The organism is Bacillus sp. FSL K6-3200, from assembly GCF_038630485.1.
GTDB classification, from domain to species: domain Bacteria; phylum Bacillota; class Bacilli; order Bacillales; family Bacillaceae; genus Bacillus; species Bacillus safensis.
In genome coordinates this window covers 172,213-633,585 of the sequence record NZ_CP152032.1, presented here as the reverse complement: position 1 = coordinate 633,585, position 461,373 = coordinate 172,213, and the positions used below count along the sequence as shown (strand labels likewise).

The following is a 461,373-nucleotide window of genomic DNA, read 5'->3' as shown; positions in this document are numbered from 1 at the left end:
TTTTTCGATCGACCCACCAGCCCCAAAACACAGCAAGAATGACAAAAACACCGCCATAGGCAGCGTAAACCCGTCCGAAAGTCGGAAACTGCTGGAAGGTTGGAATGACGCCATATGCAACCAAGATGAGGCTGCCGGCGATCCCAAAGCTGACAGGTTTTGCTTCACGCAGCCAAAGCCATACCAAATAGCCTCCGCCAATTTCTGCTAAACCTGCTAATAAAAAAAGAACAATCGTCACCATCATATACGGACACTCCAATTTCTCCAATTTACACCCTATTATGACATGTGGAAAGAATGCGTTCTACCTCAATTGAATTGAGAGGGAGACGAGAGCTTGCTAAAATCAACTGATCAGAGAGTGGTCACACATGGATTCTTGACTTTTGTACCATAAGTGATCCAAATGGTTTGTTATGTCGTAAAGTAAATACATTCTCATGAGGAGCACACTTCCTTTTTCAGCGCTCTTTTTTTCTCCTTGAAAAAAGAGTAAAGTACAAGGTAGGCTTATTTCAGCAAATCGAGTGATAAGCAATACGTGAAGGATTTCATGATGGATGCGCATGCTCTTTCTCATGAAAAAGGAAGGAGATGACCATGGACACATTGCAAGATTTTGAGCTGTATCACAAGATCAAATATGATCGTCACAAGCCCTCGCTTGAAGTGCTGTACGATCGTTATGAACGTGTGTTATATTCGTTTATTTATAAAATGACTGGCAGCCGTGAGCTCGCGGAGGAAGTGCTTCAAGAGGTCTTTATCAAGCTCTGGCGCGGCATAGGAGAATATCATACGGATAAAGGGAAATTCTCCTCGTGGTTATTCATGATGTCACGAAACACGGCCATTGATCTCATAAGAAAGAACCGGAATGAAACGGCTTTGGAAGATGAGCATATTGAATATTTAGCCGATCATCAAGAAGATGTATCAAAAGAAGTGGAATGGAACGAGGAAAAACAAATCATACGTGAAGCAGTATCTACACTGTCAAAAGAACAGCAAGCCATCATAGAAGATGTCTATTTTAAAGGGATGACACAAAAGAGCATCGCGGAAAAGCTGGGCATCCCTATTGGTACGGTAAAGGGAAGGGTTCGATTGTCATTAAAGCATTTGCGATCAAAACTGTCTCGCGGAGGAAAGGAGGAAGAGGCATGACTCAGTGTAAACATCAAGTGATTGATTATTTCAACGGGCATTTACAAGGAGAAGAAAACGCGCAATTTGAAGAGCACATCAAGCACTGCTCAGCTTGCAAAGAAGAGCTTGAAGAATTGACATCGCTCATGTCTGACATTCCATTTCTAGCCGAAGACCAAACACCTCCGGCAGGGATGAAAGACCGTATTTTATCCCAGGTGTTTGAAGAAGAGACAGTAGAAGAAAAGAATAGCCATAGAAAAGAGCTCAAGGCTGCATCTGAGCCAAACGAAATCAAACCACTGAAAAAGAAACGAAACCAGTGGCTCCTACCGCTCGTTGCGGCATTGCTTCTTATTTCAGCAGCTGGAAATGTGTATTTCTTAACGAATGGAAAAGAACAGGCGGAAGAACCTGTCAGAGTTGTTGCCACAAAATCACTGGCATCGTCCGCATCACCAAAAACGACAGGTGCTTTTTCAGTGATAGAGCATAACGGCAAAAAAGAACTTGTTGTGAGTGCAGATGGCTTAAAGGGTCAGCTTGATTCATCTGCTGTTTATCAAGTGTGGCTCATTAAAGGAGATCAGCCGGTGCCAGCCGGTGCCTTTAAAACAGATAACAAAGGGGAAGGAACCGTCACCTATGCGTTATCTGAAAAAGAAGCAAGCGAATCATGGGATACCGTCGCTGTTACCCTTGAACCAAAAAAGGATAACAAGCTTCCGCAAGGTCCTGTCGTACTAAGCGCTGCTTTTTAAGTTTGATTCATGAAAAGGATGCCTTCTTGAGGCATCCTTTTTTGATAGCGAAGGGGAACATTTCGGCCAATGAAACGTAGTACATATGGAGGTGAAACAGATGAAAACATCCATAGAAAAAGACCTATTTCTCTTATCAGTTAGACACGCATTGATTGCCTGTTATTTTTTAGTGTTTCCGTTCGTTGCACAAGTCCTTTATACCCCGTCACCTTTATTGATCGCCCTCATCGCTCTTTTTATGATTCATAACCTAACAGAAAGTATCATTTGGTTCTACAAATCGAGAAAGATTAGAAAGCACCAGTCTGGTGATCTATCAAAACGCTGGCATGTCTTTAGCCAGCTCGTCCAAAGACTTGAACAGCTCATCATCCTCGGTTTTATAATTCTATTGATTAATGAATGGATACAAGGAAGGGCGGATCTATCTACACTCTCATTCACTTTTTTCCTATTGATCGTTGTTTTTCTGCAGCACATTCAGTTTTACTACGTTCAGCTGTTTTTTAAATCCAACAGCTGGTTCACTTATGTTCCTTCATTGCAAAAGGCACGTCCTTCATACATGGCGAGAGAGCGAAAGGCCCTGAAAAGGTCATAAATGTGCCATCACTCGTTTGATCCAGCCATAAACATCAGAAAATTATGATAAAATGTGGAAAGAAAGAATGGAGAAAGGGAGTGCGAGCGAGTGAAAGCAGTTGGACTATTGGAGTATTTGCCGATTGAGCATGAGCAAAGCCTGATGGATCAGGAGGTTGAAAAGCCTAAAGTGTCTGGCAGAGATGTACTGGTGAAGATAGAGGCTGTGTCCGTGAATCCAGTTGATACAAAGGTGAGATCACCGAAGGATCAGAAGGAGAAAAAACTGAAAATTCTAGGCTATGATGCAAGCGGTACGGTTGTTGAAGTAGGTGAATCGTGTACATTGTTTCAGCCAGGTGATCACGTATACTACGCGGGAGATATTACGCGTCAAGGGTCGAATAGTGAATATCAGCTTGTGGATGAGCGTATTGTGGCGAAAAAGCCTGCCAATCTATCCTTTGCAGAAGCCGCCGCGATGCCCCTTACAACAATTACGGCTTATGAGGCTTTATTTGACCGGATGCATATGAAGCGGAATGCTGAAGGCTCAACCTTGCTGATTATTGGTGGTGCAGGCGGTGTTGGGTCTATCGCCATTCAACTAGCCAAATTAGCGAAGGCAACTGTGATCGCTACCGCATCAAGACCAGAAACAAAAGAGTGGTGTCTGTCATTAGGAGCCGATCATATCATTGATCATCATCAGCCGCTTTTAGCGCAGCTCGAGGAAAAAGGAATAGGCGAAGTGGATTTTATTTTATGCTTAAATGATACAGATGGACATTTCAAAGGCATGGCAGAAGCTATCAAACCGCAAGGCACGATCTGTACCATTGTCGAAAACGAGCACAACCTAGACATTCAATTACTCAAAAATAAAAGTGCGGCATTTGTATGGGAATTCATGTTCACACGCCCTATGTATGAAACAGCGGACATGATCAAACAGCATGAGCTTTTGACAGAGGCGGGTGAGTTATTTGAGCAGGGAAAAATAACGCATACCTTAACAAAGGTTCTCAGTCCGATTAATGCTGCTAACTTGAAGCAGGCACATCAAACACTTGAGCAAGGTAAGATGATTGGAAAATTTGTGCTTGAAGGATTTGAGGGAGGAGAGAGCGTATGACGTCATTACAATATCCGATTGGCTTATATGAACCGGTAGAAACAAAAACGAAAGCCCAGCTTGAAGCATGGATGGATCAGCTGGCTGCAATCCCCGAAGAGTATGAAGCGGTGACCGCACCGCTGACAGATGCTCAGCTTGATACACCTTATCGGCCGGGAGGATGGACTGTTCGTCAGCTCATTCACCACGTAGCAGACAGCCATCTGAATGCATACTTACGATTCAAACTTGCTCTCACAGAAGATACACCGGACATACGTCCATATGATCAGGAGGGATTTGCCTCACTTCCTGACAGCAAGGCGCCCATTAGTTTATCTCTGCCTTTGATTAGCAGTCTGCATCGCAGGTGGGTCACTTTACTGCGGGGAATGTCAGAGGAAGACTTCAACGCTTCTTATTATCACCCTGCCGATCAACAAACGGTGTCCTTATATGATGCAACGGGAATGTACGTCTGGCATTCAAAGCATCACCTTGCCCATATCACGGAATTAATCAAAAGAAATCAGTGGAATTAAAGGAGTAAACGCATGTCTGGAAGAAGAATTGTCGGCGCCATGTTTATTTGTATGGCTGCATTGTTTTATTTAGCGAAATATGTTCTTTTTGAGATACGCTATAGTAACAGCTTAGGCTCAGAAAGAACGATTGAGGAACTTGAACAGCTGCTCCCTGGCGGTACGTGGATCAGCATCTTTTTTCTCATCATCGGTTTAGCCTATCTTTTATGGGATGACAGGGAAGTGATTCGTAAAAATCTTATCACCCCAGATCGACAAGTAGAAGAAACAAAAAAGACGGACTCCAAGTGACCGTCTTTTTTCCTTTTCTTTTGTTAGCCGCGTTCAGGACGCAGTGCTTTTTCTAAGATAGCAAGGCCTTCATTGACTTTTTCTTTTTCCTCGTCATTGAGCCGCTGCAGGGAATTTTTGATTTTTTCGTGTCCTTTTTGATAAATGCTTCTGAAAATATTTTTCGCTTCCTCTGTCAGCTCTACAACAATGATTCTCCGGTCACGCTCAGAGTGCTTTCGCACGACAAAGTTAGACTGTTCTAACCGGTCAAGCAGACCTGTCATATTGGACAAAGAAGCGCCCATTTTTTCAGCGATTTCGGATACTTTGAGAGAGCCATGGTTATTGAGCAGCATGAGCACCTTCATTTGAGGCATACTCATATCAAGCTTCATCCATTCAGAAACATCTCCAAGACCTGCAGCTGTGAGCACTTTCATATAAAGAACCCATGTCTTTTTTTCCTCTGGAGATAGAATCTCTTCTTTTAATACGGTGGTGTCATGAATATTATATTCCACGCTTGTTCACTTCCTTTAAGCGGCTCTTTTTCTTTATATTACTGATTTTTACTTCTAATTGAAAGGTTCGTCAAGCTTTTGAATGTTAAACTGCATGAATTAAGTGGTATTTGTTGTATAATAATGGTCAGTTGAAATAATTGAAGCAACCTAGAAAGTTGGGAAAAACATGTGGAACAAAAAAACGGGTATGACGGTCTTAAAAATGCTTTTTCCGATCGTGATTATCCTTGTCTTGATCTTTGTCGCGAAGCAGGAGCTGAGCGGACTTTCCATTAAAAAGACGTTTTATATTATTGACAGCTTGAACCGAATGGACTTGTTTATTCTTGTTTTTCTTGGACTTGTCGCGGTTTTATCGATGTCCTTATATGATTTTATTTTACGAAAAAGCCTGAATATGCCGATCAGCGGCTGGAAAACGATTCGCATTTCCTGGATTGCGAACTCCTTTAACAGCGTTCTTGGATTTGGCGGTCTATCAGGAGCAGGGCTTAGAACGCTTCTCTATAAGGAGTACATAACAGATACGAAAAAATTGCTGAAAGGCATTGCCCTTTTGACTTCCTCTGTCCTTTTGGGCTTATCTATTTTCAGTGATTTGATCTTGGTCAGGGTGCTTCCTGTTGAAAGTATTATCAGCCAGGAGCCGTGGCTATGGGCATTTGTCATTATCTTTGCCTGTATTGTACCGATTTATATCGTCATGGCATCCCTTCGAAAAAGCTCGATTGAGAGCAGTGAAAATGGACTGAAACATCCAATTTACGCTTATATCGGTGCATCGTTTTTAGAATGGCTGGCAGCTGGTCTTGTCATGTACATGGCTGTCGTCTCTATGGGAATGAATGTCGATGTCCGAATTGTATTAGGTGTATTTGCGATTGCGTCAATCGGCGGTTTAATCAGTATGGTTCCGGGCGGATTTGGTTCGTTTGACCTCATCTTTTTACTGAGCATGCAGTACATTGGTTTCGATAAAGAAATGGTGCTGACGGCGCTCGTCTTGTACCGCTTCGTGTACTCAATCTTCCCGTTTATCTTAGGGCTTTGTCTAGCTGCTTACGATTTAACGGGAACGACACTTAGACGCCTTGAAGGCAATCCGAAGATGGCGCCTGCCATTGAAACAACGAACGTCTTAATTGTTTTGCACCGTGCTTTATTAATCCGTTTATTGTACGGATCATTATCGATTTTAACCTTTGGAAGCGGCTTGCTTATCATGGCGTCTGTTGTGCTTCCGGTCGATCGATTAGGTGTGATTACCAGCATTCCGCGCTTTCTGTTATCGGGATTTAATGGTCTTTCTTTAATGTTCGGAATCATTCTGATGATTTTGTCCATTGAAGTGTATAAAAGAACGAAAAGGTCGTACGTGCTGACAATGATCTCCTTAGCAGGCGGTTTTGTGTTCACTTTGTTAAAGGGATTTAACCTCAGTCTGATCTTTATTTTGCCAGTCATCATGGCTGTGTTTTTCTCTCTTCGGAATCAATTTGTGAAGCAGCAGGCACCTTATTCCTTGAATCAGTTTGTGGCGGCAGCCGCTGGTTATTTACTCGTGCTGTTTAACTATAATGTCATTGGCAACTTTATTTGGACAAAAATCGGGCATTTCTTGAGTAAGGATTACTTGGTGCATAATGAACGGCATATCACGATGACAAGCATGATCGCTCTCATCGGTGTACCGCTTTTCTTCTTCATTAGTAAATTGATCTTTAATAAGAAAGCATTTCCGATTGGAGAAAAAGCAGATGAGGAAAAACTAAAATCGTTTTTAGAAGAAAAGGGCGGAAATGCTCTCAGTCATCTTGGCTTTTTAGGCGACAAAAAACTATTTTTCTCAAGTGATGGAGAAGCGATGCTTCAGTTTGGGCGAATTGGGCGCTGCGTCATTGTGCTCGGAGATCCATCTGGACGTGAGGCGTCTTATCCGCTTGTACTTGAAGAGTTTTTAAAGGAGACAGAAAAAGCCGGCTACCGCGTTGCTTTTTATCAAGTAGAACGAGAAGGAATGGCTCTCTATCATGACTTAGGCTTTCACTTCTTTAAGCTTGGGGAAGAAGCCATGGTCGATTTAGAAACGTTTTCTCTGTCAGGTAAGAAAAAATCAAATTTACGAGCTGTGGCGAATAAGTTTGAACGAGAAGGCTACACCTTTGAAATGCTGGAACCGCCCTTTTCGGATGAGTTGATCTCAACCTTAAAACAGATCTCTGACAGCTGGCTCGGAAAGAAAAAAGAAAAAGGATTTTCGCTCGGTTATTTTCAAGAAGACTATCTACAAAAGGCACCGATTGCAATTCTAAAGGATGAACAAGGGCAGATCATTTCCTTTGTATCATTGATGCCGATGTATCAAGAAGGGGAGATTTCCATCGATTTAATGCGTCATATGCATGATGCACCGAATGGGATGATGGATGCGCTGTTTATCCACCTGTTTCAATGGGCGAAAGAAAAAGGCTACAAATCGTTTAACATGGGAATGGCACCTTTATCGAATGTAGGGACGTTCCACCAGTCCTTTCTCACGGAGCGTTTGGCAAGTGTCATTTTCAACAATGTCAGATATATGTACAGTTTCAGCGGCTTACGGTCGTTTAAACAGAAATATAAGCCTGAATGGCGCGGGAAATATTTAGCGTATAAAAAGAATACGTCACTTCCTGTCACAATGGTGCTTGTCACCAAGCTGATCGGGATGGACCCCAATCGAAAGCGGCGTCCATAAACCAAAAGACCTTTACCTTTCACTAGGTGAAGGTTTTTTTAGACAAAAGAATAGCAAAAGTGGTAAAGTTGAAGGGTAAGGGGGATGTTCATATGACATTAAATGAATGGTTTACAAAGGGATTAGCTGAACGTACATATGTACACAATATGGAGAAAAACCGGGAAAATCTGCTCACGGTGTACAACCAGTACGCAATTCATCAAAAAGAAAAAGAACTGCTGCAAAAGCTGCAAAAGAAAAAACTCAGAGCGCTTGTCATCACTGCGGATTGGTGCGGAGATGCGATGGTCAATGTACCGATTTTCATGCGTATTGCAAATGAAGCACTCATTGATGCGCGCTATTTCATTCGGGATGAGCATCTAGACCTGATGGATCAGTATTTAACGAACGGGACCGCAAGATCGATTCCGATTATCGTCATCATTGATCAGGATGGGAATGAAGTGGGGAAATGGGGACCTCGCTCAGCAGAAGCACAGCGCTTTGTCGACGAGAAAAAACCGGACAAAGATGCACCTGATTATGAAGAAGCTTTTCAAGTATTTGCGAAAGAAGCCGCACATCACTATACGACAGACCGCTACTTATGGAAAGATATTGAGAAAGAAATAGTAGAAGTTTTGGCAAAAATATAAACCAAAAGACTACTTCGCCGCAATGGGAAGTAGTCTTTTTTTATCTTGTTTTTGCGTTTTACCTACAAAACCACCGCATAAAGATGTAGAAAACCGCAGAATTCTATCAAATACCGCAGAAAACCGCAAAGCACCACGATTTTCCCAACCACTTTTAGTTGAAAAACCTCATATATGCCATGAAATCAATGATTTTGCCCTTATCCAAAGGCTCATATAACGCACAACGGTTGGCTTTTTCCCAATACAAGAGGCCCAGCAACTATAGTAATCTAGTTGTAATCTCCTTTGAACGAACTAAAAAAATGACGGAAAAGGACAGGCGATCAATTTATGAAAAAAATCATTTATCTCGATCAAGAAAAAAAGAAGCTCGCTGAATCGAAAAAAAGAGAACAGCGTTCCATTAAATCACTGAGGCTGCTTGTGTTTTATGACGGACAAAGCCCTGCATGTGCAAAAACGATTGATGTGTTAAGATCACTCGATTGGAAAAATCGGATTCACTTTGAATCCTTTAGACACTCGCAGCTGCTCAGGCTGAATAAAATCAGTGAAGAGAAGGCGGAAAAACGAATTGTGTCTATTTCCCTAGCCAAAAATCAAAAGAATTCAGGGATTTATACTTGGCTGCGTATGGCTTGCCATATCCCTGCTTTATGGGGAACGGTCCCATTCATCGTGCTCAGTATTTGGCTTGGCTTTGGACAGCATGCGTACGATTTCTTTGCAAAAAGACGGTATATTCATTCTGTCAAACGGGTGAACCATCATGATACAGATCAACAAGAGACCATTTAAAAAATAGAAAAAGCATGACCTTCGATCGGCAGAAGGTCATGCTTTTTTGTAATAGGGAAGATATACTGTTAAATGATCTAACAGTTTCTTTGTGTAGGACTTATAGGCCTGCTCATCAAGCTCAGCACCTGCATAGGTAAGCAAGGTTCTAAGCGCAAACAAATATTCACTGTGCAGCTCATTGTGTTCAAAGTAAGGAAGGGCTGCTTCGACCAAATAGGTTTTCAAATCAAGAGGGTTTTCCTCAATCATCAATTTATAGATTTTGATCATATATAAACAGTTTGGCTGAATACGAGGCTGTTTTAACAGCTCGTGTATGTAGGGAAGTGCTTTTTTGCGGTCATATTCAGCATATAGTGTCGCAATTTCATATAGCGTTTCACAGTAACGATCTTCTATCTGTTCTTGATTAAAGTAATTGAGTGAATCTAGTAAATAAGGCACAGATGAAGAGAAATCACCTTCACGTTTTAAGAGCACCCCGTAATAAAAATACGCGGACATTTTAATATAGGCATCAGGGTGAAGGGACGTGTGCAAAATCACTTCCTTTATATATTTTTTCGCAGTTTGATAGGCTTTTAGTTCAAGTGAGATCACGCCGTGAATGAGTGTACAGTGAATAATCCGCTTGAAATTGTTCTTTTGTCTATATAAATCCATCGCTTGATGTGTCGCTTCAAGTGCATCACCCAGCTGTCCCATGTTTCCAAGTGCTTTTGCATAGTGATAATACAAATCACTTTGTTCGACTGAAGCGTAGGAAAAGCAGCTTTCAAGCTTTTTCAGCCCATCTTCAAGCTGACCAATTTTAATTTGATGAATGCCGTCAAGATATTCAAAAATTTCTTTTTCCGTTTCAATAAAGGTTTTTTCGAATTTTTTGAGCACGCGGTGTGTTTTTAAGGCAAGCGGCTGTTTATCCGTTAATAAATAAAATTGAAATAAGGACAAATGATACTGAATGCCTAAATCGAGCGAAAAGAACTGCTCCTCATGCTGAATAATCATTTCTGCATTTTGTTCAGCCTGATCGAGAGCATAGAAATACATATTCATTTGAAACTCATCCAAAAGTGACAGTAGATGACGCGCCTTTTGTGACAGCTTTTCTTGGCTGATGCCAAGCCGTTCAAGCAGCAGATTGATCGTATCTTGATTGGCCTCCTTTGAGCCATTTTCAATTTTACTTAAATGAGAGACAGAACAAATTCCTTCTGCCAATTCAGATTGGGTCATATTTTGTTTATAACGGTAGAGTTTAATGATTTGTCCAATATTGATTTTCATTCCATTCAGAAGCCTCCCTTCCAATCATGGTTGAAAGCCTTTTGACAAAAAAACAGATCAGATAAAATGGTAATACTTGATAATCATTTCATCATCTTGGCTTTTTTCTCAAAATTTGTTTAAAACGTAATATGATTGTAACATTACTTGAAAAAGTCAAACAACTATTTAGCAGACGGGGAGGAGGGATACTTGATTTGCAACTGCACGAGATGACGTTTATAATGTGAATGAGAATCAATTTCAATTAAGTTGATTGAAAGGATGACATATATGCCAGAAACGAAACAACAAACAGAAGCGTTAACGGTTCGAGACGCTGTCAGATATAGACGATCGATTCGAAAATTCAAAGACACACCGGTGACGATTGAGCAGCTTCAGCCGTTATTAGAGGATGCGGTCTATGCACCGAACCATAAAATCACGGAGCCGTGGCGCTTTTTATATGCGGTGACGGAAGAAGCCAAAGCGACTTTTGTAGAACGCTTCATTGCTTTCTTTCAGCGCAACAATCCAGATGCAAAAGAAGAAAAAATCAATCATTACAGAGATTACTTCTCCAAGGTCCCAGCGCTTTTACTTGTCGTACTAAAAGAAGACGAGAACCGTGTGGTGAGAAATGATGATTTTGCCGCCGTGAGCGCGCTCATTCAAAATCTTCAGCTGCTTGCGTGGGATCAAGGGATCGGTATGGTATGGAAGAGCGGACGTATTTTATACGACAAAGGCTTTCAACAAGACATGGGATTAAAGGAAAACGAACGGTTTGCTGCGATCCTTCATATAGGTTATCCAGAAGAGGTGCCTGAGGAAAAATCACGTCAGAAAGCATCAAGTCTTCTTACTGAAATCAAATAAAAGAAAAGCAGACCGCTGAATAAGGTCTGCTTTTTTACTTATTGTTTTTTGGCGCGCTGATCGGCTGCTTTCATACGTGCCATTGCTTTTACGTCATTCGGATCTGCAAGTTCTTTGGAAAATTCAACATATTCGCCATCCGTCTCTTGTGCCGCGAGCTCGTGGTTGGATTTTTTGTGTTGGTCTTTTTTCAAAGCCTTTCCCTCCTTTACAAGATCACTTTAGTTATGTGCTTGTTGGAGGGGAATATCCGTCTTATTTGTTTCTTTTTTCTGCTGCTCTTTCCGCTTTTTTGAATTCCTGCTGATACAGGACTTCCTGGGTTTTCTTCAGTTTCGAAGTTGGCTGGTGTTCTTTTTTCTTCATCAAAATCGCCCCCTCATATCATTTCTAATAGGATGGGTGTTTTTGACAACATTTATTCCTTAGAATGCAAAATCGCTTCTTTTAGTTCAGGATGCAAAAAGTCATAAGAAGAAAGCAGTGCCTTTTTCGGAAGAGCACGCTGACCTTCTAAAACAAGTAATGACATTTCGCCAAGTATCGTTTTCATCGCAAAAGATGGGACCTTCAGCCAATGAGGACGGTGAAGGACAGAGGCGATGGTTTGTCCGAGCTGTTTCATTTGAACAGGATTCGGAGACGTGACATTAAGTGGTCCTGAAATGTCGTCGTTTTGAATGGCATAATGAATGAGGTGTGCCACATCCTCGACATGTACCCATGAAACCCATTGTGTGCCAGAGCCCATGGTCCCGCCGGCAAACAGCTTATATGGCAGTGCCATCAGTGGCAGTGTCCCTTTTTCTCCTAACACGACGCCAAAGCGTGTGTAGACCGTACGAATGCCGAGGGCTTCAATCTTTTGTCCCTCAGCCTCCCAAAGCTTTGATGTATGACTTAAGAAATCAGTATCTGCAGGAGGTGATTCCTCCGTAAAATCTCCTGTTTGAGATGTGCCATAAATTCCGACAGCACTTGCTTGAATCAGCACAGATGGTTTCGATTCCTGCGCTTCTATAATGCGTCTTACTTCTTGTGTTGATTTGAGACGGCTGGAGAGGATGCCTTCTTTTGCCTTGTCTGTCCAGCGTGTAAAAATGGATTTTCCAGCAAGGTTAATCCATACATCGATGGCAGGCAATTCATGCTCAGGCGCAGCACCTTCGGTCAGCCACTGCACATAATGTAAATGATTTTGTTCGGATTCCTTTGGATTTCTTGTTAAAATATATAGATGATGTCCCTCAGCAGCGAGCACTTTTGTGATATGCTGGCCGATAAAACCGGTTCCTCCGGTAATGGCGATATTCAATTGACATCTCTCCTCTCATATACATACCTATATCTTTCACGATTTTGAATCAGAAGAAACATCCTGACTGTTTTGGAAAAGGAGTGATCACAGGATGCCCTATATTACAAAAATTTCTGCTCAGAAAAACAATACAGAGCGGGTAAACATCTTTCTTGATGAAAAGTACGCCTTTAGCGTTGATTTAGATGTGCTCGTCCAGCACGATTTGAAAAAAGGAAAAGAGCTGGACGAAGCAGATATCATTGAGATTCAATTCGGTGATTCGGTGAAAAAAGGATTTCAGCAGGCCGTTGATTATTTATCCTACCGAATGAGATCAGTGAAAGAAGTCACCGATTATTTAACGAAAAAAGAAATCCCTGCACCTGCTATTAGTGAAATTATACACAAATTGAAGCATTATAAGTATGTAAATGATCTTGAATTTGCAGAAGCCTATGTCAGCACCCACCGGAAAACGAACAGTAAAGGACCGTCCGTCTTAAAAAAAGAATTGAAGCTCAAAGGCATAGACGATGACACGATTGAACAGGCGCTATCGCAATACCCTGATGACCTACAGCTCGAGGAAGCTGTAAAGCAGGTGCTCAAGCTTGTCAAAAAAGAAAAAAATCGTTCTGCAAAAGAGATCGAGCAGCGCATCAAGCTGCAGCTGCAGCGAAAAGGATTTTCGTTTGAGATCATTGATAAAGCCCTTCAAGAAGCCTATGATGGACAAGAAGAGGAAAAGGAAGAAGAAGCCCTCCTTTATATGCTGGAGAAGGCAAAACGCAAGGTAGGGTATGACGGATCATTTGAAAAGAAGATGAAAGTGAAGCAATTTTTATTCAGAAAAGGCTTTGATCTCGATACAATTGATCACGTTTTAGACAAAGGGGAATGACAGATGGAAAAACGCTATAGTGAGATGACAGAATACGAATTAAAGCAGGAAATTGCCACCCTTTCTGAAAAAGCACGAAAGGCTGAGCAGCTTGGCATTGTGAATGAATACGCAGTTTTAGAACGGAAAATCGATATGGCGAAAGCCTATTTATTAAATCCAGCCTTGATTCAAACGAAAACAACTTACCAAATCAAAGACACAGAAGAAGAGTTTTATGTAGAATATCTAAATGGCGTTTTTGCGTGGGGATACAGAGTATCGGCTCCAAATAAGGAAGATGCCCTGCCGATTTCAATGCTGACGCAAAAGGACTGAGCCAGCGCGCGGACAAACCCTCGCATTTGCGCTTAGGCAAGAAGAAAAAATGCTAACATTTTAAAAAGGGACTGATCTTAGAGATCAGTCCTTTTCTTTACTTCGAACGCTGTTTACGGACGTTGTTCTGAAGTACGATGTCGTGCTGCGTTTGCTGCGTTTCTCCGTTGACCTGAGAGGCAGAATGCTTTGCATTTGCCCATGGTTGAGGGTAAGCGGTTGTCCTTAATTGAACAAAGTCTGCCATATACGATTTCCCATTTGAACTCATATCTCAAGCACTCCCTTTGGAAAAATTAGCGTTTCCCTGATGCCCTCATACGTTCCTGTGGACGTGTATTCGTTTCACCATTCGGCCGTTTAGAGGCATAAGCATCTGTAGCGCCTGGTTCGCCTTCAAACTTGTGATTTACCTGATTTGGAAAGCCTTTTGCTTTATTACGCATATCGATTCCCTCCAAACAATACAAATCATTTGCGTCTTTTGAAGACGTAAGGGTAGTATATGAAAAAAGAAGTTTTTTTAAAAAGGCACTTTCTGCTAGATGAAGGAGGAACAGGCATGGAACAATACTTTGAGCGACTAACAGAACAACTTATGGAAAAAAACAATATGCTGACATATGACGAAGCACGTACATGGGTAGAACTGCTTTGGAGTGATTTTGAAACGACTTATGCAAAGGCTGGCCGCAAGTATAAAGGACAGGAAACAACAGAACGAATTGTCCAAGAGTGGATCGAGAGCTACGGCGCGCAGCTGCATTTATTTCAAAATAAACAATCAAAGGCAAATGAGCATCTGCAACAAAACAATCGAGGGCTGCTTCACTAAAAGGTTGCCCTTTTACTTCTATTCATCTTTTTCAATCATTAGGAAAATATACAAATGAACAAATAACTTTATGACACAATACCCAGTCTGTGATCGAAATTACAGGCTTTTTACAATGATTAAACTTAAAATTACATTAAATTCATCTTACCGAAAATCACTGGAAATAAAACTCTGATATAATGAAACGATTGAAGACACATGTAATTTATGGATAATAAAAAAGGGTTTCGTTTTCTGACAAAAAAGGAATAATGAACATATCAGACTATATGAAAAAAGTGAAGAGAAGGTGCGATATGGAACGGGAACTGCTCTCTGTGATAATTCCTTCTTACAATGAAGGTGAAAACATCAGACGAATCTTTGAGGCACTCGAGGAAGAGTTTCGCGATTTTCATTATGACTTTGAAATCATCTTTGTGAATGATGGAAGCAAAGACAACACGCTACAATATATGAGAGAGCTCTCTCGCAAAAGTGCAAAAGTTAAATATATTTCCTTTTCGCGTAACTTTGGAAAGGAAGCCGCTATTTTGGCAGGTCTAGAACATGCAAAAGGAGCAGCTGCGATTATTATGGACGCCGATCTGCAGCACCCGACGTATTTAATTCAGGACTTTGTCAGAGGGTATGAAGAAGGTTATCATCAAGTCATTGCCAAACGGAATCGGAAAGGTGACAGCAAGCTGCGCTCATACCTGTCATCTATGTACTATAAGGTGATGAACAAGGTAGTAGAAGTGGACTTGCGTGATGGCGTCGGGGATTTCCGTTTAATTTCACGCCAAGCCATCGATGCACTGCTTCAGCTGAAAGAGGGAAATCGTTTTTCGAAAGGGCTTTTTTGCTGGATTGGGTTTGAAGAAAAGGTCATCTATTATGAAAATGTAGAAAGACAGCATGGTGATACAAAATGGTCACTGAAGAAATTATTTAACTATGGCATAGATGGCGTCATTTCTTTTAACAATCGCCCGCTGCGAATTTGTTTTTATACTGGCATACTAATCTTATTTCTCTCATTGATTTACATCGTAGCCACCTTTATTCAAATCGTCAGAACGGGCATTATAGTGCCGGGGTATTTTACTTTAATATCGGCTGTGCTGTTCCTCGGAGGTGTCCAGCTTTTGAGTCTAGGTGTGATTGGAGAATATATTGGCCGTATCTATTATGAAACGAAAAAGAGGCCGCATTATTTAATCCAGGAATCAAATGTGGTGGAACAAGAGACAAGCTCAAAGGAACAAGACCGAGTGTTAACACAGTTATTTAAATAACGTGGAGTCAAATAACCGGCAAGCACGAATCGCTTGCTGGGTTGTTTTGTTTCAAAGAACAGTGGATCTTTTGTGGAAAGGATTTAGATGATGAAACGTAGATGGATAATCATTGGAATGTGCCTCATTCTCGCTTTATTAGGCCACTCTTTTTTCTTATATGAATATACGCAAGGGCGGTACATGACAGGAGATGGAGACGGGATCTCGCAAATGCTCCCTTTTAAAAAGCTGCTTTACGATGAATACGTCAAAGGGAACTTCTTTTATTCCTATCAATTCGGGCTGGGCGGCGGTACATATACGCAATTAGGTTATTATTTCACAACGTCGACTGTCTTTATGGTCACAGTCGCTGTCGTCTGCCTGATGAATGCGCTCCATCTCATCCAGTCAACGGACATTCATTTCTGGGCAAATGCCGTCATTTGGCTGAGTGTGATCAAGCTGACGCTTATTCTTTTCATCGCTTACCGTGTGCTTCTTTCAATGGTTCAGCATAGGCTGAGCGCATTAACAGGAGCCGCAATCTACGGATTGTCTATTGTATATTTTCGGCATCAAACGTTTTGGGAGTTTTTCACCGACAGTATGATGTGGCTTCCGCTGCTTGTGCTTGGGGTTGAACGGATTTTCAAAACGGGTAAGCCGGCTTGGTTTATTGCGAGTTGCAGCCTGATGCTCATCAACAATTTTTACTTTGCTTATATTCATTTTATCTTTTTAGCGATCTATCTTGTCTTCAGGTATATTATCAAGCTGAGAAGTGAGGAGCAGGGATGGAAGGTATTCTGGACGCTGGCGGTCTCTACGCTGTTATCCTTTGGAATCAGTGCTGCCTTTTTTGTCCCATCTGTCTATGGATTTCTTAATAATATAAGACCTCCTTATGAACAAGCCATTCCTTGGTTCGAGCTGCATGATCATCTGCTGTTTACAAGCAGGGTGTATTTATTACCTGTGATCTTTCTCATTTGTATGTTCCTCGTTCCGCTTTACCGGAACAGGTGGTTTTTCATGTTTACATCAATCAGCGTTCTGCTCATTGTTTTTCACTACAGTCCAAAGATGGCGAGCGTGTTTAATGGTTTTTCAGCACCGCAGTACAGGTTTGAATACATTCTTGCTTTTACAGTTGGAGCGGTCGCAGCCATCACCATCAAGCATTTCTCGCAAATTGAGTGGAAGTGGAAAAAACGTGCGGTCTTAGGCGCTTGGATCGTGTTTCTTCTCGCAGTCATCTTATCAGAACGAGCAAAGGGAAATATGGATGTTGTTGTATTTACAGGCATAGGACTGCTTGTGATCAGCTTGTTTTTCCTTGTGATTCATGCAGAAAAACGCCAGCACCTTCGTCTCTTTTCAGCTGTGCTCATCGTTTTCAGCTTACTGACAGCAGGCGTGTATCAGCAGGGCTACTTATCTGAAAGAAGCAATATTAAGAGCGTATCAGATACATATCTGAATAGTGAAGCGTATGCTGGACATGAGCAAATGAAGCTCATTCAGCAGATTCAAAGCCGCTCCTCAAAAGATCCGCTTGCCCGGATTGATTGGATGAATGGCGTGCGCAACAATACCCCGTTATTTGAAGGCTTTCAAGGCATGAGTGCGTATTCAAGTATATTGAATCAGCATTTGCTCAATTTCTACTGGAATGACCTGCAAATCGATATGGGACGTGAAAGTGTCAGCCGTTATGCAACAATGGGGGACAGGGCGAATTTATACAGCCTGACCTACGGAAAGTATTATATGAGAGACAATACGATGCCTTACTCACCGCCAGCTTATTTTAAGCCAATATTGGAAAGCGAGCATTATAAAGTGTATGAAAATACACGGCCGCTGCCATTTGCAAGAACAACAAGCACGATTTATTCAGAAGAATCCTTAAAAAATGCCTCAGCACTTGATAGGGAGCATGCGATGCTGCAGGGTGTGATTTTAGACAAAAAAGGAAACGCTGAAATTGAGCATGCGCCAGATCGAGTCAAGGATACAAAGATTCATACGGAACAAGCCGTATACGAACACGGCGTGCTTGATGTATACGGAGAAACAGGCGGTCTGAATATCACGCTGCCAGATGATATGGCCCGCGCTGGGGATGTGTATGTGAGCTTTTATGTGAAGCGGACAGACCGGAACGAAGGATTTCAGTTATCCGTTGACAACTACGTCACCTCACGAAAAAGCAATACATCCATCTACAAAACAGGCGTCAATGAAGTGACGATTCGAGTCCCTGCGGAAAAAATCCTTTCCATTCGAGTACCAAAAGGGACGTATGAACTCAATCAACTGAGGCTGTATCAAGAGCCTTACCGCATTCTAGAAAAAGCATATGAAAAAGAAAAACAGGATAATGGCAGCCAGCAGGTAAAGCTCGAAAACAACCGCTTTACGATTTCATATGATAACAAACGCGGCGATGATTATATGATCTTGCCAGTACCATATGAAAAAGGCTGGGAGCTCACGGTAAACGGGAAGCAGACCGATATTGAACAAGCCAATTACGCCTTTATCGGTTTTCCAATAGAAAAAGGCAAAAACGAGATTGTGCTAACCTACTATCCGCCTTATATGAGAATTCTCGCGTTGATTTCACTCGTCAGTTTGATTGGTGCGATCCTATATGCACGGAGAAAACACAAGAAACACCACTTTTCATCATAAGTGGTGTTTTTTTTATCTTTCATCTCATACGTAAGTTTCTTCATCCCATTCAATATTGTATTCGTTCATTTTTTTATCAATATCGTTTTGAATACTCATGTGCTGAAATAGCGCATTCAATTCTTCTGTCCTCTTTCTTCGATCCTGTTCATAATAATAGAACGCATCTCGATAATCATGATCCCTCAGCATCTTTGCTATGACCATCGCATCTTCTAGACTATACGATGCTCCTTGACCAACAAAAGGATTAGCCGTATGTACAGCATCACCTACAAGAACAACGCGTCCTTTTGACCACACAGAGAGATTCTTGATTTCATAAATACTTCTTGGGAAAAACATCTCTGTATGATCGATAATGTCATAAAGGTGCTTCGGAATATTCCAGCCTTCCATTTGTTGATATAATAACTGTCGAATGGTTTCTTTATTGGCTTTCTCAAAATGTTTTGTAGGTAACTTCTCAGGACACTGAGAGAAAGCTTGCCATAAAATATTCATTTTATTTGTTGGATGCGCTTTTCCAAAAATGAATTGAAAGTTTCCGTCATTGTAAAAATAACTTGTTGCCTCATCCAATACAAAATCCTTCACAAACGATACCCCTTGAAGTCCCCAAAAACCGCTATAGTCTAATTTAGCATTAAACGCAACCGCTTCTCTTGTTTTCGAAAAAGTTCCATCTGCTCCTATTACAATATCACCTGTTATCACAGTTTCATCTTCAAAAAGAACCTGAACGGAATGAGGCTGCTGTTTGATCGAGGTTACCTTTTTGTTGTATTTCACTTCTATTCCTTGGCGTTGCACTTCCTTTAAAAGAATGGTTATGATTTGTGCTCTCATGACGTTGATCAAAGGGGCATGATGATATTTTTCACTATGATTGTTAAAGATTGCTTCCACTTCATTTTCACTGTTTATTTGCTGGATTTTCTTTATCACGGTTGCATTTGCTATCACTTCATTTTTACACCCGATTTCATCCAAAATCTTTACCCCATTTGGAGACAGTAAAAAACCTGCGCCTGTTTCTAATTTTTCATCTGACCTGCTTTCATAAATCGTACTTTCCATTCCAGCCTTTTTTAAAAATAAAGAAGTAGCCAATCCTGCTACACCACTGCCGATAATGATCACATTTTGAGATTTCATCATTTTTCCTCCTTTTTTATAAACAGACCGGTCGGTTTATTTTAGTGCAAAAAAATAAGCTTTTTCATGTAGGACAGCGTATGACAATTCCCCCTTTTTATTTGGTAATTAAAGTATATGATAATATGTTATACATGATTTCGCAAGGATGAAACAAACCAATTTCTGATAAAACAAACATGGAGGGGATAACAAAACATGAACAAAGACACCGTGATAAAACACTATCAACACTCCATTGAATGGTTACAGTCGCTAACGGAATTAACAGACAAAGAGTGGCGCAGCGCCATCGCTGAGGGAAAATGGAGCATTGCTGAGATCATCGCTCATTTCGTTCCGTGGGATGAATTTATTTTACACGACCGTTTAAAGGAATGTTGGAACGAGCAAGCGTTACCGCAGGCGCCTGATGCGCTTGAAATGAATCAGCAGTCAGCCGAAAGAGCAAGAAAGGAAGAAAGAAGCGAGACGATTGGGCGATTTATTTCTGTCAGAACAGAATTACTTCAAGAAATGAAAAAAATCGAACCATCTCGCTGGAATGAACCTTTTTTTATTGGTCAAACCAAGTTATTAAGTTATTTCCAAGGGCTGATCGAACACGATATCCATCATATGAAGCAAATCACTAAGCTTCTTTCTCAAACGAAAACGTCGCATAATCAAACAAAAAATGAAACAACCAAAGGCTTAGGGCAAAGAGAATTTCCTCAGAAGTAGACAGTAAAATGCCGCCTACCAATTCATCTGATAAATAGACAGCACCCCAAATAAACAAGAGATGAATTGAAATGGCATAGAAAACGATGGAGCGTTTTTTGGAACGGCACTTTCTAACAATCCTCATGAGCACATGCTCCACATGCTCAAAGGATATCCCAAGTACCACATAGATGCCCATAAATAAAAGCATCGATAAAATCGATTGATAAAAAGCACCCGTTAAATGAAAGAACAGTACACAAAACAACAAAAATATGTAACAGACAGCCGACGCCGCCATGAGCCATTTCAGCCCTTGCCATAAAGCGTGAACAGATTGCTGCATAGGTGAATCAACACTCCTTTACATGAAGATACCTGCAAAAAGGACAGCCTTTTTGCAGGAAGTTATATGTTAATCCTCTTTTTTAGGTGCAGCGATCACAGGATGTTTTTCAGTATCAAGCAGTTTTAAGAAGTCTTCGCCTTGATCTAAATGATCAAGAACAAGCTGTTTCGGTGTGACCGCAAGCCACTGATTGAGTGAAATGTCTGCATAATGATCGCTCTTAAAGATTTCTAAGAAATAAAGCGGTTCGTCGCCTGTATTTTCTACATAATGCCCCATCGCAAATGGGACATATCCAACGTCTCCCGCCTGATAGTTGAAGGTTCTCGCATGTCCATCAGAAGCAAATACCGTCATTCGTGCTTTTCCAGAAATGAAATATTGCCATTCATCCGTATTTGGATGCCAGTGCAGCTCGCGAATGGCACCTGGATCAACTTTCACAAGAGCGGATGCAATCGTTTTAGACGCTTTGAAATTGGTAGAGTCCGCAATCCACACTTGTCCGCCGCTTGACGTAATCGGCTCTTGTTTTAACAGTTCATATTTAAAGGAATTCGGGACTTCTCCTTGCTCTGTTTTCACCTTGTCACATTCAAGGGAACCAGGAATTCCTTTTTGGAAAATATACTTTTCTTTCTCTGGCAGCTTGTCAAATTGCTCCTTTGTCATACCGAAGTTCTTGAGCACGACTTCCTCTGGCGTGTGGGCAAGCCAATCGGTTACTTGGAACGTACTATTTTCTGAGAATGACCCATCATCAAACACAAGCAAGAATTCAGCTCCCGGTTCAAGTGCTTGGATAGAGTGCGGCAGGCCAGATGGGAAGTACCACAAATCACCCTCAGTCACATCCTCTGTAAAATTGCGCCCCTCTGCATCAACCGATGTAATCCGGGCTTCCCCATAAATCATGTACGCCCATTCCGCTTCCTTATGCCAGTGCAGCTCACGAATCGCACCAGGCTTTAGCCGCATATTGACAGATGCAAGACTTTTAGAGATCGGCAGTTCGCGGACCGTTACCTCGCGGGCGTAGCCGCCTTTTTCTAAACGATTGTGTGTATCAGAAAAAGAATATTTCAGGTTGGAGACCGTTCCATGATCGGTTTCTGGCGGCGTGAGCATATCTGGATTTTGTCTGTCCCGCTCGAGATTACGTGGAATTTTGACCGTTGCTCCTTTTTCTCCTCGAATCGGCTGTGGTATTCCATTTTGCTTTTCACTCATGATAAAATCCCCTTTCAACATCGTATTGTGTGAGGTGACAAAAGGCCTTTCATTTCGCCCTCGTTTTCATAAGGTGAAACGAATCAAGCAGATGTCAATCTGATTCATCATTTTTTTGAGCAGCGACTAATCGTTGGATGAGCTTGCTTAATTCATCAAACTTTCGTTCAAAGCGTGTCAGCAAGTAAACCGTCAAAATGGCAGGAAAGCCAGCCTGACCGAGCTGCTTCAACCATTCCTCTGAAAAAAAGGTCTCCATTTGTCTCACCTCCCAGCGGATGCTCGTCTTCTATATAAGTGGTATGAAAGAAGAAAAAGGAAAGCAGAGGGGGAGAAAATGAATCATTAGACCCGTTTCACGAAGTTTACTTTTTTTAACTTTTGTCCACTTAATGCTAGTAGAGGGAACAAAGGGGAGGATGCACATGGATTATCGGCTGTTATTGAAAGCAAAATGGAAAGAAATCATTGATCACCCGCTCATTCAGCAGTTTTTAAGCAACCCGAAAAACGAGCAGCTGCTCCGGCAAGTCATGGAAGAGCCAAACGAGGAAAATGCCAAAAAACTAGATTCCGAGTTCAAACAGTTCTATCAGAAAATCCGCATCATCAAGTATATCTCCACAATGATACGCATCTTTTCAGTCGACTTTGACAAACGAGTAAAAAAGAAACAGCAGCGTTTTCCGCTCATACTCGATCATCCTGATACGCAAGAAGTGAAAGACCCTGTTCAAACAGATACGTATGAAGCCGTGCTCTTCAACCAGCAAGACCTAGGGGAGCACTTGCAAGATCAAACATTGTACAAGGCCTACCAGCAGCTCACAGACAAACAAAAAATGGTCTTAACCCAAATCTATGTCGAAGGCCAAACGATGAAAGAAATAGCCGATCAGTTAGGCGAAACAAGACAAAACATCTCAAACATTCACAAAAAAGCACTCAACAAACTAAAAGAAGAAACAGGGGGAGATGTCCGTGCACGGAGACAAAATCACCAATGGAGAAATGGAAGAACTCATTGAAACCTTCACACCCATGATCAAAAAGAAACTACAAAACACGGCATATCAAGAAAGAGAAGACCTCGAACAAGAACTCTATATCAAACTCATCGAAAAAATAGACCGGCTGATTTACCAAGAAGGACCTGGCTTTTGGGAGTTTATTGTGGAATATATGACGAAGTTGTAAAAGTGAAGCACAAAAAAAGACTCGCTCACACAGAGCCGAGTCTTAATTTTTTTTGCAGTTTTTCTTCACTGAAAATCCAGCCTGTATAGGAATTTTTGATTTGGTGGTCCATGTCGATATGGCAGATTGCGACAAAAGGATAATGACCTTTGCTGCGGTAGCGCAAATCAATGAACCGTACCTCATAATGATCCTTGTATTTATCCACTTCCCACCGGTAGACAGGGGAGAAGGAGAGAAAGGCTGAAATGTTTTCGTCTTGTTTGGCAATTTTCATAATCTCTGTGTCAGGGACCGGCACCCGGTTAAAGGTGTCTAAAATGACGACTTCTCCATTCATGCTGCGCCCAACATGGAAAGAGGATTTACATTTCACGGCAATGCGCCATTGTCTGAACTTCATTGTTGGCGAAATAATAATCTCTTCAATTTCATCGAATCGTGCACGCAGCTGACGTTTAATTTGTAGCTGCATAATGACCCTGACGATATAGTAACAGAAAATCACCGCATACAGCGTAATAAACGTATAGCCGGGATGTCCGCCAATCGCCCAAACGACTATGGCGACAAGGTGTGTAAAAAAGATAAACGGATCAAACGTATTAATGATCCCTAGCGCTACCCATTTCTTCGAAAATGGACGAATGGCCTGAGTGCCGTATGCGTTGAAAATATCAACAAACACATGAAGCACAACGGCTAATAGTGTCCATAACCAGAGGTGAAGTAAATTCGCCCCCGGCACAAATGGAAAAATCACAGCCGGAATCAGCAATGACCAGAACAGTACAGCCGGAATGGAATGTGTAAATCCTCGGTGATTTCTTATATAAACCGCATTATTTTTTAGTTTTAGCACAGTATCAATGTCTGGTGCTTGGGAGCCGGCGATGGTCGCGATCATCACGGCGTGTGCCATATGTGGATCTGCGCTGACGGCTGGATCTAAAAGTGCAAGTCCCCCAAGAGAAATGCCCATTACTACATGAGTACCAGTGTCCAATTGATTACCTCCTAGTTATCATGCTTAGGAACAATCATACAAAGTATACGTCTCCAATCAAGACTATGTGCAAAATCACTTTTGCTTTATCCCGATTTAATGTAACATGTTAACGTATCTACAAACAGTATACAACAAATAAGGTTCTATTCAGAACGTTAGCCCTCGGTCCAATGAGAAGGAGTATAGATATGAAAGACATTCAAGAAAAGCTGGACCGCAAAGATATTGCGGGCTTTCAGCATGATTTAATTGATTGGTATGAAAAAGAACAACGAACATTGCCATGGCGTGAAAATCAAGATCCATACCGCGTCTGGGTATCAGAAGTCATGCTCCAGCAAACGAGAGTAGATACGGTCATTCCGTACTTCAACCGGTTTATGGAGCAGTTTCCGACGGTGAAAGATCTCGCTTTAGCTGATGAAGAAAAGGTCATGAAAGCATGGGAAGGTCTTGGTTACTACTCAAGAGTGCGTAATTTACAGGCAGCTGTGAAAGAAGTATATGAATCCTACGGTGGCGTTGTCCCTGATACGAAAGAGCAATTTTCAAAGCTCAAAGGTGTAGGCCCATATACGAGCGGCGCAGTGCTGAGTATCGCCTATAACAAGCCGTATCCTGCGGTAGACGGCAACGTGATGAGGGTCATTTCTCGTATTTTGTCCGTATGGGATGATATTGCAAAACCAAAAACGAGAAATATTTTCGAATTTGCGGTCGATCAGCTCATTTCCCGGGAAAAGCCGTCAGAATTTAATCAAGGGCTGATGGAGTTAGGTGCGCTCATTTGCACTCCAACTTCCCCTGCCTGCCTCATTTGCCCTGTGAACATGCATTGCTCGGCCCTCGAGGAAGGCGTTCAGCATGAGCTCCCAGTGAAAAGCAAAAAGAAAAAGCCGACTGCAAAATCAATGGCAGCAGCGGTGTTATTTGATGACGCAGGCAACCTATATATTCATAAGCGGCCAAGTACAGGCCTCCTTGCGAATTTATGGGAATTTCCTAACATGGAAACCATGAAGGGAAGAAAAACGGAAAAAGAGCAGCTGATTGATTTCTTAAAAGAGGAGGCGGGTGTACAAGCGGAGCTTGGTGATTTAGAAGGCACCATTCAGCATGTATTTACCCACCTCATCTGGAATATCTCTGTTTTCTTTGGACGAGTTACCTCTGTATCTGATGACACGAAGCTGAAAAAAGTCACAACAGAAGAATTTGAGGCGTATGCTTTGCCAGTCTCACACCAAAAAATTTGGAAGCTGGCACTTGAGCAGCCTAGTCGTATTTAACCGTTGTACCGTGGGTATAATCAGCTTCATTTCGGTGCAATCCCCCGCGGTCTTCAATTTCAGAAATGATTTCTCGATACTTAGATTGCCCTTCTTCATTCAAATAAGGTAAAATTTGTTGGAAAGCATGATGAAAGTAAGCAAGCTCAGTATCTTTCCATTGATCCTTGGACATCATGCCAAGCTGGCTTAAATCGCGTCCGACATACATGAATGTAACCTCCTAATAGGAACTTTCCTATTAGTGTGAAGCGAATGAACGAAAACTATTCAAATCAGGAGATGAACCATAATGAGTCAACGTAAATGTGCATTAATTACAGGAAGCAGCAGAGGAGTAGGGAAAGAAGTGGCCCTTCGCCTCGCTGAAAAAGGATATGACATTGTCATTAACTATGCGAGAAGCAAAAAAGCCGCACTTGAAACAGCGGAAGAAATTGAAGCAATGGGTGTCAAAACATTGGTTGTTAAAGCCAATGTTGGCCAGCCTGAGAAAATCAAAGACATGTTTCAGCAAATCGACGAAACCTTTGGCCGTTTAGATGTATTTGTAAACAATGCGGCTTCAGGTGTTCAGCGTCCCATTATGGACCTTGAAGAAAATCATTGGGACTGGACGATGAATATCAATGCGAAAGCCTTGTTATTCTGCGGACAAGAAGCGGCGAAACTAATGGAGAAAAACGGCGGCGGACATATCGTCAGCATTAGCTCTCTTGGCTCTATTCGCTACCTTGAAAATTACACAGTAGTCGGCGTATCAAAAGCAGCACTAGAAGCTTTGACACGTTACCTTTCAGTGGAGCTTTCACAAAAAAATATCGTCGTCAACGCTGTATCAGGCGGCGCGATCGATACCGATGCACTTAAGCACTTCCCGAACCGTGAAGAGCTTTTAGAAGATGCGAAGAAAAATACACCTGCCGGCCGAATGGTGGAAATTAAAGACATGGTCGACAGCGTGGAATTCCTTGTATCAGGCAAAGCAGACATGATTAGAGGCCAGACGATTATTGTGGATGGCGGACGTTCTTTGCTTGTTTAAAAAAATCATGAATAGGATGTACACCTTCTGCACAAATTAATGTGCGTGGAGGTGATAATGATGGATCAACAACAAAACAAAACAAACGCACAACAAGTGAAGAAACAAAACCAAGCTGCTGCACAAGGTGGTCAATACGGCACTGAATTTGCTAGCGAGACTGACGCACAGCACGTAAAAAAATACAATCAAAAAGCTGAGCAAAACAAACAACAAAACAGCTAATCACTGAAACAAAGGAAAGCACTTCATATACGAATGAAGTGCTTTTCTTTTTGCCTCTCACCACCATCCGACAAAACCTGTAAAACCTCTACATAAACAGTCAAAGGATTTCCTCCTTCTTTCAAGAAATGGTATACAGACAAAAAGTGGATTCGATGAAAAGGGAGGAGTTAGATGTCTGATTTCGATCAGCTTGTAAAAGAACAAATGCAGCTCATGGATCAGCTGCTCGATGTGCAGGGAGAACTCGATCTATGCTTAGAAACAGAAAAACAATTGCTGCAGGATGAAAAAAAAGAAGAGTGGCATAGGCTTTGTGATCAGATCAAACAGAAACGTGAGGAACTGCAAAAAGTGCAAACCTTATTTAAAAAACAGACAGAAGAGGTCATCCATTCATATAAACAGATGGAAAAGAGTTCTAGCGTGATGTAATTCAGTGTGCCGTTCAATTGGGTTGAATGGCTTTTTCATTTCATTTTTTAATGATGTAACGGTATAATATAATAGAGACATGTTTAGTTGGGAAATTAGGTCTTTGGACTGTTAGGTTTGTTTGTTATAGAAAGTAGGGGAGAAAATATGGGCTATCCCAAGGAAGGAGAAACCATCCAAATTCAAAGCTATAAACATAATGGCTTGATCCACAGGATTTGGAATGAAACCACCATTCTGAAAGCAACGGAATTGTGTATCATTGGTGCAAACGACCGTACAATGGTGACTGAATCCGACGGCCGTACTTGGATGACGAGAGAACCGGCTATTTGCTATTTCCATGCAAAACAATGGTTTAATGTAATTGGGATGCTTAGAGATGATGGGGTATATTATTACTGCAACATCAGCTCTCCTTTTGCGACAGATGATGAGGCAATTAAGTATATTGATTACGATTTAGACGTCAAAGTCTTTCCAGACATGACGTACAATATTTTGGATGAGGACGAATATGCAGATCATAAGAGGCAGATGAATTATCCAAAAGAAATCGATAGTATCTTAAGAGAGCATCTGAATACATTACTGCATTGGATTCACCAGCGGAAAGGTCCGTTTGCTCCTGAATTTGTGGATATGTGGTATGAACGTTTTTTACATTATACAAAATAAGCAAGAGCATCCAAAAACCTGTTTGGCTTTTTAGGCTAACAGGTTTTTGACTGCGTACGGATAAGAGGCACTGATAGATTGGGAAGGAGATTTACATGGGGGTCATTAAACGCTACATGGCTTTTGTAACACCGTATAAAAAACAGATTGCATTAACAATGGTCATCGGGATGATTAAATTCTCGATTCCGTTAACATTGCCTCTGCTTTTAAAGTATGTCATTGATGATGTCATTCAAGGCTCGGGGTCTGCTGAAGAAAAGACATCAACTCTACTGATCATAATGGGAATCATGCTCGTATTATTTTTAGTGATGAGGCCGCCTGTTGAATACTATAGACAATACTACGCACAGTGGACAGGCAGTAAAGTATTGTTTGATATTCGGGAGAAGCTGTTCTCACATATTCAAAAGCTAAGTCTTCGTTATTATGCCAACACGAGAACAGGAGAAATTATTTCAAGAGTGATCAACGATGTGGAGCAGACAAAGGAATTTGTCATCACAGGTCTCATGAACATTTGGCTGGATATGATGACCGTACTGATCGTGATCGCCATTATGTGTACACTGGATATTAAGCTCACCATCGTGTCTGTCATTATTTTTCCGCTATATGCGTTTGCAGTAAAATATTTTTACGGACGGCTTCGTAAGCTGACAAAAGAGCGGTCACAGGCACTGGCTGAAGTGCAAGGGCACCTGCATGAGCGGGTACAAGGAATGCCGGTCATTCGAAGCTTTGCGATTGAAGAATATGAACAAGAGAATTTTCATGATGAAAACAAAAATTTCTTAAACAAAGCAATCAACCATACGAATTGGAACGCCAAAACATTTGCTGTCGTCAATACCATCACCGACATTGCGCCGCTGTTAATCATTGCATTTGCGGGTTACACCGTGATTAACGGGTCGCTTTCAATTGGGACGATGATCGCCTTTGTCGGCTATATTGACCGGATGTACAACCCGATTCGCCGTCTCATTAACTCATCCACGACGTTAACCCAGTCCGTTGCATCAATGGATCGGATCTTTGAGTTTATTGATGAGCCATATGAGGTCACAGACCGGCCGAATGCAAAAGAAGCCAATCATTTAAAAGGAGAGGTAGAGTTTAAAAATGTGTCGTTTCGTTATGAACACACGCAGGAAGAGATTCTGCACAATATCTCCTTGAAAGTAGAAAAAGGACAAACGGTTGCGCTTGTAGGAATGAGTGGTGGAGGGAAGTCGACACTCGTCAGCTTAATTCCAAGGTTTTATGATGTCACAAACGGGTCACTTGAAATTGACGGCATTGATATAAAAGAGTACAAAGCAAGAAGTCTTCGAAATCAAGTCGGAATGGTGCTGCAGGATACATTCCTATTCAGTGACACGATTAAAGAAAATATTGCGGTTGGTGACCCTGAAGCATCTTTTGAAAAAATCGTGTCGGCTGCAAAAGCGGCAAATGCGCATGATTTTATTATGTCTCTTCCTGAAGGATATGACACGAAAGTAGGAGAACGGGGCGTGAAGCTGTCAGGCGGACAAAAGCAGCGGATTTCTATTGCAAGGGTATTTCTTAAAAATCCACCGCTGTTGATTTTAGACGAAGCGACGTCTGCACTTGATTTAGAAAGTGAGCATTACATTCAAGAAGCGATGCAAAAGCTGGCGAAGGATCGCACAACTTTTATTGTCGCACACCGATTATCAACCATTACACACGCTGACCAAATTGTGGTCATGGAACAAGGCGAAATTGTGGAAAAAGGAACACACGAAGAACTAATGAACCAAGACAGCCACTATCGTCATTTATTTACCATTCAAACATTAAATTAGTAGAAGCCTATCCGATTCTATCGGATAGGCTTTTTTATGTTGTCAAAAACATGACATATTTCCCAGCTTGTCTCAATACAATTTTAAAAAGTATGACGGGGTGGTGAATATGTGAAAGAACAAGACGTGCTGCTAGATGTCAAACAGCTGTCCATTGCGTTTCAGCAGAAAAAGCAAAAAGTGCCCATCGTCCATCACATATCGTTCTCGATTCAAAAAGGGGAAACGTTAGGGATTGTGGGCGAATCTGGCTGCGGGAAAAGTATCACAAGCATGTCATTAATGGGATTGAATCAGCAAACCGATACAACGGGCGAGATTCATTTCGAAGGGCAAAATCTGTTGTCACTTTCAGAGAAACAGTGGCGAGAGATAAGAGGAAATGACATTTCGATGATTTTCCAAGAGCCTATGACCTCTCTGAACCCATTGATGACCATCGGCAAACAAATGACGGAAGCCCTTTTCACACATCAAGCAATCGGTCAGAAAGAAGCAAAAGCGAAGGCGATTGATCTTCTTCAAACAGTTGGGTTGAAGCAAGCGGAATCGTTACTTAAAAAATATCCACACGAATTATCAGGCGGTATGCGCCAGCGTGTGATGATTGCAATGGCAATGCTTTGTCACCCCAAGCTTATGATCGCTGATGAACCGACAACTGCACTTGATGTGACCATTCAAGCGCAAATCCTTCGTCTGCTCAAAAAGCTGAACGAAGAGATGGACACTGCTATTTTATTTATTACCCACGATCTAGGCGTCGTGCGGCAAATATGCCAGCGAGTCATGATTATGTATGCCGGTCGAATTGTAGAAGAAGGAACCGTTGACCGTATTTTTCAAAAACCTCTGCATCCCTACACGAAAGGTCTTTTCGCCTCAGTTCCATCGTTTAAAGAGAAAAAAGAAAAACTCATCTCTATTGCAGGTCATGTGCCTAAGCCAGGAGCCATCCGGTCCGGATGTCAATTTGCACCACGCTGCCCATATCAAATGGCGCAATGTCTTGAAAAAGATCCAGCCTTACAATCCATTGAACAGAATCACCGCGTGGCATGTTTTCAAATGGAAGGAGGAGAAGACACTGAGTCACACACTCTTGCAAGTGAATCAGCTGACAAAACGGTATGACACAGCCGCTTTTTTTTCTAAACATAAACAATCGACTTTGGCTTTAAATCAAGTGTCCTTTCACGTGAAGGAAGGAGAAACGCTTGGCATTGTTGGTGAATCAGGCTGCGGGAAATCAACACTTGGCAAAAGCCTAATGAGATTGACTGAACCGACGTCAGGCTCTATTCAATTAAAAGGGCAGGAGATCACCCTTCTAAAAGAACGAGATATGCGTTCCTTAAGAAAAGACATTCAAATGATCTTTCAAGATCCATATGCTTCTTTAAATCCAAGAATGAAAATCAAAGATATTTTAGAGGAACCGCTGATTGTCCATCAGCATGGGACGAAAGCAGAAAGACGGAAACGGGTAAAAGAGATGCTGCACATTGTTGGTTTTGATCCTTCCTACGGAGAACGTTATGCGCATCAATTCAGCGGCGGACAAAGGCAGCGTATCGGTATCGCTAGAGCACTTATAACGCACCCAAGTCTAGTTATTGCCGATGAACCAGTTTCGGCTTTAGATGTATCCGTTCAAGCGCAAATTTTGAATTTGATGCTTGAATTGCAAAAGACGCTTTCTCTGACGTATTTGTTTATTTCTCACGACCTTGGGGTTGTCAGATATATGAGCGACCGGATCGCCGTCATGTATGCTGGGCGCATTGTCGAGATGGGGCCTGCCGAAGATGTGTTTCACAGTCCGCTCCATCCCTATACGTCGCTGCTTCTGAAATCCATTCCACATATGGATCACGTACTAGAGGCGCAAGATGTGGCAGCAGAAGAGACCACATTGATGGAACACGGCGGCTGTCCTTTCTACAAAAGGTGTCCAAAAAGATGGGAGAAATGCTTGAAAGCAGTTCCTGCTTTGTATGAGGAGGCACCTGGGCACGCGGCCGCGTGTTATTTATATCAAAAGGAGGAACACAATGAAGAAGACATGGTTATTCAGTAGTTTCATTTTTGTGCTGGCACTGGCGCTCTTTTTAGGGGGATGCTCGTCTTCACCGACATCGGAAGAAAAGGCAACAAAAGATACCCTCGTATTTGGCAGAGGGGGAGATTCCACTTCACTAGATCCAATCACAACGACAGAAGGCGAAACCTTCAAGGTCACAGAGAATATATTTGAAAAGCTTTTGAATTACGGTGAGAAAGACACGACCATCCATCCTGGACTCGCAACAGAATGGGATGTTGCAAAGGACGGAAAATCATACACGTTCTACTTAAGAAAAGGTGTGAAATTCCACGATGGTACAGACTTTAACGCAGAAGCAGTGAAATTCAATTTTGAGCGCTGGATGAATGGAGACGCAGAAAAGTTTCCTTACTATGGGATGTTTGGCGGCTACAAAAAAGATAAAGGGCATGTCATTAAAGACATCATCGTCAAAGGCGAGCATGAAATTGAATTTCAGCTGAAGCGACCGCAGGCGACATTTCTCAAAAACATTGCTATGTCACCATTTGGCATTGCCAGTCCAGCGGCCGTTGAAAAAAGCGGTGATTCATTTAGAGAAAATCCAGTGGGGACAGGGCCATTCAAGTTTAAAGAGTGGAAGCAAAACGACCGTATCGTGTTAGAAAAAAATAAGTATTATTGGCAGAAGGATAAACCAAAGCTGAATCAAATCATCTTCCGCTCCATTCCAGAAAACTCTGCTCGTTTAAATGCCCTTAAAACAGGCGAGATCGACTTAATGGATGGCGTGAATCCGTCAGATTTAGATGGCATTAAAACCGACAAAGCACTCCAGCTCATTGAAAGACCATCGATGAACGTAGGCTATATCGGACTGACCGTCACAAGAAAGCCGCTTGATAACAAGCTGGTTCGTCAGGCACTTAATTATGCGGTCGATAAAGAAGCGATTATTGAGTCATTTTATGGCGGACTAGCTGAGCCAGCAAAAAACCCATTGCCGCCAGCTTTAGAAGGCTACAATGACGACATTGAGCCATATCCGTATGATCCAGAAAAAGCGAAAGAACTATTAAAAGAAGCGGGCTTCCCTGACGGCTTTCGCATCAAGCTTTGGGCAATGCCTGTACCACGTCCATACATGCCAGATGGGATGAAGGTAGCAGAAGTCATTCAGTCAAATTTTGAAAAGGTCGGCGTCAAAGCAGAAATTGTGACATATGACTGGGCAACCTACTTAGATAAAGCAAGTAAAGGGGAAGCAGATGTGTTCTTATTAGGCTGGACAGGGGACAATGGCGATCCTGATAATTTCATTTACACACTGCTGGATAAAGACAGCATCGGCGGTAACAACTATACATTCTTCGAAAACGATAAAATGCATGACATCCTCATTGAAGCACAAACAGACACAGATCAAAAGAAACGAAATGAGCTGTATAAAAAAGCGCAGGAAATCATTCATGACGAAGCGCCTTGGATTCCATTGGTGCATTCAATTCCAATGCTTGCCGCATCTAATGATTTAAAAGGCTACCAGCCGCACCCAACTGGTTCAGAAGCTTTAACTGACGTGTATTTCGAATAAGCAAATAAGGGAGATCTTGTATCTCCCTTATTCAAACAAAGAAAAGGCGGTGAAAGCTGTTTGTTTGCTTATTGTATGAAGCGGGCAGGAATGCTCATCCCAGTACTGATCGGAATGACATTGGTCGTGTTTTCAATTATTCGTTTTATACCTGGAAATCCAGCGCAGGTCATCTTAGGACAGCGGGCCACGAAAGAGGCAGTAGAACAATTAACGATCCAGCTCGGTTTAGATCAGCCATGGTACGTTCAATACGGTCATTATATGCTTGGCCTTTTAAAAGGGGATTTAGGGACTTCCATTCGAACAGGAGCGGCTATTGCCCAGGAAATGAAGCCTTACTTATTTGCGACGTTAGAATTGACCTTTTTTGCCATGGTGCTGGCGATTGTTGTGGGAGTGAATGCCGGAATCATCAGTGCCTGGTTTAAGCATTCTTTCTTTGATTATGCCGCGATGTTTATTGCACTCATCGGAGTGTCCATGCCGATTTTCTGGTTAGGTTTAATGGGGCAGTGGCTGTTCTCGATCGAATTAGGTATTTTGCCGACAACGGGCCGAGAAGACGTAAGGAATCCAGTCGAATCGATTACGTATATTCATACGCTGGACACGCTTTTACAAGGTCGGTTTGATCAATTCGCTGACAGCATCAAGCATTTGATCTTACCAAGTACAGCACTCGCCACAATCCCTGCAGCGATTATTGCGAGAATTACAAGGGCAAGTATGCTGGAAGTGCTTCATTCAGACTTTATTCGAACAGCAAAAGCAAAAGGGGTACGTTCATTGTTCATCATTTATCAGCATGGCCTGAAAAATGCGCTCATTCCGATCTTGACGATTATTGGTCTTCAGACGGGCCTCTTGCTTGGTGGAGCGATTTTAACAGAAACCATTTTTGCTTGGCCGGGAATCGGGCGGTATATATATGACGCCATCAGTTATCGTGATTACCCTGTCATTCAAACAGGTATTCTCGTCGTTGCGCTTATATTTGTCCTAATCAATTTCATTGTGGACATCTTGTATGCGGTCATTGATCCAAGGATTAAATATTAGGGAGGGAGAGTGACAATATGGAAGCACAAAAAGAGCTTGAACCACCTCAGCCAAAAGATGAACGCTCTCAATCATTGATTCTTGAATCAATGAAGCAGTTTTTTCAGCATAAGCTGGCGGTCATTGGCAGTGTGATTGTCTTTTTATTTCTGATCCTAGCAATCTTTGCACCGCTCATTGCTCCTTATGGAATCAATGAACAATCACTCGGTGAGCGATTTAGTGCCCCTTCAGCTGCACACTGGTTTGGTACGGATGATTTCGGCAGAGATATCTTTTCAAGAGTTGTGCATGGAGCACGGATTTCCTTATGGGTGGGCTTCTTCTCGGTCCTCGGGTCTGTCATTTTAGGCACACTGCTTGGATTGATTGCAGGCTATGGCGGAAGAGTGCTAGATGCTGTGATCTCCAGACTGTTTGATATTTTACTTGCTTTTCCTAGCATTCTATTAGCGATTGCTATTGTCTCCATTCTAGGCCCCTCCTTACAAAATGCCCTTATTGCCATTGCGATTATTAATGTCCCAACCTTTGGACGGCTCGTTCGTTCAAAAGTGCTGAGTATTAAACAAGAAGAATACGTGCTGGCAGCAAAGGCGGTGGGGATGTCACACCGCCGCATCGTACTGCGTCACATTCTGCCAAATAGTATGGTGCCAGTCATCGTACAGGCAACGCTAGCAATCGGAACCGCAATTATTGAGGCAGCCGCTCTAGGCTTTTTAGGGTTAGGTGCACAGGCGCCAAGCCCAGAATGGGGGAAAATGCTCGCCGATGCGAGACCTTATCTCGTTCAAGCCCCCTGGACATTATTCTTCCCAGGGATAGCGATCATGCTGACGGTTCTAGGCTTTAACTTGATGGGGGATGGATTAAGAGATACATTGGATCCTAAAATGAAGAAAATAAAATAAGACCGATTCTCAGAATCGGTCTCAGCGTGCAGGCAAACCCTCGCATTCGGTGTCAGTCCTGCGTGCCAGGCTCGTTCTTCCTAGACTGGATGACAAAGAGCTAAAATAAAGACCATTTTAGTTCTTTGTCAACAATTTAAGACCGATTCTAGGAATCGGTCTTGTCTGTTTATGCTTCTTTTTCTTCTGTCTCAATTTCACTATCTTTTGGGTGATACGTCTGGAAGCTTGTAATCAATGTATCTAAATGCTCTAATTCATCACGGTATTCGATGATGCTGGACATGACATTCAGCATGTTGTAATCGAGCAGGTCATTTTCTTGGTTTTGCTGATGCTGAATAAATGATTTCGTTAACGTCTCAAGGCGAAGAGAGCATTCATTTTGAAATTCATCGTCCTGCGGCTTCATTTTTCCGACGAATTTCATCAAGGTGCGCTCATGCCAATACAATAAATAATCAATTTCATCCGTTAAGCTTTCCCTGAAATGCTCTGGCATCAAATGAATTTCATTTTCTAATTTATGAAGCTTTTTCAGCAAGTACAACGCGCGATTTGATGTCATAATGGCCTGCCTGAACAAAACAAGCTTTCTTGATTTGACATACGTGGTTTTCTTTAAATAGCTTCGTTCTTCTTTGTATAACAAGTAAATGTGATCTAATTTGATCATGCGTTCTTTTATTTGATCGATGTCATCCTTTAAAGTGGAATGATCAGTAGACTGTCTGGAGGTCAGACGGATCCATTTTAAAATCTCCTCCGTATTTTCCATAATGTGATGAACAAGTTTTGTTTCATACTTTGGCGGCAGGAAGATTAAATTCACTAAAAATGAAGAAAGAACTCCTAACACCACAGTAGCTGTTCGAATTAAGGCAAAGGAAAGGAAATGATCCCCTGCACTTTCTAAAATCGCGATGACGGTTACAAGTGCAATCGGAATGGTGTGTTCAATCTTCAGCTTTAAATTAATGGCGATGACCATGACGGCGGTTAAACCGATAATGACTGGTCCTGTGCCAAAAAGCAGACCGAACGTAATGGCAAGTGCTGCTCCAATAATATTGGCTTGCACTTGATCAACAATGGTTAAAAAAGATCGATAAATAGATGGCTGGATAGCAAATACAGCTGCAATTCCCGCGAAGACGGGTGTTGGCAACCCAAGCCATGTTGCCAGGTAAAGCGCGAGTACAATGGCAATACCAGTTTTTAAAATACGGGCTCCAAGTTTCATTGGTTTTGTCCCTGCATTCCTTTCTTTTCGATAATAGATGATCACTCGTCATTTATCATTCATATTTTGATGAAACAACTAAGTAATATACAGCGGTCTTCCGAAATATTCAAGTGATTTTTGAAAGTTCATGAAAACATCTAAAGAAGGTATTGAGAAGAAATGTAACAGATTCGCACGCTTTTGACAAACAAGAGCTGGTCAATAAAAAAACAGGCGCATGTTTTTACGCCTGTTTTGGACTTCATTATGATTGTTTCAGCTGTGCAAATGCATGATCTACTGCTTTTAGCGTCTCAGAAATATCTTTTTCAGTATGTGCGATCGTTAAGAACCAAGCTTCATATTTAGAAGGAGCGAGGTTAATGCCTTGCGCGAGCATTAATTTGAAGAAGCGGGCAAACATTTCGCCATCCGTATTTTCAGCCTGCTCGTAGTTCACAATCGTTTCTGTTGTGAAATAAATTGTGAGAGCGCCTTTTAAGCGATTCACTGTAATATCTACTTGATGCTTTTTGGCATGGGCTAAAATGCCTTCTTCTAACATAGCACCAAGCTGGTCAAGACGCTCGTAAACGCCGTCTTCTTTTAATAATTCCAAGCAGGCAATACCTGAAAGAATGGATGCAGGATTTCCTGCCATTGTGCCAGCTTGATAGGCTGGTCCAAGCGGAGCGACTTGTTCCATAATTTCTTTTTTACCGCCGTAAGCGCCGATAGGAAGTCCGCCGCCAATAATTTTTCCTAATGCAGTGAGGTCAGGTTTTACTTGAAGCAAGTCCTGTGCACCGCCATACATAAAGCGGAAAGCGGTAATGACTTCATCATAAATCACCAGTGCGCCTTTTTCGTGTGTGAGGTCATTGACCTGCTGCAGGAAACCGTCCTTAGGCTCTACGATGCCAAAGTTCCCGACAATTGGCTCGACAAGGACAGCTGCTACTTCATCACCCCAGCGGTCTAATGCTTCTTTATAGCTGTCAATATCATTAAATGGAACGGTAATGACTTCATTAGCGATACTCTTTGGTACGCCCGCTGAATCAGGTGTTCCTAAAGTGGAAGGACCAGAGCCGGCTGCCACTAGCACAAGGTCAGAGTGGCCGTGATAGCACCCGGCAAACTTAATGATTTTTGTTCTGCCTGTATATGCGCGAGCCACTCGAATCGTTGTCATCACTGCTTCGGTACCTGAATTGACAAAACGAACTTTGTCCAAAGCAGGCATGGCCTCCTTCAGCATTTTAGCAAAAGTGACTTCATGCTTCGTTGGTGTTCCGTAAAGGACACCTGTTTCAGCCGCTTTCGTGATGGCTTTTGTAATATGCGGGTGAGCGTGTCCTGTAATAATTGGACCGTATGCTGCTAGATAGTCGATATAGCGGTTTCCGTCAACATCCCAAAAATAAGCGCCTTCTCCTCTTTCCATCGCAACGGGTGAACCGCCGCCTACTGCCTTATATGAACGAGACGGGCTGTTGACACCTCCAACAATGTGCTCCAGCGCCTCTTGATGTAATTTTTCTGATTCTGTGAATTTCATAAATAGCCTCCTATCTCAACGTATCACGTCGTCTATCATTATTTTAACATGCCGATGCAAGCGTCCTTAGTTGAATATCCTCTCAAAATTGGATAGGCTAATTAAAAAATAGGTTGGAGGGATTGTGTCATGACAATCGAAGTAGGGCAGCAAGTACCTGACATTGAATTAACCGGTGACAACGGGGAGAAAGTAAAGCTTTCTGATTTTAAAGGAAAACATATTGTTCTTTATTTCTATCCAAAAGATATGACACCAGGCTGTACAACAGAAGCATGTGATTTCCGCGACCGCCATCAAAGCTTTGCAGAATTAGATGCTGTCATTATCGGTGTAAGCCCAGACAGCCAGGACAAGCACCAAAAGTTTAAAGAAAAACATGATTTGCCGTTTATGCTTCTTGTAGACGATGAACAGAAATTGTCTGAAGCCTTTGGGGTATGGAAGCTTAAAAAGAATTTTGGCAAAGAATATATGGGAATCGAGCGTTCAACGTTTCTTATTAATAAAGAAGGCACGCTTGTGAAAGAATGGCGAAAAGTAAAGGTAAAAGACCACGTAGAGGAAGCGCTTGAGGAATTGAAAGCTCACGCTTAATATCCTCACAGGATGAGATCGGCAGTCATGCCGGTCTTTTTTGTAAAGAAGAATAGGTAAAAAAGAGGATTGTAATTGACAAAGTTTCGGCTCTGGGGGTACACTATTTATAAAGATTATAATATAAGAATATTTTTGAAGAGAGGTGCATGATGAAATGGCTGCTCACGAACTAAAAGACGCTTTAGATGCTCTAAAAGAAACCGGTGTTCGAATTACTCCGCAGCGCCATGCCATCTTGGAGTTTCTCGTAAATTCTATGACTCACCCAACCGCGGACGATATATATAAAGCACTTGAAGGAAAATTTCCAAATATGAGTGTCGCAACGGTTTACAACAATTTACGAGTCTTCCGGGAATCTGGATTAGTAAAGGAATTAACGTATGGTGATTCCTCAAGCCGATTTGATTTTGCGACATCTGACCACTACCATGCGATTTGTGAAAACTGCGGAAAAATCGTAGACTTTCACTATCCTGGCCTTGATGAAGTTGAACAGCTTGCATCCCATGTGACGGGCTTTAAAGTCAGTCATCATCGCTTGGAGATCTATGGAACTTGTCAAGAATGTGCGAAAAAAGAAAATCATTAATGAAAAAGCTGACCGTTTAAATGGTCAGCTTATTTTTATGACTTTTTTCGATTGTAGGATTCATCAAACTCTTTACCTTCTAACGCTGGATCAAGTGTAAGCGGCTCCCTGCAATGCATGCACATGTCCACCCGCCCAAGCACTTTTGTTTCCTTTTCACAGCCTGGACAAACGACACGTACAGCCTTTGTAGAAAGCATACCGATCCAAAAGTAAACGGCTGTACTTAATCCAATCGATAAGACGCCAAGCAGCATAAAGAAAGTCGACAGCCAGATCGATTCCTTGAAGAACACACCGATATACATGATCAGAAAGCCAACAAAAACCAAACTAAGTGCAAATGTTCTGATTTTATTAATCTTACTGGAGTATTTCGCCATCCCTAGTCCCCCTTATCTCCAATATAGCACATTTTACCTTTCTGTTTGAATTAGTTATAGAGTTTTGTGAATAAATTGCTTATAATGATTCAATGATCTTTTTTCATGTATTGAAGGAATTTTGATTCTATGAGGAGAAATACATAGCATTAGAGAAGAACTTTACACCCGAGTATTGGAGGAATCACTATGGAAAATCTTCTCCGTCCTATTTATCAAGAGAGAGCAAGCCATCCAGACACATTAGCTGTGATTATAGTAGAAAGAAGACATAAAGTATCTTCTGAGACGGATAACTTTGATGCAGCACTTTTAGTCATCGTAAAAGAAGCGGAAGAGCCGTTATTTATCAAGCACTATGAATCAGATCACCAAACAGCTTCTTTAAATGTTGTCACAGATGATCAACTGAAGGAATGGATTACCCTCGGTACTAACCGCCGAATCATCGATTGGATTTTGAATGGCAAAGTCCTATTTGATCGAAATGAATATATCTTCAACTTAATTGATGAACTAAGTACATTCCCGTTTTCAAACCGCAAGCTTAAAATCGGTTTAGAATATGGCAAGCTCATTCGCAGATATATAGAAGGAAAAGCATTTTTTGAGTCAAATCAATTCCTTGATGCATATAATTCCATTGTGCATGCCCTGCATCACTTAGCACGTATTGAAGTAATTGATAAAGGCTTCCATCCAGAAGTGACCGTTTGGAACCAAGTGCGTCATATGGAGCCGGAAGTATACAAACTTTATTCAGAACTGATTGAAAGCCATGAAAGTCTGCATAAGCGTTTGGAACTTCTATTTTTAGCAAATGATTTTTTGATCCATTCAAAAGCGGAGATTGGTGCCGCTCATTTGCGTCATGTCATGGAACAGAAGGATATATGGCTTTTTGGTGAGCTTCTTGCACACCCTGATCTAAAGTATTTCACGCCTGACCTTAGCGTGATGATTGATTTCTTTGTGGAAAAAGGAATTGTTCAAGTGGAGCCAATTGAGACAAAGGGACAAAAAATCTATCATCGAGGATATTTTGTGAAAAAAGATATTGACGCATGAATATTATGATGGTATATTATTAAACGTCGCTAACGAGCAACTGAGTTGCTTTGAAAGAAAAGCTGACAAAAAGAAATTCCAAAAAACACTTGACGCACACGGCGCTCGAATGTTATATTAAGAAAGTCGCCTCTGAGCGATAATGAAGATGATCTTTGAAAACTAAACAAGACAAAACGTACCTGTTAATTCGAGTTTTTATAAAAAAATCCTATGATACTTCATAGGTAGTCAGTCAAACTGGCGAGGCAGGAAATGATCACATGCTAAGTTCGCTACATCGTGTAGCAACGCATGTGTGATATGCATCCTGCATACCTCGGAGAGTTTGATCCTGGCTCAGGACGAACGCTGGCGGCGTGCCTAATACATGCAAGTCGAGCGGACAGAAGGGAGCTTGCTCCCGGATGTTAGCGGCGGACGGGTGAGTAACACGTGGGTAACCTGCCTGTAAGACTGGGATAACTCCGGGAAACCGGAGCTAATACCGGATAGTTCCTTGAACCGCATGGTTCAAGGATGAAAGACGGTTTCGGCTGTCACTTACAGATGGACCCGCGGCGCATTAGCTAGTTGGTGGGGTAATGGCTCACCAAGGCGACGATGCGTAGCCGACCTGAGAGGGTGATCGGCCACACTGGGACTGAGACACGGCCCAGACTCCTACGGGAGGCAGCAGTAGGGAATCTTCCGCAATGGACGAAAGTCTGACGGAGCAACGCCGCGTGAGTGATGAAGGTTTTCGGATCGTAAAGCTCTGTTGTTAGGGAAGAACAAGTGCGAGAGTAACTGCTCGCACCTTGACGGTACCTAACCAGAAAGCCACGGCTAACTACGTGCCAGCAGCCGCGGTAATACGTAGGTGGCAAGCGTTGTCCGGAATTATTGGGCGTAAAGGGCTCGCAGGCGGTTTCTTAAGTCTGATGTGAAAGCCCCCGGCTCAACCGGGGAGGGTCATTGGAAACTGGGAAACTTGAGTGCAGAAGAGGAGAGTGGAATTCCACGTGTAGCGGTGAAATGCGTAGAGATGTGGAGGAACACCAGTGGCGAAGGCGACTCTCTGGTCTGTAACTGACGCTGAGGAGCGAAAGCGTGGGGAGCGAACAGGATTAGATACCCTGGTAGTCCACGCCGTAAACGATGAGTGCTAAGTGTTAGGGGGTTTCCGCCCCTTAGTGCTGCAGCTAACGCATTAAGCACTCCGCCTGGGGAGTACGGTCGCAAGACTGAAACTCAAAGGAATTGACGGGGGCCCGCACAAGCGGTGGAGCATGTGGTTTAATTCGAAGCAACGCGAAGAACCTTACCAGGTCTTGACATCCTCTGACAACCCTAGAGATAGGGCTTTCCCTTCGGGGACAGAGTGACAGGTGGTGCATGGTTGTCGTCAGCTCGTGTCGTGAGATGTTGGGTTAAGTCCCGCAACGAGCGCAACCCTTGATCTTAGTTGCCAGCATTCAGTTGGGCACTCTAAGGTGACTGCCGGTGACAAACCGGAGGAAGGTGGGGATGACGTCAAATCATCATGCCCCTTATGACCTGGGCTACACACGTGCTACAATGGACAGAACAAAGGGCTGCAAGACCGCAAGGTTTAGCCAATCCCATAAATCTGTTCTCAGTTCGGATCGCAGTCTGCAACTCGACTGCGTGAAGCTGGAATCGCTAGTAATCGCGGATCAGCATGCCGCGGTGAATACGTTCCCGGGCCTTGTACACACCGCCCGTCACACCACGAGAGTTTGCAACACCCGAAGTCGGTGAGGTAACCTTTATGGAGCCAGCCGCCGAAGGTGGGGCAGATGATTGGGGTGAAGTCGTAACAAGGTAGCCGTATCGGAAGGTGCGGCTGGATCACCTCCTTTCTAAGGATATATGGAGCAGCGTACGTTTTCGTCTTGTTTAGTTTTGAAGGATCATTCCTTCAAAACATGTCTCTAGCGAGACAGGATTGTTCTTTGAAAACTAGATAACAATAAGTAATACATTCACATTGAATGCAATGCAAAGTTCATCACACATAGTGATTCTTTCTAAAGTAAGAAATGGTTAAGTTAGAAAGGGCGCACGGTGGATGCCTTGGCACTAGGAGCCGATGAAGGACGGGACGAACACCGATATGCTTCGGGGAGCTGTAAGCAAGCTTTGATCCGGAGATTTCCGAATGGGGAAACCCACTGCTCGTAATGGAGTAGTATCCATACTTGAATACATAGAGTATGAGAAGGCATACCCGGGGAACTGAAACATCTAAGTACCCGGAGGAAGAGAAAGCAAATGCGATTCCCTGAGTAGCGGCGAGCGAAACGGGAACAGCCCAAACCAAGAGGCTTGCCTCTTGGGGTTGTAGGACACTCTATACGGAGTTACAAAGGAATGATATAAGCGAAGAGGTCTGGAAAGGCCCGCCAAAGAAGGTAACAGCCCTGTAACTGAAATGTCATTCTCTCCAGAGTGGATCCTGAGTACGGCGGAACACGTGAAATTCCGTCGGAATCCGGGAGGACCATCTCCCAAGGCTAAATACTCCCTAGTGACCGATAGTGAACCAGTACCGTGAGGGAAAGGTGAAAAGCACCCCGGAAGGGGAGTGAAATAGATCCTGAAACCGTGTGCCTACAAGTAGTCAGAGCCCGTTAACGGGTGATGGCGTGCCTTTTGTAGAATGAACCGGCGAGTTACGATCCCGTGCAAGGTTAAGCAGAAGATGCGGAGCCGCAGCGAAAGCGAGTCTGAATAGGGCGCATGAGTACGTGGTCGTAGACCCGAAACCAGGTGATCTACCCATGTCCAGGGTGAAGTTCAGGTAACACTGAATGGAGGCCCGAACCCACGCACGTTGAAAAGTGCGGGGATGAGGTGTGGGTAGGGGTGAAATGCCAATCGAACCTGGAGATAGCTGGTTCTCTCCGAAATAGCTTTAGGGCTAGCCTCAAGGTAAGAGTCTCGGAGGTAGAGCACTGATTGGACTAGGGGCCCCTACCGGGTTACCGAATTCAGTCAAACTCCGAATGCCGATGACTTATCCTTGGGAGTCAGACTGCGAGTGATAAGATCCGTAGTCGAAAGGGAAACAGCCCAGACCGCCAGCTAAGGTCCCAAAGTATACGTTAAGTGGAAAAGGATGTGGAGTTGCTTAGACAACCAGGATGTTGGCTTAGAAGCAGCCACCATTTAAAGAGTGCGTAATAGCTCACTGGTCGAGTGACTCTGCGCCGAAAATGTACCGGGGCTAAACGTATCACCGAAGCTGCGGACTGTTCTTACGAACAGTGGTAGGAGAGCGTTCTAAGGGCTGTGAAGCCAGACCGGAAGGACTGGTGGAGCGCTTAGAAGTGAGAATGCCGGTATGAGTAGCGAAAGACGGGTGAGAATCCCGTCCACCGAATGCCTAAGGTTTCCTGAGGAAGGCTCGTCCGCTCAGGGTTAGTCGGGACCTAAGCCGAGGCCGAAAGGCGTAGGCGATGGACAACAGGTTGATATTCCTGTACCACCTCCTCACCATTTGAGCAATGGGGGGACGCAGGAGGATAGGGTAAGCGCGGTATTGGATATCCGCGTCCAAGCAGTTAGGCTGGGAAATAGGCAAATCCGTTTCCCGTGAAGGCTGAGCTGTGATGGCGAGCGAAATTTAGTAGCGAAGTTCCTGATTCCACACTGCCAAGAAAAGCCTCTAGCGAGGTGAGAGGTGCCCGTACCGCAAACCGACACAGGTAGGCGAGGAGAGAATCCTAAGGTGATCGAGAGAACTCTCGTTAAGGAACTCGGCAAAATGACCCCGTAACTTCGGGAGAAGGGGTGCTTCTTAGGGTGTTAAAGCCCCGAGAAGCCGCAGTGAATAGGCCCAGGCGACTGTTTAGCAAAAACACAGGTCTCTGCGAAGCCGTAAGGCGAAGTATAGGGGCTGACGCCTGCCCGGTGCTGGAAGGTTAAGAGGAGCGCTTAGCGTAAGCGAAGGTGCGAATTGAAGCCCCAGTAAACGGCGGCCGTAACTATAACGGTCCTAAGGTAGCGAAATTCCTTGTCGGGTAAGTTCCGACCCGCACGAAAGGCGCAACGATCTGGGCACTGTCTCAACGAGAGACTCGGTGAAATTATAGTACCTGTGAAGATGCAGGTTACCCGCGACAGGACGGAAAGACCCCGTGGAGCTTTACTGCAGCCTGATATTGAATGTTGGTACAGCTTGTACAGGATAGGTAGGAGCCTTGGAAACCGGAGCGCTAGCTTCGGTGGAGGCATCGGTGGGATACTACCCTGGCTGTATTGACCTTCTAACCCGCTGCCCTTATCGGGCAGGGAGACAGTGTCAGGTGGGCAGTTTGACTGGGGCGGTCGCCTCCTAAAATGTAACGGAGGCGCCCAAAGGTTCCCTCAGAATGGTTGGAAATCATTCGCAGAGTGTAAAGGCACAAGGGAGCTTGACTGCGAGACCTACAAGTCGAGCAGGGACGAAAGTCGGGCTTAGTGATCCGGTGGTTCCGCATGGAAGGGCCATCGCTCAACGGATAAAAGCTACCCCGGGGATAACAGGCTTATCTCCCCCAAGAGTCCACATCGACGGGGAGGTTTGGCACCTCGATGTCGGCTCATCGCATCCTGGGGCTGTAGTCGGTCCCAAGGGTTGGGCTGTTCGCCCATTAAAGCGGTACGCGAGCTGGGTTCAGAACGTCGTGAGACAGTTCGGTCCCTATCCGTCGCGGGCGCAGGAAATTTGAGAGGAGCTGTCCTTAGTACGAGAGGACCGGGATGGACGCACCGCTGGTGTACCAGTTGTTCTGCCAAGGGCATCGCTGGGTAGCTATGTGCGGACGGGATAAGTGCTGAAAGCATCTAAGCATGAAGCCCCCCTCAAGATGAGATTTCCCATTCCGCAAGGAAGTAAGATCCCTGAAAGATGATCAGGTTGATAGGTCTGAGGTGGAAGCGTGGTGACACGTGGAGCTGACAGATACTAATAGATCGAGGACTTAACCTATATTCTAATGTGAAGCACGAACATTGTTATCTAGTTTTGAGAGAACATTTTTTAAATATCTCTTGATTTATTTTCAATACATAGTATAATATCTTTTGTCACTAAATTGTCTGGTGATGATGGCGAAGAGGTCACACCCGTTCCCATACCGAACACGGAAGTTAAGCTCTTCAGCGCCGATGGTAGTTGGGGGTTTCCCCCTGTGAGAGTAGGACATCGCCAGGCTTTCTTCATTCCGCAGTAGCTCAGTGGTAGAGCTATCGGCTGTTAACCGATCGGTCGTAGGTTCGAATCCTACCTGCGGAGCCAATTTGGAGAGCTGTCCGAGTGGCCGAAGGAGCACGATTGGAAATCGTGTAGGCGGTAACCCCGTCTCAAGGGTTCGAATCCCTTGCTCTCCGCCACAATTTACATAATAAAGGGCCCGTTGGTCAAGCGGTTAAGACACCGCCCTTTCACGGCGGTAACACGGGTTCGAATCCCGTACGGGTCACCATTTTTATAGAATACACACCAGCATTTTTTATTCGGAGGATTAGCTCAGCTGGGAGAGCATCTGCCTTACAAGCAGAGGGTCGGCGGTTCGAGCCCGTCATCCTCCACCATATCTTTTATATCGTCGCGGGGTGGAGCAGTTCGGTAGCTCGTCGGGCTCATAACCCGAAGGTCGCAGGTTCAAATCCTGCCCCCGCAACCAAAATGGTCCGGTAGTTCAGTTGGTTAGAATGCCTGCCTGTCACGCAGGAGGTCGCGGGTTCGAGTCCCGTCCGGACCGCCATTTTTCAAAAGAATACTTGGCTCGGTAGCTCAGTTGGTAGAGCAACGGACTGAAAATCCGTGTGTCGGCGGTTCGATTCCGTCCCGAGCCACCACTATTTGCCGGTGTAGCTCAACTGGTAGAGCAACTGACTTGTAATCAGTAGGTTGGGGGTTCAAGTCCTCTTGCCGGCACTGTTTTTCAAAAGTGGAGGGGTAGCGAAGTGGCTAAACGCGGCGGACTGTAAATCCGCTCCCTCCGGGTTCGGCGGTTCGAATCCGCCCCCCTCCACCATTTTTATTTTCATAGGGGCATAGTTTAAAGGTAGAACAGAGGTCTCCAAAACCTCCGGTGTGGGTTCGATTCCTACTGCCCCTGCCAATTTTCTTGATATGATTCATAACATCTATGGCGGTTGTGGCGAAGTGGTTAACGCACCAGATTGTGGCTCTGGCACTCGTGGGTTCGATTCCCATCAATCGCCCCATTTTATTATTGGGCTATAGCCAAGCGGTAAGGCAACGGACTTTGACTCCGTCATGCGTTGGTTCGAATCCAGCTAGCCCAGTTGATGTGCGGAAGTAGTTCAGTGGTAGAACACCACCTTGCCAAGGTGGGGGTCGCGGGTTCGAATCCCGTCTTCCGCTCCAATAATGGCGGCATAGCCAAGTGGTAAGGCAGAGGTCTGCAAAACCTTTATCCCCGGTTCAAATCCGGGTGTCGCCTTTTTTGAAAAGACTGCCGGGGTGGTGGAATTGGCAGACACACAGGACTTAAAATCCTGCGGTAGGTGACTACCGTGCCGGTTCAAGTCCGGCCCTCGGCACCATTGTTTTTTAATATAAGATGCGCTCTTTAATGATCATGCCGGTGTGGCGGAATTGGCAGACGCGCACGACTCAAAATCGTGTTCCTCACGGAGTGCCGGTTCGACCCCGGCCACCGGTATCTAGTTTTAGATATTCTTTATTGTCGTCAAAAGAATTAAGGAATATCAACATTTAAAACGTCTTTCTACAAATTGTAGGAGGGCGTTTTTTATTTGTTTTTTAGCTGATTTTTCACACGATAAAATTACTTCAAATCGTGTTCACGGGTGAAAGGTGAATTGGCAATTTTAGAAAAGGAAACTAAGTCTTATGTTGAATTATTTCGGGAAGCTATTGAATTACTTGTTAAGGACTGCGAGTTAAGAAATTTAAGGCGTTTCTTAATTCTCTAACAGCAAAAAGAATAAATATTGCTGAATTAAAGCCTTACGATATGACAGAGGAACATATTAAGGAGATTAACTTTTACTTTATTGATGGTTACCTTATTATTAAACTAAAGGGGCAGGATAATTGAAGAAGGATTGAATAAATTGTACATAAGAGGTGTTGTCATGATTACGGTTAAAAATGCTGAAAGTTATCTTAAAGATAGCATAGGTGAAGATACCGATGATATAAAAAAGGTTTGGGAAACATTTAAGGCTTTTTCAAAGGAGACAGTTGAGGGCGAAGAAGATAAAGAAATTTTATTTCAGTGTGGTGTCTATGATTTTACAGGAGAGGAACTATTTCATTTTGATTTTGTACGTCAGTTTACAGTTTATGAAGAAGATGATTATTCTCATATGGAACAACTACACTGTGAATTTTTATTTAAACCAACAAGCGAGTTAAAAAAGTTAAAGGTGGTAGAAAAATGGTCAATGGATTATGACGATATCGATCATTTTTTTCATCATATTGAAAGTATTCATGAGTTTAAAATACCTTTTAGTTTAAAGCCGATAAAATCAGAAATATATCAAGAAGAACTTTGATTCTTATTTTATAAACGAGTACTTTACTTTAAGAGGGTATACCTTGCCTTTTTGGAATAATTTATCATGGAGTGCTTGTTCGACCCCGGCCACCGGTATCTATTAAAAGTTTCATGATTGGTTTTGACCGTGAACTTAACGTTTCACCCTCGTGGTGAAACGTTTTTTGTGGTTTAAATGAGTTATTTAGATAAAAAATAGAAATCTATTAGAAAATAATGAGCATGTACTTTTTTAAGCAGAATAATCTTTAGATGATTTGCAACATTTGATAAGATACATTTAACCATGTAAGACAGCAGATTCACATAAAACAGTGTACTACCTTTGTGTAACTAAATGAATATTTGTGGGTACATAATACACATCTTTAGCTGACATCAACATTGTAACCCAGTTTGAGGGGAGAATTTATGAAAAAACAAAATGATCATGAGGAGTTATTGGCAGGTGGAAATGTTTCAAACGTATATCGTTCGGGAGATACGGTTCGTCGAGAAGTAAAGTCAGACAATATCAATATACGAAAGCTGCTAAAGCATTTAGAAAAAAAGAATTTCTCTTATGCTCCAAAGTTTTTAGGGGTTGATGAACAAGGTAGAGAGATCTTGTCCTTTATTGAAGGCGTAGCCGGTCATGATCCTTTAAAAGAATACATGTGCTCTTCTGATGTCTTAAAAGATATAGCGAAAATGCTTAGACTGTATCATGATGCTGTTCGTGATTTTCCCATTTCAGACGATTGGGAACGAATGGACAATACGCCTGGAGAAATAGAGGTTGTGTGCCATAATGATTTTGCGATGTACAACATCATTTTCAATAATGAAAAACCAGTAGGTATCATTGATTTTGATGTAGCTGCACCTGGTCCAAGACTTTGGGATATCGCATATACTCTGTATACATGTGTACCTATCAGTAGGTTTTTTCGCACCAAAACAGGAGACATCGTAAACTATCATTCATCAGAACATGCAGACCAGATAAAGCATAGAGTCAAACTATTTTTTGAAGCTTATGGTGAGGAAATAGCAGAAGATTATTTGGAGATGCTGCTGCTTCGTTTAGAAGGATTATGTCAGTATATGAAACGAAAAGCGAGTGAGGGTGATATCGCTTTTCAAGACATGATTCATGAAGGACATCTTGAACATTATCAAAAAGACATTCAATTTATTCATGAACATAGAAAAGAATGGATGTAAAACTGAAAGAAAAAAGAATGAATGTAAAGAGGCGGCGTTGTGAACATGCAAACGAAGACGATATTACAGGCTATCATTCAAGACGAGGGAGTAAATGATTATCCTCTTTTTAGACAGTACTGTGTGAGAAAAGAACAGGGCCTGCGTAAAGATGCGCTAAACGTTCTTCAGGCCTTTATTGAAGAGATGAAAGAGAACGATTTTGAAGTACAGCGTGAATTTACTGCTTGGCTGTTTGAGTGGATTGAACGGTTTGAGGATGGTCATCATCTGCTTGTGTATCCGCTGGTAAATGGGGTGATCCAGCCTGTTTTTCAAACGTGGGAGAATGTTGATCCTATGGATGTGAGACCGTATCGCTGGCAGGGCTTGTTTGTGCATCAGGGAGAAGGGCTGCCTCATTTATTAAAGGCACTAGAGCTTGGGGGCAGCAAGGAACAGCGTGTGATTGTTCAAATTTGTGAAGTCTATTTATCGGCCTTGTGGTATTCGTTTCATCATATACATGAAGATCTTTATTTAAGCACCTATGAGAAGGATCAAGAGAGAATTCAAGGGATTGAACGTGTTATGATGCTGATTCAAGATAAAAGAACTCGAACCAATGTTCAAAAACAAGCCGTCTATTATGGCCAGCTTTTAACGGACTGGATGGCGTTTCAGCAAACGGAAACAAGAGGTTTTATGAAATGGTGTGCGGAGCGTAAGAAACCGTATGAGTGGGTAGAGGCCTTTTATTATCAGCAATAGATGAGAAAACGGCAGAGTTCATTCTGCCGTTTTTTTAATGCCATATTCGCTTTGTTTCTATATGACCTGGACTAAAATATTTCAGAATATAGACATCTGGATTGCTTAGTTTCTCCCACTCTTCGAATCCAATCGTTGGATCGGCGTGTTTAAGAAGCAGGCTCATGATATTGCCATGTGTGACGAACAGGGTATGATCTTTTTCTAATTTTATGTGTTCATGGAGTGCTTCTACAATACGATTCATGGCTTCTTGGCTCGATTCACCGCCTTCACAGGTCATATGTAAGTCTGTAAAACTGAGCTTTAGCTTCTCATACCAATTGTCTATTGGCTTACTGCTTAATACACGTTCAGAGAGGCGCTGATCGATTTTTACCTCGAGCTGTTTTGCATGAGCAAGGGGCTCAGTAGTTTGGATCGCTCGTTTATAAGGACTTGAGATAATCTGATTGAGATGAATGCTGGAAAAAAACTGTGCGAGTTCGTAAGATTGAGTGATGCCTTGTGGCGTTAAAGCTGCATCTTTAGATTGTCCATCTGCTTGGCAGTGTCTGACGATATAATATGTTTTCATTGGATACACCTTTCATTGAGTATAAAAAAATCATCCAGTATTGGATGAGGATTTACGAAGGTTAGGTAAGCTTGTTCGTATCTGTTTCTTTATAGGGATCTGTGAGCTTAGAGGTCAGGTCTAGGTTGAACAAAAAATCATCGACGGTGTCTGTACCAAAGGGAAGTGTGGAGAAGTTGATTGGGATGCTGTCTTCTTGCTTTTCTGAAGTGATTTGCTGTGCAGGCTGCTGCTTTTTTCTCCAGTTCTTAAACAAGCGCATGTGAGGCCCCCATTTCTTTAAAAAAGATGGATTTATACATAATATACGGGGAGAGTTGTCCAGGCGTCAAATGTTTTCTTCAAAAGGAACGATTCAATTGATAAAAAAGAGCCACAGGAAAGTGCGGCTCTTGTTGTCAGTTTACATTGCGCGTTGTAATGCTTGTAGTAATTTACGTTCGCATCTTAAGTTGTATTGCTTCTTATGGAGTTTCTCCCTTTTAAACTTGCCTATGACACGTCGAACATCGGGATGATAAATGATGAGGTCCCTGCAAGTTTGATCATGTAATAGTGCTTGAAACCAGCTATATTTTTTGAGATGTACTGCGTTCCTTGAGATATCCTCTTCATCCACTTGTAGAAAAGGGATATACACAGCAAGTGAAAAGATGTCTAAAATGAATCCCATTTTGCTTCCTCCTTTCATATTATTCATTACGTTTAGGAGAAGGCAAGGTTTCATTCAATAAACGTTAGAAACAATCCCAGTGCATAAACCATTCTTTTAATTCTTTGTTGTAATAGAAATACATCGTGCCGTTATCACCAATCATGAAACGAGGTTTTTCTTCTGAGGCGATTTGAAGCATGAATTCGCCTTGTTGTTGATGGGGTGGGGATTGAATATACGCCCCATATCCACCGATTTTTGTGAACGAATAATTTGTGTATTGATTAAAGAAGTGGTCTGTCGCTTCTTCACTTTCGTTTACTTCTGTTAGATCCACATATGACCATGCTTCTTCCCAGCAAGGGTAGTCCCTTTGCTCACTTTCGTTCCATTGTATTTGAAAGGGTTTGAGTCCTCTCACTTCTTCAGGAGTTTCAACTACTTCTAATTCTTCGATTGTTGAATATTCAATGAGCTTCCAGCCTTCGCCGTTTTTGGTGATATCAATCGGAAGTGCTTTCTGGTTGAGAAAAATTTGAATCATCTTACACTCATTGAAGCCATTCATTCCTCCCGGCACTTCTGGTAAATAAATTTGTAAAATCGGAATCATGGCCCCATCTTGATCTGTCGGCCAGCCTTGATTAGGATCGATGAAAAAATGGCCGGCAAACCAGCTGTGTACAGCTGGATCAGGACGGAAGCCGCCAATTTTGGCGATGGCTGGCGTTTTCCCAATTAGATTTAATTGTTGAAAAGCTTTGATTTCCATGGATTGTCCCTCCAGCCTTTAGCCTGCAATGTGTGCATCATGAAATGTGCCATTTATATTTCCTGTGACAATAATGACATGTCCCCAAAATAAATCACCGTCATGATAGTAGACTTCAAACTCTCCCTCAGGGTAAACATGCAGGCTTTCAAGTGAAATGCGGCTTATAAATTGATTCAGTGTGAGTTCTTCTTGCTTATCAGCTGATTCGTCTTGTTCTTGCCAATCTTTTGCTAGATCTATCAGCTGATTCGCAGCAAATGATTTAATAGAAGAATCCCATTTGGCCTGTTCTTGCATGAGTCGGTTTGCTGTTCGAAGAGAGTCATTTATTTTTTCATCTTCTTCGAGGTTGAAGTAGAGAAGGCACTCTTCATTGCTCCATTGAATCGTCTTTTCAAATAAGTCTAGTCCTTTCACTAACTCAAAGGTTCCGAGTGTATCATCATGATAAAACACAGGCTTTTGGGCTTCTTCTAAGATTTCTTGAAGCGCTTGATCCTTTGTGTCTGTATTGATCAAAGATACAAGCATGAATTCACCTTCGCCTTTTCGAACCTGAAGTGTAACGATTGATTCTTTATGTAATTGTGCCTGTTTTTCCCGTAATCCCTCGTCATCTGTTAGCCAGCAAAGTCTTACATTTTCGGTTGTGATATGGCCGTTTTCTTTCCAAGCAATCAGTGGAATAGAAGCGGTCCAAAGAGGTGCCTGTCCTGCTTTCCCTGCCCCTACGCCAGAAGGTCCTGTAACAGCAATGATAGTGACTACATCTTCTGAAAATCTCTCTTCAAAAGTGTTGATTTGTTTGTTAATCTTCATGTGATGTCCTCCAGCCTGATTTTTTGTCATGAACATAAGGATGATATGATTAAAAGCTACCTCTTAATCACACCGCACATCAGTAGGGAAAATCAAGCTTTTTTTGTTTAAAACTGTTTTTTTAGGGAGGTACATGGATTAATGGAGGTTGAGTCACAATAAAAGAAGCATGGCTCGAATTTTGTATAAATTTGGGTAAGTGAGTCGAAAAGCCTAGGTTATTCTTCCTTTTCTTTATAATTACTTTGACACGAATAGATGAAAAAAGTAAAGTAATACTGAGTGATTTACAAAACCTTCTTCATCCACTAAAACATGAAGTGTGCGTAAATTTAATGTAAATGGATATTTTTCCTTTTATTTACTCGTATTTTTTTTGAAACTTATGATGCCTCTCATTCGTTATATTAAAGGAGCGCATGTATCCGGCGGAGACAGAGCATCGGCATGCTTGGTGAAGAAGATTTACATTTGCAAAATGAATGTAAATTTTTTATGATTTCATTTATATCAGAACGATGATAAGAAAGAAGAGGTTTTATGAAAAAAATATTTGCAAACAAATATAGCTTTTTTGTTTTGGCTGTCCTTTTATTCTGGGCAAAATCGTACACAGCCTACAAAATGGACTTTAATTTAGGAGTAAAGGGTTCTTTTCAAGAGGGGCTTCTCTTATTAAATCCATTTAGTTCAGCCATTGTGTTTTTTGGACTTGCTCTCTTTTTGAAGGGGCGTAAATCTGCCATTGTTTTAATTGTTATTGATTTTATTATGACCGCACTTTTATATGCAAATGTAGCGTATTACCGTTTCTTTGATGACTTTTTGACTTTCTCAACAATGAAGCAGGCAGGAAATCTTGGGGGAGGCATGACTGGCGGTGTGCTAGCAAGCATTAAGCCGCATGACCTTTTATACTTCCTTGATATTATCATTTTGATTGCGATTGTCATTTGGAGACCAGAAGTGAAGAAGTTCCAAATGAAAAAGACGTTTGCACTGCTGATTGTAGCTGCAGGTATTGGACTGTTCTTTGTAAACCTTCATTTGGCTGAAAAGGATCGTCCAGAATTATTAACGAGAACCTTTGATCATAAGTATGTTGTCAAATACTTAGGTGTTTATAACTATACGATTTATGATGGGGTACAAGCAGCACAAAACGCAACACAGGTAGCAAATGCAAGCAGTGAAGATTTAACGGATGTTGTGAACTATACGTCATCTCACTATGCGAAGCCAAATGCAGAGTATTTTGGTAAAGCAAAAGGCAAAAACATTATTAAAATTCATTTAGAAAGCTTCCAGTCTTTCTTAATTGACTACAAATTAAATGGAGAAGAAGTGACTCCATTCTTAAACAAACTGGCTCATGGGAAAGACGACTTTACGTATTTCGATAACTTCTTCCATCAGACTGGTCAAGGGAAGACATCAGATGCTGAGCTGATGATGGATAATAGTATGTTTGGCTTGCCAGAGGGAGCAGCATTTGTGACAAAGGGTGAAAATACCTTCCAATCACTACCTGCCATCCTAGATCAAAAAGCAGGCTATACGAGTGCAGTGCTTCACGGGGACTATAAATCTTTCTGGAACCGTGACACGATTTATAAACATATGGGAATTGATCAATTCTTTGATGCTTCCTATTACAACATGGATGAAGAAAACCTTGTGAATATGGGTCTGAAGGATAAACCGTTCTTCAAAGAATCAATTCCAATGCTAGAATCAATGAAAAAGCCATTTTATGCACATTTAATGACACTGACAAATCACTATCCATTTAATTTAGATGAAAAAGATGCGACAATCGCTAAGGCAACAACTGGCGATAAAACAGTCGATAACTATTTCCAAACAGCAAGATATTTAGATGAGTCATTAGAGCAATTCTTCAAAGACTTGAAAAAATCAGGTATGTATAAAGACTCAGTCATTTTATTATATGGTGACCATAACGGTATTTCTGAGAACCATAACCGTGCAATGAGTGAAATTCAAGGGAAAGAAATCACTCCTTATCAAAATGCACAAAACCAGCGTGTTCCGCTCATGATTCGTATCCCTGGTAAACAGGGTGGCGTGAACCATACGTATGGTGGTGAAGTCGACGTTATGCCAACACTTCTTCACTTACAAGGTATCGATTCAAATGAATTCGTGAATTTTGGAACAGACCTATTCTCTAAAAAGCATGATCAGACCGTTGCCTTCCGTAATGGAAACTATGTGACACCGAAATATACACTTGTCGATAATACCGTTTATGATACGAAAACGGGTAAAGTGGTGAAACAAAATAAAAAGACAGAGGCGATTAAAGCCCGTGTTGATAATCAGTTAAGTCTTTCAGATAAAGTGCTCTACAGGGATCTTCTTCGATTCCATAAGTTATCTGATTTCAAACCAGTGAATCCATCGGATTATTTCTATGGTAAAGCAAACAAAGAAAAAGAAGCGGATTCTTCTGCTAACTAACTGAGTTTTGGGCAAGCACAGAAAGGTGCTTGCCTTTTTCTCTCTCATTGCTTGATTTGTTGGCAAAATATGTTTATATTTAGGGAGAAACAAGCGTGATGCCGGCCAGCAGCTGGTGACACACATTTCGTCCTTGGGGAATTCAGGAGGAGCTTATGACAACAAATACAAAAACACAAAAAAAGAAATCAGAATTATGGGGCTGGATCAAAGCCATCTTAATCGCATTTATTGCTGTTTTTATCATCCGGAACTTTTTATTCGCGCCATACATTGTCAAAGGATCTTCTATGTATCCGACATTGCATGATACAGAGCGGGTGTTTGTGAATAAAACAGTTGATTATTTCGGTGATTATAAACGGGGCCAGATCATTGTTCTTGATGGGGAAGACCGCAGCACCCATTATGTCAAACGATTGATTGGTTTACCTGGTGATAAAATTGAAATGAAAAATGATCAGCTATATGTTAATGGAAAAAAAGTGGCGGAGCCTTACTTAGCGTCAAACAAAAAGAAAGCAGCTGCAGATGGCACCTTGCTGACACCTGATTTTGGTCCTCTTACTGTTCCAAAAGGAAAGTACTTTGTCATGGGGGACAATCGCCAAAATTCAATGGACAGCCGCAACGGCTTAGGTCTTTTTACAAAGCGTGATATTCAAGGAACTACCTCATTTGTATTTTATCCTTTCCAAGACATTCGATTACTCAATCAATAATAAACAATAAAAAAGCACACAGCTGTGTGCTTTTTTCTATGTCATTCAGACTGACTTTTTGTAATCGCCTGTTCAAGATCTGCAAGAATATCTTCAATCGCTTCTGTCCCAACAGATAAACGAATGAGCTCTGGTGTGACACCTGTTGCTTTTTGTTCTGCCTCACTTAATTGTTGATGCGTTGTGCTGGCAGGATGAATGATGAGAGATTTAGAATCGCCCACGTTTGCTAGATGGGAGAAAAGCTTCACAGAATCAATGAGCTTTTTACCTGCTTCGCGTCCACCTTTAATACCGAATGTGAGGATCGCGCCTTGTCCTTTTGGTAAATAGGTTTGAGCAAGCTCATAGGATTCGTGACTTTCAAGGCCCGGATAGCTTACCCAATCGACAAGAGGATGATCCTGTAAGAATTGTGCTGTTTTCAAAGCATTTTCACTATGCCGCTCAAGACGAAGGTGTAATGTTTCTAAACCTTGCAGAAGTAAAAATGAGTTGAATGGCGACAGAGCTGCCCCTAAATCACGTAAGAGCTGTACTCGTGCTTTTGTGATATAAGCCGCTTCTCCAATTGCTTCTGTATATGTCAGCCCGTGATAGCTTGGATCTGGTTCAGTCAGCCCTTTGAACTTATCGCTGTCAGCCCAAGGGAATCGGCCGCTATCAACGATGACACCGCCAATTGATGTACCATGACCGCCAATAAATTTCGTCGCTGAGTGGACAACAATGTCAGCACCGAACTCAATAGGTCTTAATAAATAAGGGCTGGCGAGTGTGTTGTCCACAATAAGCGGGATATGATGCTTGTGTGCAATGGCTGAGATGGCTTCAATATGTAAAATGTCGCCTTTTGGATTCCCAATGCTCTCTGCATACACTGCCTTTGTTTTGTCTGTGATCGCTGCTTCGAGTTCTTCAAGGTTGGATGAATCGACGAATTTTACTGTAATTCCAAGTTTTTTGAGTGTATGGGCAAATAAATTGTAGGTGCCGCCATAAAGACTGCTTGAGGAAACGATTTCATCTCCGGCTCCTGCAATGTTTAAAATAGAATAAGTCGTCGCTGCTTGTCCAGAAGAAACAGCAAGTGCACCAATTCCACCTTCAAGCTCAGCGATACGCTTTTCAAATACGTCATTTGTAGGGTTCATAATACGTGAATAAATATTTCCCGGTTCCTGAAGACCAAATAAATTCGCTGCATGCTCACTATCTCTAAAACCAAAGGAGCTCGTTTGGTAAATAGGCACGGCTCTTGAATAGGTCGCTGAATCAAGCTCCTGACCTGCGTGAATGGCTTTTGTTTCTAAACGAAATGGACGTTCTTCTGACATGGGTGTATCCTCCTTTTGTTAGATAAAACCAACTGTTTTGATAAGAAATATTTAATAAGACTATAAATCTTGTTCCTTGCTTGGTCAATCATTTTTTAGATAAATCTGAAAAAACAATAAATGTAGTTGACAGGTAGGAATAGTGTGTATTAACATGAGCATACTGAAAACACGAACAAGAATGGCTGATCGGTCAACCGAAGGCTCTATCACTCAAATATGAGTGAAGAGCCTTTTTTTATTTGAATGAGAAAGGATGATGAAGATGGAAAAAAAGAAAAAACGAAAAAAATACAGAAAACATATGGATATCACACTAGACATATTGATTGAGCGCAACAAATATGAGATTTACAGTAACAAGGAACGAATAGAAGCGATTTACGATCGAATCGATGAAAAGCATACAAGGACAAAATAACCATTTTATAAAATTGAGTTGATTTATATGATTAGTATGATTTAGGATGGTGCTAACAAATCAATATGATTAGCTGATCGGACAACACGAAGGCTCTTATCTCTTTTTTGGGATAAGGGCCTTTCTGTGTATTTATCTGATCGCAAGAGGAGTGGAGGTTTCTATGACGATTTCAATTGATATTGTGGATAAATCCTTTTGGAAAGACAAACAGTCCATTCGGGTACTTGAAGACTTAAGATTGAGCATTAGTCCAGGTGAATTTGTAACAGTGATAGGTCCAAGTGGATGCGGGAAAAGTACATTGCTAAAGATCATAAGCGGGCTCGACACAGTGTATGATGGGCAAATTTTAATAGGAGACAGACGGATCACAGAACCTGGAATGAAACAGGGCTTTATCTTTCAGGAACACCGCCTGTTTCCATGGCTGACAGTGGAAGAAAACATAGCAGCCAATTTCAATTTAAAACAACAGGATGTACGCCGTAAAGTGGATGAATTGATTGAAATTGTTCGATTAAAAGGATTTGAACATGCTTATCCACATGAGCTTTCAGGAGGAATGTCACAACGGGTTGCCATTGCGAGAGCACTCCTTCGTGATCCGGAGATCTTATTGCTTGATGAACCATTTGGTGCGCTGGATGCATTCACACGAAAACACTTGCAGGATGTGCTGCTGGATATTTGGCAGGAGAAAAAAACAACGATGATGCTCGTTACTCATGATATTGATGAATCGATTTATTTAGGAAATGAAATTGTGCTAATGCAAGCGAGACCTGGCCGAATCCATAAAATTCTTCCTGTGAATCTGCCTTTTCCGCGTGATAGAACGTCAACCTCTTTTCAACATTTAAGACAAAAGGTGCTTTCGGAATTTGAGAAAACAGATGAATTGTTACTAACTGATGGATCAGGGATTTAGGGAGGGGAAATCGCATGAAAAAGATACAAATGATCATGATTTTTTTGAGTCTTCTCCTTGTTTTAGCAGGGTGTGGTCAAGCAGCAGACGGCTCAGAAAACAAGGTGAAAGAAATTCGGATTGGGATTCAGCAAAGTTTGAGCCCGCTGCTTTTAGCAAAGGAAAAAGGGTGGTTTGAACAATCATTTGAAAAAGAAGGAGTGAAGGTAAAGTGGGTGGAGTTTCAAAGTGGTCCTCCCCAATTTGAAGGACTTGCTGCAAATCAATTAGATTTCTCGCAAGTTGGAAACTCACCTGTCATATCAGGTCAGGCAGCTGGTATTAATTTTAAGGAAATTGGTTTATCTCAGGATGGGCTGAAAGCGAACGGTATTTTAGTGAATAAGAACAGTGAGATTCAAAAAGTAGAAGACTTAAAAGGGAAAAAAATTGCTGTCGCTAAAGGGAGCAGTGGCTTTGATTTTTTATACAAGGTATTAGATCAGGCAGGTTTATCTGCGAAGGATGTTCAGATCATTCAGCTACAGCCAGATGAAGCGATATCAGCATTTGAAAATGGATCCGTTGATGCTTGGTCGATCTGGGAGCCGTTCTTATCACTTGAAACGATCAAGAAAGGAGCAAAGCTGCTGGTGAATGGGGAAGCGACTGATTTATATTCTCCAGGTTTCACACTTGTTCGCACTCAGTTTGCTGATCAGCATCCTGAACTAGTAGTGAAATTTTTAAAGGTATATGACCATGCGGTGAAGTGGCAGAAATCACATCCAGAAGAGGCTGTTACTCTATATGCGCGTTTAAAAAATTTAGATAAGAAGGTCGTTACACAAGTATTAAACAATACGGAACCACTCAATAAGCCCATTTCGAAGAAGATCATCAATGCTCAGCAGCATACCGCTGATTTTCAATATAAAACAAAGGCGATCCAGCGGAAAATTGATGTCAATCAGGTTGTAGATAATTCGTTTATTGAAAAAATGCTAAAAGAGGAGATGAGTAAATGAAAGCTATTTCGAACCCGGCTTTAGCATCTAAAATTGAGCGGTCAAAGAAAAAAAGGAGAAAAGCTTCTTCTTTATATAAGTTAAAGGGACTGGTATTACCTGTTCTACTTATTGCGGTTTGGCAGATCATAGCTGGTTCTCAAATCGTTTCTTCCACTGTACTTCCTGCGCCTGTCTTGATTGCAGAATCTTTTCGAGATTTATTTCGTTCTGGTGAACTGTTTGGTCATCTTTACATCAGCCTTTATCGAGCGATATGTGGATTTTTACTTGGGGGTGGTTTAGGTCTTTTGCTGGGCGTATGCGTAGGGTTTTCTAAAAAAACAGAGCAGTATGTAGATCCGACGTTGCAAATGCTGAGAACCGTTCCACATTTAGCGGTCACTCCTTTATTTATCCTCTGGTTTGGCTTTGATGAAACGGCGAAAATTTTATTGATTGCACTTGGGGCTTTTTTTCCGATTTATATTAATACTTTTCTAGGTATTCGCAGTGTAGATAATAAGCTGTTTGATGTGGCTCGCGCTTTAGAGTTTAATCTGTATCAAAGCATCACAAAGCTGATTTTACCGGCTGCTCTTCCTCATATTCTTCTGGGCGTGAGACTGTCATTAGGAATTGCTTGGCTTGGACTAGTGGTAGCTGAGTTGATGGGTTCAAGCAGCGGGGTAGGCTATATGATTATGGATGCAAGGCAATTCTCTCAAACGGATAAAGTGTTTGTAGGAATTATCATCTTTGCAGTAGTTGGTAAGCTGACAGATTCATTTGTACGTCTGTTAGAAAAGCGTCTGCTCAAGTGGCGCACTAGTTATCAAGGTGAATAATAACAGGGGGCGATGTCATGAATATTTTATGGTTTATTCCAACGCATGGAGACGGCCGTTATTTAGGTTCAGCGAAAGGGGCAAGACACGCAGACTATCCATATTTTAAACAAATTGCTCAAGCTGCTGATCAGCTTGGGTATACAGGGGTCTTGCTGCCTACTGGGAGATCATGTGAAGATCCATGGCTGACGGCAGCTGCTTTAGCTGCTGAAACAACTCATTTAAAGTTCCTCGTGGCTCTTAGACCAGGGCTGATGCAGCCGTCTGTTGCTGCTAGAATGACTTCTACATTGGATCGTCTTTCAGGCGGGAGGCTGCTGATTAATGTGGTAGCAGGGGGAAGTAAAGAGGAGCTTGAAGGGGATGGGCTGTTCATTTCTCATGATGAACGCTATGAGGCAGCAGAAGAGTTTTTGACGATTTGGAAGCGGTTATTGAAAGGAGAAAATGTACAATTTCATGGCAAACATCTACAAGCGGAGAATGGCCGGCTGTTATTCCCACCAGCTCAAACACCCCATCCACCAGTCTTTTTTGGCGGATCATCATCAGCAGGAATTCAAACAGCCGCCAAGCATACAGATGTTTATTTAACTTGGGGCGAACCGCCTGCACAAGTAAAAGAGAAAATTGCTCAAGTGAAGAAACAGGCTGAAAAGGAAGGAAGAACGGTGAAGTTTGGCATTCGTCTTCATGTGATCGTGAGAGATACCGAAGAGGAGGCATGGCAGGCAGCGGAACATCTGATTCGTCATTTGGATCAAAAAACAATTGATGAGGCGCAAAAAGTGTTACAGGGGATGGACTCGGTAGGTCAAAGACGAATGGTGGAATTGCACCAAGGGAGGAAAGGCAAACTTGAAATCAGCCCAAATCTTTGGGCAGGCATTGGTTTAGTACGCGGCGGTGCAGGAACAGCACTCGTCGGAGACCCGCAAACAGTAGCAGATCGTATCATAGAATACCAGTCTCTAGGCATTGATACATTTATATTTTCTGGATACCCGCACTTAGAAGAAGCTTATTATTTAGCAGAGCTTGTTTTCCCGCTCCTTCCATTCAAGAGATCAGGGAATACAGGACTCTCTGTGCCAGCTGGTGAAATCATTGGGAACAATCATTTTCCAGATGCAGCCTCTGCTGCTAGTTCCTCATAAATATGAAAAAGCAAAGCAGTCTGCGATGGCTGCTTTGCTTTTTTTCATAGAAAGGAGCAAGTCATATGTTGTGTGCTGCTGAAAAAAGGCAAGGGCTTTTTTCCCAATCGATTTTCTTGTATATACATATTTTCAGAGCCAAGAGAAGAAGGAAAATATGCTCACTCTTTTATCGGAATTATCAGTAAATATTTCATAATTGACGTTATTGCGACATATAATCAGGACTTTTATATCTGATATATCGGGGGAATTCTTGCTATCTCACAAAAAAGAAAGAACATATATCACAGATGATAAATATGAACTATTTCAAAAAAGAAAGAAAAAAGATGGCCAAATTGACATTATATGGGTTTTGTGGTTCTTATAGGGTGTCGAAATCTAGTAAATAAGAGAGGGTTTGAGCAGTTGAAAGTGAATAATTGAATAAAAAGTCACATTTTAATCAAATGTATGTTCGGTCAAAAATGGGATGTTCTGTAGATGTTTGGAGTGTGACGCCTATGATACGATCATCATAAGCTGGGAGGTGAAAAGTATGACTTATGCAGCGCCGCAAGTTGACTATTCCACTATGGAACCTGCTATTATGGACCAAGCTTGGTTCTTAGTATTTGTTGCTGTCCTTCTTGGATTGGGAGCAACAGTTGTTCTAGGAGCAGCAGTTTGGTGTTTAGCAAACGGCAAGGGTAGCTTTACAGGAGCCGTTCAGTGGGAAAGTGGCTTAAAAGTCCAAATTGAATGTAAGTAGCTATACTTAGGATTCATCTTTTTACTTCTTAGATAAGACACCAGGGCTAAACCGTCTGTGGCGGGCGGTTTAGCCTGATCTGTTTTTAAAGAATATGCAGACACTTGGAGGTTATATGTTTACGATTGAGAATTTAACCAAGACGTATAAAAATAACGTGACTGCTGTCAATGATTTTCATTTAAAGATCGACCCTCATCAAATCGTTGCTGTTGCTGGACCGAATGGTTCGGGTAAAACAACGATGATTAACTGTATACTCGGCATTATTAAGCATACAGAAGGAAGGATTCACTTGCAGGACGTCACAAATGATGAACCATCCTTTAAAAAACAAGTAGCCTATGTTCCAGATGACCTGCTGCTCCCTGAAGCATTGACTGGTGCTGAATATTTAGATTTTGTTTCTTCTATGTATGAATGTAAAACAATTCACAGAAGAAATCAACTAATTGAACTGTTTGATATGGACTCGGCCTTATCAAGACCGATCGAAACTTATTCACATGGTATGAAAAAAAAGACACAGCTGATTGCAGCATTTATGCTTGATAGTCAATTGGTGATCATGGATGAGCCCTTTAGAGGACTTGATATTGAAGCGGTTATAAACACAAAGAAACTGATGAAGCGGTATGCCGAGCACCATGGTGCGATCTTGCTTTCAACGCATGATATGCTTTCAGCGGAAGAGCTGTGCCACAAAATCGCCATTATTTCTAAAGGAGATAAAATGGATGAAGGAACGGTCTCAGCCCTAAAGGAGAAGTATCAATCAAGCACACTGGAACAGGTGTTTCTGAAAGCTTCAATGTTAAGTGATAGGGGTGCACATTTTGATGAAATCATTAATCATTTCTAAAATGATGCTTAAAATGTGGCAGCAGGAGATGTATAAGCTCTTTGATACTCAAACGAAGCGGATCATTGTGGTCTTATTCTTTTTGTTTGCCGTCACAATGGGAGCCATTATCGGATACAGCTTTACGGGTGTCTTTATGAAGGCTTTCTTAAACGGAGATGAACGTTCACTCGGATTACTCGTCGTGTCAATGGCGATTAATGCCTCCATTTTTACAAGCTTGTTATTCGTTTTGATCAAGGTCAGAACACCTGAACAAGACCGGTTTTCTATGCAGCTTAGCTGGTTCCCGCTCTCTACCTTTCAGAAAAGTTTTGGTTACTTCATTCCGATGGTGACAGTAGTGACAGGGCTTGTTTTATTTTTTATCGGCATTCTGCTTTTACCTAATTTTATTGCCCAGGGAATTGGTATTTTCTTTATTTTTACTTTCTTTTTGATGGTGCTTTTGCAGTCGCTTTTTGTCTTAATGCTGCTGCAGTTTATTTACAATATTACTTATTTGCTCGTTCTGAAATTAAAATTACCGTTGCAAAAATTTGCAGCGATATTTGTTTTATTGGCACTGGTTGTCGCGTATGGATTGACGCACTTTGATATTAGCCAAATTCAGCAATCATATATACAGTTTGATTATCATTTGATGTATTTTACAGTTCCGTTTTTTCTAGCGGGACAAGGAATGTCTCCTGAAGGGGTAAATTATGCCGTCTTGATTCTGTTCATCCTCTTATCGGCAGGCGGCGCATTTCTTTCTCTTGCGATGATGCCGATTATGGCAGAGAAAAAAGCGTTAACCTTTTTACACAAACTGCCGTTCTCTTCTTCGAAGAAGTGGTCACTTATTGTGAAGGAAATGAAGTCACAGGTGCGAAATGAAGAAAATATTTTAAATTTCCTTATTCTCCTCATTGTGATCTTATTTGTCCGTTATCAGTTTGGATTCCGATTTGAAGAAGAAGCATTTTTTGTTCTATGCGCTCTTGCTGGATTAACAGCTTTCAATTCGTTTGGCAATGATAAACGAATGCTGGGGATGTATAAAACATTTGGCCTGAGATCGTGGGAAGTAGCTTTGTATAAGTTTATCGGCCTTCTGCTCGTTGGTGTACTGCAAATTGTTTTATTCATGCTGACAACGCTGACGCTTCCTGAACAGATTTGGCACGTATTGATTGGTGCCGCTGTCTTATGCAATGCCACTGCGCTTTTTTATGTGGTAGGTATTTTACTTCCTCTTGATCGAAACAATCCCTACACAGGCATTTTTTCATTTGGAGCGCTTATTTTACTCATGATTCCGATTGTTTTTATTGGGAACTATGTCATAGGGGCGTCTAGTCAAGCGCTTCAGTGGCTGCTTGTGGCTGCATTTGAGGGTCTGCTCATCTTTGCCATATACAAAGGTTTTTCATGGAGGTATTCACATGATTCAACTTCTTAACAATAAGCTAAAGATTGAGCGGGTGCCGGCACTAGCGCCGTATGTGACCTTGCAAAAGAGGCATCTCACGGATACGCAGTATGGAAGCACACTCCCGATCAATGAAAGTGCCTATCATATGTTAACGAAAGTGGATGGTAAAAGAACAGAAGCGAGTATTACCGCAGAGCTCGCTGATTTGTTTCAGGTCGATGAGTCGGTGATTGCTCGTGACTTTTATCAGTTGATGACGGGATTGAATCAGCATCACTTGCTGTCTATTCATTATCATTCACCATATCGGATTGTGACAGCCTGCTGTCAATTTTTCAAGCAGTATCAAGTCAAAATGAAGGAACGATTTGATTGTACTGGTCATTCGTTCCTTCACATTTTTGGAACGGCTTTGCTCATGGTGACGCGTAAAATCATCTTTTTCTGGATGCTTTTCATGGTCATGGCAGGGATCGCTTTTTTATTCATTCCCGATCCGTCGATTGCAGCCATTGCGATTTATTTTACGATTATTTATTTCGGGTTAATTACCGGAACCGCTTTACATGAAGCGGCACATGGCTATGCGCATCGAAAATTTGCAGGGCGAGATGGTCCTCAAGGCTTTTTTGCGAGTGACATGATGTCAGTGAAATTTGTAAGACCCGTATTAGATCCATTTCAGAAAAAGCAGGTATGGATTACGCTGCTTGGACCGCTCGTTCCCGGTTTGATTGGCGCAGCAGGCATCGTTGTGACCATTTTATTTCTAAAAGAAAACCCGGTTTCGACCGCTTTTTTCATTTTTTCAATCACGTATTTTATTCAATTACTCTATCTTCTTCCGTTTATGGGGGATGGTAAGTCCATTATGAAGCAGTTATTGCTTGGAGGAATGGGAGGACAACGATCATGAACGTACAGGCGATGAAACAAGGCGCGATAGTTGGTAGTTTTCTAGGGTTCTTAGGCTTTCCAATGCTGACAATCGGCGTACTGTTCTATCATTTATTTCAATCAAAAACGAATGATGCTTTATTATTTAACAGTCTCGCTTTTGAGATGGAAGGCTCGTCCGCGTTTACTTTTCAGATCAAGCCAAACTTTTTTATTTATATGATTGTGATTTTTGCTGCGAGTTTTCTCATTGTGGCACTCCTATCAGCCATGAAACAGAAAAAAGCAAAAGGTTAGGAGAATTTTCCTAATCTTTTTTTGTATGATCAGCCAAATTTTAGTATAATGAGAAATAAAAAACATCAAAGGGGATCACAATGTTTAAAAAATGGAGCATTCTTATCTTCACAGTTTTTCTATTAGCAGGATGCGGCGAGAAGGCTGCAGAAACAACGACGACAGAGAAGACGGTATCAGATAAACCTGCAACAGAGAAAAATAAGGAAACATCAAATCACGATAAAGTAACTGTTGAACCAATGAAACTAACAAAGAGTGAAAAAAATCTTTTGGATGTATTAACAGCAGATAAACCCGAATTAATGATGACAGTGCATGGGCTGAAAGCAAGTAATAAAAGCGTTTCCTTAATTGGTGTGCATTACAAGGATGGACAATTACTGAAAGAAGACACAAAAGATGTCACCATTAAACTTCATCAAAATGGTGTCGATAAGAGTGTGAATTTTATCTATCAGTTAGATGAGGAAAAAGATGATCTGTTAAAAGCAACGTATGGTTTTTGGGTAGATAAAGAGAACAACGAACTAAGAAAACTCTCGACTAGCATAGATTTTAATCAGGACGTAGGAGGAAACACAACGATAACAGAATCAGATATTTTTCACATGTCTCCTGGAGAGAAAAAATTAATTTCTACTACCATTACAACTGGAATGAACTATGAGTTTTCTGGTTTAACAGGTTCTGAAAAGAATCTAAGAAAGGAATTAAAAGATGTGAAGCAGGCTTATTTGGTGTATTTGCAGCTAGATAAATAACTATCGTAATATATACGGAGAATATGAAGTTTTTTGACGAAAAATCTTCATATTCTCTTGACGAATTGTTAAGAAAGTTGTAACATAATAAAAGTCAACGCGATGACGTTGCTTTTAAAAGATTGATGCGGGTGTAGTTTAGTGGTAAAACCTCAGCCTTCCAAGCTGATGTCGTGAGTTCGATTCTCATCACCCGCTCCAATACATAATTTTGTTTATAACGCAGTATTTCGTTTCTTAGATAAACGAAGTGTTGCGTTTTTTATTATGTCAGTATAATGTGAAAAAGCACTGTCAGGCTACAGTGCTTTTTCAATGAGTTCATATTTGCTTTCTCCGCCATGTATTTGTACAAACATCTTCGTCAAGGATTGAATAAGAGCTTCACTCTTTTCCCGGGAAATAGATGGCGGGAAAAGGATGATTTGAAGAATGTTCTTTGTGTCTTGAGAAATTTGTGCTTTACTTGCTTGAGAAAATAATCCATTCAATCCTGCGCCGTCCTGCCATTCGATGTGACCAGCTTCATGTTTTGCCAGTGATAGCGGTCCTTTTATGCGATCGGCATCTAATGTCAGGATGGGTAAAAAATATTTTAGTGAGAAAAATATCGACAAATCCTGTACGGAATTGGTCGAGTCAATAAATTGTTCCTTTTGGATGTCAGAAAGAAGTGGAAGGAAAGGAACGTCTTTTAAAAGATCCGTCCATTCTTTGATTGCTGGTACTTCTTCTAAGACTTTATCTTCGTATTCAAAAAATAAAGATTCTTGAAACAGGCGTAAGCGGCCTTTTAACATTTGAGGTGATGTACCCACTTCAATATGCGAATATTCAATCTGTCCAACATGGATAGACGGGTTTTGAGGATGAGAAATTTCCATATGTATCTTCACAGTGACTCACTCCAATCGGTCATGATACACTCGTATTATACTGAAAACAACAGAAGAAACAAAGAAAGGAGGTTTGCAAGGTGATTCATGTTGGAGAATTAAAAGAAGAATTGATTCAATATGCGAAAGAAATTGGTGTCGATAAAATTCGTTTTGCAAGTGCCGATACATTTGATTCATTAAAGGACCGCCTCATCTTACATGAATCGTTAGGGTATTTGTCAGGTTTTGAAGAGCCTGATATTGAAAAACGGACAAACCCTTCTTTGCTGCTTCCGAAGGCCAAATCAATTGTTGCGATAGCGCTCGCGTATCCTTCCAAAATGAAAGATGCTCCACGAAGTACTAAGGATGCGAGAAGGGGAATCTTTTGCCGGGCTTCATGGGGAACGGATTATCATGTTGTGCTGAAAAAAAAGCTTGATATGCTCGAAGAATTTCTGCGAAGCAAGCATGTCGATATAAGGACAAAATCAATGGTGGATACAGGAGAATTGTCTGATCGTGCTGTAGCGGAACGTGCGGGCATTGGTTTTAGTGCAAAAAACTGTATGATTATCACGCCAGAGTTTGGATCTTATGTGTATTTGGCTGAAATGATCACAAATGTCCCATTTGAACCGGATGAGAAAATTGAAGATCAGTGCGGAACTTGCAATAAATGTGTGGATTCGTGTCCAACGGGTGCGCTGGTGAATCCAGGACAACTGAATTCTCAGCGGTGTATTTCATTTTTAACGCAGACAAAAGGATTTTTACCTGATGAGTTTCGTTCGAAAATAGGGAATCGATTGTACGGGTGTGATACGTGCCAAATCGTCTGCCCGATCAATAAAGGAAAAGACTTTCATCTGCATCCTGAAATGGAGCCGGACCCTGAAATTGCGAAGCCGCTGTTAAAGCCGCTTCTGACGATCAGCAATCGTGAGTTTAAGGAAAAATACGGTCATGTTTCAGGTTCATGGCGGGGGAAAAAGCCCATTCAGCGGAATGCCATTTTGGCACTCGCTCATTTTAAAGATACATCTGCTTTACCAGTGTTAATTGAGTTGATGCACAAGGACCCGAGACCGGTCATTCGGGGAACTGCTGCTTGGGCAATTGGCAAAATTGGCGACGATCAGCAGCTTCCAGAGCTGGAAAATGCCCTTGAACGGGAAAGTGATGAAGAAGCAAAAGAGGAGATTGTGAAAGGGATTGAGCTCCTGCAGACACCTTTAAATACTAAATAACATCCCTGTGAACATAGAATGAACCAAACAGAGATTTTAAATAATGTTTGGTGGTGTCTGTGTGAAACAATTATTAGAGAAAACTTTAGAAGACAGGCTGGCGTATTTAATCAATGACCGTGCAATCAAGCAGCCGCAGCTTATGTCTGATGTGGAAGCAGTAGAGCGGAAAAAAGAGCTTTTTGCTAGAAGACAGGTTGAGATTGTGAAGGCGAAAGCAAAAACAAAACTTCTCGATTCAGCCATACAAGATGATGGAGCTCAACATGTGCAGTACCTTGCTCATCTCACTTATGTATGCAAGGATGTAGACGATTCTTTCTATTTAGAGGAACAGGTGGAAAAAAGAGAAGCGTTCCTTTATAACGACATGCTTGTCAAAGATCGGATGATGCTAGAAGAGCGGCAAAGGGAAGAGCTTATGGATGAGCGCTTTCAGACCGAAGAACAATTCGGCAGAGCTTTTCACTATGACCGGCGGGCAGCCGTGCAGTATGCGGAGACATACTGGAATAAGCGGAATCCAGCCTATAAAAACTTTGAAGATAACTGTACAAATTTTATTTCACAATGTTTGAAAGCAGGGAATGCGCCAACGAGAGGATATCCGAACCGCGGGTCTGGCTGGTGGGTGCGTCCGCATACGTGGAGTTATAGCTGGACGGTGGCTCATTCGATGAAAAATTATTTAGCGAATTCGAAAGCGGGTTTGAGAGCAAAGAAACTCAAAGAAGCGCACGAACTTCAAATTGGTGATGTCATTTGCTACGATTTTGAAGGTGATGGAAGGTATAATCATACAACCATTGTCGTTGATCATGACAAAGGCGGAATGCCTCTTGTGAATGCACAGACGTATGACTGCCGCATGCGTTATTGGTCATACGAGGATTCGACCGCCTATACACCTGCTATTCGTTATATGTTTTTTCACATTTTGGACGATGCCGCGAAGGATAGTTAGTGGTATAATGTTGAGCGGAAAAGAAAATTAGAGGTGAACTTTTTTGGGACTTCATGTCGTTTTATATCAACCAGAGATTCCAGCTAATACTGGAAATATTGCGCGTACATGTGCAGCAACAAATACAACCCTTCATCTGATTCGTCCGCTTGGTTTTTCGACAGATGACAAAATGCTGAAGCGTGCAGGACTCGATTATTGGAAATATGCCAATGTGGTCTATCATGATTCACTTGATGAATTGTTTGAGGCTCATCCGAAGGGGCAATTTTTCTATATCACAAAATTTGGCCAAAAGCCGCATACGACATTTGATTACTCTCAGCTGGATGAAGACTATTTCTTCGTCTTTGGGAGAGAAACAAGTGGATTGCCAAAAGATTTGATTGAACAGAATATGGACCGTTGTCTTCGTCTACCGATGACAGAGCATGTTCGTTCCCTAAATCTGTCGAATACGGCAGCCATTCTTGTATATGAGGCACTTCGCCAGCAGCAATATCGCGATCTCATATAAGATCATGAAAAAAGCCGAGATTCTGATCTCGGCTTTTTATATGAGATCAGAAACAGAAGAATAAAAAATATGACGTAATCATACTTTTTTTGACATGTTAAATGAAAAGGATGTTCCGCAAATGGAACATCCTTTTTTTCATTTACCAGGCTTGCCTTCGTAGCCAGCAGTGAAAATGGATACTAAAAACGTAATGATGACGCCCATCATAATGACCGTTCTCATATAAGCTCCCCCTTATCCCTTTGTTCCGTTCGCTGCCTGTTTCATATGATGTGAAGTTCACCTTGAAAAGCAGGAGAAGAAAATCATTTTTCTCCTATTTTTCCTTTATTATGAAGGGTCTTGCGGATGGTTGTCAATTCAGTTTGCCAATTCGTCATTTTGAAGAACGAAAGCATGTAATAGGACGCCTCCGCATAGATTGTAAAACAGTATCTGATTTCTAGCTTCAATCTTGAAAGAGGAGGTTCATATGGATATTTTAAAGAAAATCGAACAGCACAGAGAAGAAGAGCAGCGTCTCAAATGGGAAGGCACATTCAGCGATTATTTAGACATTATTAAGGAAAATCCACTTGTCGCTCAATCTGCTCATTCTCGCGTTTATCATATGATTAAAGACAGCGGGATTGAAGAGGAGAATGGGGTCAGAACCTACAAATTTTTTGATCAGGAGCTGTTTGGGTTAGAGGAATCACTCGAAAGATTAGTAGAGGAATATTTTCACCCTGCTGCAAAGCGACTAGATGTCAGGAAGCGTATTTTATTACTGATGGGACCAGTAAGCGGGGGGAAATCGACGCTTGTCACTAGATTGAAAAGAGGTCTTGAAGAATATTCACTCACAGATCATGGCGCAGTTTATGCGATCAAAGGCTGCCCTATGCACGAAGATCCGCTTCATCTCATTCCGCAAAATCTGCGGGAGGATTTCTATAGAGAATATGGGATTCGTGTACAGGGGAATTTGTCGCCTCTGAACATGATGAGACTGGAAGAGGAATATGGCGGCAGAATTGAGGATGTAAGGGTCGAGCGGATCTTTTTCTCTGAAGATAAACGGACCGGCATTGGTACCTTTAGTCCGTCTGATCCGAAATCTCAGGACATTGCCGATTTAACAGGAAGCATCGATTTTTCAACTATTGCTGAATTTGGATCAGAGTCAGATCCCCGTGCGTACCGCTTTGATGGAGAACTCAATAAGGCAAACCGAGGGATGATGGAGTTTCAGGAGATGTTAAAGTGTGATGAGAAATTTCTCTGGCACCTCCTGTCATTAACACAGGAAGGAAATTTTAAGGCAGGAAGATTCGCCTTGATTAGTGCAGATGAATTGATCGTCGCCCATACGAATGAAACCGAGTACCGGTCGTTTATTTCAAATAAAAAGAACGAGGCTTTGCATTCAAGAATTATTGTGATGCCAATTCCTTATAACTTAAAGGTCACAGAAGAAGAACGCATTTATTATAAAATGATTTCAGAAAGTGATGTCTCAGATGTGCATATTGCTCCCCATACGCTGAAGGTAGCGGCGATGTTCTCCATTTTGACGAGATTGAAAGAGCCGAAGCGTTCTGATATTGATTTGGTGAAAAAAATGCGTCTGTATGACGGAGAAAGTGTCGAAGGCTTCCAATCAGTCGACATTGATGAGATGAAAAAGGAATTTCATGATGAAGGGATGAGCGGAATTGATCCGCGGTATGTGATCAATCGAATATCATCCACGATCATTCGAAAGAATATGGAATCGATCAATGCACTGGATGTCCTTCGTTCCTTAAAAGAAGGGCTCGATCAGCATCCGTCTATCTCCAGCGAGGACCGGGAGCGTTATTTGAATTTCATTTCAGTCGCGAGAAAAGAATATGATGATATTGCGAAGAAGGAAGTGCAAAAGGCATTTGTGTACTCCTATGAGGAGTCTGCGAAAACGCTGATGGATAATTACTTAGATAATGTCGAGGCATACTGCAATAAAAACAAGCTGCGTGATCCGTTAACGGGTGAAGAAATGAATCCTGATGAAAAACTCATGCGTTCAATTGAGGAGCAGATCGGTATTTCTGAAAACGCCAAAAAGGCATTTAGAGAAGAAATTCTGATTCGTATTTCGGCTTATGCGAGAAAGGGAAAACGCTTTGATTATAATTCACATGAGAGATTGCGGGAGGCCATTCAGAAGAAGTTATTTGCTGATCTAAAAGATGTGGTGAAAATCACGACATCGACGAAGACACCGGATGAACAGCAGCTGAAGAAGGTCAATGAAGTAGTGGCTAGATTGATTGATGAGCATGGCTATAATTCAACAAGTGCAAATGAACTTTTAAAATATGTAGGCAGTCTTCTGAATCGTTAATAAATGAAGGAGGCATTATTGGCGCATCAGCACCGGTAATGTCTTTTTTAGAAATGATCGTCAACTTGGATGACGAGCAGCATACGATAAAGGAATCGATGGTTAGAAGAATTGTGCAAATAGGTGAGGAGGGGGATGGATGTCCCGGCAAGAAAAAAGTCAGTTTATTGTGTCTCAGGAAGACTGGTCCCTCCATCGAAAAGGCTATGACGACCAGCAGCGTCATCAGAAAAAAGTCAAAGAGGCGATTAAAAACAATTTGCCGGACCTTGTCACAGAAGAAAGCATCATCATGTCGAATGGAAAAGATGTTGTCAAAATTCCGATCCGTTCATTAGATGAATATAAAATTCGGTATAACTACGACAAAAATAAGCATGTGGGTCAAGGCGATGGAGACAGTGAGGTTGGCGATGTTGTTGCGCGCGACGGCTCAGACAGTAAGCAGGGGCAAGGAAAGGGGCAGGGCGCTGGAGATCAAGCGGGTGAGGATTATTACGAAGCAGAAGTCTCATTAATGGATCTCGAGGAAGCACTGTTTCGTGAACTGGAGCTGCCAAACCTCAAGCAAAAGGAGCTTGACGACATCATTGTCGAACAAATTGAGTTTAACGATATTCGTAAAACCGGGTTAACAGGAAATATCCACAAAAAACGAACAATGCTGTCGGCATTTAAACGAAATGCGATGACAGGCAGTCCTTCCTTTTATCCAATCTACCCAGAGGATATCAAGTATAAAACGTGGAATGAAGTGACCAAACCAGAGTCGAAAGCCGTCGTTTTGGCAATGATGGATACGAGCGGAAGTATGGGACTTTGGGAAAAATATATGGCGAGAAGTTTTTTCTTTTGGATGACACGTTTCTTACGGACAAAGTATGAGACGGTCGATATTGAATTTATTGCCCACCATACAGAGGCGAAGGTGGTAGACGAAGAACATTTCTTCTCACGGGGTGAGAGCGGGGGGACCATTTGCTCGTCTGTCTATCGAAAGGCACTAGAGCTCATAGACGAACGATACCCGCCGTCGCGATATAATATTTATCCTTTTCATTTTTCTGATGGTGACAATTTGACCTCAGACAACGCCCGGTGTGTGAAACTTGTTTCTGAGATCATGAAAAAAGCCAATTTATTCTGTTACGGTGAAGTGAATCAATACAACCGGCATTCTACGTTAATGTCAGCATATAAGCATATTCAGGATGAGAAATTTAAGCATTATATTTTGAAGCAAAAATCAGACGTTTTTCTCGCACTAAAAAAATTTTTTCAGCAGGAAGAAGTTCATTCATAACGAGCACATTTGAAAAAACCTTTCAGCATAAGGGCTGAAAGGTTTTTTTGTGTGGAGAAGGAAAGGATCACCAGAAAAAAAGTAAAACTTTCTCTTTGACATTTCAATTTTCATTTATTAATATTTAATCTTGTTAAATATAAGTTTTTCAAAAAAGATGCCGATCGTCTTTTCTTCTTTTTCTGCTCTTTGCTCATAAGTGAACAATAAGTATAAATGGGCTGCACACCATGATAGGGGCGGGAGTAGATGAAGGGAAAAGGACAGATTGTTGAGCTTGTTTCATATTCTGTCAGATGATGGGCATTCTAAGTTTGCTAAAGCAGATGACACTATATTTTTATACATGAAAGGAGAAACAAAACATGAACAGAGGGCGTTTATTGCTAACGAACATTATTGGCCTTATTGTGATTCTTGCCATTATTGCTGGAGGTGCTTATTACTACTACGAAAGCACAAACTTTGTTAAAACAGATGAGGCAAAAGTGACAGGTGACATGTATCAAATTACAGCACCAGCAGCTGGACAAATCAAAGGCTGGGATATCAACGAAGGTGACGAAGTGGAAAAAGACAGCACGGTTGCAAAAGTTGAAGGACAAACAAAAACAAACATTAAAGCAGTGGCTGATGGCACATTAGTCAAAAAAGAAGTACAAAACAATCAACAAGTGCAGCCTGGTACAGTTCTTGGTGAAACAATTGATTTAAGCAAGCTTTACATCACAGCAAATATTAAAGAAACAGATATTAAAAACATTGAAAAAGGCGACAAAGTCGACATCGTTGTAGATGGCGATCCTGATACAACATTTGAAGGAAACATTGAACAAATTGGTTATGCGACAAACTCAACATTCAATATGCTGCCAGCAACAAATTCAAGTGGCAACTATACAAAAGTAACGCAAAAAGTAGCAGTGAAAATTTCAATTAAAAACCCATCAGACAAAGTACTTCCAGGTATGAATGCTTCTGTCAAAATTTCATCTTAATGATGATTGATATCAAAAAATGAAAGGAGGTTGTCTGAGATGGCAAATCAACCTGCAGCGACAAAACAGGGAACAGGCTCCTTGTCTTTACTGATCATTTTAATGGCCGGTTTGTTCGTAGCGATTTTAAACCAAACGCTTTTGAACGTAGCCATGCCCCATTTAATGACTGAATTTAATGTAAGTGCAACGACGATTCAGTGGCTTACCACAGGCTACATGCTTGTCAACGGTGTGCTGATTCCGTTATCTGCGTTCTTAATCACACGTTTTGGACAGCGCAGCTTATTCCTAGTGGCTATGATTTCGTTTACGCTAGGTACATTTATTTGCGGTATTGCGCCAAACTTTTCAACAATGCTCATCGGCCGTTTGATTCAGGCTGTCGGCGGTGGTATCTTACAGCCGCTTGTCATGACAACAATCCTTTTTATTTTCCCTCCGGAAAACAGAGGGAAAGGAATGGGGATTTTTGGTCTTGCGATGATGTTTGCTCCTGCAGTAGGACCAACATTATCTGGTTACATTATTGAACATTATTCTTGGCGTATTATGTTTTATGGACTTGTGCCAATCGGTGCGATTGTCATTATCGCGGCTTTCTTTATGTTTAAAAATATTGTAGAGCCTAAAAAAATCAAGCTGGACAGTCTTGGTGCGATTCTTTCAATCGTCGGTTTTGCTTCCCTTCTATACGGAGTGAGTGAAGCAGGAAGTGATGGTTGGACAGATCCGATCGTCTTATCTACGATTATTATTGGTGCGATTGCGATCATTCTCTTTATTTTCCAACAGTTGAAAGTTGATAATCCGATGCTTGATTTCCGCGTATTTAAATACAGCATTTTCTCATTATCAAGTGTCATTAACATCATTATTACGGTTGCTTTATATACAGGGATGTTCTTACTTCCGATTTATCTGCAAAACCTCGTTGGGTTTACGGCATTGCAATCTGGGCTATTAATGCTTCCAGGGGCACTTGCGATGCTCATTATGTCCCCGATTTCAGGGATCTTGTTTGATAAATTTGGACCTCGTCCGCTTGCCATTGTGGGGATGCTTATTACCGTTGTTACGACATATGAGTTTACAAAGCTGACAATTGATACTTCCTATAGTCACATTGTGCTCATGTATGCAGTACGTGCATTTGGTATGTCACTCTTGATGATGCCGGTTATGACAGCAGGGATGAACCAATTACCACAGCACTTAAACAGCCATGGTACAGCGATGTCTAATACATTAAGACAAATTAGCGGTTCCATCGGTACGAGTTTGATCACAACGATTTATACGAATCGGACGACATTCCACTATTCCAATATGGCGGATCAAACAAATACAGCGGACCCGTTCTTTATGAATTCATTCCAGACGGCTGTATCGAATGTGATGCATCATATGGGCATGACAGCAGAAGCTGCTCAAAAATATGTATCCACCCAGCTCTTTACGAAAGCACAGGTTGATTCAAACGTGATGGGCATCAATGATGCTTACATGTGGGTGACATTATTCTGTGCGGCTGGTGTCATTCTCAGCTTGTTCCTGCGAGATGTACGTAAGGATAAAAAGCGAAAAGAACAGCAGCATAAGAAACAAGAAATATCACTGCTTCCGGCACCTAAGGAAGCAAACCAAGATGCAAGATAAGTGTGGAGGGACCGTACATGAAAATTTATGTTGTATACGATAGTGAAGGTGACCATACAAAAGCACTTGCAGAAGCGATTGCAGCAGGCGCAGGTGAAACAGAGCAAGCTGAAGTATTCATTGATCACGTGAAAGATGCAGACATTCGCAAGCTCGATCAAATGGATGCGATCATTTGGGGCTGCCCTGGTCACTTTGGTACCATTAGTTCTGGGTTAAAGACATGGATTGACCGTCTTGGCTACTTATGGGCAGAAGGAAAACTAATCGATAAAGTCGGGGCTGTTTTCTGTACAACTGCTACAACACACGGCGGTTTAGAAATGACAATGCACAATTTGATTACACCAATGTTCCACCAAGGAATGCTTGTTGTCGGCCTTCCTGGAAATGTTCCAGCGAATGCTTTATACGGCTCTTACTATGGAGCCGGTGTGACATGTCCGATTGATTCAGATGAATTAATTTCTACTGAAGGCATTGAACTCGGAAAAGCACTAGGAAGACGTGTAGCATCAGTCACTGCATCATTTAAGCGATAAGGAGAGGGTTCTTTTGGCGACGATTATTGTAGCGTTAGTAGCTGCTGTTCTAGTCATTATTGGATTAGTAGCATTCAATGTCAGACACGCATCGGCCGATAAGGAAGAGATCAAAGAAGATGTCTCCAATCAGCCTGACGTGCCGCATAGCGAGCCAAAGGCTGCGGCGAGACCTGTAGAACCTGAGGTTGAAAAAAAAGCGTCAGAGCCTTCTCAAACAGATGATGCTGCGTCTGGCGATGATTTTTATAGACAGGCGCTTCAAAAGTTTAAGCAGCCAGAACCACCTGTCAAAGAAGAAGAACCAGAGACAAAAATGAATGATGATATGTATCGTTCTGCTTTGCAGAAGCTAAAGCAGAAGGACAAATAAAAAAGAGAACCTTTCATCAGGTTCTCTTTTTTTTATGGCACAAAAAAACCGCCGGCAAAAGCCGGGCGGTTTTCCTTCACTCTATAAAGTGCTAAAAGAGCAGATGCTCTTAAATTACGCTTTGTTAACGTTAGCAGCTTGTGGTCCACGGTTACCTTCAACGATTTCGAAAGAAACTGCTTGACCTTCTTCTAAAGTTTTGAAGCCTTCGCCTTGGATAGCAGAGAAGTGAACGAATACATCGTCTTGACCTTCTACTTCGATGAATCCGAAACCTTTTTCAGAGTTGAACCATTTTACTTTACCTTCTAACATGAAATTTCCTCCTAAAGCGATCTTAACGCTTAAATTCACTATTCTTGCTCTTACACAAACTTCAAAGACGAAAACTCTTTCAAAACTTTCTTCTTAAAGATGATACGAACAAAAATAATTACCTTTACTTTACCAGTGTTTGCGGGAAAAAACAACTGTTATACGAAAACTTTTTTAAAAATAATTAGCGCTAACAAATTGAGGAAAATGCCTATGTCAATTGGTCTTTTTTTCTCTCTGAAAAGCTCACTTGATTTCGGCCGGACTCCTTCGCTTTATAGAGCTCCTGGTCAGCTGTAATCGGTAATTGCTTGATGTCTGCACTCGTTCCATAAGAATAAGCACACCCAATTGATACCGTAGTGTGAATGGACATGCCATTTTTTAAATAAATCGGCTGATCTGCTATTTTTTTTCGTAAGCGTTCTGCAATCTGCCATGTTTTTTCAATTGTACAATTTGGTAGAAAGACAGCGAATTCCTCACCGCCAATCCGCCCAATATAATCAGAGCTTCTTGTGTTTTTAATCAGCCTTGTACCGATTTCTTTTAAAACGATATCTCCCTCATGATGCCCATATTGATCATTGATGGTTTTGAAGTAATCGATGTCTAGGTAAATAAGGGACATTTGATGGATAGGCTGCTTCAACTTCTTAGTAAAAGCATCACTTAATACCTCATCGAACTTCCGTTTATTTAAAACACCTGTTAAAAAGTCATAATGAGCTTGGAATTTATACAAATTTAACAGCTGATATGCTTTAGTTTGATGCTCAATGACATAAAAATTAAACAACCCAGCAATATATGAGAAAACCCAATAAGTAAAATGCAGTTGAAATGATGTCTCATGCACGACCATAATAAACAGGCTTGTGGCCATCACATTACCAATCGTAATGGATAACAGCATTTTCACAACATGATTCATATGACGCTCTGCAATCAAAAAAGAAGAGGTTGCGATAAACATCATGGAAAAAATATTGATGGAAGAAGCGATGTTGGCTTCAATTAATAATCGGCCAATGATGACAACAAAGGCTGCAATCATTGTTTGAGCGATGCCTCCATAAAAGGCCGTTAAAATAAGGGGAATATGTCTTAAATCGATGATAGCTGGTCCTGTTTTAATAGAGAAGAACATCAAAAGGACACCGAGTAACCCAGAAAGCATGCCTTTGCATATTTGTCTGAGCAAGGTATCTTCTTTCTTTAGAAAATTCTCTTTAAACACAAGCATAAATAAATAATGGAAAGTGACAAGAATTGTTAAATTAATAAAGAGGTCTTTTAGCAAAATAGAATCACCTTTTTAAAATTACTAAAATTTGTTGCAAAAGAAAAGGGGAAAAAGGATAATTAATAAAAATTTTAATGATGAGGAATTGAAGAAAATGCGGGGAAAACGCTTTCCAGATCGAACGGACTGGCTTTCTTTTTTTGAAAAAATGCCAGATGCCGGATTTGAAAAAGAAATGCCGATTGAATATCAAGATTTGACGTTTCGGTTCGAGAATCAGGAGGAGCGATTTGTTGTGAATATGTCGCTTGCTATGAAGGAATTTACCTTAAAGGTCGTTCGAAAAAAGACCGAATCTGTTTTGGGAATATATGATTTTAAAACAGTGCAGCATGTAGAAATAAAAAAAGATCGGAAGGAAGAAAAGGAACTTTTGCTGATATTAGAGCATCATGACGACTTCATCACAACAATTGAAATGACATTTTTACCTTCCTTTTGTCTCATGGTCAAAGAACATTTTTCTGGAGAATAAACAGGAGCCTCTTTTTATGAAGGCTCCTGTTTTGATTATTTGTGCTCGATGTCATTGATGACTTGCTGGATCGATTCATCATCCATCACATTCATCACACTTTCATCAATGTGAAGAGATTGCGCATAAGACTCTCTTGGCTGATGGGTTCTTGATGGTGCTTGGTGCTTGTTCGATTGATTTGGCTGGACAGCTGTGAATGCTTGCTTGATCATTTGTCCAACTTCACCTGTACTTTTTGATTCTTTGTGTGAGTGTGACTCATGGCGAGATGAGTCTTGGTGCTGATGGCTTGCGCCTTTCATCATTGAAGACATATTCATTTGTGTCATGCTTTTCAGCCTTCTTCGTAAAACCGGGGAGAATAATGCAATGATAGCTGTTGATACTGCGATCATTGCGCCAGTGCTCATACCTTTTCTTTTTCTAAACAAACGAATCCCTCCATTTGATCGTGATGATCTTTCATCAAGTTTAGGATGACCAAACACAGCTGAATTATGAATTCATTTTGCGGAAACAGAGGATGGGTGCATAAAAAGCCGGCTGGATGAAAAACCTATGAGCAAAAGGAGGGAATAATTGATGAATAAGAAATGGATGCTATCTTTACTGCTCGTGCCAACATTAATCACCGCTGGGTGTGGAATGAACAACCAAGGCGATGAGCGTAGAGGAACAATGAAACGGCAGTATGAAAATGTCACATATAAGAATGACAACATGAGACAGGATCAGCCAGATGTTCAAACACCTCAGAAGGTCAAAGTTGCAGATAAGGCGTCAGAGCTTGTAGCCAATATGTCTGAAGTGAAGACAGCGAACGTGCTTGTCACAGGAAAAAATGCATTTGTTGCCGTTGTACTTGAAGGCAATAAAAGCGGTGATGTGACGGACGATCTGAAAAAGAAAATTTCAGACAAAGTCAAATCAACGGATCAACAAATCGACAATGTGTATGTATCTGCTAATCCAGACTTTGTCGATCGTATGCAAGGTTACGGAAAACGTATTAAAAGCGGAGAGCCGATTTCAGGATTTTTCGATGAATTTACTGAAACGGTTAGACGTGTCTTCCCTGAATCAAAATAGCTACGACAAAAGCCGTATGTCATATGCGGCTTTTTTGTTTGGAACCGCACCTCGCGCACCTGACTGCATAAAGTAAAAAATATATCACCTCTTGTTGATCTTTGTTTCTTCATAGAAAGAGAAAGAGGGTGCAAGATGAATTCAGGTGGGGAGCAAATGAAAGCCAAGCCGTCATTGATCCATAAAAAACTTGTAGGCGGAATGATTGCAGCAGGTCTGATTTTTTATGCTTTCACCGCGTACTTGATTTATGTTGCGTTTCAGCTGACAGGACAATATTTGGAGCAGTCTTCTCCTAAAACGGTTATCACGGAGGGACTCAATAAGCAAGTCTATGAACATATTCGAATCTACTATTCAGAGGAAGAGGATGCTTTTGTTGATCTGACCATAGAGGCCATGAAACAGGCAGAGAAGAGAACAGCGTCAGTGTTTCAGTTTGAAGCTGACAGACCTTTAGATGTTATTTATTTTGATGATAAAGAGACGATCGAACAAATGGCTGGAATTAAGCATATAACCGGATTTTACTCTGATCATGATCAAATGATTGGGCTATATCCAGATAAACGAGAAGCATTATTGAAGAAAGAGACACTGCCTTTATACTTTTTCAATTCGCTTTTTATTCATGAGTATGCTCATTTTGTTTTCTATGAAAAGGTCCATTCATATGAAGTGTCTCCAGGAATTTTTCCGCTTTGGTTCCACGAAGGAACAGCAGAATGGACGGCCTATGACGTGTTGAATGCTACGTCTGAACGCTTCGACGTGATTCCTTTTCAATCTCTTCATTCTGATCAAGACTGGCAGAACTCTCGGGTAACGTATGAAACTGATGTCTATTTACAAAGCTATTATATGATCTATGAATTGGTGCAGCTTTACGGACGAGACGTCATACATGAGATTATGGAGGAGACTGCGAAAACGGGCCAGTTTGCTCGCGGCTTTGAACAGGCGACGGGGGAGAGACTCAAAGATTTTGAAGAACAGTTTAAAGTGATGTACCAAAGAAAAAACGGCTGACCAAAGAAGGGGGTCAGCCGTTTTTTTAATGAAGAGGCTTTTGTTGATCGGCTTTGCTAGAAGGCATTTGAACTTGCCCCTGAAGTGGTGCAAAAGCTGATGTCATGGCTGTCATATCTTGTTTGGAAAGCTGAGGAACTTGATAGTAGCCATGCTTGTTTTGATACAAGAAAATTTCATATGCCATTTCGATAAAGTTCGGAATCTGCGCAGCAAGCACACGTCTGACAACAGGATTTGTTACTTCTAATGCGGACATGGAAAGTAACCCAGCATGTGATTTGACTAGGCTGAGCATATGTCCTGTGATCCCTAAGTCTTTTACATCCTGTAATGACTGATTCGGCTTCTTCGGCTGAGAAGGTTTGATTCCGTATGTCACTTGTGTGTGTTCTTTCATCATATAAGTAGCAGTTTCTTCACTAGGCTTTTGGCCGGTAGAAAAACAATCTACAGTGACATTGTACTGGGATAAAACGAATTGATATTGTCGATCCAGGATGTCGGATAATGCAGGATCTTGAATGAATTGCCGCAAGATCATATATTGATCCAAAATATTAATCGTGCCGGCTAAAATTTCATGTAAATCGAATAATTCATGCCCGCCATGGTTGAGCTCAGGCTGCTGAGCGCTTCCTTGAAACATTGGTTGCTGATCGTTTTGCATTGAGATTCCTCCTTCTGTTTATACAATCTGTTTTAATGTGAGGATGTTTTCACGTTTTCATGCAAAAAACATTATTTACAATTAGAGGGTTTTCTTCCTTTTTGTCGAAAAAAAGTATCAGACGAATGAACATGGGGGTACCAGATGCAGGACAAAATCATTAATCGTTTGATAGAAGACGAACATGTGCAGGCACCAGTGATTGGCATCGGTGTTTCGCCGTTTGAACAGCATCATCTTGAGGCTTTTTTTCAATCGTTTCCACATGAATTAAATGCCTCTTTTATTGTTGTGCAAAATCATGTGACAGGCGATTGTATAACAGATTTGGAAGCACTTGTTTTACCGATTGGCTACCGGGCAAAAACGATTAAACATGGTGAGAAAGTCATGAAGAAGACCATCTATTTTTGTCCGCAGCATGCGGCTGTGACGTTAACAGAAGATCATCGGCTGCATGTATCAGAGCAGCTGCCAACAAACAAGGCATGCTCTGTCGACTCGCTTTTTAAGTCACTTGCCAGTGTTCAAAAGGAAGAGGCATTTGCGATCTTTTTTCAAAAAGGTCATTGTGTGGGGAGTGGATTGCTTCAGTTGGTTGAGCAAGGTGGTACAGCCTTATCGTGCAGTGAGGTAGAGAGTGGTTTTGACAGCATGTATCATCACACATTCAAAGATCCATCTACCCTTGCGGCATATATGGCCAATATCATTAATGTCCCGCATGCTGATGAGACAGACCCAGCTTTACTAAGAATCATTGAACGTCTTGAAATGTATAAAGGAATTGCCTTTTCAACCTATGAAAAGAAAAGGCTGCTTTCTGTCATTCAAAAACGGATGCGCGCTGCAAATCAGCCGATGTCATTATTAGCAGAGTACGATCGTTTATTAGAAAGAGAACCAGATGAGCTTGATCGCCTGCACGTCCAGCTTTTAAGCGGCACGACTACTTTTTTTAGAGATATGGAAGCTTTTCGTATATGTGAACAGAAGATCATACCATCAATCATTGACCATTTGATGAGCAACGGGAAATCTCGCTGCCGAATTTGGATTGCGGGATGTTCCACAGGGGAAGAAGCCTATTCTTTTACGATTTTATTTTTAGAAGAAATGAAGCGAAGAAATGTGTCCATTGAACTTCAAGTCTTTGCGACAGATATCAACCGAAAAGCCATTCAAATAGCTAGTAAAGGTCTTTACTCGAGAGAGTCAATGGCAAGCATACCGGAAAAATGGCGGGCGCGATATTTCGAAACAAAAGGTGACGCTTTTATTGTGAAGCAGTCGCTTAGAAAACATATTGTTTTTGCTCCTCACAATTTATTGATTGATTCACCTTTTATCCACCTCGATTTTATCAGTTGCCGAAATGTTCTGATGTACTTTGAGCCAGAAGTACAAAAACGAGTATTATCCCGATTCCAATATGCTTTAAAAGATCAAGGGATGTTAATATTAGGGCCCGATGAAACTGTCCCCAATATCCCTCGATTGTTTCAACTGTTCAATGAAAAGTGGAACATTTACACCCATTCAAACATTTCTACATCTAGTGTACATGACGCTCGAGATGCCAAATTACAAAAGCGAGCCGCACAATATATGCAAGAAGTGAGCGAGGATTATGATGCATGTATGGTCATCAATGATGGTAACAAAATCCTGGCGATGTCAAATGGGGCCTATTCTTTCTTAGACCACAAAGAAGTGTCAGATCAATCATGTGAATATGTAACGCCTGATTATTTGAAAGAGATGTTGAGTCAAACCTTTCAAAAGGTGTGGACAGACGAGACGGAGGTTGTGTTTCAGCATGTTCTCATTTCGGAAAAAGGCAGAAAGCAGTATGCGGATTTTACTGTAAAGAGTTTTGATCGCCGTTTTAAAGGAGTATACGTCATTCTCATTCGACTGAATGAGAGAGGAAAAAATCAAAAGAACGGCAGGGAAAAAGGGATGCCAGATCAGAATTCAGTCTATCAGCAGCGTATTGTCGATTTAGAAAATGAACTCAATGAAGTCAAACAAAAGGAGCAGGAGGCAAGGGCTCAATTAAAAGCGAAAAACACGCAAATAGTGCAGCTTGAGAAAAAACACGAGCATTTCATTAATATCATAAACAACTTAAGGGTGACAAGGGAAGAACTGTACAGACCTTCTGTTAAACCAGAGCTTGCGACGTTGTTTGTGGACCGGGACATGAATATTCGCTACTACACTCCTACAGCTGCCTCTTTATTTACTTCAGCTCAAATAAGGCACCAGCAATCCTTTCAGTCGCTGGCCAAGAAGCTCACGCAGGAAACGCTCTATCATGACATACAATCCGTTATCTCGGACAGGCGCGTCATCGAACGAGAAATTGAAACGAATGAAGGCGAACAATTCACTGTTCACATCACACCTAACTTTGATCAAGATCATGAGGGAGCGGTGATGACGTGGATTAAAATGACGGAAATGACAAAAATCAAACAGGCACTCCATCTAGCGATAACAGCACTGGATAACAGCCATATCCATATTGTTGTTGCAACTGAGGAAGGGGTCATCCAATGCGTGAATCAGCGCTTTTGCCAGTTTGTACAGCAGCATGAATATGACCTGATCGGCAAAGATATCTTTTCTGTCTATCATGCGCTGTGTCAATGTGATGATTTAGAAAAGCAATGGGACGTTTGTTTAAAAGAAGGCAGCTGGACAGGTGAGCTGTACTTTCAGGATTTATCAGGCCGTGAACGATGGGAGAGAGTCTCTTTACACCGAATTGATGATCCTGACAAAATGCAGTCAACTGTGATGCGGATTTCAGAGGATATTACGAATCAAAAGCAGTCAGAGAAGATGCTGATGAAGTCAGAGATGCTGTCCGCAGTGGGTCAGCTTGCAGCCGGTATCGCCCATGAGATACGAAACCCGCTGACATCGTTAAAGGGATTTTTACAGCTGATGATTCAAAGTAAGAAATATCAGAAGGATTATGCAGATGTCATGATGTCTGAATTTAATCGGCTCGAGGCCATTATTAATGAATTCCTTGTGCTTTCTAGAAGCAAATCGGTGAAATTTGAGCCGGTACATGTCAATCTTCTGCTCGAAGAAGTGATCATGGTCGTTGAATCACAGGCGGTCTTAAAAGGCGTGTCTATTCAGAAGAATTTGTCTCCGTCGCTGCCAAACATTCAAGGTATACCGAATGAGCTGAAACAAGTTTTCTTAAACATTCTTAAAAACGGTATTGAAGCGATGGATGGTGTGACAGGTGTCATTCAGGTCACATCCGTATTGGAACATAATCAAATGATGCTGATTTTTGAAGACCAAGGAAAGGGCATACCAGAAGACGAAATAGGGAAACTGGGTGAACCTTTTTATACAACGAAAGAAAAAGGGACTGGCCTTGGTTTAATGATGACCATTAAAATCATTGAAAGCCATGGCGGCAGCATTCGTTTTGAAAGCAAAAGCTTTGAGGGGACACGAGTGATTATTACGTTTCCAATGAGCTAACAGACATAAGATTTACAAGAAATCCATCTACCATCAATATTTACTTAGTACACTATGAGAGATGAAGCTCAGAAGGGGAGAGGTCTAATGAAACGTGTTCGATCCATTCGAATGATCTGCTGTTTGGTTTTGGTGATCTTTAGTCTGCAATCCTTACTGCCTGGCATGATCACAGCAGAACAAGCCAGCGCGTCTGAAAAGAAGGAAACGGTATGGAACCAAAAGAAGCCAATCAAAATCAAGAAAGCCCGCCAGCTGATCGGAGAGACGGTGACGGTGAGCGGAATTGTGACAGCAGATCAATCTGCTATAGGCAATGGGAAACTCTCAACATACATTCAAGATCAATCAGCTGGAATCAATATTTATTCAGCACAGCAAAGCAATTTCCCAGAACTAAAAGCGGGCATGAAGGTGACAGTATCGGGTAAGATCACGTCTTATAAAGGACTGATTGAAATTGTGCCAGATCGAGACCGCCTGAAAATCGATGGTGTGAATCAAACCTTACCAAAGCCGAAGCGAGTCTCACTGAAACAACTAGAAACGGATCAGGCACGTAAACATGAAGGAAAACTTGTGAAGGTCAAAGGCTATGTTGAATCAAAACCAGAGCAGCCGGCTGGTGGTGGATACAATGTGGTGATCATTGATAAAAAATATCACAGCACCATCCTTAGAGTGATGGTGGATACAAGTGCCATTGATGAAGTAAAGACAGGGAAATGGTATGAGTTTACAGGAGTGTTAAGCAGATATGATACGCTGCAGGTGCTTCCAAGACACAAGGGTGATGTCAGCCTGCTGAAACGCCAGCCAAAGCCGCCAAAAATCAAGAAAGAATATGCGGCAACGGTTGACCGGGTGGTAGATGGAGATACGATTCATCTAAAGAAGCCTGTGCTTGGTACAACAAAGGTGCGCTTTGTGAATATGGATACGCCGGAAACGTACCATAAGCCAAAAAATGAATTAGATCAAAACCAGCTGCGTTTTGGACAGAAGGCGGCGGACTATTTAAATACGCTTCTTTCAAGCGGAGATAAAGTCACATTAAAGATCGGTCCTGAAGCGAAGGACGGCTACGGACGTCTTTTAGCTCAAGTGAAAACCAAAAAAGGGGTTAATACGAATTTAGAGCTTGTGAAAAAAGGATATGCCCCTACGTATTTCATCTGGCCAGTTGGAGATGAAAAGGACTATCAGACGTTCCAAAAAGCTGTCAAAGAGGCGAAAGAAAAAGGGCTGGGCATTTGGAATGAAGCGGATCCGCTGCTGGAACAGCCGTTTGAATTTAGAGCACGTGAACAGAAAAAAGGACTGACACGCTATGTCGGTGATTCATCGGCGAAAACCTATGTATCGCCTGACAGCTGGAAAGAAATCGCTGTAGATAAACGCATCTTTTTTGCTTCAAAAGAAGAAGCAGAACAGGCTGGCTATCAGCCGGCAGAAGAAGCTGGGGAAGTCCCATTAACCATTTTAAGCATGAATGATTTACACGGGAAAGTTGATCAACAATATGAACTGGACCTGAAAGGTGATGGTAATAAAGGAACGTACGGACGGATGGATTATGTGGCGGCTTATATGAAACAAAAACAAGCAGCACACAAAAATACGATCACAGTCCATGCTGGAGATATGATTGGCGGCAGCTCTCCAATATCTTCTCTTCTTCAAGATGAACCAACAGTTGAACTCATGGAGAACATTGGCTTTGATGTTGGCACGGTTGGCAACCATGAATTTGATGAAGGGGTGGACGAGCTATTACGTATCATAAATGGTGGAGATCATCCTAAAGGCACAAAGGGATATGATGGACAGAATTTTCCGCTCGTTTGTGCAAACTGTGAATACAAGGAGACAGGCAAACCACTTTTACCTGCTTATGAAATCATGGATGTTGAAGGAATCCCTGTAGCATTTATCGGTGTTGTGACAAAGTCAGCCGCCGGAATGGTGATGCCAGAAGGGATTAAAGACATTCAATTTACAGATGAAGTCAAAGCCGTGAATGATGCTGCGAAGGAATTAAAACAAAAAGGGATCAAAGCCATTGCAGTTTTAGCTCATATGACAGCCTCCCAAAATGGAGATACCATCACTGGGGAGAGTGCAAAGCTTGCCAAAGAAGGCGATGATGAAATTGATGTCATCTTTGCAGGGCATAATCACGAAGTGGTAAACGGAGAGGTCAATGGGAAATTAATTGTTCAAGCCTTTGAATACGGGAAGGCCATTGGCGAAGTCAATGTAACACTTGACCGCAAAACGAAGGATATTGTCAAAAAGAGTGCAAATATCCAGTATGTAGACCAATCTGGTATTGAAAAGGACAAGGAAGCAGCCGGCATCTTAGCTCATTACGGGAAAGAAGTTGAGCCGATTATTAGTGAGGTAGTTGGAGAAGCTGGTGTCAAAATGGAAGGCGGCTATTCAAATGATGGAGACACGCCGCTCGGTAATTTGATTGCCGATGGTATGAGATATTTTATGAAAAGTGATTTTGCCATGATGAATGGCGGCGGGATCAGGCAAAACCTTGAAAAAGGGCCGATTACGTGGGGAGATCTGTTTAATATTCAGCCTTTCGGCAACGTTTTAGTGAAACTTGAGATTAAGGGGAAAGACTTGGCTGAGATTATAGAAGCGCAAATTTCACCTCAGTTTGGACCAGATTATAGCATTTCGGGCTTTTCATATTCCTATGATCCGGTAACATATAAAGTAGTCGACTTAAAGCTGCCTGATGGTTCATCCGTTGCGCTCGATCAAACATATACACTCACCGTGAATAACTTTATGGCAACTGCCACTGGCAGTAAATATGCGCCGATAGGCCGGCTGGGGAAAAATCCCGAAACAGGTCCAGAGGATTTAGAAGCCACTGTCGCTTTTGTGAAGAGCTTTGAAGGAGCTTCCATTGTGTATCAAAAAGAGGGACGAATTCAAAAAGCAAAACAAGAAGAAAAAGCAGCAAGCTAAAGAGAGTGAATCATCTAAGAGAAATGTAACAGGCAAAGGAGTTTAAGCATGAAAAAATGGCTTGCACTTACTGTGATGACAGCAGGAATAATCTTGCTCGGCTGGGGAATTTGGCAAATCGCCTCTACGCACCTTCAAACGGCACAATCATTAGAAGACGCGAAGAAGGCAGTAGCGGACGATCAAGGGATGTCAAAGAAGAAGTTTTCTCCTGAAATAGGGAAAGCTTCTGGCATCCTGACGATTCCGAAATTAAAAGCGGATCTGCCCATTGTCGAAGGGACAGATGCAGATGATCTTGCCAAAGGAGTCGGGCATTACAAAGGCAGTTATTACCCTGATCAGAAGGGACAAATCGTCCTATCTGGCCATCGTGATACGGTATTTCGCCGAACAGGTGAGCTGGATATTGGGGATCAGTTGAAAATCACTGTGCCGTATGGTGAGTTTGTTTATGAAATTACGCATACGAAAATCGTGGATCAGCATGATACTTCCATTATTACTTTGCAGAATGAAAAGGAAGAGCTCGTGTTAACGACATGCTATCCATTTCATTTCGTCGGCAATGCACCAGAGCGGTACATTATTTATGCAAAAAGAGCGTCTGTTTAAAGAAAAAAGAGCCTGCTTATCAATAGCAGGCTCTTTTTTAATGAATGATCTCGTCCATGAGCTGAGCCATATCTGGTGGAAGCGGTGCTTCTATGCTCAAGTGCTCACCTGTAAAAGGATGTGTCATGTCTACTTGTTTGGCGTGCAGAGCACATCTGTTGATATGAGTGCGAGCTCCGTCATAAAGTGTATCCCCGGCTAATGGATGTCCGAGACTGCTAAGATGGACACGAATTTGATGTGTTCTTCCGGTCTCTAATTGCAGCTTAACAGCTGTCATTTGCAGACGTTTATTGGTGTCCATAACCTGAAAATGAGTCACAGCACTTTGACCAGTAGGAGAGATTCTTCGTCTGACAGCATGATGCTTGTCACGGCCGATCGCTGCATCGATAGTACCTTTCTTTTTCTTGAAAAGTCCTTCTGCGATGGCGATGTATGTTCTACGGATCGTTTTTTTAGAAAGCATTTGATCAAGCACAGTATGAGCTAACCTATGTTTAGCAAAAATGACAGTGCCGCTTGTATCTTGATCAAGCCTGTGAATATGTCTCACCCGTTTCTCTTCGCCATTTGCTTGAAAATGGAAGGCCACAAGGTTAGCCAGTGTGCCCGTTTGTCCCTTTTCATTCGGGTGCGTTGGTCGTCCAGCGGGCTTTTGCACAATCAATAAGTGCTCGTCCTCAAAGAGCACCTCTAATTCACCATATTCTGGCGTCACATCACTCTCTTCCGTTTCAAATAAATCGATCAAAATGTGATCGCCTGTACTGACTTTTGCCGCGTGATGGGCAGGCTTTTGATTTAAACGTATTTTTTGGTGCTCCATCCAAAAATGAATAATCGGTTTTGAGGCCGACACGGCTGTTTTTAAAAACTGACTCAGTGAAATGTCATGATGCTGCTCACCTGCTTTTAGCGAGAGCGTGTGTCCTTTAATGTTCATGAAATCCGTTCCTCTCTTTGGGTATATATAGGAAACACTTACCTTGGCGAACGCCTTTTTTTCTGTGCTATTCTGAATGGAGAAATAACGACAGAGAGGTAGATGTCACGTGAGATTAATGAAAGCTGCTACAGACCTGCAGGAGCAGGCGATTGGAGAAATATCAAAGGATGTAGAAGAGCTTCTATCCCATACTGGTGGAGAACAGTCCGCCGCGCGTCAAAAAGAACAACCGCTTACCTTTGTTGAAGGAGTTTATAACGGAACGATGGACGATGCTTTTCGTATTTTATCGGGACTTCAGCTATTACATACCATTATTGTCAAACCTAAACGCCATATTACAAAGCGTGATCGTGAACTATTCGAGCGAAACCGTGAGCAGGTCAATGCATGCGGCTTTTCTTTTCCGTTTGATTTAGACGATTTTTCCAGCCGCCGCCTTCAAAATGCGTAAAAGTTGGTGTGAACTTCCTTGTTAACTTACAAGGCTGCCGCACATACTATTTTTAAGGGAACGGAGAAACCTTTAAGATCTGTAATACCAAACCCGCTCTTTTTCAACATTGCCTATTTCTCCACGAATCGGAGCGCTTGGATCTCTTGCAGAATAAACCGAACACGGGTAGGAGCCTGACAAAATGATACAGGCTCCTTTTATACATATTTATTTTAGCAGACATTCATCTTTGAAAGTCAATTTTATTCACGATATGATAGCATTGAGTATCATAATAAAGACTTTCGTAAAAAAAGGAGTGGCCTCGTTGGTAAAGGCGATTATATTTGATTTTGATGGATTAATTTTAGATACAGAAACACATGAATATGAAGTCTTGCAAGAAATGTTTGCGGAGCATGAGTCGGAGCTGCCTCTTTCCGTATGGGGCAACGTCATCGGGACGCAGGCAGGCTTTAAGCCATTTGAATACTTGGAAAAGCAGCTGGGAAAGACGCTTGATCATGAGGCACTCACAGCGGACCGGCGTTCTCGTTTTCAAAAGAGAATGAAGGACGAATCAGCAAGACCTGGCGTAGAAGCTTATTTACAGGCAGCGAAGGAGCTTGGGATCAAGATTGGACTTGCTTCCAGCTCAGACTATAAATGGGTGTCTGATCACCTGAAGCAGATTGGTCTTTTCGATTACTTTGAATGTATCCGCACGTCAGATGATGTGGAAGAAGTCAAACCTCATCCAGAACTTTATTTGCAAACCGCAAGCTGCTTAGGTGTAGAGCCAAAGGATTGTGTGGCATTTGAGGATTCAGTGAATGGGTCAGTTGCTGCCAAACGGGCAGGCATGAAATGCGTGATCGTCCCAAACAAAGTGACGAGCACGCTGCAATTTGAAGAATATGATGTCAGATTAGAATCCATGGCTGAAATTGAATTGCTCCAGCTATTCCATCAGCTTGAAAAAGAGGATCAGTAAGGGGGCAAAAACATCATGGCAGAAAAACTCGATTTAACGCGGTTTGAAAAAAGAATGGTCATCCGTAATATCCGGGAAGAAGATATTGACCGAATTATTGCCTTGCAGGAGGTATGCTTTCCGGGCATGGACCCATGGAAACGAGAGCACCTTGAAAGCCATCTTGAGCATTTCCCAGAAGGACAGTTTTGTGCTGAATTTGAGGGAGAGATCATTGGCTCTTGTTCAAGTTTATTAATTAACTTTGATGAATACGATGACCGTCATACTTGGCAGGACATTACAGATGATGGGTACATCACAAACCATAATCCAGATGGGATGAATATGTACGGAATTGAGGTTATGGTTAGTCCTGAGTACCGCCGCATGAAAATTGGCCATCGTTTATATGAAGCAAGAAAAGACTTAGCGAGAAGATTAAATTTAAAAAGCATCATCATTGGCGGACGCATCCCGAATTATCATAAATACCAAGAGGAAATGACGCCTCGTCAATATGTGGAGCAGGTCATGCTTCACCAAATTTATGATCCTGTTTTATCTTTTCAGCTGTTAAATGAATTCAGCCTCATGCGGATCAATCCGAATTACTTGCCGGATGATAAGGCATCCAGCACATATGCGACGTTAATGGAATGGAACAATGTTGATTATCGCCCGCAATCGAAAAGATATTATAAATCGGCGTTCCCAGTTCGCATTTGCGTCATTCAATATGCGATGAAACAAATTCATTCCTTCGAGGAATTTATGAATCAGGTGGAGTATTATGTTGATGTCGCATCAGATGCGTCAGCTGACTTTGCTGTATTCCCAGAAATTTTTACAACGCAGCTCATGTCTTACTTAGAGGAGCGCTCCCCAAGTCTTGCAGTGCAGCGGATCACGGAATATACCGAGGACTACATTAATTTGTTCACAGACCTTTCTGTGAAGTACAACATTAACATCATTGGCGGATCCCATTTCGTTGAAGAGGAAGGGAAAATCTACAATATCGCTTATTTATTTAGACGTGATGGAACGATTGAAAAGCAATATAAACTTCATATCACACCGAATGAAAGAAAATGGTGGGGGATCTCAGCAGGTGATCAAGTTCGAGTATTTGATACGGACTGCGGAAAAATTGCAATCCAAATTTGCTACGATATTGAATTTCCTGAGCTTGCTCGAATTGCAGCTGATAAAGGAGCAAAAATTATTTTTACTCCGTTCTGTACAGAAGACCGTCAAGGCTATTTAAGAGTGCGTTACTGTGCACAGGCTAGAGCGGTTGAAAACCAGATTTATACCGTGATCTCGGGAACTGTCGGAAACCTTCCGCAAACCGAAAATATGGATGTCCAATATGCACAATCAGCCATTTTTGCACCATCTGACTTTGAATTTGCAAGAGATGGGATTGTAGGAGAGTGTAATCCGAATATAGAGATGGTTGTCGTTGGCGATGTCGATTTAGAAATTTTAAGAAGACAGCGGCAAGATGGAACGGTACGTCAGCTCAAAGACCGTAGAAGAGACGTGTACCATATTGAATATAAGAAATAATGAAAGGAAGCGCCTGTCACAAGGCGCTTCTTTTTGTTGACATTTTTTAAGAGACATAGTAGCAGCATGAGCGCTGCTACCGGTTCAAGATTCATTATCATTTATTGCCTAAATAAGACGGAGCACTTATTTATGTGATAAAGGGATGCCGGAGCAAAATCCGAATATACTGAAAGGAGATCATGTGTTCAAAAAGGAGAGGAATATGGGGCGACAAGCTAAACATCTGTATATCAATTTGCCGGTAAAGCATGTCAAGGAATCAAGGGCTTTTTTTGAGCAGCTGGGTTTTGAGTTTCAAGAGCAGCTTACGAATGATCAGGCAGCTTGTTTGGTCATTGGTGACACCATTACGGTCATGCTGTTATCCCATAAGCATTTTCAAACCATCTCAGAGAAACAATTGGTGGATGCAAGGCAGGGATCAGAGGTCATTGTCTCTATGCGGGTTGATTCACGAAAAGAGGTCGATGAGCTGGTGGAGCAGGCGATGGCAGCAGGCGGTTCACCGTTTAAGGAAAAGCAGGATCATGGGTTTATGTATGGCTGGAGCTTTCAGGATCTTGACGGTCATTTGTGGGAAGTGTTCTATATGGATGAGGAGAGAAGCGCCCTTTCATAAGGGTGCTTCTTTTTTATTGTTTAACAGTGGTATGATAATGAGGAAGCAAAAAATAGGAATTCATCTAGAGAAAAGTAGGTGCAGCATGGAGTTTTTACTTGTCTTACTGCCAGTGTTCGGCATCTTTCTTATCGGATATATTGGGCAGAAGGCCATTGGTTTTGACATACATACGCTCTCATCAATGTCTTTATATTTAATGTCACCATTTCTTGCGTTTGAAACCTTTTATCAAAACAAAGTGTCGATGGACTATGTGTACCTATCTATTTTTGTCGTCGGACTATGTCTTTCACTTGTTTTATGTGTCTTTATTTTATCTCGAATTTATGGTTATTCGAATGAAATGTATTGTGCCATGATTTTGTCGTCAGCCTTTATGAACAATGGGAATTACGGCACGCCTGTTGTTCTGCTTGTCTTCGGAGCTGCTGGGCTTGATATTGCGATTGTGTTAATGGTGCTGCAGCAGCTTGTTATGAGTACAATCGGTATGTATTATGCAGCAAAGGGCGGAGAGGATGCAGGAGATGGAAAGGTTGTGCTGAAAAAAGTGCTGCGTATGCCGGTTGCATATGGGGCACTCCTCGGTCTATTATTTCAGCTGATTGATCTTTCATTACCTAAAGAGGTGATGACGGGTGTTCAGCTAGTTGGGGATGCTGCCATACCAACGATTATGCTTATTTTAGGCATGCAGCTTGCCGTCATTTCTTTTAAGCAAGTGGATTATCGCAATATTTCTTATGCTGTATTGCTGAAGCTTTTTATCTCACCACTCATCGCATTTGGTTTTACACTCATTTTACCGGTAGATGATCTAGTGAAACAAATTATGATTTTAGTTGCAGCCATGCCAACAGCAGCAAATACCACGCTGATGGCTGTACAATTTCGAACGAAACCTGAGTTTGTCTCAAGCACGACATTTCTCAGTACCGTTTTAAGCATCGTGACTTTACCTGTTTTATTATGGATCTTATCTATGCACCCTCTGGGATAGGGGACGGGCGGCAAACAAAGGGGGACATATCAATGAATGTAGATGTTCATTTTCAAGTGAGTGATGTGTTGAAAACAAAGTATTTTGCCCATGCAAAAGTGTTAGCAGGAGAAAAGGGATTGTTTCGGCAGGTCAAATGGGTTCATGTGTTAGAAGTGCCTGCTGTAGAAGATTTGTTAAATGGGGGAGAGCTCATATTAACAACAGCCGCAGGCTTTCATGATCAATTGGAGGTGTTTCAAGCATTTTTAAAACAGCTGATCGATTCTGGTGCGGCAGGCTTGTGTATTGAATTTGTTCCGCTCAGATTCGATGTGCCGGAAGAACTGATTGCGTATGCAGAAGAAAGAGATTTTCCGCTGATTCTGTTTACAAAAGAAGTGAAATTCGTCAACATCACACAGCATCTCCATACGATGATGATTGAACGCCAGTATCAAATGATGGCTGATTTAGAAGCGCTATCATCAAAGTTGAATGAGCTATTACTGACTCCGCATCCGCAGATGGATATTTTGGATCAAGTGTATCAGCACGTAAGGGGCATTCTTTTACTCATTCCTGTTCAGGGGGAGCCGATTATTTTATGTGATTCTTCCAAACAAACGGAAGAGCTGGTCATGAATTATTTACAGTTTGCTTCCTTGCCAAAAGGATACGAAGTGACACAAAAACAAGTGCTCGCACTCAAGCAGACATTTGCAGACCTTGTGCTTATTCATCAAACGAACGCGCTCTCAGAATTCGAACTTCTCGTAATGGATAAAGGGGCAAATGCTCTTGCCCAGCAAACGTTAAGAGAGCTTTATACAGAAGAGCTGAAGAAGACAAAAGAGAACGAATGGCTGCAAAAATGGTTCCAAGAAGAGCATACAGAAAGAGATATTTTAGAGCATCTTGAAGAAACAGAAGGATTGAAAAAACCAACCGGCTGTGTGGTCATGCTCTTTCAAAAGCATCATCAAATCGAAGAAATTGCAGGAAATCTTTATTTTCTCGTATCGTGCCGCTCCATCTTTCAGCGAGCAGGTTTCCATTTGATTCCGTATGAGCATCAAGGACAAACCTTGTTTATTTTATTGAACACGAGAAAGAAGGAAGACTGGAAAGAGCGGGCAGAGAAGGCGGCAGCTGACATCAAACAATTGTATGATCGGGAGCAGCCCCGCGGAACTGTGATCAATTTTGGCATCGGTCCATATTGTGAACAGTTTCAGCATATGAGAAAAAGCTTTCAAGCAGCCAAAGAAGTGCTGCAATTAAAGAAAGTGATGCCCCAGCGGGTGGAAAGCCCATTTTATCAAGATTTGCATATGCTCCGTCTCATGCCTGTCATGCAGGAAAGCGGACTGCTTGAATGTATGGTGAAAGAGTATTTGGAGCCTGTGCTTCTATATGATAAGCAAAATAGCGGAAGACTCTATCAAACGCTGAATATCTTTTTACAGACAAACGGTTCTAAAAAGGAAACTGCAAGCCAGCTCTTTATTGTCAGGCAGACCCTTTATCATAGACTAGATAAACTGCATGCATTGCTTGGCGAGGATATGATGCAGGCCCCGAAACGACAGGCGCTTGAATTTGCAATTCTTGCATATGAATTCCTTCAAGGAAATCGCCGTTAACGAGGTTTGTTAGATTTGCTAAGGCACCCGAGTAGAATGTCTTATCGTTCTTTTCAATCAGTTGACGATCTGTCTAATGTAATCAGCCCAGCCCCTTTTTTATAATGAAAGTAACGGTTGGTTCTCTCTTACAGGCGGCCTAGTTTCAGTTTCATATGCCTCCCTTTTCATCCATATAATGAATGGAGAGGCAATGTGCTGCTGAACCAGTCTAAGCTTCTTTAGTGATGAAAACGGATACATGGGGGCGGGAAGATGAAAATACATGAGCAGGCTCAAAATCTTCAGGCGAAAGATGATCAGTTGATCTGGCATCATATGAAAGGGACAAACAAGGAAAATGAAAGCATGGTTATTCACGAGGCAGAAGGCGCATGGGTGACAGATATTCATGGGAATCGCTATTTAGACGGGATGTCAGGTCTTTGGTGTGTAAATGCCGGTTATGGCAGAAAAGAGCTTGCAGAAGCGGCATATAAGCAACTAAATACAATGCCTTATTATCCGCTGACGCAAAGCCATGTGCCTGCGATTCAGCTGGCTGAAAAGCTAAATGAATGGCTTGGCGGGGACTATGTGATCTTCTTTTCTAACAGCGGTTCTGAAGCAAATGAAGCTGCATTTAAGATCGCCAAACAATATCATGCGCAAAAAGGAGAGAGCACAAGAACAAAGTTCATCTCCAGGTATCGGTCGTATCACGGCAATACAGCAGCAGCCCTTGCCGCAACGGGGCAGGCGCAGCGTAAATATAAATATGAACCATTAGGTCAAGGCTTTATCCATGTCGCACCGCCTGATATGTATCGTCATCCTGAGGATCAAGATACATTGGCAAGTGCAGCGGCAATAGATCAAGCCATGACGTGGGAACTAAGTGAGACCATTGCTGGGGTCATTATGGAGCCGATTATTACAGGCGGCGGTATCTTAATGCCTCCGAAAGGGTATTTGAAGAGGGTCAAAGACATCTGTGAGGCTCATGGAGCACTTCTCATTGTGGATGAAGTCATCTGCGGATTTGGACGGACAGGGAAGCGGTTTGGTTTTATGCATGAGGAAGTAAAGCCGGACATTATCACAATGGCAAAAGGGATCACAAGCGGCTACTTACCTCTTTCTGCAACGTGCGTGAAACGAGACATTTATGAAGCGTACGCAGGGGAAGATACGTATGACAGACTGCGCCATGTAAATACATTTGGCGGTCACCCTGCTTCTTGTGCGGTTGCCCTTGCCAACCTAGAGATCATGGAAAACGAGAAATTAGTAGAACGGTCTGACACGCTTGGGCAAGACATGCTCGAACGTTTGCAAGAGTTAAAAGAGCATCCATTTGTCGGTGATGTCAGAGGGAAAGGCCTGCTGTTTGGTATTGAACTTGTTCAGGATCAACAGTCTAAAAAACCGGCTGATCCACAGGTTGTCGGTCAATTGATTGCAGAATGTAAGAAACGCGGACTGATCATCGGGAAAAATGGTGATACGGTTGCCGGCTATAATAACGTTGCCCAGCTTGCACCGCCGTTAAATATAACAAATGAAGACGCCACATTTATTATCAACACGTTAAAAGAAAGTATGGCGCAGTTATAGCAGAGAGATTTCTCTGCTTTTTTCTATGGGAAGAGCACATACATTAAGATGCTGCTAGGTAAAATCGGCATTGGATACACTAGGTGTATTGAAAAATAGAAGAGATTCTATTACTGTTAGGAGAAGACTGAACTAATACACTTTAGAAGGAGACGGCATATGAGTTTTCATGATCAACCCATTCTACCTGCTGTTCGCAATATGAAGCAATTTGAGGAATTTTTAAAAAGTCCATTTACATATGGAGTCTTACTTGATGTCCATTTAGGTCGATTAAAGGGCATTATGAATGAGGCAAATGCCCATCATAAGAAAATGTTCGTCCATGTCGATCTTATTCATGGGATCAAACATGATGAGCATGGAACGGAATTTATTTGTCAGGAAATGAAGCCGGCAGGGATTATTTCTACTAGGTCTTCTGTCATAGTAAAAGCCAAACAAAAGAAGGTATATGCCATTCAGCGAATGTTTTTACTTGATACAAGTGCGATGGAAAAAAGCATGGAGTTCGTAGGAAAACATCGTCCAGATTTTATTGAAGTATTGCCTGGGGTTGTGCCGGATTTAATTACTGAAGTGCGCGAGCGAGCTGGGATTCCAATATTTGCAGGCGGATTTATCCGTACAAAAGAAGATGTGGAAAGAGCGCTTGAAGCAGGAGCTACAGCTGTGACAACATCGAATACAGCCCTTTGGAAAGCGTTCCAAAAGTGAAAAGATAAAATGTGAAAATTGATTGACAACGTTTTCATCCTCTGATACTATAGCACTAAGTTAATATCATGTGATGGAGAAACGGAGATCCACAACAGCGCTTTACTAGGTGACAAATGACCCTGATGTAAAGTATGTTTGTTGTGGATCTTTTTTCTTTATCTTTTTCTACACATTCATAGGGGATGGCAACTGAACCAGAGGAGGAATTTTCATGACACCATTTTGGGGTGAAGTCGTAGGTACAATGCTGCTCATAATTTTTGGAGGCGGTGTGTGTGCGGCAGTCAATTTAAAGAAATCGCTCGCATATCAATCCGGCTGGATTGTAATCGCTTTCGGATGGGGATTTGCAGTAGCCATAGCAGCTTATGCAACAGGTGGAATCAGCGGAGCGCATTTGAACCCTGCACTAACAATTGGGCTTGCGCTAGAAGGAAGTTTTCCTTGGGCTGATGTACCAATGTATATTGTTGGTCAAATGCTTGGCGCATTAATAGGAGCTATTATTGTCTTTTTACATTACTTACCGCACTGGAAAGCAACAGACGATCCAGGTGCAAAGCTAGGTGTATTCTCAACTGGTCCTGCGATTCCGCATACTTTTGCAAACGTACTTAGTGAAGTCATAGGTACATTTGTATTGGTTCTAGGAATTTTAGCGATTGGTGCAAATAAATTCGCAGACGGAGTCAATCCGCTGATTGTTGGATTCTTAATTGTCGCAATTGGTCTTTCATTAGGCGGAACAACTGGTTATGCAATCAATCCTGCACGTGATTTAGGTCCGAGAATTGCACATGCGATTCTGCCGATTCCAGGTAAAGGTCCATCGAATTGGAAGTATGCTTGGGTGCCAGTCGTTGGTCCAATTTTAGGCGGCGCATTTGGCGGTGTTTTCTACAATGCAGCTTTTAAAGCGAACATCACTCCAGCCTTTTGGATTGTAAGCGTTATTTTAGTTGTGGTATTGTTAGGACTCTATGTAACTACGAAAAACCAAACAAATGCTGTAAATGAAAGTATGTAAGGGGAGGAAAACACCATGGCAAAAGAAAAATATATTCTCGCTTTAGATCAAGGGACAACAAGCTCAAGAGCGATCTTATTTGATCAAGAAGGCAAAATTGCACATACAGCTCAGAAGGAATTTAATCAATATTTTCCGAACCCAGGCTGGGTAGAACACAATGCAAATGAAATTTGGAGCTCTGTTCTATCGGTCATTTCAACTGCTTTGATTGAATCAGGCATTGGAGCAGATCAAATCGCCGGTATCGGAATTACGAACCAGCGTGAGACAGCTGTTGTTTGGGATAAACATACAGGCGCACCTGTTTATAATGCAATTGTTTGGCAGTCTAGACAAACATCTGGCATTTGTGAAGAGTTAAAAGCGCAAGGACACAATGAAACGTTTAGAAATAAAACAGGTCTTCTCATTGATGCTTATTTCTCAGGGACAAAAGTAAAATGGATTTTAGACAACGTAGAAGGTGCTCGTGAGAAAGCTGAAAATGGCGACTTGCTATTTGGCACAATTGATACATGGCTCATTTGGAAGATGACAGGCGGTCAATCACACGTCACAGATTACTCCAACGCGTCAAGAACGTTAATGTTCAACATTTACGATCTGAAATGGGATGAAGAACTACTTGATATCCTTGGCGTACCTGCTTCTATGCTTCCTGATGTGAAACCATCTTCACACATCTATGGTGAAACAACAGACTATCACTTCTTCGGCAGAAATATCCCGATTGCAGGAGCGGCGGGAGACCAGCAGTCTGCACTATTCGGTCAGGCTTGCTTTGAAGAAGGAATGGCGAAGAACACGTATGGTACAGGATGTTTCATGTTGATGAATACAGGGGAAAAAGCAATTAAGTCGGATCATGGTTTATTAACGACGATTGCATGGGGCATTGACGGTAAAGTTGAATATGCTTTAGAAGGGAGTATTTTCGTAGCTGGTTCAGCGATTCAGTGGCTGCGCGACGGACTGAGAATGTTTAAAGACTCAAAAGACAGCGAAGCCTATGCGGAGCGCGTTGAGTCAACAGAGGGCGTATATGTCGTTCCAGCATTCGTTGGTCTAGGCACACCATACTGGGACAGTGATGTCAGAGGCGCTGTATTCGGATTAACACGCGGTACTTCTAAAGAGCACTTTGTCCGTGCAACGTTAGAATCACTTGCTTATCAAACGAAGGATGTTTTAGATGCGATGGAAAAGGATTCAAACATCTCATTAAAAACTTTGCGTGTGGATGGCGGAGCTGTAAAGAATGATTTCTTAATGGGCTTCCAAAGTGATTTGCTGGATGTACCAGTAGAGCGTCCAGAAATTAATGAAACGACGGCACTCGGTGCGGCCTATCTTGCGGGAATAGCAGTTGGCTTCTGGAACGACCGTTCAGACATTGCAAAACAATGGAACCTTGACAAGCGCTTTGACCCTAAAATGGAAGAGGACAGCCGTGACTCGTTATACAGCGGGTGGAAAAAGGCTGTAAAAGCAGCTCAAGCTTTCAAATAAACCAAAAGTATGGTATACTTCAAGTAAGTTAATAGAACGGTTGGAGAACTGGAGAGACCGCAGGCACCGAAGTGTAGAAATACGCTTTGGGTGTTTGCGGTCTCTTTTTCTTTACCGTACAACATGGGAGGAACAAGAGATGACTTTTTCTAGCTTAGAAAGAGAACAAATGCTGCAGGAAATGACAAAAAAACCATATGATGTGTTTATCATTGGTGGGGGTATAACAGGCGCTGGTACAGCACTTGACGCGGCTTCACGCGGAATGCGTGTCGGTCTTGCAGAAATGCAGGATTTCGCAGCAGGTACGTCTAGCCGCTCAACGAAACTAGTGCACGGCGGACTTCGTTATTTAAAACAATTTGAAGTGAAAATGGTCGCAGAGGTCGGTAAAGAGCGTGCCATTGTATACGAAAATGGTCCTCATGTGACAACGCCAGAATGGATGCTTCTTCCGATGCATAAAGGCGGGACATTTGGTAAGTTTTCAACCTCTATTGGACTAAGAGTGTATGACTTTTTAGCTGGCGTAAAACATAGCGAACGCAGAAGCATGCTAAGTGCGAAAGAAACACTTGCAAAAGAACCGCTTGTCAAAAAGGACGGCTTAAAAGGCGGCGGCTACTATGTTGAATACCGTACAGATGATGCACGCCTCACAATCGAAGTCATGAAAGAGGCTGTAAAATTCGGAGCGGAAGCAGTCAACTATGCGAAAGTAAAAGAATTTATTTATGATAAAGGCAAAGTGGTTGGTGTTGTCATTGAAGATGTCATGACGCAGAAAACATACGATGTGTATGCGAAGAAGATCGTCAATGCAACAGGTCCATGGGTAGATCAGCTAAGAGACAAGGATCACTCAAAACAAGGGAAACACTTACAGCATACAAAAGGAATTCACTTAGTATTCGACCAATCCGTCTTTCCATTAAAACAAGCGATCTACTTTGACACGCCAGATAAACGTATGGTCTTTGCGATTCCAAGAGAAGGCAAAACGTACGTTGGAACAACAGATACAGTGTACAAAAAACAGCTGGAGCACCCGCGTATGACAAAAGCCGATCGTGACTATGTCATCCAAGCGATTCAGTACATGTTCCCTGATCTCAATATTACAGAAAAAGATGTAGAATCTAACTGGGCCGGCCTTCGTCCGCTCATTCATGAAGAGGGCAAAGATCCTTCAGAAATTTCTCGTAAGGATGAAGTGTGGACATCATCTTCAGGCTTAATCACCATTGCTGGTGGTAAATTAACAGGCTACCGCAAAATGGCTGAGCATATTGTCGATCTAGTACGTGATGGATTGAAACAGGAAACAGGCAAAGATTACGGACCATGTAAAACAAAGCATATGCCAATTTCAGGCGGCCATGTAGGCGGATCTAAAAATATGGCAGCCTTTGTTCAAGCGAAAACAGCAGAAGGAGCATCTGCTGGTTTAACAGAACCGGTTGCACAAAAACTAGCTGAAAAATATGGCTCTAATGTCAGCAGTCTCTTCAAACGTGTCGAGCAGCTTCAAGGGGAAGCAGACAAACGAAATATACCAGCGTATGTACTGGCAGAGCTTGTCTATGCGATTGAAGAAGAACTAGCTGTAACACCCGTAGATTTCTTCTTAAGAAGAACAGGAAGCCTATTATTTAATATCAATTGGGCAAAAAAATATGCACAGCCAGTCATCGATTATATGTCAGAACGTTTTGGCTGGGATGAAGCGGTAAAACAGAAACATCAAACAGAATTAGATCAACTATTCCATGAAGCAGTCGTACCGCTTGATGCTGAATAAAAAGAAGACAAAGGGCAAAAACAACATCATTTTAGCCCTAACAATCTGAAAGCCGATCATGTATCGGCTTTTTTAATTGTCCATCGCAATTTTGGATATAGCATGACATTAAGGATGATTCGATATAAAATATAAGTAGATATTATTTATAATGATGGCAAGAAATAGGAGGACGACCATGAGTTGGAAGACGAATTATGAGCGATGGATCAATGAGAAGCACCTGGATACTGAACTAAAGGAATGGCTGGAGGCGCATCAAGATGACCACCAGGCACTTGAAGACTGTTTCTACAAAAACCTTGAGTTCGGCACTGGAGGAATGCGCGGTGAGATTGGTGCAGGCACGAACCGAATGAATGTGTACACTGTTCGTAAAGCATCAGCAGGTCTTGCTGCGTATATTGCGAAACATGGAGAGGATGCAAAAAATAGAGGCGTCGCCATTGCATATGATTCACGCCATAAATCGCCTGAATTTGCGATGGAAGCAGCCAAAACACTTGCTTCACAAGGCATTCAAACGTATGTATTTGATGAATTGCGTCCGACACCAGAGCTCTCCTTTGCGGTTCGTGAGCTGCATGCATTTGCTGGAATCGTCGTGACAGCAAGTCATAATCCACCAGAATATAATGGCTATAAAGTGTATGGTGAAGATGGCGGGCAGCTGCCTCCATTTGAAGCAGATCAAGTCATTCAAGAAGTAGATGCAATTGAAAATGAACTGTCGATTTCCGTTGATTCTGAAGAAACGTTGAAACAGCAAGGGCTGATCAAAATAATCGGAGAAGAAATCGACCATGCTTATATTGAAAAATTAAAAACCATTAGTGTGCATCCTGAGCTGGCACATGAGGTCGATGTCAAAGTCGTGTTTACTCCGCTTCATGGGACAGCCAATCACCCTGTCAGAAACGGGCTACAGGCTCTAGGTTATCAGCATGTCACTGTTGTGCCTGAGCAGGAAAAACCAGATCCGCAATTTTCAACAGTGACCTCGCCGAATCCAGAGGAGCATGCGGCATTTGAGTATGCCATCAAGCTTGGCGAAAAACAAAATGCCGATATCCTCATTGCCACAGACCCAGATGCTGACAGGTTAGGCATTGCGGTCAGAGATCACGAAGGTGAATTTACTGTTTTAACAGGCAACCAAACAGGCGCCCTGCTGCTCCATTATTTATTGTCTGAAAAACAAAAGCTCGGTCAGCTGCCGCCTCGTCCCGTTGTGATGAAAACCATTGTCACAAGTGAGCTTGGACGCGCTGTAGCATCCGCTTTTGGTGCCGACACGATAGACACACTCACAGGCTTTAAATTTATTGGAGAAAAAATCAAGCAATTTGAAGAGAGCGGAGAATACACGTTTCAATTCGGTTATGAAGAGAGCTATGGCTATTTGATCGGTGACTTTGCCCGAGATAAAGATGCGGTGCAAGCGGCACTATTAGCCGTTGAAGTCGCTGCCTTCTATAAAAAGCAGGGCAAGTCCTTGTACGATGCGCTTGTCGATATTTTCAAGCAGTTTGGATTTTATCGGGAAGGGTTAAAGTCGTTAACCTTAAAAGGAAAAGAAGGAGCAGAGCAGATTTCAGCAATTCTTCATACCTTTAGAACAAATCCGCCAGCTGCCATCGCAGGGCAGCGCATCACAGTGATCGAGGATTATCAATCAAGTCAAAGGCACTTTGTGGCTGAAAAGAAAGAGGAAACCATTCACCTGCCAGCATCAAATGTGCTGAAATATTTCCTTGAGGATGGTTCGTGGTTCTGCTTAAGACCTTCCGGCACTGAACCTAAAGTGAAATTTTATATTGCAGTCAAAGGCACGTCTTTAACAGATAGCGAAGAAAAGCTGAAGCATCTGTCAGAAGAAGTGATGAAAGTTGTTTATGATATTGTGGAAGAAACAGCGAAATAACGAAAAACATGGCCATCGTGTGTGAATGCATGATGGCTTTTTTCTCAGCCAAAAGGATGAGAAGAAATCATTCTTTTGGAGAAAGAGCCGCGCGGGCGCTCATGGTATAATGAGCATAATGATAAGTGAAGGCTGTAAATGCCGGGGGTAAACAGTATGGGAGAATACCAAGAGAAGGTTGAAACATTAAAAACGTTAAAAGAAATTGCTGAAAAGCTAAATGAAGGCATGGAAATGAAAGAAACGCTCCATGAAGTACTCCACATGCTGATGGATGTCACAGGCTTTCATTCAGCATGGATTTATTTTATAGAAAAAGACGGGTCATATGAACTGATGGCAGAGGTTTCCTTACCTGAAGCACTCGCAAAGCATCAAAAACAGCTCATGTGTCAAAATGATTGTTATTGCATCAACCGTTACACAAAAGGCACACTGCAATCAGCCACCAATATTATTAATTGCAAACGGATTGAAACGGCGATTGAAGAAAAGCTTGGGGATACAGAAGGAATAACTCATCATGCGACCGTTCCACTGCAAGCTTGTAAGCGTACGTTCGGCTTATTAAATGTGGCGGCAAAAGGAAAAGTCACGTTTACGCAAGAAGAGCTGAATTTGCTTGAAAGCATTGCACTTCAAATTGGCACTGCTATTCAGCGGATGAAGCTTGTGCAAAATGAACAGCAGCACGCACTTCTGGAAGAAAGAAACCGGCTGGCACAGGACTTACATGATTCTGTCAACCAAATGCTGTTCTCTGTGAGTCTGACGGCTAAGGCAGCACGGCAAATGACAAGCGATCAGAATCTAGGGGAAATGATTGATTTTATTCAGCATTTGTCACAAGACGCTCTGATTGAAATGCGGTCACTCATTTGGCAGCTGAGACCAAGAGGCCTTGAAAAAGGGTTTACGACAGCAATTGAAGAGTATGCACAGCTTTTAGGATTACGCTGCAACTTATCTTTATTAGGCTGTATAGAAATGGATCATTCACACAATGAAACTTTGTTTCGGGTATGTCAAGAAGCACTGAATAACTGTCAAAAACATGCGGAAGTAGAAGAAGTCGAGGTCAAACTTGAGCAATCAAGAGACACCTTTGAGATGAAAATCATTGACCGTGGAAAAGGTTTTCAATATGACGAGCAGATGAGCCTTCCTTCACTTGGGCTGAAAGGGATGTCTGACCGCATCCAAAGAGCAGGTGGTACATTTTGTATCTATTCAGAATTAGGTAAAGGAACCACGATTCATGTAAAAGTGCCATTTTCACAAGAAAGGAAGGGATCGTCATGAGAGTTGTCATTGCAGATGATCATCATATTGTGAGAAAAGGGCTGGTGTTTTTCTTGCAGACACAGCCTGATGTGGACATCGTTGGTGAGGCTTCCAATGGGCAAGAGGCATTAGAGGTTGTCAGAGAAACTCAGCCTGACATTGTCTTAATGGATTTGTCTATGCCTGTAATGAATGGCATTGAGGCAACGAAACAAATGACGCTGGAAATGCCGGACACCCGCATTGTGATCCTGACAAGCTATGCGGATAAAGATTATGTCATTCCAGCCATTCAAGCAGGGGCTAAAGCCTATCAATTAAAGGATGTGGCACCAGAAAAGCTGCTTTCAACCATGATTGAAGTACAAAATGGCACCTATCAATTAGATGGTCATATCACGACCTTTCTCGTGCAGCATCTGACAGAGCCAAAAGAGCAGAAATGGGCATTGATGAAAGAGCTCACCAATAGAGAGCGAGATGTCTTATTTGAGATTGCGAAGGGCAAAAGCAACAAAGAAATTGCCTCATCGCTGTTTATTTCTGAAAAGACTGTCAAAACGCATGTATCACATGTATTATCAAAGTTAGAGCTGGCAGATCGAACCCAAGCGGCTCTGTATGCAGTCGATTATCAAAAAAATCAGCCAAAAGAGCTGTTATGACAGAAGGGAATTTAGACGTTATGCTAAAACTTTTAAGCGCACATTCAATTCAATGAATTGAATAAAAAAGAGCACAGAGGTTGGTTATTTGAAGTGCCCTTTTGCGTAAAAGAGAAGCTTGACAGTCTAATTTCTAATACAAAAACCATAAAAGACTTGATGAGTGTATGCTCATCAAGTCTTTTTTTATTTTAAAGGAGGTGATGAACCGGTCAATCACAGGTAAATGTAAAATGGGAGGGAATCAAATTGGAGACATATGAATTAGTCAGTGATTATCGCCATCTACACAAAGAAACAATGGGCAAAAGGCCACTTTATGTTTCCTATCACAGCGCACTGCTAATTGTATGTAAAAGGGAAGGGCTAAAATAAACATCATTTTAGCCCTTTTTCTTTATGTGTACATCGGTTGTGAATAAACTTCAGAAGCAGCAGCCTCTGAAGCATGGTCAATGTACTGCAGGAGCCCATATAAACATTTTTCAACATCGGCATCGTTCCGGTTAAATTGATACGCATGTAAGAAATGCTCAATACGTTTCGAGAGCAAATCATCTTGCGTACGTACCATAAGAATAAGTAAATTATCCCATTGCGAGCGATGCGTATAATAAAGTGCTTTATCATAATCCGCCACATTCATTAAACCTTCTCCTTTCCCTTGAGAAGTCCTCATTAGTTTGCTCGGATCATATCGACTTTTTCAGGGGAAAAGTTGGTGTTCGCATCAATCGTGTACCGGGAATTATAGGCTGAATAAATGCTTCATGTATGAAAAAGAACAGGCCTGCTAAACCTAAACAAAACATAGATGAAAGTGAGATCAATGATATCATGCAGCCGAAATGGTGGATGCTTATTGCAGCAGGAATCGTTTTGCTTGGCAGTTTGATGATTCATCCTGCATCAAAAGCAGCGGTGCAGCCGCTAGAAAATTGGGAAAGACTTGCGTACACAGCGCTGAAAGATGAATATAAAGGTGCAGCTTTAAACGATTATCATTACATTGGCCGTACACAAGTGAATGATGAGCAGACAAAAGATGTGTTTCGCGTCACTGTAAAGGAAGGCTCAACTCTCTTTGCCGCACATGCAGAAATTTATTTTCATCCGGTGACCGGTCATTTGATTAGTATTAACGTGTTTCGACTATAAAAAAGCACCTTTTTTTGTAAAGGGTGCTCGAGGCGTTCAGTCAAAAAAAGACAAAGGGCTAAAATAAAGATCATTTTAGCCCTTTGTCCAACAATTTATTTTGACATGGAATTACTTCATGCTTCCTTGAAGATAAGCGCGAATATCCACACCTAGTGAATCCGCTAATCGTTGTCCGTAATCTTCATCGGCACGATAGAAGTTGCAGATTGCAAGTAATTTTGTTTTGTCATTTACATCTTTCAAATCAGCTGTTAGGTTTTTAATCAATGCTTGTTTCTCTTCCTCAGAGTAGCTTCGATATTTTTCCCCAGCTTGTTTGAAATCGTTCGGTTTTTCAATTTTTTGTCTCACCATACGGTCACCGTGAAGAACTGGCTCACTTTCTTTGTAGTGAGGGTTTTCTTTTGGCTGATCGTCATAACGGTTTGGTTCATAGTTAATATGACCGCTTGGGCGAGTCGTTGTCATAAAGCCATCCTGCTGGTTATTGTGTACAGGTGCATAAGGGCAGTTAACCGGAATGCGCATGTAGTTCGCACCAAGACGGTGGCGCTGCGTATCAGGATATGAGAACAAACGGCCTTGAAGCAGTTTATCTTCAGATGCCTCAATTCCTGGAACAAATGCACTTGGCGTGAAAGCAGACTGTTCTGTTTCAGCAAAGAAGTTTTCAGGATTGCGGTTGAGTGTCATGCGTCCTACTTTTTGAAGTGGGTAATCTTCCTCGCTCCATGTTTTTGTTGGGTCACATGGATCATAATCAAGTTCATCATAATCGCTAAGCGGCATAAGCTGAACATATAAGTCCCATGCTGGGAAATTGCCCTTTTCAATGCGGTCATACAAATCTCTTGTCGCATGCTGGAAATCGTTTGCTTGAATTTCTGCTGCTTCTTCCATAGATAAGTTGTGAATACCTTCAGAAGGTCTCCAGTGATATTTCACATATTTTGCTTCGCCATATTTATTCACCCATCTAAATGTATGCACACCAGAACCGCGCATTTCAGCGTAGCTTGCAGGGATTCCTTCGTCAGAGAAGAGCCATGTGAGCATATGTGTAGATTCAGGTGTTAAGGTCATAAAATCCCAATAACGGTCAGGATCTTGAATATTGGTTACAGGATCTGGCTTGAGAGAGTGAACCATATCAGGGAATTTCAAAGCATCACGAATAAAGAAGATCGGCAAGTTGTTACCAACGAGATCATAGTTGCCTTCTTCTGTATAAAATTTGACAGCAAAGCCGCGGGGGTCACGCAATGTTTCAGGTGAACCTTTCGGATGAATAACGGTGGAGAAGCGAACAAAAACGTCTGTTTGTTTTCCTTCTTCACTTAAGAAGGCTGCTTTTGTATGTTTCTCCATGCTGTTTTCTACTTCAAATACACCGTAAGCGCCGGCGCCCCTTGCATGAACGACACGCTCTGGAATACGTTCACGATCAAAGTGTGCGAGTTTTTCAATCAAATGGTAATCATCAAGAAAGGTAGGTCCGCGGGAACCAGCTGTTCTTGAGTTTTGGTTATCTCCTACAGGCACGCCTTGGTTCGTTGTCAAATTTTTATGATTTGAATTTGTCATTCTTTTCTCCTCCTGTAAACAAAAAAGTCTTTTCTAGCAATCTATATACCCTAATTATATTGAATCAAACATGATAGTCAATATTTATTTATAATAATTTTAAATAAATTATTATTACAAGAAGGTAAAGAAAAAGACGAAAGAATAAAATTCTTTCGCCTTAAAGGAGGAGCTCTCTGAGAGCATCTTTGTTTTGTGTTAAATCCTTTAGTGTGTATCGGTCAAGAACGCTTAAATAAGCAGTGAGTGCTTCATGAAGTACATGCTTTAATGAACAAATCGGGGAGATGATGCAGCCGTTTTTCTTTGGATCAAAGCATTCAACCATGACTAAATCATCCTCTGTATAACGGACAACCTCTCCAATATTAATGCTTTCTGGGCTTTTTCCAAGCCTGATCCCGCCATTTCTTCCGCGAATCGTGTCCACATACCCGCGTTTTCCAAGATGATAAATCACCTTCGTCAGATGATTTTTAGAAATGCCATAAACATCGGCGATCTGCTGAATATTTGACAATTCATTGTTTTCTCTCGAAGCTAAATAAATGAGTACCCTTAATGAGAAATCTGTGTAATTCGTAAGTTTCATTTTGACAACCTCTAAACCTAATAGAGTTTTGTATCATCGTAACACATTTTAGACAAAAACTGTTCGAGAAAGTGTGAAATGTGACAACATTTAAAACATGTATTATAAATATTGCTTTTAGAGGCTGTCATCCATTACGATAAAGATGTATTTAAAATACTTCTTTTGAAAGAAGGAATGACGATGTTATCTAAAGATCAAATGAATGCAATAAAACAATCAGCTCCTCTACTAAAAGCCGAGGGAACCAAACTTGTCACTGTTTTTTATCAAAATATGATTCGCCAGCACCCGGAGCTGCTCAATCAATTTAATAAAACAAATCTCATGAACGGAAGTCAGCCAGAGGCACTTGCTGCGACACTATATCAAGCTGCACTGCACATCGATCGATTAGAGGAATTACTTCCAGCGGTCAAACAAATTGCCCATAAGCATGTCAGTGTCATGGTCAAAAAAGAGCAGTACCCAATTGTCGGATATCACCTGATTGAAGCGATGAAAGAAGTGTTTGGTTTAACAGAAGAAGATGACACTTTATTAGCTTGGAAAACTGCATATGACATCATTGCGAATATTTTCATTACCATTGAAGCAGAAATGATGGATGAAAATGTGAAGCAGACAGGCGGATGGGCAGATGTGAAGCCGTTTGTGATTAAGAAAAAGAAGCAAGAATCTCCATCGCTTATCTCTTTTTATTTAGTACCAGAAGATGAATCAGAGCTGCCAATGTATGAAGCAGGCCAATACATTACGGTTCAGGCAGATATGCCAGGAGAAGCCTATATGTCCAGCAGACAATACAGCTTATCAGATGAGCATCATCCATCTTATTACCGCATTACAGTGAAGCGTGATGGTCATGTGTCTACATTTTTACATGATGAAATGGAAGAAGGGGACGTTCTTCAAGTGAGTATGCCGCAGGGAATGTTCTGCTTGCAAGAAGACATAAAAGAGCCTGTTTATTTCATCAGCGCTGGGTCTGGTGTCACTCCAATGATTGGTTTAGTGAAAACTGCAGCACAAAACAGCCAGTTATTCACGATGATTCATGCAGATCGATTAGAGGATGTCATCGCTTTTGAAAATGAGCTTGAAGGCGTTTTAGCTTCAGCTTCCCATGGGCGCATCATCCTATGTAACGAACAATTTGCGCAGTCTGGAAAAGGTGAGCTTGTTGAGAAAGCAGCTTCCCGCATTGACCGTCCATTTCTTCAATCGGTGATCGGAGAAGGGAATGGCCAATTTTATCTATGCGGTTCCCCGGTGTTTACACAGGAGATCATTCATATACTAAAAGAGCTGGGAATTCCAGCACACAATATTCATTTCGAAGCATTTGGCGGGCAATCCACGAAAGAAATGGAAGTTGTCTAAACGATTGATGGAACATCATGTTTTTTTACATACGCTCATATAGTAGGGATAAGTCCGATGAGGAGGGATGGTTTCCTTGAGCGTATCTGAAAAACGTCTTTTACAAAGAGCGATTGATGAAATTACAGAAATTGCAGAAGGATTTGGTCTAGATTTTTATCCGATGAGGTATGAAATCTGTCCCGCGGAAATTATTTATACGTTCGGTGCATACGGAATGCCAACACGATTCAGCCACTGGAGCTTTGGGAAGCAATTTCATAAAATGAAGCTTCATTATGATTTAGGGTTAAGTAAAATTTATGAGCTGGTGATCAATTCAAATCCTTGCTACGCCTTTCTACTTGATAACAATACGCTCGTTCAAAATAAATTAATTGTGGCTCATGTATTGGCACACTGTGATTTCTTCAAAAATAATTGCCGTTTCCAAAACACAAAACGAGATATGGTCGAAAGCATGTCAGCAGCGGCAGAGCGGATCAAAGAATATGAGCATATCCACGGAACAAAAGAAGTTGAATCCTTTTTAGATGCTGTATTGTCTATTCAAGAGCATATTGATCCGTCTCTTGTTCGTTCAAAGTTAAGCTGGAATATGGACGATGAAGAAGAATGTGAAGAAGATAAACCAAAACGTCAAACGCCTTATGATGATTTGTGGGGAATGGATGAGCCGAAAACGCGTGAGAAAAAGAAAACCGTCAAGCAATTCCCGCCAAAGCCGGAAAAGGATCTTTTACTCTTTATTGAGGCGCATTCCCGGGAGCTGGAGCCGTGGCAGCGGGATGTCCTTACTATGCTGAGAGAGGAAATGCTCTATTTTTGGCCCCAGCTGGAAACAAAGATTATGAATGAAGGCTGGGCATCGTATTGGCACCAGCGGATTATGCGGGAGCTTGATTTGGATTCAAGTGAATCGATAGAGTTTGCGAAATTAAATGCAGGAGTGGTGCAGCCTTCTAAAACAGGCATCAATCCTTACTATTTAGGGCTGAAGATTTTTGAAGATATCGAAGAGCGCTATGACAACCCATGTGAAGAATTAAAAAAAGCAGGGGTCACAGAAGGATCTGGCCGCAGTAAAATGTTTGAAGTCAGGGAAATTGAATCGGATATTTCCTTTATTCGAAACTACTTAACGAAAGACCTTGTAATGAGAGAAGACTTGTACTTGTTTCAAAAGCAGGGGAGAGACTATAAAGTCATTGATAAAGAATGGAAAGCAGTTCGTGACCAATTAGTCAGCATGAGAGTGAATGGCGGCTTTCCGTATTTGACCGTGATCGATGGCGACTATTTAAAAAATAATGAACTTTATATTAAGCATTGGTATGAAGGCATTGAACTTGATCTGAAATACTTAGAAAAAGTCCTTCCGTATTTATATCAGCTGTGGGGAAGAAGTGTGCATATCGAGTCAGTTCTTGAAGGAAAAGAAGTGATGTTTTCTTATGATGGAAAAGGGGTTCATAGGAAATATCTTGCTTAAAAAAGACCAAAAAAGATGTCTCTTAGCAGACATCTTTTTTGGTTTTTTTATTGATTTTTCAGCAGTTTAAAAATGTGCCTTGCTTGATCGGTGTTTTCCATCAGACCTTTTAGCTGCTCACTTGTTGGTCCGTAAGCATAAAATGGTACTTCATCACCGGTATGACCAGATGTTGTCCAGCCTGTATGTGATCTCGTGTTGATCACTTCTTCAATCGCATCATCAATTTTAACAGCATCCTTTGTTTCAGCGGTCTTTTGAATGGAGTCGATTTCTTCTTTTGTGAAATCAAGATTGATATATTGTTTCAGTGCTGACTCAACAGGCATGCCGCTGACAATTTTGTTTGCGATAAAGTCAGGCGTCTTTTTCGCTGCTTTTACCGGTTTGTAATCCCAGCTGCCTGAACCATCTGCCCCGAAGGAAAGTCCGCCAGTTGAATGATCCGCTGTCGTGATGACTAACGTGTTTTTATCCTTTTTCGCAAAACGAATCGCTTCTTCAAATGCTTTTTCAAAATCCTTCATTTCGCTCATCGCACTGACAATATCATGATCATGTCCAGCCCAGTCAATTTGACTGCCTTCGACCATAAGGAAAAATCCTTTTTTGTTTTTAGACAGCTGTTTGATGGCTGAGGATGTCATGTCTTGCAAGGAAGGGGTCGTTTTATCACGATCAATGGCTTTATCGAGACCTCCATCAGCAAAAATGCCTAACACTTTTTCATTTTTGTTTTTTTGTAAGGCGGCTTTATTGGTGACATAATCATAACCGGCTTGTTTGAATTCCTTCGTCAAATCACGATCCTTCCGGACAAAATCGATAAGTCCTCCGCCAAGCATGACATCGACTGTATGATGTTTTCCGATTTTCTCATCGAAGAAATCATCAGCGATGGCTGCTGTGTTTTTCCTAGACACATCGTGAGCGGCATACGCAGCAGGCGTAGCATTTGTTAATTCAGATGTTACGACAAGCCCCGTCGATTTTCCTTTGCGTTTGGCTTCTTCTAAAACGGTTTTTAATTTTTTGCCGTTTTTGTTTACACCAATGGCATTGTTGTATGTCTTTTTACCAGTAGCCATGGCTGTACCAGCTGCTGCTGAATCGGTAATGTTACTTTTAGAGTCGTCAGGGTATGTTTTATGCATGCCAGTGAGGTAAGGGTCAAACGCTGTTTGCTTTGAAAGGTCACCGTTGTGTTTAAATGAGCGGTAAGTTGAAAGATAAGGTGTTCCCATGCCATCTCCAATCAGCACGATCACATTTTGCACGTGATTTTTCGGCTTCTTTTTAGCCTCAGCTTTGTCAGCTTGTCCAAATTCAATCCCTGAAAAAATGCCAATCGATAGCACAGATGCAGCTGCCACTGCAGCGATTTTCGTTTTCGAGCTTTTCAACACACTCATTCATTTTGCCTCCTCATTGTTTATGTATTGCTCTTACGTTTACAATGGTAGAGCAGAAGTGTGGATTCCTTTTTACAGCATCGTAAAGTTCACTTTAAAATTGTAAAGGGCCACTTTACATAGAATGAACCAAAAAGAGAAATGAATGTATCATTTATCCATGACAAGATGCGATTATTTTGTCATGATTGTGTAATAAAAATGAAATAAAAAGAACCCTAAAAAAAAATAAATTTTGCCGAATTAATAAGCATAATGTCGTAGGAAGTCAAGACTATTTCTTCTGGTATTTGATCCTTATAATAGGGAGTAGATAAAAATTCGGATCAGATAGATACATACAGGAGGAACAAATGAAAAAACAATTGATCACAGCTGCAAGTGCAATTCTACTTGGGACGACATTATTTGCCGGAGCTGCCTCAGCACAATCAGTAAAAGTTCAAAAAGGTGACTCTCTTTCTGTTCTAGCGAAAAGATACAAAACAAGCGTGAGCAAAATTAAATCAGACAATAAGCTGAAATCTAACGTAATTTATGTTGGACAAACCTTAAAAGTGAATGGCACTTCTTCGAAAAAAGCAGTGAAAACATCAAAAACAACAACAAAAGTAAAAACGGCTTCAGCGACTGCCACTCATAAAGTTGTCAAAGGTGATACATTATCTAAGATTGGCAAAAAATATGGGATGACTGTGAAAGAGTTGAAATCGTTAAATAAACTTAAAACAGATCTCATTAAAATCGGGCAAAAGCTAAAGGTGAAAAAGACGTCTAAAGTAAAGACGAAACCTGTAAAAGAAAAAACAGTCTCTACTTCTTCATTAAACACGTCTAAGCTCATAGCAGATGCTAAAGCGCAGAACGGTACTCCATATAGATGGGGTGGAACGACACCGAAGGGCTTTGATTGCAGCGGATTTATGTGGTATATCATTAACAAACAAAAAAAGATATCAAGACAAACAACTGAAGGTTTTTGGGGATCGATGAAAAGTGTATCCACACCAAAAGTTGGAGATTTTGTGTTCTTTACTACGTATAAATCGGGTCCATCTCACATGGGTGTCTACCTTGGAAACAACAAGTTTATCCATGCTGCTTCTGATGGTGTAACGATCAGTGATATGACATCGAGCTATTGGAAGCCGATTTATCTTGGAGCGAAAACATTTGTAAACTAATTTATTTGAAGAGACTGCGATGAAGCAGTCTCTTTTTTCATATATCATTTATGCCTCTGAACTGGTCTTTTCTCAAAGATCATTATCAGTCTAAAGACTTTTAAATAACAAAGTTGTGGACCCGTTTTTAAAAAAGGGTCTTATTTTTGTTGAATAATAAGTATATGAAAAAAATATAAACTTCAATGTTGAATAATAAATAGAGGAAGACAAGTTATCAATTGAATAAGAATTGAAGAAAATCTAACCAATTTATTGACAAAATTTTCGTTGATATATAAGAATTTTCACTCTTTTTTTAAAAAAAGTGTTTTCATTTTTTAATTTTCATATATAATAATTTTACGCCACCAATTTATTGCGCTAAACTTAATCTGAATATTCAGAAAATATTGTTAATTATATGGATGTGGCGTCTTTAGACTGATACTAAGTTTTGGGAGTGATGGTATGAGCAATTCGTTGTTTAGAAAAAAGAGCATTTCAGAGCTCATTGCGGCAACACAAGGGGAAAAAGCATTAAAAAAGGAATTGGGTTCATTTGATTTAACCATGCTTGGCATTGGAGCCATTATCGGGACAGGGATATTTGTTCTGACAGGTACAGGAGCCGTTACTGCGGGGCCAGGACTTGTGTTATCATTTGTCATCGCAGGTCTTGCTTGTTTGTTTGCAGCACTATCATATGCGGAATTTGCTTCTACAGTGCCGGTATCAGGATCCGTGTACACATTTACGTACGCATCAATGGGGGAATTTCTAGCGTTTATCATTGGCTGGGATTTAATATTAGAATATATGCTGGCCGCTAGTGCCGTTTCAGCGGGCTGGTCAGGTTATTTTGTGTCTTTTTTTAATGGGATAGGGATTCATATACCAGTTGAATTAACAGCAGCACCAGGTGGTTTAAAAGGGCAAGTAACATATTTTAATCTTCCAGCATTTATTATTTTAATGGTCATCACCTTCCTGCTGTACTTTGGTATTAAAGAATCTAAACGAGTCAATAACATCATGGTTATTATGAAAATTGCTGTGATTTTGCTCTTTATTTTAGTCGCTGTGAAATATGTAAAACCTGAAAACTGGACACCATTTGTTCCATTTGGGACATCAGGAGTCTTAAGTGCAGCAGCCCTCGTATTCTTTGCATTTATCGGGTTTGATGCAGTTGCTTCCGCGGCAGAGGAGACAAAAAATCCATCGCGCAACCTGCCTAGAGGAATTATTACTTCTTTATTGATTTGTACGCTGCTTTATGTCGTTGTCAGTGCGATTATGACGGGCATCGTTCCTTTCATGAATTTTGAGGGAGTATCACATCCAGTGTCTCTCGTGTTACAAGTAGCCGGACAAAACTGGGTGGCTGGTATTGTGGATGTCGGAGCGATATTAGGAATGACAACCGTTATGCTTGTCATGCTGTACGGCCAGACACGCGTGATGTTTGCCATGTCTCGTGATGGCTTGGTGCCAAAGGTTCTATCAAAGGTTCACCCAAAGCATAAAACACCTTACATCAACACACTTTTCTTCGGTACATTGTCAGCATTAATGGGTGGATTTATTCCACTTGATGAGCTGGCAAGCCTAGTGAACATCGGGACACTTTCAGCATTCATTTTGATTTCAGTGGCGGTCATTGTGATGAGAAAAACGCAGCCGGACTTACCGAGAGCATTTAGATGCCCAGCAGTTCCGCTTATTCCAATCTTGGCCATTCTATCTTGCGGATTGCTCATTTATAAGCTCGGTGCAATCACTTTTGTTCGCTTCTTAATCTGGCTTGTCATTGGGCTTGTTGTGTATTTCTTATATTCAAGAAAACACTCAGAATTGAATAAAAAATAAATGAAAAAAGCCCGTGCTACTTGGTGCAGTCAAGTAACACGGGCTTTTGATTTTGAGTGCTGATTAAAAACCTAACTGAAGATCGACATCGATTGATACGATTGCATAGACACAAACAATGACAAAGATATTCAGTACGACACCGAGGAAACCTGGACCCGTACGGCCTTTTTTAATAAACAGTTCAATAATGCCAAATGGAACTGCGGCCATTGCAAAAGGAAGCATTTGAAAAGAATAAAATGTCACGTTGCTGATAATGGCGAGGTTCAGCATGAGCAGGGATAATATCGCTGTGCCGACAGAAATCCAGCCAAATACATTATGCTCTTTAAAAATTCTTACCAATTCCATAATTCCACCTCGCTCACTTTTGCCGTTTTAATGCGTTTTGTCTTCACAAATTTCTCAATTTCTTTAGAAGGACCTGTGATCACAGAACCATAAACCGTGACGCCATTTTGATCGATATAGCGTATACGATTAGACAGATCAAGGTCAGGTCGGCCAGAGATCGTTGTTGCCCAAGTCGGGTGCTGATTGACATAAGCAAGGGCATCTTTGAATTGATCTACTTCAGTTTTTGATGTGTGCTGAAGCTCTTTTAAAAATTCAGAGTCCTTCCCAGGAAAGCCGATTGGCCGCTGTTTTCCACTTAATGAATCCTCTGTTTTAATCGCATTCCACAGCACTTTCATATCGTATTTTTTAGCAAAGGAATAAACATCCTTTGGTGTGTAAGCTTTGTCATAGGATACATACACTTCACTTACTGTTCCTTCAGGAAGCTTGTCTAACGTAGTGAGTGTTTGTTTTTTTGAGGCATCTGCCTGCGCCGAAGGATGGGTAAAGAAACCTTCCGTTTCGCGTGCGTTGTCACCATAATAAGAGATGGTAGGCTGCTTTAATTTATCGAAAAACATCTCAATTTGTTCACTGCCAATGGCTTCTGTTTTATTGCCAATTTGTTTTTGCAGCTTCAATTCGGTGTTCATCCCAAAAAGCTTAACCTGTCCTTTTAAATCCTTCATATCAATGGCCACGTTTGGTTTGGTCAAAGCGACGGTGACAGCGGCTGTTTCCATGAAGTGGTTGCCTTTGCTCTCGGCTCCGCCAACGCCGTAGTATAGATAACTTCCTAATGTACAAAGCGGTAAAATAATGAGTGTCGATATGACAGCAAGTACAGAAATACGTAAATATGATTTTCTTTTTCCATATTGTAAAATGGCTTTTTGCTTCTCAGGACTGATAGAAAAATCTGTCCAATCCGAGTCGTTCAGTTCCTGACTTAAGCGCTTTTCATTTTCTTCAAGCTCTTCCTCAAACGCCATCATTTCTTCCTCATTCATCTCACCATTATTATATTGTTCCCATCGCTTGTTAAACTCTTCATTCATCATTAACACCTCTGTTGTAAAGTGCTTTTAGGCGCTGCCTTGCACGAAATAAAACACTTTTAAAATTTGCTTCAGTAATATTCATGACCTTGGATGCTTCCTTGTAATTTAGTTCTTTTAAATAATACAATGTCAACGCTTCCTTGTAGTTATCTGGAAGCTGCTCCAAATACATGGTGAGGACTTCCTTTATTTCAACCTGTTCAGCAGGGCTTTGTACAGACGTTTGTAAAAGACCGCCAATGAGGTCATCCGATATGGTCACTTCTTTTTTATGTTTCCTGACATAATCAATAAAAGCATTTCGTGCCACCTGAAATAACCAAGGTTTCACTTTGCTATGGTCGTAGGAATGAATATGTATATAAGCACGCATAAAGGTTTCCTGCAATAAGTCTTCTGCCAAATGTTTGTCTTTTGTCATGGAGAGCAGAAACCTGTAAACATCGTTCATATACATTTGATAAATTTCATCGATCGTCACTGATTTTTCTCCCCTCTATGTTATACACGCATAAGAAAGGCATAAAGTTGCACGAAACTTCTCATTACCGTACATTACTCATTTCTTTCGCCGAATCAAAATCATTTCTCCTTATCATAGCGAAATTTGCATCATTTATAAAGCATTTTCACTAGAACAAATCAGGAAAAAACTTCGAAAAACGACAAAATTGGACACAATTCCTATTCTATTCTCCCCTAAAACCTTGTGCTTGAATACAGACAGAGCGTTCATTTTAAACAAAAAAGACATGGAGGATTAGGGTGCTTATAAATTTTTAGTACCAGGTAATAAAAAATTTGTTATAATAGAGACAAATCCTTCATTTTTCAAACAAAGGAAGTGCACTATGTATAAATTTTCAGGCTATACCATCAAAGTATTATTTGGTCTCCGAGGTGGAATCAAAGTATATCAAAAAGAGAATCTGCCAACTGATCGGGGTTTTGTCATTGCTTGTACACATGAGGGTTTTGTGGATGTTCTTGCATTGGGCGCAGGAATTCTTCCGTTTGAGATCCACTACATGGCGAAAAAAGAATTGTTTGCAAATAAATGGATCGGTGGATTTTTAAAAAGGATTCATGCCTTTCCAGTTGATCGAGAGAATCCTGGGCCAAGCAGTATTAAAACGCCCATTAAATTATTAAAAGAGGGAAAGATCGTCGGAATTTTTCCAAGCGGAACACGTACAACAGAGGATGTTCCTTTAAAAAGAGGGGCGGTTACTATTGCGCAGCTCGGTAAAGCGCCAATTGTTCCAGCAGCATACAAAGGACCTTCAAATGCGAAAAGTCTTTTCAAAAAAGGGAAAATGCGCTTAATCATCGGTGAACCGATTGAGCTGTCTGAATTTGACCATCTGCCGCCAAAAGAAAGATTAGGTGCCATGACGGAAGTATTAAACACGAGAATCAAAGAGCTAGAAGCTCAATTAATGGAAAAGGCATAAGAAAAACGACCGCTTGCTTAGGCAAGGGTCGTTTCAGCGTGTAGACAAACCCTCGCATTCGGTGTCAGTCCTGCGTGCCGGTGCTCACGAATGCTCAATTCGCTCCGCTCCGGTACTCGTCCTTCCTAGACTTCAAAGGTTTTCTATCACGCTGAAAAAGAAGACAAAGGGCTAAAATAAAAATCATTTTAGCCCTTTGTCCACAATGTGAAACGCCCACTTGCTTAAGCAAGTGGGCGTTTTTTGTTACGAAGCGCCTTCTTCAGCTGCTTCTAATAATTGTTCATTTAACTTTTTTACTTCGATATAAGCTACATGGTGTCCATCGACTTCATTAATAATAAATTCATAGCCTTGTTCACGAATGGCGTCATTTTTCTCTACTTCATATTTCTGAGTAAGGAACCAGCCGCCGATTGTGTCGACCTCTTCATTATCAAGCTGTATACCTAATAGCAGGTTGACTTGATCAACAAGGACCTTGCCATCAAAGATGTAATGGTCTTCTCCAAGTTTACGCACCTCGTTGATTTCATCAATGTCGAACTCATCACGAATTTCACCAACGATTTCTTCAAGGATGTCTTCAACGGTCACAAGACCTGCTGTACCGCCATATTCATCTGATAAAATGGCCATGTGTACACGTTCACGCTGCATTTTGAGCAGTAAATCATGAACAGGAACCGTTTCAATCACATGAATAATCGGATTTACAAACTTTTCGATCGTATCGCTTGTAGAACACTCACCGCTAATGCAGGCAGTGAGGACCTCTTTAATGTTTAGAACACCGATCATGTTGTCTTTATCGCCATCTTCAATTGGATAACGTGTATATTTCTCTACCTTAGTCACCTTCAGCATTTCCTCGATGGTAATATCATGAGGGAAGCTGACAACTTCAGTACGAGGAATCATAATTTCTTTCGCCAAACGGTCATCAAATTCAAAAATTTTGTTCACATATTTGAATTCAGACTGGTTAATCTCGCCGCTCTTATAGCTTTCTGATAAAATAATCCGCAATTCTTCTTCAGAGTGCGCCATGTCATGCTCAGATACTTGCTGAAGACCGAACGCTTTCGTTAATAAACGAGCAGATCCATTTAATACCCAAATGAACGGGAACATCACTTTGTAAAAAATCATCAGTGGTCTAGCAAAAAGAAGGGATACTTGCTCAGCCTTTTGAATGGCGAGTGTTTTCGGTGCAAGCTCTCCAACCACAACGTGTAAAAACGTCATAATACTAAACGCAATGATAAAAGTGACAATAGAACTAGCTGATTGAGGAATAGACAGCTCCACAAAGAGCGGCGCAAGCATATGCGCAATTGTTTCTTCCCCTAACCAACCAATACCAAGGGCGGTAATGGTAATACCAAGCTGACAGGCTGATAGGTACTCATCAAGGTGAGTCGTTACATGCTTGACAGCAACTGCTGTTTTATTACCTTCTGCGATTAACTGATCAATTCTTGAGCTTCTTAAGCGAATGATCGCAAACTCTGATGCAACGAAAAACGCGGTTAAAGCTATAAGTAAAGCAACTATGAGTAAATTAACTATGTCCAATTAAGGCCTTCGTTCTGACTTTGAGAACGAAGGTAACACCTCCTGTTTAGTAAAAATTTTAACTTAACAGCAGTAAAAATGATTGGACAGCCGTCATTTTTTCAGGAGTAAGCTGCTCTTTTAGTTTTTCACGTTGTTCTGGCTGAAGCTGCTTACAACGTGCCAAAATGCGGTCCATATGCTCATTCATCCGATCGATATCAGAGGTTAAATGGACAAGTTCATCATGATCTTCCTTTTGAGAAGGGAATTGTTCATCTAATCTGGATTTGATGTCAGAAAGAGCCAATCTCTGCTGTTTGCAAAGAACGATTAATTGTAATCGTTTTAAAGCATATTCATCGTAATAACGATAATTTGAGCAAGATCTAACAGGCGCAAGCAAACCTAGGTTTGTATAATAATCTACAGTTCGTTTCGTCACCTGTGCAATCTGTGCTAGTTCACCAATACGATACTTTTTCTCAGCCCCATCTGAACATCTCCTCCTAACCGTCACGTTATAGTTTATGAAAATAGTTTAATATAATTCTAGTCTGAAACACAAGTTAATTGTTCATATTTCCTGACAATAAGAAGAAACAGAGGAGGATTTCCCTCGATTTAGTCAGTCATGTCAAAAATAACATGACGATACAGGAATTTTCAGATTATTTATGATAAGATAAAATGAATACCGTTTCATATATATGTAGAGAGGCGGAATTTTACGTGAACCGGAGGTGGTTAAGTGGGGCCCTCAATGTAGTCTTATTTAATCAGTTAACCGTTTTGCAAAACATAACATCATCAATCAGGAGGTGACTCCTTGTTCTTCTAAGAAAGAGCAAGGTTAAATGGACGATATTGTTAATCTGAGTATAGTCGGTGTTTTGATTGCTTTAACAGCTTTCTTTGTTGCATCTGAATTTGCCATAGTAAAGGTGAGAAGCTCAAGAATTGATCAGCTTGTTGCCGAAGGGTCCAAAAAGGCCATCATGGCGAAAAAGGTGACATCAAGGCTAGATGAATATTTGTCAGCCTGTCAGCTCGGTATTACAGTGACATCCCTTGGTTTAGGGTGGATTGGTAAGCCGGCTGTGAAAGAACTTTTGGTTCGAGGTTTCGGTTTGACAAACATTCCTGATTCAGCAATCAGCCTGATCTCAGCAACACTTGCGTTCTCTATTATTACCTTTTTGCATGTAGTTGTAGGTGAGCTTGCACCAAAATCGCTTGCCATTCAAAAGGCGGAAAAAATGACGCTATGGCTGTCAGGCCCGCTGCATGCATTTTATATCCTTATGTTCCCTTTCATTTATGTGTTAAACGGGTCAGCACGTCTGCTAACTAAAATGATGGGTATCGATATGGGGTCTGAAAAAGAACATTCCCACTCTGAAGAGGAATTGAAGATTTTATTATCTGAGAGCTTAAAAAATGGGGAAATCAACCCATCAGAATATAATTATATGAACAAAATTTTCGATTTCGATAATCGAATTGCCAGAGAGATCATGATACCGCGGAGAGAAATTTGTGCGATTCCAGAAGATATGCCGTTAGATGATATCCTTGCCATTATGACGCAGGAAAAGTATACACGTTTCCCTGTGTTTTCAGGAGATAAAGACCATGTCATCGGCATGCTGAACAAAAAGCAGCTCTTCGCAGATCTTGTGTATCAAGGAGAAAAAGATCAACTGAAAATTCAAGATTATATATATCCAGTGATTGAGGTCATTGACACGATCCCTATTCAAGAGCTTCTCGTCAAGATGCAGCGTGATAGAATGCATATGGCGATCTTAACTGACGAATATGGCGGAACGTCTGGACTTGTCACAACAGAAGATATTTTAGAAGAGATTGTCGGAGATATTCGAGATGAATTCGATGAAGATGAGCAGCCAGTTATTCAAAAAAGAGCCGATCATCATTATGTTTTAGACGGCAAAGTGAGATTAGATGAAGTTCAAGATTTGATCGAGATTTCTTATCATGATGAGGAAATTGATACAATCGGCGGGCTCATCTTAAAAGAAAATATTGATATCCGAGAAGGACAATCCATCTATCTGGATGATATTCGGATGAAAGTGCTGGAAATGGATGGACGCTACGTTAAAAAGATCGATTTGAAAAAAGGCGTCACATCGTCAGAAAAAGGCAATGCACGCACTGGGCTTGATATAAAGGAGCCACTGCTAGTAAACGAAATGACCTTGAGCGAAAAATAAGCTCAAGGTTTTTTTAGGTATTTAGTCTCTTTTTAACGAATGTAAGTTCGGTTTATAATAAGAACAAACGTTCGATAAAGGGGGAAGGACATGCTTTGGTATGAAACAGCAAGTATCACGGAGAAAAAAACCTCAATGAAACGAATTGAGTTTCATTTAAAGAATTTCAAAAATTATCAAGCTGCGATCTTAAATATCGAAAGGCAGCTTGAAAAAAGAAGCCCGCATCATCTCGACCACATGACACGGAAAAAGTTAGAAGAACAAAAAAGCCAGTATGAACTCATCGTTGCTTGTATTGAAACGGCATTAAAAGAGTTGGATGAAATAGAGCAGCAGCTCATCGATTACAAATATTTTCGAGATTGGCGGATGGCAAAATGTGCAATGGAAATCGGCTATAGTGAAAAAACACTCTTTTTGATGAAGCGCCAGCTCATGGATCAGCTGCTCATCAGCTTAGCTGCCATCACCAATATTTAAAAAAGATGCTGTCCTATTTGATAACACGCAGCAAAGAGACATAAAGATCCGATGATTGTGACCAATAAGTAGACAGCAAGTTGTCCAATTTGCCGCTCTTGCAGCATGGCCGCAGCTTCTACACTAAATGTAGAGAATGTTGTAAAACCACCGAAAAAACCAGTCCCAATGATCATAAGCAGCGGATCATTGTCAGTTACTGCACCTGTCAGTAAACCTAAACCGGCAGCGCCCAGTAAGTTGATGAGAATAATACTATACGGAAAACGAGTATGAAACTTGGTTTTCTGCATCGATTGACTGAGGAAAAATCGAAGGGCACTGCCCATCCCGCCGGCAACAGCTGTATAAAATACAATCATTTATCTGCTTCCTTTCGGCTGCTCATTTTGATGAAAGAGACGCTGAGCGGTGATCAGTCCACATAAGGCAGCGCCCACTCCAGCAATCACTGAGAGTAGAATGTACATGACACTTGATGTGAACAGTCCATTCTGTAATAAGAGAACCGTTTCTTTAGAAAAAGTGGACATGGTCGTAAAACCGCCGCAAAATCCTGTTCCGATCAAAGCAGCAAGATATTTTTTTCCCTTCCGAAACATAAAATACCCTGTTGAAAAGCCAAGAAGCAGACTGCCTGTCATGTTTTCAATCAGTGTTGCATAGGGGAATGTCTGGCTGACAACGGACTGGCTAAGTTCATATCTGCAAAGTGTACCAACCAATCCACCGATAAATACGGCGAGATATGCTTTCATTTACATCATTTCTCCTTTAGAAAAAATGGCGGGTGATCCGTCACCACTCCATCAATGGGGTATGTTTTCATCCTGTCGGCTGTTTTTTGGTCTTTCACTGTCCAAATAAAAACATCCATTCCAAATGAGTGGATGCGATCAATCCACCATCTGTTGATCATCGTTTTCTTCATATTAAGGCAATCCGCAAAGGAGCTGTACGCCGCTAATTTTCTTTTCGTCAGTTTTAAGGCAGAGGGTTTTATAATAAAAGCTGTTCGAAGAGAAGGGGCGTAAGCTTTGACTCTTTGAAGTGCATTGGCATCAAAAGATTGAACCATGATGTGACGGGAATAGGCAAACCGGTTGATGATGTCGACAACTGCTTTTTCAATCCCGATCTGCTGTTTTGGATGCTTGATCTCAATCAGTATCCCGACATGCTGACTGTATCTTTCTAGAATTTCTTGTAATGTAGGAATTCGTTCGTTGGCGTACTGAGAATCAAACCAGCTTCCTGCATCCAGTTTCTTCAGCTGATCAAGTGTATAACTTTTCACTAAGCCGCTTCCGTTAGTCGTTCGATCAACGGTATCATCATGGATGACGGCTACGTGCTGATCCATTGTCAGCTGGACGTCTAACTCAATATAATCCGCACCTTGCTGAATCGCTAAATCAAATGCGGCAATTGTATTTTCTGGGGCAGCGCTTGAAGACCCTCTATGCGCGATAATATACACATGCTCCAGCTCCTGACATAAGTTCTGATCTTATCATATCAAATTTTTGCTGCTTTTCCTTCTTTACTATATGGATGGATGGAGAGCTGTATGTAATGGTGAATGGCATGTGGTGAGAAAGCATCGTGTATGAAAGGATAAAAGTTGCAGGAATATCCCAAGCTCTTATTGAGTAAATCTGAACTACATCATTTTTTCTTCGATCAATTTTGTCCAAATCGTCAGCGTTCGTCAAAATATTAGTGCTTTCGTCATGTTGACTGAAAATTCTGATGTTTTATAATGATGAAAAGGAGGCGAGATGATTGGGTAAAGGGAGAATTAGAGTGGAAGAACGTATTAAGGCCGAAACGGATGCTGAAATGTTTAAAGCGACTCTCCTTGATCAGGCTCAGAAGAAAAAGTAGTTTGCTGCCCGTCGATATGTCTCTAGCCAAAATTTCATATTTGAACATCATGCCTCGGGATCAGTCCCGAGGCTTTTTATGTAGAGGTCAGACATTTAAGAGAGGACATGAACGAAGGTTATATTATAAACTAGAGAGGATTGTTTTAAAGGAGAGAGACAGACATGTTTACACAAAAATGGATGGATACATATTTTACAGTAGATATCGCGATCCAAATCGGTATTAGCTTTTGTATTTTATTGCTTTTTTTATTGCTTCGGAAAGTATTTACGAAGTATTTATTTCAACTTCTCTTTAGGCTGACGAATCGGTCTAAAACGGAGGTCATTAACCAAATTGTTGTGGCATTCGAAAAACCAGCGAGGCTGTTTTTCGTGGCTCTTGGTTTATATTTTGCGTTAAGACAGGCTCCATACTTTGAGCATCATATGGATGTCATCATCAAATTGTATAGATCCTCCATTATATTGATGCTGACGTGGGGGCTTTGTAACTTAACCGCTGCATCTTCCTTCTTGTTTCAAAAGGTCAATTCGAAATTTGAATTAGATATGGATGATATTTTAGCACCGTTTTTATCAAAGGTACTTCGCTTCATTATTATTGCACTGAGTATTAGTATCATTGCACAAGAATTTAATTATGATGTCAATGGACTTGTGGCAGGTCTTGGTCTAGGTGGTCTAGCCTTTGCGCTTGCTGCGCAGGATACAGTGGCTAACTTTTTTGGAGGGATTGTCATCATTACAGAGAAGCCTTTTACGATGGGCGACTTTGTGGAGACACCAAGTGTTCTTGGGACAGTGGAGGACATTACATTTCGAAGCACTAGGTTTCGAACACCTGCTGAAGCCGTCGTGACCGTTCCGAATTCTACGCTTTCTAAGGAGCCGATCACAAACTGGACAAGGATGAATAAACGTCAGATTACGTTTTCTGTTCGCGTTTCCTACAATACACCAAAGGAAAACATTGATCAGTGTATTAAGCGTCTCAAACAGATGCTTCACGAGCATGATGGGGTGCATAAAGAGACGATTATGGTGAATCTCGATGTACTGGCTGACAGCTATTTGAACTTGTTTTTCAACTTTTACACAAATACAACAGCTTGGTCTGAAAACCTTGATATAAAGCAGGATATTAACTATCGCATCATAGATATTTTCCACGAAGAAGGTGTGGAATTTGCTTTCCCTGGACAGGCCATTTATATGAAACAAAAAGGTGAGAAGCAGCTGGGTGAATAAAGGAGGAATGGTACGTGGATCAAACAAAGGTGGAAGCACTAAGAGAGAAACTATCGCAGGCTTCACATATTACAGTACTCTCAGGTGCGGGTATGAGTACAGAATCGGGTATTCCTGATTTTAGATCAACGGGTGGTCTGTGGACAGAAGATACTTCCCGCATGGAGGCGATGAGCCGATCCTACTTTTTATCAAATCCTCATCAATTCTGGCCGAAGTTTAAGGAATTGTTTCAGATGAAAATGAGTGGAGAATACGAGCCAAACAGCGGGCACACCTTTTTAGCCAACCTTGAGCAACAAGGGAAGCATGTGGATATTTTCACCCAAAATATTGACGGTCTTCATAAAAAGGCGGGAAGCCAGCATGTATATGAACTCCATGGCTCCATTCAAACGGCTACTTGTCCATCGTGTCAGGCGGTATACGATCTGCCTTATTTATTAAAAGAAGAGGTGCCGGTCTGTCAAAGAATTTCCCCAGACGGCAGTACGTGTGGACGTGTGCTAAAAACAGATGTTGTTCTTTTTGGAGATATGGTCAAGCATCTTGATCAAGTGGAGACATCACTTCAGAAAACGGACATGCTGCTCGTCATGGGAACTTCCCTAGAAGTAGCGCCAGCAAGATATATTCCAGAAGACGCAGCCCATGATCCTTCCATCTTCATGGTGATGATGAACTTGAGTGAAACAGAATTCGATCCGCTTTTTGATCTTGTCTTTCATGAGCGAATTGGCGATCTTGTGAAAGCTTTATAAATCATTAAAAAAACCCCGCATCTTAAAGGTGCGGGTTTAACTTTATTGCTGCAGCGGCTTCATTGTTTCATCAAGCACTTCAAATGTATAGCCCTTTGCTTTTAGCTGCGTGATTAAGCTGTTTAAGTATTTTGCCGTCGCTGGCTGATCGTGCATTAAAATGATTTTTGGTTCTTTTGGATATTTTGTTTCCAGCACTTGCAGCTGATTTAATACCTCTGGTACATATTTTGAGCTTTTATATTTCCAGTCAAGACTGTCAATGGTCCAATCCCAGTAGACAAAGCCTTTTTGTTTTAAACGTGCTTTTTGCTGATCGGTTAAATTTGGGGCGCTGCCATAAGGTGTTCTTACAAGATGGGTATACTTACCTGTGACAGAAGCCAAAATGCGCTGATCTTCTTTCATCTCGTTGACGGGAGAATCACTTTTTTGATAAAAGCGTTTCACATCATGGGTGATACCATGCAGCCCTAATTGATGACCTTCTTGATGAAGTCTTTTCACAGCTGCCGGGTGTTCTTTAATCTGCGGCCCGAGCATAAAGAATGTGGCCTTCACTTGATGCGCTTTTAGCACATCTAACAGCTGATTTGTAGTCGCTGATGGACCGTCATCAAATGTTAAAAAGATCGTTTGATCCGTTACATGTTTATTTGAATTGATCTTAAAATGTGCATCTAATGTTTTTCTAGAATCATCTTTTGCTTTCATACTAGTGCTTGTGTCCCTAAATTGACTGCTCGCAGACAATTTAGCCGGCTGATCTGCTGCTTGCATATTGGTTTTGGACATATCCCAAATAAAAAAGAGGATCAGTGTCAGAATGACAAAACCAATCGCCTTTGAGAGCAGCATTGTGTTTGAAGGTGCCTGTTTTTTTTTAACCCGTTGCATTACAATCGCTCCAATAAATCAAAAATTTGTGTCGAATCATGTAGTAGATTCTGTCTTTTTCCGCTGTTTTTTGTCATGTTTATATGGTGTCAGTATACAGGAAAAAAGAGCCTATGAATATAGAAGTTGCTAAAAAATTGGAATCTTTTTGGTTATGAATCTATATTTGTTACAATAGAAGGTTATCCATTTCTTATGATGTGAAATAATTCTGAATAATCATTGAAACGTACCCATTTATCCGCTAAGATAGCATCAGATTCAACCATTAATGCAAAGCGAAGGGGAGATTCCATATGAAAGTATTGTACAATGGAGATTTCATTGAAAAAAAGGATGCACATGTTGATATTGAGGACAGAGGCTATCAATTTGGTGACGGAGTCTATGAGGTCATCCGTGTATACAATGGTACTTTGTTTACGTTAAAAGAGCATACAGAGCGTCTGTTCAAGAGTGCAAAGGAAATTGGCATTCATCTGCAAGGTACAGTATCTGATATGGAAGAAAAGTTACAACAGCTCGTCGCTCACAATCAATTAACAGATGGCGGTGTGTATATTCAAGTCACGCGGGGTGTCGCCCCTCGTAAACATCAATATAGTAATTCTCTCACTCCTCAAATCACGGCATATACGTTCCAGGTGAAAAAGCCTGTTCAAGAGCAGAAAGCTGGTGCAAAAGCCATATTATCTGAGGATCTTCGCTGGTTAAGATGTGATATCAAAAGCTTAAACCTTTTATATAACGTCATGGAAAAGCAGAAAGCATCTGAAGCTGGTGCGTTTGAAGCAATCCTGATAAGAGACGGTTTTGTGACAGAGGGAACCGCCTCGAATGTATATGCCGTGATTGATGGCGTGATTCGCACTCACCCTGCAAACAATCTCATTTTAAACGGCATTACCCGTAGAAAGCTGCTGGAGGTATGTGAGGCAGAAGGATGTACTGTTGAAGAAACTCGAATAAGCAAAGAAGAACTGCTGCGCGCTCAGGAAATCTTCATCAGCTCGACGACGGCTGAAGTCATTCCGATTGTTGAAATAGATGGTGAGCCAGTAGGGGAAGGCGTTCCAGGAGAGCTGACAAAGCGCGTACAGGAAGGCTTCCAGCAAAAAATTAAACATGAAAGTGAAGCGTCGATCTCTTCATAAATAAAAAAGGCTGTAAACATTAGTTTACAGCCTTTTGTGATGCATTTATTTCACAATAAGCACAGGTATATCTGATTTTGCTGATAACTTTTCACTCACACTGCCAAACAGCATTTTTTTCAATCTGCTTTGGTCACGTGCTCCCATGACGATGAGGTCTGCTGATATTTCCTCAGCATATTCGATAATTGCTTCTGCTGGTTCTCCCTCCACAATTTCAATGGCAGCCTCAAACTGCTCCTCATTTAAAAGCATTCGTGCTTCCGCAACGACCTCTTCTGTATGGTCTTCAAAAATCAAGGGACTTTGCTGTTCATCATGAGGTACATACACAGGGGGTGTTTGAAGATCTGCCGTACCGCCGCCGATATAAGCTCCACCAGTCATTGGGCGCGGTGCATCAAACACCTGTCTGCCTGTTTTGCCATCATGGGCATAGGCAACGGTCAGCTTGGCATGCAAGGTTTTGGCTAAAGCGATTGCCTTTTTTAATGCTTTCTTACTGTCTTCATGTCCATCAAATGCAACGACCATCCGATCAGCTTGAAACAATGTCCTCATTCCTTTCAAAAGGAGTCTTTACACTCATGGTATACCCGTTAATAGAAAAAGATACACATAAGGGAGATTGATTTTTGTTAGAAAATTTCATTTATTGAAAAATATTTATTGACAAAATGGTGACAGCCACTATAAGATAAAAAAAGATTCAAGAGCCAAAAGGAGGAAATGTCATGTGCAACATTGGAAGAATGAAATCAAACTGCATGAATGGGTTGATTCACGTGACAATTACACCTTCATTGGTCATTGAAAAGGAACTCGTATGTTCCAATTGATCGGATGAATCAAGGCGTATGTTGCGTATTTGTCAACATGCGCCTTTTTACATGACGAAAAGAGGCGTACCAGCTAGCTGGTGGCCTCTTTTTTTGTTGAATTCATTTCGCATTTCGAAATAAAGGGATGGAAAACAACAAATAAACGAAGAGGAGTGGAAGCATGTGAACATGCCAAAATCAAGACAAATGAGAAAAACTCAAAAAACAAAGCAAGGTGACTTGCAGGAAAATTTAGAAAGCGGCTAGCTTGAAAAGGAGAGACAAACATGTTTTCAGTATTTGCGAAATTAGGCTGGTTCTTTAAACAAGAGTGGAGGCGTTATACGATCGCTATTACGCTTTTGCTCATTGTGAATGTGCTTGAAATGCTTCCGCCAAGATACCTTGGCCAGGCAGTGGATGACATTCGTTCTGGTCAATTTACAACATCCAGTATTGTGTTTTATGTGACCATTTTTTGCTTACTAGGTGTCGTCGTCTATACACTTACATATTTTTGGATGTATCAGTTATTTGGCGGCGCAAATGTCATGGAGCGTGTGATGCGCGGGAAACTGATGCGCCACTTGCTTAAGATGACGCCTACCTTTTATGAAAAGAAAAAAACCGGTAACTTAATGGCATTAGGTACAAACGATTTGAATGCTGTGGCATTAACGACAGGTTTTGGTGTTCTGACCTTGGTTGATTCCACTGCTTATATGCTGATGATCTTCTTTACGATGGGGCTGACGATTAGCTGGAAATTAACCTTAATGGCGATTATCCCTATGCCGCTGATGGCGCTCTTAATTGCATTCTATGGCAGCAAAATCCATGATCGCTTTACAGTCGCTCAAGATGCATTTGGTGATATGAATGATCGCGTGCTTGAATCAGTGGCAGGCGTTCGGGTCATTCGCTCTTTTGTGCAGGAGAAACAAGATGTCGAACGCTTTCGCGACATGACAGATGATGTATTCCAAAAAAATATGCGAGTGGCGACCATTGATTCATTATTTGAACCGACAGTGAAATTACTTGTGGGGATCAGCTACTTAATCGGAATCGGCTACGGAGCCTATCTCGTGTTCCAAAGTGATTTAACCATTGGGGAGCTTGTTGCATTTAACGTCTATCTTGGCATGATGATCTGGCCAATGTTTGCGATCGGTGAATTGATTAATATTATGCAAAGAGGAAATGCGTCGTTAGACCGGTTGAATCATACACTCAGCTATAAGCCGGACGTAACAGATGCTGCTCAGCCAAAAACGTTACAGGAGCCTGGAGATATTGAGTTTGATCATGTGACATTCAGGTATCCAACTTCACCTAAAGATAATCTCATTGATGTGTCCTTTACTGTTCGAAAAGGGCAGACGATTGGAATTACTGGCAAAACGGGAAGCGGAAAAACGACCATTGTCAAACAGCTTCTGCGCCAGTATCCGGCAGGTGATGGGCAAATCCTGCTATCAGGTGTTCCGATTCAAAACATTGAATTAGATCAGTTATTTCAATGGATCGGATACGTACCGCAGGATCATATACTTTTCTCAAAAAGCGTGGAACAGAATATGCGCTTTGGTCATCGGGACGCGAAACAAGATGAGTTAGCACAAGCAATCAAAGATGCTTACTTTGAAAAGGATTTACGCCTGCTGCCAGAGGGTCTGGAAACCATGGTGGGAGAAAAAGGTGTGGCGCTGTCAGGCGGACAAAAACAGCGAATATCCATCGCACGTGCTTTATTAATTGATCCAGACATTTTAATTCTGGATGACTCATTATCTGCGGTAGATGCAAAAACAGAAACCGCTATTTTAGAGAATCTAAGACAAAACCGTCATGGCAAAACGACGTTTATTACGACTCATCGCCTATCAGCTGTTGAACATGCGGATCTCATTCTTGTCATGGAAGAAGGACGCATTGTCCAAAAGGGCACCCACAACGAACTCATCCAGCAGGATGGGTGGTACAAAGAACAATTTTTGCGTCAGCAGCTGACAAATCAGCTGGAAGGAGGGGATGAGGCATGACAACAGGAAGAAGACTCCTTGCCTACGCACTCCTATATAAGAAAGTACTGTCTGTTGCCTTAATCTTTCTAATGATTGCAGTTGGTGCTGAGCTGACAGGGCCGTTTATTGGGAAGAAAATGATTGATGATCATATTTTGGGTGTAGAAAAACCGTATGTCGAGGTCAATGAAAAGACAGACAAAACCGTTTATTACCAGGGAAATAACTATATACGAAGCGATCGATTAAACAATGGAATGGATTCTGGAAAGCAAATCAATGTGGTCCAAGTCGGATTCGGCTACTATTTTGTGAATGAGCCGATTCGTTTTGATGGAAACAGAAAGATATCCGGAGATCAGCTCACCATTGAAAATGGGAACGAGCGTGAGACCTATGAGGTACAGCGTTTATCAAAAGAGGAGATTTTTGCTTTTTATCAGCCAGAAATCAGTGGCTTGGTGCAGCTTGTGCTATTTTATCTAGGACTGCTCATCATTGCGATTTTCTTTCAGTATGGGCAGCATTATTTGCTCCAGAGGATTGCAAATCGAATTATTCAAAAAATGAGGGTAGACGTATTTGAGCACATCCAAACGCTGCCGATCCGATATTTTGATAATTTACCGGCTGGAAAGGTTGTTGCGAGGATCACCAATGACACGGAAACCATTCGTGACCTATATGTAACAGTCCTTGCTAATTTCGTGACGAGTGCCATTTACATGATTGGGATTTACATTGCCATGTTTTTATTAAATGTGAAGCTGGCACTCATTTGTTTGGTCGCTGTACCGATTATTTTCCTATGGTCGATGACTTATAGAAAGTTTGCAGCAGTGTACAATCACCGCATTCGTTCGATCATCAGTGAAATCAATGCCAAGCTAAATGAAGCCATTCAAGGGATGACAATCATTCAAGCGTTTCGTCATGAAAAAGCGACGCAAGAGGAATTTGATGAGCTGAACAACAATCATTTTCGATATCAGCGAAAGATGCTGCATTTAAATTCACTTCTTTCACATAACTTGGTTAACTTGCTGCGAAATTTAGCATATGTGGCACTTATTTGGTATTTTGGCGGTGCGTCGTTAAGTGCGACAGGCATTGTGTCCATTGGTGTGCTCTATGCATTTGTCGATTATTTAAATCGATTGTTCCAGCCGATTACAGGCATTGTGAATCAGTTCTCTAGGTTGGAATTAGCAAGGGTTTCATCGGAAAGGGTTTTCCGATTATTAGATGAACCAGGAACAGAAGTGGAAGAACCTGTTCAGAAGAAGCTGGAGGGACACGTCCAGTTCAAAGATGTCACCTTTGCTTATAATGAAGGGAAAAATGTCTTAAAGAACATTACGTTTGAAGCAAAGAAAGGTCAAACGGTTGCACTTGTGGGGCATACTGGTTCTGGGAAAAGCTCGATCATGAACTTGCTGCTGCGTTTTTATGACATTCAGCAAGGAGACATTCTCATAGATGGTGAAAGCATTTATGATCAGTCGCGCCAAACGCTGCGTAAACAAATGGGCATTGTGCTGCAAGATCCGTATTTATTTTCTGGAACGATTGCTTCCAATGTCAGCTTAGGAAATGAAGACATCAAAAGAGAAACCATTGAATCCTCATTAAAGCAAGTAGGAGCCGCAGAGTTATTGAAGCATCTGCCAGAAGGCTTTGATGAACCAGTCGTTGAAAAGGGAAGCACGCTTTCCTCAGGGGAACGTCAGTTGATTTCATTTGCGCGCGCATTGGCGTACGATCCAGCGATTTTAATTTTAGATGAAGCCACCGCGAACATTGATACAGAAACAGAAGCGATCATTCAGCGGGCGCTTGATGTAGTCAAAGAAGGACGAACGACTTTTGTGATTGCTCATCGATTATCCACTATTAAAAAAGCCGATATGATCTTGGTGTTAGAAAAAGGTGAAATCGTCGAGCGTGGCAGTCATGAACAACTCATGCAGCAAGAAGGGCTGTATGCGCAAATGTACGAACTGCAAAAAGGTGCTGTTGCAAACAGTTGATGAAATTATTAATAGAGAAAAGCCTCTTTCAATTGAAAGAGGCTTTTCTCAGTGACTTTAAGATGAATAGCAAGATGTGTTTTTGTAATTATAAGTATATTATATATGCGAAATAAGATTCTTAAAAATGGTTAATTAATGAATTTTTATCCATATTTTTTAGTTTTTTTATCCAAAAATATATGAATTTCTCTTATTTGTGATATTATATACTTGTATCAAAAAAACAGGAGGATTGAATATGAAGAGTAAAAAAAGTTTATTTAAGAATGTCATCTTGATTGCTGCAACAACATTAATTATTTCTGGGTTTAGTGAAGTTGCATCAGCAGCTGAACAAAAAGTACCAAAGAAACAAGTAGTCGAAGCAAAAACTGATTTATCAGCACAAATTCAATCATTTAAGACTGCTAATCAGGTTGGACAAGTTCATGCTTTAGGTAATATTAATTCTTCAGAATATGCTGCAAGGGTTACTCTCAATTTAAGCCAAGTTAGAAAAATGACATCTGCTCAGCGTAATATTTATGATAAGGGCTTTAATAAAAAAGATTACAGTAAGCTAAAAGATGCACTAGGAACAAGTGCAACTGTACTTGGGTTGGTATTTGTAACTAGTACACCTGCAGGAGTAGTTGCTGGAGTGTCTGGTTTGCTAACTACTTTAGCTCCTAGTGCTCGTGGCACTCTCAAAAATCTTGTATACAATGGATATTGGCAAATGGGCTATTTAGAAGACTTTTTAACAAAAAATAAAAAATACGACCTTATCGATGTTCAATTGCCTTTCATTGAATACAAAGTAAAAGGAAAAAGAATTAGATTTGTTACAGGAAAAGGTGTGGTAAAAAGAGTTCATTCAAAATCAGGTTGGATCACTCTTTAATTGATTTTTTGGAATTTTCAATTTATTTTAATACTCATATTAAAAAGCCGAGGTGGAAAAACACCTCGACTTTTTTATTTCCAATTAGCGATGACTGCATCATCAATAAGCGATGCCGACGCGTTGATGCACAAATTCCTTCGAATTTAACTGCTGATATAAAAAGTGTGCGGTATCTTCAACTGAAATTTTCTTTCCATCTATAGGGAGAAAATCTTTCTCATAGCGATATGACCGTGTCACTTCTCCATCTGGTAAATAGGTTGGACAAATAATGGTCCAATCTAGATCAGTCGATTGAAGGATTTCAAACGCTTTCGCATGCTCTTTAGCTGCTCGGGAAGTGGTCCGCTTTGATTCATTTGTTTCAAAACGGTAAAGCTTCGGCTGCTGCCTTGCTTTTAAAATACCTGCTGTACCAATTGTAATAATTCTTGATGTATTTGTTTGCTTCATGGCTTGTACGATATGCTCCATTGAAACAGATAATGTATCATCACCATCTGTTGATAGACAGCTTACAACAATATCTGCTCCTTTGATTGTCTCAAGCACATCTTCACGATTTCTTGAATTGCCGGTGACTTGAAACATACCCGCAAGCATTTCTTCTCGGTTTGTCCGAATCAATGAACGAACCATGTAACGATCATCTACTTGAACGAAACGAAGAAATGCTTGTCCTACACGTCCATGAGCACCGAAAAGAGCTATTTTCATCTGTTCGATCCCTCCACTACATACTATAAGTGAAAAGAACCCAAAATGGTACAACTTTTATGTGATGCTTTTTTTATAAAGGTGAAAGGACCGAATACTATGAGCATATTCACATAATAAAGAGATACCGACAAATTGTAGAAGTTCAAAGTTCATACCTGAAATAATGTCCATGAAGATCCGCTCCTTTCTACTACATGATATGAGATGGAAAGGAGTTTGGTGAGGAATCAAAACAAAAAAAGAAGACACCATAAGAGGTGCCTTCGATGATCCAGATATGAAATTAAGCTTTTGTTCCGCCAAGGTTTTGTTGAGCGTAAGACACAAGACGTTTTGTGATTTCTCCACCAACTGAACCGTTAGCACGAGCTGTAGTTTCTGCTCCAAGGTTTACACCAAATTCAGAAGCGATTTCGTATTTCATTTGATCGATTGCCTGCTCTGCTCCAGGAACTAGTAATTGGTTTGAACTATTAGAATTTGCCATGATGTGATTCTCCTTTTTGTATATGATTTATTTTTTGGTTGGGTTTGCTGGAATCGCACCAGCGAAATGATCAAGTCATTTGCCACTTGGCGAAACCCAATGCAGTAACTGCTTTGTACTAAGTATTATGGTTATTTCCGAAAAAAACATACGAGAAAAGAACATGGTAAATGTTGTGTTAACATACAAAAAACCATCACCCAATAATGAGTGATGGCCCTGCTTATATATCTTTTTATTCAGCTGAGCGGATGCGCAGCTCCGTATCTGAATCAAAGAAATGGGCTTTGTTCATATTAATCGCAAGAGGGATAGACTGTCCGGCCTGTACATCGGTACGAGAATCAACACGTGCAATAAACGATTGATCATCGATAGAAGAATAAAGCATCGTTTCTGCTCCCATTAATTCAGCTACTTCTACGTTAGCATTAATTTTTGTGCCTTCAGACGCCTCTATAAATACTGGTTCATCGTGAAAATCTTCTGGTCTGATGCCTAGTATGACATCTTTTCCAATATAGCCTTGGCTACGTAATACTTTCATTTTTCCTTCTGGTACACGAATATGCGTTTTTCCAACCGCAATGGTACCGTCAGAGAGCTTTCCTGTAAAAAAGTTCATCGCAGGTGAGCCGATAAATCCACCTACAAACACATTCTCTGGGTTTTCATATACATCTTTCGGCGCTCCAACTTGCTGAATAAATCCATCTTTCATAACAACAAGGCGGGTTGCCATTGTCATGGCTTCAGTCTGATCATGTGTCACATAGATAAATGTCGTTTGAAGACGCTGATGAAGTTTAGAAATTTCGGCACGCATCTGAACACGGAGTTTTGCATCTAAATTAGAAAGCGGCTCATCCAAAAGAAAAACCTTTGCATCACGTACAATCGCTCTGCCAAGTGCAACACGCTGCCTTTGACCGCCAGATAGTGCTTTTGGTTTCCTGTCTAAATATTGCTCAAGCCCTAATATTTTAGCGGCATTTCGAACCCGCTCATCAATTTCTGCTTTCGGAAACTTCCGAAGCTTTAATCCAAAAGCCATATTATCGTACACATTCATATGAGGGTATAATGCATAGTTTTGGAAAACCATTGCGATATCCCGATCTTTCGGAGCTACATCATTCATCCGTTTTCCATCTAACAGAAAGTCTCCTTGTGAAATTTCTTCTAGACCTGCAATCATGCGAAGGGTTGTTGATTTTCCGCAGCCTGATGGACCAACAAACACAATAAATTCTTTATCTTCTATATGTAGATTAAAGTTGTCTACTGCTGTTACCTTGTTATCGTACACTTTATAAATTTGATTCAGCATCATCTCAGCCATTTGATGTCAGCCTCCCAGCCCCTCTTTTTTTGAAAGCGCTTTACTAATAAATAAAGTGTATAAAATGGGGAAGAGTCTGTAAATGGACAACGTGCACAACATCCTATTTTTATTTTTGGGCATGATGCTCATGCTTTCGTTCTTTATGAAAGATCGAGTAGAGTCATCATTAAATAAGCAGCTGATGCTTCTGAAAAATGTCGTATATCTAGCCCAGTGCGCTCAATAAATTTATCAATTCGATATTGAAGACTGTTTCTGTGAACATATAACGCTTTTGCTGCCTGGGATGCGTTTAAGTTACATTGCATATAGGTCATGAGAGTGCGGTAAACATCCCGGTCAAAGACCGCTTCTTTAAAAGCATCTGAAATAGCATGAGAGAGGGCGGATGCATCATAACAAATGAATGATGGCAGACATTGATAAAATGTGGCAACTCCTGACCTAAACTTGTCTCGCTTCATATGGTGCAAAAAGAGCTGTTGTTCATTTAATAATCTCATCTGTAAATGGTCATTTGGCAAATGCAGCTGCCCTTGTATAAAGACTGAGTCCGTTAAAAAATCACTTGTAATGGCTAGAGACAAATCATTTAACTGATCTAATTGACTATTTTCTGCTGTAGCGTCTGGTTGAATCAGCATAGCTGTTTCAGAGCCTGTCCATATGAAATGAGTATGTTCGAGGCTGTTATTCACAGCCTCTTTTATTTGCTGTCTTTGTTCTTCTTGATGGATCATCTGAAAATAATAAACACGGACGGGATGTTGGACAGTTAGTGGTTTGTTTTCAAAAAGATAGCTGAACCATTTTTGTTCATCCTCGGTCTGCGCTTTTTGAATTAGATCAATTGGTGTAAGAAAAGAATTGAGAAGAAGTGTTTCTCTTGCTGTAAGCTCCGATTTGTCTACTCCAAATATTTCGCCTTCGTCTGTTTGATACCAAAGAATTTGTTTGTCATGAGTAGGTGAGCTGATGATATGGTCTCCGTAAACAAGCTTTAATTTTTCTAACATGGCGGGGCTCCTTAAACAGTTTAATCATAGACATGGAATAGCATTAATTCGTGGATTTCTTCTTTTAAGGTTGGTTCAACTTCATGGGGCGGAAGCTGAGATCCCCATTCAATGTCACCTGTTTTGTGGTAGATGCCTTCATAGTGCGAACCATTGTGAAAAAAGGATATTTTCCAGCCTGGCAATTGTGCTTTCTTAAAAAGGGGTTTCCATTGAAAATGAGAAATCATATCATCATTGCCTCCTTGCTTTTATTGATGAAACAATAAACAAACACGACAACACGGAAACAACCTTGAACTTGATATTATTGTATCTCATCTCATGAAAAGAGCATAGAAAAAGCATAAATTTAAGAGCACCGACATGTGACAAAAAAGCGTCAGTAGACGTTGGCGTGATTTGAAGTGGTGAGTGCTGTTTCTGAAAGGTAAGATGCGTAATCCATGATTCTTTTCCCGATCAACCATTCTGATTTTTTCAAAGAGACATGCTGGAAAATCTCTCGACCAGGGCGAGAATTGGCTTCGAACATCCAAATTGCACCTGCTTGATCAATGCCTAAGTCAAAACCAATTTCACCAATATGCCCGGTCATTTTTTCATCTATCACCTGGCTAAGCGTGATGGCAGTATGAGAAAGCTGCTGTAAAATCTGCAAACGTTTCTTTTCTTCTGGAAAGACAGCATAAAGTGTTTTCACCGTTCCCCCATGTAAATGGTGAGTCGTGATGGTGTGATCTCCAGCAACTTTTGCTGCTGCTGCTGTAACTGTCCAATCACCATCTTTATTTTTATTCGTATGAACTCTGAAATCCATCGGTTGATTGTCTATTTGAAGAAGCTCAATGCCTTGTTGTGCAATAAAATCATGAATTGCATGATCCTTTCGCAGCCTTTGAACAAACTGATCTATTGAATCATATGGAATAGCCCTTCCAAAATTTGAGTGCACAGTGATTCCGTGGTTTTCCTTCTTTAACTGATAAATTCCGTCTCCATGACTTCCGTTTGTCGGTTTTAAGTATATAACTTGATGCAGATGGAGGAGTGTTTCAATTTTACTAAGAGCGTCCACGGGATCTAATTGTACAGAATGTGGGAGAAAGGACCATGTTTTTTCATCTGTTAATAGCTGTTCATGAATCTCCCATTTGTTAAAAAAGTAAGGGTTGAACCAAGGGATATCATAGTCTTGGGTGAGTTTTCTCTTCGTTTCTTGAATGAGTGCTGACTGAGCAGCCTTTCTATTTGGAAGCCGGTCATAAATGACTGACGGCAGGGGAAGCTGTTTTTTAACCCATGAATCTTGCTGATACACCAATCCTTCTACAATTCCTTTTTCCCAATCAATAGAATGTGACCCAAAAAGATAGGCAAAACCAGCATGCTGCCTGAAAGAATGCAGCAGTTTGATGAAAAATTCTGATCTCGTTCCTAATGGCTGCGTGCTTTGCTCAAAACCTGCAGTGAAAATGCCTATCAACGGCCCTATAAAAAGTGTATGGTCAATGATGATCACTTCAGCTTTTGATTTGTAAGGAATCAGTACATCTCTGTATAGATCTTCAGATAATAAAATTTTATTTGAATGCTGATGATAGGAAATGTTGAAGCCATCTACTAAACGGGATCCTAGAGCAAGAGAATGGATGGCATCTTTCTGTTTATAATGGATGGGTAGATGGATTGTTTTTTTACTTGTGAGGTGTGGGGCGATGATGCAGCGATTTTTGTTCATAAGAACTCTCCTTCGGTTGAGACTTCATCGATTGCGCATGTTCAAGAATGGTACGAATCAATTGATGTTCCTTTTCAGGATAAGCTTTTAAAAAAGCGGATCGCCCTGGCTTTGATCTGATATTTGATATGAATAGTCTGCCTTCATTTGTATGAAGTAAGTCTACTGCGAATTCAAAGCAAGGAGAGTAGGTTTTATCTATATAAGCTGGGATTGATGCTTGAATGGATGCAATATCATCTAAAAGGAGCTCCTTGATGGGTGGCTGCAATGTATTTAGATAGTGTTCAAAGCCTATCACAGGACTTGATATTTGTGTATGACGTAAAAGACTATTTTTTGCAGGTGATTTTGTGTGAATCCCCATGCGTTTCCATTGATTTTGTGAATCTTTCATAAGAAAAATCCTGATTTCATTGAATAAAAGTTCTTTTTGATTATTCGTGTTGAAAAATTGAAGGAAGTACCGGCCTGTATATTTTTTGCACCAGCGCTCCATCTCTGACGCACGAGAAAATGTAATGGTTTGGTTGGAATTTAGCTGAACGGTGAATGTTGATATGCCATCAAAGGAAATGAAGTAAGTAGATGCTGCATGCTGCTGGGAAAGAGGCTGCATTTTACAAAAACCGCGAGCCCCGTTCTCCCTTACCATATTGATCAGGTCTGAGGGCTCTTTTAATAACGAGCAGCCAGGTAAATATGGCTGTAAAGAAGAGAGAAGACGGAGCTGCTCAAATAGCACCATTTTATTTGAAATGCCGGTATTCAAAAAATCCGTTTTTGGATACTTTTTTAGCCATTCCATGATGGGTTTTGCTTTTTTAGATTGTGCGTCATGCCGGTAAAGACATCGGTCGTAAATCAAGTCGGGGATCGGAAATTGTGCGTCGGCAAACCCTTGGCCATTCGTATATGTTTGGCCTTTTATCAAATTTGAAGCCGGCTTTAAATCAAATGGTGTAAAACGAACAACCTTTAAACGATAAGAAGGGGCAGCTTTAGCGAGCTCACGTGTAAATGCCTCTTCATACTGCGGAGAAAGGGTCACAATACCTAATGTTGTCATTAAAAAACACCTTCTTTTCAACTTCTTTTTTTACCATCACAAAAACATTTTTTTATGATTTTACATAAAGCTTGCGCTCCTTTATCATTACGACAGATCGCTTGATCATATGTCTCGCTGCATGCTTCATTTGCTTGGGAACTTGACAACCACTATAATACGTATAGATCAAAACAATAAACTTCGGGTGTTGTTTGAAAGGTAGATGACGACTTTGAATATATTCACAACGTTTATCTTTATGATTGTTATTGGCGCAGTCATAGGAGCAGCGACAAACCATCTTGCAATTAAAATGCTTTTTCGGCCTTATAAGCCATATTACTTATTCGGAAAACAGGTTCCATTTACACCAGGGCTTATCCCTAAAAGAAGAGACGAAGTAGCCAAGCAGGTTGGTGTCATGGTTATGGAGCATTTGCTCACGCCAGAAGGTATTCAAAAGCGATTTGAATCATCGGAGGCAAAGCAGGAGATCCTGCGTACAGTCCATCGATATATTGACAAAGGCGCACATATGGAGATCACCGTATTCTCCCTGTTAGAAAAATTCGGCGTTCCACAGGCTGACGTCAAAGCAGATAGATGGCTCCATCAGTGGTCTGATCAGAAGCTCAGTTCACTGCTTGAAACATATAATCAGCAAACTTTATCTGAATTGCTCCCGGTAGAAGTGGAAACCAAAATATCATCAAAAATTCCAGATGCAGCAGATTATATTTTAAAGAGAGGCATTCATTATTTTGAAAGTGATGAAGGCAAAGCAAGGCTCGGCAATATGATCGATGATTTCTTAAAAGAACGGGGAATGCTTGGCAGTATGGTCCAAATGTTCTTAGGGAATTCAAGCTTAATTGATCGTGTACATCCCGAAATCATCAAGTTCTTAAGAAACGCAGAAACAAAAAGATTTTTATCAGATTTACTTGTTCAAGAATGGGACAAGGTGAAGCTATTTTCTCTTCATGAGCTTGATGAAAAATGGAATGTGAAGGAACTTATTTTTAGTGTGAAAAATCAATTACTTTCTCATTTTTCTACAAAGCTGATATTAGACAAACCAGTTGGAGCATATGTCAGTGCTGTAGCGGATGACCTTAAAACACATTTTGCGCCAGTGTTGATTCATAAGGGGATCGAAGCGGTTTCAAATGCTTTAGAGGGTCTGCTTGCAAAGCTGCAATTTGAAGATATCATTCGTGAACAAATTGAACTTTTTCCGCTTGAAAAAATGGAAGAGCTTGTAGTCAGCATCTCGAATAAGGAGCTGAAGATGATTACATTTCTAGGCGGTCTTTTAGGCGGGATGATTGGTGCTATCCAGGCTGTTTTTGTGACGCTATTCTAAGTCAAGCTGGAGAAATTTTGATGAATTCATTGTATATATGTGAAACGAAAGCCATAGTTTGTTATAGTGGAGTGGTGTCCGCCGATCATATCGGTGATAACGGATAGAAAGGAGACATAACATGTCTGTAAATCTTTATGATGTTGCATATGACCTTGAAAAAGCATTGCGTCATAGCGAAGAATATTCAACTTTAAGAAATCTTTATGATGAGGTAAACGCGGATGAGTCCTCTAAAAGAATGTTTGAGAACTTCCGTGACATTCAAGTAAACCTTCAACAAAAACAAATGACTGGTCAAGAGATCACACAAGAAGAAGTGGAGCAAGCTCAAAAAACAGTTGCTCTTGTTCAGCAGCACGACAAAATCTCTCAGTTGATGGAAGCAGAACAACGTGTGAGTGTACTTATCGGTGAATTAAATAAAATTATCATGAAGCCACTTGAAGAGCTTTATGGGAATCCAGAAGAAAACTAATTGAAAGGGCGATGTTATTCGCCCTTTTTTGTATTATCTTTCTCCTGAATATCTTTTAAAAAAAGGTTGTCGAAGCTCATAAATTCTGCGATAATACTTATATTGAAAGTGCTTTCAAAAAGGCGCTCTCAAGGGACAATTGGGTGCGTTTCACTTGGGATTTATGGCGGTGAGCCAAACGAGAGAGAAGCGCTTCTGGGAGAAACGCAAAGCATCATAAGGGGATCTGATATAAGCAATGCTTTGGTGTGTAAAAGATAAGGGGATCATGGGGAGCTTCATCACTCCATTGTAACGCATCCAAACCATACATAAAAAAAAGCCTAGGGGTAGGCTTTTTTTATTTATCAATTATTCATAACTTGGGGCTCTTTCAACTGCATGTTCTAAAGCACCAAGCTAGGGCATATCCTCATCGTAAGTACAGTCATCAAGAAGGGGGATGCCTCAGTGTCAAAAAAACTACTTGCACTCAATATAGATGGGACGTTACTTCGTTCCAATGGTAAAATCCATTCCGCTACAAAAGAAGCTGTGGAATATGTTAAGAAAAAAGGGGTTTATGTGACAATTGTCACCAACCGGCATTTTCGTTCCGCTCAAAAAATTGCCAAGGCGTTGAAGATTCCAACATCAACCCTTGTGACGCATAGTGGTGCATTTATCGCCGATAAACTCGATGAGCCGCTTCATGTGAAGAAATTAACGGAAGAAAAGACATTTAATCTTGTGCAAATCCTTGAAAGCTTCGATTGTAATGTCCGCTTGCTGCATGAAAAATTCTCGATCGGCAACCGGAAGAAAACGCAGTCTCAGCTGATGGGCAAGACGTTAATTCATCCGTCTGATCCAATTTTCTATCCCGTTCAATTTGTTGAATCGTTAAGTGATATGCTGATGGATGAACCGGTCAGTACACCAGTGATTGAAGTATATTCGACCGCGGAGCTTCAGCCTGAGATTCACAGGACCATTCAACAAGCATTTCCATCTGTTGACCTTATTAGGATCAGTGATGAGAAAATGAATATTGTATGCAAAGGGGTTTCGAAAGAAGCGGGACTTTCTCTTTTAACCTCTGCACTCGGTTTTACTTTAGAAGATACGGTCGTCATTGGTCATGGAACAGATGACATTCCAATGCTTGAATTGGCTGGTTTAGGTGTTGCTATGGGCAATGCCTCCAATGATGTCAAGCGTAAAGCCGATTGGGTGACGCGCTCGCATGATGAACAGGGTGTGGCTTATATGATCAAGGAATACTTTAGAATGCAGCAAAGAGAAGGATTTTTACATCAATTCGATATTAAGAGATAATACAGTGAAGGCCTTGTCAATCAAGAAATGACAGGGCCTTCGTCTTGTTCCCTTCATTGCTTTTCCTACATGAATTTTGTAAAATGAAACAAGTTTGAAGATAAAGGTGATATGATGCGAATTTTAATTAAAGGGCTGTCAGATGAACGATTTCATCGCCCGCTTGTCAATATAGCCAATTTATTTGAAGAAGATAGTGAAGTGATGTTTGATCCAGGTGAATTGGATGATGGTTTGGTCATGGAATTTAGTTGGAAAGAAGAAAATGGAATGGTGGAAGCATCTGGTCATATCGATGGATCAGACATCACCAGTCGTTTTTCGCGGGATGTCCCAGAGAGCTTGAACGATAAGGAGCGCTGGAAGCAAATCAAAAACACAGTGCTGTCTGTTTATTTACACTTGCTTCAGGAGCACACAGGAATGACACAAAAGTGGGGGATTCTCACAGGAATACGTCCTACGAAATTGCTTCATAAGATGCTGAGAGAAGGCATGTCAAAGGAAGATGCACATGCTGCATTAAAGCGTGATTACTTGATTCATGATGAAAAAATCAATTTGATGCAGGAGATTGTCGATCGTCAGCTTAAAGCCATTCCAGATCTGTATGACCTTCAGCAGGAAGTGAGTATTTATATTGGCATTCCTTTCTGCCCCACAAAATGTGCTTATTGCACGTTCCCTGCTTACGCCATTAAAGGACAAGCTGGTAGAGTGGGAACGTTTTTGTTTGGTCTGCATTATGAAATGCAAAAAATGGGCGCATGGCTAAAAGAACACGGGATCAAAGTGACGACCGTTTACTTTGGCGGAGGCACGCCAACGAGCATCACAGCGGAAGAAATGGATGTGCTGTATGAAGAAATGTACCGCTCGTTCCCTGATGTGAAGCATATACGGGAAGTGACTGTCGAAGCAGGTCGTCCTGATACGATTTCACCTGATAAGCTAGAGGTGCTAAACCGCTACAATATTGACCGGATTAGCATTAACCCGCAATCGTATGAGAATGAAACACTAAAGGCTATTGGCCGGCATCATAGTGTGGAAGAAACGATTGAAAAGTATCACTTATCAAGACAGTACGGCATGAATAATATCAATATGGATTTAATCATTGGATTGCCGGGAGAAGGGCTCAAAGAATTTCAACACTCCTTGCAGCAGACTGAAGAGCTCAAGCCTGAATCTTTGACTGTGCATACACTCTCCTTTAAAAGAGCATCTGAAATGACGCGCAATAAGGAGAAATACCAAGTAGCAGACCGAGAAGAAATCACACGTATGATGGATGAAGCGGTCACTTGGACGAAAGCACATCAATATCACCCTTATTATTTATATAGACAAAAAAATATTTTGGGAAATCTCGAAAATGTCGGGTATTCATTAGATGGACAGGAAAGCTTGTATAATATCATTATCATGGAAGAAGTACAGACAATCATTGGCATTGGGTGCGGTGCAGCAAGTAAATTCATTGATCCACGGTCAGGAAAAATTACGCAGTATGCCAATCCAAAAGATCCAAAATCGTATAATGACCGGTATGAACACTATACAGAAGAGAAAATTCAATTCCTTGAATCATTATTTGTTTCTCACGTTTAAACACTGCGATGACGCAGTGTTTTTTTCATTTGTAAAAGGGTATATAAGTGATAAAAAGTTAAAGCAGGTGTACATATGATAGATGTGATCGGAATTGGGATTGGGCCCGCCAATTTAGGGTTGGCCGCTTTGTTAGAGGAGTATGAGGATGTCTCATGCTGTTTTTTTGAACAAGAGTCTGAGTTTGCTTGGCATCCTGGTATGCTGATCAAAGGAACGGATTTGCAAGTTTCCTTTTTAGCAGACCTTGTCACAATGGCGAATCCAAGGAGCAGGTATACATTTTTAAATTATTTACATGAATCAAATAGACTTCACCGGTTCTATACATTTGAGCAGTTTGATATCCCGCGGAGAGAATTTAATGAGTATTTATCATGGGTGGCAGGAGAATTAGACAGCTGTCAGTTCGGGATGAAGGTAGAAGAAGTGACGGACTGCCAAGATGGCTACCTTGTGAAAGTCAGACGGCTGAACGATGGATCGCTTTCTGAGTATCGTGCAAAGCATGTCGTGTTAGGCACAGGAAGCAAACCAATGATTCCAGTCGATGTGCCTGAAGCAGCACGTCCATATGTGACCCATAGCAGCCGTTATTTAGATCAGCAGAAATCACTTCACGAAGCTGAGTCGGTGGCGGTGATCGGCTCAGGGCAGAGTGCAGCTGAAATTTTCTTAGATCTGCTTCAGCATCAAAAGAAAGGACAGCAGCTTTCATGGTTTACGCGTTCTAGTGAATTTAGAGAGCTGGAGACGGCAGAACTTGGCCAAGAACTTTTCACACCAAAGTATGTCGAGTATTTTCATTCGCTTCCTTATGAAGAACGTATGAACACATTGCCTAGGCTGACAGGATTAAGAAATGGCATAGATGCATCAACGCTTTCGCGCATTTATCAGGAGCTGTATCATCGCTCCGTTTCAGGTGAGGAGCCATCTGTGCTCATTCAGCCAATGACCGAGCTTGAAGCGATTCAAATAGGAGAGCATCAGCCTTTGGAGCTGCACCTCAGACAGTGGCAGCTGAAGAAAGAAAAAAGCATAACAGCAGATCATGCCGTATTAGCTACAGGGTACACACCGAATATTCCTGAATGGTTTAGCGCATATGAATCTTTGATTGAATGGGAAAGTGACGAACATTTTAAAGTGACAGACGATTTCAGACTTGTGTTCCAAGACAAGCGCTCAAATCATTTCTTTACATTCACGAATCTTGATCATTCTCACGGAACAGCGGCGACCAATTTAAAACTATCGATTTACCGCAACCAGAAAGTGATTCAAACCATTCGCGGGGTCGAGGAAGCGCCAGTCAAACAAGAAACAGCATTTCAGCAATTTGAATAACACATAAAAAAGGGCCCAAGCATAGGGCCCTTTTTCATTAGATCGTCGTTTCTTTTTTTACTTTTGGTTTATCAGGTTTCCATTTGAAGATTTTGTTTAGGATTTGATAGATTTTCTTAGATTCTTTCGTTACGAGCGGTCCTAAGATCGCAAGGATTAAGACATACAATGCAGCAAAGGGCTTCAAAGTAGCGGCAAGTCCGCCCGCAATGCCAAGTTCGGCAACAATGATTGAAAACTCTCCTCTCGATACGATGGTTAATCCAATATTAGAAGAGGCTTTATGAGAAAATCCAGCTCTCCGTCCAGCAAACATTCCTGCAGTGAAGTTTCCAATTAAGGTAAGAATCACAGCGCCGATTGCAAGCCAGAAGGCATCACCTAATGTAAATGGATCGATACTGAGACCAAAGCTGAAAAAGAACATCGCTCCAAAGAAATCTCTAAACGGCACCACGAGATGCTCGATGCGGTCAGAGTGCTCTGTTTCTGAGAAAACAAGACCAAGTAAGAGAGCCCCAATAGCCTCTGCTACATGAATCGTTTCTGAGAAACCAGCGACAAAGAACAAAGCCGCAAAAATCACAATGATGAACACTTCGTTCGAACGGATATCAAACAACTTGTTTAATAGTTTTGGCAGCTTCCGCGCAATGATAAAGAAAAGCATCATATAACCAAAAGCGATTAAAATTGATAATAAGGCACCGCCAACAGTAGTGGCATCTCCAAGGACAAGACCTGATACGACGGATAAATAAACGGCAAGGAAAATATCCTCAAACATAATAATCCCTAGAATTAACTCTGTTTCAGGATTCGCCGTCCGTTTCAAATCGACAAGGACTTTGGCCACAATGGCGCTGGATGAAATGGTGATCACCCCTGCCATAATGAGAACCTCAAGGAATCCAAACCCTGTGATAAAACCGTAGAGCAATCCTAAGCTGAAGTTGATCAAAATATAAATAGATCCGCCGACTGCAATGGATTTACCCGATTTAATGAGCTTTCCGACAGAGAACTCAAGTCCAAGATAGAAAAGAAGGAACAGGACGCCCATTCTGCCAAAAAACGAAATAATCTCTGTGCTTTCGATAAATTTCAAATCAATGATCCCGATGGTTGGAGCATGCGGCCCAACAATCATTCCGAGGACAATGAGAAAAGGGATGATAGAAAATTTAATTTTATTGGCGATTAAGCTGGCGATGGCGATAAGAATAAGCGCCGTCCCAACTTCAAAGACTAAATGATCCATTCATCACTCTCCCCCTCTAGAAAGAAAATCACGTACCAATCGCTTCAAGTGTTTTCTTTCGCCTGAAATGACCATCGTATCATTTGCTTGAATAATCGAATCGGCACCAGGGTTGAGTAATTTTTCATTTGTATGCTTAATGATCGCAATCACGGTCACTTCATAATTTTGTCTCACATCTAAATCACCGAGTGTATGTCCAACCGCTTTTGCACCTTTTTCCACCTTAAACCATTCAATAATCAAGTCATTGAAGGCCATTTCAATGGTTTCTAATGCCTGAGGTTTATACACCATACCGCCGATAATAGCAGCGATTTGCCGGGATTCAGCATCATCGAGAGAAATGGTAGACAGCACTTCATCTGGATCATCATCGTCAAAACGATAAATTTCCCGTCTGCCATCATCATGAATCACAATCGTCATCTTTTCTCTATTTCTCGTTTCAATTTCAAATTTCTTTCCGATCCCAGGAAGATCATTCTCTTTAATGTTCATTTTATCCCTCCGAATTTGATAGGTTGTGTTTTTCATATAGTCATACGGATGAAATAAAATGAATCAGTAGAGGTAATTAGATTGATACATAACGGGGATTGCACACTTCATTTCCAAAAAACATAGATCAATGGATAATGCAGCTGATGGGGCAGGCTTTAACAGAAAAGCTTTAGAATCCGCCATTGATAATCTGTCCTTCAACAGAATGGATGAGGCATGTTTTTTTGAAAATGATGGTGTCTTCACAGCATTGATTTCTTCATCATAGATGGATGGAGAAATAAGACTAGGTGTGCTCGCTTCAGCCTGTGAAGCAAAAACGACATTTGAAAAAGGAGAAAACATGACGATGAAGCTAACCAATATCATGATGGAACATCTGATCAATCATCCTCCTCCTTTCAAATTTATTTTCTTTCTTTTTTTACTATATAAAAATATATTTCTTGTTTCAATCATTATGCTTATTTTAGTATCAATTGATCTTGAAATTTTTTATTTAGAGAAAAAGGTTTTACTTGATGGAAATGGAAGTAAGTTATGAGCTTTTAAAGAAAAGGGGGATGGATGATGACATATATCAATTGTCAGTTAGACGGGGATGTTTTTGAAATCGTTTTCAATAGGCCTGAAGCTTATAATTCGTTTCATGTGGACATGTTTACTGAATTCAAAGAAGCATGTGATGCAGCGGAGGAAAGCAGCGCAAAAGTCGTTGTCATCAAGGGAGCGGGAAAAGGATTTTCAGCAGGCGGAGATATTGGGATGATGCTCAAGCAGGAAAGTGAAGAAGATTTTCATCGTGTGATGGATTTGATCGAGGGAATTACACTTTCTCTAGCTGGTATGAAAAAAGTGACGATTGCGCTTGTCCACGGGTCAGCAGCAGGCCTCGCTTTTAGCTTTGCCCTAAGCTGTGACTACTTGTTTATGCATCAGGATGCAAAACTCGCCATGAATTTTAATGGAGTAGGATTAATACCAGATGGCGGGGGGCATTTTTTCCTCACAAAAAGAGTCAGTGAGCAAACCGCTAAACAATTGATTTGGAGCGGACAAAAGCTGCCAGCTGAAGAAGCGTTAAAGCTGCGCCTTGCAGACGGGGTGTTTCAGGATGAGGTCGATACGTACCAAAAAGTGTGTGTGAAGCCGTTTATGAACATGCCGCTTCAAGCCTTTATCGAAACAAAGATGATCTATTTCCAGCAGTCAGAATCAAAGCTCTTATCAGTTCTTCAAAAAGAGAGAGCAGCACAGGCAAGACTGAGAAAAAGTCATGATCACAAGGAAGGTATACAGGCCTTTTTAGATAAAAGACGACCAGTCTTTCAAAAAGCATAAATGAACATGAGGCCGGCAAAAGCCGGCTTTTTTAACGTTCAAATAAAAGCAGCTTGCCTGCTTGATCAACGAGTCGATGAGAATGCTTTGTGTATTGCTGTTCCATTAAGCGATGACGTCCTAATTCCTTTGCTTTCTCGTCACTATCCGCTGTGATTTTTTCATTTAATAAAGTCTCACCCGACCGGTCAAATACGGTTAAAAAGTATGTCTTCTCCATGCCTCATCTTCCTTTCCTCTCTTTTTTAATGTAATTAAACATGGAATAAGTCAAAACCTCTTTTTTAGCCCTTAAAAATGTGTTTTTTAGAATGAGAGTGATAGAACGTGCATTCGTAAAAATGGCATGATAAAATATGGACAATGACAGTATCGGACAAGGAGATAGACGTTTGACTAAGCTCACCTTTATTCATGCCGCAGATTTACATTTAGACAGCCCATTTGCAGGAATGTCGACTATACCTAGTTCCATATTTAAGCGGCTCAAAGAAAGTACATTTCAAAGTGCTAAGAACATCTTTGATCTCGCCGTTGAGCGGGCAGTAGACTTTGTGCTGCTGAGCGGAGATTTATTTGATGAATCCAATCGCAGCTTGAAAGCACAGCTGTTTTTAAGAAACCAGTTTGTAAGACTGCAAACACACGGGATTGAAGTCTTTATTATTTATGGGAATCATGATCATTTAGGCGGTGAATGGACACCGATTGAGTGGCCCGAGAATGTACATGTCTTTACGAGCAGTACACCAAGTGAGCTCTCCTATTATCGAGGGGATCAGCTTGTCGCGAGTATTTATGGGTTTAGCTACAAAGAGCGGGCTGTCTATGAAAATATGACATCTCATTATGTCAAAACGACAGATGCTGCCTATCACATTGCGATGCTTCACGGCACATTAGCCGGACAAGAAGGACATGATGCATATGCCCCATTTCAGCTTCAGCAGCTTATAGCGCGGGATTTCGATTATTGGGCGCTCGGACATATACATAAAAGAGCCCTTCTGCATGAAGACCCATATATTATTTACCCTGGTAATGTCCAGGGCAGACATATAAAAGAAACGGGAGAAAAAGGCTGTTATTTGATTCAACTCTCCGAAGATTCACGGGCAGCGGATTTTATTAGCTGTGCAGATATCATCTTTGAGAAACTGGCAATAGACATCACAGAAACGGCTCATATGACGGACCTTGTCACACTTGTGGAAAGCAAAATCAATGAACTGAAAGAGGACGGTATTCCTCATTTTGTGAGAATTGAATTGACTGGTGATGCGCCTTCTTATCTTGAGCATACGCAGCTTGAGGCCCTCGAGGAGCTGATGACTGTTTTTCATGAACAAGAGGAAGATGAAGATGTGTTTGTTTGGGTGATATCAATTGACTGCCGAACAAACGAGGAAGTGATCTATCCAGAAGATTCCTTTTTGAAGGAACTAACGGCAGAAATTGCTCAGTTTGAGTCATATGAAGAGCTGCTTTCACCGATCAAGCGTCACCCAACCTACAGGAAGTCAGGAAAAGCGCTCACACAAGAGGATGAATTGGATATAAAAGAAGAAGCACAAAGGCTGCTGACGGAACAGCTGAAACAATTATGAGAAAAGGAGAGGTATGATGAAAATACGTTCACTCCATATAGCGAATTTCGGGAAATTTTCAAATCGAACCTTTCACTTTTCTGATGACGGTTTTCAGCTTGTTTACGGCCTGAATGAATCGGGGAAAACGACATTGAAGGCGTTTATTGAGTCGATGTTATTTGGTTTATCTAAAAATAAGATGTACAAGCCGAAACAAGGATCTTTCTATGGTGGGTCCCTCACTTGCTTAGATGAGGAGTTAGGTGTCATTCACATTGAGAGATCGTCTGATCGAGGCGGTCAAGCACAGGTGTTTTTACCAAATGGTGAAGTGAAAGACGAAGCATTTCTACGCACTCTTTTAAAGGGAACGGATCGCAGATTATTTCAATCAATCTATTCATTTGATGTGTTTGGACTGCAAAATGTCCAAGCCTTAAACGAAGATCAAATCGGTGAATTCCTCCTTTTCTCAAGTTTATTTGGCTCAGATGCGGCTTCCAAGATGGATAGCAGGCTGCTTAAGCAGCAGGAGCAGCTGTTTAAACCAAATGGACGTAAGCCGGAATTAAACCAGCAGCTTGATCGTTTAAAAGAGCTCAAAGGCCAGCTGAAACAAGCTAGATTGGCAGAAGGCCGTTATACAGAAAAAAAACGGGAGCATTCTGAATTAATAGAGACTATCGCAGCGCTTCAAAAGGAAATGAAGCAGACAGAAGAACAGATTCAGCAGTTAACTGAACACATTCAACTTTATCCCATGATAGAGAAGAAGATGGAGTTAAAAAAAGAATTAGCCCGTTATCCAGAACGAGTCAAACGCTTTAAAGCAGAAACAGAGCATGAATTGGATAAATTAGAATCACACCTTCACCCGAAAAAGGCTCAAATGGCTGCACTAAAGCAAAAATTAGATCATATGCAAACCTCGCTGGCCCAAATTCAACCGCTTCATGACAAGGATACGTTACTGGAGATGAAGCGTGTCGTTGATGAATCATCTCATGCTGAACTTGTCAAAAATCGCTTAGCAGAATGTAAAGCAGAACGTGATTCATTGAAACAAAAAATGGACGAAGCCGCAGCGAAGCTGAAGTGGCAGCGTTCAATCAAGCTCGATGAGATCGACGACTCCCTTGAATTTGAGTGGGAATTAAAGGAGGCTGTCAGCCAATACGTTCGTTTAATGGACAGAAAGGCACAGCTGGATGACCGGTTTGATCATGCAAGACATGAGCTGGAAGAAGCGGAAACCGCTTTAAAAGGGTTAAAAGAACAGCAGGCCAAACCACATAGTACAGTGGAAACTTGGGGGACAAGAGCAAAAGAGAAACAGGCTCATTCCCGGGCGTGGTTATTTCCTGTGATGGTGATGTTCGATGCTGCATTTCTGCTTGTCCTCTTCTTTTTAACAGAGTGGTGGGTTACTTTCTTATTTGCGGGATTTTCTGTTTTTGTCTTCTTTGCTATTTACCCATTTTTGAAATCGACACAGGTGAAACAGGGAAGCGGCGGGGGAACATTCGATTCCTTCCAAGTACAGGAAGCTTCAGCTGAAACGCTTGTGAGGCAGAAGGAGCTTTTGTACGAAAGGATCATCCGGCAATATGAAGACTGGGAGAAGGAGCTGGAACCTGTCCAGCAGCAAGTAGAGGAAAAGAAAAGACAGCTGGGCTTGTCCTCAGAGCTTTCTTTCCTAGTAGAAGCCTTTCTTATCCTAAAGCAATTAAAAACGAATACAGCGGGATATGAGGAGCTTAGCCGGGAAATAGACGAGCTTGCCGGCCAGCAATCCAACTATGAGCACAGAGTGGAAGCGTTAAGCAGTCTTCTTCAACGAAAGGAAGGCACCATTCAAGAGCATATCTCGGCCTTTCAAGAGATATTGAAAGATGAAGCGAAAAGAGAAAAAGAACGTCAGACATTGGATGTATCGATTCAACATGTGAAGCAGCAGCTCACGACGCTAGAAGGGGAAATTCACTATTACGAAAAACAAATGGACGCGCTTTTTCGTCAAGTAGAGGCAGAGTCCAAAAAAGATTACCAAATTCTTTCTCATCTATCGAAAGAATATCGGGAACGGCTTTCCCATTTGCAGCAGCTGAATCAAGAACTTCATAGAAGCGGCTGTTTTAATGAGGAAGAATCGATTGTTCGCAAAGGATTGCGTTTTCTTGAAGAGGAGTGTGCGGAAGCGAAGCAGCACTTGAATAACTTACAATTGAATGCGGCGAATATGGAAAAACGCCTGGCAGAACGAGCAGTGGAAATCCGGCAAATAGAAGCTTCGGGTACGGTGTCTGATTTGACTCATCAGCTTGCAGCTGAGCAGGAGCAGGCAAAGCACCTTGCGAAAAAATGGGCGGCAATTCAGCTTGTTCGCTCCGTCATTCGAGAAAAATTGAATGAACATAAAGAAAAAAGGCTGCCAGCTCTGCTGCAAACAGCCTCCCGCTTTATTCAGCCGTTAACGAATGATCGATATGAAGCCATTTTATTTTCACCCGAGGATGACCGGCTGATCGTGAAAAGGATGGATGGACGAATATTCCGCCCAGAGGAGCTCTCACAGGCAACATGTGAACAAGTCTATCTGGCCATTCGTTTTGCACTCGCCTTGTCTCATCAGCAGGAATGTCAGCTTCCGTTTATGATGGATGACAGCTTCGTTCATTTTGATCATGTTCGTCTAGGAAGAGTGCTGGAGCTGATGAATGAACTCACGCGTTTTGAAACACAGCTGTTTTATTTCACCTGTCATCAGCATATGGCGAAGGCAGCAGAACATGGACAGATTACGAGTTTAGCAGTTGAATGATTGACAAATAATGACTTATGTTATACTTATATGAGCAGAAACATGGAAGGAGCTTTTATTGAATGGCTAAAGGGATCATGACCTATGATGTCGGCGAACAAGTTGACCTGCATTTATTAATTAAATCATCTACTAAAGGGATTGCAAGTAATGGCAAACCATTTTTAACGCTCATTCTTCAAGATCAAAGTGGAGATATTGAGGCGAAACTATGGGATGCAAAGCAGAATGATGAAATCACCTATGGCCCGCAAACCATCGTGAAGGTAGTAGGCGACATTCATCATTATCGCGGGAGGAATCAGCTGAAGCTTAGGAATATACGCCCTGTTGCTGAAAACGAGCAAATTCGAATTGATGACTTTCTCGAAACAGCTCCTATTCCAAAACACGATATGATGGATACGATTATGCAATATATCTTTGATATGAAAAACCCTAATATTCAGCGCGTTACAAGGCATTTGCTGAAAAAATACGGACAGGAATTTGCTGATTATCCAGCAGCGACAAAAAATCATCACGAATTTGTCTCTGGACTCGCCTATCATGTGGTGTCCATGCTGCATTTAGCAAAATCCATTGTTGACCTATATCCATCACTAGATCGAGACCTTTTATATTCAGGCATTATTCTTCATGATTTAGGGAAAGTCAAAGAGCTATCGGGTCCAGTCTCCACCACGTATACAGTGGAAGGCAATTTAATTGGCCACATTTCCATTATGGTGACAGAAATTGCGAAAGCTGCGGAAGAGCTTAGCATTGATTCAGAAGAAATTCTCATTTTACAGCACTTAGTCCTGAGTCATCACGGAAAAGGAGAATGGGGCAGCCCGAAACCACCAATGGTGAAAGAAGCTGAAATTCTCCACTATATTGATAATTTAGATGCGAAAATGAACATGATGGATCGTGCGCTTGAGCATGTGAAACCAGGAGAATATACAGAACGTATTTTTGCACTTGAGAATCGTTCGTTTTATAAACCAACCTTCCATCACGAATAATCATGTCAAAACGTCCGTTTATGCGGGCGTTTTTTTTCATAACTTGTCTTCTTTTCGCATAAGCATGTAACACAAAGGAAGAGAGGAATGTCCTTAAGAAAAGGAGGCGATGAAAAAATGTTGTTTTTTCCGTGGTGGGTGTATGCATGTATTATCGGCATTATTTTCTGTGCGTATAAATTAATGACAACAGCCAAAGAGGAGCAAGAAATTGATCAATCCTTTATTGAAAAGGAAGGAGAAATTTTTATCGAGCGAATGGAACAGGAAAGAGAGCGCAGACGTCAGGATCAGCAGGTGAAAAGATCACAGGATACTGCGGCACATGAAGATCATTCGATTGCTTAATCTCGTCATACAAAAACCCCTCTGCACGATTACGGCAGAGGGGTTTTTTGTGATTACTGGTTTTGTTGTGTCTGCTGATTTTGTGCAGGCTGTTCAGATTTTTCTTTGAACGTTTTTTGAAGCTCTTTATCTTTTACTTTCACATCAGCATCTTTTACCAATTTGTTTAAGATGGTTTGGATTTCATTTGTGTCTGCTTGTTTTTGGTCCAGCAGTTCTTTTTTCAAGTCTGCTTTCATGTCATCGTATTTACCGCGTTCTTCGGTCTTTTTAATGATATGGTAGCCGAATTGGGATTTCACTGGCTTGCTGATTTCATTTACTTTTAGTTTGAAAGCAGCTTTGCTGAAGTTCTCGTCCATTTGGCCTTCTTTTGCGAACCAGCCTACATCGCCACCTTGTGCTGCTGAAGCTGTATCAGTTGAATATTCAGAGACAAGGGCATCCCATTTTTCACCTTTATCTAATTTCTTTTCCACTTCGTCAGCTGTTTTCTTATCAGCTACTAAAATGTGGCTTGCGCGGATTTTCCCTTTAAGGTCATCATAATATGCTTTTACTTCTTTATCAGTGATTTTGATGTTAGCTTTGGCAGCCTTTTGAGTCAGCAGCTCATATTTCACTTGATCTTTGATGTAATCTTTACCGAATTCATCTTGAAGCTGTTTTAAACGATCTTCACCAAGTGTCTTTTTATATTCTTCCAATTTCTTATCAATTTCTTTATCAGATACTTTGTATTTGTCAGCAAGAACCTTTTGTTGAACAAGTAGATTTAGAGCATCTCCACCTGCTTGTTTCTTAAGAGTTGTATAAAGTTCTCCTTTTGTGACATCTCCTGATTTTGTTGTTGCGATCACATCTTTATCACCGCTACTGCATGCGCCAAGAGTTAAAACACTTACTGCTGTTACAGCTGCTAAAGCCATTTTTTTCATTCAAAAAACACTCCTAATCTTTCCAATTTATTTATCATTGCTTGTATCATAACATATTGTGACATGCTGTAAAAAGAAATGCAAATGGAAGGGCATTCGTCTAGTCAAAAAATTGCGCGCGACATACACATATATTGATCACAAAAAGGAGGCTGAATTATATGGGAGCAGGATATTCTAATGGGTTTGCTTTATTGGTCGTGCTATTCATTTTGCTGATCATCGTTGGTGCAGCATATCTTTACTAATTAAATCGCTGTGACAGAAGGGAGCCGTCCTGCCGTGCGTAAGGGCGGTTCTTTTTTCAAACGATGACAGGTGCCTAAACGTTTTTAATTTTTCTGCATACACTGAGCTTAGAACAGAGGAAGAACTGGCAGGAGGTGTTTTCACATGGGAGGAGAAGTCTTTGCAGGCGGTTTTGCACTAGTCGTCGTATTATTCATCTTATTAATCATCATCGGTGCATCTTGGATTTGCTAATTAACATATACACAAAAAGCTGCCCTCAAACTGGCAGCTTTTGCTTTGATCTTAAATAGAAATGGTAATTTCAACAAATGATGAGATAAGTAAGATCAGTATCGATACATTGATAAAGCGAAACACCTTATCTTGCCGTTCTTCAGGAATCTCTCTGACAAGGCATAATGTATTAGTAAGCCTGTTTATTGAATACACAATAAACGCGGCAAAGACGATGAAGTAAAATAAAACTATCGGAGATCCCCCCTCTCTATGCTATTCCCATACTACATTACCAAATTTTTTATGAAAAAGATAGAAGTTGGCTTAAAAACCTCATGATGAGGAAGTTTGGTCAACTAAAATATCAAACTCGTCTTGAGCTTGATCGATGATGCAGGATTTAGGTGCTTTGAGCAGCTTCCATGCAAATAAAAAGTCAGGCAAACAATAGCCTGCATGTATACTTGCGATGATGATAAAATAGTGTGCGTACATGGGAAACGCCACGCCTAACACAAAGTAAACCGGTGAGATGACACAAAACGGGCTGAGAAGTGAAAAGAGCATCACTTTCTTAGGCACGCGCTGCCAGCAATTTCGTTTCATAAATAGCGTCATTTTTTTCTTGTTTTTCATCACTGGGATCAGGTGAACCACACGGTGGACAAGCAATGTCACAAGTAAGAGCACGGCAAATAGCGGTGCGTTATGGCTGCTTAGCCTCGTTTCAGGATGAGTCAGTTGAAAACATAAAAATGCCATAATGAAAAAAAGGATAGCAAGACTTATGGCTGAAATCATCATTCTCGTATAACCATAATCCTTTTCAAGATTAATGGTCTTCCAACAATTCATTTTTCATCCTTCCAATCTAAAAATCGAATTGAATATCTCAAGATAATTTACTCTTCCTGAGGATAAAAATCAATGGTTTTGGTGAAAAAAAATAAAATGCTGCCTTCAAATGGAATAAAGAGAGGAAACTTTGGGTTTTTCAAGAAAAAAGAACAGAAGGGGGAGGTTCGTCTCTTTCGTCAATGAGTAATTTCGGCTAAAATAGAAGGACTAAGAGAAAGAGGGAACGTACATGAGTATTGAGGAACGAATGAGCCAGCTTGAATATTATATGGAACTTTTATTGACGACAGCCGATATGAGCCGTTATCCATATTATGCGTTATTGATCAGGCAGCGTGTATCGAAAGAAGAGGCAGAGGAAATTGAGCGTATTTGTGCTGAGCTTTCAGAGGAAATAGATAAGCAAAAAGCACAAGGCTACGTCATGTTTGACGATCTCCTTGCGCTCTTTGCGGGACAGTTAATTGAAAAGCTGGATGTTCATGAGACGATATTTGCTTTGCATGATCAAGGGCTGTTTCAGCCGCTAATGAATGAATTTATAAAGATCATTAAACAATTTGATTTGTTTTAGCCGCTTTTTCTGCTGCGTCTGCTGAGTCTTCAAGTTCTTCAGTCTTTTTCGTTACTTTTCCTCGCTCATTCAAAAAGTCCTTCTCAATGTTTGAAAACGATTTCTCAAAAATCTCCATGAAATCCTCGCCATAAATGTTTCGGATGATACACATCATTTCTAAAATCTCAGGGAACTTTCCGTAAATGTCATGAAGCGGCTGTGCGCCTTTGACAATACCAGTTCGGGCCGGGTCATAATCTTCGAGTAGTTTATGGAATGTCTCTTCGCCTTTTGGCGTTAGCTCAATATACGTATTGCGTTTATCGTTTAACTTTTTAGAAAATTTTAAAAATCCTCGTTCCTCCAGTTTCTTGGAGAAGTTAAACGCCGTTGATACATGCATGACGCCAAACTTTGCAATTTCTGATATTGAAGCTCCTTTTAATTGATACGCAATCCACAAAATATGATGTTCATTGATATTTAGGTTATACGGTTTGATCCACTGCTGCCAGTCCTTTTCAATGGATTTCCAAAGAGCTTTGCTCAATTGGGCCATTCTTTGACTGAATAAAAGTGCTTCTTTTACATCGAAAGGCTGTTCCGAATGATTCATCCATTTCACCTACTTCTCTTTTTCTTGTAATTCTATTATGCCAATAAAATAAAGATTAATAAAGCTGAAAATTCAAGAATTTTTAAAAGTCATGAAAAACATTGACAAAATAACCTTTTTTCAACAAAAAAAGTGCGGGATACGCACCCCGCACACTTTTGTAAACGAATATTTTTTTGTGAGTATATTAGTTTTGTAAGGTTTTCTCCAGTTGTTTGAGCTTTTCCTCAATTTCCTGAATTTCCTTTTGTAAGTCCTGTTGATGAGGTTTGATTTCTTCGCACCATTGCTGAATCGATGTTTGCAATTCAGACCCGACTTCTTTAATCACCTCTGCGCTTTCTTTTGCTGTTTCCACAATTTGCTCTTTTAAAGCTTGTCCATCTCTTTTTAATTTTGTCAGCGTATCTTCGAATTTGTCATAGCCATCTTTCATCTTTCCGCGCACATCTCTGCCAGAAGAGGGAGTCGTCAGGAGCACTGCCGCACCTCCGAGGAGACCGCCTACAAATAATCCTGTTAATAAAGAACGTCCACTAGCCATTCAAATCACCTCTAGTCAAATTTTACACATTCGCATGTTCTCTCTGAGCTGACGATCAGCTTCATTGAACTTCCATACATAGCTTGCTTTATTTTAGCATACTTTTGAAGAAAAGGGAGGGGAGAAGGTTGTCTGTCTTTCTGTTCGTTTTTATGTGTATCGGCATCGTTTTTACAGTTGGTTCTATTCATTATGCAAGACAGCTTGGGTATGCAGGGTCTTATCCGCCAAAACATGTCTTAAAGCAAAAAGCACTTGTGTGTGCGGCAGGTGCAGGGATTTCGCTCCTCATTTTGCTGCTGACCCTTTTTCTTTTATAAAAGCATGAAAAAAACCTCTTCATCTATCATGAAGAGGTTCGGTTATTCGTTAAGCAACTTCTATCATTCTTGCACGTCTCAAAATGGACTGAGCAATTGGGAAGACAAATACCATAGCAATGGTATTAATCACGGCTGCTGGCAGGACCACGCCCACAAGAAGTGCCGGTAATGCAGCTGGCAGTCCAGTGATCAGTAAAGCGGCAGATAGGAAAATCACACCGGATACGATCGTTCCAATCGCAGTTAACGCAGCGGTCAGCACCACTTTGTTCTTTATCTTCAAGCAAGATAAGAAAAGGGCTAGGAAGATAAAGGCTGTTACTGGCTTATCAATCATATTCGGAATTTGTCCGCCTGGAAATCCCGTTGTTAATGCAGAAATGACACCAGTCACTAGCGCAATCACGACGACATGCTGTACCTTTGGAAAAAGGATGATGCTTAAAAACATCATGACCAGCATCATATCAGGTTTCATTCCGAAAAAGATGGGCGGGAAAATCGTATGCAAAACAGCTCCCATTGCTGCAAGCAATGACATAATCACTAATTCTTTTGTTTTCATTTCTATGCTCTCCTCTGCTAAGCTCTTATAGGACTCTCCAATAATATGGCTCATCATTTATTGCAAGAGTCATGACTTTATATTTCTCGTTATTATAACAAATTTATTTCTCTATAGAAAAGCCTTTTTACTCATTTTCTTGCTGGAACTTTTTCATAAAGTCCGCAAGCTTTTGGCAGTCTTCAATTGAGACCGCATTGTAAATAGATGCTCTGCATCCGCCAACAGAACGGTGGCCGGAAAGTCCAACCATTTGCTCTTGCTTTGCTTTTTCCACAAAGGATGACGTAAGTGCATCATCGCGAAGAGTAAAGGTGACATTCATATGCGAACGGCTGTCAGGACGCGCATGTCCTTGATAAAAACCGCCGCTTTGATCAATTGTATCATAGAGAATGCCTGCTTTTTGTTCATTGCGTTTTTCCGCTGCTTCTACACCGCCAGCATGTTTGACATGCTCAAGGACAAGTGACAGCATATAAATCGCAAAAGTCGGTGGTGTATGGTAAAGAGAATTGGCTTTTGCGTGTGTTGAATATTTTAATATTTTTGGCGTGCTGCTTTTCTCTTTCTCTAATAAACGTTTGCGCGCAATCACAATCGTGATACCTGAAGGCCCTAGGTTTTTTTGTGCCCCGGCATAGATGAAATCAAATGAAGAAACGTCTATTTTCTTGCTGAGAATGTCACTGGACATATCCGCAATGAGCGGGAGTGACGTGTTCGGGAACGTTTTCCACTGAGTGCCGAAGATCGTATTGTTCGATGTGATGTGTAAGTAAGCACCATCTGTTAAATCGGAAGCATCTACTTCTGGAATATACGAGTAGTTGTCATCTTCACTTGAAGCAAGCACAGATGTCTGACCAAACCCTTTTGCTTCTGACAATGCTTTTTCAGACCAAGCGCCTGTTTGAATGAAATGAGCTGTTTCGCCTTCATGTAAAAAGTTCATAGGAATCATCGCAAATTGAAGACTAGCTCCGCCTTGTAAAAAGAGGACTTCATAATCTTCTGGAATGTCCATCAGTTCCACCAAAAGCGCTTTTGCTTTATTGTGTACTTCTTCATATTCACCGCTGCGATGAGAAAGCTCCATCACAGACATCCCAGTCTGTTTAAAATCAACAAGTTCTTCCTGTGCTTTTTGAAGCACTTCTAGCGGCAGTGCCGCCGGACCAGCATTAAAATTCGTCGTTCGCTTCATCACAATCTCTCCCTATTTCTCGCGTTAATGGATCAAAAGATAAAACCATCCTATCACAAATTTGAAGCATTTGGACAAAAAATTTGAATCGTTCAAAATATCTTACTATTAGGAGATGGAAGCAATGAAAAGGGGCAAAAATAAGAAATACCTCATCTGTTAAGATGAGGTACAGATTGTTGACAAAGGGCTAAAATGATCTTTATTTTAGCCCTTTGTCTTCTTTTCAGCGCGCAGAGCTGACAACGAATGCGAGGGTTTGTCTACACGCTGAACCTCATCTGTTAAGATGAGGTAAGCCGTGTGTGAATAGCAGAAGAAATGTCTTTTAAATCCTCTGACGTGTATTGATCTTGATGTGATTTCCATACGGCACCAAAGCCATCGCCTTTTCCGTAGCGCGGAATGATATGCATATGGTAATGGAACACGGATTGTCCGGCTTTTTCACCGTTGTTGTTCAGGAGGTTTAACCCAATTGGTTCAAACTCCTGTTTGATCGCCCTTGCAATTTTCGGTATCGCTTGGAAGTAGTGGTTAGATACTTCTGGTGTCATCTCGTAGATATTTTCTTTATGTATTTTCGGGATTACAAGGGTATGTCCTTTTGTTACTTGGCTGATATCAAGAAAAGCCAATACATGCTCGTCTTCATATACTTTTGCACATGGAATGTCTCCATCAATGATCTTGCAAAAAATGCAGTCGCTCACGCCATGTCACTCCTCATTATTTTTCCTTTATCGTATCACAAAAAGAAGCAAAAAAGAAAACAGGACAAGCGAACTCCTTTGGTCGCTCATCCTGCTCCTGCAGAAGAAATGCTGATGCTTTCATTCGAATGCCTTTTGAATTCTCTATTTACTGAAATAAAGAATTCATATGCCTGCTATTTCTGCCGTAAACACCTCATTTGACGTTTTGGTTTGTCGTATACATATTGTATAGGACACAAAAATCAAGAATCAGTGAAGCAAAACAGAAGCTAAGGTTTTTAGATGAAAAACCAACTTGTCATGCGGTTCTTTGCCTTTAACAAACACCTCATTTACTTATTGGTCATCAAGTTCATTTCTTCTACATACATTATGATGACCAAAGCGCGTATTTTCTATTCATGACTCGTCTATAGGTAAACATTTCAAATTATCATTCGTTTTTGTTACTATAAAGGAAAAAAGAAAGAAAGGAACGAATTCATGTCCCTTCTCACTGTAAAAGATGTAACGGGTGGATATACGAAGAATCCCGTTCTAAAAAATATTTCATTTGAATTAGAAAGAAATCAAATCGTCGGTCTCATTGGCTTAAACGGGGCGGGGAAAAGTACAACCATCCGCCATATTATCGGGCTCATGAAACCGCATAAAGGTGTCATTGAATTGAATGGACGAACCCTTCAAGACGACCAAGAGGCGTATCGTTCACAATTTACGTTTATTCCTGAAACACCTGTTTTATATGAAGAATTAACGTTAAAAGAGCATTTAGAGCTGACCGCGATGGCTTACGGTCTATCAAAGGAACAATTAGACGAACGTCTGCCATCATTGCTGAAAGAATTTCGAATGGAGAAACGGCTGAAATGGTTCCCTGCTCATTTTTCAAAAGGAATGAAGCAGAAGGTCATGATTATGTGTGCATTCCTTGTTGAACCAGAGCTGTATATCATCGATGAACCGTTTTTAGGGCTTGATCCTCTTGCGATCAATGCACTGCTTGAACGGATGAATGCTGCGAAGAAAAGCGGCGCTAGTGTCCTGATGTCAACGCATATTTTGGCGACAGCTGAGCGCTATTGTGATTCCTTCATTATTTTGCACGAAGGGGAAATCAGAGCGAAAGGAACACTGACAGAGCTGAGAGAACAGTTCAATATGAGAGATGCGACACTCGATGATCTTTATTTGGAATTAACAAAGGAAGAAAGCTATGAGTAAAACAACACAAACCATTTGGAAATCAAGATTAGAGGAACACGTACAAGAAACAAGAAAATACTTAAAATACATGTTCAACGATCATCTTGTCATTGTGCTCATTTTTTTCCTTGCAGGCGGAGCAAGCTGGTACAGCAGCTGGCTTAAACATATTCCGGCTCACTTCCCATCTTACTGGGTGATGGCAGTTGTTTTCTCATTGGTACTCACAAGCTCATACGTACGTACGTTGATTAAAGAAGCCGATCTCGTGTTTTTGCTTCCTTTGGAAGGGAAGATGGAGCCTTACTTAAAACAAGCTTTTAACTTCAGCTTCATTTCTCAGCTGTTTCCTCTCATTGCTGTATCCATTGTCGCACTTCCGCTTTATTCGGCGGTGTCTTCAGGAGGCATCACGGGGTATGTGCTGATACTGGCGCAAATGATCTTAATAAAGGGCCTTAATACAGCCATACAATGGAGAATCACTTATTTTCAAGGGAAACACGTAAGATGGCTCGATGCAGCTCTTCGTTTTCTATTAAATGTGATGTTGATCTACACCGTTTTACAGGCAGCCTATGCGATTGCAATTGTTTTTTATCTTATCTATGGTGTCTATCTCGTCTACTTAACAAATGCAGTGAAAAAACAGCCCTTTCAATGGGAAATGCATATTTCTGATGAATTAAAACGGAAGCAGCGTTTTTATCGTTTGGCAAACTTATTTACAGATGTGCCTCACTTAAAGAAACAGGTGAAAAGAAGAGCATACATGGACTGGATTATGAAGTTTGTTCCTTACGATCAGCGTAAAACTTTTTCTTATATGTATGTGAGGGCGTTTGTACGCTCAAATGACTATTTCGGTCTCGTGTTTAGATTAACGGCCGTGTTTGTCCTGATTATTTTGTATACAGGTGCAGCAGGCTGGGTGGGTGCGTTACTTGTCTTGTTCACAGTATTTATCACAGGTGTACAGCTTGTGCCGTTAACGAAGCACTTTGCTCATCTTTCATTACAGGCACTTTATCCTGTTTCTCAAAAAGAAAAGCATCGAAGCTTTTTTGTTCTCGTCCGTAATGTGCTGATCATTCAATCAATCTTGCTGAGCTGTGCGGTACTTCCAGCAGGAGGCTGGCAGGGAAGCGGACTGGCCCTTCTCATTTCTTTAGCGTTTGTGCTTGTCCTCTTTAAGCCTTACGTACAAAGCAGGTTAAAAAAGATGAGATAAGTGGAGATATGTTTTTTACAGCGAGCGTATGATGACATCAAGGAGGGGACCGGATGAATGCAGCTGAACGGGAGTTGTATGAAGAAGCCATTCTTTTTCAAACACGTTTTTTAAGAAAACCATCAAAGATCGAACGGTTTTCAAAAGGAGTTCAGCAGCAGGTGAACCGCCGAATTCCTGCCAGGTTTCATCAAGTCATCACAAGTGCGATTAAAACAATGGTTGAATCCACCGTATCAGGATCACACTTCACTTCATTTTCAGTGATTGATGAACAATTATCGATTGTAGAACGAAATGAACTGGCAAAAGATAAAGTGAAGTATTACCAAAAGGCGGCTGCCATCGAAGGGATTGGAACAGGTGCAGGCGGTTTATTTCTCGGAATGGCAGACTTTCCGCTGCTGCTGAGTATAAAGATGAAATGCCTTTATGAGCTGGCAAGTATATATGGCTTTGATTTATCTCAAAAGGAGGAAAGACTCTTTTTGCTCTGTATATTTCAACTCGCCTTTTCCAGCAGTGCACATCGTCAAAAAATGATGAAGATCATAGATGATTGGGAAACGAGCCGCGAGGAAATGGATTGGTACAGCTTTCAGCAGGAGTATCGAGATTACATTGATCTTGTGAAGCTGTTTCAATTAATGCCGGTCGTCGGAGCCGCTGTTGGCGGGGTGGCGAATCATCAGCTGACAGGACAGCTCGGAGATGTCGCACGCCATGTGTTTCACTTGCGAATATTGAAAGAAATGAAATAGAAAAGCCGCTGAGGACAGCGGCTTTTTTTTATTCATTGTAGGAAAGAACGGCGTTAGCGAGTACCTTTGCTGCGACAGGCATTGCTTTTTCATTGATATCGAACTTTGGATGATGATGAGGATACACGTCTTTGCTGTTTTCCGGCATGGCGCCTGTGTAGAAGAAGGTACCAGGGACATGCTGAAGGTAGTAAGCAAAGTCTTCTCCGCCCATTTGCGTTTCTGCTTCTTTTACCTCTGTGACACCTTCTGTCTGTTTAGCGATGCCAGCAATATATTCAGTCGGCTTCGGGTGGTTTTTGACAGCTGGATATCCTCTCACATATTCATATGTGTAGGCAGCTTCATGCATCTGGCATACCCCTTTTACCACCTGTTCAATTTCTCGTTCAATCATTTGACGTGCACTTTCTTCAAAGGATCGTGCAGTACCAGTTAAAACAGCTGAATCTGCAATGACGTTAAAGGCATTCTCTGCTACAAAACCTCCAACAGAGACAACTGCAGAATCAATCGGATTGATTTTACGGGCAACGACTTGCTGCAGGTTTGCGACGATTTGTGAACCGATGAGTACGGCATCTTTTGTTAAATGAGGCTGGGCGCCATGTCCGCCTTTCCCTTGAACTTGAATAGAGAAGCGATCAGCGGCTGCCATAAAGTTCCCGCTTTTATAAAGAATCGTGCCACAAGGCTCTGAAGACCAAAGGTGTGTACCAAATATCACATCGACACCGTCTAAACAGCCGTCTTCAATCATCGGTTTTGCACCGCCTGGAGCATATTCTTCCGCATGCTGATGAATGAGGACGATCTTCCCTTTTAATTGATCACGATGCATATGCAAGATTTTTGCTAATACAAGAAGTGTCGCAGTATGCCCATCGTGACCGCACGCATGCATCACACCAGGCTTTGTTGATTTGTAAGGCACATCCTTTTCATCGTGGATGGGAAGTGCATCAAAATCAGCTCTGAGGGCAATGGTTGGCCCCGGAGAAGCTCCTTCAATAAATGCGAGTACACCATGGCCGCCCACCTGAGTACGCGTAGGTATTTGTAATGTATCATAGTAGTTGGCGATGAAAGCGGCTGTTTCTTCTTCCTGAAAAGAAAGTTCAGGATTCATATGGAGATGGCGTCTAATTTCAACCATTTCCTCATAATGTTCATCAAGACGTTCATTGATGCTTTTTTGTAAAGTGGATATTGTCATTGAATCGAAAACCTCCTTCATGCTCTTTTACTGATTGTATGGTAATTGTTAGAATCTTTCAACAGAAGAGGATTCGTGGTCAGTATCAAAAGGTCATTTTACATAAAAGTCGAAGTTGAATATGAAGCAGGGAAAGGGAGGAGTAGCGTTGGGAAGCTGTCCAAATTGTTCAAAAACATTTTCTTTCGTCGAAAAGTTTCATTTATCACATACGAAAATGATGATGTGTCCAAGCTGCCGTCATCAAATTAGAGAAACGTTTGTCTCAAAAATGAGTTTTTTCATGATTTGCTTGATTCCGCTATTGGTGCTGCTGATTCAATTGAAAGGTGCTTCACCTATGTTGAAGTGGCCGATCCTATTAGGTTGGATATTGCTGAATTTCTATGTGCTTCAGCCGATCATTCATCGGTATGAGCTGAAATCAAGCGGATAAAATGAAGAGCCCAGCGATTGGGCTTTTTTTGATGAAAAAAAGAAGTGCTGAGAGCAGCACTTCCTTAATTGTCTGTGACGGCATGGTAGGATGTGAGGTAAGCTGGACGAGAAAAAATGGAGCCTGTATCCTCGTGTGGCTGAAAGAATGCTTCTGATTCTTGAAAGTCTTGAAATAAGTCCTCTGATTCCCAAAGTGTCAAAATCAAATAAACTTCTTCATCTTTTTGAGGTCTTAAAACGCGAAGAGCCTGGAAGCCGCGCTGATGTTCTGAGATGTTCGTCTTTTTCTGAAAGGTGGATTCAAACAGTGCTCTGCTTTCAAGCTTAACAGGGATATGATTCAAGGTGACGAAACCAGATTGGACAAGCTCGCCTTGCGCATAAATCACATCATAGGCATGAGGGGCTTTAAATACAGTCTCACCCTCCGTTTCATGAAAAAGAGCTGCTTGTTCTTTTCCGACCATATAAAGCAGATTTTCCAGATGGTGTTTCTTTGCGATTTTATGCAAAAAATCTGCTGTTCCATATGTAATATAGAAATTCATCTAAACCGCCTCCTGCTTGATAGTATAACAAAAGAATGATATATAATTCTTTGGTAGTCAATCCATAAAACATATTATGAAGCAATACATCCCATACTATCCGTATAAAGGAATGAGGTGACCAATTTGAAGAAAAAGAAGATAATCATTCCATTAGTCATTGCAGGAAGTACAATCGTACTCTCATTTATTGGCTATCTGACGATTTTATTTTTAGGACATTATGTCATAGATGAAAAGAAGCTTGTATTTCACGCTTCCTCCAAAATCATTGATCAGAATGGAAAAGAACTCACAAGCATGTATTCAGAAAATCGGGACCCTGTGTCCTTAAAAGAGGTGCCTGATAAAGTAGCGAAAGCTTTTGTAGCTGTCGAGGACAAGCGTTTTTATGAGCATCACGGAATTGATGCACAGTCTATTTCAAGGGCAATTTATCGAGATATATTAGCAGGAGGCAAGGTAGAGGGCGGCAGTACAATTACTCAGCAGCTCGCAAAAAATATTTTTCTCACAAATGACAAAACCTTTCTTCGAAAAACAAAAGAAGTCATTATTGCTATTAACTTAGAAAGAGATTATTCAAAGGATAAGCTGCTTGAGATGTATTTGAATCAGCTATACTTCGGCCATGGTGTTTATGGTATTCAGGCAGCAGCCAATTATTACTTTAGTAAGGATGTCAAAGATTTAACAGTCAGCGAAGGTGCCACGCTCGCTGCAATGCCAAAGGCACCATCTACTTACTCGCCTGTTTTACACCCTGATAAAAATAAACAAAGGCGGGACACCATCCTGAATTTAATGAACGAACAAGGATATTTGTCTTCCACAGAAACAGTAGAAGCAAAAGGGAGAACACTAGGTATTCATTTGAAAAAGAAATCAGAAACGCCTTGGGTGGACAGCTATGTTGATCTCATCATTAAAGAAGCAGAGTCAGAGTATGCCATTTCACATGAACAATTGCTTCAAGGCGGCTATACCATTACAGTTCCGATTGATATGAATCTGCAAAAAACCGCATATGATGCGATGAAAAACAACCGTTATTTCCCGGGAAAAAGCGGTTCTCCGGAAGGCAGCGCCGTATTTATTGATAACGAGTCTGGTGGAGTGAAAGCAGCCATCGGAGGACGAGAATATCAGGCTAGAGGTTATAACAGGGTGACGGCTGTTAGGCAGCCGGGATCTGTTTTTAAGCCAATCGCGGTTTACGGTCCGGCAATGCAGGAGAAAAAATTCAGACCTTATTCATTGCTTGAAGACAAAGAAAAAAGCTATGACGGCTATTCACCTAAGAATTACGATGGGCAGTATGAGGGAAGTGTCACAATGGTAGATGCCCTTATGAAAAGTAAAAATACTGCTGCGGTGTGGACGTTAAGCAAGCTGGGCATTGATACGTCGAAATCATATCTTGAGAAAATGGGGATAGATATCTCGGATAAAGGACTAGCCATGGCGCTTGGCGGTTTAGAAAAAGGAGTTTCTCCATTACAGATCGCTGGAGCCTTCCATACATTTGCAAATGAAGGCGTATATAAAAAGCCTTTCTTTATTCAGAAAATCACCAATGATGAAGGAGAAACGGTAGAAAAGAATCGTGGTAAGCAAGAACGAGTGTTTAGCGTGCAGAATGCTTGGAATATGACAAGAATGCTTCAGCAAGTCGTCAAAGGCGGGACGGCCCAGAGCGGTTCATACGCTGGAGATTTAGCAGGTAAAACAGGTACCACCACATATTCGGGTGTGAAAGGTGCAACAAAGGATGCTTGGTTTGCCGGCTATACGCCTAGTACAACGGGTGCGATTTGGATGGGGTATGACAAAACCGATAACAGCCACTATTTAACTGGGGGCAGTCAATACCCAGTGCAGCTGTTTAAAGATATTTTAACAACAGCTCAAATCACTAATGAAACGTTTGAAAAACCAGAGGGAATAAAAGAGCTCGAGTCGCCTATCCATTTAGAGGGACTATCAGGATTTGAAGCCCGCTATGCGTTTAAAATCAAAGGGTTGTTTACATTAGAGCTGTCTTGGGACAATCAGGAGGATAAACGCATTGAATACCGTATCTATGAAAAGAGAAATGGTAGTGAGACGCTGATCGACACAGTGACAGGCGTGGGCAGCTATACAATGCCGTATGCCAATGTGTTTTCAAATGCAGAGTATAAGGTTGTTCCATATAATACCCAAACGCAGGAAGAAGGCGAAGGCAGTGCGTATATCAAGCCAGAGGCTTTTGGACGTTAATATTCGGCGATTTTTTGAACATTGAGCCGCTTTAGTATACCGTTCCTTGAAAACGCGGTATAGTAAAAGCAGTGTTTGAGCCTTATACAAAGAGAGTGTAAGGCGAAAGGTGGAATGAAAGGTAATGGGAAAAACGAAGGTTTTTAATGACACGTTCTTAAAGGCGTGTAAAGGGGAAAAAACAGACCATGTACCAGTTTGGTATATGAGACAGGCAGGACGCTCACAGCCTGAATATCGTGCCCTGAAAGAAAAATACGGGCTATTTGAAATTACGCATCAGCCAGAGTTATGTGCTTATGTAACAAGACTTCCTGTAGAACAATATGGTGTAGATGCCGCTATTTTATATAAAGATATTATGACCCCGCTTCCGGCTATTGGAGTGGACGTTGAAATTAAAAATGGAATTGGACCTGTGATTGATGCACCCATTCGATCAAAAGCAGATATCGAACGTCTTGGGGAACTTCATCCTGAAGAAGACCTGCCATATGTGCTTGATACTATTCAGCTTTTAACGAAGGAACAGCTGAATGTTCCACTCATCGGTTTTGCTGGCGCACCATTTACGATGGCAAGCTATATGATTGAAGGCGGCCCATCTAAAAATTATCATAAAACAAAGGCGCTGATGTACAGTGATCCTGAGGCTTGGATGCTGCTCATGAACAAATTAGCTGATATGACGATCACGTACATACGCGCGCAGGTAAAAGCAGGGATCAGTGCATTTCAAATCTTCGACTCATGGGTTGGCGCTCTAAATGCAGCAGATTACCGGACATTCATTAAGCCTGTCATGCAGCGAATTTTCACAGAGCTGAAGTCTGAAAACGTACCAATGATTATGTATGGTGTTGGTGCAAGCCATCTAGCGAAAGACTGGCATGACCTGCCGCTTGATGTGGTTGGACTGGATTGGCGTATGAGTGTAGACGAAGCGAGAAAAGAAGGGCTCACAAAAACGTTACAGGGGAACCTTGATCCAACCATCTTACTTGCTCCTTGGGAAGTCATTGAAGAAAGAGCAAAAGATATTTTAGATCAAGGAATGAAATCAGATCACTTTATCTTTAACTTAGGTCATGGGGTATTTCCTGATGTTTCACCAGATACGTTAAAGAAGCTGACAGATTTTATTCACGATTATTCAGCGAAACATAAAAAATCATCCATCTAAACTATTTCTACTGATCTGAAGGAGTGTTGGTTGTGGAGAAAAAGAAAATGGGACTTCTTGTCATGGCATATGGCACCCCATATAAAGAAGAAGATATTGAGCGTTATTATACACATATCCGTAGAGGCAGAAAGCCGGAGCCAGAGATGCTGCAAGATTTGAAGGATCGCTACAAGGCAATTGGCGGTATTTCTCCTTTATCAAAAATTACCGAACAGCAGGCAAATGGTTTGTGTGATCATTTGAACGACATCCAAGACGACATTGAATTTCATGTCTACATTGGTTTAAAACATATTGAGCCATTCATTGAGGATGCAGTTGCAGAGATGCACCGGGACGGTATCACAGAAGCAGTAAGTATTGTTCTTGCACCGCATTTTTCAACCTTTAGCGTGAAATCGTATAACAAGCGTGCACAAGATGAGGCAGACAAGCTTGGCAACCTGAAGATTACGTCTGTTGAAAGCTGGTACGATGAGCCAAAGTTTGTGGACTATTGGGTGAAACAAGTGAAGGATACGTATGCATCAATGAGTGAAGAGGAAAGAGAATCGGCAGTGCTCATTGTGTCTGCACACAGCCTTCCTGAAAAAATTATCGCAGCAGGAGATCCATATCCTGATCAGCTTGCACAATCTGCCAAAATGATTGCAGAAGGTGCAGGAATTGAACATTATGAAATTGGCTGGCAAAGTGAAGGCAACACGCCTGATCCATGGCTTGGACCAGATGTTCAAGACTTAACACGGGATCTATTCGAACAAAAAGGCTATAAAACGTTCGTATATGTGCCTGTTGGGTTTGTCGCTGACCACCTTGAAGTGTTATACGACAACGATTATGAATGTAAAGTCGTAACAGATGAAATCGGTGCAGCCTACTATCGTCCAGAAATGCCAAATGCGAAACCAGCATTTATTGATGCTCTGGCAACTGTCGTATTAAAGAAGCTTGACGAAAGCAAGTAATTATATAAAAGAAGGCGATCCTATGCATGACAATCAAAAACACCTTGTCATCATTGGCGGTGGCATCACTGGTTTAGCCGCCGCCTTCTATTTGGAAAAGGAAGTCGAAGAAAAAGGTCTTCCCATTCAAATATCTCTTATTGAAGCGAGCCCTAGGCTAGGTGGAAAAATACAAACATTATATAAAGACGGCTACATCATTGAACGCGGACCTGATTCATTTTTAGAAAGAAAGGTTAGTGGACCGCAGCTGGCGAAAGATGTAGGTCTCGCGGATCAGCTCGTCAATAATGAAACAGGGCAAGCGTATGTACTAGTCAATGAAACCCTTCACCCGATGCCAAAAGGCGCTGTCATGGGTATTCCAACTCAAATCAGCCCATTCATCACAACCGGTCTTTTTTCAGTTGCAGGAAAAGCGAGAGCCGCAATGGATTTCGTACTGCCAAAAAGCAAACAGACAGAAGATCAGTCGCTCGGTGAATTTTTTAGAAGACGTGTCGGTGATGAAGTAGTTGAGAATTTAATCGAACCTCTTCTATCAGGCATTTATGCAGGTGACATTGACCGTCTCAGCTTAATGTCCACCTTCCCGCAGTTTTATCAAACAGAACAGAAGCATCGCAGTTTGATTCTTGGGATGAAAAAATCACAACAGCATGCGAAAGCGCAGCAAGTGACAGCGAAAAAACAAGGGCAGTTCCAAACGATCAATCAAGGACTTCAAGCGCTTGTTGAAGCAGTAGAAAGCAAGCTCAAGCTGACAACGGTTTATAAAGGGACAAAAGTGAAGAAGATTGAAAAAACAGATGGAGGCTACGGCGTGCATTTAGACAGCGGTCAAACGCTTTTTGCCGATTCAGCCATTGTGACAACTCCGCATCAATCGATCTATTCCATGTTTCCAAAAGAAGCGGGGCTTGAGTACTTGCATGATATGACATCTACTTCTGTTGCAACGGTTGCACTCGGTTTTAAAGAAGAGGATGTTCATAATGAATACGACGGCACTGGTTTTGTCATCTCAAGAAACAGTGATTTCTCTATCACAGCCTGTACATGGACGAACAAAAAATGGCCGCATACAGCACCTAAAGGAAAAACGCTATTGCGTGCATATGTAGGGAAGGCTGGCGACGAATCAATTGTCGAGCAGTCAGACCATCAAATCGTCAGCATCGTGCTGGAGGATTTGAAAAAAATCATGGATATTAAAGCAGATCCAGAACTGACGACAGTGACTCGCTGGAAGACGAGCATGCCGCAATATCACGTCGGTCATCAAAAAGCCATTTCGAACATGCGAGAAACGTTTAAGCAATCATACCCTGGTGTTTATATTACAGGTGCTGCTTTTGAAGGTGTCGGAATTCCTGATTGTATTGATCAAGGAAAAGCCGCTATTTCAGAAGCTGTATCTTATCTATTTTCATAAAACAAGCTCCCTTTTCTATCAAGGAAAGGGAGTTTTTCATGTTCGAATAATTCAAAAAGAGTTGTGAATCATAAAAGTGAACAAAGTTGTTGCATCCGGTGAAAAGGATGTGGTATATTACTTTCTGTACTTAATGACCAAAACGTTCAAATAGTCATTTTGGGAGTGAGATCATGAGTGTTGATAGGAGACAAATGATTTTAGATGGGGCCACGAAGGCATTTACTCAATTCGGGTATAAAGCAACCACAATGGACCTTGTGGCGAAGCTTGCCAACGTCGGAAAAGGAACCATTTATACCTTTTTCAAAAACAAAGAAGAGCTGTTTGATGAAATTTTCACGTCCCTTTTAATGGAGATGAGAAAAATTGCGGATGAAGCAATAGATGAGGAGAATAGTTTCTCTGAAAACCTTCACTTAGCACTCTTTGCAATATTGGAATTTCGAAAAAACCACCAGCTCACAATCAAAATCTTTCAGGAAAATGCGGAGCTTGGCACGTCAGCGGTCAAGGAAATGATTGAGAAGATGGAGCAAATGATCATTCGCTATATCAAAACGAAAGTAAAAGAAGCGATTGATAAAGGCGATATTAAGCCATGTGATCCTGAATTGACTGCATTTGTGATGGTGAAACTATATATTGCACTTATTTTTGATTGGGAAAAGCGATACGAGCCTTTAACAAAAGAAGAGGTGGCCGAGTCGCTGGAGCTTTATGTACTCAAAGGACTTTCAGCAGCAACATAATTTTTTTTAAGTTCAAATGACCAAATTCTAAATTTAGTCATTCATCTATGGGAGGAAAACAGCAATGAATTTAATTCGGAATCAATGGAAAGACATTGTGACGAGCAAAAAACTACTGATCCCGATTTTAGCTGTCTTATTTATTCCGCTGATTTACAGTGGCGTATTTTTAAAAGCGTACTGGGATCCATATGGTACAGTTGATCAATTGCCTGTAGCGGTTGTCAACTTGGATGAAGGCAGTCATTATGACGGGAAAACACTGCATGTCGGCGATGATTTAGTGAAGGAATTAAAGAAAAACGATAATTTCAAATGGAACTTTGTCGATAGTCAAGAAAAGGCAGTGAAGGGATTAAATAATGAGGATTATTATCTCGTCGTGGAAATACCAAAGGATTTCTCGAAAAATGCAAGTACAGTCCTTGATAAACATCCAAAAAAATCGAATCTGAAATATTATACGAATCCAGGCGCCAACTATGCGGCGTCACAAATTGCGAATAATGCCATTATCAAATTAAAAGATTCGGTTTCAAAGGAAGTCACAAAAAATTATGCTGAGGTCATTTTTGATAACTTCAAAACGATTGCAAAAGGCTTAGATCAAGCAAGCGATGGTGCGAAGAAAATTGATGACGGAACAAAAAATGCAAAAGATGGCAGTAACAAATTAAAAGACAATCTAGCAAAATTGGCTGAAGGAACGTTAACCTATAGCGAAGGTGTTCATCAGTTTGCTGGTAAAATGGGTGAACTGAACACAGGAATACAATCTCTTGACAGCGGTCTTGGCCAGCTCTTAACAGGCTATCAAACCATCGATCAGAAATTTGGAGAGCTTGGTACAGGGATTGATACATTGACTGAAGGGTTAAACACAAGCCGTGAAGGCCATCAGCAGCTCGCTTCTAAAATGCCGCAATTTACAGCGGGCATTGAGCAGCTAAACAACAAAGCACAATCTTTTTCAGAAAAAATCGAAGCAGTAGAAAAAGTCTTGTCGTCACCAGAATTAGCGAATCTTGAAAAGATGGCGCCTAAACTCGATCAGGTGAAAAAAGATGCAAAAACGTTTAGTACAAAACTGGCTTCATTAAAAGAAGCGCTATCGAATCGAGATGCCAAAGTAAAAAGCATCATCCAAAACAGCTCAATGACAGATGAAGAGAAAAAGGCGGCAATGGATCAGCTTGATAGTCTGCCAAAAATCGAATTGCCTGATCTGTCTGGACTTGAACAAAGCTTAGCGGCTTTGCAGGAACTGCCTGATGCAAGTGAGGTTCAATCTGCGGTTGCTTCTGCAAAAGCTCAGCTGCAGCAAGTGAAACAGCTGCCAAAGAAAACGGAACAGCTGTACACGTCTACAGTCGCGATACAAAATGCGATTGATCAAATGACATCTGGTACAAATAAATTGTATCAAGGTGCACTGAAGCTCCAAACAGGTCAAGGCCAATTACAAGATGGTCTGCAGACAGCAAATGGAAAGCTTGATACAGCGAAAAGCGGTGCAGATAAGCTTGCCAATGGTTCAAGCCAGCTAAGCGCAGCGTTAAATAAGCTGGAAAGTGGTTCAACGAATATTCAAAGCAACACATCTAAGCTTGCTGAAGGTTCAAAATCACTCGATAAAGGATTGGGAGATTTAAAGAGCGGTACAGGTAAGCTGTCCGATAAATTAAAAAGCGCCGCTGATGAAACAGGAGAAATTGATGCGGGTCAAGACAACTACAATATGATTGCGAGTCCCGTGAAAACAGAAAATGATACAGCGAAAAAGATCGATAATTATGGTACAGGGCTCACACCTTATATTTTATCGATGGGACTCTTTGTAGGGGCTCTCATGCTCACTGTTGTATTCCCAATGAAAGACCCTGCTGGACGCCCTAGAAATGCATTTGAATGGTTTGTCAGCAAATATAGCGTGCTCCTATTTGTCGGTATTCTTCAAGCAGTCATTGCAAGCTCCATGCTCATCTTTGGGCTTGGCCTTGAAGTGGAAAGCCTCTGGCGCTTCTATCTCTTTGCGATCATCGTCAGTCTGACATTCTTAGCGATTATTCAGCTGCTGGCGACAACTATGGGGAACCCAGGACGCTTCATTGCTGTTATTATCTTGGTTCTTCAGCTCGCAGCAAGTGCTGGTACATTCCCGCTTGAGCTTGTGCCGAAATTCTTCCAAGTCATTCATAGTCTGCTTCCAATGACGTATACAATCAATGGATTTAGAACGATCATTGCAAGCGGTGATAACAGCTATTTATGGCACCAGGCAGCGATCCTTGGAACAGTTGCGATCATCATGATGGCGGCAACAACAGCATACTTTGCTTGGAACGTTAGAAAAATGAAACAGGACGAAGCTTAATCTATGAATCCTTTCTCTTTTTAGAGGAAGGATTTTTATTTGAAATTAGACATCTCGAACCTGAAGCGATATATTTTAAGAAGAGATGCTGAAAAAGGCATACATGGAAGGAATTGCTTTCAGACAAAGGAGGAAATGCCGAATGACAACTGAAGTAAACGAAACCGTTCAGCTGATTCAAAAGCTCGTATCGATCCCAAGTCCATCAGGAAATACAGAAAAAGTGATCGGCTTTGTTGAACGCTTTTTACAAGATTTGAATATTGAGACAAAACGAAATCGAAAAGGTGGATTAATTGCCACCATCAAAGGAACAGATGACAAGGAACACCGCATGCTGACAGCGCATGTCGATACGCTCGGTGCGATGGTTAAGGAAATTAAATCAAATGGACGGCTTCGTCTTGCACTCATTGGAGGCTTTCAATATAACTCAATTGAAGGCGAATATTGTGAAATTGAAACAGCATCAGGCCATACATACACAGGAACCATTCTTATGCATCAAACATCCGTTCACGTCTATGCGGATGCTGGAAAAGCGAAACGAAACCAAGAAAATATGGAGATTCGTCTTGATGAAAAGGTGAAAAATGCAGACGATGTCAAAGCACTTGGCATTCAAGTAGGGGACTTTATCTCATTTGATCCGAGAGTGGAAGTGACGTCTTCAGGTTTTATTAAATCAAGACATCTTGATGACAAGGCAAGTGTGGCGCTGCTTTTGCGGCTCATCCACCGGATTCAAAAGGAAAACATCACATTGCCGCATACGACGCATTTCTTAATTTCCAATAATGAAGAGATTGGCTACGGCGGAAACTCGAATATTCCTGAAGAAACGGTGGAATATCTCGCTGTAGATATGGGCGCGATCGGTGACGGTCAATCAACAGATGAATACAGTGTATCGATTTGTGTAAAAGATTCGAGCGGCCCTTATCACTATGGACTACGCAAACATTTAGCCGCATTAGCAGAAGAGAACAACATTGATTACCGCCTTGATATTTACCCTTATTATGGCTCTGATGCATCAGCAGCTATTAGAGCAGGGCATGATATCATTCATGGACTGATTGGTCCTGGTATAGATTCCTCTCATGCTTTTGAAAGAACACATGAAGATTCACTTGTCCATACAGCGGATCTCCTTTACCACTATGTCCAATCAACATTAATCACAGCATAAAAAAAGAACCCCGATAGAAGGGGTTCTTTTTGATTAGCTTGACAGCTGTGTTGGTTCAGGTACATCTTGTCCAGTCATCACACGATGTCCTTTTTCAGGGTCATACTGCCCTTCCCATTTAGACATGACAACAGCTGCAAGTGCATTACCTGTTAAGTTCACAACAGTCCGCGCCATATCCATGATACGGTCCACACCTGCAATAAATGCAAGACCTTCAGCAGGTACACCGATTGTTCCTAATGTTGCGAGTAATACAACAAATGAAGTACCAGGAACGGCAGCCATTCCTTTAGAAGTTACCATCAGCACAAGAACAAGTGTAAGCTGCTGGACGATCGTGAGGTCAATGCCATATACCTGTGCAAGGAAAAGCGCTGCAATGGCTTGATACAAGACGGAGCCGTCCAAGTTAAACGTATAACCGATTGGGATAACAAACGAAACAATCCCTTTTGGACATCCGATGCGCTCCATTTTATCCATGACTCTTGGTAAAACTGTTTCAGAGCTGGATGTACTAAAGGCAAGAAGCATCTCGTCTTTCATGTAAGCAAGAAATCTGAAAATATTGACGCCAATCATCTTTCCGATAATTCCGAATACAACGATAAGGAAGAGAGCGAGCGCAAAATAAACAAGACCTACAAGCTTACCTAATGAAATAAGAGATTCAAGACCAAATTTTGATACCGTCACACCAATGAGTGCGAATACACCAAATGGCGCAGCTTTCATCACAATATTGACGACATGGAACATGGCATGTGATACACCTTCGAAGAAGGCGAGCACTGGTTTGCCGCGTTCACCAATGGCTGAAACACCAAGTGCAAATAGCACAGTGAAGAAAATAATTGCAAGCAAATCACCTTCCGCCAACGATTGGAAGAAGTTCGTTGGAACGATATGAAGGAACGTATCAGCAACTGATTTGCTGCTTTGCTCTTTTTCCGTTTCAACATACTGGCTAATATCTTGTTTTTCCGTATTTCCAAAGTCAACGCCTGCACCAGGTTGTACAAAGTTTGCAAGTACAAGACCAAGGATAATCGCAAATGTTGTGATAATTTCAAAATAAAGAATGGTTCTAAAACCAAGTTTCCCTACTTTTTTACCATCACCCGCACCTGCAACACCTAAAATTAAGCTGGATACGACAATTGGTATGACAATCATCTTGATGAGTCTTAAGAAGAAGTCTCCAATTGGTTTTAAGTATGTCTCGACACCTGGGTTACCGAAAAAGATCGCCCCAACAACGACACCGAGAATAAGACCGATTAGGATTTGAGTAGCCAATCCAAATTTTAATTTTTTCATAGATTTCCTCCCTAACATATTCATTAAAGGAATATTCCCATCATATTAAGTTTTAATATATGAATTAAAGTATAACTAAAATTAAAGAGGTTCGTCCACGATAAAATTATATTAAGAAAATACAAAATTGTTAGAAAAAATAGACATTTAGAACCTCCTTCATTGTTTTGAGTCAATAAAAAGTGTCTTCAGAACTAAAACTCATCATATGAAAATACTAAAAAAACCTTTTGTGACGGGGGTTTTACCTTTTTACCTATTTTTCAGAAAAAATAAAAAGCACTTTTGACTCCAACTGACGACGGAGGAAAAAAGTGCTTTTTTATTCAATTTATTTCCTTATTTAAGATAACTTACTTGTGAGCATTCCTCACATTCATTACCGTAACACTCGTGCTGTTCCATTAAATCATTTCCACATTTTGTGCATTTCTTTGAGGGCAAATTTCTAAAAAACTCTGTGATTTTTCCTAGCATTTGTCATCCTCCAATACGTTTTGTTGCTATCATTGTATTATAACAGATTAATAATTGTCAATCTGTTTTGTAACAATAGGCAAGAAGAATGCTTTTTCCATGAAAAATGGGTATATTGTAAGGAGGGGAATTTTAGAAAAGGAGGGAAAAATGACGATGAAATTAACTGTGATTGGATGCTATGGAGGGTTTCCGGCAGCTGGTGAAGCGACATCAGGCTATCTTTTTGAATCAGATGGCTTTCGTCTTCTTGTAGACTGCGGAAGCGGTGTTCTTTCAAAGCTTCAGCAATACATTGATATAGAAGAACTAGATGCTGTTCTCCTTTCTCATTATCACCACGATCATATTGCAGATATCGGACCACTCCAATATGCGAAGCTAGTGGGATATCATTTAGGAAAAAGCAGCGGCCCGCTTCCGATCTATGGACATACTGGTGATCAAGAAGCATTTGGACGGCTTTCTGATGATGTACATACAAAGGCAAAGCCCTATCAGCCGGAAGAAGGAATTCAACTCGGACCATTTCAAATTGATTTTTTGAAAACGGTTCATCCGGCAGAATGCTATGCGATGAGAATTCAGGCAGACGATGCTGTGGTCGTGTATACAGCAGACTCAAGCTATCAGGACGCATTTATTCCATTTAGCAAAGGGGCAGATCTGCTCATTGCCGAAAGCAATTTTTACGCTGGACAAGATGGATCAGGTGCAGGACATATGAACAGTACGGAAGTAGGGAAGATTGCAAAGGAAGCAAATGTTGGGGAACTCATCATCACTCATCTGCCCCATTTTGGTCGTCATAAAGACCTAGTCAATGAAGCACAGGCGTTATATACTGGCAGTATACAGCTTGCCCATTCAGGGCTTAGATGGAACAAGGAAGGAAGATAGAGATGCTGTTTATCGATAACGAACAACATTATGATCCAATGATTAATTTGGCAATTGAAGAATATTGCTTAAAATATTTAGATCCAGAAGAAACATATTTACTGTTTTACATCAATCAGCCGTCAATTATTATTGGAAAGAACCAAAATACAATAGAAGAAATCAACACGAAGTATGTGGAAGACAACGGAATTAAAGTCGTGCGCCGCTTATCCGGCGGTGGTGCAGTTTACCATGACAAAGGAAACTTAAACTTCAGCTTTATTACAAAAGATGATGGGGACAGTTTCCATAACTTTAAAAAGTTCACGGAGCCAGTCATCAAAGCGCTTGAAAAGCTAGGCGTTAAAGCTGAATTGAGCGGCAGAAATGACATCATGGCAGATGGACGTAAAATTTCTGGAAATGCCCAGTTCGCAACAAGAGGACGTATTTTCAGTCATGGCACACTGCTATTTGATTCAGAAATTGAACATGTCGTTTCGGCTTTGAATGTGAAAAAAGAAAAGATCGAATCAAAAGGCATCAAATCGATTAGAAGCAGGGTCGCCAATATTAGTGAACTGATGGATCAAAAAATGACAACAGAAGAATTTAGAAAAATTCTTTTAAGCTACATTTTTGATACAAATGGGGACGTGCCTCAATATCGCCTGACTGAAAAGGATTGGGAAAAGATTCACGAAATTTCCCGAGATCGCTATCAAAAATGGGAATGGAACTACGGACGTTCACCGAAATTTAATTTGCAGCATTCTAAGAGATTCCCTGCAGGCTCCATTGATTTGCGATTAGAAGTGAAAAAAGGGATGATTCAGGATTGCAAAATCTTTGGTGATTTCTTTGGCGTAGGGGATATTGCCGATATTGAAAAGAGACTCATTGGCCAGCAATATGATCGTAAAACAATTAGCGACGTATTAGAAGATATGGATATGCGCCATTATTTCGGTAACGTATCAAAAGAGGATTTTCTTGATTTGATTTATTAATTGCGGGAAGGCACGGCTAGAGATAGCGGTGCTTTTTTGATTGAGGGAAATGAAAGCGATTTACATTTGATCTTGTGGATTTTTTCGATTGTCTATTATAATAGAAAGGAGGAATGTTTGGCCATAAAATGAATGGTCATTCATTCATTGATGACACGTAAGGGGTGGGAGAATGGATTTGATCAAAAATCTTCAGCAGACGGCGATGACGAAGGGAGAAAATATCGCACTGATCTTTGAAGGAAAGAAGTGGACCTATCGAGAGCTGATGACAAGTATCGAGCGTTTTGCAGATGGATTAGTCAACGAAGGGTTTCAAGCTGGGGATCATATTGCGCTTATTTTAGGGAATTCACCGCATTTTGTCATTTCTTTTTTTGGCGCATTAAAGGCAGGGGTAGTCGTTGTACCTATTAATCCAACATACACACCTAGTGAAATTGGATATATGCTCGTCACAGGCGATGTAAAAGGCATTGTGGCACCTGAACAGCTTCTGCCAGTGTACGAGCAGGTGTATGAACAGCTTCCGTCCATTGAAAAAGTCATTATTTGTGCAGAAAATGAATCGGCGTGCAGATCAAGCTTCAAGGAAGTATCTGATCGGCTTGTTTTCTTTGGAAAACTTGTGTCAGGTGCTGCGAATGAACACGTACATCCTTCCATTCATCCAGATGATACCGCAGTTATTTTATTTACATCTGGCACGACAGGAAAACCAAAAGGTGCCATGCTCACTCATCTCAACCTTTATTCAAATGCCAGAGATACCGCTGAGTATTTATCGATTGACGAAAAGGACAAGGTCATTGCCGCTTTGCCAATGTTCCATGTTTTTTGTTTAACAGTCTGTATGAATGCACCGTTGATGCATGGCGCGACGATTTATGTTTTGCCGCATTTCAGCCCATCAGAGCTTTTGCACATGATGGAAAAAGAGAAGCCAACGCTATTTGTTGGTGTTCCTACCATGTATAACTATTTGTACCGCCAGGAGGGGCATAATGAAGCGATGTCTTCCGTAAGGATCTGTATATCAGGCGGTGCCTCAATGCCTGTTGCCTTACTCCATGGATTTGAGGAAAAGTTCGGAGTGACGGTCCTTGAGGGCTATGGGTTATCAGAGGCATCTCCAGTGACTGCATTCAATCCTCTTGATGGAAAAAGAAAGCCGGGTTCTGTCGGGACTGACATTATGAATGTGAAGAATAAAATTGTGAATGAACTTGGAGAAGAAGTTGGTCCTAATGAAGTCGGAGAGCTCATAGCAAAAGGGCCAAACATCATGAAAGGCTATTATCAAATGCCAGAAGATACCGAAGCTGCACTAAGAGACGGCTGGCTGTATACTGGTGATTTGGCGAGAAGAGACGAAGAAGGATATATTTATATTGTCGATCGGAAAAAGGATATGATTCTTGTTGGCGGTTATAATGTTTATCCAAGAGAAATAGAAGAAGTACTTTATCAACATGAAGCTGTAGCAGAAGCCGTCGTTATCGGTGTGCCAGACCCAAACACAGGAGAGGCAGTCGTCTGTTACATTTCCCCTAAGAAACATGCTCACATTAATCAAGAAGACATCATCACACATTGTTCACGCTATTTAGCGAAATATAAGCAGCCCCAAACGATCCATTTCATAGATGATATTCCAAAAAACACAACAGGTAAAATTTTAAGAAGAGCGCTAAAGGAAAAGTATCAAGCAGAAGAAAGTAAATAAAAAAGGGAGTCTCTGATGAGGAGGCTCCCTTAGCATGTAGACAAATCCTCGCATTCAAGGCGTTCTATTACGCTGAAAGAAGACAAGGGGCTAAAAAGATATTTTAGCTCTTTTGAATGGCTTCTTTTAACTGTCTCTGAAAAGATTTCGATTGTTTTTCATTCAGTTCATAAAACGTCCCATCGACTAAAAAAACGACCTGTGATCGGTTGGTCCAAAGCTGAAAGGAGGTGCCATTTGTTCGTCCGAACATCACCTTGGCGATATAATCAGGCTTTTTTAAATTTTTCTTGAGATGATTGCTTGTTTGTTTGCCTTTATTTAATTCTTCAATTAAATCTTCTACTGTGTCCTTATCATCTATTTCATAAGAGATGGATTCATTCGCAGGTGAGAGCAGCAATTTTTCTGCTCGATTCTCATCAAAGATTTCGCTCGTCCGGCTGAACACATAAAAGAAGGTGATTAATATAAGTCCAAAAATCACAACTCCTGCAAGGATTTTCTTCATTTTGATCCTCCAACTCACTGTTTTACATGTAGCTTCTCCGATTTTTGAGTCGCATAATCATTTTTTTCGCGAAAGCTTTTTCAGATGGGGCATGCTATGATGGAGCCACATGAGACAGGTTCTAAACGAAAAAATGCGTGATTAGAATAGAGAGAGGAATGGAAAGGAGGCTGACCTGTGCGAGTACGTAAATGGGTAGCTCTTGCAACGGTAGCATACATATTGTACGGTCTTTTTATTTATTCGTATCTGTTTCTAATGGGGGATTCATCAGTACCTGAAAGTGTAAAAGGGACAAGTGCAGATCCGCATACTTTTATGACAAGTCATGAGCTTGTGATCAGCGAGAGTTTCTCGAATATACGAAACCTGCTGTATTTCATAACCATCCCATTAGATTGGTATGTCTTTTTCCTTTTGCTCATTTCAGGGTTTTCACGGAAAATAGCAGACTGGAGCCTGGCAGCAGCTCGTTTCACGTTTTTAAGCAAACTTGTGTATGTGTTTGTGCTGTCGCTTTTAACAATGCTCATTTCATTGCCAATTAAATGGATTGGCTATCAGCTGTCTTTGCACTACGGAGTATCTGCACAAAGTACAGCAAGCTGGTTGAAAGATCAAACGCTGGATTTTTGGATTCAATATCCGCTCCTTGCTCTTTGTACCATTGTGTTCTTTTGGCTGATTCAAAAAAGAAGAAAGCGCTGGTGGCTGTATGCGTGGTGTTTGACAGTTCCGGTCACGCTGTTTCTCTTCTTTATACAGCCAGTCGTCATTGATCCGTTATATAACAATTTTTATCCACTAAAGGATCAAGCTCTTGAGAAGAAGATATTAACGCTGGCAGACAAAGCGCATATTCCGGCAGATCATGTATATGAGGTCAATATGTCTGAGAAAACGAACACGATGAACGCTTATGTCACAGGAATTGGTGAAAATAAGCGCATTGTCTTATGGGACACAACACTGCAAAAGCTGAAAGACCGCGAAATTTTATTTATCATGGCACATGAAATGGGACATTACGTCATGAAACATGTCTATATTGGATTAGCAGGATATTTAGTGTTGTCACTGGCCGGATTTTTTGCCATCGACCGTCTTTATTTTTATCTTTATCAAAAAGGAGCAGCCTCATTTCGACTTAAGGTGTCACACGACATCGCTGCTCTTCCGCTTCTTTTCATCATCGTATCGATGCTGTCATTTGCAGCTTCACCTTTTACAAATGCAGTGTCAAGGCATCAAGAACGGGCAGCCGACGAATATGCAGTGAACATGACAAAAGACGGGGAGGCAGGCGTAACGTCTTTTCAAAAGCTTGCAAAATCAGGGCTGTCTCAGGTAAATCCACCGTTTTTAGTGAAGATATTCCGCTATGGACACCCGACCATTATGGAGAGAATCATGGATATGGAAAAAGCGGCGGAAAAAGAGAAAACGCCGAAAAAGCAGTAATAAATAAAATCCGGCTGGATCAGCCGGATTTTTTTATCACACTTGGTTAGTTAGAAGCCGCTTGAACGTTGATTAACCCTTTTCCATAATAGAATGAGTCACCAAGCGGTGTCGCTGTATTTTCTAAGCGCTGGCGAACCTGTGAATTTGTTAGGTTCGGGTTTTTAGAAAGAATAAGCGCTGCTGCTCCTGCTACATGAGGAGACGCCATAGATGTTCCAGTATAAGAAGTGTATCCACTGCTTGGCACTGTACTTAAAATAGAAGTACCAGGTGCAGAAACATCTAATTCAGGACCTGCGCTAGAAGATGAGTTTCTGACATTGTTACTGTTTACATTGGCAACAGCAATTGTAGACTCGTATTTTGCTGGATAGCCAACTGTACTTCTAGAGCCACTAGAGCCTGAATTACCTGCGGCGGCAACAACAACGACTCCACGGTTATTTGCTGTATCAACAGCATTTTTAAGCGCTGTTGAACCGCTTGCTCCGCCTAAGCTCATGTTGATGACATCCATGTTATTGGCTACAGCCCACTCAATACCGCTAATGATCCAGCTGTATTGTCCGTCACCATAACGGTCTAATACTTTCACAGCATATAGGGAAGCGCTTGGAGCGACCCCAAGAACACCAATTGTGTTATCAAGGGCAGCGATGGTTCCAGCTACGTGAGTTCCGTGTGATTGAAAGTCTTGGGTGGCATTTGGCTCTGAAGGGACGAAGCTCGCACCGCCTGCAACATTTAAGTCAGGGTGTGCAGCGTGGATTCCAGTATCAAGGACAGCTACTTTGACATTAGCACCTTTATAACCTTGAGCGTGTACAGCTGGAGCTTTGATTTGAGGGATTCCATAAGGGACGGTTTGTGCATATGCTTCTGCTTTATGGTCTTCTTCTACGTAAGCAATGCTAGGGTCATGTTCAAGTTTTTTGGCGGCTTGTTCGGACATTTTCACTTGTGCAGCATTAATGAGGCGGTATTGTTTTTCTAGTTTTCCACCATTTTGAATGACAGCTTGTTTCTTAGAGCTGTTTGTGGTGGCAGAGGCTTTAAAACCAACAATATAGCTTTTTTCACTATCTGTTTTGGAGACCGTCTCGGCATTTGCCATGGATCCTCCAAACCCTGCTGAAAACAGAAGAGGGACAGCCAATAAAACACTTGTCATCACATTTTTCTTTTTCACGCACATTCCACATCCCTTTTTTCTTATTTCAGAATAATCATCCGTAGTCTAATAGAATGATCCGTTTGATTATTCTGTATATTCAGTTTAAGGGAAGTAGGCAAATAAGAGTAGACCCGAATTTTTGTGAAAGTCCTAGCGAAAATTGGGGAATTAAGTCACTTGGAACTGGTGGTAAAATATGTTTATTCTATCATTTCAGCGATGAACTATTAAAAAGGGAGTGTGCTTTTTTTCTCATGATCCATTTTCGGTTAAATATTCGATACCCGAAATGCCATAAAATAGGTAGAATCGTCTAGCATCTATTTCGAATTTCGATATAAAAAAATATTATTTTATCATTGTTTTTGTCATGAAAAAAAGAACCTGCTAAGATAACAGGCTCTTTAAGAAGGGGCGGATTGAGTTAAATGGCTGACCACGTTGTAATCACGGACCTTCCATTTACCATCTGTCCATTCCACATAATTTAAGCAAGCATTGACAAGTCTCGTGTTCTGTAGACCCATATGTTCATCAGCCAAAGTAGTGAGTAAAGCATGGATAGCAGCACCGTGAGCCACGATCAGGACATGCTGATCTGGATAGGCTGCTCTGACTTTCTCAATTCCTTCTAACATTCGGTTTTGAATCGTCTCTAGTGGTTCCATATTTGGATACCGTTTATCTGGAAACAGCTTTTGCCGCTCCTCAAACGACATGCCTTCAGCGTCACCGTAATCTCGTTCAATGAAATCATCCATGATGACAAGTGGGGCATGGACATGATTTAAAATCAAGTGTGCCGTTTCTTTTGCCCTTATGAGTGGACTGGAAATGACAACATCCCAATGGACATCCTTTAAGTAAAGTCCAGTTTGTTCAGCCTGCCATTTACCTGTGTCGTTTAAAGGGATGTCTGTTCGTCCTTGAATTCGTTTCGCTGCATTCCAATCTGTTTCCCCGTGTCTGACTAGGCAAATTGTTGTCAATCAAATCCCGCCTTTTCTACCTTTTCTTCTATTATACTAAAACAGAAGAAAAAAGACTGTATTAGCGATTTGTCAGGCTTGTTAAGGATTCAACGGAGCTTGCGACTTGAGACACCGTTTGTTTGACTTCTTTCAATTCGTTCAGGAAGGTCTGAAGGTCAATTTCAATTTTTCCGTTTTGGTTTTTGCTTAAGTTCATGCTGCTGACGATATCATCAAAGAGTGAATTGATTTGTGTCATTTTTTCTTTACTATCTGTCACAAGTAAATTCACGTCTGCAATGTGCTGAGACACGATGGCGATTTGTGAATTGGTATTGTTGACGAGTTCAGATACAGTTGAAACCGTTTTCTTCGTGTCCTCTGATAATTTGCGCACCTCGTTTGCAACGACAGCAAAGCCTTTTCCATGTTCACCTGCTCGTGCAGATTCGATTGAGGCATTTAAAGATAACAAGTTCGTCTGCTCTGCAATGCCTGTGACAATCCCAAAGATTTGTTCAATTTGTTTGGCGATTTCTTCAAGGCGCTTAATTTCTGTTTCAATTTTCGTCATGCTGCCATCAATTTGATTCATTTGTGTTTGCTGAATTTCTAATTCTTTTTTACCGCCGATTGATTTTTCTTCGACCTGTGCTGAAATTTGTGTTCCAGCTTGTGACATGTCCGCCATCTCATCCGATTTTGAGACAAGCTTGTCGACTGCATTTGTTGTGTTTGAGAAGAGCGAAGCAAGCGAATTTGAAGTCTCCGTGATTTTTGTATGAAGCTCCTGCTGCTGCTCTTCTGCTTCATCACGAATTTTAGAATATTCATTTTGGAATGTATCTAGGACAAGCTGCTGCTCTAAATTTAAAATTTTCGTTGTCGCTTTGACTGCTGTCTGATATTCTTTGAAATCTTGGATATGATGAGCGAATAAATCCATAATGGATAGCAGAAGGTCTTGGAATGCTGCCATGTACCATTTAGGCTGGAGTCCAATTCGTAAATGAACTTGCGCAATTTTAATGCGTTTTGCCACATAGGTCTCGTCAATCACACCTGCAAACATTTCGCTAATATGAATGCGGAGTGTTTTTTTCAAACGATCGACAGAACTATTGTCTTGAATGATATGCATCAAGGAAGACTCGACTTCTAAATTTTTATAAAACTTATCAACAATATGTGCAATATCATCCTGAACAATTGGATTGAGCTGCTTTAATATAAATAGGTCATGCTGCGTCAGGTCGATCATTTTGATTTGTTTGGCGATGTCCGTATTGTTCGAGAAGTTGATTCGTTTTATCCCATCATCCTGCTGTGTGAAAAAAGCAGTGTTTTTTCTTTTCGGTTCTTTTTTAAATAACAATGTGTTTGTCCCCCCATAATCATCAAAAATATCAGACTTTATGTTTTTTATCGGATAATATTGGATTTTTTAAAGGGAAACGAGTAAAATTTTACTGTTCTATATATGACCTTTTTAGTGGTTTCTTAGCAGGGCCTTCTACTACTTCTCCAGTAATGGAAAAACGTGAACCGTGACACGGGCAATCCCAAGTGCGGTCACTATTATTCCAAGCCACTTCACAACCTAGGTGAGTACACGTTGTATCGACAAGAAAGACATTCCCATCCTCTGATTTAAAGGCGCCGCACTTTTTATGCTCATACGAGATAATGCCGCCCTCGCCTGGTTTTAAATCATCGATCGTTTGGTCAGTTTGTTTGAATTTACCACTGATCAGCTTGGCGGCGACATTGGCATTTTCTTTAACGAAATCTTTGACGAAAGAGTCAGTAACAGGTCTTGATGGTGTAAAGATTGATTCGTATGGATTCGATTTTCCTTCAATTAAATCACCGATAAGAGTGGCTGCGACGTGGCTTGTGGTCATGCCCCATTTTCTAAAGCCGGTAGCTACAAAGATATTCTGGTGGTGTTTGGTCAGGCGGCCAATGTAAGGGATTTGATCCATTGTAACCATATCGTGAGTCGACCAGCGATACAGCACTTTTTTTATTCCAAGAGTGGCGTCTCCAAACGTTTCTAGTCCTTCATAGTGAGCGGATTCATCTCCGCCTTGTCCGGTTTTATGGCCTTCTCCTCCGATGAGGACTACTTCTTCACCGTGCCATTCTGCCGTTCTTAAAGAGTGAGCAGGCTGGTCAATTCCTAAGTACATTCCGTCTGGGAGTGGTTTGGTTGTTCTAGCTGCTACGACATAAGACTGCTCTGGATGAATTCGGGTGAAATAAAGTCCTTTCCCATCATAAAAAGGAAAATGTGAGCATGAAATGACATAGCGCCCTGTCAGATGATGTCCGCTTTTTGTGACGACAGCAGGCCGGTTCCCCTCTTTTACATCAACAGCGGTTGTTTGTTCAAAGATACGTACACCTCGCTCTAGGAGCTTGCTGATTAGTGCATTGAGATAATGAAGGGGATGAAACTGTGCCTGCTTGGTCATCGCAAGAGCTGCTTTGATGTCAGCATCAAAAGGAAGCTTTGTTTTCCATTCACGGTCAATACCAAGCTGTTTGTAGGCATCTAATTCCTTCTTTAATTTTTTTACACCGCTTTCTTCCTTTGTATAAAGGTAAGCATCTTTTATCTCTAGCTGACAATCGATGTCGTGCTCTTTGACACGAGCTTGAATGAGGTCTTTTGCTTTCTCATTTGCTTCTACATACAAACGTGCTTTTGGCATCCCAATCTGTTGAATCAGTTCATGGTAGTATACATCATGCTGTGAGGTGATTTTAGCTGTTGTGTGTCCGGTCGTGCCTTGCAGCAATTGATCGGCATCAATGATGATCACATCTAGTCCTCGCTCTGTCATTTCAAACGCCGCTGCGATACCGGTAATACCGCCGCCGACAATGATCACATCTGCTGTGAGATCCTCACTGACAGCAGGAAAAGAATGTTTCTGACTGTCCGCCAGCCATAACGATTTTGCCTGTTCCATTCTTTTATGTTCTTGTTCCATGTTGTCGCCTCCACTTGACTTGTTGTGTATAATTTTTCCACAATGCTGAAAATCATACATCTAAAAGGAAACAGGGGCGTCATACATAAAAAAGCAGCCAGGACATAAAAATAAACAAGATAAAAGGAAGGAGTGACTAACGTGTCTACAAAGCAGCCGAAGAAAACATTGCCGCCTCAGCACCAAAATGAACGTCCGGGTCTTGAATATAAAATGAACCCTAGACCTGTCTTTGATCGTGAGGTGCAGGACAAAAAGTTAGCAGGAAAAACAGCCATTGTGACTGGAGGAGACAGCGGGATCGGAAGAGCAGTCTCTGTCTTATTTGCGAAGGAAGGTGCCAATGTCGCCATTGTTTACTTAAGTGAACATCGCGATGCCGAGGAGACGAAGGACTATATTGAGAAAGCGGGAGGCCGTGTCATCTTAATTGCAGGTGATTTAGGGGATGAGGCTTTTTCAAATGAGGTCGTCAAAAAAACAAAAGATGCTTTCGGGTCCATTGATATTTTGGTGAATAACGCCGGGGAACAGCATCCACAAAAGAGCATTGAGCAAATTACCTCGCATCAGCTTCTTCGGACGTTTCAAACGAATATTTTTGCCATGTTTTATTTAACAAAAGCTGTTCTTCCTCATTTAAAAAAAGGAAGCAGTATCATTAATACAGCATCTGTCACCGCCTATAAAGGGCATGAAACATTGATCGATTATTCATCCACAAAAGGGGCGGTCGTAACCTTTACGAGATCATTATCCTTATCGCTCATTAAACAAGGGATTAGAGTGAATGGGGTAGCTCCCGGCCCTATTTGGACACCGCTGATTCCATCAACCTTTACGGAAAAAGAAGTCTCTGAATTTGGCGGAGATGTCCCAATGGAACGTCCTGGTGAGCCAGTAGAGCTAGCGCCAAGTTATTTATTTTTAGCGAGCGAAGACTCATCTTATATGAATGGACAAATGCTGCATGTGAATGGCGGGACCATTTTAAATGGATAAACAAAAAACTTGCGGTAAAGAGACGAGTTGCTGTCTCTCTGCCGCAAGTAAAATCATCATGATTGATGTAAGCAGTGTTCTGCATATTGAGCTGACAGGTCATTGAATCGCTTTTCATCACGCTGATCCAGTGCCTTATCAATCTCTTCTCTTAGGAAGGTTAAGCGCTGTTTATAAAGCGCTTCATCTAAAACCATTTGAATATAGATGTCTAAAATGGTGACGCCGTTTTCTTCGGTTTTTTGGGTGTTGCGGGACTTCATGAGCTCAGCATACGTTTTTTTCTCTTTCATAAAGAATCCCCCCGATGCCTTTTTTATAGTATATGGATTGGCGGAGAAAAAATCAACAAGAATTTATAATTTTTAGACAATTTATTTTTGAGCAGAATCGACACCTCTTGTCCAATCGACAGGATGTGATATATCTTTAAAAATGGCTTTTCGATAGATCGAATGGACTAAAAAATATGATAAAAAGATGATTTTTAATAAATTTTGAAAAAATCCTGTCGTTTCTTATATGTTGGTGATAGATTAATAGTATCTTAAATAACCAAATATTAACACAGGAGGAAATGAAGTGTCAGGAATTAGTGAAACACCTTTAGATTCATACGTCATTAATCAAACAACAATGGCGGTCCTTCCAGTTGAAGAAGGAAAAAGAGTATATTCAAAAGTCATAGAAAGAGAGACAAGCTTTTACGTTGAATTAAAACCCCTGCAAATTATTGAACGCAGCTGCAGATTCTTCGGCTCAAGCTATGCAGGCAGAAAGGCGGGAACATACGAAGTAACAGGAATATCCCATAAGCCTCCAATTGTGATTGACTCATCCAATCATCTGTATTTCTTCCCAACTTATTCATCCAACCGTCCTCAGTGCGGCTGGATCTCCCACAAATACATTCATACCTTCCAAGAATCATCCCTCGGAGACACGGTGGTTACCTTTACAAATGAGCAAACCGTCAAACTTGATGTCTCATATAAATCATTTGAGAGTCAGGTGCACCGAACAGCATATCTCCGAACGAAATTTCAAGATCGTCTGGATGGAGGTCTTCCTAAGAAACAAGAATTTATGCTGTATCCAAAGGAACAGCAGCTCAATCTCGTATACGATTTTATATTAAGAGAGCTTCGCAATAGATATTAGTCAAAAGCCAGCGGCAGAGCAGCCGCTGGACCTCTTATCAAGCATGGATGCAATGCAAAAAGGCGCCAATACATCATAAAGATGAATTCATTGAAACCAAATACGTATGTCTCGTCGTCTATTGGTCGTATTGGGAAATGACAGGGAAATGTGAATCCTTAGACGTGTTTTCATCCATTTACTCATAAATCACAGAAGTGACACGAGCTTGTCTGTTACAATAAAAGAAATTATTTCTTGCAAAGAATTCTTATGTGGTAAAGGATGCTCATATTTGACCGATATGAACGAATGGGATAAAGAAATGGAGGCTCTGTATGAAAAAACAATCACATTTGGTGCTGCTATTTATCCTAACAGTGACATTACTAGCAGCCTGTCAGCAAGCAGGTCAATCGCCTTCAAACCAAGACACGAAAGAAGCTGCTTATGAACAATGGGTTCAGTCTTATATGGATGAGTTAAATGAAGCATATGATAAGATGACCGATCAGTTTATCTCAGATGGACATGGAAAGATCCAAACAAATAAAAAATTGACAGAAGCGACGAAAGCATTTGATCGTGTGATTCAAAAAGGGCTTGATCATCAAGAAGTTCCAGCCACTTATCAAAAGGCCGATCAACAATTAAAGACAGGTCTTACTTCCTTTGAAAAAGGGATCAGTAAGGTGGAAAAGCTCTTGAAGCATCCCGATCAAGAGAAGCTGTTTATTTCCGCCACCCATCATTTTCAGGATGGCTTGCAGCAGACAGCTGCATTTATTGAAGAAGTAGGTCAGATTCAGCAATCATCCTAAAAAAGCCCGGAAGGTTTACTTCCAGGCTTTTTTAGATGTGAAGTATTTTCTTTAAACGGTGAACGCCCTCTTGAATCATGCTTTCGTCGGTACAGGCGAATCCTAGCAGTAATCCCTTTCGGTTGCTTTCAAAACAATAAGGACTTAATGGATAAATGCCAACGCCAGCTGCTTTTGCTGCCTCAATGTTCCCTTTTTCATCAAAGACTTGCGCTCCTTCTAAAAAGACATGAAGACCCGTATCGGTTCCATAGATACGGAAGTGTTTGTCAAAGTGATGTGACAAAAGGGCTTCCATCATGGCTGCCTGTCTTTTTTTATATAGCTGTCTCATTCGCCTGACATACCGCGTGAATTCTCCTTCTTTGAAAAAAGAAGCGAGTGTGATTTGTTCCATAATGGGCAGCTGTCTTTGAATGAGTGATTGCAGTGCGGCAATTTCTTTCATGACGGCTTTGGAGCCGATAATGGCAGCTAGGCGGATGCCAGGTGCCAGCACTTTTGAGAAGCTTAAGATGTAAATCACATGGTCGGGTGCTTCTGAAAATAGGGTAGGGAGCGGCCCGCCATGGTAACGATAATCTCCATCAAAATCGTCCTCTAATATATAAGACTGATGGCTGACAGCAAACTTCAGCAGCTGCTGCCTTCTGTTTACACTCATACATACACCAGTTGGACGCTGATGGGAGGGCGTCACAGCAATCAGTTTTGTTCGCCGAGGCAATGTATTCACCACCATTCCTTCTTCATCAACTGGTGCGGGGTGAATGTTCATTTCGCGATGCATAAACGACAGCCTTGCCCCAGGGAAACCTGGATCTTCAACAGCCACCGTATCACCTTTTTTAAGCAATACCTGTGAAATTAAATCAATGGCTTGCTGCGTGCCACCCGTTAACACCATTTGATCTTCTTCTACATCGATCCCGCGTTCAACAGATAAGTATTGGCGTATTTCTGAACGCACTTCCCATAATCCATGCGGAGAGGAATAGCCCCAATCCTTCATATCTAATCGCTGTAATGCTTTCATGAGCGAGCGTTTCCATATGTTTTGAAAGTGGTCGTCGATGGCTGGCTCTTGATGTCGAAAATCAATATCAAGCTTCTCATGAAATTGATTGGCTGACAGCCAATGATCCATTTGTTTTTCGGCCTCTTCAAAGTGAGGTCTGATCGGAGGTAAGAAAGGCGGTTCACTTTGATGGGGAGGAGAAGCTGTATATTGATCACTTGAAATGATCTTTGTACCACCTCTTCTAGATGTGCTGACGTAGCCTCTTGCCAGCAGCTCATCGTAGGCAAGCTGTACGGTGGATCTTGATACATTAAGCTCCTGAGCCAACACTCTGGTCGGTGTTAACTGATCGTCGGGATGCAGTTTTTTTGAATGAATTTTTTGAATGATCTCAGTTACGATTTGCTGCCAGAGCGGGGTAGCGCTTGAACGGTCTAAATGAATATACATCGTGCACCTTCTCTCGTTTTCACATCATAAGTTGATGATGACACGGAATTATGGACTGGTCAATAGTGTCATTTTTGGATGTAGAAAGTAAGCCAAATGGTGTGTACACTGTTCTCATATGCAATGACATAGAGGAGAGAGTCAAATGATCCCAGCATCCAAAGAAGAAACGGCACACCTATCCATCATCCCGTTTATTTTCGTTTTACTTGGTCTTTTTATGATTACGATTGCTGTGAATCTGCAAGTGCCCCTTTATACGGCGTATGCAGAACAAGCAGGGTACGGAAAGGCAGCAACAGCACTTGTATTTGCCGCGTATGTCTTCGGACTCATTCCAGTTTTGCTTTTTCTTGGCGGCATTTCAGACCGGTCTGGTCGCAAACCGATTTTATTGGTCGCCCTTAGTTTTTCGTTATGTGCCACCTTGTTGATGATTGTGCACCCTTCCATACAGATGCTCTTTGCTGCCAGGCTGCTGCAAGGAGTCGGACTTGGTCTTAGTGTTGGAACATGCACCGCATATTTAATTGCTTTATATCCAGAGAAGTCAGGCTGGATTCCAACTTTTATTGCATTATGCAGTTCGGTTGGATTTGGGGGCGGTGCTCTTTTTACGGCACTTCTATCTTTTCAGCGTGTGTCGTTCACGCCGCTTAGCTATTGGATTGTGCTGGCCTTTTTGATTTTAACCATTGTGGGTGTCTTCTTTTTCGTGCCGCCTGTTCAAGGAGATTCAGGTAAACCGATAATGAATATGCCAAGATTTCCAAAAGGAACAATGCCGGCGAATGCAGCCATTGCTATCGCATGGTCGGTGTGCGGCCTGGTCATTTCGATTTTGCCAGCACAGCTTAAATTAAATGGTTATGAATTGTGGGTAGGGCCGGCGCTCTTTTTAATTAATATGGCAGGTGTCCTGATGCAGCCCTTTGTGCGCAAGATGAATAGCAGTACAGCGCTCCTTGCGGGGTTTATCTGTCTTCCCTGCGGATATGGCCTCTTGCTATACGGTGCAAGCAGCGGGTCTATCTTCCTTGTGCTTGCCGGAACGATGCTGGCGGGTACTGCCTGCTATGGATTTACTTATTTAGGTGGACTTCAGCTCATTGTTGAGCGAGGGAAAAAGGAGGCGGCTAGAGCCGTTGCAGGGTATTACTTGTTTGCTTATTTAGGACTTGGTATTCCGAGTGTTTTTGTTGGACTCTTTGCTGATGTATACGGTACTCAGCTCGTATTAGCCCTCTTTTTCTTGCTCGTTTTGGCTGCCTGCCTCATTCTATTGATCTCAGGTGTCAGACAGAAACAAAAGTAAGATGTCCATCTTTCTCTTTCTCCTCCAATTCGTTTAAACTATAGAGAGGAGAGGGGAAGATGAACATGAAAAAAGTGCAGCTTGATGGCGCAGCGTGCAGGTCGCAAGAAGAGCTTCATGACCAGCTAAAAACAGTTTTACACCTTCCTGACTATTACGGAAAAAATCTTGATGCCCTTTGGGACTGTTTGACAGGAGAGGTGACTCTTCCAGTAGAACTGACATGGGTGAATTTTCAAACGAGCAAAGACGCTCTTGGTGATTATGCTGAGAACTTGCGTCAGTTATTTCAAGAAGCAGAAGAAGAACTGAATGGACAATTTCAATTGACTATTCAATCATGATGAAAAAAACAGCCACTGCCGCAGGCTGTTTTTTGAGTTTTCGGTTCTTGAATGTTTCAATAGATTGTCAATAGGTGAGCCCTCTGCTGATTTTTTATTGTGGATTCATAAAAATATGTTGCATGCAGGAAACTTTCATCAAAATATGTTATAGTGGAACCTACATTGATAGACTAAGATAGAGTGAGGGTTCGGAAAGGATGAAGGAAAAAAGATCAAAAAGAAGACTAAGGCCTTGGGTAAAAGCCGTGCTGTTTATTATGGCATTTGTCATGGTGATGGCAGTGTCCGTGACTGGATACGCATACTATAAAATTTCAAAAGCGTCGAATAAGGCGCAAGTATCATTAGAAAGAGGAGACACCTCGCAAAAGCGTGTGAAAGCTTTTGATCCAGGAAAGGACAGCTTTTCGGTGCTGCTGCTTGGAATTGACAGCCGTCCAGGTGAAACGGTAGACGAAGCAAGAAGTGATGCGGTCTTACTGGCGGCGGTGAATCGAACAGACAAAACCATTAAGCTTCTCAGTATTCCTCGGGATGCTTATGTGGATATACCGGGGAGAGGATATGATAAAATTGCTCACGCCCATGCGTTTGGGAGTGCAGATTTGTCAGTCAAAACGGTCGAAAACTTGTTGAACATTCCTGTAGACTATGTGATTTCAGGGAACTTTAAGGCGTTTCAAGACATTGTGGATGAGCTAAATGGAATTGACGTAACGATTAAAGATGAAGGTATCGCAAAACAAATGGAAAAGGATTCAAAAGGGAAAGTTCATGTGCAAACAGGAACACATACGTTAAATGGTGAAGAAGCTTTAGCCTTTGTGAGAACGAGAAAAGCAGACAGTGACCTCATGCGCGGAAAGCGCCAAATGGAAGCACTTCAAGCCATCTTTGAAAAATCTAAATCGATTTCTTCGATCCCGTCATACGACAACATCATTGATACGCTTGGTGATAATGTCTCAACCAATCTTTCCATGAAACAGTTCATCGGTCTTTTTCCATTACTGAGCTCATTGAAATCAGTGGATACGATTCAGCTAAAGGGCCATGATTATCAGCCTGGGAATGTGTATTACTTTGAGTTAGATGGACCAGGATTAGAAGAAGTCAGAACAGATCTGAGAAAACAGCTTGAATTATCATAAATAAGAAGGAGCCTGCCGCCGCGGCAGGCTTTTTTCTTTGAATGGGTACCACGCCGCATTTCAGCAAGAAATTAATTTGCTTGATGCAGAAAATAACCAGTCAGCAGTTCCTCTACTCGATGACGTATACGCGGATTAAAGTATTTATGCTTTTCTTCATAGCCATTTATGATAAATAGATACGTTGTGAATCCTTCATCGTGTTCAATTTGCTGTACCTTCATGTTTTCTTTACGTAAATGCTGCTTCAGTTCGTAAAGTGCTTTCTGTGCTTCCTTTAACACGGAGGTCACAAGCTGAATGTATGGTTCATTTAATTTAAATGTTTGATGTTGTTTTAAGTGTGTCAGATCACGATTGAGGATGGAGATGACCATTGGGAGAAAGATGGCCTGTTCCATCATCTGAAGCTGTATTCTTGATAGTCTCGTCATGTCCAAGCCTGCTTTCTTTAAAAATAGAACAAGTGTTCCTATTTATTATATCGAATGAGTCAAACAATCTCAAGGGGGCGAGGGGGATTTATTTGTATATTTTTATGTTTTCCATGTAAAATGAAATGTAGACAAAAATTGAAGGAGTCAAACAAGTTGACATCATTTCTTTCTCTATTTACTCATGAAAATATCACATCATTTTTTGAAAGCTACAAGGCCTTTGGACCAATTGTTGCTATATTGCTTCCTCTGATTGAAGCATTTCTTCCGTTTTTACCACTCGTGGCGTTTGCGGTGGCAAATGCAAATGCATTCGGCCTTTGGGAAGGCTTTTTATTAACCTGGATCGGTGCAAGTGCAGGGTCTATTCTTGTCTTTTTACTGATCAGAAAATTTGGACAGATGAGAATGCTGAACTTTATTAGCAGACACCCTTCTATTAAGAAATTGATGCTTTGGGTGGAGAAGCGGGGATTCGGTCCGTTATTTATTTTACTCTGCTTTCCTTTTACACCTTCTGCTGCCGTCAATGTAGTAGCAGGCTTATCAAGAATTAGCATGTGGCAATTTGCACTAGCTGCTTTAGCTGGTAAGTGTGTCATGCTCTTTATCATTAGTTTTATCGGTTATGATCTTTCTGCTTTAGTAAAGAATCCGTTAAGAAGTGTTTTTGCGGTTCTAGTTATCGTTTTATTATGGTATGTTGGAAAGAGAGTAGAAAATAGGTTGAACATTCGAATGAGCAAGCGTGAGGACAAAGGAGGCTCTTAATGAAAAAGAAGCCATTGCTATGGTTGATGATTATTACATGCATCGTCTTATTGTTCCAGGTAAAGAATTTCATGTTTGTGAAGTATAAAGTAGAAGGGGTTAGTATGGACCCCACATTTACAGATGGAACAGAATTATTAATCAACAAGTTCTCGCCAAAACTCACGAAAATTAGCCGGTTTGATTATGTGTTATTTCACGGACCCAAAAATCAAATTTTGATCAAACGGGTCATTGGACTTCCAGGAGAATCAATCAAGTATGTAGATGATCAGTTATTTGTCGATGGGGCAAAATGGAAAGAACCGTATTTAAAAGAGCAGAAAAAACATAAAATGGGGAATGTCCTGACAGGAGATTTTCAGCTGAAAGCCATCACAGGACAAGATAAAATCAAAAAAAATCATTACTTCGTAATCGGAGATAACCGAATACATAGCTTCGACAGCCGGCATTTTGGAACGATTTCAAAGGATCAAGTAGTTGGTGTCAAAAGAAATCAGGATGAATAAAAAAAGAGGCGCTCTGCACATGCAAAGCGTCTCTTTTTTATTTTGCGGCTTTATATTCAGGATGTCTTTTCGCCCAGACATGATGTAAGAAACGAAAAAACGGTGGCAGCATCGCAATGACAAGAATGATTCTAACAACTTGTACAGCTACTACAAAGGTTGAGTCCTCATGGAGTGTGACTGCTGTTGTTGCCATTTCTGCAATACCGCCAGGCGAAAAGGCAAGAATGGCTGTAATGACAGAAATGCCTGTGACCTCTGCAATGGCAATTGAACTGAGAACCGTTGCAGCAATCAGTCCAGCTGAGCTGACGACAGCTACAATTAACGTGTTTTTAAGCCCGACAAACATCTGTTTATTCATTTTTGAACCGATGGTTGCACCTAGAAATACCTGTGATGCGATATTCGCTTGTGCTGGCCAATAAGGAATCAAATCATGACCTATGAGAGCACCTGCACCTACTTGAAGAGCTGCAACTCCTAACATGCTCCCAATCAGCCAAGGGGCAGGGAAATGAAGCCGAACCGCGAGGCGTGACATAAGCCAGGCACCTAAAATAAGTGCAGCAGTCCACGAGATATTTGACAGGGTGAAAACGCCGGATGAAAAGGCGCTCCCTTGCACGCCTGCAGCTGCATCCGCTGGATTTTTTGTATTTAAATAGAACACCGTAAATGGGATGGTGAGTACCACCATTAATACACGTGTTGTTTGTACGAGACTGACAACGGCTGTATTTGCTCCAACCTCTTGGGCAATCCCTGGCATAGCAGATAAACCGCCTGGGGCTGTTCCGACAAAGCTGGTCAGCATATCTGTTTTACTCAGCTTCCATAAGGCAAAGCCAGAGAGCATCGCCAGTAGAATAGAAAAAACGAGCATGAAACTCACAGGGAGCCAATGTTCAGCGAAAATATGAAGAACTTTCATGTTCATTTTCTGTCCGAGTTCGATTCCGAGAATAAATTGACCAAGGAGTAGCCATCTGCTGTGAATACGCAAGGTGTTGTTTTCTTTACGCTGAAACAGGGAGGGACGTCGCATGGCAATAAATGCAGCTGTGATTAATGTACCGACCATCCAGCCAATAGACATTCCTGTTAAAGACAAAAGAAATCCACCTAAACCGCTTATCGCGATCAAAATGAGATCGGTTCGAAGGCTGTTTCCTTGTTTCATCACATGTAAACCTTCTTCCTATAAATTTGTTCAGTAAGTGAAATGTTGTTATCTTTACTATAATACAAAAGTCTCTATAAATAAAATACGAATTTTTTTACCTTTTTCATAAGATTATCTTATCAAGAGCCTGACAGCATCTTGATAAAAGTGAAGATATAATTTTTACCAAAAACAAAAACAATATACAACGATTTTCCCCTATTTTAGTTATCAGTTGACTATCATTTTCAATTACACTACACTACATAGTGTGAGGTGATTACATGAAAATTCCTTCATTTAAATATAATGAAAAGGGATTGAATCGTTTTTTCGGTCCTTTAGAGGGAAGAATTATGGAAATCCTTTATCAAGGTGAGGATATGCCGATTAAAGAAGTGCAGCAGAAGCTGTCAGATGAAAAGCCGATTAATTTCAACACGGTGATGACTGTGCTGAACCGCTTAACCGAAAAGGGAATTGTGGAGAAGAAAACAAAAGGGCGTTCATCTATTTATAATCCCATTTTAACAAAAGAAGAATTTCTAAATGAGCAGACAAAATGGATTACGCAAGGGCTGATGGACGATTTTGGTCCACTGGCAGTGAATCATATGGTGGATGCAATTGAAAGTGCTGACCCTGAATTACTCAAAGTGCTTGAAGCGAGGCTGGCATCCAAAAAAGAGGAGCAGCAAAATGAATAAAATGAAATCGAGTCTGCTATTTTTAGGCGGTATATTGATTGGTTTAACGATTTTTTATCAGATGGGGTATTACGTGCTTTCAAGCTTTTTTGGCTGGAATCAAACATATAATCTGATTCATGTATGCCAGTCTGTTCTCGAATTCTATGGATTCACTCCTTTGAAATATTTCCTTGATGCTTTAGTCCTCTACACGTTGGGATTTGCGATTTTCTATATGACGAAACAAATCAAAACGTACATTCAATTCAAGCAAAATCTGATGCTTGCAGTCGATCACCAGTCGACCGAATCTTTATCTGAGAAATATGCAAACGACATCATTGTGTTTCATTGTCATGAACCGCTTGCTTTCGCCATGGGGATGCTTCACCCAAAGGTCTACTTATCAACGTCTCTCATGGATATGCTGGATGAAGAGGAGATTGACGCTGTTGTTCATCATGAATTGCACCATAAATACAGCTATGATCCTTTAAAGGCCTTCACATTCTCAATGCTCACAAAAGTTATTTGGTACATTCCGGTGTTAAAGCATATGAGACAAAGCTATTCCGTTTTTCGTGAAGTGATCGCAGATGACTATGCGATTCGGCAGACAGGCACTGAGCTTGGAGTAGGGCAAGCCCTTTTGAAACTCATTAAAAAGAGAACTCAGTTTCAAAAACAAACGAAGTTTGCGGTATCCTTTGGAGATCGGGCATTGAATTTAAGAATACAGAAGATCTTAAACCCAACATACAATATTCCTTTCAATGTACCCATCATTCCCATTGTCACATCCACCATTCTCATGGTGGCCTTAATGATTATGCTTAACCTAAATTACTAATTTTTTTTACTTATTAACATTACATTATGTAGTGTAAAAACAGGAGGAAATCACTATATGAAAACGAATCAAGAAATAGGAACACTTTTCGTACGTGTTATTTTAGGTATTATCTTCTTTCTACACGGACTTCAGGCATATCAAGGAGGTCTGGGAGGAACAGCGGCATTCTTTGGACAAATCGGTATACCGGAATTTATGGCCTATATTGTGAAGACTATTGAGCTGGTCGGTGGTATCGCCTTGATTTTAGGTCTAGGAACACGTATTTTCGCAGCATTATTTGTACCAATTATGGCTGTGGCGATTATTACGGTTGGTTTTTCTAAAGGATTTGTTGGCGGTTATGAATTTGAACTATCGCTGCTCGTCATGGCGCTTTATTTAACACTTAGCGGCAGTAAGATGCTGTCCATTGATGGGATGCTGAAACATCAGCAGCAAAGCAATGAAGCAAAATTTCATTAAACGATCATGAAAAAAACTCCTTCTGCTATTTGTGGCAGAGGAGTTTTTTTATTTATCAAATTGTCGTTTTCACGTTTGAAAAAGTGAAAGAGATGAGAGGTTTGCTGAGAATCGTCCTTTATTTTATAGATTGAATGAATAAAAAGACAATTTCATTTTTTGACGGAACATACGATCTCCTATTAAAATAGGACTATCTAAGACACATGGTGCGTTAAAAGATATAAAAACCATACAGCATGCTGCTGTTCATCTTGAGCGATACGTTTCATCAGCTCTTTTGTTCCTTGATCCCGGACATAATCTGATACCGTTAAGTAAAAATCGACCGTTTTTTGTTCATCTTTAAATGCGAAAAGAAGCCCTTCTCTAAATTGATCTGGACAAGGTTCTGTTACGCTTGGTTTGTGGTTTTTACCTGTTAGAGAATAATATAGCTTTGAAAATAGTTGATAGTGTCTGACTTCATCCTGGCGTATTTCTTGAATGATTTTTTTTGCCTCAGGAGTTTTTGCTCTTTGGGCAAGTTTTTCGTAACATTGGATCGCAGAATATTCACCATTGATTGCTTTTTCAAGGTCTGCAATGATTCTTGTGTTTTGGCGCATGTCATATGGCGAGTAGTCGTAATAACCGTAATACATGATATTGCCAGCCTCCTTTGAGTTCATGATGGTTTATGATATGAGAAGAGTGAGGAAAGGTGCCTATATCTTTTTTAGGGAGGAGAAGGGGAAAATAGCTATTTACTTTTATTTTCGCTAGAATATGAGTACATAAGAAAGGTGTTGTGGAGCGTGGAGATTCAGTTTTTAGCAGGCAGATCGGGGAGTGGAAAAACGACTGCAATCTTAGAGGAAATCAAAGAACAGCTTCGGCTTGATCCGTTGGGTCCGCCAATCATTTTTTTAGTCCCGGATCAAATGACATTCTTAATGGAATATGAGCTTGCAAAAACGTCTGAAGCTGGCGGGATGATCAGGGCCAAAGTATTTAGTTTCACGCGTCTTGCTTGGTCTATTTTACAGCAGACTGGCGGAGCGAACCGGCAATTTGTGACAAGCACAGGAATTCAAATGCTTTTAAGAAAAGTGATTGAAGAGGAGAAAGAAAAGTTTAAGGTATTCAAAAAAGCGAGCGATAAGCCGGGGTTTGTGGAGCAAATCGAAAAGACGATGGCTGAGTTCAAGAGATACTGCATGCTGCCGGAGGATATTGAAAAAATTTCATTATCGAGCATGCATTCAGAGTATACGGAAGAAAGACGGGCAGCTGAGAAATTGCATGATCTGCATGTTCTTTATCAGCAGATGGAGCAGCATTTACAAGATGAATATGTGCACTCCGAAGACTATTTGACGCTTCTCACGCAGCAAATTCCTTTATCTGAAGAAATAAAAGGAGCACACATTTATATAGATGGTTTTTATCAATTTACACCGCAGCAGCTTCTCGTCATTGAACAGCTTCTGCTGCATGCTGAGAAAATAACTGTTGCGTTCACAGTGGATCGTTCCTATCATGATAAGCAGCCAAATGAACTTGATTTATTTCGTATGACAGGTAAAACGTATTTCCAACTCTATCAGCTTGCAAGAGAGTGCGGAGCGGCCATTTCTGAGAACATTTTGGAGGGAAATAACCGTCATCTTCATACGCCAGATCTTGCTTATTTAGAACGCCAATATGAGCAGAGACCGGTGCAGCCATATCAGGAAGTCACCCCTCATCTCACAGTATCTAAAAGTGCAAGTAAACGAGCTGAAATTGAGGGAGCAGCGAGAGAAATTCTTCATTTAGTGAGAGAAGAAGGGCTCAGACTGCGGGATATTTCGATTGTAGCGCGGCATGTAGACGACTATAAAGATACGTTAAAAGAGGTTTTTCGAGATTATGATATTCCATTTTTTATTGATGGAAATGAATCGATGCAGTATCATCCGCTCATTGAATTGATTCGTTCGAGCTTGGATGTCATAAAAGGAAACTGGCGGTATGAGGCCGTGTTTCGCTGCGTGAAGACAGAGTTCTTATTTCCGCTCGAACTTGCCAAAAACAAAGCGAGAGAACAGGCAGATCAGCTTGAAAACTACTGTATTGCTTATGGTGTAAAAGGAGAACGCTGGACAAACGGTTCCCGTTTCCATTACAGACGATTCCAATCCTTAGATGAGGATTTTGGACAAACAGATCAAGAAATTGAAATGGAACAGATGCTGAATGATGTAAAGGAATGGATCGCACCCCCGCTTTTCCAGTTGCAAAAAAGGCTGAAAAAAGCGCAAAAGGTCAAAGACATGGTGGAGGCAGTCTATGTCTTTTTAGAGGAAATACAAGTGCCGGAAAAACTTGAAAAGGCCAGGCTGGAGGCTGAGGAAGCAGGTAGATTAGCTGAAGCCATGCAGCATGGACAAGTATGGGATGCTGTCATTCAATTAATGGATGAATTTGTTGAAATGCTCGGTGAGGAGGAGCTCTCATTTCCTTTATTCCAACAGATGATGGATACAGGACTCGCCTCTCTAAAATTCGCTTTAATTCCGCCTTCACTCGACCAAGTATTTATCGGAAGTATGGATTTATCGAGAATGTATCAAGTGAAGTGCATGTTTATCATTGGGGTAAATGATGGCGTTATTCCCGCACGCCCTTCTGACGAAAGTGTTTTGTCTGAGGATGACCGGGAATGGTTAAAGCGAGCAGGAGCAGAGCTTGCAGAGACAGGAAAGGAACAGCTGCTAGATGAGCAATTTTTAATATACCAAGCGCTTTCAAGTCCATCCCATCATTTGTATCTGTCTTATTCGGTGTCAGATGAAGAGGGGCGCTCTCTATTGCCTTCGACTCTTATCAAGTATTGTCAGGAACTTATGCCGAATCATCAGCGTGCTTTGTATGTGTTAGACCCGGAACAGCTGGATGACGAGGAGCAATTAAAATTTGTAGCGAATGAGCATGTCTCGTTATCTTATACCGTCTCACAGCTGCAACAATGGCTCAACCAATATCCCATCAGTGGTGTATGGTGGAGTGTCTATAATTATTTGATGACGTCATCTCATCGGGATGTTTCGAAAAATATCTTGTCGAGTTTGTTTTTTACAAATCGAGCGAAGCGCTTAAAACCGAACGTCACAAAAGAACTTTACGGTGATCACATTCAAGGCAGTGTTTCAAGAATGGAGAAATTTAATGCGTGTGCGTTTTCTCACTTTGCTTCCCACGGGTTAAAACTAAAAGACCGGCAATTTTATAAACTGGAAGCACCTGATATCGGCCAGCTGTTTCACTCAGCTTTAAAGCATATTTCAGATACGCTTGTTGAACAAAAAAAGGATTGGAAAAACCTAACGAAGGAAGACTGTGTCACTTATTCAAGACATGCAATCGAACAGCTTGCTCCGCGTCTTCAAAAGGAAATTCTATTAAGCTCTAATCGGCATGCTTATATTAAAGAAAAGCTCCAGAAAATCTTGATTCGAGTCTCTTCTATCTTAAGTGAGCATGCAAAAGTGAGTGGATTTTCTCCCGTTGGGCTTGAGTTAGGCTTTGGCGGTCAAGGACCTTTGCCGCCGTTTACTTTTCAATTGAAAAATGGCTGCACGATGGAGCTTGTCGGAAGAATTGACCGGGTGGATAAAGCAGAAGGTTCAAAAGGGCTGCTGTTGAGAATCGTCGACTACAAATCGAGTGAGAAAGGTCTTGATCTAGCAGAAGTATACTATGGACTGGCCTTGCAAATGCTCACTTACTTAGACCTGACCATTACGTATTCGAAGGAATGGCTCGGCGTAGAAGCAACACCAGCTGGCATTTTATATTTCCATATTCATGATCCGCTCATTCAAGCACCGATTCCGCTTGCAGAGGATGAAATTGAGCAGGAAATATTCAAGAAATTTAAAATGAAAGGTCTATTACTTGAAGATGTAGAAGCGGTAAAGCTAATGGATCAAACGCTTGAATCAGGAAGATCACAAGTCATTCAAGCCGGTTTGAAAAAGGATGGGTCTTTCCGTTCTGACTCTGCTGTTTTAAGTGAAGATCATTTTCATATACTCACACAGCATGTTCGGCGCACGTTTGAAGAGGCAGGCGAAAGAATTACAAATGGCGAGGTAGCCATTAATCCATATAAATTGAAGGATCAAACACCATGCCGCTTTTGTTCATTTAAGTCTATTTGCCAATTTGATGAATCGATAGAGGATAATGAATTTAGAGTGCTTTCATCTGAAAAGGATGATGTCGTGATAGACCGGATCAAAAAAGAAGGGGATCAGTATGCAAATACCAAAACCGAATAACAGTACTTGGACGGATGACCAGTGGGAAGCCATCGTTTCAGAAGGACAAGATATCCTTGTTGCGGCGGCGGCAGGGTCAGGTAAAACAGCTGTTTTGGTTGAACGGCTGATTCGAAAAATGACCCGTCCTGAAGATCCAGTTGATGTGGATCGTCTGCTCGTTGTGACTTTCACAAATGCATCTGCGGCAGAGATGAAACATCGGATCACAGAAGCACTTGAAAAGGAATTAGCCAAAAACCCCGGGTCCCTTCATATGAGAAGACAGCTGTCACTCATGAATCGTGCTAATATTTCTACCTTGCACTCTTTTTGTTTACAGGTGCTGCGTACCTTTTACTATGAGATTGACCTTGATCCAGGCTTTCGTTTGGCTGATCAAACAGAAGGAGAATTATTAGGAGATGAAGTGTTAGATGAACTGTTTGAGGATGAATATAAGGCTGGAAAGCCAGCGTTCTTTGAACTGGTTGATCGTTACACTTCTGACCGTCATGATATAGACTTGCAATGGCTTGTGAAGAGAATTTATGAGTTTTCCAGATCTCACCCTTCACCTGAGCAATGGATGAGGGCATTCCTTTCTCTTTATGATGTAGATGCTCAAACAAAAGTAGAACAATTACCGTTTTATCCATATATCAAAGAGGATCTTTCTCTCGTTTTTCGAAGCTGTCTGGAACTGCTCGAACGAGCTCTCGCTCTATCAAAAGAACCGGGCGGCCCAGCACCGAGAGCGGAAAATTTTATAGATGATTTAGAGCAAGTCAATGAATTGATCAGGCATCAAGATGATTTTGAGAAGCTTTACGAGCTTTTGCCAAACATCAATTTTAAAAGGCTCAAAACATGTAAAGGGGACGAATATGACCCTGTGCTGTTAGAAAAAGCTACAGATGCACGCAATCAAGCAAAAAAACAATTAGAAAAGCTCAAAGATGAATACTTTATGCGAAGTCCCGCCCAGCATTTGAAAAGCTTAGCTGAAATGAAGCCAGTGGTCGAAACACTTGTGGAGCTTGTCATCCAATTTGGACAGCGATTTGAAAGAGCGAAGCAAGAAAAATCAATCGTGGACTTTTCGGATTTAGAGCATTATTGCTTACGCATTTTAGCGGAGCAGGACGCGGAAGGAAATTTGATCGAAACAGAAGCGGCCAAGTACTATCAACAGCAGTTTGAAGAAGTGCTCGTTGATGAATACCAAGATACAAACCTTGTACAAGAAACGATTTTAAAGCTTGTATCTAAAGGGCAACATGCTGCAGAGGGCAACCTGTTTATGGTTGGTGATGTAAAGCAGTCTATTTATCGTTTTAGACTGGCTGAGCCCATGCTCTTTTTAAACAAATATAAACAATTTAAACCAGATGGCAAAGAAACAGGGAAGAGAATTGATTTAAATAAAAACTTCCGCAGCCGTTCAGATGTTTTAGACAGTACGAACTTTTTGTTCAAACAGCTGATGGGGGAAACAGTTGGAGAAATTGAATATGATGAACAAGCTGAATTAAAGCTTGGAGCGAGTTATCCAGAAAGTAAAGATACAACGACAGAAATGCTCCTTGTTCATTTAGATCAACAGGAAGCAGAAACTGACGAAGAGCGGGAAGAACTAGAGACCGTACAGCTAGAAGCGAGAGTCATTGCTAAAAAAATAAGAGAATTGGTAGAGCAGCCATTTCAAGTGTACGATGCAAAACAGCAAATGACCCGTAAATTGCAGTATCGGGACATTGTGATTTTGCTTCGCTCCATGCCGTGGGCCCCGCAAATGATGGAGGAATTGAAGAAGCAGGGGATTCCTGTGTATGCGAATCTTTCCTCTGGTTATTTTGAAGCAACAGAGGTGTCTGTGATTCTTTCTCTGTTAAAAGTCATCGATAATCCATATCAGGATATCCCGCTTGCAGCTGTATTAAGATCACCTATTGTTCATTTAGACGAAAATGAAATGGCACTGATCCGCACGAGTGATAAGAAAGGCACTTATTATGATGCTGTGAAAGCATTTATGAGTGTGACTCATTCAGATCACCCTACATGCAAAAAACTAGAACAATTTTTCAGGTTGCTGCGTAAGTGGCGTGATTTCTCCATGAATCATTCAGTAGCGGAATTGATTTGGGAAGTATACCGCGATACGCAGTATCTAGATTACGTTGGCGGGATGCCTGGAGGCAAGCAGAGACAGGCGAACCTCCGTGCTCTTTATGATCGAGCGAAGCAGTATGAAAAAGCTGCCTTTAGAGGGCTGTTCCGTTTTCTTCGCTTTATTGAAAGAATGCAGGAGCGTGGAGATGATCTTGGTGCGGCAAAAACGTTCAGTGAAACAGAGGACGTTGTTCGCATGATGACGATCCACAGCAGTAAAGGATTAGAATTTCCAATCGTCTTTACCGCAGGACTCGGCAGGAACTTTAATATGATGGACTTAAACCAGTCCTACTTGCTTGATAAAGAATTAGGATTTGGAAGCAAATATATTCATCCAGAGCTGAGAATTAGTTATGCAACATTACCGCTTGTGGCGATGAAAAAAAAGATGAGAAAAGAGCTATTATCTGAAGAGCTGAGAGTTCTATATGTGGCGCTCACAAGGGCTAAGGAAAAATTATTTCTGGTCGGCTCTGTCAAAAATCAGGTGAAAGCATTAAGCAAATGGCAAAATGCTGCAACCGGAGAGGACTGGCTGATCCCTGATTTTGAACGTTATCAATCGAAAACATACTTAGATTTTATTGGTCCTGCTCTTATCCGTCACCAAGCGATGTCATCTATTTTAGAAGAAACAGGTAATGTCGTTCTGTCGCATCCATCAGTATTCACGATCTCATTTACTCAAGCTTCTGATCTTCTAAAAGAAGATATGTCACTTGAAAAGAAGCAGCAAGATGAGGTGGTACAAGCATTGATGGACGGTCTGCCTGTTGAAGGATATGGTGATGCTGATGAGAAAGTAGCAGAGAGACTTTCATGGAGATATCCATATTTAGCGGCCTCACAAGTCGGTACAAAGCAGTCTGTTTCTGAGATAAAAAGAATGAAAGAAATACAGGATGAGTACAGTGTTCCTTCTTCTCTTCGAAAAGCTCGTACAACGTTGTATGACCGTCCGGCTTTCATGAAGAAAAAAGCACTGACTGCTGCAGAGCAAGGCACCGCAATGCACACAGTCATGCAGCATATTCCGCTTCCTTCTGATGTGCTCTATGATGATTCACGTATACAGCAACTGCTCGATTCCTTACAGCAGAGAGACTTACTAACAAATGAACAAGTCCAGTCAATTGATCAAGAAGGAATTACAGCTTTCTTCTCTACTTCTATTGGTCAAAAGCTGCAAAAAGCGGACTGGGTGAAACGAGAAGTGTCATTTAGTATGGTGTTACCTGTTAAAGAGGTATACAGCCATATTGATGCAGAAGGAGAGCCTGTCCTTATTCAAGGGATGATTGACTGTTTATTTGAAACGGACGGAAAGCTATATTTACTAGATTATAAAACCGATAGAGTGCAAGGCAGATATACAGGCGGCCTTAAAGCAGCTGCGCCTATTTTGAAAAAGCGCTATGAAACTCAAATAGCGTTATATGCAAAAGCAGTAGAACGTTTAACAAACAGAACATTAGAGGAGAAAATTCTTTATTTCTTTGACGGGAATTTAGAAATTTCTTTATAAATGTATCGGAATGAGAGGTGAATCACATGAGGATTCTGCATACGGCGGATTGGCATTTAGGAAAAACCCTAGAAGGCCGAAGCCGGCTTGATGAGCAAGCACAGTTTTTAGATGAGCTGTATCAAATCGTAAAAGACGAACACATTGATGTCATTGTGATGGCTGGAGACGCCTTTGATACAGTGAATCCGCCAGCTAGAGCAGAGCAGCTTTTTTATGAAAGTCTATCCGCCTTATCTGATAAAGGAAAACGTCAGGTAGTGGTCATCTCAGGCAATCATGATAATCCGGATCGCTTATCCGCCGCATCCCCTTTAACAAATGATCAGGGGATTCATTTAATTGGATATCCGACAAATGACATCATCCGCGTCGATGTTCCTTCTTCCAGTGAACGTTTATCCATTGCAGCCCTTGCTTATCCGTCTGAGGCGAGATTAAACGAGGTGCTGGCTGAAACATTTGAAGAGAAATTGCTTCGTGATCATTACAATTTAAAAATACAACAAGCATTCCAACATCTGAGCGCTCAATTTCAAGCCGATACAGTCAATATCGCAACGAGCCATATTTATGTGGCAGGTGGAAGTCAAACAGATTCAGAAAGACCGATTGAAGTAGGCGGCGCATATACCGTTGCGGCTGAAAGTCTGCCAGAAGCAGCCTGCTATGTTGCTCTTGGTCATTTGCACCGCCCGCAAACCATCAAACGTGCAAAAACGATTGCCCGCTATTCCGGGTCACCTCTTGCTTACAGCTTTTCTGAATCAGGATATGCCAAATCAGTCACGATTGTAGAGGCAAAACCTAATGAAAAAGCAAGCTGGAAAGAAGTGTTGTTATCAAGCGGAAAACCACTTGTGAAATGGAAGGCGACTGAGGGACTGAGCCAAGTACACGAGTGGCTGGATGAAAAACGGGATCTTCAGGCATGGATTGATTTAGAGATTCATTTAACAGATCAGCTCTCTATTGAAGAGATCCATCAGCTCCGAAAGCAGCATAGCGGGTTTGTCCACATTAGACCAAAATTTAAAGAACTGCAGCAAATCGAAGAACAAAAACAAGTCGAAAAGCTCTCAATCGAAGAGCGGTTCGTGAAATTTTATGAGCGCCAGACAGGCGGCGGTCTTCCTGATGAAAAAACAGTCAAGCTGTTTTTGGAGCTCGCCAATGAAATGCAAGAGGAGGAAGCGACTTGAAGCCGATTACACTAACCATTAAAGGACTTCATAGCTTCAGAGAAGAACAAACAATTGACTTTAGCTCATTATGTGATGCAGGTGTGTTTGGCATTTTTGGACCGACAGGAAGCGGAAAATCTTCCATATTAGACGCCATGACCCTGGCACTCTATGGCAAAGTGGAACGTGCGCTAAATAATACACATGGTATTTTGAACCAAGCGGAAGAAAAGCTGTCAGTTTCCTTTACGTTCGCTTTGCAAAAGGAACATCACATTTCTTATAAAGTCGAACGTGCTTTCAAGCGGGCAGATGAAATGAAAGTCAGAACGACACTATGCCGTTTGATTGAAATTGGTGATACGCAGACAGTTCTTGCAGATAAAGCGAGTGAGGTTAATCGTAAAATAGAAGAATTACTCGGGTTAACCATTGATGATTTTACGCGAGCGGTTGTCTTGCCCCAAGGGAAGTTTGCAGAATTCCTTTCTCTAAAAGGAGCCGATAGACGACAAATGCTTCAGCGTTTGTTTAACTTGGAGAAGTATGGGGATCAGCTCGTCAAACGTTTGCGCGCGAAGGCGCAGAATCAATATGGACAAAAAAACGAACTGCTGGCTGAGCTGAATGGTTTAGGTGAAGCTGGCCCAGAGGCACTGGCAAAGGCAAAGGAAGCGGCTGAGCAGGCAAAGGCTATTTTTCATGAGAAAAAACAAGCGCGGGATGAAGCGTTCACTGCTTTTACAAAGGCGCAAACGATTTGGCAGTATCAAAAGGAACAAGAAGCTTATGAGACGGAATTAAACAATCTGAATCAACTGACACCATCAATGGAAGAGAAAAAGGCCAAGCTTCATATCGCTGAGCAGGCAGAGGCATTAAAGCCGTATGCGGATGCATTAACAAAGGCTGAAAATCAGCTTTCTCAAGCATTAAAAGAAAAACAGGAAGCAGAAAATCAGCTGCTGCATCAACGAACGATCTATGATCAAATGACGCAGGACTATGAGCAAGCCAGACAAAAGAAAATAGAAACCGAACCAGAATTTCTCCAAAAGAAAGAGCAGCTGATTCAGCTAAAGGAAATTGAACGGAAAAAAAAGGCGGCTCTTCAGGAAAAGACGGCAATCGAACAGCAAAAAAATGCTACAGCGCAGCAATTATTACAAAAAAAAGAAGAAGCAGACAATCTCCAATCTTTGTTAGAACGTGCACTGGCAAAACAAACACAGCTGAAGCGTGAGCTGGAGCAATTACAAGTCTCTGTAAAAGAACGGAAAAGTGTACAAGATGCTTTGCGTTTAAGCGAAAATGTTCAAAGAATACATCAGAGCATACACAAGGAAGAACAAAAGATGGAGGAGCTCAAAAAGCGATCATTACAGACCGCAGCAGCATATGAAAAGCTTCAAAAACAGCAAAAAGACCATCATGAAAAAATAGACCAATCGTTTCAAGCGATTGAACAGCTCTATTTCTATGTATGTGAATTCGAACGCGCTTTTACAGAATGGAGTAAAAGAGAACAAAGTCAGAAGCTAGAAAAATTAAAACAGCGTGACGCTGTTAGGGCCGCAGAATTAAGAAAAGAATTAGCAGCAGAGCTCGTAGATGGTGAGCCATGTCCTGTTTGTGGATCGATTCATCATGATCCAAAGGCATTGGAAAACAATGACCATGAAGAAACTGTGGCGCAAATTGATGAAGTGATTCAAAGGATGGACAAAGAGCTCAAGCTGGCAGAGGAATATACAAGAGACATGTATGCCGCCAAGCAGCTATTGGAAACGCACGCCAATCAATTAGTAAAGCAGTTTGCCTTTTTATCTCAGAAAGCGCCTGGTGCGGAAGTTGCTGCAGCAGTAGAAGCTGTGCAAAATCCGGAGTCCTTGCAGTATCTCATGCAAGAATGGAAAGGCTTGAAACAAGATATTCAAGAAGTTGAACGTAAACGAACTCGTTTAATGGATGAAACACACGATCAAGCAGCAGAGATAAGCAAGATGAAAGATCAAATGACATTTGAACAGCAGCGTATCGCAGAATTAGGCGGGCTAATCAAGGAGCTTCAATCTGAGCTTTCAGAGCAAACGTCTCAATTTGAACAGACCTTCCCGCACTTTACATTGCATCAAGTACAAGAGATGCAAAAGCAGATCGATGAAAAGGACCAGCAAGCGGAAGGCTATAAAGAGCGTATTGAGAAAAGTATTTCATTTTTGGAAGAAAAGCAGCAGGCAAAAGAACAGCTGCAAACAGCCATATATGATGTAGAGAAGGAACTTGATAAACTAGCGCATCAGCTAGAAAGCCAGCAGCAGCTCATTCATCAATATGAAACAGATTTAGGGAGATATCCATTAAAAGCTGTCTCTATTTCTGATGAACTGATCGAGGTTGAACACACGCTTGCTCGTCTCAATGAAATAGAACAGCAATCGTACAAGCAATTACAGCACGCGCAGGAGCTCTTTAGTGAAGCACAAAGTCATTTTTCAAGCTGTGAGCGTCAGCTTCAAGAGGCTGACCGAAGAAAACAAGAAGCAAGTGCAGCATGGGCTAAAGAATCGGAGTCTTCTCCTTTTGGTAAGCCTCAAGAGATTGAATCTGCTTTCATGAATCAGGCAGTACGTCAATCGGTTAAACAAGAAATTGACGAATTTGAGGATAAAAGAAAGCAATGTGCCGCAAACTTAAAGCGAATTTCTGAACTGCTGAAAGATGAGTCACTAGATGAAAAGCAATGGACTGACATTCAACTGAGAAAAGAAGCGGCAGAAAAGGCATTGGAAGAAGCAACAGTGATGAGTGGCTCTGCATATGCACATCTTCGCGTAATAGAAGAGAATCACCAGCGCTTTGCAAGTATTCATGAACGCTTGGCAGAGCTCCAGCAAGAAATTGATCGGCTCGATAAGCTGCAAACCGTTTTTAAAGGAAATACATTTGTTGAGTTCTTAGCAGAAGAACAGCTGGAAAGTGTCAGTCGTGATGCATCTGCCCGTCTTGGTATTTTGACAAGACAAAGGTATGCGATTGAGGTTGATTCAGAAGGCGGTTTTGTCATGCGTGATGATGCGAATGGCGGTGTCAGACGTCCAGTGTCCAGCTTGTCCGGCGGGGAAACTTTCCTGACGTCGCTTGCGCTTGCATTAGCTCTTTCAGCGCAGATTCAGCTAAGAGGTGAGTTTCCGCTGCAATTCTTTTTCCTTGATGAAGGCTTCGGTACCCTTGATCAAGACTTGCTTGATACGGTGATTACCGCATTAGAGAAGTTACAATCCCAAAACTTAGCTGTTGGTGTCATCAGCCATGTGGAAGAATTGAAAATGCGGCTGCCGAAAAAACTGATTGTCCATCCAGCAGATCCAAGCGGGAAAGGGACAACAGTCTCAATGGAATTAATGTAAATATTGAGGTGATGACACGGTGGCAAAGCAAACAATTGGATTATGTGAGCTGTGCGGAAGACAAAATGTCCTGCTCACAGAACATCACTTAACGCCAAGAGAAGAGGGCGGTGCTTTTTTACCGACTGCCTTCCTGTGCATCCCTTGTCATAAACAAGTACATGCCCTCTTTACAAACCAGGAGCTTGCCGCACGTTTGAATACAATTGATGCGCTAAGGCAGGATGAAAAGCTTGCTTCGTACATCAAATGGATTCGGAAACAGCCGGCAAGCAAGCTGGTCAAAACGAAAAAATCGAGACAGCGCAGAAAGAAATAAGCATAAAAAAGCGCTCCTCTATTTGAAATGGGTGTAGAGGAGCTGCTTTATGCATTGCCTACCATATTCTGATCATTTAAGTCAGGATCCACATAGTTGGTGGCGCTGATGCCATTATTTAATATCAAGAAATCTCCGGTATTCCCCGCTCCAGAGCCTAAAGCAGATTTTGACGAACTTTTAGGCGACAGGTAGAATGAGTCACCGACGTTTACGACGCCTCCAGAAATAGAGTTAATGTAAATGGGTCCGACAATTGCTGGCATAATCGACATCCTTTATTCGAAGTCATATCACATCATATGCGCAGGTAGGTCCATTTGTGAGTTTTGCGGACTTTCATCATTGCTAAACAGCTCCCTGATGTGCTTCACTCGCGCAACGCCATTCATTCTACAAGTAGACCCGATTTGATAGACAGAGGACGATGATACCCCTTCTACATGGATTGAAGACACCTTAATTACAGGCTTTTCATGGTAGAATGCTGTTCTAACTGATCGTTCTGGCAGCATCAATGGAATGGGTTCATAATACACTTCAAATTCTTTCGCATCTAAATTTCCTGCTTCATAGCCATAAAACAAACTAATGGTTCGTTGAACAGCTAACACCTTGACTGTTGGGCATAGCTCTTGTGTATCACCAATTTGAACTACACTCGAAATCCCGACAGAATTCACCTTTGAGAACTTCACTTTAGATGTGCGCTTGATCATTATCGAGGCGCCAGAGGAACAAACGGGCCGATAATCAGTGATTCTGGCGGTGTATCGAAAATCGAGGATAATTGTACATGGTCTGTGTCCCCGATGATAAACAGGGAAGAGGACGATACCCCGACTACTTTAATGCTTCCAGTCTCGATGTTGCGGTTGACAACTGTGAAATTCATCCGTTTTCCTCTCCTTTCGTTTCACTTGGAATATGGGCTAAAAAGTGCTCAATCGCCCGCTTTACATCATGCTTCACATATTCAGCAATTTGCTCTGAACGCTGCAGCGGGGTCATATCTTCCCGGTGCGGCAGCTGTCCCGCATAGTATTTGATTCTGCTGTCAATTTGCTTGCGAATGTCCTCAATGATATGGTGTTTGTTGCTTTCATCGAGGGACCCTTCATATCGCTGTTCTAGCTCTTCAAGAAGGTCCGGTGCTTCTTCATTTAAGAATGCATCGACAAGCTGTCGTGTTTGATTGAAAAATTGACCAGCCATTTCTTGCTGCATCATTCCAATTCCCGGGGTTGTTGTTTGGCCCACTTCAAAGTTTTGAACACTGTTTGGATCAGATGGATTGAGGCCGATATTCAGCGTTCCTTCCAGCCGTTCGATTTTCAGTTGATCAAATTGATAATCAATCCGTTCAATATTCGTTGTCGGCTTATCTTTGATCATTTGAATTTCCTGCTGAAGTTCGTTAAGCCTTTTTTCAAGCATCATGATTTGTTGCGAGTGTTTTTGAATGATGCCATACACTTGTGAAGCGTTGCTTTGATAATCATACATTTACATACACCTCCGGGGATTGCAGATGAACTTAAGTTGTTGGTGACTGAAGTGGTACAAAAGGTGCTGTGCTTGCGCCTTGAGATTCTTCAATTCCTTGTGTACCTGCTGCAGCAGGCGCTGCTTCTACGTAGCTTCCCGTGTTATACAGGTTGGAAAGGGCTTTGATGGATCCAGCACTCCCAATTTGCAGAACAGAGGAGTTACTCACAGACTCTACACGTAAATAATTAATTTGTATCGCTTGATTAATATAGAAGTTCAACGGATCCTCACTCCTTACAAGTTACCAACAAGCGGTTGATCAATGACATCACTGTCGTACGTATTTGTCACACTTTTGTAGTTGCTAATTCGTAATTGATCACCAGTATTAAAACTGCCTGCGCCAGCAAACGTTTTAACCTGACTATTTGGAGAAATAGTGATGCAGTCTCCAACATGAACGACTCCGCTCGTTCCGACGGCATTTACTTTAAAGGCTCCAACAATAGCCGGCATAGCGGTGCACATCCTTTATAAAATTAGGGCACTTGTTTTGGGCGTTTCACCATAGCTTATGATGGGTCTTTTAATGTGTGATTGTCTTTTTGAAAGCTTTTGATGAGAGGAAATTGATGTATGGCTTACCCTTTTTTTGAGCAATCTTTAGAGGTGGATTTGATGCCTTTATTTAAGAGTGTGTCAAGCTCCTGACTGCACCTGATCGTTTCTTCGGCATTCATCCCGAATTTTTTTGCAGTCTCAATTAAATGTAATCTTTTTTGTTCAATTTCATAATTGATCATAACGGACGCCAACTCTCACATTTTTTATCAAATAGAAGGATATGGTTAGTATACCCTATTTTTCTATAAAAAAAGCTGTTTCGTCAATATGAGTAATAAAGTGACAAAATTCGAAAGTGTTCTTACATGCCAAATATCTCTTTTCTTATCTCAGCCTGTAAATAACGTCGTCTTTTGTTGATATACTGCCGGATTAAGTCTCGTTCAGACTGCAGGATGTCTTTTCGATCTTTCGTATATGGATCATCTCCAATTCTATCCTCAATCGATTCATGCCATTTCTCAATGATTGGGCAGAGCCGGTCTTCTACAAAATGTGTATCGAGTACATGCTGAAAAAGTGTGTAATAGGCTCTTTTAAACGAAGGGATATCTAGTAATCTAGCTGTTAATGTATTAAAACCGTTTACTGGGATATAATCAAACGCCATTTCTTCTCCATGAATGTCACGACCCCATGTTGCATCATAATCCCAAGGAAGTACTTGAAACCTTCCTTGTTCATTCACATAAAGAGCGTAGTTATGAACAAAACCATCAAAGTTTTGGGTGCATACCACACCGACGAGCCAGCGGAAATATTGTGTCACATCTAGGTACTGTTCAATCTTTTCTGCAAAAGTGTCATCTTTCGCTGTGTTGAGAAAGTAAATAAATTCGCTCAGCTGCTGATCATGTTGGGGAGTCCCCGTTTTTTTCTCGTATCCGAGAAGAAGGTGCTTTTTTGGCTTTTTATCAAAAGAACTCAAAAGGGAGAAGTTCGCATCGTCATCAACTGCATAATAAATGCCGCCTCCTGAAAGCTGCCGTTTTTGAAGAAAAAACTCATCGACGGATTCTATTTTCAAGTAAATGCCTTCTTTTCTTCCGTTTATGGTGAGAAACACATGAGAAGCGGCTGGACTTAGCACCCCCATCTGCTCAAAGAAATAAAAGGACAGCCTGTTTCGGATAAACGAAGGGTCATTGTACTCTGCATTTAAATGGAAGATGGACTCGCCTTGTCTTTGTTTTGGCTTTCGGTATTCAATTTGATAGGACTTTTTCTTAAGCTTTCTAATGTGTGATCCGCGATATGAAGCATAAATATGTGATTTGATTTGGCCGGTTTTCAGAATGGCTTCAACAGGTTCATCGTTCCAAATGTCTTTTTTTAATTCAATCAGATCCTTTGGATGAATCCACATATCAAGTTGTTTTAAAGGTTCTGTGTTCATATGTTCATCAGCCTCCTATATGCTCTTCTTTACGATATGAAAGTGAAGGAATGTCCTGTACCGGCTGGTAGGTATTCATGGAGTTTTAAAGGAAAGAGGCATTCGTCACGAACACTTGTCTACCGAGTCTCGTAACATAAAGCAGAGAAGATAAACAGCTTTGTCTGTTTGTTTTGTCGAAGCATAGACTGGGAGGGGAATTGTTCGTGAGTACAATTGATCATTCACACATTGAACATGCAGTAGCTTCACTTCGAAGTGAGGGACGTGATCATCACTTAGATCGTGAACCAGAATCGAGACGTTCGCATAAGTCAGCTCGTTCTCGTCATTCAAGTCGCGGTCATTGGTTCTTTGGTGGTGGACGCCGTAAATCACGCCGCAGTAAAAAAAGTTACAGAAGCTATCGTTCAAAGAAAAGTTATCGCTCTAAGAAAAGCTATCGCTCGAAGAAAAGCATGAAGAGTAAAAAGTCATATAAAAGCAAAAAATCTTACAGAAGCAAAAAGAGCGAACCGAAAAAGTCACACCGCAGCAAATGCAGATCTCATCATAAGAAGAGCTGCCGCAAGTCACACCGCAGCAAGCGCAAATCGCATCATAAGAAGAGCTGCCGCAAGTCACACCGCAGCAAGCGCAGATCTCATCATAAGAAAAGCTGCCGCAAGTCACATCGCAGCAAGCACAGATCCCACCATAAGAAGAGCCGCAAGTCACGCCGCAGCCATCGATCTAAACGTTCTCATCACCATAAACGCAGCCGCTCTTGCCATAGATGTGGAAAGAAAAAGCATCGTTCTCAAAGAACAGGAAATGTTGAGCGTAAATGGGATCAAGGAAACATGTGGGAGTACCGCCGTTTTCGCTAAGCGTTAGATCATCATTTTTGAAACCCTTTTTAAAAGAGAGTATGATAAAAAAGGGTTTTTTTTGTTTCATAGAGAAATAAAATGAGACATCATAACTTAGCGAAATGAAGATTGTGAGGGGAAGACATGAAGTTTTTTACAGGTGAGATACATAGCAGCATGTTTATTGGGGTAGTCATTGATGATGAATGGGTGATGGACGTCAAAAAGGCAGAAGCCAAATTATTTGAGCTTGAGACACTGCCAAATTCATTATCTGAGTGCATCAAAATGGGGGACAAGTTTGTGGAACATGTAGGGCAGCTTCTTGATTGGGCTGAGAAAAAAGAAGAAGACCGCGGTTCTTATGTATATCCGCTTTCGGATGTGAAGCTCCATGCACCGATTCCAAAGCCATCTAAAAACATCATGTGTGTCGGAAAGAATTATCAAGACCATGTCATGGAGATGGGGAGTGCGGAAGATATTCCTAAAGACGTGATGATTTTTACAAAGGCACCTACTTCTGTCATTGGACACGAAGCGGACATTCTTCTTCATGAAGCTGTGACAAGTGAATTGGATTATGAAGGAGAGCTTGCCATCGTGATGGGTAAATCAGGGAAAAACATTACTCCTGAAGAGGTCCAAGATTATATATTCGGTTACACCATTTTAAATGATGTGACGGCAAGAGATTTGCAGAAAAAACATAAACAATTTTTCATTGGTAAAAGCTTAGATACTACCTGCCCGATAGGACCTTATATCGTTCATAAGTCAATGATCGAGGATCATGGTGCGCTCCATGTAGAAACGAAGGTAAACGGAGAGGTTCGTCAGTCTGCCAGTACGGAATTAATGATCTTCACAGTTGAAGATATTGTCTCCACTCTTTCAAAAGGGATGACATTAGAAGCGGGTGACATCATTGCAACAGGTACACCTTCTGGGGTAGGAAAGGGCTTTGAACCGCCTAAGTTTCTAGCTTCTGGAGATCGAATTGACATCACGATTGAACCGATTGGAACGCTGACAAATCACGTCAAATAAAGCGCGTGATGACACAGGATTGTCGCTTTGTGTTCGACTTATTTCGTGGTACGATGAGAAGGTACTTGTTCTGATAAAGGGGGAAATCACAAATGGGAACACATTTACATATCACAGCATGGGTGCTGGGGATTATTTTATTCTTTGTAGCCTTTGCTCTAGCAGGTAAAAACGACAAAGGCGCTAAAATTGTGCACATGATCGTTCGCTTATTTTACTTGATCATTATCGCAACAGGTGTGGAGCTGTATGTTCGCACAGGAATGAAAATTCCAGGTTTCGGTGGCGAGTATATTGGAAAAATGATTCTCGGTATCCTTGTGATCGGTTTCATGGAAATGGTCCTAGTGCGCAAGAAAAAAGGAAAATCGGTGACTGGTGTGTTGATTGGTTTTATCGTATTTGCGATTGTGACCATTCTTCTCGGTTTACGTCTGCCGATCGGTTTCCATATCTTTTAATATAAAAAGGGCATTGCTTAAACAAAAGCAGTGTCCTTTTTATGTGGCATCAAATTGTGAAACCGTCCGGTGTCCGTCTGAAGTGGTCCATTCAAAACGAATGTGGCTGGATGCAGGCTCATAGTGACATTGAAGTGCAAGTGATTGCGTATCTGCCGAAAACTGAAAGAAAGAGACGCGCTGCAATGAATGAAAGGAAGAGAAGACACAATCATAGACGGAAAAACCAAGATGCTCTACCTGTTCAAGGATGTGATAAAAGACGTTTTCCGGTACGAACATGAGAAGATCAAGCCATCCTTTGGCAAGGGACGCCGTATATTGAATGTTTTCTCCCCCGTGTACTTCTATTAGCTGCCCGTTTTCATGGAGAATCATGGAACCAAGCAATTCTCCTTTTGTCCAACGGTCATTTTCTTTCAAATAGATCATCATGCTTTGAAGACTTTCAGGCAGCATGATCTCTCCTTCTTCATCTTCAATCAGACAATGTCCGTTTTCAATGAGCAAATACCCGTTACACCATCTTCGGCTGCAGCATTCAAGCTGCTTCATTCGATTCTCCATTTGCAAAAGCTCCTTTCTTCTTTCTTTTCTTACCAAATCAAGCTTGTCCTATACGCCCGAGGAAAAAGGACAAATCAACTATCAAGGAGACGATGCATAAACTAAGAAAGGCTGAATGAGAACACTTGAGGAAAAACGGATGGGAGCTGATGATGATGTGTGGAATTACAGGCTGGGCAGACTTTAAAAAGCAGCTCATCCAACAGGATCATGTAATCAATCAAATGACAGATACATTATCTAAAAGAGGGCCAGATGATACAAATACGTGGAAAAGTGAGCACGTTCTTTTCGGGCATAAAAGATTAGCGGTTGTAGATGTAGAAGGCGGAAAGCAGCCGATGACATATACACATCAAAACCATGCTTATACGATTGTATACAACGGAGAGCTCTATAACACAGAGGATATAAGAAAAGAATTGTTAAAAAAGGGGCACCGCTTTCTTGGGCATTCTGATACAGAAGTTCTTCTTCATGCCTATACAGAATGGAAGGAAGAGTGTGTCTCCCATTTTAATGGCATTTTTGCATTTGTGATCTGGGATAGTGAGCGTGAATTGTTATTTGCAGGGAGAGACCGGCTCGGCGTCAAGCCGTTTTTCTATACAGAACGTCATCATTCCTTCTTATTTGGTTCGGAGATCAAAGCAATTCTTGCACACCCTGATATCAAAGCAAAAGTCGATCATGAAGGGCTGTCGGAGATTTTTGGCTTAGGACCGTCAAGAACACCAGGTCAAGGAGTGTTTAAAGGGATAAAAGAGCTGAGACCTGCACATGCCTTGACCTTTTCAAAAGACGGACTGCGCGTGTGGAGATATTGGAATGTCAAAAGCAAAGAGCATACCGACTCACTTGATGACACCGCACAGCACATTAAGCATCTCTTTACAGATGCCGTGACAAGACAGCTTGTCTCTGATGTGCCTGTATGTACATTTTTATCTGGTGGCGTCGATTCTAGTGCTATTACTGCCATAGCTGCTAAGCACTTTGAGAAAATAGGGAAAGCACCGCTTCATACGTATTCCATTGACTACGAAGAAAATGATCAATTCTTTGAAGCGAGTCACTTCCAGCCGAATGCTGATGGCCCATGGATTGATCAAATGACCAAAGCGTTTCAAACGAATCATCACAGCTGTATCATCGGACAAAAAGAGCTGGCTGCTTATTTGAAGGAAGCGGTTGAGGTTCGAGATTTACCTGGTATGGCAGATATCGATTCTTCTTTACTTATTTTCTGCCGAGAAATTAAAAAGGATTTCGTTGTTGGTTTGTCAGGTGAGTGTGCTGATGAGATTTTTGGCGGCTATCCTTGGTTTCACATGGCAAATGAAACAAATAGTTTCCCTTGGATGAGATCGACTGAAGCGAGAACGCAGCTTCTGCAAGATTCGTGGCAAAAAAAGCTGTCACTTAAGGAATACGCGCAAAGCAAATATGAAGAAACGTTGGCAGAAACGCCTCTTTTAGATGGAGAAACTGGCGTCGATAAAGCCCGGAGAGAACTTTTTTACTTAAATATGATCTGGTTTATGACAACGCTGCTTGACCGAAAAGATCGCATGAGTATGGGCGCTAGTCTTGAGGTACGTGTGCCATTTGCAGATCATCGTCTTGTCGAATATGTGTGGAATATTCCTTGGGAAATGAAAATGCATGGAAATCGTGAAAAAGGGGTTTTACGTAAAGCATTAGAGGGAATTTTACCGAATGAGGTGCTTTATCGAAAGAAGAGTCCTTATCCGAAAACACATCATCCAGCCTATACTCAGGCTGTGAAAGAGATGCTAACAGACTGTCTCGCGCAAAAAGACTCTGTACTTCACGAATTTTTAGATCCACATCAATTAAAGCAGCTGATTGAAACGGAAGGAGCTTCCTTTCATGTGCCATGGTATGGCCAGCTCATGAAGGGCCCGCAGTTGATTGCCCATCTAGCACAGATTCATCATTGGTTTGAAACGTATCGAATTGATATAGAAGCGTAATAAAAGGTCGGCTTTCTTGCACTTGTTGAAAGGAAGCCGGCTTTTTTGATACATAACATGAGACTTTTTGAGCACATCAAAAGTTGATCTAACCTTTTCAATTTGTATAATTAACTTAAAGTGAATTAATTTGGAGGAAAAAGGATAATGAAAATCATTGTGATCGGAGCGGGACCAGGGGGACTTGCGGCAGCTATGATGCTTCAAAGCAAAGGACATGATGTTCATGTATACGAAAAGCAGCCCTTTGTCGGCGGACGTAACGCTAAGTTTCGACTTGGTGATTTCACGTTTGATACAGGTCCTACCTTTCTCAGCATGATTCATATTGCAGAGGAACTGTTCACCTTTGCTGGTAAAAATCTTTATGACTATATCGATGTGATTGAATTAAAAGAGATGTATAGATTAATTTTTCAAGACAATCAGCTGGATATGATTCGAGATCGCGATGAAATGTACAAACGATTAGAAGCCTTTGCACCTGGTGAGGGCGAAGGGTATCTAAGATTTATGAATGATACAAAGCGCAAAATGGATCGTCTGACACCAATTTTACAAAGTAAAATGGATCGCTTTCATCATTACTTGCGCCCGAAGGTGATCAAAGCACTTCCGCAGCTTTCGTTAAATAAAAGTTTGTTTGATGTGCTGTCAGACTATTTCTCGAATGAATCAGTGAAATATGCCTTTACATTTCAATCAAAGTACTTAGGAATGTCACCGTGGGAATGCCCTGGTGCGTTCTCAATCCTTTCGTTTATGGAACATGACACAGGTGTATTCCATCCGAAGGGCGGTGTCAATCAGCTGTCAGAAGCGATGGCAAAGGCTGCGGTTGAAGCTGGAGCAAAGGTTCATCTGTCAGCGGGCGTCGAAAAGCTGCTCACGGAGGGCAGGGAAGTGAAAGGCATTCGTTTAGAATCTGGGGAAGAAATACAGGCAGATGAGGTAGTCGTCAATGGAGACTTTGCACATGTGATGACAAAGCTTGTCGAGCCAGGACTCTTAAAGAAATACAGCGAGAAAAAATTAAAAAAGAAAAAATTCTCATGCTCTACCTTTATGCTTTATTTAGGATTGGATACCATGTACGATGAGCCGCATCACACCATCGTTTTTTCCGATGATTATGCTCGATTCGTCAAAGGCATTACGAAAACATATGAGCTGCCAGATGATCCGTCTATTTATATTCAAAATGCAAGTGTAACCGATGACTCACTTGCTCCAAAAGGAAAATCAGCTCTTTATGTGCTCGCTCCAGTTGCCAATAACCAAAGCGGTATTGACTGGGAAGCGCATCAAGATGAATTTAGAGAGCTTGTGCTGGATACATTGGAGCGGAAAACCGGCTTTCAGAATGTGAGACAGCATATAGAAGTAGAGCGGATGATCACACCGAAACAATGGGAGGAAGACCTTTATGTATATGAAGGAGCTACATTTAACCTTGGCCACCAGCTGACGCAGATGATGGTCCTAAGGCCGCACAATGAATTTGATGAATTAAAGCACTGCTGGCTCGTTGGAGGAGGAACGCATCCAGGAAGCGGACTGCCAACCATTTTAGAATCAGCACGTATCACGACAAATGCCATTCTTTCAAAAGAGAAACATTCACAAAAAACAATGCCACATCAAAAAAAGGGGAGCGCCTCATGAAAAAACATATATTGATTGCAGGTGGCGGTATTGGCGGAATGATCTCAGCGCTTTATTTAAAAAAAGCGGGACATGATGTTACCCTTGTCGAAAAAAATGAACGGCTTGGCGGGAGACTTGCTTTTGTACGTGAGAAAGGATATAAAGTAGATGAAGGTCCGACCATTGTCCTACTGCCGGAAATGTTAAAAGGCATTTTACATGAGGTAGGAATTGACGATTCATCTCTTGATTTGTTGCAGCTTGATCCGCTGTACACCATTCAATATCAAGATGGAACCTCTTATACGAAATACTCTGATGCACTTCGTCAGCTAGATGAAATTAGACGTGTATTTCCAAAGGAAGATCAAGGGTTCCTGAGGTTTATGGAAGAAATGACGGACCGGTTTCAAGAAGGGCAGCAAGCCTTTCTAGAAAAATCATTTCACGAAAAACGTACATTTTTTACAAAAGCAAATATGAAGATATTAATGAAATTAAAGGCGTATCGAACGGTACAAAGCGCTCTGAAAAAATATTTCTCAGACGAACGCCTGCGAGATGCATACGCACTTCAAACCCTCTATGTTGGGGGAAACCCGTATGAAGCATCGGCTATTTATTCGCTTGTGTCATATAGTGAGCATGCACATGGAATCTACTATTTAAAAGGCGGCTATGCGAGTTTAGTAGATATATTGGAAGGGCAGCTCATCAAAATGGGTGTGCATGTAAGAAAAAATGAAGAAGTCACGCAATTGGTGTTTGAGGGGAAACGGGCAGTCAGAGCAAAAGTAAAGGATGAACATGTAACCGCTGATGCATTTGTGATCAATGGAGATTATCCAGCTGCGTTGAAACAGCTTGGTTTAGACGAACAAGATCCCCGGAAATACGTGCCGTCCTCTGGCTGTGTGATGGTGTATCTCGGGTTAAACAAGATGTATCATGAAGCACCTGTTCATCAATTTTTTATGGGAGAACACTTTGATCAGCATATGAAAGAAGTCTTTCAAACGAAAACGATTCCTCAAGACCCGTCGTTTTATACATTTAATCCATCGATCATTGATCCATCTCTTGCCCCGGATGGCTGCAGTGTTCTCTATATGCTGATTCCCGTTCCTTCAGGAGATCATATCAACTGGGAAAAGGAGACAGATTTTGCCGAGAAAATGGTGGATGTCCTTGAGAAAAGAGGCTTTCCGAAATTGCGAGAGTCGATTGTCTGGAAAAAGGTCAGAACACCAAATGATTCCTTGCGAGAAGGATTGTTTGAAGGCGGCAGCTTTGGACTTGCGCCTAATTTGTTTCAATCAGGTGTCTTCCGCCCGCAAGTGAAGGTCAGAGAGACAGACAATCTTTATGCGGCAGGTGCCTCCATTCATCCGGGCGGCGGGGTGCCAATCGTGATGCAAAGTGCAAAGCTCATGGCTTCTGTACTACTAAAAGATTTGAATGATAGAAAGGAAGTGAAGCTAAGTGGTTGATGTACAAACAGCATTGAAAGAGTGTGAGGAAACCATTCAAACCCATTCAAAAACGTTTTACCGTGCTTTTTCCATGCTGCCTAAAAAGAAGAGACAGGCCGTCTGGGCCGTATATTCCTTTTGCCGGAGAGCAGATGACATTGTAGATGAGTCGCCTTCGCCAAAAGAGGACCTTGCATCCTTTCGGGAGACGTTTGATCGATTTTTACAAGGTGAGATAGACCGGAATGATCCAATATGGGTGGCGCTAGAGCATACATTTCAAGAATTTCGGATGGATGAGGCTCCGTTCCGTGACCTGCTCCAAGGACAAGAGATGGATTTAGAGCAGCAGCGGTACGAAACGTTAGATGAACTGCTCATCTATTCCTATCATGTTGCTAGCACCGTTGGGCTCATGCTGCTTCCCATTATTGCACCGCGTAAAAAAGAGCAGCTAAAAGAAGCGGCCATTTCGTTAGGAATCGCTATGCAGCTAACCAACATCCTTCGGGATATCGGCGAGGATCAGGCTGAAAGAGACCGCATTTATTTGCCAAAGCAGGTGATGGATCAATTCGGGTACACAGAGCAAGAATTGCAGGAAGGGATTGTAAATCAAGCTTTTCAGCACGTCTGGGAGTACATTGCCTTTGAGGCAGAGGCGTACTACGAGGAGTTCTTTGACCATCTTCATGAATTCCCGCTGTATTCACGTATACCGGTGAAAGCAGCAGCCTACTTTTATAAAGCCATTTTAGATAAAACAAGAGAAAACGAATACCGCGTCTTTACAGAGCGAGCATTTATTTCAAAACAGGAAAAAGCACTTATTTTAGAAGATATTACGTAAAAAAGGACTGCGGGTGCAGTCCTTTTTATGTGGAAGAAAAGCGATACTCCGTCCATACTCTGGAACGCCAGCGCTTATACATGAAGATGCCTCTTATCCATTCATCCACGATAAAAGAAATCCAAACCCCGATGAGCCCCATTTCAAACTGAATGCCTAACAAATAAGCGATCGGAAGCCCAATTCCCCACATTGATATCATCGCCATATACACTGGAAACTTCGCGTCACCAGCAGCCCGCAATGAATTAATTATGACCATATTAAAAGAGCGTCCCGGCTCTAAAATGATCGTCAATAGGAGAAGTGTGGCGGCGATTTGAATGATCTCACGATTGCTAGTGAAAAAAGTAAGCAAATGCGTCGATGATAAAGATAAGGCAGTGGAAGACAGAAGAGAGATCCCAATGGCCCAGTATAGGCTTTTCATACATCTTCTGTAGGCAGCATCGAATTCTTTCGCCCCAATATGGCGCCCGATTAAAATCTGTGTCCCTTGGCTAATCGCTGCACCAAACAACATAATGAACATCATCAAATTTTGAGTGTAGACCTTTGCTGCTAAAGCCTGCGTCCCCATAAATGTAATAAACAATGTAATGATCATTTGAGAGCCGTTATATGAAAGCTGCTCCCCAGCAGAAGGGATTCCAATTTTCAGCAGCTTTTTTAAATGCGTCCGCTGAATGTGAAACATACTCTTCAGCGAAAAGCGCAATCCAATTCGTCGGCGGACAATGATGATCATCGCCATCAATCCGATCAACCGAGCGAGCGAGGTTGAAAAGGCAACACCCATGACACCTAATACCGGAAAGCCAAACGGACCAAAAATGACCAAATAATTGCCGGCAACGTTTAGCAAATTCATTCCGATGGTGACATACATCGTGTCTCTTGTATATCCATAGCTTTTTAAAATAGCACTATACGTCATAATGAGTGCTTGAATAAAAGAAAGCAGGCCGACAATTTGTAAAAAGACCGCCGCATCCGGCATGAGTTCACTTGATAAACCCATCATGTGCAGAATTGGAACAGCTAACACAAACATAAGGAGACTAATAATAAAGCTGATCAAGAAGTTGGTTCCTAGAGAGACATAGGCAACTTGAGTCGATTCCTGCTTGCGGTCAGCTCCTAAAAGCTGGGCAATCACAATGGTCGTTCCTGTTGTAATGAAGCTGAACATAACAATTAATAAATTCAGGAGCTGGTTGCTTACACCTACTGCGGCCACACTGTTATCAGAGTATTGGCTAAGCATGAGTGTATCAGCGCTCCCCATGAGCATATATAAAGAGATTTCGATAAATATAGGCCAAGTTAATGCAAATAATGAAGGGTGTGTTTTTTCACCTTTGGCTTGAACCTTTTCATATGACAGGGTTTGAGGTTTCATCTTATAGCCTCCTTTCGTATAAATCCGATTTATAGTGTACCTTGCATCGACTATAATAAGAAGAGATGAAACCGAAACTTATTGGAGAAATCCGACTTCATAAGGGGATGAATATGGATCGATTTATTACATTTACTGTACCGCCGTTTCCTATTTATATTGCTTCAGGTAAAGGGGTATTTCATCAAGGAGAGAGACATATCTCAAGAACTTTCACTGTATTTGATCTTCTCTATGTCACAAAAGGTGAACTGTGGATGACAGAGGACGCGGATGCTTATCACATAAAAGAAGGTGAATATATGATTCTCTCACCGGGCCTGTCTCATGGTGGACATTTGCCATGTGAAGAGGAAACACACTATGAGTGGCTGCATTTCTCAATCGATCGATTTGAGCTGACGAACCGGCCGAGAGAACACTGGATTGATATGAAACAAAACCAAGCCACCTTTGAAAAGCCTGCAACATATGAATTTAGCCTGCCCCGTTTAGGAAAAGTGAAAGGACGAAGTGTGTTAGAAAAACACCTTTCAGCGATGAGAGCACTAAATCATGATGCTTCTGAACTTCCGCTGAAAAAACAGCTCCTATTTGAGGAACTGCTCATTCACCTGCAAAAGGAAGCATTCCATATTCCAAGTGCAAAGGAGACCGTTGCATCAGAAGTAGTTCACTATCTTGAGCATCACTTTATGGAGAAATTACACATGGAGCAGCTTTCAGAAAAGCTGCACTATCATCCTGATTACATGACAAGATGCATGCAGACGGTATATGGATTGACGCCGAACCAGTACAGCCATCGTCTCAAGATCGAAAAAGCCAAAAGCATGCTGGTCTCAACGAATGAAAAAATCGCAGCCATTGCAGAGCATGTAGGCATTGATGACCCTACTTATTTTTCTAAGCTGTTTCGGCAGAACGAAGGCATGACGCCGATCGAGTACCGTCATCTAGCAAAAAGAACGACAAAGTAAAGGAAAGTGAACAGATGAAAAGGGAAAAGGAAGAGCTTGTGAACATACGTCCATTAAACGAAACGGACTTAGAGGAGGTATGGCATTTAAAATTTAAAGCACCAGATCAGTCCTATCGAAAATGGAATGCCCCTTATTTTTATGAACACGAAATCCCGCTTGCTGCATTTAAGAAACGATACTTACAGGATGAATCCATTCCCCAAAAGCTATATGGCATTGAAATAGACGGTGATATCAAAGGCACCGTCTCATATTATTGGGAGAATGAACGTACACGTTGGCTTGAATGCGGCATTATCATTTATGACTCACGCTTTTGGAGCGGGGGCATTGGGACAAAGGCGTTAAATCTATGGATTGATCTATTATTTACGCATATTGATATCCCTCGAATTGGTCTAACTACTTGGTCAGGGAATGAACGGATGATGCGGTGCGCAGAGAAATGCGGATTTGTCCTTGAGGGGAGACTGAGAAAGGTCCGTTATTATCAAGGAGAGTATTATGACTCTATGCGCTACGGAATGCTGAGAGACGAATGGCGAAGCCTTCCGCGCAATATCCTCTGAATCATTATTTTTTCAGGACAAAAGTATCATATAATGGAATAAACTGAAGAAGAAGGGTGGCAGATGAATGTGGGCTGGATAACTGGATGGTTTGTTTCTATTTTAGTCGCAATCTATCTATTTATAGATGCACCAAAACATGGGAAAAATAAATGGTTATGGTCTATTTTAGGTCTTTTATTCGGGCTCTTTGCATTTGGGATCTACCTCATCAAAACAGGAAGAAAAGGATTGGGCTGGACAGTTCTGATCGTGTCCATCATCATCTATTCTATTGTTATACTAGTCTTTGTCTTTTACTTCCTGTTGCTGATCTTCGGATACTCAAACGCATCATAGAGAGCGCGTATACATAAGGGGGAGTTTAATCTTGAGAATAACGGGTCTATTCGTTTCACTTGCTGTGGCCATCTATTTATGGTTTGATGCGCCAAAGCACAACAAAGACAAATGGCTGTGGGCTATTTTAGGCGTGCTATTTAGTACCATCGTACTCGGTATTTATTTGATCAAGACAGAGAGGAAGGGGCTGGGCTGGACGATCTTGATTTTAACCATCTTGTTTTATCTCATGCTGCTCATCTCTGTTTTGATCGGTGTTATTCTTTTTTATCAGGTAAGTCCTTCATGAAGAAGGGCTTTTTTCTTTTACCTTTTGAGCCGGCACACCTGCGATGACGATCTGCTCTTCATGAAAGGAACGATTCACTACGGCATTTGCTCCAATTGAAATATGATTCGCAATATAAATGTCCCCAAAAAGCTTAGCGCCGGGGCCAATCCATACGTGATCACCAATAATTGGTACATCCTTTTCGGAATGGTTTTGGCCAATGTTCACCCCTTGATGAATATCACAAAATGCCCCGATTTTTGCGTGCCTGTTCACAATTAAGAGCCCGGTATGATTGATTCTAAGGCCGGGGCCAAAGACGCCAATCGGAATATCAAAGCCAAGCTGCATGCCTTTCTTTTTATGTAAATAACGATAAAACCATTTGCGGAGTAGAGCGCTGCTATTAGAATAGTATTCATATTTTCGTAAATACCTTTGATATTTCCATATATCATCCCCAAACCACTTTGGCCTTCTGCGTGTGATCGCTAATGCTTTCTTATCTTGCGTTAAGTAGTGGTGAAGATCGTGCTTTGTTAAAATCATCAAATTCCCCTCCATCCCCTTATGTTTCAGAGAAATTATACCACCAGAACCATTTATATCAAGAAAAAATGGTGTGATTTCTTCAATTTTCTACCTTCATTTCATCCGAATTTCTGCATAAAATGAGTGTTTAGAGTCGAATAGAACAAAAGAACCAGGAAAAATGATTTGTAATTTTTTTCAATATTCATCCGCCTCATACGTTCCATCTCCTTATGGCAGTAGATGTTTGTAAAAATTACTCGAAAATACTCATTAAAAAGAGAATATTGCATTCATATGCTTTTAGAATCATCTTTTTGAATACAATTGACTTTCATATCTAAAATCCTCTAGGCTAGTAAATGAAAATGATAATCTTTATCAATTGGAGGAGTGTTTTATTATGTCCATCAAAACCGTTTCTAAAAATCAGCAATTTTTAGAGCAGCAAAGTCAAAGAGAATCTAATGCAAGGTCTTACCCGAGACGGTTCCCATTAGCCATGCAAAAAGCCGAGGGTATGATCGTGACAGATGCGGATGGCAGAGAGTTTTATGACTGTCTGGCAGGCGCAGGAACACTTGCACTTGGTCACAATCATCCGGTTGTTATAGAAGCTATTGAACGTATGCTTCATGAAAAAAGACCATTGCATACGTTGGACATAACCTCAGAAATTAAAGAAGAATTTGTGAATGAAATTTTTTCTCACCTGCCAGAAGAGTTTGCAAAGAGAGCCAAAATTCAATTTTGTGGACCAACTGGCGGTGATGCCATAGAAGCAGCGATTAAATTAGTCAAGACAGCGACAGGAAATCGTTCCATTCTTTCTTTCCACGGTGCTTATCACGGTGCGACACATGGCACGATGTCATTAAGCGGGAATTTGTCTCCAAAGGAAAGAGTGCAAGGGTTAATTCCAGATGTGCATTTCATGCCTTATCCATATGAATATCGCTGCCCATTTGGAATTGGTGGGAAAGATTCACACCGCATTTCCAGCTCTTATATTGAGCGTGTATTAAATGATCCTGAAAGTGGTATTCTTCCGCCAGCAGGTATGATCTTCGAAGCAGTGCAAGGTGAGGGAGGCTCAATTCCAGCATCTATTGAATGGATGAAAGAAATGAGAAGAATCACAAATGAAAAAGGCATTCCACTCATTATCGATGAGGTTCAATCAGGCATTGGCCGAACAGGTAAGATGTTTGCCTTTGAACATGCGGGAATTGTGCCAGACGTCATTGTATTATCTAAAGCCATTGGTGGAAGCCTGCCGCTTTCAGTTGTGATTTATGATAAAGATTTGGATCAATGGAATCCAGGTGCACACATTGGCACATTTAGAGGGAATCAAATGGCGATGGCCGCAGGAACCGCAACGCTTAAATTTATAAAAGAAAACAATCTGCTTGATCATGTAGACCAGTTAGGGGATCGCATGCAGGCTTATCTAAAAGACATTCAAGAAAATGTACCTGCTATTGGTGATGTTCGAGGAAGAGGATTAATGATTGGTGCTGAAATAGTTAATCCAAATGAGAAGCAGGATGTGGATGGAAGTTATCCAGCAAATCCTGAGCTAGCCAGTCTCATTCAAAAGAATTGCTTCGATAAAGGCTTAATTGTAGAGACAGGAGGCCGTTTCGGAAGCGTCATTCGATTCTTACCGCCATTGATTATGACTGAAGAGCAGCTTGAACAAGTCATCGCTATTTTTAAAGAGGCCGTTTACGATGCAATCAACTAAGGCTTCTGTTGATTCATTATTTATCAATCATAGCCAGCTTGGAAGAAAGTCCTTCCAAGCGGCTCTTCATACATCTATCGACAGCCTGCTGGATCAGTGGCAAAAAGACCAAGGCCCATACAGCGGAATATTGCCTGGGAAATTAGCGGCTAGTGTCGAATCATTATTTCAGTTTCAACCGTCTGGCGAATCAATGGAATCAGTTTTTCAAGATATAAAGCAGCACCTTTTGCCGCATCTCGTTGATGTATCGCATCCTAAATGTTTGGCACATTTGCATTGCCCGCCGCTTATACCTGCACTTGCCGCAGAGGTGATAGTAAGTTCATTTAACCAATCTATGGATTCCTTCGATCAAAGCGGTATTGCATCTTTGGTGGAGGAGGAAATTCTAAAGTGGCTATGTGCGAAGTTTTCTTATGGAAATCTAGCAGATGGGACATTTACGAGCGGTGGAACCCAATCTAACTACATGGGGCTGCTTCTTGCAAGAGATGCATTTTGTGAAAACACATGGCAATGGAATGTTCAGCAGAAAGGCTTGCCGAGTGAGGCGCACCGCATGAGAATTCTTTGTTCTAAGAATGCACACTTCACTGTGAAGAAATCTGCATCCCAGCTAGGCTTAGGGGAGCAGGCAGTCGTTCTAGTAGAAACGGATGAGCATCACCGTATGGACCTCAATGATTTGAAGAAGAAACTTGTCAGGTTAAAGGAACAGGATCTCCTGCCTTTTGCGGTAGTGGCAACTTGCGGGACAACTGATTTTGGCAGTATTGACCCGGTTCGAGATGTGTATGACATCGTCAAGCCATACGGTTTATGGATTCATGCAGATGCTGCCTACGGCGGAGCGCTTGTATTAAGCGAAACCTACGGGTGTAAATTAGACGGTATTGAGCTTGCTGATTCAATCACGATCGACTTCCACAAACTATTTTATCAACCGATCTCCTGCGGGGCATTTTTGCTGAAGGATAAAAGACATTTTGGTTTGATCAATTATCATGCAGATTATCTCAACCCAAAGGAAGATGAACTGGATGGAATTCTACATCTCGTCAATAAATCTGTCCAAACGACGCGACGTTTTGACGCACTGAAATTGCTTCTTTCTCTTCGTCTGATTGGGGAGGAAGGGTTTGGTGACATCATTGACCATACCATTGATTTTGCGAAGGATGTGGCCGCGCTTATAGAGAGAAAAGATCACCTTGAAGTGATCAATCCTGAGCCAGAAATCAATGCAGTTGTGTTTCGATTTAAGAATGATCAACGAACGGATGACATCAATAAAATCATTCATCGAACGCTGTTCAAATCAGGAACGGCTGTCATTGCGAAAACAGTGGTGGATGGTCAAACATGCTTAAAATTCACTTTGTTAAATCCGAGAACGACAATCACACATATTGAGGAAATCCTTTCTGACATCGTTGATATCGGGATCGCTCATATTCAATCCGGGAGGGTACTACGTTGAGTCAATATAAACAAATGGCTGAAAATGCAACTATGCAAAGCTTTTTAAACTGTTTTTTACGTGAAACAGGAATCGATCGATCTGCAAAAAAAGAGACAAAAGCAGATGGTTCGCTTGTATTCGTGGCAAAACTAGCAAAGCAAGACCTTGAGCTTGTGATTCCGATCCGATATTTTTCATCTGTAGGCCGCCATCTCTTTGATTTTCCGATTCGCTTTCGTCCGCATGGAAGCGAGCAAGAGGGAACGATCGTCGATTACACGACACTTGTTGCTTTATGTTCAAAGGAGCTTCTCATTGCATATGGCCGCACAGATGCAGAGGATGAATTCATGCTTCGCATCATTTTAAGCTGCCGAAATATTGAACGATTCTTAAAGGAGAGAGAAAGTGATCAAGCTGCTTTATCTCAAGCTGATTTTGAGTACATCGAGGCTGAGCAGTCACTTCTCCTTGGACATTTAACACATCCTACACCAAAAAGCAGACAAGGGATGACAGAAGAAGAGGAAGCTGTCTATTCTCCTGAGCTGAAAGGAGCTTTTCAGCTTCATTACTTTAAAGCGCATCATTCGATTGTGCTTCAGGATTCGTCTATTTCACAATCTGCGGCAAGCCTCATGTTAGAAGAACTTTCGCGTCAGGTACCAGAAGAAACAGAGAGACTGAATATGCTAACAGAAAACGGAGAATATGTGCTCATTCCAATTCATCCGCTGCAAGTCAAAGTGGTCATGGAGAAGGCATTTGTGAAGCGATATATAGAGGAAGGGAAACTGACTTATTTAGGACCGCTGGGATCTGAATACACAGCGACCTCATCCTTTAGAACGGTCTATCAAAAGGATTCTGCTTATATGCTCAAATTCTCTGTTCCTGTGAAAATTACAAACTCTTTACGTATCAACAAACAAAAGGAACTGGATCGCGGAGTTGAGATGTCCCGCATCTTAAAAACAGAATTAGGCGTTTCTTTATATGAAAAATTCTCTGGATTCCGTGTCATTGAAGATCCAGCATATCTCTCTATTCGAGGAGATGAAGCGGAATCTGGCTTTGAAGTGGTCATTCGTCAAAATCCATTCTTGCATCGTGAAAAAGGCGCAAGCTTAATTGCGGGGCTATGTCAGGATCATGCGTACGGAGGAAAATCGAGATTAGCAGGAATTATTCATAAACTTGCAGACATAGAAGGCCGGTCAACGGAAGCGGTCAGCCAAGATTGGTTTAAACAATATTTAACCATTTCGTTAAAGCCGATGCTCTGGCTGTTTGAAACGTATGGTCTTGCACTCGAGGCCCATCAGCAAAATGCTGTTGTGCAAATGAAGGATGGTTATCCAGAGACCTTCTATTACCGTGACAACCAAGGCTACTATTATAGTGAATCGAAAAAGGATAAGCTCGCAAATCTAGTTCAAAACTTGAGCGTGAGAAGTGAAACCATTTGTGCGGATGATGTAGCCGTTGAGAGACTTCGTTATTATTTCTTCTTTAATCATTTATTTGGTCTTATTAATGGTTTTGGCACGGAAGGATTAGCAAAAGAAGAAGACTTGCTGGCTCTCGTGAGAGATACATTGCTCGCTCATGAGGAGACGTACGGAGCATCTGATCTGACTAACAGCCTTCTCCGTTCAAAAGAACTTCCTTCAAAAGCGAATTTGCTGACACGATTTGAAGATATGGATGAGCTGACCGGATCTCTGGAAACACAATCTCGTTACACGGCTGTCTTGAATCCGCTCTTTTTACATAAGGAGGCGCTGATTGGATGAGGCATCGCATTAGGTTTATTCGTGCTGAATATGAAAGAGATGTCCAGCTTGTCCATAAGTGGATGCAAGAAGAGTACGTTCATCCATTTTGGCATTTGAATATTCCGTTTCCTGCTTTTGAAAAGCATTTTTATCAGGCCATACATGATCCGCATCAAACCCTTTATTTAGGCACGATTGATGGGACACCAATGAGTTATTTTGAGGCTTATAACGTCAAAGGGGATATCATTGAATCCTACTATGAACCTTCTCCGCATGATCAAGGCATCCACCTGTTAATAGGGGAGCCGGATTATGTGGGAAAAGGATTTGCTGCGCCGCTCCTTCAGGCAATGACAGCATTTCAATTTGAGCAGAACAAACGAACAGAAAAAATCGTCGCTGAGCCGGATATTCGCAATGAAAAAATGATTCATGTATTTGAAAAATGCGGCTTCGAACGTGTAAAACCAGTCACTTTACCCGATAAAACAGGTCTTTTGATGTTTTGTGATCGAGAACGATTCGAAAGGAAGTATAACCATGACGCGGTTCAACAGGCAAAATAATGTAGTGGATGTAATTGGGATCGGCATTGGCCCGTTTAACCTGGGGCTTGCCGCATTATCTGAAGAGGTAAATGAAATCAATGCTTTGTTTTTTGAAAGAAGTGAAGCCTTTCACTGGCACCCAGGGATGCTCATTGAAGGGACAACACTGCAAGTCCCATTTTTAGCGGACCTTGTCAGCATGGCAGATGTGAAAAGCAAATATAGCTTTCTCAACTATTTGCAGGAACAAAACCGTTTGTATTCATTTTACTTTCTAGAAGACTTCCATATCCCGCGCAAGGAATACAGTCATTATTGCCGCTGGGTCGCTGACCAGTTAGACTCTTGCCGATTTGGCATGAACGTCGAATCTGTCTCACTGATCGAAAAGGCAGGGGAAAAGCGGTATGAAGTGCATGTCCGTCATGTAAAGGATCAAACTGTAGAGGTGTTTGAAAGCAAACATCTCGTCTTAGGAATTGGCACGCAGCCGGCGATACCCGCATCGCTCCAGCCAGCTTTAGGAGAGAAGGTTTTTCACTCAGCTGACTATTTAAAACGAAAGAAAGAGGGCTGCTTCAAAGGGAAATCTGTGACAGTTATCGGATCTGGTCAAAGTGCGGCAGAAGTGTTTTATGACATTTTATTAGATGATGAAGCGAAGGATATTCACTGGTTCACACGGTCAAAAGGATTTTTCCCAATGGAATATTCAAACCTTGGACTTGAGTATTTCTCCCCTGACTATATTGATTTCTTTTATGAGCTTCCGCAAACAAAAAAAGATGCGTTATTAAAACAGCAAGATTTGCTGTATAAAGGCATCAGTTCGGCGATGATTCGTGATATTTATCATTTGCTTTATGAACGTTCGGCCTGCGGAAAGCAGCTGAACACAGTGCTCCAAGCCATGACGGAGGTCAACTTAATTGAGGAAACAACAGGCGGATTATCACTTTCCTGCACACAATGGGTCAAGGAAGAATCCTTTACACATGAGACAGATATTGTCGTATTGGCGACTGGCTACCAATCCGTTCTGCCGCCATTTATCAACCCTATTTCTCATCACATTCAATGGGATGATCAAGGACGTTTCCAAGTTGAACGTGAATATCGTTTGAAAACAAATACGATGGGTGAAAATGATATTTTTGTACAAAATGCAGAGCTTCATACACATGGGGTCGGCGCTCCAGATTTGGGACTGGGGGCTTATCGAAACAGTGTGATCATCAATGAACTTGCTCGTCAAACCGTGTATCCACTTTATCAAAAGCACGTCTTCCAGACATTTGGTACACACAAGAACGCACACACATTTGAAGAAATCAAAAGTTAAGGAGGATGAAGCGATGAGTGTACAAGATGAATTGAAAAAAGCGGTGAATCCTGCTGCTTGGAAAAAGGCAAACCAGCGAATGGTGGCAAAAATGCTGTCTGAATACATGTATGAGGACATGCTTCATCCTGTAGAACTGGATTGTAAGGATGGCATCGCGCAGTATGAATTAATCATTCATGAACATAAGAAATATCGTTATCTGGCAAAACCTCGATTGTTTGATAGTTTTGATACAATCGCTGAATCAATTGAGTGCTGTCAAGATGGAAAATGGTCAAAGGATGTCAGTGCCATTGTGTTTTTACTAGACATCCAGCCGATCATTCCAATGTCCTCTGACACAACAGGCCATCTAATCAAAGAGCTTCACCATACTTTGTTAGCCGATGTCCATTTGCTGTCGAAAAAAGCACTTCGTGCGGATGAGCTAACAGATACGGATTATGCATGGATTGAAGGAGAAATGACAGGCCATCCTTGGATTGTGTATAACAAAGGGCGTATAGGATTCAGCTACGATGATTACTTAGCCTATGCACCAGAACGTCAAGAATGTGTGCAGCTGTCTTGGATTGCTGTACATAGAGAGCTTGCGACATTCCATGCAGTTGATCATGAAAACTATGAGCAGGTGATCGCTAAAGAGTTAGATGAAGTCACGATTCGTCAATTTCAGCGCGTGTTAAAGGATGAAGGACTGAATGCGGCTGACTATTATATGATGCCTGTTCATCAGTGGCAGTGGACGCATATGATTATTCAGCATTTCCCGGAAGATTTGGCCTTGCGCCGGATTGTGTATTTGGGAGAGGGGCTGGATCAATATATCCCGCAGCAGTCGATCAGAACCTTTACAAATATCTCAAACAAAGGCAAGCATCATATTAAACTGCCAATGAGTATTTTAAATACGCTCGTGTACCGTGGACTCCCATCAGAACGTACGGTCATTGCCCCGCGCATTACAGCGCATATTAAAGGGATTGCTGATCAAGATTCATTTTTATCTGATGTGTGCCGCGTCATTTTACCAGGTGAGAATGCAAGTATCAATGTCGATCATCCATACTACAGCAAACTGCCTGGTGCGCCGTATCAATATCTTGAGATGCTCGGTGTCATTTTTAGAGAAAGCATTTATACGTACTTAGATGAAGGGGAGAGCCCTGTTACACTTGCGGCACTCACTTATGAGGATCATGAAGGAGAGCCGTATATCAAGCAGCTGATTGAAAAATCAGGTCTCTCAGCAAAAGAATGGATGGCGAAGTTTTTCCATGTCGTGATGCCGCCGCTGCTGCACTTCATGTATCAATACGGCACAGTCTTTTCACCGCATGGTCAAAATACGATTCTTGTGTTGAAAAATCATCAGCCGCATCGTTTGGCGATCAAAGATTTCGTTGATGATGTAAATATAAGTGACCAGCCGCTGCCTGAATTAGCTTCACTAGAAGAAGATTTAAAAGAAGTGCTGCGCAGTGAGCCGCCAGAAGGTTTAGTACAATTTATCTTTACAGGATTATTTATTTGTAACCTGCGCTACGTATCCAATGTGTTAGACAATCATCAGCTGTTAGATGAAACGACTCTTTGGCGCTTGCTTGCAGAAGAAATTCAGCTTTATCAAAAGCAATTCCCGCAGCTGAAAGACCGTTTTGAATTATTTGATCTATTCCAGCCGAAGCTGACAAAGCTTTGCTTAAATCGTAATCGAATGATTGATTATGGCTATGGAGATGGAGATGACCGCCCGCATGCATCAGAGCATGGGAAGGTCACAAATGCACTCGCTCATGTTCTTGCGTCAGTTGGAGAGAAGTAATATAAAAGCTGTAGACATCAAGTGTCTACAGCTTTTTTGTTTTTTAAGAAAATGCTTGAGAGGCAAGGAAATAGAAAAGGGCGTGATCATTTAGTTTTTCTTTCCCGCGAATCATCATAAAATGGGCTACGTTCGTTTTCGTAAATCCTGTTTCCACAAGTGTTTCATGCAGGCGTTCAGCAGTTTCTTCCTGCATATCTATACGAATTGCACCTGAATAAGACGAGATGAGTGATTGGATGAGCGAGAGAGCGGTTTGTTCATCGTTTGCTGTAAGCGGTCCAATCATTAGATTAGCAGGGGTTTCGACGCCAAACGCAAAACCGGTTGTTTCATGATGTTCATTCTGTGCAATCATTCGGAATGCTGCCCGGTGCATCCGATTTTTTAAAAAGCTTGATCGATTGGCTCCTGCTCCTTTTGCGTCAAGTGTTTCAATAGACGGGAGATGAGTTTCATCAGCGGGAGACAGATGAATCTTATCTGACACCTGAAGCGCATAAGGATTTGTTTTCTGTGCTTTGTATGTATGAATGTAGCCGGCCGTTTGAAATCCGATTTTTTCGTAAACGGGCTGTCCTTGTACAGTAGCGGTTAAAACGACAGGAACGCTTTGATCGCTTCGGCGAAGCAGGGTGTCAATCATTTTCCTTGCAAGTCCTAAGCCGCGATGCGTCTCAGATACAATGACAGCACCAATTGATGCTGCTTTATCATATTGGAAAAGTCCCGCACATGAGATGACTTGTCCATCCGTTGTTGAAAAACCTGTAAAATATCCGTTTGTTAAAAGAGATGTAAGCTCTTCCGCATTGTAATCAGGCCAGTCGACCTCTTTTGATAATGCGATAAGATCGGGTATGTCATCAAGTGTTAATGTTCGTTGTACAACGTTTTCCAATTCACGCAACTCCTTCTTAGCTGAATTCATCTATATGTATCGTATCATAAGAAGGCATAAGAAAAAGGAAAAGGGAGATCCTTTTCCACTCAACGTGTAGACAAACCCTCGCATTCGTTGTCAAGGCTGCAAAGGTTTTCTATCACGCTGAAAAAAAGAGAAAGGGCTAAAATAAAGATTACTTTAGCCCTTTGTCCTTTTAATAATTCAAGTCTCGGTTGTATTCATATTCAAAGGTGAGCTGTAAGTTTTTAATCGACACTACACCGACTTTGATTAATCGCCCGCCGATAAACTGAGGGACCTCTATCGCGTTGAAAGAAACAAAAAAGCGGTCTTTTGCTGGAACCTGGCTTGTTTTATAGGAAGAGATGTCGACCTTTTGGCCGTTCCAAGGTACATTCACTGCTCCGCCTTTAAGGGAAGAAACGGTGAAGACATAATTGTGCGCGTTTGTACTGCCTTTATCAGCTTCTAATGAAAGACCAGTCACGACAGCATCCTGCGGCAGGCTGCTTAAATCAAAATTAGAATTTGGAGAACCGGCTTCATTGAAACTATTAAGTGTGGCTGGTGACCCATATCGTTTGAGTGTTGCTTTTTCAATGCTTTTGTCAAAGACAATGCGGTACGTTTTATCTTCTTCATTTAACAATTGTTTAGGCTTAACCGCTAAATAATAATCCGTACTGGCGGCAATTTTCGGCATATGAATAATCTCGTTTTGGTTGTAAGTCCGCACAGAAGAAGACACAAGTGCGCCGTTCTTATTGTAAAGATAGAGATCAAAATCATTTCCTGACTTTACATTCACAAGTTTAATAGAAAAACGGCCATCCGCACCATCAAATTTGGAGCTGGTGAAATGGTAAAAGTCGACATCATTTGTAGAAGAAATACTTCCCTCATGATATAAATAAGATTTATTCAAATAAAGGGAAGGCTGTAGGAGCTGAGCTTTTTCCATCGTATCATTGTTGGCATAATCGCTGTCTGGATATAGGTGCTCCAATTCTTCTGTATAATTTTTTGTTTGTTTCGTAGATGCTTCACTTGCTTGTGCAGGTGATTGGAAGAGAGAGGCAGCGATGAAGAGGCCGGCAAGCAGTAAAACCCCCATTTTCTTTTTGAACATAACAAACATCTCCTTTTCAGTTTCTTTCATTTATATTATCGGATCATTATTCCTAAAATTGATATTTATTCCATTTTTATATCAAAAAAGAACCCCCAATGATGGAGGTTCTAGTATTAATGAACATTAAAATATCGAGCTTCAGGGTGGGAAACGACGATCGCTGAAACAGATGCTTCCGGTTCCATCATGAATCCTTCTGTCAGATGGATGCCGATTTTTTCGGGCTGAAGCAGCTTGAACAGCTTTTCTTGGTCTTCAAGATTTGGACACGCTGGATAACCAAAGGAATAGCGCTGCCCTTGATATTTCGCCTGGAATCGTTTGTCCATTGTGAAATCGACTGGGTCAGGGAAGCCCCATTTGTCACGAATCACTTGGTGTGTTCTTTCAGCTAATCCTTCTGCAAGCTCAAGCGCCAGAGCTTGGACAGTATGCATTTTTAAATAATCCCCTTCCTGCTTAAGTTGCTGCGCGACTTCACGTATACGCGCTCCGGCTGTGACGGCAAATAAGGCAATATAATCTTTCTCGTTTTCATCACTTTTCCGTACATAATCAGATATGGAGCGGTACGGGAGCTTCTCCTGCCTTGGAAATTGGAACGTTTCAATGATGCGGTCAGGCTCTTCGGGATCATAAATATGCAAATCATTTCCGTCTGAATTGGCAGGGAAGAATTGATAGACAAATGCAGGTGCAAACCAGTTTTTCTCTCTGCCTTCATTTAGAAGATCCGTGACAAGCTGTTTTAATTCCAATGCTTTTGGGTGCTGTTCAGCTAATAAGGTTTTGACCTTTCCCTTTAAACCGAGATGATGACCAATGAGCATTTGTTCATTCACATAAGGCATAATATGATGCAAATCGATGTCCTTCACATAATGGCGTGCGGTATTTTCTGGTGTAAATACCGGTGCCTGCGGGAGTGCTGCGCGTTTTTCTAGTAGTTCAATGACAGCTTTCGGCTGCTTTCCTTCTTTCTCCTTGAAAGGTGCTGCTGGCTCCTCTTGCGGCTTTGTTTGAAATTGAAGAGGATTCGCTTTTAACTCATTGGCTAATGACAGTCCGTCCATAGCATCTTTTGCATAAAGAACAGGTCCATCATAATGAGGCGAAATTTTCATTTTAGTAAATTTACGAGAAAGGGCAGCACCCCCGACCAAAATAGGAACAGAAATGTTTGCTTTTTGTAAATCCTGAGCGGTTAGTACCATTTGCTGGGCGGACTTTACAAGTAAGCCTGATAACCCGATCATATCTGGTTTTTCCTTTTGCACAGCTTCAATCAATGTTTGAGGTGTCACCTTGATGCCGAGGTCGACCACTTGAAAGCCGTTATTGCTCAAAATGATGTCGACAAGGTTTTTCCCGATATCATGGACATCTCCTTTTACGGTCGCAAGTAGAATCTTTCCTTTCCCGCTCGCATGCTGCTTTTCCATATATTGCTCAAGAAACGAAACAGATGCTTTCATGACCTCAGCCGATTGAAGCACTTCGGCTACAATCAGTTCGTTTTGATTAAAAAGACGACCAACTTCAGCCATTCCCTGCATTAATGGACCATTGATGATATGAAGCGGCGATTCATATTGCTTCAAAGCAAGGGAAAGATCATCGATGAGCCCTTCTTTCGTTCCTTCGACGACGTAGAGCGCCAGCCTTTCATCAAGTGATAAGGAGACCTTTGGTTTTTTCTCCGTTTTCTTTTTGCCGCGGTAAAATTGGGTGAATTCAGCCAGTGTTTGATCATTTGTTTCATAAAGCAAGGTTTCAGCTAGTTTGATTTCTTCCTTTGGAATGGAAGCGAAGCGTTCAAGCTTTTCTGTATTTACAATGGCATAGTCAAGTCCTGCTTGCACGCAATGATATAAATAGACAGCATTTAAGATTTCTCTGCCAACAGGCGGAAGTCCGAAAGATACGTTGCTGATGCCTAAAATGGTGAGGCACTCAGGCAGGGTTTCCTTGATCATTTTAATGCCTTTGATCGTTTCTTCAGCGGCGCCGATATATTGTTCGTCTCCAGTGCCTACTGGAAAGACAAGCGGATCAAAAATGATATCACTTGCGGGAATTCCATATTTCTTCGTTAGCAAATCGTGAGAACGTACAGCAATTTCAAGCTTTCGTTCTGCTGTCACGGCCATTCCTATTTCATCAATCGTGCCAACAACAAGTGCACCGCCATATAGCTTCACAAGAGGAAGAATCTCTTCAAAGCGTTCCTCGCCATCCTCAAGATTGATGGAATTGATGATGGCTTTCCCTTGAGAATAGGTGAGTGCCTTTTCAATCACGTGTTTATCTGTTGAATCAATGACAAAAGGGGCTTTGACCTTTTTCATGGCTTCTTGTAAAAAGCCTTCCATGTCTGCTGCCTCATCACGGTCTGGATCGGCGAGACACACATCAACGACGTGAGCGCCATTTTTCACTTGAGCACGAGCAATTTCTGCTGCTTCTTCAAACTTTTGTTCCGCAATGAGCCGTTTGAATTTACGAGAACCAATGACATTGGTCCGTTCGCCTACAAAAAGGGGACGCATCGAATCCTCATAAATAAGGGGCTCAATTCCTGATACTGTATGCTGCGGTGAATCGCGAGTGATAGGTCGCGGCTGAAGCTTGCGTACTTCATCTGACAATGCTTGAATATGCGCAGGTGTAGTTCCGCAGCAGCCGCCGACAATATTTAACCAGCCTTCCTTAGCAAAGGCGGCGATTTTCTTAGCAAGAGAAGCAGGGGATTCGTGATAATGACCTTCTTCATCTGGGAGTCCAGCATTCGGATAGCAGCTCACCGCTGACTTTGCGATGGAGGAGAGAGTCCGGATATGGTCTGTCATAAATTCTGGACCAGTTGCACAGTTAAGACCGACACTGATGGGTTTCATATGCTCAAGAGAGATATAAAAGGCTTCGATATCTTGACCAGCAAGGGTGGTACCCATTGGTTCAATCGTCCCTGATACCATGAGTGGTAATTGAATGCCCGTCTGCTGAAAGGCTTCTTGAATCCCTTTGAATCCAGCTTTTACATTCAGCATATCTTGGCTTGTTTCTAAAAGAAGGGCATCACACTTTCCGTCAATCAGAGCGCGGGCCTGCTCTTCATAGTTTCTGACGAGTTCACTGAAGGTTGTGCCGCCTGTTACAGATAATGTTTTTGTTGTCGGGCCCATTGCACCTACAACAAAACGAGGCTTTTCGGGTGTGGAGAAACGGTCAGCTTCTGCCTTTGCCAGCTGCGCAGCTCGAACATTGAGTTCATAGGCAAGATGGCCAAGCCCATATTCATCAAGGACGAGCTTTGTAGCGCCGAAGGTATTTGTTTCAATGAGATCGGCACTTGCTTCAAGGTACTCCCTATGGATCTTAGAGATGATGTGAGGGGCTGTCACATTCAAATACTCGTTACAGCCCTCATACTCTTCTCCGCCAAAGTCCTCTGCTGTCAGGTTGGCGTTTTGAATCATTGTGCCCATTGCCCCATCAAGGACGAGGATGCGTTTCTTGAGCTGTTCAGTGATAGTTGACATGGACGTTAGACTCCTTTTCTTTCTGATGGATGTAGGTGGTCAGTTCTGCTGTTAAATCTGATCGAAGGAAAGGAGTAATTAAATAAATGCCATTAAACAATTCGCAGGCTGTATCTAATAAAGAGCGGGCAATGGCTAAACCTTCTGCTCGCTGCTTTTCCTTATCCTCGCCAGCTTTGGCCATAATGTCACGAATAGAATCAGATAATTTGATGCCTGGAATTTCGTGATGGATAAACTCTGCATTTCGGCTGCTTGTTAACGGCATAATGCCGATATAAATCGGTTTATCCAAGTGGCGGCTTTCCTCATGAATTTTCACAAGCTGTTCCTCAGAATAAACAGGCTGTGAGATAAAATAATCAGCACCGTATTCTATTTTTTTCTCAAGACGTTTCACGGCTTTATCTATATGGCGCACATTTGGGTTAAAGGCACCAGCCACTGAAAAATTGGTCTTTTTGCCAAGGGGCTTTCCTGAGAAAGAAAGGCCTTCGTTAAACTGTTTGATGAGACGAATCAAATCAAAGGAGGTTAAATCATACACAGATGTTGCACCTGGGAAGTCTCCAATTTTAGATGGATCGCCTGTAATGGCTAAAATATCGGTTAATCCAAGGGTGTCGAGCCCCATTAAATGAGATTGAAGCCCAATCAAATTACGGTCGCGGCATGTGATATGAACAAGAGAACGCATATCAAGCTGCTGCTTTAATAATGCGCCGCAAGCGACATTGCTAATGCGCGGAGTCGCAAGAGAATTATCGGCTAACGTCAATGCATCAATGCCAGCATTCTTTAATTCATTTGCAGCAACGAGAAATTTTTCGAAGTTCAGCTTCTTCGGCGGATCAAGCTCTACGATAATCGAACGTTTTTTCACAGCCAGCTCATCAAGACCTGGTTCAGTGCGCTGGTCTTGGATTGAAATGATTTCTTCTTTTAACACTTTCACTTCTTTTTCAGTGATCGGCGCTAAATCTTTGACCGCTTCAGCCATTGCGCTAATATGCTGGGGCGTTGTTCCGCAGCAGCCTCCGATAATACGTGCGCCCTGATTTCTAAATTCAAGTGCACTTTTTCGGAAATAATCATTATCTGTATCATAGACGAGTCTGCCTGCTTCAAGAGAGGGGAGACTGCTGTTAGGATAGACAGATAAATGTGAATTTTCCAAAAGTGGAACGCCTTCGAGTGCCTGAATCATGTGATAAGGGCCCAGCCTGCAGTTGATGCCGACGACATCTGCACCAAGAGTTGATAACTCAGATAAACCATCACTCAGCGGGGTACCATCCTGCAAGACTCCTTGTTCATGCATAGAGACGTTCATGACAATCGGAAGAGTCGTTTCTTTGCGGGCAATTTGGAGAACAGCCTTCGCTTCTTCTATGTCATAATACGTTTCAAGCAACAATCCGTCAGGTTCTTCATTTAATAGGATGTACAGCTGCTCTCTAAAGCTTCGTTTGATTTCTTCTATAGAGTAGGCATTTTTGTTAAACGTTCGAATACCGCCAATTGTTCCGAGTACATAAGCAGAGCCTGCGGCTGCTTTTGCAATTTGTACCGCTTTTGTATTGATGCGTTTCGTTTCTTCCTCTAAGCCGTAGCGGGATAGTTTAATATAATTCGCACCGTATGTGTTCGTTTGGATGATGTCAGCGCCTGCCTGCACATATGCTTCGTGCACGCGTTTCACTTCATCCTCTTTCGATAAATTTAATTCTTCAAAGCAGCGGTCAATGCCGTAAGAGTATAAAAGTGTTCCCATCGCTCCGTCAGCAATCAGTACGCGGTTTTCTAAGTCTTGTAATAGGCCCATTGTATTCCTCCTTATTTCTATGTAACAAAAAAAGCCTTCTGATAAGAAGAAGACTTTTTGGCTGTATCGTAATTCTTCTCCTTATCTTCCAAGCAGTTGCTTGCTGGATTTAGCACCTTGGTCATAGAAAATAGATTTCTACTACACCGGTTGCTGAGGCTTCACAGGGCCAGTCCCTCTGCCTCTCTTGATAAGAAAGCAATATGAACATGTCAATGAATTGAACTTCCATCAACTGTAACGAAAAATGGAGAAATAATCAATGGAAAATTTGAAATTTATCGAAAATTTATAAATTGGACATCAATCGGCAAATCAGCCTTGCGCATAAGAGAAATCACCTCTTGTAAATCATCTTTATTTTTCCCTGTCACACGCACTTGGTCATCCTGAAATTGTGATTTCACTTTAATGCCAGATTGCTTGATGAGGGCGTTGATCTTTTTGGCGTTGTCTTGATCAATCCCGCTTATCAGCTTCGCACGCTGGCGTACTGTACCGCCAAGGGCATGCTCGGTTTTTCCATAATCGATATTTTTAGTTGGAACATTTCGTTTGATCAGCTTTGTCACAAGCACATCTTTTAGCTGCTCAAGTTTGAAGTCATCATCAGAGATGAGAACGAGCTCTTCTTTTTCGAGAGAAATATCACTTTTACTTCCTTTAAAATCATAACGGTTTTTAATTTCTTTCAGTGCTGCTTGAACAGCGTTTTGCACCTCAGGCAGTTCAACCTTCGATACAATGTCAAATGAGCTTTCTTTTGCCATAGCACATGACCTCCAAGTATTGATATTGCGTCTATTTTATCATGCCAATAGGAGAAGAAGAAACTTTATCGAAGAGATGAGCCAAAGAGTTCAGCCGGCTGCGGTATAAATCGTGTCCAATTTGTCCACTTTAGCTAACAGAACTAGAGATGTTCATGCGGGGAGAAGTATAGTAGAATAGAGTGAATCAAAAGATGAACGAACGCTCTTTTATGGGCAGATAGGAAGGAAGAGAACATGAGACCAGGTGAGCAACTGACCTTGCAAATAGAGAACGAAATGGAATACGGCTACTTTTTGACAGACGGTGAAGATTCGGTCCTCTTACATCGCAGTGAAATGACAGAAGATATTGGTGACCGAGATGAAGTAGAGGTCTACTTATATGTAGATCATGAAGAAAGACTTGCTGCCACGATGAAAATACCTACAATTAACGCGAATACATACGACTGGGTAGAAGTCGTGGATGTGGTAGAAGACATGGGTGCATTTGTTGATGTTGGACTGTCAAAGGATGCACTTGTTGCAACAGAACACCTCCCGCCTTTTGAGGAAGCATGGCCGAAAAAAGGAGACAAACTCTACTGTATGCTGAAAGTCACAAGCTACGGCAGAATGTTCGCAAAACCAGCCACAGAAGATGTGATCAGTGAATTGTTTACTGAGGCACCAGAAACCTTAATGAACAAAGAAATCACTGGAACAATTTATCGCTTAATTGCGACAGGTTCTTTTATGCTGACAGATACAGGCGTGCGTGGGTTTATCCACCGCACGGAACGAAAGGAAGAGCCAAGATTAGGATCGACCGTTACAGGACGCGTCATTGCAGTGAAAGAGGATGGAACCGTAAACGTTTCTCTGCTTCCTAGAAAACAGGAGGCATTATCTGTCGATGCAGAAGAAATTTTAACCTATATGAGGACAAGAAACGGCGCTATGCCTTATGGAGACAAAAGTGATCCAGAGGATATCCGTGAAAGATTTCAAATGAGCAAGGCAGCCTTTAAAAGAGCACTAGGTCATCTCATGAAAAATGGTCTAGTTTACCAAAAAGAAGGCTGGACATACGAGAAAAAGTGAGCAACTGTAGGCAAACCCCGCATTCGTCCGCAGACTTGTGCACTAGACTTCAAAGGGTTTTCAAATCACGCTGAAAAGAAGAAAAAAGGATAAAATCATCATGATTTTATCCTTTTTTATATTTGTCTTAAATAATGGATTTTCTCTATGAAAAAAGTCATGAAAAACCTTCACTATACCATTGAAACAACGCCCCTCAAATCCGATAAAAAAGGAGTAAGGATGATAAAAGGAGTGTGTTTTTGGATGAAAGTGAAGATTTCATTACTTCTGATGGCAGCTATGCTTATGATGCTCGCCGCATGCGGTAATCAACAGGAGGGGGCGCCAAAATCAACTGCGAAGCATATTGGCGTTATGCTCACAGATGATGGTCTTGGTGATCAATCATTTAACGATTCATCATTTAAAGGATTAGAAAAAGCACGTGATGAGCTTGGCATTGAATTTGATTATAGAGAAATTGCAGAAACTGATACATATGAAAAAGGGCTGACAGAGCTCGTCAAAGAGGGCAATGATCTCATCATCGGTGTAGGTTTCAGTATGCAAGAAGACCTAGAAAAAGTCGCTAAGAAATATCCGAAGAAGCAGTTCTTGCTTATTGATGCCGTATCTGAGCTGAAAAATGTGACCTCTGTGACGTTTAAAGAAGAGCAAGGCAGCTATTTAGCGGGTGCGCTTGCTGCGATGACAACGAAAAGTGATGTCATTGGATTTGTTGGTGGTGTTGATGCAGATGTCATCCATCGTTTTGAAAAAGGATTTCAAAAAGGCGCCAAATCAGTCAATCCGAAAATCAAGATCTTATCCACCTATGCAGGCACATTTAGTGATGCAGGCAAGGGCGGTAAAATAGCCAAAGACATGATCAAAAAGAAAGCTGACGTTTTATATGCCGCAGCCGGCTATTCAGGTGTCGGCGTATTAAAAGAAGCGCAATCACAGGGCAAATATGCCATTGGAGTAGACAGCGATCAGTACTATACTGCTGAAAAAGCGGTCATTTCGTCTATGGTGAAAAAAGTCGATGAAGTGGTCTATCAATTCAGCGAACAGCTCGTGAAGAACAATGAAATGAAAAGCGGGCATGTTGTCTATGACTTAAGCAATGATGGAATCGATATGGCAAAAATCCGGGTTTTGAAAAATGCTGAGACATTGACTAAAAAATTAAATGGGCTGAAACAGACGCTTCTAAAAGAAGAGGGAGGCGCATCATGAGCTTACGCGTCAAGATTTTACTCAATTCACTTATCTCACTTCTTTTAGCAGTTGGCGTCATCGCCTTTATCATTGTCAGCATGACAAAAATCCAATCATCAAATGAGACAGATGTCCAAACCTTATTAAACGTACAAAAAACGAAGGCAGGCTTTGAAAGTGTCGAGCAAGCCATGACCAATTATTCGATGACACTCTCAGATGAACAGCTAGAGATCGTTCAAAACGATATTTCTAAAGCAAAAAAACAGCTGCAAACGTTAAACAAACATGCAGGAAATATGAACAAAGAGGCATTAACAAGGTTAAATTCAAAATATGACACGTGGATCAAAGAAGCAAACAATGCTATTGGTGAAAAAAACGCCTCGGATGCAAGACGTGTGGCAGCAAGAATTGATGGCGTTTTAAATGATGTGCATACGATGAATAAAAGAGCAGAAGAAGCGTATAAACAAAATCTTGAGGATGCAGCAGACAATGTGCAATGGATTATTACAAGTGCACTCGTCTCAGCCCTCACACTGATTGTCATTGCCGTCTTTTTGAATATTGGACTAACGCGATCCATCGTGACACCTATCAAATCATTATCCTACAGAGCAAAGCAGATCGCAGAAGGCAACCTTGCTGTGGAGCGGATGGATATTCAGCGTAAGGATGAAATCGGCGGCTTGAATGAATCCTTTAATCAAATGACAGATCAGCTGATTAGTCTGATTAAAGAAATCAGCAATGTCTCAAGCCGAGTAGAGACATTCTCGATCCACCTGAATGATGAAAACAAAAAGATGATGGAATCTGCGAATCAAGTATCTGTCTCAACAGATGAAATGGCAAATGGGTCACAAGCGATTTCAGAAGATCTCCAGCACGGCGTCAGCTTGATTGAGAAAATGGACCAGCATGGACGTAAAAATTCCGAACGCTCACAAACGGTCATCCGCAGTACAGAGGATGCCATCGAAGCAGTAGAAAGCGGAAAGCACACGTTAACAGAAACAAAAAAAGCGATTGAAAAAAATACACATGCCACGAGACAAATCGAAGAGTCAGCAGGAGAATTCACGCAATACGCCAGCGGAATCTCGGCCATGGCCAAAACGGTTTCTGACATTGCGGACCAAACAAACCTGCTTTCCTTAAACGCAGCCATTGAAGCGGCAAGAGCCGGCGAAGCTGGAAAAGGCTTTGCCGTTGTAGCAGATGAAATTCGTAAGCTTGCCGATGAATCGTCTAATGCAACAAGACAAATCTTTGACATGGTCAGCCATATTGAAAGAGGCATTCAATCCATTAGTCAAACTGTTCAAGAAGGGGTCAAGCTTTCATTTCAGCAGCAGGATGCGATGGACAAAACCTCACACTCCTTTGAAGATATAGAAACAAAAGCGCAGCATATTAAACAAGAAATGGCGGTCTTAAATGACCAAATTATGCAATCAACAGAACTTGGCGGACAAGTGCTGCACTCGATTGAAAATATTAGTGCAGTTGTAGAAGAAACAGCAGCTGGCAGCGAAGAAATTTCTGCCTCAGCCAATGAACAGCTGCAATCATTCCATCAAATGAACAAACAGGTCGAAGAATTGATGAGTATGACGGCGAGGTTAAATGAAACCGTCCAGCGATTTAAACTGTCATAAGAAAAGCACCCTTCCCGTGTTGTGTCAGGGAAGGGTGCTTTTTATGATCGTTTGCCTGTAAAAAAGATCGCAAGGGTACTAGGTCCAGAATGGGACCCAACAGCGGCACCGATGATCTGAATATCAATTTCCTTTGGATGAAATTCGTCTTCAATCAGTTGTTTCATGTCTTCTGCCAGTGCAGGATCATCACCATGACTAATGCCAACCGTTTGGTTCGACCAATCCGTTCCGCGTTCTTTCATTAGTTCAATAATGCGTTTCAGCAGCTTTTTACGTCCGCGGATTTTTTCTAGCGGGATGAGTTTTCCATCTTCGACATGTAATATGGGTTTAATGCTTAACAAACCGCCAACAAATGCGGACGCTTTACTGATTCTTCCGCCTCTTGCTAAATACGTTAAATCGTCTACAGTAAAAATATGTTGTAAAGATTCACAAAAATGCTTTACAGACGTTTCAATTTCTTGTATTGTATTTCCGTCAATGGCAAGTGATTGAGCGTGTTTGACAGCAAGCCCGTAGCCGAGTGAAGCGCATTTAGAATCAATGATTCGTAAATCAAAATCAGGGTATTCTTCCTTCACTTCATTTGCCATCATCACAGCTGTCTGATATGTACCTGAAAGCTCTGATGAAAAAGCGACATAGATGGCAGATGTATGGGTTTGAGCGGCAGAAACAAACGTTTCCTTGATTCGGTTTGGTGAAGCCTGTGATGTTTTTGGACTGGCTCCTTGTCTCATCGCATCAAATACTTGTTTTGGTTCAATGGTGATCAAATCCTCAAATTCCTGCTCGCCAAGCAAGACGCGGAGCGGAATGAGCGTTATGTTATGTTCATCATAATAAGAAAGAGGCAGATCAGCAGCACTGTCTGCTATGATATGAACAGTCATATAAATCCCTTCTTTCTAAAAAAATAAGCCGTATTTTACATCTTTTTAGCCTAACTATATCATAGAAATCATCTTTTCGTGTTCAAATTCTAAATTTTAGGGAAAACCATAGAGAGAATGGTAAGTGGAGGAATGACAACATGTTCATTGGAGAAGCAAAAAAACTCATTGTCGTCGTTATTGGTGCATTACTCAATGCGATTGGACTAAATTTATTTTTAATCCCAGCTGACGTATATGCGAGCGGTTTTACAGGGGTAGCCCAGCTGTTATCCAGCTTAATCGATCAATATGCGCCATTTTATGTATCAACAGGGATTCTATTATTTATTTTAAACATTCCAGTCGGCATTTTAGGCTGGATGAAAGTTGGCCGTTCCTTTACTTTGTACAGCATCATTAGTGTTGCGCTGACGACCATTTTCCTCGGTATTTTACCAGAAACGAGTGTTTCCCACGATATTTTATTAAATGCTGTGTTTGGCGGTGTCATATCCGCAGTAGGGATTGGAATCACGCTCAAATACGGGGCATCGACAGGCGGACTCGACATTGTTGCTATGGTTTTAGCGAAATGGAAAGATAAACCAGTTGGCACGTATTTCTTCATTTTAAATGGAATCATCATTTTTACAGCAGGATTATTACAAGGTTGGGAGAAAGCATTATATACCCTTGTCACATTATATGTGACCACAAGGGTCATTGATGCCATCCATACAAGACATGAGAAGCTGACCGCGATGATTGTCACGAAGAAAGCAGATGAAATCAAAGAAGCCATTTATGGAAAAATGGTCAGAGGCATAACAACTGTACCTGCAAAAGGCGCATTCACCAACGAGCCAAAGGAAATGATGGTGATCGTTATTACAAGGTATGAACTGTATGAACTTGAACAAATTATTAAAGAAGTCGATCCAAAAGCCTTTACAAATATTGTGCAGACAACCAATATTCTTGGATTTTTCAGACGAGATTAAAAGGTGGGTAGCAGATGAAAAAAGGGTTGGTGCTTCTTCTCATTCTATTGCTTTTAGCCGCTTGTGGACAACAAAAAAAGGATGAACCAGACAAGGAGGTATCCGGTCAAATGGGAGAAAAAACGGTTGAGCTCACAGTAGACCCCGTCCAGAAAGGTTCTTCAGTTCAATTTAACATGTCACTGAAAAATGAATCAGATCGAGATATTGAATTTACCTTTAACACAAGCCAAAAATTCGAACTTAGTGTGTATGACGAAAACGGAAATGAACAATACCGCTATTCGAAAGACCGTATGTTCACACAGGCCATCCAATCTTTTGTACTGAAAAAAGGCGAGGCCTATGATTTTCAAGATACGTGGTCAAACGGTGTAAAGCCCGGAACGTACGAAGCAGTCGTTACGTTTAAAGGAAAAGCAGAAGGGCTGAAACAAATCACGGAGAAGAAAACGTTCCAAGTCAAATAAGTGCAGGAATTAGAAAAAGCTGTCCATCTAATGTGGACAGCTTTTTTATGTTAGAGATCATCAAGCAAGTCTTGGAAGGTATGCAGCTGGTTTCTTTCTGCATCTGTCGAATTGGCAAATGCAGACGATACGGCGTTTTTCGCCCGTTTCACTGCCTGCTGACGCTCTAACCCAGATGAAAATGAAGAAGTAAGAGCTTCTTCAGTAAACGATTTGGCTTGATCAAAAAGTTCGTTTCTCACAATGAACCTCCAGAAGCATCAGTCTTCATATTTCCTCTGTCTGACGCTTCTTCAAGTGTCGAACGATAAGGAAAGCGTGCGTCATGAAGACTGACTGAATCTTTACCTTGTTGTATAAAGCGTTTCGATTTGCTTCTTTTACCCATTCGGAATCCGCCCCTTTACACAAGCTGACAGGACAACCTGTCTAACGGTAGTATGCCCGCTTCCATCTGCTATGTATGAATGGAAAAATTAAAGCGAGAAGTAATTCGTTAGAAACTTTGCAATCCCATCTTGTTCATTCGTATCAGTGACTTCATTTGAGACACGTTTCACGGCATCAATTCCGTTGCCCATTGCCACACCGCATCCAGCAAATTCAAGCATTTCTAAATCATTGTCTTCATCTCCGAATGCGACAATCCGCTCCTTAGGAACGCCGTAATAATCACTGATCTTTTGCAGTCCAACGGCTTTGTTCATGCCAGTTTTAATGATTTCAATCACGTGCCACGGGGCAGCCCAGCGCCTGTGATCAATCACTTCTGCATGAACATCTGATAAATAGCTTCGAATGGCTCCGACGTCCTCTTCTTTTGCATGAATTAACACGCTCGTCACATTCTCCCCAAGGTTGTCCCTAAGGTCTCCAACGGTGACTTTGTTTGCATTCATATTAAATATATCAATGAGTTTTTCATCATGATAATGGAAATACAAATCGTCTAATACTTCAGCTAACACATTGTGCACTTTATACTCTTCACTAATGTCTACAAGCTGTTTGACCACTTGAAGATCAAGTGACGTATGAAATCTGCCCCATTTTTCATCAAGAGGATGATGGACAAACGCTCCGTTAAAATTCACAATGGGTGAATCAAGCTGTAATTGCTGATAATAAGGAGAGCTAGATCGAAATGGCCGGCCTGTAGATATACAGACGTGATGCCCGCTGTCTCTCACTTTTCGAATGACGTCAAGTGTATGCGCAGAAATGGTTTTATCATCTTTTAATAATGTGCCATCCAGGTCAAGTGCGATTAGATAAGGTTTAGTCTCCATAAAATCTCCTTTGATCTGTAAGTGATAGGAGGCAATTCATGTTAGCGCCTCTATCTATAGTGTATCTTTATCACATCTTTGTTGTCTACATGTTAAAATAAACAAAGACGGGAATGATAAAGGAGAATTCATAGGCTGTGATCACCATTGATGAGCAAATTACGCGCGATATTCCATTTTTACATATCGTAAAAGCTGAAAATAAAGACAAACCGCTGCCGCTTGTATTTTTTATTCACGGATTTACAAGTGCACGCGAGCATAATTTACACTTCGCCTTCCATTTGGCGGAAAAAGGCATGAGAGTCATTTTGCCTGACTGTGCTTATCATGGTGTAAGGTCAGAAAACCTCAGCTTAGAGGAACTGGCATCAAAGTTCTGGGAAATTGTCCTGAACGAAATTCGTGAAATCGATATACTCAAAACATACTTTCAAGAAAAACAATTGATTGAAGCTGATCTGATAGGCGTTGCGGGTACTTCCATGGGCGGCATCACCACCTTTGGTGCACTTGCCAAGCATGATTGGATCAAAGCCGCTGTCAGCTTGATGGGAAGTCCAAAATATACGACGTTTCTAAAAGCACAAATCATGGACATGCGTCACAAAGGGTTAATGAAAGATATTACAGACGAAGAGGTTCATCTGCAATTAGACGCCCTGCGCCCATATGATTTAACGCTGCAAACGGATCGATTAAACAAAAGACCGCTGTTATTCTGGCATGCAGAAAACGATCCTGTCGTCCCTTACCGGCACGCAAAATCTCTATATGATGAGTTAGCGGCTACACAATATAAGCAGGACCCGCATCTGATTCGTTTTATCACTGATGGACAAGCTGGACATAAGGTCTCAAGACAAGCGATGTTTGAAACGATTGATTGGTTTGTGACACATCTGAAAAGCACAAACGTTTAGTCAAAAGAAAAAGTACGTTATACTAATGGAAAAAGGAGTGGATATCATGGATGAAGCATTGAAAGAAAATATTTTAGGCGCCCTAGAACAGGTGATTGACCCTGAACTAAATGTCGACATCGTCAACCTTGGGCTTGTCTATGATGTCGATCTAGATGAGAATGGAAAAGCGGATATCACCATGACCTTAACATCAATGGGTTGTCCTCTTGCACCAATTATCGTGGATGAAGTCAAAAAAGCATTAAGTGACCTTCCAGAAGTAAAAGAAACAGAAGTTCACATCGTATGGAATCCGCCTTGGACACGAGACAAAATGTCAAGATACGCAAAAATCGCGCTCGGTATTCAATAAGCAAAAATGAAAAATGCCTGGTATGAGTTGAACTCATGCCAGGTTTTTTTTATGAAAAATTAAGGTGGAGGAAGAGAGTAGCTTGATATAATGGATGTAATTTTATAGAACGGAGTACCTATCATGAAACGAAAATGGCTATGGATCGTTCTTTTGATCGTATATGCTGCTGCATTTTTTGTATCAATCACTATACGAGAAGGCCAAGCACACAAAAAACAGGATCTTGAGGCTTTTACAGATGTCAGTCATCTCATGCCTGTCAAAATCAAAAAAGTTGTTCAAGGGAAAGAAATTGACACGTTAAAAGAAGTATTAAAAGAAGCAAAAGCAAAAAACCTGCCGATTTCTATTGCCGGCAAACAGCATAGCATGGGCGGTCACACATATTATGAAAACGGCATCGTGCTCGATATGACGGAATTCCGCCAGATTTTAGCGTTTGATCCAAAAAAGAAAACGATTCGGGTTCAAAGCGGCGCTACATGGGATGATATACAAAAATATGTGAACCCTTATGGTCTTGCTGTGAAGGTGATGCAATCGCAAAATATCTTTACAATTGGCGGATCTTTAAGTGCAAACGCACATGGACGTGACATTCGCTACGGGTCACTCATTGATACAGTACGTTCCTTTAGGCTTTTAAAAGCAGATGGGGAGATTATCACAGTAAAACCAGGCGATGATTTGTTTTCTGCGGTCATTGGGGGATACGGTTTGTTCGGCGTCATTTTAGATGTGGAGCTTTCTTTAACAAAAGATGAACTATATAAAATGGAGACAACCTCTCTCAATTACGATGAGTATACGGATTATTTTCAAAAGCATGTCAAACACAATAAAGAAGTACGCATGCATCTTGCCAGAATCTCAACAGCGAAAACAAACTTTTTGAAAGAAATGTATGTGACGAATTATTCCCTCACTTCACAACAAGGGATCGCATCATATCAAGAACTGAAAGAAGATCAACTCGTCATGCCTTTGAAATTTATGCTCGGCCTTTCAAGGAGATTTGATATGGGGAAAGATCTGCTCTGGAATTTGCAAAAGAAGTATTTCCTAAGTCAAAATGATCAGCTGATCACAAGAAACAATGTGATGCGGTCTGATTCTGCCTTTTTGGAATATGAAAATGATTCAGACACAGATGTGCTGCAGGAATATTTCGTCCCAGTTGACCGTTTTCGTGCGTACATCGATGACATGAGAGCCTTTTTACAACAGGAAGATTTGAATCTAATGAATATCACAATACGCTACGTTCAAAAAAATGAAAAAGCGGATCTCTCATATGCGAAACAAGATATGTTTGCCCTTGTGCTTTTAGTGAATTACGGGTTTGAAAAAGAAGAGAAAGCGGAAGCAGAGCGGATCATTCGAAAAATGACAGATATCACGCTGCGGCACGAGGGAAGCTATTACTTACCGTACATGCCTTATCAAACGAAGGCGCAAATGAAGAGGGCTTACCCTAAAACCGATGTATTCTTCCAAAAGAAAAAACAAGCAGATCCAGATGGTACATTTACCAACTACTTTTATGAGAGGTACAATACACAATGAATGCAAAAGCAATGAAATGGTTCGTCTACTCACAAAGTCTGCTGTTTTTCGCCAGCAGTTTGATATTTCCTTTTTACATTCTTTTTATTAAAAATGTTGGATCAAGCTATTCACAGTTTGGTCTCGCCTATGGTCTGTTTGGTTTAAGCGGTGCGTTTATTCATTTACTATTAGGGAAACTGCCAGAAACCACAGACAGGCGGCTCTTTTTAATCATTCATTCGTTCGGTATGGCGTTTCTTTTGCTGCTTTTTCCGCATATAACAGAAGTGGAGCAAGTATATATCATTCAGCTTGCACTTGGTGCGCTGGGCGGCTTTCAAAAACATGGGGAGAAACTGCTGGTCACTGATCTGACAACAGAGAACAAAAGAATGAAAGAAGTCGGTCATTATCATTTTTGGACAGCCCTTTTTTCATCCATCGCCATTATGCTTGGCGGTCTGTTTGCTGATTTCTTTACCGTTTACTTCATTTTTTATGCAAGCTCTATATTATATTTATGCAGTGCGCTCATGGTCATCTATATCAAAAACGAAAGATAAATCCGCATGTCTCATGAAGATATGCGTTTTTTTTGTTGAAAAAAAATGAAAACAAATATTAAATATACAATTGAATTAATTTTTATACATGTTATAATGTTAAATAATTTCACAAAGATCAAGAGGGTGTATTAACGTTGAAAATAGGTATTATAGGTGCTACAGGGTACGGTGGTGCGGAATTGGTTCGTATCTTTAAGCATCACCCGCATGTGGAGGAATGTATATTGTATTCATCAAGTGGTGATGGGCAATCATACAGTCAATCTTATCCGCATCTGACAACGATTACTGACCAAACATTAAAAGCCATTGACCCGGCTGCCATTGTGCAAGAGACAGATGCTGTGTTTTTAGCAACACCAGCAGGCGTATCAAGTGAACTGACGCCAAAGCTTATGAATCAAGGAGTGCCGATCATTGATTTATCAGGTGATTTGCGCATTCAAGATGGATCAACCTATGAAGCTTGGTATAAACGAAGGGCAGCGGATGAAGCATCTGTTCAACAAGCGGTGTACGGTTTATCCGAACTGAATCGTGACAAAATTCAACAGGCTGAAGTGATTGCCAATCCGGGCTGCTTTCCTACCGCAGTTCTTCTCGGTTTAGCACCGCTCATCAAACAGAATGTCATCGATGAATCCATGATTATAATAGATGCAAAAACAGGGGTGTCTGGTGCCGGACGATCTGCCTCACTTGGAACGCATTTTTCAGAACTAAACGATAACTTTAAAATTTATAAGGTGAATGAGCATCAGCATACGCCAGAAATAGAGCAAATATTAAGAGAATGGAACCCGCAAACGGCGAACGTCACATTTTCAACGCATCTTGTCCCGATGACAAGAGGAATTATGGCGACGATGTATACACAATTAAAATCAGATATCACAAAAGAAGAATTGATGAAGCGAATGAAAGGCTTTTATGAAGATTCCTATTTTGTCAGAGTGAGAGATCACGGAATTTATCCACAAACGAAAGAAGTATACGGCAGTAACTTCTGTGACATTGGCTTTCATTTAGATGAACGAACAGGGAGACTTACAATCGTGTCGGTCATAGACAATCTTATGAAAGGCGCTGCCGGCCAAGCGGTTCAAAACTTCAACATTATCAAAGGCTTACATGAAGAGGCGGGCCTCACAATGACACCTCTTTATCCATAAGAGAACAGGGGAGACAACAAACATGATTGAATTGAATGAAAAAAGCATTGTCAAAATAGACGGTGACGTATCATCACCAAAAGGCTTTGAAGCGAAGGGGATTCACATTGGCTTGCGCTATTCAAAAAAAGACCTTGGTCTCATTATCAGCGAAGTACCAGCAGCAAGTGCAGCGGTCTACACACAAAGTCACTTTCAAGCTGCGCCTCTCAAAGTCACACAACAAAGCTTAAAAAAGACAGGACAATTAAAAGGTGTCATTGTCAATAGTGCCATCGCCAATGCATGTACTGGTGAGCAGGGATTAAAAGATGCATACGACATGCAGGCAGCCTGTGCAGACATGTTAGGTGTAGCACCCGATTACATTGCGGTTTCTTCTACTGGTGTCATTGGAGAATGTCTGGAGATGGATAAAATCAAAAAGGGCATCGCCGAGTTAAAAGAAGCAAAAGCCGAAAAAGGCCATTTTGAAGAAGCGATCTTAACGACAGATACTGTCATTAAAAATACAACATACACCCTTACGATAGACGGAAAAGAGATCCTCATTTCAGGCGCAGCAAAAGGCTCTGGCATGATTCACCCGAACATGGCGACAATGCTTGGCTTTGTCACAACAGATGCAAATGTCGAACAGGAAGCCTTACAGCAAGCGCTTCGTGACATTACGGATGTGACCTTTAATCAAATTACCGTCGACGGAGAAACTTCGACAAACGATATGGTGCTTGTGATGGCAAATGGAATGGCAGAAAACGATGTGCTGAATGAAGAGCATCCAGAATGGCCATTGTTTAAAGAAGGATTAAAACTAGCTTGCGAGGATTTAGCCAAAGAGATTGCGAGAGATGGAGAAGGCGCAACCAAATTAATTGAAGCGAAAGTCGCTGGTGCTAAAAATAACTTGGAAGCCGGCATCATTGCGAAAAAAATCGTTGGTTCAAGTCTTGTCAAAACTGCTGTATATGGTACAGATGCCAACTGGGGCCGAATCGTTGGAGCGATTGGTCATAGCGCAGCTTCCGTCACACCGGAAGAGGTAGAAGTCTATTTAGGCGGACAATGTTTGTTCAAACACAATGAACCGCAGCCATTCTCAGAAGAGGAAGCAAAAGCATATCTAGAGCAGGATGAGATTACGATTTTCATTCAAATGAGTGAGGGGAATGGTGAAGCAGCAGCATGGGGCTGTGACCTTACCTATGATTATGTGAAAATTAACGCGAGCTATCGCACATAAAGAAGGAGATAGACATGAATAAAACGATCGTGTTCAAGTGTGGAGGCAGTGTCATTCGAGAACTTTCAGATACCTTTTATGAAAATGTCCGCTCACTTCAAGCCGCTGGATTTAAACTGGCTATCGTGCATGGCGGAGGACCTGAAATCACCAATATGCTGCAAAAATTAGAAGTGAAAACAGAATTTGTTGACGGGCAGCGTAAAACAACGAAGCCTGTGTTAGAGGTAGCCGAAATGGTTCTCTCGGGAACGGTCAATAAATACTTTGTGTCAGAGCTCGCAAAGCATGATATTTCATCTGTCGGCGTTTCCGGTAAAGATGGACAGATGCTTGTCGCCGATTTCCTAGATCAAGATGTTTACGGGTACGTTGGCGAAATCAAAGAAGTTCATCCAGAGATGGCAGAAGCACTCATGGAAAAACAATTCATTCCTGTGATTGCGCCGCTGTCTATGACGGAAGAATGCCAAACGTTAAATGTGAATGCCGATTTAGCAGCATCAGCTGTCGCCGGAGCCATGAAAGCTGATAAGCTCATGTTTGTCACAGATGTTGAAGGCATTTTGAAAAATGGTGAACTATTAGATGTCGTCACAGAACAAGAAGCCCTTTCACTCATTGATGAAGGCATTATTTCCGGGGGAATGATTCCGAAAGTACAATCGGCTTTGAGTGCTTTATCAGGTGATGTGGATGAAGTGATGATCGTAAATGGCAAAGGCAGTATCTTTACAGGAGAAACCTTTAAAGGAACAAGAATCGTGAAACAAAAGGAGGCGGTCCTGTGAGTCATCTCTTTCAAACTTATGGACGGTGGAATGTTGAAATTAAAGAGGCAGCAGGTTCTTGGGCAGTCGATACAAATGGAAAAAAATATTTAGACTTTATACAAGGCATTGCGGTTACAAATTTAGGCCACAATCACCCAAAGGTCAATGAAGCCATTAAGGAACAGCTTGACCACGTCTGGCATGTATCAAATCTATTTGAAAATGGACTGCAAGAAAAAGCAGCAGAAAAGCTGGCAGCAAACAGTTCAGGGGATCTCGTGTTTTTCTGCAATAGCGGGGCAGAGGCAAATGAAGGTGCCATTAAATTAGCACGTAAAGCGACAGGGAAAACAAATATCGTCACATTTTTGCACTCTTTCCATGGGCGCACGTATGCTGGTATGGCTGCCACAGGTCAAGATAAAATCAAAACTGGCTTTGGTCCTATGCTAGAAGGCTTTCACTACGTACCATTTAATGATCCAGATGCGATGTCAGCGTGTGAAGTCGATGATGTTGCAGCGGTGATGCTGGAGGTTGTGCAAGGTGAAGGTGGAGTGAATCCAGCGACACCAGAATTTCTAGAAGCCGTTCAAGCATTTTGTAAAAAGCATGAAGCACTGCTGATTGTAGATGAAATCCAAACCGGCATCGGGCGTACAGGAACAGCATTTGCGTACGAAGAGATGGGTCTTGATCCTGATATTATCTCTGCGGCAAAAGGGTTAGGAAATGGCTTTCCAGTTGGTGCAGTCATAGGGAAAAAAGCGTTAGGAGATGCATTCTCCCCAGGTTCACATGGCACAACATTTGGTGGAAACATGCTCGCCATGGCCGCTGTGAATGCGACACTCGATGTGATTTTCAAAGAAGAGTTTCTTTCGGAAGTAAAAGAAAAGGGCGATTACCTGTTAGAAAAGCTGCAAAATGTCAAACAGCTGAATATCGTAAAAGAAGTTCGGGGAAAAGGATTGATGGCAGGTATTGAATGTGATCAGCCAGTCGCTGGCTATATCACAGCTCTTAGAGAACAAGGTTTACTGGTGCTTCCAGCTGGTCCGAATGTCATTCGTTTATTACCTCCGCTGAATGTGAAGAAAGCAGAGCTGGATCAGGCGATCGAAGCAATTGTTCAAGTATTAGCTAATAAAACAGTTTCGGTATAAATTTTTTTACAAATAAACGTATAAAAATGCATTTATATCATTAATTATTCAATTTTGGGGTGACATAAGCATGAAGGGTTATTTAAATTTAGAAGATGGAGCCTCTTTTGAAGGAGATTTGACAGGAGAAGCTGGCATCACAGGTGAAGTGGTCTTTTTTACAGGTATGACAGGTTATCAAGAGGTACTCACGGATCCTTCCTATAAAGGTCAGATCATTGTTTTCACATATCCGCTGATCGGAAATTACGGCATCAATCATGAAGACTTTGAGAGCAAAAAGCCTCAAGTAAAAGCGGTGGTTGTTTACGAGGCAGCAGAGCATTTTTCACATCATCTTGCAGCGGTCAGCTTAAAAGATTATTTACAAAAGTGGAATATTCCGCTTCTGACACATACAGATACGCGCGCAGTCGTGCAAAACATCCGGGCAAATGGAACGATGAACGCTGTGCTCAGTATTGACGAAAACGAAACCCCGCCTGCAATGAAACAAGACGATGTCGTCGCACAGGTGACAGAGAGCGAGATATACACACAAGGCAGCGGTGAGGAACATGTGGCGCTCATTGATTTTGGCTTTAAAAAATCAATTGCAGATTCGCTTGCAGCGCGCGGCTGTAAAGTAACCGTCATTCCATATAAACAAATGGAAAAGGTGTTTGAGATTAAGCCCGATGCGATCCTGCTTTCAAACGGACCTGGAGACCCGAAAACCATGACACCGTATTTAAAAACAATTCATGACATCATGATGACATTTCCGACACTTGGGATCTGCTTAGGTCACCAATTAATCGCTCTTGCACTTGGCGGGGATACATATAAGCTGCCATTTGGCCACCGGGGAGCGAATCATCCTGTACAGGATACAGAATCCAAACGTGTCTTTATGACAAGTCAAAACCACAGCTACGTTGTGAATGAAAAAAGCATGAATGACAAAGAAGTGGACGTGAAATTCCTTCATGTCAATGATGGATCTGTAGAAGGATTCATTCATAAAGAAAAGCTGATTATGTCAGTGCAATTTCATCCAGAAGCACACCCAGGGCCTGCTGAAAGTGAATGGGTATTTGATGATTTTATTGAGAAAGTGAAACAAGCAAGGAGAGAAGTCGCACATGCCTAAAGATCAAAGCATACAAACCATTCTAGTCATCGGGTCTGGTCCAATCATCATTGGTCAGGCAGCAGAATTTGATTACTCAGGAACACAAGGATGTATGGCCTTAAAAGAAGAAGGCTACAAAGTCATCTTAGTGAATAATAACCCAGCAACCATTATGACAGATGAGTCATTTGCTGATGAAATCTATTTTGAACCGCTTTCAGTTGATTCAGTGACAAGAATTATTGAAAAGGAAAAACCAGATGGTCTTTTAGCCAACCTTGGCGGACAGACTGCTTTAAACCTTGCTGTTGAGCTAGAAAAAGCCGGTGTGCTGAAAAAGCATGGGGTGACCCTGCTCGGAACGTCAGTTGAAACAATTGAAAACGGTGAAGATCGAGAGAAATTCCGTGCTCTCATGAAGCATTTGAACGAACCTGTACCAGATAGTGAAATTGTGGATAATGCGGAAGATGCTCTTCAATTTGCAAAAGAAGTCGGCTTCCCAGTCATCCTAAGACCAGCATACACACTTGGCGGTAAAGGCGGCGGAATCGCTCTAACAGAAGAGGCGTTTAAGCCGCTCATTGAAGGAGCTCTTTTAGCGAGTCCGATTCACCAGTGTTTAGTTGAAAAAAGCATAGCTGGCTTTAAAGAAGTCGAGTATGAGGTCATGAGAGACCGTCAAAATACGTGTATCACGGTATGTAACATGGAAAATATTGATCCAGTTGGTGTGCATACAGGAGACTCGATTGTCGTTGCACCTTCCCAAACATTAACGGATCAGGATTATCAAATGCTCCGTTCAGCGAGCCTGAAAATCATTTCAGCGCTGGATGTAGTCGGCGGCTGCAACATCCAATTTGCCCTTGATCCACTCAGTAAAGAATACTTTGTCATTGAGGTGAATCCTCGGGTCAGCCGTTCTTCTGCTCTTGCATCAAAAGCAACAGGCTATCCGATTGCGAAAATGGCAGCTAAGCTTGCGGTGGGTTATACACTAGACGAATTGAAAAACCCGCTCACAGGTACAACCTATGCTAGTTTTGAGCCGGCACTAGATTATGTTGTCGTCAAATTCCCGCGCTGGCCGTTTGATAAATTTAAACAGGCAGACCGTCAATTAGGCACAAAAATGAAGGCCACTGGTGAAGTTATGGCGATTGATCGGAATTTAGAGTCAGCCATCCAAAAAGCAGTTGCATCACTTGAAATTAAAACGAAGGGCTTCTACCTGCCAGAACTGAAAGAGCAATCGACAGAACAATTATTTGAACTCATCAAAACACCAGACGATCGCCGGTTTTTCGCTGTTATGGAGCTTCTTTCAAGACAAGAAACGGTTGAAACGATTCATCAAACAACGAAAATCGATCGATTCTTCTTACATGTGTTCCAGAATATGATCATGCTCGAACAAGAATTGAAAGATCATAAGGGGGCGTTATCAAAAGATACCTTGAAAAAGGTAAAAGAAAAAGGCTTCCTTGATGAAACGATTGCTCTTCTTACGGGTCAAACGGAAGAGTCAATCAGGCAGCTCCGTCAAGAGTACGGGATTGCTGCTTCATTTAAAATTGTTGACACATGTGCGGCGGAATTTGATGCAAAAACGAATTACTTCTATTCCACCTACTTTGGCAAAAGCGATGGTGAGCATCAAGAAAAAACAAAGCAGCGTGCACTCATCATTGGCTCTGGCCCAATTCGAATCGGGCAGGGGGTCGAGTTTGATTATAGTGCTGTTCATGGCGTTCTGACCTTACAAAAACTTGGATTTGAAACCATCATGATGAACAACAATCCAGAAACAGTCAGTACTGATTATGAGATTGCAGATCGTTTATATTTTGAGCCGATTACATTAGAGCACATTTTAAACGTTGTGGAAGCAGAACAAATTGATTTTGTCATTGTCCAATTTGGCGGACAGACTGCGATTAACGTCGCAGAAGGCTTAGAAAAAGCCGGCGTCACGTTGTTAGGTACATCCTTTGCTACGCTGGATGCACTTGAAGACCGTGATTTATTCTATCAGCTTCTTGATGAACTGAACCTTCCTCACGCAAAAGGAGATACAGCTTATTCAAAAGAAGAAGCACTCGTACATGCGAAAAGCATCGGTTACCCTGTATTAATTCGCCCATCGTATGTCATTGGCGGAATGGGAATGATCGTTGTTCAGTCAGAAGCACATTTGGCGTCACTGCTTGATCAGCCAGATCATTTGCCATACCCAATCTTAATTGATGAGTACGTCACTGGAAAAGAAATTGAAGTGGATCTTATTTCTGACGGGAAAAAGGCGTTCATTCCAACCATCGTAGAACATATTGAAAAAGCGGGCGTGCACTCAGGTGACAGCTTTGCCATTTTACCAAGTATCTCGATCAGTGAAGACATTAAACAGCAGGTGTATACCGCGTCTGAACAAATAGCGAAGAAATTATCGTTCAAGGGCATTATGAATATCCAATTTGTCATCAAAGGTGACCAGGCGCTTGTATTAGAAGTGAATCCGCGGGCAAGCCGGACTGTACCAGTCGTCAGTAAGGTAATGGGCATTGATATGATCCCAATGGCCACTCAATTATTAGCTGGTGCGTCGCTTGAAGAACTAAACCCTGCAACGAAAAACAAAGGGGGGACAGCGGTCAAATTCCCAGTGTTCTCATCACATGCCATTCAAGATATCGACCTCAAGCTGACACCTGAAATGAAAGCGACAGGAGAAGGAATGTGTGTAGGCAAGAACGCCGAAAGCGCCTTGAAAAAAGTGTTTGCGCCGATCTGGAAACAAAAAGGAAGCCTCTTTATACAAGGCAGCGAGCAATTGATAGATGAAGCGAAGCATGCAGGCTTTGACGTCTGGACTGGCAGCTTTGAATCCTGGCTGCAGAATGAAGATAAATCCCTTCATATTCATTTAGGAGAAGATGCAGAGGCAAAAGAGCAGCGTGTAAAAGCACTGACACACGGCGTTCAAGTCCTAACCGAATATGAAACTGTTCAAGCATTCCTGCAAGGGAAAAATGGAGATGTGTCACCAGTATCGCTCCACGAATTATATAAAAAGGAAGTGACGGCATGAGTCAAGTTGACGTGCAACCTGCATTATACGGAAAAGACTTTTTATCGTTAAAAGATTTCTCAATCCATGAGATTGCTTATTTAATTGAAAAAGCAGAAGAAATGAAACAAAACCCCTATCAAGATTTATTCAAAGGGAAAACGTTAGCGATGATCTTTGAAAAATCTTCGACTAGAACCCGCGTCTCGTTTGAAGCGGGGATGACACAGCTAGGAGGACATGCGCTCTTCCTCAGCTCAAATGATTTGCAAATTGGCAGAGGTGAAACCATCAGTGATACAGCGCAGGTGCTCTCTGGCTATGTAGACGGCATTATGATTCGAACCTTTGAGCATGAGAAGGTTGAAGAGCTTGCACAATACGCGTCTATTCCAGTCATTAATGGATTAACTGACTACTCACATCCATGTCAGGCACTTGCAGATTTATTAACCATTAAAGAAACAAAAGGTACTTTAAAAGGAATCAAAGTGGCCTATATTGGTGACGGAAATAACGTGGCACACTCCTTAATGGTCGGCTGTGCACAGTTAGGCTGTGACATTGCAGTTGCATCACCAAAAGGCTATGAACCACTTCAAGAAGTCACAGACACTGCCCGTGAGTTTGCGAAACAATCAGGCGCAGAAGTTACCGTGACGACAGATCCTGTCGCAGCTGTACAAGATGCAGATGTTATTTATTCAGATGTGTTTACAAGCATGGGGCAGGAAGCAGAAACAGAGAAACGCCTTGCTGAATTTAAAGAATATCAAATCAATGACGAGCTGATGAGTCATGCAGCAAAGGACTATATTTTCCTTCATTGTCTTCCGGCTCATCGCGGTGAAGAAGTGACGGCAGATATTATCGACGGGCCGCACTCAAAAGTATTTCAACAGGCAGAAAACCGCCTGCATGTGCAAAAAGCGTTAATGAAAGAACTTATGTATCAACCATCCAAATAAATCCAAGTGTCCCTGACTCGTATGAGCAGGGACTTTTTGCATAAAGGATTGGAGAGGCAATGGACGGGACATAATAACATCAATCGAGAAAGGAGGATGAAAATGGGTCAGCAGCATCAGTTTAAATCAGGGAATAAAGCACCGAATAATGGTGTGTATATCGAGATCGGAGAAACTGGCAGTATGGTGAAAGATCCTTTAAAGATTAAGCTTAAAGCAGGCGACGTCTTTCCTGATAACTCGAACCATAATCGTGTTTGGACCTACCAAAGAAAGCCGTAAGCAATTGACTAAGAGTCAGCAGGAATAAGACTTTAGAGGCATGTGTCATGCCTCTTTTTTCTTTATAATAAAAAACAATTAAGTTCAAATTTTCAAATAAATAGTATGAAAAAAAGAAAACTTAAGGTAAAATATGTAAGTGGATGGATTATATTTTTGAAAGGATTTGTGTGATGGAAAAGATGAATCTCAGTGAAAGTGTTTGGAATAAACGCTTCACCTCATTATTCATATCAAGACTCATTAAAAACACAGGAGAAAGTTTTGCTTTTACATCCGTCCTTTGGCTATTGATTTTAAGAGGGGATGGAGCGCTCGGTACAGGACTTCTTCTAGCAGTAACGGTTCTCCCTTCATCTTTGTTAGCCCCAATTTTAGGACCTCTTATGAAAAAGCACCATTTGTCTAAATGGATGTTCGCTTCAGATGTTGTTCGAGCAACAATTGTACTCATTATTCCACTTCTGCACTTTTCGCATCTATTGCCTCTATGGTTATTGATCTCATTAATGGTTATTCAATCGGCAACAGGTGCAGCGTATAATCCAGCTTCTGTGGCCATCTTGCCGCAGATTGTTCCAAAGCATCTCATTCAAAAAGCAAATGCGATCCTGCAATCTTCTTTTGAGATTGTCGCACTTGCAGCAGTCATGGTGGCTGGTCTTTTGGTTAAATTAATTGGACCTGCTGATACCCTGCTGATCACCACTGCTTTATTTGTCATTTCTGGCCTGTTTATTATCGGGGTCAAACTAAAGAAAACCGATGAACAAAAAGCAGCAGGCATTAAACAAGCGAAGAATACATATTTTTATAACTTAAAAAGAGGGTTTCTCGTTGTCAAAAACCATCACATTTTATTTGCGCTCACGCTCTATTGTATCTTAATGAATGTCGCAGCAGCTCCGTGGCAGGCACTATCAGCGGTATACGTAGCAGAAGCACTGCAAAGCGACTCCATGGTGTATTCCATTTTAAGAGGCGTTGCCGCAGTTGGTGCGTTTATGATGGGCTTTGCTCTGGCAAAGGTGAAAATTAAGAGATTTGGTTTGTTCTTTATTGTCGCCGGCATGATTGAAGGGGCTGCGTTCTTTATGACAGGGATGAGTACATGGCTGCCAGTCGTTCTGCTTGCTTCCTTTATTTTTGGAGCTGCTGTCAGTGCGATCAATGTACCGGAAATGGTCATTATTCAAACGTCTGTTGACCAAGAGGATCAGCCGCAAGTATATGCTGTGATCAACGCATCATCAAATGTCTTTCTCCCGCTTGCAGCTGTCGTATCAGGCGTCCTCGCAGAAAGATTTGGAGCGGGACCTGTCATTGCCGGCGGAGGAATTCTTGAGATATTATCAGGTATCGCGATCTTCCTGTTTACAGGGCTTGCGAAAAGCCATTTGACTCAAGAAAAACAGAAGACTGAAACCGTCGATGTGTAAACAATAAAAACCCCCTGTATGTTGAAGGCAGGGGGTTTTAGCGTGCCGCTTTTCAATCAAGCTGAAAAAGAAAAAAGAGCTAAACATCAATTTAGCTCTTTTTCACAAGTCATATTAAGAGTGTTTTGTTGAACTTTCCGTTTCTTTCATTGGACTTACTTCAGCAAAGATGAATAAAATAACCGTAAACACAACTGCAAGAATGGAAGTCAGCGTAAAATCATAAGCAGCTCCATTCATAGAGGCAACGATGTAACCAGCCATATGTGTCAGCAGAAAAGTCCAAATGAGGGTGATAATATAATGCATAATCCCACCGTCCTTTATGTAACAATCTATTGATTATCATACCATAGATGCAAGTGAAGGGAAAAGACTGTTTTCCGCCTTTATGTGACCATTTTGAGACCTTCTGCTATAAAAATAAAAAGAATTCTTCTGTCTTTAGGGGATTTCCTTATTCCTACAAGAGTTGTTGTTCATATCATAGAAAGCAGAATCACTGAAAGGAGGCTGGCCATATGGGTGTAAGCGAACGTTTTTTTCAGCTTGGTTCCCAGTGGAACATCATTCACCTTCCTCAAAAACCAAATGGCTTTGGCATTCTAATCCTCGGTGACCGAAATCACTTTGTGCAGGAAAATACATCATTCTGGCTTCAGCATTATGGAAGAAACCAGCTTTTAACTGCCTTAAAGGATGAAGGATATACATTGTTTAATAGTCATCTTCATGGGAATCACTGGGGATGCGAAGATGCTGTCTTTAGTGCTAAGCAGCTTGTGCATCACACACTAAAACACGAAATATTAAACCGGGAAATTCATGTGCTCGCAGAGGGAATGGGCGCCCTTGTTGCCATGAGCCTTGCTGAGGAGATGCCTGAAGTGCTAAGGTCCATTGCGATGGTGAATCCATGTCTTAATCTGGGTGCACAACGAGAAAGAGAAAAGGAACACAAATTTTTTTATAAGCAGCTGATCAAAGAGTTAGCAGAGAGCTATGGCTGCTCTGAAAAGGAAGCTGAAACGTATCCACTGCCTTCTTGCCCTGTTCATTCTGCTCATGTACCGATTCATATATGGCAAAGACTAAACGGCGCACCTTATGCATATGAACTTCACGCAAAGCCTTTTATTGATCAGCATATGAAAAATCCAGAACATTGTCAGATTGATCTCACGCTGCATATGTTTGATCATCCGAGAAGAATCTTTCAATCCATTCACAAGTTTTATAAATCGCATGAAAGAGAATTGTGATGAATAGGATGATAACAGCCCTTCATAGAAAGGGCTCTTCTTTTTATTCGATATTAAAAAAGGGGACATGAACATGGAAACAGGACTGATCATAGGGGCAGATGAGTTTTTTGGCCTGACACTTTGTGAATATATGATGAAAGAGGGCATTCAAGTGGATATCTCGCGTCCTCATGATCTGAAAGAAGAACAAAAGGGACTGTTAGAAGAGCGGATGATGTGGCTAGGCAGAAATGATCTCGTTCGAGTCATTGACCTTCAAGATAGCAAAGACACGTATGACCTCATTTTTATTCAGTCAGAGGAACCGCATAACAGGCAGGAAGACATCAAAGCAACACATGGCATGTACCGGATTCTTTATGAAAAACCTGAACACGAATCAGCGAAACAGAATGTACCGGCAGTTATTCTTCCTCGCATGTTCGGGCCATGGACACTCAATGAAGATCAAACAAAGCGTGCTGATTCACTTTTTGTAGAAGATGTGGCAAAGGACTTGTTACAATGGGCATTGGAAACAGATCAAAGACAGGACATGACGTATGAATTGAAGGTAGAAAGTCAAACAGATGACAAACAGGCAGAAGACATGATTGCTGAATGGAAAAGACAAAACTCAACATTTTTCGACAAAAAGCAAGAATGATCTTCCATCTTATCTTTTTTCAGTATAAAATAAACCTATATTTAACATACAGGTTCATCACTGCATGTTGCAAAAGGGAGTTGAACATGGCATGAAGTACCAGCGGCTTGTCATGATCTTTTCGTTCCTTCTTCTATTATCTGCCTGCTCGCAGGCTCCTTTAAAAGGAAAAATTGAGAAGGTGGGTTTACTCGTCCCCGATACGATTAATGATCAAGTTTGGGGAACGAAAGGTTATAAAGGCTTATTAAGTATCCAATCAACATTTGGTGTAGATGTTTATTATAAGGAAGGAATGGTCGACAAGGAGAAAATCGTTGATGCCATTGAAGAATTCCATAAAAAAGGAGTCAATTTGATTATTGGCCATGGCAATGAATACAGTGAAATTTTCAACTTGATCAGTGAAGATTATCCAAACATACAATTTATTACGGTCAATGGAAACAAGCCTCAGGCGGACAATGTCACAAACGTGACGTTTAAAGGTGAAGCGATGGGCTTTTTCGGAGGCATGACAGCTGCACATATGTCAAAAACAAAAAAGATTGGTATTCTTGCTACATATGATTGGCAAAGTGAAGTAGACGGCTTTATCAAAGGGGCAAAATATCAAGATGAACATGTACAAGTGTTAGCGGAGTTTGTTGAAAACTGGGATGATGCTGACAAAGCGGTGGAGCTCTATCAAAAATTAAAAAAGCAGGGCGTAGATGTTGTGTATCCAGCAGGTGATGGTTATAATATCCCTGTCATTGAACAAATCAAAGCCGATAATTTATCAGCGATCGGGTATGTCACCGATCAATCCAACCTCGGCAGCCATACGGTTTTAACGAGCACTGTACAGCATGTTGATAAAGCGTACAGTATCATTGCAAAGAAGTTTAATGAAGGCAAGCTAAATGAACAAGGTGAGTACTCCTTTGATTTTAAAGAAGGAGTGATCGAAATGGGGAAATTTAGCTCCACCATTGACGACGCTTTTGTGAAAGATATTGAAAGTGATATTGCGTCTTACAAAAAAACAGGCAAACTACCAAATGAAAAGTGAGGAGACGACGACATGCAGCACGAAAAATCGATGGAATTTTTACAAATTGCCATGAAGTATTTTCCGCAGGCGAAGGAAGAGTTAGATAAAGCAGGGATTCAGCTTGAGCCTGAAGCACTTCAGCCGCTTCTAACATTATTTACATCTGTCATGCAGGAAGCATACGAGCTTGGAAAAGCGGATGCAGAATCAGAAAAAGCCACAGAATAGTGGCTTTTTTTTATGATAATTTTTTCTTAAAAGCACTAATCATAGGACCAACATCTTTAAACACAGGCTTCAGCTCATCAATGGAGTTCATAATGTTCCCAATTTGATTCATGACATGCATGTAGTCAATTGAATCACCACTTGAAGATGTCTCCACGCGTTCCTCCTTTGCTTCTGTCTTGCTTTTCTCTTTTTCAATCGGCTGTCCAAACATCATTGCTGAGAAAACATCTTTTTGCGCCATATCACATGTTCCTTTCTACTATTGGTATATATCATTAATCTATGAAAAAAGTGAGAGGAAAGGTTAGACGTTTGTATTGCCAAGAAGAAAAAAATAAGGTAAAATTAGTACCAGATACTAATATAAGATCACAATATCACATGCTCGTATGAGTAAAAGGAGTCTTATTCAATGAATGCTGGAATTATTGGCCTTGGCCGCTATATACCTGAAAAAGTATTAACAAATCATGATTTAGAAAAAATGGTTGAAACTTCTGACGAGTGGATTCGTACTAGAACAGGTATAGAAGAAAGAAGAATTGCATCTGATGATGTCAATACATCACATATGGCGCTTGCTGCTGCAAAAAAAGCATTAGCTGAAGCAGATGTGGCTGCAGAAGATATCGATATGATTCTTGTGGCGACAGTCACGCCAGATCAAGCATTTCCGACAGTCGCTTGTATGATTCAAGAACAGCTCGGTGCACATAAAGCATGTGCAATGGATATTAGCGCTGCGTGTGCTGGCTTTATGTATGGGCTTGTTACTGGAAAACAATTTATCGAATCAGGAACTTACAAACACGTGCTTGTTGTCGGTGTAGAAAAGCTTTCTCGCATTACCGACTGGGATGACCGCAATACAGCTGTTTTGTTTGGAGATGGAGCTGGAGCTGCTGTACTGGGAGAAGTCAGCGAAGGCAAAGGAATTCTATCATTTGAACTTGGAGCAGATGGAAGAGGCGGGAAGCACTTGTACTTAGATGAAAAAGATCATACAATCATGAATGGACGAGAAGTATTTAAATTTGCTGTAAGACAAATGGGCGAGTCAAGTGTAAACGTCATTGAAAAAGCTGGACTATCAAAAGAAGACGTTGATTTCTTGATCCCGCATCAAGCAAATATTCGCATTATGGAAGCAGCACGCGAACGCTTAGAGCTTCCAGTTGAAAAAATGTCGAAGACTGTCCATAAATATGGAAACACATCAGCAGCTTCTATTCCAATTTCACTATGTGAAGAAATCGAAGCCGGAAAAATTCATGACGGCGATGTGATTGTAATGGTTGGTTTTGGTGGCGGATTAACTTGGGGCGCAATCGCTATGCGATGGGGCCGATAAAAGAGTGGGGTGCACAAATTAATGGATAAGAAACGAGTAGTTGTTACAGGATTAGGTGCTTTGACACCACTTGGCAACGATGTAGAGTCAACATGGAAAAATGCTTTAGCGGGTGTATCAGGGGTTGGGCCGATCACACGTGTCGATTCAAGTGAATATACCGCAAAAGTAGCTGCAGAACTAAAAGATTTTAACATTGAAGATTACATGGAGAAAAAAGAAGCGCGAAAAATGGCACGCTTTACGCAATATGCAGTCGTTGCTGCTCAAAAGGCGCTGGAAGATTCACGTCTTGAAATCACAGATGAAATCGCACCGCGTGTTGGTGTATGGGTTGGGTCTGGTATTGGTGGACTTGAAACATTTGAAGAGCAGTTCGAAGTGTATTCAAATAAAGGAGCAAGACGCGTAAGTCCATTCTTCGTCCCAATGATGATTCCTGATATGGCGACAGGCCAAATCTCTATTGCACTTGGCGCAAAAGGGGTTAACTCTTGTACAGTGACAGCATGTGCAACAGGTACAAACTCAATTGGTGATGCATTTAAAGTCATTCAGCGCGGAGATGCAGATGCGATGATCACAGGCGGAACAGAAGCGCCGTTAACAAAAATGTCGTTTGCAGGCTTCTGTGCGAACAAAGCCCTTTCGACAAATCCTGATCCAAAGACAGCAAGCCGTCCATTCGACAAAAACCGTGACGGATTTGTCATGGGTGAGGGTGCAGGGATTATTGTTCTTGAAGAACTTGAGCATGCGTTAAAACGTGGGGCGACCATTTATGCAGAAATCGTTGGTTATGGTTCAACTGGTGATGCCTACCATATTACAGCACCAGCTCCAAACGGTGAAGGCGGCGTCCGTGCAATGAAAGAAGCGATTCGAGATGCAGGTTTGTCTGTGGAAGACATTGATTATATCAATGCCCACGGCACAAGCACACCTTACAATGATAAATTTGAAACAATGGCGATTAAAGAAGTGTTCGGAGAGCATGCGAACCAGCTTGCAATCAGTTCGACAAAATCAATGACAGGTCACTTACTTGGCGCAGCAGGCGGAGTAGAAGCCATTTTCTCTGTTCTTGCGATTAAAGACAGCGTCATTCCTCCAACCATTAACCTTGAAACACCGGATGAAGAATGTGATCTTGATTATGTAGCAAATGAAGCACGTTCAAAAGAAGTACAAGTGGCTTTAAGTAACTCACTTGGTTTTGGCGGGCATAATGCGACAATTATTTTCAAAAAATACGAAGCGTAATACTTCCTGAGAAAGCGGCGATCGATAAACAGATCGCCGCTTTTTTGCATATGATGAAAATGGAGGTGTTCAGCGGTATGGGTCTGATCAATACACAATATCTCATTCATCAATCATCATCATTTCAGGAGCTTGCGGCGCGCTTTGTTCCTTATTTTAAAGGGGCTGAGGAAAAAGAATGGTCGTCTATCCTCGCTCACCTGCAGCATCACGGGATGGTTCGGTCTTGGAGCTCGTGCAAAGACATGATCGACAAGCTCAAGGAAAAAGGGTACTTCAAACTTGTCATGAAAGAATATCAAACGCTTCAAAAACAGTGGGAAGGTCCAGACATTCCTGTGTTTATTTTGCCTGTCAACGAGAGCAGCAGAGAAATCAGAGAGCAATTTTATTATCAATCCGGCATGGCATTTGATGACAAGGTCTTTCTTTTTTTGTCTCCAAATACCCCGAAGGAGCGAATCGGTACATTGCTGACTCATGAATATCACCATGTATGCAGGCTGCATTTTCTCTCAAAAGAAGAAAAAGACTTTACATTCCTCGATACAATCATGATGGAGGGGCTCGCTGAATATGCTGTGTATCATAGATATGGAGAAAGCTATACAGCGAAATGGACCACCTTCTATAGCGAAGCTCAGCTTCAGCGCATGTACAAGAAATGGGTATCTGGTCATCTAGATCAAAAAGTCCAGGACGACGAAAGGCTGATACAGAATCTTCTTTATGGAAAAGGGAACTACCCTAAAATGCTTGGTTACGCCACTGGGTTTTATATCGTGAAAAAGTATTTCAATGAGCACCGAATCAGCGAGGAGTCGATGATTGCAGAGCCAGCAGAAACTTTTTTAAAGGCGATAGAATCGCAAAGTGAATAATTCGCATAAAAAGAGACATATTACAAATTTACTAAATACTTCTTGATTTCGTCATGGTGATGTAATAATATACAAATAATTCTTTTTATTTTAAAAAGACGGAATATTCAGGTTCAATTCTATTGATCTATGAAGAAAGGGGCGAATGAATGAGCACGCTGCTTGAAGTGCAAAACTTAAAAACTTATTTTTTTCGAAAAAAGGAACCGATACCTGCTGTTGATGGCGTTGATTTCAGCATCAATAGAGGAGAAACTGTCGCATTAGTCGGTGAGTCTGGGTCTGGCAAAAGCATTACGTCCTTATCCATTATGGGTCTGATTCATGGAACAGGCGGGAAAATTATGGATGGTTCCATCAAACTTGATGGAAAGGACCTTGTTACATATAGTGAAAAGGAATTATGCAACATCCGCGGTAATGATGTATCTATGATCTTTCAGGAACCCATGACCTCACTAAATCCCGTCTTAACCATCGGAGAACAAATAACAGAAATCCTCATCTATCACAAAAAACTTTCAAAAAAAGAAGCGGTCAAAAAAGCGGTTGATCTGCTGAAGCTTGTTGGTTTTTCCCGTCCGGAGCAAATCATCAAAGATTATCCGCACCGTTTATCAGGCGGCATGCGGCAAAGAGTGATGATTGCCATTGCACTAAGCTGTGATCCGAAGCTTCTCATTGCAGATGAACCGACAACTGCCCTAGATGTAACCATTCAAGCCCAGGTACTCACATTAATGAAAGATTTATGTTCTACCTTTGGTACATCTATTCTTCTTATCACACATGATTTAGGTGTCGTATCTGAAGTTGCAGATCGAGTGATTGTCATGTACTGCGGACAGGTTGTTGAAAATGGAACCGTCGAAGAATTGTTTGAACAGCCGCTTCATCCTTACACAGAAGGGTTGCTTGAATCGATTCCTGTCATTGACGGAGACATACAGCTGTTAACAGCGATCAAAGGGAATGTTCCTGCGCCAGATCAGCTTCCAGCCGGCTGCCGCTTTGCTCCTAGATGTCCGCAAGTGAAGGAACGCTGCCTGGGAGAACTGCCTAAGCTGAGAACATTTGAAGATGGCAGAAGCGTCAGATGTTTCTTATATGAGGAGGCAGACCAAACATGACCCTTGCTCAAAATCAATCACAAATAACGGAATTACCAGAGAAAGAAACGATCCTTGAACTGAAACAGATTCGAAAACATTTTCCGATTAAAGCGGGCGTCTTTCAGAAGAAAGTCGGTGCAGTGAAAGCTGTTGACGGCATAGACTTGAAGATTTATAAAGGTGAAACGTTAGGCATTGTCGGTGAGTCAGGATGCGGGAAATCCACATTAGGCCGGACAATGATCCGCCTATATGAACCAACTGACGGTCAAATCTTTTTTAAAGGGCAAGACATCACGCGCGTATCAGAATCAAAACTAAGACAATCTACACGAAAAAACATCCAAATGGTTTTTCAAGATCCCTTTGCATCACTCAACCCTAGAAAAACACTTCGAAGCATCATCAAAGAACCCTACAAAACACATCACTTATATTCCTTAAAAGAAAGAAATGAAAAAGTAGAACAGCTTTTATCAAAGGTAGGTCTTCATCCAAGTTTTGCGAACCGATATCCCCATGAATTTTCAGGCGGGCAGAGGCAGCGAATCGGCATCGCTCGTGCGCTTGCCATGAATCCCGACATGATCATCGCAGATGAGCCTGTATCAGCACTTGATGTATCCATTCAGGCGCAGGTCATTAATCTGATGGAGGGGCTTCAGGAGGAATTTGATCTTACCTATCTATTTATCTCTCACGATTTAAGTGTGGTCAGGCATATTAGCGATAGAGTCGGTGTCATGTATCTCGGCAAAATGATGGAGCTTGCCGATAAGCACAGTCTGTACGACGAACCGCTCCATCCGTATACACAGGCTCTGCTTTCTTCTGTTCCCGTCACCCGTAAAAAAGGGCAGGCGAAAAGAGAACGCATTATGCTGCAAGGTGACCTGCCGAGTCCTGCAAATCCGCCAAAAGGCTGCGTATTTCACACAAGATGCCCACATGCGAAAGAAATCTGTAAAGAAAAAGTACCTGCATTTCAAGAATTAAAAACGAACCACTTTGTTGCCTGCCACCTCTACAACGCTTGATCAAGCTTGTATGATCTCATCTTTGAGAGGGGGGATGACACAGGATTCTGTCATTATTTTTAAAAAAGAATAGGGGGAATTGTCTATGAAAGGTAGAAATAGAAAGTCCATTTTGGTCAGTTTACTGCTGATTTTTACATTAATCCTTGCTGCTTGTTCTGGTGGAAATAAAACGTCTGGAGACAGTGAAAAGAAATCCACTGGTAAACCTGTACAAGGCGGAGATCTTGTCATCGGCTCCATTGCAGAGCCAACATTATTTAACTCGCTGTATTCTACAGATGTGGCAAGCTCTGATATTGAGGAAAGAATCTACAGCTTCTTACTTCAAACAGATGGAAAGCTCAACCCTCAGCTATCGCTGGCAGAGGATATTAAAGAATCTGATGACGGCAAGCAGTTTGATGTCACCATTAGAAAAGGTGTGAAGTTTCATGATGGTGAAGAACTGACTGCTGATGATGTTGTGTTTACATACAGCATTCCGATCAATAAGGACTACAATGGGGAGCGTGGATCAGGCTTTGAAGTATTAGAGTCTGTTAAGAAGACAGGGGACTACTCGATCGAATTCAAGCTCAATAAAAAAGATCCTTATTTTTATAATGTCACATTAGGAAGCTATGGTATTTTGCCTAAGCATATTTTAGGTGATGTGCCTGTAAAAGATCTCGGTGAAAACGAATTTAACCGAAAAAAAAACCTATCGGTTCAGGTCCATTTAAATTTGCAGAATGGAAAGAAGGAGACTACGTCAAACTAGAAGCCTTTGACGATTATTGGGATGGACGCCCATACCTTGATACCGTCACAATTAAAACGATTCCTGATCAAAATGCAGCCATTGCTCAGCTGTCAGCAGGCGATATTGATTTCTTTGCTGTACCAGGAGCGGAGCTGCAAACAGCTGAAAAAGTGAGCAACATTAAAATTGAATCTGACTTAGGCCTGAATTATTCATACATTGGCTGGAACCAGAAAAATGATCTTTTTAAAAGTAAAAAGGTCCGCCAAGCGCTGACACATGCCATTGATCGTCAAACGATTGTTGACCAAGTGTTAGATGGTGACGGCAAAGTAGCCAACATCCCAGAAAGTCCGCTGTCATGGAACTACCCTAAAAATGAAAGTGTTCCAGTGTTTGAATTTGATCAAGAAAAAGCGAAAAAGATGCTGAAAGAAGAGGGCTGGGAAGATACGGATGGAGATGGCTATCTTGATAAGGATGGCAAGAAATTCTCCTTTGTCATAAAGACCAACCAAGGAAATAAAGTTCGCGAGGATATCGCTGTCGTTGTCCAGCAGCAGCTCAAAGAAATTGGTGTGGAAGCGAAGCCGCAAATTGTGGAATTCAGTGCACTCATTGAGCAGACGACACCGCCTAAATGGGATTATGATGCGCTGCTGCTCGGCTGGAGCCTTGCGACATTCCCTGATCAATTCAGCATCTTCCACTCAAGCCAGTCTGAAAAAGGCTTAAATAACATCTGGTATAAAAATAAAGAGGTCGATAAGCTGTTAGTTGATGCTAAAAAATTAAGCGACCGAAAAGAATATTCAAAGGCGTATGAAAAAATTTATAAACTGATCGCAGAAGATCAGCCGTATACGTTCCTTTACTATGCCAACTCACATCGCGCTATGCCATCTAATCTCCAAGGCTACTCTTACCACCCGAAAGATGAGTATTACAAAATCGAAAAATGGTGGCTTGAACAGTAGACTGCTAGTGAAGAAGGGGAGGATACTCCCCTTTCACCGTGAGAACAATCCCTTGCATTCGGTGTCGGTTCTCTGCGGGTGCTAAAAAGATCATTTCGTTCGCTCCGCATCAGCACGAGGATTCAAGGGTTTTCATATCACGCTGAAAAGAAGACAAAAGGCTAAAATAACATCATTTTGGCCTTTTTTTCACAGAATGGCGATCCGATGAAAAAGGAGTTGTGCATATGGTTACATATATCATTAGAAGGACATTGCTCTCGATTCCCATCTTATTGGGGATTACCATTTTGTCCTTTGCCATAATGAAAGCAGCACCAGGCGATCCGATGTCACTCATGATGGACCCTACCATTAGTGCGGCAGACCGGGAAGCCTTTATTGATAAGTACGGCTTGAACGATCCTGAATATGTGCAATATATGAAATGGCTTGGCAATATGCTTCAAGGTGACTTTGGCACATCCATTGTCAAAAAGGGAACGCCCGTGGCTGATTTGATTTTTGCCCGGCTGCCAAATACCCTCATCCTCATGATCTTTTCTACATTAGTTGCCCTGCTGATCGCCATCCCATTTGGTGTTCTTTCAGCAAAACGCCCGTATACAAAGCTTGACTATGGCATTACGGTTACATCTTTTATCGGACTGGCTATTCCAAACTTTTGGTTTGGCCTCATCCTCATTATGGTTTTATCCGTGAACTTAGGGTGGTTTCCAACTGGCGGAGTCTCTACCTTGAATGCCGATTTTAATGTGTTTGACCGGCTCCATCACATCATTTTACCAGCCTTTGTTTTAGCAACGGCTGATATGGCGGGGCTGACCCGGTACACAAGGTCGAGTATGCTTGATGTCATGAGACAGGATTACATTCGCACAGCAAGAGCGAAAGGCTTTAGAGAAAACAAAGTCATTTTTAAGCATGGTTTAAGAAACGGTCTTATGCCTGTCATAACGATTTTCGGATTGATGATACCATCCTTTATTGGCGGCGCAGTCGTGGTGGAACAAATCTTCACATGGCCTGGACTTGGAAAGCTGTTCATTGATTCTGCCTTTTCGAGAGATTATCCAGTCATTATGGCAATGACCGTTATTTCTGCAGTGCTTGTAGTGGTTGGAAATTTAATAGCGGATATTTTATATGCGATCGTTGATCCGCGTATTGAATATTAGAAGGGAGCTGAAGCACAATTGGCACAACCTAATATGGGAACACCTCCTGTTGATATCAAATTAAAGGAGGGCCTTCCGCCAAAGCCAGAGACGATGCTGCGTTTGTTTTGTGAGAAATTTTTCAAAAATAAATTGGCGGTTGCCGGCTCTATGATCTTATTGATCATTATCTTTTCTGCCATTTTCGCTCCAGTGATCGCTCCATATGCACCAGAGCATCAAGATTTATTGAAGCGGCTTCAGCCGCCAAGTGCTGAGCATTTTATGGGTACTGACAAGTTTGGCCGCGATATTTTCTCAAGGGTGCTATATGGCGCGCGGGTCTCTTTATTGGTCGGTTTCGTCTCAGTGGTCGGTGCAATCACCATTGGCACTGTCGTTGGAGCGGTCGCGGGGTATTTCAAAGGGTTTGTTGATTCCTTGTTAATGAGATTTGTGGATGTCGTGTTGTCGATTCCAGACATTTTTCTATTGATCACGCTCGTCACCATTTTCAAACCGGGCATTGATAAATTGATTTTAATCTTTGCTTTGACAGGCTGGACAACAACGGCCAGACTCATCCGCAGTGAATTCTTATCACTTCGAACAAGAGAATTCGTACTCGCAGCAAGAACCATTGGAACGAAAAATCATGTCATCATCTTTTCGCATATTTTACCGAACTGTATCGGTCCTATTATTGTGTCAGCTACATTAAAAGTAGGCTCCGTGATTTTAGCTGAATCAACGCTCAGCTACCTTGGCTTTGGTATTCAGCCGCCAACGGCAAGCTGGGGCAACATGCTCCAAGATGCACAAAATTTCTCGATTATGGTGCAAGCTTGGTGGTATCCGCTTTTCCCAGGTTTACTCATTTTGCTGACTGTTTTATGCTTTAATTTTTTAGGAGATGGGCTGAGAGATGCGCTTGATCCTAAAAAGCTGAAGTAAAGTTTAAAGGGGCTCTGCGTGCGCTCTCCGTTTCCTGAATGAAATAAAGACACGAAGCCATCATTCGCTCAGCTTGAAGTTTTGATAAAGTTGGAATAATTTCTCTATCCCTTGCCCATACTGTGGACAACAGTTTTTATAAAGTGAGGGATTGGTTATGTTATTTCTTCATGACGTATGGGTGAATTGGTTTGAAGGGGAAGAAAATGGCTACAATGTGTGTCATTTTCATGAGTGGCGCAAGGAGGACAGCGTTGAGCTGTTAGATCAAGTGCCTTTACTTAAGGTGCAGAGTCCTTTGTTTGATTACATAGAAAATGATCTTTCAGAGCTGCCGAAGACGCTGCTAGAGTCTGTATTCGAGAAATCTTATATTCGAAAAAATCATGAACGCCGTAAATTAGAGTATTGCTTTGTGGTCACAGACGGCATACGAATCATTGCCGTGGATACGATTGGGTATTCCATACCTGTGAGAAAAAGCCGCTTGATCCCAAGGCAGGAGCAGTTGGTGTATGAAATGGTGAAAGATGTGAAGGCAGAGGAATATGAATTCTCTAAGGAAAGCCTTGAATCGACGAAGGAGTATCACATTCTATCACTGCCGCCGCAGCATATCAGCGGATTAACGAGAAAAGAAAGACAGCTGAAGCAGCTGATGTTTATGGCGCTCGATCAATTAAAAGGGCTCCAAAACAGGGCGGAAATTGCGTATTGGTATACGGAATGGAACCCGCGCATGTACAACCAAATCAAACGAATGTCATTCGAAGAGATTTGGAACATGCTTTACAATGAAACCATTGATGGGTGGTCAGAGAATCATTTAGCTTTCTGTGAAAAAATGATTAAAGGACAGCCTTTTTTCGAAAAGCTTTGGGAAATGGAAAACGAATCAAAAGTAAATTAGAAAAAGCCTGCAGCGTGTTGTGCTGCAAGCTTTTTTTATTTGCGTTTTCTGCCAAGACCCATCGCATTCTCCATTTTTTTCAGCATTTTGTTCGCTGCGCGGTTTGCTTTTTCAGCACCTTCGTCTAGAATGCGGTCAAGCTCGTCTGATTCAATGAGTTCATAGTAACGATCTTGAATTGGTTTTAAAGCATCAACGACAACGTTCGCAAGATCTCCCTTAAACTCACCATACCCTTTGCCTTCATACTTTTGTTCAAGCTCTGCAATTGATATGTTGCCTAACACAGAATAAATCGTCAGCAAGTTGGCGATACCAGGCTTGTTCTCTTTGTCATACTTGACGATGCCTTCTGAATCCGTCACAGCACTTTTGATTTTCTTTTCAAGCTGCTTTGGTTCATCCAATAAGGTAATGAAGGATTTTTGGTTCGGATCAGATTTGCTCATCTTTTTCGTTGGATCTGCTAAAGACATAATCCGCGCGCCTTCTTTTGGAATTTTCACTTCAGGCACAGTGAAGATGTCATTGTACTTTCGGTTAAAGCGTTCAGCAAGCGTTCTAGTCAATTCAAGATGCTGCTTTTGGTCTTCTCCAACAGGGACTAAATCAGTACCATATAATAAAATATCGCCAGCCATTAATGGGGGATACGTTAATAGGCCTGAAACAACGGCTTCCTTACCAGCGGATTTGTCCTTAAATTGGGTCATTCTTTCTAATTCCCCAATATAAGCAACACATTGCAGCATCCATCCTGCCTGGGCGTGAGCAGGTACCTCTGATTGGATAAACAATGTCGCCTTCTCTGGATCAAGTCCAACAGCTAAATAAAGAGCTGCTAAGCTTCTAATATTTTGGCGGAGAGCTAATCGGTCCTGACTCACCGTAATCGCATGCTGATCGACGACACAAAAATAGCCATTATAGTCATGCTGCAAATCGACAAATTGCTTCATTGCTCCAATATAGTTCCCTAATGTGACTGAACCGCTCGGCTGAATACCTGAAAAAATTGTCTTTTTTGTCATACTAAAACCTCTTTTCTTCAATATAAAAAGGCCCACCCATCACTTTTCAACAGAAAAGGGACGAATGAACCGTGGTACCACCCTTGTTATTTCACATAGAAATCACTCAAGACGTTGATAACGGAGACTGCTCCGTCTAAGCCTACTCACTTTTTAGAAGTGTTCGGTTAGCTGCTCCAAAGCCCATTCCATACATGCCATTATCTGCTCACACCGGCCGCAGACTCTCTGTAAATGGTGAATATATGTACTCTTCTTTTTCATCGCAACAATATAATTTAATCCATTATAAATAAGCAAAAATCAAATGTCAAAGCCTACATATAATAAATGAAGAGCAAAATAAACATTTCAATTAGTAAGCTAAAACCTATTATTTTCATGGAGGAAAAATTGCTTTGGAAAGATGATGATAAATGTTTGTTTAAATCATCGTCAATAGTGCTCTTTTGCTTATTTAATGAATCAAATACCTTTCGAAAGCTGTAAGCTGTTTGATCAAAAAATCCACTTTTTAAAGTGATTAACGATAACCATACTAGCATAGTGCCCGATGCTAAATAAAAAGTGATGTTAATCATGCTTAAAAGAGAAATGTGCCCATAAAAAATGAAACTTAAAATGAATACAAGGAAATTAGAACTAATTAAAAGAATAAAAAATTTGATAACAATCACTCCTGCGCATTAAAACTTTACTGTACTAAAATAGCAATAAAAACGTTTAATTCAAGATTTTCACTATATAAGAAAAACGAAACAAGGAATTAAGCAGTTGTTTTAACAAAATTCATGATATCAGTTTACAATGAATCATGAAGATTGCCAATTGTATAGACAGGATTACTTCTGATTAGGTATTTAAGATCACAAAATGAAAGGAAAATACCCAATTTGTTTCAATTTTTTAATAAATTTATTAAAAAACAATCGAAATATGAAAATTTTCTTAAAAAAATGAATGCACAATTACTTATTTGCTAGTATAATAGTTCCTGTAGTTCATTTATGAAGGGGAGGTCAACAACTAGATGAAAAAGTCTAAATTTTCACTGCTTTTAGTTTTTTTATTGGTGCTGACTATTTTTGTATCTGCATGTTCAGGTAAACAAAGTAGCGACAAGGGCACTGCATCCAAAGATTCAAAACAAGAGGCTACAATTTTAGAATCACAGGAAATGCCTGCAATGGATACAATCCAAGCAAGTGATACAATTAGTTTCACAACGATGAATAACGTTTTTGAAGGTTTGTATCGATTCAACGATAAAGAAGAATTAGTACCTGGTATGGCGGATGGCGAACCAGTTGCTAACAAAGATAAAACAGTTTATAACATTAAACTGAAAGATGCAAAATGGTCTAACGGTGATCCAGTTAAAGCTCAAGACTTCGTTTATGCTTGGCAACGTGCTTTAGATCCAGAACAAAAGTCTGAGTATGGCCCATATATGATGGTAGGTAAAATCAAAAATGCTGATAAGGTTTACAACAAAAAAGCAAAGCCTGACGAACTAGGAATTAAAGCTGTAAGTGATAAAGAGTTGCAAATTACACTTGAAAAACCAATTCCTTACTTCCAATCTCTACTTTCATTCCCAACTTTCTATCCAGTGAATGAAAAGTTCGTTAAAGAACAAGGTGATAAATATGCGAAAACTGCAAAAAACCTTGTATACAATGGCCCATATGAACTTTCTTCTTGGGATGGACCACAAGCAACTACTTGGGAATACAAAAAGAATGAAGAATATTGGGACAAAAAGAACGTCTCTATGACAAAACTTACTTTTAAAGTATCTAAAGATCCACAGGCAGCTGTTAACGCATTCGAAGCTGGAGAAGCTGATATTACACCTAAATTATCAACTCCTGCAATCATCTCTCAATACGAAGGTGATAAGCGAATGAAAAGATTACTAGAGCCTACAGTGTTCTGGTTGAAAATGAACCAAGGAAATAAATCTCTAAAGAATGAAAACATTCGTCGTGCAATTGCAACAGCAATTGACAAAGAAGCGTTTGTAAAAGATGTATTGCAGAATGGTTCAGTTGCTGCATACTATCAAATTCCAAAAGACTTTGTACATGATGAAAACGGAAAAGACTTCCGTGATGGAACGCCTAAATACTTAGAAACAAACAAAGATGAAGCTAAGAAACTTTTCGAAAAAGGTCTAAAAGAATTAGGAACGTCTAAAGTAACGCTTAATTACTTAGGTGATGATTCTGAGACAGCTAAAACAATCGGAGCTTTCATTAAAGATCAGCTTGAAAAAACTTTACCTGGCTTAGACATCAATATTCAAAGTGTTCCTTTCGCTACTCGTATTGATCGTGATAAGAAAGAGGATTACGATCTACAGATGGCTGGATGGGGTCCTGATTATCTTGATCCAATCACATTCTCTGACTTATTTATCACAGGTGGCGGAAACAACCACATGGGATACTCTGATAAGAAATATGATCAGCTGCTAAAAGATGCATCTGGCAAATTAGCTGCTAAACCTGAAGAACGCTGGAAAGCTTTACAAGAAGCTGAAAAAGTATTACTACAAGATGACGCAGCACTTTCACCAATTTATCAGAGAGCAACTAACTATCTGATTAATAATAAAGTTAAAGGGTTTGTCATTCACAAGGTTGGACCAGAATTCAGCTACAAATGGATGAAAATTGAAGGATAATTAACAATCTTATAGAAAAGAGAGTGTATTCTCTGAATATACTCTCTTTTTCACTGAAAGAAATATGTCGAAATATACAGAAAAGTCAGTTTTATCAGGAGGTGCAAGTATGCTGAAATACTTAATTAGACGGGTTGGCTTCATGGTCGTTACCCTCTTCATCATTGTTTCAATCACTTTTTTCTTAATGAAACTCATTCCGGGTTCTCCTTTTGTTAATGCACAAAAGTTATCAGAAGCTCAACAAGCTGTACTTAATGCAAAATATGGGCTAGATCAGCCTATCCCAGTTCAATACTTTCATTACTTGATTAATACATTCACTGGAGATTTAGGTGTTTCATTCCAATTCAACAATACCTCCGTAACAGAACTCCTTTCATACCGAGTAGGACCATCTGCTGTCCTAGGCCTTCAAGCGATTATTATAGGAACGATTGTTGGTATCTTCTTGGGAGTAGTTGGAGCTTTAAGGCAGAACACATGGGTAGATTACTCTGCTACTTTCTTGGCAGTTATCGGTAAATCAATACCGAGTTTTGTATTCGCGGGATTACTTCAATACTATATTGCGGTGAAATTGGGTCTATTACCAACTCAATTTTGGAATGGGTTCGAGTATACAATCTTGCCTACTATCGCATTAGCAATGTTCCCTATTTCCATTTGTGCACGTTTTATGCGAACAGAAATGGTTGAAGTTCTTGAGACAGACTATATTTTGCTGGCAAAGGCAAAAGGAGCAGGCTATTTTGAAATCGCATTTAAGCATGCAATGAGAAATGCTTTGATCCCTGTTGTTACAGTTCTTGGTCCACTAACTGTTAGTTTAATGACGGGATCTCTTGTAATCGAAAAAATCTTCTCGATTCCTGGAATTGGTGAGCAGTTTGTTAAAGCAATTACCGTAAATGACTATCCAGTTATTATGGGAACAACAATTTTATTCGCTGTTCTTTTTGTTGTGGTTGTATTTATTGTCGATATTCTATATGGAATTATCGATCCGAGAATTCGTGTAGCAGGGGGTAACAAATGATGAAACAGCAAGAAGAAAATATTGATAAAAGTCTATTTGAGCCCGCTGGTGTTGATACATTTTCTGCTGAAAAAATTGAGAAACCTAGTCTAAATTATTGGCAAGATGCTTGGCTTAGAATCAAAAAGAATAAAGCCGCAGTTGTAAGTTTGGTGATTTTACTTTTAATTGTATTCATGGCAATTGTCGGACCGTTAATTAGTGGCAAAGATTTTAGTACTCAGACAACGTCTGAAGCGAACCTGCCACCTCGAATCCAAGGATTAGAGCATGTTAGTTTTCTTCCATTTACTGGGGAGAGAACGCTGAAAAATGGTGATGTAGTCAATCCTTATGAACAAAAAGGAATTGATCATTACTACTGGTTCGGTACAGATAATCTTGGGAGAGATCTATTTACACGTGTGTGGAAAGGAACTCAAATCTCACTGCTTATTGCTGTTGTTGCAGCTGTGATCGATTTAATTATTGGTGTTGCTTATGGTGCTATTTCTGGTTATTTTGGCGGGAAAATTGATAATGCGATGCAACGTGTTTTAGAGGTTCTGATGGGGATTCCCAACTTGATCGTTGTCATATTAATGATTCTCGTCTTAAAGCCAGGGATTATTCCAATTATTATTGCTCTAAGTATTACCGGGTGGATCAGTATGGCGAGGGTTGTACGAGCCCAAGTCATGAAGCTGAAAGAACAGGAATATGTACTAGCCGCTAGAACTTTGGGATTAAGCAACTTTAAAATTATCTTTAAACACATGTTGCCTAACTTAACAGGTGTGATGATTATTAATACAATGTTCACCATTCCTAGTGCAATTTTCTTCGAAGCTTTCTTAAGCTTTATCGGTTTAGGTCTCCAAGAGCCACAAGCTTCACTAGGGACGTTAATTGAAGACGGATTTAAATCAATGATCGCTTTCCCATATCAGATGGTTTATCCAGCAATTATCATTAGTGTTATCATGATCGTCTTTAACCTTGTTGCCGACGGTGTGAGAGATGCACTTGATCCAAAAATGAAAGATTAGTACGGGACGGTGATGATGATGAATAAACAAGAAACCATTCTAACAGTAAACGACTTAAATATCTCATTTCACACGTTCGCTGGGGAAGTTAAGGCGATAAGAGGTGTGAACTTTGATCTGAAAAAAGGCGAGACACTTGCCATTGTAGGAGAATCAGGTTCAGGAAAATCAGTTACTTCTAAATCAATCATGGGGCTGCTTCCTAGATCTAACTCTGAAGTGAAAAAAGGAGAGATTTTGTTTCAAGATAAAGATTTGACGAAACTTTCTGATAAGCAAATGCAAAAAATACGTGGAAAAGATATTGCAATGGTCTTTCAAGATCCAATGACATCGTTGAATCCTACAATGACAATTGGCAAACAAATTATAGAACCGATCTTAAAACATCAAAATGCTAGTAAAGAAGAGGCTAAAAAAAGGGCGCTTGAATTACTTAGTCTTGTAGGCATCCCAAAACCTGAACAAAGATTTAAGCAATATCCTCATCAATTTTCTGGAGGGATGAGACAAAGGGTTGTGGTGGCAATTGCACTTGCTTGTAATCCAAAAATATTAATTGCAGATGAGCCAACTACAGCGTTAGATGTAACAATTCAGGCGCAAATTTTAGAACTGATGAAGGATCTTCAAAAGAAAATTGAAACATCAATTATCTTTATTACGCATGATTTAGGTGTTGTTGCGAATGTAGCAGATCGTGTAGCGGTTATGTATGGTGGTCAAATTGTTGAAATTGGTACAGTTGATGAGATTTTCTATAACCCGAAACATCCTTATACTTGGGGCTTATTAAGTTCGATGCCAAGCCTGGACACAAAAGAGGAGAAATTATTCGCAATTCCTGGAACACCCCCGGATTTGCTAAACCCTCCAAAAGGCGATCCATTTGCTGCTAGAAATCAATATGCAATGAAAATCGATTTTGAACAGCAACCGCCTTTATATCAAGTGTCAGAAACGCATTATGCAGCGACATGGCTATTACACCCCAACGCACCTAAAGTAGAACCTCCTGAATCAATTAAGCAAAGAATGCGACAATTTAAAGCGCAAAAAGGGGGGGATCACATTGAGTGAAAAAGATGTTATTTTACAAGTGAAAAATCTTAAACAATATTTTAATGTGGGCAAACCAAATGAAGTAAAAGCTGTTGATGATGTTAGCTTTGACATATATAGAGGGGAAACATTGGGGCTAGTAGGTGAGTCTGGCTGTGGAAAATCAACTACAGGCAGAACCATTATTCGATTATATAATGCAACAGGTGGAGAGGTTATTTTTAATGGACAAAATGTTCATGATAAAAAATCGACCACTGATCTTAAGCAATTTAATCGTAAGATGCAAATGATCTTTCAGGATCCATATGCCTCCCTCAATCCAAGAATGAAAGTTGAGGATATCATTGCAGAGGGCATCGACATTCATGGCCTTGCGAATACTAAGCAGGCGCGTAAAGAGCGTGTGTTCCAATTACTTGAAACTGTTGGCTTGAACAAAGAGCATGCGAACAGATACCCGCATGAATTCTCAGGTGGTCAAAGGCAGCGTATCGGAATTGCACGTGCATTAGCAGTTGAGCCAGATTTCATCATCGCTGATGAACCAATCTCTGCATTAGACGTGTCGATCCAAGCGCAGGTCGTCAACTTATTGAAAGAGCTTCAAGAGGAAAAAGGCTTAACGTATTTATTCATTGCGCATGACCTGTCCATGGTAAAATACATCAGCGATCGTATCGGCGTGATGTATTTCGGAAAATTGGTTGAGCTGGCACCAGCGAATGAATTATACGAAAACCCGCTGCATCCATATACAAAATCATTGCTGTCTGCGATTCCGCTCCCAGATCCTGATTATGAGCGTAACCGCAAACGAATCAAGTATGATCCATCTGTTCATAAAGGAACAAACACCGAGTTCCGTGAAGTGAAGCCGGGTCACTTTGTGAGCTGCACAGAGGAAGAATTCAAAGAGCTTCAAGCGAAACAATCATAAGAAGAAAGAAGCACTGCTAAGTCAGTGCTTCTTTTTTTATTTTAAAAAAACAAGATGATGGTAATTTTTAGTTAAGTACAAGCAAATACCGGAGGAAATCATATGTCCATTTGGAAAACTTATCGTTATTCATTACTTCATGTTCTCATTGTATTCATGCTTTTTTCAACGTCTTTTTTCACGAAACCAAACGGAGGAAAGTGGATGCTTGCGTTTATGGTGCTCATTGGGATTGTGTCTTTATCGGTGGAATATATGCTTAACCGGAATACAAGTGGTCAGAAGCAAGAGACACGGCGTGTAAAATATCTTTATTTGATCATGTTTCAAATTGCGATGACACTGATCCTGTTTGTCTGCATTCAACTCGTCATGAATCGTTCGTTATAAAACTTTTTTTACGTTAATTGAAAAAAAATGAAACTACTTAAGAGTTTGCTGCGTCTTACTAGTACAGGCGTTTAAATAGCAGGAAATCGGGAATATCTAAGGAAGTGGTTCTTAACTATAGCATAAGGAGCAGATCCATGAATTGGTATGAAAAGCTCAGTGAATACTTCCCGATAGAAGAAATGAAGTCAAAAGAGCATATGGAAGCTTTATTAAAGGAAAGAAGTGATATTTATCATAAGGAGGAAGGACCTCATCATGTGATGATGTACGCCGAATTTGATTCTTTCATCTTTATTGATTATTTATTTGTTTCCAAAGATGCAAGAGGTGAAGGCCTCGGATCAAAGCTTATTCATAAGCTGAAGGAAAAAAAGAAACCGATCTTGCTTGAGGTTGAGCCTGTAGATGAAGATGATGCAGATACTGCAAAACGCCTAAAGTTTTACCAAAGAGAGCACTTCAAGCATGCAGAATCAATCGGTTATAAACGCAGGTCACTTGCAACAAATGAAGTGAACCGCATGGAAATTCTTTATTGGTCGCCTCTTACAAATCATGAGGAAGAGATCATGGAAGCCATGAGGAAGACCTATGAACGAATCCATACGTATAAAGATGAAGAATGGTATGGACAATCGTATGAGGACGTTGATGATGTATTGAAGATCATTGAAAATAGAAAGCAAAAAAATATTTTCGATCATCTCGACTAAATGAGAATGTTCAGACATCAAGCAGCACCACAAAATGAATGAAATTGTCTAGTTTTTGTCACAAAAATTGCAAGAAAATCTGTTCACACTTACTTTTTTATAGTATAATCACTATAAAGATTACTTATTTAGAACAATTTTAATTTAAGAATACAGATCAATATTCATTCTACAAATTGAGGAGTGAAGATTTATGGTAACATTATACACATCACCAAGCTGTACATCATGTAGAAAAGCAAGAGCGTGGTTAGAAGAGCACAATATCCCATATCAAGAGAGAAACATTTTTTCTGAGCCTCTTTCAATCGATGAAATCAAAGAAATTCTTCGAATGACAGAAGACGGTACAGATGAAATTATCTCAACACGTTCAAAAGTATTCCAAAAACTAAATGTCAATGTTGAGACAATGCCGCTTCAACAATTGTATAAACTAATCAATGAGCATCCAGGTCTTCTGCGTCGTCCAATTATTTTGGATGAAAAAAGACTACAAGTTGGATACAATGAAGATGAAATTAGACGTTTCTTACCAAGAACGGTTCGTACATTCCAACTAAGAGAAGCTCAGCGACTTGCTAACTAATAGAAAAACAAAAAGCTGCCGATCATTTGGCAGCTTTTTTTATTTGTTTTCAGCCGTTTGCTCGTAAAAGAGGCTGGCTAATATGACCACTATGACGGTTAAAAACGGAAGCATTAATTCAAGCGTGGCATGCTGTGCCATAAATTCAGTCAATTTCACATCACGCACAATCATTTCGCCGCCTGTAAAGGCCAAGAGCGCGCTTCCTCCGTATAAAAGAAACGGAAATTTGGTTAAAGCTGCATGAATCAGCTTGCTTCCCCAAATAATAATCGGTACAGAAATCATGAGGCCAAACGCGGTCAGAAGCATATTGCCTTTTGCTGCACCTGCAACTGCGATGACATTATCAAGTGACATAAAGAGGTCGGCAATCACAATGGTTTGAACCGCACGCCAAAGGGAGCCGCTGCTCTTAATCCGAATGGATTCCTTCTTTTGTTCAATTAACAGATTGTATCCTATATAAAGGAGAAAAAGACCGCCAATAAATTGCAAATAAGGGATAGTCAATAAATAAACTGCGGCACCAGTCATTGTAATTCTCATCAGCACGGCTAAAAGTGTGCCGATCCAAATGGCTTTATTGCGTTTGTCATTTGATAAGCTTCGACTGGCCATCGCGATGATGAGCGCATTATCTCCGCCTAAAATTAGGTCTATTCCAATAATCATCAGTAAGGATACGATCCACTCTGTTTCCATCCATTTCACCTCATGTCCCAAATAGAGCTCGTACAACCAATATATGAGGACAATTCAAATATATGTTTCTGCAAGTTTTCTCTGCAAAAAATGCGTTTTTATTTCTTTTATTCATGTTTTATCATAAAATAGACAGTACGAAGCAATACCTCAATTCTTTAAACGGTTAACATGTAGACGGAACGGGTAAAGTGTAGTAAAGTACTATTAATTGGGAGCTTGTATGTCCCTTCAACATCTTATATAGAAGGGAAGGTTGGCAAAATGGAAATCGAAAGAATAAATGAACATACAGTCAAATTTTATATTTCCTACGGTGATATTGAAGATCGCGGATTTGACCGTGAAGAGATTTGGTATAATCGTGAGCGCAGTGAAGAGCTGTTTTGGGAAGTAATGGACGAAGTGCACGAAGAAGAAGAATTTGCAGTAGAGGGACCGCTTTGGATTCAAGTACAGGCACTTGACAAAGGTCTTGAAATTGTCGTGACTAAAGCCCAACTTTCTAAAGATGGACAAAAGCTCGAATTGCCGATTCCAGAAGATAAAAAAGGTCAAACAGATGAAGAAAGCTTAGACGCACTGCTTGATGATTTTAATAAAGAAGAGCAAGATCAAGAAGACCATAATGAGAAGGACAAAAAACTTCAACTTCAATTTGTGTTAAAAATGGATGACTTTGAAGATTTGATTGCACTTTCTCAATTAAATATGCAGGATTTTACCACAAGTTTATATTCGTTTGAAAACCGTTATTATCTATATGTTGACTTCCACGAGGATTTGTCAGATGAGCAAGTGGATAATAAGCTCAGCATTTTGCTTGAATACGCACATGAATCAGTGGTCAGCATCTACAGACTGAAAGAATACGGTCAGCTGATTATCGAAGGGAATGCCCTTGAAACGATTCAACAGCACTTCTCGTAACTTACAAAAAGTCGATTTCTATAGAGGAATCGACTTTTTTATCTGAATGAATAGGTAAATAAAGAGATCGGCAAGGAGAAAATGAAATGAGAAATGTAGTTAAAGTTCTATTTTTTCTTATCATTACGATAGGTGCTTATTTAATCATCCAGTTAATTGCCGGTGATTTAGCGGTAAGTGTATTAAGTTCTGTCAGTGTTCTATTTACGTTATCGATTATCTTCATCGGATTTGTTATTTTCTTGGAGAACCGGAATCCGTCTCAAACGATTACATGGCTTGTCCTTCTTGGCAGCTTTCCGTTATTCGGCTTTTTGTTCTACATTTTCTTTGGACGCAATATCAAAAAGCGCCGGCTGTTTGAAAAGAAGGCGGTACTGGACGAGCAGTTAATCCAAGAAGATGAACGTATTCATAGAGAAGCGATTGAAAAAATGACGCATATGGGTGATCATCAGCAGCTCTTATTTAAGCTGGCCCATAGACTTGGACATACCCCTATTACATATCGCACGTCCTCTAAAGTCCTAACAAATGGTGAAGAAACATTCTCTCATATTTTTGAAGAGATCAAAAAAGCAACACATCACATTCATTTAGAATATTACATTCTCCGCCATGATGACCTTGGCCAAGAATTAAAGGATATTCTCATTGAAAAAGCGAAAAATGGTGTGATTGTCCGCTTTTTATATGACGATGTAGGAAGCTTAAAGCTCTCTCGTCAATATATTGCTGACCTAGAAAAGGCTGGCGTTCAGATCGTTCCGTTTTTACCAGTAAGGCTCCCCCTTTTAAATAATAAAATCAACTTCCGAAATCATAGAAAAATTGTCGTGATTGATGGAGAAGTAGGATTTGTCGGCGGGCTTAACATTGGAGACGAATACATGGGCAGAAGCAGACAATATGGATTCTGGCGTGATACCCATCTGATGATTAAGGGCGAAGCTGTTCGTGACCTCCAGCAGATTTTCATGCAGGATTGGTATTATATGACGAATGAAAGATGCTCAGGTGAGGACTATTTCAAAGATTTCACCCACATTGAAAGTACAACAGAAGGCGTACAAATGATTGCTGGCGGACCTGACAAGCAGTGGGAGGTCATTAAAAATCTCTTTTTCTCCATGATCATCTCCGCCAAAAAGTCCATTTGGATCGCTTCCCCGTATTTTGTGCCGGATGATGATATTTTGTCCGCATTGAAAATTGCCGCATTGAGCGGAGTAGATGTACGGATTATTGCGCCAAAGAATCCTGATAAACGAATTGTCTTCCATGCGTCTCGTTCATACTTCCCGGAGCTTCTTGACGCAGGTGCAAAAGTGTACGAGTATGATCAAGGCTTTATGCATAGTAAATTTATTATTGTGGATAGCGAGCTGGCTTCGATTGGAACGGCAAACATGGATATGAGAAGCTTTCATTTGAACTTTGAAGTGAATGCCTTCCTTTATAAAACGAAAAGCACAGAGAAGCTCGTCAACGATTTCTTAGGTGATTTAGAGCAGTCACATGAAATTGTTCCAGAAGAGTTTGCAAAGAGACCATTGAGGGTCAGACTGTTTGAATCAACAGCAAGACTATTATCACCACTTTTATAAAGATTGTATTTTCCCCCTTTTCTATAAGGGGGAATTTTTATTTTACTGAGGAAATGATCAGTAAAATCATCTTTTGACACGATAAAAATTCATTTTGTCTATTCGCTTCCTTAAAGACGAACAAGCTATAATACGGACATCAAAGAGCGAGGGGCGAACTGAATGAATACAGCAATTATGGATAACGGTAAGCTTATCCGAATTACACATCATCTATCGAAAAGCCGGCTGGAGCATGTAAGAACGATGTGCAAATTTTATTGTCCTGAATGCAGGGAGGAGGTGCAATTAAAGCTAGGGGAGCATCGTGTCTATCATTTTGCGCATAAACAGCTGACAGCATGTCCGTTAGCCTCAGGTGAAACGGCTTATCATCAGGCGGGGAAGGAAGCCATTATGAATTGGCTTAGGCGGCTTGGATACAAACCGGCGCTGGAAAAGTATATGTCAAAGATCCATCAGCGTCCTGATGTGACCGTCTCTACAGGGAGTGCAGCCTATGCAATCGAATTTCAATGTGCAAATATTTCCCGGCAAGAGCTGCGCAAAAGAACAGCAGGTTTTTGTGAAGCAGGACTCTTACCTATATGGATGATAGGGGCAAATCGTTTAAAACGAAAATCTGCCCAGCTTTTTTCTTTCTCTTCCATTCATTGGGGAATTTTAAGGGAATCAGAGAAGCGGCGGTTGATTTTTTTCTGCCCGATCCAGAATCGGTTCATCCATCTTGATCAATTCCTCGTGTTTCAACCTACAAAAGTATGTGCCGCAATGACTGTCAGACCACCTTCAGCATACCGCGAACTTCCGGCACTCCTATCTCCGCCCTCAAACAGGCGTCAAGTAAACCAACAATGGCTTAAATGTATACAGCAATTTAGGCAGCGTCCTCCTCGCATTTTATCAAATGAAAGCAAACGTTTGAGAGATATCTTTTATGAGCATCATCAAACAGCATTCCCTTTTTTGCCAACTGAATTATTTATCCCGCTGCAAGAAGCGTATATCTTTACAAGTCCCGTGTATGTTTGGCAGGGATGTCTCTATGATTGGATGGTGAGGAAAAAAGGAAACGGAAACGGAAGAGTGACGATTCAACAGTTGATGATGGAAATCAATCGATGTGTGCAAATGAAAGAAGTAAAACTCCGATATGGCGATGTTTCAAGAGAAGAAATAAAAGAGGTGATCACTGCATATGTAAAGGGGCTTATTAGACAAGGGTTTTTACATATGACGAAAGAGGGTAATTATGAAGTATCGTCGAATCAAATGCCTATACGAACAGCAGATGAAGTGTTAAAACGGGATGCTTTCTTATTTCATTAGCATGTTTCATGACCACTTTGATCATGATAAGAAAAAGGTGGTGCTGCTATTGAATCGAAATAAACGCTTTTTTCTCATTTTTTTAGTCTGTTTGGTATTTATTTCTGCATATGATTTGACAAATATAGTTCAAAACAAAGAAGATAAATACAACACCAATTTTTTTCACTTTCCGAAAGGTTGGTTCAACACAACTCATGCAAGGGGGATTCATATGACTTCACAAAACAAAAACAATCATTTACCAGACAGAAGCGAAGTAAAAGAAGAAAACAAATGGCGTCTTGAAGATATTTTTGAAAGCGTCGATGCATGGAACAAGGAATTCGAAGCGGTCAAAAAAGAAATTCCGAAGCTGGCCCAATTTAAAGGCAAGCTGGCCCATTCTGCTGATGTCCTGTATGAAGCCCTAACCTTTCAGGATCAACTTTCTGAAAAGCTTGGCAAGCTTTATACATATGCGCACATGAAATATGATGAAGATACAACGAACTCATCATTTCAGGCGTTAAATGATAAGGCATCAAATCTATTTACACAGCTGTCTAGTACATCTGCTTATATTGTTCCAGAGATTTTATCGATTCAAGAAGATAAATTGCAGCAATTCATTCTGGAAAAAGAAGAATTAAAACTGTATTCACATGCTCTCGAAGAAATTAATAAAGAGCGTCCACATATTTTAAGTGAGGAGCAAGAAGCTTTATTAGCTGAGGCATCTGAACCACTTTCATCTTCATCTACTACTTTTAGTATGTTTAACAATGCCGATATTTCGTTCCCTTCTGTAAAGGATGAGAATGGAGAGGAAAAGAAAATTACCCACGGCAACTTCATCACATTTTTAAATAGTGATGATCGTGAAGTGAGAAAGAATGCCTTTAAAGCTGTGTATAAAACGTATGATCAGTATAAGAACACACTTGCTTCTACACTGAGCGGTTCGATTAAGAAGGATAATTTTTATGCAAAAGTACGAAATTATCAATCGGCAAGAGAAGCAGCACTATCTCGAAACAGCATCCCGGAAGAAGTGTATGACAATCTAATTGATACAGTTCATCAATATTTACCGTTATTACACCGCTATATTGAATTACGTAAAAAGGTATTAAAGCTTGATGAAGTGCACAATTACGACTTGTATACACCACTTGTGAAAGATGCTGGCATGAAACTCACCTACGATGAAGCAAAGGATTACATGCTGAAAGGGCTAGCGCCATTAGGAGAAGAATATGTTTCCGTGTTAAAAGAAGGACTCGACAATCGCTGGGTAGACGTTTATGAGAATAAAGGGAAACGAAGCGGTGCGTATTCATCTGGAAGCTATGGTACAAATCCATATATCCTCATGAACTGGCAAAATAATATTGATAATTTGTTTACGCTGGCTCATGAATTTGGTCACTCTGTCCACAGCTACTATACAAGAAAGCACCAGCCATATCCGTATGGAAACTATAGTATCTTTGTAGCTGAAGTGGCTTCCACTACAAATGAAGCGTTACTAGGCGAATATCTGCTTAATCATTTAGAGGATAAAAAGCAGCGTTTGTATGTGTTAAACCACTTGTTAGAAGGATTTAGAGGAACGGTATTCAGACAAACGATGTTTGCTGAGTTTGAGCATCTTATTCATGTGAAAGCACAAGAAGGAGAGGCTTTAACGCCAGAATTTATGACAAACCTTTATTACGATCTGAACAAGAAGTATTTTGGTGACGGCATGGTGGTTGATAAGGAAATTGGATTAGAGTGGACGAGAATCCCTCATTTCTATTACAACTATTATGTGTATCAATACGCGACAGGCTATAGTGCTGCGCAGGCATTAAGCAAGCAAATCTTACAAGAAGGAAAACCTGCGGTAGAGCGCTACACAGATTTCCTTAAAGCAGGAAGCTCTGATTATCCAATCAATGTGCTGAAAAAAGCAGGTGTTGATATGGCTTCTAAGGAACCAATCGAAGCGGCATGTCAATTGTTCGAAGAAAAACTAAAAGAAATGGAAGAACTCATCTCCAAAACAGGTGAGTAATGAAAAGACTTCTGTCAGACGTGTGAGTGCTATCTCATCTTTTGACAGGAGTTTTTTTCTCATAAAAAAAGACCTCTTCAGATGTCGAGGCCGTTCCTTATCAATCATCAACCTTTAAAACCTCTAAAGGTCTTACGGTGATTCATTCGATAAAGCGTAAAAAGAATCGAAGCAAATAAGAGTGGAGACGTCAAATAAAGAGGAAGCATCTTCATTAAGCCTAATATATTTAAAAAGAAACATAAGCCAATGGCAACAAGTCCAATAGTTGTGCTGCGCATGCAGATCCCCCCATTTTGTTGTTACTTTCACTATATGAAAGTGACAACCCTCTTATGTTTTGTGACAAAAATATGAACATATAGTATATCTGTTGTCATAAGTCGACAAAATTTGATATACTACAGATGTGAAATTAATCACATACAAACATTACCCCTTTGTTTGACCGTGAAAAATTTCTCCCATCCCCTTTGTTGTCGTTAAGACATAGTGAAACCGCGCTTATCCCGGCGCGGTTTCTTCGTACTTATAAATAGAACAAATGTTCTTGATAGAGGTAAAGAAAAAACATGGGTCAGCACCCATGTTCATTCTCACAGCGATAGACATCAAGATCTGTATGGTGATCATTTTCTTTATAGCGCCAAAACATTTCTTGCTGTACTTGTACACGTTCTACCTTTTGAGCGAAAGCCAGCTTCTTCATTTCTCGTTCAACTTCTTCAAGCGTCAAGTCATAGACAACGGCTATCTCTTTTGCGGAAGCAAATTGAAAGTAAGCAATAAACCATTCAATTGGAGGCCGTTCTGAAGGTGTTGGTTTTTCACCAATCATTTCAAAAAGGATTTCCTCGTATATATCATAAGAGTAGGCACCTGAAATTTTTAATCCTTCATCTCCATTTACGGTATTAAAAAAGGCGAAGGTTGGAAGTTCAGAAACGTCCATTTCAGCTGCAATTTTCATATCACATTGTAGGGCTTTAACAGCACTTTGAGAATGAATGTCACGCTGGAATTCTTCGATGTCCAGACCAGCGTTTTTTGCATTATCTAGCAGCACCTGCTCACTTGTGACATCCTGCTGATGGCAAAAAAGTGATTCTTGAATGAGACGCAAAAATTTCATTCCGCATTTTCTACCTTGAAGCTCCGCCGCTTTTAGTGCGAGTGAGGCGAGGTAGGGTGATGTCACAATTTGTTCAGACAGTATTTGTTCTTTTTTGGTCTGTGTTTTAGTGGCAAATTTTCCCCATGCTTCAGTCAGTAAATGCTTCTTTCTTTTCCGATTCAATGCATTAATACTAGAGCTTGTTACCGTTCGTAAAGTGAAAAAACGGCCATATTTCATTTTTAATTTTTTAATGGATGGCTCTAATAACCAGCAGTCTGGGCTTAGAGGATCAATGAATACATAGATTTCAATCGGCTTTTGAGGATGTCCGTGACAATGTGAGAAATATTGATCGTGCGTATTGCAGCTCAAGATCGTCCATCCTTTTCAGGTGTTTGATTGACCATATGGCGAGCCGTCAGAGAAAGCCGCTCAAATAAAAAGTCACGAATATCGCCGGTTAGTCCTACTTGATCCATTGCATCCTCCATGCATTCAAGCCATGCGTCAGCCCGCTTCTCAGTAATCGGAAAAGGGAGATGTCTCGCCCGCAGCATTGGGTGGCCATGCTCCTCTGTATAAAGCGGTGGTCCGCCTAAATATTGCGTTAAGAACTGTTTTTGTTTTCTTGCTGTTTCTTTTAAGTCATCCGGGAAAATAGGATGAAGCAAAGGATGACACTTTACATTTTCATAAAAAGTATCAACAAGTTGCGATAGAAGTTCCTCTCCAACCGCTTCGTAAGGTGCGTTAAACGATTGTACCATGTTGACTACTCCTTTTACTCGTAGTTAATAGGATGACTCACCCTATTGCGCATTTCATTTATTTCAAAAGTGATATTCAGTTTGTTCTATTTTATTGTTTCTATTCTTGTACTTATTTTAACAACCTCAACTCGATTCCACAAACAAACCGCTTTGGTCTGCTCGAAATAAAGTGAGAGTCGGGTTCCGTGATCAATTGACCATATCATAACACATTCAGTCAAAAAAGGGGGAAAAGCGACATACAAAAAACCGAAGAGGTTATTCTCTTCGGTTTAAGCGAAATATTGAGCTGTGATTTTCTTTACATAATTTTGTGTTTCTTTAAATGGAGGAATGCCACCATATTTATCTACATTTCCTGAGCCTGCATTATAAGCAGCTAAGGCGAGTGAGACATTTCCATTATATTTCTGAAGCATTTGTTTTATATACTTAGTACCGCCTTCAATGTTTTGGGCCGCATCAAAGGCGTTCTTTACGCCAAGTGACTTAGCAGTAGATGGCATGAGCTGCATGAGCCCAAGCGCACCTGCATGGCTGACAGCATTCGCGCGATAGCCTGATTCCTGCTTGATGACCGCGTGAATCAGTTTTTCGGGAACGCCATGCTTTTGAGCCATTTGTGACACGATTTGATTAATCTCTTTTGATGATGAGCCGCTTGAGACTGCCTCTTGAAGCGGCGGTGTGTAGCTGTTGTTTAAGACATTTCCAATGCCATTCGCTGTATTTAATTGATTGTCATTTGCATACAAAGATTGGGCCTGAAGCTGCTCACTGCCGGAAGTGGCAGATAAATATGGGTTTGTACGCGCATATTGCGTGTTCGGAGCCGTTGATGGGTCCGTGCCCATAAAAGCTGAGATGGAAAGCGGAAGACGTGATAATTCTGATCCGCCTAAAAAATCTTGCAGCAGCGATTGAAATGAAGCTTGGGCATTTGATTCTTGACCGGCAGACATTTGCGTTTGTGCTGGATCTGTCTGTAACGTTTTAAGCGCTTGAAGCTGCATAAAGGATTGAAGTTGATTGACGTTCATCATGTTCCTCCTTCAAGGAATTCATCTATTCTGTGTTTTCATTTTCTCTTCATAAAAACGAACGACTTTGTTTTTCGTGTTTCGTACTGGGATATGAAATTTTCGGAGCAATGCGGAGAAAGCGGTTTGTCCGATTTCCAGGTCGCTCACTTCAAATTCAAGTTCATAGTCCTCTACTGTTAAATATCGGCTGTGATCCAAAACAATTAAGCCTTCTTCGATCATTTTTTCTGCTCTTGACGTTTCAAGCGAACCAAAGTACACAATTTGATCCTTTTGAATGTTCAGGTGGTCTAATCTGTCCGCAACTTCACCTTCTGGCAGCTCAAAATCATCAAGTTGTGATGGGGGAGCGATCGTTTGGTGGGTTTCGAGCAAGCCTATCTCGTGCGGTTCCTTTAATGTAAGAACCCAATGACCGTCTTTTTCTCTCATTCTTAATGCAGCCAATTGAGATTTTATATCGAATTGAGGTGTATCAAAATAATAGTTGGTTTGCGTATGGAAATCTGCATCCTTCAATTGAAAATGCTGTTTCAGCTGTTCAAATTCTTCTTTCATTAATAATTGCTTTAGTTCTATTTCAATTTCCTGTGCCATTTTGACATCAACCTTTCATTTAGAGGAAATATGATTATTGTACATGAAGTGTGTTCACCAGTAAAAGACTGTTTTTTTCTCTTTATTTTCTTTAGGTGTGGACCAAAATGAATGAAGAATCGTGGGAAAGGATCATTTAAAAGAGAAAAACAGGATTTTCTCAAAAAGTTCGGTTTATCAATATTGAACTTGATATGATAAAATAAAGCTGTACTTTGTTGTAAAGGAGATCATGATGCAAAACAGAATTGAAATCACAGAAGCAACTTTAAAAGAAGACAGGCTGATTTTGACAATCCAGTCAGAAGAGCAAATCCAAAAAGCAAAAGCATCAGGACAAATGCTTGTTGATTCTGATCACTTTGCGTTCGTTTACATACTTGAAACCGAGGAGTCCTTCTCGTATCTTATTTTAGGGGAACATACATGGGCTCCATTAAAAGAAGCAATGAATCGTGACATCCCTGTCTATTTGGCATCGGATGAACAATCGCTGGAACTCATTCAGCTTCAACAGGAATTACATTATTTAATCGACAATATTAAAGACAATGCCAATTACGGAGATATGGAAGAGAAAGTGAAAAGCACATTCCTCTGAAATAATTAGGTATATGGAATTGGGGGAAGTTTCATGGACAAAAAACAATGGGATCAATTCCTCGCACCGTATAAACAAGCAGTCGAAGAATTAAAAGTGAAACTAAAAGGCATTCGAAAGCTGTATGAATTCGAGGATGACCATTCACCAGTAGAATTTGTTACAGGCCGAGTGAAACCCGTTGCCAGCATATTAGAAAAGGCAAAGCGTAAAAACATCCCGATGCATGAGATTGAAACGATGCAGGATATTGCTGGGCTTCGCATTATGTGCCAGTTTGTAGAAGATATACAAGTCGTGAAAAAAATGCTCCAGTCACGTAAAGATTTTGTGGTTGTAGATAAACGCGACTATATTGCAGAACATAAAGAAAGCGGATACCGCTCTTACCACCTTGTTGTGTTATATCCGCTGCAAACCGTAAGTGGAGAGAAGCAGCTCCTCGTCGAAATCCAAATTCGTACGCTTGCGATGAACTTTTGGGCGACCATTGAGCATTCTCTGAATTATAAATATAGCGGGAATATCCCGGAGAAGGTTAAGCTGCGCCTTCAAAGAGCATCTGAGGCAGCATCTCGTCTCGATGAAGAAATGTCCGAAATCAGAGGGGAAATTCAAGAAGCACAAGTGGCATTTTCCCGGAAAAAGAAAAACGACAGCTGAGCCAGTTTGATCAAATATGATGCTGCCCTCTCATAGCAGCAAGGTGGAAAAGGAGAAGAATTCATGAAATTTGCAGTTTCTTCAAAAGGGAATTCTGTATCTGACACGCTCAAAAGCAAAATTCAGACCTACTTATTGGACTTTGGTATGGAACTAAATGAAGAGGAACCGGATCTTGTCATTACGGTTGGTGGAGACGGCACACTTCTTTATGCGTTTCACCGTTATAGCGACCGTCTAGATAAAACAGCTTTTGTCGGTGTTCATACAGGTCATCTTGGTTTTTATGCTGACTGGGTGCCAAGTGAGATTGAAAAACTTGTCTTAGCCATTGCGAAAACACCTTATCATATTGTGGAATATCCGATCTTAGAAGTCATTGTCAGATACAACGACGGCGGCAGAGAAGAGAAATATTTAGCGATGAATGAATGTACGATTAAAAGCATGGAAGGGACACTTGTGGCAGATGTTGAAATTAGGGGTCAGCTGTTTGAAACATTTAGAGGTGACGGTCTTTGTCTGTCTACACCATCTGGCAGTACGGCCTATAATAAGGCACTGGGTGGCGCCATTATTCACCCTTCCATTAGAGCCATTCAGCTGGCAGAAATGGCTTCAATCAACAATAGAGTGTTTCGGACGGTCGGTTCACCGCTTATTTTGCCTGACCACCATACTTGTGTGATTAAACCAAGGAATGATGTCGATTTTCAGGTGACCATTGATCATTTGACACTGCTTCATAAAGACGTCAAATCCATTCAATGCCGGGTGGCAGACGAGAATGTCCGTTTTGCCAGATTTAGACCGTTTCCGTTTTGGAAAAGGGTGCAAGATTCCTTTATCGGAAAAGGAGAATAAGAAAGAGGTTGTTCCCGCTGGAATACTTTACGTTAAACAAAACCATGACAGCCAAAGAAGAAGGGCTGCTTTTAAAGGAATATTTAATTGATCTTGGCATTTCGAAAAGAATGCTGACAGATATTAAATTCGCTGGTGGTGACCTCCTCATCAATGGAGAGCATGTCACCGTGAAGTGCGAGCTGCATGAAGGGGACAGGCTCACCATTTTATTTCCCGAGGAAAAAGTGAGTGAAGGGCTGAAGCCTGCACCAATTCCGCTTGATATTATATTTGAGGACGAGCATGTCCTTGTGCTGAATAAAAGGCCATATATCCCTTCGATCCCTTCTCGGGAGCACCCTGAGCACAGTATTGCGAATGGATTGCTGCATCATTATGCAGAGCAGTCTGTTCGGCATACGGTTCATTTGGTGAACCGCCTTGATCGTGATACATCTGGCGTCATGCTCGTGGCGAAGCATCGCTTTGCCCATAGCCTTTTATCAAAGGCGCAAAAAAGTGGGGCGGTTAAACGAACGTACAGAGCCTTTACACATGGCATGATCACAGAAAAACAGGGAACGATCGCTGCAAAAATTGCCCGAAAAGGGGATAGTATCATCGAGCGGATGGTTGATGATGCTGGGCAGGAGGCAGTGACGCATTATTCCGTGCGAGCGGTAATCGCTGAGTTGAACATGTCGGACGTGTCTCTTTCACTTGAAACCGGAAGAACACATCAAATTCGTGTTCATATGCAATTTCTTGGGCATCCGCTCATCGGAGATACGCTGTATGGCGGAACGGCCGAGCGGATAGACCGGCAGGCACTGCATAGTGAGACTCTTGTGTTTCCTCATCCGATGACAGGTGAGCAAATGACATTTTCAGCTCCGCTTCCTGATGACATGAAATCATTGCTTCTTTAAATAGAGAGACCCGGTCACCTGCAGCGCGGGACCGGGTTTTTTATGATGTGAAATGCTGAAACCTTGAATCGTCATAAGGCATAGATGAAGGAACTGAGACCGTTTTAAGCTCAGGGTATGTGAGGGCAGACAGCTGGTTGCCAAATACGCAGCCTGTATCAATATTGACCGTTCTGCCAACGAATCGAGGTTCTTTCACTGGTGTATGGCCGTACACAATCCACGGTTTTCCGTAATACTCCTTTGCCCAATCCTTCCGAACAGGCCGTCCATCTGGCCATGTTTCTCCTGTGACGGCACCAAATAGTAGATAGGAGCGCATCTGTTTATTCGGCTTTTTTCCAATATCCTTTTCCTTCATCGCTGCGTGTGCAATAATCAGCTCATCAGGAATGAGTACATCATAAAGCGGAGCCTTCTCGAATAACTGCTTAAATTCATGTGACAATTTGTTTTGCTCATGAATTGGCAGTTTTTTTATTTCGTTCACTGTGGTTTCAATGCCATGAAGCAATTTGACGGGATTTCCTTTTAAGTAGCGATAAAGCTTAAAGCAATGGTTGCCAGGTACATAGCGGATTGCGCCGTGTGAATAGGCATGAATGACAAACCGCATGACGTCTACTGACTGAGGCCCTCGATCTGTTAAATCACCAACAAGGGCCAGCGTTCTCTTATCAGGATGGACGGGTAATCCATGTTTGAGTTCGTATCCTAGTTTGTGTATGAGGGTAAGCAGCTCTTCGTAGCAGCCGTGGATATCGCCAATAATATCGAATTTCATAAGGTTTCCTCCTGATTTTTTCATCCATTCATCGGGTATAAAGAAGTTTGAATTTTAGAAAATATAACGAATGGCTTTCATTTCATTTGGGCAATTGTTAGAATCAATGCTTTAACGTAAGACTTAAAAAATTAAACATGAATGTTAGGAGGCTTTAGCCAATGGAGCATACATCTGTTTCATCACTCGTTGTCGTTATTATTGTCGCCTTTTTCACCCCTATTTTATTGCACCGATTTAAGCTGACCATTCCGGTCGTTGTAGCTGAAATCATCATGGGGCTCATCATTGGGAAAAGCGGTCTTCAACTGGTTGTCGAACATGATGCGTGGTTAGATACATTATCCATGCTCGGTTTTATTTTTCTGATGTTTTTAAGTGGACTTGAAATAGATTTTTCTTCTTTTGAGTCAAAGAAGAAAGAACGAGAACTTCCAAATGGTTTAAAAGAACCAAATACATTTAAAGCAGCCACCATTATTTTTCTTGGGGTATTTTGTATGTCCTTTATCCTGTCCTATGCGTTTGTACTCGCAGGGTTTATCCAAAATGCCTTTTTAATGACGCTCATTATCTCTACCATCTCATTAGGCGTAGTGGTACCAACCTTAAAAGAGGAAAAGTTGATGCAGACGAATATCGGTCAAATCATTCTGCTTGTAGCTGTCATTGCTGATTTAGTCACGATGATTTTACTTGCTGTGTTTTCCTCCATTTATGGAGATGGAACAGGGAACATGTGGCTCCTGCTCTTATTATTTGCTGCAGGCATTCTTCTTTATTTATTTGGCCGCGTATTTAAGACAAAGTCAATTTTTCAGTCGATGTCTAAAGGAACCGTGCAAATTGGGACAAGGGCAATCTTTACTCTCATTATAGTCTTAGTTGCCTTATCTGAATCACTCGGGGCTGAAAATATTCTTGGGGCGTTTTTAGCTGGTGTGCTTGTGTCCCTTCTTTCACCAAATAAAGAGCTCGTTCAGCAGCTGGACTCATTTGGCTATGGATTTTTAATCCCGATCTTTTTCGTGATGGTCGGAGTAGATCTGAATATATGGGCACTATTTAAGGATCCAAACATCCTAATCATGATTCCGCTGCTGTTTATTGCGCTGCTTATGAGTAAGCTCATCCCGATTCTTTATTTGAAAAAATGGTATGACATGAAAAAGGTCATTGGCTCCGGCTTTTTATTAACTTCAACGCTATCACTCGTCATTGCAGCTGCAACGATTGGTGAGCGGCTCGGGGTCATTGATCATAAAATGTCAGGAGCGCTGATTTTAGTTGCTGTGTTAACGAGTATTTTAACACCTGTTTGGTTTAAAGCGCTGTTTAAAAAAGAACAAGCGGAAAGCCATAAGAAGCGTGTGACCTTTATTGGTGCAAATCAGCTGACCTTACCTGTCACACTTGATTTACATCAGGATGAATATGACATTCGGATTTTGCATGTTTTTCAAGAAAATAAGGAAGCACTGCTGGCAGACTCTATCTTTGAAGTCGAATCAATTGAACAATACGACGATGAGACGCTGAGAAAGGCAGGCGTCGGTCAAGAGGATGTCCTTGTCGTCGCAACAGGCAGTGAGACGAAAAATAAGGAAATTGCTTTATTTGCAAAACAAGAAGGTTCAAAGCAAGTCATTGCAAGTGTCAACAAAGCTGAGGCAGAGCTGACCTTGAAGGAAGCGGGTATTGATACGTTTTCTACTTTCCTTTCATCTAAAACGGTGCTAAGAGCTTTGATTGAAGCACCTGATGCGATTCGATTGCTAACAAATGAGGATTCTTCTTTGTATCAAATTCAAATGAACAATCATCGTTATCATAATGTCATGCTGAGAGAATTTCCTTTCACCGGTGATTTGGTATTTGTCCGTATTTTCAGAGGGGTAGACAGCTTAGTACCGCATGGAGATACGACACTTAGAAACGGCGACCGTGTGCTTGTATCGGGCTCCCGGGAGTATGTGGCAGGACTAAGAGCCCAATTAGAATGACAATGAACCCTTGACCAATGAACAATTCCTGATTAAGATAGAGGTACAACATCATATATTTGATCCACTAGGGGAGTCCTTTAAAAGGGCTGAGATAAAAGTGTCGACTTTTAGACCCTCATTACCTGAACAGGTTCATACCTGCGTAGGGAAGTGGTGCGGTTTTTGACTATACTTTTTACAAATTCCAAGCCACTTTCCACGCGGAAAGTGGCTTTTTTATATGGAAAAACAGGAGGAGAGGAATATGACGTTTTCAACAGAATGTAAAGAGGCTGCAGCAACATGGTGGAATGGAAGCTTTACGCATCCTTTTGTCAAAGGGATTGGAGATGGCACTCTTTCACTCGATCGTTTCACCTATTACGTGATGCAGGATTCTTATTATTTAACTCATTTTGCAAAGGTGCAGGCATATGGAGCTGCGATTAGTGAGGACTTACATACGACGGGCAGAATGGCGTATCATGCCCAGGGCACGTATGAAGCAGAGCTGTCGCTGCATAGGAAATTTACAGAGCTTCTGCAGATTTCTGATGAAGCCATTGAGAACTTTAAGCCTTCCCCCACTGCTTATGCGTATACCTCTCATATGTACCGATCTGTAAAAAGCGGACGGTTTGAAGAGATTTTAGCCGCGTTATTACCATGTTACTGGCTCTATTATGAGGTAGGTGAAAAGCTGAAACAAACAACACCTGACCATCCGATTTACCAAGAATGGATTTTGACATATGGAGGCGATTGGTTTAAGGAACTCGTCTTCGAACAGGTGAACCGATTTGATGAACTAGCGGAAAAAGCACCAGAACATGTACGGGCCAATATGAAAGAAAATTTCGTGATTTCAAGCTATTACGAATATCACTTCTGGGAGATGGCGTATCAAAAAGAAATGTGGCAAACAGCATGCTTAGATGGGGTTGGTGCAAATGGAACTCCACGCAGTGACAAATGATTCGCTTCCTGCGGGTGAACTGATCAAACAAATAAAAGCCATTGCGTCTGAAGTGGATTTTATTCATATTCGGGAACGGTCTAAAACAGCAAGTGAGCTTGTTGATCTCGTGAAGAATCTCCTTTTAGAAGGAGTGCCGAAAGAAAAGCTCGTGATCAATGACCGAGTAGACGTGGCACTGCTTACCAATATTCACAGGGTGCATCTCCCGGGCCACAGTTTTTCGCCAAAAGAGCTGCGAAAAAAATTCCCTCACCTTCATGCGGGAGTGTCTGTCCATTCGATAGAAGAAGCAAGAGCAGCAGAGAAAAATGGAGCAGAGTATGTCATATTTGGTCACGTATATGACACCTCTTGTAAACCAGGACTTCAGGCAAGAGGTGTACAGCTTGTGAAAGAACTGACTTCTGCATTAACGATTCCAGTGGTGGCCATCGGCGGAGTGACCCCAGAACGAGTTCTAGAATTGAAACACGCTAATGTGAAAGGAATCGCTGTCATGTCTGGGATTTTTACTCATCATCAGCCGCGTATGATGGCACAATTATTTTCTGAAAAGGTAAAGGAGAATCCTTATGAAGAAGCATTATGACGTAGCAATCATTGGTGGTGGAATCATAGGGATGTCAATCGCCTATCACCTTGCAAAAGCAGGAAAACAAGTGGTCTTATTTGAAGCGAATGAGATAGGGAAGCAAACGACAAGTGCAGCTGCCGGGATGCTCGGTGCACATGCTGAAGGAGAGGGTCACGAGGATGTTTTCTTTCAGGCAGGCAGAGCAAGCCAGGCATTGTACGAAAAATTAAAGGTCGATCTTTTGCATGAATCAGGCATTGATATTCGAACTTCAGCGGGCGGTATCATGAAGGTCGCCTTTACAGAAGAAGAGAAACAGGCCCTTTGCCGGATGCAGCATTTGTCTACATTTAAATGGCTTGACGCAAGCAGTGTAAAAAAATGCATGCCTCAAGTCACAGATCACATGCTGGGAGCAGGTTTAATTGAAGAGGATGTTCATGTGGAGCCTTACGCGGTATGCAGGGCTTTGTGGCAGGCGGCCGTCCGGTACGGAGCAGATGTGAAAGAGTGTACACCTGTGATCGAAGTGAAGCGGGACAAAGAAGTGTTAACTGTCAGAACAACGAAGGGCACATTCACATGTGATGACCTGACAGTCGCAAGTGGTGTATGGTCTGGCCGTTTTTTTGAAGAGCTCGGATTATCGCATTCTCTTTATCCAGTAAAAGGGGAATGTGTGTCTGTATGGAATAACGGTCCAGCGCTCGCACACACCATTTATCATGATCATTGTTATATCGTTCAGCGAGATAGCGGAAAGCTTGTCATCGGCGCAACGATGAAGCCAAACGAGTGGCAGGCAGTTCCAACGCTTGGCGGCATGGAATCCGTGATTCAAAAGGCGTCTCAGCTTATGCCTTCTATTAAGGAGATGCCGATTGAAGAGTGCTGGGCAGGCCTTCGACCGGCGACAAACGACCGGCATCCCTATATCGGAAGGCATCCAGAAGACAAGCGTATTCTTTTTGCTGCAGGGCATTACAGGAATGGCATTTTACTTGCGCCGATTACTGGAGAAATCATTCGTGACCTGATATTAGACGAACCGGTCAAAGAGGAATGGCTTCACGCGTTTCGTATTGGACGAAAGGAGGCACTATTCGTATGAAGATTCAATTGAATGGCAGAATCGTTGATTTCGATCAAGAGAATGGAACGATCTATGATCTGCTAGCATCCTATCAGCTTGAAAACCGTGTGGTGATCGTTGAAAAGAACCATGAAATCATTGATAAAGAAGCGTTTCAACAAGTAGAAATTCAACCAAATGACACGATTGAAATCGTTCACTTTGTAGGAGGAGGATGACCCAATGCTGCACATTGGCGGAAAAACATTCACATCGAGACTATTACTCGGAACAGGGAAGTACCCATCATTTGAAATTCAAAAAGAAGCTGTGAACGTATCGGAAGCTGAAATTTTAACCTTTGCTGTCAGAAGAATGAACATATTTGAAGCATCTCAGCCTAATTTTTTGGAGCAGCTTGATTTATCAAGATATACGCTGCTTCCGAATACAGCTGGTGCAAGTACAGCAGAAGAGGCAGTGCGTATTGCCCGTTTAGCAAAGGCTTCTGGGCTTTGTGACATGATCAAGGTAGAAGTCATTGGCTGTTCAAGGTCTCTTCTGCCAGATCCAGTTGAAACATTAAAAGCATCTGAAATGCTGCTCGAAGAAGGATTTATCGTGCTGCCATATACATCTGATGATGTGGTGCTGGCAAGAAAATTAGAAGAACTCGGTGTCCATGCCATCATGCCTGGTGCTTCTCCAATTGGTTCAGGCCAAGGCCTGCTAAATCCTCTGAACCTCTCATTTATTATCGAGCAGGCGAAGGTGCCGGTCATTATTGATGCTGGCGTAGGCTCTCCGAAGGATGCAGCATATGCGATGGAGCTTGGAGCTGACGCTGTATTACTAAACACCGCTGTCTCTGGCGCAAAGGATCCTGTGAAAATGGCTAAAGCAATGAAACTCGCGATTGAATCAGGAAGACTAGGCTACGAGGCAGGACGTATTCCGCTGAAAAACTATGGAACAGCGAGCAGTCCACAGGAAGGAATGCCGTCATTTTGAGCACTCGTTACTCACGTCAAGAGCTTTTTCAGCCAATCGGAACAGAGGGACAAAAGCGGCTAAATGACTCAAAGGCGGTCATTATCGGAGCGGGGGCACTTGGAACGGCTAGTGCAGAAATGCTCGTTCGTGCCGGCGTTGGATCTGTCAGCATTTTGGACCGAGATTATATTGAATGGAGCAACCTTCAGCGCCAGCAGCTTTACACGGAGCAAGACGTGAAGGATCGGCTGCCAAAGGCTGTGGCGGCTGAAAAAAGACTCAAGCAAGTAAACAGTGACGTGCAAGTCAAAGGAATCGTGATTGATGTGACTGCTCAAAACATTGACGAACTTGTCAGTGAGGCTTCGATCATTGTGGATGCAGCGGATAATTTTGAGGTGAGAATGATCGCAAATGATGCCGCGGTCAAACATCAAATTCCGTTCCTTTATGGAGCCTGTGTAGCCAGTTATGGCATTCAATTCACTGTGATCCCTGGTGAGACGCCGTGTTTACACTGTCTGCTTGAACATTTACCCGCACAAGGCATGACATGTGATACAGCAGGTATCATTAGTCCAGTTGTGCAGCAAGTGGCGGCATATCAAGTGGCAGATGCACTTAAATATTTAACAGGACATCAAGTGACGCCAATATTAAAATCCTTCGATTTATGGAAAAACGAACGTTCTGATATTCGTTCGGCCTCGTCTTTAAAGAAGAAGCAATGTCCAAGCTGTGGACTGAAGACTTATCCATTTCTTTCATATGACAAGAGAGCGAAGGCGGATGTACTATGCGGCCGCAATACGGTACAAATCCGCAGTGCAGCAGAAACACCGCCGCCTTTACAAGAAGTAGCTCTTCGGTTAAAGAGGGCAGGGATGGATGTGCTTGAGAATCCATATTTGCTTTCTTGTCAAAAGGATGAGTTTAAACTTGTCTTATTTAAAGATGGCAGAGCGCTCGTTCATGGTACGAATGATATTGCCAAAGCAAGAACCATTTATCATCAATGGATTGGCTAATGAAAGGTGTGAAGAAATGACGATCAAAAAAGCATTCACAATCGCGGGTTCTGATTCTGGCGGCGGAGCAGGCATTCAAGCAGATTTGAAAACTTTTCAGGAGCTCGGTGTGTATGGAATGTCTGCGATCACAGCGATTACTGCGCAAAACACACTAGGTGTTCACGGGATATACCCGCTTTCAATCGAGGCGTTAGAGCGTCAAATAGATGCAGTGGCAGAAGACTTACTGCCAGATGCCGTCAAAACAGGGATGCTGTGGAGTGCAGACATGATCAAGATCGTAGCTGAAAAAACGGTTCAATATGAAATGAAGCTGATTGTAGATCCAGTCATGATCGCAAAAGGAGGAGCCTCTTTATTAAATGAAGATGCGGTCTCTGCGATGAAAACACACTTGCTGCCTGTCAGCTATGCCGTAACACCAAATCTTCCTGAGGCAGAAGTGCTGACAGGCATACGTATTCAGACGAAAGAGGACCGCTATCTGGCAGCAGAGCGTCTTTATGAGCTCGGCACAAAACATGTCGTGATCAAAGGCGGCCATGGTCCATCTGATGGGATGATTACTGACCTGCTGTATGATGGCAAAGGCTTTATTGAAGTCACAAATGAATATATTGATACACCACATACACATGGCACAGGCTGCACGTTTGCAGCAGCATTAACAGCTGAAATTGCGAAAGGAAATTCGATGAAGGAAGCCTTTGAAACAGCAGAAACCTTTGTCCATGAAGCCATCAAATTCCCTTTGCGTATTGGATCTGGACACGGTCCTACGAACCATTTTGCTTATCAGCAAAACAGAATCAAACGATAAAGGAATCGAACCGTCTTCACTTGTGAGGGCGGTTTTTTCGCGAAAATGAAACTTTCTTTCAGCGGAAATTGTCATTCTCTTATGATCTGTGATAATATTATGATCAGGTACTAATACTATGTCTTGAAAAAATAGGAGGCTTTATTACATATGAACTTTTCTTTAGAAGGCCGTAATATCGTGGTTATGGGTGTTGCCAATAAACGAAGCATCGCTTGGGGAATTGCCCGCTCACTTCATGAAGCTGGAGCTCGTTTGATTTTTACTTATGTTGGAGATCGTCTTGCTGAATCGGTAAAAGAGCTTGCAAGCACACTTGAGCGTGATGATTCAATTATTCTTCCATGTGATGTGACAAGTGATGAAGAAATCGAAAAATGTTTTGCTGCAATTAAAGAAAAAGTACAAGTCATTCATGGTGTCGCGCATGCCATTGCATTTGCAAACAAGGAAGAGCTTGTTGGCGAATACTTGAATACGAACCGTGAAGGTTTCCTTTTGGCGCACAACATTAGTGCATACTCATTAACTGCTGTAGCAAAAGCAGCACGTCCATTGATGACAGAGGGTGGAAGCATTGTGACGCTTACATACCTAGGCGGAGAACGTGTTGTATCAAACTACAACGTAATGGGTGTAGCGAAAGCATCACTTGAAGCAAGTGTGAAATATTTAGCAGCTGATTTAGGCGCAGAAGGCATCCGCGTGAACAGTATTTCTGCTGGTCCAATTCGTACGTTATCTGCAAAAGGCATCAGCGGCTTTAATACCATTCTGAAGGATATTGAAGAGCGTGCACCACTTCGCCGTACTACAACTCCTGAAGAAGTTGGCGATACAGCTCTATTCTTATTCAGTGATCTATCTCGCGGCATGACAGGCGAGAATCTGCATGTTGATTCTGGCTTCCATATCATTGCCCGCTAAACGAATACATGACTCACAGCATACCGATGAAGGGTATGCTGTTTTTTATTTTTCTTCTGATTTGAGGCCTCCGTTCATATATATAAGGAATGAATCATTCGGGAGGGATTAGTATGTCAAATAAAGGTGATGAGAATCAAAAGCCGCTGATGTATATTGTTCAGCCGAGCTATCAAGAATCAAAGCCGGCCATGCAAAATATTGTGAGAAAGCGAAAGAAATCAGAAAAACAGCCAGAAAGTGATACCAATGCAAAAGATGTGATCAAAGAAAGCACGCAGGAGGAACGTGCAGCTCAAGAAATAGAGCATAAAAAAGAAGCAGAGCCGCCTAAACTTCAACAAGAACGAGATATGACACAAGCAACTGAGTTTAAAGAAGAACAAGAGATCAAACAAGAAGCCGAATTTATACAGGAACAAGAAATCACACAAGAACCAGAGCTTATACAAAAGCGAGAGTCTCAGCAAGAAGAGGGAAACAAGCCAGAAGGTGTCTTTCATGAAACAAAAGAAGAACCAAGAAGAAAACGAGTAAAAAAACCTTTAAGTCAGATGAGTATTGATGAAAAAGTCGATTTTCTCACAAGACTGCCTCATAATATGCCAAGAGCTCTTTGTCTGATTGAAGCTGATGGTAAAACATATAGAGGGATCATCATGGATCGAAAAGATGATACTGTGATCATTCGGACAGCAGGCGGGGGAAATCCAGTCGAATTAGCGATTGCAGAGATTTCTTCCATCCACCCGCTTGGGTTTTAACAAAGAAAAAAGTCCCATATAGGGACTTTTTTTGTTAGCAGTTACGGTTGATGAGTCTTGGGTTTAGGCACTCGATTGCGCAGAAGCAGTCAAGGTCTACTTCAATGCAATATTTCGATTTTTCTAATCGGAACACATCACATAAGGAATCTTTATCTGTAAAATCTAAAATATGACGGTCTTTGTCAAATGCGATAAGCAAGCTGAGTGTTGCACAGTGATCACAGATATGTTCGACTCTGAAAAATGCAGTGCTGAAGCAAGGGCCTGCATCTACTTCTCCGACGTTTCCGAATGCGACGAATGGTTTTGATTTGGATGTAAAGAGAACAAATGGGACAGTGTCACCTAATGAATGTGATGGAGAAAGGAGATTGCTGTAACAGCTGGTCGGGCACTCTTCTTTGACAGCATTTTGCAAGTCGCTAATGTTTTCAACAGCCTCTGTTACACAGCTCCATGAATGTTTGCGGCTCATATTCAACCCTCCTATACTAGGAAATTTGTTTGAGTGTTTGAGCACTGTTATCATCTACAAGCTATCTTTGCCGGCTCGTGCATCTACTTTTAACCAATGCGGAAGCGGCCGCTTCTTATGCTGACTGCTCCGCATGATTGGCTGTCATTCGTGAGGAAGGGGATGCTTTGACTCATGACAAGTTAGATGAGCGGCCTGTTGATTTAGCCGTGGTGATGATGCTTTTTATCTTTTGATGGCATGACTCTGTCGACAAGCTCTGGGTTTAAGCATTGGATTGCGCAGAAGCAGTTTAAATCAACCTCAATACAAAAGTCCGTTTTTTCTAGACCAAAGAAGTCAGGGTCACAAGGGTGACACACGCTTAGCGTATGTCCGTGTACATCAACAGGTCTTAATACAGATAACGTAGCACAGCAGTCGTGTAATTTTTCAACCCGGAAGAAAATGGATTCGAAGCATTGGCAATCGTCAACAAATCCTCCGATGTTTCCGAAAGTAGAGAACAACCCGCCCTTTTTATCAAAAAGTAAAAACGGAATCGTATCTTTTCCAGAAACTGTTGGGCTTAATAAATTACTGTAGCAGCTCGTAGGACATTTATCTTCTACAGCTTCCTGCTCTGCTAAAATCTTATCAACCGCATCGCATACACAGTTTTCATCATGTCGGCCATGGTGTTTTCCGCAGCTCATGGATTTCAGCTCCTTTAACAAGGTATTTGACTTTAGTCCTTAACAACATATGTATGCGCCCTCTAGTTGGTGTGGGTAAATGACCATTTATATTTGTTGTATTTTTATAAAAGGAAAAGCAGAGCTTTTCGCTCTGCTTTTGGACATTAGAGGATACCGATTGCAACGATTGTCGCAACAAGAGTTTGTGTAAGTGTTTGGATTGCGATAGAGATGTCCGCATCGATTGTAGAGACTGTAACGTTTCTTGAATTTTCGATGACAAGTTTTTGGCGGTTTGTTTGTTTGTGAGTAGCAGCTTGTAAGAGATCCTGCGTGACACGGTCTGCCAAATCACCGTCAGCGATTGAGATATTTGTAATGGTAATGATCGCTGTTTGAACAGCTACTTGGATAGATGCTGCAACCTGTGCATCGACAGAAGATACGTTAATGTCACAAGAGTCTCTGACGATAATGACTTCCTCAGATGTCTGCTTTGTGAAGCTTACTTGATCAAAGTCTTGTAAGACATCTTCATCATCATAATAGTCGTCACAAAGTGCTTTTCTTTCATAATTGCAATCGTCGTGGTGTCTGTGGTGTCCGTGGTGTGTACAGTTACGATCTAGAGCGACCCAAGAGTATGGTTTAGAATCCATTTCTATTCCTCCTTCCGTTTACTTTATTAAATGCTGGAATGTGTGGTTTTGTTTCGGGCATTTACCCTAGCATACAACCCATTTTTATTTAATCGTTATTTCGCTGCGCATCACGACGCTGCTGAATTCGCTCTCGAAGTGAATTTCGTTTTGGACGTACTTTTGGTTCAGGCTCTACTTCTTCCGCCTGTTTTGCTGCCTCAGCCTGCCTTTTTTTCTCCTGCTGCTGTTCTACGAAATCATTTGCTTTCTTTTGTAAATCCTCGACTAATTTCAAAATCATTCTTCTTTGATCGTCTGAGATATTTGCTTTCTGATCTTCGGTGATATTGTTTTTGTTTAACACATCACTTACAAGAAGACTCGTTAATGGATCAACATCAGTATTGATTTGAAACTCCTTTTTTTCGTTCTCTTCAGCCACGATGATTTCACCTCTTTCATACGTCATGTTAGAAAAAGAAAGGGTCAAAGAATGCCGGCTTCAACTAAGAGTACATTCAATGTTTGAGTGAGAATTTGGACGGAGCTCATAATGGATGCATCTGATAACGTGATTGTAATGTTATGGCAGTTGATGATTTGAATCACAGTTTTCTTTTGGACTGTCACTTGTTGGGTGGATAAAAGCTGATCTGTGATGTCTGCAGCCACTTCATCGTCTGGTACAAGAATTTGGATTAAAAGAGTAATGATTGTCGTTACGGTCGCTTGAAGGGAGAGTGCAGCTGTTACATCTGTTTTATGAATTGTGACATTTTCGGAATCTTTGATCTCAATGAAATCATCATAATTGCTGATTAATTCGTTTAACAGTTGTGTATACAATGTTTCAGCACTTTCTTCAATAGACAATACTTTCACTCCTTTCTTATCTATACATTATTTAATGCAACAAGGACGCAAGGTGGAATCAGAAAGTGTGAAAAAGTACAACCCAATTTTATTTCCGCTCGATTCATCATGTCGGTCTTTTTTCTTGCATATATAAAGTAAGGACGGAAAAGAAGAAAGAAGGAGGTGGAGGCTTCTGAGCGGTGCTTTGTCATTTGTCGTGTTTGCCCTCGCATCCTTTAGACTGACGAGACTGATTGTGTTTGATACCATTACTGCCCCTTTTCGCCGTCTATTTCATGAAGAACAGGAAGAGGTAAACGAACAAGGTGAGGTCGAAACATATATCATCATTAAAGGGGGAGGACTGCGGTCTTGGGTTGGAGAACTGTTAAGCTGTTATTGGTGTACTGGCATATGGTGCACTGCTGCCTTACTTCTGATATACATACTTTTTCCTGTCATCAGCATGTGGCTTAATTTACTATTAGCGATTGCCGCAGCAGCAGGCATCATTGAAGCGATCGTCTCAAAGCTTGTGAAATAAACAGGCATTCTGATCAGACACGCTTTCAATAAATGCATATACTATCATGGAATAGGAAAGGAAGGGTTGCGATGAAACCAACTGAAACGCCGTCACATATGCTTCAAGGTTATCCAGCGCAGTCAAATCAACAATCTGTATATACGAAGAAAATCAAGAAAACTGGCTGCGGCTGTGGAAACAAAAAGAAACCTCAATAATAGAAGAGAAAAACAAAAGCCGGATTTATCCGGTTTTTTTGTTGCCCTTTTTTTGAGTGATGCATATGTAAGAGAGAAGGGGTGACCAGAATGGATGCATTCGAACAATTAATCGGTTCCTTGTTCACTAAACCGCATGATGGGAAAGAACAAGCGCACGAGAAGGCTGAAATGGATCTAACGGATAAAGCGAATGATCTTGAGGAGCACTTAAAAGTATTTGGCTTGAAGATGGAGGCTTTTGCGAAAGAAACAGAAGCATTCATGATGCGTCATAGAGAGGCAGATTACATCTTTAAACAGCAGAAATAAAAATTCCGCACTTTTTTATGTGATCGTCCAAACCATTTCTTTCATTTTTCATACTTTGTAAGGGAGAAGAGGAGGTGCTTAAATATGAGTTGTTACGGTGGCGGTTATTGCGGCGGCTACGGAGGTGGCTACGGCGGCGGATATGGATCAACATTTGTTCTTGTTGTCGTGCTTTTCATCCTTCTAATTATCGTTGGTGCTTCTTTCTTTAACTACTAAAAAGTAAGAAGGTGAGGGAAGCAAGGGGGAAGCCTTTTGCTTTCCTTTCTCTTTGGTCAAACAAGGCTTTAGGATAGGCACATATCTCGCCTATTTTCATATAGTAAGGTGATTACTCCATAAAGAGGAGGCAAATGAATGGATAATAAATTCTTTAAAAGCGTAGAAAACAAAACCGGTGTGAATATGAATGATGTGTTTAAACTTGCAGGTTCTTTGCAAAATGCCAACTTTAAAGATGAAAATACCGTTCGAGGTGTCATTAAAAAAGTAGCGCAGCTTGCGAACAAACGTGTACCTAAAGAAATGGAAGACAAAATCGTTCAATCGATTACAAGTGGAAAAGAAAAGCTTGATTTCAATACAATCGCTAAAATGATGAACAACAAAAAATAAACAACAGGCTCTCCGTTTAAAGGGGGGCCTGTTGTTTTTGTGTAAATAATTCACGGTTTTTCTTTAGAAGAGGATACAAAAAACGAGAACGATGAGCCGTTTTTCCTCGTCTAAATGATGGAACAGACAGATAAAGAGATTGTTCTGCTCTTGTCATGGCAACGTATAATAAACGGCGCTCTTCTTCCAGCGCTTCTTCATCACCGTTTCTGAGTTCATCCAGTGAGAAATCATGAGGCAGTGCCCCATCGACCAAACAAGTGATGTATACTGTCTGGAACTCAAGTCCCTTTGCGCGGTGGATCGTCATGAGCTGAACACCGGGTTCAGCTGTTTTTTCCTTTTCGGCAGACTTCATATGTTCGGCATGTGCGAGAAAGTCTTCAATCGTTTCAAAGCGTTTGGCGGCTGTTTTCACATCACGTACATCATCCGCCCCTTTTTCAAGTACATTCGTATCGTTCACCCGTTTTTTCAAGTAATCTCCGAGTCCCATCTTTTGTTCAATAAATGTCACCGCGTCCGATGGCTTTAACGTCCGTAACGTTCGGAACAAAGGAACCATTGATTGCAGCTTTTTCCGTTGAAACGGCTGTATATCTGTCAGTTTTCCAAGCGCTTCTACCATTGAGCAATCTTCTGTGATGGTCAGTGCTTTTAGTGTATTCAGGGTTTGCTGCTTTAAAAAGAAAACCGGCAGCAGCTGTTTCATGGCTGCCACATCATCTGCATCCTGACTTAAAGAAAGAAAGGCGAGGAGAACCCGAACCATTCGTCTGCTGTAGAAGGCTTTGACACCGGCATCTGTCTCATACGGAATGGCCGATTGATGCAGTCGTTCATAAATTGCCCGGCCGCCTGTATTCGTTCGAAACAGCACGCAGAAGTCATTCGGCTTTGCACCGTTTTTAATTTTCTCCTGAATATCTGCGACAATCATCGTCGCTTCCTCTTCTTCATCATATGGATAGAAGAGCGTCGGAGGAATTTTTTCCTCGCGCACGGCTTTTAACGTCTTCTCATAACGATGCTGATTTTTCTTAATAATCGCATCAGCACTTGCGACAATCGTATGGTGAGACCGGTAATTCGCATGTAAATGGACGATCTGAGCCGAAGGATAGTCCTGTTTGAATTCAAGAATGAAAGCAGGATTGCTCCCTCTAAAGGCGTAAATGGCTTGATCATCATCACCTACACAAAATAACTGCTCTGATTCTCCGGCTAAAAGCTGAATTAATTGATATTGTACTGGATTAATATCTTGAAATTCATCCACTAAAATATACTGGAATCGTTCTTGATACCGTTTTAGCAGTTCGGGCTGTTCTGTCAGCATATGTAAGCAGGCAATCGCCATATCATCAAAGTCAAATTGCTGATTGTCTCGTTTTTGCTGTTCATATGATTGGTAGATCGTCCACATATGTTTTTCCTTTTCATCTTTCAAATCAGGAAGCTCACCTGGTAAAAAGGCATTTTTCCAATAGCCAATCGATTGCAGTACTTGATCAGTAGGGTAGTCTTTCTCATCAAGCCCCTCATTCATAATGGCTTTTCGAATGTATTGCTCCTTTTGCCAGTCAAACTTAATCAGATGCTGGCCGTTCCATTTGTTTGCGTCATCGTGAAGCAGCATTTTATAAAAAAGACTGTGGAAGGTACCTGTCACCACTTGGCTGGCTTGTGAAGGATGAAGCTGGTATTGCTTACGCAGCCTTTCTTTCATCTCACTGCTCGCTTTGGTCGTGAAGGTCACGAGTAAAATATGGTGAGCAGGAATATGATGATGGGACATGAGATAAGCTGCTCTAGCCGTCAAGACTCTTGTTTTCCCGCTGCCGGCACCAGCCAGCACAAGCATCGGACCATCTTGATGTGTGACAGCTTGAAGCTGCGGTGTGCTAAAGGTGATATTCGGAAAGAGGTCGATCGTATGAACTTGTTCATTCTCTTCTAAATGTAAGGCATCGCTCAATTGAATCGACCTAGGTTCCTGCCAGTCATTTGATTCGTTCGTTTGGGAGATGATCTGTTTGCCGGTTGGAAAACGGAAGCCGCCAAGTTCTTTATAGGAAGCCTTTTCTTCATGTTCAGCCGTTTGATTATGATCTGTTTGTTCTTCAGCTTGTTCACAGATCTCTTGCTGAGACATATGCTTATGGATAAAGGCAGGTTCATCATGTATATTTAATCTAAAAAAGACCGGTTGTCCGCAATATGGGCAGAATAATTGTCCTTTTTTTCCCTCGTCATGGAGGAATTGATAGTGTTCTCTCGAATACGTATGTAATGAGATCGTTCGATCATGTCGTCGTGCGCATTTCAAAGCTAGTCCTCCAATAGTCAATCAATCTTAAAATGAAACACATCTAATCATATCAAATGAGGCGTGTTTCAAACAGTCATAATTAGGGAATAGTAGAGTAAGAGAGAAGCAAAGGAGGCGTTCTTGATGGGATATATAGCCCCGATTCAGCCGGATCTGTATTTTCAATATATCAATCGTCCAGCTCCTCAGGATAAAGAAGACTACGCGAAAGTAACAAAGGTTACTCGCACCTTTCATGACAAGATTTACAGAGAGCTGGAGAAAAAAGAGGACTTAGTGACAGAAGCGGAAACGAAAGTACAGCAAAAAAAGCGGGAACGTTTTGTACGAGATATGTTTATGGAGGAAGGCAAGGGCATTCATATCAATACGTATATATAAATGATTGCGCTTTCCTCCTGTGACGAACGATAATGAAAAAGAAAAAGCCAGGGCATCTTGAATGCTCTGGCTTTTCTTTTGGTCAAATAGACAGTGTTTTTGTCATTTTGACATGTGTGATTCCTGCTTCTTCAAACGGTTCAGAAACCGCTTTGTAGCCTTTCTTTTCGTAGAAAGGAAGCGCATGGACTTGGGCATGCATAACCGCTTCTTTTGCTCCATTAGCAATCGCTTCGGTTTCTAGCGCCTCTAATAGTTTGTGGCCAAGGCCGAAGGAGCGCGCCTCTTTTAACACACAAATGCGTTCAAGCTTTGCCTTTGATCCCTCAATGAACCGCAGTCTAGCGGCCGCCTGAGGTTTTTTGTCATCATTGTAAATGACAAAATGGGTGGCTTTGTCCTCTAGTTCATCTATTTCGATCTCTACTGGAACTTCTTGTTCTTTTACGAATACTTCTTTTCGTACATAATATGCATCTTCTCGTTGTGTTTGTTCTGTTGCGATGACTGTTTTCAAATGTCTTTAACCCTCTTCTCCTAAAATAAATGTTTCATAGACGGTCCAAGATCCGTTCTCTAACTGATATAAAAGGTGGAAGCGATCCACTGTTTCTTCATGGTCAATCTTTCTCAGCTTTAATGTGCCAAGTACGTCTGAATGCTCATCATCTGATAGTTTTTGAGCCACTGTCACATGCGGAACAAAGGCATATTCAGGTGTACCAGCAAGTGGCTCTGCGTACAATCTTTCATTGAGCGCCATGATGTCCTCGTTCGGTTCTACTTTCATATAAATGACGTTGTTTACAGGAGCGAATGAACTGAATTTTTTAATACGTAACGTAATAGGAGAAGCATTTTTTGCATAATCTCTTAACGTTGAGACGACCTCAGCCGCTTCTAGATCCGTTAATTCAAAAGGTGTTCTTAATGTTAAATGAGGCGGTATGAGTGCATAGTTCGGATCATAACGCTTCCGGTAAGAGTTCGCAATATCTTGCAATTTTTTCGATGGAAATATAACAACTCCGTATTTCATCATGTTCCCTCCTGAATAAGAAAGTATTTATTATTGTTTATTATAACAAAATTCAGTTGATTAACGAATATGGGAGCATTCTTTTTAACGAAGGCGCAATGAGCGGCTGCCAAAACGTCCATTTATGATCCCCTTCGAATGTCTCAAATAAATAATCCGCTCCAGATTGTTCAAGAAGAGTCTTTAAATCATCATTCGGCTGAACAAAATCAAGCACCTGGCCATCTGTTGTTTTCACAGCGGTTTCCTCAAGCCCAATTTGATGGATAATGGCATAATGAGAAAGGGCTGTCGACTGTTTGACGGCTTCTAGAACCGACTCGTCAACGTAAGGGGACTGCAAAATCAGCCCGCCGAATAGAGAAGGGTAATCAATGGCTGTCATGAGGGAAATCGTCGCACCCAGTGAATCACCAATAAACGTACGCCCTGATCCAATTTGATAGGTTGGATAGTGTTCATCAATATAAGGGACCAGTTCATTTGCTAAAAAGCGTTTATACGCTTCAAACTTTGTACCGTCTGGATGATACGTGTTTCGTCTTTCCGTGACATTTTCATAAGGGACACCAATGATAATCGAGCGTTCCATTTCTTTGTTTTGCATCAATTCTTCTGCCTGTCTGCCTATTTTGCCTAGGCGGAAATAATCATGACCATCCTGGGCAATGATGACATGATATGTATAAAGGGGGGAGTAATTGACTGGCAAATAGATCAAAATGGTCATATCCGCCCCAAGTTCTTTTGACTGTATGGTTTCTTCTTGAATGATTCCTGTTTTCTTCACCATAATCCATTCCTCCAGCTAACCAAATTTATCATAAAGTGAAACGTTTCCATTCATTGTAACATGAAAAACAGCGTTGTTCCTATATGCTAACATGCAATCAAATCGTATAACATCGATTCTGTTATAAAATACAGAAAATTTTAATTAATCATGACATTTCCCCTTGAAAAATGAGATTTAATGGGTTACAGTATTAAGAATTAGAACAGACAGACAACACATTCTTATCGTGAGAGGTGGAGGGACTGGCCCTTTGAAACCTCAGCAACCGGTATGCATCACTTCATGTGATGTACCAAGGTGCTAAATCCAGCAAGCAGCTTTTTTGCTTGGAAGATAAGAGGAAGCGATTAAACCCCTTCTTCTTATGAAGAAGGGGTTTTCTGTTTTGAAATCAGATTTTTACTTAGGATGGTGTCAAATGACAGAACATGTGGAAACGAAATTAGCGCAGATTGGAAACCGTAGCGAAGAGGTGACTGGCACTGTCAGTCCTCCCGTTTATCTTTCGACAGCATACAGACATAGAGGTATAGGGGAATCTACAGGATTTGATTACATTCGAACGAAAAACCCAACAAGACAGCTCGTAGAGGATGCAATTGCTTCACTCGAAGAAGGGACGGCCGGTTTTGCCTTCAGTTCGGGAATGGCGGCGATTCAAACGATTATGGCTCTATTTGAAAGCGGAGATGAACTCATCGTCTCATCAGATCTATATGGCGGTACATACCGTTTGTTTGAAAACGAATGGAAAAAGTACGGCTTGCGTTTTCTTTATGATGATTTTTCAGATGAAGACTGTTTACGCTCTAAAATCACGCCAAACACAAAAGCGGTCTTTATTGAAACACCGACAAATCCATTGATGCAGGAAGCAGATATTCAAAAAATAGCGAAGATTGCAAAAGATCATGGCGCTTTGGTGATTGTCGATAACACCTTTTACACACCAGTCTTGCAAAAGCCGATTACGCTTGGAGCGGACATTGTCATTCATAGCGCAACCAAATATTTAGGCGGACATAATGACGTTCTTGCAGGGCTTGTGGTGACAAAAGGAGAGCAGCTGTCTGAAGACATGTTCCAGCATCAAAATGCAATTGGAGCGGTTCTATCACCATTTGACTCATGGCTTTTAATGAGAGGGATGAAAACACTGGCACTTAGAATGCGCCAGCACGAGGAAAATGCGAAGGAACTGGCACAATTTTTAGAGAAGCAGCCGGAAATTCAAGATGTCCTTTATCCAGGAAAGGGAGGCATGCTGTCATTCCGAGTAGCTAAAGAGGACTGGGTCAATCCATTTTTGAAGCAGCTGAAAACGATTTGTTTTGCTGAAAGCCTTGGCGGAGTCGAAAGCTTCATTACGTATCCTGCGACACAAACGCATATGGATATTCCAGAAGAGATTCGCATCGCAAACGGTGTATGTAACAAGCTGCTCCGTTTCTCTGTTGGTATCGAGCATGTAGATGATCTGAAAGCAGATCTGAAACAGGCACTATCACAAGTAAAAGAGGAGGTACACGCCAAATGACCACACACGATTGGACACTCGAAACACAACTCGTTCATAATGCGTTTAAAACAGATCGTTCAACAGGTGCAGTCAGTGTACCGATTCAGCATGCATCCACATTTCATCAAAGCAGCTTCGATGAATTTGGCCAATATGACTACTCGAGATCGGGGACTCCTACACGTCAAGCATTAGAGGATACGATTGCGGCGCTGGAAGGAGGAACGAGAGGGCTTGCTTTTGCATCAGGCATGGCTGCTATTTCAACCGCTTTTCTTCTATTATCAAAGGGAGATCACGTCCTTGTCACAAGAGATGTGTACGGCGGGACTTTCCGAATGATCACCCAAGTTCTTTCAAGATTTGGAATTGAGCACACCTTCGTGGATATGACAGATTTGAATGAAGTCAAAAGAGGCATTCAATCGAATACAAAGGTCATTTATATGGAAACACCGTCAAATCCAACACTAGGCATTACAGATATTGAAGGTGTTGTACAGCTTGCGAAAGAGCATGACTGTCTGACTTTCTTAGATAATACGTTTTTAACCCCTGCGCTTCAGCGTCCGCTGGATCTTGGTGTTGACGTTGTTCTGCACAGCGCAACGAAATTTTTAAGCGGCCACAGTGATGTACTGTCAGGCTTAGCCGTTGTGAAAGATGAGAAGCTGGGAGACGAACTCTATTCACTGCAAAACTCCTTCGGTGCGGTCCTTGGCGTGCAGGATTGCTGGCTTGTGTTAAGGGGGTTAAAAACCCTTCAGGTGAGATTAGAAAAAGCCAGCCAAACGGCTTTCGAACTCGCTTCATTTCTCAAAGAACATCCTGTGGTGAAAAAAGTCTACTACCCGGGCTTAGACGATCATCCAGGGGCAGATATTCAGCGAAAGCAAGCGAGCGGAGCAGGAGCGGTTCTCTCATTTGAACTAGAAAACCAAGCGGCAGTCAAAGAATTGGTGGATGCTGTCACATTACCTGTATTCGCTGTCAGCCTCGGTGCCGTCGAATCCATTCTGTCGTATCCAGCCAAAATGTCACATGCGGCTATGCCAAAAGAAGAAAGAGAAAAAAGAGGGATTACAGATGGGCTGCTTCGTTTAAGTGTCGGAGTTGAAAACGGAGAAGACCTCAAACGCGACTTCAAACAAGCACTCGATCAACTAAAGCCTGTTCTTGTGAATCAATCATAAAGAAGGAGAGAAAAAAGCCGGCACAGCCGCCGGCTTTTTGACCTTTTTTGAACAAAACCATTGACGACTTAATATGATGGTTATATAATAGAGACTGTCAGTAACAGAAAGCCCAGAACTGATACATAACCCGATTCCGTAGCTCAGCTGGGAGAGCGCTACCTTGACAGGGTAGAGGTCGCTGGTTCGAGCCCAGTCGGAATCATATAAAAAGACGTTGATACAGAGCCATTCTTGAGATAATCGAGAGTGGCTTTTGTATTTCTTAAAACAAAAAGGTAACATTGCCATAATAAAAACCACACTGAAATAAAGTGTGGTCAATTTAAAATCCCATCCATTTGATCAGCAATCTGTTGGCTTGTTGAAGGTAGTACATGAGCATATGTTTGAAGTGTTAATTTTATGTCCCGGTCTTTTACTCACTGCTTTAACAGGTGCGCCATTCAATAATAAGATAGTTGCACAAGTGTGTCTTAGATCATGAAACCGTATCTTGGTAACGCCTGTTTCTTCTATTGGCCAATCATAGATCAGACCCGTTTTATGAACCAAGTGAAGAAGTAAAAGAAACAATTGATCACATTGTTGAGGAATAAAAAGATGAGATTGAAGAAGTTTTGTCGGTGATTAAAGATGTCGATGTATGCAGAGATACATTCTCGTTTGTAGATCCACAGGAATGGATGAAGGAATTAAAAGAGAAAAAAGCTGTTACCGCAAAGTTAAGTAAATTTAAAAAGAATTGAGGACAGCTTTTCTAAACAGAAAATCATCTAAGGATCTTTACAAACTCAGTAATAGTATCTATGCATTTTGGAACGAAGTTTTCCTCTAGTATAAAGGAAAATGTATATTCATCTATCTCGTGTTCTACACTTAATCCAGGAAGCTGTTTTATACTTGAGTATTTTTTCTTTTTAACTATAGACTGATTATGTGCAATAGCATTTCTTACTTTTCCGTAGTCTACAATATCTTGCCATAAACCAGTGTTGAATGGCTCAGTGATTAAACAAGCTTTTGTTAAAAAAGTTTTTGCTCTATTAATTCCTTGGCCATGAATATCCTCATAACTCAGATTGAGGTTTTTCTCTTTTTGTAGATCATTACATTTAGAATTAAGATAGTTTTCAAATGAAAAGTATATCTCCAGAAATACTGTTCTACGTATCATTTGAGGATGTCTAATTACATAATCATAAAGCTTATCATCATTTCTCTCCACGTAATACTGTGCTTCTTCTTTATCCATTCCTTGTGTAGCTTCATCAAGGTATTCTTCATAGGACTGAAGGGAATTTTGATTGTATTTTTCCATTTCATTGTAGTATTGCAGTATTTGTTTGAGTTCGAATTCTATAAAAAAATCATGTATTTTAAATATTTTAGGTGCCATATTCATCATCCTGTTCCAATTAATAGAAGTATTATAAATTAACTATAAAACTGTGTAAAGTGGAAGGGGTGTAAAGCAAAATATGTTAGATGAAAGAAAGATTAAATCTATCTCATTAATAGCGGAAGCAAGGAAGACAATGCAAGAAAGTGCTGATGGAAAACTTTACAAAAAAGGTATTATTAAACAAAAACCCACCCCGATCTGGGGTAGGTTTAAACTCATTTGTAGACGTAACATGTTTCATTGATAACATCAACACAATCGAATGTTCTATGATATGAGTCTCCATTATCATCTCTAAACCAAATACGAACTTGTGCTATTCCCTGACTATTATAACCAAGCCATTTATACTCATAGCCTTTGTGTTTGTTTCGGATAGGTGTTAAATCTCCTGGTTTTACTGGTTCTGATGCATTGGCTGGTACAGCAGATACAAGCAAAGCCCCTGTAACTAAAACACTTCCAATGATCTTTTTCAAATTCATAAATGACACTCCCTCTCAAATTTATGTATCTATTGAATCTCTAATAGACATCCTAATATTAACATTTAATTTGTATGTAATTTGTCGAATTGTGCAGTTTTATTAAAATATTTTCTATTTTTTACTAATAATGACATAATATTAAACAAGAAGATTTATCCTAGAGAAAAAGCCTTGTTGACTTTTAAAAAAGCCTCAACACACCTTCAATTCATAAGCGCAGTTTCCGATATTATCCATGAGGTGACTATAAGTGAGAAGCACACTGAAGGAAAATAGAGAAATTAAGAAATAGAAGTTTACTAAGCAAAATTTAAAGCATAATTTGGTGGAGTTGAGTACACGTGGACTCATTGTTTACTTAACAGAAAACTTCCCTAGAGATGGTCAAGATTATACCGAATATAAAAAGAAGATGATGATTCTAAAATCATTAGATACGGAAGATATATCAGGCGCAATTGCTCGAATGGATAGGATTAATCATGTTAATGATCAAAAAAGATTGTTGTTCTTTATTGGAATAATATCCACAATTATCGTGGCTGCAACAACTGCTATTCTTAGAAAAATAGATATCGATCCTAGCACATCTAATATAGACATTGTTGCAACTATTGCAATGATATGCACTGTTCCTGTAATTATTTATCTAATGATTTCTTTGGCGGTGATAATGGACAGTTTCAGCAAAGCAACTGTTAATTACTTTAAAGACTTGCTTATCATTGCAAGAAATGAGAAAAAGAATGATATTGAAATTGTTTAGGCTCTTTCTTGCCCCCTTTATTCATACTGGGTTTACTTCATCGTAAATTGCAGTATTACAAAGGGAGTAGTTTTAACCTACAGTGGGGATCTCATAAATACCTACCGTCATTTAAAATGACATCCGCTTATATCAAAACGCATATTTGCGTTCAGTCGTTTAAAACTATGATATTCTTTCCATTCAATCTAAATCCCCTGTATAATTAAGGAAAATTAATTAGGAGGATTAAAAGTGAAGGTTCTTAGATTTGAATATGAGAATAATAGATTTGAATTACACACAATATTTATGGAAAATATTTCAATAATGAAAGATGATGATATTCAAAGAGATATGCTAAAAAAGAGTAAAAATATAGTTAAAGCTGCTTTGGGCTTTGAGAGCTATTTGAAACAAGAATATTTTTCAACATACGAAGAAAACAATTCTGTGTATTGCTCATACACGTTTTGAAAGGATAATAAGATAAGAAGCGTTTAGAACGTGAGTTAGAAGAAACTAAGACTATGAATTGATTGAGGATTAATTATTAACCCATGTTATCATAGAAGAAAATGGATAATGGGGGGATTGTAAATAAATGTTTAAATCAAAGTTAGTTGTTTGGACGTTTATTATTGTGACTGGATTCTATATGCTGGTGAGTATATGGAACATTGCTGTATTTCCAGATAAAACATGGACAGATTATGCAGGACAGATTTTGATTGTCGTTTTTGGGAGTATGGTAAATGGTTTAATTGCTGCTTTCTTTATGTACGCAGCAGTCATGTTAGTGAGATATATTAATGGTGGTAAAGCTTAAATTTGTATACAGTCATAAGTTTAAAACAGGTGTATAAAAAGGCAACAAAAAAGGTAACATTTTTTTCGGGTTTTAAAAAATACGAAAGAACACAAGAGTATACAAAAGGGTAAAGAAAGCTTATATAACAAGGTTTATGAGTGAATAGAGGATAATGCCGATAATCACAGGATTTCATATATCTACCTTGACAGGGAAGAGAGGTCGCTGGTTCGATCCCAGTCGGAATCATCATTGAAACCCTTGCGTAGCAAGGGTTTTTTGTTTTTTTTGCAACGAATATTTATTCTGTTTCTTTTGATTGGGGACGAACTGTCCGGCTCTTTTTTGAATAGCATTAATGCTCTCACCTGCCTCTATAAGGAGAGCGACCCATTGTATGTCTTAAATCATGTAGTCGAATGTTTTTTAATTTGTGTTTGATTTTGATTTTTGACCATTTGGAAGAAGGGGTTGAGTAATAATATGGCTCACCAAAGCCATTATGAAATAAATATTGGTGATCATCTCCTTCCCATAAGTCACCAACTAATAGTTTTTCTTTTCTCCACATGATATGGTACTGCTTTAATTCATCCAGTGTAAATAGTATCAGCATATCCAGTTTAAGAGGTTACTTACAAAATATTTAGAATTTTTCAGGAGAATTCTCCGAAATGTAATATGGACTTTAAATATGTTCATTTATAATTCTCTATTTGTCTATACTTTTCATATCGCTGTTGTATAAGCTCTTCCGAGGATAATGGTATCAATTTTTTTAGAGATGATTCGATCACAGATTCAATCATGTTTGCCTGTGATTTTATATCATTTTGTGCTCCACCTTTCATTTCAGGAATGATTTCATCAATAATTCCTAAATGCTTTAAATCTTTTGCTGAAATTTTCATATGTTCAGCAGCTTCTGGAGCATACTTAGCGTCCTTCCATAGGATAGATGCTGCTCCTTCTGGCGAAATTACTGAGTACCATGAATACTCTAACATATGGATATGGTTACCGACACTAATGCCAAGAGCTCCACCACTTGATGCCTCCCCAATTACAATACAAACAATTGGCACTTTAAGAGTAGCCATTTCAAATAGATTTCGAGCTATCGCTTCAGAAATTCCACGTTCTTCAGACCCTTTTCCTGGATAGGCGCCTATTGTATCAATAAATGTAATAATAGGGCGATTAAATTTATCAGCTTGTTTCATAAGTCTTAGCGCTTTTCTATATCCTTCTGGATGAGCCATTCCAAAATTTCTTTCTATATTTTCCTTTGTACTTCTCCCTCTTTGATGACCTATAACCGTAACGGGCATTCCTTTAAATTTTGCAATACCACCTATCATTGCTTGATCATCACCATATAATCGATCACCATGAAGTTCGAAAAAGTTTGTAAACAATAAAGGTATATAATCCAATGTCGTGGGCCGGTTACGTAGCCTTGCAATTTGAACTCGTTGAAAAGGTGTAAGATTAGAATAAATTTCATCTTGCATTTTATTTAAACGTTTTTCTAATAAATGAATTTCTGACGATAAATCTACATTATTTTCTTTCATCATTTTCTTTAATTCATCAAATTTCTCTTTTAGTTCAATAATAGGACGTTCAAAATCCAAACTCATTTTAACCTCCAAAGGTTATGATTTACCTCACTTTAATCAAAAGACTTAGAAATAGAATCAATAAATAATTCAAAACCATCCACAACTATTTTTTGTTCTGATTCTGATAAATTATTGAGGATACGTTGATAAAATGTAAGGGATTGTTCTCTTAAGCGATTAACAGTAATGTGACCTTTTTCTGTGAGGTGCAGAAAAAGTTCTCTTCTGTTTTTTTCATTTACTTCACGATAAACAAGCCCCATTTTTACTAACTTATCTACCAATCTACTTACAGTTGAAGTCTCTAATCTAAGTTTATTGGAAAGTTGCCAAACAGTTAATTTTTTCACCTCTAGTTCCTCTAACGCCATCATTTGAGAAGTTGGTAGAGGTTTTTCAAATGGTCCATTGGGCAAATTTTGAGATTCAAAAACCCCTGTTATTATAATCATTTTCTTAATATCTGATCTTAGTTTTAAGGCATCTTCTCTTTTCAAAAAGGTCACCCTCCTACAATTCATGTATCATACATCAATTGTATTATACATGAATATGTTTTTTTCACAAGTTTAACGTAAGTCAATTTTAAAATAAGGATGAGATATTTCTACTTGTTAAAATGGTATAAACCGATTTATTTTATTATATAAATGAGAAGCAGTTGCCCGAGGTCTTTCAGTATTTAGAGCAGAAACAGCGTTTCGCTTATGCTGAAGCTATATGCAGAGGAGTATGGGAAACAAGGTCGATTTGAAGAAGCTACGGCTGCTGATCGAAAGGTATTAGAAACACAACTCAAAACTTAGAGAGGGGATTGTTTGTATGACTTTTAAGAAGGGTTTTACGAAGATTGCTCTTACAGTGATTGCAGTTGATCTAAAACACAACATCTCAAAACATATAGGCAAAATTAAAACAGAACATGAAGGGTCTGTTTTTTTATGAGGACGGATTGGGGACCAACCCTATCAGTTTCTTCAGAAATGCACATTTTTTATCAGAAAGGCTCATCATAGAATCTTATTAAATCAGTCTTTACATCTGGAAGTTTCGGATAAGGTCATTCACCTTGACGGGGAGAGATCGCTGGTTCGAACCCAGTCGGAATCGTATGAAAAGATGTTGATACAGAGCCATTCTTGAGATGGTCGAGAGTGGCTTTTGTATTTCTAAAACAAAAGAAAACATTAGTGAAATTAAAAACCACACTGTATTTTTTCAGTGTGGTCAATTTAAGATACGACAGGTAACCCACGCCTGCGGACAAGTCATCAATCTTTCTTTTTTTGTAGTCTTTTATTAAGCTTGAAACAGTTAAACCGATTACACCAAAAGCTACTACATAAAATAAAATGTTTGTTACAGGTGTATCAATTTTTCCTAAAATCAATACAATAGCGATAATAGCGGCGGGTAAAGTAATTAACAAACCTTTTGATGCCTTATTTTCCTGTGTCACTAACCAAGCACCTCCTTATTGTTTCAGCATTGTGTTTTAGTTCATTTTAAAAAAGAACAACATGATGGTTCTAGCAACCCACCATGCTACATTTTCACTTCCATTCACTTTAAGAGCGCCTGTATAGTGTTCAAGAGTGATTAGAATGGTTCCGAATTTTGCTTCTGCAGAAGGTGTGAATAAAAAAAAGTTCCTGAAACCGTGGATATTATTAAACCTTTTGAAAGTTTTTTTCATAATGAATATGTATGCATATTGGTTCTCCATCTCTAATGAATGTTATCATTTGTAAATAAATGAAGTAAATAGGTTATTTGTTATAGGGGTTGAACGGTCCTTGACAGGGGAGAGGTTGCAGGATCGAGTTTAGCCGGAATCATCATTAAAACCCTTGCTAAGCAAGGGTTTTTTGACAACAGATATTTGTTTTATTTTTTTGAAAAGGGACGAATTGGGGAAGAAGTTACAAACTCAAAAACCTTTACGATGCATGTGTCATAAAAATTCTTAATGAATGTTGCTATTTATTTAGTGGAAGTAACATATACGTTCTTACCAGAATTTACACCAGTAATTAAAATCATGACTGAAATGAAGATTAGCATGAACAGAGGAACAGTCCAATGATAAGTAATGTCATGTAACCAGCCGAATAAAATAGGCCCTATCGCTGCTAATAGATAGCCTAAAGACTGTGCCATACCAGATAATTCTGCTGCTTCTTGTGTATTTTTGGTGCGTAAACTAAAAAACATCATGGCTAAGCTAAAGGCCATTCCAATGCCAATCCCAATCATTATCATCCACAGAGGTATAAGGAATGATACGCCAAATAAAATGCCCATTAAGCCAACAACAAGCAATAGAAATGAAATCCATACTAATATCTGTTGTTTGCTAAAACGTCCAGCTAAAATAGGTACAATAAATGTAACAGGAAGCATTGAAAGTTGCATCAATGATAGCATCCATCCACCTTCATTTGCATTTAGCCCTTTAGTTTCAAGAATTTCAGGAATCCATGAAATGACTGTGAAAAATACAAAGGACTGAGACCCCATAAACAATGTAACATTCCACGCTAGCTTAGAACGCCAAAGGCTGATAGGTCTTTTCTTATTCTCTTTTCGAAAAAAATCCAAAGATTCTTGGTTGTTCCTTAGTTTTGGTACCCAAAATATCATGGTAAGAAGAGTTAAGATTCCCCAGCAACCTAGGGAACCAGACCATCCGAAACCTAATAATGAAGAAATGGGGGCGCTAATCCCTGAACCAATAGCGCCAAATAAATTCATAGAAACAGCATATAGGCCAGTCATTAAACCTAATTTTGTTGCAAAATGATGTTTAATGAAGCTAGGTAGTAAAACATTACAAATCGCGATTGAAGAACCGATTATGACGGTTCCTAAAAATAATGTGTCCACTCTACCAAAAGAACGTATTCCAATTCCAACTAATAATAATGCTATCGACATAAACAGTGTTAATTCCATGCTGAAACGGCGAGTGATCTTGGGGGCAAGAGGAGAAAACAATGCAAATGTGAATAAAATGGCTGTAGGAATTGTACCAGCTAATGTGTTAGATATACCAAGGTGATCACGAATGGAAGACAATACTGGACCGACTGCTGTAATTGGGGCCCTAAGATTTGCTGCAATTAGAATAACACCAATAACAGTTAATATCTTTTTATTTGTCTGCATACTCGATCTTTTCTTTTGCTCCGTTTGTGGAATACTCATGGCAGCTATAGACCCCTCCAAATCTTTTATAATGAATGGGGGCAAGCTGGATTAAATGATTCGAACCTGCTTGCAATGAATTAATAATTATCGAATTGGAGAACGACACCTACCTACCTTTATGCCTAAAGCATTGTAATGGTTTTTAATATTGACAATCGCGTGTCCACGTGTCACCTCATCGATTAATTGATTTATTTTTTGAAGATTCACAGGCTTATTTGCAACTAAGTCACTAAAAAATGTTTGAATCTCTTTTGGATAAACATTTCCTACCATACTAGAAAGCCCGTTACATCCGTTTAATATTTTTTCAGTGAGGTTTACGTCCCCTCCAGCGAACATGATAAAGTCATCTGGTAAAGTTGTATTTTTTAGGCGTCTAACATCACTCTCTTCTTTCATCCCAACCAAATTAGAGTGTTTTTGATTCATAAGAGTGTGAAATGAGTCAGCACTTAATTCAAACCCCGTGCGTAAAGGATTATTATAAAGAACAACATGTTTGGTGGTTTGCTCTAACAATTCATTCATGTAAGACATCGCTTGTTCCTGAGTTGGTAGGATATAAGGAGGAAATTGAATGAGAATCGAGTCGAAAACTGAATCCTCAAGACGTTCAATCAATTTTATTGCATTTTTTGTTGTTGTAGCTGATACACCAAACATTAGTTCAACATGTTTAAAGTCCTGCTGATTAAAAAAATCAATAATTTGTATCCTTTCTTCAATACTCATTGAATTTTGTTCACCTGTAGTTGCAGATACGAGTAGTGAATCAATACCATTTTCAGCTAAATATTCAACGATTGGTTTAAATCCATCCAAGTACAGACTTTCATCTTCATGAAAGGGGGTTGGAATCGCGACATTTAAATTCTTCACTTGTTTTAACCTCCTACATTAAAATTTTTATACTTTCTAAAAAATGTTACTTGTTCTCGTTATATTGACTGACCTCCTTTACACGGTTTGAAGGATTTCTTTGTGCATGTAAGTCTAGCCTTCATGTAATAGTCTAGGACACTTATTTTTATAGAACAATTCAATTATTTATATAATAACTATAGTTTGTACCTATGGTTTTATTTGTATAATAATGTATATTAGATGTTAATATTTAAAAATCATAAAGTTTGTACTTGTGAAAATTTCTACTTAGGAGTCGGAAGAATGGAATTAAAGCAATTAGAGTATTTTTATACAATGTGTCAAGAACTGCATTTTACTAAAGCTGCAGAAAAGGTTGGAATATCTCAACCATCTTTAAGCCAGCAAATCAAACTTTTAGAGCATGAAATTGGAACACCTTTGTTTGACCGTATTGGTAAGAAAACGACTCTTACTGAATCAGGAAAACTCCTATTAAAATATACTCGCAATATTTTTCACGAAATTGAACAAGCAAAAATATCGATCAATGAATTGAATGGGCTTCAAAGAGGGTCAATCTCAATTGGGACATTACTAACAGTCGAGAACTATCTTATTCCACCGGCATTATTTAAATTTCATCAGCAATACCCAGCTGTTAAAATTTCTGTACTAGGTCTGCGTACTGGGGATATTCAAAAACAATTAATAGAAAATAGAGTGGACTTAGGGATTGTGTTTTTACCAATGAAAGGGGATGAATTTGAAACAATCTCTTTATACATGGAAGATATGGCTTTTGCAGTACCTGTTAAACACCCCCTGGCACCAAGTGAAAAGTTGGGGTTAGAAGTATTAGAAGAAACCGCTTCAATTTTGTTTCCTGAGCAATTTTATATCAGACAGTTAATCAACAAAAGTTGTAAAGATATTGGTTTTCTACCCGACCCTATTTTTGAAGTAACAACTATGCAGTCATTAATTAATATGGTGGTAGATGGCATAGGGATAACGGTCTTACCAACTCCTTATCTTGAATATCTAAACGAACCTCAATTAAAGATTATTCCTATAAACAATGCTAATCTTATTAGAAGTGTAGGGATCGTTTATAGGAAGGACAAACACTTAGGAGCGGCCATTCACATTTTCATTGATATATTAAAAGAAATTGCTTTTGGTTTGAACTATGTTTATGAGTCGAGAAAGAAGTAATAGATTTTAAGGGAATTTCAAGAGATGATTGAAATTCTAGAAATCACAGCGCAAGGGTAAACTGATAACGTTCAGGTAAATACATTTTTGATAAAATATTTAGAGGGGGGGAAAGATATGAAGTCATTTTTACTAATTGGACAATCAAATATGGCGGGGCGAGGCTTCAAACATGAAGTGCCGCCAATTTATAATGAAAGAATCATGATGCTACGAAATGGTAGATGGCAAATGATGACTGAACCGATTCACTTTGATAGACCGGTAGCTGGTGTAGGATTGGCGGCTTCCTTCGCGGAGTCTTGGTGTAAGGATCATGAAGGAGAGAAGATTGGTCTTATTCCATGTGCCGAAGGTGGCAGTTCCATTGATGAGTGGTCACGAGATGGAGCATTATTTCGTCATGCAATAAGTGAAGCTAAATTTGCAAAGGAAAATAGCGAATTGGCAGGGGTATTATGGCATCAAGGAGAAAGCGACAGCCAAGATGGGAAATACAAAGAATACGATGAAAAAATACGAAGATTATTTCATGAAATAAGAACTGAATTATCTGTCCCTAACATTCCGCTTGTGATAGGTGGTTTGGGCGATTTCTTAGGAAAGACAGCATTTGGCGCAGGATGTGTGGAATATCAACTGATCAATGAGGAACTACAAAAATATGCACATCATCATGAAAATTGTTATTATGTTACTGCCAAAGGTCTTACACCTAACCCGGACGGAATTCACATCAATGCGATGTCCCAGAGAATATTTGGTATAAGATACTATGAAGCATTTCGAAAAAAAGAACATATACATGAACCATTACTAAATGAACATGAGCTAGTGAATGAATGTCATAATAGAATGAATACCCCAGCAGAGAAAACATATATAGCACTAGAACAGTTCACGTTAGGCAAGATAACTTACGAAGAGTTGTTGAAAGTTTTATCGTAGGCTAAGTGATAGACTGAAACATAATATATATCTTGAAAGGATGATTGTGGTGGTGAAAGCAGATAAAGTTTCCTCCTGAATACAGTAAATCACATTCAGGAGGAGATAAAAATGTTTAAACAAATAGACGAAAATTATCCGAGAAAAGAGCACTTTCATCATTATATGAAGGTTACCCGATGCTCATATAGCCTAGTTATCGATTTAGATATCACGAAATTGCATTCAATATTAAAAGAAAAAAAGCTAAAAGTATATCCTGTGCAAGTTTATTTGTTAGCAAGAGCTGTGCAAAAAATACCGGAGTTTCGGATGGATCTAGTAAACGATGAACTTGGTCATTGGGAACTTCTCCATCCTAGTTATACGATTCTAAATAAAGAAAAAAAGACATTTTCAAGTATTTGGACGCCTTATGAAGAAAACTTTGCTCAGTTTTATAAAAGCTGTATGGCCGACATTGAAACATTTAGCAAAAGCAGCAACCTATTTCCGAAACCTAATATGCCAGAGAACATGTTCAATATTTCAAGTCTACCTTGGATTGATTTTACTTCTTTTAACCTTAATGTATCTACAAAAGAGACTTATTTACTGCCAATATTTACGATAGGCAAATTTAAAGTGGAAGAAGGGAAAATCATTTTGCCCGTTGCGATTCAAGTACATCATGCTGTTTGTGATGGCTATCACGTCGGTCAATATGTGGAATATTTGAGGTGGCTTATTGAACATTGTGACGAGTGGTTAAATGATTCAATGCCAATTACCTGAAGACAAAAGGTATGCTCATGGAAATCTAGAAGATGAAGGCAGACTGAAATGAGTCTGCCTTTTTGTTTAAGGCTATATTTGTTCTTTTTGCGGTTTCTTTTCGGTGCTTTGTAAATTCTTGTATGTGATAATAAATGTCATATAAGGGAGTTCAGTGGAAGGGGAATAAGGGATGGAGAAAGTTCTTTCTTCACATGTAGGTGTGAAAATCAATGAATGGTATAAAATGATTCGGCAATTCAGTGTACCTGATGCAGAGATTTTGAAAGCTGAGGTAGAACAAGAAATTGAACGGATGGAAGAAGATCAGGATTTACTCATTTATTATCAATTGATGTGCTTTCGTCACCAGCTTATGCTTGATTATATCAAACCATCAGAAAAACGATCGCCTTCTGTTTCTGATTTGGTTGATAAAATTGAGAATTCTAATCATCAACTTTCGGGTATGTTGCAATATTACAATGCTTTTTTTAGAGGAATGCATGAATTTAGTAAGAAAGAATATGTACAGGCTATTCAATATTACAAAATCGCTGAGAGGCAGCTTGCACTGGTTGTCGATGATATTGAGCAAGCAGAGTTTCACTTCAAGGTGGCTGAAGCCTACTATATTATGAAACAAACTCATGTTTCTATGCATCACATCATAAAGGCGCTTGAAATTTACGATCAGTACGAGTTATACAAGATCAGAAAAGTTCAATGCCTATTTGTAATAGCAGGAAATTATGATGATTTTAAGCAGTATGAAAAATCATTAATACATCTGAATAAAGCCTATTCCATCGCTGAAGAAATAGCGGATAATAGGTTGATTTCCAAGGTACTTTTAAATATAGGAAACAATTATGAAAAAAAACAAGATTATGCAAAGGCTATCCAATACTATCAAGAGTCCCTTGAAATATCAGAAGATGGTATGGACGATGTAAAATCGGTCATATATGTGAACCTTTGTTGGGCGTTATATAAGACAGGAGAAAATGATGAAGCATCCAAATTAGTGGATAAAGCTTTGAAACTCGTCTCTCATAAAGAGAATCCACACGAGATTTTATTGATACGATCTATAAAAACAACATATGAAAGTAATGATGAGGAAGAGATTCAAGCTATGCTTCAGACATTTGAAGAAAAGCAGTTGTTTGTTTTCGTAGAAGAATTCACTAAGAACCTTGCAGTTATTCATGAAAAAAGAGGAAAGTTTGAGAAAGCAACAGAATATTACAGGAAGGCATTTCAAGCCCAACATAATATTCAAAAAGGAGAGTGTCTTTATGAGTGTTAAAAAAATGATTGTTATAATCTCTATTATCCTTCTAGGTGCAGGTGTATATGAAGCATCTAGCTTAATTAAACCAGCATCAAATAGAAATACAACAATGGAGGAGTCGAATAGAAATACAACTTTTGTTCCACAAAAAATAGATCGAAACACGACTACGATAGACCGAAACACAACTTCTCAAAACGTATAAGCAAAATTAAAACAGACCCTGCATGGTCTGTTTTTTTATGGGGACGGATTGAGGATCAACCCTTTCAGTTTTCTTCAAAAATTCATTTTAATAGAAAGGCTCATCATATAACCTTATTAAATTAGTCTTTTTCAAAGAACTTACGTTCGCTTTAGTTATGGTCATTCACCTTGACAGGGGAGGAGGCACTGGTTTAAGTCCAGTCGAATCATCGTTGAAGTCTTTATCTAGCAAGTTTTTTTGTTTTTACGACAACGAAAGTTCTGTTTCTTTTGATTGGGATGGTCTTTTATCTATCAAAATTGTTTTGAGTGTTTTTAGGAAGAGCTAGATATTACTTATTAAAAAACAAGTAACCTAAAACTCTAGTACTCTGGGTCTTGTTTTTGTGTCTTTACTCCTATTTCATGACAAATCCTCTGTTGGTAAAATTGACCTTGTAAATGAATAGGAAGGAGTGACTTCTTCTGGGGAAAATACTTGATGCAAAAGCACTAACAAGTGCCATGGATACAAGGGCAAAACACTATCAGGAACTCCGCGAACAAATGGTAGATTTAAAACAGGCATTACAAGGTGTTGCCAATCTCGGTAATGATTTCACTGGGAAAGGTGCCGATAACATTAAAAGCTTTTATAAAGAGCTTGCTGGAAATGTAGATATGTTTATTAGCTTCATTGATAAGCAAAAAGCCTTTCATGAAGGTGTTTCTGGGACACTGGATGATACGAGCTTTGGCGGCGATACCTTTATAGAGGAACACTTTTTAGACAACGCAGTACATATGGGCATCAAAAACGCCAAAAGCATTGTAAAGGAGCAAAAAAAGGCACTCAAAACCATTTTTCAAGACATCGATGACCTTATTTCCCTAGAGGTATTTGATAGTCAAACTTTCGATGAAAAAATAGAAGATGCGGAAGATGAACGAAAAAAGACGGTCAAAGATCTAAGAGAGCTTGATCAAAATTTAAAAGATGAATATGCTTTGTCAGAGACGGAACAGCAAGCTACAATGGCATTGTACGCTGAAATGATGAATGCGACAAATGATGGAAAAGCGATTTCGCCTATGAACTTTGACAAGAAAGCGTATCAAAATAGCGAAATCTACAAGGCAAAAAGCGATATTGAGAAGCAAACTGCTGAATATCTGAAAATCAAAAAAGAACAAGAAGAAGCCCGCGAGATCGCAAAGGAACAAGAAGCCCTCGCCAACCGTCCTTGGTATGAAAAAGCGCTCGATTATGGTGGAAACATCGTCAATGAACTGACTGGTGTGAACGATGCAAAACGTGCCGCAACGGGCATTGATCCAATCTCAGGCGAGGAACTCACCGCAGGACAGCGTGTCGCGGCAGGAGGCATGGCAGCAGCAGGCTATATCCCAATCGTCGGCTGGGCAGGCCGCATTTTCAAAGGCGGAAAAGCTGTCTATAAAACCACCCAAGCCACATCAGCCGCAGTAAGGGCGGTCGATATCTACAAGACATCGCAAAAATCTTTTGACGCCCTGAAAACATCTCAAAAAGGCTTATATGGCCTCACCGCCACCAACGGCTTCAGCGAAGCGATCACAGGTCGAGACATGTTTGGAAACAAGATCTCCAAAGAACAGCAGGAAGCGAGTATGAATGCGGCTCTGGGGATGCTTTTGCCGTTTGGGGCGAAAGGGTTTCATGGGAAAATGGGGATTAAGAAAGGTGAGAAAAATTCTTTATCTCCAGGTAATGGATTAGCTATACATGAATCTAGAGGTGGACACTTAATAGAAAGACACGTTGGGAAAACAGATGAAGAACTATTAGAAAGATTGAAAAGTAATCCTAAAATTACGGGTTCTTCTACTTTTAATGATAGAATGACTGCAGAAAAAGTTGCTGATTCAGTTTTGGGTGATCCTAAGAGTGTTGATAAAATACAAAAGTGGTTATCTGACCCCAATAGTAGACCTACATTACAATTAAAATATAAGGGTGATGGAGAGGTAATTGGCAGAAGTGTTTCGAGAAATTCAGAAGTAGTCGAGAATGTTACAAATGCGAAAATTATATTGAAAAAAGATGAGAATGGCGGTTTTATTTTAACAGGATACCCTGTTAAATAGAAAGAAGGATGATAAAATGAATGAGAGTTACAGTTATTTAGAAGAGTTAGAAGATTTTTTAGGTGGCACATTTCATCAGGATATCGATTCACCAGAAGAAGCGATTGATGAGTTTATTCATGAAGCTAGTAAAGAATGTCTGCTGTCTACTATAAAGGATTGTCAGGATTTTTTGAATAGTACTTTAACAATACAGGAAAAAGAAAACTTTATCGAAAATAATGCAGAAATCTACTTTCCGGCGATCTCATTAAACCCTTTACAGTGGTTTAATAAAATAATAGAGGAAATGAAAGAAGCAGTGAAGATGAAGTAACAAAATGAACCTTGATTGGCCAATGCCTTTCAAGGTTTTTTGTGTCTATTGGTCAACAAACCGAGAAAAAGAAGATTTTTTTCTGTGTGGATCATCGTATGATATAGATAAATAAATCGAACGTGAATATTTTGTCCAGAAGGAATAACCGGCGGATGATGGCATTGAGCACTTAAGTGCCTTGTACTTGGCTGGAACTCCAGCTAGGTCTTTTTTATATCTACTGATAAATTCTTTATTGGAGGAAGGGATTGAACAGGGTTGTAATTTGAGGTTTTAAAATGGTAAGTGAATAGTTGGTCAATGTTATACTTATCTCAATAGATACGAGGAGGTCCCCACTTTGAAATCATTATGGGAGAAAGAAGAAGAGAGTCCTTTCACGTTAGAAAAGATAGAAGAGGAAAAAATTCGCGAAGCAGAGGCGAGACTTGGTGTCACTTTACCGGATACATACAAAAAGCTCATTTTAGAATGGAATGGTGGTTTTACAGTTCGTAATGCTTTTCCAACTGAACGGCCGAATTCATGGGCAGAGGATCATGTTCAATTCGACCATTTAAGAGGAATCGCCAAAGATGATGGAATTATGAATAGCGCTCAGTTAAGTGATGAATTGGAGCTGCCCGAGGGACTTGTGATCATCAGCGGAGAAGAAGATACATGGATCGCAATGGATTATCGAGAAACGAAAGAACATCCTCCTATTCACTATTTTGATTTAGAAATGGGAGTCGATTTTAAGTTGGCGGATACTTTCGATGATTTTATTGAGCAGTTATATACAGCTGAAGACGCGATGGTCGAAGTAGTAGAGATTGATGAAGAATCCTCGGATTTGTATGTCAGTAAAGAGGAGCTTGAACAAATTTTTGAAAGACAAGACCTTCGTGAGCAGAATCTCTTTAAAATGGCACATTATCCGATGGAAGAAATTGAAGAGATTGAATGGTTTTTCGATCGTATGAAACAATGCATCCAACAGATAAAAGATCAGAATGTTTTGTATGAAGCGGCGACTACTGTTCACTCCATCCTTTTGTTAAATCCAGATATGCCAAGGAATGACCGTATCAATAAAGAGCTGCAAGAAATTGCTGAGTTTCTAGAAAAGAGTGGAGAGTCTCTTACCGTTCTTTTGGGAGAAGACATTCATCCAGTGAAAAAACGATAGTGAAAGAATAAAAGCCCTCAAAGGGCTTTTAAAAATGTAGTTTAAGTCCTCTTTTTATTTAAGGTTTTCATGATGAATAATGCTATATATGAAGCAATGAATGAGCCTAAAGTGTAGACAACTGCCCAGCCTAAGAAAGAGACATTAAAAAGTGTAAATGTCAGGATGAGCAAAATGATAAAGCTCACAACTGGCATGAAATAAACCTTTTGTATAATCAATGTGACGATAAAAGAAGCGATGATCATACTGACTGGAAGCAAGCCGAATGCGAATTCTAAATGAGTCATATCAATTCTCCCTTTAAATGACTTAGCTACATTTGAGTTTAATAAATTTATTAGACAAAAGAATCAATAACCATATCATAACATGGATAATCCAATTATTTCACTTTATGTAATTTAATGATGTGTCTGATGATTTTAAATTCTTCTTTTTGTAATGTTATTGAAAGGCATATTTAAATAACGTATAGTAACTTTATATAACAAAGAGGAGGATGGTTAAAGATGATGCATGCAGGAAGATTACGCCAGCAAACTTTGAACAATCAGTAATTTCATATGTTCAAAGGCTCTGTTTTCATCAAACGGAGTAAACGGGGTAGTCTGCACATTTTTAATGATCTTCAGCGGGAAAGTATGCAATTTCACTAGAAGACAGGCAGATAATTGTTCTGTCTTTTTTGTATGTTTTTATAATACAAAGAAAGGTATAAGTCTAGCTTTGTTTACTCTGACCACATAAAGTAGTCTGTTTGTGGTTTTTTGTGATGATATTCTTGATGCCTATTGATCATGACTAAATGAGCAATTGGAGGAACGGATATGAATAGACTGGAATTAAAGCAGTTAGCCAAACATCACGGATTAGAGATTTTAGAGAATACCATGAAAATAAATGAATCAGGTGTTGATTTCCGTGTCGCACATGTCGAAGATTTACATGGTGATCAATGGATATTAAGAGTGCCTCGCAGACCTGAATCAATGAAACATACCTTACAAGAAAAAAAGACATTAGATCATATGAGTAAGCATGTTCACTTTCAGGTCCCTAAGTGGTCTATCTTTACAGAAAGCCTGATTGCTTATAAACAATTAGAGGGGGTACCGGCGGCTAGTATTGATGTGGAGAAGCAATCGTATGTGTGGAGTTTTGACCAAACGAATGTACCGCAAGCCTATTACGAATCATTAGGAAGAGTTCTAGCGAATGTACATTCCTTAGATCAACAGCCTTTTAAAACGATCGGTGTGGAGATGCTCAGTGCTCGTGAATTAAGAGCATCAATGAAACAGCGAATGGAACGTGTCAAATCGCAATACACCATTAACAGCGGTTTATGGGAGCGCTGGCAAGAATGGCTTGATAAAGATTCTTTATGGCCGCCTTTCGTGGGGGTGAAGCATGGAGATTTACATCCTGGCCACATTCTGATTGATGAAAATCAATGTGTGACGGGTGTGATTGATTGGACTGAAGTGGGGGTTGGTGATGTATCTGCAGACTTTTTGTCGCATCAACTTCTCTTTGGGAAAGAAGGATTAACAAAACTTATCCATGCGTATGAAAAAGCAGGCGGGAGAACTTGGCCAGGAATGGATGAACATATAATAGAACTTCTGACTACAAGTGCGATCACGGTGGCCGAGTACGCTCAGAGATCAGGATTAAAAGATATGCATGAAGCTGCAGCATACATGTTGGCAAACGAAAGTTAATCAATCAGAATGAATCAAAAAAAAAGCCCCTAAAAAGGGCTTTTTTAATTTAATTCATGAAAAAACTGTTTGAGTTGATCAATGAAAACGGATTTTGATTTTCCTTTTTTATAAATGAACTCGATATTGATATTGAAATTGATGGATGGATCGATTGAAATTTGTTTTAATGTTCCTTGTTCTACTTCATTTCTAACACAATGATGAGGTAGAAACGATAGCCCCATTCCTTGTAGCACTAAATTTTTTGCAGTTTCCATATGATCAACCTCAATGGAAATGTTCGGTGTGATGTTGTTTTTTTGAAATAATCGGTGAAGCATCAACCAATCAAATGACCCGTAGTCAAAGAAAATAAAAGGCTGTTCTTCTAGTTCTTTCATATTGATATTGTCAAGGCTGGCAAGCGGATGAAGAGTTGGGACGAACAGCCCAATCGGATCGCTGAAAATAGGAATCGATTCAATTTGAGGATGTGTTTCAGTCCTGACAATGCCAAAGTCTACTTGATTGTTAATCACTTTTTGGACAACATCCTTTGAATGCCCTGTTACAATTTTTACTTTCAGGTTTTCGTATTTTTCTTTTAGGGCTGGCAATATGTTAGGCAATAGATTATTGGAAATAGAGGATGCGCATCCAATTGTCAATTCATAAGGGATCATCGTTTGTTTGAGACTATGCTTTGCTTCTTGATAAGAATGGAGAATCTTTTTGGCATGCGGGTAAAACTGTTCACCTTTTTCCGTTAGAGATAGTTTATTTCTCTGTCTATCAAATAATTTCAGATCTAATTCCTTTTCTAACGATTGAATACGTGCCGAAACAGAAGGCTGAGTTAAATACAGTGCTTCTGCAGCTTTATTGATACTGCCTAGCTGGCATACATAAATAAACGCTTCTATATTCTCAATATTCATGTTATCCCCTTATATGACGTTCTTTAAATGTTTAGCTTTTCAAGCCCATACACTAATTTTACAGCTTCTTTCGCCAAAATGACAGTAGGGTCAATCACTTTCACATCTTTAGTTGACCTTAGGACTAAAGGGATTTCTGTACAGCCGGCAATGATGGCTTCTGCCCCTTGATTGATTAAAATTTCTGCAGCTAACGCCAATTCACTTTCGCCTTTACTTAATTTTCCTGCTTTTACCGCATATATCCCATTCATTACTTTTTTCTGAAGCTCTTCACTTGGGGTCATGACGTCAATCTTGTGATGAGCACAAGCCTTTTGGTAGAGCATAGTTTTTAATGTGCCATCAGTACATAGTAAGCCCACAGACGTATAGTGATGTTTGTTCAGGTGCTTTGCGGTTTCTAATGGCATATTCATGATAGGGATATGAGTGGATTGTTGTACGTTTTCTAAAAAGAAGTGAGCGGTATTGCATGCAATCAGAATAAAGTCCGCTCCTGCGCGTTCTAATCTTTTAGCTGATGCAATCATATATTCTGTAGGATCTTCGCCTTTCCCAAATATGGCATTGGTTCTATCAGGAATTTGCGGATAATTATCAGCAATCACATGGAGATGATCCTGATCTTTTATCGCTGGAGTATGAGAAATGATTTTTTTCATCAAATCAATCGTTGCTAAAGGGCCCATCCCGCCCATAATTCCGATCGTTGTAGACATATACACCACCACATTTCTTTTTTTTCTATTATAAAAAAAGAAAGCATGGTGATCGTTATAGAAAAGTTCTATTTGTATATAGAAGGTTGATCAAAAACGCCTTTATCTGTCTTGAAGTATGAGTTGCAATCTATTCAAAAAACATTAGAATAAAGAAAAAATTGAGAAAGGAGCAACCATATGAATTTCAATTTGAATGAAGCTTTAGATATGTTGAGTCGAACTCCTCACACGTTAGAAAGTCTTTTGTCCGGTTTATCGAAGGATTGGCTTCACAGCCGTGAAGGGGAGGGAACGTGGAATCCGATTGAAGTCATTGAGCATTTGATTGAAGCAGAAAAATTTAACTGGATTCCTCGATTAAAGGTGATTCTTGCTGATGGAGAGAATACACCATTTCCTGCGTTTGACCGCTACTCCCATTTGAACCAATCTGAAAGACAGATAGAACAAGCACTATCTGAGTTTCATCATGTGCGGATGGAGAATGTGGCATATATTCAGCGTATGACACATTCACGCCTTAATTTAGAAAAAAAGGGCGTCCATCCGGAGTTTGGAGTCGTGAAAGTGAGCGAATTATTCTCTGCGTGGGTTGTCCATGACTTCACACATATGTCCCAGATTGTTCGGGTCATGGCGGAACGATATCGAACCGATGTGGGCCCGTGGAGCGCTTATTTAGGGATTTTGAATAGGAAATAAATGTTTAATGACGCCTAGCGGCCCACTCAGATTGAAGCATGGCATATTGATATTCATCGACTCAATGTCCCTTAGACATATAATTTTGCAGCAAATGTCCTTCGCGTCTCATTTCTAAACGTTCCAGCACTCGAATGGATTTTTCGTTGCGCACATCTGTAAAGGCAATGATTTTATGTTTGTTCAATGTCATAAAAATATATTCGAAGATTGAACTGAGAGCTTCGTGAATATAGCCCATTCCTTGGTATTCAGGCGCGAGGGTAAAACCTATTTCGACGATTCTAGGCTCACTATCTAGTGTATGGATGGCGCAATCTCCTATCAGCTGATTGGACTCAGATAAGGCAATAGCATATTGAAACCATGTCCCCGGTTGATTAGGTTTTTGTGTCATTTGATGTTGAACAAAAGATTCGGCATCTTCGTATGTGTAGTTTTCCCAGGATTGAAATTTTGCTATAGAAGGATTTGCTCGATATTGATAAAATGCTTCAATATCCTGTCTATCAAATTGGCGAATAACAACCCGGTTTGTTCTTGTAAATATGCTGTTTGCATTCTTCATGTGTTTACCTCACATTTTAGTTTGTTCTTGATTTGAAAAAGTCTATCAGCCATTCAGATAGCTGCTGTTGTGCTTTGCTGACAAATCGATCTGCATAATAAATTAATTCCAAGTGACGGACAGGTGCTAGCTCAGCAATAGGAATCGAAACAATATTGGGCCACGTCGAATGTTGTTTTAGTAATCCTCTTGGCTGAATGGTTGCACCGATTCCCGCTTCAACCAGCTGCAATAGCGAAAACGCCGACCCAACCTCCATGGCAGTGTCCAGTTCAACACCCTGTTCTTTACATACGTCATCTACTAAATCCCTTCCTAGATATCCCTTCGGATACATGACCAACGCATGCTGAGTCAGCTCTTCTAATGTCACTTCACTCTTTTGGGCCAAATCACTTTCTGAATGAACAAATAATTCGTAGGGCTCACTACCAAGTGGAATTTGAACGAGACGCTTATCCGCAGGCCCTCGAAGTCCGATGCCGAGATCTACTTTATGCGAAAGGACTTCGTCACGAACGAAGATATTTGAATATGCCTTCAGATTGGTTTCGGGATAAAGTGTTTTAAATTCTACAAAAAGTGGCACCAGCTGAAAATCAAGATCGGATGGGAGTACTGCGAGACGAACGGTTCCTCGTTTTTCTGATAATAGTTCTTTCATCGCATTTTTTGCATCTCTTTCAGCTTGAAGCATTTTCATGCCATATTGATAAAGCAGCGAACCAGCTTCGGTAGCAACGACTTTTTTGCCGATTCGATCAAAGAGCGGCATCCCAACTTCTGCTTCAAGCAATCGAATTTGCTGGCTAAGTGTAGGCTGTGATATGCCTAGCTGCTCAGCAGCCTTTGTAAAATGCAAATGATTGAATACAGCCATAAAATAGGTAATATGCCGGGTATCCATTTGTCCTCCTTTTATAAATGATAGTCTTTTCCTATCATCATAATACGATTTATTGTATTGATCAATGAATGCAGCAGATTTATACTCAAAGTAACCTTAACAAGATGAGAGAGAAAGAAGGGTATTGATGAAAAAAATATATTATTTAGCCGCTTTATTTTTAGCGGCATTAAACTTACGTCCGATCATTACGTCCGTGGCTTCCATGATGAGCATGATCCAATCAGAGCTTGGTGTAAACGCACTGACAGCAAGTCTTTTGACCACTTTGCCTGTCCTTTGTATGGGAATATTTGCTCCCGTTGCAACGATACTCAGCCGGCGGTTTGGTTTAGAGAGAACGCTGTTTTTCTCAATTCTTCTTATCACGATTGCCACCGCACTGCGTGGTACAAGCCAATCGGTTGCTATCCTGCTCATGACTGCGTTTGCAGGAGGGGTAGGGATTAGCTTCGCGGGTCCTTTATTGTCTAGTTTTATTAAAAAATATTTCCCGAGAAATCCTGGTATTGTCAGTGTGTATTCAATTTCGATGACAATAGGTGCAGCGCTCGCATCCGGCTTTACCATTCCGATTTATCTGCGCAGTCAGCATCACCTCACGTTTGCTTTGTCCTGCTGGGCTATTCTAGGGGTGATTGCCCTTATTCTATGGGTCGGTTTAGTTCGCAAAAATGAGCAGAGTGATCATCTAACCTTGCCGTTAAAATTGCCGCTGAGAAACAAAAAGGCCATTCAATTTACCTTGTTCTTTGGCTTTATGTCCAGTATGTTTTATTCTTTGACGGCATGGATTTCACCGATCGCTCTTAGCTTTGGAAACAGTCCGCAATATGCTGCCATGCTTCTGACCATATTTACACTCATTCAGATTCCGGTGGCACTACTCGTTCCAGCAGTCGTTACTCGATTAGGAAAACCGAAATTATTTCTCATCTTATGCAGTCTGTCTGAACTCATTGGTCTTATCTTTCTTCTTCTGCCAATGCCGATCTTGCCAGCTGTCATTTTCCTAGGTATGGGTGCGGGTGGATTATTTCCTTTAGCGCTTATGCTACCGATTATAGAGACAGGTACTCCAGAGGAAGCCGGAACATGGTCCGCGATGTCGCAGATGGGCGGGTACATCGTGGGTGGATTCGGTCCGTTTTTCATCGGCTTGGTTTTTGATCTAAGCGGACATTTTTATGCTTCCATTGTGGCAATGCTTGTCATCGTCATGCTGATGATTGGCGTTCAGTTATCCATGAATCTCGGTAAAAAGCGCGAAGTAGAATCCAATTGAGGATAAATTGACCGTCGCTTTTATATGATTGCTCAATTGAAATCGCCATAGACTATTCCTAAATAAATAGGCTATGGCGATTATTTTTTTAGAAGCTGCACTTGAACCATTTATCGTGCAAGATATTTTTCAACTTTACGGGTGGCCGTTTCTGCAGCTTCCATGATCATTTCACCTAATGTTGGGTGAGGATGAATCGTCATTGCTAAATCTTCTGCTGTAGCGCCAATTTCAATAGAGAGAGCTAGCTCTGATATAAGAGTAGATGCTTCAGCACCTACAATTTGTGCCCCTAGAATAAGACCAGATTCAGCATGGGCGACAATCTTCACAAAACCTTCTGGTTCTTTTAATGCAAGCGCTCGGCCATTAATGGAGAACATTGTTTTCCCAATGACAGTCGGAATGGATTGTTGCTTGCAATCCGTTTCGCTTAGTCCAACACTCGCCAATTCTGGGCTGGAAAAAACAACAAGTGGGATCGCTTTATAATCTATAATAGAAGGTGTACCAGCGATTGCCTCTGCTGCAACCTTCGCTTCATAGGAAGCTTTATGAGCCAGAGCAGGACCCTCGGTGATATCACCAATCGCATATATGTGCGGGATGGACGTTCTGCATTGTTCATCAATTTCAATACGTCCGTGAGGGAGAATAGACAACCCGATAGAATCAAGACCTAATGTTCCATCTGTATTCGGTTTTCTTCCGACAGTAATCAGTGCATACTCCGCTTTCACCGTGTAGCTTTCTTTCTGTTTCTCATAATGAAGATCAATTCCGCTCATATGCTGCTCGGCATCTGTGACGTTTGCTCCTGTAATCAGCGTGATGTTATCTTCTTTCAATTGACGAACGACAGGCGAGACAAGTTCACTTTCAAAGCCAGGTAATACTTGATTGCCGCCTTCCAAGATGGTGACTTTTGTTCCAAATCTTGCAAACATCTGTCCTAGTTCAACCCCAATATAACCGCCCCCAACTACGACAAGGCTTTTAGGGACCTCGGGAAGGGAGAGTGCTTCAGTGGAAGATAATATACGACCTCCGAAAGGGAGTGATTTAATTTCAATTGGACGGGAGCCGGTTGCTAGTATAAGGTGTTTGAAGTTGATTCGCTTTTCACCTTTTTCGGAATGTTGAATGACCGCTGTATGCTGATCGATCAAGCTAGCCTCGCCTTCTAGTATGGTAACTCCCGCTGACTTTAACAAAAATTGTACGCCTCCGGCTTGTTTTTCCACAACAGCTTTTTTGAACGCTTGAGCTTCCTTGAAAGAGCCGCCTTCTTGAAAACCAACCCATTGTGTGCGGAATTTGAACCGCTCTGCTTCTGCTATTAGCGCCTTAGATGGGATACAGCCTACATGGGTGCATACTCCACCTAACTGATCACGCTCTACAATCGCTGTCTTCATGCCGAGATGAGCTGAACGTAATGCCGCCACGTAGCCTCCCGGACCTGATCCAATTACTAATGTATCTACTGTTTCTAAATGAATCATTTCTTGCACCTCCGCTTTTAAAATATGATGATCATAATATATTATAGTCATCATATTTTGGCGAAGTCAATTCCATTTGAGTGAGGAAAGATGGTTTCCAGTCAATTGACACATGATAATATGATGAATATAATATTTTGATAAATACACTTAGAAAGAGTTAAAGTGAAGGAGGGGAGTGAGAAAATGCCTTATCCGAAAGGTCATAAGTCAAAAGTGAGAGAGCAAATCATTGCAAGTGCTGCACGAGCATTTCGAACAAATGGCATTCGAAATATTAGTTTGCCATTTATTATGAAAGGGGCAGGTCTAACTCATGGAGGGTTTTATGCTCATTTTAAGAACAAGGATCAGTTGGTCATAGAGACTTTTCATTTTGCTATTAATGATACGATCAAGCTGCTGCAAAGTGTTGCAGACAAGAAAGCAGACCAGCCTCGAATTCAGACGATCATTGAATTTTATTTAAGTTCTGTTCACCGCGATCAGACGGAGGTCGGTTGTATACTGCCTGCGCTGGCAGGAGAAATTTCTCAATTATCGCAAGAGGTACGGAAAGCTTATACCGATGAACTGAAACGATTTATGGAGTTTATAGCTGATGCTGGAAACATAGATACCTCTACGAGTTACGCACTAGTAAGCAGCATGATTGGTACAATCGCTCTTGCACGCGCTGTCAATGATTCGCAGTTCAGTGATCAATTATTATTGGCAGGCATAATACAGGCAAAACGCGTTCTAGAGGCGAATTAACATTCAAATAAAAACATAGGGGATGTTGCGATGTTGATTAGAGAAGCAAGCATAGAAGATTATCCACAATTAAGACAAATCTATTTAGAATCCCGGCGCCAGAGCTTTCACTGGCTCAATCCAGAAGAACTCAATCTGCAAGATTTTGATCAAGATACGCAGGAAGAGCAAATTTTCTTAGTTGAAGAGAAAAATAAAATCCTTGGATTCATTTCTCTATATGTACCAGATCGTTTTATTCACCTCTTGTTTGTACATCCAGAAGCTGCTGGTCAAGGGGCAGGGGATCTGCTGATCAAACAAGCGATAAAAGTTTTGGGAACACCGGTCACCCTCAAATGCGTCTCCGAAAATCACAAAGCTTTATCTTTTTATCAAAAAAGAGGGTGGAAGGCTGTTGTAGAAGAAGGAGAACCTGGGGCGGAATACTGGGTGCTTATTTATGAATAGAAGTCTTTTATCTTATCATTCACGGGGCCCTTTATAGGGCTTTTTTGCGGTTTCTTTTCGGTGTCGAATGGTTCATAAAATGATAATATATGTCATTATAGGGAAAATAGAGGAAGGGGTAAGGGCTGATGGAGAAAGTGCTTTCTTCTCACGTCGGTTTGAAAATCAATGAATGGTATTATCATATTCAAAGATTTAACGTACCAGACGCCGAAGCATATAAAGAGGAAATTAAATCAATGCTTGATCATATGGAAGAAAATCAAGATTTATTATTGTATTTCTCACTCATGGAGTTCAGACATAAATTAATGCTTGATTACTTGAATCCTTTAGAAAATGGGAAAGAGCGGGCCAACTTCAAGGAGCTCGCAATGAAGATCAAAAGGGATCAAGAGAAATTAACAGGATTACTCGAGTATTACTTCAATTTTTTCTACGGCATGTATGAATTTGAAAACTATGAATACCTAAATGCGATTACCTTCTATAAACGGGCAGAAAAAAAGCTGTCTCTTGTCAGTGACGATATTGAACGGGCCGAGTTCAATTACAAGATGGCTGAAATCTATTACCACATGAAACAAACCCACATGTCCATGCACCATATCGCACAGGCGATAGAATGTTATCGAGAAAAAGATACATACACTGTAAGAGAAATACAATGTTCTTTTGTGATCGGATTAAACTATATAGATATGGGCTGCCCCGAAAAAGCAATACCCCATTTTCAACACGCACTAGAAAAAGCCGCCGACAACTCAACCAAACGATTAAAAGGATCAGCACTCTATAATTTAGGGTTGAGTTATTTCCATCACAATGAAATAGCCCAAGCAATTATACATTTTAATGACTCAATTCGAGCATTTAGAGAGCAGGGATACGAACATTTAAATAGAATCTTAGACCCGCTCATTATGTTGTCAAAAGCCTACTTCAAAAAAAAGAACAGGATTTAGGTATATATGCTTTAAATAACGGCATAGAACTATCTGAAAAGCTGAAAGATCATGTGCTGTTATTGATATTCAAATTTTTAAGATCACTATACGTTGAAAACAATTTTGAGCAGTTGGAAAAGATAATGGAATTGCTAGAAATAAAGTCAATGTATCCTGATCTTGAAGATTTAGCCAAAGATGCTGCAAAATATTATAATGAAATGGGAGATAAAGACAATGCGATGCTTTTTTACGAGAAAATTCTTTATTTCCAAACTCAAGTGAAACGGGGGGACTGTCAGTATGAAATTTAAAACGTTATCAGTCGTATTTGTGATGATCAGTGTCATCAGTATTGTTGGTTATTTTACATCTGAAGTGACAGCAAGTCATGATGAAGCTAGGAGAGGTCATACTGCAAGTATCGGTTATACTGCTTAAATAAAAAGCCCTTAAAGGGCTTTTTATTTTAAGACGGAATATATGCTATGAATAAAGAATATTTTTTCCATAGAAAAGATATTGAGGAGGAAGTAAAGTGAGAATGTTAAAATCAACATTATTTCGAAGGATTTTCATTATATCTTTTGCTTTAACCTTTATGATTAGCCTGTTCAATATGGCCGTGTTCCCAGGGACACCAGCGTCTTACTATGTTGGCCTGGTTTGTAAGATGTTGTTTATCAGTTTGTTAAATGGTTTGTTTTTTGGAACAATCAGCTATTTGATTGGCGTCTTTCTCGGTGCTAAATCTTCAAAGGAAAATCAATAACAAGTGAGCGGCTAAAGTCCATTCTTTTTTATTTGAAAAATTTGATATCTTATGAAAGAGAAAATGAGATTACTTCATGTATGAGCTAGATCGCAAGTCCTGCATATGTATTTTCCATCATACATTACATTATTTTTAATATCCTACTGCATTATATTTTAAAGGATGTTACCTTTGGTTGTAAGGAATGATTGGCCAGTCTTCCAATAAAAATTGGAGGGAAATCATGAATTGCAAAATTGAAATGTTAATGAATATGAAAATGGTGTATATGAGAAATATCGGATCATATGTCAGCAAAGAGAACTTTGAGATGATGAAGAGATTTAAGAAATGGATCAAACAACATCATTTAAATGATGAATTAAAGGAATATGGTATATATGGTGTTCCTCAAGATGATCCTGGAAAAATTCCATTAGAAAGATGCAGATACGATCTCATGCTTATGACAAATAGAGATTTCTCAAATGATCAAATGGTTCAGACTGGTCATTTTGAAGGAGGAAAGTATGCTGTGTTTACTGTGACACATACAACTGAAAAAGTGAATTTGTTTTGGAGCCAATTGCCTCAAATGATCCAAAACAATCAATTGAACATTCGGCATGTACCTATTATAGAGCGATATAGAGAAGAAGAAGGAGTGTGTGAGTTCTTACTGCCTATCTTTTAAACACTTTATTGAACTTCAATGAAAACAGACCTCTTATGGTCTGTTTTCATGAATATGATATGTGTAAATATTCTAGGACTCGCTCCTTTAAATAACGATACTGATCCTCATTCGTATCTTGAAATGCTTCTTCTCGATTTGAAGGTACATCCATATAAACGATTTCATCAGAGAATTGTGAAGAAGTAAAGTCGATTCTTGTTCCATTCACTACGTTGTAAAAGTGCCATCCATTGGGTAATGCAGTTTTGTTTATTTTTCCGCCTAGAAGATCATGTACGACTAAAGAAGTGACGCCACATTGTCCGTTTGCCGGGTTGTCTTTACTCCATTTTGAGCTAGATTGAGAAGACCATGCTTTAAAAAGAGCATCAATGATTTCGTCTGTCGTGTAGAGGTTCATCATAAAAATCCTTTCTATTTAAAAAGTGAAATGAATGTAGTATCTGTTTAGTATATAGTAGATTTTTTTTCAATCAAAATCTAGATGCTATACTATGGCTAAACCAATATAACAATGAAGATTCATGACAGGAGGAGCTTGGTGTGGTATTCATCATAGGTATTGTAATCGCTTATATTGTTGCTATTTTAGGCTTTACTGTTTTCGTAGATGTAGGGAATGGGTTGGGAACGGCTCTCAGCATCATCGGGGGAATGGTCATTTTATTCATAGCTGGTAGACTACAAAGACAAAAAGAAAAGAATGATCCAAACATATTATTAGATAAAATGATGATGCTTTTTCAAGAAGACGGTTTTCAGGCATCAACATACATCTTTTCACAAAATGTTGATAAAGGTTTTGCGATTGATGATGAGCGAAAGGTAATGCGCTTTATTACACATCAACCTGGCGGCTCATCTCGAAAATTCAGGTTTGAAGTCACTGAGCTTTCCTTGAAAGAGTTAAAACAAGTTGACATGTTAGAAGATGGTGTACCGATTGAACAATCTACTGAGAGTGATAATAATGAAGAGATCTCGACACTTGAATTAAGATTAACTATGAATGATCAGGAATCATCAACGATCACGATCACCTTCCTGAAATTTGATGTGCCAGTTCGTAAGAGTGACGCCGAATATTTGACTGAACGAGAAAATCTGGAAGAAATTTATCATGAAATTGATTCAATGATGAAATCTGCGGATTAATGAAATGACTGTTCATAAAGAAGAAATCAACATTTGAGGTGGTTTCTTTTTTTATGTCAATCAAGACAAAGCTGGTTCAGTCATTGCGGTTGAATGTTTTCTTCAAAAATGAATAAAGATAGACTAGACACGAAAACGAACATTGATATCGAAATGACTGGAGGAAACATAAATGCAAAAGCTTTGCAGGGAAGTCTGGATCGAGGTCAATCTTGACGCGATTAAAAGAAATATCGAAGCCATTCAAGCGCATATTCCAAGGAAAAGCAAGATCATGGCTGTCGTGAAGGCGAATGCTTATGGACACGGTTCAGTGGAGGTTGCGCGGCAGGCATTAGAAAGCGGTGCGACAGAGCTTGCAGTTGCCAGCTTAGAAGAAGGCATTGTATTGCGGAGAGCAAAAATTGAAGCACCGATTCTGGTCCTTGGATTTACTCCGCTCGACTGTGTGAAAAGGGCTGCAGCTTGGAGAATTGATCTCTCCGGCCTTCGAGAAGACTGGATTGTTCAAGCAAATGAGATCTTAGCGGAAGAAGAAAGTCAGCATCGCCTAGGGATTCATGTCAATGTCGATACGGGAATGGGACGATTAGGTGTCCGGACAAAGGAAGAGTTGTTAGCAGTGGTGGAGGCGCTTGAAGAGAGTGAAAACCTGAGGTGGGATGGAATATTTACGCATTTCTCGACTGCGGATGAGCCTGACCCTGATTTCACACTGCTGCAGCACAGCATTTTTATTGATTTTCTTCGTTTCTTAAAAAAACAAGGCATTACACTGCCGACAGTACATATGAACAATACAGCGGCTGCCATCGCATTTCCTGAATTTAGCGCAGATATGATTCGGCTCGGCATCGGATTATATGGACTGTACCCCTCGCAATACATTGAGAGTTTAGATGCTGTTAAGCTAGAGCCCGCTCTCAGTTTAAAAGCAAGAATTGCGTTCGTGAAAGAAATGGTGACAAAGCCAAGGACCGTCAGTTATGGTGCAACCTATGTAGCAAAGCCTGATGAAGTTATTGCGACCATACCGATCGGTTACGCAGATGGGTACTCACGTGCCTTATCCAATCGAGGATTTATGCTTTTCCGCGGAAAACGAATGCCGATTGCTGGCCGAGTCACAATGGATATGACCATGATCAGTTTAGGAGAAATGAAAGCAAAGCAAGGCGAGGAAGTCGTTATTTACGGCCGTCAAAAGGGCGGAGAAATTTCTGTCGATGAAATCGCCGAAATGCTCAATACGATCAACTACGAGGTTGTTGCCACTTTAAGCCGCCGCGTTCCTAGGTTTTATCGTCGAGGCGGGAAGATTATTAAAATATCGACGCCGGTGATGTATGTGTGAGTCAATTTGTTGGACCTCATATGAAAATCCAAATAGCCCCCTTTACTTGGCAAGGGAGCTAACGAGTTTAAGTTCTACTTTACGATTTAAGCACGATACTCTTTATCTAAAATAAGAATTGGCTTAATCGTAGATCCATTTTTAGAATCTTCAAAGGCTTGTTCAATATCTTCTAATTCGTAAAATTTTGCTAGTTTCTCAACTGGGAATTGTCCATTTTTAAAGAACTTCACTAGTTTAGGAATAAATAGTTGTGGAACGGCATCCCCTTCTATCACACCTTTTAATGTGAGAGCATTGAGCATTAAATCATTTGTTACATTAAATGTTAAATCGCGCTTCCCTACTGCTACTGTTGCACAAGTCCCTTTGACACGCAGGCAATGAAGGGCAGATAGAGTGACTTCTGGTACACCAGTTGTTTCAAATGAGTAATGTGCACCTTTGCCTTCTGTTATTTCCTTAATTTTTCCAGCTGGATTTTCATGCTTACTGTTGATGACATGCGTTGCACCTAATTCTTTTGCTAACTCAAGGCGGCTATCATGAATATCAACGGCAATAATCGGATCACAGCCAGCGATTTTTGCTGCCATTAACCCACTTAAACCAACAGCGCCTGTACCGAACACTACAAAGCTTGTACCAGGTGCTGGAGCAAGTGAATTTAAGACAGTACCGCTCCCAGTCATTAAGCCGCATCCCAATGGTCCTAAATAACGCAAATCGGTTTCTTTTTCTACTTTTACCACATTTTTCTCATCAACCGTTGCATATGTTCCAAATGAAGATTGACCAAAAAATTGTGATACATCTTGATGATCATGTGTATGGATAGGCGTTTCATTATGCTTATTACGACCAGAAAAATTCAGTGGAATCATGTTTTCACATCCACCTGCGTTCCCATCTAGACAATTATGACAATGACCACAATAAGCGAAGCCTAGTACAACGTGGTCTCCTTCTTGAACGGTTGTGACATTAGAACCTGCTTTGACTACAATGCCAGAGCCTTCATGTCCTAATACAGCAGGACGTGGGACAGGAAGCGTTCCATCTAATACTGTCGCATCAGTATGACAGACGCCAGATGCAACAATTTTGACAAGCACTTCATCTGCTTTTGGGTCATCTAGTAATAACGTTTGTTTCTCGAAATCTTTTTCATTTGTTGTGACCATCGCTTGAATTTCCATATCATGTGCCCTCACTTTGTATAGTATAATATTCAATAAAGTTAGATCAAATGTCACAAAAAATTCATTTCTTTATGACTAAGTTGATTGTAGGACGAAAGATTTTTCGTTTCAATCAGCAAAAAAACTTTTTTGTATAGGTTTTCAACATACAGGTATTTATGTATCTCTAATCAACATTTTTTTAAAAGTGTCTAAAGGAGGGGCCAATGATCAAAAAAGAGGATCGCCGTGTTGAGCGAACAAAAGAAACACTTCGGCAAACATTCAAAATACTAGTAAAAGAAAAAGGATATTCGCACGTAAAAGTGAAGGATATTGTGGAAAAGGCAAATTATAACCGGACGACGTTTTATGTGCATTATGAAAGTAAAGATGAACTAGCAGCAGATTTTATTCATCGGGAAATGGAAGATTTCGAATATGAATTTTGTAAACCAACTCGTGAAAATCCCCTGTTAGACTTAACTCGCATGAAACCAGAGGGCACCTATGTATTTCAATATATCGTCGAAAATCGCGACTATTATGATTTATTAGTTATGGAAGACCGCATCCCGCAAATACAAGAACAATTGCTTAAGAAAATACAATACATCTTCCAAAATAGAATGTCGTTTGTAAGTGATCAGTATGCAGAAATCAACGACAGTTATTTTATCCAATATCGTTCATACGGCATCTTTGGTTTTATCATTGAATGGATTAGAAATGACTACAATGCGTCCCCCTCTGAAATGGCACGCCGCATTATCAATTTATTATATAATCAATCCTCACTCATGATTGAGCTGAATGGCGATGAACCGATTATTAAAACGTAATGCTTAGAACATATCTTCATCACACAACATATTTAGATGATTGAATGAATGATTTTTTATTTCATTTGAGTTTTAAAGTAGTTGCAGTGAAAGAGAATATATATATTGTCTCTTCAAAAAACTCTTATAAAAATAATGTCTATCAATTCAATACTGCCACTGGTGAATGGAAGAGCTTGGACTCATCGGCTTTACCACCTCGAAATGGGAGAGCCATTTCTGCAATTGACGGCAAAATATATGTTGCAGGTGGAGAAAATGCGATTGGGCATAGTAGAGAAATATCTTTGTTCCAGTATGATATTTCATCAGATAAATGGAGTAAATTAAAAGATAGTGACTTAACTTCATATGTATTTCACCAGCTTACGAAACATATAATGAGAAATTCTTTTGTCATTGGTGGACAACAGACTGGTGATCGTTCAAGTGAAATGCTGAATAAAGTCCAAATTTTCAATCCGAAAGATGGTCAATTTAAAAATTCAGCGTATGATTTACCAGAAGGTAGAGTATCAGCTGTCGCAGCAATGGTTGATGATCAATTGTATGTCATTGGCGGACGTAACTACTCATTTCATATGGAACTTTTCTGCGAAAGTGATTACAAATCAGTGATTTCTATTCTATTAAGTGACTTGCAAATAACTGAAGAAGAAGTAAAGTCAGATGACGATACAACCGAAGAACCAAAAGATCCGGACGGGACAAAGCCAGGCGAAGAAGCAACAAAAGGTATACTTTCCATTACGATGATAAACGGGCTGCAAAAGGATTATTTGCTTTCAATGAAAGAAATCAACGATTTTCTTAACTGGTATTAAGAAAGAAGTTTTGGAATTGGGATGAACTTCTATGAAATCAATGATGAACATAATAAAGGACCTTTCACAAGTAAGAAGGATTACGTGGTGTACCAAAATATCTTAATGTTTGATATAAAGCAATATTGATATTTATAAAACGATAGAGCTGCTGATTATAGATCAGCAGCTTTTGTTTTTATATAATTGTTAAAATCAGGATTAAAGTCATGGAAAATGTGATATCTTTTAAAAAACATGCTAAACATCCTATAACCACGTCCGATAATAGAATTGTCAGGGTTGATAAGCCCTAGAATAAAGGACTTTTTTCAGACAAGGACGTCTGTCAGGTCCCACATACATGGAGGTAATAGGAAATGAGAATTAACCACAATATCGCAGCACTTAACACATTAAACCGTTTGTCTGCAAACAACGGTGCGAGCCAAAAGAACATGGAGAAACTTTCTTCTGGTCTTAAAATCAACCGTGCAGGAGATGACGCTGCAGGACTTGCCATCTCTGAAAAAATGCGTGGACAAATCCGCGGTTTAGAAATGGCATCTAAAAACGCACAAGATGGTATCTCTCTTATTCAAACAGCTGAAGGTGCATTGACTGAAACTCACTCAATCCTTCAACGTGTTCGTGAACTAGTCGTACAAGCTGGAAACACTGGTACACAGGATAAAACTACTGATCTTCAATCTATTCAAGATGAGATTAAAGCTCTACAAGAAGAAGTAGATGGTATCTCAAATCGTACAGAGTTTAACGGTAAAAAATTGTTAGATGGTACATTTAAAGCTCCTGCTGATCCAGCAGCACCAACTGCTACTGAGAAATCTTTAGTATTCCAAATCGGTGCTAACTCAACTCAACAAATTTCAGTTAACATTGAAAAAATGAGCACTGATGCACTAGGAGTTAAAGATCCAGCTGATACAACTGGAAGAGCAATCTTAGCTAATCAATCTGTTAAAGATATTGATGTAACTAAATTTGCTGATAATGCTGCAACTGCAACTGATGTAGGTTTTGATACACAATTAAAGATTGTTGATTCTGCAATCAACCAAGTATCTGCTCAACGTGGTAAACTTGGTGCGGTTCAAAACCGCCTAGAGCACACAATCAATAACCTTGGTGCATCTTCTGAAAACTTAACAGCTGCTGAGTCTCGTATTCGTGACGTTGACATGGCGAAAGAAATGAGTGAGTTCACTAAGAACAACATTCTTTCTCAAGCATCTCAAGCAATGCTTGCACAAGCGAACCAACAGCCACAAAACGTACTTCAATTACTACGTTAATGACAGGCCCCTTTATGGGGCTTTTTTATATTTATTAACCTTGAATATTTTAATAAAAATCGAGAAATAAAGTATTAAGCGAAATTATGAATATAGATGGGTAAATTAATAAATTAATTTTAAATCATGCTAAACATCCTTTAAAATAAACCGATATTTTAATTGTCAGGGTTGTTAAGCCCTAGAATAAAGGACTTTTTTCAGACAAGGACGTCTGTCAGGTCCCATATACATGGAGGTAATAGGAAATGAGAATTAACCACAATATCGCAGCACTTAACACATTAAACCGTTTGTCTGCAAACAACGGTGCGAGCCAAAAGAACATGGAGAAACTTTCTTCTGGTCTTAAAATCAACCGTGCAGGAGATGACGCTGCAGGACTTGCCATCTCTGAAAAAATGCGTGGACAAATCCGCGGTTTAGAAATGGCATCTAAAAACGCACAAGATGGTATCTCTCTTATTCAAACAGCTGAAGGTGCATTGACTGAAACTCACTCAATCCTTCAACGTGTTCGTGAACTAGTCGTACAAGCTGGAAACACTGGTACACAGGATAAAACTACTGATCTTCAATCTATTCAAGATGAGATTAAAGCTCTACAAGAAGAAGTAGATGGTATCTCAAATCGTACAGAGTTTAACGGTAAAAAATTGTTAGATGGTACATTTAAAGCTCCTGCTGATCCAGCAGCACCAACTGCTACTGAGAAATCTTTAGTATTCCAAATCGGTGCTAACTCAACTCAACAAATTTCAGTTAACATCGAAAAAATGAGCACTGATGCACTAGGAGTTAAAGATCCAGCTGATACAACTGGAAGAGCAATCTTAGCTAATCAATCTGTTAAAGATATTGATGTAACTAAATTTGCTGATAATGCTGCAACTGCAACTGATGTAGGTTTTGATACACAATTAAAGATTGTTGATTCTGCAATCAACCAAGTATCTGCTCAACGTGGTAAACTTGGTGCGGTTCAAAACCGCCTAGAGCACACAATCAATAACCTTGGTGCATCTTCTGAAAACTTAACAGCTGCTGAGTCTCGTATCCGTGACGTTGACATGGCGAAAGAAATGAGTGAGTTCACTAAGAACAACATTCTTTCTCAAGCATCTCAAGCAATGCTTGCACAAGCGAACCAACAGCCACAAAACGTACTTCAATTACTACGTTAATGACAGGCCCCTTTATGGGGCTTTTTTTTATGTCTTGTTCTTCGAATTTCTCTTTTTATGATTCTTAAGTCATTTTTGTAAAATGTGAAAAAAGACCTCAAATTCAAGTATTCTCTAGCGAAACGATCATAATGAATAAATCTTTTTCCTTATTTGATCCTTTTTTGTTAAACATTCTCTATTATGGTTCGATAAAGGGAATGTAAGGCTTACAAAAAAATCTGTTTTAGAACTTTTGGACATGGATGTCCAATTGGTTCAAACACATGGAGGTCATTAAACATGAGAATTAACCACAATATCGCAGCACTTAACACACTGAATCGTTTGTCTGCAAACAATGGAGCGGGGCAAAAGAACATGGAGAAGCTTTCTTCTGGTCTTAAAATCAACCGTGCAGGAGATGACGCAGCAGGTCTAGCAATCTCTGAAAAAATGCGTGGACAAATCCGCGGTTTAGAAATGGCATCTAAAAACGCACAAGACGGTATCTCTCTTATCCAAACAGCTGAAGGTGCATTGACTGAAACTCACTCAATCCTTCAACGTGTTCGTGAACTAGTTATTCAAGCTGGAAACACTGGTACACAAGACAAAGATACGGATCTTCAATCTATTCAAGATGAGATTCAAGCATTACAAGAAGAAGTAGATGGTATCTCAAATCGTACAGAGTTTAACGGTAAAAAATTATTAGATGGTACATTTAAAGCAGGAGAGGGTGCAGCAGCTCCAGATCCAGATGCAACTCCGGATCCAGCTACTGGTAATGCTTTAGTATTCCAAATCGGTGCTAACGCAACTCAACAAATTTCAGTTAATATTGAAAAAATGAGTACTGATGCATTAGGAGTTAAAACTGATGGGGAAATTGTAGAAAATCAAGCTGTTAAAGACATCGATGTAAGAAAATTTGCTGACAATGATGCAAAAGCAGAAGATGTTGGTTTTGATACTCAACTAAAAATTGTTGATGCAGCTATCAACCAAGTATCTGCTCAACGTGCTAAACTTGGTGCAGTCCAAAACCGTCTAGAGCACACAATCAATAACCTTGGTGCTTCTGCTGAAAACTTAACAGCTGCTGAGTCTCGTATTCGTGACGTTGACATGGCGAAAGAAATGAGTGAGTTCACTAAGAACAACATTCTTTCTCAAGCATCTCAAGCAATGTTAGCGCAAGCAAACCAGCAGCCGCAAAACGTACTTCAATTATTACGTTAATGAAAAAGCCCCTTATAGGGGCTTTTTTTGATTCAATTTAATGACAGCAAGTGCTCTAGACGAAAGTCAGGAACCGCTTCATGGAAAAAAGCTCGGTTGCCTTCATCGTTCTTTTGATCCCATCGCTTCCACCATTCGGCGGTTTCTCCAGAGGTGTCAGCTTGAATCATGTTGTGCAGCTGTTCTAAGTTAATGATTTCTCTCGGTTCTGTTAAGAAAGAATGCAACCGGTGGTACGCCTCAAGACATTCAGGCTGTTTTGTGACAATGGCGTATTGTACGTAGCGATTTAAAAATTCCTGTACGAATGTCAAGTGGGGGATGGTTGCTTCTCCTTTTAACTCGACGCCGTCCCACGCCATATCAGCAATGGCACAAAGCCACCATCCAAGTTCACTCGCTTGCTGCATTTGTTGTAATGTGTCCTTTTCAAAAGATAGCCGCTCATTTTTTTGTGCTTGTTTGAGCATACGTTCAAGTGTTTGTGCTTCAAGGGCAGCTTTTGTCATGCCCTGCCCATGAATAGGATCTAACGTACATAAGGAATCGCCCATCACCAATAATCCACTTGGCCAATCCTGCATTTGTTCATAGTGATGTCTTACGCAAGAAGGGACTCTAAATCCTTTTGGTTTTGTAAAGTGCGTTAAATGGGTGATGGCTTCTGCTATTGCGGGATGGGTCAGTGCAGCGGTTTCTGAATCAAATTGAGCATCATCCGTTGTTGGATAATGTGAACCGCCAGCTGCAGAAAGAAGAACAGCCACTAAATCATGATCTACCCGTTCAAACAGTCCTGTTGGGATTTGTTTATGAGGCTGTCCAACTACGACCATTGATTGCATGTACGGCGCACCTGGTGGTATTTGATAGTATCTTGTGCTGTATCCTAGAAACACACTTAACTCATCAGTCTGTGGTAAGGTGAGGCCAGCGTCTTTCAGCCATTTTGGCAACTTGGACATTCTTCCAGACGTATCAATTACTAAGTCTGCTTTTATTTCATGAATGCTTCCAGGCTTTATTTGCCGGTCCTTCACGATGAGCCCCATGACTTGATTTGTTCCTTCTTTAAACTGAAGCGAGATGGCTTCATGTTTTTCTAAAAACTGCACATGGTCCTCTTTTACCATTCTTTGCATCAGCACCCACTCTAGTATTGCGCGTCTTGTGACGGCAGTTTCTTCTGTATCAGTGAGCGTTAACTCGCCATCTTTTGTGATAAATCGAGAGGTTTGATCCCTTGTATTAAATCCGCCCATTGCCAGTAATTCTTTTGTATAACCAGGGAATAGACGTTCAACGATTTGCTTGCCAAGTGGCAGCATTCTATGTGGATGAAAGGCTTGAGGAGTGCCGAGACGATTCTCAGGAGAGTCTGGCAGTTCATCCTTTTCAATAATTAAGACTTGATCATAAAACATTGATAAAACTTTTGCAGCGAGCATTCCGGTGATGCCTCCGCCAATGACGATTGCCCGCTCATATTTCATGGGTTGTGTCACAACATGCGCCTCCAATGAATACACAAAATGGTTACATGACCATTTCATCATATATTGATTCATTAATTATAGCAAATTTGCGATTTGTTGAATATAGAAAGGAAATGACCTGCTTTTTACTCATAAATATGAAGAATTTCTTCAATCATCATCATTATTTTTAAAAAGTAACTATTAATTTAAGAAGAGCGACCGATAAACAATATAAGGGGGTAGAGAAAATGGATATACTACAGAGTATTGTGACAGCAGCACCTTATATGATGCAGATTTTAAAAAATGAAGTGACGATGGGTGTTATTGATCGAGAGAAATTCTTGCTGTATTTGCCATCGAAAGATGTTGATTTTCAAATTCGTGCTGGAGAACCCATTAAACCAGATGATTTAAATATGAAAAAAGCGCTCAGAGGTGAATCATCAAGTACGTTTGTACCTGAATCGGTCTATGGAATACCGTTAAATGCAATGGGGTTGCCAATTTTTGATGAAAATCAACAGGTTATTGGTGCACTCGCTTTAGGTTTCCCGATTAAAAATCAATTAGAGCTTGAAGCGTATATGGAGTCATTAAATGACATCATTCAAAGTATTCAAGAAAAGGTGCATGTGGTGGCGGCGCATTCAGAGGAGCTTTCTGCGACAAGTGAGGAAATGACCTTACAAACGCAGCAAACACTTGAAAGCTCGAAAAAAACATCCGATATTACAAAAATGATTAAAGGTATTTCGAAACAGACGAGTTTGCTAGGATTGAATGCGTCAATCGAAGCAGCCAGGGCAGGAAAAGAGGGTGCTGGTTTTAGTGTTGTAGCAAGTGAGGTTCAAAAGCTTTCAAGTGAAACTTCACGTGCAACAGAAAACATCGAAAGCTCACTGCAAGGAATTTCCTCTAATATACATACATTACTTGAGAGTATGGGTCATATGAAAGGTTCATCAGCAGAGCAAGCTTTACTTGTGACAGAGTTTAGCGAGATCGTGGAACGATTGACGATCGTAAGTAAAGAAATGAAAGAATTCATGCAGCATGTGATGGCAACGTAAAAAACGAATCCAATTAGATTCGTTTCAGCGTGTAGACAAACCCTCGCATTCTTTGTCAGTCCTGCGCGCTGGTGCTCACGAATGTTTCAATTCGCTCCGCTCCAGTGCTCGTCCTTCCTAGACTGCAAAGGTTTTCTATCACGCTGAAAAGAAGACAAAGGGCTAAAATAAAAATCATTTTAGCCCTTTGTCAACAATTTGAAACGAATCCAAGAGGATTCGTTTTTTTGATGCGCTATTTTCTTTTGTTCCGATCAAAGCGATAATCGTATGTTTCTCCCTTTACCACATTTAAAAATTCATGCCCAATTTGAACAAGCTGTCCATTTTTCCATTTAATGAGGGGGTCTTTATCAGGGTATTTCCAGTAAATCGTTTTCTTTCGGTGGGTGAGTTTGTTTTCAATTTCTGCTCTAACTGCGTTCTCCTTTAGTTTCCCTCCGCTATGACGGTAGGTATTGATGATATATGTTCCGTCAGGTGATGTCATCGAGCGGATAAAGGTTCCGTGAGATACGCCTTGAAGAGAAAAGCATTTCCAGTAAATGATGCCAGCGAAGCTAAGGGATAAGATGACAAGGGTGATGGTGGTTTTCTTCTTTAACATGAATTCCTCCAGATGTAGATCACAATATTTCTAATTTATGAGATAGAATGCAAAAAGATTCATATAGTCCAAAAGTTCTATTCATTTCAATTATCGGTCATTTTTTCTCAAAATTCAACAGATAGCCGTAAAGATAAGGAAAATTTAAGGATGTTTCATATCGATAGATCTTTCGAAATCCCTTTACAAAAGAATTTGAGATCAGTAGACTTATGCTCATATAAAGAAATGGAGCAGATGACATGAGGCAAATTATCGATACGTATCAAAGTTATGAAGAGCTTTCCGCTCATGAAAGAAAAGGAATCGATTATCAAATTCTTCACGAGCGGAAAGGTGACCAGCTTTTGGTTTTGTCCCCTCATGCTGGAGGAATTGAATCTGGCGTGAGTGAGCTTATTCATGAAATCGCAAGTGATCATTCTATGTATTTATTTGAAGGCCTTAAGGTGAAAGGCAATCATGTGCTTCACATTACAAGCACACGTTTCGATGAGCCGGTCTGCCTTTCTCAAGTGCATACCCATCATTACACGTTTGCGCTCCATGGCTACGGGGAAACGGAGGTGCTTCAAACATTAGTGGGCGGGACAGACAGAGAAAAAGCGGCAGAAACAGTGAAACGTTTAACGCTTAATGGATTTCCCGCAGTGCTACTATCTGAATCTGATCGTTATTCTGGAACACATCCAGACAATATTAATAATCAATGTCTGACCGGAAAAAGTGTACAACTTGAAATCAGTCAGGCGCAAAGAAGAGCATTCTTTCAAGATTTCAGACGGCGCTATCGACGTGAAACACAAAATGAGCAATTTTATCGGTACACAAATGTACTCAAGCAATTATTAAACCTTTATGAATAACCTCACGTTTGATAAACAGCTTCTTTTTCCGCAACCTTTTCGGCTTTCATTAAATAAGAGGTAAACTCCTGTTGGAAGCGAATGCCTGCTTTCCGCTGTTCGAATAAGGCAAGCCGCTTTTCAGCGAAAGCCCAGGTGACGTGAAATGTTTGCGCAATGTGCAAAATGGCTTGCTGCCGAAGGCTTGGAAGCTTCATTTTCAGAAGCATAAAGGTCGGTACACAAAAGTGATACATGAATTGTTTTGCCTGAAACTCTTGCAGTTCTCGAAAGAGTTTGTGCATCTTGAAATGATTACCTGCATGCTTCAGCACATGACAGAGCTCGTGAGCAAAATCCTGCCATTGTTCCTCTGAAGATAAAGATCTGTTTAATATAATACTGTAAAGACCTTGATGCTTGATCATCATGCTGCCAGTATCCTCATAGTGTACCCATACATGAAATTCAGAAGCGATCCTTTGCATGTCTCTATAAGCAGGACCGCTTATTTGTAATTTGGCATATAACCGCTTAATCTCTTCTTCTAAATGGGTTAAAAAACCAGTCATTTAAAAACCTCCAAGCAAACGTATGTTCTATTTTTGGCGTAAAAGAAAAGTCCATATAGGACTAAATAGCTAATGAAGCTATTGCTTACTTTTAATATCGGCTTATTTTTAACAATTTTAACATAAAATCAAGGAAAAATGGAATTAATTCCTGTTTTTTTCTTCATTTTTGCGTTTTCCACTACTAAAAAGAGTGGGTTGAATTCAAATTTTACCATAGTCTTCTCACTAAAACAAACTCATGTTGTCTTACGAACGCCACCAATTGATGAGAAAGATCAATTCAATCTAGCAAAAGGGAGTGCAAAACATGGTAGAAATTTATCAAGATTTTATTCCAGTTGGAAACGGAAACCGCCCAGGATACGCCATGACACCGATGTATGTCACGGTGCATAACACAGCAAACACGTCAAAGGGGGCGGATGCGAAAAGTCATGCAGCATATGTGAAACGCCCAACGACAGCGGAAAGCTGGCACTTTACAGTGGATGATCATGAAATCTTTCAGCATCTGCCGTTAAATGAAAATGGCTGGCATGCAGGGGACGGACATGGAAATGGTAACCGAAAGTCGATCGGCATTGAAATTTGTGAAAATGAAGATGGGAATTTCCAGCAAGCGGTCAAACATGCGCAATGGCTCATCCAAAAGCTGTTAAAGGAACATAACATTCCACTAGCGAATGTGGTCACACATCAGCATTGGTCTGGAAAAGCATGTCCTCGCCTGCTTCTCGCTACATGGGATGAATTTAAAAAAGGAATTGAAACAGCAGGAGAACCGGAGACGGTCATCACGTATGTTGTCAAAAGCGGGGATACGTTAACGAGTATTGCTAAAGCTCATGACGTCACAGTACAAGATATACAGAAGTGGAATAACATTAGCGACCCGAACAAGATTCAAATTGGACAGGTTCTTAAAATTTATCGAAATGATGGAAAAATGATGTATGAGCTGCCAGATGGGATTTTAAAGGTGACTTCGCCTTTAACGAAGGGAGAGCACGTACGACTCGTCCAAAAAGCGCTTGCTGCTGTTTATTTTTATCCTGATAAATCGGCTGCAGATAAAGGCATCGATGGCGTTTACGGGGAAAAAACGGCAAATGCCGTAGCACGCTTTCAGCTGGTGAACGGGCTGACAAGTGATGGGGTATACGGCCCTAAAACGAAGGAAAAGCTGCTTAAACTGTTAAATCAGTGAGTGTTTCTGTTTGTATGATTGAATGGCTGTTTCACTTTTTTCAATTAATCGCTGAGTATATGGGGAAGGCTGATATTCGGCAAACTGAACATATCTCAGTTGTTTGATTTTCTTTTTCATTTTGGCACCTCAATCGTTGCAGCGTATGGTGTATTGTATGCAAGTCTATGTAAAAATGGAATCAGGACGCGGATTTCGTTCCGCGTCCTTTAGTGTAATCAAGCCTTTTTGTTTTTATACTCATCCAGAAGCTGTTCATTCTTTTTAAAAATTCGCTCAGTATGGGGGCTTACCTTATAATCGGCCATACTGATATGGCGTTTTTTCTTTAAAATCTTAAAAGGGTTTTTCTTGCGATTGTTGTTATCCCCTTGAAGTGCGTGGTCCATCTTCATCACCTTCCTCTTCGTCAGGCAAGATTAGGTCATAAATTGTTGTAAGTGATGTCATTAATAAATAGTCGAACTCCGTGACAATCTCATCGGAGGTAAGCTTAATGACAAAATGAGCATCTGCTACAGAAAATGGGATGAGCACCAAATGACCGAAATCATCGTAATATACTTCCTGCCTGTCAAGCTTCGCCTGAATAAGAGCCCGCTGGTCAAGTGTCCGAAGCAGGTCGTCTTTTTGTTCCTGCATATCGTATGGACAAAGCACCGCTTGAATATTCATCTTGTCGGCAAAAGAATAAATCAGCCGCTCAATTCCCTCTATATATGCCTCTACACTTCCATAATATACATGGATCGGTTCATTTTTCAATAGGTATTGGTACGTTTTTAGTTTATTGAGGTAGGAATGAAGCAAATCGTTATTTTGTTCAAGGAGTTGATGGGTGTCGGTTTCCAGCTCATGATTTCCGAGTTTCTTTATATAGGAGCTGAGAAAGATGAAAGCATCGGTTAATGCGAAAAAAACGGCAATGATCAAGTAATGCATCCAATCGGTGAAAATCGAAGAAGGGTCATTTGTCCAGTACACAACAGCACCTGCTACATAAATCCAATACCACGTTTTACGAATGGCAAACATCTTTTCTTTTACTTTTTGTTCAAAACGCCATACTGCAAATACATACACAGCAAGAGCACCTAGCAATAACCATACGGTCAATTGAAAAAATAATAGCATGTTCTTCTCTCCCATAGACAGATGAATACTTGTTTATTTCTATGGATATGATTGGAAAACCTGCTTCATGAAAAAATGTCCTGCAGGTAAAAGGGGTTTGGGTGTGCAGACAAATAAAAAAAGACCTGTCAGACAGGTCTTTAAAATTAGAGAATCGCATTTAACACGAAGTATATAAGAGCTCCTAGAGTTCCTGAAATCGGTAATGTGATGACCCAAGTGACAAGCATACGTTTTGCCGTACCCCAGTTTACCCCTTTGACTCTGTGTGCAGAACCTACACCTAGAATAGAAGATGAGATAACGTGAGTGGTACTAACAGGTAAGTGAATAAACGTCGCACCGAAGATAATAGCTGCACCCGTTAAGTCGGCAGATACTCCGTTTACTGGACGAATTTTCATAATTTTACCGCCGACTGTTTTGATAATCTTCCAGCCGCCAATAGAAGTACCTAGTCCCATTGCAAGAGCACAAGAGAATTGTACCCAGAAAGGAATGTCGTCTGTTGTATGCAAATTACCTGCAATTAAAGCCATCGTAATAATACCCATTGCTTTTTGCGCATCGTTTGTTCCATGGGTATACGATTGCAGTGCAGCCGTTAAAATTTGAACACGTCGGAATTGTTTATTTGTTTTTGCGAGATTGTTGTTTCTAAATATAATTTTGATAATGGTATACACGATATATCCCAATACGAAAGCTAGGATAGGTGAAAGCAAAAGTGCTTGAATGATTTTAATGAATCCCGAATAGTTTAAAGCGCCAAAACCGGCAGAGGCAATAACAGCTCCTGCAATTGATCCGATTAGTGCATGTGAAGAACTACTCGGAATCCCGTAATACCAAGTAAGCAAGTTCCATGTGATGGCGGCAATTAAAGCAGCCAAGATCACAACAGAGCCGTTTTGAAGTGTAAATGGATCTGCGATATCTTTTGTAATGGATTTTGCCACACCTGTAAATGTCATTGCTCCTAAGAAGTTCATGAACGCTGCCATGATAATCGCATGTCTAGGCTTTAATGCCTTCGTTGAAACTGAAGTCGCAATGGCATTTGCTGTATCGTGGAACCCGTTAATGAAATCAAAAGCAAGTGCACAAATGACAATAAGTATGGTAAGGATGAGTAATGTGTCCATGTTTAACTAACCCCGTTACGCATTCTTCATAATGATTGTTTCTAGATTGTTGGCAACACTTTGACAGGAATCAGCGATTTCTTCAAGTGTTTCGTAAATTTCTTTGTATTGAATCACTTTAATTGGATCTGTTTCTTTTCCAAACAAGTTCTTTAATGATTTACGATGAAGATTGTCACAATTATGTTCAATCTCTTTGATCTTGATTGCGTGCGGATGAATATCTTTCAAGCGATTTTCAGCTAGTAAATCAATTGTGATTAAAATTTCTTTCGCACACTCTCTGATGTAGTGGCTGAATTTGTCGATATGTTCGTCAGAGCTTGTGATTGAGTAAATTTCTAATGTTGCTGAAAAATGCTCAATTCCATCTAAAACATCATCGAGGCTATTCGTCAATTGAAGAATGTCTTCACGTTCAATCGGTGTAATAAAGGCTTTGTTCAGCTCTTTAATCATGGTATGAACATGATTATCACCTTTTGTCTCATATTCCTTCAATGTGTCAGAAAATTCTTTCAGAGTGGTTTGATTTGTTACTTTATAGCTAACAAAATACTCAGCAGTTTCATCTAAATTTTTAGCAATCTCCGTTAACAAGACGGAAAACTTGTCTTTTTTCCTTTTTAACATGTAAAAACCCTCCATTGTATAAATGAGACAATGCACACATCAAATAATTATATATTCTTTTGTCGAAAAAAAACAGGTGTAGTCGAAAATTTCTTCACTTTTTCTATTTGATCTTATTCTGACCTAAAGATGTGATCTCAACACACCTTTTTCGAAAAGGGGAAAAGCAGCAAAAAAAGCGGGCCATTTTTGGCACCGCTTATAGGCTAAGAAGCCGAATGAATCAGCTTAAACCTTTCACAAACAAGAAGCATATCCTCTTTGTAATCTAATCCGTATGATTGGAGTGCTTCTGTGAAAAATTCTTTATGTTCTCTATACCAATAGTCATAAGATAAATCGCCTTCACCTTCTGCTTGTGCAAATGATTCGGGGACTTCATTCATAGGCATGACATCTACTTGTGTGATTTCAATGATGGCTTTTGGCTCTTCCTGGCTGTCCAAAATGACCGCATATTGTCCAGGTTGTGGAAGCGGCTCCTGTTCCTTTTCATAAAACAGATGTCCAGAACAAGTGGCTGTTTTTTTTCCTTGCTTTACAAGATCAAGCAAATGATCAGGATCTGAGCCGAATGCCCACGCCGAAACAAACGCGTCAGCAGGTGCTTTTTCTGATTTCTCTTTCCAATAGTCTTCCCAAAATAATCTGCTTTTATTGTTCACCGTTTTTCCCCCTCTTTGTTGTATTGATTATACCTTGAAGCCGAATCATTGGAAATACTGTGTCTTTATTCCTAATGATTGGATATGCCATATGTTTTGAAAAACAATGTTCAATTTGGGAAATGTAGGATGATAGGATGAAAATTTTTGAAATTTTAGAATAATCTATTGTATTCTGGTCAAGAAGTCGGTAAGGTCAAAGTAAGAATATGGAAGGGGTGTTGTTCATGAAACGCATTTCTCTAACTGTTTTGTCCATATGTCTGTTTGTTTTCTCGTTTTTTCTGCCAGTCAGCCATGTCAATGCGAACGAATCACATGGGAGTAAAGTAGCTGTTGGGAAAGATGGCATGGTGGCTACTGCTCACCCGCTGGCATCAGAAGTAGGTGCTGATGTATTGAAGAAAGGTGGAAACGCAGTGGATGCTGCTGTTGCCATCCAGTACGCACTGAATGTGACAGAGCCAATGATGTCTGGAATTGGCGGTGGTGGTTTTATGATGGTTTATGATGGAAAGACAAAAGAAACATCCATCATCAATAGTAGAGAAAGAGCACCACAAGGCGCAACACCTGACATGTTTTTAACAGATGAGGGGAAAGTCATCCCATTTGCTGAGCGGTCCACACACGGAAATGCGGTTGGTGTTCCAGGGACAGTAAAAGGCCTCGAGGCAGCATTAGATAAGTGGGGGACCCGTTCGATGAAGGAATTGATTGAGCCTTCCATTCAGCTTGCAGAGGATGGATTTGAAATCGATTCTGTTCTGGCACAAGCCATTGAAGATCATCAAGGAAAGCTGAAAAAAACGGCTGCAGCGCCAATCTTTCTTCCAGATGATCAGCCGCTCAAAGAAGGCGATCTGCTTGTACAGCCAGGTCTTGCAAAAACATTTAAGCTCATTGCGAAAAAAGGAAGCAAAGCATTTTATGAAGGAAAAGTAGCAAAGGCACTTGCAAATACAGTCCAAGATTTTGGCGGAACGATGACAACTGATGACATTGGTCATTATGAGGTCAAGACTGACAAGCCTATCTGGGGAGACTATAAAGGATACCAGCTTGCAAGTATGCCTCCACCAAGCTCGGGCGGGGTGTTTATGCTGCAAATACTCAAAATACTAGATCACTTCAATCTATCTCAATATGACCCCAAATCATTTGAAAAATATCAGCTGCTTGCTGAAACAATGCATCTCTCCTATGCTGACCGTGCTGCATATGCAGGCGACCCCGAATTCGTAGATGTTCCACTAAAAGGACTACTAGACGATGATTACATTTCAAAAAGAGCCTCACTCATTCAATTAGATCAAATGAACAAAAACCCGAAAGAAGGAGATCCATGGGCGTATGAGGATGAAAAAAATCCATCCCCAATTGTCCCGCAGCCAGAAGATAAAACCATTGGCGAGACCACTCATTTTACAGTTGCTGATCAGTGGGGAAATGTCGTGTCATACACAACAACCATTGAACAGTTATTTGGTACAGGAATTCTTGTTCCGGAATACGGCTTTTTCTTAAATAATGAATTAACAGATTTTGACGCAAGACCAGGTGGAGCAAATGAAGTCCAGCCAAATAAACGTCCATTATCCAGTATGACCCCAACCATCATATTCAAAGATAACGAGCCGGTCATGACTGTGGGCTCACCTGGAGGAACGACCATTATTGCTTCTGTTTCACAAACCATTCTGAATTTGCTTGAATACGACATGGAGCTTCAAGATGCGGTGGAAGAGCCACGGATTTATACAAACAGTACAACTTCTTACCGTTACGAAGAAGGTGTTCCCCTTGATGTGAGAACGAAGCTAAATGACATGGGTCACCGTTTTGGCAGCTCACCTATTGATATAGGAAATGTGCAAGCTTTACTCATTGATCGAAAAGCAGGGACATTTACTGGAGTAGCTGACTCCTCGAGAAATGGAACCGCTGTTGGTGTCAATTTAAAGCTATCTGCCGATTAAGACCATTTCCCGGAAAAAGAATCGCCTCTTCAAGATGGCGTTTCTTTTTTTGTTTAAATGAAAAACAGAGTTGACACCTGTGAATAGTTTGAATAATATATAGACTAACATCAATCATACATAGCTGATCGGACAACCGAAGGCTCTTGGCAATTTGAAGTACAGGACTGTGATGTATTTCAGATGGCTAAGGGTCTTTTTTGCGTATGAAACGGCAAGGTTGGTGTCACTATTATTTGATAACGGGGAGCGGGATAACATGAAAAAGTGGAAATGGGTCTGGGTCGTGACCATCATATTCGTCTTGGCTGTGACGAGTACTGCATGCTCAAACGCAAACGAAGCTTCAAAGCAAAAGGGAAAGGTTGAGCTGTTAAATGTTTCGTATGATCCTACACGTGAATTGTATCAGGAATACAATCAAGCCTTTCAGACGTATTGGAAAGACAAAACTGGTGAGGATGTCACGATCAAGCAGTCTCACGGTGGATCAGGAAAGCAGGGAAGATCGATTATTGATGGACTCGAGGCAGATGTGGCAACACTGGCTTTAGGGTATGACATTGATGCGATTGCAGATCGCGGACTGCTTTCGAAAGATTGGCAAAAAGAATTTCCAAATCAGTCAACACCGTATACATCGACCATTGTGTTTCTTGTGAAAAAAGGGAATCCCAAAAATATTAAAGATTGGGACGACTTGATCCGGCCAGGTGTTTCCATCATTACGCCGAATCCCAAAACGTCCGGCGGTGCGAGAGGGAATTACTTAGCTGCATGGGCTTATGCAGATAAAACATTTCATGGGAATGAAGAAAAAACAAAGGATTTTGTCAAAAAGCTATATGAACATGTCGAAGTCCTTGATTCAGGTGCACGCGGAGCCACAACGACCTTTGTTGAACGCGGTCTTGGGGATGTGTTAATTGCATGGGAAAATGAAGCCTATTTAACGCAGCACGAACTAGGCAAAGACAAATTTGAGATTGTCACCCCATCGATTAGTATTCTAGCGGAGCCGCCCGTTGCGGTCGTTGATCAAAATGTGAAACGTAAAGGAACAGAGAAAGTGGCGAAGGCTTATTTAGATTATTTATATTCTAAAAAAGGGCAGGAAATTGCCGCGAAAAACTATTATCGCCCTAGAAATCAAGAAGTCTTAAATAAATATAAAGACCAGTTTAAAAAGATTGATATGGTGACGATTGATCAAGCGTTTGGCGGGTGGAGAAAGGCGCAGAAAAGATTTTTTGATGATGGCGGCTTATTTGATCAAATATACAGCGGACAAAAATAGGGGGCGATGTGATGAAGAAAGCACATGCAGCCGCCAATAAAAGAAAACGTATTTTGCCTGGATTTGGGCTGAGCCTTGGGGTGACGCTCGTTTATGTGAGTGCGATTGTCGTCATTCCTTTATCCATGGTATTTATTTGGACGGCTTCATTAGGAGCAGAGGGGATTTGGAAAGTTTTTACCGATGCAAGAGTATTGAAGTCGCTTCAGCTGACCGTGACGACTTCCTTTACAGCTGCTCTCATCAATGCAGGGTTTGGTGTACTGATTGCCTGGGTTCTTGCCAGGTACACATTTCCTGGAAAGAAAATCTTAGATGCCCTCATTGATTTGCCTTTTGCTCTCCCAACAGCTGTTGCGGGTATTGCCCTGACCACCCTTTATTCTCCTAATGGATGGATTGGTCAATTTCTGCATATCAAGGTGGCGTACACGCCGATTGGGATTATTTTGGCACTGATTTTTATTGGCATTCCATTCGTTATCCGAACCGTTCAGCCTGTCATAGAAGGGCTGCAGCAGGAAGTAGAAGAGGCTGCGGCGATTCTTGGTGCGACAAGGAGACAGACCTTTTTTCACGTACTGCTGCCTGCCTTGTTTCCTGCGGTGATGACTGGATTTTCACTTGCGTTTGCAAGAGCACTAGGTGAATATGGCTCTGTTGTGTTTATTGCTGGAAATATTCCGTTTAAAACAGAAATTACACCGCTGATGATCATGTCCAAACTTGAACAGTATGATTATCATGGTGCCGCAGCAATTGCATGCTTGATGCTGCTTCTTTCGTTTTTCATCCTGTTATTGATTCACGGCATTCAGTGGTATGTTGAGCGGAAAAAACAAGTATACGTGAGGTGAAATCATTGGAGAGAGAGCTTAGTCAACAGCACCATGTTCAGTATAAAAGTCCTGTAACCGAATCTAAAGCGGTGAAAATCCTATTCATTACGGTAGTGTATGCTTTTTTGATTTTATTTTTACTCATACCGCTGATCGCCGTTTTTTCAAAGGCATTTGAGAAAGGGTGGAGTTCATACCTTCTGGCCATCTCACATCCAGATACACTAGCGGCGATCAAATTGACCGTTTTCATTGTCGTCGTCACCTTACCGCTTCAAATGATCTTTGGGGTTAGTGCTGCATGGCTTATCACAAAATTTAACTTCCGCGGAAAACGTTTGTTAACGACTGTGATTGATCTTCCGTTTGCCGTTTCGCCTGTGATTGCTGGACTTGTATTTGTGCTTTTATTTGGTTCAAACGGGCTTTTAGGGCCTTGGCTTATGGCGAATGGATGGAAAGTCATTTATTCTGTACCAGGCATGATCCTAGCCACCATATTCGTTACATTTCCGTTTATTGCTAGAGAGTTAATCCCGTTTATGCAGCATGAAGGCATTCATGAGGAGGAAGCATCGCTCACACTTGGTGCAAACGGATGGAAGACTTTTTTCTTTGTGACACTGCCAAATATCAAATGGGCTCTTTTTTACGGTGTCATTTTAGCCGGGGCAAGAGCGATTGGTGAATTTGGTGCCGTGTCGGTTGTATCAGGTCATATTCGAGGGATGACCAATACGATGCCGCTTCATATCGAAATTTTATACAATGAGTATCAATTTCAAGCCGCTTTTGCTGTGGCGTCTCTCATGGCGTTTGTGGCAGTCATTACTTTAATCATTAAGCAAATCATTCAGCAGAGGGATCACCGGCTTGGCAAGCGGTCAACATAAATGGAGGGATCGGCCTTGGGGATTATAGCAAAACAAATTTCAAAACAATTTGGTCAGACAAAGGTTTTGCAAAACGTGGATTTATCGATAAGAAATGGTGAATTGATTTCTTTATTAGGACCATCTGGTTCTGGGAAAACGACGTTATTAAGAATCATTGCAGGTCTTGATTACGCCAATTACGGGCAGATTTTATTCGGAGATCAGGATTACACACACATTCCAGTACGAAAACGGCAGATCGGTTTTGTGTTTCAGCAATATGCGCTTTTTCGAAATATGACTGTTTTTGATAATGTGGCATACGGGCTGAAAATTAAACCTAGAGGAGAAAGACTGCCTAAAAAAGACATCAAAGAGCGGGTACACGAGCTTTTAGAGGTTGTTCAGCTTACGCAGTATGAGCAGCGGTATCCAGATCAGCTGTCAGGCGGTCAAAAGCAGCGTGTAGCATTGGCGCGCGCACTTGCCGTTCAGCCAAAGGCACTCCTCTTAGATGAACCATTTGGTGCACTTGATACAAAGGTGAGGAAAGAATTAAGGCATTGGCTGAAAAAAGTTCATCGTGACTTTCAAATGACCACCATTTTTGTGACACATGATCAAGAAGAAGCATTCGATATTGCTGATCGTGTCGTAGTGATGAATGAAGGAAGAATCGAAAAAATTGGCACAAAGGAAGAAATGGCAGTACAGACTGACAATCTATTTGTATCTGAATTTTTAGATATAGGAAGCCACATTTAACAAGAAGTATAGAAGGTAAGAAGGAAAAGACGCGGTGATCACTGCGTCTTTTTTTTTATAAAAATTCCCCTAGGAACATTGACTTATAATTTCGAATATTATAATATCTTTACAAAGGTAACAGTATTGAACATTTTTCAGAACGCATAATTGTAAGCGCTTTATAAAAGGTTCTATTCTAAAATGTTCTTTCTTTTTGTTACATGTGTTCATATTTATACCAAATGAAAGGGGTGGTTGTTTGAACAGCTTGTTTGAGTTAGATGAACAACTGATTAAGCTGCAGTTCGAAGCATCTTCGAGAGAGGAGGTGACCACATATTTAGCAGGGCGGTTAGAAGCTGGAGGGTACATTAAATCGAGCTTTTTACCAGCAGTGCTTGAAAGAGAAAAAACATATCCTACAGGTCTCCCGCTTGCAACTTTTGGGGTGGCGATTCCGCATACAGATCCTGAGCATGTGAACAAACCGGCGATTAGTGTAGCTACTTTAAAGGAACCTGTCGTGTTTCATAAGATGGGGAGCCCCGATGAAACAGTGCAAGCCAAAATTGTGTTTGTCCTAGCAATCTCTGAGCCTAGCAAGCAGCTTGTGATGCTGGAGAAGCTGATGACACTTTTTAGAAAAGAAGAAGTGATGACAAAGCTGTCTCACATGACCTCTTATGAAGAAGCGGCTCACTTGCTTCAACAAGAGCTAAACCAATAATCATTCATGAAATGATGTAAGCGCTTTATCTGAAAAATTCAGGAGGTGGATGTATGATCAAGCAAGCCGTCGATTTTATATTAGACCTTGGACCAACTATTATGCTCCCGATTATTATGACGCTTTTCGGTATGATTTTAAGGCAGGGCTTTAAGAAATCCTTCAGGGCCGGTATTACGATCGGAATTGGATTTGTCGGTGTTAATCTTGTCATTAATTTGCTCGTGAGCGGTCTTGGGCCAGCAGCGAAAGCCATGGTTAATTCCCTTGGGCTAAAGCTCGATATTTTGGATGTTGGATGGCCGATTGGAGCTGCCATATCCTTTGGTACACCTGTTGCCCCGCTCATGATTCCTCTTGTGCTTTTATTAAATGTCATCTTATTGTCCGTGAACTTTACGAAAACGCTGAATGTGGATATTTGGAACTTCTGGCATTTGATTTTCGCAGCCTCTGTTACTTACTACGCTTATCATAATATGTTCTTGGCTCTTGCTGTTGGCTTGATCGTCTCTGCGATCACGCTAAAATTAGCCGATTGGACAGCGCCGACAATCGAACACCATTTCGGATTAAAAGGGGTATCGATGGCTCATGCTGAAACGGTCAACTTTGCACCGCTGATGTATGCGTCAAACCGCGTCATTGATAAGATTCCTGGTTTAAACAAAATTCATGCTGATCCAGAAACATTGAAGAAACGCTTTGGCATCTTTGGCGAACCGCTTGTGATGGGTCTCATACTTGGTATCATTATTGGTCTTCTCGGCGGCTATGATGCAAAAGGCGTGATGACGCTCGGTATTCAAATGGCGGCAGTTCTTGTCTTAATGCCAAGAATGGTTGCGTTATTAATGGAGGGACTCATTCCAATCTCTGAGGGCGCTCGTTCTTATATTCAAAAGCGTTTCCCGGGAAAAAATGTTTATATTGGTTTAGATACAGCAATTGTTATTGGTCATCCAGCGAATATGGCGGTAGCCCTTTTAATGGTGCCAATTACGATTTTGCTCGCTGTTGTTCTGCCTTACAATGGCATGCTCCCGTTTGCTGACTTATCGGTTCTGCCATTTACAGTTGTCTGGGCAGTAGCAGCCGCTCGTGGAAACATTATTCGCGGTCTTATTAACAGTATTTTTACATTAATGATTGTCTTCTTTATCGCAACGAACCTTGCACCGCTTGCCACAACAATGGGGAAAGCAGTCGGCTTTGATTTCCCAGAAGGGGCAAACATGATTTCAGGTATTGATCTTGGTTCTCACGTTATTCCTTGGATCATGGTGAGACTTCTTGATCCGAGCAACCCTTACTTTATTGCAGCGATCATCTGTGCTCTGGCTTATGCGCTTCTATGGTACTGGGTGCGAAATGATATTAAAAAGCAGTATGCGAAAGAAATGGGCTTAGATCAGAAAGACCAATAAATGAACTGGAGGGATTCTAATGGCGAAGAAAATATTAGTATCATGCGGAACGGCAGTTGCAACATCAACGGTTGTGGCTAAAAAGGTAGAAGAGACGTTAAAGGAAAAAGGATATGATGTCGTCGTGGAACAGTGTAAGGCATCTGAAGTCCCGCAAAAAGCGGAAGGCGCCGATTTAATTGTGACGACAACGCCTGTAAGTGATACAAAAGGGACACCTGTGATTCAAACATTATCCTTTTTAACTGGATTTGGTATTGAAGATGATATCGAGAAAATCATCGATCATATCAAGTAGAAGACTATTGCAAGGAGGAGCTTTCGAGCTCCTTCTAGTGATCTGAAAGGAGGAAGTCTCATGCAGCATCATGCTTATAGCCGAACGTCTGCAGTGTTGTCTATTTTTCTTCCGGCTGTGCTCATCTGTCTGTTTTTTCTCTGGTCTCTTTATACGTTATGGTCAGCAGGACCTGAGCCGTTAGCTGTGTTAGGCGTTTATACACTGCCGATTCTCATGCTGTCTAGTATCACAGGACTGAACCAGCCGACAAATGTCGTCATTAGTGAAGATCAACTGAAGATAGGGGCTTTTGGCAGATGGCACACGTATGCAGTTTCTGATATTAAAGGAAAGCTATTTTTAAAGCCTTATCCTCATATTGGGAAAGTCTATGTCAGGGTGGGACCATCTCGTATATTCGGAGGGCGCTACTGGATATCCAGCGAGATGAGTGAGTACAAGCAGCTTGTTCAAACGTTACAGGATTTTGCGAAGGATGATGAAAAGGAGGATGCTGCTACATGAAATCAGCTGTCTTTTATTCTTCAGAGGACATTCGGTATGAGGAGCGGAACCGACCAGTCATCGGTGATGATGAAGTTCTGTTAAAGCTGCGAGCCTGCGGCTTATGCGGAACGGATATTTACAAAGCAACGCATGAGACAGTACCTCCTGGGACGGTGTTAGGACATGAAATCGCTGGTGATATTGTCGAGACTGGCAAGTGCGTGACAAATGTCCAAACGGGAGACAGGGTTTATGTGGCGCATCATGTGCCTTGTTTCACCTGTGACTTTTGTCAAAAGGGGTTTTATACAATGTGTCCGCAGTTTACAGCCACAAATGTAGAGCCAGGCGGGTTTTCAGAATATATCCGTGTACCTGCTTTGCATGTCAAGCACACGATGGGCAAGCTCCCAAAAGACGTATCGTATGAGCAAGGGGCGATGGTAGAACCGGTTGCTTGCTGTCTGCACGGATTTGAACGAGCACCTGTTCATCCAGGTGATTCCGTCTTGATTCTTGGAGCGGGGCAAATTGGCTGTATTCAATTGCAGCTTGCCAAATATTACTTAGCTGGAAAAGTGATGATAACAGATGTGAATGAGAACAGGCTGCTGCAAGCGAGAAGTTTAGGTGCAGATGCCGCTTTTCATCCAGCCGCTGAGCCAGTGGAAAACCGGGTGATGAAAGAAACAAATGGAAAGGGAGCAGATCTCGTCATTATTTCTGTTGGGAGCAGTGCGCTTTTAAAAGAGGCGTTTCAAGCTGTAGCGCGAGGCGGGACGATTTTGGTGTTTGCCCATTTTCCAAAGGGCGATGTGGCTGTTCCTGCTGAACGATTTTTCAATGATGAAGTGAAGGTAGTAGGAGCCTATTCCTCTCATCCATATCACTATCGTGAAGCCCTTGAGCTTCTGAAAGCAAAAGTGGTCAACACTGAAAAGATGGTGACGCATCGTTATCCGTTAAGCCAGCTGCTTCAGGCGATAGAATGTGCGAGGCATCCTGAGGGTGAGAGCGTTAAAATCATGATGTATCCAGATGAATGAATGTATGAGATTGAAAGAGAAAGAGAAGTTCTTTGGAAAAGGGCTTTGCCTTTCTCTTTTTTTCTGACAAAAGATGAAAACGCTTAAAAATGAGAGAGAAATGCTTGACTTCGATGACACTTAAACGTATGATGATTACAAATGTAACACATAAGAACAAATGTAAAGGGGAGAGAAGAAATGCAAAAACAAATCACTTTGCCTGAACAGATTAGTCATGAGAAATTAGCAGATTTATATAAACAAATGTGGTTAGTGAGATATTTTGATGAAAAGGTCGATCAATTCTTTGCAAAAGGACTTATCCATGGCACCACTCATTTATGTGTTGGACAGGAAGCATCAGCTGTTGGATCGATTGCTGTATTAAAAGATAAAGATAAGATCGTCAGCACACACAGGGGACACGGGCACTGTATTGCAAAAGGGGCCGAGGTCAATAAAATGATGGCTGAATTGTTTGGACGTGAAACCGGCTATTGTAAAGGAAAAGGCGGCTCCATGCATATTGCAGACTTAGAAAAAGGAAATCTTGGGGCAAATGGAATCGTTGGCGGCGGTATCCCGCTGGCAACAGGTGCAGCGCTCACATCTAAAATGAAGCAGGAAGGCTTTGTTGTTCTTTGTTTCTTCGGAGATGGTGCCACAAATGAAGGCAGCTTCCATGAAGCATTAAACCTTGCATCCATTTGGGATTTACCGGTTGTGTTTATTTGTGAAAACAACCAGTACGGCATGTCTGGCCCTGTGAAAGAAATGATCAATATTGAAGACATTTCAACAAGAGCAGAAAGCTACGGAATGCCAGGAAAAACGGTTGATGGGAATGACATGGTCGAAATTATGAACACAGTAGATGAAGCAGTCAGCCGTGCGAGAGCGGGAGATGGCCCATCACTTATTGAAATGAAAACGTACCGCTGGAAGGGTCACTCTAAGAGTGATGCGAAAAAATACCGTACACGTGAAGAAGAGACAGAGTGGAGACAAAAAGACGGAATCAAACGCTTTAAGTCTCTCTTGATTGAACTGAATGTTTTGACAGAAGAGCAGGCAGCAAGCTTACAGGAAGAAGCAAAGCAGGAAATTGAAGCGTCTGTAGAATTCGCCAAAAACAGTAAAGAACCGTCAATTGACACACTATTAGAGGATGTATACGCCTAATTAGGAGGGGAATCACGTGACAAAAACAACAGTGAGAGAGATTTCATATTTAGAAGCCGTTCGAGAGGCTATGAGTCAGGAAATGAGAGAAAACCAGGATGTCTTCATTTTAGGTGAAGATATCGGCGTATATGGAGGTGCTTTTGGGGTCACGCGCGGCATGATTGAAGAATTCGGCCCAGAGCGCGTTCGCAATACACCTATTTCAGAGGCTGCCATCGCAGGTGGGGCAGTCGGAGCGGCTTTAACTGGTATGCGTCCGATTTTAGAACTTCAATTCTCTGACTTTATTACAATCGCAATGGATCAGCTTGTGAACCAAGCAGCCAAAACACGATACATGTTTGGCGGAAAAGGAAAGGTGCCGCTCGTCGTGAGAACACCAGCAGGATCAGGAACTGGTGCAGCGGCGCAGCACTCCCAAAGCTTAGAAGCGTGGATGGCACATATTCCAGGACTCAAGGTGGTTCAGCCTTCAACAGCCTATGATGCAAAAGGACTTTTAAAAGCGGCGATGGATGATGAAAACCCTGTCATTTTCTACGAGCACAAGCTTTTATATAAAACAATCGGTGAAGTGCCTGAAGAGCAATATTCCATTCCTCTAGGGAAAGCAGATGTGAAAAGAAGCGGGAAAGACGTCACGATTGTAGCAACAGCGATTATGGTACACAAAGCGTTAGAAGCGGCGAAGGAACTAGAAGCAGAGGGAATCGATGTTGAAATCATTGACCCAAGAACACTTGTCCCATTAGATGAAGAAACGATTATCGAATCTGTGAAGAAAACAGGTAAATGTATCGTCGTTCATGAAGCGGTAAAACGAGGCGGCTATGGCGGAGAGATTGCAAGTATGATAGCGGAAAGTGAAGCCTTTGACTACTTAGATGCTCCAATTAAACGACTTGGCGGTCTTGCGGTCCCAATACCATACAACCCGACGCTGGAAAAAGCGGTCATTCCACAAGTGCCAGATATTATTGAAGCAGCAAAAGAGCTTGTGCGCTCTTAAGTAAAGGGGAGAAGATCATGCCAAAAGAGATATTTATGCCGAAGCTAAGCAGTACGATGGAAGTCGGCACCTTGCTTCAATGGTTTAAAGAAGAAGGAGATTCGGTTGAAATCGGTGAGCCTCTTTTTGAAATTATGACAGACAAGATCAATATCGAGGTGGAAGCCTATGATGATGGTATTTTTCTAAAGAAATATTATGAAGCCGATGATCAAATTCCAGTCAATGCTGTCATTGGATACATCGGAGAAGCAAATGAACAGGTGCCAAGTGAACCGCCAGCACAATCAGATGAAGATTCATCAGGCAGCAGCGAATCGTCTTCATCAGACGCGGGTTCATCCAGTTCTAGTGAAAGTGAAGCCCCAAAAACACCTAATGAAAAAGTTCGTGCCACACCTGCTGCGAGAAAAACGGCAAAGGATCATCATGTAGCGATTCATGAGGTATCTGGCACAGGACCTAAAGGCAGAGTTCAAAAGCGTGACGTCGAGGCGGCCGTCCACTCTAGTGAGAAAGATCAGCGCGTGTCACCGCTTGCAGAAAAAGTGGCTGCTCGTGAAGGAATCGATTTAGCGAATGTTGCTGGATCTGGTGCACACGGAAAAATTATGAAGAGTGATGTAACGGCAGCAGCTGTACAAACAGCAGAGAATTCTCCAGTGAAAACACAAAAACTAGCTGGCATGAGAAAAGTGATCGCTGATAGGATGTCACAAAGTGCCTTTACAGCACCGCACGTGACATTAACAAGTGAAATCGATATGACAAAAGCGAAAGAAGTACGCAAACAGCTATTGCCAGCGATTGAAAAAGAGACAGGCTACAGATTGTCGTTCACAGAAATTATCATTCATGCGGTCAGCAACGTACTCACGCGCCACCCGCAGATCAATATGACGTTTGAACAAAATGAGCTCCATTTCCATGATGATGTGCACATTGGTCTCGCTGTCGCTGTAAAAGATGGCTTAATGGTTCCAGTCATTTCTCATGCGAACCAAAAAGGGTTAAAACAGCTGACAAAAGAGGCGAAAGAAATCGGCCGAAACGCACGTGACCAAAAACTGCTGCCAGACCAGCTGAAAGGGTCCACTTTTACAATTAGTAACTTAGGTATGTATGCCATTGATACCTTTACCCCGATTATTAATCAGCCGGAAGTGGCGATCTTAGGGGTTGGGCGCATTCAAGAAAAACCTGTTGTGGTAGATGGAGAAATTCAGGTGCGGCCGATGATGGGTGTTAGTTTATCGTTTGATCACCGAGTGGTAGATGGCGCACCAGCGGCTGCCTTTTTAACAGACCTTAAAAAAGTGCTTGAACAACCATTTGAATTGCTAATGTAGGAGATGAATCGGATGACAAAAACGTATGATCTGACAGTCATTGGCGGAGGGCCTGGCGGGTATACTGCCGCCCTTCAAGCGGCTGAGCGCGGGCGGAAGGTTGCTTTGATTGAAGAGGATTTTCTAGGCGGTACTTGTTTAAATCGGGGCTGTATTCCTTCCAAGACACTGCTTAAACATGCAGAAGTCATTGAATCAATTGAGAAGGCGAAAAGCTGGGGAATTGAAACAGGTGATTTGGTCCTTTCCTTCGATAAAATGAGAAAGCGCAAAGATGACGTCATTGAAAAGCTTAGAGGCGGAATTGCTTTTCTATTAAAGCAAGGAAAGATTGATGTATATAACGGCAGAGGTACAGCTGTTACAAAGCACCGGATTGAGATTGAAAAACAAGATGGTTCAGAATCGATTGAAACGAAAGAGCTCATCATTGCCACTGGATCTTCACCTGCCATTCCGCCAATACCGGGGCTTAAAGACATTCAATTTGACACAAGTGATACGATCTTTGACATCCCAGATATTCCTGCTTCTGTCGTCATCATTGGCGGCGGTGTCATTGGACTTGAGCTGGCTTGTATCTTCCAGAGTCTTCAATCAAAAGTCACGATTATTGAAGCGGCTCCGTCCATTATTCCGCAAGAGGATGAGGAAGCATCTAAGCTGCTAGAAAAAGAATTAAAGAAAAAAGGTATCCATATCGCGAAGAAAACCACTGTGACAGAGGTGACAGAAAGCGAAGGAGTCAAAGCGATTCATGCAGCAGACGAAAAAGGGGAGACGCATATCTTTACGGCTGAAAGACTGCTTGTTTGTGTAGGAAGAAGACCTAGTGTATCTGCTGTCAGCAAGCTTGACCTTCAGCTGGATGGTCCTTTTATTAAGGTGAATGACAAGATGCAGACAAGTGTGGAAGGTGTCTATGCAGTTGGGGATGTCGCTGGCGGCTATCAGCTGGCTCACGCAGCGATGGCAGAAGCCGCTGTTGCGGTCAGTAATATTTGCGGTGTGTCTGAAAAAATGAATGCTGATGTCATGCCTAGATGTATTTATACATTACCAGAGGTAGCAAGTGTCGGTCTGACTGAGAAAGAGGCAAAATCCAAAGGACTTAACGTGCGGGCAGAACGATTTGATTTAGCGGCAAGCGGTAAAGCACTAGCGGCAGGTGATCAAACAGGCTTCATTAAATTGGTATACGATACAGCCTATGGTGAAGTGATTGGCGCGACGATGGTTGGCCCGCACGTCACAGAGATGATTTCAGAAGCTTCCTCCTTTATGTATTTAGAAGGAACAGCAGAAGAGATGGCGAAAATGATTCATCCGCATCCGACCATCTCAGAAGGTTTTTATGAAGCCGCTCTTGATATCGTGAATAAGCTGAGAAAATAATCAAGGGATAGGGAGGAGATGCATGTGCACGTCCAGCTTCATCAGAAAGCGGCACTTGTGACAGGTAGCACAGATGGATTTGGAGAAGCCATCTGCCTGGCTTTAGCCCGGGCAGGTGCACATGTTTTTTTACACACGTTTCATGATGAATCAAAGGCTAAAACCATTCGTGAAGACATTCAAAAAATGGGCGGTCAAGCGAGTATCATTCAGAACCCGCTGGAAACACCGCGTGATGCCACACGGATGCTGAGGCAAGTGATTGATACATGCGGTAAACTGGATATTTTGGTCAATCAAGCAGAGCAAGGAGCGGGAGCAGAGCTTGATGACGTGAGCCCTGATGAGTGGGTGGATGAAGTGGAATCGGCTGTGAATACCGTCTTTCTTTCCAGTCAGGCTGCCGTATGGCATATGGTTGATCAGAAGCAAGGCTGCATCATTAATATATCGTCATCAGGCAGTATCACAGGAGATGGCGGGATCTCGCATGCTACATCGAATTCTATGCTGAATGCGATGACAAAAGGGTTAGCGAGAGAATTTAAAGACAAAGGCATCCGGGTGCTTGCGCTGCTGCCGCCTCCTCTCCATTTGGTTCCTGATACAGAGCAAATCAAGGAGACTGTGGCCCATATGACGGTGTTCCTCAGTACATCCTATGGTGCATTTACAGATGGCGCGGCGATTATGCTTGATGGGGGTGAGAGCGCTGGCTAATGTTCAAAAACCAGTTCTCATCGTTGGCGGAGCCCAAGGGATCGGAAAAGAAATTGCTGAGCGTTTTTTAAAAGAAGGGCACCAAGTCGCCGTGTCAGATATAGACGAAAAGGGACTTTCGCTCTTAAAGACACAGTATCCTCAGCTGCTGACATTTCAAGCTGACGTTTCATCGTGGGAAAGTGTTCAGCAAATGATATCAGCAGCTGAAAGGGAGCTGGGCGGCATTGCTCACCTTGTGTATTCAGCAGGAATGACCAAATCACTGCCTTTTTTAGAAGTTGATTTTTCACTTTGGAAAAAGACACTGGCTGTGAACTTATATGGTCTTTACTATTGCATCAAAGCGTTGGCACCCTATATGTGTGAGCGGCAGGAAGGCAGTGTTGTCATTATTGGATCGGGATCTGCAATAACAGGCTCAGGAGGCGGCATTCAATATTATGCATCAAAAGCAGGTGCATTTGGATTGATGCGTTCGCTCGTAAAGGAACTAGGCTCGCATCATATACGGATCAACGTGATTGCCCCCCGCGTAATAGAATCTCAAATGCTTGATACGCTCTATCCTACTGTAGAGGAAAAACGGCAGCTGCAATCACTCATTCCCATCGGAAGATTAGGAAAACCTGAGGATATCGCAGGACTCACTTTATTTCTCACACGTGGCGAGGGGAGCTATTTGCACGGACAAATTATCCTGTTAGACGGAGGGAGAACGTATCAGCCGAAATATACTGAGGGAAAAAGAGCGGAGAGTTAATCGCTCTTTTTGTCATTTTCATAACAATTGTTCCAATTGGAAACGAATGTTTGGTATACTGGTAATCATAGTATATTAAAAGGATGATGTCACATGCTGAATTGGGAAGAAAGACGACAGCTCGTCAAAGTTGCTCATCTTTATTATACAGACGGGTGGACGCAGCAGGAAATTGCAAAAAAGCTCAATGTCTCAAGACCAGTCATTTCAAAGCTCTTACAAAAAGCAAAAGATGTGGGAATCGTTGAAGTGTACATTAAAGACGAAAGCATTCATACGGTGGAGCTTGAAAAGCAGCTAGAAACAACCTTTCAATTAACAGATGCGGTCGTTGTCCCAAGTGTCGGGACAATGTCTGAGATGGTGAAGCGGGCAGTCGGTCAAGCAGGCGCCTATTATTTGTCTAAAAACATGAAAAATGCGGAGAAAATCGGTATTTCATGGGGAACGACGCTTGCTGAGCTTGTAAAAGAATATCCGTTTGAACGAAGAAACGATGTGAAGGTCATTCCTTTAGAGGGCGGAATGGGCAGGCAGGCGGTCGACATTCATGCCAATCAGCTGGCATATGAGCTGGCAAAGAAAATGAACGGCACGTGTTCCTATTTATATGCTCCTGCGATTTTAGAAACAGAAGAATTAAAAGAACGGCTTATGGCGATGCAGGACATAGAAGCCGTGCTTGAAGAAGGCAGAAATGTGGATATTGCCCTCATCGGTATTGGCAACCCGCATAAAGGGTCAACTTTAAAAACAGTCGGTTATTTAAAAGAAGAGGACTTATCTGGTTTAAGGCAATCAGGGGCAGTCGGTGATATTGGCTTTCGTTTCTTTGATGGAGAAGGAAAACCTGTCCAAGATGAACTGAATCAAAAAGTCATTGGCTTATCGCTGGAACAATTAAAGAGCGTCAAAACGGTCATCGCTGTTGTAGAAGGAACCCATAAAGCTGAGAGTATTTTAGGGGCTTTAAATGGCGGCTTCATCCAAGTACTGGTGACAGACGAACTAACGGCGGCAGCCATTTTAAAGGAAGCGTCCGTCCAATAAAAGGCTGGCAGCGTTCGAATGGTATAACAAGAGCAACATCAAACGAGAAAGGAGCTGTGTATCTTGAAGAAAACCGAAATGGAAGCAAACCTACATTGTACTCGGTGCCAAGAAGAGACCCTCCACAGCATCGTTTATGTGAATGATCAGATGAAAAGCGTTGAGTGTATAGAGTGTCATCAAAAGATCAGTGTGAAAGTCGACATCATGAAGGAATTTTACAAGGAAGTATACGAGAAAATAGCGACAAAGCCAAAGCGGATCACGCAGGAATATAAGTCGAACCTGAATGGATTTATCTCAAGACTCCCAATCCGCGTGCTTAGTAAGCCATATCGGCTCATGAGATATTTAAACGAATCATACAAAGTGATCAAACAATATAAAAAATGAAGCAGAGCACTGTTTAGCGCTCTGCATCCGCGTGTAGGCAAACCCTCGCATTCTTTGTCAGTCCTCCGTTCCTGTGCTCACGAATGTTACATTCGCTCCGCTCCGGTACTCGTCTTTCCTAGACTGCAAAGGTTTTCTATCACGCTGAGAAGAAGGAAAAAAGCAGAGCACTGTTTAGCGCTCTGCTTTTTTTTGTGTTTTTTTCATATAATAATAAATAGGCAGTCCAGCCATGCCGATCAGCATGGAGATCAGGCAGCTTTTCCAATCGGTGATCATGGTGCTGATTAAGACGAATAATGAACCGATAATCGCAATGATCGGTGTCAGCGGGTAAAGTGGTACACTGTAAGCACGCTTCATTCCGCTGTTTTGTTTTCTCAGTTTAAAGACGGCGAAAAAGGCCATGACATAAAAGATGTAGATCATGAAAATCGATACTTCAGACAGCTTTTCGGGATTACTGACGATCATAAACACAATGGCGATCAAAATTTGCACAAATACAGCGATCCAAGGTGTTTTAAACGTTGGGTGAATCCGCGAAATCGCGTTGGCGAAAGGAATCTGCTTTCGTTCTGCCATCGCAAAAATCACACGTGGGAATGAAAGAACCTTGCCGTTCAAACAGCCAAAGATACTAATGATGATCCCAATACTAATGATTTTCCCGCCAATTGGCCCAAAGAGCATGGTAGCAGCAGTGCTTGTCGCATTTTCACCTAACTGGACGATTTGATCAGCTGGCAGCACGTGCAAAAGTGCGACATTAATAAAGAGATAACAAGCCGTCACGATTAAAATTCCGCCTGCCATTGCACGAGGAAGCAGTTTCTCAGGGTTCTTCATTTCACCCCCAAGCGCAGCTAGTAAAATCCAGCCATCATAGGCAAACAACGTAGCCAAAATCGCTGCACCGAAGTTCATTTGAGCAATACTATCGTTAACAGCCATAAAAATGTTTTCGTTACCTTTCCATAAGCCAAACACAATAATAGCGGCAATTGGGACAAGCTTTCCGATAGTGGTCAGCCCCTGAACAAATCCGCCGTATTTTGTTCCCATGATGTTGATGATACATAAAAATAAAACAGTGATAATGCCGATCGTTGTAGACCACAAAGTCGAAAGAGAAAATAAATTGGCTAATAATGAACCAAAATAAAGACCAAGTGCACCAATGATGGCTGGTCCGTAAATAATAATCTGCACCCAGCCGCATAAGTAGCCCCAAAATTCACCATACACTTCTTCAAGATAGGCGTACAAACCGCCGGTTCTCGGGATTTGTGTACCAATTTCAGCGACAGTTAGTCCGCCTGCAAGGGTTAAGATTCCACCTAACAGCCAAGCGAATAAGGCGATGTCTGAGCTTCCTGAATAGGAAAGGACGTTGCCTGGCTTCATAAAGACGCCTGACCCGATAATGGTCCCGATGACAAGAGATAGGGCGAAAAATAAGCCGATGTCTTGTTTTAACGCTGGTTGTTCTTTGTTCATTACACACGACCTCCTGCATCACTTTCGTACGTTACTGTGACATGTATTTTGTTCATTGTAATACGATTTTAGGAAAACAAGAATTAAAAAAATTTTCTGATTTTCGTATTTGTATTTGAAAGTGCTCGTTTATTGGAGATATTAGGGTAAATGTTGTGTTAAAAACGAACAATGAAAGTTTATTTTCGATTTAATGTTAATTTAATGACCGTAAACCGAACATCCAGTAAACGTGCGATCAAATGGTTGACTTTTCTTGAAAAATGAACTATTTTATTCATAAGGATATTATCTCGAATTCGAGATAATTTAAATTAGGAGTGAAAATAATGAAAATAAATGGGATTCACCACGTATCTGCGTTAACAGCCAATGCTCAGAAAAATGTTGATTTCTACCGCCAAATCCTTGGCTTAAAACTTGTAAAGAAAACAGTCAATCAGGATGACCCGTCTATGTACCACTTGTTTTATGGAGATGAGGTCGCTTCACCAGGAACGGAGCTAACATTCTTTGAAATTCCAATGCTTGCCCGCCGTTTGGAAGGGACAAATGCGATCACAAGCACAGGCCTTCTCGTTTCTTCTGAAGAGGCACTCACGTTTTGGGAAAAGCGGTTTGAAGATAAAGGCGTGCAGCAAGAAACAGCTTCCTTGAGAGGCGGAAGACCTGCTTTGCGTTTTAAAGACCCAGAAGGGCAGCAGCTGTTTTTAACAGTAGAACCGAACGCACAAGAAGAAGGCTCACCGCCAGTGCATGACGATATTCCGGCAGAGTATGCGATTAGAGGTTTAGGTCCAGTTGAATTAACTGTTGCAGAAGCTGATAAGACGATCCGTGTTTTAACAGACATCCTTGGATTCACTGAAAGAGCACGTGAACAATCAAATGATGGTGAGATCGTGACGATTTTTGAGTCAGGAAATGGCGGCGCTGGAACAGAAATTCATGTGATCGAAAAAACAGAAGGGCCTTCTGAGCGTTCGGGAAGAGGAAGTGTGCATCACGTCGCATTTCGCGTGAAGGATGCAGAAGAGCTTGAAAAATGGTATGAAAAAATATCAAAAGCAGGCTTTACGAACTCTGGTGTTGTAGAACGTTTTTACTTTAAAGCTCTTTACTTTAGAGAGCCAAATGGTATTTTATTTGAAATTTCAACTGATGGTCCTGGGTTTACAGTCGATGAAGGGGTGGATGTACTTGGCGATCAATTAGCCCTTCCGCCATTCCTAGAGCATAAACGAGCAGAAATTGAACAAAGATTAACGCCAATTCAGTCGTCATAAAAAAAGCAGCTCATCAACTGAGCTGCTTTTTTTATTAGGAACTGACCTGCTTAGATTCAGATTGTGTTAATGTGACCTGCTTTGTTTCTTGTTTTCCGTTTCGAATGAGGGTGATGCTCACGGTGTCTCCTACTTTTGCATTCGTGTATAGCTCATGACGTAATTCGCTGCCAGTTTTGATTTGTTTCCCATTGATGCCGGTAATGACATCCTCTGATTTTAAGCCAGCTTTGGCGGCAGGTGAACCTGCGGCAATATCTTTGACGTACACGCCTTGATCGAGCTGACTGCTTTTGAGTCCGAGTGTTTCTTTCTGATACACATTTGGAACTTGTTCGAGATCCAGCATGCTGATGCCGATATATGGACGTTCAATTTTTCCTTTTGCGAGAAGCTGATCAGCGATTGGTTTGACATCATTGATTGGCAGTGCGAACCCAATGCCTTCTACACCTGTTTCAGAGATTTTCATACTCGTGATCCCCACAACCTTTCCGTCTGTCGTCAGAAGCGGGCCGCCGCTGTTACCTGGGTTAATGGCTGCATCTGTTTGAATGACATTAATGCTGCTTTCGCCTGCTGATGTGTTCATTGAGACTGTTCGGTCGACACCGCTGACAATTCCTTGTGTCACCGTTCTTGAAAGATCTTCACCAAGCGGGTTTCCGATCGCAATGACAGTTTCCCCAGCACGCAGTGAGGAGGAATTGCCTAATGCCGCAACCTTTGTCACATGACTGCTGCTAATTTCCACAACGGCTAAGTCAGTGAGCGGATCAGCTCCGACCAGTTTTCCTTCAATGGTTTTGCCATCATGTAAGGATACGGTTAATTTATTTGCCCCTTCAATGACGTGATTGTTTGTTAAGACATAGGCTTTATTGCCTGATTTTTTGAAAATCACTCCTGAGCCTGTACCGGTTTTTTCCTCTTGACTGCTTTTGTTTTGCTGTGATTCATCGAAAGGCGTATTGAAATCGCCAAAGCTCGTGTCTGTTTGCGTTTGGTAGTTTGTAATGCCGACAATAGCTGGTGATACATTTTCGACCATGCTGGAGATGCTGTTTGATGAATTTGATGTTTGGACGGCTGTTGTTTTTGACGAATTCGTGTGATTTGTCGATACTGCTTCTGTTTTCGCTGCCGAATCATTTGCAGTGCTGTCTGATGAATGCTGAGCATATGGCGTAAGAACGTAAATGCTTAACGCTAATATACCGCCCACAACACCGCTGACAAATGGCTTAAACCAGCCGTTTGGCTTTTTCTGTTTTTGAGGTTGTTCAATTTTTTGTCGTTCATGAGAAGGGTGTTTGTCATCTTTGTGCTGTGTCATTTAAATCACTCTCTTTCATTGATTTTTTCATGTATGTGTTCTAGGTGTTTTACCGTATGTGGTGGAGACTGACTTTATCGTAAGAAAAAAGTGTGGGATAAAAATGAAAACATTGTGGGAAATTGTTAAAATAAGTAGTGAATCTAAGCAAAATAGAGGAGATTAAACTGTGGAGACAATCGGAATTATTGGATATGGAAGTATGGCTGATATGATGGTGCAAAAGTGGCTGGAAAATGGGGTGCTGCATGCTCATCAAATTATGATTCATACAAGAAGTGAAACGGAGCGCCTGCTTCAGCTCAAAGAAAAGCACCAAGATATCAACATTTGTTCATTAGACGACCTTTGTGCGTCATGTGATATATTGTTTGTCTGCGTGCCGCCGTTTGCAGTACTTGATGTTCTGGATCAGATGCCTTCTCAAGCGAGAGAGGTACATATTGTGTCAGTAGCAGCAGCTGTGACATTGGAAAAGTTACAAGGGCATACAACACAGCCAGTGTCTAGATACATCCCAACACTCACGTCAGCTGTTGGAACGGGCGTATCTCTTGTTGCGCATGGTGCAGCCGCAGGACGTGAGGAAAAGGAGCGTTTGCACCGTCTGCTTTCAGCTTTTAGCATCGTCAGGGAAGTAGAGGAAGATCGGTTTGATGCGGCGAGTAATTTGACAAGCTCATCTCCTGGTTTTATCGCTGCTCTTTTTGAAGAAATGGCGAAAGCGGCTGTGAGAAATAGTGATCTTTCCTTAGAGGAAGCGAATGAATTTTTAACGTATGCCCTTTTAGGTACCGGCCAGATCCTCGAAGAACGAGGCCTAACCTTTGCTGAAACTGTCGATAGAGTGGCGACAAAAGGGGGAATTACAGGAGAAGGTGCAGAGGTCATTCAACAGCAGGCACCTCAGATGTTTGATGATTTATTTACACAAACCATGAAGAAATATGAACAGCTGAAATCGCAGATCAATGAAGCGGATAAACACCACTAAAGACATAGTTAGTGGTGTTTTATTTGTTAAAAAAATCCTTTCTAAAACAGCCTTTTGACCTGTATTATCTGAGTCTAAATTCCTTATTTTCGGACATTGTATTGAAAAATCAATCAAGTTCTCATATAATTTTTTAGAAAATTTAGAAAAATATACACAAATTTTATGTTTAATTAAAGGGGGATGGGAATGAAGTTCTATCTATCTGTCGATATGGAGGGAATTACTGGTCTAGCTGATCATACATTTGTTGATTCACGCCAGCACAACTATGAGCGGGGCAGACGCATTATGACGGGTGAAGTGAATGCTTGTGTAGAAGCGCTTCTTCAGCATGGTGCAACCGACATTTTGGTCAATGACAGTCATTCTAAAATGAATAATCTTTTGATCGAAGAACTGCATGAAGAGGCAGTTCTCATATCAGGTGACGTAAAGCCTTTTTCAATGGTGCAAGGATTGGATCAAACCTATGATGCCGCTGTTTTTTTAGGCTATCATGCAAGGGCATCAATGAAAGGTGTGATGTCCCACAGTATGATTTTTGGGGTCAGACATTTTTACATAAATGATCAGCCAATTGGGGAAATGGGCTTTAATGCGTATGTTGCAGGCTACTATGGTGTTCCAGTGATTCTTGTTTGCGGGGATGATCAAGCAGCACGTGAGGCAGAAAAGCTGATGCCTGGTGTGAAAACAGTGGCAGTGAAAGAGACCATCTCAAGATCTGCTGTGAAATGCTTACCTCCTGCCAAAGTCAATAAACAAATCTCGCAGCAAGTGGAAGCCGCGATGAAACAGATTGATCAAATGAAGCCGCTGACACCTCCTGATCAGCCGCTGCTTAAGATTGAGTTTGCCAATTATGGACAAGCCGAATGGGCGAATTTAATGCCGGGTACTGCCATCATAGAAGGAACAACGACTGTGACGTACCAAGCAAACAATATATTAGAAGCCTATCAAGCGATGCTTGTCATGACAGAGCTTGCCGCACGTACAACATTTTGTTAAGCGAGGGGGAGACAGCAGATGGCCAGCTTTTTGCTCAAGCGTTTTATTGCGATGATCGCTACAATCTTAACGATTACGACTTTAACGTTTATTTTAATGAAGGTCATCCCAGGATCACCTTTCAATGAAGAACGAAATACAAACGAAACCGTCCAGCGAAACCTCGAAAGCTACTATCACTTAGACGAACCACTCTATGTTCAATATGTCATCTATTTAAAATCCATTGTTACCTTTGATTTTGGTCCTTCCATTAAAAAGCCTTCTGAAAGTGTCAATGATCTATTGGCGAGAGGCTTCCCAGTCTCATTAGAACTTGGTCTTATCTCAATATTGATTGCTGTTATCTCTGGCATTCTGCTAGGGGTCATGGCTGCCCTCCGGCATAATGGTTTGATTGATTACATCGCCATGACCATTGCTGTTTTCGGTATATCCATTCCAAACTTTATCTTTGCTACCCTGTTAATTCAGCAACTTGCTGTCAATTTGAAGCTCTTTCCTACAGCGATGTGGACAAGTCCAATGCATATGGTGCTGCCTACAATCGCTCTTGCTGTCGGCCCAATGGCGATTATCGCCAGGTTAACGAGATCGAGCATGATTGAAGTGCTGTCGCAAGATTATATCCGTACGGCCAAAGCAAAAGGACTTTCTCCCTTTAAAATTGTATTTAAGCATGCGCTTCGGAATGCACTTTTACCCGTTGTGACCATTCTTGGAACACTTGTCGCAAGTATTTTAACAGGAAGTTTTGTCATTGAAAAAATATTTGCCATTCCTGGAATGGGAAAATACTTTGTCGAGAGTATTAACAACCGTGATTATCCTGTCATCATGGGAACCACTGTTTTTTACAGCATTATTTTAATCACACTTCTCTTCATTGTCGATGTGGCGTATCGTCTCCTTGACCCAAGGATTCAGCTGCATCAGAAAGGAGGAAAGGCATGAGTATACACCTTCAGCATGATCCACCGAACAGACATCCTGAAGTGCCGGACGAATGGTTTTCTCCTCGAGAGCAAAAGAAAACGGAAGCCCATGCCATTAAAAGACCCTCTCTTTCCTATTGGGCAGATACATGGAGGCGGCTGAAGCAAAATAAGCTTGCGATGTTTAGCCTATCGGTCCTGATTTTTCTTTTTGTCATGGCAGTCTTAGGCCCATTGCTTGCGCCAAATAGTGTGACAGAGCAGCGTCTTTCGATGCAAAATCTGCCTCCCTCGGCTGCTCACTGGTTCGGAACAGATGAGCTTGGACGAGATGTGTTCACACGCACTTGGTACGGAGCACGCATTTCGTTATTTGTGGGCGTCATGGCAGCTCTGATTGATTTTGCCATCGGCGTGATTTATGGAGGCATAGCTGGCTATAAGGGCGGCAAATACGACCATGTCATGATGCGGATTGTCGAGGTGCTCTACGGACTTCCTTATTTACTCGTCGTCATTTTATTGATGGTGCTCATGGGGCCAGGGCTTGTCACCATTATTGTAGCGCTCACTGTCACCGGATGGATTGGAATGGCAAGAATTGTGAGAGGTCAGGTTCTTCAGCTGAAAAGCCAGGAATATGTCCTTGCCTCAAAGACCTTTGGTGCCAAAAGCCTGCGGATCATTCGCCGTAACCTGCTGCCGAATACGATGGGGCCCATTATCGTTCAGATGACCCTGACTGTACCGACCGCGATATTTGCTGAAGCGTTCCTAAGCTTTCTTGGTTTAGGTATTCAAGCACCGTTTGCAAGCTGGGGCGTGATGGCCAATGATGCATTGCCGACTGTGCTGTCAGACAATGGACATTGGTGGCGTTTATTTTTCCCGGCATTTTTCATTTCACTCACGATGTTTTGCTTTAACAATTTAGGTGATGGCTTGCAAGATGCGCTTGATCCAAAGATGAAGAGGTGAAGCGCTTTGAAAAAAGTTCTACAAATTATCGATCTGCACGTCAGCTTTCGGACATACGGCGGTTCAGTTCAAGCAGTACGTGGAGTGAATGTCGATGTATATGAAAAAGAAACACTGGCCATTGTGGGAGAATCAGGCTGCGGAAAAAGTGTGACATCACAAAGCATTATGAGGCTTCTGCCTGCATACAGCGCGCATGTTGATCAGGGAGAAATCTGGTTCCAAGACCGCAACTTGCTGTCATTATCTGAAAAAGAAATGCGCGCCATACGAGGTGTCGATATTTCGATGATCTTCCAAGATCCGATGACGGCATTGAACCCTACCTTGACAATAGGGGATCAGCTGATGGAGGCGGCAAAGGAGCATCAAAAGCTGACGAAAAAAGAAGTGCAAGAAGCCGCCATACAGATGCTTGATTTGGTCGGTATTCCGCAGCCGAAGGAGAGATTAAAGCAATACCCGCACCAATTCAGCGGGGGAATGAGGCAGCGGCTCATGATTGCCATGGCACTGATTTGTGAGCCAAAGGTGCTAATCGCAGATGAACCGACGACTGCGCTGGATGTGACCATACAGGCACAAATTTTAGAGCTGTTTAAAGAGATTCAGAGGAAAACAGGGGTTACCATTATCTTAATCACACACGACTTAGGGGTCGTAGCCCAAGTCGCTGACAGGGTAGCGGTCATGTACGGAGGGAAAATGGTTGAAACCGGAACAAGGCAAGATATTTTTTACAGTCCGCAGCATCCTTATACAAAAGGGCTCCTGCAATCCGTTCCAAGACTTGATATGAAAGACGAACTGATTCCAATTGAAGGAAGCCCGCCTGATTTATTCGCTCCGCCAAAGGGCTGTCCGTATACCGATCGCTGCCCGGCAGCGATGAAAGTGTGTGATCATATCATGCCGCACGAAACGCAGCGGTCACCTACTCATACAGTGCATTGCTGGCTCCAGGATGAGCGAGCGAATCAAGCGATGTTATCTTCAACACAAAGGGGGAGTTTTTGATGAGGAAAAAAGGGTGGATCATCAGTATTTGTTTGTTTATCATCATGCTGCTCGCTGGATGTACAGCCAATGAGCAAGCAGGTAAAGGATCATCAAGCAACAAGGATGAAAAGAAAGTATTAACCTTAAATAACGAAAACGAGCCGACGTCATTTGACCCGCCGATTGGTTTTAATAATGTATCGTGGCAAGGATTGAATAACTTAATGGAGGGATTAACGAGGCTGAATGAAAAGCACGAACCATCTCCTGCAATGGCGGAAAAATGGGAGATTTCAGATGACGGCAAAACGTACACATTTCATTTAAGAGACGGCATCAAGTGGTCGAATGGTGACCCAGTGAAAGCGAGTGACTTTGAATATGCGTGGAAGCGCCTGCTCGATCCGAAAACAGGCTCTTCTGCATCGTTCTTAGCTTACATGATTGAAGGCGGAGAGGCATTTAACAGCGGAAAGGGAAAGAAAGAGGACGTAAAAGTCAGTGCTGAAAATGACAAAACGCTAAAGGTCACACTGGCATACCCGCAGAAATCGTTCTTAAATATGACCGCAAACCCTGCCTTTTTCCCTGTCAATGAGAAGGTAGCTGAGAAGGACCCTGACTGGGCAAAGGATGCCAAAACCTTTGTTGGGAATGGACCGTTTCAGCTGACAGAATGGAAGCATGATGAGAGCTTCACTATGGAAAAAAGTGAGACGTATTGGGACAAAAAAACAGTCAAGCTGGATCAGGTAAAGTGGCTGATGATCAGTGATCGAAACACTGATTATCAAATGTATCAATCGGGAGATTTAGATACTGCCTTCGTCCCAGCAGAACAAAGTGAAAATTTGCTGAAAAATAAAGATGTGCAAATTGAAGATCAGGCCGGACTGTTCTTTTATCGTCTGAATGTGAACATGGAACCTTTTCAAAATAAGAACATTCGCAAAGCCTTTCAAATGGCGATCAACCCGCAAGAAATCGTGGATTATGTAACGAAGAATAAAGAGAAGCCAGCTCGCGCCTTCGTTTCGCCAGGGATTCTAGATTCAAAGGGTGAGGATTTCAGAGAAGCTGGCGGTGATCTTGTCAAACAAGATACGAGTGAAGCTGCGAAGCTATTAGAAAAAGGGCTGAAAGAAGAGAACTATTCAAAGCTGCCGCCCGTCACATTGACATATAGTACAAAGCCTGAGAATAAGAAAAAAGCTGAAGCCATCCAGCAGCAATTAAAAGAAGCGCTGGGTGTGGACGTGAAGCTTGCAAACATGGAAGCCAATGTATTTGCAGAAGATCAAAAGGCACTGAAATTCCAATTCTCGCAAAGTTCATTTTTAGCAGACTATGCAGATCCGATCAATTTCCTAGAGAGCTTTCAAACAGGAAATGCGATGAACCGGACTGGATGGTCAAATGACACCTATGATCAGCTGATTAAAAAGGCGAGCCAGGAAGCAGATGAACAAAAAAGAAACAGCATCCTTCATGATGCAGAGGCACTTCTCATTGAAGAAGCACCGATCATTCCAATTCATTTTTATAACCAAGTTCATTTGCAAAAAGAGGGTGTGAAGGGAATTGTCCGCCACCCTGTTGGGTATATCGATTTGAAATGGGCGCAAGTAGGAGAGTAATTAAAGGAAATGAGGAACACGGACGCTTTGAACCAAAGCGTCTCAGCGCGCGGACAAACCCTCGCATTCTTTGTCAGTCCTGCGCTTCGGTGCTCACGAATGTCAAATTCGCTCCGCTCCGATGCTCGTCCTTCCTAGAATGCAAAGGTTTTCAGGTCACGCTGAATAGAAGACAAAGGGCTAAAATAAAGATCATTTTAGCCCTTTGTCAACAATATGGGACGCTTTGAACCAAAGCGTCTGTTCCTTTATTCGTTCATTTTATGGAGAAGATGCCCATAGATTGAAAGAAACAAAGAGAAAGAGGGGATTGGCATGAACCAGCTGCCAGCAGCACTTCAAACAGGGGATACGGTGGGGATTATTGCACCAGCAAGCCCGCCTGATGAATTGAAATTAGCAAAAGGGATTGCCTTTTTAGAAAGTCTCGGGCTGAAGGTGAAAAAAGGAAAGTATCTCGATTGCCGGTACGGGTATTTAGCAGGTCGTGATCATGAAAGAGTGGAAGATCTTCATGGAATGTTTCAAGATCCAGAAGTCAAAGCGGTTATTTGTGCCTGCGGAGGATATGGAACTGGAAGGCTTGCGGAAGCCATTGATTATGACCTCATTCGCCGGAATCCAAAAATCTTTTGGGGTTATAGTGACATTACGTTTTTACATACGGCCATCCAGCAGCAGACCGGTCTTGTGACCTTTCATGGTCCAATGCTTTCCTCTGATGTGGGACTTGAAGAGGTCCATCCGTATACGAAGGATACCTTTTTGCAGCTGTTCACGCCGAAGGCCTTTACGTATACGCATCACTTGTCACCTCTTCATACCTTTTACCCCGGTACCGCTTCAGGTGACATCATAGGAGGGAATCTTGCTCTCATCGTGACAACACTTGGTACACCTTTTGAAATTGATACGAAGGGGAAGCTGTTGTTCATTGAAGATATTGACGAAGAGCCCTATAAAATCGATCGCATGATGCAGCACCTCACCTCTGCTGGAAAATTGGATGATGCGGCTGGATTCATCATTGGAGATTTTCATCAATGTGAACCAAAAAAGAAAGACCAGTCCTTAACCTTGGAACAGCTGTGGGAGAACTATATTGTACCGCAAAAGAAACCTGCACTTGGCGGCTTTCGGATCGGTCATTCATCACCCAACTTTGCCATTCCAATGGGCGTGCAGGCTGCATTAGATGCGGAAGGGAAAAAACTGCACATTTCCCCAGGGGTCGCAGCGAAAGAGGCGATCAAATGAAAATTGTGGATGTTCGTACATGTAGAACGAGTGTACCGTTAAAAAAGCCTTTCAAAACCGCTTTAAGAACGGTGTATGACGCAGCATCTCTGATCGTCATCATCACATATGATCAAGGTGACGTCAGCTACGGAGAGGCAGTTCCCACATCGGTGATTACAGGAGAAACGCTGGAAAGCATCGACTATGCCATCTGTGAAGTCATCAGACCCATTTTGCTCGGGGCTTCCTTGACAGAATATGAACAAATCTTTTCTGCTATGAACCGCGTGCTCGCATGCAACACAAGCGCAAAGGCTGCGATCGATATGGCCATGTATGATGGATTAGCAAAGCAGGCAGGACTTCCGCTTTATCAATACCTTGGTGGATATCGTCATCAGCTCGAAACCGACTATACGGTCAGTGTAAACCGGCCGCTTGAGATGGCAGAAGATGCGAAGCAATACGCAGCTGAAGGCTTTCAGACGTTAAAGATCAAAGTAGGAAAAGAAGACATACACACGGATATTCAGCGGATCAAGCGGATTCGAGAAAAAGTCGGGCCGGATATTCAGATCAGGCTCGACGCAAACCAGGGCTGGACGTGGAAGGAAGCGATCATAGCCATTCGAAAAATGGAAGCGCTGAATATTGAACTAGTAGAACAGCCAGTGCCAAAAGAAGATATTGAAGGTTTGCGCCGTGTGACGGAAGCAACTGAAACATTGATTATGGCAGACGAAAGCATTTTCAGTTTCCATGATGCGATCAAGGTGCTTGAAACGAGAAGCTGCGATCTGATCAATTTAAAATTAATGAAATCAGGCGGCATAAAAGAAGCACTAAAAATCAATGCCCTGGCCGAAGCCTACGGTGTTCAGTGCATGGTTGGCAGTATGATTGAGTCAAAGCTTGGCATTACAGCAGCCGCACATTTCGCCGCGAGCCAGCCGAATATCACCCGCTGCGATTTTGATGCCCCGCTTATGCTGAAAGAGGACATGATAGACGGAGGAATCGTGTACAAAGGAAAAGATATATTTTTACCGCTGCATCATGGGTTAGGCATTCAAGGGGTGAAAGGAGTCTCGTGATGATATATGAATCAAAGGTTCCAGTCGCTAACGTATGGACAGCGCCGCATTCGCCGAGAGAAATCGATCGAAAGGTACTTCAGGACTCCATCAACATCAAAGAATGGATTGACCAGCAAACATACGAAGAAAAATTGGCTTTATGTGAAGAAAATTTGATTCAATCTCAAATACTGCTCGGCGAACGAGTGATTGGATTAGAAGAGACAGATGGCTGGATGAAAGTCGTCATTCCACAGCAGGCCAGCCGGAAACATCCAGAAGGCTATCCAGGCTATATACCTGCTGAGCAATTAATCCAAGTAACAGAGGGAAGTGCGTCAGCTGTATCTCTTATCGTTTGTCAGAAAAAAGCCACGCTATATCAAAACGGGAAAGCAGATATGGAGATTAGTTTTTTAACAGAGCTGGCAGCAGTTAAAGAAACAGGTGATCAATTTCATGTTGTCACCCCGGTAGGAATAAGAGAAATTAACAAAGCGGATGTACGCCCAGTATCGCAAGCTTTCTCTATGAGCGGCAAAGATGTCGTAGACACAGGAAAACAATTTATGGGCCTTTCTTATTTATGGGGAGGCATGAGCAGCTTTGGCTATGATTGTTCAGGCTTTGCTTACAGCATGTACAAAGCGTGCGGATATCTTTTGCCGAGAGATGCAAGTGACCAAGCAGTTCAAGGAACGCCGGTTACATCAAGCCATTTAGAACAAGGCGATTTGCTGTTTTTTGCAAATGATAACGGAAAGGGAGCGGTCCGCCATGTAGGGATTTACGCTGGGGACGGGATGATGCTTCATTCGCCTAAAACTGGCAGACAAATTGAGCTTCTCTCCCTTTCTGGTACTTCATATGAAAAAGAATGGGCAGGTGCAAGGCGGTATTTACCAAGCGAGAGGAGGAGCGATCATGACAGTTGAACCACTTTTACAAGTAAACAACCTTAAAAAACATTTTCATCTTTCGAAAGGGAGAACCTTAAAAGCGCTGGATGGTGTCTCTTTTCAGTTGAAACAAGGTGAAACCTTTGGTCTCGTTGGCGAGTCTGGCTGCGGCAAATCCACACTTGGAAAAGTGCTCATGCGTCTTTATGAACCAACAGATGGTGAAGCCTTATATGAAGGGAAAAGTCTTCACCACCTTTCTAAAAAAGAATCATTTGATTTCAACCGGCAAATACAAATGGTCTTTCAAGATCCGTATTCCTCCTTAAATCCGAGACTGTCAGTAAAAGATATTATGCTGGAGCCAATGGAGATTCATCAGCTTTATGGCAGTCAAAAGAAAAGGATTGCCCGCGTGCAAGAACTGCTCGAAGCGGTAGGATTAAGCTATGATTTTGCCACCCGCTATCCGCACGAATTTAGCGGGGGACAGAGGCAGAGAATCGGCATTGCAAGAGCACTTGCCTTAGCGCCAAAGTTTATTGTCGCAGATGAGCCGATTTCTGCACTAGACGTCTCCGTTCAAGCGCAGGTCGTGAATCTGCTGAAGAAACTGCAAAAAGAGGAAGGATTAACATTTCTCTTTATTGCACATGACTTGTCGATGGTGAAATATATTAGTGACCGGATCGGTGTCATGTATTTAGGTCATCTCGTCGAATTGACGACGAGTGATGCACTATATCAAACACCGCTTCACCCATATACACAAGCCTTGCTGTCTGCAATCCCTATTCCAGATCCTGACGTAGAGGACAAGCGCAAAAGGTTTATTTTAAAAGGAGAAATTCCAAGTCCAGTGAACCCGCCAAGCGGCTGTGTATTTCGAACAAGATGTCCTGCCGCGATGGATGTGTGTGCTGAAAAAAAGCCAGCATTACAAGCGGTGGAAGAAGGACATGAAGTCGCCTGTCATTTATATAATAGAAAATAGGACAAGCCAAATAAAAGCCAGCAAGTAGACAAGCTGTTCTACACGCTGGCTTTTTTAGTGGATGAACGCCGAATAGGCAATGTGCAGCATCTGAAAGAGCCGCCGGATTTAATAATTTCAGAAAAGTCCACTTCAATGACGGTGTATCCGTGAGCGGTTAATGCAGCATTTGTTTCTTGGTTGATGGGCAAGCTGATCACCTTTTTCTGCCCAATGGATAAAACATTTGGTCCAAGTGTGAATTGCTCTTGTTCACTGATTTCAATCAAATCATAATACGTTTTGAGCAGCTGAAGGTCCTTTTGTTTGAACGCTTCAGGGTAAATTAATAACTTGTCATGAGACAGAATATTCATCACACAATCAAGATGCAAAATGTGAGGAGGAAGGTGAATCGGAATGATGTCGTGATCAGGCAGTTCCTTTTTGAGCTGATAGATAGCGGATGGACTGGTTCTTTTGCTCGTGCCAACAAACACACGGTTCTGATCCACAAGCACATCGCCGCCTTCAATCGTTCCGTCTGTCAAAGTGACAGCTGACCATCCTTTTGCCTGTGCCCATTCTTTTAGGTATTGTTCTTCCCCTTGCCTAACCGGAGCGGCCATACTTGAAACAAACAGTGTATGTCCAATCGTAAACCCAATATCCCGAGTGAAGACTTGTTCAGGGAAGCGGTCATTCGCAGGGAGCAGGATGGGCCGTACTTGATGATCTTTAAGCGTTTGGATCAATTGCTTATGCTGAGCGACTGCTTTCATTTGAGAAATATTTTCTTTCGCAAAATGTTTCTGGGTTTCATTAATAATTTGTTTGATTTCCATATAAATAGGACTGCATAAAAGAACTTCTTGTAAATCGTCATATTCACTCATGCATTGCGGCATTTTGTATACTTGTTCTGCTCTCATAGAATCCATCAAATGGCCTCCTTGTTCGTTCATAGTTCTATTATTCCTTCTTCTAGTCATGGTTGAAACATTTCCGAAAGAAAATCTCTCACATAAGACTAAAGCAAAAAGTTTAGACAAACCTAAAAGAATAGTGTTTAATAAAAGTCGTTCCGCATTCACGAAAACAGCAAGAAGGAGCTATGATGATGAGTGAAGAAAATTTCAAATACTGCAAGGAATCGAAAGTTGTTAAAACCAGCAGGGTGTTCCCTCTCGATACGAATAACCACGAAACGTTATTTGGCGGGAAATTAATGAGTTATATAGATGACATTGCCTCCATCTCGGCAGCAAGACACAGCCGCAGTGAAACGGTCACAGCTTCAATGGATTCTGTTGACTTTTTAGAGCCGATTGGACAAAAGGAGTCAGTATGCTTGGAATCCTATGTCACATGGGTTGGCACGTCTTCTATGGAAGTGTTCGTCAAAGTCATTAAAGAAAACTTGATGTCTGGAGAGCGCAGACTCGCAGCGACTTCATTTCTGACATTTGTCTCATTAGATGAAAACGGAAAGCCTAAACGAGTCCCGCAGGTGATGCCGGAAACAGAAGAAGAGATCATGCTTCATCAAACAGCAAAGCAGCGGGCAGAGGAAAGAAAAAGCCGCCGAAAGCATAGTAAGGCGCTTGCTGACGCACTCGGGACAGATAAACCTTGGGCGTAAAAATCACCCTTTAAGCGGTGATTTTTTTCTATGTCAGTATCTTGCATGGCAAGATAGTGTATGGTAAGATGAAGCTATCTTGTGATGCAAGGTACTGGAATCGGAGGAACAATCATGACAACATCCACACAAATGCTAAAAGGAATTTTAGAAGGCTGCCTGCTGTCGATTATTTCTGAGGGCGAAATTTATGGGTATGAAATGACGAAGAAGCTCGCGCATTATGGGTTTGATCAAATAAGTGAAGGCAGTATCTATCCGATTTTGCTGCGTATGCAAAAGGAACAGCTGGTGACCACCGTCACAAAAGCGTCAGCAAGCGGACCGAAAAGGAAATACTATTCGCTCACACAAGCGGGTGAACAAGCACTCACAGAGTTTATTGCCCGCTGGGATGAGCTTTCAAAAAATGTAAACCGCTTATTACAAAAAGGGAAGTGAGATTATGGTATCAAAAGAAACAAGACACATTCTACTAGAGCTGAAACTCTATCTCATATCAAAGGGGAAAAATGAGGACGAAATTGATGAGCTGATGGATGAACTGACAACACATGCAGTTGAAGCTGAAAAAGACGGGAAAACAGGTGAGGATGTGTTCGGCGGAGATCCGCGGAGCTATGCTGATGAACTGGCACAAGAGCTGTCAGGAAATCATAAAGACTGGGTGCCGTTCGTCAGTGCTTTCTTAATTGGATCGCTTTTTTACATGATTTTAGCAGATGCAATCAGCCAAAACTTATCGTATTCTTGGTTTGCTTTGATTGGATATCCGCTCGTTTTAGTGGTCAATGTCATCATGATCATTGTGATGTTTAGAGCGTCCGCCTTTCAAACAAGCAGCCGGGTATTTCTCTACTTTTGGATGTTAGGAATCTTTCAGCTGACAGCGATGGTCACAATCAAACTATTGGATCAAAAGGTCGGCACACCACTACTTGTCCTTACTTCTGGCCAGAGGTGGGGCGTCATTCTGCTCATGCTGCTATGCATTGTTGTATTCAATGCAATCTTAAAGGCGAATGTCGTTTCGTTCATTCCGATCATCTTTTTCGGACCGCAGCTCATATTCGAATGGATTGGCTGGACGTCACCAAGTGTGATTTTGCTGCAAAGTCTGCTATCTATTGTGATTTTGATAGGGCTTATACTCATTGTCCTGCGCCGGACAAATAAGAAAAATGAAAATACGAATGTAAACTGAGCACATCCTATCCGATGTGCTTTTCTTTTTCTAAAAAAATGTAGAAATGGAATTGTATTTTTCATTACAATGGGGAGAGGACAAAAATGAAAAGGGGTTCTGTTTTTGGATATCGTATGGGGATATGTACTCGTTTTTGTATTGGCTGCTTTGCCTTTTTTTGAAGTGATTGGTGTCGTTCCATTCGCAATCTTAAGCGGGCTGCATCCTGTGACAACGGCTGTGATTGGATTCATCGGCAACTTTTTGACAGTCTTGCTTCTCATTGTGTTCGTGGACCGGTTTAAAGCATGGTGGTTTAAGAGAAAAGAAGAGAAAGGTGATGAAAAGAAAGAGAAAAAGCAGCTGCGGGCGAGAAAAATTTGGGAAAGATACGGTCTGCCTGGATTAGCGCTCATTGGTCCTTTTATCATCGGCAGTCATTTAGCGGCCTTGATGTGCATGAGCTTCGGAACGAAAAGAAAGCAAGTCGCGGTGTGGATGACCGTCAGTTTAATGATGTGGACAGCGCTGGCTGCTAGTTTAACCGGTGCGGGCTTCCATTACTTTGCCCCAGATTCAAATGGGTTGTTCGGAGATATTTTTAGCAAGTAAAAAAGGGGGGATCATCAATGACTTATCAAACAAGGACAGTGCTTGAAACAGAGCGCCTGAAACTGAGAACGATGAATGAACATGATGCGTCATTTTTATATGACGAGCTATTCCAAGATGAAGAAGTGATGAAGTATTATCCTTCCTTGAAGGATGAACAGCAGACAAAAGAGTGGATTGCATGGAATCAAAAAAATGACCGCATGTACCACACCTCTCTATGGATCATTGAAAATAAAGAAACAAATGAACGACTTGGACAAAGCGGAATTGTTCTGCAAAACATCGAAGGACAAACGGAGCTTGAGATCGGCTATATGCTAAAGAAAGCGGCGTGGGGGAATGGCTATGCTGCTGAAGCCGCAAAAGGCTGCCTTACCTATGGATTTGAAGAAATGAAGGTCAGACGGATGGTCAGCTTAATTCGTCCTGAGAATGAAGCGTCAGTGAAGGTCGCTTTAAAAATGGGCATGAAAAAAGAAAAAACCATTTCAAAATGGGACCAAATCATTGATGTATACAGCATCACACGTAATGGAGAAAACGGCTCGCTTACCGAATAAGCAGAGCCGTTTTTTCTTTTATTCACGCTGTTCTAACTGAAGCAAATATTTCTTCCGTTCAATCCCCCCGCCGTAGCCGCCAAGCTCACCACTTGTTTGAATCACGCGGTGGCAGGGAATGATAATCGCCAATTGATTGGCACCATTTGCATTACCAACGGCACGAACCAAATGCGGATCGCCAAGTTTCGTGGCTAGATCTCGATAGGATCTCGTTTCTCCTGCTGGAATGCGTGAGAGCTGGTCCCATACCTTCATTTGAAAAGGGGTGCCATGTAACGAAAGTGGTACAGTAAATTTGGTCAGCTTTTTCTCAAAATATAAGGCCAATTCCTTTGCTAATTGCTGATGAACGTTTGTTTCTCCAACTAAAATGCGGGCATGATGTTTCTTTCTTAATGTTTCAATTTCTTTTTCGAGCCCCCGCCTGTCCATAAATTCCAGTAAATACACATGTGTGGTATCTGTTACGCTGATCATCCGCCCGATCGGGGTGGAAATAAAATTAGCATAGAGAATGTGAATCTGTGCTTTTTTAGGTGGATTTCCCATGATTTTCGTAAATGCATCATTGAAGGCGCTTGAAGATTCATAGCCGAAGGTGACCTGCTGATCGATCACTTTTTTTCCGTTTAAAATTTCTTTAAAGGCAAGTCCCATTCGGCGTGATCTTGCATATTGAACAAAGGTCATGCCGTAAATGTCTTTAAATTTTCTTCGAGCTGTGACAGAGTGAATTCCTAATTGGCGAAAGTCCTCTTCCTTCCAGCGTTTCTCAGGATTTTTTTCTACTGCTGAAACGAGTGTTTTGACTTCTTCAGGAATGCTGTTAGGGTATGTTAACGGTGTGCAGCGTTTGCATGGGCGATACCCAGCGAGCAGGGCTTCCTCCGCTGTAAAGACGAACTCACAGTTTTCATATTTTGGCTTTCTAGCCGTACATGTGGCATGACAAAAGATACCGGTTGTCTTAATACAGGCAAAAAATGTGCCGTCATATTGCGGATTCTTGTCAACAAGTGCTTGATAAAATTCATGTTTTTGTTCATCGGTCATCATCATATGAATCCACCTCTTGATTTTCTATAAAATGTTTTTAGCATTGTTTGGAGTAGAACGGATGATCTGTACATGCATCATCCTATAGTTGAACGTTCATCACATCAATCTTATTTCATTATATCAGCGGTGTGATTGTTGCCGCACCTGTGCTTTAAGGAATACGGAATAGATTCTTCTCCCTCGTATAACAAGCAAGCATCATCAACATGTCAATCTCCTCCATTTTTCACTTCCTGTTTTAGTTCATATACTTTAGCTGCTTCTGTTTCATTTCTTCATAAAATGCTTCGACTTCTTGTTCGTAAAGAATGGTCTCCATGTCCTTGTATTTCCGCTTAATCGTCAATGTAATAAAAAATAAATGAATGGTCATATACGCTCGTTTCCCTTCAGTTCGCAGCCCGCAGATCTTCTTTATCAGATGACCTGTTTCTAACCCTTAGTATACGGAGGTCCCATAAAAGTTCTTTCGAAAAATGAACAAGTATATTTGCGTGTGGCAAGCAAAGCGGTAGACCGGTATTTCGGGGTGTGATACAATTTTGACACAGAATCTGATAGTCAGATCTGCTTATCATGAATTGGTTTTCTAGGGTTCCGTGCGGGTGGCGCAGTCTGGACCGAGAGAAAACACATAGGGTCTAGACAATTGACCGTATGGACACGGAGGGACAAAAGCCCGGGAGATTTGATCAAACGATCGATTTCCGGGCTTTTTTTGTTGGTTGGAATCGTTCAGAAAGGAAGGGATTAGATGAAATGGGGAAATGTCTTTATTGCGGCGATCTTTGAAGTCGGCTGGGTGATGGGGTTGAAATATGCTGACTCTTTATTGGAGTGGGCCGCAACCATCGTTTGTATTGTCGTCAGCTTTTATTTACTCCTGAAAGCCACGACTGTACTGCCAGTTGGCACTCTTTATGCCGTTTTCACCGGACTTGGGACGGCAGGTACTGTCATAGTAGGTATGGTACTGGGAGAGCCAGTACAGCTAGTGAAATTACTTCTAATCATGGTGCTTTTAAGCGGTGTATTAGGGCTCAAACTGACCACAGGTGAAAAGAAAGGAGAGACTGAATCATGAGCTGGCTTTTGCTCATTGGGGCCGGCATTTTAGAAATGCTTTGTGTCACCATGATGAATCAATTCCAGAAAGATCGACATATTAAATGGATTTTATTCATTGCAGCTGGATTTTCGCTGTCCTTTCTCATGCTCTCTCTTGCGATGAATACAATTCCGATGGGAACGGCATACGCCATTTGGACTGGCATTGGAGCTGCTGGAGGAGCCATTGTCGGCATGCTGTTTTACGGTGAGTCGAAGGACGCAAAACGTATTTTCTTTATCGCACTGATTTTATCTGCGGCGGTCGGGTTAAAAATCATTGAATAAGAAAAGGCTGGCATCACTCTGCCAGCCTCAGCATGTAGACAAACCCTCGCATTCTTTGTCAGGCCTGTGCGCCGGTACTCACGAATGTCAAATTCGCTCCGCTCCGGTGCTCGCCCTTCCTAGGGCTGCAAAGGTTTTCTATCACGCTGAAAAAGTAGGAAAAGGGCTAAAATAAAAATCATTTTAGCCCTTTTTTGTTACATCGAATGATGGTTGGAATCGTTTTCATTTTTGCGGTACAGCTGACTCACTAGAAGAAAACAGACACCAAATGTGAGCAAAGGAATGAGTCTCTCACCGGCCATAAAAAGATAAATACCTGTGATCAGACATACGATGCCGAGCCAAAAGCTCACTTTACCAAACAAAGTCATGCTTTTCATCTCCATCACTCCTTTTGTGATAAAAGGTCTACTCATATTATATCATGCCAGGTGCTAAATTGAATGAATATTCAATAAAAAATGGGCTCTTCATTGCTTTTTCTCTTTCCAGTCCAGTATAATATTTCATTAGAATGAAAACGTAAATGAGGTCATGATACATGAGAACATTGATTACAGAGAAACTTGAATTACACAGAAAAAAGCATGAGCAAAAAGGCAGATTGCTTGTCAGCTGCCCAGATCAGCCTGGTATTGTATCAGCTGTTTCTTCCTTTTTATTTGAGCACGGAGCGAACATTATTGAATCCAGCCAATACACAACCGATCATGAAAGCGGCCGGTTCTTTTTAAGAATTGAATTTGATTGGAAAGACATCTCGGCGAATATGGATCAATTGAGAAACAGCTTTGAGCCAATCGCAGCATCATTTCAAATGACGTGGAGCATGTCACGTGCAAGTGAGCTTAAAAAGCTGGCAATCTTTGTGTCAAAAGAGCTTCATTGTCTGCATGAGCTTCTATGGGAATGGCAAAGCGGAAATTTAATGGCTGAAATCGCAGTTGTGATCAGCAATCATGAAACGGCAAAAGATACAGTAGAAGCACTTGGAATCCCATTCCATTTTGTAAAGGCGAACAAAGACATTCGCAAAGAAGCTGAAAAAGAGCAGCTCGCCCTATTAGAAGAGTACGACATTGATGCCGTTGTGCTTGCTAGATACATGCAAATTTTAACGCCTGGATTTATTGAAGAGCATCCGAACAAAATCATTAATATTCATCACTCCTTCCTGCCGGCGTTTATTGGTGCAAACCCATACAAGCGGGCATATGAGCGGGGAGTCAAATTAATTGGTGCGACTTCTCATTATGTCACCAATGATTTAGACGAAGGACCGATCATTGAACAGGATATTGAGCGTGTAGATCACCGGGATGATGCGGAAGCACTAAAAAATATTGGTCGGACAATTGAGCGCAGTGTGCTTGCACGTGCTGTCAAATGGCACCTGGAAGATCGCGTTATTGTTCATGAGAATAAAACGATTGTCTTTAATTGACCGCTTGACTTTTCTTTAGCAATTGGTGATAATATAAAAAAATTAACGAGCGTTGAAAAGGAATAGTAAGCAGGAACTGGTGCGTAAAGAGAGCAAATGATGTGCTGAAACATTTGCCGCAGACAGCTGCTGAACCTGCCCTTTGAGCCTTAGAGGAAAAATCTAAGCGCGTGCCTGGCGTTACAGGAGTTGAGTGGAATAAGCAGATCGCATGCTTATTCAATGAAGGTGGTACCACGGAAAATCCCTTTTCGTCCTTTACATAAGGAGAAAAAGGGATTTTTTTGTGCCTAAAGGTATAGCGGAGGGAATCAAGGATGAAAAAGCAAAGGATCGTCATAAAAATTGGCAGCAGTTCATTAACCGAGCAAAAAGGAGCCATTGATGAACAAAAGATGCAGGATCATGTAAGAGCGATAGCAAAGCTTAAAGAAGCAGGGCATGAAATCATTTTAATTTCGTCAGGAGCCGTTGCAGCGGGATTTGGCAGCTTAGGCTATCCATCAAGACCTGTGACCTTAAAGGGGAAACAGGCAGCTGCCGCCGTTGGACAGGGCTTGTTAATGCAGAAATATACAGAGCTTTTTTCACAGTTTCACATGACACCTGCTCAAATGCTTTTAACACGTAATGACTTTTCAGATCGAACAAGATATCGAAATGCTTACGCAACGATGATGGAGCTGCTGGAAAGAAAGATTTTGCCGATCATAAACGAAAATGATTCAGTCTCGATCGAGGAGCTTACCTTTGGGGATAATGACATGCTGTCGGCACTTGTTAGTGGATTAATCCATGCAGACCAATTGATCATATTAACAGACATCAATGGAATTTATGATGCAAATCCAAATGAGCATCCTGAGGCGAAGCGGTTTGATATATTAACCCACATTTCAGAAGAATTGTTTTCATATGCGAAGAGCACTGGTTCAAAGGTTGGAACAGGCGGAATGAAATCGAAGCTGTCTGCTGCACAAACGGCATTATCACTTGGCGTGAAAGTCTTCATTGGAACAGGCACTGGGGAAGACAAGCTGCTTCGCATTCTTGCGGGGCAAGGTGACGGAACGTATATCGGTGAACAGGACTTATCAGCTGTGAACAATCGTCGACAATGGATTCAATTCCACTCACCAGTCTCTGGAAAAATCATGATTGATGCAGGAGCAGAAGCGGCGATTTTGCATAATGGCAGAAGCCTTCTTCCGGCAGGAGTCATTGATGTCGCTGGTGACTTTTCTAAAGGAGAGGTCGTAGAAGTCGTCGGTCCAAACGGATTAGTTGGTAAGGGGCAAACCTTGTACGCATCCGATGAGCTTCTCGGCATTAAAGGGATGCGAAGTGACGAGCTTTCAAAAGAGAAGCCTGAGGTCATACACCGGGATCACTGGGTACAGCATGTACAAAACTGAGGAGGGAATACGATGAATGAAGTTCTTGAAAAAGCAAAAAAAGCAAGTGCAGCCAAAGATCAGCTGCTCCTAAAAACGACAGAACAAAAAAATGCTGCCCTGCACGCCATTGCCAGTGCTCTAAAAGCATCTTCAGCTTATTTAATGGAGGAGAACCAAAAGGATGTTCAGGCTGCTGAGGAAAAGCAGTATACGCCATCTGTCATTGACCGGATTACACTTACGAAAGAGAGAATTGAAGCCATTGCAGACGCGACCCTTCAACTCATTCAGCTAAAAGATCCAATTGGTGAAACGTTAGAAACCATTCAAAAAGAAAACGGTCTGTTCATCGAAAAGGTCCGTGTACCGCTTGGAACGGTTGGAATGATTTATGAAGCAAGACCAAACGTGACAGTCGATGCTGCGACCCTTTGCTTGAAAACTGGGAATGCTGTTATTCTGCGCGGAAGCTCATCTGCTATTCATAGTAATAAAGCGATTGTAAAGGTGATTCATGAAGCGCTTCATACGACAGATATTCCAGTAGACAGTGTGCAATTGATTGAAGATACAAGCCGTGAAACGGCGAAAACGCTGTTCACCTTAAATGAATATCTGGATGTCCTCATTCCGCGCGGCGGGAAGAATTTAATTGATCTTGTAGTGAGAGAGTCAACTGTGCCAGTGCTTGAGACAGGCGCAGGAAATTGTCATATCTACATTGATGAAACAGCGAAAAACGAAATGGCTGAGCGGATTGTGCTGAATGCCAAAACCCAAAGACCATCTGTTTGTAATGCGATCGAGAGCATTGTCATTCATGAAACTTGGGCAAAAACATATGGCTCTTCGTTATTTGAAGCCCTTCAATCAAATGGGGTAGAGATACGCGGGGATGAAGCGGTTTGCGCGCTTGCCCCTAGTGCTGCATTAGCGACAGCAGAGGACTATGCAACGGAGTTTTTAGCACCGATTGTCAGTATTAAAATTGTAGAAAACATTGAAGAAGCGATTCAGCATATTCAGACATATAGCTCCAAGCACTCTGAAGCAATCATTACGGAAAATGATGAGCATGCAGCCCTTTTCTTAATAGCTGTGGATGCAGCCGCTGTCTATCATAATGCTTCTACTCGTTTTACAGATGGTTTTGAATTTGGTTATGGAGCGGAAATAGGTATTAGTACACAAAAACTTCATGCAAGAGGGCCAATGGGGCTGCCAGCCTTAACGTCAGAAAAATTTGTCATTCGTGGTCAAGGACAAATAAGAGAATAACGAATTCAAAAGAGAGTCTTGTGACAACAGGCTCTCTTTTTCCTTTCATTTTTGTATTTCTTCGGTCAAGTATGATAAAATATGGTAATGTTTTATATTTTGAGAAGATTGGAGAAGGCAACGTATGGCGAAAATCATTCCCTCTTCGGATATTGGAGTGAAAATCAACAAGTGGTATGAATTAATCCGCAGATTTGATTCCGAACAAGCAGAACAGTTAAAGCAGGAAATTCGCACCTCTCTTGATTCAATGGAAGAAGATCAGAATTTGCTTCTCTATTTTTCTTTAATGGAATTTAGGCATGAGGTCATGCTCGATTATTTAAAGCCATTAAAGGAAGGAAAGCTTCGCGCCAACTTTTCCGAGCTTTCGAAAGAAATAGATGAGCATCAAACGCATGTCACAGGCATGCTTGAATACTACTATCATTTTTTCAGAGGCATGTATGAATTCGGACGTAGGGAGTACATTGCTGCCATATCGTCTTATCAAAAGGCAGAGCACAAGCTATCTTTTGTATCAGATGATATTGAACGTGCGGAATTTCATTTTAAAATGTCAGAAATATATTACCACATGAAACAAACACATATCTCGATGCACCACGCTAAACTAGCGCTGGATGTTTATGTTCAGCATGAACTGTATGCGCTTCGCACCATTCAGTGTGAATTTATTGTGGCCGGTAACTATGATGATATGAGAAGGCATGAAAAAGCATTACCACATCTCGAAAGAGCACTTGCGAGATCAAGAGAGTTTCAGAATGTGCGTTTTATTGCCTCCTCTTTGTTTAATATGGGCAACAGTTATTACCGAATGGGAGACTTGGGCCGCGCACTCGAATTAATGAAAGAATCCATCTCGTTATTTGATCAAAATCAATCCGATCATCTTCGTCGTTCTATAGACCCTCTTTATACAGCCGCTCAGATATTATACAAACAAGGAAAACACGAAGAAGCATTACACTACAGAGAAGAATGTATGAAGCGAGCAGAAGCTCTTCAAGATGACATTCATATTCAGAAAACCATATTTCTAGAAGCATTGTATTTAAGACAAGATGCTGAGCATATCAAACGGATTTTTCATTTTTTAGAATCTTCCTATGCATATCCAGATATAGAGGAGCTGGCATTAGATACCGCGAAGTATTATAATGAAATGGAGGATTATGAAAAATCTTCCATGTTCTATAGGGAAGCGGAACATGCTCGAATCTATATTCAGAGAGGGGATTGTTTATATGAATTTTAAAAAATGGGCAGTCGTCTGTACAAGCATCACCATCATGGCATTGTGGCTGGCAGGAGCAAATGCCGACCCCGATAACAGAAACCACACGCTAGAACAACCAAATCCGCAGCATGATATCATCTAAAAGCCCTTGTTAAAGGGCTTTTTTTACTGCCTAAACACAATTCTACGGGACATGCTCATAAAAAGGAAACGAAGAGGAAAACTTAAAAAAGAGTATTTATTGATTGACTCTGCAATTTAAATTGTGTACAATTCAATTGTAGAAAATATTATTGGAGAGAAAGAGGGTTATATTCATGTCAGACGTTTTATTTACAGCAACGGTATCAGCTGTCGGAGGAAGAGAAGGAAAGGTTGTTTCAACAGATGGTGTACTTGAGCATGATGTAGCAATGCCTGGAACACCAAGAGCAAAAAAACTTGAAAAAGCAACAAACCCAGAGCAATTATTCGCAGCAGGCTACTCTGCATGTTTTGATTCAGCCCTTCAAATGGTAGCTAGACAAGAACGTATTCGTTTTGAAAGTGAAGTTACAGCACATGTCAGCTTATTAAAAGACAGTTCAGATGGCGGCTTCAAACTAGGCGTTCAATTAGAAGTAAAAGGAACTGGAATTGAGCAGTCAGCATTAGAAGAACTTGTTCATAAAGCACACGGCGTTTGCCCATATTCAAAAGCAACTCAAGGAAACATCGAAGTAGAATTAGTAGCTGTCGCAAAATAATAAACATCATAAAAGGCTGAGGGAATGTTCCCTCAGCCTTTTGGTTGTGTTAAATTTTGCAAAAGTTCATGTAAAGAGGCGCGCAGTGTTTTTAGCTCTTCTTCCGATCTGCCTGTCCCAGACAGCATGTGAGACGGAATCACAGTGGCCTTCTCTTTCAGCTGTTCTCCGTATTCCGTTAAACGAATTTGCACAGACCGCTCATCCTCTTTCGAACGTTCGCGGATAATGAGTCCGTTTTGTTCCATCCGTTTCAGCATGGGTGTGAGTGTACCGGAGTCTAAATAGAGAAGCTCTCCCATCGTTTTCACATTTAATGTTCCATGCTCCCACAATAAAAGCAGTGCCAGATATTGCGGATACGTAATGTTTAATTCCTCTAATAACGGTTTATACTGCTTCGTCATCTCTCGTGAACTTGCATATAACAAGAAACAAAGCTGATTTTCCAGCTTCATATGTTCAAATTCATTTGTCATGTCAGTCACCAACTATTTTTTGTCATACTTATCATTGTATAAGATTTTCTTCCTTTTTAAAATAAATACAGACGAAAAATGAAAAATTCTTCAATGTGCGATAAATGTTTGAGAAAGGAATAGAACGTGAAAAGGATGAATAGATGAAGGAGGAGATGAAGATGAAACCATTATTCACAGCAAAAGTAAAGGCCCAGCATGGAAGAGCTGGACATGTTCGTTCAGATGATGGTGTGCTCGATCATAACATTGTCATGCCTAACGCAAAGAAAGATGGAGAGACTGGTACAAGCCCAGAGCAATTATTTGCAGCAGGCTATGCAGCTTGTTTCGGAGGAGCACTTGAGCAGGTAGCGAAGAAGCAAGGGATAGAAATAGAATCGGAAGTAGAAGGACATGTCAGTCTTTTAAAAGATGAAAGCGACGGCGGCTTTAAGCTTGGCGTAAAGCTGATTGTGTCTGCGAAAGGTCATGATCATGATAAAGTGAAAGAGCTTGTCCATGCTGCACATGAATTCTGTCCATATTCAAAAGCAACAAGAGGGAACATTGAAGTAGAGCTTGAAGTGGCGGAGTAATAGTAGAAGACAAAGGGCTAAAATAAAGATCATTTTAGCCCTTTGTCAACAATCAGCAACACCTGCTTACGAGCAGGTGTCTTTTTTAATATTCTTTCTTTTTATCGTATGCTTCCCATGCTTCAAATGGCGCAAGGGTTTTTTGAGGTGTCAGCTTGTAAAATGGTATATTTCTTGATTCGTACTCTTTGTTGATTTCTTCATAAATAAACGAGTCATCAAAACCAGAATCCGCTGCATCCTGATGGCCAGCAGCAAAATACACAGCTTTTGGTCTAGCCCAGTAAATAGCGCCAAGGCACATCGGACAAGGCTCGCAGCTTGTATATAGAGTGCAATCTTCTAATTGATATGTATGTAGAGTTTGGCACGCTTTGCGAATGGCTGTGACTTCTGCATGTGCGGTTGGATCGTTACTTGTTGTCACATTGTTGCTGCCCTCTGCAATAATCTGACCATCCTTGACAATAACTGCTCCAAAAGGGCCGCCAGTACCACTATTGACTCCTTCTACTGCAAGATCAATTGCGCGTTGTAAAAAATCTTCGTGATTCATTGTCTTCCTCCCTTTGTTCGACTGACTTCTCTAGTATAAACGAATCATGCTAGAAATGAAATCATCATAGTAGAAGATCGAACAGGCCAATTTACGCATAAAAAACCCCTGCCGCGTTCAGCAGGGGAGAGACATTCAATTAAGCGTGCTGCGCCAGCTTTTTACGAGCGACTTCAGCAGCTGTGACCATGTTTTTCAAAGCAGCAATGGTTTCAGGCTCTTGTCTAGTTTTTAGACCACAATCCGGATTCACCCAGAAGCGATCTGTCGGACAAACGTTCAGCGCATCATCAATGATTTCGCTCATTTCTTCAACAGATGGAACGCGCGGGCTATGGATGTCATAAACGCCTAGTCCAAGTCCTTTCAAATACGGGTGCTTTTCTAAGTAATCGAGGAATCCGCCATGACTGCGTGAATGTTCAATTGTAATCACGTCAGCATCCAAGTCTTCGATTGTATCGACAATATCCTCGAAGTTACTGTAGCACATATGTGTATGAATTTGTGTGTCATTTTGAACGGATGATGTGGATAAACGGAATGACTCTGCTGCCCAGTTTAAATATTCTGCCCAATCACTTTCTTTGAGCGGAAGTCCTTCTCTTAGCGCAGGCTCATCGACTTGGATGACTTGAATACCTGCTGCCTCTAACGCTTCTACCTCTTTACGCAAAGCGAAAGCGATTTGGAATGCAATGTCTTTGCGAGAGATATCCGTTCTTGGGAAAGACCAGTTTAAGATGGTAACAGGTCCTGTCAGCATTCCCTTGACTTTTTTCTCTGTTAAACTTTGTGCGTAAACCGTCTCTTTCACTGTCATTGGTTCTGTAAACTCTACATCTCCATAAATGATTGGCGGCTTCACGCAGCGTGATCCATAGGATTGTACCCAAGCAAATTTTGTAAAGGCAAATCCGGCTAGCTTTTCACCGAAGTATTCAACCATGTCCGTACGTTCAAATTCTCCATGTACGAGCACATCCAGACCAATTTCTTCTTGAATATCGATCCATCGTTTTGTTTCTTTCTTAATAAATTCATCATACTCTGCATCTGTCCACTCATTTTTGCGCCACTTTTGACGAGCACTGCGCACTTCGGCAGACTGCGGGAAGCTGCCAATCGTTGTTGTTGGAAGAAGCGGCAGCTCAAGAGATTCGTTTTGGATACGCAGGCGTTCTTCAAAGGCTACTGGGCGTTTAAAATCCTTTGATGAAAGATTGTTGCGTTCCGCTGTTAGATCCGCATTTGTTCCTTTTGCAAACTCTTTTAAGGTAAGAAGTGCTTGTGCTGCTTCGTTAATGTCAGCATCAATGGCAGCTGCTCCTTTTGTTAAACCTTCTTTTAGCAGTGTCAATTCAGCCAGTTTTTCAGTGGCATAAGACAGTCCGTTTAATAGTTTTTCTTCAAGCTGTTCGCTTGGGTGTTTGGCAACTGGCACATGAAGTAAGCTGCTTGATGGCTGCAGCCACACTTCTTTCGGCTGAACGTCAGCAATGACTTCAGAAATAAAGGATAATCTTTCGCCGAGATCTGATCTCCAAATATTTCTTCCATCAATGACGCCTGCTGCTAAAATTTTATCTTTCGGGAAGCCGTGCTTTTTCACTTGATCAAGGTTGCGCCCTTGATCATGGACAAAATCAAGACCGATTGCTTCAACAGGATAGGTGACAAGCTCTTCATATGCATCTACTGAATCAAAGTATGTTTGAAGAAGAATGTTCAAGCCAGGTACGGCTTCTTTGATCGTTTCATAGATTTCTTTTACGGATTTTACGTCTTCACTTGAAGCTGTGACAAGTGCAGGTTCATCAATTTGAACCCATTTGACGCCGGCTTCTTCAAGTTCTTTTAAAAGCTGAGTATAAAGCGGCACTAGACGCTGCTGGATTTCTTTCACTTCATTTGCTTCATAACCTTTAGAAAGTGAGACAAATGTATAAAGACCAAGTACAACCGGTTTTGTTTCAACACCAAACGCCTTTTTCACCTTTTCGTAAGCTTCAAGCGGTTTGTTGTGTGTGAGTTTAAATTCTGTGCTTTTTTCGTATTCTGGAACGATGTAGTGATAGTTTGTATTAAACCATTTTGTCATTTCACTTGAGACGGCATCTTTTGTTCCCCTTGCCATCGCGAAGTATGTATCTAGCGGGTCTTTTAAGCTGCGGAAGCGCTCTGGAATCCAATTGAACATAACAGCGGTATCCAGCACGTGATCATAGAAGGTAAAGTCTCCAGAAGGTACAATATCAATTTGTTGATCGATTTGTGTTTTAATGGCAGTTAAAAATTGTTCATCCAGTGTGCTTAAGAGGGTTTCGCGGTCTGTTTGACCTTTCCAGTAAGACTCAAGTGCTTTTTTCCATTCTCTGTTTAAACCAATTCGCGGAAAGCCTAGATTACTTGTTTTAACAATTGTCAATTCCAATTCCTCCTCTAAATATAAAAAGACATTTACGCTCATGATCAGATTGATGAGGTAAATGTCTGGTTTAAAAGACAAAATGTGTGTGCGAAATAAGGCGTGAGTATTACTAACGCTTTTCCGACATCTCCTATCAACCGTAGGGGGTTTGATGTGATAGAGCGGCTGGTATCCTGGCTGGTGAATCTGCAAGCTTTTCATCCTTCCCATCCTGATGACAGTGGATTCATGAGAAAAGCTCTCCTCACTCACAGTGGCGGGACCGCGCCGGATTTTCACCGGTCTTCCCAATTAAAATTCGACGTGTGATCGAATTACCGACTCTCAAACTATGAATTTATTGTGTTCGATTATATAACGTTCACTTCATTTCGTCAAAGTAAATTTTGAATAATTTTAATTAAAAAAATCCTGAGAAAATTCTATCTTTTCTCAGGACCTCTATTTAATCTATAGAGATAAAAGATCTGCTTCCAATGTTTTTTCTAAAAGGACATCAGGCGCAGTTAAATATAAAAATCCATTCCCTACAAGGGCTTTCGACTGCTTTAATGGTAAGGTTCTTCTGACAAGCTGAGCATAGACCTCAGGCTCTGTCAGTTTGCGCTGGAACGCTTCTTCTTCAGCATTTTTGATAATGGCTAGTGCACCGCTTACGTGAGGGGCAGCCATTGAAGTCCCTGTGAGTTTGCCATATTTATGGTTAGGGAGGGTGGATAAAATGTCTTCTCCTGGAGCAACGAGGTCGATTTCTTTATTGGCATTAGAAAATTCAGAGGATTCTCTTGCAAGGGAAACAGACCCGACGGCAATGACTTCATTATATGCTGCTGGGTAGGAGAACTCTTCCGTACGCTCGTCTCCGTCCCCTTCATTTCCTGCTGCGCACACAACAAGCACACCGCTTTTAACCGCATTTTGAATGGCTTCCTGCAGGGCAGGCTCATTGCTTGGACCACCGAGAGACATGGAGATAATATCAACTTTCTGCTCTGCGGCATAGTTGATACCATCAATGATCCACTCATATTTTCCGCTGCCATTTTCACCGCCGAGAACTTTTACAATGAGCAGCTTGGCTTCAGGGGCAACCCCTGAAATTCCGCCATTTTGATCTGTTGCAGCAATCGTTCCTGCTACATGGGTACCATGTCCATTGTAGTCTTTTACATTTTCAGCATCTCCATCGTCATCATCGGTAAAGTTCTTCCCTCCGATAATCTGATCTTTTAAGTCGGGATGCTCTGTGTCACAGCCTGTATCAAGGACAGCAATGGTTATGCCTTTTCCTTTGAAGCCACTTGACCAAAGTTCGGGTGCTTTAATCTCCTGAATACTTTCCGGCGTCTCTTTCGCTTCCATCACATTGGCTTTTACTTCATACGGAATTAAGCGAATTTCACCTTTCATAAGAAAGCCCTCCTTATTTTGTTTTCAAAGTAGATTCAGGCTGCGTAATGTTATTGTATAAAAGAAACTTTTGATCGGAAAGGGTCAATTGTAATAATTTTTCAAATAATCAATCTATTATCAAAAGTGCAGTTCTCCTCACTTATTGACGAAAGAGCTCACCTTTTGAAGAAAACTCTTGATATCATATGAAAAAGAAGGAAATGCTGCATAGTGAGGTTGCACCAATACAGATGAAAATGGGTGAATAGAACTAAAAGAGGCAGACTAAAAAATAATGAAATCAATTAACAAAGGAGAAGAAGGCCCAAACCAAATGTTTTTTTTCAAAAATAATTCCCTCCATAAAAAAATAGATGTGAAGGTTGTGACTGTTCCAAATGAGAAAGGCAACATATAATAATGGAAAGACAAGCTTGCCTTTCAGATAGGAGAGATAGAGATGAACAAAGGGAAGATACTCGTAGTCGAAGATGAAAAGAAAATCGCAAGGGTGCTGTCACTTGAACTTGAATATGAAGGATATGAGGTGACAGTCAAAGAGACAGGAATGGACGGACTTCAGGCTCTTGAAGAAGACAGCTTCGATTTGGTGCTGCTTGACGTCATGCTTCCAGAGTTAAGCGGGCTTGAAGTGCTGAGAAGGGTTCGAAAGACAAATACAGCGACACCTATTATTTTGATTACAGCAAGGGGAAGTGTTCCTGATAAGGTAAGCGGGCTCGATCTTGGGGCGAATGATTATATAACAAAACCTTTTGACATAGAAGAATTATTAGCGCGAATTCGCGCGCAGCTAAGATTGAATATACATGCACAAGAAGAAAAGGAGACAGAGCTGAGCATAGCAGATTTAACGGTCAACGAGAAAACAAGAGAAATACAAAGGGCTGGGCAAATGCTTGAACTCACGCCGAGAGAATATGATCTGCTCGTTCACCTGCTGAACCATCAGCAGCAAGTGCTCACAAGAGATCAGCTTTTAACAGCGGTTTGGGGTTTTGATTATTTCGGTGATACAAATGTGGTAGATGTCTATATCCGTTATTTAAGGAAAAAAATCGATTACCCATTCGAAAAACAGCTGATTCACACAGTGAGAGGTGTGGGTTATGTGATGAAAGGATAAAGAATGAGATTAAAAAATAAGATTCAGCTTTATACGTCGTTGTCTTTGTTTTTAATGGTGCTCTTGTTTCATACAGCCATTTATTTTATTTTTTCGATGACCTTGACCACGCAAAAAGATATGTCCCGCTTGTCTGAGGTGGCTGAAAATATTGCCATTGCTTTAAAAAAATCAGAAGAGGAGGGTCTTCCATCCTCGGAGCTGCTGAAGGCGTACCTGCCTCAAAATGGCATGATCCGTGTCGTGACAGAAACGGGAGAGTCAAAACTGACTGTCACAAAGGAATCAACGTTTAGTTCACTGCCTTTTACATACGAATCTGGCCAGACGGCAGAAATCAAAGAATACAATAAGCATATGATTGCGTTTGCTGCTATTCCGGTTATCTGGACAAATGGTGAGATTATGTCGCTTCAAGTATATGAAGAAATCGAAAATACGGAAGAGAACTTAGCGTTATTAAAAATGATTTTAATCGCTACTGGCGTTTTATTTATTGTGCTTTCCTATTTTGCAGGCCACGTTTTAACAAAGCAAATTGTCCGGCCGATTAGCAGAATGACGAATACCATGAAGGCAAGTATGAAAGAGAAGGCGTTTAAACGAATTGAATTAACAGGCGATTCAAAGGATGAACTATATCAAATGGGACAAACCTTTAATGAAATGTCCGAGATTCTCGAGAAGCATTATGAAAAAGAACAGCAATTTTTGCATGATGCCTCTCATGAATTGAAGACACCGATTACCGTCATTATGAGCTACAGCAATTTATTAAAACGCTGGGGGCAAACGCGTCCAGAGGTTGTAGAAGAATCTTCCCAAGCGATTCATGATGAAGCGAAAAAAATGAAAAGACTGACAGATCAATTACTGACATTGGCGAAAAACGGTCAGCCGTTATACTTGGAAATGAAGCCGGTTGATCTTGGTCATTTGTGCAAGCAGCTATGTCATACACTTGAAGTGGCCACCAATCGAACGATTCAATCCCATGTGCAGACAGATCAGCCGCTGATCGCAGAAGGAGACGAAGAGAAAATCAAACAGCTTTTGACCATCTTAATTGATAATGCGGTCAAATATAGTAGAGAGCCAGTTGATGTGACTTGCGGATGGGCAGGAGACAAGCCATTTATTTCAGTGATTGATCAAGGAATTGGCATAAAAGAAGAGGATCTGCCGAAAATCTTTGACCGCTTTTTCCGTGTGGATGAAGCGAGAAACAGTGAGACGGGTGGAACCGGACTCGGTCTTTCAATTGCGAAGCAAATTGCAGAAGAACATGGGGCCGAGCTGAAGGTAGACAGCCGTATCGGCGAAGGGACAGCCATGACCATTCTTTTTCAGAAATAAATGGGTCTTTTCTCATCAATTTCTCATTTCCTCCTTATAAAATAGGAAATAGGAAGGAGGCGCTGCATGTCTAGAAAAACGAAAATGGTGCTTGCGCTCGCAGGATGTTTTGTGATTCTTGCAGCCTTTGCGATGCTCATGATCCAAACCATTGATCAAAAAATATTAAGTGAAGCAGAAATGAAAAAAATGATCTCAAAAGACTACAATGGAAACATTACACATATTGATTTAATCAATCATAAACAGGACTATACATTGACGCTGGAAAATGCAAATGGCATCTATCAAATCATTGCATCTTCTGCAAGCGGCCAAATGAAAGAAATTAGACAGTTAAAAAGCTATCAGAAGCCGAATGAAAAAAATGCTGAGCTCCAGGCAGAAGAGGCGGCTGTTAAAAAGGTGAGCGGAACCGTCATTCAAAAGAAAGAGACGTCAGATCGTTTTATTTTTACCATCCAATCAAAAAAAGAATTATATCAAGTCGATGTCGACAAACAATCATTTAAGGTGCTTGAAGCAGAAAAGAAAAAACCAACCTCTAAAGAAAAGAAGCTCACGAAAATCACCGTCGAGGAAGCCATCCAAATTGCCGTCAAAGAAGTTGGCGGAACAGTGGATGATGCTGATCTTGAAACATTCAGCGGCATGCTCGTATTTGAGGTGGAGCTGGATTTACCTGACGGCAGAGAGGCAGAGGTGCTTGTGAACGCCTATACAGGAGACATTGAGGGCATTACGTACGAAAATTAATCTTTTTCTCATGATATTCTCATGTATCTTTCCTTTCTTTATCATCTTGTTTTTTTAAGATATAGAAGAAATCAAACAGAGGAGGAAATGAACATGATGAAAAAAGTACTAGTAGCTACAGCATTAACGGGAACTCTTGTCGCAGGTGGTTTCACACTTCAAGCGCAAAATACAAATCAAACAGCAAACGCCGAGCAAGTGGTGCAAAAGAAATCGTCATTTGTTTCAAAGAAGCAAGCTGAAAAAGCAGCCTTAAAAGTGGTGAAAGGCTATGTGGATGATGTGGATCTTGAGCGTAAAAAAGGAAAATGGGTGTATGAGGTCGAGATTAAAAAAGGCGGCTTTGAATATAAAGTATATGTCGATGCAAAAACTGGAAAAGCGCTGAATGATCCAGTCAAAGAAAAGAAACAGAATGTGAAGATCACGAAAAAACAGGCTGAAAAAATTGCTCTTGCAAAAGTAAAAGGCACAGTCACTGATTCTGATCTAGATAAAGAAAATGGTGTGTACATTTACGAGATTGAAATCACAACACCAGGCGGCGAGGAAGTTGATTTTGAGATTTCCGCTAAAACAGGCAAAATCCTGAAACAAGAATGGGATGATTAAGCCATGACCAAACCTTACACTTTCATGTGTAAGGTTTTTTCATTGGGACAAACTACGGGAAAGGAGGCGAGAGAATATGAAGAAAAAAGAAGAAGAGCAGACAATGGATCACGCGGAATACGTTCCGCATCCTGATGGAGAAGGATATGCTTTGTTTTTGCATGATTCCTTTCATCTCCTCTCCCAAGAGGATATGAATCAGCCGGAAGAGGAATAAAAAGATATGAAAGGGCGATGACTGAGCTGTCCATCGCTCTTTTTTTAAAAAGTAAGCGAATACATAAGGATACTGGGCATCTTGCTTATTGACATCATTCCGCTTTTTCTGTAATCTCAGTGTGTTAACAATATGAGACTTCGTTAGGTGAGGCTCCTGTATGGAGATACGCTGCTGCCCAAAAATGTCCAAAGACGCCAATGGGTCAACAGAAATCATCGACATAAGGTGATTTTTAATGCAGCTGGTTTTTATCCTATGCCATACAGTGCTAAAGCTCTACGATTGAAGGAGCAAGTGTTTATTTTGTCATGCTTACAAAGCGCCTTCATTCGGTTGAAGGTGCTTTTTTATGAGAAAAGGAGGTGTGGGGATGGATCATCCCGATTCGAGACACATAGAGAGTATGTCAAAAGATCAGATTGACGCATCAGATAGAGGAGATCCTGACCCCCGCACATTCTAAGGGATTCGGGCATCTCCTGACTTTGGGGAGGTAACAGCGATGATACAGAACATTACGTACGATGAACTCATTTTAAGAATCATTATTTTATTAAGAGATGGCAAACGCAAAGAATTTAAAAACATTATGGAAGAACTTCAGCCATATGATATGGCCTATTTATTTAAAGAACTTCCAGAAAAACACCGCGGTCGTTTCCTCAGCTTTTTAACAGTCGATGATGTGACGGAAATGATGGGTGAGCTTGAGCGCGAATACCAAGAAATTGTGCTTGAAAAAGTAGGGAAAGACAAAGCCACCTTCGTCACAAACAAGATGGATAACGATGACCTAGCCAACTTGTTTGATGAGATGGATGATGAGCTAAAAGATCAGCTTTTATCAAACATGGAGGCTGAGGAATCAAAGGCCGTCCAGCTTCTCATGAATTATCCTGCTGAGACAGCAGGCCGGATCATGACCAACCGGTACGTATGGATCCCTCAGCATTATACGGTTCAGGACGCAGTTGTAAAGCTGAAAAGCTTTGCTGAAATTGCAGAATCAATCAACTATTTATATGTCATTAATGATCAAAAGCAGCTTGTAGGGGTTCTGTCGTACCGCGATCTCATTTTAGGTGAACCAGATGAAAAAGTGCAGGATCTTATGTTTACAAGAGTTATTGCCGTTGGAGCTTTTCAGGATCAGGAAGAAATCGCCAAGCTGATTGAACGGTATGATTTTCTTGCCATTCCTGTTGTGGAAGAGAACAATGTCCTAGTCGGAATCGTCACAGTCGATGATATCATTGATGTCGTCATTCAAGAGGCAGGAGAAGACTATGAGAAGTTCGCTGCCTCTGGTAAAGATATTACGTTCGACACGCCCGCTTTTGTTGCGGCATACCGCCGTCTCCCATGGCTCATTTTGCTCTTATTCATTGGGCTGATTTCAGGCAGTATTTTAAATTATTTTGAAGATACCCTTCAGCAAGTCGTCGCTTTAGCCTTCTTTATGCCGATGATTGCTGGGATGACAGGGAATACAGGGACACAGTCGCTTGCGGTCGTCATTAGAGGTCTTTCAAAAGAGGAATTAACGAAAAAAACCATTGTACGCCTGATTTTTAGAGAGCTCCGAACAAGTATTTACATTGGGATTGTTTGTTCCATCATTATTACAGTCGTGGCAATGGTGTGGCAGGGCAATATGATTTTAGGGTTTGTTGTCGGGTCCTCACTACTTGCTACACTGATTATTGGAACGATGGCAGGTACGATCGTGCCTATTATTTTACACAGATTAAACGTCGACCCTGCGATTGCATCTGGGCCGCTGATTACAACATTGAATGATATTTTATCACTGCTCATCTATTTTGGAATCGCGACAGCGTTCCTCCATACACTTATGTAGCAAGAAGACTGTAAAACATGACGTTTTACAGTCTCAGCGCGCTGACAAACCCTTGCATTCGTTGTCAGTCCTTGCGTGCCGGTGCTCACGAATGTTCAATTCGCTCCGCTCCGGTACTCATCCTTCCTAGACTTCAAAGGTTTTCAGATCGCGCTGAAAGGTAGACAAAGGACTAAAATAAACATCATTTTACCCCTTTGTCCACAATCTATGACTGTAAAACATGACGTTTTACAGTCTTTTTTTGTATAAAGATTGCATATAGCGCTTCCATCCTTTACATTTTAAGGAGAAGGTGGGAGAGAAACATGAAGAAATTCTTATTCATTTTGATGTGTATGTTTTTGCTGAGTGCATGTCAAAGGGAGGACGAGGGGAAAGACCGGAGGCTAGTGGCTGCAGAGCATATGCTTGAAGCCATCACTGAAGGAAATAAAAGAAAAATGGAAGATATCTACGTCGAAGGTGCGGTCCCAAGCCCGAGTGACATTCTGAAACTGAAAAAAGAATGGGGCATAGACACGCTTTCTTATGAGGATTTTCAATTGGAAGAAGCCAGCATTCATGTGTTCCATGCGAATTATGAAGATGACAATACCGGGAAGAAAAAGGCACTTGCCCTGCGGGTGAAAGAAGATCCAGAAAGAGGCGGTGTGCTAATTGACTTTGTAGGGGTTGTTGAAGGATCTGAGGCATCCTCTAAATAAAAGTCAAAGTATATTAAAAGGATAGAAGAGCGGACAGAAATTCGCTCTATCTATCCTCTTTTTTATTACAAAAAAATTATCTATTTCCGATCACACATTAGTTATACCCATTAACTCCATAAAGTGTGAGAGAGCACTGGTCATATAAGAATCGCGGCGCCTTATAAAGACAGTGGGCACTATTCTATGTGGCTCTGGTAATGGGTGACAGGTAAAGCCGCCTTGCATCCGAGATTCAACCATAGATTTTGGTAATACGGTAACTCCCAGCCCGTTTTCGACGCATTTAAGCACGCCCTCTAAAGTACCATATTCCATTACCTTCATAGGAGGATAACCATTGCTCTCTAGCCATTGCTGCCAACGGGCCAAATAGATGCAATGCGCGAATGACGAGAGCAATGGTTCATGTAAAATTGATTCTACCTGGAAATCCTCTGAGGAGTAGCTTGTAATCAGGACCAGAGATTCGTCCAATACAGGATACTCAATAATTTCCGGATGAAGAATGGGCCCATCTACCAATGCGCCGTCTACCTTGTAGTTGAGAATAGCACTAACCTGATCTACTGTAGGTGCCATATACATACTCAATTCTACTTGTGGAAAATTCTTATGATATTCGGAAAAAATTTTTGGCAATCTTGTAGAAGCGGTTGACTCTATAGATCCAATGTGTAAAGTTCCCCGCGGAGTAGAGGAAAGCTTTACTGCCTCTATCGCTTCTTCGAAATCGTAGAGTAATTTGTTTACATAGGGCAATAGTTCTCGTCCTGCAGGTGTTAACGATATCTTCTTATGATATCGATAGAGAAGGGGAACATCTAATTCTTGTTCAAGACGTTGGATTCGTGTCGTAACATTGGACTGCACATAATTTAACTTCTGTGCAGCTTTTGTGATGCTTTGTTCAATTGCAACGGCTTTAAAAACTTCCAAAGATTTAATATCCAAAATAACTCTCCTTTTTTGCATCACAAATTGTGATTAACTATACACTATTTTTTGATTTTACGTGATCCAATGGAATAAGTAAACTTAATGATATAAGAGGTTGATGCTAAGGAGGATGGTGAGGTAGAGAATTTTATCTAGGAAAAGATAAAACAGACGTTACCAATGAATGAGGAGGGAATCTGTTGATTTCAAAGACGAATGTCCAAGAGAAATTTTTGCAAATAAATGATTATTGGAACCCTAGAATAAGCGGGGAATTGAACGATTCATACATTAAAATGGTAAAAATTAAAGGTGAATTCATTTGGCATCACCATGATGACGAGGATGAAATGTTTTTTGTATGTAAAGGGAAGTTGGTCATCCGCTTCAGGGATAGTGAAGTAGCTCTTAATGAAGGAGAGTTTATTGTGATTCCTAAAGGAGTTGAACATCAGCCAATTGCTGAAGAAGAAGTTCATTTGCTATTAATTGAACCCAAAACGACTCTAAACACGGGGAATGTGATCAATGAACGAACCGTTTCGATTCCTGAACGAATCGATGAACACTAAATCGTTGCACTTAACAGGTGCGTTAGTTAAAAAAGAGGCAGCAATTGCTGTCTCTTTTTCATTAAGCAATTGCAACAATCAATACGAACAAAGCTTTTTTAAAGAGTAAGCGATTCGTTATTTGTTTATCGATTTTTATACCGAAAGTGTGCGTTAATCTGGCCTTCCAGCATTTTTTTCTTAAATTGTCCGCTTTTTAGCGCTTGTTCTTTTTTCTTCATGTCTTTTAAAATTTCAGCTGTCTGCACACCGTCTTCCCGTTTGTTGGCGATGTCCATTAAACGTTCAACATCTGCAAAAGAATATTTCCGTGTGCCTCTTGTTGAGCGCTGGGGGTAGATGAGTTTACGTTCCTCATAATATCGGATTTGCCTGACGGAAAGCCCTGTTAATTCACTGACAATCCCGATTGAAATGACTTTTTTATCTTTATAAGATACATCTTCCTGCGTCATACACTCACCCCTGCAAGTCTTTTCTTCATATTATATAGAACGAGAAGTAAAAAAACCTATCGTTTGTTAGAAAATATAACACAAAAACGAAAAAAATGAAAAAATCATGGGAGGAAAGATGACAGGAAGTGTGCAACACACCTTACGACGACATATAATCATGGTGAGTTGACATAGGAGGAGGAGCATATGATGGAGAAAGCACAGATCATACGTATGGCAAAAGAAATCATCGCATTAGATGTGAAGAGGGATGAATTGCTCGAGCAATTCATGCAGGCTGCAGGTCAGAATGCACATGCGCTTCTAAGAGCCATGCAAAATGATTTGTATAAGAAGTCTTCATAAGCACCCGATCCAAATCACTTGATAGGAGGGGATAATCGGTGCGGCGTATATTAAAAGAAGCTTTAGCAAAAGAAAGACATTATTATACGAAGCAGCTATGTTCATTGGGGGTTTACAGCCCTGATACAGCCAAGAACATGACAATTAGTGACTTAAAAAAAGAGTATCATTTCTTTTTCAACAAAACAGAGCGCTATCTGTAAAAATCCCTTGGAATGTGCGTATGTCACATAAAGGGTTCTTTTTTTGTGTTTAATATTATAGCAATATTGAATTTTGTAGAAATTTGGCGAATGAAGTGCAAGAAACTATAGATTCTTTACAGATTATGTTAAAGTGTGTCGCATCTTGATGGTTTGCTGAAAAAGCTTTTTTTCGAGATGATTGTGAAAAATAAGAAGGATTTTAAAAGTTTATATCGAAAACTTATACATAACACGAATGGAGTCACTTATGTGGTTGAAAGGGTTTTCAAAAACGTACTTCTATTTTTTACGAAAGGCTCCAACTGCACCGCAAGACAGCCTTGAAGTTAAAAAAATATTATAAGAGGTAGATATGTGATGAGACTATCGTTTAATGAAGAAGAAGTAGAACGCTCAATGACGCTTTACAAGGTTTTTGCAAGAGCATTTAAAAGCGTTTCAGAACACAGTATTAGAGACAGCAAAGAGCATGGGTTTAATCCAACTGAATTTGCCGTTCTTGAATTACTGTACACAAGAGGTGCTCAAAAGCTTCAGCAAATCGGCTCAAGACTCCTGCTTGTCAGCGGGAATGTGACGTACGTAATTGACAAATTAGAACGAAATGGTTTCATTGAAAGAGAACAGGACCCCAAGGATAAACGGTCGGTTTATGCCCATTTAACGGATAAAGGGCGAAGTTATCTTGACAAGATTTATCCGATCCACTCTCTTCGGATTGCGCGTGCATTCTCTGGTCTGACGCGTGAAGAACAAGAGCAATTGATTAGTCTATTGAAAAAAGCAGGTATTCACAGTCAGCATTTATTATTTAGATAAAACGAAAAGGTGCCATTATTGGCACCTTTTTAAATTGTTGACAAAGGGCTAAAGTGATCTTAATTTTAGCCCTTTGTCTTCTTCTCAGCTCAGCGTGACAGAAAACCTTTGAAGTCTAGGAAGGACGAGTACCGGAGCGAAGCGAATTAAGCATTCGTGAGCACCGGCACGCAGGATTGACACCGAATGCGAGGGTTTGTCTGCACGCTGGAAGGTGCCATCATTGGCACCTTTTTTATGTGTCAAGATGCGCCGGATAGGCGATGAATTTTTCAATATCGCTTGCTGGCAGCGGCTTGGCATAATAAAACCCTTGCAGGTCGTCACAGCCCTGGGCAGATAATAGCTGGGCCTGTGCAAATGTTTCAACACCTTCTGCTATCACTTCGAGAGATAATTGGTGTCCCATCGCTATAATCGCCCCTGTAATCTGTTCAGACTTTGAATCACTTAAAATATCCTCAATAAAGGATTTATCAATTTTCAGTCGATGAATAGGTAAATCCTTTAAATAGCTTAAGGAGCTGTGGCCTGTGCCGAAATCATCAATACTAATGCGGACGCCAAGCTGTTTCAGCGACGTTAACACCTGTTTGGATTGCTTGATATTGTCCATTGTCATACTTTCTGTGACTTCAAGCTCCAAGAGTGACGGTTTCAGATCGTATTTTTTGAGTGTCAGCTTGATCAAATCAATTAAGTCTTCAGAATTGAATTGTTTCGCAGATAAATTGACAGCCACAGGGATCTTTAGCCCAGCGTCATACCACATTTTTGCCTGCTTTCCAGCTGTATCAATGACCCATCTGCCAATATCGATGATCAGTCCTGATTCCTCTGCCAGCTCAATAAAAGCCTCAGGTGACTTTAAGGAACCATCGGGTGCCTTCATTCTTAAAAGGGCTTCAACCCCAGTCATTTTTCTTGTTTTGGCACTGACTTGCGGCTGGTAGTGAAGGACAAATTGTTCTCTTTGAATAGCATCCCTCAGCTCCAGCTCCCGGTTTAACCTGTCCTCACTCAATCTTTCCATGGATTCGGTAAAGAACTCATATCGGCTTTGCTTATGTTTTTTGGATAAATACATGGCCATATCGGCTTTTCTCATCAGCTCCATCCCGTTTTTGCCATTTTGCGGAGAGATGGCGATCCCAATGCTGATTGATGTAATGAGCTGATGGTTCTGGATAAAAAAAGGACGTTCAAATTGATGGATGATATTTTTAGAAAATTGTTCGATTTTATATGTATCATGATCCATGTGAGGAAAGATCATTAAAAATTCATCACCGCCAAGTCTTGCGATAAAGCCATTGTCCGGTAAACATTGCGTCAGTCTGTTTGCGGCAGCTTTCAGCAGTAAGTCTCCTATGTTATGACCAAGTGCATCATTAATAATTTTAAAACGATTTAAGTCCAGAAACAGAACTGCTGTTGATGTTTTTGAATTTTCTTGAGCGGAGAGAACATCATTTAAATGATTGATGCCGTGGCGGCGGTTAGGAAGCTCTGTTAATGCATCATAATGTGCCATCACATGAATTTCTTTTTCTGCAATCCGCTGCTGCGTTAAATCTTTTAAAACAAGATAAATGCTGTCGAGTGAATTGTTCACATGAACAGGTATGTAAGTGACATGGTAATAATAAAAACGATCTGCTGCTTTCAGTTCTGCTTCGCGTGTGGTGGCTTTTTTTGACTGAGAAATAAATTCTTCCCACAAATCAGTCGGCATGACATATTGGCTGACATCATCACCAATCTTAGAATTGCACAACTCTAAGATTTGTTTACCAGAGTCATTTGCAGAAAGAACCTTTCGATCGACAGATAACACGATAATGCCGTCTATATTATGTTTGATGAGTGATTGAAACCGCTGTTCATTTTCTTTCAGCTGATCTGACTGCGTCATGATCCGGTGATCAATATAGGCACCAAAGATCATTAGCGTTTGGACAATAAGTGTCATCAATCCGATGAAAATCGACAGACTGAATGGTGACATTTCAAGAAAACCACCTGCAGCGGCCTGTCCATTTGAATGATAAAACATGGTAGAGGCAGCCATACCAGTATAATGCATGCCTGCTATAGCACCACCCATCAAGATTGAACCAAGGCTCTTTAAAAGATAATTCTTCCGTTTACTTTTAATGCGCTCAACACGAAAGAAGAGCATCAATGAAAAGTAGGAGGCAATGGCAGCAATGAAAAATGAAAGAAAAAAGAGGACTGGATCATAGCTGATTGAGACATTGGCCATTGATTCCATTCCAAGATAATGCATGCTGCAAATCGCTGTCCCCATGGTGATTGAACTAATGAGCAGCCGTCTTCTAGAGACCTGCTTTTGAATGCATATTGAAAAAGCAATCAAGGATCCGATAAATGAGGCCAAAATTGATAAAATCAGTAATGATGTATCATATGTAATGCCAATACGCATTTGAAATGCCATCATGCCAATAAAATGCATCGACCATATCCCCATTCCCATGATCATTGCACCAATGACCAGCCATACCTTTTTCTTTGCACCGCTTGACTGTGCTACCCTGCTGGCTATATGAAGAGCTGAGTAGGAGGCGACAGCGGCGACAGCGATTGACAGAAAGACAAGCCATCCATTGTAGCTTCCTGTTAAATGGGTCATGTAAGAAAACCTCCTGTATCTTAAAACAGACATATACTTAATATATCGGATCGAATCGCTTCTGTGTTCACCTTTCCTTCATTTAAATAGAACAATCAACGTTTTTTTCATCCTTCTTTTATAGTAAAATCAAATTTAATGTAAAAAAACGACGAAAAGCGAATCGTTTCTTCGGTTTTATTCGTTTAATATATGGTGTGATTCTAAAAGAGATAGAATCAGTCAAATGATTATGTGTGAAAGGGATTGATAAACATCGAAGATTTTATTATTTCTTTAGCTGATGCCTTTAAGAACTTGTCATACTTTGGCATCTTCCTCGCATTATGCATTGAATTTGTACCTGCTGAAGTGGTTTTGCCTCTTGCGGGTTACTGGGTCTCAGAAGGGGACATGGCCTTTATCGGAGTTGTGGCGGCCGGCTCCATTGGCGGCGTGGCTGGCCCTTTGACCTTGTACTGGTTAGGACGTTACGGCGGCAGACCCTTTTTAAATAAATATGGAAAGTACTTTTTTATAAAACCTGAGTCGCTTGATAAATCGGATGCATTCTTTGAGAAGCATGGCGGATTCGTCGCATTCAGCGGCCGGTTTATACCAGGGGTTAGGACGCTTATCTCCATCCCGTGCGGTATTGCCAAGATGAATGTGTGGGTCTTTTGTCTGTATACGTTTTTGGCAATTACACCAATTACGTTTGTGTATGTGTATCTTGGATTTATGCTCGGAGAGAACTGGAAAGAGGTTGGCGCCATCTTAGATCCATATCTTTTACCAATTGGGATCGGTGTTGTGTTATTGTTTGTTCTCTACTTATTGCTCAAACGAAGAAAAAGAAAAACAGAAACGCCAACTGCCTAATCAATGGATTGGAACGAAAGTCACCTGTTGACAATCGAGTGTCTATTGATTATGATATAAGTAATCTAAATATTCTAAATCCCACCAAAGGGGAGTAGCGTCCGGTTTTTACCGGAAACAAAGTCGTCATTACATGGACTGATGTTCATCGGCTTTGTTGGCATGATTCTACATATCACATGTCTAGCAAGACCTTTGCCATTACAGGCAAAGGTCTTTTTTGCATTCATAAGCCTTTGTCTGTTGTGGGACAATAGATAAAAACAAGGAGGAATGATGATGGATGCAGCTATAATTTTAGAGTACGGGTGGGTTCTGCTCGTACTGATTGGATTAGAAGGGATTTTAGCAGCTGATAACGCGCTGGTCATGGCCGTGATGGTCAAACACCTTCCTGAAAAACAAAGGAAAAAGGCACTGTTTTACGGACTTGCAGGTGCGTTTGTCATGCGATTTGGTTCTCTGTTTCTTATTTCGTTTTTAGTGGATGTATGGCAAGTTCAAGCCATTGGCGCAATTTATCTTCTTTATATTTCCATTCACCATATTTTAAAATCGCACGTATTTAAGAAAAAGGAAGCTGAAACAAACGTAAAACAAAGCGGCTTCTGGGCAACAGTCGTGAAAGTAGAGCTTGCCGACATTGCTTTTGCTGTAGATTCCATTTTAGCGGCAGTCGCTTTAGCTGTGACACTGCCAGCAACAAGTCTTCCGCAAATCGGTGGACTTGATGGGGGTCAATTTATTGTCATTCTTTTAGGCGGTATCATTGGTCTTGTCATTATGCGATTTGCAGCAACTGTCTTTGTGAAACTGCTCAAAACAAGACCGAGCCTAGAAACAGCAGCATTTGTCATTGTCGGATGGGTAGGGGTGAAGCTCACGCTTTATACACTGTCACATCCAGCCATTGGGGTCGTATCATCTCATTTTATCCATTCAACATTATGGAAAGTCATTTTCTGGACAGTGCTTCTCGCAATTGCAGCATTTGGCTGGTTTTTATCAAATCCATCAAGAAAAGGCGGGCAGGAAAACGAGGAGAAACAAGAGGTACGCCTAGGAGAGTAGGTTTTTTGAAAGAAATATCATTTCATTTTCATAACACGTATATTACAAATAAGGGGGAGATACCCCCTTATTTCTTTGCTTTTAGACGAAACATTGTAAAGTAGATGGTGACATACATGTCATAATTGAGTAACAGGAAATGAATTCCTCATTTCTTCCTTTGCGCTTCCCTCATAAATTAGCTATCATAAATGAGTAATATAGGGAGAACTGAGGTGAAACCATTGCTTAGCCTTTTGTTTAAAAAAGGAAAGAAAAAGCAAACATTAGAGCAGTCGGCTATCAGTATCCAACAAGGTGATACCGAGCTGCAAAATGCATTAATAGAGCAATACAAACCATTTGTCGCTAAGACGGTTTCATCCGTTTGTAAACGATATATAGATGAAAAAGATGATGAATTCAGCATAGGCTTAATTGCCTTTAATGAAGCGATAGAAAAATACTCTGCCGAAAAAGGAAACTCTCTGCTTGCTTTCGCAGAATTAATTATTAAAAGAAAAGTGATCGATTATATTCGAAAAGAAGCGAGAAATGCGCCAACGGTTCAAATGGACCTGCAAGAAAGTGAGAATGGCGAATACTCTCAAAGCATGATTGAAGCAGAGCTCTCTGCAAATGAATATAGGCGTTTAATTGAACAAGAACATAGAAGAGAAGAGATTGAACATTTTAAAGAACGATTGAAAGTATACGGTCTCACGTTTCAAGAGCTGCTTGAGCATTCACCAAAGCATGCAGATGCCAGGCAGAATGCCATTAAAGTAGCCCATACACTCGTTGAACACGATGAGCTGAGAACCATTTTATTTCAGAAAAAACAATTGCCCGTCAAACAGCTGGAAAAGCTAGTGGAAGTCAGCCGCAAAACGATTGAGAGAAATAGAAAATATATCATTGCGATGGCGATTATTATGACAGGTGATTATGTGTATTTGAAAGATTACCTTAAAGGGGTGCTTAATTCATGAGAAGAGGCATTATAGTAGAGAAAAACAAAAAATATGTCACGCTGCTGACCCCTGATGGACAATTTCTGCGGACAAAATATGAACAGCAACACTATGAAATCGGCCAAGAAGTGACATTTCCGAATGAATCACGTCTCGAAAGAAAAAGAGCCGGTTTTTTTGACCTGCTTCGTTTACGTCCATTAAATGCAGGAATTTTATCAATTGCAGCGATTATTGTCGTAATTTTTACTATGATGCCATCTTTCTCAAGTCAAAAAGCATATGCATATATGACAATTGACATTAACCCAAGCTTTGAGCTGAAGCTTGATCACAATTATCAAGTGATCGGTGTCACACCGCTGAATAAAGATGCGAAGCAAGTACTGGCGAGTATGAAGGATTTAGAAAAAAACGACATGACCAAAGTCGTGCAGGAAATTATAGATGACTGTGACAAAAAAGGATATGTGAACGACTCTAAAAGTATTTATATTTCAACCGTTTATGAAAACAAGCAGGACAATACATATAAAACAAACGTAAAAAGCAAAATTAACACCATTTCTGGTGAATATCAAAAACGCAATTATAAGCTGGAAACTGTGGAAAGTGACCTGGAAACGAGAGAAAAAGCTCAAAAGGCAGGCATTTCAACAGGAACATATATTAGAAATCAAGAAATGCAAGACAAAGAACATGAAGACATCAAAAAGGATGAAGACGCAGCAGAGGATGATGCTGTGAAGGAAGAAGATCCTAAGAATGATGAAGAACAAGCAGATAAAGACAAACAAGAAGAAGTAAAGACAGACGATAGCGAAGAGATGCAGCCAGATCAAGAGGCTCCTGAAGCTGAGGACAAAGAGCAGAAGGAGGCAGAGAGGGAAGAGCAAGGATCTGTTCAAAAGCCTCAAAAACCTGATGATGAAAGCAAAGACAAAAAGATAAAGGAAGAAAAGGATCCTTCTTTCGATAAAGAGCAAAAAAAAAATCACTCAACTGACCCTGACGAAAGAAGAAACTGGAACGGCACATCACGTGGTGATGCAGAAAAACATGCAAAAAAAAACGGCAGGGATCAGAACAATCCGGCCGCTGAACGAAAAAGAGAACATGCAAAGGAAAAAGGGAAAGGTGCACCGTTTCCTTATCGCGAGAACCGGCATGAGCACACATATGAACAATAAAAAACGCCAGAATAGCTCCGGCGTATTTCACCATGTCATTATTTAGATTGATTGCCCATTTGTGATTGAGCCTGTTGAACGAGTCTTTTTGTGATTTCACCGCCAACAGAACCGTTTGCACGTGAGACTGTATCTGAACCGAGAGTGACGCCAAATTCTTGCGCGATCTCGTATTTAAATTGATCTAAAGCTTGTTCTACTCCAGGAACAAGAAGTTGATTTCGATTTGCCATGTCATATTCCTCCTTTCACCTCATGTTTGTTGCGCCTTCTTATTTTGAAAAAAACGGCGTGCAATTATGCTGGCAATTGCTGTACAAAAAAACCGAGGTGATGGAAGTCACCTCGGTTCTTATTTATCCCTTATTCAGCTGCAGCGTATTAAACATCATTTCTTGTGCGGTACTTTGCAAATGAGAAGTAAAGACAGAGAAGACGGTAGAACTGATAATGCCTTTAATCAAATTCCATTGGCTCTTCGTCAATTCTGAAAACTTGTCATGGAGCTTATCTGTCTGCTCTTCGGTTATTTCTCGTAAATTTGTTTCCTTTAATGGAAATTGAGTATGGTGATAAATAAAATCAAGGACGTGCGCATAAGCTTCATAAAAACGGATTGGACTAATAATATCATCTGTTCGATCTGTGATGGTGTTAAATAAGGCAGATAAGATCATACGAATGGCATCGAAGTCAAAAACTGATTTTAAATCCCTGACAATTAATAAAATAACGACCTGATCAATAGAGTACTTCTTGCCAAGCTCCGGATGGCCAATCATATCTTTAATATCACGTTTGATCCAATTTTGAATCGCCGTCGATTTAAGAGAAGTCAGCTCACACAAGTTGCCAAGCTCAACAATTTCATTTGTAGAAAGTCCATGCTCTGATTTTTGCTTCCGCCGTTCAAGCTTCTCAAAAAAAGAAGGGATCTTTATTTCATCATAGTCATGATCCTTGCCATTTTTTACAGATAGTTTTAAAAGCTGAAGCGGAGTCAGATCTCCCTCTCCTTTTAGAGAATACAGAAGTCTTGTCATGTCAATTCTCGTTAATTTAAAAGTAACCATGTTCCACCTCATTTGTACGTCAAAAACGTGATTATTGATCTAATTCAACATCATAGTCTCTTTTTGATGAAAATGCAAAATAAACTAAAAATCAGGCCGGTGCGTCACAATTTGTTCACTTTTCTGCTGGTGCAAATGTCGTAAATATTGAAGTGGCGGGGCTTTAGCCGTTAAGATATACAGAGAAAATGATTCCTTTTTCCTTGCAATTTGAGACGTTTATTTTTATAATTTTATTAATAAGTTCATTTGAACTTAATATGACAGCGGAGGTTATGTATGGGTAAGAGAATATTTCTGTTTATATTAACGAACATTCTTGTTATCACTACGATTGGTATTGTACTCTCGGTTATTAGTGCAGCAACTGGTGTTGGTTCTTATATAGGAGCAGATGGAAGACTTAATATCCTTTATCTTCTTGTATTCAGTGCAGTTGTCGGTTTTGTTGGCTCGTTTATGTCACTTGCAATGTCTCGCTGGATGGCAAAAATGATGATGGGTGTGCGTGTGTTAAATCCTGAAAAGGATTCATTAACATATGATGAGCAGCAGCTTGTTGACCGCGTGCACAGACTTTCAAGAGCAGCAGGCCTTTCTAAAATGCCTGAGGTTGGTATTTATCAATCATCTGAAGTAAATGCATTTGCAACAGGTCCTTCTAAGAGAAGATCACTTGTTGCGGTATCAACTGGATTGCTTCATGAAATGGATGATGCAGCAGTTGAAGGCGTAATCGCCCACGAAGTCGCTCACGTTGCAAATGGTGACATGGTGACGATGACGCTGCTTCAAGGAATTGTCAACACGTTTGTTGTGTTCCTTTCAAGAATTGCGGCATGGATCGCAAGCCGTTTTGTTTCACGTGAAGAGCTTGTGCCGATTGTTCACTTTATCGCTGTGATTGTTTTCCAAATCATTTTCTCTATCCTAGGAAGCCTTGTCGTGTTTGCATATTCTAGACACCGTGAATTCCATGCAGACCGCGGCGGAGCCGACCTTGCGGGTAAAGACAAAATGATTCATGCACTTCGTTCACTTGAGGCGTACACGTCAAGAATCAAAGATGATGATCAAACAGCAGTGGCTACGCTGAAAATCAGCGGTAAACGAAAAGCTTCTCTTTTCTCAACACACCCTGATTTAAACGAAAGAATCAGAAGACTAGAAGCAAAATAAGAAAGACAAAAGACATTCTTTTACAGGATGTCTTTTTCTTTTTGATGAAAAAGTAAATAAAGCATAAAATAGCTTTAAAATCATGTCTCTTTTCATTAAAATGATAAAGGTATTCGAAAAGATAGATAAAAGAAGGAATGACAATGAATCCTATAAAAAAGCTAATTGACCGGCTGTCAGCGTTTCAGTTGATTGCCCTTTATTATTTTCTTGCTGTGACCGTATCGTTTATTCTTCTCAGCCTTCCAGTGGCTCATCAAGAGGGAGTCAAATGGACATTCATTGATGCGTTATTCACAGCGGTGAGTGCTGTAAGTGTCACAGGACTGACTGTTGTCGACACCTCACAAACATTTAGTGTGACAGGGATGTGGATCCTTGCGTTTGTTCTGCAAATTGGAGGCATCGGCATTATGACGCTCGGTACCTTCGTATGGCTTGTCATGCGAAAAAGAATTGGAATTAAAGAAAGAAAGCTCATCATGGCAGATCAAAATCAAAGCAATTTATCAGGAATTGTGAAACTAATGAAGCAGGTTTTATATTTGATTTTGCTGATTGAGTTTGTCGGCGGGCTGATTTTAAGCATGTATTTTCTCAAATATTACGATGTGCAAGGAGCTTTCTTACATGGCTTCTTCTCGAGTATTAGTGCGACAACCAATGGAGGCTTCGATATTACAGGGAGCTCTCTTATCCCTTACAAAGATGATTATTTTGTCCAGTTTATTACGATGCTGCTGATTATCTTTGGAGCGATTGGTTTTCCTGTGCTCGTGGAAGTGAAGGATTATTTGTTCAATCAGGACCGAAAGCACGCATCGTTCTCATTGTTTACAAAAATCACAACGCTCACGTTCGGCTGCCTTGTCGTTGTTGGAGCGATTGGAATCTATGCACTTGAAGCCGGGTTTAGCTTTGTAGGGAAAAGCTGGCATGAAATTTTGTTTTATTCTTTGTTTCAATCGACTGCAACAAGAAGCGGGGGGCTGACAACGTTAGATATTACACAGCTGACCGAACCGACGCTTTTATTCTTATGTATGCTCATGTTTATCGGGGCTTCCCCAAGCTCTGTGGGGGGCGGAATTCGGACAACTACGTTTGCCCTTAATTTACTCGCATTGTTTCATTATGCTAGGGGAAATAAGTCCATAAAAATCTTCAAGAGGGAGCTTCATCAAGCGGATATTAATAAATCCCTTATGGTGACCATGATGGCCTTTATTTTGGTTTTTGGCGCTACGTTCCTGTTATCCTTAACAGAGCATAATACACTTCTTGAAAATTTATTTGAAGTTTGCTCTGCTTTCGGAACAACGGGGCTGTCGCTTGGGATCACCTCAGATCTCACTGTCTTTGGTAAATGTATCATCATGGTTGTCATGTTTATTGGACGGATCGGCATTCCAAGCTTTTTATATTTAATAGGCCGAAGAGAAAGCGAAGCAAATTATCATTATCCGAAAGAGCGCGTCATCATCGGCTAAACAGCATTCCATTTGAATGCTGTTTTTTTATTTCCATTATCTAACTGGCTAAATTTTATGCGATGTTCGCAATCTATAGGTAAGAGGTGAACGAGACGTGCTGGATGTGTTATGGAAAGCAATTGTCATGCTGTTAGTTGGTACCTTGCTGCTGAGAATAGCAGGGCCTAAATCCATTAGTCAATTAACTGTACAACAAACAGTGATTATGATTTCAATCGGATCGATTATTATCCAACCCTTTATTGAGCATAATTTACTTGAAACCATATATGCAGCTACCATCTTTATTGTGGCACTTGTCATTATGGAGAAGCTGTCGATACAATCGGATTTTTTTGAAAAATTGCTTTCAGGCAAATCGGTCGTGATTTTACAGGATGGCGAAATGCTTGATCATAAGCTGAAGAAAACAAGGCTCACAAGGGATCAATTTAAAATGCGTTTAAAGCAGCAAGGCATCACTGACATCAGCAGTCTCAAAAAAGCCACGCTAGAAGCCAATGGACAAATTGGCTTTGAGTTAAAACCTGAGGAAAAGCCAGTGACGGTCAAGCAAATGAAGGAACTCCTTGACCAATTAAGAGAAGAACTAAACCTGTCAAAAAAGGACTGAATGCAGATGAAAAGAAAAGCAGCGAAAAATGAAGCATTAACAAATAATATGACGCCGACAGAAAGCATGGCACATGATCAAGGACAAACCCAATTTGATGAACAATCAAGAGATCGTCAGGCAAACCGAAATTCTCATAAAGGGAAACAAGGGGGAGCATCTCGTGACTAAGAAGCATATGAAGAGCAAAGAAATGAAGGACCATAAAAAGCCAATGAACCCAGATATTTTAGAAGAGGAATTTGGCAGTGAGCTTGGAGATATCAACAGCAGCAAATGGATTGATACGTTGGTGAAGCCAAAGAAAGATGCTGCATGTCAGCAGAATAAGAAATAGAAAAAAACGATCCAATAAGGATCGTTTTCAGCGTGTAGAAAAACCCTCGCATTCGGTGTCAGGTCTGCGCTCCGGTGCTCACGAATGTCAAATTCGCTCTGCTCCGGTACTCACCCTTCCTAGGGCTGCAAAGGTTTTCTATCACGCTGAAAGGAAGACAAAGGGCTAAAATAAAGATTATTTTAGCCCTTTGTCAACAATCTGAAACGATCCAATAAGGATCGTTTTTTATTTGATATAACTGCTTTGCCTGCCGGTGATCGTTCGCATGAAGTTGTTCATTTTGAGTTCAATTACTGGCTGTGCAACGGTTTTGACAAAAGTGCTAGACAGGGTAAAGGTTAACAAAATGGTCAGCAGCAATAAAATGAGTACACTTGCTGCATTTAGTGCCCAGTCATCAAACCAAGTGGTTCTTAGCAGCTTGATCACAAAGCCATGTAATAAATAAACATATAACGTTCTTGTTCCCCATTTTGTAAAGAAGAAACGGCGTGTTGGAACTAATGCAAAGAAGCTGAATGTAGCGCCAAATGCAAGCAAATACCATGCCATTCGTTTCATCGCCGCAATCATTCCTTCATCTCCAAGAGAAGCATACGACTTTGAGCCAAATAAGAAGGAATAATCGAATTCATAGAAGTAGCAAAACAGGAACACAGCCATTAATACAATAAGTGCTGCAAGTTTTCCTTTGCTTGTACGGATGAATTCAAAATGCTGCTTTTTTAAATAGAATCCAGCTAAAAACATAGGCAAAAAGACAAACGTACGTGATAAGCTGAGTGTATCGCTGATGCTGTCCACATAACCGACAAGTAAAGCAATCGATAAACTGACGATCATCGCCCAGTGGAACGGCAGCTTTGAAAAAGGAATAAGCAGCAAATTCCAAAAGAATAAACTAATTAAAAACCATAAAGACCATTGTGGATCAATTGGATTTAAATTGGTGATGCTTTGATCCTGCAAGACATAATAGTAAACCGAATAGATCACCTGAAAGATTAAATATGGGATGATCAGCTTAACGGCGACTTTTTTCATAAAGCCCGGTTTTCTAAACCCTTTTGCAAAAAAGCCAGAAACTAAAATAAAGGCGGGCATGTGAAAGGTATAAATAAACTTGTATAAATAGAGCATCCAGTCATTATCATGAATGAATGATCGTAACAAATGACCAAAAACAACTAGAAAAATCAGAAGGAATTTCGCATTATCAAAATAACTATCTCGTGAAGATGCCATAACATCACCTTTCCTGCTCGATTTCGAACATAAATGTTCTAAGTGCACTGTTCCCTTATTTGCCTCATTCTAAAATACATTTTTGCTCAATTCGCTATTTGATGTGAAATTGTAGAATGGTTGTAAAAGAAGCGTAAGAAAAGTGAACCGTTATACAATCCTGTCATCCAAATGAAATAAATGAGACAGTCTTCGTGTAAAAAGTTATCTTTTTTTATGAGTCGAATGAAGGAACTATGAAAATATTGTAGAAATATTGTAGAGGAATGAGGCTGGAAAAGGAGTGTAAGAGAATGACTGAAACGCTCGATGGCAATAGGTTAACCCCTGCGGGAGATATCAGAAAATTAGAAAAAGAGAACGAATATTTGCGAACTGAGTTAATGCAGCAAAAAATGCTGTTAAATAAGACGCTCGATGCCATTTTTATATTTGATCAGCACCTCAACATCATCCAAGCCAACGAAGCAACATGCAGGCTTGTACAGACACCGAAAGAAGACCTCCTCAATAAATCCGTTCTAGATTTCCTTTACGGCATCCCGAAAGATAAAATTGAATGCTCACTCGATCTATTTTTTCGAAAAGGTACGTTAAAAAGAGAAATCTCCATTCAGCTGGAAAATGGTGAAACAAAATACATTGAATTTGTCGCAGAGCACGACACCATGAAGCAGCAATATATTGTGGTCATGCGAGATATTTCCTCAAAGAAAATATTAGAACGAGAACGCTCCATGAATGAGCAGCTGTTCAAAGATTTGTTTGATCGAGCCATTGACGGAATGGTCATTTTTGATCAGGATGGCTGCATGATTGATGCGAATCATTCTTTTTGTCAGAGCTTTGAGCTGCAAAAGACTGATTTAACCGATCGCTATTTACATGAATTTGTCGAAGAAGAAAATCTTCCCGCCTTGCAGCACCTTTTAACGTCACTTAAAGAAACAGGAAAAGCAAAAGGAGAGCTTCCTGTTACTCTACAATCTGGCCAGCATAAATTATTCGAACTCACCATTACATCAAATGTGATGAGTGGTTTTTATATGTCCATCATGCGGGATATTACAGAAAAAAGGCTGATGGAAGAGAAGCTGTTAAAAAGTGAAGAACGCTTTAGAGAAATTTTCGAAAATGCAATGGATGCCATCATCATATGGGCGGACGATGGAGAGATTGTGAGAGCCAATGAATCAGCCTGCCGAATTTTTGAATTACCTATGCACTCACTGATTGGCAAAAAACTCACCGACTTTCTCGTCAAATCTGATAAGAGATATAGACCAACAAGAAGACGTTATATCCGGAATCATGAAATAAGGGAAGAGCTTTTGTTCAGAATGGCTAATGGACAGTATAAAGAACTTGAGTTTACATCAAAGCATGCGGTATTAGAAGGGCAGCACTTAACCATTTTACGTAATGTAAGTGATCGAAAAAGAATGGAGCAGGAGCTGCGCGAAAGTGAGCTCAAATTCCGTAAAGTATTTAATGGGTCAATGGACGGTATTGTTCTTTTTGATAATCAATACCGAATCATTGAAGTCAACCCACCTGCCAGCGAGCTGCTCCAATTGAAGGACGATCATTTAACAGAAATGAATCTTTTCCACATCCTTGCCCCTTATCAAATTGAAAATTTGGCTCAGCCTGCCGAGGCGATGTCATTAGATGAAATGGACAATGAGGTTCCGTTTGTACTGAACCACCCAGATCAGCGTATACTGGAATTCTCTTTTAAACGAAACATTATCCATAATATGAATTTGGCGATCTTTAGAGATGTGACAGAGCGGAAGGAATTAGAAGAGCGTGTGAGAAAATCAGATACCCTTCATGTGGTCGGAGAGCTTGCTGCTGGAATTGCTCATGAAATTAGAAACCCGATGACAGCATTAAAAGGCTTCATTCAGTTGTTAAAAGGAAATATAGAAGGGGAGTATTCGCTCTATTTCAATGTCATCACATCAGAGCTGAAAAGAATTGAATCCATCATCACCGAATTTTTGATTTTAGCGAAACCGCAAGCTATTGTATATGAAGAAAAAAATGTGGTGCAAATTGTGAAAGACACGATGGATCTTCTGCACGCACAGGCGAATCTTGGCAATGTTCAAATGCATCTCAATGTGCTGGATGAGATTCCGCTCATTTATTGTGAACAAAACCAATTAAAACAGGTCTTTATTAACATTTTAAAAAATGCAATTGAAGTCATGCCACGCAAAGGAAATGTCTATGTGAGCATTCAGCGGAAGGGCGAGGAGCATATTGTCATTTCACTGCGTGATGAAGGCTGCGGAATGGCAGAGGATAAGCTAAAGCGTCTAGGTGAACCTTTTTATACAACGAAAGAAAGAGGAACTGGACTTGGCTTAATGGTTAGTTATAAAATTATTGAAGAGCATCAAGGAACCATTGAGGTAGAAAGTGAGGAAGGCGTAGGAACCGTCTTCCATCTCACGCTGCCACTAAGGCAGCAGAAACAAGAAGGAGAGCAGTAACGTGTATTATACCGTCTATCACGCACCCATCGGGGCATTATACATACTAGAAAAGGACGGTGCCATTATCGAGGTGATGTTTGATGATGAACCGTTTTTAGCAAAAAAGCAGGCAGCCAATCTAGAGCAAGCAGATACGCCTGTCTTAAAAGAAACGAAAAAGCAGCTAGATGAATATTTCAAGGGTGAGCGTCAAGTATTCGATCTCCCGCTCAAGCAAACGGGTTCTCCGTTCCAAGAGCAGGTGTGGGAAGCATTGTCGGCCATTCCATATGGTCAATCAAAAAGCTATGCAGACATTGCAGAAGCGATTGGCAATCCAAAGGCTGTGAGAGCCATCGGACAAGCTAACAGAAGGAATGCATTACCTATTTTTATCCCGTGTCACAGGGTCATTGGAAAAGACCGGTCTCTAACAGGCTATGCAGGATCGAAGACAGACATGAAAGCGGTTCTGCTTGAATTAGAAGGCATCCCATTTGTTCAAAAATAAATCGATTGACCTGTTCCAAATGTTTGTCAAGCGACATATCCTTTTATTAAGCTAAAAAAGTTGGTTGAGGGAAAAAGGAGGGCGCTGGCATGTTTTGGGGCAAAAAAGATAAAATGTATGCCGTTACGTCACTATGTGTCAAAATGAATGTTTTGACGGAAGAACAAAAAAAAGAAATCTTAACAAAAACGAATCAAGAAACAAAAAAGCGCGGTGCTCTTAAATGACAAGAACACGGCGCTTTTTTGCGATCAATGGGAGATGTTTTCGGCGAAAAGAGCATCAATCTCTTCTGCATAGTTTGATGTGATAATTCCCTTTTCTGTAATGATGCCTGAAATGAGATGATGAGGAGTGACATCAAAGGCGGGATTGAATACCTGAACATCGGGCGGTGCAATGGGGACGCCGTTTAATTCCTTTACTTCCAGCGGGTCGCGCTCTTCAATTGGAATATCTGACCCGTCGCGGGTGGATACATCAAAGGTTGAAAGCGGTGCTGCTACAAAAAACGGAATGTTAAAATGTTTGGCTAGAACGGCAAGACCTAACGTTCCAATCTTATTCGCTGTATCTCCATTACGGGCGATACGGTCAGCTCCAACAATGACAGCAGAAATTTGCTTTTCTTTCATCGTATGGGCTGCCATGTTATCTGTAATGAGTGTCACATCCACGCCGCCTTGCATGAGCTCCCATGTTGTCAGACGAGCCCCTTGAAGAACAGGGCGTGTTTCGCATGCATAAATGTGAAGATCAAGATTTTTCTTTTTGGCTAAATAAAAGGGAGCAAGGGCTGTTCCGTACCGACTCGTTGCGATGGAGCCTGCATTACAAATGGTCATGATACGGTCACCTGATTTAAAGAGCTGAAGTGCATTTTGACCGATCTGTCTGCATGTCTCTTCATCTTCAATTTGAATTTGAATGGCTTCATGGACAAGGTCTGTTTTGGCTGCATTCACTGATGCTGCACGTTTAATGCGCTGCAGCAGCCGGTCTAATGCCCAGGCAAGGTTCACAGCGGTTGGACGAGCACTGTTTAAATATTCTTTTATTCGAGTGACTTCTTGTTTAAAAACATCCATTTCTTCTGTCTCAATGGCTTGCGCACTAAGCGCCAGTCCAAAAGCTGCTGTAATGCCAATCGCAGGCGCTCCACGTACTTTTAATGTCACAATCGCATCATACACATCTTCTTTCGTATATAAATGCTCAAATACGGTTTCGGTTGGTAATTTTTGCTGATTTAAAATGTTAATACGGTTTTCTTCCCATTCGACAGAACGGGGGACTTCAAATTCTTTTGACAAAACCCGTCACTCCTTTACAGATGGCTGGAATAATGCGACGAGGTCAGACGCTGTTTCCACTGCATGATATTGTTTGATAAATGTTTTTCCGAGTGTTAGTGCTGCTTTTTTCTGCTGAATTCGTCTAGTTGGTGATGGAATCGCATCAAGATCAGCGGCATGAGCAAGACCAATTGTTCGGCGGACAAGCTCACATCCGGCAAAGCCTGTCGCTTCTTTTAAAATCCGGTCAAACGTTGTTTCTAAAAAGCTGTCCGATACACTAAATGCTTCAATGCTGTCCTCTTTCCAAGCTTTTGTGAACACTTCTTTGAATGTTGCCCATACATTGACGACATGGTCAAAAAGGTGCTGCTGCTCGTGTTCATTCTCGCGAGATAAAGCATTCAAGAATAGATTGGCGATAAAGTGGCCGATATCGAATCCAAAGGGACCGTAAAACGCGAATTCTGGATCAATGATTTTCGTTTCAGTCTCATTTGCAAAAATACTGCCTGTATGAAGATCTCCATGAACTAACGTTTCAGCTGATGTTAGGAAGATACGCTTCAATTCTGCTGCTTTCGCCTGCACTTCAAGATCTGTCCAAAGCGCTTCTGCTGATTCTCTTAATTCTTCTTCGAAGTCATTTGTTTCACTATCAAAGAAAGGGTCTGTGAAGACGAGTTTTTCTGTGATATCACACAGGTCAGGGTTCGTAAATTGCTTCACAAATTGTTTTTTGATTTTCGGATTTGTAGCAAAGTCAGATGTGTAAAAAAGTGTTTTTCCTAAAAATTCGCCGACATGATCGGATAAATGCGGATATTGTTTTCCGGCAATTAGCCCTTTTCTGACGATTTCTAAGTGTGAGAGATCCTCCATGGCTGTCACTGCAAGAGCTGTATCTGAATAATAGACTGCTGGTACGAGGTGAGGCGTATATTCTGACTGCTTGATCAGGGCGGCACTTTCAATTCTTGCTCTGTCTAATGTAAGCGGCCAGCTCTCCCCAACCACCTTTGCATAAGGCAGGGCTTGCTTGATGATCAATCCTTTTTCTTGTTTGTGATCAAAAATATGAAAGACGTAATTTAAATTCCCGTCACCGATTTCAGTACATGTTAAATGACTGCTTTCTTGGATCAAGCCAAGTCTAATTGCGAGTGCAACTGCCGAGCTTTCTGTTAGTTCTTCATATGATGCCGTAAGTGTAACCAATTGCTTCCCCTCCAAATCATATAAAAAAGCCTCTTTCTCCTGAGAGAAAGAGGCTTGATGGTGTGTATGCTCAAAGCCTCTCTTATCTCTCAGCACATACGTCTGATGGAATTAGCACCGTGCCCTATAAGACAATTGTCTTGGCGCTTTACTTGCTGCGCCCCACTTCACAGTGGTATTAACGGTCGGTTGCTGTTGGGGTCAAAAGGCCAAATCCCTCGCCCAACTCTCGATAAGAGAAATCAATATGTAATTGTTTCGTGTCTATTTGCATTTCTTAATTCAAGATATTATCAGAGCTGCGCTTAACATGTCAATCTTTTTTCAAAATTGCTTTACAATTCATAAAACAATCCATTACAGTGATTGTATTGTCACGTAACTTGAATAGAAGGTGAAGAAATGGAATTCCAGCAATCAGATGTGTTGAAACAATTACCGAAGCAATTTTTTGCGTCCCTTGTCCAAAAAGTGCAGAAAAAAGTGAAGGAAGGGGCAGATATCATTAATTTGGGGCAGGGAAATCCTGATCAGCCAACCCCTCCGCATATTGTAAAAGCCATGCAGGAAGCGGTAGCAAAACCTGAAAATCATCAATACTCCTCATTCCGTGGAACAGCGAAATTAAAAAAGGCTGCTGCCGCCTTTTATGAAAGAGAATATGGCGTTACGCTTGATTCAGAGACGGAGATTGCGATTTTATTTGGCGGAAAAGCAGGGCTTGTTGAGCTGCCGCAATGCCTGCTGAATCCGGGTGATACGCTTCTTGTCCCTGATCCTGGTTATCCTGATTATTGGTCAGGCGCTGTGCTTGCTGGAGCTCAAATGGTAACCATGCCACTTCTTGAAAAAAATGATTTTTTACCTGACTACGATTTGCTGCCTGAGGATGATAAGAAAAAGGCAAAATTAATGTACTTAAATTACCCCAACAATCCGACGGGGGCTACGGCAAGCCGTTCTTTTTTTGAAGAAACCGTTACATTTGCGAAAGATCACAAGCTATGTGTTGTCCATGATTTTGCATATGGCGGCATTGGATTTGATGGAGAAAAGCCGCTCAGCTTTCTGCAAGTAGAGGGAGCGAAAGAGACGGGAATAGAAATTTACACATTGTCTAAAACATACAATATGGCAGGGTGGAGAGTAGGGTTTGCAGCAGGGAATTCGTCTGTTATTGAAGCCATTGAGCTTTATCAGGATCATCTGTTTGTCTCCCTGTTTAAAGCCACTCAAGATGCAGCAGCGGAAGCCCTATTAAGCGATCAAACGTGCGTACAGGTGCAAAATGATCGATATGAGAAAAGGCGAAATGTGTGGATTGCTGCCTGCAAAGAAATTGGCTGGGAAGTCAGTGCACCAAAGGGATCATTTTTTGCTTGGTTAAAGGTGCCAGAAGGATATACATCTGAAGCTTTTTCTGACTTATTATTAGAGAAGGCACATGTTGTTGTAGCGCCAGGTAATGGCTTTGGTGCTCACGGGGAAGGATACGTGAGAGTAGGACTTTTAACAAGTGAGGAGCGGTTACAAGAAGCTGCTCAGCGCATCGCTGCTTTGAAGCTGTTTGAAAAAAAGCCATTGACAACATAAAAAAATGGTGCGATAATTCAGGCAATATTTAAGAAAATTGAATATTCTTATCAAGAGTAGGCAGAGGGACTAGCCCAATGAAGCCCGGCAACCGACTTCCATGAAGCACGGTGCTAATTCTTGCAGCAAGCGCTGAGAGATAAGATTCGGATGAATGACACGAAACAACCTCTTTAAGGCGCTCATGAAGCACTTGAAGAGGTTTTTTTATTGAACATATGCATGATGCAATCGAAAGGGGATTCCTAGTGAGTGAATTACTGGCAACATACGTATTAACACATCGAGAGGATGAACAAATAAATCGAAAAGCGGAGCAGATCGCGCTTGGTTTAACAGTTGGATCATGGACGGATTTGCCGCAGCTCAAAAAGGAGCAGCTTCAAAAGCATAAAGGCAGAGTTGAAAAAGTATCAGAAAAGGCTGCTCCAGCCGAAAATGGCCTTTATCAATCAGAGGTGACCATTGCTTATCCTGAGGCAAACTTTTCAGCTGATTTACCAGCTGTTTTCACGACGATTTTTGGAAAGCTTTCACTAGATGGAAAAGTGAAACTAGTCGATATCCAATTTTCTGAAGGATTTAAAAAAAGCCTGCCAGGACCGGTATTTGGAATTGATGGCATACGCAAAAAGGTGGGCGTGTTTGATCGTCCATTATTGATGAGTATTTTTAAAGGCGTGATCGGCCGTGATATGCAGGATTTAAAAGAGCAGCTCCGTTTACAGGCATTAGGCGGGGTTGACCTCATCAAAGACGATGAAATTTTATTTGAAAGTCCATTAGCTCCGTTTGAAGAGCGAATCAAAGAAGGAAAAGAGATTTTAAAAGAAACTTATGAAGAGACAGGACACCGCACGCTGTATGCTGTCAATTTAACGGGCAGAACCTTTGACCTGAAGGATCGAGCGAGAAAGGCCGCTGAACTTGGGGCAGATGCGCTCTTATTCAATGTCTTTGCTTACGGCCTTGATGTCATGCAAAGCTTAGCTGAGGACCCAGATATTCCACTGCCTATTATGGCGCATCCCGCTGTGAGTGGTGCTTTGACATCCTCTCCTGAATATGGATTCTCGCATTCTCTTCTTTTAGGCAAATTAAATCGATATGCTGGTGCTGATTTGAGCCTCTTTCCCTCACCTTATGGGTCGGTTGCACTTCCGAAAAAAGATGCCCTTGGAATCTATGAAGCTTGCGTGAAAGAGGATACGGTTCAAAAAACATTCCCTGTCCCGTCAGCAGGCATTCATCCAGGAATGGTTCCAGTATTAATCAAAGATTTTGGAATTGATCATGTGATAAATGCAGGTGGAGGCATTCACGGACATCCGCGGGGAGCTATCGGCGGAGGGAAGGCATTTCGATCGATCATTGATGCAGTGATACATGAAGAGTCCATCCAAGATAAGGCGGCTTCCTGCCAAGACTTACAAGCGGCACTTGATCTTTGGGGAAGGGTAGCAGAATAATGAAAAAACCAATTGTCTGTTGTGATTTTGATGGAACAATTACAAAAAATGATAATATCATCCGCATCATGAAACAATTTGCACCGAGTGAATGGGTGAAGCTGAAGGATGGTGTCCTGTCAAAGGAAATCACCATTCAAGAAGGTGTCGGGCAGATGTTTCAATTACTGACAAGTGATCAGAAGGATGCCATTCAATCATTTATTTTAGAGGATACAGAGATTCGAGAAGGATTTAAGCAATTTGTGGATGAGGTAAAAAAAGCAGATATTCCTTTCTATGTACTTAGCGGGGGGATGGACTTTTTTGTCTACCCCATCCTCGAAGGCATTGTCGATCGAGACGATATATATTGCAATCATGCATCATTTGAGGAAGATCATATTCAGAT

472 protein-coding genes, 18 tRNA genes, 3 rRNA genes, 5 pseudogenes, 9 riboswitches and 2 other annotated features (2 of these 509 cut by a window edge) are annotated in these 461,373 nt (G+C 41.1%); of the genes and pseudogenes, 340 read left to right on the top strand and 158 right to left on the bottom strand.

The features are described from left to right. Nucleotides 1-247, bottom strand: partial view of a YnfA family protein gene (locus tag MHI60_RS03375; RefSeq protein ID WP_024425817.1) — the 5' portion only. The gene continues 80 nt to the left of window position 1, outside the view; 247 of the gene's 327 nt are visible here — the first part of the coding sequence; the start codon lies at nt 245-247; the stop codon falls past the left edge of the window. Nucleotides 248-603: 356 nt separating this feature from the next. Here MHI60_RS03375 and MHI60_RS03370 point away from each other — a divergent pair, with 356 nt between their 5' ends. The 6 genes from MHI60_RS03370 (at nt 604) to MHI60_RS03345 (ending at nt 4,451) form a co-directional block, all read left to right on the top strand. Next, on the top strand, nt 604-1,170 hold the full coding sequence (locus MHI60_RS03370; RefSeq protein ID WP_095408009.1) for a sigma-70 family RNA polymerase sigma factor: 567 nt from the start codon (nt 604-606) through the stop codon (nt 1,168-1,170). Then, on the top strand, nt 1,167-1,913 hold the full coding sequence (locus MHI60_RS03365) for an anti-sigma factor (protein ID WP_095408010.1): 747 nt from the start codon (nt 1,167-1,169) through the stop codon (nt 1,911-1,913). Before MHI60_RS03370 ends, MHI60_RS03365 begins: the two co-directional genes overlap by 4 nt. Nucleotides 1,914-2,013: 100 nt before the next feature. Then, the gene (locus MHI60_RS03360; protein ID WP_095408011.1) at nt 2,014-2,517 is read left to right on the top strand and encodes a hypothetical protein; all 504 of its coding nucleotides are present in this window, start codon (nt 2,014-2,016) and stop codon (nt 2,515-2,517) included. A 90-nt stretch (nt 2,518-2,607) separates the two neighbouring features. Continuing rightward, a complete protein-coding gene (locus MHI60_RS03355) occupies nt 2,608-3,633 on the top strand; it encodes a zinc-binding alcohol dehydrogenase family protein (RefSeq protein ID WP_144472411.1) in 1,026 nt (341 codons plus the stop codon). After that, the gene (locus MHI60_RS03350; RefSeq protein WP_095408013.1) at nt 3,630-4,157 is read left to right on the top strand and encodes a YfiT family bacillithiol transferase; all 528 of its coding nucleotides are present in this window, start codon (nt 3,630-3,632) and stop codon (nt 4,155-4,157) included. Before MHI60_RS03355 ends, MHI60_RS03350 begins: the two co-directional genes overlap by 4 nt. 12 nt (nt 4,158-4,169) lie before the next feature. Beyond that, nucleotides 4,170-4,451: a hypothetical protein gene (locus MHI60_RS03345; protein ID WP_144472409.1), complete on the top strand. Its 282-nt coding sequence runs from the start codon at nt 4,170-4,172 to the stop codon at nt 4,449-4,451. A 23-nt stretch (nt 4,452-4,474) separates the two neighbouring features. On the opposite strand, the gene MHI60_RS03340 is transcribed toward MHI60_RS03345, so the two are convergent. Further along, a complete protein-coding gene (locus MHI60_RS03340) occupies nt 4,475-4,954 on the bottom strand; it encodes a MarR family transcriptional regulator (RefSeq protein ID WP_024425228.1) in 480 nt (159 codons plus the stop codon). A 169-nt stretch (nt 4,955-5,123) separates the two neighbouring features. Here MHI60_RS03340 and mprF point away from each other — a divergent pair, with 169 nt between their 5' ends. The 3 genes from mprF (at nt 5,124) to MHI60_RS03325 (ending at nt 9,136) form a co-directional block, all read left to right on the top strand. Then, nucleotides 5,124-7,694, top strand: a complete 2,571-nt coding sequence (gene mprF, locus MHI60_RS03335; RefSeq protein ID WP_144485694.1) for a bifunctional lysylphosphatidylglycerol flippase/synthetase MprF — start codon at nt 5,124-5,126, stop codon at nt 7,692-7,694. A gap of 92 nt (nt 7,695-7,786) precedes the next feature. After that, nucleotides 7,787-8,335: a thioredoxin family protein gene (locus MHI60_RS03330; RefSeq protein WP_024425227.1), complete on the top strand. Its 549-nt coding sequence runs from the start codon at nt 7,787-7,789 to the stop codon at nt 8,333-8,335. Between the two features lie 333 nt (nt 8,336-8,668). Then, nucleotides 8,669-9,136, top strand: a complete 468-nt coding sequence (locus MHI60_RS03325) for a DUF393 domain-containing protein (protein WP_024425226.1) — start codon at nt 8,669-8,671, stop codon at nt 9,134-9,136. Between the two features lie 36 nt (nt 9,137-9,172). On the opposite strand, the gene MHI60_RS03320 is transcribed toward MHI60_RS03325, so the two are convergent. Next, nucleotides 9,173-10,429, bottom strand: coding sequence for a transcriptional regulator (locus tag MHI60_RS03320; protein WP_144485692.1), 1,257 nt, complete (start codon nt 10,427-10,429; stop codon nt 9,173-9,175). A gap of 273 nt (nt 10,430-10,702) precedes the next feature. Here MHI60_RS03320 and MHI60_RS03315 point away from each other — a divergent pair, with 273 nt between their 5' ends. Continuing rightward, nucleotides 10,703-11,290, top strand: a complete 588-nt coding sequence (locus tag MHI60_RS03315; RefSeq protein ID WP_144485689.1) for a nitroreductase — start codon at nt 10,703-10,705, stop codon at nt 11,288-11,290. A gap of 38 nt (nt 11,291-11,328) precedes the next feature. On the opposite strand, the gene MHI60_RS03310 is transcribed toward MHI60_RS03315, so the two are convergent. The 3 genes from MHI60_RS03310 to MHI60_RS03300 all read right to left on the bottom strand — a co-directional run bounded on the left by MHI60_RS03310 (nt 11,329) and on the right by MHI60_RS03300 (nt 12,605). Continuing rightward, entirely contained in the window at nt 11,329-11,484 is a 156-nt protein-coding gene (locus MHI60_RS03310; RefSeq protein WP_024425223.1) for a YfhD family protein, read from the bottom strand. A gap of 61 nt (nt 11,485-11,545) precedes the next feature. Beyond that, the gene (locus tag MHI60_RS03305) at nt 11,546-11,656 is read right to left on the bottom strand and encodes a YfhE family protein (RefSeq protein WP_017358836.1); all 111 of its coding nucleotides are present in this window, start codon (nt 11,654-11,656) and stop codon (nt 11,546-11,548) included. Nucleotides 11,657-11,708: 52 nt separating this feature from the next. Then, nucleotides 11,709-12,605, bottom strand: coding sequence for a TIGR01777 family oxidoreductase (locus MHI60_RS03300; RefSeq protein WP_144485687.1), 897 nt, complete (start codon nt 12,603-12,605; stop codon nt 11,709-11,711). A gap of 94 nt (nt 12,606-12,699) precedes the next feature. Between MHI60_RS03300 and recX the strand changes: the two genes are divergently transcribed. Both recX and MHI60_RS03290 read left to right on the top strand, forming a co-directional pair. Continuing rightward, nucleotides 12,700-13,491: a recombination regulator RecX gene (recX, locus tag MHI60_RS03295; protein ID WP_024425808.1), complete on the top strand. Its 792-nt coding sequence runs from the start codon at nt 12,700-12,702 to the stop codon at nt 13,489-13,491. Between the two features lie 3 nt (nt 13,492-13,494). Beyond that, nucleotides 13,495-13,809 (top strand): YfhH family protein, encoded by a 315-nt coding sequence (locus MHI60_RS03290; RefSeq protein WP_144485685.1) that lies wholly within the window; start codon nt 13,495-13,497, stop codon nt 13,807-13,809. A gap of 97 nt (nt 13,810-13,906) precedes the next feature. Here MHI60_RS03290 and MHI60_RS03285 read toward each other — a convergent pair whose 3' ends face one another. Continuing rightward, on the bottom strand, nt 13,907-14,080 hold the full coding sequence (locus tag MHI60_RS03285) for a YpzG family protein (protein ID WP_008360604.1): 174 nt from the start codon (nt 14,078-14,080) through the stop codon (nt 13,907-13,909). 25 nt (nt 14,081-14,105) lie between these two features. After that, complete coding sequence (locus MHI60_RS03280) at nt 14,106-14,255, bottom strand: small, acid-soluble spore protein K (protein WP_003217849.1); 150 nt, start codon at nt 14,253-14,255, stop codon at nt 14,106-14,108. A 116-nt stretch (nt 14,256-14,371) separates the two neighbouring features. Here MHI60_RS03280 and MHI60_RS03275 point away from each other — a divergent pair, with 116 nt between their 5' ends. The 3 genes from MHI60_RS03275 to MHI60_RS03265 all read left to right on the top strand — a co-directional run bounded on the left by MHI60_RS03275 (nt 14,372) and on the right by MHI60_RS03265 (nt 18,609). Beyond that, on the top strand, nt 14,372-14,644 hold the full coding sequence (locus tag MHI60_RS03275) for a YfhJ family protein (protein ID WP_024425219.1): 273 nt from the start codon (nt 14,372-14,374) through the stop codon (nt 14,642-14,644). 299 nt (nt 14,645-14,943) lie between these two features. Next, the gene (locus MHI60_RS03270) at nt 14,944-15,927 is read left to right on the top strand and encodes a glycosyltransferase family 2 protein (RefSeq protein ID WP_144485683.1); all 984 of its coding nucleotides are present in this window, start codon (nt 14,944-14,946) and stop codon (nt 15,925-15,927) included. Between the two features lie 87 nt (nt 15,928-16,014). Further along, complete coding sequence (locus tag MHI60_RS03265) at nt 16,015-18,609, top strand: YfhO family protein (RefSeq protein WP_144485681.1); 2,595 nt, start codon at nt 16,015-16,017, stop codon at nt 18,607-18,609. A 24-nt stretch (nt 18,610-18,633) separates the two neighbouring features. Here the strand turns inward: MHI60_RS03265 and MHI60_RS03260 are convergent, their stop codons facing one another. After that, nucleotides 18,634-19,767, bottom strand: a complete 1,134-nt coding sequence (locus tag MHI60_RS03260) for an NAD(P)/FAD-dependent oxidoreductase (protein ID WP_144472396.1) — start codon at nt 19,765-19,767, stop codon at nt 18,634-18,636. A 198-nt stretch (nt 19,768-19,965) separates the two neighbouring features. Between MHI60_RS03260 and MHI60_RS03255 the strand changes: the two genes are divergently transcribed. Beyond that, nucleotides 19,966-20,490 (top strand): DinB family protein, encoded by a 525-nt coding sequence (locus MHI60_RS03255; RefSeq protein WP_144485679.1) that lies wholly within the window; start codon nt 19,966-19,968, stop codon nt 20,488-20,490. Here the strand turns inward: MHI60_RS03255 and MHI60_RS03250 are convergent. The 3 genes from MHI60_RS03250 to MHI60_RS03240 all read right to left on the bottom strand — a co-directional run bounded on the left by MHI60_RS03250 (nt 20,399) and on the right by MHI60_RS03240 (nt 22,310). Then, the gene (locus MHI60_RS03250; protein WP_342502683.1) at nt 20,399-20,773 is read right to left on the bottom strand and encodes a regulatory YrvL family protein; all 375 of its coding nucleotides are present in this window, start codon (nt 20,771-20,773) and stop codon (nt 20,399-20,401) included. The genes MHI60_RS03255 and MHI60_RS03250 overlap by 92 nt on opposite strands. A 114-nt stretch (nt 20,774-20,887) precedes the next feature. Next, on the bottom strand, nt 20,888-22,051 hold the full coding sequence (locus MHI60_RS03245; protein WP_024425215.1) for an oxalate decarboxylase family bicupin: 1,164 nt from the start codon (nt 22,049-22,051) through the stop codon (nt 20,888-20,890). A 94-nt stretch (nt 22,052-22,145) separates the two neighbouring features. Further along, nucleotides 22,146-22,310: a YvrJ family protein gene (locus MHI60_RS03240; RefSeq protein ID WP_073204399.1), complete on the bottom strand. Its 165-nt coding sequence runs from the start codon at nt 22,308-22,310 to the stop codon at nt 22,146-22,148. Between the two features lie 166 nt (nt 22,311-22,476). Between MHI60_RS03240 and MHI60_RS03235 the strand changes: the two genes are divergently transcribed. Together MHI60_RS03235 and rsoA are read left to right on the top strand one after the other, a co-directional pair. Beyond that, a complete protein-coding gene (locus tag MHI60_RS03235; RefSeq protein WP_144472392.1) occupies nt 22,477-23,079 on the top strand; it encodes a sigma-70 family RNA polymerase sigma factor in 603 nt (200 codons plus the stop codon). Then, complete coding sequence (gene rsoA / locus MHI60_RS03230; protein WP_186318701.1) at nt 23,027-23,248, top strand: sigma-O factor regulator RsoA; 222 nt, start codon at nt 23,027-23,029, stop codon at nt 23,246-23,248. Before MHI60_RS03235 ends, rsoA begins: the two co-directional genes overlap by 53 nt. Nucleotides 23,249-23,273: 25 nt before the next feature. Here the strand turns inward: rsoA and MHI60_RS03225 are convergent, their stop codons facing one another. After that, entirely contained in the window at nt 23,274-24,254 is a 981-nt protein-coding gene (locus MHI60_RS03225) for a metal-dependent hydrolase (protein ID WP_034623275.1), read from the bottom strand. 191 nt (nt 24,255-24,445) lie between these two features. On the opposite strand from MHI60_RS03225, the gene mutY reads away from it, so the two are divergent. Beyond that, a complete protein-coding gene (gene mutY, locus MHI60_RS03220) occupies nt 24,446-25,546 on the top strand; it encodes an A/G-specific adenine glycosylase (RefSeq protein WP_144485677.1) in 1,101 nt (366 codons plus the stop codon). On the opposite strand, the gene MHI60_RS03215 is transcribed toward mutY, so the two are convergent. Next, nucleotides 25,533-25,757, bottom strand: a complete 225-nt coding sequence (locus tag MHI60_RS03215; protein ID WP_003217808.1) for a hypothetical protein — start codon at nt 25,755-25,757, stop codon at nt 25,533-25,535. The two genes, mutY and MHI60_RS03215, sit on opposite strands and share 14 nt — an antisense overlap. An 81-nt stretch (nt 25,758-25,838) precedes the next feature. On the opposite strand from MHI60_RS03215, the gene fabL reads away from it, so the two are divergent. The 10 genes and pseudogenes from fabL to MHI60_RS03165 all read left to right on the top strand — a co-directional run bounded on the left by fabL (nt 25,839) and on the right by MHI60_RS03165 (nt 35,384). Continuing rightward, the gene (gene fabL / locus MHI60_RS03210; RefSeq protein WP_024425211.1) at nt 25,839-26,591 is read left to right on the top strand and encodes an enoyl-[acyl-carrier-protein] reductase FabL; all 753 of its coding nucleotides are present in this window, start codon (nt 25,839-25,841) and stop codon (nt 26,589-26,591) included. A 75-nt stretch (nt 26,592-26,666) separates the two neighbouring features. Then, a pseudogene (locus MHI60_RS03205) lies at nt 26,667-26,816 on the top strand (gamma-type small acid-soluble spore protein); the annotation flags it as partial. Between the two features lie 174 nt (nt 26,817-26,990). Next, nucleotides 26,991-27,251 (top strand): YgaB family protein, encoded by a 261-nt coding sequence (locus MHI60_RS03200; RefSeq protein WP_095408026.1) that lies wholly within the window; start codon nt 26,991-26,993, stop codon nt 27,249-27,251. A gap of 147 nt (nt 27,252-27,398) precedes the next feature. Beyond that, entirely contained in the window at nt 27,399-27,929 is a 531-nt protein-coding gene (locus MHI60_RS03195; RefSeq protein WP_024425209.1) for a DUF402 domain-containing protein, read from the top strand. A gap of 95 nt (nt 27,930-28,024) precedes the next feature. Further along, a complete protein-coding gene (locus tag MHI60_RS03190) occupies nt 28,025-29,767 on the top strand; it encodes an ABC transporter ATP-binding protein (protein ID WP_144485675.1) in 1,743 nt (580 codons plus the stop codon). A 111-nt stretch (nt 29,768-29,878) separates the two neighbouring features. Continuing rightward, the gene (locus MHI60_RS03185) at nt 29,879-30,901 is read left to right on the top strand and encodes an ABC transporter ATP-binding protein (protein ID WP_144485673.1); all 1,023 of its coding nucleotides are present in this window, start codon (nt 29,879-29,881) and stop codon (nt 30,899-30,901) included. Further along, nucleotides 30,870-31,847 carry an ABC transporter ATP-binding protein gene (locus MHI60_RS03180; RefSeq protein ID WP_095408029.1) on the top strand — a complete coding sequence of 326 codons (978 nt, stop codon included), beginning with the start codon at nt 30,870-30,872 and terminating at the stop codon, nt 31,845-31,847. The genes MHI60_RS03185 and MHI60_RS03180 overlap by 32 nt, the downstream gene beginning before the upstream one ends. Further along, nucleotides 31,822-33,408 (top strand): ABC transporter substrate-binding protein, encoded by a 1,587-nt coding sequence (locus MHI60_RS03175; RefSeq protein ID WP_144485671.1) that lies wholly within the window; start codon nt 31,822-31,824, stop codon nt 33,406-33,408. Before MHI60_RS03180 ends, MHI60_RS03175 begins: the two co-directional genes overlap by 26 nt. 60 nt (nt 33,409-33,468) lie before the next feature. After that, nucleotides 33,469-34,470, top strand: coding sequence for an ABC transporter permease (locus tag MHI60_RS03170; RefSeq protein WP_041087395.1), 1,002 nt, complete (start codon nt 33,469-33,471; stop codon nt 34,468-34,470). A 17-nt stretch (nt 34,471-34,487) separates the two neighbouring features. Beyond that, complete coding sequence (locus tag MHI60_RS03165) at nt 34,488-35,384, top strand: ABC transporter permease (protein WP_025093464.1); 897 nt, start codon at nt 34,488-34,490, stop codon at nt 35,382-35,384. A 169-nt stretch (nt 35,385-35,553) separates the two neighbouring features. On the opposite strand, the gene MHI60_RS03160 is transcribed toward MHI60_RS03165, so the two are convergent. Both MHI60_RS03160 and MHI60_RS03155 read right to left on the bottom strand, forming a co-directional pair. Next, nucleotides 35,554-36,627 carry an aromatic acid exporter family protein gene (locus MHI60_RS03160; RefSeq protein ID WP_024425203.1) on the bottom strand — a complete coding sequence of 358 codons (1,074 nt, stop codon included), beginning with the start codon at nt 36,625-36,627 and terminating at the stop codon, nt 35,554-35,556. Between the two features lie 247 nt (nt 36,628-36,874). Then, the gene (locus tag MHI60_RS03155) at nt 36,875-38,170 is read right to left on the bottom strand and encodes a glutamate-1-semialdehyde 2,1-aminomutase (RefSeq protein ID WP_144485669.1); all 1,296 of its coding nucleotides are present in this window, start codon (nt 38,168-38,170) and stop codon (nt 36,875-36,877) included. Between the two features lie 129 nt (nt 38,171-38,299). On the opposite strand from MHI60_RS03155, the gene bcp reads away from it, so the two are divergent. Together bcp and perR are read left to right on the top strand one after the other, a co-directional pair. Next, on the top strand, nt 38,300-38,767 hold the full coding sequence (bcp, locus tag MHI60_RS03150) for a thioredoxin-dependent thiol peroxidase (RefSeq protein ID WP_073204419.1): 468 nt from the start codon (nt 38,300-38,302) through the stop codon (nt 38,765-38,767). A 157-nt stretch (nt 38,768-38,924) separates the two neighbouring features. Then, entirely contained in the window at nt 38,925-39,362 is a 438-nt protein-coding gene (gene perR, locus MHI60_RS03145) for a peroxide-responsive transcriptional repressor PerR (RefSeq protein ID WP_012009347.1), read from the top strand. A 35-nt stretch (nt 39,363-39,397) separates the two neighbouring features. Here the strand turns inward: perR and MHI60_RS03140 are convergent, their stop codons facing one another. Then, on the bottom strand, nt 39,398-39,745 hold the full coding sequence (locus tag MHI60_RS03140) for a YgzB family protein (RefSeq protein ID WP_024425201.1): 348 nt from the start codon (nt 39,743-39,745) through the stop codon (nt 39,398-39,400). Between the two features lie 189 nt (nt 39,746-39,934). Between MHI60_RS03140 and MHI60_RS03135 the strand changes: the two genes are divergently transcribed. From MHI60_RS03135 to MHI60_RS03025, 23 genes are all read left to right on the top strand, one after another. Then, complete coding sequence (locus MHI60_RS03135) at nt 39,935-40,813, top strand: nucleotidyltransferase-like protein (RefSeq protein ID WP_024425790.1); 879 nt, start codon at nt 39,935-39,937, stop codon at nt 40,811-40,813. A gap of 316 nt (nt 40,814-41,129) precedes the next feature. Next, nucleotides 41,130-42,678: ribosomal RNA gene (locus tag MHI60_RS03130) — 16S ribosomal RNA — on the top strand. A gap of 182 nt (nt 42,679-42,860) precedes the next feature. Continuing rightward, a 23S ribosomal RNA gene (locus MHI60_RS03125) occupies nt 42,861-45,791 on the top strand. A gap of 109 nt (nt 45,792-45,900) precedes the next feature. Beyond that, nucleotides 45,901-46,016, top strand: a 5S ribosomal RNA gene (gene rrf / locus MHI60_RS03120). Together the 16S, 23S and 5S rRNA genes with 16 tRNA genes alongside form the textbook arrangement of a ribosomal RNA operon. A gap of 9 nt (nt 46,017-46,025) precedes the next feature. Then, nucleotides 46,026-46,100: transfer RNA gene (locus MHI60_RS03115), tRNA-Asn, on the top strand. Between the two features lie 4 nt (nt 46,101-46,104). Continuing rightward, nucleotides 46,105-46,195: transfer RNA gene (locus MHI60_RS03110), tRNA-Ser, on the top strand. A 17-nt stretch (nt 46,196-46,212) separates the two neighbouring features. Further along, nucleotides 46,213-46,287: transfer RNA gene (locus tag MHI60_RS03105), tRNA-Glu, on the top strand. A 33-nt stretch (nt 46,288-46,320) separates the two neighbouring features. Further along, nucleotides 46,321-46,396, top strand: a tRNA-Val gene (locus MHI60_RS03100). Nucleotides 46,397-46,411: 15 nt separating this feature from the next. Beyond that, nucleotides 46,412-46,488, top strand: a tRNA-Met gene (locus tag MHI60_RS03095). Between the two features lie 4 nt (nt 46,489-46,492). After that, nucleotides 46,493-46,569 (top strand) — tRNA-Asp (locus MHI60_RS03090). A gap of 18 nt (nt 46,570-46,587) precedes the next feature. After that, nucleotides 46,588-46,663, top strand: a tRNA-Phe gene (locus MHI60_RS03085). Nucleotides 46,664-46,669: 6 nt separating this feature from the next. Next, nucleotides 46,670-46,742 (top strand) — tRNA-Thr (locus MHI60_RS03080). A gap of 15 nt (nt 46,743-46,757) precedes the next feature. Further along, nucleotides 46,758-46,842: transfer RNA gene (locus MHI60_RS03075), tRNA-Tyr, on the top strand. A gap of 13 nt (nt 46,843-46,855) precedes the next feature. Beyond that, nucleotides 46,856-46,929: transfer RNA gene (locus MHI60_RS03070), tRNA-Trp, on the top strand. Nucleotides 46,930-46,959: 30 nt separating this feature from the next. Then, nucleotides 46,960-47,035: transfer RNA gene (locus MHI60_RS03065), tRNA-His, on the top strand. A 9-nt stretch (nt 47,036-47,044) separates the two neighbouring features. Beyond that, a tRNA-Gln gene (locus MHI60_RS03060) sits at nt 47,045-47,116 on the top strand. 7 nt (nt 47,117-47,123) lie between these two features. Then, nucleotides 47,124-47,198: transfer RNA gene (locus tag MHI60_RS03055), tRNA-Gly, on the top strand. Between the two features lie 5 nt (nt 47,199-47,203). Then, nucleotides 47,204-47,274: transfer RNA gene (locus tag MHI60_RS03050), tRNA-Cys, on the top strand. Nucleotides 47,275-47,288: 14 nt separating this feature from the next. Beyond that, nucleotides 47,289-47,377, top strand: a tRNA-Leu gene (locus MHI60_RS03045). Between the two features lie 37 nt (nt 47,378-47,414). Next, nucleotides 47,415-47,496, top strand: a tRNA-Leu gene (locus MHI60_RS03040). A gap of 436 nt (nt 47,497-47,932) precedes the next feature. Beyond that, the gene (locus tag MHI60_RS03035; RefSeq protein WP_144485660.1) at nt 47,933-48,358 is read left to right on the top strand and encodes a hypothetical protein; all 426 of its coding nucleotides are present in this window, start codon (nt 47,933-47,935) and stop codon (nt 48,356-48,358) included. A 413-nt stretch (nt 48,359-48,771) separates the two neighbouring features. Then, nucleotides 48,772-49,566 carry a phosphotransferase gene (locus MHI60_RS03030; RefSeq protein ID WP_144485658.1) on the top strand — a complete coding sequence of 265 codons (795 nt, stop codon included), beginning with the start codon at nt 48,772-48,774 and terminating at the stop codon, nt 49,564-49,566. Between the two features lie 45 nt (nt 49,567-49,611). Beyond that, a complete protein-coding gene (locus MHI60_RS03025; protein ID WP_095408668.1) occupies nt 49,612-50,316 on the top strand; it encodes a hypothetical protein in 705 nt (234 codons plus the stop codon). 34 nt (nt 50,317-50,350) lie between these two features. Here MHI60_RS03025 and MHI60_RS03020 read toward each other — a convergent pair whose 3' ends face one another. The 5 genes from MHI60_RS03020 to MHI60_RS03000 all read right to left on the bottom strand — a co-directional run bounded on the left by MHI60_RS03020 (nt 50,351) and on the right by MHI60_RS03000 (nt 53,142). After that, nucleotides 50,351-50,893 carry a histidine phosphatase family protein gene (locus MHI60_RS03020; protein WP_144485656.1) on the bottom strand — a complete coding sequence of 181 codons (543 nt, stop codon included), beginning with the start codon at nt 50,891-50,893 and terminating at the stop codon, nt 50,351-50,353. 61 nt (nt 50,894-50,954) lie between these two features. Next, nucleotides 50,955-51,155, bottom strand: coding sequence for a hypothetical protein (locus tag MHI60_RS03015; protein WP_144469968.1), 201 nt, complete (start codon nt 51,153-51,155; stop codon nt 50,955-50,957). A gap of 141 nt (nt 51,156-51,296) precedes the next feature. Beyond that, the gene (locus tag MHI60_RS03010; protein ID WP_144485654.1) at nt 51,297-51,566 is read right to left on the bottom strand and encodes a hypothetical protein; all 270 of its coding nucleotides are present in this window, start codon (nt 51,564-51,566) and stop codon (nt 51,297-51,299) included. Nucleotides 51,567-51,630: 64 nt separating this feature from the next. After that, nucleotides 51,631-52,320, bottom strand: coding sequence for a DUF1963 domain-containing protein (locus MHI60_RS03005; RefSeq protein WP_144485652.1), 690 nt, complete (start codon nt 52,318-52,320; stop codon nt 51,631-51,633). Nucleotides 52,321-52,338: 18 nt separating this feature from the next. Then, nucleotides 52,339-53,142: a DUF2262 domain-containing protein gene (locus MHI60_RS03000; RefSeq protein WP_144485650.1), complete on the bottom strand. Its 804-nt coding sequence runs from the start codon at nt 53,140-53,142 to the stop codon at nt 52,339-52,341. Nucleotides 53,143-53,682: 540 nt separating this feature from the next. Between MHI60_RS03000 and MHI60_RS02995 the strand changes: the two genes are divergently transcribed. After that, entirely contained in the window at nt 53,683-55,626 is a 1,944-nt protein-coding gene (locus MHI60_RS02995; protein WP_048240180.1) for an LTA synthase family protein, read from the top strand. Nucleotides 55,627-55,781: 155 nt separating this feature from the next. Beyond that, the gene (gene lepB, locus MHI60_RS02990) at nt 55,782-56,348 is read left to right on the top strand and encodes a signal peptidase I (RefSeq protein ID WP_144469974.1); all 567 of its coding nucleotides are present in this window, start codon (nt 55,782-55,784) and stop codon (nt 56,346-56,348) included. 41 nt (nt 56,349-56,389) lie between these two features. Here the strand turns inward: lepB (MHI60_RS02990) and MHI60_RS02985 are convergent, their stop codons facing one another. Further along, nucleotides 56,390-57,685: a homocysteine synthase gene (locus tag MHI60_RS02985; RefSeq protein ID WP_095408047.1), complete on the bottom strand. Its 1,296-nt coding sequence runs from the start codon at nt 57,683-57,685 to the stop codon at nt 56,390-56,392. A 265-nt stretch (nt 57,686-57,950) separates the two neighbouring features. On the opposite strand from MHI60_RS02985, the gene MHI60_RS02980 reads away from it, so the two are divergent. The 12 genes from MHI60_RS02980 to MHI60_RS02925 all read left to right on the top strand — a co-directional run bounded on the left by MHI60_RS02980 (nt 57,951) and on the right by MHI60_RS02925 (nt 67,223). Then, a complete protein-coding gene (locus MHI60_RS02980; RefSeq protein ID WP_048240183.1) occupies nt 57,951-58,106 on the top strand; it encodes an FbpB family small basic protein in 156 nt (51 codons plus the stop codon). A gap of 163 nt (nt 58,107-58,269) precedes the next feature. Further along, entirely contained in the window at nt 58,270-59,037 is a 768-nt protein-coding gene (locus tag MHI60_RS02975; RefSeq protein WP_144485648.1) for an ABC transporter ATP-binding protein, read from the top strand. A 14-nt stretch (nt 59,038-59,051) separates the two neighbouring features. Further along, a complete protein-coding gene (locus tag MHI60_RS02970; RefSeq protein WP_144485646.1) occupies nt 59,052-60,044 on the top strand; it encodes an aliphatic sulfonate ABC transporter substrate-binding protein in 993 nt (330 codons plus the stop codon). Further along, nucleotides 60,041-60,871: an ABC transporter permease gene (locus MHI60_RS02965; protein ID WP_144485644.1), complete on the top strand. Its 831-nt coding sequence runs from the start codon at nt 60,041-60,043 to the stop codon at nt 60,869-60,871. The genes MHI60_RS02970 and MHI60_RS02965 overlap by 4 nt, the downstream gene beginning before the upstream one ends. 17 nt (nt 60,872-60,888) lie before the next feature. Next, complete coding sequence (ssuD, locus tag MHI60_RS02960; RefSeq protein ID WP_144485642.1) at nt 60,889-62,031, top strand: FMNH2-dependent alkanesulfonate monooxygenase; 1,143 nt, start codon at nt 60,889-60,891, stop codon at nt 62,029-62,031. Between the two features lie 541 nt (nt 62,032-62,572). Then, nucleotides 62,573-62,785 carry a hypothetical protein gene (locus MHI60_RS02955; protein ID WP_003211695.1) on the top strand — a complete coding sequence of 71 codons (213 nt, stop codon included), beginning with the start codon at nt 62,573-62,575 and terminating at the stop codon, nt 62,783-62,785. Nucleotides 62,786-62,900: 115 nt separating this feature from the next. Further along, nucleotides 62,901-63,647 (top strand): ABC transporter ATP-binding protein, encoded by a 747-nt coding sequence (locus tag MHI60_RS02950; RefSeq protein ID WP_144469982.1) that lies wholly within the window; start codon nt 62,901-62,903, stop codon nt 63,645-63,647. Then, nucleotides 63,625-65,091 (top strand): hypothetical protein, encoded by a 1,467-nt coding sequence (locus MHI60_RS02945; protein ID WP_144469984.1) that lies wholly within the window; start codon nt 63,625-63,627, stop codon nt 65,089-65,091. Before MHI60_RS02950 ends, MHI60_RS02945 begins: the two co-directional genes overlap by 23 nt. Next, nucleotides 65,075-65,980 carry a PqqD family protein gene (locus tag MHI60_RS02940; RefSeq protein WP_144469985.1) on the top strand — a complete coding sequence of 302 codons (906 nt, stop codon included), beginning with the start codon at nt 65,075-65,077 and terminating at the stop codon, nt 65,978-65,980. Before MHI60_RS02945 ends, MHI60_RS02940 begins: the two co-directional genes overlap by 17 nt. Further along, the gene (locus tag MHI60_RS02935; protein ID WP_144469987.1) at nt 65,977-66,258 is read left to right on the top strand and encodes a hypothetical protein; all 282 of its coding nucleotides are present in this window, start codon (nt 65,977-65,979) and stop codon (nt 66,256-66,258) included. Before MHI60_RS02940 ends, MHI60_RS02935 begins: the two co-directional genes overlap by 4 nt. 80 nt (nt 66,259-66,338) lie before the next feature. After that, a complete protein-coding gene (locus MHI60_RS02930; protein WP_144469989.1) occupies nt 66,339-67,022 on the top strand; it encodes a hypothetical protein in 684 nt (227 codons plus the stop codon). A 127-nt stretch (nt 67,023-67,149) separates the two neighbouring features. Continuing rightward, a tRNA-Gly gene (locus tag MHI60_RS02925) sits at nt 67,150-67,223 on the top strand. A gap of 98 nt (nt 67,224-67,321) precedes the next feature. Here the strand turns inward: MHI60_RS02925 and MHI60_RS02920 are convergent. Further along, complete coding sequence (locus MHI60_RS02920; RefSeq protein WP_260856395.1) at nt 67,322-67,918, bottom strand: hypothetical protein; 597 nt, start codon at nt 67,916-67,918, stop codon at nt 67,322-67,324. Nucleotides 67,919-68,001: 83 nt separating this feature from the next. On the opposite strand from MHI60_RS02920, the gene queG reads away from it, so the two are divergent. From queG to MHI60_RS02875, 9 genes are all read left to right on the top strand, one after another. Then, entirely contained in the window at nt 68,002-69,150 is a 1,149-nt protein-coding gene (queG, locus tag MHI60_RS02915; protein ID WP_144471492.1) for a tRNA epoxyqueuosine(34) reductase QueG, read from the top strand. 61 nt (nt 69,151-69,211) lie between these two features. Next, nucleotides 69,212-70,114 (top strand): amidase domain-containing protein, encoded by a 903-nt coding sequence (locus MHI60_RS02910; RefSeq protein WP_095408671.1) that lies wholly within the window; start codon nt 69,212-69,214, stop codon nt 70,112-70,114. A gap of 43 nt (nt 70,115-70,157) precedes the next feature. After that, complete coding sequence (gene trmL / locus MHI60_RS02905; RefSeq protein WP_034282301.1) at nt 70,158-70,631, top strand: tRNA (uridine(34)/cytosine(34)/5-carboxymethylaminomethyluridine(34)-2'-O)-methyltransferase TrmL; 474 nt, start codon at nt 70,158-70,160, stop codon at nt 70,629-70,631. A 475-nt stretch (nt 70,632-71,106) separates the two neighbouring features. After that, the gene (locus MHI60_RS02900; RefSeq protein ID WP_111291904.1) at nt 71,107-73,002 is read left to right on the top strand and encodes a PrkA family serine protein kinase; all 1,896 of its coding nucleotides are present in this window, start codon (nt 71,107-71,109) and stop codon (nt 73,000-73,002) included. 139 nt (nt 73,003-73,141) lie between these two features. Next, nucleotides 73,142-74,305, top strand: a complete 1,164-nt coding sequence (gene yhbH, locus MHI60_RS02895; protein WP_034282299.1) for a sporulation protein YhbH — start codon at nt 73,142-73,144, stop codon at nt 74,303-74,305. A gap of 365 nt (nt 74,306-74,670) precedes the next feature. Continuing rightward, nucleotides 74,671-75,303: an HlyD family efflux transporter periplasmic adaptor subunit gene (locus tag MHI60_RS02890; protein WP_087978746.1), complete on the top strand. Its 633-nt coding sequence runs from the start codon at nt 74,671-74,673 to the stop codon at nt 75,301-75,303. Nucleotides 75,304-75,342: 39 nt separating this feature from the next. Beyond that, the gene (locus tag MHI60_RS02885; RefSeq protein WP_095408059.1) at nt 75,343-76,962 is read left to right on the top strand and encodes a DHA2 family efflux MFS transporter permease subunit; all 1,620 of its coding nucleotides are present in this window, start codon (nt 75,343-75,345) and stop codon (nt 76,960-76,962) included. 17 nt (nt 76,963-76,979) lie between these two features. Further along, nucleotides 76,980-77,504, top strand: a complete 525-nt coding sequence (locus MHI60_RS02880) for a flavodoxin family protein (RefSeq protein WP_144469991.1) — start codon at nt 76,980-76,982, stop codon at nt 77,502-77,504. 13 nt (nt 77,505-77,517) lie between these two features. Next, nucleotides 77,518-77,877 carry a hypothetical protein gene (locus MHI60_RS02875; protein WP_095408060.1) on the top strand — a complete coding sequence of 120 codons (360 nt, stop codon included), beginning with the start codon at nt 77,518-77,520 and terminating at the stop codon, nt 77,875-77,877. 114 nt (nt 77,878-77,991) lie between these two features. Here the strand turns inward: MHI60_RS02875 and cspB are convergent, their stop codons facing one another. Together cspB and MHI60_RS02865 are read right to left on the bottom strand one after the other, a co-directional pair. Then, nucleotides 77,992-78,192: a cold shock-like protein CspB gene (cspB, locus tag MHI60_RS02870; RefSeq protein ID WP_003212277.1), complete on the bottom strand. Its 201-nt coding sequence runs from the start codon at nt 78,190-78,192 to the stop codon at nt 77,992-77,994. Nucleotides 78,193-78,403: 211 nt separating this feature from the next. Beyond that, complete coding sequence (locus tag MHI60_RS02865) at nt 78,404-79,495, bottom strand: diguanylate cyclase (RefSeq protein WP_144469993.1); 1,092 nt, start codon at nt 79,493-79,495, stop codon at nt 78,404-78,406. A gap of 97 nt (nt 79,496-79,592) precedes the next feature. Between MHI60_RS02865 and MHI60_RS02860 the strand changes: the two genes are divergently transcribed. Then, nucleotides 79,593-79,973: a hypothetical protein gene (locus MHI60_RS02860; protein WP_095408062.1), complete on the top strand. Its 381-nt coding sequence runs from the start codon at nt 79,593-79,595 to the stop codon at nt 79,971-79,973. 35 nt (nt 79,974-80,008) lie between these two features. Here the strand turns inward: MHI60_RS02860 and MHI60_RS02855 are convergent, their stop codons facing one another. After that, nucleotides 80,009-80,407 carry a spore coat protein gene (locus MHI60_RS02855; protein ID WP_111291903.1) on the bottom strand — a complete coding sequence of 133 codons (399 nt, stop codon included), beginning with the start codon at nt 80,405-80,407 and terminating at the stop codon, nt 80,009-80,011. Nucleotides 80,408-80,558: 151 nt separating this feature from the next. Here MHI60_RS02855 and MHI60_RS02850 point away from each other — a divergent pair, with 151 nt between their 5' ends. Both MHI60_RS02850 and MHI60_RS02845 read left to right on the top strand, forming a co-directional pair. Continuing rightward, entirely contained in the window at nt 80,559-81,065 is a 507-nt protein-coding gene (locus MHI60_RS02850; protein ID WP_034282294.1) for a YhcN/YlaJ family sporulation lipoprotein, read from the top strand. Nucleotides 81,066-81,221: 156 nt separating this feature from the next. Then, nucleotides 81,222-82,094 (top strand): hypothetical protein, encoded by an 873-nt coding sequence (locus MHI60_RS02845; protein ID WP_111291928.1) that lies wholly within the window; start codon nt 81,222-81,224, stop codon nt 82,092-82,094. Between the two features lie 25 nt (nt 82,095-82,119). Here MHI60_RS02845 and MHI60_RS02840 read toward each other — a convergent pair whose 3' ends face one another. Then, nucleotides 82,120-82,764, bottom strand: coding sequence for a spore coat protein (locus MHI60_RS02840; RefSeq protein WP_048240201.1), 645 nt, complete (start codon nt 82,762-82,764; stop codon nt 82,120-82,122). Nucleotides 82,765-82,908: 144 nt separating this feature from the next. Between MHI60_RS02840 and MHI60_RS02835 the strand changes: the two genes are divergently transcribed. The 3 genes from MHI60_RS02835 (at nt 82,909) to MHI60_RS02825 (ending at nt 89,886) form a co-directional block, all read left to right on the top strand. Then, entirely contained in the window at nt 82,909-86,280 is a 3,372-nt protein-coding gene (locus MHI60_RS02835) for a CheR family methyltransferase (RefSeq protein WP_144485638.1), read from the top strand. A gap of 87 nt (nt 86,281-86,367) precedes the next feature. Next, nucleotides 86,368-89,271 carry a 5'-nucleotidase C-terminal domain-containing protein gene (locus tag MHI60_RS02830; RefSeq protein ID WP_144485636.1) on the top strand — a complete coding sequence of 968 codons (2,904 nt, stop codon included), beginning with the start codon at nt 86,368-86,370 and terminating at the stop codon, nt 89,269-89,271. Nucleotides 89,272-89,319: 48 nt separating this feature from the next. Then, nucleotides 89,320-89,886 carry a class D sortase gene (locus MHI60_RS02825; protein WP_095408068.1) on the top strand — a complete coding sequence of 189 codons (567 nt, stop codon included), beginning with the start codon at nt 89,320-89,322 and terminating at the stop codon, nt 89,884-89,886. Between the two features lie 37 nt (nt 89,887-89,923). Here MHI60_RS02825 and MHI60_RS02820 read toward each other — a convergent pair whose 3' ends face one another. After that, a complete protein-coding gene (locus tag MHI60_RS02820; protein ID WP_095408069.1) occupies nt 89,924-90,832 on the bottom strand; it encodes an RluA family pseudouridine synthase in 909 nt (302 codons plus the stop codon). A gap of 109 nt (nt 90,833-90,941) precedes the next feature. On the opposite strand from MHI60_RS02820, the gene MHI60_RS02815 reads away from it, so the two are divergent. The 14 genes from MHI60_RS02815 (at nt 90,942) to MHI60_RS02750 (ending at nt 107,598) form a co-directional block, all read left to right on the top strand. Beyond that, nucleotides 90,942-91,289: a DUF5365 family protein gene (locus MHI60_RS02815; protein WP_095408070.1), complete on the top strand. Its 348-nt coding sequence runs from the start codon at nt 90,942-90,944 to the stop codon at nt 91,287-91,289. A gap of 310 nt (nt 91,290-91,599) precedes the next feature. After that, nucleotides 91,600-92,265 carry an HAD family hydrolase gene (locus tag MHI60_RS02810; protein ID WP_041089572.1) on the top strand — a complete coding sequence of 222 codons (666 nt, stop codon included), beginning with the start codon at nt 91,600-91,602 and terminating at the stop codon, nt 92,263-92,265. Between the two features lie 15 nt (nt 92,266-92,280). Next, entirely contained in the window at nt 92,281-93,819 is a 1,539-nt protein-coding gene (locus tag MHI60_RS02805; protein ID WP_012009394.1) for a bifunctional GNAT family N-acetyltransferase/carbon-nitrogen hydrolase family protein, read from the top strand. A 205-nt stretch (nt 93,820-94,024) separates the two neighbouring features. Then, the gene (locus tag MHI60_RS02800) at nt 94,025-94,441 is read left to right on the top strand and encodes a VOC family protein (RefSeq protein WP_111291895.1); all 417 of its coding nucleotides are present in this window, start codon (nt 94,025-94,027) and stop codon (nt 94,439-94,441) included. Nucleotides 94,442-94,526: 85 nt separating this feature from the next. Continuing rightward, a complete protein-coding gene (locus tag MHI60_RS02795) occupies nt 94,527-95,444 on the top strand; it encodes an AEC family transporter (protein WP_095408072.1) in 918 nt (305 codons plus the stop codon). Between the two features lie 32 nt (nt 95,445-95,476). Continuing rightward, complete coding sequence (locus MHI60_RS02790; RefSeq protein ID WP_144485634.1) at nt 95,477-97,069, top strand: PucR family transcriptional regulator ligand-binding domain-containing protein; 1,593 nt, start codon at nt 95,477-95,479, stop codon at nt 97,067-97,069. Between the two features lie 255 nt (nt 97,070-97,324). Further along, a complete protein-coding gene (locus MHI60_RS02785; protein WP_144470007.1) occupies nt 97,325-98,665 on the top strand; it encodes an aspartate aminotransferase family protein in 1,341 nt (446 codons plus the stop codon). Between the two features lie 159 nt (nt 98,666-98,824). Further along, entirely contained in the window at nt 98,825-99,382 is a 558-nt protein-coding gene (locus MHI60_RS02780; protein WP_144485632.1) for a glycerol-3-phosphate responsive antiterminator, read from the top strand. Between the two features lie 214 nt (nt 99,383-99,596). Continuing rightward, entirely contained in the window at nt 99,597-100,412 is an 816-nt protein-coding gene (locus MHI60_RS02775; protein ID WP_095408075.1) for an MIP/aquaporin family protein, read from the top strand. A gap of 15 nt (nt 100,413-100,427) precedes the next feature. Continuing rightward, nucleotides 100,428-101,924, top strand: coding sequence for a glycerol kinase GlpK (gene glpK, locus MHI60_RS02770; protein WP_095408076.1), 1,497 nt, complete (start codon nt 100,428-100,430; stop codon nt 101,922-101,924). Nucleotides 101,925-102,063: 139 nt separating this feature from the next. After that, nucleotides 102,064-103,725, top strand: a complete 1,662-nt coding sequence (gene glpD, locus MHI60_RS02765; protein WP_144485630.1) for a glycerol-3-phosphate dehydrogenase — start codon at nt 102,064-102,066, stop codon at nt 103,723-103,725. Between the two features lie 178 nt (nt 103,726-103,903). Further along, nucleotides 103,904-105,649, top strand: a complete 1,746-nt coding sequence (locus tag MHI60_RS02760) for a phospho-sugar mutase (protein WP_144485628.1) — start codon at nt 103,904-103,906, stop codon at nt 105,647-105,649. A gap of 156 nt (nt 105,650-105,805) precedes the next feature. Further along, nucleotides 105,806-106,951 carry a GAF domain-containing sensor histidine kinase gene (locus MHI60_RS02755; RefSeq protein WP_095408079.1) on the top strand — a complete coding sequence of 382 codons (1,146 nt, stop codon included), beginning with the start codon at nt 105,806-105,808 and terminating at the stop codon, nt 106,949-106,951. After that, nucleotides 106,948-107,598: a response regulator transcription factor gene (locus MHI60_RS02750; protein ID WP_075622701.1), complete on the top strand. Its 651-nt coding sequence runs from the start codon at nt 106,948-106,950 to the stop codon at nt 107,596-107,598. Before MHI60_RS02755 ends, MHI60_RS02750 begins: the two co-directional genes overlap by 4 nt. A 397-nt stretch (nt 107,599-107,995) precedes the next feature. Here the strand turns inward: MHI60_RS02750 and MHI60_RS02745 are convergent, their stop codons facing one another. After that, nucleotides 107,996-108,244 (bottom strand): YhdB family protein, encoded by a 249-nt coding sequence (locus MHI60_RS02745; RefSeq protein ID WP_024426598.1) that lies wholly within the window; start codon nt 108,242-108,244, stop codon nt 107,996-107,998. 248 nt (nt 108,245-108,492) lie between these two features. Here MHI60_RS02745 and MHI60_RS02740 point away from each other — a divergent pair, with 248 nt between their 5' ends. Next, on the top strand, nt 108,493-108,756 hold the full coding sequence (locus tag MHI60_RS02740) for a YqzG/YhdC family protein (protein WP_223250973.1): 264 nt from the start codon (nt 108,493-108,495) through the stop codon (nt 108,754-108,756). Nucleotides 108,757-108,867: 111 nt separating this feature from the next. Here MHI60_RS02740 and MHI60_RS02735 read toward each other — a convergent pair whose 3' ends face one another. Together MHI60_RS02735 and MHI60_RS02730 are read right to left on the bottom strand one after the other, a co-directional pair. Beyond that, on the bottom strand, nt 108,868-110,343 hold the full coding sequence (locus tag MHI60_RS02735; protein WP_095408081.1) for a catalase: 1,476 nt from the start codon (nt 110,341-110,343) through the stop codon (nt 108,868-108,870). Between the two features lie 160 nt (nt 110,344-110,503). Continuing rightward, complete coding sequence (locus MHI60_RS02730; RefSeq protein ID WP_039177468.1) at nt 110,504-110,935, bottom strand: Rrf2 family transcriptional regulator; 432 nt, start codon at nt 110,933-110,935, stop codon at nt 110,504-110,506. 183 nt (nt 110,936-111,118) lie between these two features. Here MHI60_RS02730 and MHI60_RS02725 point away from each other — a divergent pair, with 183 nt between their 5' ends. Next, nucleotides 111,119-112,318 carry a globin domain-containing protein gene (locus tag MHI60_RS02725; RefSeq protein ID WP_095408082.1) on the top strand — a complete coding sequence of 400 codons (1,200 nt, stop codon included), beginning with the start codon at nt 111,119-111,121 and terminating at the stop codon, nt 112,316-112,318. A gap of 76 nt (nt 112,319-112,394) precedes the next feature. After that, nucleotides 112,395-113,810: a SpoVR family protein gene (locus tag MHI60_RS02720; RefSeq protein ID WP_095408083.1), complete on the top strand. Its 1,416-nt coding sequence runs from the start codon at nt 112,395-112,397 to the stop codon at nt 113,808-113,810. A gap of 47 nt (nt 113,811-113,857) precedes the next feature. Here MHI60_RS02720 and MHI60_RS02715 read toward each other — a convergent pair whose 3' ends face one another. Then, nucleotides 113,858-115,222, bottom strand: coding sequence for an alkaline phosphatase (locus tag MHI60_RS02715; RefSeq protein ID WP_144485626.1), 1,365 nt, complete (start codon nt 115,220-115,222; stop codon nt 113,858-113,860). Between the two features lie 353 nt (nt 115,223-115,575). Between MHI60_RS02715 and MHI60_RS02710 the strand changes: the two genes are divergently transcribed. Both MHI60_RS02710 and MHI60_RS02705 read left to right on the top strand, forming a co-directional pair. Next, the gene (locus MHI60_RS02710) at nt 115,576-116,406 is read left to right on the top strand and encodes a LysM peptidoglycan-binding domain-containing protein (protein ID WP_342502669.1); all 831 of its coding nucleotides are present in this window, start codon (nt 115,576-115,578) and stop codon (nt 116,404-116,406) included. A gap of 450 nt (nt 116,407-116,856) precedes the next feature. Then, nucleotides 116,857-118,257 carry an amino acid permease gene (locus MHI60_RS02705; protein ID WP_111291886.1) on the top strand — a complete coding sequence of 467 codons (1,401 nt, stop codon included), beginning with the start codon at nt 116,857-116,859 and terminating at the stop codon, nt 118,255-118,257. A gap of 63 nt (nt 118,258-118,320) precedes the next feature. On the opposite strand, the gene MHI60_RS02700 is transcribed toward MHI60_RS02705, so the two are convergent. The 3 genes from MHI60_RS02700 to MHI60_RS02690 are packed head-to-tail and all read right to left on the bottom strand — an operon-like array spanning nt 118,321 to nt 120,141. Continuing rightward, the gene (locus MHI60_RS02700) at nt 118,321-118,611 is read right to left on the bottom strand and encodes a hypothetical protein (RefSeq protein ID WP_024425288.1); all 291 of its coding nucleotides are present in this window, start codon (nt 118,609-118,611) and stop codon (nt 118,321-118,323) included. Further along, nucleotides 118,599-119,657 (bottom strand): anti-sigma factor, encoded by a 1,059-nt coding sequence (locus tag MHI60_RS02695; RefSeq protein WP_095408087.1) that lies wholly within the window; start codon nt 119,655-119,657, stop codon nt 118,599-118,601. Before MHI60_RS02695 ends, MHI60_RS02700 begins: the two co-directional genes overlap by 13 nt. Beyond that, nucleotides 119,650-120,141, bottom strand: coding sequence for a sigma-70 family RNA polymerase sigma factor (locus MHI60_RS02690; protein ID WP_024425287.1), 492 nt, complete (start codon nt 120,139-120,141; stop codon nt 119,650-119,652). The genes MHI60_RS02695 and MHI60_RS02690 overlap by 8 nt, the downstream gene beginning before the upstream one ends. Nucleotides 120,142-120,511: 370 nt before the next feature. On the opposite strand from MHI60_RS02690, the gene MHI60_RS02685 reads away from it, so the two are divergent. Continuing rightward, on the top strand, nt 120,512-121,114 hold the full coding sequence (locus MHI60_RS02685; protein ID WP_144485624.1) for a 1-acyl-sn-glycerol-3-phosphate acyltransferase: 603 nt from the start codon (nt 120,512-120,514) through the stop codon (nt 121,112-121,114). A 246-nt stretch (nt 121,115-121,360) separates the two neighbouring features. Here MHI60_RS02685 and MHI60_RS02680 read toward each other — a convergent pair whose 3' ends face one another. Continuing rightward, on the bottom strand, nt 121,361-122,692 hold the full coding sequence (locus MHI60_RS02680) for a hemolysin family protein (RefSeq protein WP_048238362.1): 1,332 nt from the start codon (nt 122,690-122,692) through the stop codon (nt 121,361-121,363). A gap of 58 nt (nt 122,693-122,750) precedes the next feature. Further along, nucleotides 122,751-123,191: a MerR family transcriptional regulator gene (locus MHI60_RS02675; RefSeq protein ID WP_034667702.1), complete on the bottom strand. Its 441-nt coding sequence runs from the start codon at nt 123,189-123,191 to the stop codon at nt 122,751-122,753. A gap of 337 nt (nt 123,192-123,528) precedes the next feature. Between MHI60_RS02675 and MHI60_RS02670 the strand changes: the two genes are divergently transcribed. Both MHI60_RS02670 and MHI60_RS02665 read left to right on the top strand, forming a co-directional pair. Further along, the gene (locus MHI60_RS02670) at nt 123,529-124,911 is read left to right on the top strand and encodes a hemolysin family protein (RefSeq protein ID WP_144485622.1); all 1,383 of its coding nucleotides are present in this window, start codon (nt 123,529-123,531) and stop codon (nt 124,909-124,911) included. Between the two features lie 90 nt (nt 124,912-125,001). Further along, the gene (locus MHI60_RS02665; RefSeq protein ID WP_034282242.1) at nt 125,002-125,394 is read left to right on the top strand and encodes a hypothetical protein; all 393 of its coding nucleotides are present in this window, start codon (nt 125,002-125,004) and stop codon (nt 125,392-125,394) included. Here MHI60_RS02665 and crcB (MHI60_RS02660) read toward each other — a convergent pair. The 3 genes from crcB (MHI60_RS02660) to MHI60_RS02650 are packed head-to-tail and all read right to left on the bottom strand — an operon-like array spanning nt 125,391 to nt 126,874. Next, nucleotides 125,391-125,756 carry a fluoride efflux transporter CrcB gene (crcB, locus tag MHI60_RS02660; RefSeq protein WP_144485620.1) on the bottom strand — a complete coding sequence of 122 codons (366 nt, stop codon included), beginning with the start codon at nt 125,754-125,756 and terminating at the stop codon, nt 125,391-125,393. The genes MHI60_RS02665 and crcB (MHI60_RS02660) overlap by 4 nt on opposite strands. Then, nucleotides 125,757-126,152, bottom strand: coding sequence for a fluoride efflux transporter CrcB (crcB, locus tag MHI60_RS02655; RefSeq protein ID WP_144485618.1), 396 nt, complete (start codon nt 126,150-126,152; stop codon nt 125,757-125,759). Between the two features lie 5 nt (nt 126,153-126,157). Continuing rightward, nucleotides 126,158-126,874, bottom strand: a complete 717-nt coding sequence (locus MHI60_RS02650; RefSeq protein ID WP_144485616.1) for a glycerophosphodiester phosphodiesterase family protein — start codon at nt 126,872-126,874, stop codon at nt 126,158-126,160. A 305-nt stretch (nt 126,875-127,179) separates the two neighbouring features. Between MHI60_RS02650 and MHI60_RS02645 the strand changes: the two genes are divergently transcribed. From MHI60_RS02645 to MHI60_RS02635, 3 genes are all read left to right on the top strand, one after another. Beyond that, nucleotides 127,180-127,281, top strand: a complete 102-nt coding sequence (locus MHI60_RS02645; RefSeq protein ID WP_017360338.1) for a YhdX family protein — start codon at nt 127,180-127,182, stop codon at nt 127,279-127,281. Between the two features lie 164 nt (nt 127,282-127,445). Next, on the top strand, nt 127,446-128,534 hold the full coding sequence (locus MHI60_RS02640) for a mechanosensitive ion channel family protein (protein ID WP_144470029.1): 1,089 nt from the start codon (nt 127,446-127,448) through the stop codon (nt 128,532-128,534). Between the two features lie 14 nt (nt 128,535-128,548). Further along, the gene (locus MHI60_RS02635; RefSeq protein ID WP_144485615.1) at nt 128,549-129,295 is read left to right on the top strand and encodes an NAD-dependent protein deacylase; all 747 of its coding nucleotides are present in this window, start codon (nt 128,549-128,551) and stop codon (nt 129,293-129,295) included. Between the two features lie 42 nt (nt 129,296-129,337). Here the strand turns inward: MHI60_RS02635 and MHI60_RS02630 are convergent, their stop codons facing one another. Then, nucleotides 129,338-130,192 (bottom strand): polysaccharide deacetylase family protein, encoded by an 855-nt coding sequence (locus tag MHI60_RS02630; protein ID WP_342502668.1) that lies wholly within the window; start codon nt 130,190-130,192, stop codon nt 129,338-129,340. A gap of 296 nt (nt 130,193-130,488) precedes the next feature. On the opposite strand from MHI60_RS02630, the gene dat reads away from it, so the two are divergent. Further along, the gene (dat, locus tag MHI60_RS02625; protein WP_111291876.1) at nt 130,489-131,346 is read left to right on the top strand and encodes a D-amino-acid transaminase; all 858 of its coding nucleotides are present in this window, start codon (nt 130,489-130,491) and stop codon (nt 131,344-131,346) included. A gap of 45 nt (nt 131,347-131,391) precedes the next feature. Here the strand turns inward: dat and MHI60_RS02620 are convergent, their stop codons facing one another. Further along, complete coding sequence (locus tag MHI60_RS02620) at nt 131,392-131,898, bottom strand: universal stress protein (protein WP_095408097.1); 507 nt, start codon at nt 131,896-131,898, stop codon at nt 131,392-131,394. Nucleotides 131,899-132,454: 556 nt separating this feature from the next. On the opposite strand from MHI60_RS02620, the gene MHI60_RS02615 reads away from it, so the two are divergent. From MHI60_RS02615 to MHI60_RS02605, 3 genes are all read left to right on the top strand, one after another. Further along, nucleotides 132,455-134,212 (top strand): ABC transporter transmembrane domain-containing protein, encoded by a 1,758-nt coding sequence (locus MHI60_RS02615; RefSeq protein ID WP_111290247.1) that lies wholly within the window; start codon nt 132,455-132,457, stop codon nt 134,210-134,212. Beyond that, entirely contained in the window at nt 134,209-136,224 is a 2,016-nt protein-coding gene (locus MHI60_RS02610) for an ABC transporter ATP-binding protein (RefSeq protein ID WP_095408099.1), read from the top strand. The genes MHI60_RS02615 and MHI60_RS02610 overlap by 4 nt, the downstream gene beginning before the upstream one ends. A gap of 241 nt (nt 136,225-136,465) precedes the next feature. Further along, nucleotides 136,466-137,110 (top strand): hypothetical protein, encoded by a 645-nt coding sequence (locus MHI60_RS02605; protein ID WP_144470041.1) that lies wholly within the window; start codon nt 136,466-136,468, stop codon nt 137,108-137,110. Nucleotides 137,111-137,212: 102 nt separating this feature from the next. Here the strand turns inward: MHI60_RS02605 and MHI60_RS02600 are convergent, their stop codons facing one another. The 7 genes from MHI60_RS02600 to MHI60_RS02570 all read right to left on the bottom strand — a co-directional run bounded on the left by MHI60_RS02600 (nt 137,213) and on the right by MHI60_RS02570 (nt 143,491). Next, the gene (locus tag MHI60_RS02600) at nt 137,213-137,830 is read right to left on the bottom strand and encodes an NAD(P)H-binding protein (protein ID WP_144485611.1); all 618 of its coding nucleotides are present in this window, start codon (nt 137,828-137,830) and stop codon (nt 137,213-137,215) included. Nucleotides 137,831-138,116: 286 nt separating this feature from the next. After that, entirely contained in the window at nt 138,117-138,320 is a 204-nt protein-coding gene (locus MHI60_RS02595; protein WP_039177528.1) for an alpha/beta-type small acid-soluble spore protein, read from the bottom strand. A 235-nt stretch (nt 138,321-138,555) separates the two neighbouring features. Further along, on the bottom strand, nt 138,556-139,662 hold the full coding sequence (ugpC, locus tag MHI60_RS02590) for a sn-glycerol-3-phosphate ABC transporter ATP-binding protein UgpC (protein ID WP_095408101.1): 1,107 nt from the start codon (nt 139,660-139,662) through the stop codon (nt 138,556-138,558). A 143-nt stretch (nt 139,663-139,805) separates the two neighbouring features. Continuing rightward, a complete protein-coding gene (locus MHI60_RS02585; RefSeq protein ID WP_095408102.1) occupies nt 139,806-140,681 on the bottom strand; it encodes a helix-turn-helix domain-containing protein in 876 nt (291 codons plus the stop codon). A 20-nt stretch (nt 140,682-140,701) separates the two neighbouring features. Beyond that, entirely contained in the window at nt 140,702-140,911 is a 210-nt protein-coding gene (locus MHI60_RS02580) for a YheE family protein (RefSeq protein WP_008348933.1), read from the bottom strand. Between the two features lie 152 nt (nt 140,912-141,063). Beyond that, nucleotides 141,064-142,422, bottom strand: coding sequence for a YheC/YheD family protein (locus MHI60_RS02575; RefSeq protein WP_144485609.1), 1,359 nt, complete (start codon nt 142,420-142,422; stop codon nt 141,064-141,066). Continuing rightward, nucleotides 142,379-143,491: a YheC/YheD family protein gene (locus MHI60_RS02570; RefSeq protein WP_144485608.1), complete on the bottom strand. Its 1,113-nt coding sequence runs from the start codon at nt 143,489-143,491 to the stop codon at nt 142,379-142,381. The genes MHI60_RS02575 and MHI60_RS02570 overlap by 44 nt, the downstream gene beginning before the upstream one ends. A gap of 214 nt (nt 143,492-143,705) precedes the next feature. Here MHI60_RS02570 and MHI60_RS02565 point away from each other — a divergent pair, with 214 nt between their 5' ends. The 5 genes from MHI60_RS02565 to MHI60_RS02545 all read left to right on the top strand — a co-directional run bounded on the left by MHI60_RS02565 (nt 143,706) and on the right by MHI60_RS02545 (nt 149,598). Beyond that, nucleotides 143,706-144,839: a DUF445 family protein gene (locus MHI60_RS02565; protein ID WP_144485606.1), complete on the top strand. Its 1,134-nt coding sequence runs from the start codon at nt 143,706-143,708 to the stop codon at nt 144,837-144,839. A 121-nt stretch (nt 144,840-144,960) separates the two neighbouring features. After that, nucleotides 144,961-145,317, top strand: a complete 357-nt coding sequence (locus MHI60_RS02560) for a YlbF family regulator (RefSeq protein WP_024425750.1) — start codon at nt 144,961-144,963, stop codon at nt 145,315-145,317. Between the two features lie 450 nt (nt 145,318-145,767). Beyond that, complete coding sequence (locus tag MHI60_RS02555) at nt 145,768-146,634, top strand: Cof-type HAD-IIB family hydrolase (RefSeq protein ID WP_024426575.1); 867 nt, start codon at nt 145,768-145,770, stop codon at nt 146,632-146,634. A gap of 114 nt (nt 146,635-146,748) precedes the next feature. Then, on the top strand, nt 146,749-148,248 hold the full coding sequence (locus MHI60_RS02550) for a coproporphyrinogen III oxidase (protein ID WP_144485666.1): 1,500 nt from the start codon (nt 146,749-146,751) through the stop codon (nt 148,246-148,248). A gap of 75 nt (nt 148,249-148,323) precedes the next feature. Continuing rightward, nucleotides 148,324-149,598: a SidA/IucD/PvdA family monooxygenase gene (locus tag MHI60_RS02545; protein WP_144485604.1), complete on the top strand. Its 1,275-nt coding sequence runs from the start codon at nt 148,324-148,326 to the stop codon at nt 149,596-149,598. 37 nt (nt 149,599-149,635) lie between these two features. Here MHI60_RS02545 and MHI60_RS02540 read toward each other — a convergent pair whose 3' ends face one another. From MHI60_RS02540 to MHI60_RS02530, 3 genes are all read right to left on the bottom strand, one after another. After that, on the bottom strand, nt 149,636-150,859 hold the full coding sequence (locus MHI60_RS02540) for a cation:proton antiporter (RefSeq protein WP_095408109.1): 1,224 nt from the start codon (nt 150,857-150,859) through the stop codon (nt 149,636-149,638). Nucleotides 150,860-150,862: 3 nt separating this feature from the next. After that, the gene (locus MHI60_RS02535; RefSeq protein ID WP_024425442.1) at nt 150,863-151,360 is read right to left on the bottom strand and encodes a cation:proton antiporter regulatory subunit; all 498 of its coding nucleotides are present in this window, start codon (nt 151,358-151,360) and stop codon (nt 150,863-150,865) included. A gap of 63 nt (nt 151,361-151,423) precedes the next feature. Next, a complete protein-coding gene (locus MHI60_RS02530; protein ID WP_238409470.1) occupies nt 151,424-151,750 on the bottom strand; it encodes a potassium:proton antiporter in 327 nt (108 codons plus the stop codon). Between the two features lie 180 nt (nt 151,751-151,930). Between MHI60_RS02530 and MHI60_RS02525 the strand changes: the two genes are divergently transcribed. Continuing rightward, entirely contained in the window at nt 151,931-152,704 is a 774-nt protein-coding gene (locus MHI60_RS02525; protein WP_095408112.1) for an enoyl-CoA hydratase, read from the top strand. 31 nt (nt 152,705-152,735) lie between these two features. On the opposite strand, the gene MHI60_RS02520 is transcribed toward MHI60_RS02525, so the two are convergent. Further along, a complete protein-coding gene (locus MHI60_RS02520; RefSeq protein WP_041117003.1) occupies nt 152,736-152,924 on the bottom strand; it encodes a YhzD family protein in 189 nt (62 codons plus the stop codon). A gap of 172 nt (nt 152,925-153,096) precedes the next feature. On the opposite strand from MHI60_RS02520, the gene MHI60_RS02515 reads away from it, so the two are divergent. The 4 genes from MHI60_RS02515 (at nt 153,097) to MHI60_RS02500 (ending at nt 158,472) form a co-directional block, all read left to right on the top strand. Further along, nucleotides 153,097-154,311 (top strand): DNA repair exonuclease, encoded by a 1,215-nt coding sequence (locus MHI60_RS02515; protein WP_144485602.1) that lies wholly within the window; start codon nt 153,097-153,099, stop codon nt 154,309-154,311. Between the two features lie 16 nt (nt 154,312-154,327). Then, the gene (locus MHI60_RS02510; RefSeq protein WP_144485600.1) at nt 154,328-157,114 is read left to right on the top strand and encodes an AAA family ATPase; all 2,787 of its coding nucleotides are present in this window, start codon (nt 154,328-154,330) and stop codon (nt 157,112-157,114) included. 62 nt (nt 157,115-157,176) lie between these two features. Further along, complete coding sequence (gene yhaM / locus MHI60_RS02505; RefSeq protein ID WP_024425447.1) at nt 157,177-158,124, top strand: 3'-5' exoribonuclease YhaM; 948 nt, start codon at nt 157,177-157,179, stop codon at nt 158,122-158,124. Between the two features lie 117 nt (nt 158,125-158,241). After that, nucleotides 158,242-158,472 carry a sporulation YhaL family protein gene (locus MHI60_RS02500; protein WP_041089925.1) on the top strand — a complete coding sequence of 77 codons (231 nt, stop codon included), beginning with the start codon at nt 158,242-158,244 and terminating at the stop codon, nt 158,470-158,472. A 53-nt stretch (nt 158,473-158,525) separates the two neighbouring features. Here the strand turns inward: MHI60_RS02500 and MHI60_RS02495 are convergent, their stop codons facing one another. Next, nucleotides 158,526-159,410, bottom strand: a complete 885-nt coding sequence (locus MHI60_RS02495) for a peptidylprolyl isomerase (RefSeq protein WP_144485598.1) — start codon at nt 159,408-159,410, stop codon at nt 158,526-158,528. A 161-nt stretch (nt 159,411-159,571) separates the two neighbouring features. On the opposite strand from MHI60_RS02495, the gene MHI60_RS02490 reads away from it, so the two are divergent. Further along, nucleotides 159,572-159,658 (top strand): YjcZ family sporulation protein, encoded by an 87-nt coding sequence (locus MHI60_RS02490; protein WP_008361129.1) that lies wholly within the window; start codon nt 159,572-159,574, stop codon nt 159,656-159,658. Between the two features lie 145 nt (nt 159,659-159,803). Beyond that, on the top strand, nt 159,804-159,893 hold the full coding sequence (locus MHI60_RS02485) for a YjcZ family sporulation protein (protein ID WP_017360317.1): 90 nt from the start codon (nt 159,804-159,806) through the stop codon (nt 159,891-159,893). A 51-nt stretch (nt 159,894-159,944) separates the two neighbouring features. On the opposite strand, the gene MHI60_RS02480 is transcribed toward MHI60_RS02485, so the two are convergent. Together MHI60_RS02480 and MHI60_RS02475 are read right to left on the bottom strand one after the other, a co-directional pair. Then, nucleotides 159,945-160,130 carry a hypothetical protein gene (locus MHI60_RS02480; protein WP_072368131.1) on the bottom strand — a complete coding sequence of 62 codons (186 nt, stop codon included), beginning with the start codon at nt 160,128-160,130 and terminating at the stop codon, nt 159,945-159,947. 81 nt (nt 160,131-160,211) lie between these two features. Then, nucleotides 160,212-160,733, bottom strand: a complete 522-nt coding sequence (locus MHI60_RS02475; RefSeq protein ID WP_039177576.1) for a DUF3267 domain-containing protein — start codon at nt 160,731-160,733, stop codon at nt 160,212-160,214. Between the two features lie 232 nt (nt 160,734-160,965). Here MHI60_RS02475 and MHI60_RS02470 point away from each other — a divergent pair, with 232 nt between their 5' ends. Continuing rightward, complete coding sequence (locus tag MHI60_RS02470; RefSeq protein ID WP_144485596.1) at nt 160,966-161,310, top strand: YhaI family protein; 345 nt, start codon at nt 160,966-160,968, stop codon at nt 161,308-161,310. On the opposite strand, the gene MHI60_RS02465 is transcribed toward MHI60_RS02470, so the two are convergent. After that, the gene (locus MHI60_RS02465; protein ID WP_095408117.1) at nt 161,288-161,908 is read right to left on the bottom strand and encodes an HTH-type transcriptional regulator Hpr; all 621 of its coding nucleotides are present in this window, start codon (nt 161,906-161,908) and stop codon (nt 161,288-161,290) included. The two genes, MHI60_RS02470 and MHI60_RS02465, sit on opposite strands and share 23 nt — an antisense overlap. Nucleotides 161,909-162,095: 187 nt before the next feature. Beyond that, nucleotides 162,096-162,452, bottom strand: a complete 357-nt coding sequence (locus MHI60_RS02460) for a YtxH domain-containing protein (protein ID WP_144485594.1) — start codon at nt 162,450-162,452, stop codon at nt 162,096-162,098. A gap of 128 nt (nt 162,453-162,580) precedes the next feature. Between MHI60_RS02460 and MHI60_RS02455 the strand changes: the two genes are divergently transcribed. Beyond that, nucleotides 162,581-162,772, top strand: coding sequence for a hypothetical protein (locus tag MHI60_RS02455; RefSeq protein ID WP_041117013.1), 192 nt, complete (start codon nt 162,581-162,583; stop codon nt 162,770-162,772). 49 nt (nt 162,773-162,821) lie between these two features. Here the strand turns inward: MHI60_RS02455 and MHI60_RS02450 are convergent, their stop codons facing one another. The 3 genes from MHI60_RS02450 to MHI60_RS02440 form a co-directional block, all read right to left on the bottom strand. Then, a complete protein-coding gene (locus MHI60_RS02450; protein ID WP_095408118.1) occupies nt 162,822-163,340 on the bottom strand; it encodes a tryptophan transporter in 519 nt (172 codons plus the stop codon). 127 nt (nt 163,341-163,467) lie between these two features. Next, a complete protein-coding gene (gene serC / locus MHI60_RS02445; protein WP_144485592.1) occupies nt 163,468-164,547 on the bottom strand; it encodes a 3-phosphoserine/phosphohydroxythreonine transaminase in 1,080 nt (359 codons plus the stop codon). A 284-nt stretch (nt 164,548-164,831) separates the two neighbouring features. Next, nucleotides 164,832-165,260, bottom strand: a complete 429-nt coding sequence (locus MHI60_RS02440; RefSeq protein ID WP_024425457.1) for an HIT family protein — start codon at nt 165,258-165,260, stop codon at nt 164,832-164,834. A 486-nt stretch (nt 165,261-165,746) separates the two neighbouring features. Here MHI60_RS02440 and MHI60_RS02435 point away from each other — a divergent pair, with 486 nt between their 5' ends. Genes MHI60_RS02435 through MHI60_RS02425 form a run of 3 tightly spaced genes read left to right on the top strand, consistent with a single transcriptional unit; the run spans nt 165,747 to nt 168,461 of the window. After that, a complete protein-coding gene (locus tag MHI60_RS02435; protein ID WP_034624026.1) occupies nt 165,747-166,487 on the top strand; it encodes an ABC transporter ATP-binding protein in 741 nt (246 codons plus the stop codon). Then, nucleotides 166,480-167,700, top strand: a complete 1,221-nt coding sequence (locus MHI60_RS02430; protein WP_144485590.1) for an ABC transporter permease — start codon at nt 166,480-166,482, stop codon at nt 167,698-167,700. The genes MHI60_RS02435 and MHI60_RS02430 overlap by 8 nt, the downstream gene beginning before the upstream one ends. Before the next feature lie 53 nt (nt 167,701-167,753). After that, nucleotides 167,754-168,461, top strand: a complete 708-nt coding sequence (locus MHI60_RS02425) for an EcsC family protein (RefSeq protein WP_144470067.1) — start codon at nt 167,754-167,756, stop codon at nt 168,459-168,461. Nucleotides 168,462-168,489: 28 nt separating this feature from the next. On the opposite strand, the gene MHI60_RS02420 is transcribed toward MHI60_RS02425, so the two are convergent. Then, the gene (locus MHI60_RS02420; RefSeq protein ID WP_144485588.1) at nt 168,490-169,677 is read right to left on the bottom strand and encodes a M20 family metallopeptidase; all 1,188 of its coding nucleotides are present in this window, start codon (nt 169,675-169,677) and stop codon (nt 168,490-168,492) included. A 283-nt stretch (nt 169,678-169,960) separates the two neighbouring features. Here MHI60_RS02420 and MHI60_RS02415 point away from each other — a divergent pair, with 283 nt between their 5' ends. Continuing rightward, nucleotides 169,961-170,113 (top strand): hypothetical protein, encoded by a 153-nt coding sequence (locus tag MHI60_RS02415; protein WP_223250951.1) that lies wholly within the window; start codon nt 169,961-169,963, stop codon nt 170,111-170,113. 64 nt (nt 170,114-170,177) lie between these two features. On the opposite strand, the gene MHI60_RS02410 is transcribed toward MHI60_RS02415, so the two are convergent. Next, nucleotides 170,178-170,663 (bottom strand): antibiotic biosynthesis monooxygenase, encoded by a 486-nt coding sequence (locus tag MHI60_RS02410; protein WP_144485586.1) that lies wholly within the window; start codon nt 170,661-170,663, stop codon nt 170,178-170,180. A gap of 117 nt (nt 170,664-170,780) precedes the next feature. Here MHI60_RS02410 and MHI60_RS02405 point away from each other — a divergent pair, with 117 nt between their 5' ends. The 7 genes from MHI60_RS02405 (at nt 170,781) to MHI60_RS02375 (ending at nt 180,832) form a co-directional block, all read left to right on the top strand. Further along, nucleotides 170,781-172,925: a PBP1A family penicillin-binding protein gene (locus MHI60_RS02405; RefSeq protein ID WP_342502667.1), complete on the top strand. Its 2,145-nt coding sequence runs from the start codon at nt 170,781-170,783 to the stop codon at nt 172,923-172,925. 124 nt (nt 172,926-173,049) lie between these two features. After that, entirely contained in the window at nt 173,050-174,108 is a 1,059-nt protein-coding gene (hemE, locus tag MHI60_RS02400) for a uroporphyrinogen decarboxylase (RefSeq protein WP_111290207.1), read from the top strand. Nucleotides 174,109-174,140: 32 nt separating this feature from the next. Beyond that, nucleotides 174,141-175,079: a ferrochelatase gene (gene hemH, locus MHI60_RS02395; RefSeq protein WP_048238403.1), complete on the top strand. Its 939-nt coding sequence runs from the start codon at nt 174,141-174,143 to the stop codon at nt 175,077-175,079. A gap of 22 nt (nt 175,080-175,101) precedes the next feature. Beyond that, complete coding sequence (gene hemY, locus MHI60_RS02390; protein WP_111290205.1) at nt 175,102-176,514, top strand: protoporphyrinogen oxidase; 1,413 nt, start codon at nt 175,102-175,104, stop codon at nt 176,512-176,514. Nucleotides 176,515-176,687: 173 nt separating this feature from the next. After that, complete coding sequence (locus MHI60_RS02385) at nt 176,688-177,266, top strand: TetR/AcrR family transcriptional regulator (protein ID WP_186318625.1); 579 nt, start codon at nt 176,688-176,690, stop codon at nt 177,264-177,266. A gap of 64 nt (nt 177,267-177,330) precedes the next feature. Then, nucleotides 177,331-179,640, top strand: coding sequence for a YhgE/Pip domain-containing protein (locus MHI60_RS02380; protein ID WP_144470075.1), 2,310 nt, complete (start codon nt 177,331-177,333; stop codon nt 179,638-179,640). A 142-nt stretch (nt 179,641-179,782) separates the two neighbouring features. Then, nucleotides 179,783-180,832, top strand: coding sequence for a M42 family metallopeptidase (locus tag MHI60_RS02375; RefSeq protein ID WP_095408130.1), 1,050 nt, complete (start codon nt 179,783-179,785; stop codon nt 180,830-180,832). A gap of 33 nt (nt 180,833-180,865) precedes the next feature. Here MHI60_RS02375 and MHI60_RS02370 read toward each other — a convergent pair whose 3' ends face one another. After that, a complete protein-coding gene (locus MHI60_RS02370) occupies nt 180,866-182,155 on the bottom strand; it encodes a cation:dicarboxylase symporter family transporter (RefSeq protein WP_095408131.1) in 1,290 nt (429 codons plus the stop codon). Nucleotides 182,156-182,494: 339 nt separating this feature from the next. Further along, nucleotides 182,495-182,632 (bottom strand): protein YhfH, encoded by a 138-nt coding sequence (gene yhfH / locus MHI60_RS02365; protein WP_008359029.1) that lies wholly within the window; start codon nt 182,630-182,632, stop codon nt 182,495-182,497. Nucleotides 182,633-182,788: 156 nt separating this feature from the next. Here yhfH and MHI60_RS02360 point away from each other — a divergent pair, with 156 nt between their 5' ends. From MHI60_RS02360 to MHI60_RS02350, 3 genes are all read left to right on the top strand, one after another. Beyond that, complete coding sequence (locus tag MHI60_RS02360) at nt 182,789-183,532, top strand: MBL fold metallo-hydrolase (protein WP_186437336.1); 744 nt, start codon at nt 182,789-182,791, stop codon at nt 183,530-183,532. Nucleotides 183,533-183,534: 2 nt separating this feature from the next. Continuing rightward, nucleotides 183,535-184,524, top strand: coding sequence for a lipoate--protein ligase (locus tag MHI60_RS02355; protein ID WP_024425472.1), 990 nt, complete (start codon nt 183,535-183,537; stop codon nt 184,522-184,524). Between the two features lie 172 nt (nt 184,525-184,696). Then, the gene (locus tag MHI60_RS02350; protein ID WP_144470079.1) at nt 184,697-186,250 is read left to right on the top strand and encodes a fatty acid--CoA ligase family protein; all 1,554 of its coding nucleotides are present in this window, start codon (nt 184,697-184,699) and stop codon (nt 186,248-186,250) included. Between the two features lie 103 nt (nt 186,251-186,353). On the opposite strand, the gene MHI60_RS02345 is transcribed toward MHI60_RS02350, so the two are convergent. Then, on the bottom strand, nt 186,354-186,761 hold the full coding sequence (locus tag MHI60_RS02345) for a hypothetical protein (protein WP_061418589.1): 408 nt from the start codon (nt 186,759-186,761) through the stop codon (nt 186,354-186,356). Between the two features lie 177 nt (nt 186,762-186,938). Between MHI60_RS02345 and MHI60_RS02340 the strand changes: the two genes are divergently transcribed. Further along, on the top strand, nt 186,939-188,222 hold the full coding sequence (locus MHI60_RS02340) for a M48 family metallopeptidase (protein WP_095408135.1): 1,284 nt from the start codon (nt 186,939-186,941) through the stop codon (nt 188,220-188,222). Nucleotides 188,223-188,268: 46 nt separating this feature from the next. Here the strand turns inward: MHI60_RS02340 and MHI60_RS02335 are convergent, their stop codons facing one another. From MHI60_RS02335 to MHI60_RS02320, 4 genes are all read right to left on the bottom strand, one after another. Then, on the bottom strand, nt 188,269-189,414 hold the full coding sequence (locus tag MHI60_RS02335; RefSeq protein WP_186318626.1) for a S8 family peptidase: 1,146 nt from the start codon (nt 189,412-189,414) through the stop codon (nt 188,269-188,271). Nucleotides 189,415-189,803: 389 nt separating this feature from the next. Next, on the bottom strand, nt 189,804-190,388 hold the full coding sequence (locus tag MHI60_RS02330) for a histidine phosphatase family protein (protein ID WP_111290193.1): 585 nt from the start codon (nt 190,386-190,388) through the stop codon (nt 189,804-189,806). 61 nt (nt 190,389-190,449) lie between these two features. Continuing rightward, nucleotides 190,450-191,745: a globin-coupled sensor protein gene (locus MHI60_RS02325; RefSeq protein ID WP_144485580.1), complete on the bottom strand. Its 1,296-nt coding sequence runs from the start codon at nt 191,743-191,745 to the stop codon at nt 190,450-190,452. Nucleotides 191,746-191,836: 91 nt separating this feature from the next. Continuing rightward, nucleotides 191,837-193,369: an FAD-dependent oxidoreductase gene (locus MHI60_RS02320; RefSeq protein ID WP_144485578.1), complete on the bottom strand. Its 1,533-nt coding sequence runs from the start codon at nt 193,367-193,369 to the stop codon at nt 191,837-191,839. Nucleotides 193,370-193,510: 141 nt separating this feature from the next. On the opposite strand from MHI60_RS02320, the gene MHI60_RS02315 reads away from it, so the two are divergent. Beyond that, nucleotides 193,511-194,371, top strand: a complete 861-nt coding sequence (locus MHI60_RS02315; protein ID WP_024425480.1) for an SDR family oxidoreductase — start codon at nt 193,511-193,513, stop codon at nt 194,369-194,371. Between the two features lie 56 nt (nt 194,372-194,427). On the opposite strand, the gene MHI60_RS02310 is transcribed toward MHI60_RS02315, so the two are convergent. After that, on the bottom strand, nt 194,428-194,664 hold the full coding sequence (locus MHI60_RS02310; RefSeq protein ID WP_008348804.1) for an IDEAL domain-containing protein: 237 nt from the start codon (nt 194,662-194,664) through the stop codon (nt 194,428-194,430). 289 nt (nt 194,665-194,953) lie between these two features. Here MHI60_RS02310 and MHI60_RS02305 point away from each other — a divergent pair, with 289 nt between their 5' ends. Both MHI60_RS02305 and MHI60_RS02300 read left to right on the top strand, forming a co-directional pair. After that, nucleotides 194,954-195,532 carry a competence protein ComK gene (locus MHI60_RS02305; RefSeq protein ID WP_024425481.1) on the top strand — a complete coding sequence of 193 codons (579 nt, stop codon included), beginning with the start codon at nt 194,954-194,956 and terminating at the stop codon, nt 195,530-195,532. 317 nt (nt 195,533-195,849) lie between these two features. Further along, nucleotides 195,850-196,332, top strand: coding sequence for a hypothetical protein (locus tag MHI60_RS02300; protein ID WP_144485576.1), 483 nt, complete (start codon nt 195,850-195,852; stop codon nt 196,330-196,332). 31 nt (nt 196,333-196,363) lie between these two features. On the opposite strand, the gene MHI60_RS02295 is transcribed toward MHI60_RS02300, so the two are convergent. Further along, nucleotides 196,364-197,803 carry a PLP-dependent aminotransferase family protein gene (locus MHI60_RS02295; protein WP_144485574.1) on the bottom strand — a complete coding sequence of 480 codons (1,440 nt, stop codon included), beginning with the start codon at nt 197,801-197,803 and terminating at the stop codon, nt 196,364-196,366. 145 nt (nt 197,804-197,948) lie between these two features. Between MHI60_RS02295 and MHI60_RS02290 the strand changes: the two genes are divergently transcribed. From MHI60_RS02290 to MHI60_RS02280, 3 genes are all read left to right on the top strand, one after another. Continuing rightward, nucleotides 197,949-199,118 carry an MFS transporter gene (locus tag MHI60_RS02290; RefSeq protein ID WP_144485573.1) on the top strand — a complete coding sequence of 390 codons (1,170 nt, stop codon included), beginning with the start codon at nt 197,949-197,951 and terminating at the stop codon, nt 199,116-199,118. Nucleotides 199,119-199,183: 65 nt separating this feature from the next. Further along, on the top strand, nt 199,184-199,462 hold the full coding sequence (locus MHI60_RS02285; RefSeq protein ID WP_111290257.1) for a barstar family protein: 279 nt from the start codon (nt 199,184-199,186) through the stop codon (nt 199,460-199,462). 200 nt (nt 199,463-199,662) lie between these two features. Beyond that, nucleotides 199,663-200,616, top strand: coding sequence for an LCP family protein (locus tag MHI60_RS02280; protein ID WP_095408144.1), 954 nt, complete (start codon nt 199,663-199,665; stop codon nt 200,614-200,616). Between the two features lie 71 nt (nt 200,617-200,687). Here MHI60_RS02280 and MHI60_RS02275 read toward each other — a convergent pair whose 3' ends face one another. Beyond that, entirely contained in the window at nt 200,688-201,050 is a 363-nt protein-coding gene (locus MHI60_RS02275; protein ID WP_024425491.1) for a hypothetical protein, read from the bottom strand. A 156-nt stretch (nt 201,051-201,206) separates the two neighbouring features. Here MHI60_RS02275 and MHI60_RS02270 point away from each other — a divergent pair, with 156 nt between their 5' ends. Then, the gene (locus MHI60_RS02270) at nt 201,207-201,824 is read left to right on the top strand and encodes a TVP38/TMEM64 family protein (RefSeq protein WP_095408145.1); all 618 of its coding nucleotides are present in this window, start codon (nt 201,207-201,209) and stop codon (nt 201,822-201,824) included. Next, nucleotides 201,824-202,336 (top strand): signal peptidase I, encoded by a 513-nt coding sequence (gene lepB / locus MHI60_RS02265; RefSeq protein ID WP_047202354.1) that lies wholly within the window; start codon nt 201,824-201,826, stop codon nt 202,334-202,336. Before MHI60_RS02270 ends, lepB (MHI60_RS02265) begins: the two co-directional genes overlap by 1 nt. Nucleotides 202,337-202,373: 37 nt before the next feature. Here the strand turns inward: lepB (MHI60_RS02265) and MHI60_RS02260 are convergent, their stop codons facing one another. Next, complete coding sequence (locus MHI60_RS02260) at nt 202,374-203,519, bottom strand: AbrB family transcriptional regulator (protein WP_111290180.1); 1,146 nt, start codon at nt 203,517-203,519, stop codon at nt 202,374-202,376. Nucleotides 203,520-203,785: 266 nt separating this feature from the next. Between MHI60_RS02260 and MHI60_RS02255 the strand changes: the two genes are divergently transcribed. From MHI60_RS02255 to MHI60_RS02245, 3 genes are read left to right on the top strand one after another with little or no spacing between them, the layout of a single operon-like run. Further along, nucleotides 203,786-204,208 (top strand): BlaI/MecI/CopY family transcriptional regulator, encoded by a 423-nt coding sequence (locus tag MHI60_RS02255; RefSeq protein WP_024425495.1) that lies wholly within the window; start codon nt 203,786-203,788, stop codon nt 204,206-204,208. Next, complete coding sequence (locus MHI60_RS02250; protein WP_095408147.1) at nt 204,201-205,040, top strand: M56 family metallopeptidase; 840 nt, start codon at nt 204,201-204,203, stop codon at nt 205,038-205,040. Before MHI60_RS02255 ends, MHI60_RS02250 begins: the two co-directional genes overlap by 8 nt. 57 nt (nt 205,041-205,097) lie before the next feature. Continuing rightward, on the top strand, nt 205,098-205,508 hold the full coding sequence (locus MHI60_RS02245; RefSeq protein WP_025093362.1) for a DoxX family protein: 411 nt from the start codon (nt 205,098-205,100) through the stop codon (nt 205,506-205,508). Between the two features lie 197 nt (nt 205,509-205,705). Here MHI60_RS02245 and MHI60_RS02240 read toward each other — a convergent pair whose 3' ends face one another. Next, a complete protein-coding gene (locus MHI60_RS02240) occupies nt 205,706-206,152 on the bottom strand; it encodes a ferritin-like domain-containing protein (RefSeq protein ID WP_111290176.1) in 447 nt (148 codons plus the stop codon). A 153-nt stretch (nt 206,153-206,305) separates the two neighbouring features. On the opposite strand from MHI60_RS02240, the gene addB reads away from it, so the two are divergent. Genes addB through MHI60_RS02215 form a run of 5 tightly spaced genes read left to right on the top strand, consistent with a single transcriptional unit; the run spans nt 206,306 to nt 218,410 of the window. Further along, nucleotides 206,306-209,815, top strand: a complete 3,510-nt coding sequence (gene addB / locus MHI60_RS02235; protein ID WP_144485571.1) for a helicase-exonuclease AddAB subunit AddB — start codon at nt 206,306-206,308, stop codon at nt 209,813-209,815. Then, nucleotides 209,793-213,497 (top strand): helicase-exonuclease AddAB subunit AddA, encoded by a 3,705-nt coding sequence (addA, locus tag MHI60_RS02230; RefSeq protein ID WP_144485569.1) that lies wholly within the window; start codon nt 209,793-209,795, stop codon nt 213,495-213,497. The genes addB and addA overlap by 23 nt, the downstream gene beginning before the upstream one ends. A gap of 26 nt (nt 213,498-213,523) precedes the next feature. Next, complete coding sequence (gene sbcD / locus MHI60_RS02225) at nt 213,524-214,699, top strand: exonuclease subunit SbcD (protein WP_144470097.1); 1,176 nt, start codon at nt 213,524-213,526, stop codon at nt 214,697-214,699. Then, entirely contained in the window at nt 214,696-218,091 is a 3,396-nt protein-coding gene (locus MHI60_RS02220) for an SMC family ATPase (protein WP_144485567.1), read from the top strand. The genes sbcD and MHI60_RS02220 overlap by 4 nt, the downstream gene beginning before the upstream one ends. Before the next feature lie 19 nt (nt 218,092-218,110). Further along, nucleotides 218,111-218,410 carry a hypothetical protein gene (locus tag MHI60_RS02215; RefSeq protein WP_048238424.1) on the top strand — a complete coding sequence of 100 codons (300 nt, stop codon included), beginning with the start codon at nt 218,111-218,113 and terminating at the stop codon, nt 218,408-218,410. A gap of 47 nt (nt 218,411-218,457) precedes the next feature. Here MHI60_RS02215 and MHI60_RS02210 read toward each other — a convergent pair whose 3' ends face one another. The 8 genes from MHI60_RS02210 to MHI60_RS02175 form a co-directional block, all read right to left on the bottom strand. Continuing rightward, the gene (locus MHI60_RS02210; RefSeq protein ID WP_003211468.1) at nt 218,458-218,676 is read right to left on the bottom strand and encodes a spore germination protein; all 219 of its coding nucleotides are present in this window, start codon (nt 218,674-218,676) and stop codon (nt 218,458-218,460) included. A 27-nt stretch (nt 218,677-218,703) separates the two neighbouring features. Continuing rightward, a complete protein-coding gene (locus MHI60_RS02205; RefSeq protein WP_048238425.1) occupies nt 218,704-219,129 on the bottom strand; it encodes a spore germination protein GerPE in 426 nt (141 codons plus the stop codon). Next, nucleotides 219,129-219,305, bottom strand: coding sequence for a germination protein GerPD (locus MHI60_RS02200; protein WP_003210893.1), 177 nt, complete (start codon nt 219,303-219,305; stop codon nt 219,129-219,131). The genes MHI60_RS02205 and MHI60_RS02200 overlap by 1 nt, the downstream gene beginning before the upstream one ends. Then, nucleotides 219,302-219,916, bottom strand: a complete 615-nt coding sequence (locus MHI60_RS02195) for a spore germination protein GerPC (protein WP_048238426.1) — start codon at nt 219,914-219,916, stop codon at nt 219,302-219,304. The genes MHI60_RS02200 and MHI60_RS02195 overlap by 4 nt, the downstream gene beginning before the upstream one ends. Before the next feature lie 31 nt (nt 219,917-219,947). Beyond that, nucleotides 219,948-220,181 (bottom strand): spore germination protein GerPB, encoded by a 234-nt coding sequence (locus tag MHI60_RS02190; RefSeq protein WP_003210877.1) that lies wholly within the window; start codon nt 220,179-220,181, stop codon nt 219,948-219,950. A gap of 14 nt (nt 220,182-220,195) precedes the next feature. Next, the gene (locus MHI60_RS02185; RefSeq protein ID WP_003211745.1) at nt 220,196-220,417 is read right to left on the bottom strand and encodes a spore germination protein; all 222 of its coding nucleotides are present in this window, start codon (nt 220,415-220,417) and stop codon (nt 220,196-220,198) included. Between the two features lie 125 nt (nt 220,418-220,542). Then, nucleotides 220,543-220,704: an aspartyl-phosphate phosphatase Spo0E family protein gene (locus tag MHI60_RS02180; RefSeq protein WP_029707539.1), complete on the bottom strand. Its 162-nt coding sequence runs from the start codon at nt 220,702-220,704 to the stop codon at nt 220,543-220,545. A 122-nt stretch (nt 220,705-220,826) separates the two neighbouring features. Then, nucleotides 220,827-221,921 carry a CotH kinase family protein gene (locus MHI60_RS02175; protein ID WP_144485565.1) on the bottom strand — a complete coding sequence of 365 codons (1,095 nt, stop codon included), beginning with the start codon at nt 221,919-221,921 and terminating at the stop codon, nt 220,827-220,829. A 206-nt stretch (nt 221,922-222,127) separates the two neighbouring features. Between MHI60_RS02175 and MHI60_RS02170 the strand changes: the two genes are divergently transcribed. The 3 genes from MHI60_RS02170 (at nt 222,128) to MHI60_RS02160 (ending at nt 224,283) form a co-directional block, all read left to right on the top strand. After that, the gene (locus MHI60_RS02170) at nt 222,128-222,790 is read left to right on the top strand and encodes a spore coat protein CotG (protein WP_144485563.1); all 663 of its coding nucleotides are present in this window, start codon (nt 222,128-222,130) and stop codon (nt 222,788-222,790) included. A 126-nt stretch (nt 222,791-222,916) separates the two neighbouring features. Then, nucleotides 222,917-223,822 carry a fumarylacetoacetate hydrolase family protein gene (locus tag MHI60_RS02165; protein WP_342502666.1) on the top strand — a complete coding sequence of 302 codons (906 nt, stop codon included), beginning with the start codon at nt 222,917-222,919 and terminating at the stop codon, nt 223,820-223,822. A gap of 92 nt (nt 223,823-223,914) precedes the next feature. Further along, the gene (locus MHI60_RS02160; protein WP_034282135.1) at nt 223,915-224,283 is read left to right on the top strand and encodes a YisL family protein; all 369 of its coding nucleotides are present in this window, start codon (nt 223,915-223,917) and stop codon (nt 224,281-224,283) included. Between the two features lie 39 nt (nt 224,284-224,322). Here the strand turns inward: MHI60_RS02160 and MHI60_RS02155 are convergent, their stop codons facing one another. Further along, the gene (locus tag MHI60_RS02155) at nt 224,323-224,850 is read right to left on the bottom strand and encodes a DUF2777 family protein (protein ID WP_144485559.1); all 528 of its coding nucleotides are present in this window, start codon (nt 224,848-224,850) and stop codon (nt 224,323-224,325) included. Nucleotides 224,851-225,005: 155 nt separating this feature from the next. On the opposite strand from MHI60_RS02155, the gene asnB reads away from it, so the two are divergent. The 4 genes from asnB to MHI60_RS02135 all read left to right on the top strand — a co-directional run bounded on the left by asnB (nt 225,006) and on the right by MHI60_RS02135 (nt 230,816). Beyond that, a complete protein-coding gene (gene asnB, locus MHI60_RS02150) occupies nt 225,006-226,847 on the top strand; it encodes an asparagine synthase (glutamine-hydrolyzing) (RefSeq protein WP_095408158.1) in 1,842 nt (613 codons plus the stop codon). Nucleotides 226,848-226,994: 147 nt separating this feature from the next. After that, the gene (gene crtI / locus MHI60_RS02145) at nt 226,995-228,512 is read left to right on the top strand and encodes a phytoene desaturase family protein (RefSeq protein WP_144485557.1); all 1,518 of its coding nucleotides are present in this window, start codon (nt 226,995-226,997) and stop codon (nt 228,510-228,512) included. Beyond that, entirely contained in the window at nt 228,509-229,984 is a 1,476-nt protein-coding gene (gene crtI / locus MHI60_RS02140) for a phytoene desaturase family protein (protein WP_144470108.1), read from the top strand. The genes crtI (MHI60_RS02145) and crtI (MHI60_RS02140) overlap by 4 nt, the downstream gene beginning before the upstream one ends. Next, nucleotides 229,977-230,816, top strand: coding sequence for a phytoene/squalene synthase family protein (locus MHI60_RS02135; protein ID WP_095408161.1), 840 nt, complete (start codon nt 229,977-229,979; stop codon nt 230,814-230,816). The genes crtI (MHI60_RS02140) and MHI60_RS02135 overlap by 8 nt, the downstream gene beginning before the upstream one ends. A gap of 25 nt (nt 230,817-230,841) precedes the next feature. On the opposite strand, the gene MHI60_RS02130 is transcribed toward MHI60_RS02135, so the two are convergent. Further along, nucleotides 230,842-232,218, bottom strand: coding sequence for an MATE family efflux transporter (locus tag MHI60_RS02130; protein ID WP_144485555.1), 1,377 nt, complete (start codon nt 232,216-232,218; stop codon nt 230,842-230,844). Nucleotides 232,219-232,331: 113 nt separating this feature from the next. Here MHI60_RS02130 and MHI60_RS02125 point away from each other — a divergent pair, with 113 nt between their 5' ends. From MHI60_RS02125 to MHI60_RS02110, 4 genes are all read left to right on the top strand, one after another. Further along, complete coding sequence (locus MHI60_RS02125) at nt 232,332-233,198, top strand: AraC family transcriptional regulator (protein WP_111290146.1); 867 nt, start codon at nt 232,332-232,334, stop codon at nt 233,196-233,198. A gap of 14 nt (nt 233,199-233,212) precedes the next feature. Beyond that, nucleotides 233,213-233,770: a GNAT family protein gene (locus MHI60_RS02120; protein WP_144485553.1), complete on the top strand. Its 558-nt coding sequence runs from the start codon at nt 233,213-233,215 to the stop codon at nt 233,768-233,770. Between the two features lie 63 nt (nt 233,771-233,833). Next, nucleotides 233,834-234,109 (top strand): hypothetical protein, encoded by a 276-nt coding sequence (locus tag MHI60_RS02115; protein ID WP_048238437.1) that lies wholly within the window; start codon nt 233,834-233,836, stop codon nt 234,107-234,109. A 31-nt stretch (nt 234,110-234,140) separates the two neighbouring features. Next, nucleotides 234,141-234,401: a hypothetical protein gene (locus MHI60_RS02110; protein WP_048238438.1), complete on the top strand. Its 261-nt coding sequence runs from the start codon at nt 234,141-234,143 to the stop codon at nt 234,399-234,401. Here MHI60_RS02110 and MHI60_RS02105 read toward each other — a convergent pair. Next, the gene (locus MHI60_RS02105; RefSeq protein WP_095408165.1) at nt 234,396-234,932 is read right to left on the bottom strand and encodes a serine acetyltransferase; all 537 of its coding nucleotides are present in this window, start codon (nt 234,930-234,932) and stop codon (nt 234,396-234,398) included. The genes MHI60_RS02110 and MHI60_RS02105 overlap by 6 nt on opposite strands. 385 nt (nt 234,933-235,317) lie before the next feature. Here MHI60_RS02105 and MHI60_RS02100 point away from each other — a divergent pair, with 385 nt between their 5' ends. Genes MHI60_RS02100 through MHI60_RS02075 form a run of 6 tightly spaced genes read left to right on the top strand, consistent with a single transcriptional unit; the run spans nt 235,318 to nt 243,628 of the window. Next, nucleotides 235,318-236,664 (top strand): aspartate aminotransferase family protein, encoded by a 1,347-nt coding sequence (locus MHI60_RS02100; protein ID WP_111290140.1) that lies wholly within the window; start codon nt 235,318-235,320, stop codon nt 236,662-236,664. Continuing rightward, nucleotides 236,651-238,147: an aspartate aminotransferase family protein gene (locus MHI60_RS02095; protein WP_144485551.1), complete on the top strand. Its 1,497-nt coding sequence runs from the start codon at nt 236,651-236,653 to the stop codon at nt 238,145-238,147. Before MHI60_RS02100 ends, MHI60_RS02095 begins: the two co-directional genes overlap by 14 nt. Further along, nucleotides 238,144-239,925, top strand: coding sequence for an IucA/IucC family protein (locus MHI60_RS02090; protein ID WP_144485550.1), 1,782 nt, complete (start codon nt 238,144-238,146; stop codon nt 239,923-239,925). Before MHI60_RS02095 ends, MHI60_RS02090 begins: the two co-directional genes overlap by 4 nt. Further along, nucleotides 239,922-240,476, top strand: coding sequence for a GNAT family N-acetyltransferase (locus tag MHI60_RS02085; protein WP_024426511.1), 555 nt, complete (start codon nt 239,922-239,924; stop codon nt 240,474-240,476). The genes MHI60_RS02090 and MHI60_RS02085 overlap by 4 nt, the downstream gene beginning before the upstream one ends. Further along, nucleotides 240,451-241,800, top strand: a complete 1,350-nt coding sequence (locus MHI60_RS02080; RefSeq protein WP_144485548.1) for a lysine N(6)-hydroxylase/L-ornithine N(5)-oxygenase family protein — start codon at nt 240,451-240,453, stop codon at nt 241,798-241,800. Before MHI60_RS02085 ends, MHI60_RS02080 begins: the two co-directional genes overlap by 26 nt. A gap of 13 nt (nt 241,801-241,813) precedes the next feature. After that, complete coding sequence (locus tag MHI60_RS02075) at nt 241,814-243,628, top strand: IucA/IucC family siderophore biosynthesis protein (RefSeq protein WP_095408169.1); 1,815 nt, start codon at nt 241,814-241,816, stop codon at nt 243,626-243,628. A 43-nt stretch (nt 243,629-243,671) separates the two neighbouring features. Here the strand turns inward: MHI60_RS02075 and MHI60_RS02070 are convergent, their stop codons facing one another. The 5 genes from MHI60_RS02070 to MHI60_RS02050 all read right to left on the bottom strand — a co-directional run bounded on the left by MHI60_RS02070 (nt 243,672) and on the right by MHI60_RS02050 (nt 251,804). Continuing rightward, on the bottom strand, nt 243,672-244,529 hold the full coding sequence (locus MHI60_RS02070; protein WP_144485546.1) for a GNAT family N-acetyltransferase: 858 nt from the start codon (nt 244,527-244,529) through the stop codon (nt 243,672-243,674). Nucleotides 244,530-244,728: 199 nt separating this feature from the next. Then, nucleotides 244,729-245,664, bottom strand: a complete 936-nt coding sequence (locus MHI60_RS02065; RefSeq protein WP_144485544.1) for an anti protein — start codon at nt 245,662-245,664, stop codon at nt 244,729-244,731. Between the two features lie 116 nt (nt 245,665-245,780). After that, nucleotides 245,781-249,209, bottom strand: a complete 3,429-nt coding sequence (metH, locus tag MHI60_RS02060; protein WP_144485542.1) for a methionine synthase — start codon at nt 249,207-249,209, stop codon at nt 245,781-245,783. Continuing rightward, nucleotides 249,193-251,034: a bifunctional homocysteine S-methyltransferase/methylenetetrahydrofolate reductase gene (locus MHI60_RS02055; RefSeq protein WP_095408173.1), complete on the bottom strand. Its 1,842-nt coding sequence runs from the start codon at nt 251,032-251,034 to the stop codon at nt 249,193-249,195. The genes metH and MHI60_RS02055 overlap by 17 nt, the downstream gene beginning before the upstream one ends. 78 nt (nt 251,035-251,112) lie before the next feature. Further along, nucleotides 251,113-251,231: riboswitch (SAM riboswitch) on the bottom strand. Nucleotides 251,232-251,312: 81 nt separating this feature from the next. Next, nucleotides 251,313-251,804 carry a YajQ family cyclic di-GMP-binding protein gene (locus MHI60_RS02050; RefSeq protein WP_012009527.1) on the bottom strand — a complete coding sequence of 164 codons (492 nt, stop codon included), beginning with the start codon at nt 251,802-251,804 and terminating at the stop codon, nt 251,313-251,315. 237 nt (nt 251,805-252,041) lie between these two features. Between MHI60_RS02050 and MHI60_RS02045 the strand changes: the two genes are divergently transcribed. The 3 genes from MHI60_RS02045 to MHI60_RS02035 all read left to right on the top strand — a co-directional run bounded on the left by MHI60_RS02045 (nt 252,042) and on the right by MHI60_RS02035 (nt 255,760). Continuing rightward, complete coding sequence (locus tag MHI60_RS02045; protein WP_144470127.1) at nt 252,042-252,890, top strand: S1 RNA-binding domain-containing protein; 849 nt, start codon at nt 252,042-252,044, stop codon at nt 252,888-252,890. A gap of 246 nt (nt 252,891-253,136) precedes the next feature. Beyond that, the gene (locus MHI60_RS02040) at nt 253,137-254,114 is read left to right on the top strand and encodes a BMP family ABC transporter substrate-binding protein (RefSeq protein ID WP_144485540.1); all 978 of its coding nucleotides are present in this window, start codon (nt 253,137-253,139) and stop codon (nt 254,112-254,114) included. Beyond that, nucleotides 254,111-255,760, top strand: coding sequence for a methyl-accepting chemotaxis protein (locus MHI60_RS02035; protein WP_144485538.1), 1,650 nt, complete (start codon nt 254,111-254,113; stop codon nt 255,758-255,760). Before MHI60_RS02040 ends, MHI60_RS02035 begins: the two co-directional genes overlap by 4 nt. 41 nt (nt 255,761-255,801) lie before the next feature. Here the strand turns inward: MHI60_RS02035 and MHI60_RS02030 are convergent, their stop codons facing one another. Continuing rightward, nucleotides 255,802-256,659: a DegV family protein gene (locus MHI60_RS02030; RefSeq protein ID WP_111290115.1), complete on the bottom strand. Its 858-nt coding sequence runs from the start codon at nt 256,657-256,659 to the stop codon at nt 255,802-255,804. A 140-nt stretch (nt 256,660-256,799) separates the two neighbouring features. Here MHI60_RS02030 and MHI60_RS02025 point away from each other — a divergent pair, with 140 nt between their 5' ends. Both MHI60_RS02025 and MHI60_RS02020 read left to right on the top strand, forming a co-directional pair. After that, nucleotides 256,800-257,642: a YitT family protein gene (locus MHI60_RS02025; protein ID WP_056766136.1), complete on the top strand. Its 843-nt coding sequence runs from the start codon at nt 256,800-256,802 to the stop codon at nt 257,640-257,642. A 14-nt stretch (nt 257,643-257,656) separates the two neighbouring features. Beyond that, nucleotides 257,657-258,112, top strand: coding sequence for a BsuPI-related putative proteinase inhibitor (locus tag MHI60_RS02020; protein ID WP_073204681.1), 456 nt, complete (start codon nt 257,657-257,659; stop codon nt 258,110-258,112). Nucleotides 258,113-258,162: 50 nt separating this feature from the next. Here the strand turns inward: MHI60_RS02020 and MHI60_RS02015 are convergent, their stop codons facing one another. The 3 genes from MHI60_RS02015 to MHI60_RS02005 all read right to left on the bottom strand — a co-directional run bounded on the left by MHI60_RS02015 (nt 258,163) and on the right by MHI60_RS02005 (nt 259,401). Continuing rightward, nucleotides 258,163-258,354: a DUF3813 domain-containing protein gene (locus MHI60_RS02015; protein WP_024425070.1), complete on the bottom strand. Its 192-nt coding sequence runs from the start codon at nt 258,352-258,354 to the stop codon at nt 258,163-258,165. After that, nucleotides 258,351-258,500 (bottom strand): hypothetical protein, encoded by a 150-nt coding sequence (locus MHI60_RS02010; RefSeq protein WP_024425069.1) that lies wholly within the window; start codon nt 258,498-258,500, stop codon nt 258,351-258,353. The genes MHI60_RS02015 and MHI60_RS02010 overlap by 4 nt, the downstream gene beginning before the upstream one ends. Nucleotides 258,501-258,588: 88 nt before the next feature. Further along, entirely contained in the window at nt 258,589-259,401 is an 813-nt protein-coding gene (locus MHI60_RS02005) for a Cof-type HAD-IIB family hydrolase (protein ID WP_048238455.1), read from the bottom strand. A gap of 137 nt (nt 259,402-259,538) precedes the next feature. Here MHI60_RS02005 and MHI60_RS02000 point away from each other — a divergent pair, with 137 nt between their 5' ends. From MHI60_RS02000 to MHI60_RS01940, 13 genes are all read left to right on the top strand, one after another. Next, nucleotides 259,539-260,324 carry an alpha/beta fold hydrolase gene (locus MHI60_RS02000; RefSeq protein ID WP_144485536.1) on the top strand — a complete coding sequence of 262 codons (786 nt, stop codon included), beginning with the start codon at nt 259,539-259,541 and terminating at the stop codon, nt 260,322-260,324. A 46-nt stretch (nt 260,325-260,370) separates the two neighbouring features. Then, complete coding sequence (locus MHI60_RS01995; protein WP_024425066.1) at nt 260,371-260,679, top strand: metal-sulfur cluster assembly factor; 309 nt, start codon at nt 260,371-260,373, stop codon at nt 260,677-260,679. Between the two features lie 123 nt (nt 260,680-260,802). After that, nucleotides 260,803-262,248: an FAD-binding oxidoreductase gene (locus MHI60_RS01990; RefSeq protein WP_144485534.1), complete on the top strand. Its 1,446-nt coding sequence runs from the start codon at nt 260,803-260,805 to the stop codon at nt 262,246-262,248. Next, nucleotides 262,245-262,793, top strand: coding sequence for an MFS transporter (locus MHI60_RS01985; RefSeq protein WP_024426499.1), 549 nt, complete (start codon nt 262,245-262,247; stop codon nt 262,791-262,793). Before MHI60_RS01990 ends, MHI60_RS01985 begins: the two co-directional genes overlap by 4 nt. Before the next feature lie 137 nt (nt 262,794-262,930). After that, nucleotides 262,931-263,968 carry an N-acetyl-gamma-glutamyl-phosphate reductase gene (argC, locus tag MHI60_RS01980; protein WP_144485532.1) on the top strand — a complete coding sequence of 346 codons (1,038 nt, stop codon included), beginning with the start codon at nt 262,931-262,933 and terminating at the stop codon, nt 263,966-263,968. 22 nt (nt 263,969-263,990) lie between these two features. Continuing rightward, nucleotides 263,991-265,211, top strand: a complete 1,221-nt coding sequence (argJ, locus tag MHI60_RS01975; protein ID WP_095408182.1) for a bifunctional ornithine acetyltransferase/N-acetylglutamate synthase — start codon at nt 263,991-263,993, stop codon at nt 265,209-265,211. 14 nt (nt 265,212-265,225) lie between these two features. Then, nucleotides 265,226-266,002, top strand: coding sequence for an acetylglutamate kinase (gene argB, locus MHI60_RS01970; RefSeq protein ID WP_024426496.1), 777 nt, complete (start codon nt 265,226-265,228; stop codon nt 266,000-266,002). After that, nucleotides 265,999-267,150 (top strand): acetylornithine transaminase, encoded by a 1,152-nt coding sequence (locus MHI60_RS01965; RefSeq protein ID WP_144485530.1) that lies wholly within the window; start codon nt 265,999-266,001, stop codon nt 267,148-267,150. The genes argB and MHI60_RS01965 overlap by 4 nt, the downstream gene beginning before the upstream one ends. Nucleotides 267,151-267,220: 70 nt before the next feature. Beyond that, nucleotides 267,221-268,282 carry a carbamoyl phosphate synthase small subunit gene (locus MHI60_RS01960; protein WP_095408184.1) on the top strand — a complete coding sequence of 354 codons (1,062 nt, stop codon included), beginning with the start codon at nt 267,221-267,223 and terminating at the stop codon, nt 268,280-268,282. Then, nucleotides 268,275-271,355 carry a carbamoyl phosphate synthase large subunit gene (locus MHI60_RS01955; protein ID WP_144485528.1) on the top strand — a complete coding sequence of 1,027 codons (3,081 nt, stop codon included), beginning with the start codon at nt 268,275-268,277 and terminating at the stop codon, nt 271,353-271,355. The genes MHI60_RS01960 and MHI60_RS01955 overlap by 8 nt, the downstream gene beginning before the upstream one ends. Continuing rightward, nucleotides 271,352-272,302 carry an ornithine carbamoyltransferase gene (argF, locus tag MHI60_RS01950; RefSeq protein ID WP_144470141.1) on the top strand — a complete coding sequence of 317 codons (951 nt, stop codon included), beginning with the start codon at nt 271,352-271,354 and terminating at the stop codon, nt 272,300-272,302. The genes MHI60_RS01955 and argF overlap by 4 nt, the downstream gene beginning before the upstream one ends. Before the next feature lie 102 nt (nt 272,303-272,404). Beyond that, on the top strand, nt 272,405-272,584 hold the full coding sequence (locus MHI60_RS01945; RefSeq protein ID WP_008348517.1) for a YjzC family protein: 180 nt from the start codon (nt 272,405-272,407) through the stop codon (nt 272,582-272,584). A gap of 173 nt (nt 272,585-272,757) precedes the next feature. After that, nucleotides 272,758-274,023 carry an MFS transporter gene (locus tag MHI60_RS01940; protein ID WP_144485526.1) on the top strand — a complete coding sequence of 422 codons (1,266 nt, stop codon included), beginning with the start codon at nt 272,758-272,760 and terminating at the stop codon, nt 274,021-274,023. Nucleotides 274,024-274,137: 114 nt separating this feature from the next. Here the strand turns inward: MHI60_RS01940 and MHI60_RS01935 are convergent, their stop codons facing one another. Continuing rightward, complete coding sequence (locus MHI60_RS01935) at nt 274,138-274,332, bottom strand: YjzD family protein (RefSeq protein WP_003211779.1); 195 nt, start codon at nt 274,330-274,332, stop codon at nt 274,138-274,140. 212 nt (nt 274,333-274,544) lie between these two features. On the opposite strand from MHI60_RS01935, the gene MHI60_RS01930 reads away from it, so the two are divergent. The 4 genes from MHI60_RS01930 (at nt 274,545) to MHI60_RS01915 (ending at nt 277,198) form a co-directional block, all read left to right on the top strand. Then, on the top strand, nt 274,545-275,285 hold the full coding sequence (locus MHI60_RS01930; protein WP_048238467.1) for a hypothetical protein: 741 nt from the start codon (nt 274,545-274,547) through the stop codon (nt 275,283-275,285). Between the two features lie 73 nt (nt 275,286-275,358). Next, a complete protein-coding gene (locus tag MHI60_RS01925; RefSeq protein WP_095408187.1) occupies nt 275,359-275,934 on the top strand; it encodes a nad binding enzyme in 576 nt (191 codons plus the stop codon). Between the two features lie 91 nt (nt 275,935-276,025). Continuing rightward, nucleotides 276,026-276,988 carry a BMP family ABC transporter substrate-binding protein gene (locus MHI60_RS01920; protein ID WP_048238469.1) on the top strand — a complete coding sequence of 321 codons (963 nt, stop codon included), beginning with the start codon at nt 276,026-276,028 and terminating at the stop codon, nt 276,986-276,988. 12 nt (nt 276,989-277,000) lie between these two features. Then, on the top strand, nt 277,001-277,198 hold the full coding sequence (locus tag MHI60_RS01915) for a ComZ family protein (RefSeq protein ID WP_024425054.1): 198 nt from the start codon (nt 277,001-277,003) through the stop codon (nt 277,196-277,198). Nucleotides 277,199-277,208: 10 nt separating this feature from the next. Here MHI60_RS01915 and MHI60_RS01910 read toward each other — a convergent pair whose 3' ends face one another. Beyond that, entirely contained in the window at nt 277,209-277,442 is a 234-nt protein-coding gene (locus MHI60_RS01910) for a hypothetical protein (RefSeq protein WP_144470147.1), read from the bottom strand. Between the two features lie 171 nt (nt 277,443-277,613). Between MHI60_RS01910 and MHI60_RS01905 the strand changes: the two genes are divergently transcribed. From MHI60_RS01905 to MHI60_RS01865, 9 genes and pseudogenes are all read left to right on the top strand, one after another. Then, nucleotides 277,614-278,552: a beta-ketoacyl-ACP synthase III gene (locus tag MHI60_RS01905; protein WP_095408190.1), complete on the top strand. Its 939-nt coding sequence runs from the start codon at nt 277,614-277,616 to the stop codon at nt 278,550-278,552. A 21-nt stretch (nt 278,553-278,573) separates the two neighbouring features. After that, nucleotides 278,574-279,815, top strand: a complete 1,242-nt coding sequence (gene fabF, locus MHI60_RS01900) for a beta-ketoacyl-ACP synthase II (protein ID WP_041089814.1) — start codon at nt 278,574-278,576, stop codon at nt 279,813-279,815. 77 nt (nt 279,816-279,892) lie between these two features. Continuing rightward, nucleotides 279,893-280,696 (top strand): DUF2268 domain-containing protein, encoded by an 804-nt coding sequence (locus MHI60_RS01895; RefSeq protein WP_095408191.1) that lies wholly within the window; start codon nt 279,893-279,895, stop codon nt 280,694-280,696. Nucleotides 280,697-280,845: 149 nt separating this feature from the next. Then, on the top strand, nt 280,846-281,826 hold the full coding sequence (locus MHI60_RS01890) for an ABC transporter ATP-binding protein (RefSeq protein ID WP_144470149.1): 981 nt from the start codon (nt 280,846-280,848) through the stop codon (nt 281,824-281,826). Further along, nucleotides 281,823-282,845 carry a dipeptide ABC transporter ATP-binding protein gene (locus MHI60_RS01885; protein WP_144470151.1) on the top strand — a complete coding sequence of 341 codons (1,023 nt, stop codon included), beginning with the start codon at nt 281,823-281,825 and terminating at the stop codon, nt 282,843-282,845. The genes MHI60_RS01890 and MHI60_RS01885 overlap by 4 nt, the downstream gene beginning before the upstream one ends. Nucleotides 282,846-282,930: 85 nt before the next feature. Beyond that, nucleotides 282,931-284,567, top strand: a pseudogene (locus MHI60_RS01880) (peptide-binding protein). 227 nt (nt 284,568-284,794) lie between these two features. Continuing rightward, complete coding sequence (locus tag MHI60_RS01875; RefSeq protein WP_034621771.1) at nt 284,795-285,745, top strand: ABC transporter permease; 951 nt, start codon at nt 284,795-284,797, stop codon at nt 285,743-285,745. A gap of 33 nt (nt 285,746-285,778) precedes the next feature. Continuing rightward, nucleotides 285,779-286,678, top strand: a complete 900-nt coding sequence (opp4C, locus tag MHI60_RS01870) for an oligopeptide ABC transporter permease (RefSeq protein ID WP_144471498.1) — start codon at nt 285,779-285,781, stop codon at nt 286,676-286,678. A gap of 157 nt (nt 286,679-286,835) precedes the next feature. Beyond that, nucleotides 286,836-287,588 (top strand): YjbA family protein, encoded by a 753-nt coding sequence (locus MHI60_RS01865; protein WP_048238479.1) that lies wholly within the window; start codon nt 286,836-286,838, stop codon nt 287,586-287,588. A gap of 35 nt (nt 287,589-287,623) precedes the next feature. Here the strand turns inward: MHI60_RS01865 and trpS are convergent, their stop codons facing one another. Continuing rightward, nucleotides 287,624-288,619: a tryptophan--tRNA ligase gene (gene trpS, locus MHI60_RS01860; protein ID WP_048238480.1), complete on the bottom strand. Its 996-nt coding sequence runs from the start codon at nt 288,617-288,619 to the stop codon at nt 287,624-287,626. A gap of 53 nt (nt 288,620-288,672) precedes the next feature. Further along, nucleotides 288,673-288,892 (bottom strand) — a binding site (T-box leader). 44 nt (nt 288,893-288,936) lie between these two features. Beyond that, nucleotides 288,937-289,164 carry a DUF3899 domain-containing protein gene (locus MHI60_RS01855; protein WP_242058398.1) on the bottom strand — a complete coding sequence of 76 codons (228 nt, stop codon included), beginning with the start codon at nt 289,162-289,164 and terminating at the stop codon, nt 288,937-288,939. A 485-nt stretch (nt 289,165-289,649) separates the two neighbouring features. Here MHI60_RS01855 and MHI60_RS01850 point away from each other — a divergent pair, with 485 nt between their 5' ends. The 8 genes from MHI60_RS01850 (at nt 289,650) to spxA (ending at nt 297,072) form a co-directional block, all read left to right on the top strand. Continuing rightward, nucleotides 289,650-291,308: a peptide ABC transporter substrate-binding protein gene (locus tag MHI60_RS01850; RefSeq protein ID WP_144470157.1), complete on the top strand. Its 1,659-nt coding sequence runs from the start codon at nt 289,650-289,652 to the stop codon at nt 291,306-291,308. A gap of 109 nt (nt 291,309-291,417) precedes the next feature. Beyond that, nucleotides 291,418-292,347, top strand: coding sequence for an oligopeptide ABC transporter permease (gene opp3b, locus MHI60_RS01845; RefSeq protein WP_039177817.1), 930 nt, complete (start codon nt 291,418-291,420; stop codon nt 292,345-292,347). After that, nucleotides 292,347-293,375: an oligopeptide ABC transporter permease gene (gene opp3C / locus MHI60_RS01840; protein ID WP_075623695.1), complete on the top strand. Its 1,029-nt coding sequence runs from the start codon at nt 292,347-292,349 to the stop codon at nt 293,373-293,375. Before opp3b ends, opp3C begins: the two co-directional genes overlap by 1 nt. A gap of 18 nt (nt 293,376-293,393) precedes the next feature. After that, entirely contained in the window at nt 293,394-294,455 is a 1,062-nt protein-coding gene (locus MHI60_RS01835; RefSeq protein ID WP_144485520.1) for an ABC transporter ATP-binding protein, read from the top strand. Continuing rightward, nucleotides 294,448-295,377 carry an ATP-binding cassette domain-containing protein gene (locus MHI60_RS01830; protein WP_144470159.1) on the top strand — a complete coding sequence of 310 codons (930 nt, stop codon included), beginning with the start codon at nt 294,448-294,450 and terminating at the stop codon, nt 295,375-295,377. The genes MHI60_RS01835 and MHI60_RS01830 overlap by 8 nt, the downstream gene beginning before the upstream one ends. 102 nt (nt 295,378-295,479) lie before the next feature. Then, the gene (locus tag MHI60_RS01825) at nt 295,480-295,767 is read left to right on the top strand and encodes a hypothetical protein (RefSeq protein WP_144485518.1); all 288 of its coding nucleotides are present in this window, start codon (nt 295,480-295,482) and stop codon (nt 295,765-295,767) included. A gap of 137 nt (nt 295,768-295,904) precedes the next feature. Then, entirely contained in the window at nt 295,905-296,483 is a 579-nt protein-coding gene (locus tag MHI60_RS01820; protein WP_024425040.1) for a GNAT family N-acetyltransferase, read from the top strand. Nucleotides 296,484-296,676: 193 nt separating this feature from the next. Next, a complete protein-coding gene (gene spxA / locus MHI60_RS01815) occupies nt 296,677-297,072 on the top strand; it encodes a transcriptional regulator SpxA (protein WP_003211421.1) in 396 nt (131 codons plus the stop codon). Nucleotides 297,073-297,111: 39 nt separating this feature from the next. Here spxA and MHI60_RS01810 read toward each other — a convergent pair whose 3' ends face one another. Then, nucleotides 297,112-297,777: a TerC family protein gene (locus MHI60_RS01810; protein WP_144470163.1), complete on the bottom strand. Its 666-nt coding sequence runs from the start codon at nt 297,775-297,777 to the stop codon at nt 297,112-297,114. 264 nt (nt 297,778-298,041) lie between these two features. Here MHI60_RS01810 and mecA point away from each other — a divergent pair, with 264 nt between their 5' ends. The 4 genes from mecA (at nt 298,042) to pepF (ending at nt 303,684) form a co-directional block, all read left to right on the top strand. Further along, nucleotides 298,042-298,707 (top strand): adaptor protein MecA, encoded by a 666-nt coding sequence (mecA, locus tag MHI60_RS01805; protein ID WP_144485516.1) that lies wholly within the window; start codon nt 298,042-298,044, stop codon nt 298,705-298,707. Between the two features lie 86 nt (nt 298,708-298,793). Beyond that, the gene (cls, locus tag MHI60_RS01800) at nt 298,794-300,314 is read left to right on the top strand and encodes a cardiolipin synthase (RefSeq protein WP_095408199.1); all 1,521 of its coding nucleotides are present in this window, start codon (nt 298,794-298,796) and stop codon (nt 300,312-300,314) included. 162 nt (nt 300,315-300,476) lie between these two features. Next, a complete protein-coding gene (locus MHI60_RS01795) occupies nt 300,477-301,643 on the top strand; it encodes a competence protein CoiA family protein (protein ID WP_144485514.1) in 1,167 nt (388 codons plus the stop codon). 214 nt (nt 301,644-301,857) lie between these two features. Then, nucleotides 301,858-303,684 carry an oligoendopeptidase F gene (gene pepF / locus MHI60_RS01790; protein WP_313955931.1) on the top strand — a complete coding sequence of 609 codons (1,827 nt, stop codon included), beginning with the start codon at nt 301,858-301,860 and terminating at the stop codon, nt 303,682-303,684. 107 nt (nt 303,685-303,791) lie between these two features. On the opposite strand, the gene MHI60_RS01785 is transcribed toward pepF, so the two are convergent. The 5 genes from MHI60_RS01785 to MHI60_RS01765 form a co-directional block, all read right to left on the bottom strand. After that, nucleotides 303,792-303,965, bottom strand: coding sequence for a hypothetical protein (locus MHI60_RS01785; protein WP_024425034.1), 174 nt, complete (start codon nt 303,963-303,965; stop codon nt 303,792-303,794). A gap of 296 nt (nt 303,966-304,261) precedes the next feature. Then, entirely contained in the window at nt 304,262-305,173 is a 912-nt protein-coding gene (locus MHI60_RS01780; RefSeq protein WP_144485512.1) for a ClpXP adapter SpxH family protein, read from the bottom strand. Further along, nucleotides 305,170-305,568 carry a thiol management oxidoreductase gene (locus tag MHI60_RS01775; RefSeq protein WP_048238502.1) on the bottom strand — a complete coding sequence of 133 codons (399 nt, stop codon included), beginning with the start codon at nt 305,566-305,568 and terminating at the stop codon, nt 305,170-305,172. Before MHI60_RS01775 ends, MHI60_RS01780 begins: the two co-directional genes overlap by 4 nt. A 275-nt stretch (nt 305,569-305,843) precedes the next feature. Next, the gene (locus MHI60_RS01770; protein WP_095408204.1) at nt 305,844-306,611 is read right to left on the bottom strand and encodes a lytic transglycosylase domain-containing protein; all 768 of its coding nucleotides are present in this window, start codon (nt 306,609-306,611) and stop codon (nt 305,844-305,846) included. Between the two features lie 21 nt (nt 306,612-306,632). Continuing rightward, the gene (locus tag MHI60_RS01765; RefSeq protein WP_144485510.1) at nt 306,633-307,211 is read right to left on the bottom strand and encodes a CYTH domain-containing protein; all 579 of its coding nucleotides are present in this window, start codon (nt 307,209-307,211) and stop codon (nt 306,633-306,635) included. Between the two features lie 235 nt (nt 307,212-307,446). On the opposite strand from MHI60_RS01765, the gene MHI60_RS01760 reads away from it, so the two are divergent. From MHI60_RS01760 to MHI60_RS01745, 4 genes are all read left to right on the top strand, one after another. Further along, nucleotides 307,447-307,812, top strand: coding sequence for a hypothetical protein (locus MHI60_RS01760; protein ID WP_044334768.1), 366 nt, complete (start codon nt 307,447-307,449; stop codon nt 307,810-307,812). 33 nt (nt 307,813-307,845) lie between these two features. After that, nucleotides 307,846-308,475: a GTP pyrophosphokinase family protein gene (locus MHI60_RS01755; RefSeq protein WP_024425028.1), complete on the top strand. Its 630-nt coding sequence runs from the start codon at nt 307,846-307,848 to the stop codon at nt 308,473-308,475. A 63-nt stretch (nt 308,476-308,538) separates the two neighbouring features. Beyond that, the gene (locus MHI60_RS01750; RefSeq protein WP_144485508.1) at nt 308,539-309,339 is read left to right on the top strand and encodes an NAD kinase; all 801 of its coding nucleotides are present in this window, start codon (nt 308,539-308,541) and stop codon (nt 309,337-309,339) included. 8 nt (nt 309,340-309,347) lie between these two features. After that, the gene (locus tag MHI60_RS01745; protein ID WP_223250953.1) at nt 309,348-310,250 is read left to right on the top strand and encodes an RluA family pseudouridine synthase; all 903 of its coding nucleotides are present in this window, start codon (nt 309,348-309,350) and stop codon (nt 310,248-310,250) included. A 40-nt stretch (nt 310,251-310,290) separates the two neighbouring features. Here MHI60_RS01745 and prpE read toward each other — a convergent pair whose 3' ends face one another. Next, on the bottom strand, nt 310,291-311,034 hold the full coding sequence (prpE, locus tag MHI60_RS01740; protein WP_095408206.1) for a bis(5'-nucleosyl)-tetraphosphatase PrpE: 744 nt from the start codon (nt 311,032-311,034) through the stop codon (nt 310,291-310,293). Between the two features lie 161 nt (nt 311,035-311,195). On the opposite strand from prpE, the gene MHI60_RS01735 reads away from it, so the two are divergent. The 10 genes from MHI60_RS01735 (at nt 311,196) to MHI60_RS01690 (ending at nt 320,179) form a co-directional block, all read left to right on the top strand. Continuing rightward, entirely contained in the window at nt 311,196-313,037 is a 1,842-nt protein-coding gene (locus MHI60_RS01735) for a monovalent cation:proton antiporter family protein (protein WP_144485506.1), read from the top strand. Nucleotides 313,038-313,096: 59 nt separating this feature from the next. Then, nucleotides 313,097-313,206, top strand: a riboswitch (TPP riboswitch). A gap of 78 nt (nt 313,207-313,284) precedes the next feature. Next, nucleotides 313,285-313,995 (top strand): thiaminase II, encoded by a 711-nt coding sequence (gene tenA, locus MHI60_RS01730; protein WP_095408208.1) that lies wholly within the window; start codon nt 313,285-313,287, stop codon nt 313,993-313,995. Then, nucleotides 313,970-314,587, top strand: coding sequence for a thiazole tautomerase TenI (tenI, locus tag MHI60_RS01725; protein ID WP_144485504.1), 618 nt, complete (start codon nt 313,970-313,972; stop codon nt 314,585-314,587). Before tenA ends, tenI begins: the two co-directional genes overlap by 26 nt. Further along, the gene (gene thiO, locus MHI60_RS01720) at nt 314,571-315,683 is read left to right on the top strand and encodes a glycine oxidase ThiO (RefSeq protein ID WP_144485502.1); all 1,113 of its coding nucleotides are present in this window, start codon (nt 314,571-314,573) and stop codon (nt 315,681-315,683) included. The genes tenI and thiO overlap by 17 nt, the downstream gene beginning before the upstream one ends. Continuing rightward, nucleotides 315,680-315,883: a sulfur carrier protein ThiS gene (thiS, locus tag MHI60_RS01715; protein ID WP_111289936.1), complete on the top strand. Its 204-nt coding sequence runs from the start codon at nt 315,680-315,682 to the stop codon at nt 315,881-315,883. The genes thiO and thiS overlap by 4 nt, the downstream gene beginning before the upstream one ends. A 4-nt stretch (nt 315,884-315,887) precedes the next feature. After that, on the top strand, nt 315,888-316,655 hold the full coding sequence (locus MHI60_RS01710; RefSeq protein WP_142944524.1) for a thiazole synthase: 768 nt from the start codon (nt 315,888-315,890) through the stop codon (nt 316,653-316,655). After that, complete coding sequence (locus MHI60_RS01705) at nt 316,652-317,665, top strand: thiazole biosynthesis adenylyltransferase ThiF (protein WP_144485500.1); 1,014 nt, start codon at nt 316,652-316,654, stop codon at nt 317,663-317,665. Before MHI60_RS01710 ends, MHI60_RS01705 begins: the two co-directional genes overlap by 4 nt. A 16-nt stretch (nt 317,666-317,681) precedes the next feature. Then, entirely contained in the window at nt 317,682-318,488 is an 807-nt protein-coding gene (thiD, locus tag MHI60_RS01700) for a bifunctional hydroxymethylpyrimidine kinase/phosphomethylpyrimidine kinase (RefSeq protein WP_111289930.1), read from the top strand. A gap of 150 nt (nt 318,489-318,638) precedes the next feature. Continuing rightward, nucleotides 318,639-319,415 (top strand): enoyl-ACP reductase FabI, encoded by a 777-nt coding sequence (fabI, locus tag MHI60_RS01695; protein WP_024425017.1) that lies wholly within the window; start codon nt 318,639-318,641, stop codon nt 319,413-319,415. A gap of 113 nt (nt 319,416-319,528) precedes the next feature. Continuing rightward, entirely contained in the window at nt 319,529-320,179 is a 651-nt protein-coding gene (locus tag MHI60_RS01690; protein ID WP_144485498.1) for a CotO family spore coat protein, read from the top strand. A 34-nt stretch (nt 320,180-320,213) separates the two neighbouring features. Here MHI60_RS01690 and MHI60_RS01685 read toward each other — a convergent pair whose 3' ends face one another. The 5 genes from MHI60_RS01685 to MHI60_RS01665 all read right to left on the bottom strand — a co-directional run bounded on the left by MHI60_RS01685 (nt 320,214) and on the right by MHI60_RS01665 (nt 322,857). After that, on the bottom strand, nt 320,214-320,657 hold the full coding sequence (locus MHI60_RS01685; protein ID WP_111292832.1) for a CotY/CotZ family spore coat protein: 444 nt from the start codon (nt 320,655-320,657) through the stop codon (nt 320,214-320,216). Between the two features lie 203 nt (nt 320,658-320,860). Continuing rightward, on the bottom strand, nt 320,861-321,352 hold the full coding sequence (locus tag MHI60_RS01680) for a CotY/CotZ family spore coat protein (protein ID WP_003211658.1): 492 nt from the start codon (nt 321,350-321,352) through the stop codon (nt 320,861-320,863). A gap of 146 nt (nt 321,353-321,498) precedes the next feature. After that, on the bottom strand, nt 321,499-321,993 hold the full coding sequence (locus MHI60_RS01675) for a spore coat protein (protein WP_111292831.1): 495 nt from the start codon (nt 321,991-321,993) through the stop codon (nt 321,499-321,501). Between the two features lie 88 nt (nt 321,994-322,081). Beyond that, on the bottom strand, nt 322,082-322,417 hold the full coding sequence (locus MHI60_RS01670) for a spore coat protein (protein WP_111292834.1): 336 nt from the start codon (nt 322,415-322,417) through the stop codon (nt 322,082-322,084). Nucleotides 322,418-322,461: 44 nt separating this feature from the next. Beyond that, nucleotides 322,462-322,857, bottom strand: a complete 396-nt coding sequence (locus tag MHI60_RS01665) for a spore coat protein (RefSeq protein ID WP_240193816.1) — start codon at nt 322,855-322,857, stop codon at nt 322,462-322,464. Nucleotides 322,858-323,023: 166 nt separating this feature from the next. On the opposite strand from MHI60_RS01665, the gene MHI60_RS01660 reads away from it, so the two are divergent. The 5 genes from MHI60_RS01660 (at nt 323,024) to MHI60_RS01640 (ending at nt 324,501) form a co-directional block, all read left to right on the top strand. Beyond that, entirely contained in the window at nt 323,024-323,374 is a 351-nt protein-coding gene (locus MHI60_RS01660; protein WP_111292829.1) for a DUF1360 domain-containing protein, read from the top strand. 71 nt (nt 323,375-323,445) lie between these two features. Continuing rightward, complete coding sequence (locus MHI60_RS01655) at nt 323,446-323,574, top strand: hypothetical protein (protein ID WP_254967544.1); 129 nt, start codon at nt 323,446-323,448, stop codon at nt 323,572-323,574. A 90-nt stretch (nt 323,575-323,664) separates the two neighbouring features. Continuing rightward, nucleotides 323,665-323,886 (top strand): hypothetical protein, encoded by a 222-nt coding sequence (locus MHI60_RS01650; RefSeq protein WP_144485496.1) that lies wholly within the window; start codon nt 323,665-323,667, stop codon nt 323,884-323,886. 84 nt (nt 323,887-323,970) lie between these two features. Continuing rightward, on the top strand, nt 323,971-324,105 hold the full coding sequence (locus MHI60_RS01645; RefSeq protein ID WP_047201816.1) for a YjcZ family sporulation protein: 135 nt from the start codon (nt 323,971-323,973) through the stop codon (nt 324,103-324,105). Between the two features lie 138 nt (nt 324,106-324,243). Further along, nucleotides 324,244-324,501: a stage VI sporulation protein F gene (locus tag MHI60_RS01640; protein ID WP_008348417.1), complete on the top strand. Its 258-nt coding sequence runs from the start codon at nt 324,244-324,246 to the stop codon at nt 324,499-324,501. Nucleotides 324,502-324,517: 16 nt separating this feature from the next. Here the strand turns inward: MHI60_RS01640 and MHI60_RS01635 are convergent, their stop codons facing one another. Beyond that, nucleotides 324,518-326,830 (bottom strand): ATP-dependent helicase, encoded by a 2,313-nt coding sequence (locus MHI60_RS01635; protein ID WP_144485494.1) that lies wholly within the window; start codon nt 326,828-326,830, stop codon nt 324,518-324,520. 126 nt (nt 326,831-326,956) lie between these two features. On the opposite strand from MHI60_RS01635, the gene MHI60_RS01630 reads away from it, so the two are divergent. Continuing rightward, a complete protein-coding gene (locus MHI60_RS01630; RefSeq protein WP_024425007.1) occupies nt 326,957-327,214 on the top strand; it encodes a hypothetical protein in 258 nt (85 codons plus the stop codon). An 82-nt stretch (nt 327,215-327,296) separates the two neighbouring features. Here the strand turns inward: MHI60_RS01630 and MHI60_RS01625 are convergent, their stop codons facing one another. Genes MHI60_RS01625 through MHI60_RS01615 form a run of 3 tightly spaced genes read right to left on the bottom strand, consistent with a single transcriptional unit; the run spans nt 327,297 to nt 329,046 of the window. Continuing rightward, nucleotides 327,297-327,731 carry a GNAT family N-acetyltransferase gene (locus MHI60_RS01625; protein WP_144485492.1) on the bottom strand — a complete coding sequence of 145 codons (435 nt, stop codon included), beginning with the start codon at nt 327,729-327,731 and terminating at the stop codon, nt 327,297-327,299. Between the two features lie 6 nt (nt 327,732-327,737). Next, nucleotides 327,738-328,253, bottom strand: a complete 516-nt coding sequence (locus MHI60_RS01620) for a YjcG family protein (protein WP_039177859.1) — start codon at nt 328,251-328,253, stop codon at nt 327,738-327,740. Between the two features lie 52 nt (nt 328,254-328,305). Beyond that, nucleotides 328,306-329,046 carry an esterase family protein gene (locus MHI60_RS01615; protein WP_095408221.1) on the bottom strand — a complete coding sequence of 247 codons (741 nt, stop codon included), beginning with the start codon at nt 329,044-329,046 and terminating at the stop codon, nt 328,306-328,308. 221 nt (nt 329,047-329,267) lie between these two features. Then, nucleotides 329,268-329,389: riboswitch (SAM riboswitch) on the top strand. A 78-nt stretch (nt 329,390-329,467) separates the two neighbouring features. Between MHI60_RS01615 and MHI60_RS01610 the strand changes: the two genes are divergently transcribed. The 4 genes from MHI60_RS01610 (at nt 329,468) to MHI60_RS01595 (ending at nt 332,510) form a co-directional block, all read left to right on the top strand. Continuing rightward, nucleotides 329,468-330,586, top strand: a complete 1,119-nt coding sequence (locus MHI60_RS01610; protein ID WP_095408222.1) for a methionine biosynthesis PLP-dependent protein — start codon at nt 329,468-329,470, stop codon at nt 330,584-330,586. Then, the gene (gene metC, locus MHI60_RS01605; protein WP_144485490.1) at nt 330,583-331,761 is read left to right on the top strand and encodes a cystathionine beta-lyase; all 1,179 of its coding nucleotides are present in this window, start codon (nt 330,583-330,585) and stop codon (nt 331,759-331,761) included. Before MHI60_RS01610 ends, metC begins: the two co-directional genes overlap by 4 nt. A 132-nt stretch (nt 331,762-331,893) precedes the next feature. Then, nucleotides 331,894-331,966: transfer RNA gene (locus MHI60_RS01600), tRNA-Val, on the top strand. Between the two features lie 421 nt (nt 331,967-332,387). Further along, nucleotides 332,388-332,510 (top strand): hypothetical protein, encoded by a 123-nt coding sequence (locus tag MHI60_RS01595; protein WP_262982671.1) that lies wholly within the window; start codon nt 332,388-332,390, stop codon nt 332,508-332,510. 23 nt (nt 332,511-332,533) lie between these two features. On the opposite strand, the gene MHI60_RS01590 is transcribed toward MHI60_RS01595, so the two are convergent. Both MHI60_RS01590 and MHI60_RS01585 read right to left on the bottom strand, forming a co-directional pair. Next, on the bottom strand, nt 332,534-333,160 hold the full coding sequence (locus tag MHI60_RS01590; RefSeq protein ID WP_095408225.1) for a hypothetical protein: 627 nt from the start codon (nt 333,158-333,160) through the stop codon (nt 332,534-332,536). A gap of 221 nt (nt 333,161-333,381) precedes the next feature. After that, nucleotides 333,382-333,651 carry a hypothetical protein gene (locus MHI60_RS01585; RefSeq protein ID WP_095408226.1) on the bottom strand — a complete coding sequence of 90 codons (270 nt, stop codon included), beginning with the start codon at nt 333,649-333,651 and terminating at the stop codon, nt 333,382-333,384. A gap of 334 nt (nt 333,652-333,985) precedes the next feature. Between MHI60_RS01585 and MHI60_RS01580 the strand changes: the two genes are divergently transcribed. From MHI60_RS01580 to MHI60_RS01570, 3 genes are all read left to right on the top strand, one after another. After that, a complete protein-coding gene (locus MHI60_RS01580) occupies nt 333,986-334,420 on the top strand; it encodes a hypothetical protein (protein WP_095408227.1) in 435 nt (144 codons plus the stop codon). A 234-nt stretch (nt 334,421-334,654) separates the two neighbouring features. Further along, nucleotides 334,655-334,876, top strand: coding sequence for a hypothetical protein (locus MHI60_RS01575; protein WP_095408228.1), 222 nt, complete (start codon nt 334,655-334,657; stop codon nt 334,874-334,876). A 127-nt stretch (nt 334,877-335,003) separates the two neighbouring features. Further along, on the top strand, nt 335,004-335,228 hold the full coding sequence (locus MHI60_RS01570; protein WP_095408229.1) for a hypothetical protein: 225 nt from the start codon (nt 335,004-335,006) through the stop codon (nt 335,226-335,228). A gap of 680 nt (nt 335,229-335,908) precedes the next feature. Here the strand turns inward: MHI60_RS01570 and MHI60_RS01565 are convergent. From MHI60_RS01565 to MHI60_RS01545, 5 genes and pseudogenes are all read right to left on the bottom strand, one after another. Next, nucleotides 335,909-336,853 (bottom strand): acetyl-CoA carboxylase carboxyltransferase subunit alpha, encoded by a 945-nt coding sequence (locus MHI60_RS01565; protein WP_144485488.1) that lies wholly within the window; start codon nt 336,851-336,853, stop codon nt 335,909-335,911. A 32-nt stretch (nt 336,854-336,885) separates the two neighbouring features. Beyond that, a complete protein-coding gene (locus MHI60_RS01560) occupies nt 336,886-337,332 on the bottom strand; it encodes a MarR family transcriptional regulator (RefSeq protein ID WP_144485486.1) in 447 nt (148 codons plus the stop codon). A gap of 779 nt (nt 337,333-338,111) precedes the next feature. Further along, nucleotides 338,112-338,294, bottom strand: a pseudogene (locus MHI60_RS01555) (hypothetical protein); the annotation flags it as partial. Nucleotides 338,295-338,818: 524 nt separating this feature from the next. Continuing rightward, a complete protein-coding gene (locus tag MHI60_RS01550; RefSeq protein ID WP_144485484.1) occupies nt 338,819-340,042 on the bottom strand; it encodes an MFS transporter in 1,224 nt (407 codons plus the stop codon). Nucleotides 340,043-340,129: 87 nt separating this feature from the next. Then, entirely contained in the window at nt 340,130-340,927 is a 798-nt protein-coding gene (locus MHI60_RS01545; protein ID WP_111292820.1) for a dihydrodipicolinate synthase family protein, read from the bottom strand. A 288-nt stretch (nt 340,928-341,215) separates the two neighbouring features. Here MHI60_RS01545 and MHI60_RS01540 point away from each other — a divergent pair, with 288 nt between their 5' ends. From MHI60_RS01540 to MHI60_RS01505, 8 genes are all read left to right on the top strand, one after another. Beyond that, entirely contained in the window at nt 341,216-342,130 is a 915-nt protein-coding gene (locus tag MHI60_RS01540) for a LysR family transcriptional regulator (RefSeq protein WP_144485482.1), read from the top strand. Between the two features lie 117 nt (nt 342,131-342,247). Beyond that, nucleotides 342,248-343,078, top strand: coding sequence for a sialate O-acetylesterase (locus MHI60_RS01535; protein WP_144485480.1), 831 nt, complete (start codon nt 342,248-342,250; stop codon nt 343,076-343,078). Nucleotides 343,079-343,189: 111 nt separating this feature from the next. Further along, entirely contained in the window at nt 343,190-343,852 is a 663-nt protein-coding gene (gene catA / locus MHI60_RS01530; RefSeq protein WP_144485478.1) for a type A chloramphenicol O-acetyltransferase, read from the top strand. A 172-nt stretch (nt 343,853-344,024) separates the two neighbouring features. Then, nucleotides 344,025-345,143, top strand: coding sequence for a tetratricopeptide repeat protein (locus MHI60_RS01525; protein WP_144485476.1), 1,119 nt, complete (start codon nt 344,025-344,027; stop codon nt 345,141-345,143). Next, nucleotides 345,133-345,333 carry a RapH phosphatase inhibitor gene (locus MHI60_RS01520; protein ID WP_144485474.1) on the top strand — a complete coding sequence of 67 codons (201 nt, stop codon included), beginning with the start codon at nt 345,133-345,135 and terminating at the stop codon, nt 345,331-345,333. Before MHI60_RS01525 ends, MHI60_RS01520 begins: the two co-directional genes overlap by 11 nt. A 506-nt stretch (nt 345,334-345,839) precedes the next feature. Continuing rightward, nucleotides 345,840-347,441, top strand: coding sequence for a T7SS effector LXG polymorphic toxin (locus MHI60_RS01515; protein ID WP_342502665.1), 1,602 nt, complete (start codon nt 345,840-345,842; stop codon nt 347,439-347,441). A gap of 16 nt (nt 347,442-347,457) precedes the next feature. Then, the gene (locus MHI60_RS01510; protein ID WP_024426752.1) at nt 347,458-347,757 is read left to right on the top strand and encodes a contact-dependent growth inhibition system immunity protein; all 300 of its coding nucleotides are present in this window, start codon (nt 347,458-347,460) and stop codon (nt 347,755-347,757) included. 343 nt (nt 347,758-348,100) lie between these two features. Continuing rightward, nucleotides 348,101-348,931, top strand: coding sequence for an SMI1/KNR4 family protein (locus tag MHI60_RS01505; RefSeq protein WP_144485472.1), 831 nt, complete (start codon nt 348,101-348,103; stop codon nt 348,929-348,931). Nucleotides 348,932-348,972: 41 nt separating this feature from the next. Here the strand turns inward: MHI60_RS01505 and MHI60_RS01500 are convergent, their stop codons facing one another. Next, nucleotides 348,973-349,221, bottom strand: coding sequence for a DUF2651 family protein (locus MHI60_RS01500; protein ID WP_144485470.1), 249 nt, complete (start codon nt 349,219-349,221; stop codon nt 348,973-348,975). A 540-nt stretch (nt 349,222-349,761) separates the two neighbouring features. Between MHI60_RS01500 and MHI60_RS01495 the strand changes: the two genes are divergently transcribed. Continuing rightward, nucleotides 349,762-350,658, top strand: coding sequence for a macrolide 2'-phosphotransferase (locus MHI60_RS01495; protein ID WP_144485468.1), 897 nt, complete (start codon nt 349,762-349,764; stop codon nt 350,656-350,658). 44 nt (nt 350,659-350,702) lie between these two features. Here the strand turns inward: MHI60_RS01495 and MHI60_RS01490 are convergent, their stop codons facing one another. Both MHI60_RS01490 and MHI60_RS01485 read right to left on the bottom strand, forming a co-directional pair. Next, on the bottom strand, nt 350,703-351,578 hold the full coding sequence (locus MHI60_RS01490) for a LysR family transcriptional regulator (RefSeq protein WP_144470214.1): 876 nt from the start codon (nt 351,576-351,578) through the stop codon (nt 350,703-350,705). 23 nt (nt 351,579-351,601) lie between these two features. After that, on the bottom strand, nt 351,602-352,300 hold the full coding sequence (locus tag MHI60_RS01485; RefSeq protein ID WP_144485466.1) for an amino acid racemase: 699 nt from the start codon (nt 352,298-352,300) through the stop codon (nt 351,602-351,604). 180 nt (nt 352,301-352,480) lie between these two features. Here MHI60_RS01485 and MHI60_RS01480 point away from each other — a divergent pair, with 180 nt between their 5' ends. After that, nucleotides 352,481-353,005, top strand: coding sequence for a DinB family protein (locus MHI60_RS01480; protein ID WP_144485464.1), 525 nt, complete (start codon nt 352,481-352,483; stop codon nt 353,003-353,005). Between the two features lie 61 nt (nt 353,006-353,066). On the opposite strand, the gene MHI60_RS01475 is transcribed toward MHI60_RS01480, so the two are convergent. Then, nucleotides 353,067-353,573 (bottom strand): GNAT family N-acetyltransferase, encoded by a 507-nt coding sequence (locus tag MHI60_RS01475; protein ID WP_144485462.1) that lies wholly within the window; start codon nt 353,571-353,573, stop codon nt 353,067-353,069. 16 nt (nt 353,574-353,589) lie between these two features. Further along, entirely contained in the window at nt 353,590-354,480 is an 891-nt protein-coding gene (locus MHI60_RS01470) for a LysR family transcriptional regulator (RefSeq protein ID WP_144485460.1), read from the bottom strand. Nucleotides 354,481-354,607: 127 nt separating this feature from the next. On the opposite strand from MHI60_RS01470, the gene MHI60_RS01465 reads away from it, so the two are divergent. Further along, a complete protein-coding gene (locus tag MHI60_RS01465) occupies nt 354,608-355,765 on the top strand; it encodes an MFS transporter (protein ID WP_144485458.1) in 1,158 nt (385 codons plus the stop codon). Nucleotides 355,766-355,875: 110 nt separating this feature from the next. Here the strand turns inward: MHI60_RS01465 and lpdA (MHI60_RS01460) are convergent, their stop codons facing one another. Then, nucleotides 355,876-357,270: a dihydrolipoyl dehydrogenase gene (gene lpdA, locus MHI60_RS01460; protein WP_144485456.1), complete on the bottom strand. Its 1,395-nt coding sequence runs from the start codon at nt 357,268-357,270 to the stop codon at nt 355,876-355,878. A gap of 186 nt (nt 357,271-357,456) precedes the next feature. On the opposite strand from lpdA (MHI60_RS01460), the gene MHI60_RS01455 reads away from it, so the two are divergent. The 6 genes and pseudogenes from MHI60_RS01455 (at nt 357,457) to MHI60_RS01430 (ending at nt 360,871) form a co-directional block, all read left to right on the top strand. Then, a complete protein-coding gene (locus MHI60_RS01455) occupies nt 357,457-358,026 on the top strand; it encodes a TetR/AcrR family transcriptional regulator (protein ID WP_144485454.1) in 570 nt (189 codons plus the stop codon). A gap of 30 nt (nt 358,027-358,056) precedes the next feature. Further along, nucleotides 358,057-358,476 carry a GNAT family N-acetyltransferase gene (locus MHI60_RS01450; protein ID WP_144485452.1) on the top strand — a complete coding sequence of 140 codons (420 nt, stop codon included), beginning with the start codon at nt 358,057-358,059 and terminating at the stop codon, nt 358,474-358,476. Nucleotides 358,477-358,604: 128 nt separating this feature from the next. After that, a pseudogene (locus tag MHI60_RS01445) lies at nt 358,605-359,737 on the top strand (tetratricopeptide repeat protein). Next, a complete protein-coding gene (locus tag MHI60_RS01440) occupies nt 359,727-359,864 on the top strand; it encodes an aspartate phosphatase (protein WP_095408252.1) in 138 nt (45 codons plus the stop codon). The pseudogene MHI60_RS01445 and the gene MHI60_RS01440 overlap by 11 nt, the downstream one beginning before the upstream one ends. Before the next feature lie 97 nt (nt 359,865-359,961). Further along, entirely contained in the window at nt 359,962-360,195 is a 234-nt protein-coding gene (locus MHI60_RS01435) for a hypothetical protein (protein WP_197198400.1), read from the top strand. Between the two features lie 226 nt (nt 360,196-360,421). Next, complete coding sequence (locus tag MHI60_RS01430; RefSeq protein ID WP_144485450.1) at nt 360,422-360,871, top strand: GyrI-like domain-containing protein; 450 nt, start codon at nt 360,422-360,424, stop codon at nt 360,869-360,871. Between the two features lie 46 nt (nt 360,872-360,917). Here the strand turns inward: MHI60_RS01430 and MHI60_RS01425 are convergent, their stop codons facing one another. Beyond that, nucleotides 360,918-361,274, bottom strand: coding sequence for a hypothetical protein (locus MHI60_RS01425; RefSeq protein WP_144470232.1), 357 nt, complete (start codon nt 361,272-361,274; stop codon nt 360,918-360,920). Nucleotides 361,275-361,417: 143 nt separating this feature from the next. On the opposite strand from MHI60_RS01425, the gene MHI60_RS01420 reads away from it, so the two are divergent. Continuing rightward, nucleotides 361,418-362,029, top strand: a complete 612-nt coding sequence (locus tag MHI60_RS01420; protein ID WP_144485448.1) for a hypothetical protein — start codon at nt 361,418-361,420, stop codon at nt 362,027-362,029. Nucleotides 362,030-362,201: 172 nt separating this feature from the next. Beyond that, nucleotides 362,202-363,383: an alanine racemase gene (alr, locus tag MHI60_RS01415; RefSeq protein WP_144470236.1), complete on the top strand. Its 1,182-nt coding sequence runs from the start codon at nt 362,202-362,204 to the stop codon at nt 363,381-363,383. Nucleotides 363,384-363,469: 86 nt separating this feature from the next. Here the strand turns inward: alr and MHI60_RS01410 are convergent, their stop codons facing one another. Then, a complete protein-coding gene (locus MHI60_RS01410) occupies nt 363,470-364,582 on the bottom strand; it encodes an NAD(P)-dependent alcohol dehydrogenase (RefSeq protein ID WP_144485446.1) in 1,113 nt (370 codons plus the stop codon). A 209-nt stretch (nt 364,583-364,791) separates the two neighbouring features. On the opposite strand from MHI60_RS01410, the gene MHI60_RS01405 reads away from it, so the two are divergent. The 5 genes from MHI60_RS01405 (at nt 364,792) to hag (MHI60_RS01385) (ending at nt 369,933) form a co-directional block, all read left to right on the top strand. Continuing rightward, nucleotides 364,792-365,406 (top strand): TetR/AcrR family transcriptional regulator, encoded by a 615-nt coding sequence (locus MHI60_RS01405; protein ID WP_144485444.1) that lies wholly within the window; start codon nt 364,792-364,794, stop codon nt 365,404-365,406. Nucleotides 365,407-365,450: 44 nt separating this feature from the next. After that, nucleotides 365,451-366,230, top strand: coding sequence for a kelch repeat-containing protein (locus MHI60_RS01400; protein ID WP_242058396.1), 780 nt, complete (start codon nt 365,451-365,453; stop codon nt 366,228-366,230). Nucleotides 366,231-366,589: 359 nt separating this feature from the next. Further along, nucleotides 366,590-367,525 (top strand): flagellin Hag, encoded by a 936-nt coding sequence (hag, locus tag MHI60_RS01395; RefSeq protein WP_095408260.1) that lies wholly within the window; start codon nt 366,590-366,592, stop codon nt 367,523-367,525. Nucleotides 367,526-367,773: 248 nt separating this feature from the next. Beyond that, a complete protein-coding gene (gene hag, locus MHI60_RS01390) occupies nt 367,774-368,709 on the top strand; it encodes a flagellin Hag (protein ID WP_095408260.1) in 936 nt (311 codons plus the stop codon). 282 nt (nt 368,710-368,991) lie between these two features. Continuing rightward, a complete protein-coding gene (gene hag, locus MHI60_RS01385; protein WP_095408261.1) occupies nt 368,992-369,933 on the top strand; it encodes a flagellin Hag in 942 nt (313 codons plus the stop codon). Between the two features lie 32 nt (nt 369,934-369,965). On the opposite strand, the gene MHI60_RS01380 is transcribed toward hag (MHI60_RS01385), so the two are convergent. After that, nucleotides 369,966-371,438 (bottom strand): FAD-dependent monooxygenase, encoded by a 1,473-nt coding sequence (locus MHI60_RS01380; protein WP_144485041.1) that lies wholly within the window; start codon nt 371,436-371,438, stop codon nt 369,966-369,968. Nucleotides 371,439-371,659: 221 nt separating this feature from the next. Here MHI60_RS01380 and MHI60_RS01375 point away from each other — a divergent pair, with 221 nt between their 5' ends. Further along, entirely contained in the window at nt 371,660-372,484 is an 825-nt protein-coding gene (locus MHI60_RS01375) for a methyl-accepting chemotaxis protein (protein WP_144485043.1), read from the top strand. Between the two features lie 235 nt (nt 372,485-372,719). On the opposite strand, the gene MHI60_RS01370 is transcribed toward MHI60_RS01375, so the two are convergent. After that, nucleotides 372,720-373,091, bottom strand: coding sequence for a DUF5412 domain-containing protein (locus MHI60_RS01370; RefSeq protein ID WP_142944574.1), 372 nt, complete (start codon nt 373,089-373,091; stop codon nt 372,720-372,722). Between the two features lie 242 nt (nt 373,092-373,333). Between MHI60_RS01370 and MHI60_RS01365 the strand changes: the two genes are divergently transcribed. Then, entirely contained in the window at nt 373,334-373,957 is a 624-nt protein-coding gene (locus MHI60_RS01365) for a poly-gamma-glutamate hydrolase family protein (protein WP_144485045.1), read from the top strand. Between the two features lie 2 nt (nt 373,958-373,959). Here MHI60_RS01365 and MHI60_RS01360 read toward each other — a convergent pair whose 3' ends face one another. Beyond that, nucleotides 373,960-374,508, bottom strand: coding sequence for an ImmA/IrrE family metallo-endopeptidase (locus tag MHI60_RS01360; protein ID WP_048238591.1), 549 nt, complete (start codon nt 374,506-374,508; stop codon nt 373,960-373,962). A gap of 310 nt (nt 374,509-374,818) precedes the next feature. Here MHI60_RS01360 and MHI60_RS01355 point away from each other — a divergent pair, with 310 nt between their 5' ends. Then, nucleotides 374,819-375,718, top strand: coding sequence for an N-acetylmuramoyl-L-alanine amidase (locus MHI60_RS01355; protein WP_144485047.1), 900 nt, complete (start codon nt 374,819-374,821; stop codon nt 375,716-375,718). On the opposite strand, the gene MHI60_RS01350 is transcribed toward MHI60_RS01355, so the two are convergent. The 6 genes from MHI60_RS01350 to MHI60_RS01325 all read right to left on the bottom strand — a co-directional run bounded on the left by MHI60_RS01350 (nt 375,707) and on the right by MHI60_RS01325 (nt 379,295). Beyond that, nucleotides 375,707-375,838: a type II toxin-antitoxin system SpoIISB family antitoxin gene (locus tag MHI60_RS01350; RefSeq protein WP_141211629.1), complete on the bottom strand. Its 132-nt coding sequence runs from the start codon at nt 375,836-375,838 to the stop codon at nt 375,707-375,709. The two genes, MHI60_RS01355 and MHI60_RS01350, sit on opposite strands and share 12 nt — an antisense overlap. Nucleotides 375,839-375,936: 98 nt before the next feature. After that, the gene (locus MHI60_RS01345; RefSeq protein WP_078061713.1) at nt 375,937-376,113 is read right to left on the bottom strand and encodes a type II toxin-antitoxin system SpoIISB family antitoxin; all 177 of its coding nucleotides are present in this window, start codon (nt 376,111-376,113) and stop codon (nt 375,937-375,939) included. Then, the gene (locus tag MHI60_RS01340) at nt 376,082-376,852 is read right to left on the bottom strand and encodes a type II toxin-antitoxin system SpoIISA family toxin (protein WP_024424960.1); all 771 of its coding nucleotides are present in this window, start codon (nt 376,850-376,852) and stop codon (nt 376,082-376,084) included. The genes MHI60_RS01345 and MHI60_RS01340 overlap by 32 nt, the downstream gene beginning before the upstream one ends. A 146-nt stretch (nt 376,853-376,998) precedes the next feature. Continuing rightward, complete coding sequence (locus MHI60_RS01335; RefSeq protein WP_017359158.1) at nt 376,999-377,997, bottom strand: inorganic phosphate transporter; 999 nt, start codon at nt 377,995-377,997, stop codon at nt 376,999-377,001. 15 nt (nt 377,998-378,012) lie between these two features. Beyond that, nucleotides 378,013-378,630: a DUF47 domain-containing protein gene (locus MHI60_RS01330; RefSeq protein WP_024426775.1), complete on the bottom strand. Its 618-nt coding sequence runs from the start codon at nt 378,628-378,630 to the stop codon at nt 378,013-378,015. Nucleotides 378,631-378,836: 206 nt separating this feature from the next. Continuing rightward, nucleotides 378,837-379,295, bottom strand: a complete 459-nt coding sequence (locus MHI60_RS01325; protein ID WP_144485049.1) for an ASCH domain-containing protein — start codon at nt 379,293-379,295, stop codon at nt 378,837-378,839. Between the two features lie 227 nt (nt 379,296-379,522). Between MHI60_RS01325 and ggt the strand changes: the two genes are divergently transcribed. The 18 genes from ggt to MHI60_RS01235 all read left to right on the top strand — a co-directional run bounded on the left by ggt (nt 379,523) and on the right by MHI60_RS01235 (nt 396,865). After that, the gene (ggt, locus tag MHI60_RS01320; RefSeq protein WP_144485051.1) at nt 379,523-381,274 is read left to right on the top strand and encodes a gamma-glutamyltransferase; all 1,752 of its coding nucleotides are present in this window, start codon (nt 379,523-379,525) and stop codon (nt 381,272-381,274) included. A gap of 259 nt (nt 381,275-381,533) precedes the next feature. Then, the gene (locus tag MHI60_RS01315; RefSeq protein ID WP_342502664.1) at nt 381,534-382,571 is read left to right on the top strand and encodes a sulfate ABC transporter substrate-binding protein; all 1,038 of its coding nucleotides are present in this window, start codon (nt 381,534-381,536) and stop codon (nt 382,569-382,571) included. An 11-nt stretch (nt 382,572-382,582) separates the two neighbouring features. Next, nucleotides 382,583-383,428 carry a sulfate ABC transporter permease subunit CysT gene (gene cysT, locus MHI60_RS01310; protein WP_111291258.1) on the top strand — a complete coding sequence of 282 codons (846 nt, stop codon included), beginning with the start codon at nt 382,583-382,585 and terminating at the stop codon, nt 383,426-383,428. 5 nt (nt 383,429-383,433) lie between these two features. Next, a complete protein-coding gene (gene cysW / locus MHI60_RS01305) occupies nt 383,434-384,303 on the top strand; it encodes a sulfate ABC transporter permease subunit CysW (RefSeq protein WP_144485053.1) in 870 nt (289 codons plus the stop codon). Between the two features lie 15 nt (nt 384,304-384,318). After that, on the top strand, nt 384,319-385,050 hold the full coding sequence (cysA, locus tag MHI60_RS01300) for a sulfate ABC transporter ATP-binding protein (RefSeq protein ID WP_186437319.1): 732 nt from the start codon (nt 384,319-384,321) through the stop codon (nt 385,048-385,050). A gap of 241 nt (nt 385,051-385,291) precedes the next feature. Further along, nucleotides 385,292-385,759 carry a PTS sugar transporter subunit IIA gene (locus tag MHI60_RS01295; RefSeq protein ID WP_144470248.1) on the top strand — a complete coding sequence of 156 codons (468 nt, stop codon included), beginning with the start codon at nt 385,292-385,294 and terminating at the stop codon, nt 385,757-385,759. A gap of 53 nt (nt 385,760-385,812) precedes the next feature. Continuing rightward, nucleotides 385,813-387,186: a PTS transporter subunit IIC gene (locus tag MHI60_RS01290; protein ID WP_035700436.1), complete on the top strand. Its 1,374-nt coding sequence runs from the start codon at nt 385,813-385,815 to the stop codon at nt 387,184-387,186. A gap of 19 nt (nt 387,187-387,205) precedes the next feature. Continuing rightward, a complete protein-coding gene (locus MHI60_RS01285) occupies nt 387,206-387,484 on the top strand; it encodes a PTS sugar transporter subunit IIB (RefSeq protein ID WP_003212259.1) in 279 nt (92 codons plus the stop codon). A gap of 60 nt (nt 387,485-387,544) precedes the next feature. Further along, on the top strand, nt 387,545-387,991 hold the full coding sequence (locus MHI60_RS01280; protein ID WP_144470250.1) for a hypothetical protein: 447 nt from the start codon (nt 387,545-387,547) through the stop codon (nt 387,989-387,991). Beyond that, nucleotides 387,988-389,019, top strand: coding sequence for an alcohol dehydrogenase catalytic domain-containing protein (locus MHI60_RS01275; protein WP_144470252.1), 1,032 nt, complete (start codon nt 387,988-387,990; stop codon nt 389,017-389,019). The genes MHI60_RS01280 and MHI60_RS01275 overlap by 4 nt, the downstream gene beginning before the upstream one ends. 180 nt (nt 389,020-389,199) lie before the next feature. Next, a complete protein-coding gene (gene pdhA, locus MHI60_RS01270; RefSeq protein ID WP_144485057.1) occupies nt 389,200-390,183 on the top strand; it encodes a pyruvate dehydrogenase (acetyl-transferring) E1 component subunit alpha in 984 nt (327 codons plus the stop codon). A gap of 31 nt (nt 390,184-390,214) precedes the next feature. Further along, complete coding sequence (locus MHI60_RS01265) at nt 390,215-391,195, top strand: alpha-ketoacid dehydrogenase subunit beta (protein WP_144485431.1); 981 nt, start codon at nt 390,215-390,217, stop codon at nt 391,193-391,195. Nucleotides 391,196-391,212: 17 nt separating this feature from the next. Further along, nucleotides 391,213-392,544, top strand: coding sequence for a dihydrolipoamide acetyltransferase family protein (locus tag MHI60_RS01260; RefSeq protein ID WP_144485059.1), 1,332 nt, complete (start codon nt 391,213-391,215; stop codon nt 392,542-392,544). A gap of 12 nt (nt 392,545-392,556) precedes the next feature. Beyond that, a complete protein-coding gene (lpdA, locus tag MHI60_RS01255; RefSeq protein WP_144485061.1) occupies nt 392,557-393,939 on the top strand; it encodes a dihydrolipoyl dehydrogenase in 1,383 nt (460 codons plus the stop codon). Nucleotides 393,940-393,957: 18 nt separating this feature from the next. Then, complete coding sequence (locus tag MHI60_RS01250; RefSeq protein ID WP_260856418.1) at nt 393,958-394,659, top strand: SDR family NAD(P)-dependent oxidoreductase; 702 nt, start codon at nt 393,958-393,960, stop codon at nt 394,657-394,659. Further along, nucleotides 394,637-395,422 carry an SDR family oxidoreductase gene (locus tag MHI60_RS01245; protein WP_144485432.1) on the top strand — a complete coding sequence of 262 codons (786 nt, stop codon included), beginning with the start codon at nt 394,637-394,639 and terminating at the stop codon, nt 395,420-395,422. Before MHI60_RS01250 ends, MHI60_RS01245 begins: the two co-directional genes overlap by 23 nt. Before the next feature lie 93 nt (nt 395,423-395,515). Next, the gene (locus tag MHI60_RS01240) at nt 395,516-396,472 is read left to right on the top strand and encodes a sugar-binding transcriptional regulator (RefSeq protein WP_024424944.1); all 957 of its coding nucleotides are present in this window, start codon (nt 395,516-395,518) and stop codon (nt 396,470-396,472) included. 63 nt (nt 396,473-396,535) lie between these two features. After that, nucleotides 396,536-396,865, top strand: coding sequence for a bh protein (locus MHI60_RS01235; protein WP_144485063.1), 330 nt, complete (start codon nt 396,536-396,538; stop codon nt 396,863-396,865). A gap of 174 nt (nt 396,866-397,039) precedes the next feature. Here MHI60_RS01235 and MHI60_RS01230 read toward each other — a convergent pair whose 3' ends face one another. Continuing rightward, nucleotides 397,040-398,365, bottom strand: a complete 1,326-nt coding sequence (locus MHI60_RS01230) for an amino acid permease (protein WP_144470260.1) — start codon at nt 398,363-398,365, stop codon at nt 397,040-397,042. A gap of 329 nt (nt 398,366-398,694) precedes the next feature. Here MHI60_RS01230 and MHI60_RS01225 point away from each other — a divergent pair, with 329 nt between their 5' ends. Beyond that, entirely contained in the window at nt 398,695-399,651 is a 957-nt protein-coding gene (locus MHI60_RS01225) for a ring-cleaving dioxygenase (protein WP_047203045.1), read from the top strand. A gap of 34 nt (nt 399,652-399,685) precedes the next feature. Here the strand turns inward: MHI60_RS01225 and MHI60_RS01220 are convergent, their stop codons facing one another. Then, nucleotides 399,686-400,987, bottom strand: coding sequence for a trypsin-like peptidase domain-containing protein (locus tag MHI60_RS01220; RefSeq protein ID WP_144485067.1), 1,302 nt, complete (start codon nt 400,985-400,987; stop codon nt 399,686-399,688). Nucleotides 400,988-401,156: 169 nt separating this feature from the next. Here MHI60_RS01220 and proG point away from each other — a divergent pair, with 169 nt between their 5' ends. From proG to MHI60_RS01170, 10 genes are all read left to right on the top strand, one after another. Further along, a complete protein-coding gene (proG, locus tag MHI60_RS01215) occupies nt 401,157-401,981 on the top strand; it encodes a pyrroline-5-carboxylate reductase ProG (RefSeq protein ID WP_144485069.1) in 825 nt (274 codons plus the stop codon). Between the two features lie 189 nt (nt 401,982-402,170). Continuing rightward, nucleotides 402,171-402,995: a M55 family metallopeptidase gene (locus MHI60_RS01210; RefSeq protein WP_144485071.1), complete on the top strand. Its 825-nt coding sequence runs from the start codon at nt 402,171-402,173 to the stop codon at nt 402,993-402,995. An 18-nt stretch (nt 402,996-403,013) separates the two neighbouring features. Next, entirely contained in the window at nt 403,014-403,949 is a 936-nt protein-coding gene (locus tag MHI60_RS01205; protein WP_041116384.1) for an ABC transporter permease, read from the top strand. Further along, nucleotides 403,946-404,908: an ABC transporter permease gene (locus tag MHI60_RS01200; protein ID WP_034281490.1), complete on the top strand. Its 963-nt coding sequence runs from the start codon at nt 403,946-403,948 to the stop codon at nt 404,906-404,908. The genes MHI60_RS01205 and MHI60_RS01200 overlap by 4 nt, the downstream gene beginning before the upstream one ends. A 6-nt stretch (nt 404,909-404,914) precedes the next feature. Continuing rightward, nucleotides 404,915-405,925, top strand: a complete 1,011-nt coding sequence (locus MHI60_RS01195; RefSeq protein ID WP_144470272.1) for an ABC transporter ATP-binding protein — start codon at nt 404,915-404,917, stop codon at nt 405,923-405,925. Further along, entirely contained in the window at nt 405,925-407,544 is a 1,620-nt protein-coding gene (locus MHI60_RS01190; protein WP_144470274.1) for a peptide ABC transporter substrate-binding protein, read from the top strand. Before MHI60_RS01195 ends, MHI60_RS01190 begins: the two co-directional genes overlap by 1 nt. Before the next feature lie 315 nt (nt 407,545-407,859). After that, nucleotides 407,860-408,801 carry an LD-carboxypeptidase gene (locus tag MHI60_RS01185; RefSeq protein WP_048238634.1) on the top strand — a complete coding sequence of 314 codons (942 nt, stop codon included), beginning with the start codon at nt 407,860-407,862 and terminating at the stop codon, nt 408,799-408,801. Further along, complete coding sequence (locus MHI60_RS01180) at nt 408,798-409,877, top strand: dipeptide epimerase (protein WP_144485073.1); 1,080 nt, start codon at nt 408,798-408,800, stop codon at nt 409,875-409,877. Before MHI60_RS01185 ends, MHI60_RS01180 begins: the two co-directional genes overlap by 4 nt. Further along, a complete protein-coding gene (locus MHI60_RS01175) occupies nt 409,877-410,794 on the top strand; it encodes an NlpC/P60 family protein (protein WP_144485075.1) in 918 nt (305 codons plus the stop codon). Before MHI60_RS01180 ends, MHI60_RS01175 begins: the two co-directional genes overlap by 1 nt. Continuing rightward, the gene (locus tag MHI60_RS01170; protein WP_144485077.1) at nt 410,784-411,752 is read left to right on the top strand and encodes an oligopeptide/dipeptide ABC transporter ATP-binding protein; all 969 of its coding nucleotides are present in this window, start codon (nt 410,784-410,786) and stop codon (nt 411,750-411,752) included. Before MHI60_RS01175 ends, MHI60_RS01170 begins: the two co-directional genes overlap by 11 nt. Before the next feature lie 38 nt (nt 411,753-411,790). Here the strand turns inward: MHI60_RS01170 and MHI60_RS01165 are convergent, their stop codons facing one another. Beyond that, on the bottom strand, nt 411,791-412,672 hold the full coding sequence (locus MHI60_RS01165) for a dimethylarginine dimethylaminohydrolase family protein (protein ID WP_144485079.1): 882 nt from the start codon (nt 412,670-412,672) through the stop codon (nt 411,791-411,793). 179 nt (nt 412,673-412,851) lie between these two features. On the opposite strand from MHI60_RS01165, the gene MHI60_RS01160 reads away from it, so the two are divergent. The 5 genes from MHI60_RS01160 (at nt 412,852) to MHI60_RS01140 (ending at nt 415,734) form a co-directional block, all read left to right on the top strand. Then, nucleotides 412,852-413,373, top strand: a complete 522-nt coding sequence (locus MHI60_RS01160) for an acyl-CoA thioesterase (protein ID WP_048238873.1) — start codon at nt 412,852-412,854, stop codon at nt 413,371-413,373. 114 nt (nt 413,374-413,487) lie between these two features. Continuing rightward, nucleotides 413,488-413,814, top strand: a complete 327-nt coding sequence (locus MHI60_RS01155) for a PadR family transcriptional regulator (RefSeq protein WP_095408294.1) — start codon at nt 413,488-413,490, stop codon at nt 413,812-413,814. 4 nt (nt 413,815-413,818) lie between these two features. Next, entirely contained in the window at nt 413,819-414,577 is a 759-nt protein-coding gene (locus tag MHI60_RS01150; RefSeq protein ID WP_144470278.1) for a hypothetical protein, read from the top strand. Between the two features lie 105 nt (nt 414,578-414,682). Continuing rightward, on the top strand, nt 414,683-415,171 hold the full coding sequence (locus MHI60_RS01145) for a small multi-drug export protein (RefSeq protein WP_095408296.1): 489 nt from the start codon (nt 414,683-414,685) through the stop codon (nt 415,169-415,171). Between the two features lie 17 nt (nt 415,172-415,188). After that, complete coding sequence (locus tag MHI60_RS01140) at nt 415,189-415,734, top strand: GNAT family N-acetyltransferase (RefSeq protein WP_144485081.1); 546 nt, start codon at nt 415,189-415,191, stop codon at nt 415,732-415,734. Between the two features lie 18 nt (nt 415,735-415,752). On the opposite strand, the gene MHI60_RS01135 is transcribed toward MHI60_RS01140, so the two are convergent. Together MHI60_RS01135 and MHI60_RS01130 are read right to left on the bottom strand one after the other, a co-directional pair. Then, complete coding sequence (locus MHI60_RS01135) at nt 415,753-416,796, bottom strand: trifunctional transcriptional activator/DNA repair protein Ada/methylated-DNA--[protein]-cysteine S-methyltransferase (RefSeq protein WP_144485083.1); 1,044 nt, start codon at nt 416,794-416,796, stop codon at nt 415,753-415,755. Between the two features lie 238 nt (nt 416,797-417,034). Beyond that, nucleotides 417,035-417,169, bottom strand: coding sequence for a YrzI family small protein (locus MHI60_RS01130; protein WP_107163548.1), 135 nt, complete (start codon nt 417,167-417,169; stop codon nt 417,035-417,037). A gap of 205 nt (nt 417,170-417,374) precedes the next feature. Beyond that, nucleotides 417,375-417,484, top strand: a riboswitch (guanidine-I (ykkC/yxkD leader). A 66-nt stretch (nt 417,485-417,550) separates the two neighbouring features. On the opposite strand from MHI60_RS01130, the gene MHI60_RS01125 reads away from it, so the two are divergent. After that, nucleotides 417,551-417,880 (top strand): multidrug efflux SMR transporter, encoded by a 330-nt coding sequence (locus MHI60_RS01125; protein ID WP_024426806.1) that lies wholly within the window; start codon nt 417,551-417,553, stop codon nt 417,878-417,880. Beyond that, nucleotides 417,877-418,191 (top strand): multidrug efflux SMR transporter, encoded by a 315-nt coding sequence (locus tag MHI60_RS01120; protein ID WP_144485085.1) that lies wholly within the window; start codon nt 417,877-417,879, stop codon nt 418,189-418,191. Before MHI60_RS01125 ends, MHI60_RS01120 begins: the two co-directional genes overlap by 4 nt. A 197-nt stretch (nt 418,192-418,388) precedes the next feature. Here the strand turns inward: MHI60_RS01120 and MHI60_RS01115 are convergent, their stop codons facing one another. After that, a complete protein-coding gene (locus MHI60_RS01115) occupies nt 418,389-418,574 on the bottom strand; it encodes a hypothetical protein (RefSeq protein WP_024424637.1) in 186 nt (61 codons plus the stop codon). 161 nt (nt 418,575-418,735) lie between these two features. On the opposite strand from MHI60_RS01115, the gene purU reads away from it, so the two are divergent. The 6 genes from purU to MHI60_RS01085 all read left to right on the top strand — a co-directional run bounded on the left by purU (nt 418,736) and on the right by MHI60_RS01085 (nt 424,302). Further along, entirely contained in the window at nt 418,736-419,638 is a 903-nt protein-coding gene (gene purU, locus MHI60_RS01110) for a formyltetrahydrofolate deformylase (RefSeq protein ID WP_095408301.1), read from the top strand. A gap of 43 nt (nt 419,639-419,681) precedes the next feature. Continuing rightward, nucleotides 419,682-419,900: a binding site (T-box leader), on the top strand. A gap of 55 nt (nt 419,901-419,955) precedes the next feature. Further along, complete coding sequence (gene proB, locus MHI60_RS01105) at nt 419,956-421,053, top strand: glutamate 5-kinase (RefSeq protein ID WP_095408302.1); 1,098 nt, start codon at nt 419,956-419,958, stop codon at nt 421,051-421,053. A 12-nt stretch (nt 421,054-421,065) separates the two neighbouring features. Next, nucleotides 421,066-422,313 (top strand): glutamate-5-semialdehyde dehydrogenase, encoded by a 1,248-nt coding sequence (locus MHI60_RS01100; RefSeq protein ID WP_144485087.1) that lies wholly within the window; start codon nt 421,066-421,068, stop codon nt 422,311-422,313. Between the two features lie 124 nt (nt 422,314-422,437). Beyond that, nucleotides 422,438-423,574: a Rap family tetratricopeptide repeat protein gene (locus MHI60_RS01095; RefSeq protein ID WP_095408304.1), complete on the top strand. Its 1,137-nt coding sequence runs from the start codon at nt 422,438-422,440 to the stop codon at nt 423,572-423,574. Continuing rightward, nucleotides 423,564-423,698, top strand: a complete 135-nt coding sequence (locus tag MHI60_RS01090; protein ID WP_111291289.1) for a phosphatase — start codon at nt 423,564-423,566, stop codon at nt 423,696-423,698. The genes MHI60_RS01095 and MHI60_RS01090 overlap by 11 nt, the downstream gene beginning before the upstream one ends. A 175-nt stretch (nt 423,699-423,873) precedes the next feature. Then, nucleotides 423,874-424,302, top strand: coding sequence for an organic hydroperoxide resistance protein (locus MHI60_RS01085; RefSeq protein ID WP_095408306.1), 429 nt, complete (start codon nt 423,874-423,876; stop codon nt 424,300-424,302). Nucleotides 424,303-424,334: 32 nt separating this feature from the next. On the opposite strand, the gene MHI60_RS01080 is transcribed toward MHI60_RS01085, so the two are convergent. Continuing rightward, nucleotides 424,335-424,781: a MarR family transcriptional regulator gene (locus MHI60_RS01080; protein WP_048238662.1), complete on the bottom strand. Its 447-nt coding sequence runs from the start codon at nt 424,779-424,781 to the stop codon at nt 424,335-424,337. 161 nt (nt 424,782-424,942) lie between these two features. Here MHI60_RS01080 and MHI60_RS01075 point away from each other — a divergent pair, with 161 nt between their 5' ends. Next, entirely contained in the window at nt 424,943-425,359 is a 417-nt protein-coding gene (locus MHI60_RS01075) for an organic hydroperoxide resistance protein (protein WP_144485089.1), read from the top strand. Between the two features lie 85 nt (nt 425,360-425,444). On the opposite strand, the gene MHI60_RS01070 is transcribed toward MHI60_RS01075, so the two are convergent. The 3 genes from MHI60_RS01070 to MHI60_RS01060 form a co-directional block, all read right to left on the bottom strand. Then, nucleotides 425,445-425,915: a nucleoside deaminase gene (locus tag MHI60_RS01070; protein WP_095408308.1), complete on the bottom strand. Its 471-nt coding sequence runs from the start codon at nt 425,913-425,915 to the stop codon at nt 425,445-425,447. Between the two features lie 139 nt (nt 425,916-426,054). Continuing rightward, a complete protein-coding gene (gene metE, locus MHI60_RS01065) occupies nt 426,055-428,343 on the bottom strand; it encodes a 5-methyltetrahydropteroyltriglutamate--homocysteine S-methyltransferase (RefSeq protein WP_095408309.1) in 2,289 nt (762 codons plus the stop codon). A gap of 148 nt (nt 428,344-428,491) precedes the next feature. Continuing rightward, nucleotides 428,492-428,683, bottom strand: a riboswitch (cobalamin riboswitch). A 113-nt stretch (nt 428,684-428,796) separates the two neighbouring features. After that, nucleotides 428,797-429,756, bottom strand: a complete 960-nt coding sequence (locus MHI60_RS01060; RefSeq protein ID WP_144470286.1) for a S8 family peptidase — start codon at nt 429,754-429,756, stop codon at nt 428,797-428,799. A 442-nt stretch (nt 429,757-430,198) separates the two neighbouring features. Between MHI60_RS01060 and MHI60_RS01055 the strand changes: the two genes are divergently transcribed. The 7 genes from MHI60_RS01055 (at nt 430,199) to MHI60_RS01025 (ending at nt 436,397) form a co-directional block, all read left to right on the top strand. Further along, on the top strand, nt 430,199-430,885 hold the full coding sequence (locus MHI60_RS01055) for a response regulator transcription factor (RefSeq protein WP_034281512.1): 687 nt from the start codon (nt 430,199-430,201) through the stop codon (nt 430,883-430,885). Between the two features lie 3 nt (nt 430,886-430,888). Then, nucleotides 430,889-432,241, top strand: a complete 1,353-nt coding sequence (locus MHI60_RS01050; RefSeq protein ID WP_342502663.1) for an ATP-binding protein — start codon at nt 430,889-430,891, stop codon at nt 432,239-432,241. 66 nt (nt 432,242-432,307) lie between these two features. Continuing rightward, nucleotides 432,308-432,997, top strand: coding sequence for a PepSY domain-containing protein (locus MHI60_RS01045; protein WP_048238678.1), 690 nt, complete (start codon nt 432,308-432,310; stop codon nt 432,995-432,997). Nucleotides 432,998-433,090: 93 nt separating this feature from the next. After that, nucleotides 433,091-433,609, top strand: a complete 519-nt coding sequence (locus MHI60_RS01040; protein ID WP_048238680.1) for a PepSY domain-containing protein — start codon at nt 433,091-433,093, stop codon at nt 433,607-433,609. Between the two features lie 76 nt (nt 433,610-433,685). After that, a complete protein-coding gene (locus MHI60_RS01035; RefSeq protein WP_003212346.1) occupies nt 433,686-433,826 on the top strand; it encodes a hypothetical protein in 141 nt (46 codons plus the stop codon). A gap of 132 nt (nt 433,827-433,958) precedes the next feature. Next, a riboswitch (M-box (ykoK) riboswitch) is annotated at nt 433,959-434,123 on the top strand. Nucleotides 434,124-434,331: 208 nt separating this feature from the next. Beyond that, a complete protein-coding gene (gene mgtE / locus MHI60_RS01030) occupies nt 434,332-435,690 on the top strand; it encodes a magnesium transporter (RefSeq protein WP_048238682.1) in 1,359 nt (452 codons plus the stop codon). A gap of 308 nt (nt 435,691-435,998) precedes the next feature. Beyond that, nucleotides 435,999-436,397, top strand: coding sequence for a hypothetical protein (locus MHI60_RS01025; protein WP_144485091.1), 399 nt, complete (start codon nt 435,999-436,001; stop codon nt 436,395-436,397). A gap of 90 nt (nt 436,398-436,487) precedes the next feature. On the opposite strand, the gene MHI60_RS01020 is transcribed toward MHI60_RS01025, so the two are convergent. Next, nucleotides 436,488-437,351 (bottom strand): LysR family transcriptional regulator, encoded by an 864-nt coding sequence (locus MHI60_RS01020; RefSeq protein ID WP_144485093.1) that lies wholly within the window; start codon nt 437,349-437,351, stop codon nt 436,488-436,490. A gap of 185 nt (nt 437,352-437,536) precedes the next feature. Between MHI60_RS01020 and MHI60_RS01015 the strand changes: the two genes are divergently transcribed. After that, nucleotides 437,537-437,908 carry a cupin domain-containing protein gene (locus MHI60_RS01015; RefSeq protein ID WP_144470296.1) on the top strand — a complete coding sequence of 124 codons (372 nt, stop codon included), beginning with the start codon at nt 437,537-437,539 and terminating at the stop codon, nt 437,906-437,908. Nucleotides 437,909-438,033: 125 nt separating this feature from the next. Here MHI60_RS01015 and MHI60_RS01010 read toward each other — a convergent pair whose 3' ends face one another. Next, complete coding sequence (locus tag MHI60_RS01010) at nt 438,034-438,363, bottom strand: MerR family transcriptional regulator (protein ID WP_024424656.1); 330 nt, start codon at nt 438,361-438,363, stop codon at nt 438,034-438,036. Between the two features lie 192 nt (nt 438,364-438,555). On the opposite strand from MHI60_RS01010, the gene MHI60_RS01005 reads away from it, so the two are divergent. The 3 genes from MHI60_RS01005 to MHI60_RS00995 all read left to right on the top strand — a co-directional run bounded on the left by MHI60_RS01005 (nt 438,556) and on the right by MHI60_RS00995 (nt 439,736). Beyond that, the gene (locus tag MHI60_RS01005; protein ID WP_095408316.1) at nt 438,556-438,711 is read left to right on the top strand and encodes a hypothetical protein; all 156 of its coding nucleotides are present in this window, start codon (nt 438,556-438,558) and stop codon (nt 438,709-438,711) included. A 38-nt stretch (nt 438,712-438,749) separates the two neighbouring features. After that, nucleotides 438,750-438,914 carry a hypothetical protein gene (locus MHI60_RS01000; RefSeq protein ID WP_048238687.1) on the top strand — a complete coding sequence of 55 codons (165 nt, stop codon included), beginning with the start codon at nt 438,750-438,752 and terminating at the stop codon, nt 438,912-438,914. Nucleotides 438,915-439,271: 357 nt separating this feature from the next. Beyond that, nucleotides 439,272-439,736: a MarR family transcriptional regulator gene (locus tag MHI60_RS00995; protein ID WP_095408317.1), complete on the top strand. Its 465-nt coding sequence runs from the start codon at nt 439,272-439,274 to the stop codon at nt 439,734-439,736. Nucleotides 439,737-439,971: 235 nt separating this feature from the next. Here the strand turns inward: MHI60_RS00995 and MHI60_RS00990 are convergent, their stop codons facing one another. Next, a complete protein-coding gene (locus tag MHI60_RS00990; protein ID WP_144485095.1) occupies nt 439,972-442,392 on the bottom strand; it encodes an EAL domain-containing protein in 2,421 nt (806 codons plus the stop codon). A gap of 246 nt (nt 442,393-442,638) precedes the next feature. On the opposite strand from MHI60_RS00990, the gene MHI60_RS00985 reads away from it, so the two are divergent. From MHI60_RS00985 to MHI60_RS00970, 4 genes and pseudogenes are all read left to right on the top strand, one after another. Then, a complete protein-coding gene (locus tag MHI60_RS00985) occupies nt 442,639-443,253 on the top strand; it encodes a DedA family protein (RefSeq protein WP_039178042.1) in 615 nt (204 codons plus the stop codon). Nucleotides 443,254-443,330: 77 nt separating this feature from the next. Further along, a riboswitch (yybP-ykoY riboswitch) is annotated at nt 443,331-443,437 on the top strand. After that, nucleotides 443,433-444,324: pseudogene (locus MHI60_RS00980) on the top strand (TerC family protein). Its footprint overlaps the riboswitch before it by 5 nt. A gap of 215 nt (nt 444,325-444,539) precedes the next feature. Beyond that, nucleotides 444,540-445,295, top strand: a complete 756-nt coding sequence (gene sigI, locus MHI60_RS00975; protein WP_048238693.1) for an RNA polymerase sigma factor SigI — start codon at nt 444,540-444,542, stop codon at nt 445,293-445,295. Then, nucleotides 445,292-446,467 carry an anti-sigma factor domain-containing protein gene (locus MHI60_RS00970; RefSeq protein ID WP_144485097.1) on the top strand — a complete coding sequence of 392 codons (1,176 nt, stop codon included), beginning with the start codon at nt 445,292-445,294 and terminating at the stop codon, nt 446,465-446,467. The genes sigI and MHI60_RS00970 overlap by 4 nt, the downstream gene beginning before the upstream one ends. Before the next feature lie 38 nt (nt 446,468-446,505). On the opposite strand, the gene MHI60_RS00965 is transcribed toward MHI60_RS00970, so the two are convergent. Together MHI60_RS00965 and MHI60_RS00960 are read right to left on the bottom strand one after the other, a co-directional pair. Further along, a complete protein-coding gene (locus MHI60_RS00965; RefSeq protein WP_024424662.1) occupies nt 446,506-446,700 on the bottom strand; it encodes an alpha/beta-type small acid-soluble spore protein in 195 nt (64 codons plus the stop codon). A gap of 123 nt (nt 446,701-446,823) precedes the next feature. Continuing rightward, nucleotides 446,824-447,540 carry a DUF1836 domain-containing protein gene (locus tag MHI60_RS00960; RefSeq protein ID WP_095408321.1) on the bottom strand — a complete coding sequence of 239 codons (717 nt, stop codon included), beginning with the start codon at nt 447,538-447,540 and terminating at the stop codon, nt 446,824-446,826. 279 nt (nt 447,541-447,819) lie between these two features. Between MHI60_RS00960 and htpX the strand changes: the two genes are divergently transcribed. The 5 genes from htpX to MHI60_RS00935 all read left to right on the top strand — a co-directional run bounded on the left by htpX (nt 447,820) and on the right by MHI60_RS00935 (nt 451,162). After that, nucleotides 447,820-448,719, top strand: a complete 900-nt coding sequence (gene htpX, locus MHI60_RS00955) for a protease HtpX (protein WP_024424664.1) — start codon at nt 447,820-447,822, stop codon at nt 448,717-448,719. Nucleotides 448,720-448,862: 143 nt separating this feature from the next. Next, on the top strand, nt 448,863-450,209 hold the full coding sequence (locus MHI60_RS00950; protein WP_080780797.1) for a TrkH family potassium uptake protein: 1,347 nt from the start codon (nt 448,863-448,865) through the stop codon (nt 450,207-450,209). A 97-nt stretch (nt 450,210-450,306) separates the two neighbouring features. Continuing rightward, a complete protein-coding gene (locus tag MHI60_RS00945; protein WP_095408322.1) occupies nt 450,307-450,825 on the top strand; it encodes a YetF domain-containing protein in 519 nt (172 codons plus the stop codon). Between the two features lie 6 nt (nt 450,826-450,831). Beyond that, a complete protein-coding gene (locus MHI60_RS00940; protein WP_087975542.1) occupies nt 450,832-450,996 on the top strand; it encodes a hypothetical protein in 165 nt (54 codons plus the stop codon). Beyond that, nucleotides 450,989-451,162: a hypothetical protein gene (locus tag MHI60_RS00935; protein ID WP_186437320.1), complete on the top strand. Its 174-nt coding sequence runs from the start codon at nt 450,989-450,991 to the stop codon at nt 451,160-451,162. Before MHI60_RS00940 ends, MHI60_RS00935 begins: the two co-directional genes overlap by 8 nt. Nucleotides 451,163-451,390: 228 nt before the next feature. On the opposite strand, the gene MHI60_RS00930 is transcribed toward MHI60_RS00935, so the two are convergent. After that, a complete protein-coding gene (locus MHI60_RS00930) occupies nt 451,391-452,410 on the bottom strand; it encodes an acyltransferase family protein (RefSeq protein ID WP_144470305.1) in 1,020 nt (339 codons plus the stop codon). A gap of 293 nt (nt 452,411-452,703) precedes the next feature. Between MHI60_RS00930 and MHI60_RS00925 the strand changes: the two genes are divergently transcribed. The 3 genes from MHI60_RS00925 (at nt 452,704) to MHI60_RS00915 (ending at nt 455,634) form a co-directional block, all read left to right on the top strand. Then, entirely contained in the window at nt 452,704-454,914 is a 2,211-nt protein-coding gene (locus MHI60_RS00925) for a PAS domain-containing sensor histidine kinase (RefSeq protein WP_144470307.1), read from the top strand. Between the two features lies 1 nt (nt 454,915). After that, complete coding sequence (locus tag MHI60_RS00920; protein WP_144485099.1) at nt 454,916-455,407, top strand: methylated-DNA--[protein]-cysteine S-methyltransferase; 492 nt, start codon at nt 454,916-454,918, stop codon at nt 455,405-455,407. A gap of 89 nt (nt 455,408-455,496) precedes the next feature. Next, complete coding sequence (locus MHI60_RS00915; RefSeq protein WP_185907584.1) at nt 455,497-455,634, top strand: hypothetical protein; 138 nt, start codon at nt 455,497-455,499, stop codon at nt 455,632-455,634. A gap of 24 nt (nt 455,635-455,658) precedes the next feature. Here MHI60_RS00915 and mtnA read toward each other — a convergent pair whose 3' ends face one another. Both mtnA and mtnK read right to left on the bottom strand, forming a co-directional pair. Beyond that, nucleotides 455,659-456,720 (bottom strand): S-methyl-5-thioribose-1-phosphate isomerase, encoded by a 1,062-nt coding sequence (gene mtnA, locus MHI60_RS00910; protein WP_095408327.1) that lies wholly within the window; start codon nt 456,718-456,720, stop codon nt 455,659-455,661. Nucleotides 456,721-456,726: 6 nt separating this feature from the next. Beyond that, the gene (mtnK, locus tag MHI60_RS00905; RefSeq protein ID WP_144485101.1) at nt 456,727-457,920 is read right to left on the bottom strand and encodes an S-methyl-5-thioribose kinase; all 1,194 of its coding nucleotides are present in this window, start codon (nt 457,918-457,920) and stop codon (nt 456,727-456,729) included. A gap of 79 nt (nt 457,921-457,999) precedes the next feature. After that, nucleotides 458,000-458,159: riboswitch (SAM riboswitch) on the bottom strand. A 163-nt stretch (nt 458,160-458,322) separates the two neighbouring features. Here mtnK and MHI60_RS00900 point away from each other — a divergent pair. The 3 genes from MHI60_RS00900 to MHI60_RS00890 all read left to right on the top strand — a co-directional run. Then, nucleotides 458,323-459,513 (top strand): pyridoxal phosphate-dependent aminotransferase, encoded by a 1,191-nt coding sequence (locus tag MHI60_RS00900; RefSeq protein ID WP_144485103.1) that lies wholly within the window; start codon nt 458,323-458,325, stop codon nt 459,511-459,513. A 44-nt stretch (nt 459,514-459,557) separates the two neighbouring features. Beyond that, nucleotides 459,558-459,659, top strand: a riboswitch (SAM riboswitch). Between the two features lie 102 nt (nt 459,660-459,761). Then, nucleotides 459,762-460,982 (top strand): 2,3-diketo-5-methylthiopentyl-1-phosphate enolase, encoded by a 1,221-nt coding sequence (mtnW, locus tag MHI60_RS00895; protein WP_144485105.1) that lies wholly within the window; start codon nt 459,762-459,764, stop codon nt 460,980-460,982. Then, on the top strand, nt 460,982-461,373 hold the 5' portion of the coding sequence (locus MHI60_RS00890; RefSeq protein WP_144485107.1) for a 2-hydroxy-3-keto-5-methylthiopentenyl-1-phosphate phosphatase. It continues 304 nt past the right edge of the window; the window shows 392 of its 696 coding nt (coding positions 1-392); it begins with the start codon at nt 460,982-460,984; its stop codon lies off the right edge, out of view. The genes mtnW and MHI60_RS00890 overlap by 1 nt, the downstream gene beginning before the upstream one ends.

Excerpts from the sequence above, each read along its gene's own strand:
- yhaM (WP_024425447.1), top strand. The coding sequence starts at position 157,177 with ATGGCTAAAGGGATCATGACCTATGATGTCGGCGAACAAGTTGACCTG.
- MHI60_RS03270 (WP_144485683.1), top strand. The coding sequence starts at position 14,944 with ATGGAACGGGAACTGCTCTCTGTGATAATTCCTTCTTACAATGAAGGT.
- MHI60_RS01120 (WP_144485085.1), top strand. The coding sequence starts at position 417,877 with ATGAGCTGGCTTTTGCTCATTGGGGCCGGCATTTTAGAAATGCTTTGT.
- MHI60_RS02945 (WP_144469984.1), top strand. The coding sequence starts at position 63,625 with ATGAAATCATTAATCATTTCTAAAATGATGCTTAAAATGTGGCAGCAG.
- MHI60_RS01190 (WP_144470274.1), top strand. The coding sequence starts at position 405,925 with ATGAGGAAAAAAGGGTGGATCATCAGTATTTGTTTGTTTATCATCATG.
- MHI60_RS02095 (WP_144485551.1), top strand. The coding sequence starts at position 236,651 with ATGCAATCAACTAAGGCTTCTGTTGATTCATTATTTATCAATCATAGC.
- MHI60_RS02520 (WP_041117003.1), bottom strand. The coding sequence starts at position 152,924 with ATGGAGAAGACATACTTTTTAACCGTATTTGACCGGTCGGGTGAGACT.
- MHI60_RS02080 (WP_144485548.1), top strand. The coding sequence starts at position 240,451 with ATGACGCGGTTCAACAGGCAAAATAATGTAGTGGATGTAATTGGGATC.
- hag (WP_095408260.1), top strand. The coding sequence starts at position 367,774 with ATGAGAATTAACCACAATATCGCAGCACTTAACACATTAAACCGTTTG.
- MHI60_RS01960 (WP_095408184.1), top strand. The coding sequence starts at position 267,221 with ATGAAGGGTTATTTAAATTTAGAAGATGGAGCCTCTTTTGAAGGAGAT.
- MHI60_RS02020 (WP_073204681.1), top strand. The coding sequence starts at position 257,657 with ATGAAAAAAGGGTTGGTGCTTCTTCTCATTCTATTGCTTTTAGCCGCT.
- asnB (WP_095408158.1), top strand. The coding sequence starts at position 225,006 with ATGTGTGGAATTACAGGCTGGGCAGACTTTAAAAAGCAGCTCATCCAA.
- MHI60_RS01895 (WP_095408191.1), top strand. The coding sequence starts at position 279,893 with ATGGGTCTGATCAATACACAATATCTCATTCATCAATCATCATCATTT.
- MHI60_RS03235 (WP_144472392.1), top strand. The coding sequence starts at position 22,477 with ATGGATTATCGGCTGTTATTGAAAGCAAAATGGAAAGAAATCATTGAT.
- MHI60_RS02055 (WP_095408173.1), bottom strand. The coding sequence starts at position 251,034 with ATGGGCCTATTACAAGACTTAGAAAACCGCGTACTGATTGCTGACGGA.
- MHI60_RS02120 (WP_144485553.1), top strand. The coding sequence starts at position 233,213 with ATGAAAAGGGAAAAGGAAGAGCTTGTGAACATACGTCCATTAAACGAA.
- yhfH (WP_008359029.1), bottom strand. The coding sequence starts at position 182,632 with ATGCTAGGAAAAATCACAGAGTTTTTTAGAAATTTGCCCTCAAAGAAA.
- spxA (WP_003211421.1), top strand. The coding sequence starts at position 296,677 with ATGGTAACATTATACACATCACCAAGCTGTACATCATGTAGAAAAGCA.
- MHI60_RS02780 (WP_144485632.1), top strand. The coding sequence starts at position 98,825 with ATGAGTTTTCATGATCAACCCATTCTACCTGCTGTTCGCAATATGAAG.
- MHI60_RS03160 (WP_024425203.1), bottom strand. The coding sequence starts at position 36,627 with ATGAAACTTGGAGCCCGTATTTTAAAAACTGGTATTGCCATTGTACTC.
- MHI60_RS02005 (WP_048238455.1), bottom strand. The coding sequence starts at position 259,401 with ATGGAGACTAAACCTTATCTAATCGCACTTGACCTGGATGGCACATTA.
- MHI60_RS03020 (WP_144485656.1), bottom strand. The coding sequence starts at position 50,893 with ATGAAAACATATTATATCGTCAGACACTGCCAAGCAGATGGACAATCT.
- MHI60_RS02965 (WP_144485644.1), top strand. The coding sequence starts at position 60,041 with ATGAAAGCTATTTCGAACCCGGCTTTAGCATCTAAAATTGAGCGGTCA.
- MHI60_RS01920 (WP_048238469.1), top strand. The coding sequence starts at position 276,026 with ATGAAGTACCAGCGGCTTGTCATGATCTTTTCGTTCCTTCTTCTATTA.
- MHI60_RS02740 (WP_223250973.1), top strand. The coding sequence starts at position 108,493 with ATGATTCATCCTGCATCAAAAGCAGCGGTGCAGCCGCTAGAAAATTGG.
- alr (WP_144470236.1), top strand. The coding sequence starts at position 362,202 with ATGCAAAAGCTTTGCAGGGAAGTCTGGATCGAGGTCAATCTTGACGCG.
- trpS (WP_048238480.1), bottom strand. The coding sequence starts at position 288,619 with ATGACAAAAAAGACAATTTTTTCAGGTATTCAGCCGAGCGGTTCAGTC.
- MHI60_RS02825 (WP_095408068.1), top strand. The coding sequence starts at position 89,320 with ATGAAAAAATGGCTTGCACTTACTGTGATGACAGCAGGAATAATCTTG.
- MHI60_RS01365 (WP_144485045.1), top strand. The coding sequence starts at position 373,334 with ATGAGGCAAATTATCGATACGTATCAAAGTTATGAAGAGCTTTCCGCT.
- MHI60_RS01450 (WP_144485452.1), top strand. The coding sequence starts at position 358,057 with ATGTTGATTAGAGAAGCAAGCATAGAAGATTATCCACAATTAAGACAA.
- MHI60_RS02900 (WP_111291904.1), top strand. The coding sequence starts at position 71,107 with ATGGATATTTTAAAGAAAATCGAACAGCACAGAGAAGAAGAGCAGCGT.
- MHI60_RS03175 (WP_144485671.1), top strand. The coding sequence starts at position 31,822 with ATGAAGAAGACATGGTTATTCAGTAGTTTCATTTTTGTGCTGGCACTG.
- MHI60_RS02240 (WP_111290176.1), bottom strand. The coding sequence starts at position 206,152 with ATGTATTACGGTTATTACGACTACTCGCCATATGACATGCGCCAAAAC.
- MHI60_RS01315 (WP_342502664.1), top strand. The coding sequence starts at position 381,534 with ATGAAAAAGTGGAAATGGGTCTGGGTCGTGACCATCATATTCGTCTTG.
- MHI60_RS01220 (WP_144485067.1), bottom strand. The coding sequence starts at position 400,987 with ATGACACAGCACAAAGATGACAAACACCCTTCTCATGAACGACAAAAA.
- MHI60_RS02360 (WP_186437336.1), top strand. The coding sequence starts at position 182,789 with ATGAAATTAACTGTGATTGGATGCTATGGAGGGTTTCCGGCAGCTGGT.
- MHI60_RS02695 (WP_095408087.1), bottom strand. The coding sequence starts at position 119,657 with ATGAATGAAGAGTTTAACAAGCGATGGGAACAATATAATAATGGTGAG.
- cysT (WP_111291258.1), top strand. The coding sequence starts at position 382,583 with ATGAAGAAAGCACATGCAGCCGCCAATAAAAGAAAACGTATTTTGCCT.
- MHI60_RS01615 (WP_095408221.1), bottom strand. The coding sequence starts at position 329,046 with ATGGTGAAGAAAACAGGAATCATTCAAGAAGAAACCATACAGTCAAAA.
- MHI60_RS01330 (WP_024426775.1), bottom strand. The coding sequence starts at position 378,630 with ATGTTAAAAAGGAAAAAAGACAAGTTTTCCGTCTTGTTAACGGAGATT.
- MHI60_RS00925 (WP_144470307.1), top strand. The coding sequence starts at position 452,704 with ATGACTGAAACGCTCGATGGCAATAGGTTAACCCCTGCGGGAGATATC.
- MHI60_RS01025 (WP_144485091.1), top strand. The coding sequence starts at position 435,999 with ATGAAGAAATTCTTATTCATTTTGATGTGTATGTTTTTGCTGAGTGCA.
- metC (WP_144485490.1), top strand. The coding sequence starts at position 330,583 with ATGACCACACACGATTGGACACTCGAAACACAACTCGTTCATAATGCG.
- MHI60_RS01200 (WP_034281490.1), top strand. The coding sequence starts at position 403,946 with ATGAGTATACACCTTCAGCATGATCCACCGAACAGACATCCTGAAGTG.
- MHI60_RS01410 (WP_144485446.1), bottom strand. The coding sequence starts at position 364,582 with ATGGAAATTCAAGCGATGGTCACAACAAATGAAAAAGATTTCGAGAAA.
- lepB (WP_144469974.1), top strand. The coding sequence starts at position 55,782 with ATGACAACAAATACAAAAACACAAAAAAAGAAATCAGAATTATGGGGC.
- MHI60_RS03030 (WP_144485658.1), top strand. The coding sequence starts at position 48,772 with ATGAAAAAACAAAATGATCATGAGGAGTTATTGGCAGGTGGAAATGTT.
- MHI60_RS02415 (WP_223250951.1), top strand. The coding sequence starts at position 169,961 with ATGATTTGCTTGATTCCGCTATTGGTGCTGCTGATTCAATTGAAAGGT.
- MHI60_RS02380 (WP_144470075.1), top strand. The coding sequence starts at position 177,331 with ATGAATTTAATTCGGAATCAATGGAAAGACATTGTGACGAGCAAAAAA.
- MHI60_RS02495 (WP_144485598.1), bottom strand. The coding sequence starts at position 159,410 with ATGAAAAAAATGGCTTTAGCAGCTGTAACAGCAGTAAGTGTTTTAACT.
- MHI60_RS01500 (WP_144485470.1), bottom strand. The coding sequence starts at position 349,221 with ATGACTCATTTAGAATTCGCATTCGGCTTGCTTCCAGTCAGTATGATC.
- MHI60_RS01180 (WP_144485073.1), top strand. The coding sequence starts at position 408,798 with ATGAAAATTGTGGATGTTCGTACATGTAGAACGAGTGTACCGTTAAAA.
- MHI60_RS02525 (WP_095408112.1), top strand. The coding sequence starts at position 151,931 with ATGATGACATATATCAATTGTCAGTTAGACGGGGATGTTTTTGAAATC.
- MHI60_RS01645 (WP_047201816.1), top strand. The coding sequence starts at position 323,971 with ATGAGTTGTTACGGTGGCGGTTATTGCGGCGGCTACGGAGGTGGCTAC.
- MHI60_RS02735 (WP_095408081.1), bottom strand. The coding sequence starts at position 110,343 with ATGACAAATTCAAATCATAAAAATTTGACAACGAACCAAGGCGTGCCT.
- MHI60_RS01340 (WP_024424960.1), bottom strand. The coding sequence starts at position 376,852 with ATGCTATTATTTTTTCAATTGACCGTATGGTTATTGCTAGGTGCTCTT.
- MHI60_RS02585 (WP_095408102.1), bottom strand. The coding sequence starts at position 140,681 with ATGTTAGAAAAATTAAAGCTTGTTTACGGAGACCATATCATCAGCTCA.
- MHI60_RS01490 (WP_144470214.1), bottom strand. The coding sequence starts at position 351,578 with ATGAATATTGAGAATATAGAAGCGTTTATTTATGTATGCCAGCTAGGC.
- MHI60_RS01655 (WP_254967544.1), top strand. The coding sequence starts at position 323,446 with ATGAAACCAACTGAAACGCCGTCACATATGCTTCAAGGTTATCCAGCG.
- MHI60_RS03140 (WP_024425201.1), bottom strand. The coding sequence starts at position 39,745 with ATGGCGAAATACTCCAGTAAGATTAATAAAATCAGAACATTTGCACTT.
- MHI60_RS02065 (WP_144485544.1), bottom strand. The coding sequence starts at position 245,664 with ATGTTCAAAAAGAAAATGGGGGTTTTACTGCTTGCCGGCCTCTTCATC.
- MHI60_RS01405 (WP_144485444.1), top strand. The coding sequence starts at position 364,792 with ATGATCAAAAAAGAGGATCGCCGTGTTGAGCGAACAAAAGAAACACTT.
- MHI60_RS02425 (WP_144470067.1), top strand. The coding sequence starts at position 167,754 with ATGAATGCAGCTGAACGGGAGTTGTATGAAGAAGCCATTCTTTTTCAA.
- crtI (WP_144485557.1), top strand. The coding sequence starts at position 226,995 with ATGAAAATCATTGTGATCGGAGCGGGACCAGGGGGACTTGCGGCAGCT.
- MHI60_RS03325 (WP_024425226.1), top strand. The coding sequence starts at position 8,669 with ATGAAAAAAATCATTTATCTCGATCAAGAAAAAAAGAAGCTCGCTGAA.
- MHI60_RS02200 (WP_003210893.1), bottom strand. The coding sequence starts at position 219,305 with ATGAATTTCACAGTTGTCAACCGCAACATCGAGACTGGAAGCATTAAA.
- catA (WP_144485478.1), top strand. The coding sequence starts at position 343,190 with ATGTTTAAACAAATAGACGAAAATTATCCGAGAAAAGAGCACTTTCAT.
- MHI60_RS02100 (WP_111290140.1), top strand. The coding sequence starts at position 235,318 with ATGTCCATCAAAACCGTTTCTAAAAATCAGCAATTTTTAGAGCAGCAA.
- MHI60_RS02700 (WP_024425288.1), bottom strand. The coding sequence starts at position 118,611 with ATGGAATTGGTAAGAATTTTTAAAGAGCATAATGTATTTGGCTGGATT.
- MHI60_RS02320 (WP_144485578.1), bottom strand. The coding sequence starts at position 193,369 with ATGGAACAAGAACATAAAAGAATGGAACAGGCAAAATCGTTATGGCTG.
- MHI60_RS01075 (WP_144485089.1), top strand. The coding sequence starts at position 424,943 with ATGAAACCATTATTCACAGCAAAAGTAAAGGCCCAGCATGGAAGAGCT.
- MHI60_RS02880 (WP_144469991.1), top strand. The coding sequence starts at position 76,980 with ATGAAAATTTATGTTGTATACGATAGTGAAGGTGACCATACAAAAGCA.
- MHI60_RS02290 (WP_144485573.1), top strand. The coding sequence starts at position 197,949 with ATGATCCCAGCATCCAAAGAAGAAACGGCACACCTATCCATCATCCCG.
- MHI60_RS02640 (WP_144470029.1), top strand. The coding sequence starts at position 127,446 with ATGTTTACACAAAAATGGATGGATACATATTTTACAGTAGATATCGCG.
- MHI60_RS02345 (WP_061418589.1), bottom strand. The coding sequence starts at position 186,761 with ATGAAGAAAATCCTTGCAGGAGTTGTGATTTTTGGACTTATATTAATC.
- MHI60_RS01115 (WP_024424637.1), bottom strand. The coding sequence starts at position 418,574 with ATGAAAAGCATGACTTTGTTTGGTAAAGTGAGCTTTTGGCTCGGCATC.
- MHI60_RS03010 (WP_144485654.1), bottom strand. The coding sequence starts at position 51,566 with ATGGGATTCATTTTAGACATCTTTTCACTTGCTGTGTATATCCCTTTT.
- pepF (WP_313955931.1), top strand. The coding sequence starts at position 301,858 with ATGACTTCACAAAACAAAAACAATCATTTACCAGACAGAAGCGAAGTA.
- MHI60_RS02205 (WP_048238425.1), bottom strand. The coding sequence starts at position 219,129 with ATGATCAAGCGCACATCTAAAGTGAAGTTCTCAAAGGTGAATTCTGTC.
- MHI60_RS02545 (WP_144485604.1), top strand. The coding sequence starts at position 148,324 with ATGATAGATGTGATCGGAATTGGGATTGGGCCCGCCAATTTAGGGTTG.
- MHI60_RS00930 (WP_144470305.1), bottom strand. The coding sequence starts at position 452,410 with ATGGCATCTTCACGAGATAGTTATTTTGATAATGCGAAATTCCTTCTG.
- MHI60_RS01155 (WP_095408294.1), top strand. The coding sequence starts at position 413,488 with ATGACAACATCCACACAAATGCTAAAAGGAATTTTAGAAGGCTGCCTG.
- pdhA (WP_144485057.1), top strand. The coding sequence starts at position 389,200 with ATGCAAAAACAAATCACTTTGCCTGAACAGATTAGTCATGAGAAATTA.
- MHI60_RS01995 (WP_024425066.1), top strand. The coding sequence starts at position 260,371 with ATGGATGAAGCATTGAAAGAAAATATTTTAGGCGCCCTAGAACAGGTG.
- thiS (WP_111289936.1), top strand. The coding sequence starts at position 315,680 with ATGAAGATTCAATTGAATGGCAGAATCGTTGATTTCGATCAAGAGAAT.
- MHI60_RS02615 (WP_111290247.1), top strand. The coding sequence starts at position 132,455 with ATGTTTTCAGTATTTGCGAAATTAGGCTGGTTCTTTAAACAAGAGTGG.
- MHI60_RS03345 (WP_144472409.1), top strand. The coding sequence starts at position 4,170 with ATGTCTGGAAGAAGAATTGTCGGCGCCATGTTTATTTGTATGGCTGCA.
- MHI60_RS01185 (WP_048238634.1), top strand. The coding sequence starts at position 407,860 with ATGAACCAGCTGCCAGCAGCACTTCAAACAGGGGATACGGTGGGGATT.
- fabL (WP_024425211.1), top strand. The coding sequence starts at position 25,839 with ATGAGTCAACGTAAATGTGCATTAATTACAGGAAGCAGCAGAGGAGTA.
- MHI60_RS01345 (WP_078061713.1), bottom strand. The coding sequence starts at position 376,113 with ATGAAGATGGACCACGCACTTCAAGGGGATAACAACAATCGCAAGAAA.
- MHI60_RS03275 (WP_024425219.1), top strand. The coding sequence starts at position 14,372 with ATGGAACAATACTTTGAGCGACTAACAGAACAACTTATGGAAAAAAAC.
- htpX (WP_024424664.1), top strand. The coding sequence starts at position 447,820 with ATGGGTAAGAGAATATTTCTGTTTATATTAACGAACATTCTTGTTATC.
- MHI60_RS02665 (WP_034282242.1), top strand. The coding sequence starts at position 125,002 with ATGCTTTGGTATGAAACAGCAAGTATCACGGAGAAAAAAACCTCAATG.
- MHI60_RS03330 (WP_024425227.1), top strand. The coding sequence starts at position 7,787 with ATGACATTAAATGAATGGTTTACAAAGGGATTAGCTGAACGTACATAT.
- MHI60_RS03245 (WP_024425215.1), bottom strand. The coding sequence starts at position 22,051 with ATGAGTGAAAAGCAAAATGGAATACCACAGCCGATTCGAGGAGAAAAA.
- cls (WP_095408199.1), top strand. The coding sequence starts at position 298,794 with ATGAGAAATGTAGTTAAAGTTCTATTTTTTCTTATCATTACGATAGGT.
- MHI60_RS01210 (WP_144485071.1), top strand. The coding sequence starts at position 402,171 with ATGAAGTTCTATCTATCTGTCGATATGGAGGGAATTACTGGTCTAGCT.
- MHI60_RS02435 (WP_034624026.1), top strand. The coding sequence starts at position 165,747 with ATGTCCCTTCTCACTGTAAAAGATGTAACGGGTGGATATACGAAGAAT.
- MHI60_RS02450 (WP_095408118.1), bottom strand. The coding sequence starts at position 163,340 with ATGAAAACAAAAGAATTAGTGATTATGTCATTGCTTGCAGCAATGGGA.
- MHI60_RS01535 (WP_144485480.1), top strand. The coding sequence starts at position 342,248 with ATGAAGTCATTTTTACTAATTGGACAATCAAATATGGCGGGGCGAGGC.
- MHI60_RS02125 (WP_111290146.1), top strand. The coding sequence starts at position 232,332 with ATGGATCGATTTATTACATTTACTGTACCGCCGTTTCCTATTTATATT.
- MHI60_RS02510 (WP_144485600.1), top strand. The coding sequence starts at position 154,328 with ATGAAAATACGTTCACTCCATATAGCGAATTTCGGGAAATTTTCAAAT.
- MHI60_RS01130 (WP_107163548.1), bottom strand. The coding sequence starts at position 417,169 with ATGACCATTCATTTATTTTTTATTACATTGACGATTAAGCGGAAATAC.
- MHI60_RS01685 (WP_111292832.1), bottom strand. The coding sequence starts at position 320,657 with ATGAGCCGCAAACATTCATGGAGCTGTGTAACAGAGGCTGTTGAAAAC.
- MHI60_RS01160 (WP_048238873.1), top strand. The coding sequence starts at position 412,852 with ATGAGTGAAGAAAATTTCAAATACTGCAAGGAATCGAAAGTTGTTAAA.
- MHI60_RS01570 (WP_095408229.1), top strand. The coding sequence starts at position 335,004 with ATGTTTAAATCAAAGTTAGTTGTTTGGACGTTTATTATTGTGACTGGA.
- MHI60_RS00960 (WP_095408321.1), bottom strand. The coding sequence starts at position 447,540 with ATGGTTACTTTTAAATTAACGAGAATTGACATGACAAGACTTCTGTAT.
- rsoA (WP_186318701.1), top strand. The coding sequence starts at position 23,027 with ATGTCCGTGCACGGAGACAAAATCACCAATGGAGAAATGGAAGAACTC.
- MHI60_RS02280 (WP_095408144.1), top strand. The coding sequence starts at position 199,663 with ATGAAGGAAAAAAGATCAAAAAGAAGACTAAGGCCTTGGGTAAAAGCC.
- MHI60_RS02670 (WP_144485622.1), top strand. The coding sequence starts at position 123,529 with ATGGACGATATTGTTAATCTGAGTATAGTCGGTGTTTTGATTGCTTTA.
- MHI60_RS02570 (WP_144485608.1), bottom strand. The coding sequence starts at position 143,491 with ATGACAACATTAGGTATTGTGACCCTTTCTCCGCAGTATGAAGAGGCA.
- MHI60_RS03290 (WP_144485685.1), top strand. The coding sequence starts at position 13,495 with ATGGAAAAACGCTATAGTGAGATGACAGAATACGAATTAAAGCAGGAA.
- MHI60_RS01850 (WP_144470157.1), top strand. The coding sequence starts at position 289,650 with ATGAAAAAGTCTAAATTTTCACTGCTTTTAGTTTTTTTATTGGTGCTG.
- MHI60_RS01510 (WP_024426752.1), top strand. The coding sequence starts at position 347,458 with ATGAATGAGAGTTACAGTTATTTAGAAGAGTTAGAAGATTTTTTAGGT.
- MHI60_RS01630 (WP_024425007.1), top strand. The coding sequence starts at position 326,957 with ATGGGATATATAGCCCCGATTCAGCCGGATCTGTATTTTCAATATATC.
- MHI60_RS02050 (WP_012009527.1), bottom strand. The coding sequence starts at position 251,804 with ATGGCAAAAGAAAGCTCATTTGACATTGTATCGAAGGTTGAACTGCCT.
- MHI60_RS01275 (WP_144470252.1), top strand. The coding sequence starts at position 387,988 with ATGAAATCAGCTGTCTTTTATTCTTCAGAGGACATTCGGTATGAGGAG.
- MHI60_RS01335 (WP_017359158.1), bottom strand. The coding sequence starts at position 377,997 with ATGGACACATTACTCATCCTTACCATACTTATTGTCATTTGTGCACTT.
- MHI60_RS02685 (WP_144485624.1), top strand. The coding sequence starts at position 120,512 with ATGTATAAATTTTCAGGCTATACCATCAAAGTATTATTTGGTCTCCGA.
- MHI60_RS01240 (WP_024424944.1), top strand. The coding sequence starts at position 395,516 with ATGCTGAATTGGGAAGAAAGACGACAGCTCGTCAAAGTTGCTCATCTT.
- MHI60_RS02630 (WP_342502668.1), bottom strand. The coding sequence starts at position 130,192 with ATGCAACGGGTTAAAAAAAAACAGGCACCTTCAAACACAATGCTGCTC.
- MHI60_RS03000 (WP_144485650.1), bottom strand. The coding sequence starts at position 53,142 with ATGAAGATTAACAAACAAATCAACACTTTTGAAGAGAGATTTTCAGAA.
- cspB (WP_003212277.1), bottom strand. The coding sequence starts at position 78,192 with ATGTTAGAAGGTAAAGTAAAATGGTTCAACTCTGAAAAAGGTTTCGGA.
- MHI60_RS01430 (WP_144485450.1), top strand. The coding sequence starts at position 360,422 with ATGAATTGCAAAATTGAAATGTTAATGAATATGAAAATGGTGTATATG.
- ggt (WP_144485051.1), top strand. The coding sequence starts at position 379,523 with ATGAAACGCATTTCTCTAACTGTTTTGTCCATATGTCTGTTTGTTTTC.
- MHI60_RS03315 (WP_144485689.1), top strand. The coding sequence starts at position 10,703 with ATGCCAGAAACGAAACAACAAACAGAAGCGTTAACGGTTCGAGACGCT.
- MHI60_RS01775 (WP_048238502.1), bottom strand. The coding sequence starts at position 305,568 with ATGGTACAATCGTTTAACGCACCTTACGAAGCGGTTGGAGAGGAACTT.
- MHI60_RS00950 (WP_080780797.1), top strand. The coding sequence starts at position 448,863 with ATGAATCCTATAAAAAAGCTAATTGACCGGCTGTCAGCGTTTCAGTTG.
- MHI60_RS02475 (WP_039177576.1), bottom strand. The coding sequence starts at position 160,733 with ATGAATTGTTGGAAGACCATTAATCTTGAAAAGGATTATGGTTATACG.
- MHI60_RS02935 (WP_144469987.1), top strand. The coding sequence starts at position 65,977 with ATGAACGTACAGGCGATGAAACAAGGCGCGATAGTTGGTAGTTTTCTA.
- MHI60_RS01910 (WP_144470147.1), bottom strand. The coding sequence starts at position 277,442 with ATGGCGCAAAAAGATGTTTTCTCAGCAATGATGTTTGGACAGCCGATT.
- MHI60_RS02350 (WP_144470079.1), top strand. The coding sequence starts at position 184,697 with ATGGATTTGATCAAAAATCTTCAGCAGACGGCGATGACGAAGGGAGAA.
- MHI60_RS02885 (WP_095408059.1), top strand. The coding sequence starts at position 75,343 with ATGGCAAATCAACCTGCAGCGACAAAACAGGGAACAGGCTCCTTGTCT.
- MHI60_RS01485 (WP_144485466.1), bottom strand. The coding sequence starts at position 352,300 with ATGTCTACAACGATCGGAATTATGGGCGGGATGGGCCCTTTAGCAACG.
- MHI60_RS01260 (WP_144485059.1), top strand. The coding sequence starts at position 391,213 with ATGCCAAAAGAGATATTTATGCCGAAGCTAAGCAGTACGATGGAAGTC.
- MHI60_RS02760 (WP_144485628.1), top strand. The coding sequence starts at position 103,904 with ATGAGTTGGAAGACGAATTATGAGCGATGGATCAATGAGAAGCACCTG.
- metH (WP_144485542.1), bottom strand. The coding sequence starts at position 249,209 with ATGTCAACTATCACTGAACAGCTCAAGAAACGCATCCTCGTCCTTGAT.
- MHI60_RS01955 (WP_144485528.1), top strand. The coding sequence starts at position 268,275 with ATGCCTAAAGATCAAAGCATACAAACCATTCTAGTCATCGGGTCTGGT.
- MHI60_RS02995 (WP_048240180.1), top strand. The coding sequence starts at position 53,683 with ATGAAAAAAATATTTGCAAACAAATATAGCTTTTTTGTTTTGGCTGTC.
- MHI60_RS01225 (WP_047203045.1), top strand. The coding sequence starts at position 398,695 with ATGAAAATAAATGGGATTCACCACGTATCTGCGTTAACAGCCAATGCT.
- MHI60_RS01045 (WP_048238678.1), top strand. The coding sequence starts at position 432,308 with ATGTCTAGAAAAACGAAAATGGTGCTTGCGCTCGCAGGATGTTTTGTG.
- MHI60_RS01935 (WP_003211779.1), bottom strand. The coding sequence starts at position 274,332 with ATGCATTATATTATCACCCTCATTTGGACTTTTCTGCTGACACATATG.
- MHI60_RS02955 (WP_003211695.1), top strand. The coding sequence starts at position 62,573 with ATGACTTATGCAGCGCCGCAAGTTGACTATTCCACTATGGAACCTGCT.
- fabF (WP_041089814.1), top strand. The coding sequence starts at position 278,574 with ATGGATAAGAAACGAGTAGTTGTTACAGGATTAGGTGCTTTGACACCA.
- argB (WP_024426496.1), top strand. The coding sequence starts at position 265,226 with ATGAATAAAACGATCGTGTTCAAGTGTGGAGGCAGTGTCATTCGAGAA.
- MHI60_RS03360 (WP_095408011.1), top strand. The coding sequence starts at position 2,014 with ATGAAAACATCCATAGAAAAAGACCTATTTCTCTTATCAGTTAGACAC.
- lpdA (WP_144485456.1), bottom strand. The coding sequence starts at position 357,270 with ATGATTCATTTAGAAACAGTAGATACATTAGTAATTGGATCAGGTCCG.
- MHI60_RS02950 (WP_144469982.1), top strand. The coding sequence starts at position 62,901 with ATGTTTACGATTGAGAATTTAACCAAGACGTATAAAAATAACGTGACT.
- MHI60_RS02830 (WP_144485636.1), top strand. The coding sequence starts at position 86,368 with ATGAAACGTGTTCGATCCATTCGAATGATCTGCTGTTTGGTTTTGGTG.
- crcB (WP_144485618.1), bottom strand. The coding sequence starts at position 126,152 with ATGAAAGCATATCTCGCCGTATTTATCGGTGGATTGGTTGGTACACTT.
- MHI60_RS01475 (WP_144485462.1), bottom strand. The coding sequence starts at position 353,573 with ATGAAGAATGCAAACAGCATATTTACAAGAACAAACCGGGTTGTTATT.
- MHI60_RS01060 (WP_144470286.1), bottom strand. The coding sequence starts at position 429,756 with ATGAAAGGTGAAATTCGCTTAATTCCGTATGAAGTAAAAGCCAATGTG.
- MHI60_RS03165 (WP_025093464.1), top strand. The coding sequence starts at position 34,488 with ATGGAAGCACAAAAAGAGCTTGAACCACCTCAGCCAAAAGATGAACGC.
- MHI60_RS01865 (WP_048238479.1), top strand. The coding sequence starts at position 286,836 with ATGTTATTTCTTCATGACGTATGGGTGAATTGGTTTGAAGGGGAAGAA.
- MHI60_RS02160 (WP_034282135.1), top strand. The coding sequence starts at position 223,915 with ATGGGAACACATTTACATATCACAGCATGGGTGCTGGGGATTATTTTA.
- MHI60_RS03215 (WP_003217808.1), bottom strand. The coding sequence starts at position 25,757 with ATGTATGTCGGACGCGATTTAAGCCAGCTTGGCATGATGTCCAAGGAT.
- MHI60_RS02755 (WP_095408079.1), top strand. The coding sequence starts at position 105,806 with ATGGGAGAATACCAAGAGAAGGTTGAAACATTAAAAACGTTAAAAGAA.
- MHI60_RS01095 (WP_095408304.1), top strand. The coding sequence starts at position 422,438 with ATGGCGAAAATCATTCCCTCTTCGGATATTGGAGTGAAAATCAACAAG.
- MHI60_RS01100 (WP_144485087.1), top strand. The coding sequence starts at position 421,066 with ATGAATGAAGTTCTTGAAAAAGCAAAAAAAGCAAGTGCAGCCAAAGAT.
- mprF (WP_144485694.1), top strand. The coding sequence starts at position 5,124 with ATGTGGAACAAAAAAACGGGTATGACGGTCTTAAAAATGCTTTTTCCG.
- opp4C (WP_144471498.1), top strand. The coding sequence starts at position 285,779 with ATGGGAACACCTCCTGTTGATATCAAATTAAAGGAGGGCCTTCCGCCA.
- MHI60_RS02430 (WP_144485590.1), top strand. The coding sequence starts at position 166,480 with ATGAGTAAAACAACACAAACCATTTGGAAATCAAGATTAGAGGAACAC.
- MHI60_RS03035 (WP_144485660.1), top strand. The coding sequence starts at position 47,933 with ATGATTACGGTTAAAAATGCTGAAAGTTATCTTAAAGATAGCATAGGT.
- MHI60_RS02030 (WP_111290115.1), bottom strand. The coding sequence starts at position 256,659 with ATGACTGTTCATATCATAGCAGACAGTGCTGCTGATCTGCCTCTTTCT.
- lpdA (WP_144485061.1), top strand. The coding sequence starts at position 392,557 with ATGACAAAAACGTATGATCTGACAGTCATTGGCGGAGGGCCTGGCGGG.
- MHI60_RS03320 (WP_144485692.1), bottom strand. The coding sequence starts at position 10,429 with ATGAAAATCAATATTGGACAAATCATTAAACTCTACCGTTATAAACAA.
- MHI60_RS02790 (WP_144485634.1), top strand. The coding sequence starts at position 95,477 with ATGAATGTAGATGTTCATTTTCAAGTGAGTGATGTGTTGAAAACAAAG.
- MHI60_RS01885 (WP_144470151.1), top strand. The coding sequence starts at position 281,823 with ATGACCCTTGCTCAAAATCAATCACAAATAACGGAATTACCAGAGAAA.
- MHI60_RS02930 (WP_144469989.1), top strand. The coding sequence starts at position 66,339 with ATGTTTAAAAAATGGAGCATTCTTATCTTCACAGTTTTTCTATTAGCA.
- MHI60_RS02600 (WP_144485611.1), bottom strand. The coding sequence starts at position 137,830 with ATGAAAATAGCTCTTTTCGGTGCTCATGGACGTGTAGGACAAGCATTT.
- MHI60_RS03305 (WP_017358836.1), bottom strand. The coding sequence starts at position 11,656 with ATGAAGAAAAAAGAACACCAGCCAACTTCGAAACTGAAGAAAACCCAG.
- MHI60_RS01585 (WP_095408226.1), bottom strand. The coding sequence starts at position 333,651 with ATGAATTTGAAAAAGATCATTGGAAGTGTTTTAGTTACAGGGGCTTTG.
- MHI60_RS01150 (WP_144470278.1), top strand. The coding sequence starts at position 413,819 with ATGGTATCAAAAGAAACAAGACACATTCTACTAGAGCTGAAACTCTAT.
- ssuD (WP_144485642.1), top strand. The coding sequence starts at position 60,889 with ATGAATATTTTATGGTTTATTCCAACGCATGGAGACGGCCGTTATTTA.
- MHI60_RS01355 (WP_144485047.1), top strand. The coding sequence starts at position 374,819 with ATGGTAGAAATTTATCAAGATTTTATTCCAGTTGGAAACGGAAACCGC.
- MHI60_RS02500 (WP_041089925.1), top strand. The coding sequence starts at position 158,242 with ATGTTGTTTTTTCCGTGGTGGGTGTATGCATGTATTATCGGCATTATT.
- MHI60_RS02130 (WP_144485555.1), bottom strand. The coding sequence starts at position 232,218 with ATGAAACCTCAAACCCTGTCATATGAAAAGGTTCAAGCCAAAGGTGAA.
- MHI60_RS02255 (WP_024425495.1), top strand. The coding sequence starts at position 203,786 with ATGAAAATTCCTTCATTTAAATATAATGAAAAGGGATTGAATCGTTTT.
- MHI60_RS01810 (WP_144470163.1), bottom strand. The coding sequence starts at position 297,777 with ATGGAAACAGAGTGGATCGTATCCTTACTGATGATTATTGGAATAGAC.
- hag (WP_095408261.1), top strand. The coding sequence starts at position 368,992 with ATGAGAATTAACCACAATATCGCAGCACTTAACACACTGAATCGTTTG.
- proB (WP_095408302.1), top strand. The coding sequence starts at position 419,956 with ATGAAAAAGCAAAGGATCGTCATAAAAATTGGCAGCAGTTCATTAACC.
- addA (WP_144485569.1), top strand. The coding sequence starts at position 209,793 with ATGCAAATACCAAAACCGAATAACAGTACTTGGACGGATGACCAGTGG.
- MHI60_RS02610 (WP_095408099.1), top strand. The coding sequence starts at position 134,209 with ATGACAACAGGAAGAAGACTCCTTGCCTACGCACTCCTATATAAGAAA.
- MHI60_RS02375 (WP_095408130.1), top strand. The coding sequence starts at position 179,783 with ATGACAACTGAAGTAAACGAAACCGTTCAGCTGATTCAAAAGCTCGTA.
- MHI60_RS01640 (WP_008348417.1), top strand. The coding sequence starts at position 324,244 with ATGGATAATAAATTCTTTAAAAGCGTAGAAAACAAAACCGGTGTGAAT.
- MHI60_RS02860 (WP_095408062.1), top strand. The coding sequence starts at position 79,593 with ATGCGGGGAAAACGCTTTCCAGATCGAACGGACTGGCTTTCTTTTTTT.
- MHI60_RS02975 (WP_144485648.1), top strand. The coding sequence starts at position 58,270 with ATGACGATTTCAATTGATATTGTGGATAAATCCTTTTGGAAAGACAAA.
- MHI60_RS02180 (WP_029707539.1), bottom strand. The coding sequence starts at position 220,704 with ATGATCAATTATGAAATTGAACAAAAAAGATTACATTTAATTGAGACT.
- MHI60_RS02540 (WP_095408109.1), bottom strand. The coding sequence starts at position 150,859 with ATGGATCATTTAGTCTTTGAAGTTGGGACGGCGCTTATTCTTATCGCC.
- MHI60_RS01140 (WP_144485081.1), top strand. The coding sequence starts at position 415,189 with ATGACTTATCAAACAAGGACAGTGCTTGAAACAGAGCGCCTGAAACTG.
- MHI60_RS01370 (WP_142944574.1), bottom strand. The coding sequence starts at position 373,091 with ATGTTAAAGAAGAAAACCACCATCACCCTTGTCATCTTATCCCTTAGC.
- MHI60_RS02185 (WP_003211745.1), bottom strand. The coding sequence starts at position 220,417 with ATGCCGGCTATTGTTGGAGCCTTTAAAGTAAATGCCGTCGGAACGAGC.
- MHI60_RS01495 (WP_144485468.1), top strand. The coding sequence starts at position 349,762 with ATGAATAGACTGGAATTAAAGCAGTTAGCCAAACATCACGGATTAGAG.
- opp3b (WP_039177817.1), top strand. The coding sequence starts at position 291,418 with ATGCTGAAATACTTAATTAGACGGGTTGGCTTCATGGTCGTTACCCTC.
- MHI60_RS02275 (WP_024425491.1), bottom strand. The coding sequence starts at position 201,050 with ATGACGAGACTATCAAGAATACAGCTTCAGATGATGGAACAGGCCATC.
- crcB (WP_144485620.1), bottom strand. The coding sequence starts at position 125,756 with ATGATTGTATTTTATACAGCTGTTGCCGGCGGGATGGGCAGTGCCCTT.
- MHI60_RS01855 (WP_242058398.1), bottom strand. The coding sequence starts at position 289,164 with ATGCTAGTATGGTTATCGTTAATCACTTTAAAAAGTGGATTTTTTGAT.
- MHI60_RS01985 (WP_024426499.1), top strand. The coding sequence starts at position 262,245 with ATGAATGCAAAAGCAATGAAATGGTTCGTCTACTCACAAAGTCTGCTG.
- MHI60_RS03370 (WP_095408009.1), top strand. The coding sequence starts at position 604 with ATGGACACATTGCAAGATTTTGAGCTGTATCACAAGATCAAATATGAT.
- MHI60_RS03350 (WP_095408013.1), top strand. The coding sequence starts at position 3,630 with ATGACGTCATTACAATATCCGATTGGCTTATATGAACCGGTAGAAACA.
- MHI60_RS02245 (WP_025093362.1), top strand. The coding sequence starts at position 205,098 with ATGAAAACGAATCAAGAAATAGGAACACTTTTCGTACGTGTTATTTTA.
- MHI60_RS01440 (WP_095408252.1), top strand. The coding sequence starts at position 359,727 with ATGAAATTTAAAACGTTATCAGTCGTATTTGTGATGATCAGTGTCATC.
- MHI60_RS02850 (WP_034282294.1), top strand. The coding sequence starts at position 80,559 with ATGAATAAGAAATGGATGCTATCTTTACTGCTCGTGCCAACATTAATC.
- prpE (WP_095408206.1), bottom strand. The coding sequence starts at position 311,034 with ATGAAATTCGATATTATTGGCGATATCCACGGCTGCTACGAAGAGCTG.
- MHI60_RS01350 (WP_141211629.1), bottom strand. The coding sequence starts at position 375,838 with ATGAAAAAGAAAATCAAACAACTGAGATATGTTCAGTTTGCCGAATAT.
- MHI60_RS03190 (WP_144485675.1), top strand. The coding sequence starts at position 28,025 with ATGGGGGTCATTAAACGCTACATGGCTTTTGTAACACCGTATAAAAAA.
- crtI (WP_144470108.1), top strand. The coding sequence starts at position 228,509 with ATGAAAAAACATATATTGATTGCAGGTGGCGGTATTGGCGGAATGATC.
- MHI60_RS01400 (WP_242058396.1), top strand. The coding sequence starts at position 365,451 with ATGAATGATTTTTTATTTCATTTGAGTTTTAAAGTAGTTGCAGTGAAA.
- MHI60_RS02195 (WP_048238426.1), bottom strand. The coding sequence starts at position 219,916 with ATGTATGATTATCAAAGCAACGCTTCACAAGTGTATGGCATCATTCAA.
- lepB (WP_047202354.1), top strand. The coding sequence starts at position 201,824 with ATGAAAAAGAAGCCATTGCTATGGTTGATGATTATTACATGCATCGTC.
- MHI60_RS02985 (WP_095408047.1), bottom strand. The coding sequence starts at position 57,685 with ATGTCAGAAGAACGTCCATTTCGTTTAGAAACAAAAGCCATTCACGCA.
- serC (WP_144485592.1), bottom strand. The coding sequence starts at position 164,547 with ATGAAGCGAACGACGAATTTTAATGCTGGTCCGGCGGCACTGCCGCTA.
- MHI60_RS01825 (WP_144485518.1), top strand. The coding sequence starts at position 295,480 with ATGTCCATTTGGAAAACTTATCGTTATTCATTACTTCATGTTCTCATT.
- thiD (WP_111289930.1), top strand. The coding sequence starts at position 317,682 with ATGACGATCAAAAAAGCATTCACAATCGCGGGTTCTGATTCTGGCGGC.
- MHI60_RS02470 (WP_144485596.1), top strand. The coding sequence starts at position 160,966 with ATGAGTATTGAGGAACGAATGAGCCAGCTTGAATATTATATGGAACTT.
- MHI60_RS01710 (WP_142944524.1), top strand. The coding sequence starts at position 315,888 with ATGCTGCACATTGGCGGAAAAACATTCACATCGAGACTATTACTCGGA.
- MHI60_RS00965 (WP_024424662.1), bottom strand. The coding sequence starts at position 446,700 with ATGGCAAATCGAAATCAACTTCTTGTTCCTGGAGTAGAACAAGCTTTA.
- MHI60_RS01620 (WP_039177859.1), bottom strand. The coding sequence starts at position 328,253 with ATGAAATACGGAGTTGTTATATTTCCATCGAAAAAATTGCAAGATATT.
- MHI60_RS02175 (WP_144485565.1), bottom strand. The coding sequence starts at position 221,921 with ATGAACACAGAACCTTTAAAACAACTTGATATGTGGATTCATCCAAAG.
- MHI60_RS02410 (WP_144485586.1), bottom strand. The coding sequence starts at position 170,663 with ATGAATTTCTATATTACATATGGAACAGCAGATTTTTTGCATAAAATC.
- MHI60_RS02980 (WP_048240183.1), top strand. The coding sequence starts at position 57,951 with ATGGAAAAAAAGAAAAAACGAAAAAAATACAGAAAACATATGGATATC.
- MHI60_RS01890 (WP_144470149.1), top strand. The coding sequence starts at position 280,846 with ATGAGCACGCTGCTTGAAGTGCAAAACTTAAAAACTTATTTTTTTCGA.
- MHI60_RS02465 (WP_095408117.1), bottom strand. The coding sequence starts at position 161,908 with ATGAATCATTCGGAACAGCCTTTCGATGTAAAAGAAGCACTTTTATTC.
- MHI60_RS01285 (WP_003212259.1), top strand. The coding sequence starts at position 387,206 with ATGGCGAAGAAAATATTAGTATCATGCGGAACGGCAGTTGCAACATCA.
- purU (WP_095408301.1), top strand. The coding sequence starts at position 418,736 with ATGAGAACATTGATTACAGAGAAACTTGAATTACACAGAAAAAAGCAT.
- MHI60_RS01650 (WP_144485496.1), top strand. The coding sequence starts at position 323,665 with ATGGATGCATTCGAACAATTAATCGGTTCCTTGTTCACTAAACCGCAT.
- MHI60_RS01165 (WP_144485079.1), bottom strand. The coding sequence starts at position 412,672 with ATGGATTCTATGAGAGCAGAACAAGTATACAAAATGCCGCAATGCATG.
- mutY (WP_144485677.1), top strand. The coding sequence starts at position 24,446 with ATGAAAGACATTCAAGAAAAGCTGGACCGCAAAGATATTGCGGGCTTT.
- MHI60_RS02560 (WP_024425750.1), top strand. The coding sequence starts at position 144,961 with ATGTCTGTAAATCTTTATGATGTTGCATATGACCTTGAAAAAGCATTG.
- MHI60_RS02575 (WP_144485609.1), bottom strand. The coding sequence starts at position 142,422 with ATGAACAAAAATCGCTGCATCATCGCCCCACACCTCACAAGTAAAAAA.
- MHI60_RS01010 (WP_024424656.1), bottom strand. The coding sequence starts at position 438,363 with ATGACGCAGGAAGATGTATCTTATAAAGATAAAAAAGTCATTTCAATC.
- MHI60_RS02040 (WP_144485540.1), top strand. The coding sequence starts at position 253,137 with ATGAAAGTGAAGATTTCATTACTTCTGATGGCAGCTATGCTTATGATG.
- MHI60_RS01125 (WP_024426806.1), top strand. The coding sequence starts at position 417,551 with ATGAAATGGGGAAATGTCTTTATTGCGGCGATCTTTGAAGTCGGCTGG.
- MHI60_RS01005 (WP_095408316.1), top strand. The coding sequence starts at position 438,556 with ATGGAGAAAGCACAGATCATACGTATGGCAAAAGAAATCATCGCATTA.
- MHI60_RS02745 (WP_024426598.1), bottom strand. The coding sequence starts at position 108,244 with ATGAATGTGGCGGATTATGATAAAGCACTTTATTATACGCATCGCTCG.
- MHI60_RS02845 (WP_111291928.1), top strand. The coding sequence starts at position 81,222 with ATGAAAGCCAAGCCGTCATTGATCCATAAAAAACTTGTAGGCGGAATG.
- MHI60_RS01540 (WP_144485482.1), top strand. The coding sequence starts at position 341,216 with ATGGAATTAAAGCAATTAGAGTATTTTTATACAATGTGTCAAGAACTG.
- MHI60_RS01280 (WP_144470250.1), top strand. The coding sequence starts at position 387,545 with ATGCAGCATCATGCTTATAGCCGAACGTCTGCAGTGTTGTCTATTTTT.
- MHI60_RS02725 (WP_095408082.1), top strand. The coding sequence starts at position 111,119 with ATGTTATCTAAAGATCAAATGAATGCAATAAAACAATCAGCTCCTCTA.
- dat (WP_111291876.1), top strand. The coding sequence starts at position 130,489 with ATGAAAGTATTGTACAATGGAGATTTCATTGAAAAAAAGGATGCACAT.
- MHI60_RS01525 (WP_144485476.1), top strand. The coding sequence starts at position 344,025 with ATGGAGAAAGTTCTTTCTTCACATGTAGGTGTGAAAATCAATGAATGG.
- MHI60_RS03135 (WP_024425790.1), top strand. The coding sequence starts at position 39,935 with ATGGAAAATCTTCTCCGTCCTATTTATCAAGAGAGAGCAAGCCATCCA.
- MHI60_RS01990 (WP_144485534.1), top strand. The coding sequence starts at position 260,803 with ATGAAACGAAAATGGCTATGGATCGTTCTTTTGATCGTATATGCTGCT.
- MHI60_RS02010 (WP_024425069.1), bottom strand. The coding sequence starts at position 258,500 with ATGGGTAAAAGAAGCAAATCGAAACGCTTTATACAACAAGGTAAAGAT.
- MHI60_RS01905 (WP_095408190.1), top strand. The coding sequence starts at position 277,614 with ATGAATGCTGGAATTATTGGCCTTGGCCGCTATATACCTGAAAAAGTA.
- MHI60_RS01290 (WP_035700436.1), top strand. The coding sequence starts at position 385,813 with ATGATCAAGCAAGCCGTCGATTTTATATTAGACCTTGGACCAACTATT.
- MHI60_RS01690 (WP_144485498.1), top strand. The coding sequence starts at position 319,529 with ATGTCAAATAAAGGTGATGAGAATCAAAAGCCGCTGATGTATATTGTT.
- MHI60_RS02370 (WP_095408131.1), bottom strand. The coding sequence starts at position 182,155 with ATGAAAAAATTAAAATTTGGATTGGCTACTCAAATCCTAATCGGTCTT.
- MHI60_RS01230 (WP_144470260.1), bottom strand. The coding sequence starts at position 398,365 with ATGAACAAAGAACAACCAGCGTTAAAACAAGACATCGGCTTATTTTTC.
- MHI60_RS02705 (WP_111291886.1), top strand. The coding sequence starts at position 116,857 with ATGAGCAATTCGTTGTTTAGAAAAAAGAGCATTTCAGAGCTCATTGCG.
- MHI60_RS00900 (WP_144485103.1), top strand. The coding sequence starts at position 458,323 with ATGGAATTCCAGCAATCAGATGTGTTGAAACAATTACCGAAGCAATTT.
- MHI60_RS02250 (WP_095408147.1), top strand. The coding sequence starts at position 204,201 with ATGAATAAAATGAAATCGAGTCTGCTATTTTTAGGCGGTATATTGATT.
- MHI60_RS02800 (WP_111291895.1), top strand. The coding sequence starts at position 94,025 with ATGGGGCGACAAGCTAAACATCTGTATATCAATTTGCCGGTAAAGCAT.
- MHI60_RS03260 (WP_144472396.1), bottom strand. The coding sequence starts at position 19,767 with ATGAAATCTCAAAATGTGATCATTATCGGCAGTGGTGTAGCAGGATTG.
- MHI60_RS03265 (WP_144485681.1), top strand. The coding sequence starts at position 16,015 with ATGATGAAACGTAGATGGATAATCATTGGAATGTGCCTCATTCTCGCT.
- MHI60_RS02260 (WP_111290180.1), bottom strand. The coding sequence starts at position 203,519 with ATGAAACAAGGAAACAGCCTTCGAACCGATCTCATTTTGATCGCGATA.
- MHI60_RS02835 (WP_144485638.1), top strand. The coding sequence starts at position 82,909 with ATGCAGGACAAAATCATTAATCGTTTGATAGAAGACGAACATGTGCAG.
- MHI60_RS01455 (WP_144485454.1), top strand. The coding sequence starts at position 357,457 with ATGCCTTATCCGAAAGGTCATAAGTCAAAAGTGAGAGAGCAAATCATT.
- MHI60_RS02490 (WP_008361129.1), top strand. The coding sequence starts at position 159,572 with ATGGGAGCAGGATATTCTAATGGGTTTGCTTTATTGGTCGTGCTATTC.
- MHI60_RS01945 (WP_008348517.1), top strand. The coding sequence starts at position 272,405 with ATGGGTCAGCAGCATCAGTTTAAATCAGGGAATAAAGCACCGAATAAT.
- MHI60_RS02605 (WP_144470041.1), top strand. The coding sequence starts at position 136,466 with ATGAAGAGTAAAAAAAGTTTATTTAAGAATGTCATCTTGATTGCTGCA.
- MHI60_RS01820 (WP_024425040.1), top strand. The coding sequence starts at position 295,905 with ATGAATTGGTATGAAAAGCTCAGTGAATACTTCCCGATAGAAGAAATG.
- fabI (WP_024425017.1), top strand. The coding sequence starts at position 318,639 with ATGAACTTTTCTTTAGAAGGCCGTAATATCGTGGTTATGGGTGTTGCC.
- MHI60_RS03195 (WP_024425209.1), top strand. The coding sequence starts at position 27,399 with ATGGGCTATCCCAAGGAAGGAGAAACCATCCAAATTCAAAGCTATAAA.
- MHI60_RS03250 (WP_342502683.1), bottom strand. The coding sequence starts at position 20,773 with ATGGCGGCGTCGGCTGTCTGTTACATATTTTTGTTGTTTTGTGTACTG.
- MHI60_RS01590 (WP_095408225.1), bottom strand. The coding sequence starts at position 333,160 with ATGGCACCTAAAATATTTAAAATACATGATTTTTTTATAGAATTCGAA.
- MHI60_RS02210 (WP_003211468.1), bottom strand. The coding sequence starts at position 218,676 with ATGCCAGCAATTGTCGGACCCATTTACATTAACTCTATTTCTGGAGGC.
- MHI60_RS01035 (WP_003212346.1), top strand. The coding sequence starts at position 433,686 with ATGAAGAAAAAAGAAGAAGAGCAGACAATGGATCACGCGGAATACGTT.
- MHI60_RS02155 (WP_144485559.1), bottom strand. The coding sequence starts at position 224,850 with ATGGAGAATCGAATGAAGCAGCTTGAATGCTGCAGCCGAAGATGGTGT.
- recX (WP_024425808.1), top strand. The coding sequence starts at position 12,700 with ATGCCCTATATTACAAAAATTTCTGCTCAGAAAAACAATACAGAGCGG.
- MHI60_RS02045 (WP_144470127.1), top strand. The coding sequence starts at position 252,042 with ATGAGACCAGGTGAGCAACTGACCTTGCAAATAGAGAACGAAATGGAA.
- MHI60_RS00970 (WP_144485097.1), top strand. The coding sequence starts at position 445,292 with ATGAGAAGAGGCATTATAGTAGAGAAAAACAAAAAATATGTCACGCTG.
- MHI60_RS02805 (WP_012009394.1), top strand. The coding sequence starts at position 92,281 with ATGGCAGAAAAACTCGATTTAACGCGGTTTGAAAAAAGAATGGTCATC.
- MHI60_RS01170 (WP_144485077.1), top strand. The coding sequence starts at position 410,784 with ATGACAGTTGAACCACTTTTACAAGTAAACAACCTTAAAAAACATTTT.
- MHI60_RS01610 (WP_095408222.1), top strand. The coding sequence starts at position 329,468 with ATGACAGAACATGTGGAAACGAAATTAGCGCAGATTGGAAACCGTAGC.
- MHI60_RS01785 (WP_024425034.1), bottom strand. The coding sequence starts at position 303,965 with ATGCGCAGCACAACTATTGGACTTGTTGCCATTGGCTTATGTTTCTTT.
- MHI60_RS03025 (WP_095408668.1), top strand. The coding sequence starts at position 49,612 with ATGCAAACGAAGACGATATTACAGGCTATCATTCAAGACGAGGGAGTA.
- MHI60_RS01735 (WP_144485506.1), top strand. The coding sequence starts at position 311,196 with ATGGAGCATACATCTGTTTCATCACTCGTTGTCGTTATTATTGTCGCC.
- sbcD (WP_144470097.1), top strand. The coding sequence starts at position 213,524 with ATGAGGATTCTGCATACGGCGGATTGGCATTTAGGAAAAACCCTAGAA.
- MHI60_RS02580 (WP_008348933.1), bottom strand. The coding sequence starts at position 140,911 with ATGATTTCTCATTTTCAATGGAAACCCCTTTTTAAGAAAGCACAATTG.
- hemE (WP_111290207.1), top strand. The coding sequence starts at position 173,050 with ATGGGAAAAACGAAGGTTTTTAATGACACGTTCTTAAAGGCGTGTAAA.
- MHI60_RS02105 (WP_095408165.1), bottom strand. The coding sequence starts at position 234,932 with ATGATTTTAACAAAGCACGATCTTCACCACTACTTAACGCAAGATAAG.
- MHI60_RS01090 (WP_111291289.1), top strand. The coding sequence starts at position 423,564 with ATGAATTTTAAAAAATGGGCAGTCGTCTGTACAAGCATCACCATCATG.
- MHI60_RS02355 (WP_024425472.1), top strand. The coding sequence starts at position 183,535 with ATGCTGTTTATCGATAACGAACAACATTATGATCCAATGATTAATTTG.
- MHI60_RS03365 (WP_095408010.1), top strand. The coding sequence starts at position 1,167 with ATGACTCAGTGTAAACATCAAGTGATTGATTATTTCAACGGGCATTTA.
- MHI60_RS03240 (WP_073204399.1), bottom strand. The coding sequence starts at position 22,310 with ATGGAGACCTTTTTTTCAGAGGAATGGTTGAAGCAGCTCGGTCAGGCT.
- MHI60_RS01050 (WP_342502663.1), top strand. The coding sequence starts at position 430,889 with ATGAGATTAAAAAATAAGATTCAGCTTTATACGTCGTTGTCTTTGTTT.
- MHI60_RS01360 (WP_048238591.1), bottom strand. The coding sequence starts at position 374,508 with ATGACTGGTTTTTTAACCCATTTAGAAGAAGAGATTAAGCGGTTATAT.
- MHI60_RS02775 (WP_095408075.1), top strand. The coding sequence starts at position 99,597 with ATGACACCATTTTGGGGTGAAGTCGTAGGTACAATGCTGCTCATAATT.
- MHI60_RS03200 (WP_095408026.1), top strand. The coding sequence starts at position 26,991 with ATGTCTGATTTCGATCAGCTTGTAAAAGAACAAATGCAGCTCATGGAT.
- MHI60_RS01250 (WP_260856418.1), top strand. The coding sequence starts at position 393,958 with ATGCATGTGCACGTCCAGCTTCATCAGAAAGCGGCACTTGTGACAGGT.
- hag (WP_095408260.1), top strand. The coding sequence starts at position 366,590 with ATGAGAATTAACCACAATATCGCAGCACTTAACACATTAAACCGTTTG.
- argF (WP_144470141.1), top strand. The coding sequence starts at position 271,352 with ATGAGTCAAGTTGACGTGCAACCTGCATTATACGGAAAAGACTTTTTA.
- MHI60_RS02785 (WP_144470007.1), top strand. The coding sequence starts at position 97,325 with ATGAAAATACATGAGCAGGCTCAAAATCTTCAGGCGAAAGATGATCAG.
- MHI60_RS03005 (WP_144485652.1), bottom strand. The coding sequence starts at position 52,320 with ATGGAAATCAAAGCTTTTCAACAATTAAATCTAATTGGGAAAACGCCA.
- perR (WP_012009347.1), top strand. The coding sequence starts at position 38,925 with ATGGCTGCTCACGAACTAAAAGACGCTTTAGATGCTCTAAAAGAAACC.
- yhbH (WP_034282299.1), top strand. The coding sequence starts at position 73,142 with ATGTCCCGGCAAGAAAAAAGTCAGTTTATTGTGTCTCAGGAAGACTGG.
- MHI60_RS02595 (WP_039177528.1), bottom strand. The coding sequence starts at position 138,320 with ATGGCAAATTCTAATAGTTCAAACCAATTACTAGTTCCTGGAGCAGAG.
- MHI60_RS01425 (WP_144470232.1), bottom strand. The coding sequence starts at position 361,274 with ATGAACCTCTACACGACAGACGAAATCATTGATGCTCTTTTTAAAGCA.
- MHI60_RS01245 (WP_144485432.1), top strand. The coding sequence starts at position 394,637 with ATGGGGGTGAGAGCGCTGGCTAATGTTCAAAAACCAGTTCTCATCGTT.
- MHI60_RS02285 (WP_111290257.1), top strand. The coding sequence starts at position 199,184 with ATGAAAAAAGTGCAGCTTGATGGCGCAGCGTGCAGGTCGCAAGAAGAG.
- MHI60_RS03015 (WP_144469968.1), bottom strand. The coding sequence starts at position 51,155 with ATGCGCTTGTTTAAGAACTGGAGAAAAAAGCAGCAGCCTGCACAGCAA.
- MHI60_RS01925 (WP_095408187.1), top strand. The coding sequence starts at position 275,359 with ATGGAAACAGGACTGATCATAGGGGCAGATGAGTTTTTTGGCCTGACA.
- MHI60_RS01175 (WP_144485075.1), top strand. The coding sequence starts at position 409,877 with ATGATATATGAATCAAAGGTTCCAGTCGCTAACGTATGGACAGCGCCG.
- MHI60_RS02485 (WP_017360317.1), top strand. The coding sequence starts at position 159,804 with ATGGGAGGAGAAGTCTTTGCAGGCGGTTTTGCACTAGTCGTCGTATTA.
- MHI60_RS02085 (WP_024426511.1), top strand. The coding sequence starts at position 239,922 with ATGAGGCATCGCATTAGGTTTATTCGTGCTGAATATGAAAGAGATGTC.
- MHI60_RS01205 (WP_041116384.1), top strand. The coding sequence starts at position 403,014 with ATGGCCAGCTTTTTGCTCAAGCGTTTTATTGCGATGATCGCTACAATC.
- MHI60_RS03285 (WP_008360604.1), bottom strand. The coding sequence starts at position 14,080 with ATGAGTTCAAATGGGAAATCGTATATGGCAGACTTTGTTCAATTAAGG.
- MHI60_RS01940 (WP_144485526.1), top strand. The coding sequence starts at position 272,758 with ATGGAAAAGATGAATCTCAGTGAAAGTGTTTGGAATAAACGCTTCACC.
- MHI60_RS02385 (WP_186318625.1), top strand. The coding sequence starts at position 176,688 with ATGAGTGTTGATAGGAGACAAATGATTTTAGATGGGGCCACGAAGGCA.
- MHI60_RS02075 (WP_095408169.1), top strand. The coding sequence starts at position 241,814 with ATGAGTGTACAAGATGAATTGAAAAAAGCGGTGAATCCTGCTGCTTGG.
- MHI60_RS02970 (WP_144485646.1), top strand. The coding sequence starts at position 59,052 with ATGAAAAAGATACAAATGATCATGATTTTTTTGAGTCTTCTCCTTGTT.
- MHI60_RS01770 (WP_095408204.1), bottom strand. The coding sequence starts at position 306,611 with ATGAACGTCAATCAACTTCAATCCTTTATGCAGCTTCAAGCGCTTAAA.
- MHI60_RS02300 (WP_144485576.1), top strand. The coding sequence starts at position 195,850 with ATGAAAAAACAATCACATTTGGTGCTGCTATTTATCCTAACAGTGACA.
- tenI (WP_144485504.1), top strand. The coding sequence starts at position 313,970 with ATGGAACTCCACGCAGTGACAAATGATTCGCTTCCTGCGGGTGAACTG.
- MHI60_RS01915 (WP_024425054.1), top strand. The coding sequence starts at position 277,001 with ATGCAGCACGAAAAATCGATGGAATTTTTACAAATTGCCATGAAGTAT.
- MHI60_RS02820 (WP_095408069.1), bottom strand. The coding sequence starts at position 90,832 with ATGAACATTAAAGGACACACGCTCTCGCTAAAAGCAGGTGAGCAGCAT.
- ugpC (WP_095408101.1), bottom strand. The coding sequence starts at position 139,662 with ATGGCTGAGATGATGCTGAATCAAATTTATAAAGTGTACGATAACAAG.
- MHI60_RS01875 (WP_034621771.1), top strand. The coding sequence starts at position 284,795 with ATGGTTACATATATCATTAGAAGGACATTGCTCTCGATTCCCATCTTA.
- MHI60_RS02795 (WP_095408072.1), top strand. The coding sequence starts at position 94,527 with ATGGAGTTTTTACTTGTCTTACTGCCAGTGTTCGGCATCTTTCTTATC.
- bcp (WP_073204419.1), top strand. The coding sequence starts at position 38,300 with ATGACAATCGAAGTAGGGCAGCAAGTACCTGACATTGAATTAACCGGT.
- hemY (WP_111290205.1), top strand. The coding sequence starts at position 175,102 with ATGCATGACAATCAAAAACACCTTGTCATCATTGGCGGTGGCATCACT.
- argJ (WP_095408182.1), top strand. The coding sequence starts at position 263,991 with ATGATTGAATTGAATGAAAAAAGCATTGTCAAAATAGACGGTGACGTA.
- MHI60_RS02165 (WP_342502666.1), top strand. The coding sequence starts at position 222,917 with ATGAAGTTTTTTACAGGTGAGATACATAGCAGCATGTTTATTGGGGTA.
- MHI60_RS02715 (WP_144485626.1), bottom strand. The coding sequence starts at position 115,222 with ATGAGTGTGTTGAAAAGCTCGAAAACGAAAATCGCTGCAGTGGCAGCT.
- MHI60_RS01480 (WP_144485464.1), top strand. The coding sequence starts at position 352,481 with ATGAATTTCAATTTGAATGAAGCTTTAGATATGTTGAGTCGAACTCCT.
- MHI60_RS01550 (WP_144485484.1), bottom strand. The coding sequence starts at position 340,042 with ATGAGTATTCCACAAACGGAGCAAAAGAAAAGATCGAGTATGCAGACA.
- MHI60_RS02840 (WP_048240201.1), bottom strand. The coding sequence starts at position 82,764 with ATGCAAAACGATCAGCAACCAATGTTTCAAGGAAGCGCTCAGCAGCCT.
- MHI60_RS01515 (WP_342502665.1), top strand. The coding sequence starts at position 345,840 with ATGGATACAAGGGCAAAACACTATCAGGAACTCCGCGAACAAATGGTA.
- MHI60_RS01755 (WP_024425028.1), top strand. The coding sequence starts at position 307,846 with ATGGACAAAAAACAATGGGATCAATTCCTCGCACCGTATAAACAAGCA.
- MHI60_RS01085 (WP_095408306.1), top strand. The coding sequence starts at position 423,874 with ATGTCAGACGTTTTATTTACAGCAACGGTATCAGCTGTCGGAGGAAGA.
- MHI60_RS02295 (WP_144485574.1), bottom strand. The coding sequence starts at position 197,803 with ATGTATATTCATTTAGACCGTTCAAGCGCTACCCCGCTCTGGCAGCAA.
- MHI60_RS02750 (WP_075622701.1), top strand. The coding sequence starts at position 106,948 with ATGAGAGTTGTCATTGCAGATGATCATCATATTGTGAGAAAAGGGCTG.
- MHI60_RS02730 (WP_039177468.1), bottom strand. The coding sequence starts at position 110,935 with ATGAAACTTACGAATTACACAGATTTCTCATTAAGGGTACTCATTTAT.
- MHI60_RS02035 (WP_144485538.1), top strand. The coding sequence starts at position 254,111 with ATGAGCTTACGCGTCAAGATTTTACTCAATTCACTTATCTCACTTCTT.
- MHI60_RS02890 (WP_087978746.1), top strand. The coding sequence starts at position 74,671 with ATGAACAGAGGGCGTTTATTGCTAACGAACATTATTGGCCTTATTGTG.
- tenA (WP_095408208.1), top strand. The coding sequence starts at position 313,285 with ATGACGTTTTCAACAGAATGTAAAGAGGCTGCAGCAACATGGTGGAAT.
- MHI60_RS01375 (WP_144485043.1), top strand. The coding sequence starts at position 371,660 with ATGGATATACTACAGAGTATTGTGACAGCAGCACCTTATATGATGCAG.
- mgtE (WP_048238682.1), top strand. The coding sequence starts at position 434,332 with ATGATACAGAACATTACGTACGATGAACTCATTTTAAGAATCATTATT.
- MHI60_RS01470 (WP_144485460.1), bottom strand. The coding sequence starts at position 354,480 with ATGGATACCCGGCATATTACCTATTTTATGGCTGTATTCAATCATTTG.
- thiO (WP_144485502.1), top strand. The coding sequence starts at position 314,571 with ATGAAGAAGCATTATGACGTAGCAATCATTGGTGGTGGAATCATAGGG.
- MHI60_RS01080 (WP_048238662.1), bottom strand. The coding sequence starts at position 424,781 with ATGACAAATGAATTTGAACATATGAAGCTGGAAAATCAGCTTTGTTTC.
- MHI60_RS03255 (WP_144485679.1), top strand. The coding sequence starts at position 19,966 with ATGAACAAAGACACCGTGATAAAACACTATCAACACTCCATTGAATGG.
- MHI60_RS01750 (WP_144485508.1), top strand. The coding sequence starts at position 308,539 with ATGAAATTTGCAGTTTCTTCAAAAGGGAATTCTGTATCTGACACGCTC.
- MHI60_RS01465 (WP_144485458.1), top strand. The coding sequence starts at position 354,608 with ATGAAAAAAATATATTATTTAGCCGCTTTATTTTTAGCGGCATTAAAC.
- MHI60_RS01930 (WP_048238467.1), top strand. The coding sequence starts at position 274,545 with ATGGGTGTAAGCGAACGTTTTTTTCAGCTTGGTTCCCAGTGGAACATC.
- glpD (WP_144485630.1), top strand. The coding sequence starts at position 102,064 with ATGACTTTTTCTAGCTTAGAAAGAGAACAAATGCTGCAGGAAATGACA.
- MHI60_RS01675 (WP_111292831.1), bottom strand. The coding sequence starts at position 321,993 with ATGGATTCTAAACCATACTCTTGGGTCGCTCTAGATCGTAACTGTACA.
- MHI60_RS01760 (WP_044334768.1), top strand. The coding sequence starts at position 307,447 with ATGCAAAACAGAATTGAAATCACAGAAGCAACTTTAAAAGAAGACAGG.
- MHI60_RS02940 (WP_144469985.1), top strand. The coding sequence starts at position 65,075 with ATGATTCAACTTCTTAACAATAAGCTAAAGATTGAGCGGGTGCCGGCA.
- MHI60_RS01765 (WP_144485510.1), bottom strand. The coding sequence starts at position 307,211 with ATGGCACAGGAAATTGAAATAGAACTAAAGCAATTATTAATGAAAGAA.
- MHI60_RS01680 (WP_003211658.1), bottom strand. The coding sequence starts at position 321,352 with ATGAGCTGCGGAAAACACCATGGCCGACATGATGAAAACTGTGTATGC.
- MHI60_RS02535 (WP_024425442.1), bottom strand. The coding sequence starts at position 151,360 with ATGAACATTAAAGAGAATGATCTTCCTGGGATCGGAAAGAAATTTGAA.
- MHI60_RS00990 (WP_144485095.1), bottom strand. The coding sequence starts at position 442,392 with ATGACCCATTTAACAGGAAGCTACAATGGATGGCTTGTCTTTCTGTCA.
- MHI60_RS01835 (WP_144485520.1), top strand. The coding sequence starts at position 293,394 with ATGAATAAACAAGAAACCATTCTAACAGTAAACGACTTAAATATCTCA.
- MHI60_RS03280 (WP_003217849.1), bottom strand. The coding sequence starts at position 14,255 with ATGCGTAATAAAGCAAAAGGCTTTCCAAATCAGGTAAATCACAAGTTT.
- MHI60_RS00915 (WP_185907584.1), top strand. The coding sequence starts at position 455,497 with ATGTTTTGGGGCAAAAAAGATAAAATGTATGCCGTTACGTCACTATGT.
- mecA (WP_144485516.1), top strand. The coding sequence starts at position 298,042 with ATGGAAATCGAAAGAATAAATGAACATACAGTCAAATTTTATATTTCC.
- MHI60_RS01040 (WP_048238680.1), top strand. The coding sequence starts at position 433,091 with ATGATGAAAAAAGTACTAGTAGCTACAGCATTAACGGGAACTCTTGTC.
- MHI60_RS00940 (WP_087975542.1), top strand. The coding sequence starts at position 450,832 with ATGAAAAGAAAAGCAGCGAAAAATGAAGCATTAACAAATAATATGACG.
- MHI60_RS01565 (WP_144485488.1), bottom strand. The coding sequence starts at position 336,853 with ATGAGTTTGGATTTTGAACGTCCTATTATTGAACTAAAAGAGAAATTT.
- glpK (WP_095408076.1), top strand. The coding sequence starts at position 100,428 with ATGGCAAAAGAAAAATATATTCTCGCTTTAGATCAAGGGACAACAAGC.
- MHI60_RS02710 (WP_342502669.1), top strand. The coding sequence starts at position 115,576 with ATGAAAAAACAATTGATCACAGCTGCAAGTGCAATTCTACTTGGGACG.
- MHI60_RS03155 (WP_144485669.1), bottom strand. The coding sequence starts at position 38,170 with ATGAAATTCACAGAATCAGAAAAATTACATCAAGAGGCGCTGGAGCAC.
- MHI60_RS01070 (WP_095408308.1), bottom strand. The coding sequence starts at position 425,915 with ATGAATCACGAAGATTTTTTACAACGCGCAATTGATCTTGCAGTAGAA.
- MHI60_RS01520 (WP_144485474.1), top strand. The coding sequence starts at position 345,133 with ATGAGTGTTAAAAAAATGATTGTTATAATCTCTATTATCCTTCTAGGT.
- MHI60_RS01135 (WP_144485083.1), bottom strand. The coding sequence starts at position 416,796 with ATGATGATGACCGATGAACAAAAACATGAATTTTATCAAGCACTTGTT.
- MHI60_RS02025 (WP_056766136.1), top strand. The coding sequence starts at position 256,800 with ATGTTCATTGGAGAAGCAAAAAAACTCATTGTCGTCGTTATTGGTGCA.
- MHI60_RS02310 (WP_008348804.1), bottom strand. The coding sequence starts at position 194,664 with ATGAAAGAGAAAAAAACGTATGCTGAGCTCATGAAGTCCCGCAACACC.
- MHI60_RS02460 (WP_144485594.1), bottom strand. The coding sequence starts at position 162,452 with ATGGCTAGTGGACGTTCTTTATTAACAGGATTATTTGTAGGCGGTCTC.
- MHI60_RS01055 (WP_034281512.1), top strand. The coding sequence starts at position 430,199 with ATGAACAAAGGGAAGATACTCGTAGTCGAAGATGAAAAGAAAATCGCA.
- MHI60_RS01795 (WP_144485514.1), top strand. The coding sequence starts at position 300,477 with ATGAATACAGCAATTATGGATAACGGTAAGCTTATCCGAATTACACAT.
- opp3C (WP_075623695.1), top strand. The coding sequence starts at position 292,347 with ATGAAACAGCAAGAAGAAAATATTGATAAAAGTCTATTTGAGCCCGCT.
- MHI60_RS02420 (WP_144485588.1), bottom strand. The coding sequence starts at position 169,677 with ATGACAATATCCACTTTACAAAAAAGCATCAATGAACGTCTTGATGAA.
- MHI60_RS02115 (WP_048238437.1), top strand. The coding sequence starts at position 233,834 with ATGAATGTGGGCTGGATAACTGGATGGTTTGTTTCTATTTTAGTCGCA.
- MHI60_RS02550 (WP_144485666.1), top strand. The coding sequence starts at position 146,749 with ATGCGAATTTTAATTAAAGGGCTGTCAGATGAACGATTTCATCGCCCG.